The sequence below is a fragment of the Paenibacillus sp. 1A_MP2 genome (assembly GCF_052244825.1).
In the GTDB taxonomy this organism is placed as follows: Bacteria; Bacillota; Bacilli; order Paenibacillales; family Paenibacillaceae; genus Paenibacillus; species Paenibacillus vandeheii.
In genome coordinates, this window is sequence record NZ_JBQQCS010000001.1 from 5361093 (window position 1) to 5822465 (window position 461373).

486 protein-coding genes, 6 tRNA genes, 53 pseudogenes, 2 riboswitches and 1 other annotated feature (2 of these 548 running past the window's edge) are annotated in these 461373 nt (G+C 45.2%); of the genes and pseudogenes, 114 read left to right on the forward strand and 431 right to left on the reverse strand.

The window, feature by feature from the left end; all coding sequences use genetic code 11:
- The 4 genes from ACTWJ7_RS26085 to ACTWJ7_RS26100 all read right to left on the reverse strand — a co-directional run.
- Positions 1 to 103: the 5' end (the start) of a nucleotidyltransferase family protein gene (locus ACTWJ7_RS26085; protein WP_367620555.1), read on the reverse strand. It extends 449 nt beyond the left edge of the window; only the first 103 of its 552 coding nucleotides appear in the window; it begins with the start codon at positions 101 to 103; its stop codon lies beyond the left edge, outside the window.
- A gap of 233 nt (positions 104 to 336) precedes the next feature.
- The gene (locus ACTWJ7_RS26090) at positions 337 to 1194 is read right to left on the reverse strand and encodes a DMT family transporter (protein ID WP_236642155.1); all 858 of its coding nucleotides are present in this window, start codon (positions 1192 to 1194) and stop codon (positions 337 to 339) included.
- Between the two features lie 42 nt (positions 1195 to 1236).
- Positions 1237 to 1875, reverse strand: a complete 639-nt coding sequence (locus tag ACTWJ7_RS26095; RefSeq protein WP_443145994.1) for a metallophosphoesterase family protein — start codon at positions 1873 to 1875, stop codon at positions 1237 to 1239.
- Positions 1876 to 1880: 5 nt separating this feature from the next.
- Positions 1881 to 2201: a metallophosphoesterase gene (locus tag ACTWJ7_RS26100; protein ID WP_443145995.1), complete on the reverse strand. Its 321-nt coding sequence runs from the start codon at positions 2199 to 2201 to the stop codon at positions 1881 to 1883.
- A 274-nt stretch (positions 2202 to 2475) separates the two neighbouring features.
- Between ACTWJ7_RS26100 and ACTWJ7_RS26105 the strand changes: the two genes are divergently transcribed.
- The 4 genes from ACTWJ7_RS26105 (at position 2476) to ACTWJ7_RS26120 (ending at position 5058) form a co-directional block, all read left to right on the forward strand.
- Positions 2476 to 3246, forward strand: a complete 771-nt coding sequence (locus ACTWJ7_RS26105) for a DeoR/GlpR family DNA-binding transcription regulator (protein ID WP_301881614.1) — start codon at positions 2476 to 2478, stop codon at positions 3244 to 3246.
- Between the two features lie 75 nt (positions 3247 to 3321).
- Positions 3322 to 3852, forward strand: coding sequence for a TetR/AcrR family transcriptional regulator (locus ACTWJ7_RS26110; RefSeq protein ID WP_301881615.1), 531 nt, complete (start codon positions 3322 to 3324; stop codon positions 3850 to 3852).
- Positions 3853 to 3940: 88 nt separating this feature from the next.
- Positions 3941 to 4663, forward strand: a complete 723-nt coding sequence (locus ACTWJ7_RS26115) for an MFS transporter (RefSeq protein ID WP_443145996.1) — start codon at positions 3941 to 3943, stop codon at positions 4661 to 4663.
- Between the two features lie 8 nt (positions 4664 to 4671).
- Entirely contained in the window at positions 4672 to 5058 is a 387-nt protein-coding gene (locus tag ACTWJ7_RS26120) for a hypothetical protein (protein WP_443145997.1), read from the forward strand.
- 18 nt (positions 5059 to 5076) lie between these two features.
- Here the strand turns inward: ACTWJ7_RS26120 and ACTWJ7_RS26125 are convergent.
- Positions 5077 to 6110 (reverse strand): annotated as a pseudogene (locus ACTWJ7_RS26125) (formylglycine-generating enzyme family protein).
- Between the two features lie 86 nt (positions 6111 to 6196).
- Positions 6197 to 6742 (reverse strand): hypothetical protein, encoded by a 546-nt coding sequence (locus ACTWJ7_RS26130; protein ID WP_301881619.1) that lies wholly within the window; start codon positions 6740 to 6742, stop codon positions 6197 to 6199.
- A 190-nt stretch (positions 6743 to 6932) separates the two neighbouring features.
- Between ACTWJ7_RS26130 and ACTWJ7_RS26135 the strand changes: the two genes are divergently transcribed.
- The 5 genes and pseudogenes from ACTWJ7_RS26135 to ACTWJ7_RS26155 all read left to right on the forward strand — a co-directional run bounded on the left by ACTWJ7_RS26135 (position 6933) and on the right by ACTWJ7_RS26155 (position 10127).
- Positions 6933 to 7499, forward strand: a complete 567-nt coding sequence (locus ACTWJ7_RS26135; RefSeq protein WP_079346325.1) for a TetR/AcrR family transcriptional regulator — start codon at positions 6933 to 6935, stop codon at positions 7497 to 7499.
- A gap of 142 nt (positions 7500 to 7641) precedes the next feature.
- Entirely contained in the window at positions 7642 to 8604 is a 963-nt protein-coding gene (locus ACTWJ7_RS26140) for an oxidoreductase (protein ID WP_443145998.1), read from the forward strand.
- Positions 8605 to 8634: 30 nt separating this feature from the next.
- Positions 8635 to 8817 carry a hypothetical protein gene (locus tag ACTWJ7_RS26145; RefSeq protein WP_301881621.1) on the forward strand — a complete coding sequence of 61 codons (183 nt, stop codon included), beginning with the start codon at positions 8635 to 8637 and terminating at the stop codon, positions 8815 to 8817.
- A 21-nt stretch (positions 8818 to 8838) separates the two neighbouring features.
- Positions 8839 to 9561, forward strand: a pseudogene (locus ACTWJ7_RS26150) (alpha/beta fold hydrolase); the annotation flags it as partial.
- Positions 9562 to 9854: 293 nt separating this feature from the next.
- Positions 9855 to 10127 carry a SunI/YnzG family protein gene (locus tag ACTWJ7_RS26155; protein WP_079346329.1) on the forward strand — a complete coding sequence of 91 codons (273 nt, stop codon included), beginning with the start codon at positions 9855 to 9857 and terminating at the stop codon, positions 10125 to 10127.
- A 328-nt stretch (positions 10128 to 10455) separates the two neighbouring features.
- On the opposite strand, the gene ACTWJ7_RS26160 is transcribed toward ACTWJ7_RS26155, so the two are convergent.
- On the reverse strand, positions 10456 to 10863 hold the full coding sequence (locus tag ACTWJ7_RS26160) for a hypothetical protein (RefSeq protein ID WP_443145999.1): 408 nt from the start codon (positions 10861 to 10863) through the stop codon (positions 10456 to 10458).
- Between the two features lie 334 nt (positions 10864 to 11197).
- Between ACTWJ7_RS26160 and ACTWJ7_RS26165 the strand changes: the two genes are divergently transcribed.
- Entirely contained in the window at positions 11198 to 12595 is a 1398-nt protein-coding gene (locus ACTWJ7_RS26165) for a hypothetical protein (RefSeq protein WP_079346333.1), read from the forward strand.
- A 222-nt stretch (positions 12596 to 12817) separates the two neighbouring features.
- Here the strand turns inward: ACTWJ7_RS26165 and ACTWJ7_RS26170 are convergent, their stop codons facing one another.
- The 12 genes and pseudogenes from ACTWJ7_RS26170 to ACTWJ7_RS26225 all read right to left on the reverse strand — a co-directional run bounded on the left by ACTWJ7_RS26170 (position 12818) and on the right by ACTWJ7_RS26225 (position 25709).
- Positions 12818 to 13828, reverse strand: coding sequence for a carbohydrate ABC transporter permease (locus tag ACTWJ7_RS26170; protein ID WP_079346335.1), 1011 nt, complete (start codon positions 13826 to 13828; stop codon positions 12818 to 12820).
- A 32-nt stretch (positions 13829 to 13860) separates the two neighbouring features.
- Positions 13861 to 14274 (reverse strand): carbohydrate ABC transporter permease, encoded by a 414-nt coding sequence (locus tag ACTWJ7_RS26175; RefSeq protein WP_443146000.1) that lies wholly within the window; start codon positions 14272 to 14274, stop codon positions 13861 to 13863.
- Positions 14268 to 14759 carry a carbohydrate ABC transporter permease gene (locus ACTWJ7_RS26180; protein ID WP_443146001.1) on the reverse strand — a complete coding sequence of 164 codons (492 nt, stop codon included), beginning with the start codon at positions 14757 to 14759 and terminating at the stop codon, positions 14268 to 14270. The genes ACTWJ7_RS26175 and ACTWJ7_RS26180 overlap by 7 nt, the downstream gene beginning before the upstream one ends.
- Positions 14756 to 15103: a DUF5696 domain-containing protein gene (locus tag ACTWJ7_RS26185; protein ID WP_443146424.1), complete on the reverse strand. Its 348-nt coding sequence runs from the start codon at positions 15101 to 15103 to the stop codon at positions 14756 to 14758. The genes ACTWJ7_RS26180 and ACTWJ7_RS26185 overlap by 4 nt, the downstream gene beginning before the upstream one ends.
- A pseudogene (locus tag ACTWJ7_RS26190) lies at positions 15022 to 17138 on the reverse strand (DUF5696 domain-containing protein). Before ACTWJ7_RS26190 ends, ACTWJ7_RS26185 begins: the two are co-directional and overlap by 82 nt.
- 215 nt (positions 17139 to 17353) lie before the next feature.
- A complete protein-coding gene (locus tag ACTWJ7_RS26195) occupies positions 17354 to 17974 on the reverse strand; it encodes a YIP1 family protein (RefSeq protein WP_079346341.1) in 621 nt (206 codons plus the stop codon).
- The gene (locus ACTWJ7_RS26200) at positions 17955 to 18530 is read right to left on the reverse strand and encodes a hypothetical protein (protein WP_443146002.1); all 576 of its coding nucleotides are present in this window, start codon (positions 18528 to 18530) and stop codon (positions 17955 to 17957) included. The genes ACTWJ7_RS26195 and ACTWJ7_RS26200 overlap by 20 nt, the downstream gene beginning before the upstream one ends.
- A gap of 5 nt (positions 18531 to 18535) precedes the next feature.
- The gene (locus ACTWJ7_RS26205; RefSeq protein WP_443146003.1) at positions 18536 to 19420 is read right to left on the reverse strand and encodes an NHL repeat-containing protein; all 885 of its coding nucleotides are present in this window, start codon (positions 19418 to 19420) and stop codon (positions 18536 to 18538) included.
- Positions 19421 to 19431: 11 nt separating this feature from the next.
- Entirely contained in the window at positions 19432 to 20295 is an 864-nt protein-coding gene (locus tag ACTWJ7_RS26210) for a carbohydrate ABC transporter permease (RefSeq protein WP_079346345.1), read from the reverse strand.
- Between the two features lie 2 nt (positions 20296 to 20297).
- Positions 20298 to 21209, reverse strand: a complete 912-nt coding sequence (locus ACTWJ7_RS26215; RefSeq protein WP_079346742.1) for a carbohydrate ABC transporter permease — start codon at positions 21207 to 21209, stop codon at positions 20298 to 20300.
- 75 nt (positions 21210 to 21284) lie between these two features.
- Positions 21285 to 24211: pseudogene (locus ACTWJ7_RS26220) on the reverse strand (extracellular solute-binding protein).
- Between the two features lie 115 nt (positions 24212 to 24326).
- Positions 24327 to 25709: an ABC transporter substrate-binding protein gene (locus tag ACTWJ7_RS26225; protein WP_443146004.1), complete on the reverse strand. Its 1383-nt coding sequence runs from the start codon at positions 25707 to 25709 to the stop codon at positions 24327 to 24329.
- A 517-nt stretch (positions 25710 to 26226) separates the two neighbouring features.
- Between ACTWJ7_RS26225 and ACTWJ7_RS26230 the strand changes: the two genes are divergently transcribed.
- The gene (locus ACTWJ7_RS26230; RefSeq protein ID WP_443146005.1) at positions 26227 to 26880 is read left to right on the forward strand and encodes a LacI family DNA-binding transcriptional regulator; all 654 of its coding nucleotides are present in this window, start codon (positions 26227 to 26229) and stop codon (positions 26878 to 26880) included.
- Positions 26775 to 27266: a substrate-binding domain-containing protein gene (locus ACTWJ7_RS26235; protein ID WP_443146006.1), complete on the forward strand. Its 492-nt coding sequence runs from the start codon at positions 26775 to 26777 to the stop codon at positions 27264 to 27266. Before ACTWJ7_RS26230 ends, ACTWJ7_RS26235 begins: the two co-directional genes overlap by 106 nt.
- A 107-nt stretch (positions 27267 to 27373) precedes the next feature.
- Here ACTWJ7_RS26235 and ACTWJ7_RS26240 read toward each other — a convergent pair whose 3' ends face one another.
- Together ACTWJ7_RS26240 and ACTWJ7_RS26245 are read right to left on the reverse strand one after the other, a co-directional pair.
- A complete protein-coding gene (locus tag ACTWJ7_RS26240; protein WP_079346351.1) occupies positions 27374 to 28552 on the reverse strand; it encodes a DUF4272 domain-containing protein in 1179 nt (392 codons plus the stop codon).
- Positions 28553 to 28574: 22 nt separating this feature from the next.
- Positions 28575 to 29794, reverse strand: a pseudogene (locus ACTWJ7_RS26245) (RtcB family protein).
- 213 nt (positions 29795 to 30007) lie between these two features.
- On the opposite strand from ACTWJ7_RS26245, the gene ACTWJ7_RS26250 reads away from it, so the two are divergent.
- From ACTWJ7_RS26250 to ACTWJ7_RS26260, 3 genes are read left to right on the forward strand one after another with little or no spacing between them, the layout of a single operon-like run.
- Entirely contained in the window at positions 30008 to 30514 is a 507-nt protein-coding gene (locus ACTWJ7_RS26250; protein ID WP_301881625.1) for a DUF6773 family protein, read from the forward strand.
- A 23-nt stretch (positions 30515 to 30537) separates the two neighbouring features.
- The gene (locus ACTWJ7_RS26255) at positions 30538 to 30741 is read left to right on the forward strand and encodes a helix-turn-helix transcriptional regulator (protein WP_301881626.1); all 204 of its coding nucleotides are present in this window, start codon (positions 30538 to 30540) and stop codon (positions 30739 to 30741) included.
- Between the two features lie 57 nt (positions 30742 to 30798).
- Entirely contained in the window at positions 30799 to 32256 is a 1458-nt protein-coding gene (locus tag ACTWJ7_RS26260; RefSeq protein WP_301881627.1) for an erythromycin esterase family protein, read from the forward strand.
- Between the two features lie 141 nt (positions 32257 to 32397).
- On the opposite strand, the gene ACTWJ7_RS26265 is transcribed toward ACTWJ7_RS26260, so the two are convergent.
- From ACTWJ7_RS26265 to pgsA, 3 genes are all read right to left on the reverse strand, one after another.
- Positions 32398 to 32835, reverse strand: a complete 438-nt coding sequence (locus ACTWJ7_RS26265; RefSeq protein ID WP_024628240.1) for a GNAT family N-acetyltransferase — start codon at positions 32833 to 32835, stop codon at positions 32398 to 32400.
- 41 nt (positions 32836 to 32876) lie between these two features.
- Positions 32877 to 33302 (reverse strand): GNAT family N-acetyltransferase, encoded by a 426-nt coding sequence (locus tag ACTWJ7_RS26270; protein ID WP_301881629.1) that lies wholly within the window; start codon positions 33300 to 33302, stop codon positions 32877 to 32879.
- Positions 33303 to 33524: 222 nt separating this feature from the next.
- The gene (pgsA, locus tag ACTWJ7_RS26275) at positions 33525 to 34103 is read right to left on the reverse strand and encodes a CDP-diacylglycerol--glycerol-3-phosphate 3-phosphatidyltransferase (RefSeq protein ID WP_301881630.1); all 579 of its coding nucleotides are present in this window, start codon (positions 34101 to 34103) and stop codon (positions 33525 to 33527) included.
- A 218-nt stretch (positions 34104 to 34321) separates the two neighbouring features.
- On the opposite strand from pgsA, the gene ACTWJ7_RS26280 reads away from it, so the two are divergent.
- On the forward strand, positions 34322 to 34825 hold the full coding sequence (locus ACTWJ7_RS26280) for a hypothetical protein (protein WP_301881631.1): 504 nt from the start codon (positions 34322 to 34324) through the stop codon (positions 34823 to 34825).
- Between the two features lie 205 nt (positions 34826 to 35030).
- Here the strand turns inward: ACTWJ7_RS26280 and ACTWJ7_RS26285 are convergent.
- From ACTWJ7_RS26285 to ACTWJ7_RS26350, 14 genes and pseudogenes are all read right to left on the reverse strand, one after another.
- Positions 35031 to 36955 (reverse strand): annotated as a pseudogene (locus ACTWJ7_RS26285) (FtsX-like permease family protein).
- Positions 36952 to 37706: pseudogene (locus tag ACTWJ7_RS26290) on the reverse strand (ABC transporter ATP-binding protein). Before ACTWJ7_RS26290 ends, ACTWJ7_RS26285 begins: the two co-directional pseudogenes overlap by 4 nt.
- A 100-nt stretch (positions 37707 to 37806) precedes the next feature.
- A complete protein-coding gene (locus ACTWJ7_RS26295) occupies positions 37807 to 38811 on the reverse strand; it encodes a sensor histidine kinase (RefSeq protein ID WP_301881635.1) in 1005 nt (334 codons plus the stop codon).
- Positions 38808 to 39497, reverse strand: coding sequence for a response regulator transcription factor (locus ACTWJ7_RS26300; protein WP_301881637.1), 690 nt, complete (start codon positions 39495 to 39497; stop codon positions 38808 to 38810). The genes ACTWJ7_RS26295 and ACTWJ7_RS26300 overlap by 4 nt, the downstream gene beginning before the upstream one ends.
- 176 nt (positions 39498 to 39673) lie before the next feature.
- On the reverse strand, positions 39674 to 40132 hold the full coding sequence (locus tag ACTWJ7_RS26305) for a hypothetical protein (protein ID WP_301881639.1): 459 nt from the start codon (positions 40130 to 40132) through the stop codon (positions 39674 to 39676).
- A gap of 17 nt (positions 40133 to 40149) precedes the next feature.
- The gene (locus ACTWJ7_RS26310; protein WP_079346374.1) at positions 40150 to 40578 is read right to left on the reverse strand and encodes a hypothetical protein; all 429 of its coding nucleotides are present in this window, start codon (positions 40576 to 40578) and stop codon (positions 40150 to 40152) included.
- A 48-nt stretch (positions 40579 to 40626) separates the two neighbouring features.
- Positions 40627 to 41082 (reverse strand): hypothetical protein, encoded by a 456-nt coding sequence (locus ACTWJ7_RS26315; protein WP_079346376.1) that lies wholly within the window; start codon positions 41080 to 41082, stop codon positions 40627 to 40629.
- A gap of 257 nt (positions 41083 to 41339) precedes the next feature.
- A complete protein-coding gene (locus ACTWJ7_RS26320) occupies positions 41340 to 42041 on the reverse strand; it encodes an SDR family NAD(P)-dependent oxidoreductase (RefSeq protein WP_301881641.1) in 702 nt (233 codons plus the stop codon).
- A 72-nt stretch (positions 42042 to 42113) separates the two neighbouring features.
- On the reverse strand, positions 42114 to 42833 hold the full coding sequence (locus ACTWJ7_RS26325; protein ID WP_301881642.1) for a class I SAM-dependent methyltransferase: 720 nt from the start codon (positions 42831 to 42833) through the stop codon (positions 42114 to 42116).
- Between the two features lie 275 nt (positions 42834 to 43108).
- Entirely contained in the window at positions 43109 to 43597 is a 489-nt protein-coding gene (locus ACTWJ7_RS26330; RefSeq protein ID WP_443146007.1) for a GNAT family N-acetyltransferase, read from the reverse strand.
- Positions 43598 to 43633: 36 nt separating this feature from the next.
- The gene (locus tag ACTWJ7_RS26335) at positions 43634 to 44158 is read right to left on the reverse strand and encodes a YfiT family bacillithiol transferase (protein ID WP_301881644.1); all 525 of its coding nucleotides are present in this window, start codon (positions 44156 to 44158) and stop codon (positions 43634 to 43636) included.
- Positions 44159 to 44184: 26 nt separating this feature from the next.
- Positions 44185 to 44745, reverse strand: a complete 561-nt coding sequence (locus tag ACTWJ7_RS26340) for a GNAT family N-acetyltransferase (RefSeq protein ID WP_301881824.1) — start codon at positions 44743 to 44745, stop codon at positions 44185 to 44187.
- Complete coding sequence (locus ACTWJ7_RS26345) at positions 44745 to 45287, reverse strand: hypothetical protein (protein WP_301881645.1); 543 nt, start codon at positions 45285 to 45287, stop codon at positions 44745 to 44747. Before ACTWJ7_RS26345 ends, ACTWJ7_RS26340 begins: the two co-directional genes overlap by 1 nt.
- A gap of 17 nt (positions 45288 to 45304) precedes the next feature.
- Complete coding sequence (locus ACTWJ7_RS26350; protein WP_301881646.1) at positions 45305 to 45745, reverse strand: cupin domain-containing protein; 441 nt, start codon at positions 45743 to 45745, stop codon at positions 45305 to 45307.
- Positions 45746 to 46030: 285 nt separating this feature from the next.
- Here ACTWJ7_RS26350 and ACTWJ7_RS26355 point away from each other — a divergent pair, with 285 nt between their 5' ends.
- Positions 46031 to 46804, forward strand: a complete 774-nt coding sequence (locus ACTWJ7_RS26355; RefSeq protein ID WP_301881647.1) for a sporulation protein — start codon at positions 46031 to 46033, stop codon at positions 46802 to 46804.
- Positions 46805 to 46912: 108 nt separating this feature from the next.
- On the opposite strand, the gene ACTWJ7_RS26360 is transcribed toward ACTWJ7_RS26355, so the two are convergent.
- Genes ACTWJ7_RS26360 through ACTWJ7_RS26375 form a run of 4 tightly spaced genes read right to left on the reverse strand, consistent with a single transcriptional unit; the run spans position 46913 to position 48342 of the window.
- Complete coding sequence (locus ACTWJ7_RS26360) at positions 46913 to 47200, reverse strand: hypothetical protein (protein ID WP_301881648.1); 288 nt, start codon at positions 47198 to 47200, stop codon at positions 46913 to 46915.
- Between the two features lie 12 nt (positions 47201 to 47212).
- The gene (locus tag ACTWJ7_RS26365; RefSeq protein WP_301881649.1) at positions 47213 to 47749 is read right to left on the reverse strand and encodes an AAA family ATPase; all 537 of its coding nucleotides are present in this window, start codon (positions 47747 to 47749) and stop codon (positions 47213 to 47215) included.
- Positions 47750 to 47774: 25 nt separating this feature from the next.
- A complete protein-coding gene (locus ACTWJ7_RS26370) occupies positions 47775 to 47981 on the reverse strand; it encodes a hypothetical protein (protein ID WP_443146008.1) in 207 nt (68 codons plus the stop codon).
- Positions 47965 to 48342, reverse strand: a complete 378-nt coding sequence (locus ACTWJ7_RS26375; protein ID WP_443146009.1) for a DMP19 family protein — start codon at positions 48340 to 48342, stop codon at positions 47965 to 47967. Before ACTWJ7_RS26375 ends, ACTWJ7_RS26370 begins: the two co-directional genes overlap by 17 nt.
- 336 nt (positions 48343 to 48678) lie before the next feature.
- On the opposite strand from ACTWJ7_RS26375, the gene ACTWJ7_RS26380 reads away from it, so the two are divergent.
- The 3 genes and pseudogenes from ACTWJ7_RS26380 to ACTWJ7_RS26390 all read left to right on the forward strand — a co-directional run bounded on the left by ACTWJ7_RS26380 (position 48679) and on the right by ACTWJ7_RS26390 (position 49838).
- Positions 48679 to 48885, forward strand: coding sequence for a hypothetical protein (locus ACTWJ7_RS26380; protein ID WP_443146010.1), 207 nt, complete (start codon positions 48679 to 48681; stop codon positions 48883 to 48885).
- Positions 48882 to 49154, forward strand: a pseudogene (locus ACTWJ7_RS26385) (glycosyltransferase); the annotation flags it as partial. The gene ACTWJ7_RS26380 and the pseudogene ACTWJ7_RS26385, both read left to right, overlap by 4 nt.
- 3 nt (positions 49155 to 49157) lie before the next feature.
- Positions 49158 to 49838 (forward strand): glycosyltransferase, encoded by a 681-nt coding sequence (locus ACTWJ7_RS26390; protein WP_443146011.1) that lies wholly within the window; start codon positions 49158 to 49160, stop codon positions 49836 to 49838.
- Positions 49839 to 49970: 132 nt separating this feature from the next.
- Here the strand turns inward: ACTWJ7_RS26390 and ACTWJ7_RS26395 are convergent, their stop codons facing one another.
- From ACTWJ7_RS26395 to ACTWJ7_RS26630, 48 genes and pseudogenes are all read right to left on the reverse strand, one after another.
- Positions 49971 to 50633, reverse strand: a complete 663-nt coding sequence (locus tag ACTWJ7_RS26395; RefSeq protein ID WP_079346402.1) for an HAD family hydrolase — start codon at positions 50631 to 50633, stop codon at positions 49971 to 49973.
- A gap of 17 nt (positions 50634 to 50650) precedes the next feature.
- On the reverse strand, positions 50651 to 50797 hold the full coding sequence (locus ACTWJ7_RS26400) for a hypothetical protein (protein WP_179132684.1): 147 nt from the start codon (positions 50795 to 50797) through the stop codon (positions 50651 to 50653).
- Between the two features lie 121 nt (positions 50798 to 50918).
- Positions 50919 to 51089 carry a YHYH domain-containing protein gene (locus tag ACTWJ7_RS26405; RefSeq protein ID WP_143805381.1) on the reverse strand — a complete coding sequence of 57 codons (171 nt, stop codon included), beginning with the start codon at positions 51087 to 51089 and terminating at the stop codon, positions 50919 to 50921.
- 103 nt (positions 51090 to 51192) lie between these two features.
- Positions 51193 to 51972 carry a Cof-type HAD-IIB family hydrolase gene (locus ACTWJ7_RS26410; protein WP_301881653.1) on the reverse strand — a complete coding sequence of 260 codons (780 nt, stop codon included), beginning with the start codon at positions 51970 to 51972 and terminating at the stop codon, positions 51193 to 51195.
- Positions 51973 to 52296: 324 nt separating this feature from the next.
- Entirely contained in the window at positions 52297 to 53832 is a 1536-nt protein-coding gene (locus ACTWJ7_RS26415; RefSeq protein WP_301881655.1) for a PH domain-containing protein, read from the reverse strand.
- A complete protein-coding gene (locus ACTWJ7_RS26420; protein ID WP_301881656.1) occupies positions 53829 to 54329 on the reverse strand; it encodes a PH domain-containing protein in 501 nt (166 codons plus the stop codon). The genes ACTWJ7_RS26415 and ACTWJ7_RS26420 overlap by 4 nt, the downstream gene beginning before the upstream one ends.
- 112 nt (positions 54330 to 54441) lie before the next feature.
- Entirely contained in the window at positions 54442 to 55002 is a 561-nt protein-coding gene (locus ACTWJ7_RS26425) for a GNAT family N-acetyltransferase (RefSeq protein WP_301881658.1), read from the reverse strand.
- A gap of 297 nt (positions 55003 to 55299) precedes the next feature.
- Positions 55300 to 55719 carry a hypothetical protein gene (locus tag ACTWJ7_RS26430; RefSeq protein WP_301881659.1) on the reverse strand — a complete coding sequence of 140 codons (420 nt, stop codon included), beginning with the start codon at positions 55717 to 55719 and terminating at the stop codon, positions 55300 to 55302.
- A gap of 79 nt (positions 55720 to 55798) precedes the next feature.
- Complete coding sequence (locus ACTWJ7_RS26435) at positions 55799 to 56491, reverse strand: hypothetical protein (protein ID WP_301881660.1); 693 nt, start codon at positions 56489 to 56491, stop codon at positions 55799 to 55801.
- 64 nt (positions 56492 to 56555) lie between these two features.
- Positions 56556 to 57332 carry a hypothetical protein gene (locus ACTWJ7_RS26440; RefSeq protein WP_301881661.1) on the reverse strand — a complete coding sequence of 259 codons (777 nt, stop codon included), beginning with the start codon at positions 57330 to 57332 and terminating at the stop codon, positions 56556 to 56558.
- Positions 57333 to 57441: 109 nt separating this feature from the next.
- Positions 57442 to 57600, reverse strand: a complete 159-nt coding sequence (locus ACTWJ7_RS26445; RefSeq protein WP_173405199.1) for a hypothetical protein — start codon at positions 57598 to 57600, stop codon at positions 57442 to 57444.
- Positions 57601 to 57820: 220 nt separating this feature from the next.
- Positions 57821 to 58150, reverse strand: coding sequence for an HIT family protein (locus tag ACTWJ7_RS26450; protein WP_301881663.1), 330 nt, complete (start codon positions 58148 to 58150; stop codon positions 57821 to 57823).
- 22 nt (positions 58151 to 58172) lie between these two features.
- Positions 58173 to 58622, reverse strand: coding sequence for an NUDIX hydrolase (locus tag ACTWJ7_RS26455; protein ID WP_024628219.1), 450 nt, complete (start codon positions 58620 to 58622; stop codon positions 58173 to 58175).
- 45 nt (positions 58623 to 58667) lie between these two features.
- Positions 58668 to 59267 (reverse strand): HD domain-containing protein, encoded by a 600-nt coding sequence (locus ACTWJ7_RS26460; RefSeq protein ID WP_301881665.1) that lies wholly within the window; start codon positions 59265 to 59267, stop codon positions 58668 to 58670.
- A gap of 28 nt (positions 59268 to 59295) precedes the next feature.
- Positions 59296 to 59601 (reverse strand): GNAT family N-acetyltransferase, encoded by a 306-nt coding sequence (locus ACTWJ7_RS26465; RefSeq protein WP_301881667.1) that lies wholly within the window; start codon positions 59599 to 59601, stop codon positions 59296 to 59298.
- 43 nt (positions 59602 to 59644) lie between these two features.
- Complete coding sequence (locus tag ACTWJ7_RS26470) at positions 59645 to 60124, reverse strand: hypothetical protein (protein ID WP_301881668.1); 480 nt, start codon at positions 60122 to 60124, stop codon at positions 59645 to 59647.
- Between the two features lie 79 nt (positions 60125 to 60203).
- Positions 60204 to 60428 (reverse strand): hypothetical protein, encoded by a 225-nt coding sequence (locus ACTWJ7_RS26475; protein WP_301881671.1) that lies wholly within the window; start codon positions 60426 to 60428, stop codon positions 60204 to 60206.
- An 84-nt stretch (positions 60429 to 60512) separates the two neighbouring features.
- Complete coding sequence (locus tag ACTWJ7_RS26480; RefSeq protein WP_301881672.1) at positions 60513 to 61301, reverse strand: aminoglycoside adenylyltransferase domain-containing protein; 789 nt, start codon at positions 61299 to 61301, stop codon at positions 60513 to 60515.
- Between the two features lie 26 nt (positions 61302 to 61327).
- Positions 61328 to 62221 carry a PhzF family phenazine biosynthesis protein gene (locus ACTWJ7_RS26485; protein ID WP_301881674.1) on the reverse strand — a complete coding sequence of 298 codons (894 nt, stop codon included), beginning with the start codon at positions 62219 to 62221 and terminating at the stop codon, positions 61328 to 61330.
- A gap of 19 nt (positions 62222 to 62240) precedes the next feature.
- Entirely contained in the window at positions 62241 to 62879 is a 639-nt protein-coding gene (locus ACTWJ7_RS26490; RefSeq protein ID WP_301881676.1) for a Type 1 glutamine amidotransferase-like domain-containing protein, read from the reverse strand.
- Positions 62880 to 62911: 32 nt separating this feature from the next.
- Positions 62912 to 63289 carry a hypothetical protein gene (locus ACTWJ7_RS26495; RefSeq protein ID WP_079346426.1) on the reverse strand — a complete coding sequence of 126 codons (378 nt, stop codon included), beginning with the start codon at positions 63287 to 63289 and terminating at the stop codon, positions 62912 to 62914.
- 25 nt (positions 63290 to 63314) lie between these two features.
- On the reverse strand, positions 63315 to 63881 hold the full coding sequence (locus ACTWJ7_RS26500; protein ID WP_301881679.1) for a histidine phosphatase family protein: 567 nt from the start codon (positions 63879 to 63881) through the stop codon (positions 63315 to 63317).
- Positions 63882 to 63995: 114 nt separating this feature from the next.
- Positions 63996 to 64181, reverse strand: a complete 186-nt coding sequence (locus ACTWJ7_RS26505) for a hypothetical protein (protein ID WP_443146012.1) — start codon at positions 64179 to 64181, stop codon at positions 63996 to 63998.
- Positions 64182 to 64260: 79 nt separating this feature from the next.
- Positions 64261 to 64746: a YcxB family protein gene (locus tag ACTWJ7_RS26510; RefSeq protein ID WP_079346432.1), complete on the reverse strand. Its 486-nt coding sequence runs from the start codon at positions 64744 to 64746 to the stop codon at positions 64261 to 64263.
- A 29-nt stretch (positions 64747 to 64775) separates the two neighbouring features.
- Positions 64776 to 65624 carry an adenylyl-sulfate kinase gene (locus tag ACTWJ7_RS26515; protein ID WP_301881682.1) on the reverse strand — a complete coding sequence of 283 codons (849 nt, stop codon included), beginning with the start codon at positions 65622 to 65624 and terminating at the stop codon, positions 64776 to 64778.
- Between the two features lie 38 nt (positions 65625 to 65662).
- A complete protein-coding gene (locus tag ACTWJ7_RS26520; protein ID WP_301881684.1) occupies positions 65663 to 66166 on the reverse strand; it encodes a hypothetical protein in 504 nt (167 codons plus the stop codon).
- Entirely contained in the window at positions 66163 to 66840 is a 678-nt protein-coding gene (locus ACTWJ7_RS26525; RefSeq protein WP_301881685.1) for an HAD family hydrolase, read from the reverse strand. Before ACTWJ7_RS26525 ends, ACTWJ7_RS26520 begins: the two co-directional genes overlap by 4 nt.
- Before the next feature lie 237 nt (positions 66841 to 67077).
- A complete protein-coding gene (locus tag ACTWJ7_RS26530) occupies positions 67078 to 67416 on the reverse strand; it encodes a hypothetical protein (protein WP_301881686.1) in 339 nt (112 codons plus the stop codon).
- Positions 67406 to 67816 (reverse strand): hypothetical protein, encoded by a 411-nt coding sequence (locus ACTWJ7_RS26535; RefSeq protein WP_301881687.1) that lies wholly within the window; start codon positions 67814 to 67816, stop codon positions 67406 to 67408. The genes ACTWJ7_RS26530 and ACTWJ7_RS26535 overlap by 11 nt, the downstream gene beginning before the upstream one ends.
- 47 nt (positions 67817 to 67863) lie before the next feature.
- On the reverse strand, positions 67864 to 68220 hold the full coding sequence (locus ACTWJ7_RS26540) for an immunity protein Imm33 domain-containing protein (RefSeq protein WP_256984635.1): 357 nt from the start codon (positions 68218 to 68220) through the stop codon (positions 67864 to 67866).
- A 32-nt stretch (positions 68221 to 68252) separates the two neighbouring features.
- Positions 68253 to 68630, reverse strand: coding sequence for a hypothetical protein (locus ACTWJ7_RS26545; protein WP_443146013.1), 378 nt, complete (start codon positions 68628 to 68630; stop codon positions 68253 to 68255).
- Between the two features lie 38 nt (positions 68631 to 68668).
- Complete coding sequence (locus ACTWJ7_RS26550) at positions 68669 to 69079, reverse strand: hypothetical protein (RefSeq protein ID WP_301881689.1); 411 nt, start codon at positions 69077 to 69079, stop codon at positions 68669 to 68671.
- Positions 69076 to 69522 carry a LytTR family DNA-binding domain-containing protein gene (locus tag ACTWJ7_RS26555; RefSeq protein ID WP_301881690.1) on the reverse strand — a complete coding sequence of 149 codons (447 nt, stop codon included), beginning with the start codon at positions 69520 to 69522 and terminating at the stop codon, positions 69076 to 69078. The genes ACTWJ7_RS26550 and ACTWJ7_RS26555 overlap by 4 nt, the downstream gene beginning before the upstream one ends.
- A gap of 267 nt (positions 69523 to 69789) precedes the next feature.
- The gene (locus ACTWJ7_RS26560) at positions 69790 to 70173 is read right to left on the reverse strand and encodes a hypothetical protein (protein WP_301881691.1); all 384 of its coding nucleotides are present in this window, start codon (positions 70171 to 70173) and stop codon (positions 69790 to 69792) included.
- A gap of 32 nt (positions 70174 to 70205) precedes the next feature.
- Positions 70206 to 70718 (reverse strand): hypothetical protein, encoded by a 513-nt coding sequence (locus ACTWJ7_RS26565; RefSeq protein ID WP_301881692.1) that lies wholly within the window; start codon positions 70716 to 70718, stop codon positions 70206 to 70208.
- A gap of 58 nt (positions 70719 to 70776) precedes the next feature.
- Positions 70777 to 71280, reverse strand: a complete 504-nt coding sequence (locus ACTWJ7_RS26570) for a DUF4188 domain-containing protein (RefSeq protein ID WP_301881693.1) — start codon at positions 71278 to 71280, stop codon at positions 70777 to 70779.
- Positions 71281 to 71369: 89 nt separating this feature from the next.
- Entirely contained in the window at positions 71370 to 71852 is a 483-nt protein-coding gene (locus tag ACTWJ7_RS26575; RefSeq protein ID WP_301881695.1) for a GNAT family N-acetyltransferase, read from the reverse strand.
- A 65-nt stretch (positions 71853 to 71917) separates the two neighbouring features.
- The gene (locus ACTWJ7_RS26580) at positions 71918 to 72226 is read right to left on the reverse strand and encodes a hypothetical protein (protein ID WP_301881697.1); all 309 of its coding nucleotides are present in this window, start codon (positions 72224 to 72226) and stop codon (positions 71918 to 71920) included.
- 38 nt (positions 72227 to 72264) lie between these two features.
- On the reverse strand, positions 72265 to 72879 hold the full coding sequence (locus ACTWJ7_RS26585; protein WP_301881698.1) for a zinc dependent phospholipase C family protein: 615 nt from the start codon (positions 72877 to 72879) through the stop codon (positions 72265 to 72267).
- 38 nt (positions 72880 to 72917) lie between these two features.
- Complete coding sequence (locus ACTWJ7_RS26590) at positions 72918 to 73232, reverse strand: hypothetical protein (RefSeq protein ID WP_301881699.1); 315 nt, start codon at positions 73230 to 73232, stop codon at positions 72918 to 72920.
- 249 nt (positions 73233 to 73481) lie between these two features.
- Entirely contained in the window at positions 73482 to 73787 is a 306-nt protein-coding gene (locus tag ACTWJ7_RS26595) for a hypothetical protein (RefSeq protein ID WP_301881701.1), read from the reverse strand.
- An 89-nt stretch (positions 73788 to 73876) separates the two neighbouring features.
- A complete protein-coding gene (locus ACTWJ7_RS26600) occupies positions 73877 to 74359 on the reverse strand; it encodes a hypothetical protein (RefSeq protein WP_301881702.1) in 483 nt (160 codons plus the stop codon).
- A gap of 227 nt (positions 74360 to 74586) precedes the next feature.
- On the reverse strand, positions 74587 to 75108 hold the full coding sequence (locus ACTWJ7_RS26605) for a GNAT family N-acetyltransferase (RefSeq protein WP_301881703.1): 522 nt from the start codon (positions 75106 to 75108) through the stop codon (positions 74587 to 74589).
- Positions 75109 to 75576: 468 nt separating this feature from the next.
- Complete coding sequence (locus ACTWJ7_RS26610) at positions 75577 to 76065, reverse strand: cysteine hydrolase family protein (protein WP_094937679.1); 489 nt, start codon at positions 76063 to 76065, stop codon at positions 75577 to 75579.
- An 18-nt stretch (positions 76066 to 76083) separates the two neighbouring features.
- Positions 76084 to 76643: pseudogene (locus ACTWJ7_RS26615) on the reverse strand (AAA family ATPase).
- A 42-nt stretch (positions 76644 to 76685) separates the two neighbouring features.
- Positions 76686 to 77393 (reverse strand): annotated as a pseudogene (locus ACTWJ7_RS26620) (AAA family ATPase).
- 41 nt (positions 77394 to 77434) lie between these two features.
- The gene (locus tag ACTWJ7_RS26625) at positions 77435 to 77761 is read right to left on the reverse strand and encodes a DUF962 domain-containing protein (protein WP_024628187.1); all 327 of its coding nucleotides are present in this window, start codon (positions 77759 to 77761) and stop codon (positions 77435 to 77437) included.
- A gap of 31 nt (positions 77762 to 77792) precedes the next feature.
- Positions 77793 to 78209, reverse strand: a complete 417-nt coding sequence (locus tag ACTWJ7_RS26630; protein WP_443146014.1) for a VOC family protein — start codon at positions 78207 to 78209, stop codon at positions 77793 to 77795.
- A 178-nt stretch (positions 78210 to 78387) separates the two neighbouring features.
- Between ACTWJ7_RS26630 and ACTWJ7_RS26635 the strand changes: the two are divergent.
- A pseudogene (locus ACTWJ7_RS26635) lies at positions 78388 to 78489 on the forward strand (CidB/LrgB family autolysis modulator); the annotation flags it as partial.
- A 277-nt stretch (positions 78490 to 78766) separates the two neighbouring features.
- On the opposite strand, the pseudogene ACTWJ7_RS26640 reads toward ACTWJ7_RS26635, so the two are convergent.
- The 4 genes and pseudogenes from ACTWJ7_RS26640 to ACTWJ7_RS26655 all read right to left on the reverse strand — a co-directional run bounded on the left by ACTWJ7_RS26640 (position 78767) and on the right by ACTWJ7_RS26655 (position 83761).
- Positions 78767 to 80454 (reverse strand): annotated as a pseudogene (locus ACTWJ7_RS26640) (glycerol-3-phosphate dehydrogenase/oxidase).
- A gap of 269 nt (positions 80455 to 80723) precedes the next feature.
- Positions 80724 to 82153, reverse strand: a pseudogene (gene glpK / locus ACTWJ7_RS26645) (glycerol kinase GlpK); the annotation flags it as partial.
- Positions 82154 to 82189: 36 nt separating this feature from the next.
- Positions 82190 to 83011, reverse strand: coding sequence for an MIP/aquaporin family protein (locus ACTWJ7_RS26650; RefSeq protein ID WP_301881825.1), 822 nt, complete (start codon positions 83009 to 83011; stop codon positions 82190 to 82192).
- A 192-nt stretch (positions 83012 to 83203) separates the two neighbouring features.
- On the reverse strand, positions 83204 to 83761 hold the full coding sequence (locus ACTWJ7_RS26655; RefSeq protein ID WP_301881706.1) for a glycerol-3-phosphate responsive antiterminator: 558 nt from the start codon (positions 83759 to 83761) through the stop codon (positions 83204 to 83206).
- 266 nt (positions 83762 to 84027) lie between these two features.
- On the opposite strand from ACTWJ7_RS26655, the gene ACTWJ7_RS26660 reads away from it, so the two are divergent.
- The 4 genes and pseudogenes from ACTWJ7_RS26660 to ACTWJ7_RS26675 all read left to right on the forward strand — a co-directional run bounded on the left by ACTWJ7_RS26660 (position 84028) and on the right by ACTWJ7_RS26675 (position 86901).
- On the forward strand, positions 84028 to 84240 hold the full coding sequence (locus tag ACTWJ7_RS26660) for a CAT RNA binding domain-containing protein (RefSeq protein ID WP_443146015.1): 213 nt from the start codon (positions 84028 to 84030) through the stop codon (positions 84238 to 84240).
- Entirely contained in the window at positions 84219 to 84911 is a 693-nt protein-coding gene (locus tag ACTWJ7_RS26665) for a BglG family transcription antiterminator (RefSeq protein WP_443146016.1), read from the forward strand. The genes ACTWJ7_RS26660 and ACTWJ7_RS26665 overlap by 22 nt, the downstream gene beginning before the upstream one ends.
- Complete coding sequence (locus ACTWJ7_RS26670) at positions 84908 to 85414, forward strand: PTS sugar transporter subunit IIA (RefSeq protein ID WP_024628180.1); 507 nt, start codon at positions 84908 to 84910, stop codon at positions 85412 to 85414. The genes ACTWJ7_RS26665 and ACTWJ7_RS26670 overlap by 4 nt, the downstream gene beginning before the upstream one ends.
- A 30-nt stretch (positions 85415 to 85444) precedes the next feature.
- Positions 85445 to 86901: pseudogene (locus ACTWJ7_RS26675) on the forward strand (PTS transporter subunit EIIC).
- 347 nt (positions 86902 to 87248) lie between these two features.
- Here the strand turns inward: ACTWJ7_RS26675 and ACTWJ7_RS26680 are convergent.
- From ACTWJ7_RS26680 to ACTWJ7_RS26795, 24 genes and pseudogenes are all read right to left on the reverse strand, one after another.
- Positions 87249 to 87785, reverse strand: coding sequence for a GtrA family protein (locus ACTWJ7_RS26680; protein WP_443146017.1), 537 nt, complete (start codon positions 87783 to 87785; stop codon positions 87249 to 87251).
- Positions 87734 to 88261, reverse strand: a complete 528-nt coding sequence (locus ACTWJ7_RS26685) for a glycosyltransferase (RefSeq protein WP_443146018.1) — start codon at positions 88259 to 88261, stop codon at positions 87734 to 87736. The genes ACTWJ7_RS26680 and ACTWJ7_RS26685 overlap by 52 nt, the downstream gene beginning before the upstream one ends.
- A 2-nt stretch (positions 88262 to 88263) precedes the next feature.
- The gene (locus tag ACTWJ7_RS26690; protein WP_301881713.1) at positions 88264 to 89265 is read right to left on the reverse strand and encodes a phosphodiester glycosidase family protein; all 1002 of its coding nucleotides are present in this window, start codon (positions 89263 to 89265) and stop codon (positions 88264 to 88266) included.
- Positions 89266 to 89471: 206 nt separating this feature from the next.
- Positions 89472 to 90440, reverse strand: coding sequence for a radical SAM protein (locus ACTWJ7_RS26695; RefSeq protein WP_301881715.1), 969 nt, complete (start codon positions 90438 to 90440; stop codon positions 89472 to 89474).
- Positions 90441 to 90587: 147 nt separating this feature from the next.
- Positions 90588 to 91262 carry a hypothetical protein gene (locus tag ACTWJ7_RS26700; RefSeq protein ID WP_301881717.1) on the reverse strand — a complete coding sequence of 225 codons (675 nt, stop codon included), beginning with the start codon at positions 91260 to 91262 and terminating at the stop codon, positions 90588 to 90590.
- 111 nt (positions 91263 to 91373) lie between these two features.
- Positions 91374 to 91952 (reverse strand): GNAT family N-acetyltransferase, encoded by a 579-nt coding sequence (locus ACTWJ7_RS26705; RefSeq protein WP_301881718.1) that lies wholly within the window; start codon positions 91950 to 91952, stop codon positions 91374 to 91376.
- Positions 91953 to 92019: 67 nt separating this feature from the next.
- Positions 92020 to 92328 (reverse strand): hypothetical protein, encoded by a 309-nt coding sequence (locus ACTWJ7_RS26710; protein WP_179132685.1) that lies wholly within the window; start codon positions 92326 to 92328, stop codon positions 92020 to 92022.
- A gap of 20 nt (positions 92329 to 92348) precedes the next feature.
- Positions 92349 to 93005, reverse strand: a complete 657-nt coding sequence (locus ACTWJ7_RS26715; RefSeq protein ID WP_301881719.1) for a pyridoxine/pyridoxamine 5'-phosphate oxidase — start codon at positions 93003 to 93005, stop codon at positions 92349 to 92351.
- A gap of 51 nt (positions 93006 to 93056) precedes the next feature.
- A complete protein-coding gene (locus tag ACTWJ7_RS26720) occupies positions 93057 to 93383 on the reverse strand; it encodes a hypothetical protein (protein ID WP_301881720.1) in 327 nt (108 codons plus the stop codon).
- A gap of 16 nt (positions 93384 to 93399) precedes the next feature.
- On the reverse strand, positions 93400 to 94014 hold the full coding sequence (locus tag ACTWJ7_RS26725) for a histidine phosphatase family protein (RefSeq protein ID WP_024628171.1): 615 nt from the start codon (positions 94012 to 94014) through the stop codon (positions 93400 to 93402).
- Between the two features lie 80 nt (positions 94015 to 94094).
- Positions 94095 to 94601 (reverse strand): DUF2569 domain-containing protein, encoded by a 507-nt coding sequence (locus ACTWJ7_RS26730; protein ID WP_024628170.1) that lies wholly within the window; start codon positions 94599 to 94601, stop codon positions 94095 to 94097.
- 445 nt (positions 94602 to 95046) lie between these two features.
- Positions 95047 to 95340 (reverse strand): RNA polymerase alpha subunit C-terminal domain-containing protein, encoded by a 294-nt coding sequence (locus ACTWJ7_RS26735; RefSeq protein WP_079346486.1) that lies wholly within the window; start codon positions 95338 to 95340, stop codon positions 95047 to 95049.
- Between the two features lie 45 nt (positions 95341 to 95385).
- Positions 95386 to 96393, reverse strand: coding sequence for an aminoglycoside phosphotransferase family protein (locus ACTWJ7_RS26740; protein ID WP_301881723.1), 1008 nt, complete (start codon positions 96391 to 96393; stop codon positions 95386 to 95388).
- 3 nt (positions 96394 to 96396) lie between these two features.
- Positions 96397 to 97176 (reverse strand): GNAT family N-acetyltransferase, encoded by a 780-nt coding sequence (locus ACTWJ7_RS26745; protein WP_443146019.1) that lies wholly within the window; start codon positions 97174 to 97176, stop codon positions 96397 to 96399.
- Positions 97122 to 97373, reverse strand: coding sequence for a hypothetical protein (locus ACTWJ7_RS26750; RefSeq protein ID WP_443146020.1), 252 nt, complete (start codon positions 97371 to 97373; stop codon positions 97122 to 97124). The genes ACTWJ7_RS26745 and ACTWJ7_RS26750 overlap by 55 nt, the downstream gene beginning before the upstream one ends.
- Positions 97374 to 97429: 56 nt before the next feature.
- Positions 97430 to 97933, reverse strand: a complete 504-nt coding sequence (locus tag ACTWJ7_RS26755; RefSeq protein WP_079346492.1) for a GNAT family N-acetyltransferase — start codon at positions 97931 to 97933, stop codon at positions 97430 to 97432.
- 47 nt (positions 97934 to 97980) lie between these two features.
- Positions 97981 to 99024 (reverse strand): alpha/beta fold hydrolase, encoded by a 1044-nt coding sequence (locus ACTWJ7_RS26760; protein WP_079346494.1) that lies wholly within the window; start codon positions 99022 to 99024, stop codon positions 97981 to 97983.
- Positions 99014 to 99565, reverse strand: coding sequence for a helicase (locus ACTWJ7_RS26765; protein WP_301881827.1), 552 nt, complete (start codon positions 99563 to 99565; stop codon positions 99014 to 99016). Before ACTWJ7_RS26765 ends, ACTWJ7_RS26760 begins: the two co-directional genes overlap by 11 nt.
- Before the next feature lie 233 nt (positions 99566 to 99798).
- Complete coding sequence (locus ACTWJ7_RS26770; protein ID WP_301881727.1) at positions 99799 to 100887, reverse strand: L-dopachrome tautomerase-related protein; 1089 nt, start codon at positions 100885 to 100887, stop codon at positions 99799 to 99801.
- Between the two features lie 119 nt (positions 100888 to 101006).
- The gene (locus ACTWJ7_RS26775) at positions 101007 to 101468 is read right to left on the reverse strand and encodes an NUDIX hydrolase (RefSeq protein ID WP_443146021.1); all 462 of its coding nucleotides are present in this window, start codon (positions 101466 to 101468) and stop codon (positions 101007 to 101009) included.
- 241 nt (positions 101469 to 101709) lie between these two features.
- A complete protein-coding gene (locus ACTWJ7_RS26780; protein ID WP_301881729.1) occupies positions 101710 to 102387 on the reverse strand; it encodes an ABC transporter ATP-binding protein in 678 nt (225 codons plus the stop codon).
- Positions 102384 to 103508 (reverse strand): ABC transporter permease, encoded by a 1125-nt coding sequence (locus ACTWJ7_RS26785; RefSeq protein ID WP_301881730.1) that lies wholly within the window; start codon positions 103506 to 103508, stop codon positions 102384 to 102386. Before ACTWJ7_RS26785 ends, ACTWJ7_RS26780 begins: the two co-directional genes overlap by 4 nt.
- Positions 103509 to 103574: 66 nt before the next feature.
- Positions 103575 to 104949 (reverse strand): annotated as a pseudogene (locus ACTWJ7_RS26790) (ATP-binding protein).
- Positions 104946 to 105622, reverse strand: a pseudogene (locus tag ACTWJ7_RS26795) (response regulator transcription factor). The pseudogenes ACTWJ7_RS26790 and ACTWJ7_RS26795 overlap by 4 nt, the downstream one beginning before the upstream one ends.
- A gap of 314 nt (positions 105623 to 105936) precedes the next feature.
- Here ACTWJ7_RS26795 and ACTWJ7_RS26800 point away from each other — a divergent pair.
- Complete coding sequence (locus tag ACTWJ7_RS26800) at positions 105937 to 106905, forward strand: cation diffusion facilitator family transporter (RefSeq protein ID WP_301881733.1); 969 nt, start codon at positions 105937 to 105939, stop codon at positions 106903 to 106905.
- A gap of 603 nt (positions 106906 to 107508) precedes the next feature.
- Positions 107509 to 107937: a hypothetical protein gene (locus ACTWJ7_RS26805; RefSeq protein WP_301881736.1), complete on the forward strand. Its 429-nt coding sequence runs from the start codon at positions 107509 to 107511 to the stop codon at positions 107935 to 107937.
- A 146-nt stretch (positions 107938 to 108083) separates the two neighbouring features.
- On the opposite strand, the gene ACTWJ7_RS26810 is transcribed toward ACTWJ7_RS26805, so the two are convergent.
- The 7 genes and pseudogenes from ACTWJ7_RS26810 to ACTWJ7_RS26840 form a co-directional block, all read right to left on the reverse strand.
- Positions 108084 to 109124 (reverse strand): hypothetical protein, encoded by a 1041-nt coding sequence (locus ACTWJ7_RS26810; protein WP_024628151.1) that lies wholly within the window; start codon positions 109122 to 109124, stop codon positions 108084 to 108086.
- A 139-nt stretch (positions 109125 to 109263) separates the two neighbouring features.
- Entirely contained in the window at positions 109264 to 109647 is a 384-nt protein-coding gene (locus ACTWJ7_RS26815; protein WP_301881739.1) for a hypothetical protein, read from the reverse strand.
- Positions 109648 to 110055: 408 nt separating this feature from the next.
- Positions 110056 to 111026, reverse strand: a pseudogene (locus ACTWJ7_RS26820) (aldo/keto reductase).
- A 25-nt stretch (positions 111027 to 111051) separates the two neighbouring features.
- Positions 111052 to 111468 carry a MerR family transcriptional regulator gene (locus ACTWJ7_RS26825; protein WP_024628148.1) on the reverse strand — a complete coding sequence of 139 codons (417 nt, stop codon included), beginning with the start codon at positions 111466 to 111468 and terminating at the stop codon, positions 111052 to 111054.
- Positions 111469 to 111728: 260 nt separating this feature from the next.
- Complete coding sequence (locus ACTWJ7_RS26830) at positions 111729 to 112292, reverse strand: MepB family protein (protein WP_094937650.1); 564 nt, start codon at positions 112290 to 112292, stop codon at positions 111729 to 111731.
- Positions 112293 to 112363: 71 nt separating this feature from the next.
- Positions 112364 to 112897, reverse strand: coding sequence for a hypothetical protein (locus tag ACTWJ7_RS26835; protein ID WP_443146022.1), 534 nt, complete (start codon positions 112895 to 112897; stop codon positions 112364 to 112366).
- 8 nt (positions 112898 to 112905) lie between these two features.
- The gene (locus tag ACTWJ7_RS26840) at positions 112906 to 113781 is read right to left on the reverse strand and encodes an HAD-IIIA family hydrolase (RefSeq protein WP_443146023.1); all 876 of its coding nucleotides are present in this window, start codon (positions 113779 to 113781) and stop codon (positions 112906 to 112908) included.
- Between the two features lie 332 nt (positions 113782 to 114113).
- On the opposite strand from ACTWJ7_RS26840, the gene ACTWJ7_RS26845 reads away from it, so the two are divergent.
- Positions 114114 to 114395, forward strand: a complete 282-nt coding sequence (locus ACTWJ7_RS26845; RefSeq protein ID WP_079346524.1) for a hypothetical protein — start codon at positions 114114 to 114116, stop codon at positions 114393 to 114395.
- Positions 114396 to 114631: 236 nt separating this feature from the next.
- Here the strand turns inward: ACTWJ7_RS26845 and ACTWJ7_RS26850 are convergent, their stop codons facing one another.
- From ACTWJ7_RS26850 to ACTWJ7_RS26875, 6 genes and pseudogenes are all read right to left on the reverse strand, one after another.
- Positions 114632 to 115495 (reverse strand): imm11 family protein, encoded by an 864-nt coding sequence (locus ACTWJ7_RS26850; protein WP_079346526.1) that lies wholly within the window; start codon positions 115493 to 115495, stop codon positions 114632 to 114634.
- A gap of 35 nt (positions 115496 to 115530) precedes the next feature.
- The gene (locus tag ACTWJ7_RS26855) at positions 115531 to 115806 is read right to left on the reverse strand and encodes a hypothetical protein (RefSeq protein WP_079346528.1); all 276 of its coding nucleotides are present in this window, start codon (positions 115804 to 115806) and stop codon (positions 115531 to 115533) included.
- Positions 115807 to 115839: 33 nt separating this feature from the next.
- The gene (locus ACTWJ7_RS26860; protein ID WP_079346530.1) at positions 115840 to 116313 is read right to left on the reverse strand and encodes an NUDIX domain-containing protein; all 474 of its coding nucleotides are present in this window, start codon (positions 116311 to 116313) and stop codon (positions 115840 to 115842) included.
- Between the two features lie 62 nt (positions 116314 to 116375).
- Positions 116376 to 116691, reverse strand: a pseudogene (locus tag ACTWJ7_RS26865) (oxidoreductase).
- Positions 116692 to 116732: 41 nt separating this feature from the next.
- Positions 116733 to 117596, reverse strand: coding sequence for a DUF4085 family protein (locus tag ACTWJ7_RS26870; protein WP_079346532.1), 864 nt, complete (start codon positions 117594 to 117596; stop codon positions 116733 to 116735).
- A gap of 771 nt (positions 117597 to 118367) precedes the next feature.
- Positions 118368 to 118757 (reverse strand): winged helix-turn-helix transcriptional regulator, encoded by a 390-nt coding sequence (locus ACTWJ7_RS26875; RefSeq protein WP_079346536.1) that lies wholly within the window; start codon positions 118755 to 118757, stop codon positions 118368 to 118370.
- A 212-nt stretch (positions 118758 to 118969) separates the two neighbouring features.
- Between ACTWJ7_RS26875 and ACTWJ7_RS26880 the strand changes: the two genes are divergently transcribed.
- Complete coding sequence (locus ACTWJ7_RS26880; protein WP_053780276.1) at positions 118970 to 119557, forward strand: NAD(P)H oxidoreductase; 588 nt, start codon at positions 118970 to 118972, stop codon at positions 119555 to 119557.
- Between the two features lie 521 nt (positions 119558 to 120078).
- Positions 120079 to 120482 (forward strand): annotated as a pseudogene (locus ACTWJ7_RS26885) (VOC family protein).
- A 329-nt stretch (positions 120483 to 120811) separates the two neighbouring features.
- Here ACTWJ7_RS26885 and ACTWJ7_RS26890 read toward each other — a convergent pair.
- Together ACTWJ7_RS26890 and ACTWJ7_RS26895 are read right to left on the reverse strand one after the other, a co-directional pair.
- Complete coding sequence (locus ACTWJ7_RS26890; RefSeq protein WP_301881747.1) at positions 120812 to 121684, reverse strand: carbohydrate ABC transporter permease; 873 nt, start codon at positions 121682 to 121684, stop codon at positions 120812 to 120814.
- A gap of 16 nt (positions 121685 to 121700) precedes the next feature.
- Complete coding sequence (locus ACTWJ7_RS26895) at positions 121701 to 122558, reverse strand: ABC transporter permease (RefSeq protein ID WP_443146425.1); 858 nt, start codon at positions 122556 to 122558, stop codon at positions 121701 to 121703.
- A 276-nt stretch (positions 122559 to 122834) separates the two neighbouring features.
- Here ACTWJ7_RS26895 and ACTWJ7_RS26900 point away from each other — a divergent pair, with 276 nt between their 5' ends.
- From ACTWJ7_RS26900 to ACTWJ7_RS26910, 3 genes are all read left to right on the forward strand, one after another.
- Positions 122835 to 124637 carry a sensor histidine kinase gene (locus ACTWJ7_RS26900; protein WP_301881748.1) on the forward strand — a complete coding sequence of 601 codons (1803 nt, stop codon included), beginning with the start codon at positions 122835 to 122837 and terminating at the stop codon, positions 124635 to 124637.
- Between the two features lie 231 nt (positions 124638 to 124868).
- On the forward strand, positions 124869 to 126479 hold the full coding sequence (locus tag ACTWJ7_RS26905) for a response regulator transcription factor (RefSeq protein ID WP_301881749.1): 1611 nt from the start codon (positions 124869 to 124871) through the stop codon (positions 126477 to 126479).
- A gap of 103 nt (positions 126480 to 126582) precedes the next feature.
- Positions 126583 to 128265, forward strand: a complete 1683-nt coding sequence (locus tag ACTWJ7_RS26910; protein WP_301881750.1) for an ABC transporter substrate-binding protein — start codon at positions 126583 to 126585, stop codon at positions 128263 to 128265.
- Between the two features lie 100 nt (positions 128266 to 128365).
- Here ACTWJ7_RS26910 and ACTWJ7_RS26915 read toward each other — a convergent pair whose 3' ends face one another.
- The 21 genes from ACTWJ7_RS26915 to ACTWJ7_RS27015 all read right to left on the reverse strand — a co-directional run bounded on the left by ACTWJ7_RS26915 (position 128366) and on the right by ACTWJ7_RS27015 (position 145535).
- The gene (locus ACTWJ7_RS26915; RefSeq protein WP_443146024.1) at positions 128366 to 128674 is read right to left on the reverse strand and encodes a hypothetical protein; all 309 of its coding nucleotides are present in this window, start codon (positions 128672 to 128674) and stop codon (positions 128366 to 128368) included.
- A gap of 56 nt (positions 128675 to 128730) precedes the next feature.
- Positions 128731 to 128916: an aspartyl-phosphate phosphatase Spo0E family protein gene (locus tag ACTWJ7_RS26920; RefSeq protein WP_301881752.1), complete on the reverse strand. Its 186-nt coding sequence runs from the start codon at positions 128914 to 128916 to the stop codon at positions 128731 to 128733.
- Positions 128917 to 129136: 220 nt separating this feature from the next.
- Positions 129137 to 129361 carry a hypothetical protein gene (locus ACTWJ7_RS26925; protein WP_301881753.1) on the reverse strand — a complete coding sequence of 75 codons (225 nt, stop codon included), beginning with the start codon at positions 129359 to 129361 and terminating at the stop codon, positions 129137 to 129139.
- Positions 129362 to 129460: 99 nt separating this feature from the next.
- The gene (locus ACTWJ7_RS26930; RefSeq protein WP_443146025.1) at positions 129461 to 131845 is read right to left on the reverse strand and encodes an SEC-C domain-containing protein; all 2385 of its coding nucleotides are present in this window, start codon (positions 131843 to 131845) and stop codon (positions 129461 to 129463) included.
- A gap of 186 nt (positions 131846 to 132031) precedes the next feature.
- On the reverse strand, positions 132032 to 132604 hold the full coding sequence (locus tag ACTWJ7_RS26935) for a hypothetical protein (protein ID WP_301881755.1): 573 nt from the start codon (positions 132602 to 132604) through the stop codon (positions 132032 to 132034).
- 148 nt (positions 132605 to 132752) lie between these two features.
- Positions 132753 to 132968, reverse strand: a complete 216-nt coding sequence (locus tag ACTWJ7_RS26940) for a DUF1643 domain-containing protein (RefSeq protein ID WP_443146426.1) — start codon at positions 132966 to 132968, stop codon at positions 132753 to 132755.
- On the reverse strand, positions 132935 to 133276 hold the full coding sequence (locus ACTWJ7_RS26945; protein WP_443146026.1) for a DUF1643 domain-containing protein: 342 nt from the start codon (positions 133274 to 133276) through the stop codon (positions 132935 to 132937). Before ACTWJ7_RS26945 ends, ACTWJ7_RS26940 begins: the two co-directional genes overlap by 34 nt.
- Before the next feature lie 206 nt (positions 133277 to 133482).
- Positions 133483 to 133881 carry a hypothetical protein gene (locus tag ACTWJ7_RS26950; protein ID WP_301881757.1) on the reverse strand — a complete coding sequence of 133 codons (399 nt, stop codon included), beginning with the start codon at positions 133879 to 133881 and terminating at the stop codon, positions 133483 to 133485.
- A 145-nt stretch (positions 133882 to 134026) separates the two neighbouring features.
- Positions 134027 to 134677 carry a hypothetical protein gene (locus ACTWJ7_RS26955; RefSeq protein ID WP_301881758.1) on the reverse strand — a complete coding sequence of 217 codons (651 nt, stop codon included), beginning with the start codon at positions 134675 to 134677 and terminating at the stop codon, positions 134027 to 134029.
- 225 nt (positions 134678 to 134902) lie between these two features.
- Complete coding sequence (locus ACTWJ7_RS26960) at positions 134903 to 136012, reverse strand: hypothetical protein (RefSeq protein WP_301881759.1); 1110 nt, start codon at positions 136010 to 136012, stop codon at positions 134903 to 134905.
- Between the two features lie 230 nt (positions 136013 to 136242).
- On the reverse strand, positions 136243 to 137016 hold the full coding sequence (locus ACTWJ7_RS26965; RefSeq protein WP_301881760.1) for a hypothetical protein: 774 nt from the start codon (positions 137014 to 137016) through the stop codon (positions 136243 to 136245).
- A 178-nt stretch (positions 137017 to 137194) separates the two neighbouring features.
- Entirely contained in the window at positions 137195 to 137704 is a 510-nt protein-coding gene (locus ACTWJ7_RS26970; protein ID WP_301881761.1) for a hypothetical protein, read from the reverse strand.
- 196 nt (positions 137705 to 137900) lie between these two features.
- Complete coding sequence (locus ACTWJ7_RS26975) at positions 137901 to 138752, reverse strand: hypothetical protein (protein ID WP_443146027.1); 852 nt, start codon at positions 138750 to 138752, stop codon at positions 137901 to 137903.
- A 246-nt stretch (positions 138753 to 138998) separates the two neighbouring features.
- A complete protein-coding gene (locus ACTWJ7_RS26980; protein WP_301881763.1) occupies positions 138999 to 139526 on the reverse strand; it encodes a hypothetical protein in 528 nt (175 codons plus the stop codon).
- Between the two features lie 598 nt (positions 139527 to 140124).
- A complete protein-coding gene (locus ACTWJ7_RS26985; protein ID WP_301881764.1) occupies positions 140125 to 141921 on the reverse strand; it encodes a serine hydrolase domain-containing protein in 1797 nt (598 codons plus the stop codon).
- A 364-nt stretch (positions 141922 to 142285) separates the two neighbouring features.
- A complete protein-coding gene (locus ACTWJ7_RS26990; protein ID WP_301245163.1) occupies positions 142286 to 142591 on the reverse strand; it encodes a hypothetical protein in 306 nt (101 codons plus the stop codon).
- An 85-nt stretch (positions 142592 to 142676) separates the two neighbouring features.
- Positions 142677 to 143036, reverse strand: coding sequence for a hypothetical protein (locus tag ACTWJ7_RS26995; RefSeq protein WP_301881765.1), 360 nt, complete (start codon positions 143034 to 143036; stop codon positions 142677 to 142679).
- 65 nt (positions 143037 to 143101) lie between these two features.
- A complete protein-coding gene (locus ACTWJ7_RS27000; protein ID WP_301881766.1) occupies positions 143102 to 143359 on the reverse strand; it encodes a hypothetical protein in 258 nt (85 codons plus the stop codon).
- Positions 143360 to 143836: 477 nt separating this feature from the next.
- On the reverse strand, positions 143837 to 144142 hold the full coding sequence (locus tag ACTWJ7_RS27005; protein ID WP_301881767.1) for a WXG100 family type VII secretion target: 306 nt from the start codon (positions 144140 to 144142) through the stop codon (positions 143837 to 143839).
- A gap of 5 nt (positions 144143 to 144147) precedes the next feature.
- Positions 144148 to 145005, reverse strand: coding sequence for a hypothetical protein (locus tag ACTWJ7_RS27010; RefSeq protein WP_443146028.1), 858 nt, complete (start codon positions 145003 to 145005; stop codon positions 144148 to 144150).
- Between the two features lie 35 nt (positions 145006 to 145040).
- Positions 145041 to 145535, reverse strand: a complete 495-nt coding sequence (locus ACTWJ7_RS27015; protein WP_443146029.1) for a hypothetical protein — start codon at positions 145533 to 145535, stop codon at positions 145041 to 145043.
- Positions 145536 to 145638: 103 nt separating this feature from the next.
- Here ACTWJ7_RS27015 and ACTWJ7_RS27020 point away from each other — a divergent pair, with 103 nt between their 5' ends.
- Positions 145639 to 145959: a hypothetical protein gene (locus ACTWJ7_RS27020; RefSeq protein ID WP_301881769.1), complete on the forward strand. Its 321-nt coding sequence runs from the start codon at positions 145639 to 145641 to the stop codon at positions 145957 to 145959.
- A gap of 255 nt (positions 145960 to 146214) precedes the next feature.
- Here the strand turns inward: ACTWJ7_RS27020 and ACTWJ7_RS27025 are convergent, their stop codons facing one another.
- Both ACTWJ7_RS27025 and ACTWJ7_RS27030 read right to left on the reverse strand, forming a co-directional pair.
- Positions 146215 to 147006 carry an ABC transporter substrate-binding protein gene (locus ACTWJ7_RS27025; protein ID WP_301881770.1) on the reverse strand — a complete coding sequence of 264 codons (792 nt, stop codon included), beginning with the start codon at positions 147004 to 147006 and terminating at the stop codon, positions 146215 to 146217.
- Positions 147007 to 147218: 212 nt separating this feature from the next.
- Positions 147219 to 147497, reverse strand: a complete 279-nt coding sequence (locus ACTWJ7_RS27030; protein WP_301881771.1) for a hypothetical protein — start codon at positions 147495 to 147497, stop codon at positions 147219 to 147221.
- Positions 147498 to 147840: 343 nt separating this feature from the next.
- Between ACTWJ7_RS27030 and ACTWJ7_RS27035 the strand changes: the two genes are divergently transcribed.
- Positions 147841 to 148797: an IS30 family transposase gene (locus tag ACTWJ7_RS27035; RefSeq protein WP_301881772.1), complete on the forward strand. Its 957-nt coding sequence runs from the start codon at positions 147841 to 147843 to the stop codon at positions 148795 to 148797.
- Positions 148798 to 148879: 82 nt separating this feature from the next.
- Here the strand turns inward: ACTWJ7_RS27035 and ACTWJ7_RS27040 are convergent, their stop codons facing one another.
- The 31 genes and pseudogenes from ACTWJ7_RS27040 to ACTWJ7_RS27190 all read right to left on the reverse strand — a co-directional run bounded on the left by ACTWJ7_RS27040 (position 148880) and on the right by ACTWJ7_RS27190 (position 177159).
- Positions 148880 to 149212 carry a DUF3139 domain-containing protein gene (locus ACTWJ7_RS27040; protein WP_301881774.1) on the reverse strand — a complete coding sequence of 111 codons (333 nt, stop codon included), beginning with the start codon at positions 149210 to 149212 and terminating at the stop codon, positions 148880 to 148882.
- 536 nt (positions 149213 to 149748) lie between these two features.
- On the reverse strand, positions 149749 to 150345 hold the full coding sequence (locus ACTWJ7_RS27045) for a chloramphenicol phosphotransferase CPT family protein (RefSeq protein WP_301881775.1): 597 nt from the start codon (positions 150343 to 150345) through the stop codon (positions 149749 to 149751).
- A gap of 184 nt (positions 150346 to 150529) precedes the next feature.
- Positions 150530 to 150940 carry a hypothetical protein gene (locus ACTWJ7_RS27050; RefSeq protein ID WP_443146030.1) on the reverse strand — a complete coding sequence of 137 codons (411 nt, stop codon included), beginning with the start codon at positions 150938 to 150940 and terminating at the stop codon, positions 150530 to 150532.
- 8 nt (positions 150941 to 150948) lie between these two features.
- Entirely contained in the window at positions 150949 to 151254 is a 306-nt protein-coding gene (locus ACTWJ7_RS27055; protein ID WP_443146031.1) for a hypothetical protein, read from the reverse strand.
- A gap of 31 nt (positions 151255 to 151285) precedes the next feature.
- On the reverse strand, positions 151286 to 151822 hold the full coding sequence (locus tag ACTWJ7_RS27060; protein WP_301881830.1) for a GNAT family N-acetyltransferase: 537 nt from the start codon (positions 151820 to 151822) through the stop codon (positions 151286 to 151288).
- 246 nt (positions 151823 to 152068) lie between these two features.
- On the reverse strand, positions 152069 to 152479 hold the full coding sequence (locus ACTWJ7_RS27065; protein WP_301881778.1) for a beta-hydroxyacyl-ACP dehydratase: 411 nt from the start codon (positions 152477 to 152479) through the stop codon (positions 152069 to 152071).
- A gap of 292 nt (positions 152480 to 152771) precedes the next feature.
- Positions 152772 to 153461 (reverse strand): carbohydrate ABC transporter permease, encoded by a 690-nt coding sequence (locus ACTWJ7_RS27070; protein WP_443146032.1) that lies wholly within the window; start codon positions 153459 to 153461, stop codon positions 152772 to 152774.
- 163 nt (positions 153462 to 153624) lie between these two features.
- A complete protein-coding gene (locus ACTWJ7_RS27075; protein WP_301881781.1) occupies positions 153625 to 154560 on the reverse strand; it encodes a carbohydrate ABC transporter permease in 936 nt (311 codons plus the stop codon).
- Positions 154561 to 154630: 70 nt separating this feature from the next.
- Positions 154631 to 155803 carry an ABC transporter substrate-binding protein gene (locus ACTWJ7_RS27080; protein ID WP_443146033.1) on the reverse strand — a complete coding sequence of 391 codons (1173 nt, stop codon included), beginning with the start codon at positions 155801 to 155803 and terminating at the stop codon, positions 154631 to 154633.
- A 652-nt stretch (positions 155804 to 156455) separates the two neighbouring features.
- Positions 156456 to 157580: a GntR family transcriptional regulator gene (locus ACTWJ7_RS27085; protein WP_301881783.1), complete on the reverse strand. Its 1125-nt coding sequence runs from the start codon at positions 157578 to 157580 to the stop codon at positions 156456 to 156458.
- 510 nt (positions 157581 to 158090) lie between these two features.
- Entirely contained in the window at positions 158091 to 158615 is a 525-nt protein-coding gene (locus tag ACTWJ7_RS27090; RefSeq protein ID WP_301881784.1) for a GNAT family N-acetyltransferase, read from the reverse strand.
- A gap of 287 nt (positions 158616 to 158902) precedes the next feature.
- The gene (locus tag ACTWJ7_RS27095) at positions 158903 to 159271 is read right to left on the reverse strand and encodes an NIPSNAP family protein (protein ID WP_301881785.1); all 369 of its coding nucleotides are present in this window, start codon (positions 159269 to 159271) and stop codon (positions 158903 to 158905) included.
- 266 nt (positions 159272 to 159537) lie between these two features.
- Positions 159538 to 160809 carry a Gfo/Idh/MocA family protein gene (locus tag ACTWJ7_RS27100; RefSeq protein ID WP_301881786.1) on the reverse strand — a complete coding sequence of 424 codons (1272 nt, stop codon included), beginning with the start codon at positions 160807 to 160809 and terminating at the stop codon, positions 159538 to 159540.
- Positions 160810 to 160851: 42 nt separating this feature from the next.
- The gene (locus tag ACTWJ7_RS27105; protein ID WP_301881787.1) at positions 160852 to 162483 is read right to left on the reverse strand and encodes an extracellular solute-binding protein; all 1632 of its coding nucleotides are present in this window, start codon (positions 162481 to 162483) and stop codon (positions 160852 to 160854) included.
- Between the two features lie 43 nt (positions 162484 to 162526).
- On the reverse strand, positions 162527 to 163411 hold the full coding sequence (locus tag ACTWJ7_RS27110) for a carbohydrate ABC transporter permease (protein ID WP_024633886.1): 885 nt from the start codon (positions 163409 to 163411) through the stop codon (positions 162527 to 162529).
- A 15-nt stretch (positions 163412 to 163426) separates the two neighbouring features.
- Positions 163427 to 164389, reverse strand: a complete 963-nt coding sequence (locus ACTWJ7_RS27115) for an ABC transporter permease (RefSeq protein ID WP_301881788.1) — start codon at positions 164387 to 164389, stop codon at positions 163427 to 163429.
- Between the two features lie 639 nt (positions 164390 to 165028).
- Complete coding sequence (locus ACTWJ7_RS27120; RefSeq protein ID WP_301881789.1) at positions 165029 to 166072, reverse strand: LacI family DNA-binding transcriptional regulator; 1044 nt, start codon at positions 166070 to 166072, stop codon at positions 165029 to 165031.
- Positions 166073 to 166500: 428 nt separating this feature from the next.
- Complete coding sequence (locus tag ACTWJ7_RS27125) at positions 166501 to 166884, reverse strand: RidA family protein (RefSeq protein WP_079346636.1); 384 nt, start codon at positions 166882 to 166884, stop codon at positions 166501 to 166503.
- 80 nt (positions 166885 to 166964) lie between these two features.
- Positions 166965 to 168452 (reverse strand): Na+/H+ antiporter NhaC, encoded by a 1488-nt coding sequence (nhaC, locus tag ACTWJ7_RS27130; protein WP_301881790.1) that lies wholly within the window; start codon positions 168450 to 168452, stop codon positions 166965 to 166967.
- A gap of 32 nt (positions 168453 to 168484) precedes the next feature.
- Positions 168485 to 169660, reverse strand: a complete 1176-nt coding sequence (locus ACTWJ7_RS27135) for a MalY/PatB family protein (RefSeq protein WP_301881793.1) — start codon at positions 169658 to 169660, stop codon at positions 168485 to 168487.
- Between the two features lie 35 nt (positions 169661 to 169695).
- Positions 169696 to 170379, reverse strand: coding sequence for a helix-turn-helix transcriptional regulator (locus ACTWJ7_RS27140; protein ID WP_301881794.1), 684 nt, complete (start codon positions 170377 to 170379; stop codon positions 169696 to 169698).
- A gap of 228 nt (positions 170380 to 170607) precedes the next feature.
- Positions 170608 to 170688, reverse strand: a pseudogene (locus tag ACTWJ7_RS27145) (VOC family protein); the annotation flags it as partial.
- 124 nt (positions 170689 to 170812) lie between these two features.
- Complete coding sequence (locus ACTWJ7_RS27150; RefSeq protein WP_301881795.1) at positions 170813 to 171262, reverse strand: DUF1569 domain-containing protein; 450 nt, start codon at positions 171260 to 171262, stop codon at positions 170813 to 170815.
- A gap of 192 nt (positions 171263 to 171454) precedes the next feature.
- Entirely contained in the window at positions 171455 to 171646 is a 192-nt protein-coding gene (locus ACTWJ7_RS27155) for a hypothetical protein (RefSeq protein WP_443146034.1), read from the reverse strand.
- Positions 171647 to 171669: 23 nt separating this feature from the next.
- Positions 171670 to 171921: a hypothetical protein gene (locus ACTWJ7_RS27160; protein WP_301881796.1), complete on the reverse strand. Its 252-nt coding sequence runs from the start codon at positions 171919 to 171921 to the stop codon at positions 171670 to 171672.
- Positions 171922 to 172107: 186 nt separating this feature from the next.
- Positions 172108 to 172794 carry a hypothetical protein gene (locus ACTWJ7_RS27165; RefSeq protein WP_301881797.1) on the reverse strand — a complete coding sequence of 229 codons (687 nt, stop codon included), beginning with the start codon at positions 172792 to 172794 and terminating at the stop codon, positions 172108 to 172110.
- A 179-nt stretch (positions 172795 to 172973) separates the two neighbouring features.
- Entirely contained in the window at positions 172974 to 173369 is a 396-nt protein-coding gene (locus ACTWJ7_RS27170) for a hypothetical protein (RefSeq protein WP_301881798.1), read from the reverse strand.
- Between the two features lie 349 nt (positions 173370 to 173718).
- Complete coding sequence (locus tag ACTWJ7_RS27175; RefSeq protein ID WP_029881540.1) at positions 173719 to 174501, reverse strand: nucleoside phosphorylase; 783 nt, start codon at positions 174499 to 174501, stop codon at positions 173719 to 173721.
- A gap of 234 nt (positions 174502 to 174735) precedes the next feature.
- Entirely contained in the window at positions 174736 to 175455 is a 720-nt protein-coding gene (locus ACTWJ7_RS27180; RefSeq protein ID WP_024634522.1) for a ferritin-like domain-containing protein, read from the reverse strand.
- 188 nt (positions 175456 to 175643) lie between these two features.
- Positions 175644 to 176411, reverse strand: coding sequence for a nucleotidyltransferase domain-containing protein (locus ACTWJ7_RS27185; protein WP_024634523.1), 768 nt, complete (start codon positions 176409 to 176411; stop codon positions 175644 to 175646).
- Positions 176412 to 176638: 227 nt separating this feature from the next.
- Positions 176639 to 177159, reverse strand: a pseudogene (locus tag ACTWJ7_RS27190) (GNAT family N-acetyltransferase).
- 720 nt (positions 177160 to 177879) lie between these two features.
- Between ACTWJ7_RS27190 and ACTWJ7_RS27195 the strand changes: the two are divergent.
- Positions 177880 to 178587, forward strand: coding sequence for a CAP domain-containing protein (locus ACTWJ7_RS27195; protein ID WP_079346650.1), 708 nt, complete (start codon positions 177880 to 177882; stop codon positions 178585 to 178587).
- A gap of 182 nt (positions 178588 to 178769) precedes the next feature.
- On the opposite strand, the pseudogene ACTWJ7_RS27200 reads toward ACTWJ7_RS27195, so the two are convergent.
- The 13 genes and pseudogenes from ACTWJ7_RS27200 to ACTWJ7_RS27260 form a co-directional block, all read right to left on the reverse strand.
- Positions 178770 to 179205 (reverse strand): annotated as a pseudogene (locus tag ACTWJ7_RS27200) (IS30 family transposase); the annotation flags it as partial.
- A gap of 469 nt (positions 179206 to 179674) precedes the next feature.
- Positions 179675 to 180403 carry an ABC transporter permease gene (locus ACTWJ7_RS27205; protein ID WP_301881800.1) on the reverse strand — a complete coding sequence of 243 codons (729 nt, stop codon included), beginning with the start codon at positions 180401 to 180403 and terminating at the stop codon, positions 179675 to 179677.
- Between the two features lie 21 nt (positions 180404 to 180424).
- The gene (locus ACTWJ7_RS27210) at positions 180425 to 181147 is read right to left on the reverse strand and encodes an ABC transporter permease (RefSeq protein ID WP_443146035.1); all 723 of its coding nucleotides are present in this window, start codon (positions 181145 to 181147) and stop codon (positions 180425 to 180427) included.
- On the reverse strand, positions 181140 to 182063 hold the full coding sequence (locus ACTWJ7_RS27215; protein WP_079346657.1) for an ABC transporter ATP-binding protein: 924 nt from the start codon (positions 182061 to 182063) through the stop codon (positions 181140 to 181142). The genes ACTWJ7_RS27210 and ACTWJ7_RS27215 overlap by 8 nt, the downstream gene beginning before the upstream one ends.
- Positions 182064 to 182159: 96 nt before the next feature.
- Entirely contained in the window at positions 182160 to 183083 is a 924-nt protein-coding gene (locus tag ACTWJ7_RS27220; protein ID WP_079346659.1) for a sensor histidine kinase, read from the reverse strand.
- A 2-nt stretch (positions 183084 to 183085) separates the two neighbouring features.
- Positions 183086 to 183784 (reverse strand): response regulator transcription factor, encoded by a 699-nt coding sequence (locus ACTWJ7_RS27225; RefSeq protein ID WP_301881802.1) that lies wholly within the window; start codon positions 183782 to 183784, stop codon positions 183086 to 183088.
- Between the two features lie 381 nt (positions 183785 to 184165).
- A complete protein-coding gene (locus ACTWJ7_RS27230; RefSeq protein WP_301881803.1) occupies positions 184166 to 185662 on the reverse strand; it encodes a serine hydrolase domain-containing protein in 1497 nt (498 codons plus the stop codon).
- A 330-nt stretch (positions 185663 to 185992) separates the two neighbouring features.
- Complete coding sequence (locus ACTWJ7_RS27235) at positions 185993 to 186457, reverse strand: hypothetical protein (protein ID WP_079346665.1); 465 nt, start codon at positions 186455 to 186457, stop codon at positions 185993 to 185995.
- A gap of 223 nt (positions 186458 to 186680) precedes the next feature.
- Positions 186681 to 187412, reverse strand: a complete 732-nt coding sequence (locus ACTWJ7_RS27240) for a class I SAM-dependent methyltransferase (RefSeq protein WP_301881806.1) — start codon at positions 187410 to 187412, stop codon at positions 186681 to 186683.
- Positions 187413 to 187622: 210 nt separating this feature from the next.
- Positions 187623 to 187997: a hypothetical protein gene (locus ACTWJ7_RS27245; RefSeq protein WP_079346667.1), complete on the reverse strand. Its 375-nt coding sequence runs from the start codon at positions 187995 to 187997 to the stop codon at positions 187623 to 187625.
- Between the two features lie 235 nt (positions 187998 to 188232).
- Positions 188233 to 188673 carry a GNAT family N-acetyltransferase gene (locus ACTWJ7_RS27250; protein ID WP_024634491.1) on the reverse strand — a complete coding sequence of 147 codons (441 nt, stop codon included), beginning with the start codon at positions 188671 to 188673 and terminating at the stop codon, positions 188233 to 188235.
- A 176-nt stretch (positions 188674 to 188849) separates the two neighbouring features.
- Complete coding sequence (locus tag ACTWJ7_RS27255; RefSeq protein WP_301881807.1) at positions 188850 to 189356, reverse strand: DUF1643 domain-containing protein; 507 nt, start codon at positions 189354 to 189356, stop codon at positions 188850 to 188852.
- Positions 189357 to 189543: 187 nt separating this feature from the next.
- The gene (locus ACTWJ7_RS27260) at positions 189544 to 189768 is read right to left on the reverse strand and encodes a helix-turn-helix domain-containing protein (RefSeq protein WP_018883096.1); all 225 of its coding nucleotides are present in this window, start codon (positions 189766 to 189768) and stop codon (positions 189544 to 189546) included.
- A 152-nt stretch (positions 189769 to 189920) separates the two neighbouring features.
- Here ACTWJ7_RS27260 and ACTWJ7_RS27265 point away from each other — a divergent pair, with 152 nt between their 5' ends.
- Entirely contained in the window at positions 189921 to 190208 is a 288-nt protein-coding gene (locus tag ACTWJ7_RS27265; protein WP_301881814.1) for a DUF6809 family protein, read from the forward strand.
- A 1047-nt stretch (positions 190209 to 191255) separates the two neighbouring features.
- Here ACTWJ7_RS27265 and ACTWJ7_RS27270 read toward each other — a convergent pair.
- The 8 genes from ACTWJ7_RS27270 to ACTWJ7_RS27305 all read right to left on the reverse strand — a co-directional run bounded on the left by ACTWJ7_RS27270 (position 191256) and on the right by ACTWJ7_RS27305 (position 197046).
- Positions 191256 to 191984 (reverse strand): ABC transporter permease, encoded by a 729-nt coding sequence (locus ACTWJ7_RS27270; RefSeq protein WP_301881800.1) that lies wholly within the window; start codon positions 191982 to 191984, stop codon positions 191256 to 191258.
- A gap of 21 nt (positions 191985 to 192005) precedes the next feature.
- The gene (locus tag ACTWJ7_RS27275) at positions 192006 to 192728 is read right to left on the reverse strand and encodes an ABC transporter permease (protein ID WP_443146036.1); all 723 of its coding nucleotides are present in this window, start codon (positions 192726 to 192728) and stop codon (positions 192006 to 192008) included.
- Positions 192721 to 193644, reverse strand: coding sequence for an ABC transporter ATP-binding protein (locus ACTWJ7_RS27280; protein WP_079346657.1), 924 nt, complete (start codon positions 193642 to 193644; stop codon positions 192721 to 192723). The genes ACTWJ7_RS27275 and ACTWJ7_RS27280 overlap by 8 nt, the downstream gene beginning before the upstream one ends.
- Before the next feature lie 96 nt (positions 193645 to 193740).
- On the reverse strand, positions 193741 to 194664 hold the full coding sequence (locus tag ACTWJ7_RS27285; RefSeq protein ID WP_079346659.1) for a sensor histidine kinase: 924 nt from the start codon (positions 194662 to 194664) through the stop codon (positions 193741 to 193743).
- Between the two features lie 2 nt (positions 194665 to 194666).
- Complete coding sequence (locus ACTWJ7_RS27290; RefSeq protein ID WP_079346661.1) at positions 194667 to 195365, reverse strand: response regulator transcription factor; 699 nt, start codon at positions 195363 to 195365, stop codon at positions 194667 to 194669.
- Positions 195366 to 195682: 317 nt separating this feature from the next.
- Positions 195683 to 196129, reverse strand: a complete 447-nt coding sequence (locus tag ACTWJ7_RS27295; protein ID WP_301881816.1) for a hypothetical protein — start codon at positions 196127 to 196129, stop codon at positions 195683 to 195685.
- Positions 196130 to 196302: 173 nt separating this feature from the next.
- Complete coding sequence (locus tag ACTWJ7_RS27300; protein WP_301881817.1) at positions 196303 to 196491, reverse strand: hypothetical protein; 189 nt, start codon at positions 196489 to 196491, stop codon at positions 196303 to 196305.
- 78 nt (positions 196492 to 196569) lie between these two features.
- Positions 196570 to 197046 carry a hypothetical protein gene (locus tag ACTWJ7_RS27305; RefSeq protein WP_301881818.1) on the reverse strand — a complete coding sequence of 159 codons (477 nt, stop codon included), beginning with the start codon at positions 197044 to 197046 and terminating at the stop codon, positions 196570 to 196572.
- Between the two features lie 498 nt (positions 197047 to 197544).
- On the opposite strand from ACTWJ7_RS27305, the gene ACTWJ7_RS27310 reads away from it, so the two are divergent.
- From ACTWJ7_RS27310 to ACTWJ7_RS27320, 3 genes are read left to right on the forward strand one after another with little or no spacing between them, the layout of a single operon-like run.
- The gene (locus tag ACTWJ7_RS27310) at positions 197545 to 197733 is read left to right on the forward strand and encodes a MerR family transcriptional regulator (protein WP_443146037.1); all 189 of its coding nucleotides are present in this window, start codon (positions 197545 to 197547) and stop codon (positions 197731 to 197733) included.
- A gap of 32 nt (positions 197734 to 197765) precedes the next feature.
- Positions 197766 to 198017 carry a MerR family transcriptional regulator gene (locus ACTWJ7_RS27315; RefSeq protein WP_443146038.1) on the forward strand — a complete coding sequence of 84 codons (252 nt, stop codon included), beginning with the start codon at positions 197766 to 197768 and terminating at the stop codon, positions 198015 to 198017.
- Positions 198001 to 198411: a hypothetical protein gene (locus ACTWJ7_RS27320; protein WP_301881820.1), complete on the forward strand. Its 411-nt coding sequence runs from the start codon at positions 198001 to 198003 to the stop codon at positions 198409 to 198411. The genes ACTWJ7_RS27315 and ACTWJ7_RS27320 overlap by 17 nt, the downstream gene beginning before the upstream one ends.
- Before the next feature lie 578 nt (positions 198412 to 198989).
- Here ACTWJ7_RS27320 and ACTWJ7_RS27325 read toward each other — a convergent pair.
- The 9 genes and pseudogenes from ACTWJ7_RS27325 to ACTWJ7_RS27365 form a co-directional block, all read right to left on the reverse strand.
- A complete protein-coding gene (locus ACTWJ7_RS27325; protein WP_301881821.1) occupies positions 198990 to 199466 on the reverse strand; it encodes a DinB family protein in 477 nt (158 codons plus the stop codon).
- A 175-nt stretch (positions 199467 to 199641) separates the two neighbouring features.
- Positions 199642 to 200085 (reverse strand): hypothetical protein, encoded by a 444-nt coding sequence (locus ACTWJ7_RS27330; protein WP_443146039.1) that lies wholly within the window; start codon positions 200083 to 200085, stop codon positions 199642 to 199644.
- A 174-nt stretch (positions 200086 to 200259) separates the two neighbouring features.
- Positions 200260 to 200766, reverse strand: a complete 507-nt coding sequence (locus tag ACTWJ7_RS27335; protein ID WP_301879562.1) for a hypothetical protein — start codon at positions 200764 to 200766, stop codon at positions 200260 to 200262.
- 156 nt (positions 200767 to 200922) lie between these two features.
- Positions 200923 to 201354, reverse strand: a pseudogene (locus ACTWJ7_RS27340) (tyrosine-type recombinase/integrase).
- Between the two features lie 118 nt (positions 201355 to 201472).
- Positions 201473 to 201694, reverse strand: coding sequence for a hypothetical protein (locus ACTWJ7_RS27345; RefSeq protein WP_443146040.1), 222 nt, complete (start codon positions 201692 to 201694; stop codon positions 201473 to 201475).
- 216 nt (positions 201695 to 201910) lie between these two features.
- Positions 201911 to 202222, reverse strand: a complete 312-nt coding sequence (locus ACTWJ7_RS27350; RefSeq protein WP_301879564.1) for a hypothetical protein — start codon at positions 202220 to 202222, stop codon at positions 201911 to 201913.
- A complete protein-coding gene (locus ACTWJ7_RS27355; RefSeq protein WP_301879565.1) occupies positions 202161 to 204203 on the reverse strand; it encodes a B12-binding domain-containing radical SAM protein in 2043 nt (680 codons plus the stop codon). Before ACTWJ7_RS27355 ends, ACTWJ7_RS27350 begins: the two co-directional genes overlap by 62 nt.
- A gap of 487 nt (positions 204204 to 204690) precedes the next feature.
- A pseudogene (gene recQ / locus ACTWJ7_RS27360) lies at positions 204691 to 206624 on the reverse strand (DNA helicase RecQ).
- Positions 206625 to 206966: 342 nt separating this feature from the next.
- Positions 206967 to 207808 (reverse strand): annotated as a pseudogene (locus tag ACTWJ7_RS27365) (Rpn family recombination-promoting nuclease/putative transposase).
- Between the two features lie 331 nt (positions 207809 to 208139).
- Between ACTWJ7_RS27365 and ACTWJ7_RS27370 the strand changes: the two are divergent.
- On the forward strand, positions 208140 to 208661 hold the full coding sequence (locus ACTWJ7_RS27370; RefSeq protein ID WP_301879568.1) for a DUF5412 family protein: 522 nt from the start codon (positions 208140 to 208142) through the stop codon (positions 208659 to 208661).
- A 610-nt stretch (positions 208662 to 209271) separates the two neighbouring features.
- Here ACTWJ7_RS27370 and ACTWJ7_RS27375 read toward each other — a convergent pair.
- The 7 genes and pseudogenes from ACTWJ7_RS27375 to ACTWJ7_RS27405 form a co-directional block, all read right to left on the reverse strand.
- Positions 209272 to 210402, reverse strand: a complete 1131-nt coding sequence (locus ACTWJ7_RS27375; protein ID WP_301879569.1) for a glycosyltransferase family 2 protein — start codon at positions 210400 to 210402, stop codon at positions 209272 to 209274.
- A 171-nt stretch (positions 210403 to 210573) separates the two neighbouring features.
- Positions 210574 to 211320, reverse strand: a complete 747-nt coding sequence (locus ACTWJ7_RS27380) for a class I SAM-dependent methyltransferase (protein ID WP_301879570.1) — start codon at positions 211318 to 211320, stop codon at positions 210574 to 210576.
- On the reverse strand, positions 211307 to 211624 hold the full coding sequence (locus tag ACTWJ7_RS27385) for a hypothetical protein (RefSeq protein ID WP_443146041.1): 318 nt from the start codon (positions 211622 to 211624) through the stop codon (positions 211307 to 211309). The genes ACTWJ7_RS27380 and ACTWJ7_RS27385 overlap by 14 nt, the downstream gene beginning before the upstream one ends.
- Positions 211621 to 211962, reverse strand: a complete 342-nt coding sequence (locus ACTWJ7_RS27390; protein WP_443146427.1) for a UDP binding domain-containing protein — start codon at positions 211960 to 211962, stop codon at positions 211621 to 211623. Before ACTWJ7_RS27390 ends, ACTWJ7_RS27385 begins: the two co-directional genes overlap by 4 nt.
- Positions 211854 to 212846 (reverse strand): annotated as a pseudogene (locus tag ACTWJ7_RS27395) (nucleotide sugar dehydrogenase); the annotation flags it as partial. The pseudogene ACTWJ7_RS27395 and the gene ACTWJ7_RS27390, both read right to left, overlap by 109 nt.
- Before the next feature lie 34 nt (positions 212847 to 212880).
- Positions 212881 to 213870 (reverse strand): polysaccharide biosynthesis protein, encoded by a 990-nt coding sequence (locus ACTWJ7_RS27400; RefSeq protein WP_301879571.1) that lies wholly within the window; start codon positions 213868 to 213870, stop codon positions 212881 to 212883.
- Positions 213871 to 213887: 17 nt separating this feature from the next.
- Positions 213888 to 214576 (reverse strand): annotated as a pseudogene (locus tag ACTWJ7_RS27405) (glycosyltransferase).
- A 356-nt stretch (positions 214577 to 214932) separates the two neighbouring features.
- Here ACTWJ7_RS27405 and ACTWJ7_RS27410 point away from each other — a divergent pair.
- A pseudogene (locus ACTWJ7_RS27410) lies at positions 214933 to 215642 on the forward strand (GT-D fold domain-containing glycosyltransferase).
- 220 nt (positions 215643 to 215862) lie between these two features.
- Here the strand turns inward: ACTWJ7_RS27410 and ACTWJ7_RS27415 are convergent.
- Complete coding sequence (locus tag ACTWJ7_RS27415) at positions 215863 to 216279, reverse strand: hypothetical protein (protein ID WP_024629407.1); 417 nt, start codon at positions 216277 to 216279, stop codon at positions 215863 to 215865.
- Between the two features lie 189 nt (positions 216280 to 216468).
- Between ACTWJ7_RS27415 and ACTWJ7_RS27420 the strand changes: the two genes are divergently transcribed.
- The 12 genes and pseudogenes from ACTWJ7_RS27420 (at position 216469) to ACTWJ7_RS27475 (ending at position 226328) form a co-directional block, all read left to right on the forward strand.
- On the forward strand, positions 216469 to 217602 hold the full coding sequence (locus ACTWJ7_RS27420; protein WP_301879573.1) for an RluA family pseudouridine synthase: 1134 nt from the start codon (positions 216469 to 216471) through the stop codon (positions 217600 to 217602).
- Positions 217603 to 217711: 109 nt separating this feature from the next.
- The gene (locus ACTWJ7_RS27425; RefSeq protein ID WP_029880796.1) at positions 217712 to 218293 is read left to right on the forward strand and encodes a DUF1273 domain-containing protein; all 582 of its coding nucleotides are present in this window, start codon (positions 217712 to 217714) and stop codon (positions 218291 to 218293) included.
- 178 nt (positions 218294 to 218471) lie between these two features.
- Entirely contained in the window at positions 218472 to 219287 is an 816-nt protein-coding gene (speD, locus tag ACTWJ7_RS27430; protein WP_024629404.1) for an adenosylmethionine decarboxylase, read from the forward strand.
- 179 nt (positions 219288 to 219466) lie between these two features.
- On the forward strand, positions 219467 to 219877 hold the full coding sequence (flgB, locus tag ACTWJ7_RS27435) for a flagellar basal body rod protein FlgB (protein ID WP_079351034.1): 411 nt from the start codon (positions 219467 to 219469) through the stop codon (positions 219875 to 219877).
- 217 nt (positions 219878 to 220094) lie between these two features.
- Positions 220095 to 220586, forward strand: a pseudogene (locus ACTWJ7_RS27440) (GNAT family N-acetyltransferase); the annotation flags it as partial.
- 174 nt (positions 220587 to 220760) lie between these two features.
- Positions 220761 to 221189 (forward strand): NUDIX domain-containing protein, encoded by a 429-nt coding sequence (locus ACTWJ7_RS27445; RefSeq protein ID WP_301879787.1) that lies wholly within the window; start codon positions 220761 to 220763, stop codon positions 221187 to 221189.
- Between the two features lie 244 nt (positions 221190 to 221433).
- Positions 221434 to 221949, forward strand: a complete 516-nt coding sequence (locus ACTWJ7_RS27450) for a sigma-70 family RNA polymerase sigma factor (protein WP_301879574.1) — start codon at positions 221434 to 221436, stop codon at positions 221947 to 221949.
- The gene (locus ACTWJ7_RS27455) at positions 221946 to 223280 is read left to right on the forward strand and encodes a DUF4179 domain-containing protein (protein WP_301879575.1); all 1335 of its coding nucleotides are present in this window, start codon (positions 221946 to 221948) and stop codon (positions 223278 to 223280) included. Before ACTWJ7_RS27450 ends, ACTWJ7_RS27455 begins: the two co-directional genes overlap by 4 nt.
- Positions 223281 to 223382: 102 nt before the next feature.
- A complete protein-coding gene (locus ACTWJ7_RS27460; protein WP_301879576.1) occupies positions 223383 to 224426 on the forward strand; it encodes a S66 family peptidase in 1044 nt (347 codons plus the stop codon).
- Between the two features lie 64 nt (positions 224427 to 224490).
- Positions 224491 to 224796 (forward strand): hypothetical protein, encoded by a 306-nt coding sequence (locus ACTWJ7_RS27465; protein ID WP_079350759.1) that lies wholly within the window; start codon positions 224491 to 224493, stop codon positions 224794 to 224796.
- Positions 224797 to 225163: 367 nt separating this feature from the next.
- Positions 225164 to 225859, forward strand: coding sequence for a threonine/serine exporter family protein (locus ACTWJ7_RS27470; protein ID WP_236703443.1), 696 nt, complete (start codon positions 225164 to 225166; stop codon positions 225857 to 225859).
- A 19-nt stretch (positions 225860 to 225878) separates the two neighbouring features.
- The gene (locus ACTWJ7_RS27475; RefSeq protein ID WP_285075085.1) at positions 225879 to 226328 is read left to right on the forward strand and encodes a threonine/serine exporter family protein; all 450 of its coding nucleotides are present in this window, start codon (positions 225879 to 225881) and stop codon (positions 226326 to 226328) included.
- Between the two features lie 230 nt (positions 226329 to 226558).
- Here the strand turns inward: ACTWJ7_RS27475 and ACTWJ7_RS27480 are convergent.
- The 11 genes and pseudogenes from ACTWJ7_RS27480 to ACTWJ7_RS27530 all read right to left on the reverse strand — a co-directional run bounded on the left by ACTWJ7_RS27480 (position 226559) and on the right by ACTWJ7_RS27530 (position 236264).
- Positions 226559 to 228419 (reverse strand): annotated as a pseudogene (locus ACTWJ7_RS27480) (transglycosylase domain-containing protein).
- Positions 228413 to 228916, reverse strand: coding sequence for a HAMP domain-containing protein (locus ACTWJ7_RS27485; protein WP_443146042.1), 504 nt, complete (start codon positions 228914 to 228916; stop codon positions 228413 to 228415). Before ACTWJ7_RS27485 ends, ACTWJ7_RS27480 begins: the two are co-directional and overlap by 7 nt.
- 385 nt (positions 228917 to 229301) lie before the next feature.
- Positions 229302 to 230240 carry a sensor histidine kinase gene (locus tag ACTWJ7_RS27490; RefSeq protein WP_443146043.1) on the reverse strand — a complete coding sequence of 313 codons (939 nt, stop codon included), beginning with the start codon at positions 230238 to 230240 and terminating at the stop codon, positions 229302 to 229304.
- Positions 230241 to 230263: 23 nt separating this feature from the next.
- Entirely contained in the window at positions 230264 to 230437 is a 174-nt protein-coding gene (locus ACTWJ7_RS27495; RefSeq protein ID WP_443146044.1) for a hypothetical protein, read from the reverse strand.
- 54 nt (positions 230438 to 230491) lie between these two features.
- Positions 230492 to 231214 carry a response regulator transcription factor gene (locus ACTWJ7_RS27500; protein WP_443146045.1) on the reverse strand — a complete coding sequence of 241 codons (723 nt, stop codon included), beginning with the start codon at positions 231212 to 231214 and terminating at the stop codon, positions 230492 to 230494.
- A gap of 341 nt (positions 231215 to 231555) precedes the next feature.
- Positions 231556 to 232014: a DinB family protein gene (locus tag ACTWJ7_RS27505; RefSeq protein WP_301879580.1), complete on the reverse strand. Its 459-nt coding sequence runs from the start codon at positions 232012 to 232014 to the stop codon at positions 231556 to 231558.
- 169 nt (positions 232015 to 232183) lie between these two features.
- Positions 232184 to 233068 carry an IS3 family transposase gene (locus tag ACTWJ7_RS27510; protein WP_301879581.1) on the reverse strand — a complete coding sequence of 295 codons (885 nt, stop codon included), beginning with the start codon at positions 233066 to 233068 and terminating at the stop codon, positions 232184 to 232186.
- Positions 233017 to 233334 carry a helix-turn-helix domain-containing protein gene (locus ACTWJ7_RS27515; RefSeq protein ID WP_079350485.1) on the reverse strand — a complete coding sequence of 106 codons (318 nt, stop codon included), beginning with the start codon at positions 233332 to 233334 and terminating at the stop codon, positions 233017 to 233019. The genes ACTWJ7_RS27510 and ACTWJ7_RS27515 overlap by 52 nt, the downstream gene beginning before the upstream one ends.
- 131 nt (positions 233335 to 233465) lie before the next feature.
- On the reverse strand, positions 233466 to 234410 hold the full coding sequence (locus ACTWJ7_RS27520) for a YwqG family protein (protein WP_079350766.1): 945 nt from the start codon (positions 234408 to 234410) through the stop codon (positions 233466 to 233468).
- A gap of 148 nt (positions 234411 to 234558) precedes the next feature.
- Positions 234559 to 235848 carry an ammonium transporter gene (locus tag ACTWJ7_RS27525; RefSeq protein ID WP_079350767.1) on the reverse strand — a complete coding sequence of 430 codons (1290 nt, stop codon included), beginning with the start codon at positions 235846 to 235848 and terminating at the stop codon, positions 234559 to 234561.
- 2 nt (positions 235849 to 235850) lie between these two features.
- Positions 235851 to 236264 carry a hypothetical protein gene (locus ACTWJ7_RS27530; protein ID WP_301879582.1) on the reverse strand — a complete coding sequence of 138 codons (414 nt, stop codon included), beginning with the start codon at positions 236262 to 236264 and terminating at the stop codon, positions 235851 to 235853.
- Between the two features lie 281 nt (positions 236265 to 236545).
- Between ACTWJ7_RS27530 and ACTWJ7_RS27535 the strand changes: the two genes are divergently transcribed.
- Positions 236546 to 237046: a DinB family protein gene (locus ACTWJ7_RS27535; RefSeq protein ID WP_079350769.1), complete on the forward strand. Its 501-nt coding sequence runs from the start codon at positions 236546 to 236548 to the stop codon at positions 237044 to 237046.
- 73 nt (positions 237047 to 237119) lie between these two features.
- On the opposite strand, the pseudogene ACTWJ7_RS27540 reads toward ACTWJ7_RS27535, so the two are convergent.
- Together ACTWJ7_RS27540 and ACTWJ7_RS27545 are read right to left on the reverse strand one after the other, a co-directional pair.
- A pseudogene (locus ACTWJ7_RS27540) lies at positions 237120 to 237622 on the reverse strand (GNAT family N-acetyltransferase).
- 69 nt (positions 237623 to 237691) lie between these two features.
- Positions 237692 to 238870 carry a M23 family metallopeptidase gene (locus ACTWJ7_RS27545; RefSeq protein ID WP_443146046.1) on the reverse strand — a complete coding sequence of 393 codons (1179 nt, stop codon included), beginning with the start codon at positions 238868 to 238870 and terminating at the stop codon, positions 237692 to 237694.
- Positions 238871 to 239099: 229 nt separating this feature from the next.
- On the opposite strand from ACTWJ7_RS27545, the gene ACTWJ7_RS27550 reads away from it, so the two are divergent.
- From ACTWJ7_RS27550 to thrS, 4 genes are all read left to right on the forward strand, one after another.
- Positions 239100 to 239867 (forward strand): response regulator transcription factor, encoded by a 768-nt coding sequence (locus ACTWJ7_RS27550; protein ID WP_079350772.1) that lies wholly within the window; start codon positions 239100 to 239102, stop codon positions 239865 to 239867.
- Positions 239864 to 240247 (forward strand): hypothetical protein, encoded by a 384-nt coding sequence (locus tag ACTWJ7_RS27555; protein WP_443146047.1) that lies wholly within the window; start codon positions 239864 to 239866, stop codon positions 240245 to 240247. The genes ACTWJ7_RS27550 and ACTWJ7_RS27555 overlap by 4 nt, the downstream gene beginning before the upstream one ends.
- A 29-nt stretch (positions 240248 to 240276) precedes the next feature.
- Positions 240277 to 241623, forward strand: a complete 1347-nt coding sequence (locus tag ACTWJ7_RS27560; RefSeq protein WP_443146048.1) for a sensor histidine kinase — start codon at positions 240277 to 240279, stop codon at positions 241621 to 241623.
- 476 nt (positions 241624 to 242099) lie between these two features.
- Positions 242100 to 244076, forward strand: coding sequence for a threonine--tRNA ligase (gene thrS, locus ACTWJ7_RS27565; RefSeq protein ID WP_301879585.1), 1977 nt, complete (start codon positions 242100 to 242102; stop codon positions 244074 to 244076).
- Positions 244077 to 244197: 121 nt separating this feature from the next.
- Here thrS and ACTWJ7_RS27570 read toward each other — a convergent pair whose 3' ends face one another.
- The gene (locus tag ACTWJ7_RS27570; RefSeq protein WP_301879586.1) at positions 244198 to 245061 is read right to left on the reverse strand and encodes an SDR family oxidoreductase; all 864 of its coding nucleotides are present in this window, start codon (positions 245059 to 245061) and stop codon (positions 244198 to 244200) included.
- A 128-nt stretch (positions 245062 to 245189) separates the two neighbouring features.
- Between ACTWJ7_RS27570 and ACTWJ7_RS27575 the strand changes: the two genes are divergently transcribed.
- The 3 genes from ACTWJ7_RS27575 to ACTWJ7_RS27585 all read left to right on the forward strand — a co-directional run bounded on the left by ACTWJ7_RS27575 (position 245190) and on the right by ACTWJ7_RS27585 (position 246544).
- Positions 245190 to 245735: a hypothetical protein gene (locus ACTWJ7_RS27575; protein ID WP_079350775.1), complete on the forward strand. Its 546-nt coding sequence runs from the start codon at positions 245190 to 245192 to the stop codon at positions 245733 to 245735.
- Between the two features lie 78 nt (positions 245736 to 245813).
- Positions 245814 to 246368: an MBL fold metallo-hydrolase gene (locus ACTWJ7_RS27580; RefSeq protein WP_443146049.1), complete on the forward strand. Its 555-nt coding sequence runs from the start codon at positions 245814 to 245816 to the stop codon at positions 246366 to 246368.
- Positions 246317 to 246544, forward strand: coding sequence for a hypothetical protein (locus tag ACTWJ7_RS27585; RefSeq protein ID WP_443146428.1), 228 nt, complete (start codon positions 246317 to 246319; stop codon positions 246542 to 246544). Before ACTWJ7_RS27580 ends, ACTWJ7_RS27585 begins: the two co-directional genes overlap by 52 nt.
- A gap of 264 nt (positions 246545 to 246808) precedes the next feature.
- Here the strand turns inward: ACTWJ7_RS27585 and ACTWJ7_RS27590 are convergent, their stop codons facing one another.
- A complete protein-coding gene (locus tag ACTWJ7_RS27590; protein ID WP_443146050.1) occupies positions 246809 to 247858 on the reverse strand; it encodes a PQQ-dependent sugar dehydrogenase in 1050 nt (349 codons plus the stop codon).
- Between the two features lie 497 nt (positions 247859 to 248355).
- Between ACTWJ7_RS27590 and ACTWJ7_RS27595 the strand changes: the two are divergent.
- A pseudogene (locus ACTWJ7_RS27595) lies at positions 248356 to 249443 on the forward strand (M24 family metallopeptidase).
- A 144-nt stretch (positions 249444 to 249587) separates the two neighbouring features.
- Here ACTWJ7_RS27595 and ACTWJ7_RS27600 read toward each other — a convergent pair.
- The gene (locus ACTWJ7_RS27600; RefSeq protein WP_301879590.1) at positions 249588 to 250271 is read right to left on the reverse strand and encodes a queuosine precursor transporter; all 684 of its coding nucleotides are present in this window, start codon (positions 250269 to 250271) and stop codon (positions 249588 to 249590) included.
- A 236-nt stretch (positions 250272 to 250507) separates the two neighbouring features.
- A complete protein-coding gene (locus ACTWJ7_RS27605) occupies positions 250508 to 251905 on the reverse strand; it encodes an L-cystine transporter (protein ID WP_301879591.1) in 1398 nt (465 codons plus the stop codon).
- Positions 251906 to 252238: 333 nt separating this feature from the next.
- Between ACTWJ7_RS27605 and ACTWJ7_RS27610 the strand changes: the two genes are divergently transcribed.
- Positions 252239 to 252736 carry a hypothetical protein gene (locus ACTWJ7_RS27610; protein ID WP_443146051.1) on the forward strand — a complete coding sequence of 166 codons (498 nt, stop codon included), beginning with the start codon at positions 252239 to 252241 and terminating at the stop codon, positions 252734 to 252736.
- 2 nt (positions 252737 to 252738) lie between these two features.
- Entirely contained in the window at positions 252739 to 253938 is a 1200-nt protein-coding gene (locus ACTWJ7_RS27615) for a methyl-accepting chemotaxis protein (protein ID WP_443146052.1), read from the forward strand.
- Positions 253939 to 254154: 216 nt separating this feature from the next.
- Here the strand turns inward: ACTWJ7_RS27615 and ACTWJ7_RS27620 are convergent, their stop codons facing one another.
- The 11 genes and pseudogenes from ACTWJ7_RS27620 to cobD all read right to left on the reverse strand — a co-directional run.
- Entirely contained in the window at positions 254155 to 255696 is a 1542-nt protein-coding gene (locus tag ACTWJ7_RS27620; RefSeq protein WP_301879788.1) for a cobyric acid synthase, read from the reverse strand.
- A gap of 72 nt (positions 255697 to 255768) precedes the next feature.
- Complete coding sequence (gene cobS, locus ACTWJ7_RS27625) at positions 255769 to 256659, reverse strand: adenosylcobinamide-GDP ribazoletransferase (RefSeq protein WP_301879592.1); 891 nt, start codon at positions 256657 to 256659, stop codon at positions 255769 to 255771.
- Entirely contained in the window at positions 256656 to 257216 is a 561-nt protein-coding gene (gene cobU / locus ACTWJ7_RS27630) for a bifunctional adenosylcobinamide kinase/adenosylcobinamide-phosphate guanylyltransferase (RefSeq protein ID WP_301879593.1), read from the reverse strand. The genes cobS and cobU overlap by 4 nt, the downstream gene beginning before the upstream one ends.
- Positions 257213 to 258342, reverse strand: a pseudogene (cobT, locus tag ACTWJ7_RS27635) (nicotinate-nucleotide--dimethylbenzimidazole phosphoribosyltransferase). The gene cobU and the pseudogene cobT overlap by 4 nt, the downstream one beginning before the upstream one ends.
- Positions 258343 to 258390: 48 nt before the next feature.
- Positions 258391 to 259206 (reverse strand): ABC transporter ATP-binding protein, encoded by an 816-nt coding sequence (locus ACTWJ7_RS27640; RefSeq protein WP_301879789.1) that lies wholly within the window; start codon positions 259204 to 259206, stop codon positions 258391 to 258393.
- Between the two features lie 2 nt (positions 259207 to 259208).
- Positions 259209 to 260256 (reverse strand): annotated as a pseudogene (locus tag ACTWJ7_RS27645) (FecCD family ABC transporter permease).
- Positions 260253 to 261248 carry an ABC transporter substrate-binding protein gene (locus ACTWJ7_RS27650; protein WP_301879594.1) on the reverse strand — a complete coding sequence of 332 codons (996 nt, stop codon included), beginning with the start codon at positions 261246 to 261248 and terminating at the stop codon, positions 260253 to 260255. The pseudogene ACTWJ7_RS27645 and the gene ACTWJ7_RS27650 overlap by 4 nt, the downstream one beginning before the upstream one ends.
- Before the next feature lie 207 nt (positions 261249 to 261455).
- Positions 261456 to 261604, reverse strand: a riboswitch (cobalamin riboswitch).
- Positions 261605 to 261756: 152 nt separating this feature from the next.
- Entirely contained in the window at positions 261757 to 262332 is a 576-nt protein-coding gene (locus tag ACTWJ7_RS27655; protein ID WP_443146053.1) for a histidine phosphatase family protein, read from the reverse strand.
- A 61-nt stretch (positions 262333 to 262393) separates the two neighbouring features.
- Complete coding sequence (gene cbiB / locus ACTWJ7_RS27660; protein ID WP_079351041.1) at positions 262394 to 263374, reverse strand: adenosylcobinamide-phosphate synthase CbiB; 981 nt, start codon at positions 263372 to 263374, stop codon at positions 262394 to 262396.
- Positions 263375 to 263418: 44 nt separating this feature from the next.
- Entirely contained in the window at positions 263419 to 264303 is an 885-nt protein-coding gene (locus tag ACTWJ7_RS27665) for an adenosylcobinamide amidohydrolase (RefSeq protein WP_443146429.1), read from the reverse strand.
- Positions 264286 to 265386, reverse strand: a pseudogene (cobD, locus tag ACTWJ7_RS27670) (threonine-phosphate decarboxylase CobD); the annotation flags it as partial. The pseudogene cobD and the gene ACTWJ7_RS27665, both read right to left, overlap by 18 nt.
- A 200-nt stretch (positions 265387 to 265586) precedes the next feature.
- On the opposite strand from cobD, the gene ACTWJ7_RS27675 reads away from it, so the two are divergent.
- Positions 265587 to 266588, forward strand: coding sequence for a lipoate--protein ligase (locus ACTWJ7_RS27675; protein ID WP_024629363.1), 1002 nt, complete (start codon positions 265587 to 265589; stop codon positions 266586 to 266588).
- A gap of 239 nt (positions 266589 to 266827) precedes the next feature.
- A complete protein-coding gene (locus tag ACTWJ7_RS27680) occupies positions 266828 to 267631 on the forward strand; it encodes a Cof-type HAD-IIB family hydrolase (protein ID WP_024629362.1) in 804 nt (267 codons plus the stop codon).
- Between the two features lie 174 nt (positions 267632 to 267805).
- On the opposite strand, the pseudogene ACTWJ7_RS27685 reads toward ACTWJ7_RS27680, so the two are convergent.
- Positions 267806 to 268743: pseudogene (locus ACTWJ7_RS27685) on the reverse strand (DMT family transporter).
- 120 nt (positions 268744 to 268863) lie between these two features.
- Between ACTWJ7_RS27685 and ACTWJ7_RS27690 the strand changes: the two are divergent.
- The gene (locus ACTWJ7_RS27690) at positions 268864 to 270285 is read left to right on the forward strand and encodes an aminotransferase-like domain-containing protein (RefSeq protein WP_443146054.1); all 1422 of its coding nucleotides are present in this window, start codon (positions 268864 to 268866) and stop codon (positions 270283 to 270285) included.
- A 179-nt stretch (positions 270286 to 270464) separates the two neighbouring features.
- Here the strand turns inward: ACTWJ7_RS27690 and clpP are convergent, their stop codons facing one another.
- From clpP to cysT, 8 genes and pseudogenes are all read right to left on the reverse strand, one after another.
- Positions 270465 to 271046: an ATP-dependent Clp endopeptidase proteolytic subunit ClpP gene (clpP, locus tag ACTWJ7_RS27695; protein ID WP_079350790.1), complete on the reverse strand. Its 582-nt coding sequence runs from the start codon at positions 271044 to 271046 to the stop codon at positions 270465 to 270467.
- An 18-nt stretch (positions 271047 to 271064) separates the two neighbouring features.
- Positions 271065 to 271931 carry an RNA polymerase sigma factor gene (locus ACTWJ7_RS27700; protein WP_079350791.1) on the reverse strand — a complete coding sequence of 289 codons (867 nt, stop codon included), beginning with the start codon at positions 271929 to 271931 and terminating at the stop codon, positions 271065 to 271067.
- A 133-nt stretch (positions 271932 to 272064) separates the two neighbouring features.
- A complete protein-coding gene (locus ACTWJ7_RS27705) occupies positions 272065 to 272844 on the reverse strand; it encodes an MBL fold metallo-hydrolase (RefSeq protein ID WP_079350792.1) in 780 nt (259 codons plus the stop codon).
- Between the two features lie 198 nt (positions 272845 to 273042).
- Complete coding sequence (locus tag ACTWJ7_RS27710) at positions 273043 to 273489, reverse strand: hypothetical protein (RefSeq protein WP_079350793.1); 447 nt, start codon at positions 273487 to 273489, stop codon at positions 273043 to 273045.
- A gap of 218 nt (positions 273490 to 273707) precedes the next feature.
- A complete protein-coding gene (locus tag ACTWJ7_RS27715; protein WP_301879598.1) occupies positions 273708 to 274769 on the reverse strand; it encodes a sulfate ABC transporter substrate-binding protein in 1062 nt (353 codons plus the stop codon).
- Between the two features lie 55 nt (positions 274770 to 274824).
- Positions 274825 to 275889, reverse strand: coding sequence for a sulfate/molybdate ABC transporter ATP-binding protein (locus ACTWJ7_RS27720; RefSeq protein ID WP_024629354.1), 1065 nt, complete (start codon positions 275887 to 275889; stop codon positions 274825 to 274827).
- A 1-nt stretch (position 275890) separates the two neighbouring features.
- On the reverse strand, positions 275891 to 276688 hold the full coding sequence (locus tag ACTWJ7_RS27725; protein ID WP_285075120.1) for a sulfate ABC transporter permease subunit: 798 nt from the start codon (positions 276686 to 276688) through the stop codon (positions 275891 to 275893).
- A gap of 7 nt (positions 276689 to 276695) precedes the next feature.
- Positions 276696 to 277498, reverse strand: a pseudogene (gene cysT / locus ACTWJ7_RS27730) (sulfate ABC transporter permease subunit CysT); the annotation flags it as partial.
- Between the two features lie 348 nt (positions 277499 to 277846).
- Between cysT and ACTWJ7_RS27735 the strand changes: the two are divergent.
- Positions 277847 to 278248 carry a secondary thiamine-phosphate synthase enzyme YjbQ gene (locus tag ACTWJ7_RS27735; RefSeq protein WP_079350796.1) on the forward strand — a complete coding sequence of 134 codons (402 nt, stop codon included), beginning with the start codon at positions 277847 to 277849 and terminating at the stop codon, positions 278246 to 278248.
- Between the two features lie 189 nt (positions 278249 to 278437).
- Here the strand turns inward: ACTWJ7_RS27735 and ACTWJ7_RS27740 are convergent, their stop codons facing one another.
- The 5 genes and pseudogenes from ACTWJ7_RS27740 to tkt all read right to left on the reverse strand — a co-directional run bounded on the left by ACTWJ7_RS27740 (position 278438) and on the right by tkt (position 283884).
- Positions 278438 to 279040, reverse strand: a complete 603-nt coding sequence (locus tag ACTWJ7_RS27740; protein WP_301879599.1) for a TetR/AcrR family transcriptional regulator — start codon at positions 279038 to 279040, stop codon at positions 278438 to 278440.
- Between the two features lie 5 nt (positions 279041 to 279045).
- Positions 279046 to 279676, reverse strand: a pseudogene (locus ACTWJ7_RS27745) (YigZ family protein).
- A 162-nt stretch (positions 279677 to 279838) separates the two neighbouring features.
- Positions 279839 to 281194 (reverse strand): glucose-6-phosphate isomerase, encoded by a 1356-nt coding sequence (locus ACTWJ7_RS27750; RefSeq protein ID WP_079350797.1) that lies wholly within the window; start codon positions 281192 to 281194, stop codon positions 279839 to 279841.
- Between the two features lie 186 nt (positions 281195 to 281380).
- Positions 281381 to 281698 carry a pyrimidine/purine nucleoside phosphorylase gene (gene ppnP / locus ACTWJ7_RS27755; protein ID WP_024629347.1) on the reverse strand — a complete coding sequence of 106 codons (318 nt, stop codon included), beginning with the start codon at positions 281696 to 281698 and terminating at the stop codon, positions 281381 to 281383.
- 143 nt (positions 281699 to 281841) lie between these two features.
- Positions 281842 to 283884: a transketolase gene (tkt, locus tag ACTWJ7_RS27760; RefSeq protein WP_285075123.1), complete on the reverse strand. Its 2043-nt coding sequence runs from the start codon at positions 283882 to 283884 to the stop codon at positions 281842 to 281844.
- 431 nt (positions 283885 to 284315) lie between these two features.
- Between tkt and ACTWJ7_RS27765 the strand changes: the two genes are divergently transcribed.
- Positions 284316 to 284804, forward strand: coding sequence for a hypothetical protein (locus ACTWJ7_RS27765; RefSeq protein WP_301879600.1), 489 nt, complete (start codon positions 284316 to 284318; stop codon positions 284802 to 284804).
- A 76-nt stretch (positions 284805 to 284880) separates the two neighbouring features.
- Here ACTWJ7_RS27765 and purU read toward each other — a convergent pair whose 3' ends face one another.
- Positions 284881 to 285774 carry a formyltetrahydrofolate deformylase gene (gene purU / locus ACTWJ7_RS27770; RefSeq protein ID WP_024629344.1) on the reverse strand — a complete coding sequence of 298 codons (894 nt, stop codon included), beginning with the start codon at positions 285772 to 285774 and terminating at the stop codon, positions 284881 to 284883.
- A 22-nt stretch (positions 285775 to 285796) separates the two neighbouring features.
- Complete coding sequence (locus ACTWJ7_RS27775; RefSeq protein ID WP_301879791.1) at positions 285797 to 286924, reverse strand: deoxyribonuclease IV; 1128 nt, start codon at positions 286922 to 286924, stop codon at positions 285797 to 285799.
- Between the two features lie 225 nt (positions 286925 to 287149).
- On the opposite strand from ACTWJ7_RS27775, the gene ACTWJ7_RS27780 reads away from it, so the two are divergent.
- Both ACTWJ7_RS27780 and ACTWJ7_RS27785 read left to right on the forward strand, forming a co-directional pair.
- Positions 287150 to 287563 carry a DUF2621 family protein gene (locus tag ACTWJ7_RS27780; protein ID WP_443146055.1) on the forward strand — a complete coding sequence of 138 codons (414 nt, stop codon included), beginning with the start codon at positions 287150 to 287152 and terminating at the stop codon, positions 287561 to 287563.
- Between the two features lie 156 nt (positions 287564 to 287719).
- Positions 287720 to 288631 carry a TIGR01777 family oxidoreductase gene (locus ACTWJ7_RS27785; RefSeq protein WP_079350801.1) on the forward strand — a complete coding sequence of 304 codons (912 nt, stop codon included), beginning with the start codon at positions 287720 to 287722 and terminating at the stop codon, positions 288629 to 288631.
- Here ACTWJ7_RS27785 and ACTWJ7_RS27790 read toward each other — a convergent pair.
- The 17 genes and pseudogenes from ACTWJ7_RS27790 to ACTWJ7_RS27870 all read right to left on the reverse strand — a co-directional run bounded on the left by ACTWJ7_RS27790 (position 288620) and on the right by ACTWJ7_RS27870 (position 303047).
- On the reverse strand, positions 288620 to 290536 hold the full coding sequence (locus tag ACTWJ7_RS27790) for a DUF6382 domain-containing protein (protein WP_301879602.1): 1917 nt from the start codon (positions 290534 to 290536) through the stop codon (positions 288620 to 288622). The two genes, ACTWJ7_RS27785 and ACTWJ7_RS27790, sit on opposite strands and share 12 nt — an antisense overlap.
- Positions 290537 to 290588: 52 nt before the next feature.
- Positions 290589 to 291098: an A24 family peptidase gene (locus tag ACTWJ7_RS27795; RefSeq protein WP_079350803.1), complete on the reverse strand. Its 510-nt coding sequence runs from the start codon at positions 291096 to 291098 to the stop codon at positions 290589 to 290591.
- 12 nt (positions 291099 to 291110) lie between these two features.
- Positions 291111 to 292160: a pilus assembly protein gene (locus ACTWJ7_RS27800; RefSeq protein WP_301879603.1), complete on the reverse strand. Its 1050-nt coding sequence runs from the start codon at positions 292158 to 292160 to the stop codon at positions 291111 to 291113.
- A gap of 29 nt (positions 292161 to 292189) precedes the next feature.
- Entirely contained in the window at positions 292190 to 294340 is a 2151-nt protein-coding gene (locus tag ACTWJ7_RS27805) for a hypothetical protein (RefSeq protein WP_301879604.1), read from the reverse strand.
- A gap of 57 nt (positions 294341 to 294397) precedes the next feature.
- Entirely contained in the window at positions 294398 to 294679 is a 282-nt protein-coding gene (locus ACTWJ7_RS27810; RefSeq protein WP_443146056.1) for a hypothetical protein, read from the reverse strand.
- Positions 294676 to 295050, reverse strand: coding sequence for a TadE/TadG family type IV pilus assembly protein (locus tag ACTWJ7_RS27815; protein ID WP_443146057.1), 375 nt, complete (start codon positions 295048 to 295050; stop codon positions 294676 to 294678). The genes ACTWJ7_RS27810 and ACTWJ7_RS27815 overlap by 4 nt, the downstream gene beginning before the upstream one ends.
- A gap of 1 nt (position 295051) precedes the next feature.
- A complete protein-coding gene (locus ACTWJ7_RS27820; RefSeq protein WP_079350807.1) occupies positions 295052 to 295246 on the reverse strand; it encodes a Flp1 family type IVb pilin in 195 nt (64 codons plus the stop codon).
- Between the two features lie 11 nt (positions 295247 to 295257).
- A complete protein-coding gene (locus tag ACTWJ7_RS27825; RefSeq protein ID WP_301879606.1) occupies positions 295258 to 296127 on the reverse strand; it encodes a type II secretion system F family protein in 870 nt (289 codons plus the stop codon).
- Between the two features lie 12 nt (positions 296128 to 296139).
- Positions 296140 to 296901: a type II secretion system F family protein gene (locus ACTWJ7_RS27830; RefSeq protein WP_301879607.1), complete on the reverse strand. Its 762-nt coding sequence runs from the start codon at positions 296899 to 296901 to the stop codon at positions 296140 to 296142.
- Positions 296902 to 297030: 129 nt separating this feature from the next.
- Positions 297031 to 298212, reverse strand: coding sequence for a CpaF family protein (locus ACTWJ7_RS27835; RefSeq protein WP_443146430.1), 1182 nt, complete (start codon positions 298210 to 298212; stop codon positions 297031 to 297033).
- A gap of 14 nt (positions 298213 to 298226) precedes the next feature.
- Positions 298227 to 299450 carry a nucleotide-binding protein gene (locus ACTWJ7_RS27840; RefSeq protein ID WP_301879608.1) on the reverse strand — a complete coding sequence of 408 codons (1224 nt, stop codon included), beginning with the start codon at positions 299448 to 299450 and terminating at the stop codon, positions 298227 to 298229.
- A gap of 162 nt (positions 299451 to 299612) precedes the next feature.
- Positions 299613 to 299996, reverse strand: a complete 384-nt coding sequence (locus ACTWJ7_RS27845; protein ID WP_301879609.1) for a VOC family protein — start codon at positions 299994 to 299996, stop codon at positions 299613 to 299615.
- Between the two features lie 273 nt (positions 299997 to 300269).
- The gene (locus tag ACTWJ7_RS27850; protein ID WP_301879610.1) at positions 300270 to 301133 is read right to left on the reverse strand and encodes a DUF6612 family protein; all 864 of its coding nucleotides are present in this window, start codon (positions 301131 to 301133) and stop codon (positions 300270 to 300272) included.
- 98 nt (positions 301134 to 301231) lie between these two features.
- Positions 301232 to 301654, reverse strand: a complete 423-nt coding sequence (locus tag ACTWJ7_RS27855; protein WP_301879611.1) for a thiol-disulfide oxidoreductase DCC family protein — start codon at positions 301652 to 301654, stop codon at positions 301232 to 301234.
- Between the two features lie 146 nt (positions 301655 to 301800).
- Positions 301801 to 302080, reverse strand: a pseudogene (locus ACTWJ7_RS27860) (hypothetical protein).
- Between the two features lie 88 nt (positions 302081 to 302168).
- On the reverse strand, positions 302169 to 302387 hold the full coding sequence (locus ACTWJ7_RS27865; protein ID WP_443146058.1) for a zinc ribbon domain-containing protein: 219 nt from the start codon (positions 302385 to 302387) through the stop codon (positions 302169 to 302171).
- Between the two features lie 240 nt (positions 302388 to 302627).
- Positions 302628 to 303047, reverse strand: a complete 420-nt coding sequence (locus ACTWJ7_RS27870; RefSeq protein ID WP_024629325.1) for an organic hydroperoxide resistance protein — start codon at positions 303045 to 303047, stop codon at positions 302628 to 302630.
- A 457-nt stretch (positions 303048 to 303504) separates the two neighbouring features.
- Between ACTWJ7_RS27870 and ACTWJ7_RS27875 the strand changes: the two genes are divergently transcribed.
- Positions 303505 to 304800 carry an Nramp family divalent metal transporter gene (locus ACTWJ7_RS27875; RefSeq protein ID WP_079351045.1) on the forward strand — a complete coding sequence of 432 codons (1296 nt, stop codon included), beginning with the start codon at positions 303505 to 303507 and terminating at the stop codon, positions 304798 to 304800.
- Positions 304801 to 304965: 165 nt separating this feature from the next.
- Here ACTWJ7_RS27875 and ACTWJ7_RS27880 read toward each other — a convergent pair whose 3' ends face one another.
- Both ACTWJ7_RS27880 and ACTWJ7_RS27885 read right to left on the reverse strand, forming a co-directional pair.
- Positions 304966 to 305649 (reverse strand): HAD family hydrolase, encoded by a 684-nt coding sequence (locus ACTWJ7_RS27880; RefSeq protein ID WP_301879612.1) that lies wholly within the window; start codon positions 305647 to 305649, stop codon positions 304966 to 304968.
- A gap of 161 nt (positions 305650 to 305810) precedes the next feature.
- Complete coding sequence (locus ACTWJ7_RS27885) at positions 305811 to 306209, reverse strand: hypothetical protein (RefSeq protein ID WP_228469185.1); 399 nt, start codon at positions 306207 to 306209, stop codon at positions 305811 to 305813.
- Between the two features lie 117 nt (positions 306210 to 306326).
- A riboswitch (cyclic di-AMP (ydaO/yuaA leader) is annotated at positions 306327 to 306501 on the reverse strand.
- A gap of 367 nt (positions 306502 to 306868) precedes the next feature.
- On the opposite strand from ACTWJ7_RS27885, the gene ACTWJ7_RS27890 reads away from it, so the two are divergent.
- The gene (locus ACTWJ7_RS27890; RefSeq protein WP_024629320.1) at positions 306869 to 307345 is read left to right on the forward strand and encodes a glutathione peroxidase; all 477 of its coding nucleotides are present in this window, start codon (positions 306869 to 306871) and stop codon (positions 307343 to 307345) included.
- 148 nt (positions 307346 to 307493) lie between these two features.
- Here ACTWJ7_RS27890 and ACTWJ7_RS27895 read toward each other — a convergent pair.
- Positions 307494 to 307576, reverse strand: a tRNA-Leu gene (locus ACTWJ7_RS27895).
- A gap of 421 nt (positions 307577 to 307997) precedes the next feature.
- Here ACTWJ7_RS27895 and ACTWJ7_RS27900 point away from each other — a divergent pair.
- The 3 genes from ACTWJ7_RS27900 to ACTWJ7_RS27910 all read left to right on the forward strand — a co-directional run bounded on the left by ACTWJ7_RS27900 (position 307998) and on the right by ACTWJ7_RS27910 (position 309858).
- The gene (locus ACTWJ7_RS27900) at positions 307998 to 308699 is read left to right on the forward strand and encodes an urease accessory protein UreF (RefSeq protein ID WP_301879613.1); all 702 of its coding nucleotides are present in this window, start codon (positions 307998 to 308000) and stop codon (positions 308697 to 308699) included.
- A gap of 274 nt (positions 308700 to 308973) precedes the next feature.
- Positions 308974 to 309177 (forward strand): hypothetical protein, encoded by a 204-nt coding sequence (locus ACTWJ7_RS27905; protein WP_024629318.1) that lies wholly within the window; start codon positions 308974 to 308976, stop codon positions 309175 to 309177.
- 27 nt (positions 309178 to 309204) lie between these two features.
- A complete protein-coding gene (locus tag ACTWJ7_RS27910) occupies positions 309205 to 309858 on the forward strand; it encodes a hypothetical protein (RefSeq protein ID WP_301879614.1) in 654 nt (217 codons plus the stop codon).
- Between the two features lie 26 nt (positions 309859 to 309884).
- Here ACTWJ7_RS27910 and urtE read toward each other — a convergent pair whose 3' ends face one another.
- The 5 genes and pseudogenes from urtE to urtA all read right to left on the reverse strand — a co-directional run bounded on the left by urtE (position 309885) and on the right by urtA (position 314750).
- Positions 309885 to 310580, reverse strand: a complete 696-nt coding sequence (gene urtE / locus ACTWJ7_RS27915) for an urea ABC transporter ATP-binding subunit UrtE (protein ID WP_301879615.1) — start codon at positions 310578 to 310580, stop codon at positions 309885 to 309887.
- Positions 310558 to 311366: pseudogene (gene urtD, locus ACTWJ7_RS27920) on the reverse strand (urea ABC transporter ATP-binding protein UrtD). The gene urtE and the pseudogene urtD overlap by 23 nt, the downstream one beginning before the upstream one ends.
- Positions 311329 to 312419, reverse strand: a pseudogene (gene urtC / locus ACTWJ7_RS27925) (urea ABC transporter permease subunit UrtC). The pseudogenes urtD and urtC overlap by 38 nt, the downstream one beginning before the upstream one ends.
- Positions 312420 to 312440: 21 nt before the next feature.
- The gene (gene urtB, locus ACTWJ7_RS27930; protein ID WP_443146059.1) at positions 312441 to 313346 is read right to left on the reverse strand and encodes an urea ABC transporter permease subunit UrtB; all 906 of its coding nucleotides are present in this window, start codon (positions 313344 to 313346) and stop codon (positions 312441 to 312443) included.
- Positions 313347 to 313499: 153 nt separating this feature from the next.
- On the reverse strand, positions 313500 to 314750 hold the full coding sequence (urtA, locus tag ACTWJ7_RS27935; protein WP_301879618.1) for an urea ABC transporter substrate-binding protein: 1251 nt from the start codon (positions 314748 to 314750) through the stop codon (positions 313500 to 313502).
- Positions 314751 to 315042: 292 nt separating this feature from the next.
- On the opposite strand from urtA, the gene ACTWJ7_RS27940 reads away from it, so the two are divergent.
- The 6 genes from ACTWJ7_RS27940 to ACTWJ7_RS27965 all read left to right on the forward strand — a co-directional run bounded on the left by ACTWJ7_RS27940 (position 315043) and on the right by ACTWJ7_RS27965 (position 320096).
- The gene (locus tag ACTWJ7_RS27940; RefSeq protein ID WP_443146431.1) at positions 315043 to 315312 is read left to right on the forward strand and encodes an urease subunit gamma; all 270 of its coding nucleotides are present in this window, start codon (positions 315043 to 315045) and stop codon (positions 315310 to 315312) included.
- A gap of 18 nt (positions 315313 to 315330) precedes the next feature.
- Positions 315331 to 315720: an urease subunit beta gene (locus ACTWJ7_RS27945; RefSeq protein ID WP_301879619.1), complete on the forward strand. Its 390-nt coding sequence runs from the start codon at positions 315331 to 315333 to the stop codon at positions 315718 to 315720.
- Positions 315717 to 317435 carry an urease subunit alpha gene (gene ureC, locus ACTWJ7_RS27950; RefSeq protein ID WP_285075146.1) on the forward strand — a complete coding sequence of 573 codons (1719 nt, stop codon included), beginning with the start codon at positions 315717 to 315719 and terminating at the stop codon, positions 317433 to 317435. The genes ACTWJ7_RS27945 and ureC overlap by 4 nt, the downstream gene beginning before the upstream one ends.
- Positions 317436 to 317742: 307 nt before the next feature.
- Positions 317743 to 318441: an urease accessory protein UreF gene (locus ACTWJ7_RS27955; protein WP_024630700.1), complete on the forward strand. Its 699-nt coding sequence runs from the start codon at positions 317743 to 317745 to the stop codon at positions 318439 to 318441.
- A 34-nt stretch (positions 318442 to 318475) separates the two neighbouring features.
- A complete protein-coding gene (gene ureG, locus ACTWJ7_RS27960) occupies positions 318476 to 319198 on the forward strand; it encodes an urease accessory protein UreG (protein WP_024630701.1) in 723 nt (240 codons plus the stop codon).
- 115 nt (positions 319199 to 319313) lie between these two features.
- Positions 319314 to 320096: an urease accessory protein UreD gene (locus ACTWJ7_RS27965; RefSeq protein ID WP_443146060.1), complete on the forward strand. Its 783-nt coding sequence runs from the start codon at positions 319314 to 319316 to the stop codon at positions 320094 to 320096.
- A gap of 128 nt (positions 320097 to 320224) precedes the next feature.
- On the opposite strand, the gene ACTWJ7_RS27970 is transcribed toward ACTWJ7_RS27965, so the two are convergent.
- From ACTWJ7_RS27970 to ACTWJ7_RS27990, 5 genes and pseudogenes are all read right to left on the reverse strand, one after another.
- Complete coding sequence (locus tag ACTWJ7_RS27970; RefSeq protein WP_079350826.1) at positions 320225 to 320641, reverse strand: helix-turn-helix domain-containing protein; 417 nt, start codon at positions 320639 to 320641, stop codon at positions 320225 to 320227.
- 121 nt (positions 320642 to 320762) lie between these two features.
- Positions 320763 to 321192: pseudogene (locus ACTWJ7_RS27975) on the reverse strand (helix-turn-helix domain-containing protein).
- Between the two features lie 172 nt (positions 321193 to 321364).
- A tRNA-Leu gene (locus ACTWJ7_RS27980) sits at positions 321365 to 321447 on the reverse strand.
- Positions 321448 to 321464: 17 nt separating this feature from the next.
- Positions 321465 to 321540, reverse strand: a tRNA-Lys gene (locus ACTWJ7_RS27985).
- A gap of 107 nt (positions 321541 to 321647) precedes the next feature.
- A tRNA-Glu gene (locus tag ACTWJ7_RS27990) sits at positions 321648 to 321718 on the reverse strand.
- 304 nt (positions 321719 to 322022) lie between these two features.
- On the opposite strand from ACTWJ7_RS27990, the gene ACTWJ7_RS27995 reads away from it, so the two are divergent.
- From ACTWJ7_RS27995 to ACTWJ7_RS28005, 3 genes are read left to right on the forward strand one after another with little or no spacing between them, the layout of a single operon-like run.
- The gene (locus ACTWJ7_RS27995) at positions 322023 to 322799 is read left to right on the forward strand and encodes a DeoR/GlpR family DNA-binding transcription regulator (RefSeq protein WP_024630705.1); all 777 of its coding nucleotides are present in this window, start codon (positions 322023 to 322025) and stop codon (positions 322797 to 322799) included.
- A gap of 3 nt (positions 322800 to 322802) precedes the next feature.
- Positions 322803 to 323378: an HAD family hydrolase gene (locus tag ACTWJ7_RS28000; RefSeq protein ID WP_443146061.1), complete on the forward strand. Its 576-nt coding sequence runs from the start codon at positions 322803 to 322805 to the stop codon at positions 323376 to 323378.
- Entirely contained in the window at positions 323279 to 323698 is a 420-nt protein-coding gene (locus ACTWJ7_RS28005; RefSeq protein ID WP_443146432.1) for an HAD-IIB family hydrolase, read from the forward strand. Before ACTWJ7_RS28000 ends, ACTWJ7_RS28005 begins: the two co-directional genes overlap by 100 nt.
- Positions 323699 to 323751: 53 nt before the next feature.
- Here the strand turns inward: ACTWJ7_RS28005 and ACTWJ7_RS28010 are convergent, their stop codons facing one another.
- Both ACTWJ7_RS28010 and ACTWJ7_RS28015 read right to left on the reverse strand, forming a co-directional pair.
- Complete coding sequence (locus ACTWJ7_RS28010) at positions 323752 to 324423, reverse strand: MgtC/SapB family protein (protein WP_079350829.1); 672 nt, start codon at positions 324421 to 324423, stop codon at positions 323752 to 323754.
- Positions 324424 to 324636: 213 nt separating this feature from the next.
- Complete coding sequence (locus tag ACTWJ7_RS28015; RefSeq protein WP_301879795.1) at positions 324637 to 325236, reverse strand: flavin reductase family protein; 600 nt, start codon at positions 325234 to 325236, stop codon at positions 324637 to 324639.
- Positions 325237 to 325405: 169 nt separating this feature from the next.
- Between ACTWJ7_RS28015 and ACTWJ7_RS28020 the strand changes: the two are divergent.
- Positions 325406 to 326103: pseudogene (locus ACTWJ7_RS28020) on the forward strand (ArsR/SmtB family transcription factor).
- 223 nt (positions 326104 to 326326) lie between these two features.
- On the opposite strand, the gene ACTWJ7_RS28025 reads toward ACTWJ7_RS28020, so the two are convergent.
- The 3 genes from ACTWJ7_RS28025 to ACTWJ7_RS28035 all read right to left on the reverse strand — a co-directional run bounded on the left by ACTWJ7_RS28025 (position 326327) and on the right by ACTWJ7_RS28035 (position 327034).
- Positions 326327 to 326413, reverse strand: a tRNA-Ser gene (locus ACTWJ7_RS28025).
- Between the two features lie 5 nt (positions 326414 to 326418).
- Positions 326419 to 326493 (reverse strand) — tRNA-Asn (locus ACTWJ7_RS28030).
- A 79-nt stretch (positions 326494 to 326572) separates the two neighbouring features.
- Positions 326573 to 327034 carry a SprT family protein gene (locus tag ACTWJ7_RS28035; protein ID WP_079350831.1) on the reverse strand — a complete coding sequence of 154 codons (462 nt, stop codon included), beginning with the start codon at positions 327032 to 327034 and terminating at the stop codon, positions 326573 to 326575.
- 120 nt (positions 327035 to 327154) lie between these two features.
- Here ACTWJ7_RS28035 and ACTWJ7_RS28040 point away from each other — a divergent pair, with 120 nt between their 5' ends.
- A complete protein-coding gene (locus ACTWJ7_RS28040) occupies positions 327155 to 327511 on the forward strand; it encodes a hydrolase/acyltransferase (RefSeq protein ID WP_301879623.1) in 357 nt (118 codons plus the stop codon).
- A gap of 203 nt (positions 327512 to 327714) precedes the next feature.
- The gene (gene cmpA, locus ACTWJ7_RS28045) at positions 327715 to 327858 is read left to right on the forward strand and encodes a cortex morphogenetic protein CmpA (RefSeq protein ID WP_090808144.1); all 144 of its coding nucleotides are present in this window, start codon (positions 327715 to 327717) and stop codon (positions 327856 to 327858) included.
- A 153-nt stretch (positions 327859 to 328011) separates the two neighbouring features.
- On the opposite strand, the gene ACTWJ7_RS28050 is transcribed toward cmpA, so the two are convergent.
- The 6 genes and pseudogenes from ACTWJ7_RS28050 to ACTWJ7_RS28075 form a co-directional block, all read right to left on the reverse strand.
- Positions 328012 to 330234: a Tex family protein gene (locus ACTWJ7_RS28050; RefSeq protein WP_301879624.1), complete on the reverse strand. Its 2223-nt coding sequence runs from the start codon at positions 330232 to 330234 to the stop codon at positions 328012 to 328014.
- A 464-nt stretch (positions 330235 to 330698) separates the two neighbouring features.
- A complete protein-coding gene (locus tag ACTWJ7_RS28055) occupies positions 330699 to 332888 on the reverse strand; it encodes an alpha-galactosidase (RefSeq protein ID WP_285075152.1) in 2190 nt (729 codons plus the stop codon).
- Between the two features lie 235 nt (positions 332889 to 333123).
- The gene (locus tag ACTWJ7_RS28060) at positions 333124 to 333474 is read right to left on the reverse strand and encodes a type II toxin-antitoxin system PemK/MazF family toxin (protein WP_024630714.1); all 351 of its coding nucleotides are present in this window, start codon (positions 333472 to 333474) and stop codon (positions 333124 to 333126) included.
- 3 nt (positions 333475 to 333477) lie between these two features.
- Positions 333478 to 333759, reverse strand: a complete 282-nt coding sequence (locus ACTWJ7_RS28065) for a CopG family ribbon-helix-helix protein (protein WP_024630715.1) — start codon at positions 333757 to 333759, stop codon at positions 333478 to 333480.
- Positions 333760 to 334019: 260 nt separating this feature from the next.
- Positions 334020 to 335206: pseudogene (gene alr / locus ACTWJ7_RS28070) on the reverse strand (alanine racemase).
- 458 nt (positions 335207 to 335664) lie between these two features.
- Positions 335665 to 336866 (reverse strand): annotated as a pseudogene (locus ACTWJ7_RS28075) (DUF4367 domain-containing protein).
- 297 nt (positions 336867 to 337163) lie between these two features.
- Here ACTWJ7_RS28075 and ACTWJ7_RS28080 point away from each other — a divergent pair.
- The 3 genes from ACTWJ7_RS28080 (at position 337164) to ACTWJ7_RS28090 (ending at position 341265) form a co-directional block, all read left to right on the forward strand.
- Positions 337164 to 338657, forward strand: coding sequence for a serine hydrolase (locus tag ACTWJ7_RS28080; RefSeq protein WP_301879626.1), 1494 nt, complete (start codon positions 337164 to 337166; stop codon positions 338655 to 338657).
- Positions 338658 to 339241: 584 nt separating this feature from the next.
- The gene (locus ACTWJ7_RS28085) at positions 339242 to 340381 is read left to right on the forward strand and encodes a serine hydrolase domain-containing protein (protein WP_443146433.1); all 1140 of its coding nucleotides are present in this window, start codon (positions 339242 to 339244) and stop codon (positions 340379 to 340381) included.
- Between the two features lie 170 nt (positions 340382 to 340551).
- Entirely contained in the window at positions 340552 to 341265 is a 714-nt protein-coding gene (locus ACTWJ7_RS28090) for an S-layer homology domain-containing protein (RefSeq protein WP_443146062.1), read from the forward strand.
- Positions 341266 to 341432: 167 nt separating this feature from the next.
- Here ACTWJ7_RS28090 and ACTWJ7_RS28095 read toward each other — a convergent pair whose 3' ends face one another.
- Complete coding sequence (locus tag ACTWJ7_RS28095; protein WP_079350838.1) at positions 341433 to 342488, reverse strand: hypothetical protein; 1056 nt, start codon at positions 342486 to 342488, stop codon at positions 341433 to 341435.
- The gene (locus tag ACTWJ7_RS28100; protein WP_301879627.1) at positions 342488 to 344323 is read right to left on the reverse strand and encodes an HSP90 family protein; all 1836 of its coding nucleotides are present in this window, start codon (positions 344321 to 344323) and stop codon (positions 342488 to 342490) included. Before ACTWJ7_RS28100 ends, ACTWJ7_RS28095 begins: the two co-directional genes overlap by 1 nt.
- Before the next feature lie 449 nt (positions 344324 to 344772).
- Between ACTWJ7_RS28100 and ACTWJ7_RS28105 the strand changes: the two genes are divergently transcribed.
- The 6 genes from ACTWJ7_RS28105 to ACTWJ7_RS28130 all read left to right on the forward strand — a co-directional run bounded on the left by ACTWJ7_RS28105 (position 344773) and on the right by ACTWJ7_RS28130 (position 349789).
- On the forward strand, positions 344773 to 345678 hold the full coding sequence (locus ACTWJ7_RS28105) for an ABC transporter ATP-binding protein (protein WP_301879628.1): 906 nt from the start codon (positions 344773 to 344775) through the stop codon (positions 345676 to 345678).
- Positions 345671 to 346504 carry an ABC transporter permease subunit gene (locus ACTWJ7_RS28110; protein WP_179283129.1) on the forward strand — a complete coding sequence of 278 codons (834 nt, stop codon included), beginning with the start codon at positions 345671 to 345673 and terminating at the stop codon, positions 346502 to 346504. The genes ACTWJ7_RS28105 and ACTWJ7_RS28110 overlap by 8 nt, the downstream gene beginning before the upstream one ends.
- Before the next feature lie 170 nt (positions 346505 to 346674).
- Positions 346675 to 347142: a DUF5050 domain-containing protein gene (locus ACTWJ7_RS28115; protein WP_443146063.1), complete on the forward strand. Its 468-nt coding sequence runs from the start codon at positions 346675 to 346677 to the stop codon at positions 347140 to 347142.
- Positions 347143 to 347264: 122 nt separating this feature from the next.
- Positions 347265 to 347960 (forward strand): hypothetical protein, encoded by a 696-nt coding sequence (locus ACTWJ7_RS28120; protein WP_443146064.1) that lies wholly within the window; start codon positions 347265 to 347267, stop codon positions 347958 to 347960.
- 279 nt (positions 347961 to 348239) lie between these two features.
- Positions 348240 to 349049, forward strand: a complete 810-nt coding sequence (locus tag ACTWJ7_RS28125; RefSeq protein ID WP_443146065.1) for a helix-turn-helix domain-containing protein — start codon at positions 348240 to 348242, stop codon at positions 349047 to 349049.
- Positions 349050 to 349054: 5 nt separating this feature from the next.
- Complete coding sequence (locus tag ACTWJ7_RS28130; RefSeq protein ID WP_443146066.1) at positions 349055 to 349789, forward strand: ABC transporter substrate-binding protein; 735 nt, start codon at positions 349055 to 349057, stop codon at positions 349787 to 349789.
- A gap of 104 nt (positions 349790 to 349893) precedes the next feature.
- Here the strand turns inward: ACTWJ7_RS28130 and ACTWJ7_RS28135 are convergent, their stop codons facing one another.
- Positions 349894 to 350466 carry a GbsR/MarR family transcriptional regulator gene (locus ACTWJ7_RS28135; RefSeq protein ID WP_079350844.1) on the reverse strand — a complete coding sequence of 191 codons (573 nt, stop codon included), beginning with the start codon at positions 350464 to 350466 and terminating at the stop codon, positions 349894 to 349896.
- Between the two features lie 497 nt (positions 350467 to 350963).
- Between ACTWJ7_RS28135 and ACTWJ7_RS28140 the strand changes: the two genes are divergently transcribed.
- Together ACTWJ7_RS28140 and ACTWJ7_RS28145 are read left to right on the forward strand one after the other, a co-directional pair.
- Positions 350964 to 352193 (forward strand): quaternary amine ABC transporter ATP-binding protein, encoded by a 1230-nt coding sequence (locus ACTWJ7_RS28140; protein WP_024630729.1) that lies wholly within the window; start codon positions 350964 to 350966, stop codon positions 352191 to 352193.
- Positions 352159 to 354750 (forward strand): glycine betaine ABC transporter substrate-binding protein, encoded by a 2592-nt coding sequence (locus ACTWJ7_RS28145; RefSeq protein WP_301879631.1) that lies wholly within the window; start codon positions 352159 to 352161, stop codon positions 354748 to 354750. Before ACTWJ7_RS28140 ends, ACTWJ7_RS28145 begins: the two co-directional genes overlap by 35 nt.
- A gap of 633 nt (positions 354751 to 355383) precedes the next feature.
- On the opposite strand, the gene ACTWJ7_RS28150 is transcribed toward ACTWJ7_RS28145, so the two are convergent.
- From ACTWJ7_RS28150 to ACTWJ7_RS28225, 16 genes and pseudogenes are all read right to left on the reverse strand, one after another.
- Positions 355384 to 355596, reverse strand: a complete 213-nt coding sequence (locus tag ACTWJ7_RS28150) for an immunity 17 family protein (RefSeq protein WP_079350846.1) — start codon at positions 355594 to 355596, stop codon at positions 355384 to 355386.
- Positions 355597 to 355780: 184 nt separating this feature from the next.
- Positions 355781 to 357202: an S-layer homology domain-containing protein gene (locus tag ACTWJ7_RS28155; protein WP_443146067.1), complete on the reverse strand. Its 1422-nt coding sequence runs from the start codon at positions 357200 to 357202 to the stop codon at positions 355781 to 355783.
- Positions 357199 to 359757 (reverse strand): metallophosphoesterase, encoded by a 2559-nt coding sequence (locus ACTWJ7_RS28160; RefSeq protein ID WP_443146068.1) that lies wholly within the window; start codon positions 359755 to 359757, stop codon positions 357199 to 357201. The genes ACTWJ7_RS28155 and ACTWJ7_RS28160 overlap by 4 nt, the downstream gene beginning before the upstream one ends.
- Complete coding sequence (locus ACTWJ7_RS28165; protein WP_443146069.1) at positions 359754 to 360278, reverse strand: FN3 associated domain-containing protein; 525 nt, start codon at positions 360276 to 360278, stop codon at positions 359754 to 359756. Before ACTWJ7_RS28165 ends, ACTWJ7_RS28160 begins: the two co-directional genes overlap by 4 nt.
- A 25-nt stretch (positions 360279 to 360303) precedes the next feature.
- A complete protein-coding gene (locus ACTWJ7_RS28170) occupies positions 360304 to 361329 on the reverse strand; it encodes a DUF6359 domain-containing protein (protein ID WP_443146070.1) in 1026 nt (341 codons plus the stop codon).
- A gap of 523 nt (positions 361330 to 361852) precedes the next feature.
- A complete protein-coding gene (locus tag ACTWJ7_RS28175) occupies positions 361853 to 363151 on the reverse strand; it encodes an ABC transporter substrate-binding protein (RefSeq protein WP_443146071.1) in 1299 nt (432 codons plus the stop codon).
- Positions 363073 to 363348, reverse strand: a complete 276-nt coding sequence (locus ACTWJ7_RS28180) for a hypothetical protein (protein WP_443146072.1) — start codon at positions 363346 to 363348, stop codon at positions 363073 to 363075. The genes ACTWJ7_RS28175 and ACTWJ7_RS28180 overlap by 79 nt, the downstream gene beginning before the upstream one ends.
- Before the next feature lie 176 nt (positions 363349 to 363524).
- The gene (locus ACTWJ7_RS28185) at positions 363525 to 364346 is read right to left on the reverse strand and encodes a carbohydrate ABC transporter permease (protein WP_301879634.1); all 822 of its coding nucleotides are present in this window, start codon (positions 364344 to 364346) and stop codon (positions 363525 to 363527) included.
- Complete coding sequence (locus ACTWJ7_RS28190) at positions 364343 to 365197, reverse strand: carbohydrate ABC transporter permease (RefSeq protein WP_443146434.1); 855 nt, start codon at positions 365195 to 365197, stop codon at positions 364343 to 364345. Before ACTWJ7_RS28190 ends, ACTWJ7_RS28185 begins: the two co-directional genes overlap by 4 nt.
- 507 nt (positions 365198 to 365704) lie before the next feature.
- On the reverse strand, positions 365705 to 367522 hold the full coding sequence (locus ACTWJ7_RS28195; RefSeq protein ID WP_301879636.1) for an APC family permease: 1818 nt from the start codon (positions 367520 to 367522) through the stop codon (positions 365705 to 365707).
- 282 nt (positions 367523 to 367804) lie between these two features.
- Positions 367805 to 368656 carry a rhamnulose-1-phosphate aldolase gene (gene rhaD, locus ACTWJ7_RS28200; RefSeq protein ID WP_301879796.1) on the reverse strand — a complete coding sequence of 284 codons (852 nt, stop codon included), beginning with the start codon at positions 368654 to 368656 and terminating at the stop codon, positions 367805 to 367807.
- 393 nt (positions 368657 to 369049) lie between these two features.
- Positions 369050 to 369597, reverse strand: a pseudogene (locus ACTWJ7_RS28205) (GNAT family N-acetyltransferase).
- 121 nt (positions 369598 to 369718) lie between these two features.
- Positions 369719 to 370399, reverse strand: a complete 681-nt coding sequence (locus ACTWJ7_RS28210) for a hypothetical protein (protein WP_301879798.1) — start codon at positions 370397 to 370399, stop codon at positions 369719 to 369721.
- Between the two features lie 183 nt (positions 370400 to 370582).
- Positions 370583 to 370870 (reverse strand): hypothetical protein, encoded by a 288-nt coding sequence (locus tag ACTWJ7_RS28215; protein ID WP_301879638.1) that lies wholly within the window; start codon positions 370868 to 370870, stop codon positions 370583 to 370585.
- 177 nt (positions 370871 to 371047) lie between these two features.
- Positions 371048 to 371536 (reverse strand): DinB family protein, encoded by a 489-nt coding sequence (locus tag ACTWJ7_RS28220; RefSeq protein WP_024630740.1) that lies wholly within the window; start codon positions 371534 to 371536, stop codon positions 371048 to 371050.
- 17 nt (positions 371537 to 371553) lie between these two features.
- Complete coding sequence (locus ACTWJ7_RS28225; protein ID WP_301879639.1) at positions 371554 to 372495, reverse strand: AraC family transcriptional regulator; 942 nt, start codon at positions 372493 to 372495, stop codon at positions 371554 to 371556.
- A gap of 398 nt (positions 372496 to 372893) precedes the next feature.
- On the opposite strand from ACTWJ7_RS28225, the gene ACTWJ7_RS28230 reads away from it, so the two are divergent.
- Both ACTWJ7_RS28230 and ACTWJ7_RS28235 read left to right on the forward strand, forming a co-directional pair.
- Positions 372894 to 373166, forward strand: coding sequence for a DUF2642 domain-containing protein (locus tag ACTWJ7_RS28230; RefSeq protein ID WP_301879640.1), 273 nt, complete (start codon positions 372894 to 372896; stop codon positions 373164 to 373166).
- Positions 373167 to 373373: 207 nt separating this feature from the next.
- Positions 373374 to 374066 (forward strand): hypothetical protein, encoded by a 693-nt coding sequence (locus ACTWJ7_RS28235; RefSeq protein WP_301879641.1) that lies wholly within the window; start codon positions 373374 to 373376, stop codon positions 374064 to 374066.
- 124 nt (positions 374067 to 374190) lie between these two features.
- Here ACTWJ7_RS28235 and ACTWJ7_RS28240 read toward each other — a convergent pair whose 3' ends face one another.
- Together ACTWJ7_RS28240 and ACTWJ7_RS28245 are read right to left on the reverse strand one after the other, a co-directional pair.
- Entirely contained in the window at positions 374191 to 374427 is a 237-nt protein-coding gene (locus ACTWJ7_RS28240) for a hypothetical protein (protein ID WP_079350857.1), read from the reverse strand.
- Between the two features lie 341 nt (positions 374428 to 374768).
- Positions 374769 to 375023 (reverse strand): hypothetical protein, encoded by a 255-nt coding sequence (locus ACTWJ7_RS28245; RefSeq protein WP_079350858.1) that lies wholly within the window; start codon positions 375021 to 375023, stop codon positions 374769 to 374771.
- Positions 375024 to 375136: 113 nt separating this feature from the next.
- Here ACTWJ7_RS28245 and ACTWJ7_RS28250 point away from each other — a divergent pair, with 113 nt between their 5' ends.
- Positions 375137 to 375352 (forward strand): helix-turn-helix domain-containing protein, encoded by a 216-nt coding sequence (locus ACTWJ7_RS28250; RefSeq protein ID WP_079350860.1) that lies wholly within the window; start codon positions 375137 to 375139, stop codon positions 375350 to 375352.
- Positions 375353 to 375718: 366 nt separating this feature from the next.
- Here ACTWJ7_RS28250 and ACTWJ7_RS28255 read toward each other — a convergent pair whose 3' ends face one another.
- Together ACTWJ7_RS28255 and ACTWJ7_RS28260 are read right to left on the reverse strand one after the other, a co-directional pair.
- A complete protein-coding gene (locus tag ACTWJ7_RS28255) occupies positions 375719 to 376054 on the reverse strand; it encodes a YolD-like family protein (protein WP_443146073.1) in 336 nt (111 codons plus the stop codon).
- A complete protein-coding gene (locus ACTWJ7_RS28260) occupies positions 376044 to 376277 on the reverse strand; it encodes a LexA family protein (RefSeq protein ID WP_336759461.1) in 234 nt (77 codons plus the stop codon). The genes ACTWJ7_RS28255 and ACTWJ7_RS28260 overlap by 11 nt, the downstream gene beginning before the upstream one ends.
- A gap of 162 nt (positions 376278 to 376439) precedes the next feature.
- Between ACTWJ7_RS28260 and ACTWJ7_RS28265 the strand changes: the two genes are divergently transcribed.
- Entirely contained in the window at positions 376440 to 376703 is a 264-nt protein-coding gene (locus ACTWJ7_RS28265) for a hypothetical protein (RefSeq protein WP_336759460.1), read from the forward strand.
- 18 nt (positions 376704 to 376721) lie between these two features.
- Here the strand turns inward: ACTWJ7_RS28265 and ACTWJ7_RS28270 are convergent, their stop codons facing one another.
- The 57 genes and pseudogenes from ACTWJ7_RS28270 to ACTWJ7_RS28550 all read right to left on the reverse strand — a co-directional run bounded on the left by ACTWJ7_RS28270 (position 376722) and on the right by ACTWJ7_RS28550 (position 411387).
- On the reverse strand, positions 376722 to 376949 hold the full coding sequence (locus ACTWJ7_RS28270) for a helix-turn-helix domain-containing protein (protein ID WP_301880041.1): 228 nt from the start codon (positions 376947 to 376949) through the stop codon (positions 376722 to 376724).
- 472 nt (positions 376950 to 377421) lie between these two features.
- Positions 377422 to 378060: an N-acetylmuramoyl-L-alanine amidase gene (locus ACTWJ7_RS28275; RefSeq protein WP_443146074.1), complete on the reverse strand. Its 639-nt coding sequence runs from the start codon at positions 378058 to 378060 to the stop codon at positions 377422 to 377424.
- Positions 378061 to 378141: 81 nt separating this feature from the next.
- Positions 378142 to 378414 (reverse strand): phage holin family protein, encoded by a 273-nt coding sequence (locus ACTWJ7_RS28280; RefSeq protein ID WP_301880939.1) that lies wholly within the window; start codon positions 378412 to 378414, stop codon positions 378142 to 378144.
- Position 378415: 1 nt separating this feature from the next.
- Positions 378416 to 378811 (reverse strand): hypothetical protein, encoded by a 396-nt coding sequence (locus ACTWJ7_RS28285; protein WP_336759453.1) that lies wholly within the window; start codon positions 378809 to 378811, stop codon positions 378416 to 378418.
- 88 nt (positions 378812 to 378899) lie between these two features.
- Entirely contained in the window at positions 378900 to 379085 is a 186-nt protein-coding gene (locus ACTWJ7_RS28290) for a hypothetical protein (protein ID WP_301880941.1), read from the reverse strand.
- Positions 379082 to 379369 (reverse strand): hypothetical protein, encoded by a 288-nt coding sequence (locus ACTWJ7_RS28295; RefSeq protein WP_301880942.1) that lies wholly within the window; start codon positions 379367 to 379369, stop codon positions 379082 to 379084. Before ACTWJ7_RS28295 ends, ACTWJ7_RS28290 begins: the two co-directional genes overlap by 4 nt.
- Positions 379370 to 379380: 11 nt before the next feature.
- Positions 379381 to 381048 carry a phage tail protein gene (locus tag ACTWJ7_RS28300; RefSeq protein WP_301880943.1) on the reverse strand — a complete coding sequence of 556 codons (1668 nt, stop codon included), beginning with the start codon at positions 381046 to 381048 and terminating at the stop codon, positions 379381 to 379383.
- Entirely contained in the window at positions 381002 to 381220 is a 219-nt protein-coding gene (locus ACTWJ7_RS28305; protein ID WP_301880944.1) for a hypothetical protein, read from the reverse strand. The genes ACTWJ7_RS28300 and ACTWJ7_RS28305 overlap by 47 nt, the downstream gene beginning before the upstream one ends.
- A complete protein-coding gene (locus ACTWJ7_RS28310) occupies positions 381210 to 381413 on the reverse strand; it encodes a hypothetical protein (protein WP_443146075.1) in 204 nt (67 codons plus the stop codon). The genes ACTWJ7_RS28305 and ACTWJ7_RS28310 overlap by 11 nt, the downstream gene beginning before the upstream one ends.
- Positions 381414 to 381435: 22 nt before the next feature.
- Entirely contained in the window at positions 381436 to 382209 is a 774-nt protein-coding gene (locus tag ACTWJ7_RS28315; RefSeq protein ID WP_301880946.1) for a DUF4352 domain-containing protein, read from the reverse strand.
- Positions 382206 to 382775: a copper amine oxidase gene (locus ACTWJ7_RS28320; RefSeq protein ID WP_301880947.1), complete on the reverse strand. Its 570-nt coding sequence runs from the start codon at positions 382773 to 382775 to the stop codon at positions 382206 to 382208. Before ACTWJ7_RS28320 ends, ACTWJ7_RS28315 begins: the two co-directional genes overlap by 4 nt.
- A 42-nt stretch (positions 382776 to 382817) precedes the next feature.
- A complete protein-coding gene (locus tag ACTWJ7_RS28325) occupies positions 382818 to 384845 on the reverse strand; it encodes a hypothetical protein (RefSeq protein ID WP_443146076.1) in 2028 nt (675 codons plus the stop codon).
- A 4-nt stretch (positions 384846 to 384849) separates the two neighbouring features.
- Positions 384850 to 385209 carry a DUF6711 family protein gene (locus tag ACTWJ7_RS28330; protein WP_105597976.1) on the reverse strand — a complete coding sequence of 120 codons (360 nt, stop codon included), beginning with the start codon at positions 385207 to 385209 and terminating at the stop codon, positions 384850 to 384852.
- Positions 385210 to 385221: 12 nt separating this feature from the next.
- Positions 385222 to 385692, reverse strand: a complete 471-nt coding sequence (locus ACTWJ7_RS28335; protein WP_443146077.1) for a hypothetical protein — start codon at positions 385690 to 385692, stop codon at positions 385222 to 385224.
- Entirely contained in the window at positions 385622 to 386164 is a 543-nt protein-coding gene (locus ACTWJ7_RS28340; RefSeq protein ID WP_443146078.1) for a phage tail protein, read from the reverse strand. Before ACTWJ7_RS28340 ends, ACTWJ7_RS28335 begins: the two co-directional genes overlap by 71 nt.
- 72 nt (positions 386165 to 386236) lie before the next feature.
- Positions 386237 to 387559, reverse strand: coding sequence for a hypothetical protein (locus ACTWJ7_RS28345; protein WP_443146079.1), 1323 nt, complete (start codon positions 387557 to 387559; stop codon positions 386237 to 386239).
- Entirely contained in the window at positions 387504 to 387809 is a 306-nt protein-coding gene (locus ACTWJ7_RS28350; protein WP_443146080.1) for a hypothetical protein, read from the reverse strand. Before ACTWJ7_RS28350 ends, ACTWJ7_RS28345 begins: the two co-directional genes overlap by 56 nt.
- Complete coding sequence (locus ACTWJ7_RS28355; protein ID WP_443146081.1) at positions 387809 to 388030, reverse strand: hypothetical protein; 222 nt, start codon at positions 388028 to 388030, stop codon at positions 387809 to 387811. The genes ACTWJ7_RS28350 and ACTWJ7_RS28355 overlap by 1 nt, the downstream gene beginning before the upstream one ends.
- 221 nt (positions 388031 to 388251) lie before the next feature.
- The gene (locus ACTWJ7_RS28360; protein ID WP_443146082.1) at positions 388252 to 388629 is read right to left on the reverse strand and encodes a Gp15 family bacteriophage protein; all 378 of its coding nucleotides are present in this window, start codon (positions 388627 to 388629) and stop codon (positions 388252 to 388254) included.
- A 300-nt stretch (positions 388630 to 388929) separates the two neighbouring features.
- The gene (locus ACTWJ7_RS28365; RefSeq protein ID WP_443146083.1) at positions 388930 to 389100 is read right to left on the reverse strand and encodes a phage tail tube protein; all 171 of its coding nucleotides are present in this window, start codon (positions 389098 to 389100) and stop codon (positions 388930 to 388932) included.
- The gene (locus ACTWJ7_RS28370; RefSeq protein WP_443146084.1) at positions 389097 to 389387 is read right to left on the reverse strand and encodes a phage tail tube protein; all 291 of its coding nucleotides are present in this window, start codon (positions 389385 to 389387) and stop codon (positions 389097 to 389099) included. Before ACTWJ7_RS28370 ends, ACTWJ7_RS28365 begins: the two co-directional genes overlap by 4 nt.
- Positions 389388 to 389396: 9 nt before the next feature.
- A complete protein-coding gene (locus ACTWJ7_RS28375) occupies positions 389397 to 389786 on the reverse strand; it encodes a minor capsid protein (RefSeq protein WP_443146085.1) in 390 nt (129 codons plus the stop codon).
- On the reverse strand, positions 389783 to 390040 hold the full coding sequence (locus tag ACTWJ7_RS28380) for a hypothetical protein (protein ID WP_443146086.1): 258 nt from the start codon (positions 390038 to 390040) through the stop codon (positions 389783 to 389785). Before ACTWJ7_RS28380 ends, ACTWJ7_RS28375 begins: the two co-directional genes overlap by 4 nt.
- A 132-nt stretch (positions 390041 to 390172) precedes the next feature.
- Positions 390173 to 390367, reverse strand: a complete 195-nt coding sequence (locus ACTWJ7_RS28385; RefSeq protein WP_443145018.1) for a hypothetical protein — start codon at positions 390365 to 390367, stop codon at positions 390173 to 390175.
- 132 nt (positions 390368 to 390499) lie between these two features.
- Positions 390500 to 390865, reverse strand: coding sequence for a hypothetical protein (locus ACTWJ7_RS28390; protein WP_443146087.1), 366 nt, complete (start codon positions 390863 to 390865; stop codon positions 390500 to 390502).
- A gap of 4 nt (positions 390866 to 390869) precedes the next feature.
- Complete coding sequence (locus tag ACTWJ7_RS28395) at positions 390870 to 391178, reverse strand: hypothetical protein (protein WP_443145020.1); 309 nt, start codon at positions 391176 to 391178, stop codon at positions 390870 to 390872.
- Positions 391178 to 391393: a hypothetical protein gene (locus ACTWJ7_RS28400; RefSeq protein ID WP_443146088.1), complete on the reverse strand. Its 216-nt coding sequence runs from the start codon at positions 391391 to 391393 to the stop codon at positions 391178 to 391180. Before ACTWJ7_RS28400 ends, ACTWJ7_RS28395 begins: the two co-directional genes overlap by 1 nt.
- A 12-nt stretch (positions 391394 to 391405) precedes the next feature.
- Entirely contained in the window at positions 391406 to 392359 is a 954-nt protein-coding gene (locus ACTWJ7_RS28405; protein WP_443146089.1) for a major capsid protein, read from the reverse strand.
- Positions 392360 to 392385: 26 nt separating this feature from the next.
- Positions 392386 to 392967: a phage scaffolding protein gene (locus tag ACTWJ7_RS28410; RefSeq protein WP_443145023.1), complete on the reverse strand. Its 582-nt coding sequence runs from the start codon at positions 392965 to 392967 to the stop codon at positions 392386 to 392388.
- Between the two features lie 118 nt (positions 392968 to 393085).
- Positions 393086 to 394201, reverse strand: a pseudogene (locus ACTWJ7_RS28415) (phage minor capsid protein).
- Positions 394198 to 395697 (reverse strand): capsid protein, encoded by a 1500-nt coding sequence (locus ACTWJ7_RS28420; protein WP_443146090.1) that lies wholly within the window; start codon positions 395695 to 395697, stop codon positions 394198 to 394200. Before ACTWJ7_RS28420 ends, ACTWJ7_RS28415 begins: the two are co-directional and overlap by 4 nt.
- Before the next feature lie 111 nt (positions 395698 to 395808).
- Positions 395809 to 397119: a PBSX family phage terminase large subunit gene (locus tag ACTWJ7_RS28425; RefSeq protein ID WP_443146091.1), complete on the reverse strand. Its 1311-nt coding sequence runs from the start codon at positions 397117 to 397119 to the stop codon at positions 395809 to 395811.
- Positions 397120 to 397136: 17 nt separating this feature from the next.
- Positions 397137 to 397637 carry a terminase small subunit gene (locus ACTWJ7_RS28430; RefSeq protein ID WP_443146092.1) on the reverse strand — a complete coding sequence of 167 codons (501 nt, stop codon included), beginning with the start codon at positions 397635 to 397637 and terminating at the stop codon, positions 397137 to 397139.
- Positions 397603 to 398031, reverse strand: coding sequence for a terminase small subunit (locus tag ACTWJ7_RS28435; protein ID WP_443146093.1), 429 nt, complete (start codon positions 398029 to 398031; stop codon positions 397603 to 397605). Before ACTWJ7_RS28435 ends, ACTWJ7_RS28430 begins: the two co-directional genes overlap by 35 nt.
- A gap of 79 nt (positions 398032 to 398110) precedes the next feature.
- The gene (locus ACTWJ7_RS28440; RefSeq protein WP_443146094.1) at positions 398111 to 398473 is read right to left on the reverse strand and encodes a hypothetical protein; all 363 of its coding nucleotides are present in this window, start codon (positions 398471 to 398473) and stop codon (positions 398111 to 398113) included.
- Positions 398474 to 398477: 4 nt separating this feature from the next.
- Positions 398478 to 398687 carry an Acb2/Tad1 domain-containing protein gene (locus ACTWJ7_RS28445; RefSeq protein WP_301880967.1) on the reverse strand — a complete coding sequence of 70 codons (210 nt, stop codon included), beginning with the start codon at positions 398685 to 398687 and terminating at the stop codon, positions 398478 to 398480.
- A gap of 156 nt (positions 398688 to 398843) precedes the next feature.
- A pseudogene (locus tag ACTWJ7_RS28450) lies at positions 398844 to 399440 on the reverse strand (sigma factor-like helix-turn-helix DNA-binding protein); the annotation flags it as partial.
- Positions 399398 to 399568, reverse strand: a complete 171-nt coding sequence (locus ACTWJ7_RS28455) for a hypothetical protein (RefSeq protein ID WP_443146095.1) — start codon at positions 399566 to 399568, stop codon at positions 399398 to 399400. The pseudogene ACTWJ7_RS28450 and the gene ACTWJ7_RS28455, both read right to left, overlap by 43 nt.
- A 58-nt stretch (positions 399569 to 399626) precedes the next feature.
- The gene (locus ACTWJ7_RS28460) at positions 399627 to 400025 is read right to left on the reverse strand and encodes a RusA family crossover junction endodeoxyribonuclease (protein WP_076328799.1); all 399 of its coding nucleotides are present in this window, start codon (positions 400023 to 400025) and stop codon (positions 399627 to 399629) included.
- A 288-nt stretch (positions 400026 to 400313) separates the two neighbouring features.
- Positions 400314 to 402575 (reverse strand): AAA family ATPase, encoded by a 2262-nt coding sequence (locus tag ACTWJ7_RS28465; RefSeq protein WP_443146096.1) that lies wholly within the window; start codon positions 402573 to 402575, stop codon positions 400314 to 400316.
- 18 nt (positions 402576 to 402593) lie between these two features.
- Positions 402594 to 402980, reverse strand: coding sequence for a DUF3797 domain-containing protein (locus ACTWJ7_RS28470; protein WP_443145033.1), 387 nt, complete (start codon positions 402978 to 402980; stop codon positions 402594 to 402596).
- Entirely contained in the window at positions 402981 to 403418 is a 438-nt protein-coding gene (locus ACTWJ7_RS28475; RefSeq protein ID WP_443146097.1) for a hypothetical protein, read from the reverse strand.
- A complete protein-coding gene (locus tag ACTWJ7_RS28480) occupies positions 403415 to 403720 on the reverse strand; it encodes a hypothetical protein (protein WP_443145035.1) in 306 nt (101 codons plus the stop codon). The genes ACTWJ7_RS28475 and ACTWJ7_RS28480 overlap by 4 nt, the downstream gene beginning before the upstream one ends.
- Positions 403721 to 403758: 38 nt before the next feature.
- Positions 403759 to 404448 carry a hypothetical protein gene (locus ACTWJ7_RS28485; RefSeq protein WP_443146098.1) on the reverse strand — a complete coding sequence of 230 codons (690 nt, stop codon included), beginning with the start codon at positions 404446 to 404448 and terminating at the stop codon, positions 403759 to 403761.
- A gap of 14 nt (positions 404449 to 404462) precedes the next feature.
- Positions 404463 to 404714 carry a hypothetical protein gene (locus tag ACTWJ7_RS28490; protein ID WP_443146099.1) on the reverse strand — a complete coding sequence of 84 codons (252 nt, stop codon included), beginning with the start codon at positions 404712 to 404714 and terminating at the stop codon, positions 404463 to 404465.
- Between the two features lie 2 nt (positions 404715 to 404716).
- On the reverse strand, positions 404717 to 406297 hold the full coding sequence (locus tag ACTWJ7_RS28495; protein ID WP_301880976.1) for a DEAD/DEAH box helicase: 1581 nt from the start codon (positions 406295 to 406297) through the stop codon (positions 404717 to 404719).
- Positions 406298 to 406307: 10 nt separating this feature from the next.
- Positions 406308 to 406904, reverse strand: coding sequence for a hypothetical protein (locus tag ACTWJ7_RS28500; RefSeq protein WP_443146100.1), 597 nt, complete (start codon positions 406902 to 406904; stop codon positions 406308 to 406310).
- 29 nt (positions 406905 to 406933) lie between these two features.
- Positions 406934 to 408034: an ATP-binding protein gene (locus ACTWJ7_RS28505; protein ID WP_443146101.1), complete on the reverse strand. Its 1101-nt coding sequence runs from the start codon at positions 408032 to 408034 to the stop codon at positions 406934 to 406936.
- The gene (locus tag ACTWJ7_RS28510) at positions 408034 to 409341 is read right to left on the reverse strand and encodes an AAA family ATPase (protein WP_443146102.1); all 1308 of its coding nucleotides are present in this window, start codon (positions 409339 to 409341) and stop codon (positions 408034 to 408036) included. Before ACTWJ7_RS28510 ends, ACTWJ7_RS28505 begins: the two co-directional genes overlap by 1 nt.
- A gap of 15 nt (positions 409342 to 409356) precedes the next feature.
- Positions 409357 to 409512, reverse strand: a complete 156-nt coding sequence (locus tag ACTWJ7_RS28515; protein WP_443146323.1) for a DUF6877 family protein — start codon at positions 409510 to 409512, stop codon at positions 409357 to 409359.
- 150 nt (positions 409513 to 409662) lie between these two features.
- Positions 409663 to 409914: an AbrB/MazE/SpoVT family DNA-binding domain-containing protein gene (locus tag ACTWJ7_RS28520; protein ID WP_301880982.1), complete on the reverse strand. Its 252-nt coding sequence runs from the start codon at positions 409912 to 409914 to the stop codon at positions 409663 to 409665.
- Between the two features lie 43 nt (positions 409915 to 409957).
- Positions 409958 to 410149: a hypothetical protein gene (locus ACTWJ7_RS28525; protein ID WP_278297921.1), complete on the reverse strand. Its 192-nt coding sequence runs from the start codon at positions 410147 to 410149 to the stop codon at positions 409958 to 409960.
- A 15-nt stretch (positions 410150 to 410164) separates the two neighbouring features.
- Positions 410165 to 410374 (reverse strand): hypothetical protein, encoded by a 210-nt coding sequence (locus ACTWJ7_RS28530; RefSeq protein WP_443146103.1) that lies wholly within the window; start codon positions 410372 to 410374, stop codon positions 410165 to 410167.
- Positions 410375 to 410389: 15 nt separating this feature from the next.
- Entirely contained in the window at positions 410390 to 410695 is a 306-nt protein-coding gene (locus ACTWJ7_RS28535; RefSeq protein WP_443146104.1) for a hypothetical protein, read from the reverse strand.
- Entirely contained in the window at positions 410628 to 410882 is a 255-nt protein-coding gene (locus ACTWJ7_RS28540) for a hypothetical protein (protein WP_443146105.1), read from the reverse strand. Before ACTWJ7_RS28540 ends, ACTWJ7_RS28535 begins: the two co-directional genes overlap by 68 nt.
- Positions 410879 to 411100, reverse strand: coding sequence for a helix-turn-helix domain-containing protein (locus ACTWJ7_RS28545; RefSeq protein ID WP_079350903.1), 222 nt, complete (start codon positions 411098 to 411100; stop codon positions 410879 to 410881). Before ACTWJ7_RS28545 ends, ACTWJ7_RS28540 begins: the two co-directional genes overlap by 4 nt.
- Before the next feature lie 11 nt (positions 411101 to 411111).
- A complete protein-coding gene (locus ACTWJ7_RS28550) occupies positions 411112 to 411387 on the reverse strand; it encodes a hypothetical protein (RefSeq protein WP_336759398.1) in 276 nt (91 codons plus the stop codon).
- Between the two features lie 184 nt (positions 411388 to 411571).
- Here ACTWJ7_RS28550 and ACTWJ7_RS28555 point away from each other — a divergent pair, with 184 nt between their 5' ends.
- The 3 genes from ACTWJ7_RS28555 to ACTWJ7_RS28565 are packed head-to-tail and all read left to right on the forward strand — an operon-like array spanning position 411572 to position 413716.
- The gene (locus tag ACTWJ7_RS28555; protein ID WP_443146106.1) at positions 411572 to 412504 is read left to right on the forward strand and encodes a helix-turn-helix domain-containing protein; all 933 of its coding nucleotides are present in this window, start codon (positions 411572 to 411574) and stop codon (positions 412502 to 412504) included.
- Between the two features lie 13 nt (positions 412505 to 412517).
- The gene (locus tag ACTWJ7_RS28560) at positions 412518 to 413483 is read left to right on the forward strand and encodes an Arm DNA-binding domain-containing protein (RefSeq protein ID WP_443146107.1); all 966 of its coding nucleotides are present in this window, start codon (positions 412518 to 412520) and stop codon (positions 413481 to 413483) included.
- Positions 413396 to 413716 (forward strand): tyrosine-type recombinase/integrase, encoded by a 321-nt coding sequence (locus ACTWJ7_RS28565; protein ID WP_443146435.1) that lies wholly within the window; start codon positions 413396 to 413398, stop codon positions 413714 to 413716. Before ACTWJ7_RS28560 ends, ACTWJ7_RS28565 begins: the two co-directional genes overlap by 88 nt.
- Positions 413717 to 413814: 98 nt before the next feature.
- Here the strand turns inward: ACTWJ7_RS28565 and groL are convergent, their stop codons facing one another.
- The 7 genes from groL to ACTWJ7_RS28600 all read right to left on the reverse strand — a co-directional run bounded on the left by groL (position 413815) and on the right by ACTWJ7_RS28600 (position 419252).
- Complete coding sequence (gene groL, locus ACTWJ7_RS28570) at positions 413815 to 415446, reverse strand: chaperonin GroEL (RefSeq protein ID WP_301879642.1); 1632 nt, start codon at positions 415444 to 415446, stop codon at positions 413815 to 413817.
- A 73-nt stretch (positions 415447 to 415519) separates the two neighbouring features.
- Positions 415520 to 415801 carry a co-chaperone GroES gene (gene groES / locus ACTWJ7_RS28575; RefSeq protein ID WP_024630746.1) on the reverse strand — a complete coding sequence of 94 codons (282 nt, stop codon included), beginning with the start codon at positions 415799 to 415801 and terminating at the stop codon, positions 415520 to 415522.
- 457 nt (positions 415802 to 416258) lie between these two features.
- A complete protein-coding gene (gene tatC / locus ACTWJ7_RS28580; RefSeq protein WP_079350907.1) occupies positions 416259 to 417041 on the reverse strand; it encodes a twin-arginine translocase subunit TatC in 783 nt (260 codons plus the stop codon).
- Between the two features lie 79 nt (positions 417042 to 417120).
- A complete protein-coding gene (gene tatA / locus ACTWJ7_RS28585; RefSeq protein WP_301879643.1) occupies positions 417121 to 417372 on the reverse strand; it encodes a twin-arginine translocase TatA/TatE family subunit in 252 nt (83 codons plus the stop codon).
- A gap of 199 nt (positions 417373 to 417571) precedes the next feature.
- The gene (locus ACTWJ7_RS28590; RefSeq protein ID WP_024630749.1) at positions 417572 to 418057 is read right to left on the reverse strand and encodes a MogA/MoaB family molybdenum cofactor biosynthesis protein; all 486 of its coding nucleotides are present in this window, start codon (positions 418055 to 418057) and stop codon (positions 417572 to 417574) included.
- 37 nt (positions 418058 to 418094) lie between these two features.
- Entirely contained in the window at positions 418095 to 418598 is a 504-nt protein-coding gene (gene moaC, locus ACTWJ7_RS28595) for a cyclic pyranopterin monophosphate synthase MoaC (RefSeq protein ID WP_301879644.1), read from the reverse strand.
- 15 nt (positions 418599 to 418613) lie between these two features.
- Positions 418614 to 419252 carry a 5-formyltetrahydrofolate cyclo-ligase gene (locus ACTWJ7_RS28600; RefSeq protein WP_301879645.1) on the reverse strand — a complete coding sequence of 213 codons (639 nt, stop codon included), beginning with the start codon at positions 419250 to 419252 and terminating at the stop codon, positions 418614 to 418616.
- 276 nt (positions 419253 to 419528) lie between these two features.
- Here ACTWJ7_RS28600 and ACTWJ7_RS28605 point away from each other — a divergent pair, with 276 nt between their 5' ends.
- Complete coding sequence (locus tag ACTWJ7_RS28605; protein WP_024630752.1) at positions 419529 to 421487, forward strand: ABC-F family ATP-binding cassette domain-containing protein; 1959 nt, start codon at positions 419529 to 419531, stop codon at positions 421485 to 421487.
- A gap of 559 nt (positions 421488 to 422046) precedes the next feature.
- Here ACTWJ7_RS28605 and ACTWJ7_RS28610 read toward each other — a convergent pair.
- The 9 genes and pseudogenes from ACTWJ7_RS28610 to ACTWJ7_RS28650 all read right to left on the reverse strand — a co-directional run bounded on the left by ACTWJ7_RS28610 (position 422047) and on the right by ACTWJ7_RS28650 (position 428677).
- Complete coding sequence (locus ACTWJ7_RS28610; RefSeq protein WP_443146436.1) at positions 422047 to 422532, reverse strand: alpha-isopropylmalate synthase regulatory domain-containing protein; 486 nt, start codon at positions 422530 to 422532, stop codon at positions 422047 to 422049.
- 12 nt (positions 422533 to 422544) lie between these two features.
- Positions 422545 to 423608 (reverse strand): annotated as a pseudogene (locus tag ACTWJ7_RS28615) (2-isopropylmalate synthase); the annotation flags it as partial.
- A gap of 206 nt (positions 423609 to 423814) precedes the next feature.
- Positions 423815 to 424157, reverse strand: a binding site (T-box leader).
- Complete coding sequence (locus ACTWJ7_RS28620) at positions 424132 to 424323, reverse strand: hypothetical protein (protein ID WP_443146108.1); 192 nt, start codon at positions 424321 to 424323, stop codon at positions 424132 to 424134. Its footprint overlaps the feature before it by 26 nt.
- 534 nt (positions 424324 to 424857) lie before the next feature.
- Positions 424858 to 425913 carry a tRNA (adenosine(37)-N6)-threonylcarbamoyltransferase complex transferase subunit TsaD gene (tsaD, locus tag ACTWJ7_RS28625; RefSeq protein WP_301879646.1) on the reverse strand — a complete coding sequence of 352 codons (1056 nt, stop codon included), beginning with the start codon at positions 425911 to 425913 and terminating at the stop codon, positions 424858 to 424860.
- Positions 425910 to 426431, reverse strand: coding sequence for a ribosomal protein S18-alanine N-acetyltransferase (rimI, locus tag ACTWJ7_RS28630; RefSeq protein WP_301879647.1), 522 nt, complete (start codon positions 426429 to 426431; stop codon positions 425910 to 425912). The genes tsaD and rimI overlap by 4 nt, the downstream gene beginning before the upstream one ends.
- A 239-nt stretch (positions 426432 to 426670) precedes the next feature.
- Entirely contained in the window at positions 426671 to 427519 is an 849-nt protein-coding gene (tsaB, locus tag ACTWJ7_RS28635) for a tRNA (adenosine(37)-N6)-threonylcarbamoyltransferase complex dimerization subunit type 1 TsaB (RefSeq protein WP_301879799.1), read from the reverse strand.
- Between the two features lie 2 nt (positions 427520 to 427521).
- On the reverse strand, positions 427522 to 428004 hold the full coding sequence (gene tsaE / locus ACTWJ7_RS28640; RefSeq protein ID WP_024632866.1) for a tRNA (adenosine(37)-N6)-threonylcarbamoyltransferase complex ATPase subunit type 1 TsaE: 483 nt from the start codon (positions 428002 to 428004) through the stop codon (positions 427522 to 427524).
- Positions 428005 to 428199: 195 nt separating this feature from the next.
- Positions 428200 to 428376, reverse strand: a complete 177-nt coding sequence (locus tag ACTWJ7_RS28645) for an H-type small acid-soluble spore protein (protein WP_024632867.1) — start codon at positions 428374 to 428376, stop codon at positions 428200 to 428202.
- A gap of 70 nt (positions 428377 to 428446) precedes the next feature.
- On the reverse strand, positions 428447 to 428677 hold the full coding sequence (locus ACTWJ7_RS28650; protein ID WP_443146109.1) for a hypothetical protein: 231 nt from the start codon (positions 428675 to 428677) through the stop codon (positions 428447 to 428449).
- Between the two features lie 194 nt (positions 428678 to 428871).
- Here ACTWJ7_RS28650 and ku point away from each other — a divergent pair, with 194 nt between their 5' ends.
- The 5 genes and pseudogenes from ku (at position 428872) to ligD (ending at position 434243) form a co-directional block, all read left to right on the forward strand.
- Positions 428872 to 429783: a non-homologous end joining protein Ku gene (gene ku, locus ACTWJ7_RS28655; RefSeq protein WP_024632869.1), complete on the forward strand. Its 912-nt coding sequence runs from the start codon at positions 428872 to 428874 to the stop codon at positions 429781 to 429783.
- Positions 429784 to 430052: 269 nt separating this feature from the next.
- The gene (locus ACTWJ7_RS28660; RefSeq protein WP_301879649.1) at positions 430053 to 430922 is read left to right on the forward strand and encodes a VOC family protein; all 870 of its coding nucleotides are present in this window, start codon (positions 430053 to 430055) and stop codon (positions 430920 to 430922) included.
- A 214-nt stretch (positions 430923 to 431136) separates the two neighbouring features.
- Entirely contained in the window at positions 431137 to 432234 is a 1098-nt protein-coding gene (locus ACTWJ7_RS28665) for a GerAB/ArcD/ProY family transporter (RefSeq protein ID WP_301879650.1), read from the forward strand.
- Between the two features lie 69 nt (positions 432235 to 432303).
- A complete protein-coding gene (locus tag ACTWJ7_RS28670; RefSeq protein ID WP_301879651.1) occupies positions 432304 to 433269 on the forward strand; it encodes an ATP-dependent DNA ligase in 966 nt (321 codons plus the stop codon).
- Positions 433270 to 433354: 85 nt separating this feature from the next.
- Positions 433355 to 434243, forward strand: a pseudogene (ligD, locus tag ACTWJ7_RS28675) (non-homologous end-joining DNA ligase).
- A 61-nt stretch (positions 434244 to 434304) separates the two neighbouring features.
- On the opposite strand, the gene ACTWJ7_RS28680 reads toward ligD, so the two are convergent.
- Together ACTWJ7_RS28680 and cls are read right to left on the reverse strand one after the other, a co-directional pair.
- A complete protein-coding gene (locus ACTWJ7_RS28680; RefSeq protein WP_079350919.1) occupies positions 434305 to 435213 on the reverse strand; it encodes a YitT family protein in 909 nt (302 codons plus the stop codon).
- A 345-nt stretch (positions 435214 to 435558) separates the two neighbouring features.
- Positions 435559 to 436997 (reverse strand): annotated as a pseudogene (gene cls, locus ACTWJ7_RS28685) (cardiolipin synthase).
- A 377-nt stretch (positions 436998 to 437374) separates the two neighbouring features.
- On the opposite strand from cls, the gene ACTWJ7_RS28690 reads away from it, so the two are divergent.
- Positions 437375 to 438733, forward strand: coding sequence for a hemolysin family protein (locus ACTWJ7_RS28690; RefSeq protein WP_443146110.1), 1359 nt, complete (start codon positions 437375 to 437377; stop codon positions 438731 to 438733).
- 127 nt (positions 438734 to 438860) lie between these two features.
- Here ACTWJ7_RS28690 and ACTWJ7_RS28695 read toward each other — a convergent pair whose 3' ends face one another.
- The 23 genes and pseudogenes from ACTWJ7_RS28695 to ACTWJ7_RS28805 form a co-directional block, all read right to left on the reverse strand.
- Positions 438861 to 440450, reverse strand: a complete 1590-nt coding sequence (locus ACTWJ7_RS28695; protein WP_301879655.1) for an alpha/beta hydrolase family protein — start codon at positions 440448 to 440450, stop codon at positions 438861 to 438863.
- A gap of 54 nt (positions 440451 to 440504) precedes the next feature.
- Positions 440505 to 441605 carry a DUF1648 domain-containing protein gene (locus tag ACTWJ7_RS28700; protein WP_301879656.1) on the reverse strand — a complete coding sequence of 367 codons (1101 nt, stop codon included), beginning with the start codon at positions 441603 to 441605 and terminating at the stop codon, positions 440505 to 440507.
- A 24-nt stretch (positions 441606 to 441629) separates the two neighbouring features.
- Positions 441630 to 442025: a GntR family transcriptional regulator gene (locus tag ACTWJ7_RS28705; RefSeq protein WP_301879657.1), complete on the reverse strand. Its 396-nt coding sequence runs from the start codon at positions 442023 to 442025 to the stop codon at positions 441630 to 441632.
- Positions 442026 to 442331: 306 nt separating this feature from the next.
- Positions 442332 to 443405, reverse strand: coding sequence for an AI-2E family transporter (locus tag ACTWJ7_RS28710; RefSeq protein ID WP_301879658.1), 1074 nt, complete (start codon positions 443403 to 443405; stop codon positions 442332 to 442334).
- A 222-nt stretch (positions 443406 to 443627) separates the two neighbouring features.
- Positions 443628 to 444422 carry an ABC transporter permease gene (locus ACTWJ7_RS28715; RefSeq protein ID WP_301879659.1) on the reverse strand — a complete coding sequence of 265 codons (795 nt, stop codon included), beginning with the start codon at positions 444420 to 444422 and terminating at the stop codon, positions 443628 to 443630.
- Positions 444415 to 445323 (reverse strand): ABC transporter ATP-binding protein, encoded by a 909-nt coding sequence (locus ACTWJ7_RS28720; protein ID WP_301879660.1) that lies wholly within the window; start codon positions 445321 to 445323, stop codon positions 444415 to 444417. The genes ACTWJ7_RS28715 and ACTWJ7_RS28720 overlap by 8 nt, the downstream gene beginning before the upstream one ends.
- Positions 445324 to 445848: 525 nt before the next feature.
- Positions 445849 to 446367: a hypothetical protein gene (locus tag ACTWJ7_RS28725; protein ID WP_301879661.1), complete on the reverse strand. Its 519-nt coding sequence runs from the start codon at positions 446365 to 446367 to the stop codon at positions 445849 to 445851.
- Positions 446368 to 446454: 87 nt separating this feature from the next.
- On the reverse strand, positions 446455 to 447021 hold the full coding sequence (locus tag ACTWJ7_RS28730) for a VanZ family protein (protein WP_301879800.1): 567 nt from the start codon (positions 447019 to 447021) through the stop codon (positions 446455 to 446457).
- A gap of 44 nt (positions 447022 to 447065) precedes the next feature.
- Positions 447066 to 447983 (reverse strand): LCP family glycopolymer transferase, encoded by a 918-nt coding sequence (locus ACTWJ7_RS28735; RefSeq protein ID WP_301879662.1) that lies wholly within the window; start codon positions 447981 to 447983, stop codon positions 447066 to 447068.
- Positions 447984 to 448049: 66 nt separating this feature from the next.
- Positions 448050 to 449381 carry a UDP-glucose dehydrogenase family protein gene (locus ACTWJ7_RS28740; RefSeq protein WP_301879663.1) on the reverse strand — a complete coding sequence of 444 codons (1332 nt, stop codon included), beginning with the start codon at positions 449379 to 449381 and terminating at the stop codon, positions 448050 to 448052.
- Positions 449284 to 450765: a sugar phosphate nucleotidyltransferase gene (locus ACTWJ7_RS28745; protein ID WP_443146111.1), complete on the reverse strand. Its 1482-nt coding sequence runs from the start codon at positions 450763 to 450765 to the stop codon at positions 449284 to 449286. The genes ACTWJ7_RS28740 and ACTWJ7_RS28745 overlap by 98 nt, the downstream gene beginning before the upstream one ends.
- A gap of 20 nt (positions 450766 to 450785) precedes the next feature.
- Positions 450786 to 451745, reverse strand: coding sequence for an oligosaccharide flippase family protein (locus tag ACTWJ7_RS28750; protein ID WP_443146112.1), 960 nt, complete (start codon positions 451743 to 451745; stop codon positions 450786 to 450788).
- On the reverse strand, positions 451690 to 452154 hold the full coding sequence (locus ACTWJ7_RS28755; RefSeq protein ID WP_443146113.1) for an oligosaccharide flippase family protein: 465 nt from the start codon (positions 452152 to 452154) through the stop codon (positions 451690 to 451692). The genes ACTWJ7_RS28750 and ACTWJ7_RS28755 overlap by 56 nt, the downstream gene beginning before the upstream one ends.
- 21 nt (positions 452155 to 452175) lie before the next feature.
- The gene (locus ACTWJ7_RS28760; protein WP_301879666.1) at positions 452176 to 453366 is read right to left on the reverse strand and encodes a glycosyltransferase family 4 protein; all 1191 of its coding nucleotides are present in this window, start codon (positions 453364 to 453366) and stop codon (positions 452176 to 452178) included.
- Between the two features lie 75 nt (positions 453367 to 453441).
- Positions 453442 to 454134 carry a glycosyltransferase family 4 protein gene (locus ACTWJ7_RS28765; protein ID WP_443146114.1) on the reverse strand — a complete coding sequence of 231 codons (693 nt, stop codon included), beginning with the start codon at positions 454132 to 454134 and terminating at the stop codon, positions 453442 to 453444.
- Positions 454122 to 455681 (reverse strand): glycosyltransferase, encoded by a 1560-nt coding sequence (locus ACTWJ7_RS28770; protein ID WP_443146115.1) that lies wholly within the window; start codon positions 455679 to 455681, stop codon positions 454122 to 454124. The genes ACTWJ7_RS28765 and ACTWJ7_RS28770 overlap by 13 nt, the downstream gene beginning before the upstream one ends.
- 17 nt (positions 455682 to 455698) lie before the next feature.
- Positions 455699 to 456952 (reverse strand): O-antigen ligase family protein, encoded by a 1254-nt coding sequence (locus ACTWJ7_RS28775; RefSeq protein WP_301879669.1) that lies wholly within the window; start codon positions 456950 to 456952, stop codon positions 455699 to 455701.
- Positions 456953 to 456993: 41 nt separating this feature from the next.
- Positions 456994 to 458174, reverse strand: a pseudogene (locus ACTWJ7_RS28780) (glycosyltransferase).
- Positions 458175 to 458189: 15 nt separating this feature from the next.
- Positions 458190 to 458975, reverse strand: coding sequence for an NAD-dependent epimerase/dehydratase family protein (locus tag ACTWJ7_RS28785; protein WP_443146437.1), 786 nt, complete (start codon positions 458973 to 458975; stop codon positions 458190 to 458192).
- On the reverse strand, positions 458951 to 459160 hold the full coding sequence (locus tag ACTWJ7_RS28790) for an NAD-dependent epimerase/dehydratase family protein (protein ID WP_443146116.1): 210 nt from the start codon (positions 459158 to 459160) through the stop codon (positions 458951 to 458953). Before ACTWJ7_RS28790 ends, ACTWJ7_RS28785 begins: the two co-directional genes overlap by 25 nt.
- 24 nt (positions 459161 to 459184) lie before the next feature.
- A complete protein-coding gene (locus ACTWJ7_RS28795; protein ID WP_301879672.1) occupies positions 459185 to 459853 on the reverse strand; it encodes a sugar transferase in 669 nt (222 codons plus the stop codon).
- A pseudogene (gene galU / locus ACTWJ7_RS28800) lies at positions 459850 to 460757 on the reverse strand (UTP--glucose-1-phosphate uridylyltransferase GalU). Before galU ends, ACTWJ7_RS28795 begins: the two are co-directional and overlap by 4 nt.
- A 255-nt stretch (positions 460758 to 461012) precedes the next feature.
- A protein-coding gene (locus ACTWJ7_RS28805) for a CpsD/CapB family tyrosine-protein kinase (RefSeq protein WP_301879673.1) crosses the window boundary here: on the reverse strand, positions 461013 to 461373 show its 3' portion. It continues 323 nt past the right edge of the window; 361 of the gene's 684 nt are visible here — the last part of the coding sequence; its start codon lies off the right edge, out of view; it ends in the stop codon at positions 461013 to 461015.

Here is a 461373-nt window from a genome sequence, read left to right on the forward strand (position 1 = left end):
CTATGTAACACTGAGGCAGTTCAAGACTGCGAACCCGCCGCAGGTCGTGCATGAATTGTCCATGCTCCGTAATCGCCTGAATCAACTTTTCCTCATGCAGCATATAGCGTCTCTCCCTGTTACTTTGTCTTTTTAATTGTAGAGCTACCATTGCTCAATTTCACTTTACCGAAACACTCTTGTTCCAATATATCATGTTTGAGTACCCTCAATAAAATAAACAAATCCCCTCAGGAGTCACCTTAAGCTCATCTGATCAGATGTTCCTTAAGATTATTTACCCTGAGGGGATTGAATGAGGAGATCAAATAAGGGATTGGGCCTACTGGAATTCCATTAACCCCACATGCCAATCAGTAATATGCCGCCAAAAATAACGATGGAACAGAGAATACGCTTCTTCCCCTGCTGTTCTTTCAGTAACAAAATACCGAGGAAGGCCGCGAATACCGTCCCCACTTCCCGAAGCGGACCCAATCTCGCCATCGGCGCCTGCTGTAATGCAAACAGGAATAACAAGTACGACCCCGGATTCAGCAACGCTCCCAACATAATGGTTGATCGGTTCTTTTTCCATTCCTGACGCAGTTGGCGGGAAGCGAGCAGCGCCGGAGTTAATCCAGCCACAAAGCCGATATTTGTCACTTCAAGTAAAGACAAGGGTGAAATATGCTCCAGATTCAATTTGTCCACGAACACATAACTGGTTGTACATAAGCCAACACATAAGGCCATCAGAACCGGCTTTGATCCTGTTACCCTTGAGCCAGACTTACCGTCTCTGCTTCCCACACCACTAAGCACCGTAAATCCTACAATCATGCAGGCAATACCCATCCATCCGAACAGAGACAACGTTTCACCCAGAAAAGCAACGCCGATCAATGGCACCAACAAGGTGCTCGTTCCCCGCATAATCGGATAAATCTGCGACAAATCTCCCAATTCGTAGGTCTGCGATAGCAGCCAGGAATACAAGGCTTGCAGCGCCATCGATAACACAAGTAGTGCATAGGCTGGCATGGATAAAGGTTCACGCACCAACTCTACGATAAGCACAGGCAGGAGAATCACGGTCGGAATCATCATGATGGACCATAAAAACACGCTTTTGTTTAAACTGCGTTTGGTGAACATGCTCCAGACCGCGTGAGCCATCCCGGAAGCGAGCACTAGAACTATAGGTAAAATCATAATCAAAACGTTCCTCTCTAATCCCTTGCTCTTCTATATTTTCTATTGTGCCGAAGTGTTCTCAGGTTGATGTTCTGGCTGTTCCCTCACAACAGAGCCGTCCTCCAAGCGAAGCCAGGTATCGAAGCTGCGTTGTCCCGCCTGCAAATGAATGACCCGACCTCCGCGCAGCATGCCTTCCCTCCCATATGTACTGTGTCCACTCGAACGCCCGTAGCAAAGACGAATACCATGGTACGTCCCCTGAAAATCATTCACATGATCATGTCCGCAAAAGGTCCCCATCACATCGCCCATCTCCAGCAGTGCAGAGAACAGACCCGAGTTCACTTGGGCAGAGCAGACAGGTTCGTACTTGCTGCCGTAACAGATCTGCGTGTCCCACATGGACTGATATTCAGGAATCGGGATATGGAAAAACGCCAAGGCTGGGAGCTTATCCCCGCGGCTGCGGCCGGGATTGACGCGTGTGGATTCAGACATCAGCCATTGGATCTGATTGGGCTGAATCCAGCCATAACCCGGAATCGACTCGATCTGGGAATAGTTCCCCGAATCGAGTAAATACAACACGGCCGCCGGACGGCCATCCGCACCGGCAATCTCCAGTGTGTAATTGCCCAAGCCGGCAATCTCACGCGGCCCACGTTCCGTCACGGTATGTGCATGCTGCTGAATCACATCCATTAATCCATGGGGGTAATCCGATTCTCTGTATCATGATTGCCGTACACAAAAGCCCACGGAATACCACGTTCTTCCACGACCGACACGGCATCCCGGAATGCCTGCTCCGGATGTTCGCATTCCTTTTTGCCAGGATCAACCGGTCCCGTGTAGATGACATCGCCTGTAAATACAACCAGATCGGGTTGTTCCACTTCAATTATCGTTCTCATTAATTGCCGGGTCCGAAGATCTTCAGGCCGCCCGTCCTTCCAGTGCAGATCTGTAAATTGTACGATTTTAAAAGTTCCATTTTCTTGAAAAGCAAGCTGACGTTTCACCCTTTTTCCTCCCTGATGATCCATGTACTATAGACCAAAATATATAATGTTGTTTGTTGTGGTTTTACGTTGTTTTATATGATCTTATCGTCACATCATATTACTGTCAATACATATTAAGAACAGAATCCAAACCTTATTTATACCTCGATTACCATTTCAAAATTGACAAGGACTGCTCACCAACTTAAACTATTAAAACAACAACAATCCACACTATCTCACAACTCTAAAATATATAGAACTTAGATTGAAACTTCAGGAGGCACAACCCATGTCTTTAACGTATGAAGAACGCAGACACACCATTCTTATCCAGCTTGCTACGCAGGGTAAGGTTCAGGTACAGGTTCTGGCGGATCTGTTTCAGGTATCTACGGAAACGATCCGGCGGGATTTGGATCGACTCGAAAAGGAAGGCGAATTGCGCAAAGTTTACGGAGGCGCTGTACGTGTGCGCTCGGGAATGACCGAAGCCCCTTTTCAAAAGCGTGCGCAGCTTCTACTGAACGAAAAGCAGGCCATTGGCGTGGCAGCCGCCGCTCTGATTGAGGATGGAGAGACCGTAATGCTGGACAATGGCACAACAACACTGGAGATCATGCGGCAGTTGCGACATCGTTCTCAGGTGACCGTCATTACCAACTCCGTTCCCATTCTCACCTGTGCACTAGAGGAATTTGCAGGCAAAATCATTTTCGCCGGAGGAGAAGTCACCCCGGTCGTACAAGCCTCTACCGGACCTATTGCTCATGAATTGCTGAGTCGATTCAAAGTCAACAAGGCATTCATCTCAGCAGGCGGCGTTTCGTTAACGGATGGCATCACAGATTATGTGCTGAATGAGGCACTCATCTCCCGCAAAATGATGGAGCGTGCCGAGGAAGCCATTTTGGTCGCTGATCATACCAAGTTTGGACGCTCCACCTTCGCCCAGATTGCACCGCTGGAACAAATATCCATGGTAATCACAGATCCCGGATGCCCTGAAGAATGGGTAGAGGCTCTTCATCAAATGGAAATTGAAATGGTTCACAGCATTTGACAATGTTAGCTATTTTCTATATTTTAGAAGTATAATGATCGTTCTATCTTATTCTGGAAGGAGGTCTTATTCCTTATGAGCAGCAAAAAGGAAACGCTGTTGAACGTGGCGGAGGAATTGTTCTACCTTCACGGATTCCACTCCATTGGCTTGAAGCGAATTATCACAGATGCCGGGATTGCCATCATGACGTTATATAATCACTTCGAATCCAAGAATGATCTCATTGTAGAAGTACTACGACGGCGTGAACAGCGCTATCTGGAACAACTGCGGCAGTATGCCGACAACAAAGCGCAGCCTGTATTGCTCAATCTGGCGGAAGGCCATGCACGCTGGTTGATGGAACATGAGTCAAGAGGATGTTTGTTTTTGCGTGCCAAGGAGGAATTTGGCGGAGATACAAATAACATCATTGTACAAACCGTTAATGCGCACAAGAAACATGTGATGACCCTGATTAAAAATCTTGATCCTGCCGCAAGCGACCGTGCAGTGTTACAATTTATCCTGCTGTTGGAGGGTTCCACCGCGCTCGCTGAGACAGAAAATGTAAATAATGTGTGTCGGGAACTCGTTCACATGACGCAGAATAGTTTCAAATAGTCCCACACTGGGTGAGTTAGTATTTCAACTCACTTTTTTATTTCAAAGAAAATATAATGATCGTTCTATCTAAAAGGCGGTGGATTTGATGAAGAAAATTATTTTCCCAGGGATTGCACTTATTGCTGTATGTTATGCATTCGGGAGATTCAGCTATGGGCTGTTTATGCCGGAAATTTCGGAAGCACTGCAACTGGACGATGCCCAGTCCGGAGCAATCAATTCCGCAACCTACATTGCATACTGCCTATCCTTGCTTAGTGCTCCTCTCCTTATTAATCGCATGGGGCACTATCATGTCATTCAAATGGCGGGTGTTAGCGCTGTGCTCGGTTTACTGGGCATTGCCTTGTCTCCAAACGCGTTTGTTCTCACAATAGGCGTATTTCTCGCCGGATTAAGTACAGGCTTGGCCTCCCCTGCATTGGGTAACACCGTCTACGCTGAGCTTGCGCCTGAGCAGCAAGCCAGAGGAAACAGCTGGATTAACACAGGTACCAGCTTTGGCATCATCGTATCCGGTCCAATCTACTGGCTGTTCACCGAATATTGGCGGTTAACCTACATCTTCTTCGCTGTTCTCGGTGTTGTGGTGGTGGTGTGGAATAGACGTGTTCTTTCCACACGCAAAACGGAGCCTTGTACCCAGTCGCTCTGGGCTTGCATGAAGCCAACCAAACCGGGTATGGCTCTGCTCATGGCTTCCCTTCTGACAGGCATCAGTTCTGCGATCTATTGGACCTTTGCCCGAAACTTCCTTACAGACGAAAAGGGGCCTCCGATTCGGAAGCCGTACTGTTCTGGATTGTGATGGGGATTATGGGGATTCTCGGCGGGTGTGCTGGCCGTATTATTGAGCGCATTGGGATTGGATGGGCCTATCGAATAGGCCTTCTGCTCTTGTCTGTTTCACTTGGCATTATCCTTCTTCCATCGATGGCCGCCAGCCTTGTCTCAGCTGTTATGTTTGGCAGTACCTATATTTTTCTGACCAGTGTATTCATTGTATGGGCAACCAGGCTATTTCATCCAAATACGTCCATCGGGATCAGCCTTGCTTTTCTCGCGCTCGGTGCGGGTCAGTTCCTTGGTTCATCGATGGCGGGCTATACCATTGAAATGTTCTCCAATACCACTGCCTTTCTGGCCTTTGCCGTACTGGGTCTGTTCGGGTTACTCATTCGGGTGAAGCACCCTGTGTCTTAATTTGTACAAACCAACAAGCTATACATCCGCTGCGCATCTGAAACCGATATGCCCAGTAGATGTATCAGGCGTGTTGGGGATTCTCGCCGCCACTCTATAGCGATTGCAGTAGGAACGATGGCATAGGAAGGAACCGCCTTTTAACACCTTGCGTTCTTCATTGGGAGATAGTACCGTGTTAACGACTGTAGACTTCTCATGATCCGTTACGTAGTTGTCTGCGCACCACTCCCACACATTGCCTGACATATTGTACAGTCCGTATGCATTCGGAGGGAATGATTGGGTTGGAGCGGTGCCTGCATAACCATCGGCTGCATTATTTTTCGTTGGAAATACCCCTGCCAGATGTTGCAATAGTGTTGTCCATTCGGCCTTAACGTATCGCCCCAAGGATATTTCTTCTGAATCAGGCCACCCCGTGCTGCGTATTCCCATTCCGCTTCTGTGGGCAGACGTTTACCCGCCCAGCGGCAATAAGCATTGGCATCATTCCAGGAGATATGAATAACCGGGTGATCAGCGCGATCGCTTACATTAGAATCGGGTCCTTCGGGATGAGCCCAGTCAGCACCTTCAACTACCCACCACCAGGGTGTCTGTTGTACCACATTTCGAACTTGAGTCGCCGTTTGCGGAGATACGAACAGATGAAAAACAAAAGACCAGCCAAACCGTTCTGCCTGAGTCCGATACCCTGTCTTACGTACAAACTGTGCAAACTCCGCGTTGGTTACCGTACAGGAATCCAGATAAAAGGAGTTCACCTGAACTTCCCTGACGGGACCTTCCCCGTCTGCGGCAAAAGCTTCGGGGTCATTCGTGCCCATCAGAAAACGTCCACCTTCAATACGAATACTTTCTTTCTCCTCTGTCCTATCGGTTAGAGCTATCGTGAAATCGGCTGTAGAGCTGGTATAACTGGATGGCTTGTCCCCAACAGCCTCTAACGATGCAGCCGTTTCCTCTGACAGGCTCTTTTCATCCAGCTTGCCGCCCCGGCTTGCAGCGCAGCAGCAAGAAGAAGGTTTCTTTGGCAGCTGATCATGCATCTCAAGCATCCCCTTTTATGGTTAGGTTTAAGACTCGTTCTCCCCATTGTACACGGCAGGGCAAATATTCGGATACGGTGGTGTTGTCAATACCTTTGACGATATGGTCTGATGATTTCCTCACTCCACACCTGTACTTCGATATAACGCTCCGGTCCGAGATCACCCTGTCGATTCCATTCCTGAGGCCAGCCGTAGGATTGGATAAGGTCCAGAATTTCATCTTTCGTGTATATCTGTTTACGGTAAGGTTTATCGTCCATATAACGCATCGTTGGAAACAAATCGCCATAGGTGAAACTTACGGAATCAGCAGGAAGATCCTCCCATAAAATCGTGACCCATTCCGGTTCGGTATACCATGATTCCAACCACGCGCATGCACCCAGTGTCATATAGTGAGGATAATGGTTGGCCGGATACCCACCTTTGGTGATAAACTGCTCGTACGCTTTCTTCTCAAGTTCTCTTCGAATCATCATGTAATCTGCCGATCGCTGACTGGCAAAATTCCGGCCTTTCCGCCGGATACGCTGCGCAACAGCTTCTGCATCCTGTTCGGACAGACTGGAGAGATTACGGAATGGTCCAACATTTTTTTCAAAATAATGATACGCGTTCAGGTCTGACATATGGATCCCGCCTCCATTTACATCTTTTCGTCCCCCGTTTTCGTTAGACATAGTGTACATCATGCCAACATGTATGGAAATCATATTGCTGATTCCCAGATTTGCTTGGTTACTGAAGTCAGAAGAAATTAAAAGTTATGGACTTTTCGGTCCGTAACGTTATATACTATGTTTTGGAGGTGCATTACATATGGTTCGACCGCGTAATTTCGATGAAACCGATGTTCTGAGAAGAGCGATGACCCTATTTTGGAGCAAAGGGTATGAAGCAGCCTCCCTAAGTGATTTGCTTAGTGCAACAGGCCTCAGTAAAAGCAGTCTGTATGAGACTTTTGGCAACAAACATGATCTCTTTCTTCGAGCATTCCAGTTATACCGGACTGAACGTATGGAAGGCTTAATTGACTGCTTGAGCGACGCGAACGTTTATCGAGGAATTGAATCTGCTTTTCGTGCCCTCCTTGACGGCGCCAATTCGTTGGGCTGCATGACATCCAATGAAGCGATCGAATTAGCCCCTCATGACCACGAGCTTCAGAAGATGGTTGAAAGCGATTTTGACGATGTTGAGCTTGCTTTTCTGAGTGCCATCGAAAGAGGAAAGAGCAATGGAACACTGCATACCCAGATGGATTCCTTAAAACTTGCGCGTTTTATCACCGTCTCCCTGCAAGGAATTAACGTTATGGTACGCGCACAATCCAAGCGAGAAAGAATCGAGGATTCAATTCTCGTCATATTAGAAAATTTGAAATAACTCGAGCGAACTGCTCGCTTTCTTTATAGTCATTATGGACCGAATGGTCCTTTATGAACATAAGAGCGAGTATTTTTTTATCTATTACGGACCGAAAGGTCCATTAATGGAATATCTATATACAAGAAAGAGGAATGATCCTATGAACCCAAAATACGAATCCCTGTTCACTTCGTTTCAACTGCCTTCCGGTGTGCAATTCATGAACCGGATGCTGATGGCCCCGATGACGATAATTGCATCTGGAGCGAATGGAGAAGTAACGGATGAAGAATTGGCTTATTATCGTGCTCGGTCTTATGGAGTAGGCGCAATTATTACAGCCAGCGCACTAGTGTCGCCAAACGGGAAGCTTACAGAAAACGGATTTGGTATCGATAACGATGCATTGATTCCTGGTTTGAAAAAACTGGCGGCTGTCATTCAGGAAAATGGAACTCGAGGCATTGTTCAGATTTATCATGGCGGAAGATTAAGCAATCCAGGTCTGGTCCCGGCGCTAATGGATTCCTGCTCCAGCAATTTTTCTCCCCACTCTAACCGAAGAGAAGACCAATGGGGAGGAACGTTGGATAAGCAAATGACCTTCTCTCTGGAAGTCATAAAACGGGTTCAAGAAACGGTAGTTACTTACGCCACATCACCGTTTGCCGTTGGATATCGAATTTCACCGGAGGAAATTGAAAACCCGGGTATCACCATGGAAGACACACTTCATTTTGTTGGCGTTTTGGCAGAACAGAATTTGGATTATATTCACGTTTCCCTGGATCGCTTCTGGGCTGGCCTAAGAAGAGATGGTAGTGCAACTAATTCCAGAATCATTATGATCCAGGAACGAGTGGGCGACCGCGTGCCTGTAATTGGTGTTGGTGGACTGTCGACACCGGATGATGTCGTTCAAGCATTGGAGAGTGGCGTTCCTTTGGTCGCGCTCGGTCATGCCATGATTTTGAACCCGGATTGGATCGCCTTGGTACAAAGTGGACGGGAAAAGGAAATAAAAATGACAATCTCCCGTTCCTCGCAAAAAGAGCTAGCGATCCCTGATGGTTTGTGGGCAATGATCACCAACATCCCGGGCTGGTTCCAAGTCATCGATTAAACAGTGCTGAAAGCATTCAGCGAAGGTTGAATGAAAACATATGATGCGGTGGTGAACATGGAAATGATTTCTGAAAAACAGATTTATGAAGTGCCTCATGGCGAAGTGGCCGGTTTGCCTGGTTTCACTCATGGCTATGCCGACGATAATGAAACGCGTGTACATTATGTTGCTGGAGGTCAGGGACCCGCCATTGTGTTGATTCACGGTTGACCGTTTACCTGGGCCGTATGGCGCAAAATAATGCCTCTGCTGGCTGAAGCAGGCTACACAGTCATCGCTCCTGATCAGCGAGGAATCGGAGATTCCGCCAAGCCGGATCATGGTTATGAGAAAACGAATAGCGCGAAGGATATCCATGAGCTTGTCAGTCAAATGGGGTTGGATCAAATTCATTTAGTTGGAACCGACATTGGAGCAATGACCGCTTATGCGTTTGCAGTCTCATATCCGGAGTGTGTACAGCGGCTCGTTTTATCCGAATCCGTTCTGCCGGGCTTTGGGCTGGAAGAGTTGATGGATGTAGCCAAAGGTGGCTCCTGGCATTTCGGATTTCACATGCAAGTTGATCTGGCCGATAGATTAACCCGTGGCAAAGAAGCCGAATATCTGGAATCCTTTTGGCGTCATATGTCTCCTCTCCATCCACTTGAGCAAACGTTAAAAGACGAGCTACTCAGCAAATATCAATTATCTGGAGCAATGCGTGCCAGTTTTATGCACTACGAGTCTTTACTGCGAGATGGGGAAATTAACCGGCAGCGCACCACACAGAAATTAAACATGCCACTTCTTGTCTTAAACGGTTCTCACGGCCTACCGCAAGCACCATTACTTCAAGCTGCGCACGAAAGAGCAACTCTGGTACAACAGGCTATTCTGCAGAATGCCAGACATACGCTCGCCGAAGATAACCCACAGGAACTGGCTTTGATTTTAAAAGATTTTTTCGTCTAACTCAGGTAAACGGGAGAAACCGGCTCGAATAAACAGCAGCAGTCTAGGATTTTTCGGTCCATGACTGCTGCTGTTTTTCTATAAGACAATCCGTCTAATATCTTGTTTCACGAATTCTGACGGTTGTATAATTTTAAGCTGCTTAGATCGCCTGTTGTCCTGCTTATATATCCTATTAAGTACTCATCGAGTATAATTAAGCCATGTATTACCATTTATAAATTTTGAATAGTATTTTATTTATAAAGAGAAGAATTACATGGTTAGCTGAGATACTAAAGGAGGGCTTTATTATGTTAGGCATTAAGGTACAGCAATTAGAGAATCAACTAATCATCCGTTGGCAGCTTTCCAAAATAGAAATTCCCATCTCAGATATTAGAGCGGTTACCCTTGATGATACATATGGTGGAAGTGAATCTTCAGCCGTTCGAATCGGCGCAGCGTATGGTGCTTCGGAAACAATTCTAATCCGCACAACCAATCAATCCTACATTCTTTTTACTTCCAATGAGGCTTTATTTCCGAAGATTAATTCGATGCTTACTCATAACTCTTCAGAGTGAAAAATTTAGTTCGTGGCAAGAACAATTCTAACTGCAAATAAAATACCTGATCAGACTCGAATGTCCATAAATATTAAAATGACGGTTACTTTTTTTAGCGGGTATATTCCAGTCTAAAGACTCAAGTGAACACTATTCGCCCCAATGTCCACTAGCCTGTGGTTTAACCGATCACAGAGACGTTATTTTGTCATTTTAAAATTCCATGGCAGCTTTGTAACTGAATAATTCGTTAAACTTTGCACTCCACGAAATCCGCCCTTTAAGGCTTTGTCGATTTCTTCAGACTTTAACCCCAGAGTTAAACAACTTTCCTGAAGAGCTCTTTCTATTGATTATCTTCAATAACTTCAATTCTTTGAGTATTTGTTTTAATAGTGTAGTTACTAGACTTACCGCTCTTAGTTATAGTAAATTCGGCAACAGCAGATATTTCATAGCTGCCTGGCTCCTTAATCTTATAATTGAATTCCTCGGGAATGGTGGTTTTTCTTGAAATTTCACGAATTATGCCTGCATCAGAGACAAACGAAGAATTAATTTGTCGTCCACTGCTATCTTTGACAAAAAATGTGAACACCTTCTCCCTGCTAGCTATTTGCAGTTTTTGCTTGGACTTCACATCAAAATTACCTATGGCAGTAAACATTTCATTGACCCTTACTTTTTTTGGAGCAGAGATATTGACCGAGAAAGAGAGTCTTCTTGCTTCTCCAATTTGGGTAATCCCTCCCATCCATTAATCATAGCTTTATCTTCTTTTAGTGATTGACATCCAAACAAACTTAGGCAAACAAACAAAGCTATAAACATTTTCAAGCTAACTCACCTCCCTTTTAGAACAGACGTAGATAATTCATAAATTGTTTCATGATCGAAGATTATTTCGAATAAAAAAATCATAAAAAGGGATTTAATTCAAATAAATCACTGAAAATAACCACAAATATATCATTTAATTGTATAATATTCCATAAAAAACGAAGTGAAAGGGGGTATTTTCAACTTATTACACCTTCGTCTTTAATTTTGTTGAAAAGCTTTAATACAAAAAAGAAAGGACTGCTAAAATGAAAATCAGAAAATTAATAGGTTTGGTTACTCTAGTTTCTTCTGTTCTACTAAGCCTCAATATGGGTGGAATTTCAAGTGCAGAAGAAAATAATGAGTATAGCTGGAAAACATTAACTGGTTCTATCTGGGACATTGCAGAAATCACACAGAAAAACAATCTGAATGAAACTCCATATCCCTTGCAAATGTTCGAATCTCAGGAAAAGCTCCAAACTACATCCCTTTTAAAAAATTATGTGGAGAAAAACAGAATTAAGTATGATATCCCTATAATTAAAAAATTAATAGAAAACGAGCCCACAAAGTTCTCGGGACATTATTACTCTGAAGACAAGGGAACAGTGGTAGTGCAGATTACCCAAGATATCGAACAATTAAAAACAAAGGTTCTAAACTCGGTTAAAAATAGCGATAAAATTGAATTTCAAGTCACAAAATTTTCTTGGGAAGATATTGAGAATGCAAAGAAAACCATTAGAGAAAATGTTAAGCCCGGTACCGTTCGCGCGCTTATTCCCGATGTACAAAACAATAAACTAATCATCGCGATGGATGAAGAATCCAGTCTAAGCGAAGAATCAGTCGCTAATCTTGTTACACATTCAGATATGCTTGAATTCACAACTCTACCAGCTTCTTCACTTAAGGTTGAAACTGATAATACTAATTACGGTTCCCAGTTTCCCATGGGATCTAAAATAGGAGGAAATTATGAAAAGGTAAGCGGAGATAATTATCAACTCTCGGTATGTACGGCTGGGTACTTTGGAGTAAATCAAAATAACCGAGAGGTACTAGTGACATCTGGACATTGCCAACCAACAGGCACAGTAAATGCTTGGTACCAACCCACTTGGAGCTATTCAACTATTGGAAATTTCACATTTCGAACAACATCTTCAGGGGATGGTTCAAATGCTTCCTCGGATGCTGGATATATAACATTAAACTCTGATTATTCAGGACGTCCAAGAGTTCCATACCCATCCACTTCAAATATGGCTATGGTTACCGGCGTATATGTTAGTGATACCCCTGGGGATACAGTGTATTTAAGAGGAGCGAATAGCGGTTCTACCACTTCAGGAAAAATTGCTTATTCAAACGTTGATATTTATTGGGGAGGAGCTGGGTACGGCTACAAACATAATGAAGTACTTGCAACAGGATATACTTCAATAGGAGGTGACAGTGGCGGCCCCATTTTGACTAACTATGCCTATGACAATTCTCTGCAGGGATGGACATTCGACTTGGCTGGTACTCATACTGGCGTTGTAACACTAACTAGTGATCAAAGCCCTATTCCTCCTGGAACTTATAAAGTGTATGAGCCTATCTGGACTACTTACAGTGATTTAAATCTATCAGGTATAACAATTATTGCCAAATAAAAGAAGTGTAACATACGGCCCAAGTTCTGCTCAGAGAACTCGGGCTGTATGTCTTCTAAACCCGAAGGATATGATCTTTTCATCGTAGCCGAAATAGAAATATTGTCTTTGGCAGTTAACAACTAAAAAAACGCCCGAATCATCCACCTCACTTGGATAGATTTTCGGACGCCCTTGCCATAAATAATTCATCAGTCCCCAGTAAACGTGAGTACTTTCTTCTTATCCAACAACCCCGGAGCGTTCAATACTCTCCACGAAATAACGCTGTACAAACAAATACAAAATAATGAGCGGTGCAATCGCCAGCAGAATGCCTGTATCCACGATCATGGCAACATAGTTCGGATCTGCCTTCATGCCCGAGTTAGAACCAAAACCCATCAATTGGGGAATCAACTGGTTAGCTTGAGCAGGCAATGATGCCACCTTCAGTGAGATGAGTGGACTTTCACTCATGAATAGCGCCGAGTAGAATGTATCGTTGTACTGCCAGACAAAAGAGAACAGAATGACCGTAATCAGCGGTGAAATGGCATTCGGCAGCATAATTCGGGCAAAGGTCCGAAACCCACCTGCTCCATCGATCAGCGCAGCTTCTTCAATTTCCTTGGGCATACCCTTGAAGAATTGCCGGAAAATATAAATGAACAGCCCTGCCTTCAGCCCGCCTGCCGTAGCCGCGGTAATCATGGACGGCCAGTATGTATTCAGCAGATTAACCCCCTCTCGCCCCGTGAACAGATGAACCATCCCCAGGATGTCAAAGTTGCGGAAATGCAGATACATCGGCACCATCAGGGTGCTTGTCGGAACAAGAATGGTGAGGATGACCAACACAAACAGCACATTGCTGCCAGGAAAAGAAAAGCGGGCAAAGCCGTACCCGGCTAACGCACAGGATATGGCTGTGAGCAGCGTTGTAATCGTGACGAACAACAGCGTGTTCGCCAGCAAAGGCAAATAATCCATCACCTGTGCCGCAAGCTTGATATTATCCAACGTAAAATGCTGAGGAATCATATAGATAGTCGGATTATAGATATCCTGTTTATCCTTGAACGCAACCGAGATTTTAAGAAATAACGGATACAAAATAATAAATGAAATACCGATAACCAGTGCATATCTAAATATGGAATACAGGAGGTCCGATGTCTTGTTTCGTCCCCTCTGCATGCGGTAGTTGTCTTTCGGAACCACCACCATGCGATCCGTTCCCGATACAGCCATAGTCTCATGCCTCCTTCAACGTTCGTTAACTTTCAGTTATAATGAACCCGCCGTGACAGTAGCCATCCGACAACAACCAATACCAGACCGATGACCAGGGTGTACAGCCAGGACATGGCCGAGCTTAGGCCGAAGTTCTGGGTTTTGAACGCCGTCTGATAGATGGCCTCGGTCACCGGACTGCCTGCGAAGGAATCAATGATGGTATAGATAACATTTGTCAGGATCAATGGACTCACCATCGGAAACGTAATTTTCCAGAATGATTCATAGGCTGTTGCGCCTTCAATTTTGGCCACTTCGTACATGGAACCGGGTACCGATTGCAGCGCCGCAAGGAAAATCAGAATCTGTACGCCAGAGCTGCTGACAATATCGTAAATACGCATAATGGCTTCCACGATATAATCCACATAAGCCATGGGCAGCCCCACATCATTCAGCATTCGCACCATTGAAATGACGTTAAATGAGGCTCCCCTTCGGTAGACGATTCAATCGCACTCGCGTCCCCCATTAGATTGATCAACCCTGCGGACTCAGCAGCTGCCACCGCACTGGAGGCCAGTATGACCGGCAGGAAGAAGATGGCACGCGCCATCGTTCTGCCCTTGAAATTCTGGTTAAGCAGAGTCGCTGTAAACAGACTGAAGAATAGAATCATGGGCACATTCAGCAGCATCGCTCCAACCGAATCCACCAAGATCCGGTTAAATGTAGCATCGACTAGAATGGCATCCTTGAAGTTTTTCAATCCTACAAAATCCAGTACATATCCTCCTGGGGCAACCGACAGATTACTCAAACTGAACCGGATCGATTGCAGCAGTGGCGTAGCGAACAGGAAGATGAAACCAATCAGCCATGGTGAAATAAATGCAAGTCCAAGCAGTGCTCTCCTGGATTTCAGCGATAAACGAAGGGTTCTCATCGGTTCACTCCTTCCACTGCATAGTCCGCCCCGCCAACGGTAATTCCATCCATCGTTACCGGATCATCCGTGTAATTGATCAAGATAGATGCACCGCCACTGTAAGTGACTCGTACAACACCTTCCTGAACTCGTTCATGCTCGGTTATTAGCTGGTTCCGCAAATTCCCTAATACCTCATTTGCTTCCTTGTATAATGCAGCTGCGTCATCTACCCAATATGCATAGTCAGTGGCATATGCCGAATCATAACTGGTCAGCTTCAGCTTGGATGATGGTTCATACGTCCATTGAAACTGAGGAGCGGAGCCCAGCTCCAGACTGCGAAGCAGCTGTTTGCGCAGATCCTGATCCCTGACGTATTCATTGCGGAAGCAGCGTAATCCATATATCCATGAATGACCATTTCATAAAAAGGAACTTCCTCATCGGTAATATTAAATCGGCTGGAGCCTGAGGGAACATCCACTATATGCTGCGTATATCCCCATGCATAGGCGTTAGCGGAGGATAACATCATGTTCGGATACTCCTGCTGCAGCTTGCCCAGCTGCTCCTTCACGATGTTCTTCGCGGTCTCCCGGTGGATGACACGACGATCGCGATAATCCGAGCTCAATACCTGCCCGAGATCACGCAGCGATAATGAGCTGAGCTCCAGTTTATTGATTTTCCCGGCAAACTCGCTCACTACATACGGAAGCTTGGCGGCCGACAACAGATAATAACTGTCTTTGCTCTGATCCATCCGGTTGAGGGCAGGACTGTAGGGATACAATTCAGCTGTCTCCTTGGTGACAAATCGCGCTGCATCGGAGGAGGGAGCAAAGTTCCAATCGTCGTGATAAATACGCTGGAACGCCACATCAGGGAATAACGCTCCGCCAGACTGTTTCAGTTGTTCAGACAGATCATGCAGCTCGGACCGAGTGCCCACTTCACTGTCCAGCTTGACCTGGGTGGGTGTATGGTGACTGAAACCTCCGCCAAACCATCCCTGATACCGCATCTGCACGCGATTCACACCCTCCTGCTGCAGCTTGGCAGCCATTTCAGCCGCCTGTTCATATGTCGTCATTGCCAATGTGGTGCGATAAGGTACACCCAGGAATGAAGCTTTTTTGTCCACTGCACCTAACACATCCACGTAAAAAGGCAATGCCGATTCGTCTTCCAGCGGTTTCAGTACGTTCTGCCCCACCAATTGCTGCTGATACAAGCGGGCCATGCCGGAATAGCTGGCATCCTTGCCGTTGAGGAAATGGTATCGCACCTGAATATCCCCACGGTATGGTTCCTCGCTCAATAGCTGAATCTCCTGCATCTTTTGCGAGGTATACATCTCCAGCTCATCCTCACCCCGCAGGGAGAATGTGCCGTATACGTGGTTGTAGCTATTTTGCCTGCCTCCAATATCCGCAGAGATACTGGCCATGCCGTCCCCTTTTCAATCACGGCAAACCAGGCATGTTCACCGTTCTTCAAACCAAAGACAGGCATATGAACAGATTCACTGACCTGCGGGCGGCTAAGTGAATTGTCGTTCGGATCTGCACCGTACACACGCTGTACGTACTGCTCCTCCTTGACCTTTCCGTTATTCAGATGGATCAGACTGCCTGAACCGTCAGGTACAAACATATAACCTTCACCTTTCGTATCCGCGGCACCAAAGTAAGCGAGCAGATCGATATTACGAATGCGGTATTGTCCGTTCTCTTTCACCTGACTTAGCGGCACGGTTACAACCAGCGAGCCTTGATCCAGCCGATATTCCACCGGAATGACGAAGCTCGGCTTATCCGATGTGCCCCCGCCTTCAACCCCATTTTCCTTATTGTCAAAAGCAAGATCGTCTGCGGTGTACCCCGCCGCCTCAAAGGCATCCAGCATCTTGTTCAGTACAAGCTGCTTTGAGATCTGTCCATCCAACCGTTCCAGCACATCCGGGTTGGTTTTGGTTGGATAATAACGAGCAGATGTATATCTTGCCACTGTGGCATCCAGTTTCGAAAGAACCTTTTCCTCCAGACGCTGTTTGCTGATCAGTTTGGGCAGGGCATCAATGCCGAGCGAGGTATCCCCTAGCGTGTATGTAACGCGAATGCCCTGATCCACATTGACGGCTGCGAACTGTTTGTTGCTGATACTGGAGCTAAAGTTTGGAAAGTTCTCCAGTGTACCGATCGCATCCCGAAATGACACGTTCAGCTGGGAGGACAGCACTTCCTTTTCATAAGCGGAAGCCAGACCGTCCGCAGACCGTTCCTTCGGATTGCTGTACCAGATCTGCCCACTCGCTATATCACGAACGGCAATTTCCGTCGTTTCCTCGTTGTAATACAGCGCCAGTTCCTGATCTTCTTCGACCAGTCGCATACCCGGCACACCCTGTGAAGAATCCGTGAGGAATTGCAGTGACTCCGTCTCGGTTGATACAGCCTCTGTTGTTGCTTCAAGATAAGCCGCTGCTTCCACAGCAGGTACTCCCCTGTTATTGATATACAGCAGTCCAGCCGCAATCAGGATCACAGCAGCACCACTGGCCAGCACCGTATATATTCGTTGCCTTTTGTTCACGGATGCCGCCTCCTTTAGGTCCGAAAAATCAACTCACGATAGATGTTGTAACCGAATTCATATAACTGCTGCAACATGCTGAACACCAGTGCCCCGAGGAACACAATAATGCCCATGACAATTACTGTCAGCAGCATCGTCAGGATCGTTTTGATCACGGTGTACTGGTGTACCGTCATCGTGCCAATGAAGAGCAGCAGCAGAAACCAGAAGAACGCGATACTATTAAACAAATAATAAAAAGCCGTCTCTTCCTGTACCATAAACCGGCTGATAATAATCATCGGGATATAGATCAAAATAATCGGAATGAGTGAGTATCCTGTTGCGAGAAAAATCTCCCTGAACTTTCCTTCACCTTCCATCAGGGTGGTTACCGCCCAATTGGCTATGCACCAAAGAAAGAACGGCACTGCAACCGTTACCATCTCCCCTATGCTGTTGATTGTGCGAGGATCGATGTAATTCACAAGAAACCCCGCGTATTGTTTTTGCAAAATCATCATGATGATAGTAAGCGCCAGTGCACCAAAAGCAACGGTCAACCTGCCCCGCTGATCCGACTTGATATCCCAAAATGCATCAATGGGGTGAAAAATGAGATGCAGCGGAAACCTAATGTAATCCTGCTTCACGGTCAATCTGCCTCCTCCGTCTCCATTTAACCGCCACTCGGACCAGGATCAGCATGAAAATCAGTGCGATGGCAAGCGTCAGAAAGGTGCCGAAATGCTCCTTCATCATCTCTCGCCGATATCTTTTGAACGCGACAGAGTAACTTTTGCGATCCATACCCAGCTCGAAGTAACCCAGCGCTTCCTTGTTTTTCTTCTCCATCAGCAAGGATTTGCCAATACCGATATAGGCGATATCATAATTCGCGTTCAGCTTCAGCACTTCTTTCCAAATATGAACAGCCTCCGTATCCTCACCTTGATAATGAAGGGCAACCGCCTCATTCACGCTGGCTCCAAACCGTGTTGGCTCATAGACAACCAGATTGCTTTTCCCTCGATCCAGTACCAGTTGATGATCCCCGGATTGTTCCATGGCGACTGGTGTTTTGAGCGTTCCCACCTGATTACCTTTGCCTCCATATACGTAGAGCAGATGACCTTCATCATCGTAAGTAAACACCCGGTTTTGCGTCGCATCCAGCACACTGTACATACCGTTGCCCAGTACCTTCACATCAATCAGTTTGGACGGACCGGATTATTGCGGAATCGGATATCTCCTTTGACTTCAAAGTAACCAAATCTCTTCAGCACATCCTCGCCGGATGGATTGAGACGTTTAATCGGTTCGCTGGAACCCGGGTCGATATTGGTCGCATACACGAACCCTTTGGCGTCGATATCCACATTGGAAAACTCGGTCGGTACAAACAAAACCATCTGCGCCCGCTGGGCTTTGGTTGAGAGCATCCGCCAAATGTATTCGCCATAGTCGCGTTCCACCTTGTTCGTACCGACGTATCCGATGAATTGCCCACGCTCGTCAAACTGCATTATTCCTTCGTAGACACCCTGAGCCACCACATACACCCGGCCTACCCGATCCACCGTCAATTTCAGCGGTTGGAATTGAAAATTGGTGGCGAGGATATCAGACTCTGGCTTCGTAATGGTATGGATCAGCTGGCCTTCCGCATCCAGGACAACCACGCGGCTGTTCCCTGTATCAGCGATGTATACTCGCTCCTCTTCGTCTACGAATAATCCACCTGGAGCATTAAAACTCTCCTTGCTGCCGTCCATCATAAATCCTTCGATCACCCGCAGCAGCTTATATTTCTCGTCCAGCACAACAATTCGGCTGTTGCCACTATCCAAAATATAAATCTGCCCGGAGGCAGAGACGTTCACATCAGCGGGGTCCTTAAATTCACCAATACCCAGGTCGCTGCCCGAAATGGTTCGCTGAGGCAGGTAGGCATCCGGTGAAGGAACAGCCTCTTTCCAGTAGTTGTAGTTATAGCTCTCATACGGCGCCGGGGAGGCCGCCGCAGGCACGGCATTCACCAGCAGCAGCGATACTGCCGCCAGGAGAACAAGCCATCTTTTCACTGTGCGTGCCATATCGTTCCCCCTTATTCCTTCATGCCCGAGCTCGCCATCGTCTCAATGATGCGGCTCTGTGAGAAAATAAACAGCGTGATGGGTACACTCATCAAAATAAGCGCCACCGCAGCACCTGCCCCGGCCCGGGATATCCCGCCCTGAATGATCTGACCCGCCGCATAATGCAAGGTCTTGAGCTGTTCACTGTAAATGTATCCATTGCCATCACTGCCCCACAGCATCTGGAACAACAGAATGATCAGGGTGAGCCAGGCTGGCTTTACATTTGGCATAACAATGGACCAGAAAATCCGATATTCACTCGCACCGTCAATTTTGGCTGCTTCCAGCAATGCATCCGGGATCTGCTCCATGAACTGTTTCATCAGATACAGACCTAATGAATAGGCGAATGCCGGAATAATCACAGCCCAATATGTGTCAATCCAGCCCAACCATGACATGATCATATAGTTGGGAATAGCCGTGACAGCAGGTGTAAACATCAGGGAAAGCACAACGACCTGAAACATGAACACTTTGCCCGGAAATTTGTGCTTGGCGAGCGGGTACGCCGCTGCCGAAGCAAGCAGCACATGGCCCACGATGCCAATGCCCGTAATAAATACCGTGTTGAATATATATCGTGAGAACGGAACCCACGAGTCACTCAGCAGATTCAGCAAATCAGTGAAATTGCTGAACGTTGGATTTTTGACAAATAGTGTTGGTGGAAAAGTAAAAATCTCATCCAGCGGTTTGAATGCATTATTAATCGCATAGATCAGCGGCAGCACCATGAAAGCACCAAATACGAGCAGAAGGACAAACAGGGAGATGCTTCCTGATAAAGAGCGGTTTACCCGCCTTTTGCCTGTCGCAATTGCAGCCATAGCTATTCTCCCACCCTTCGAAGCAGTTTCTGTACCAGCAGGTTGGTGCCCACCATAATCATGAACAACACGGTTGCAATTGCCGAAGCGTACCCCATTTCAAACCGCGTTGTTCCGAAGTCGATCAAATGGGTCACCACCGTCTCTGCCGCATAGTTCACACTCGGGAACCCAGCCAGTGCAATGGAGACATCCGCCACGGCAAACGAGGTTGTGAGTTGAATGACCGCACCGAACATCAGCTGTGGGCGCATCGAAGGCAAGGTAATATACCAAAGCTCCTGCCAGCGATTTTTGATTCCATCTACCGCGCCTGCCTCATATAACGTCCGGTCTACGGTCTGCAAACCGGCGATAAAAGCCAGAAAGCCTGTGCCAAGACTCAGCCACAATTGCACCAGAATGAGGATTGGCATAATGTAGGCTTCCGTTTTCAACCACTGGATTGGCTCCAGCAGAAATCCCCATTTGATCAGCAGTCCATTGGCTATCCCATAGCGATCCCCCGAGAAAATCATGAGCCAGATAAAATAGACATTCCCCGAAATGGATGGGGCATAGAAGATCAGCGTCATGAACGCTCTCCATTTGGGTGTTAATTCATTAATGATCCACGCAAATACGAAACAGGCAATATAACTGATGGGTCCGGTAATAATGGCAAACAGCAACGTATTTTTGATGGCAATCAGGAATACGTCATCCTCCAGAAACAGCCGGGTATAGTTCTGCCAGCCAATAAAACGCGGAAACTCCAGCATGTTGAAATAGGTGAAGCTGAGTATGATGGAGATGACCACCGGAATTACAGTGAACATGGTGAACAGAATCATGTAGGGAGCGAGCAGTACATAGGAATGTTTGCTGGCCTTCATTTCCTTGAGCTTCCAGGACCACCATGATTTCATGCCCATGCCTGGTGTTTTCTCAGGAGGACTGTTTTGTCCATCTCGGAGTGATATTTGTGACACTGTTAACCCTCCCTCTGCTTACGGAAGACCAAATTCATTACGCTTGATCCGAATCTCGTCCTGAATATACTGGGTGTAATCCATGATGGATTCCCTGGCTTCCACTTGGCCCACGACCGTCTTGTAAAATGCATTGAACAGATGGCGTCCGGTAAAATAACCGCCCGGCACCTCGGGAATGCCCTTCACCGTCTCGAATTGTGCCTTCAGATTCGCATAATCCTCAGCAGGCCACGGTAGTGAATCCAGTGCCTTGATGTTTGCCGTCGGATAACGCGCAGCCGCACCCATCAGCCCTTCCATCTCGCGACCAAACTCGGCTTGAACCGGTGTACTGGTCCACCATTTCATGAACTCCCACGCGGCTTCCTGATCCTTGGCGCTTTCCAGCATCATGACCGCGCTGCCGCCACCTGGAACGTCCCGATTCAATGTTCCATCCGGCTGCACCGTCCCCGGAACCGGAACAAATCCCCATAATCCACGGGTCTCCGGTGCAAATACAGACAACTGGTTATACATCGTGTAATCTGTCAGACCAATCGGCATCTGTCCTGTTCGGAAACGGTTGGCAAAGTCGTATTCCCGCTCCAGCTTGTAATCGGTATAAAATTCTGTCCATTTCTTAAATGTCTCAATACCGATGCGTGAATCCAGATCCGATTCCTTGCCGTCATTCCGGTAGAAGGAGCCGCCGTTTTGGAGCAGCATCGTGGCATACTGCGAGTTAGGTGGGATGTTCACACCCTGCATGTTGGCCTGGGCCACTACCGGCATGCCAAATTCCATATGATTTTTGCTCAGAATCGCCAGCAGGCTCTCGACATCATCCCACGTTTGAGGAACTTCAAGCCCAAGCTCTGCAAGCACATCTTTACGGTAAAACAACATATTAAAGGTCTGTGTCTCGGGCAAGGCGTATACACCAGAATCGTAAGCGTACGGTACGATGGCACTTTCTCTAAACTCCTTTTCCACCGCGCTATAGTCACTGAACTGGGTGAGATCCACAGCCGAGTTCCGCATGGCAAAGTTCACGGGCAGATCATTGCCGATCTGCATCGCGACATCCGGTCCTTCACCCGATAAAGTGGCCGGCAACAGCGTACCCATGTTGACCAGCTTCAAATTGACGTTAATCCCGCTCTCCGGTGTAAATGTCTCATCAATCATCGCTTTCATCGTATTCGCCTGATCCCGGCCACTGCCGATCCAGACCGTCACCGTACGCTGATCCTCTGATGTGGCTACGTTCCCGATCTGGTTATAATCAATGAAGAACGAATGATAGAATGTCTTCGCTTCATGACCGAGCTTCGCCAGTGGACCCATACCCGTACCGGGAATACTCCTGTCCAATGAAGCAATATAGAGGGCATCAATTTCAAGCGGTTGCTCGCGAGCCTGCTGCACCCAAGTCCCCAGTCCGCCCGTGTTCGTTTTGTAAGCGGCAAGTCTTCTTGGAATGGTATCCGGTTTATCGATCATCTCATCCAATTGCTGGGCCATCGTTTGGATCAACGCCTCCTGATCGCTGGACTGTCCTGACAGGAGACGAAGTTGCCCTGCCACTTCCTTCAGACGTTTGCTTTCCCCGCTGAACACCTCCAGCAGATTCGGAATCTGCTTCTCCACCCGATAATCCCGGAATTCATCCGGCTTGGTGCCAGTAATCATCAGAATTCTCCGGTACATGGAGTTCAGGTTGTACAGGCTGTCCTCCACATTGCGAATAAGTGGTGCGAAGTCGCCCAGGCTGTTCTCCAGCCGAATGACATGTTTGCCTTTGGCCAACTGGAACTTGTAAGCTTCCTCACCGCCCAGCACATCAATGCGATAATCACTTTGGTAACGGAACGGCGCCTTCGTCATCTCTGCAAACGGAATCTCGCCATCGATGGTCAGCTTGCGCGTGGAATAGATGCCTTTTACAAAATTTTGCTGAGCGGTAAAACCGATGTGATACAGTCCACTCTCCGGCACATCCACTTCCCATTCGATCCACTGTCCTGGCAGTCGCCAGTTAAAGCCGCCAATCGTATTCATACGCACCCGGGAAGCACTGTACGGAGAAACGGCTGAACTTGATCTTTCACTGGTTGGATATAGCGTAGGTGAAGATTTGGCAACAGCCGCTTCCCCTTCAATTCGGATGAGCACATCCTTAGGCTGATCGGAATAGTCCGTCTGCTGCGCCCCTGCGGTATCTGCATAAGGAACGGCCGGTTTCTCATTGAATAGCCGTATCGATCGAATCACCATGGGTTCGCGAGAGGATTTCAGCGTTAACGTGTGCTCTCCCTTTTCCAGATAGAACTTGAATGGAGCCTGTTCGTACCCGTCCGAGTCCTGAAATGTTTCCTCCATCCAACGGGGCTTCTCCACTTGTTTTGGGCGAAGATCATTGCCTTGATTATCCTGTTCAACGGCTTGCTTTTCATTGCCCCATACCCGGTCAAATTGCAAATAGGCGGCTTCCGCAAACGGAAGTTCACCGTCAATATACAATGCACGCTCAATTGCGGAACTCTTGCCTTCTACGGGAAAATAGACAGCAGAGAGGTTGTACAGCCCGGTTTCCGGCACATCAACGACCCAGTCGATCTCGCCTGTCTCCCGGTATGAAGCGATATACCTGGCTTGCCCTCATAATCATTCAGCTTGCGTACTTCTTCACCCTCGGCCCGTATGTAGTCTCCTGCTTCAATGGTCAGGTCCACATTCGGTGATGAGGCCTGGCCTGCTTGGGACAGATATTGTTCATATCCGTTCTTCTGCCTCGTCTGCTGCAAGATGGCATCCACCTCAATAGCAGGCAAACTGCCAGAAGGCACAACTGCACTCTTTACACCTGCACCGGAAGTAAGCAAAAGTATGACGCAGGCTGCCGCTGCTGCAATGACTATAGGCAGGATCCATTTCTTTCGTTGTAGAATTCCAGCCATCCTACGAGCCCTCCTCATCAAGGCTGATACCAGCAATGCCTATTCGGTGATACAGAAAAGAGGCACCCGTGCGCGAGCCCGGACACGAGGCACCCCTGTCTGAGTCATGCTGGTATTATGGTTTGCCAAGCTTATCAACAGCGGCTTGTGCCTGCGCTTTATACTTTTCGGCTGTTGCCGTAACGGAAGCATTGTTTTTGATAATGTCGTTTACATAGTCACCGATTGGATAGCCCGCGTAGGCGTCATCCAGCAGGATACGGCCCGTTCCCGCAATATGCTCGCGAATCATGGCGATGTCCTTCTCGTCGGTATAACGACTTTCCAGGTAATCCTGACCTGGGTACTCTTCAATTTGCGGGATGTCGAAAGTCTCCTCATAGATTTGGTATACGATTTTAGGATCTTCCACACCTTTTGGAATGAATTTGGCTGAGGCCGCGTTGTTGGCGTATGTTACATCCTTGTTGCCCTGAGGTCCGTTCGGGATCGGTACGACTCCAGCAGCAAAGGTGATATCGCCCAGTTGCCATTCCGCAGCAGTGAACAAGGCCACATCTCCATCCTTGAACGTGTTGCTTTCCTCCCAGTTCGTTTTGTCGCCTGTTTTGACTTTCACGACATTCTCCACGTTATACAGGCGTTTGACGAATTCGGCAGCTTCAATCGTTTTCGGATCGGATAATCCTTCTTTCGAGTGCTCGTCATCTACGATTGTGCCGCCATTGGCTGCAGTAAAGTGACGAAGCGCATCAATGGCCCAGCCGGAGAAACCGTATACGTCAATTTTCCCGTCGTTGTCCGTATCTTTGGTCGCCTGTTTCGCCAGCTCCATGAATTTATCCCAATTCCATTCGCCTTTGTTATACAGCTCCTGAGGATCAGGCAACGACAGCTTCTTGAACAAGTCACGGTTGTAGTGAAGTCCCAGACCGATGCTGGTCGGAGAATCAAATGCGTAGTAGTTGCCTGTGATAGCAGGATATTTCGCGATCAGGTTTGCCTCTTGGTTAATGTTATTCTCGGCTGTGGTGAATTCGGAGATAGGCAGCAGCTGCCCTTTGAGGATGGCGGGTAGAGCGGATTTGTATTCCATCTGAACGATGTCTGCGAACGGTTCGCCAGCCAGCGCAGTCGTTGTGAATTTGTTCATGTATTCTTCGAATGGCACATTCACGAACTCGATTTTTACGTTGTATTTCTTCTCGACTTCAGCAATTTTATCCAGTCTCGCCTTATCCGATGCGGTCTCCCCTGCTGGCTTCAGATCCCACCAGGCCGCAACCTTGATGACACGTCCACCCAAATCCGGTACATCGACTGCCACTTTTTCCGCTCCGCCTTCTTTGTCTGTCTCGGCGGTTCCAGTTCCAGTGCTGCTGCCTGAATTGGTTGTTTCATCAGTACCCGGCTGAGCTGTCCCACCACCACTGCAAGCGGATACAAAAAGCATTACGGCCAATAACATGAGCGGCAAAATATTCCATTTTCTAATCATGAATGTAACAACCTCCCCGAATGTGTATAAAATCATGCTCTGACATAATCCCCTGACTCCCCATTCCCCTAATTAAATCCGATGATCACCACCATTTGTTATTTTATTGTTTGGTTTTGACAAACAAAATTTAACATAGCACAATGTAAGCGTCAACATTTTTATTGTTAACATTTTCTATTTATTCTGATAAAATGCTGTTATATCGCTTAAATCCTTTTGAAATAGCATATTATTCTGATATCATTCTAAGTACAGTTATGTTCAAAACGAAAACCAATTTTCTAATTTTGTTATTTTATAAAATAACAAAAAGATAATAACTCATTCAAAATTCGTTCTTTTCTCCTGAATTATGTCCATCACCTAGGTCTATTTCCGTCGTTTCATGTATGGGAAACTAACATTTTCACTTCTCCAGCCGTTATTAGATTAAGAGAAATACATCATGATATACTAGAACCAGCTTTATTGAGCAATGTAAGGAATACGGCAGAACTACGAGTGTAAGGATGGTATGATGAAGACGAAGGTAACTATTCAGGAAATTGCACATTTTACAGGCCTGTCGAAATTTGCGGTCTCACGAGCACTGTCCGGAAAATCAGGTGTTAGTGAACAGACACGGGATGTTATTCTCAAGGCCGCTGGCAAGCTTGGATATTTCAAAGATAACAGCATGTTATCTGGTGATATGTATAGCAGCAATGAGCTTCAGGACCCGCAGAACACGCGGTGGAGTGGAACCATTTTGATTTTGTTTCCCAATGTTCGTTATCAGAATCAGGATTCCGTATACTGGGGGCCTGTCTTTAACGGCATATCATCCCGACTGAATCAGAAAGGCATCAATATCCTTACCCTGACAGAGCCTTCTGCGGATCAATTGTTCACATTACTGAACCCGGATGCCATTCGGGGCATTATTACGGTTGGTTCCATCTCGACACCTATTCTGCTTGAAATCAAGCGTCTGGGCATTCCCGTCGTCATGGTGGATCATCTGGACCCGTTTTTCACAGTGACAGTATCTTCACCGACAATTTTGCATCCATGCGTGACATTATGCTCTATCTTCTGCGCAAGGGATTCAAACGGTTTCAGTTTGTTGGAAATACCAGTGATGCTCACAGCTTCTATGAACGCTGGGTGGCCTATACTTCAGTATTGATGGGACACGGCTTGAATCTGAATCAGATCCCGGAACTGAGCAGCCCGGATGTGGATGATTTCCGTAAGACATTTACTTCGGTCATTAATGAGGAGAACTTGCCTGAGGTTTTTGTTTGTGCGAATGACTTCTTTGCGCTCTACACCATTGAAGCTCTTGAGAGTATCGGCATTCGTGTGCCCGATCAGTGTGTAGTCACCGGTTTCGATAATGTGTACGACAATATACCGGTACTCGCCACGGTGAATGTAAACAAGGAGCTGCTTGGTGCACGTGCAGTGGACCAGATGTTATGGCGTATTGTGAACCCGGAGAGTAACGTAGAGAAAAAGCTGATTCTCGCAGATGTTATGATTCGGGAACAATACGGAAGACATAGCGGTTAAACGTTAAGGTACCAAGAGACACCAAAACACCCCCATAACCAGTGTTCGCCTGGCTTGGGGGTGTTTAAGTTTGGATGTCATATAAAAATAGATTCCAAGAGTCCATGCTACGTATCTGTCCGCACTTCATCCCAGTCCTGATCCAGATAACAGATCAGCCAATTCAGAGCACGGTGACGTTCGTAAGCCACTCCGCCATTGAGATTCGCTGGAGGTATTTGTTCCTTCACACGACTGTTCACACACACCCAGTTATACCGGTAAATTAGGTCCGCTGCGTCCAAAATCTCACTTTTGGAGCGAAACTGCGCTCCGGCTACAAAGGCTTCAACATCGTCACATTGCTGCAAATATCCTACATCCTGTCCCACGTTGCACAGATTTACCGGAGCTCCAAGCTCCTTGACGTAGCCAAGTGCCCATAACATGACATGATAAGCCTCGTATCCCCATGAAAAGGAAATAATCTCCTGATGTTCTGCCCCATGCTGCTCCACAAATCTTCTCTCCACAGGTGAAAAGAATGAAGCTGCATCATACTTGTCGATCACTTCCTGGACCAGCGCTGCTGTATCTTCTGCGCTCTCACCGGCTCCAAGACATTCACCCTTGAGAGCTGCAATACAGAGGGCTACCGCACGCTCTGCCACTTCTTGAACATTACGAATCGTTGTATGCTCATCCCCCGCTATTGCAGGCAGATGAACATTGAATGGGATTCTTTGCTCTGTTAGAAGCTGCTCGGAGCGTTCTTTGCGCAGCGTTGCAGATTGCGACGGGGGTCTGACATCGTCCAGGAAACTGGTGTGCGCTGTCACTTTGTAATCCTCTACTTCGGATTCTCCGTTGACATCCAGCAGCAGCTGACCTTGCGCATTCAGTAGGGAGCCACCACCCCAGAAGATGACTGCATCGAGGGCGTCGGCCAGATGTAACAACTCATTGAAGAACTCCTCGGAGATGTCCTCTTCCGTCTCGATGCCAACAACCATATTCAGTGTAGAGCATTTAATCAGTATCTTTTCCTGTAGCGAAGCATTCTTTCCCTCAATCTGACTCAGAAACCCCAGCATCCCTTGAATCATTGTGGTAAATTCTTCAGGGTGGGTCTGGCTGGTCATGATATTGAAGCCCTTCTTTTTCTTACCGAACAGCTTCTTGCGAGTGACTTGAATGTGGGTTTTATCTTCTTTACGCTCAATTGTATCCTCAGGGTATATGGATTGAATCATTTCAAACAATTGATCCAGATCAAACTGGGAGCTGTATATTGCACAATTTCTCATGAGGTTCACCTTCTTCTTTCAATTAGTCCTTATACGGGTCGAATTCATTGCCTCCGGCCATTGCGACACCTACGGGGCGAAGGATATGGTTAATTTTCAAGGTATGAGCATGCGCATTCAGCACGTCCTGCAGCTTCTTGTACACAAATGGACTTTCATCCGTTCCTGCACCTCTCAGCTCCACACCATAGGCACGAATCGCAGCCTGCATCTGTTCTTCGCTAATCTCACCACCCATACGGGTACGCAACTTGTAATTCATTTTACCAGCCGCCTGGGTTCGGCTCATAGTGCGCCCTGCACCATGTACGGTACTGCGGAAAGACTCGGTATTCTCCTCGCTGTGAATTCCCTCCACGATTACCGAGATATCTCCCATGCTGCCTCCTACAAAACCAAGCTGACCCGGTGCCAGCGGCGTTGCTCCTTTGCGGACCACCACGACTTCTTCGCCCATATGCTGTTCTTTCCAGGCAAAGTTATGATGGTTATGAACCGAATACTCTGCGCTCGCCCCGAGAATACCGAGAACCTGTTCAATCACATAATCTCGGCCTGCATACGCATATCGGCCCGCTAGAGTCATTCCGTCCCAATACATATCACCCATTTCACTCTTAAGGTCAAACAATGTCGGTTGTTGATCCATCGATTCTCCCGGCGCTTTAGCACTGAACTTACGTCCGGCTGCCAAATTCAGAAAACCACTCGCAACCTTGTGGCCAAATCCGCGGCTGCCAAAGTGGTTTGCAATCCATACTTTACCCGTCGCCTCTTCCACAAAAATATCCACAAAATGATTGCCGCTGCCCACTGTACCGAGCTGGTTGCGCGCGAGTGTCTTCAACTTGTGCTGTAGTCCAGGCTCAATGGAATCAAACAGCTTCCAGCTGGCATCATCGAACAGCTCATGCTCCACGGGTGTTGGATTGTTGCGCCCTACGCCGAAGGATATGGTCGAATTAATATCATCCATAATGACAGCAATCTGACCCCGGATATCCTCCCACATCAGGTTGGTTCGTACGGCCTTGTTACCGCAGGCAATATCATATCCAACCCCTGACGGACTGATCATGTTCCGGTAGGCAACCACGCCCCCGATGGGCTGTGAGTACCCTTTGTGATGGTCTGCCATTAGAGCCACGCCCAGTACGTCACCATGCTGCGAGCATGTCACCGCCTGACTTACCGCATTCTCCAGCGGCTCCCCCAGACTTTAATGTTATCCACGATACGCATGATCTGGTTAACCTCCTTGGTCTTTTTTAAAACTCTTGTATATATTTTACTAAACCTCATTAGAAATAGGCAGGACATGGATATATTTTTATTATATAGACTTTTATATCAAACAAAATGACATATATATATTGCAAAAAGACGTAAATAATATTACTATGAGTTCATTAAGAAATATTTCCCACAAGCATTTTCTATGAAGGAGAGATCAATATGAAATGGTTCAAGAAAAGCACTGTACATGATGAGCGCATCGTCAATCTGAAGAACAAGGTTCACAAGGAAGCCTACACCTTAATTCTGCTGATCTGTGGTATTTCGATTATGATCAAATCATTCCTCAATTTGGAAACATCATCCATGTTTACGGAATTGATTGTTATTCTGGCAGGAAGTATTTATCTTGGTGTTCGCTCCATCATGCTGGGCATTTATTCGGATGAGGTTGAAGTCCATGACCAGACGAGCAAAATTTCGTATAACTGGCGCAATGTCATCATCGGGCTAATTATCGGAATCTCCCTGTCCTTGTTCCTGGGCATACGAAGTTCAGTTCTATTTGCAGAAACGTCTTATGAGAAGTGGTGGTTCTTTTTTCTCGTTTTTATCACTTCACTGCTCTTGTATATCCCTTTCTTCATCGGATTCAACGTCGTAGTCCACCACTTTGCCAACAAAGCGAGTCAAAAAGCAGCACAAAAAGATCAATGGAATTCATAGAAAGGACACAAGGGTGAAAAGGCATGAAAAATATACGATTAAAAGTCGCCCGGGTAGAAAAGGATCTATCGCAGGACGATCTGGCACGGATCGTTGGTGTATCGAGGCAAACCATTGGTCTTATAGAACTGGGAAAGTATAACCCGTCCCTCAGCTTATGTATTGCCATATGCAAGGCGCTCTCAAAAACCTTGAATGACCTGTTCTGGGACGAAGAGCAGACTTAAGCCGGATGGTTCCAATACCAGATTTATTATCACGTACATGATAAAGGAGGCATTATTTTGATTTATTTCAGGAAAAGAAAAACGGGGGCTGTACTTGCACTGACTACAGCCATACTAGCGAGTTCGCTCTATCCAACAGCGCATGCAGGTGCTGCCACATCATCTGCCATGGAGACTATACAGGGTCAGGTAACCCAAGTGAAATCCGCGAAAACGTCGGACGAGAAAATAGTGGAGTGGAAGGAATGGGCCAAAGATCATGCGTATCGACTAGACAGCATCCAGCCTGTGAAGACCGGCCAGGAGCGAGATTCCTTTTCGGATCTGAATATGCTGAAGCCCCTGCTGCATGACAAGCGAATTGTATTTCTAGGTGAAAGCTCCCATGGGGTTGCCGAATTTAATCTGGCGAAGACCCGGCTGATACAGTTTTTGCATCAGGAAATGGGATATAACGTTCTTGCCTTTGAGAGCGGTCTCTCCAACACATCCCTGGCTAATGCCACGATAAAACAGCAAAGTCCGGAACAAACGATGAAAAGCTCCATCTTCGGCGTCTGGTGGTCCAAGGAAATCACGCCCTTGTTCGATTATCTCAAAACAAAAGCACAAACCGAACAGCCTCTCATCCTGACCGGTTTCGACATGCAGCTGCAATTCCCGTTTTTGGACGGTAACTGGCTGAAGGATAAAAAGCTCGCCAAGCGTCTCGAACAAACGGAACAAAAGCTATCCGAATTCTCCGCCGGAACGGATCTGGAAGCCTACCGCGCTGAGAAAAATGAAATCATCAAGGTATACAAAAGTGTCCTTCAATCCCTGAAATCTGAAGCGAACCAGACTTATCTGCAAAAAGAATACCCGAATCAACCGAAACTTTCCATACTGCTCGAGCGAAGCCTCAATGATCGAATTCGTGTAGCGAGGGAATATGTCGATCTTTCGATCCGTTCAATGGCTGAAATGAATGATGGCAAATATGATTTGTTTTTTGATTCAATGGAGTGGCGCGATCAGGCGATGCATGACAATCTCATGTGGCTCGCAACCGAAGTATATCCAAACGAAAAGTTCATCGTATGGGGGCATAATGATCATATACGTAAAGCACACAGTGAAGTAATGGGCTCACCTTATCCAGTAACTTTAATGGGTGAAATGCTTTCGGAGGAAATGAAGAAATCCAGTTATGTTCTTGGATTATATGCATCCAGTGGTCAAACGGCTGATAATGCCGGCGGAGTTCATGCCGTTGAACCAGCAGAGCCTGGTTCCGTTGAAGACATTATGTCCGCTACGAATACGCCTTACAGCTTCCTGGATCTTCGATATCAGAGCAGGGAAACAGGCAACTCCTGGATGTTCGAACCACGATTTGCATACAGCTGGGGCATGATCCCTGAAAGTTTTGTCCCACGCGATCAGTATGACGGCATTTTAATGATTGACGATGTTCATCCACCACAATATATCCGATCATCCTCATCTGGTTCCAAAGAACAAAGTAAGGAATAAATACAAAAAGAGAGCTGCCAGCTCTCTTTTGTTTTCCATTTCCCGTGTCAACTTACCCTGATCGACCGCCCCAGAACACCCACGTCGACGTGTTTCCTAATCACACTCCCTATTCTCCGTCACGAAAACAGGAAAATTCGATTAATTAAAATGCTTCCGGTAACCCTGAACCTTCTCATCCTTAAAGCCCAGTTTTTCATAGAAAATATGAGCCTCTTTACGCTGATCGCCAGACACCAGAATCATATATTCACAACCCAGGTCTCTCGCAATGTGCTCAATCTGAAGCATAAGCTTCTGACCAATTCCCTGTCTGCGTACCCGATCGGATACAATTACATTCTCCACAACCATGAAGGGGTTGCACTGACCCGCCAGATCCATACATTCAATACCCATAACCGATCCGGCCAATTCCCCGTTGTAAAATGCCCCGAGTACATGGTAGTGTCCATTTTGCTGGATATAGTGAAACATTTTCTGCATCTGCTGTTCATTGGTCGGTGTACCCATCAACTCGTTGTATAGCTTGCTTAGCTCCGGTAAATCTTCAAGTTCGATTGCTCTAATGGTAACCATGATAACCCTCCTGATTTGTGTCCTATTTCACATATGTTGTCTTAAGTTAGGTGCTTCTTAAAATAATAATGGCGGTGTCCGGTCGGTGCATTCTCGATCGTTGTGATCAAATGATAGCCATGCTTCTTGTAAAATTCCGGTGCCTGATACGAGAATGTATTCAATTGGATGAAATCACAGGATTTCTCGCGAGCAATACGTTCAATCTCACGTAGCAATTGGGAACCGTAACCTTGATGCCGCTGCTCTGCATCCACCCAAAGAATGTCGATCTCCAGCCAATTCCAGCAAAGTGTACTGAGCACACCTGCAACAATCTCGCCGTCGTCATTTTTGATGTTAAAATTCAATTCTTCGTAACGATGCCTTAATTCCTCGCTCACATGCGCAGCATTAAATGCGATAAGTTGCTGGCGAACATATTCTGAATCCTCTGAAGTACTTGGATTGATGTTGATTTGGGACAATCTCTTCTCCCCCTTTCGTCATGACTCCGTGGTAAATATCTGAATGGGACCGTCCCACTCTGGCTCTCTAACCTCTTGGTATTTATTATGGGTATAACGTGCAATGACCTTACGCCAGAAAATCTGAGCAGGCTCATTCGTCTCCATCTCCGCAACTTTCCATGTCCCGGGAAAAAGGTTGAACACAGCAATGGCGGCTTGCGCGCCGATGCCCGAAGGTCTTTATTTCAGTAGTCTATAATTCACTAAGATATAGTTCAATCCCGATAACAATGTAACTCCTGCCGCCAGCCATAATAAAATCGCATCAATCCGCACATCAGTCAGCAAGCTAAACGGAACATTATTCAATAACACAGTGATGATGGCTGCCACCTGGAGCACCATTTTAATCTTGCCATATCGATCAGCAGCCAGAGCAATTCCTTGTTCAGTAGCAATCATACGCAGCGCTGTAATGACAATTTCACGTCCAATAATGATCACAGCAATCCATGAACCGATCAGATTCTCCTGAACCATTATGATCAGAGCAACCGAAATCAATAGTTTATCTGCCAGTGGATCAAGCAATTTTCCTAGATTGGTAATTTGATTATATTTTCTCGCTATATACCCATCCAGCTTATCCGTACCTGCAGCTATTGCAAAAATAATAACTCCAATCACCAAGCCATGCTGATCCAAAAAACGAATAAACTCACTCGACTCCTGTATCCAAGACGGAAACGGGATAAAACACAACATAAACAATGGAATCAATGCCATTCTCGCCAGGGTGATTTTATTAGCCAAGTTCATGGAAACCCTCCTTCTTCTTCACTCCATATGTTGTGAGTTCTCCGTCCTCTCGCCATCCTCCTTTTTTTTACACAAAAGGCTTAGACCATCACCGCTTCAAGTCTTATGGGAAAAACGTGTTAGCGGCTTTATCTTTTAGATCTAACAGGAAGGATCATGCAACTTTCCAGCTAATGGAAACGTAATAGAAGTAACTATTCTCATATCGGGGTGATGTAATGAAAGCTGTAAGTAAGTTACTGCTCCTATGTATGATATCTCTTTTATTGTTTGCCTGCTCACAAGACGTGGAGAGTAACCAACCGACCGAGCAGTCAGATTGGAATCCTCCAGTTGAGATTTCAATTGAAGATGCGGAAGCTAAGATCCCGTTTGAAATGAGACAGCCGTCCGTTCCTTTTCGAGTTAATCAAAAATCAGCAAGGATTTTAGATACCAATGGTACATTTGATGCCGTGGAAATCACATATGAGAATACTGATGAAGGATTGTCCCTAATCCTTATGATGACAAACTCAAAGGCTGATACGCCTCCAAATGGAAAAGAAGGACTAAAATTAGCTAACGGTTCGCAGACGTGGGACCAAGGAGACGAACATATTAACGCCATTTATTGGAGAAATGAGGGTTTAACTTACTCTCTTATTTCAGGTAAAAATAATAATCTTGAACCGTTATACGATCACCAAACATTAATTGAGATAGCCGATACAATAAAATGATTTTGATAAGCTAAATCGTTCGTTAGGTTACAGGACACGAAAGATTAATGAACTGCCTTTCACATAAGGCTGTTTTCTTTTAGAGTAAAAAACAACATTAAGTTTTAACGTAACCTTCACAAAAAAGAAAGGACATACTGTATTTTATACAGCTGCCCTTTCTTCGGAATTCTTTAATGTATTCCTCTGTCCCTAATCTCCTGATCTACAACGATTCTCTGATTACGCGTTTGTAATACCATACAGATAATAGACCGAAGATCGAATATAACAACGTATATACAATCATGACGATTACGGTAGGTGTGACAAGTTCTGTGCCGAAGAAGAACCAGCCTGATTTCACAGCAAAATAACTATGGCTTAGTCCCACAACAAGTGGAATTCCAAAATTAAACAGCTGCTTGAACTGAATTCCGCGTAAAAGATTGCCTTGCGTAAATCCGAGTTTCCGTAGAATCGTATAGTTCGATTTCTCTTCTTCGCTCTCATTCATTTGTTTGAAATAGAGGATACACCCGGATGTAATCAAGAAAGTTAGACCCAGGAATCCGACAATGAACATAATTAAGCCCATAGTGGTGCGCTGGTTATTTCTAAATTCAATCTGGGAGAAACTTGGGGCCTCTAATTGCAGATCTGCAAAAATAGCATAGGCATTCTCGTCCTGTCCTGGATCTGTAATTTGCACACCGTAATAATCGGTCGATTCCCCTTTCTGAAGTTTCGGATCAAGATCCTGCGCGAGCTCTGCATAAACTGATTCATCCACAACCGCTACAGGTGTACCCCGGGTATAGTATACGGGAAGAACTCCCTGTTTCGTGGTTCCAATCAGTTGCTGGTCAATGGTATGCTTCAACCCGTGCAGAACAATGGGTCCTTCATCCTGAATGGAAAAGAATTGCTGAATCACATTGCCGTACCCCATGAAAATGACTTCGCCTGGTTTCAGATCAATGTTATCTACCATGCTGTCACTTACTACACTGCTGAACAATAGTTCATCCGTTAGGGAATCATCCATCACCTTATGTGCATCAATTTCAATATACAGAGGCTGTCTGTGCTTCTCCTCATATGGAATCTGTTTGTGATCCAATTCGGCTACAAAACGATCCTTCACATTCGCCTGAGCAAAGAGAAATCCTCCGGTAGGCTTTCTTTGGCTTGCGCCTCTGCCGAATAATAGGAAATGTAGCTGAGCGACAACATGCCTATGGCGAGTGCCGATACGGTAGTAATAATAGTCAGCAGCAAGGCATTCGACTTCATGCGAAACATGATGGAGGATAACGATAATACCTCGTTAATAGAGAGATAACCTTTTTTACTTCTGCGGATCAGATTAAAGAGAAAACTGACAGAACCTTTATAGAATAGATACGTCCCCAAAATAACCGAAAAGAGAATTAAAATCATTGTGTACATTAACTGCTGCATATCCAATTTCTCGACGCTGAACAGCCGTGCAGACAGTATGTAACCGAACACGATCATAGCAATACCTAAGATGCCCATCAGAATCTGCCCTATAGATAACTTCTGTACCTGCTGCTCTGTTGTAGAAGACACCCGAAAGAGGGATAAAATGCTCTGTGCTCGGATAAAGGTGTAATTCATCAACATGATGAGCAAGTACATCACGGCAAAAACAATCAACGTCTGCAGCAAGGCCATCGGTGAGAAGTACAGCTTTGTAATCGCATCAACGCCAATAATTTTGAACAAAATCATCAATATCAGCTTGGAACCGAGAAAACCGATCACAATACCAATCACCATAGAGCCGAAGTAGAGAAAGCAATTCTCCGCACTCAGGATGCCAAAAATTCTTCCCTTCGTCAGTCCGATCAGTTGAAACAAACCGATCTCCTTACTACGTCGCTTGATAAAAATCGTATTGGCATAGAGCAGAAAAATGCCCACAATGACAATCAGTAACACGGAGGATGCGCCTATCGCAGCCGCTCCTTTTGTTGATTCAGCAACCTCATTCATAGAGGGATCATACTGTAATGTCACAAATGAAAAATACAGCGCCACACTAAAAATCAGGGCGAAGACGTAAAGATAATAATTTTTCAGGTTTTTCCTCAGATTGCGAAAAATGATGTAGTTCAGGCTCATGGCTGCACACCACCCAGCACGCCTTGAGTTTTGATAATGTCATTGAAGAAGGATTGCCGGGACTCGTCTCCTTTGTTTAATTGGGTGTAGATCTGACCGTCCCGGATGAAAATCACCCTGCTACAATAACTTGCGGCAAATGGATCGTGGGTGACCATAATAATGGTAGCCTGATGTTTGGTGTTCATATCACTCAATTTGCCAAGCAGGTCCGAAGCTGATTTGGAATCGAGTGCACCTGTCGGCTCGTCAGCGAAAATAATGCTCGGATCATGCACAAATGCACGCGCTGCCGAAGTCCTCTGCTTCTGTCCACCCGAGATTTCGGACGGATATTTGTCTTTCAGCTCGTATATGCCCAGTTCACGGGCAATTTGTTCGAACTTCAGGTGTGCCTCATGCTTCGGAATACTCGTAATGGAGAGCGGCAGCAATACATTTTCCTTCACCGTGAGGGTATCCAGCAGATTATAATCCTGAAAAATAAAGCCGAGATGATGTTTGCGGAATTCAGCAAGCTGTTTCTCCTTCATGCCTGTAAACTCCTGACCCTCAATGTCAATCGTGCCCTGACTTACCCGGTCAATCGAGGAAAGAACATTCAGCAGCGTCGTTTTCCCGAACCCGAAGGTCCCATAATACCCACAAATTCGCCTTTACTTACCCCGAGATCAATTCCCTTGAGGACTTCCTGTTTATTTAGTTTGTTCCCATAGACTTTATGAATTTTTTTGGCTTCCAATATCCACATATCCCACTCACTCCTCTTTGGTATATCTCCATCATAGGCGGGATGTTGCAATTTATCGTGCGATTCACCGAACAAAACCAAAAAGCATGTGACAATGTTGTCACACGCCTGCAAGGTGGATCATGTCATTCTTACGCGGGAAGGTCAGCTTGACGATGGTGCCTTCTCCGGGAGCAGACTGTGCCTTAACGTTTATACGAAGTGTTTGTGCTACCTGTCGGGTCAAATATAAGCCCATCCCCGTTGCCGTTCCTTCAAGCCTACCTTGCGTTGAAGTGAAGCCTTTATCAAAGATGCGCGGTAAATCATGAGCCTCGATTCCTCGTCCATAATCCTGAATGGTCAGTATGATATGCCCATCCTGTTCCCGGCTTTCAATGACAATGTCAGAGGAATGACTGTATTTCACTGCGTTGCTAAGCAGCTGCCGTATGATAAAACCTAACCATTTGCTGTCGGTCAGCACCTTTGTCACATGTAATGACACTTCGAAGCCAATCCCTTTGGATATGCACCACGACTTCAAAGCTCTAATCTCGCCATTCAAAATCGGTTCAAGCTCTGTTTCTTCCACAAACAAATCATTATGCATAAATGGAATACGCTTCTGGTGAAGCTGCTGATCAAGCAGTTGGTGAATTCGCAGCCATTCATACGTCATTTGCCCCTGTAGCTTGTCAGCCGGCATACGCTCAATCATCAATTGCAGCGCAGTTAGCGGCGTCTTCACTTCATGAATCCAGGCCAACATCTCATCCTTCTCCTGCTCCAGCAAAATAAAATGAGACGAGGACTCTTTCCGATAACGTTCGGTCTGCGAAGTCACGGCATCGTGCACAATCCGTTCATAAGGGCTTTCCGCGATTTCCAAATCCCCCGGATCATAGGTATGATCCCAGGTGGTTAATCTTTTGTAGAAACGGGTCTCCCTTGGATATCTCACCCAGATAAACACGATGCAAACCACTACATTCAGCACAACGATATAAGCTACAGATCGGAATGGAATGGACGTGTCAATATAGGCTACAAATAAAATGATGAGCTGCATGCTGATAAGCAGCAATAGCCAACTGAGCTTTTCCCGTATGTATTTGCCAATCATGCTTCCGCCTCTTCTGTTGCCATGTAGCCCTGTCCTACCTTGGTTTCGATATAGCCATCCAGATCTAGCGGCTCCAGTTTTTTGCGAAGGCGATTGACGTTGACCGTCAGCGTGTTGTCACTCACAAAATGTTCATGATCCCACAGACTGCGAATCAGGTCTTCCCGGGTCACAATCTGATTTTTGCGCTCAACCAACACTTTCAGAATGAACATCTCATTTTTGGTCAAAAGGACAGATTCATTGTCATGGGTAAGTGTATTCTTCACATATTCAATGGTAGCCCCACGCCATGTACGCAGTTCAATCCGCTCTGTATTATAGTTGTATACCCTGCGCAGGGTCGCCTGGATCTTGGCTATCAGCACATCGAAATGGAAAGGCTTCTGGATAAAATCATCTGCCCCAAGGTGCATTGACATAACCATATCCGTAGGATGATCCCGTGAGGACAGAAAGATAATCGGTACATTGGAATGAGCACGTATCATACGGCACCAATGAAATCCGTCATACTGGGGGAGCTGGATATCAATAATCACCAGCTGGGGCTGAATGACACTGTATTCCTGCATCACTTTGCCAAAATCCTGTACGCCATACACGTCATATGACCACTGGGATAACCGTTCTTTGATTTCACTGAATAATGATTCATCATCTTCAATGAGCATAATTTTAAACATATACTTTCACCACGTTTCTGTTCTTCTTGGGCTGACAGTTATAGGCGTACACGCTCGCTCTCCCATTCCCCTTCTAAAGCCAAGTTTACATACACTCCCACCCGAAATCAAAAAAAATAAAATTGCCCCAGAAAACAGGAAACTCACTGTCAGTTCCGGGACAACTTCATTGTACATTACGTACTGCTGCCAATAGCCATCCCTGTAAAGGTGATGGGACCCACCACGTTAGCCACATTGCCAGCAGCTGCAATTTGAGCTGTCAGGGTGTACACGATCAAACCAGTGGCAGATGTAACATTAAAATCAATTGTACTGAAAGAGGATGTATAAAAAATTTCTGTCAATGCCTGAGCTTCAATATTGATTTGTTTAGTGAAAATGACAGAACCGGGCCCAATATTGTCTGGCAGACGCGTAATCGTGACGGTCACGATTGGATTGCCGCTGATTCCCTGCAAACCGAGAGTCCCTTTCAATTCCACACGATTTACGGCGGGAATGGGAGGAGTGATGAAGATACCCAGGTCAGCCAGTTGAACACCAGGGCTCACTGTCAAAGGAATGTCAGCAATGCCACCAATTTGGTTGCTGGGGACACTGGCTTTGTAATCAAGCAGTGTAGTCAAAGACATAACTTTACCTCTCCTTTCTAATTGGGTACCGGACCAAAAGCCAGCGCGCTCAACGTGATCGGACCGGCTACAGCAGCAGGTTCGTTCTGGCTGGTCACTTCTACTGATAACGAGTAGATATGGGTTCCCGGAGGAACATTGAAGTCAGCCGTGATAAGCCGGATAACATAAAACTGCTCTGCTGCGTTCTGTAAGCCTTGCTGGGAAGCAAAGATTTGTGTCCCATCCCTGTACAAGCGAAAGATAACCTGCGGAATGTTGAGTATGGCTGCAATGCCAATCGTCGCATTCAGTTCTATACGATTATTTAACGGACTATCGTTTGGGAGTGTCAGATTGGCGGAAGCCAAAACAGCAACTTGCGGCGTAATGGGAACCGAGATGGGTAATATCCCTCCCGCCGTTCTTGAAGGTATACTTGATGCAGCTGCCAGTAGATTTACCACCGTGTTGAAAGCCTCCTTTTACAGGTAATTTAGCCCAAATTTCAAACTTCAAGATGTAGTATATCCCAACCCGCTAAACGTTACTGGACCAAACAGCTGGACGGTAGATAATGCCGGAACACCTATAATCGAAGAAACATTGAGTTGGTAAACATGAAAACCGGGAAGGACATTTTCGTCCACTGTACTAAAGCTGATATTATAAAAATAATTGCTCAATGCACCTACCGTCTGTGTGCCCAATTGTCCATTAAAAATCTCCTGCCCATCTCTGTAAATATGAAATTGAAGGGCATTATTAAACTCCGGGCCAACGTTCTGGACTCCTACATCCGCGGATAACAAGACGTTACCGGCAGCAGTAGAAGTCGTAAGCTGCGGTAGAAATATCCCCAAATCTGCCACTTGAAGCTGCACAGGGACCTGCGGAATTGTTGTTGGAGGCACGCCTCCAGAGAAATTGTCCGGGACACTCGCTGCATAATCCAAAATGGTCAAAGCCACTCGCTTCATCCCCTTTCCTATCTTGGAGTACATTCCTAGTATATGAAAGCTAGATAATAGTTTCTTGTGCGAACGTGACTGCAGAATAAAAATGGACGTACAAACTGAATTCGGACTCACAGTTTCCCGACATATGCCCTTTTCTCCACAAAAAAAGGACGACTATACGCATTCGTACAGTTCATCCTTTACTTGCATCACATATAGTGCAATGCCTTGGCAAATAACTTGTCATTATGGAGCCTTTACAGGATATCCTATTGTTCCAACTGCTCCATTAATTGTTCTGCAACCACACTAGCAGACTGAAGCTGACCTGATTCATATACCTCATTGAATAACCCAGATAACGCAAATTCCTTTACACTTTTGCCTCTTGCTACAGCCTGTAGCTCCGTATCTACCATCCCCGGATCGAATGCAATCACTTCAACGGGATTTGGTTGCCCGGATTGTTCCATCGCCACACATTGGGTGAACATGTTCATCCCGGCTTTGGAGGTACAGTAAGATGCCATCGAAGGTGCCGGATAACTTCCTGACCCGGACGATACATTGACAATTTTCCGCCGTGCGTTCAGGTGACTGGTCTGCTGTATAAAAGAGGAAGTCAGGATCATGGGTGCCGCCAAGCTGATATGCAGCTGTTGGCTGATTTCCTCTGAGATGCACTGATCGATTGGCTTCAACGGCTCAAGCATGGCTGCATTGTTAATGAGCCCAATGAATTCAACTTCTTGCGGTGGAATCTGTTCCAATATGCCTGAGACAAGATCGTCGATGCTATGAATATCTGCCAGATCAAACTGAACATGCTGGTAACGCTCGTAGGCTTCCTCCAAGTCAGACGTTCCGCGTGCAATACCGTAGACGTGATCTCCCTTTTCCAATAACAATTCCGCGAGCTGTTTGCCAATCCCCTTGGATGTGCCTGTAATAATAAAATACCTTTGTCCCATATTCTCCCCGCCTTTCTCTCGCTCTGTGCAAGATTGGTTGGATAATCAATTTATGATCCCCATGACTTCAGACTACACTTTGGGTTTTCTCCAAAACGTCACCCATAGAATTGGCAAACCAAAACACTTATCATCCTGTCCCTTCGTCTTCATCGGGCGTAACTCCACGCATTCAAAAGGATCTTCAAGCAAATAGCGAAGCTTGTCCTCCGTAAAAGCCAGACCGCCTTTCATCGACTTCTCACGGTATACCTCCCAATCGTCCATCACACTCTCCGGTCCACCTTGACCGCCAAACCCTGGAGCAAAGCAGGTCATCCCAAAATATCCTCCAGGTTTAAGTCCGTTGTGAATCATCTGTATGTAGGGAATTCGCTGATGTGGCAGCAGATGGTGAAGACAGCCCGAATCATAGACGAGATCGTATTCTTCTTGTGGTGTAAGTTCAAATACCGATTTGCATTCAAAATTCACGTCAAGCTGTTCTTCCACTGCTCTTTCCTTGGCCCACGCAATGGCTGTCTCTGATAGATCATATGCATCAACCTTATAACCCTGACGTGTTAGATATATTGCATTTCTTCCCGGGCCACAACCGAGCTCCAATGCTTTGCCCCCAGATAATATTCCTGAGTTCACATGCGCTACCAGATTTTCATCCGGTTTGTTTGGAAAAAAGGGGATCGGCCGGTTCCGATCTTCATAGAACGGCTCCCAAAATTGCTTCGCTGATCTGAATTCGGCGTCAAGAATGTCATATAGATCCTGGACATTTTTAATCGTCTTCTCCATAACCACATTCCTCCCTCGAATTCATACAAAGTATCCTGTATATTCCCTCTTATATATCGATCACTTTCCCTTTAAACCGCCCGCTTCATCACGTTTTTTGCGCTAAATCTACTACCCTCTATTATAACATTTCCATCCAATATAACTCTATTTTTCTAGCCGAAAATGTTCTATTTACATGTTAAAAAAACGACATTCAGAAGAAAGAAACCCTCTATCTCCCGGACGTCGTTTTAGTCATTTTTATTCATGATTCGATCAGCTTAACTTCTTCGTTAGATACAACACCACATCGTCATCGATGATCGTTTCATCGCCCCACTTAAGATAACGATCATGCTTGTGAATGCCCTGACCGTCCGGGATATATCCACGACGGGCATATAGAATTTGAGCTTTGCCATAATCGGAGAACACCCGACACCAATCCCGGCAGTATCCGTTCTCTCCCGAACCACTTCCTCTGCCCGGTCCATCAAACGTGATCCAATTCCCTGGCGCTGATATTTAATCAGCACATTGAAATCATTAATTTCCGGAATGCCCTGTTCCCTGAACGACGGATAACAGGAATTCCACAATACATTCACGTAACCGGCAAAAACTCCATTAAGCTCCGCTACCAGAGTCACCCGTTCACCATTCTGCTGTTCTGCAAGATATTGAATGTACTGCTCTGCAGATTTGGCCCAGCCCTGTTCCTGGAATGCTTGCGAAATTACAACCGGATCGCTCTCATTCAAAAGTCGGATATGTATACTCATCGATGCATTCTCCTTAATAAGTTATTTATCTCAATGCTAGATTCCCAACCTGCTTCTAAGCGAGGTTATATGGGCAACATGGTGTCTTCCATGCCATGCATATACGCCCAGATTATAATCCAGTCTGGTCGTTTCTTTGGATGCGGGATGATAAAAGGTTTTGGCATAGTCTGCATCTGTTAATGTGTTTAATAACGCAACCCAACGACGATGCAGTGCATCCAGAATTTGCAGTGAAAACTCGACGTCCAGCTCCCGCGAATCACTCAGTTCAGCCCACCGCTCTTCGTAATATGGTCTTATCGTAGGATTATCCTCCGTCAATGCCAGTTTGAAACGGACCATGCTGTTCATGTGGCTATCTGCCATATGGTGTATGACTTGTTTGAGCATCCAGCCACCTTCCCGGTAGGGCAACCTTAATTGATCTTCACTCAGTCCTTTGACCGCTTCGCGGGCGCGCTCCGGCAACTCGGCAATATCCTCAATCCACTGCTTCCGCTGCTCTGATGTAACCTCGCCTGTATGTTCAAATGATCCAATCGGGTACCTCAAATCCATCGATCATTCCTCCTTGGTTAAATAGTTTAAATATACACATCACACTGCCTATGGGCATACTCCATCAGCCAGCAGTCTCTCATCTGCCCTTCATGCAGCTCGTGTTCTGGTAACAGTCTGACCTTCCTGAAACCACACTTCTCGTAACAGGATATGGCTCGTTCGTTCCACGATTGCGGGTCCATAACCACTTTCCGGGCTTGCTTTTCGTTGACCAGATAGGCCAACATGGATTGTACCAGTTGTGTGCCAATACCGCGATTCCAGTAATCAGCCTCTCCAATAAATTGATCTGTTCCATAGATGATTTCATCTCTATCTGCATAACCATACTCATTTCGTTCTTCCTCCTCCAGTTCATAGAACTGGATATATCCAATAGGTTTACCTTCGTATTCAACCATACAACGATGTGCAGTATCGTCTTCTCTATAAAAGTGCTCTCTGACCAAATTCAGATCATGCGGCTGATCACGGCCTTCATAATATTGAAGCACAGCTGGGTCAGACAACCATCGAACAAGGTGCTGCTCATCTTGCTCATCCAATAAACGCACTGTAATTTCATTCAATTCATAGATTAGCATCACTCTGCATACTCCTTAATGATTTCCAGAGGCTCTCCCGAGACCCAGCTCAGATCCTTGCCCAATACTTTTTCCTGATGAACATAATAGATCATCGGTTGCCGAATCAGTTCTGCCTCCTCACCCAAAGGATGAATGGTAAAACGCATCTTGTAGGTGCCCACTGCATCAGGTACGGAGAACCCTGCAAATTCAATAATCGCTGTTGATGACTGCCTCTGTAACGCTTGACGAAGAATCTCTTCCATTGCACCTGTGCTGCCGACGGAAGTAGGTTGAATAAATCGGCTATCCTGTTTGTCAACAAAAGATATTGAACCCCAGCCAGGTACAAAGGGATATACGATGTGCTGACCCTTATCTTCTTTTGTGCGAGTAATGGTTAATTGCACCTCGTATTCATCCGTAGCTGTCTGCCGAATCGTGCCCTTCATGTTAACATCTTGCGCTGTAACGCTTGGAGCCAGATTATTATATACAAGAAACACTGCTACAATAATAATTGCAATGCCAGTCAGCCAAAATATCGTACTCCTACGCATGTATTTAACCCCCAAGTTTAACTGTAAATCTGAAGTAATTCGCTCTCCATTAGTGTCTGTGTAACGCTGTCCAATTCTGGAGAAGCAGACCAATCACTATGTGTATTCAAACCATATTTAATCGTATGGATAACGCTATTGGCTGACATGTATAAATTATGGTGTACTCCCGGCTGTACTATGATATGCTCTCCTTCGCCCATAACTCTAATCTTAAGAGCCTGATCATGCGCAAAATTTGCATAAGCGATCCACCCGGACTGCACAACATAGAACTCGGTTATATGGTTATGAAAATGGCTATTTTGCCATGCTCCCTGAGATGAAGCTATCGTTCTACAATAATAACTGCCATCCTCTGAAACCATCTTGTATTTCCGTTCCCCATTAGCCATCTGCTCGAAGCTGGTATTCACATTATCCGGCCCTAAAGTTTGTTCTAATGTTTCTCTATCCAAACCATTACACCCCCTGATCTGAAATACGAAGGTAGGTATTCATATTTTCCTTATGCCATGCCCAACAGATACACCTCCAGAAGAAAATCCCATATTAAACAACATTCGACACTGGCAAGTCGATTTTCCTGTTCGATAGATTATCTTTTTTCTCGTAAAAAGAGTTTTATCCATTCTCATCTTGTACTTGTTAAAATTTGAAACGCTTTTCTCACAGGCGCCGTATTAAGCTCGAAGTCGTATTTTTTTACTTGGATAAACCAATAGGATGTGGAGGTTGAACGAATGTCTTTTTTCAAGAAAATGTTAGCCAGTGTAGGTGTTGGAGGAGCCAAAGTAAATACAGAATTACATACACCTGAGGTTACGCCTGGAGGAATCATCTCGGGGATCGTCTACATCGAGGGCGGAGAAGTGGAACAGAATGTAGACCGAATCTATCTTACGATCAAAACCCATTACATACGGGAGCACAATGATCGAAAAGTTAATGAAACAGCCGTTGTTGCCAAATATTTGCTCACAGAAGGTTTCCTATTACAACCTGGAGCCAAACTGGAGAAATCCTTCTCATTTGATCTGCCTGAAAATCTTCCGATTACACTGCACCGTGCAGAGGTATGGGTCGAGACCGGTCTCGATATTTCAAGTGCCATGGACCCTTCAGACCGGGACAGACTACACGTAGTTCCTACCAAAGATATGAATACCATCCTTGATGCAATTGATCTCCTTGGTTTTAAGTTACGTGAAGTGACCAACGACTATGCTCCAAAGCTTGGTGGCAATCTTCCCTTTGTACAGGAATTTGAATTCGTGCCAACGAACAAGTTCCGCGGCTATCTGGATGAGCTCGAAGTACTGTTCAACCCGATGGGAGATTCAATGGAACTGCTGCTTCAGATCGACCGCCGCGCACGTGGGCTCGGTGGCATTTTCTCCGAAGCGATGGGTACGGATGAGAGCTTTGTTCGTCTGCATCTCTATGAGAGACATCTTGCACGTGGTGCACATTCGGTCGCCCAAGGACTGGAAGAGGTCATTTCCAAGCATTTATAATCTATTAAAAATAGATCCAAAAACAAAAAAACAGTTCTCCTACCAACTTTCATTGGTCTAGAACTGTTTTTTGTCTATGTTTTCTTTTATTAATATACAAGCCCAAACTCAAGAACGCTGTGTCCAGCGCTGCATCCCCGATCGAAGACCATAGTATGCAGCAGCAAGCAAGAGGAATCCGATAACAGCAATCAGAATGGAAGTGGTATCCCAACGGGCAATGAAGCCAAAAGCAACCTCGGACTGCAACATCGTGACGGATGAACCGTTGTTCATTTCAGGTACATGATTAAGCGTGATTAGCATACCTTGAACGACATTCCAAGCCATAAAACCTATTGTGAACAGCAAAGTTACCAACAGGGATTCCACACCTAATCGTTTGTTGATACTCATCTTTTTGCCTCCTCATTTACGGTCTGATAACACTTTGGAAATTATAAAATCCACCACATCATCTGTTGTTCGGTCGTCCGTTTGAATATACTCTTCAAAACGTGCTCCGTGGAATGCTTTGGCACACTTAGCCGCTTGTTTATAAGTCCAGCTCTCAGGCTCATCCCCGCGCTTCAACAATCTCTCATGTAATGTTTCCATAGATGTCATCAGAGTGAAATGAAAAAGGTCATCATCTAACTCTTTCAGACCCCGATGGATGTAATTGAACTGCTCTGACTTGTAGATGGTCATCGGAACAATCAGATGTTTGTTATACTTCTGCCTGATTTCACGGGCGACTTTCACGGTAAGGACTTTCCACAGCTCCATATCCTGAAAATCGTCCGTTTTCTCCTCTTCCATTTTCACATCATCCACAATCACATTTCTTAACATGTAACCAATCTCTTCAGGATCGTAGATCATGCTGTTCGGAATTTGCGGCTGCAGCTTGGTCGCAGCAGAGGTTTTACCCGAGCCAAATGCCCCATTAATCATCACAATCATCGTAACACTCTCCTGCGTGTCAGATTCAATTAGACAAGAGGTGTTCCATCTCCTGTTTCAGACGATCTTTGTTCGTATCCACATATTGATAAAGGAGTTCAAATACCTCTTCATTATCCGATTGCATGCTTAAATTACCCGCTTCAAGTTCCACCCGTTGCAAAACCTCATGAATCTGTTGACCATGCGTATTCAGGGTCGTCGTTACATCCTGTTCAGAGAGTGCATTCACATTCTCTTAATTGCTCAGGCGTCACACCATTTTCGGATAACATATGCTGAATGTTCTTCAGGATCTCTGCATCTGCATCATTGCCTATGCGCTGCATCGCTTCCGTCGTTTCACCGAGAAACTGTCCGCTCGCATTTTCTAGAAAACCGGTAATGCCACTCATGGACAGCTCTGTATCCAGATCTACGATCAGGATAGTATCTCGCAGTACCTGTGGAAGTTCCGGGCCGCATTCCCGAATGGTCGCAAATTCAGCACGATAAAGATCCATGGCAACACTCCCCACCACTTCTTCACCCGACATGCTTTCAAGCTGATCCAAGGGTAATAATTGCTGCAATTCTTCCTGTAATTTGTACATCTCTCTGCCTCCTGTATCTCTCTTTATATAAGTTTAACTTATGAATACTTACACTATCACTCCGATGACAGAACAACCTTCCGACCGCTGTGTTGAACATATCTATATATGCTGAACGAATAATTTCACACTGGATTACTACATAGTCATAACTAGTGTAAAGAAACGCCTTTATATCATAGCAGAATATAATATATAAGTTTATCCTATGTATGTTTGCACCAGATCGCGCTGCCCACACACTTTACACGAAATACAGATAAACTTAACCTTCACTTGACCTCTGGAAAATGATCCGCTGTTATGATCGTGTCATCAAGAGTCATGGGAGGGGTAATGATGCGCCTGGCCTTGTTCACCGATACCTATGTTCCGGATACCAATGGTGTTGCCGGCACGCTGCACCGCTTAAGTAACCAGTTAAACCGCAAAGGAATTGAGCATCTGCTACTTACGCCGCAGTCCGTTATTGAAGGCAATCACGCCGCACCGGCCCGTTCGGTTACCAACATCCCCTTTTCCTCTATCCGGAATGTAGAATAGCCCTACCTAACCGGAGATCCATCCATCAAGAGTTAAAAGCCTTTCAGCCAGATCTGCTGCATATCGCCACTCCATTCAATATGGGCCTTCTCGGTCTCAGATATGCGCTCAAGCATCAGCTTCCTCATGTCATCTCCTACCATACCCACTTTGATCGTTACCTCGAATACTACAGGTTGAACAGCATAATTCCTCTCTACTGGAAGTACATTCAGTGGTTCCACCGGGCCTGTGACTCCACATTAGCACCGTCTCAGGAGACCTTAAACTCATTGCAGTCGAAAGGTATTCAGCGTCTAAAACTCTGGTCCCGCGGGATCGATTGCAGCCTGTACTCACCAGATAAACGAAGCTCAGATATCCGTTCTCGCTACAATATAACGGCTCCTCTAATTTTACTCTACGTTGGACGAATTGCCCCAGAAAAAGATATCGCTACCCTCACGCTTGCCATGCAGCAGTTACCTGAACATATGCAATCCCGTGTACACTGGATCATTGTTGGTGATGGCCCATTGCTTCCCAAAATGCGTATGCAATCCCCGACCAATGTCACCTTTACAGGGTACCTGCATGGTGAGGAGCTTGCTGTTATGTATGCTTCGGCAGATCTCTTTGTGTTTCCTTCCTCAACAGAAACATTTGGCAATGTGGTGCTGGAAGCGATGGCTTCAGGATTGCCAGTTCTCGCAGCGAATGGTGGCGGTGTAAAAGACTTGGTCGCACATCATCGAAGCGGTGTTCTGTTCGAGCCAGGCCAAGCGGATGCATTGATTCGGGAGATATGCCTCTGGGGTAATCATATGGATCAACTAAGACATATGGGCATTGAAGGACGAAAACTTGCTGAGCAGCGTTCGTGGGATCACATTTTTGACGGGTTAATCGGGGATTATGAGGAAGCCATTGAGAATCGGAGAAGACGCACGAAAGATCGAATTATTACAGCTTGAACATTATTAAGAAAAAGCGGGGATGGCTAACATCCTCGCCTTTATAACAGCCGTTGCCATTTGTCTGATGTCCATGCGCACCTTCCACACTGTTATGTAGTGTAATTTTGAATCTAATCTGACTGTCTCCACTTAGAGTAGCCCCTTTAATTCACCTAGATGCTCAATAATATGCAATGGTTTAGTTGTAATACTGTCCTGCCAAGGCTGATTGACCTTCATCCAAATCGTGCTCATGCCTACTTTTGCCGCGCCTTCAACATCATTTACCGGATGATCTCCAATGTAGATACACTGCTCGGGAGAGAGGTTGAAATGATCCAATGCCAATTTGAAAATACGAGGGTCGGGCTTTTTGACCCCAGCCTCTTCCGAAACGATAATATGATCAAAATCATCCCGGATGCCGAGCTGATCGATTTTACCGTACTGAATCTCAGTTTTACCATTGGTGATCAAACCTGTTTTATATTTTCCTCTTAGAGTTTGAACCACTTCTCGCGCCTGTTCCATCAGAACAGCACTTCTCACATACTCTCTGCCATAGAACTCCATAAGTTCCTCATGAGGCGGGTTCTCAGCCCAAGGTAATTCATGGAGCAGCTCGTTGAACAAGACATCCTTGTCCTTGTAGCCGTCCTCATCCAGCTCAATAATTCGTCTAAGAATATCATCCGTAGTCTCAAGATGGGCAAAATAAGTGTTAATCAGACTCTGGCTGAAGCCTTCAAAGGTACTTATTCTGTTGAGAATCGTATTGTCCAGATCAAAAATAATCGCTTTAATATGATCCATCGTCATGCTCCTCCTGTCTAGTCTGTCAAACGTTCTTTACTCAACAGCAACTCCAGTTTCCGATTGGTTTCGGCCTGCTCTTGAATTAATCGTTTCGTTTTACTTTCTATGCTGATGAGTGTGACCGTCATAATAATTACACAAATGATCCCAATAAACCCCATAACTACTCACCTCTAACGTAATGTTTCTTCTATTTTGTTAGCTGCGACTACCATGAATTATAAACATGTAAACCCAACCATAGAATAGACCAGGGCTGGGTTTACCTTGTAGAACTCATGTTCATTTCTTCTTTTTGTGATAATGGTATCCTGTACATAGGCCCTTTTGTTTGGATTTCGCGGAACAATTATGTCCACCATTTTTGTCCAATCTGCCTGGATGGGCATAAGCAGAAGAAGATACACCAATAAGTACGACAAGAGACAAAATTATTATAACAACCTTTTTCATACGTCACCCTTCGATCACACCCTATGCTTTAGGGCTTAGTTCTTCCTCCATCATTCTACATGAAAACCCATAATAAGGATATCCTTATCACTCCAAAATTTGCTTATTCTATGATTTTAAACTTCCTCAATGCGTGTGTGATGCCATCCTCACTTGCTCGCAGAGTGACATAGTCCGCACTTTGTTTGACACGCTCTCCGCCATTCCCCATCGCAATGCCGAGACCCACGTACTCTAGCAGATTGATATCATTTTCACCATCGCCAAAAGCCATCGCTTCCTCTCTCGAAATATTCAGATGGGCGAGCACTTTCCCTGCCGCTATCGATTTGGATACTTCGTTCTCTTCCATGACGTTAGACACATAAGGATGGAACCTCACGAATCTTAATGTAGGGAATTGGTAATGGAATTTCTCCACTTCGGCTTGATCGGCATATAAACAAATACAATACACTTCTTGTTCCAAAGAACTAATGGTCAGTGGATATTCTATCAGGCCAAGCGTATCTCTCAATGCATCGATGACACGCACATCCGTTGTGCATAATCCATTCATCACGAATGACTCTGTAAAATAAGAAATACTGCTTCCGTGCAGCTCGGCAAATTCACTGAATTCTCTAACCATTCGTGCAGAAAGCACCGATTTATGTATCACTTCTTCACCGCTCTTGATCAATGCCCCGTTAGCCGAAATTATGGTATCCATTCCGAGTTTCCTGAACTCTCCGCATAAATTATAGGGTCTGCCGGTGACCAGAACGACCTGTATACCCCTACGAACCAAATTTCGAATCGATTCCTCTGTACTTGGCGAGAGACTTCGATCCTTCTCACTGAGTAACGTACCGTCCACGTCCATAAATACGATTTTAATCAATGGAACATCTCCTAAGCTATATAAATTGAATTGCGGAATATTTACACTTGCCACTCCGATGACAGAACAACCTTCCGATCGCTGTTATCCCCAGATTTTTTTGATTCCTATTTTCAAAGGGGAAAATCCGGGGATAAAGGCGAAGCGTATGCTTTCGATGCAGCTTTCTTCCAGAAAGCTTTTAGCTCCACTTCTTCAGGTTATTTCTGACCTCTCCGTTATCGTGTAAATGTTTATTTCAGTTTATGGAAATTAAGCATTGATCTTCAATAAAAAAGGCAAGTGCACAGTTAACTTAATAGTATTCCTGCACTTGCCTTTACATTATCGAGTCTGGACGTTCTGACTCCGCTCCATGTACCACAACTGAAACGCCTCTACGGCTTCGAGCGAAATATCGTTTACGTTGTGATGCAGAACAGGTTTGGCACGGTTTACCGTTTGAATCGAAGCGACCCCAAACCAGCGTTGCAGCACATTCCGGGTGATTTGTACCTCGATGACTTTTTCACGCTTAGAGATGTATAATGTTGACGTTAATGCGCCGGTTCGCAACTGAATAAAGTTCTGATTCAGGACGTAGCGTGTATGGAAAAAATCAGCTAATCTGCATATGACAACCCATAGTAACAGAATAGCGGAAATCATCCACCACGCCTGATGCTGTCCCAGAATCACCGGTTTGAAATAAAACAGTAAACCTGTAGCAATGATCCACACCCAGCTTGGTATCAGCATGCGCAGCCATAAGGATTTTCGCGGAAGCTTCTGCATCTCCTCTGTAACCTGATAGGATGGCAAAATCTCCGAGATCATATCGTAAGCTTGCTTTACAGGCAGAAAAGGATAGAGCGAGTTAACCTCCTGGTCGGATTCTCCCAAACCACCTGCTGTCGTCAGTTCCACTTCTGCCAGTCCTAACAGCCTTTTCATCGGAGACTGCGTGATTTTCACCGCCTGGACTCGTTCCTTCAGAATCGAAAATGCGGTCTGTTCCAACATGCCCTTCGTAATATAGATTCGTTTGCGATCTGAGGATATTTGGAAATCACCATACTTCACAAAAGTTCTAATTATACCAAGCGTAATGGAAACAGCGATAAGTCCCGTGATAATCAATGTGGTAATCCACCAGGTATCCAGCCACGTTAATACGATGCTCTCCGTCACTTTTTCATCAGGAAAGAAATCTTTTATCGACGAATAGAGAGAACCCAGAATCGGAATAAGTACCAGAAAGCTGAGTGAGGTGAACGATGCTTTGAATATATCTTTACGGGTGGACTGGTAATGTATAGTCCGTTCAAGCTCCTCTTTAACAGGCACTGGAGTATCTTCTTCCGTTGTTACGTTTTCGGGCAGATTCTCTGAGTCTACGAGTTGTTCCATAACATCACTGGTCGCATCTGCTTCCGACATATGTCCTGCTACAATCTTTTCAAGCCGATCTGATTCCGAGAGTGAAACGACTTGCAGCTGAAACGTAGCATCTTCTCCCTTGATGCCCGTCTCAAAACGAATGGATGTGACTCTGAACAAACGATGAAACAACGACGTATGCCGGTTCACGTTCTGAATTTTGGTGAAGGGTATCGTTCTTCTTGTGCGGTTAAATACTCCACTGTAGATCTGGAAAGCCTTATCCTCTGCGGTATAACGTAACGTAAACCAGCCCCAGATGATGGCTATTACACTAAACGTCATAGCCACATAAAAGGCGACTCTTCCATACATAATCCACTTGGACGCCGAGCCATGACGAAGAATAAATAAAAAAACGATAAATGCAAAAGAATTTTTAACCAGTTTCCATACACTCCAGAGCATGGCTAACGGGTGTTGTCTTTTCGTCTCGTTCATTCATCCACCTCGTTAATCCTCGCATAGGATGCAATCTGATGGCGCAATTCAAGCGCCACTTCCTCTGGCAACGCCGGGATGTTATGAGATGACCCCATCGTGCCGACCGATACGGAATATAGGCCATATTTTCTCAAAAGGGGACCTTGGTTCGTTGTAACCGATTGTACTTTCGCCATAGGAATGATCTGATGCACCTTCTTCAGAGCCCCGTGTTTCAATTGCAAGAACTCCTCATTCGCATCGTAGTACCAATGCTTGTATAACAATGAAGGTCGAATAAAAATCCCCCACACGGCATACAGCACCGAAATAGCTGTTACTCCCCACAGTAACCAACCAATCCACGACTTCCATCCATAAATGGAATCCAGAACCAACAGTGCTGCAAGCACAATCAGACCTATTCCATTAGATATGATTGCACTGATTCTCCATATAGTTATGGCGTTCGGGGATAAACGTTGCTCGGGTGTATTCCACTGTATGTACTGCATATATTCACTCCTTTTTCTTACTGTACGAAGAATAGTCCTCTATCGATGCAGAAAGATTCAATTAGTAAAAGAGATGACTCCTGTTCAGCACAGTCGTCATCTCTGGGTCATTTTATTTTGCAGCAAAATCCTTCACTTCACATAACCACACCATATGGTCCGAACCTTCACCCCAATAGTTCTTTGCCACGGCATAGGGTTCTCCAAACTTACACTGCCATTTCTGCTGCGCTGTCCGGTAGCCGCTATCCAGACAAAATTGCGTAATCTTACGCCGCTGAAGTTCAGTAGCCAGGGCCTGAATAAGAGCAGAGCCAATCCCCTGACCTTGTACCTCTGGCAAAACGTAGAGACTACCCAGTTCTCCTATTTGGTTCAATTGGTTGTTTGTGCATTCTTGAATCTCCTTGCCGCAAGGACCATAGGAAATGGTGCCAACGACGGTGTCTTCTCTTTTGGCGACCAAAAAGAAGACACTCGATTCCTTATTGTTGTCAGGATGCAAAGCGCAGTGAAGCATTGCTTTTTTGTGTTCTATTTCATCCCGAATGTCTTCGTGCAGGGCACCCAGCCCCTCTTGTATAAATGCACTCGTAATGGATATTTCGAATACCTGGCAAGCACTCTCCATATCCGATGATGTTAAAGGTTGAATGGTAGTCAGGTGACTCATATGACCGTCTCTCCGTTTCGATAGCTATATAAATTAAACTAAAGGTTATTTACACTTGCCACTGCGATGACAGAACAACCTTCCGATCGCTGTTATCCCCAGATTTTTTTGATTCCTATTTTCAAAGGGGAAAATCCGGGGATAAAGGCGAAGCGTATGCTTCCGATGCAGCTTTCTTTCAGAAAGCTTTTAGCTCCGCTTCTTCAGGTTTTTTCTGTCCTCTCCGTTATCGTGTAAATTATTTTGTTAAACCTATATAGTAAACTGACTTATCGATGTAATCAGTAGGCTTAGATGTTAGTCCGTATGACTCTGGATCACTTTCCTTACCTGGTTTGAATTCTCAATGGGTATGATATATCCGGTCGAATTATCCTCATTTCTTACAAGAAGGGCATTCATATCTGGGTCGCTCCCTATAGAGAAATCATACGTTGTCAGTGAATCATCCTTATTCGTTATATTCAGCTTATACTGAGCTACATAATTGGGCATTCCAGGTAGGGGCTCCGCCTGTTTAATGGCCTTTACGATCACCCGAATCTCGTCGGGATCATTTAACTGCAAATCTTGACATGGTTCAAATCTAGAATCTGGACTACAGATAAGTGTAATAAGTCGCGGAAGATCATCTTCCTCTGCATTCGAATCATTTGGATGGTTACAGGCTGCAAGGAGCATCGCGAAGAGACCTACGAGAATCCCTGCTTTTTTCATTAGCATATATACCTCCGATTCTTAATCAGAACATGAGCGTAAACTCTCTACGTAATTATCTAGATGTAGCTCTAGATGCTTATGTTGTACACCGCAACTCGGAGTCCCATCCTTGGAGCAGTTCTTTTAAACGCTGGGCGGTATCGGCCACAAAAGTACGTATCTTTACATCCGTAATGAATTTGGGAACTATACCGGGTTCGTTGGCGCTTTCATTAAAAAAGGAAAACGTACGATCCCGCCAGCGCAAGATCTCATCTGCGGTTAACAGATCAACAACATCATAGCCAGGCGCAATCTCAAGCATTTGCCAAACGTCTTCAATCCAGCTTGCCTGTTGATAAAGGTTAAAATCAATCTGATCCGTCTCCTGGTAATACAGACGCCCAAGTTCATCCTTGGTTCGGGTTATACCCGAATTTTGATCCGTAAGAGTAACCTGCTCCACAAATTGCGGATGAACACTACGGAACCAGTAAAAGTCTGTCAGGACATGCATAAAATAGCCCCGCACGAACCACTTCCATCCCTCATCTGCGTGCTGTTGAATGTAGGTTGAATAACGTTCTTTTAGTTGCTCAACGTACTGTCCTTCATTCTTATCCTTAGGGTTGAAATGAGTGTTTTCCTTATCCGCTCTTGTCCAACCCTCGCGCATATGAATAGAGTCAGGTGCGACATTCCCCAGATAGAACGGACCTCGTTCTACATGTCCATGCAAGGTTTCAGCAAAAAGAACAGCAACATTTAAATGAACCATTGGCAGTGGCATAGAGATATTCTCCTTTTTCGCAAAATCTGCTACACATACAAAAGAAAATCAATTTATTCTATGCTCAAGCCTGCACTCGCTCTGCTTGTATCGTCTCAAATAGCTGCTCCAAATCCGTATGAAGATCCGGCTGTTCGTTAACGAGCAGGTTTATGTATTCCGACCCGCATTCATAGAAAACAAGACGATTAAACGGAGCTGAATCCCCAAGATGATTCATATCTAGTCCTAATTTCTCCCGAATCCGATTCTCCATATATCGCGCGTACCCCTCGTTCCACTCCAGCCAGTTGAAGTACTCCCCTTGTTCTTCACTCAAAGAGTTAAACAGAGCCAATCTTGCCGCTTTGACTTGCAAGAGATCCTTACTCTTCAGGGCTGATAGCAACGAATTGATCCGCTCGGTAACTATCTCATTGTCATAAGGAAACTCATAATCCAGTTCCCACGTTACACGTTTGATTTGCTCCATCCTGCGTTTAATCTCAAGTCGGTCACCAATGTCACGATACTGTTCATATACGTAACAATGGACAAACTCATGAAAGAGGAAGACTTTCTGCTCAAAATTTTGGAACGCTGCATCTGTCACCACTGCGCATATTCGTTCATCCATGTGATGCACCGGAAATGCCGCCAAGCATTCATCGGGAATATTCAGATCATCCGGAACGGTTTTCACCCATTCATATTGCTTCGTCTTGGACGAATAATCATAGATATATAACAAAGTTTCATATGCCACAACCACAGGATAATGCTCTCTGAATAAGGGATGTATACTGACCAAATCCTTTTGAAGCTCTTGCAACTCGTTGATTTGCTCTAAAAAAGTATCCATGTCAATTACCCTCTCTTTAGTTGAATGATGAGTTAATCATATCAATAGAGCAACAATAAAACACTGAGAGAAAAATGATAATTCTATTGTTGAGTGATATTTCTACAGGTTAGAACCGTTCTCCTCGTTTCTCATATAAATAAATGTCCAGCGCCTGAATCCCACGTTTAGCAAGTTTGATAAATAAAATAAGGGCATATACGCCCAATCCGAATAACACCAAATTAAATAAAACTGCAAATGTCGAAATGAATGAAAAACTCATCATACTTCCTCCTTTTTATCACCGTAATGAATTCAAAATTCATATAATTATCATGATTTATAAATATACCAACTTATTAATTCACCAGCCTATTTTAGCATATTTTACCTCTCTTTACTTTCTTCAATCAAGTTCCTCACTTGATAGGCTTAATGCTAATCATTAAAAATGAAAAATCTCCCCCGGGCATCCGGCTGGAAGACTTTACTGAAGACTTATTCTATTAAATCCGTTCACCGCTTACCACATGCCAGTGTTGATGCTTCGAATCCTGGTAAGTACCCAGATTCGTTACGATTTTGGAAAAACCCGTCTGAACAACCATGTCCCCAGCAACCTTTTTGATAACGCGCATGATCTCCAGTAATAGTTCATCATTATTAGCTTCTTCCTGTGAAATGAACGATTGGATATGGATCTTCGGAATAACAACAATATGATGTTTGTAGTATGGTCGGGTATGATGATAAGCCAGCACCTTGTCTGTTTCCATGACGATATTTACTTTGGTATTACCACTAAGCACTTCATCACAATAAAAATCCTGTGTCATATACGATCCCCTTTCACTACTCTTAGTTAATATATCCCGCTTTTTTCAGCACATATTCCGTGAATGGATTAATCTCAGGGATCGGCATACTCAGATCAAAATAACGCAGTTCCAGTCCTTCATCATCCATGACGGTTGGTTCGCCCTGAATTTCAGTAGCTTCATAGACAGCCATGACATTATACACCTCATCTCCATGCGGATACTTGTAATACATGTCCTGACCTGAGAAAACGGTAATGAGTTTATACGCACCCGCTCTCAATCCAGCTTCCTCATATAATTCACGGGCAGCAGCTTCCTCCAAAGATTCTCCCGGTTCCAATGATCCACCAATGGTTCCCCAATCCAGACTATCTGTACGTCTTTGCAATAGCAGATGGCTCTGCTCATTGAAGACCAACACACATGAACCAGCCATGATTAGAGGGCGCGAACCCACCAGCTTTCTCAACTCCATGATATATCCCATAAAGATTCTCCCCGTCTTGAATCAGATAAGTTCAACAACGTGTCTCTAAGACTTGGATTTAGTCAAGATTCCCTTGTCTACGGAATCTTGGATAATTTGCTGTGCGTACGTCCACAATGTTTCGGAACCGTTCACAATCTCTCGATTTCTGTTTAACACCTGTTCACTTGTAATATTGTATTTCTGCCACGTATCTCCCTCATTCTGATGATTGTGGATCAACGGCTGCAACCGATCCATCGACGAGGCAAACTGCGCTTCATTGGTCTCCTTTGCCTCGAACTCCAGCCACAGGTTCAACAATTCTTGAGCCTGCTCCTCAGGCAATATCCCGAACAATCGATGGGCAGCCTTAATCTCGCGGTCATATTTATCCGTATGCCCTACCATATCGTAGGCAAAAGTATCTCCGGCATCGATCTCAACGAGGTCATGAACCAGAAGCATCTTAATAACCTTGAGAATATCCACTTCTATGTTGGAATGGCTCTGCAAAATCAAGGCCATCATCGCCAGATGCCAGGAATGCTCCGCATCATTTTCCAGTCTGTCACCATGGATAATTCTCGTTTTTCGTTCAATCGTTTTCAGTTTATCGATTTCAATAAGAAATTGGATCTGTTCCTGCAATTCGTTCACGATCATTCTCCTCCCAGTGTTTTTTCCAAATCCTTCAAGAGAGATTATACCAGTAAACTCTGTAATCAAAGTTCAGTGACATACCCACCCCCTCTGCCAAACGGATTGAACCTGCATTATCTGGGGAGCAGTCCCAATACGGCTGGATACCTTTATTCCTGCATTCTTCTACAAAAGCCCGCGCTACCCACTTGCCATAATTATTTTTCTTGTAGGCTTCGATAGTTTCAATATCAATTGCATGCCACTGATCTGATATAAACGCCGAAAAGCAAACACTCGCGATATCCTCGTTGTGTACTGCAGTGTATCCAAAGCCATGTTCCAAGAAATCATCCATGTTATCCCAAAATCTCGAGATTTTATCCTTCAGAAAAGATAGATTATTGAACTTTCCAACTTTCAGTAATGTCTCGTCTAATCTGAGAAGGATAACCTTCATAAATTGCTTGATGACTTCGATACTCAGTCATTCCTTGGGTTGAATCCAATGTGAATACATGCTGAATATTGCTATGGACCTCTTTATTCGCGGCCATATGATGAAGCACATCTTCCCAACTTTTATCCACCACACCTACTTCGACTGTATGGATATTTAATCTTAATAATTCAGGTTTTATATGTTCTTTCATGAACTCTTCCAAATCGTTCAGAAAGGGTTTACTTTGGGCGTTTCCGATCAACTGAAAACCGTTTTGTCCCTTCACCCAAATTAAAGCTGCTGTGATATTCGCTGCATCATCAACGTAGATCCGGCCAGGATTCAACCCAGATGCCACAGCCTTCACCTCAATATTGCTGTTAAAGTCCGTGAAGTGCATCACCTTATAGAATTCATGCTGCTTAAGCTCGCTAATCATCAGTTCATTCCCTCCCGAACGACACTCAGGAAATATTCACGATGATCCGGATGGCAGGCAATCAGATATGGCTCTGAATTCATACCTTCAAAGGGATTTCCGAAATGGCCTTACCCATGGCAATCGCTTCCGCGCATACCGAGACACGACCGATGTAGGCTTCTAGATGTACCGCTGTAAATATTTTTCCTGATCGAGTTCGTACTGCTGCCCCTATGTGATGCTTGCCCTCCTGATACAAACGCGAAATTACGTTCTTTGCTGCTTCAATTAGTTCCAAATCCTCTGTCGTTATGGTCATCATGATGTCTCCTTTTACTGATAGATCCTGTATTGTACTGTGTCGTACCGGCCCTTTAACTTTTGCTCTGGTGCTCAACCTTGTCCTTCATCGCTTTCCACCATGCTCCAAACCAGATTCCGCCAAGCCTTTAATTTCGTTCAACATGTACTTCGCATAATCAAGAAGCAAATCATCACTTAAATTCACGCTTTCCAGCTCTCCGTTATATTTTGCGAGACATTGTGAAATGACTTCATTGTATTTCGGTAAAATATGAATAAGTGCCCACTCGCCTGCTTCTCGCTTGGAGTATATTACCGAATCTTTAACATACAATAGAACCCGTGATAGGTTCAGAACATAGTAGACAGGATTTTCCGTTATTTCTTCCAGAGCTGAACCAACGTCAGATGTAATAGAGGCCAGCATATATTCACGTTTTACAGGCTGGAATAACTCCTTAACAGGTTTGCCAGCAAGCACTACTCCACGGTCAACAATAACGGCCAGGTGTGCTACCAGATCTGGATCTTCGTATCCACCACAAAGATATTGATCATCATTTCTATACTTTTCCCGGTGATACGCGGAGTAATGAAATTCAAATGGAGTTGGAAACGTCAGATTAGCAACCGTAGACTCCAAGACAATACTAAGTTCAAATCCTGTGATGATATGCATTTCATCTTCGATGTGCATCAATCGTTTCGCAATACTCCGATAGGTATCAGCGGACAGCTGGTCCCGGCATACCACCAGTATATCGATATCGCTTTGATTCGGATGGAATCCTCCCATAGCCATGGACCCGTGCAAATAAATTCCCACCAGGGAATCCGCACATTCTTCTTTTAACAAATGAGTAGCTGTATGTAGTACCGCCTGTTCATCCACTTAAACCCACTCCTTTATTTACATTGTTAAGTATCCAATTCCACTTTCATTTCCTTCACAAAAACAGCCGTTCCACTAATTCTGACATCCATGTCCTGTCCATCCTTAACCACGCTAACGTGAATTTTTCCATCTCTATCAATCTCATGGCCTTGCTCCACAACAAAATGAGCTTGATGCATCTCAGAATTCATATACTCCAAATAATAGGCACCCATCACACCGGATGCTGTTCCCGTAACCGAATCCTCCGTAGTACCCGAAAAGGGCGAGGAAAAATGTCTGGCATGCATTAGAGCATCTGAATCACGGGTTTCCAGAGTAAAGGGGTGCAAAGAAGCTTTTGGATTCTCATTTAATATCTCAGGAAAAAGGGAGGAGTCCGGTTTCATTTGTTGGAAAGAAGTCAGTTTACGAATCGGTATCAACAAAGTCCAGGTGCCTGTACTTCCATAGACGATGGGTGTGGATAGATCAAGATCATCCATGGTTAGATTTATGGAATTTGCCAGCTTCTCTATGTCACCTTGGAATGGCAGGAAACGGGGTTGATCCTGCTTCATCTCAATGTTGATCGTATCGCCTTCCTGCTGGAAATGAATCGGCAATAGGCCTACATTAGTCTCAATGGTGATCGACTGTTTATCTCCCAGAAATCCTCTAGTCTTTAACCCATACATGGACGCCATTGTGGCGTGCCCACACAGATTAATCTCATGACCCGGTGTGAAATATCGTAAACTAACGTCTGCAATTTCAGAACTCATCACGAAGACCGTTTCATTAAAGCCGACCTTAAGCGCAATCTGCTGCATCGTTTCCTCACTGAGCGAATCGGCATGAAAAACGACTCCGGCCGGATTTCCTTTACCAGGAATCTTTGAAAAAGCATCATAATGATATACAGTGATTTCACTCATTGTAGACCCACCTTATTTTTCAGTTTATAAGACGTACATCGCCATATAACTCTACTACTTCACCATCAACAACGATCCCAGCACCATCTTTGCAAGCATAGATTGTTGTCGAGTTGGTAAGCGCGTAATCTCTTAATGAATCCAGAGTTTCGTCAGAGCCATCCCAATGGGGTGAAAATTCAAAATCAACGAGCGCCAGAGCCTGCTTGTCCATTAATCCAACATGGTTCTCGTCTGCATCTTTACCATATCCGGCCATTTCAATCGTTGGTGTAGTTAGAATACTGCCTGCGCTAACTCCAATCAGAATGCCGCCCTTATTCACATACGAACGCAACAATCCCATTGCATTTCTCTTCTGTAGTAAACTTAGAAAAAAGAATGTATTCCCTCCAGATAAATGAATCGCATCGTTTTCAAAAATCGTATTGAATCTGCTTTCCTCGTACTCCAGGTCCAGATCATAATAATCAATCGTTTCGATTCCCAGTCGATTATAGAAACCGCTCGTAAGCTCGAAATATCTTCTATCCGGGTCAGAACACGAAGGTACATAACCGATGGAAGGCTGGTCAGAGTTGAACAAGCTCATTATTCTCTGATTTAATTTTTGATTTGATTCGAAATATAAATCACTTAACAAAACCAGCTTGGTCATCTGAATTTCTCCCTTTTTAATTTCCAGAGTCCTTATTGCATCTGCCCATTAATATATCTTCTATGACTTGAAGATGCGTCCTGAGCCCACAATTCCAACTCGACTCTACTAACCAAAAATTGATCTTGAACCTTGATGAAAGGAAACATTTTTCCTTCAAAGAAACCCGATGCCGAGAAACTTCCTTGTTCGGCCTTAATAATGTCCATCACCTGTTCTTTAGTTATACTCAGATACTCGGCCGTTTCTTGGATCGTCATTAATGGTTTGTTGTTGTTCGGCACTTCCTGCTCCACTGCCTGAGCCGATTCATTAGCGCTCCCCTGATTAGATAGCAACAGGCAGCCAACAATAAACGATATGCCCAAGATTGCACTGGCTATTAAGATCGAAAATGGAATAGATTTCACGGAATCCCTACCTTCTATTTTTTGCTTACAGATCTCTAATCGTGTAATGAACCGCTTCACCGAGAAAGTCAGTTCGGGTTAGCCCCTTCTCTCCAAGGAAAGCTCTGTAACTCGTTATCGTACCATCATGTGAAATGATAAAAGTTCTCTCGCCGTGCTCTCTACACCATTGAACTAGCCGTCCAGCATAAACCGCAAATTGATGTTCTTCCATCCGATTAATTCCATCCACCCAGCAATCAAGTTCATAATCAAGAATTCGTAGCCCCGTGTACTGAGCATTTAATTCGTCTTTCGAATAGATTTGATCACAGCGCAGAACGGGAAACTCCGGATTTTGAGGGAACATTCTCGGGCCAACGAGTGGACAGACTGTCAGTTTATCGCCTGATGTTAAGAGGAGTGCCGTTTCTATCGTTCGTTTCGTAGGACTCACCAAAACTACGTCTTCCGATAAGATTTTAATCTGCTTTCGTAACTCAGTCGCTTGCCTCTTTCCTTGTTCAGTAAGTCCCGGATGCAAGTGATTTAGCTGATGAGGATAATTAAGCAAATGTTCAGCGTGACCATGACGAATAAATGTGATTCCCACAGGCTCCTCCTAATTTTGAACGTAATGCTTAAGACCGTCTATATCATACAGATTGCACAAATCCTTTTTCAAAAACACCGGATAAATCTCCATACCTTTTGAGTTCATCCAGATTTACTTTGCCGACCAACCAGAGGAAACCCCCTCCACAAATCCGTTAACAAACGATGGAATAAAAAGTACAATCAACAAAGTTAAACTCCCTATACCCCATCTGACCAATGTTTTACGTTTGCTCCTTACACCTACGATGAACAATATAGCGGTAATGACGATTAGTGTTGCCTCGAGAAATAACATGAAAATAAACCTCCGTTATGTATTGTATTACCGTGCTAAGAAATCTCGTACTATTACTTTAATCTGCTCAAGATTAACTTTAGGCAACTTTCATATACGCTTTGACCTGTTTTGCAAAATGAGCAGCTTCATCTTCAGTTTCAAAAGATCTTTTGGGAATGACATGCGCACTCGCCTTATTAATGAATATATAAAAATATTGCTTCGTTTCACTGAAACTCTCCAGACCTTTCCACTGTGTGGTACCTGCAGTCATATCATTACTCCAGCGAATTTCCTGCTCCGTAATTTCAAGCTTTTGGTCACCCAGTATCCCTTTGCTCTCACGTGCCAACTTCTTAATTTTCCGCTTGGTTCGCACGTAAGTCATTGTATTAGCAAACACACTACTAATCAGAGCGATAATTATACTTTGCACCCATGAATAATCCAGCTGTCTAAAAATAATTGCAATCGCTACAGGCAGAAGACACACAGCAATCAGCATACCTTTCCCATACAGTTTAATCATCGCGAATTTGTTCATTTGCCAATAATCTTCTTCGGTTAAGTGAATTTGAATCATGTTTCTAGTTTCCTCCGTTCTTTAGTATCTCAAAGTGAACCTTTCAAAATCTTCTCTAGCTCCTCCTGACAAGCAGCGCGATTATATTTCAAATTATCCAGCCAGTGTTTGTCCATCTTCAGCAAATGATAAATCTCGGTTTCCAACTCTTTTCTTGCCTGAAGAACCTTTACTGTGCCATCAACACCTTTATATCCTTTCGCGTGTCCCAATCCTTGATTCGTGTAATATTGTGTGAATCCATCTGACCATTCCTTGGGTCTTTCCTGAATTGCCTTGTCAAAGGTATGTGCAAGATCCTCCTGATGAATGTAGATTAGTAGCGGATTCAATGATTGAACGATGCGCTCCAATTCCAAAACATATTGCACGTTTTCTTCTTTGGATTGATTGGTTTTTACCAAACCTATGGTCAGTGGATTTTGAATAAAACAACATTCGAATATAGTGATGGAGTCATCAGACGCATTTATCATACTTTCGGTAAAACCCCGCCATTTTTCGGTGATCAGCTTCATATTTTGTTCAAAAGGCAGTTCATAAATATCTTTGCTGAATATCTCCTGCACCACATGGTCAGGGAAATTCACTCCAAATTCCTCTTTTATTTTGCGATAAGGAATCAGGAACCCCTCCTGATAAGCTTTTGCTCTGCTCTCCAATATATCTTTAAATGTTTCGTGAGCATCGACCAAAGACCTGAACTCTTCCGCAGAATAAAAGGCCACACCATCATAATCAGCAGGATGATCCAGATTCCCTTCCTGGATGAGTTGCACCTTTTTGCCTTGCTCAATCAGAATCTCGGATACCATCTTGGCAATCGTCGACTTTCCTGAACCCGGTAATCCCTCAATAAGTATCAATTGTCTTGTCATGATTTCATCACCCTTAACTTCATATCATTCAGTTGTTGTTAATCGATGTCTGCAAAAATCCATTTCGCAGCATCGCCATCCGCTTTCTTTTTCCAAAACACCATGCTAGGGCCGAACTCTTCCCCGTTCGCTCTTAATTCAGTAACCATCACAAGTGCCTCATAGAGTTTCTTTTGCTCTCGAATCTTGATCTTGCTCATTGAGATCACCTTGCGAACTTTTGAAACTGGCATGCCTGAGACTGGCGATTGTGGATCAAAAAGGCTCATATAGCCCTTCTCATCTTCTTCCCATATATAATGCATGCGAACGTTCATCAGTTGGACGATTTCCAGTTCATCACCTGTATACTTCGTTTCATCAAGGTAAACAGGAGGAATGCCTTTGGGTGCTTCTGCTTCATCGTCCTTCTGCTCGATTGCTTCATCAGTAACGCTTTCCGTCACTGGAATCGTTGGTTTCGGTACAGCTTCATGGGTTGTTTTATCCTGACAGGCGATTAAGAACAGAAATAATAATGACAACACGGTTAACTTTTTCATGCCCAACCCTCCAACATATGCACAACTTCGCCAAGATCTTTGCACTCATAATCCGGTGTAATCTGTTGCGGTTTGGGTTTTCCTTTTCGATTCAACCAGATAGCCTTAATTCCCGCATTTTGCGCTCCTTGTACATCACTCACTAGAGAATCCCCTATATGGATCACCTCATCTCGCTGCAAATCATACCTCTTGATCGCTTCATCAAACATCTCTGACCTTGGCTTATAAGATCGAACATCCTCGCTGGTAATCACTCCGGCCACTTCAATGTTATGTGCCTTCATTGCGGTTTTCACGTCATCCGTATCGATATTGGAAAGAAGATATATAGGGATTTCAAGAGAATTAAGAAAGGGAATTGAATCAGCAAATATGCCCGGGTTACGCCAATGAGCTAACTGTTCCTGATTAAGCGACTCAGCCTGTAGATCCGATTTGAAATGGAGAAGTGTTTCTGCCAGAGATTGCACATTCAGCATTCTTTGCGTGGTAAACTGGCTGCCATGGCTTGCATAAAACAACGTTGAAAAAGCCTTCCACCAATATGCTCCGATCTCATCCGTTGTACATTCAACCTGCGCTGTCGCCTGAACTTGTTGATAAATCACGGGAAGAATGTCATCATCTTCATGAACAACTGTCCCGTAGAAATCAAGGAAAATGGCTTTCATTCTATCCCTCCCACTGGAATGCGCTAATCCGAAAAACTTCCTATGTATGTTAAATTTTCTCTGTAGGTACATCATAACCCATAATGTGGAATTTGCGAATGAACCAAATAACGTAATCCTCCCTCCTTACGGATTCTGCTCAACACAAAAACCACGCTGCTCTGCATGTTCGCATCATACAAAAGCGTGGTATGTCGATAAATCCTTTCCAACTTCCAACATCTGAACAGCAACCAACTATCTTTTAAAGAACATGTTCATTACACCAATGGCTTTAATGTTGATCACATTACCCTCAGCATCCATAAAAATCTCATTATACGTAGTAAAGATTCCCACATGCTGTATATGTCCGCTTCTGAAATTAAGACTTTTTTCCTGGCCGTTCGTGATCTGTGTATACGTCGTTTCATTGATGTCGTAGGAGACATGTATACCATACTCGCTTTCCAGCCATGTATAAAAATCGGTTCTGGTTGGATTGGTAATAATCATAATGACAACTAAAGTGACAAGACTCATAACTACTGGTAATTTACGGATCATGTTGGGTTCATAACTGAAACTACTCTTCATCTTTTTCATTCCGCTGCTTTGTTATCAATTCAACCTTTTTAGCTAATACCCAGCCACTTAATCCATATGATGATGTAATGACCAGGTACAGATATTCCCCTTCAATCAACTTGCTTTCCAGCTCTTCATCCGTTTTATACGAAATAGCCCAGCCCTGACCTCTCTCCTTTTCCAACAAATCGCGGTTGTAATTGATAAAATGATCTAAACCAACGTCGTTAATATCGAAGATAATGCTGCCTTGCATCGGTGTATCAAACGAATGTGCCAATACATCCGAGAAAAGGATATCCGTATCTTCAGACAAATCAGAGTGATACGAACGCGTACGCATCCTAATGCGTTCGTTCTCCAAATCGACTTCGTAACTTAATATGATGTTATCATGCACACTTGGCATTTTATGACTCCTTTCAAAGTTCCATTTAAACTCGTTGGCTGCTCTGTCTATGACCTGTTAAGCAACTGCTCGTCAAACCATACATCCTCATAATCTTCTGCAATCACAAACCGCCATCCCGGCGCAAGTCCGAGGTACTTCTTGATTTTCAGATCCCAGTCATCGATGTGTGTTACATGTAAAGGTACAAAAAAATCGTCTGCATCCGAGTATTTTTCTGCCCAAATATACCATCCGGTTGTATCTCCCTCGGGCTGAATACGCATTCCGTGGATCGGTTCCAACTTCTCTTTGACGTTCCAGGCGATTCCAATCTTATGGTGCAATTCGCTGGGCACATAGTTTGCATTATATTTCTGGCACATCTGCAACTGTTCCTCAATGGAAGCCGTATTTGTCATCATTGATTATCTCATTTCTAGCGTATTGGATATGACTAAAGCAGTTCATAATATTGTTTATAGTTAGAGACCCATTCCTCTTTGGAAAAATCAACAAAGTCATATGGCTCACACTGTCTAAGATAGTTCAACTGTTCTACCGCTTGATCCCCATCCTTCTGTTCCAGATAAGTCACTGTCTTCTCATAACCGGCACCACACAGAAGCTGTACATCAATATAACTGCCCGTATCCTGATTCTTGCGTTTGGCCTGCCAGATCAGCCCAGTGTCCTCTACATTTCCGATGCAGAATAACATAATACATAAGGTTGTGAGATATTCATGATCCACTGCTTCTTGATTCTCGATCTCTTGCTGCAACAACTCCCTGATATGCTGCCTGTGTTTGGTATCTGGATCTAAACCGTACAACTCCAAAATCTCTTTTCGTCCATCTTCGTTCCCCTTGCTTACTTCAGAATATTGTTTAATTCTTCCGCTTTTTTCCTGCTATCCATTTTAGCATAGAAATAAAAACCAATAATGTGCAGTACGATGGATAAGACCCACATTCCAGGGAACCAGGGAGCAATTAATAGGAACATGTCTGTAGAAAACAACCATACGATCGCCATGCCTCCTACAATATTAAACGTGGAAGAAATGATGATATTCCACAGGGGTTTCATCGTAAAGTAGTTCCACAGTGCATTGTACAATACGCCAAACAGTATAGCGGCAATAGCTGAAATCCCGGCAATATTCCACAAGTAACCCATTTCAATGGACTGACCATTAGAGAATAGTGTGAGTAACAAGGTCACCCACAACGAAGTTACCGTAAACACTTGAAAAAATGATTGCTTCAACTGACTAATCATGATAATTTCCCCCTAAAATTTTTAATGTAAAATCGACTGACAAAGTAACTGGAGCCGTCGTTCAGATCAACCTTGATCCTGGCATGGTTTGTTGACGAGAATTCACTTATATGCCTTGTGTTAATGATGGTTTGATTATTGATTTTCACCAACTGGGATGACCTCAGATCCTCTTCCACAAACTTCAGGCGTTTGTTGAGCAAATACCTTTCCCCTGTAATGACACGCACACAGCACAATCGATCCTCTGATTCAATCGCAACCACCGAACTCAACTCGATCTGCACATTGCGATTGTTCTTAGCATTGATGACAACAAGTTTTGTTTCCGATTGGCAGATCGCTTCTTGGATACTGTCCCAATGGGACTTCTCATCAGGATGGGTTATGACCTTGGCCATGCTTTTTTCCATTAACAGTTCCTCTTCAAAAATGACTTTCATTTACTGTTCCTCCTCTCACAACTCATATTACAAGTAAAGCCACAACAAACCCACAGAATTGCGTTTTGTTGCATGAAATTGCAGGTTTGTTACATCGGTACTGATTTTTCAGCGTATAGACACGATAAAAAGGACTACTCATTCTTTTATGTTAGACTAATTTCGAATTACAGCAGCATCGTTTCGCCTTCAAAATCATGAAAAAGAACTACCCATGAAGAGTAGTTCTCCTATGTCCTTTACCCACACCTGCTGCTAAAGATCAAATCATCGATCCGTTATCAGCCATGTCTTTGCCTCTTCAGGATCAGCATAAAATGATACAGATTGCCCCATCCCTAGGCTCTTCAATCTTCTTTTTAATTTCCAACGATCCATCCATGATAATCCTACAAATGAGAGCTTATCCAGATGATCTTTGAGATTATTCATATTGCAGATTAACTGATCCAAAACATCTTTGGTAATCTTCGTCTCATACATATCCACCCAAACCTTGAGCTTTTTATTGATCCCTAAGATGAAAGCCTCTTCTTGTCTCATCACATCGAAAAGCTTTTCTTGGTCTTTATGCTTGCTTCCATATTTTAGACAATGGATTTCTCCACCTTCATAATAATAAGGAAAAATGGATCCACCTGGAGATTTCATGAACAGATCACTCCTTATATTTTGAGATTACTTTAGGTGTGGATCTCCGTAATCTCCAGATACATCTCCTGATTTTGCCGAATGATTTCATTCATGTGTAAAATAGCTTCCTGAGCCGTGGCTCGATATTTAGCGTATAGTTCTTCCGTTCTTTGCAGCAGGATCGGGTCTTTCTCCAAATCCGTGGGCAGGACCTCACGCCACGTGTCTCCAACTTTATTTTTATCAGTAATCAAACGCTCGATGTCGTCCAGCAGAGTTACCATTTCATTTTGATTAAAATAGCGCATCCCGTTCTTAATTCCATTCCAGCTCTTCATGTCAATAATGTTGTACGCCGAAAACCAATAAAACTCCGCCAAGCTCTTGGTATGGTTATGATAGGAATAGAATAGAAATATCGCTTGTTGTCCTTCATGTAATTGCCGATATACCTCTGCTTTTGCTGCAACATCTTTACCACGAACGGAGATCAACATCGGTTGGACACATAGCCAGCTAAGCTGCTCAGAACCCAAATCTTCTAGTTTGATTTTAACTTTCAATAACATGCTCCTCTCTACTTGCGATGATTGTAAATTCGAACTTCACTTGAGTCATATGCTAAGGATTCTCCGGTGATTGTACTGCGGGATCATTCTCTCCACCTATTCTACGTCTGGAGGTTTCCTTCCTGCCTGTCGCTGAAACATGATTAGACACTTTAGCTAATCCGAATTTGGGCATATTCGCATATATGGTCTCATATGAACCAGGTTGAGATTTATAAGTTTCATGATATATTCCTACGCTTCCATCCGATCCAACGGTTTGGTTAAATCGTTTCCATGCCTCCAGGTGCAGGCCACCGCGTGCGTATTTCTCCAGCTCATCATAAGATCTCCAATATTGCAGCAGGGTCACTCCACGCCAGCTCATAAAATATTCCGTCCCCAGAAACCCGGTATCCGGGTTCATGTACAGTTCTTTAATCATCGGACCCATGGATTTAAACACTGGTAACCACTTGTGTATGGCCCACAGACGATTAATTCTCATACCAATAATAAAAACAACAAACTCGCCTTCAATCTCAGCTGAATATCTTCCCTTGTGTATGTTCGCCACATTACTCCTCCTTTTTATCAAATATATACTTAGCCCCCGTTTGGAGTGTATTGTGCTTGACGATATTGGCATTACCGTATTCCCGGGCCCTACTCCATTCTATATTGCAAAATCAATTGAAGACCATGAATGCCCATTTTCCGCTCGCCCATATCCAGAAAACCTACTTTCAGATACAGCTTTTGTGCCACAATATTCCCCTCATTCACAGCTAAAATAATTTCATTGACCTTCGGATCAAGCTGCTTAACCAAATCTGGCAGAGCCCTCATAGCAGCCAATGCATACCCGTTCCCCTGATGTTCCATCGTAATGGATAGCGCTCGTACCAGTATCTTTCGAGAAGAATCCCTTTCCTCTACGTATTCAGAATGCTTATGTAATATGAAGAAACCAACTGGAGTCTCATCATTCAAAATCACTACCGGATATTTGTTCGGATTTTGGAATGCCTCCTCAATCACTTGCGCAGGCATTGCAGTAAATTGAACCTGTTCATCACTCAGTGAAAAATTAGCCAAGTCTTGATCGTACTTCTCATGATACGGGGCGAGGATAATCCGTTTTTCCATTTTGAACACCTCTGCTTTCCTTGTTAGCTCCTTCTAATAAATCGGATGGTATAACCAAGCCATCATCATGCTTCTTTCTCTGCCATTAATACTCTTATGATACTTGTCGCGTTATCGAATTTCATTCTATTATTTTTCTGGTTGCAGTCCCATCCTTGTTTTAATGCGTGTTGAATGAGATTCGAAATCAGCTTGGGCTCATAGACAAATATATCCCACGTATCTTCCCAAGGGACAACAAACTCCACAAATGTAGATTTATACGTATTCGAAAATATACGGATTATAAGATCTTGTGCCTGCTCGTCCACAACATACAGGAACAAAATGTCCTTTATCGCTATTTTACGAACTTGTTTCTTGTATACCTTCAAAAATATCACTCCCTTACTTAAGCAATGCCACCTAAATGTTAAAACACCTCCCAATTTGTAAACAATTGTTTCAGTCTCCGGGCTGTCGTATGAATAAACTCTTCTATAGCTTCCATAGATAATATGCTCAAATCACCTAAGGGCTCATTTTCAAGGTTATTTAAAAAGTCTACTTTTTCTTTTCTATACTGATACACCTCTTGCTCCGGCAATCCACCTAAGTCAAAAGCTTTACCTGCTTCCAGCTTATCCAATAAATCATGGCCATCAGACCTTTTTCTCAAAATCATAAATTCCAGCTTCGTAACATCCTCCGTATAAATATTTCTTCCATTGGAATGTTCCTCATATGCGGGATAAATCACGAAAGTCCATACCCGATCCGTATATACATGGGAGATGTACCCGCACAAATATTGCACGAACTTAGGATCACCTTGCGCACGTTTCTTGTTGGAATTGAAAAATGCCCTGAGCTCTTCATCTGTTGCAAACCGTCCTGTCTCTGGCATGAGATGCGTTTTTGCCTTTTCAGCTCTTTCATTCGTTCTCACATGAATAGAGTCAGGTGCAAGACTTCCCACTATAAATTCAGGACTTGGATCAGATAATAATTCAGATGCGATTGCAAAATGAACCATGGGCCAAGGCATAGTAATACTCCTATCTCTATTAAAATGGGGGATTTCCATTATAAAGAATTGCAGATGATACATCCAAAACATGATAAATATACCGAATGCTGATTACACAATGGATAGCCCTCTGGGATCGTTGGCACCTCGTCACCTTCATAAGGTGTTATCCATTCGAGGTAATTTTGAGAATTTACATGTTTTTGCTCAAAACTTTCAATCATATGATAGAAATGTTGAAATGTGATGTTGCTCCATTGCACACTGGGCTCATAAGCCCATCCCGTTTTATGTATCGTTCCTTCGATTGTCTTTAACAAGAATTGTTTCATAGGATAAAAATCTTCTTCTGTCCATGGCATTTCATCCATATCAAACCCAACGCTCCCAAGGTCTACACAATTTTGGTCGTGTTGCGTAAGCCAAATGATAAATTCTTTTTCTCGATCAATTGTTGCAGTCTGCGACCCAGAACTAAAAGCTCGATAATAATGATTCTACAGAATCTTCAATCGACTCAGGCACTGAAAACTGGTTCATAGGCCTCTCCTTTACTTTTTCATATGCCAAGGATGATGGGTTACTACTGCAAACTTAAATGTACTTCAGTGATTCATCTTTTAACCATCTGAATTTTGAATCAACTGATTAAATATGTCTTTATACTGTGTCGAATCAGGAAATTTCTCATTAATAAACTTTATTCTACTCCAGAAGTCATCTTCATAAATTGAATTTGTACCCTCAGCAATTGATAATGCAAGATTGTGAAAAGCGTTTGTCATATAAAATATGAGCAAACTATTTCTTTTGGTATCCTCGACATCTTCAATTGAGGAATTTGCTAATTTGGATGCAATCACACGTATATCTAAAAACGCTTGGTATATTAATGTTTGGTATGCTGAAATTTTGTTCTGTTCCATTTCTACACCTCTTTACTCGTCTCTTTTCAAATGGCCTGCTTCTCCTATAGTCAGCAGCAATGTTCCATAAGAAATTTCACTTTAGAAGATCAAATGCCAAAATGCACAATACACTTCCCATTCACCTCAGCATCTTTTGCTATATTCGCAAGCTTATTTAATTCGTTTATCAATTCAACTCTGTTATACATGAGTTTCTCATAATAGCCCCTCTGTTCATTTCCATCCAAACAATAATCCCCTGTAAGCTTGATCTGATCAGGAGCAAGGTTGAATACATCAATCCATGCGCGAATTAGTTGATGAAACTTCAACAAGGTATCTGTTTCTTCAATAACCGTTATTCCATAGTTGTTCAGTCCACTACATTTTTTACAGGTAGATGGGTTCCACGTATTCAACCAGTTAAGAGAATCCTGAATGTATGAAATGAACTCATCTTCCAAGTAAGCATGTTCATCTGCCATTATTCTACTTTTATGTATATCACCATGAGTATCCCATGAATAAGAGGTGTAGATAGATTCATTTATTTCCGACTTATTTTCAATAACAAAATGGTGCATCGGCATATTTTCGTCCCCTTCCTATGATATAACGCATGTTTTCCCACCAGTGAACTCTTTTCAATCATCATAACCCATGTATTGGTAAATGCGAAGTTATTATATAAGCTCAGAATGATCTACTTTCAATTCCTTTTGGCTAGACAAAACACAAAAAAGATCCTGTCAGACTCCCAAATAAGGGAGGAGACAGAAACTTCTTGAACATAGAATGAGTTAGATTGAAATAGTGACTAGTCCGTTCTTGCACGTACAAAAGTTTGAGACAGAATCCGGTGGCTCCCAGCGATGTTTTTAATTACAATGCTATACTCAGACTCTACATACTCAATGTGATGTTGTTCATAGTATTTTTTCCAGAATGAAACAGCTGATTGGTTATTGGCCAGTTGCTCCACTTTGAATCTTCCCTGAAATTGTGCAAACACCAGATCAACCGCTTGAGCAGCCAATCCTTGCCCACGATACTTTTTGACCAGAAACAGCTCTTGTACCGTATAGTCAACACCCTCAGCTACATATGGAGGAGAGCAAACCAGCACAAATCCGATTACCTTTCCATCATATTGAATAAAAAACGGATGTAATTCCGATCGTTCCAGATAGAGATAGGTATTCGTCGGATCGTACTTCCCCTCTTCTAGCAAATCTTCACCCGAGAACTCGGAAAGATCATATAAATACAAGTTGTACAGGTTGAGAAATAATTCCTTCTTTTCTGCCAAAATACTTGTGATTTGTACATTCATCATCATTGCATATCTCCCTTATCATGGATTTAGGCTCAAAGCTTATCGTAATACACAGCGCTTGCTGTGCCCTGCTCTAAATATACGGTTTCAGCTAAAACAGATATAGGCAAAGTTTGATTTAAACCATCAAGTATCCTGTCTTGGAGAAAATGCTTATGTATAAAAAGAGACCCTTTACAGAGTCCGTTTAGGCATTTTTGTCGTTTTATTTTTCTTCGCAAGGTATGCAATGGCAAGTGCAACGGGACTAACAAGAGGTAAAAAAGCCATCCCCCCCATAAACGTAAGTATGGAAGCCAGGATCGATATCACACCCAAAAATAACATAAGTGGAGATCCTTTCTTTAACCCTTGAACGAAAAGTACTAACCCTACTGCAAACCACATGACTAAAACGATGCTAAGCATATTTAGAGCCATCACCTCCATTTTTACAGTAACCAACGATATCTATAATTAACCGACCGACACTTATTTGATTAAATAATTAACTACAGGATAGGAAATCACATTCCGGTCCCTATAGGTTGAAATCACCGCTTCGGGATGCGTGCTGAGAATCCCATTTTGCAACATGACAGGTCTAAATCCTCGCTCCATCGCGCCATTATAGGTAAACAGAACACATTCCTCGGCGGCAAATCCCGATATGATCAACAGCTCAACACCGTGACTCTTCAAGATCTGCTCCAAGTCTGTCTGCCAGAATGCGTTGGAACTTTCCTTGGTAACCGTTAGATCCTTCTCATTCACATCAACCTCGGAAATAATACGATACGCCTCTGAATCTGAATCCTCCATCCCCTCCACGTCCTGCACATGAACCACCACATGCCCGCTCGAACGAAGAACATCTGCGACATGATTGATATATTCACAAGCGCGGTCTATTGCTTTTTGATCCAACTTATCCCTTACAATACTCTCTTGCATATCCACGATCAGAAAACCTATTTTCATATAATCTCTCCTCTAAATTTAATTTTCTGCTGATGAAGTTGCATTTTCATTCAAATATTGCATCACGATGTCCACTCTTTCCTTGACGGAATGACGCCCCTCAATCTTCAAAATCGGGCAAGTTAAATCGCTCATCCAGTATTCATGCAGAGCTTTGCTTCTTATGTCTAAACCCCCGTTTTCATATTGCGAGGCCCACGCCAAAAATTCTTTGGATTCCTCATACATGCTTCCACCTCTGGTAAAATCGCATCACCATACCTCAAGGCTTCTCTTGTTCTCAGACGCTCAAGTCTGATCTCATTAGGTACATGCAGAAAAATGACCAGATCAAAAAGCGGCTTCAAACGATCGCCCCAACCACAAACTGCTCCTGAGAGAATCCACTGCTGGTGTTTATTGAGATCTTCCGTAAGCCTCTTTAATCTGTCCAGAGGTTCTCGCGGTGTAGTGAATTTCTCAATCCAAAAATAATCATCCCCATCCAAGTTTACATGAGGGAGCTTCGTTAATAGTACCTGACCAAGGGTAGATGCTCCTGAGCCTGATGCTCCAAAGATATGTATTCGATGTTTGATATCAATGCCTCCTTTATGACTTAATCGCTCCATTATTTCATTTTAGTCCTTGAACAACTCGTTCAGCATCCGGTCGCGGTTTTCCAGGAAACTACGGGTGATCTGATAATGCTCTGTATCCTCATACTCCACTTCCTGGATTCCACCACCGTCAAAACTCAGAATGCATGCCCCCGGATAACCCAATAAAATTGGCGAATGTGTCGCGATAATAAATTGGGAATTAGCTGATAGATCGTGAAGAATGCGCAACAAGGAGAGTTGACGGGCTGGAGATAAGGCGGCTTCGGGTTCATCGAGCAGATAGATGCCTTTGGAATTGAATCGGTTCACAAACAGATTGAGAAAAGACTCCCCATGGGATTGTTCATGCAACGAACGCCCGCCATAGTATTCAAGAGTACCCATCTCATCCACATGGGAGGCAAATTGGTAGAAAGACTCCGAGCGCATGAAGAAGCCTTTTGAGATTTTGGGCAGCCAGGATAAACGCAAATAATCCCCTAATGACGATTCTGCAGCATCAATCTCAAAGTAGTTATTTCTCCCGCCCCCGGCTGTATTAAATCCACATTGATGAGCGATGCCTTCCAAGAGCGTGGACTTGCCCGATCCATTTTCACCAACAAAAAAAGTAATGTTATTATTGAATTCCAATCGCTCCAATGACTGTATGGACGGTATATGAAACGGATATTAATCCGGATTTTCCACTTTATCAGACAGTAACTCCACACTTCGAAGGTACATAGACACACTCCTATTCTTATAACGTTGGACTCCTGCTGGTTTCAGTCCTCTTGATTGATCCACGGATGGATAATCTCTTTGCGGGTGATGATCTCAATGGTCTTGATAAAAAACCAGGTGAACCCGGCATAAAAACCGATATGCGGATACCGGAATGCCGCCGGTTTGTTGCCTTCGTAATAGAAGTGCCCAATCCAGGACAGGGCGTAATGAAGAAGTGCCAGAACCAGCATGATTTTGATATTAATGAACAAAAAAATCCAGGCTACAAACGCCGATAAAAATGCGAAATAATGCAAGATGAGGTTGTTCCGATCCTGATGTTCCTGAAGATAATAACGCAAATCTTTGCGAACACGATTCAACATGCGGTCACACTCATTTCACCTTAAAATGTGATCATGGCTCCTTTTTCATCGAATACGGCGGTTGGATTCCAAGTGACTTCCCAGCAGTTATTCTCCGGGTCCAGAAAATAAGCAATTCTTCCGCCCAGGCAGCGTCATATGGTTCTCTGATTACATTCCCTCCGGCTTCACGAATTTTTCCAATGGTATCATCCACGTCTTCCGCTTTATCCACATTGATTGCCAGTAACGTTCCCTTCAATCCACCAGATGCACTGAATGTCATACCCGTATCTTTCTCAAGCTCCCGAATAGGATATAACGATAACAATACACCTGTCGTTTCAAAGACACTGTACTGATCTGAACTGATTGCTGTCTCACTCCAGCCAAGCTTCTGATAGAACGAACGCAGTTTGGGCAAATTCATTGCACCAATAGTTACGAGACTAACTCGCTGTGGAACCATATTCTTCTCCTCCCATATCTTTTCAACATGAATTTGGAATAGGATAACTCCAACCTGTTAATAAGTCATGTTTACGTCAATTGTTGTTAAGGACACCCCCTCTTCAGGTTATTGTGGGTACTTTAACCATTAGACAAGAGGTGCATGGTGTCCTGTTTCTTTTGCAAAAAAATCACTGAGTCGGCTAACCGGAACGATCTCCAGCATCTCTATGGTGCTGGCCGCAGTGTTCACACTGGCAATCGCGTCGTTCCTCGTGGGACTGCTGCTCCTGCACTAACAGCGTAATGGACTATTCACGAACAAAAGGTCGAGAACAGAGGTAAGTTTGCTCCTGTTCTCGACCTTTTTCAGCGGAATAACAGAAGATCCTGTTAATTAGCGATTCCTTCTATTTTCTTCATTTATGAATATGCACGAAGCAATTCCGGAAAAGCGGAGCGTTCGCCTTTGGCCCGGAGGATCAATAGCAATTGGAGGAATGCTTCGTTCCCGGAGCGTTTCACCACATAAAAAGAGAAGCCCCAGTTCAATGGAGCTTCTGGGACTTCCTCCGCCTATCCAACCGACACAGTACTCTTCTCGTCTTCAGGCACCACGGCATAATGCAGTTCCGTCTCCAGCTCCTCCGTGTACCACTCCTGCTGCTCTGCACTCCAGCCTGCCCGTTCGGCCATGAGCCCAATAACCTGTGTTTTCCACTGCTTCACCCAGGCAATATTGAAGAAGAGAGCGCCGGTGCGGCGGATGAAGAAATCAGCCGGCGTGACCGCCATCTCCTCCTCCATGGCGTACAGCAGCGGTACTCGCACCTCATCCGGAAGCGCATCCTCGGCCTGGCCCTGCTTCGGCCGGGCGGCAATGGCGAACAGCCGCTCAGCGTTGGAGCCGTAGCGTTTGACCCAGGCTTCCGCCAGTTGGCGTGGCACTCCGTGAGAAGCGCCCTTATCGGCAGTTGATCGCACGAAGCCCTCAAAACCCTTGGAACCGCCCACATCGCCGCCGGACATGGTCAAGTCTCTGGTAACTGCGCCGCCATAGGAGGCACCTGCCCGGTTCTTCAGCAGCTCTGCTGCCCGATCCACGACCATCTCCGCCATTTTACGGTAGCCTGTCAGCTTGCCGCCCGCAATAGTGACCATCCCGGATGCCGACTCCCAAATTTCATCTCTGCGCGAAATTTCCGAGGGATCCTTGCCTTCCTCATAAATCAGTGGCCGTACCCCGCCCAACTGGATTCCACATCCTCAGCGGTGATTTTCACGTCCGGGAACATATAGTTGATCGCATTGATAATATAGGTGCGGTCCGCCGTAGTCATTCGCGGATGGGCCGTATCCGCCTTATAAACCGTATCCGTCGTTCCGACGTAGGTTTTGCGATCCCGCGGGATCGCAAACACCATCCGCCCATCCGGCGTATCGAAATAGATCGCCTGGTGCAGCGGGAAACGCTGCTGATCGAAGACCAGATGCACACCTTTGGTCAGCTGCAGCATCTTGCCTTTCTTGGACCCGTCCATTTCACGCATCGTGTCGACCCACGGCCCCGCCGCATTAATAACCAGCGTAGCCCGCACATCATAGCCCTCGCCCGATGCACGATCCTTCACATGGGCTCCGATCACACGACCATTTTCGTAGAGCAGCTTGGAGACCCTGGCATAGTTAGCTGCCAGAGCGCCGGAGGCGACCGCCTTTTTCATGACCTCGATCGTCATCCGGGCATCATCTGTTCGGTATTCCACGTAGGTGCCGCCGCCCTTCAAGCCTTCACGCTTCAGCAGCGGCTCTTTGGCGAGCGTCTCCTGTGCATCATGCATCCGTCGCCGCTCACTGTGCTTGACACCCGCCAGCCGGTCGTATACCTGCAGCCCGATGGAGGTCGTGAACTTACCGAACGTTCCCCCTTTATGCATCGGCAGCAACATACGTTCCGGCGTCGTAACATGCGGTCCGTTCTCGTATACAATCGCCCGCTCCTTGCCAACCTCGGCCACCATCCCGACTTCAAACTGCTTCAGATAACGCAGACCACCGTGAACAAGCTTCGTGGAGCGGCTGGAGGTTCCTGCCGCAAAATCCTGCATTTCCGCCAGCGCCACCTTCATGCCGCGTGTAGCCGCGTCGAGTGCAATCCCTGCTCCTGTAATGCCGCCGCCGATCACCAGCACATCGAAATGCTCTCCAGCCATCCGCCGCAGCAGCTTGGCCCGTTCTTTTCCCGCAAATTGAACTGTTGTCATATATTTTCCTCCAATTTCTATTTAAATACACCTATCCCAAAATAATCCTATAGCACGACAAAAAAGAGACCACGAAACTGCACCCACGGCGGTGCCGGGTGTATCGTGGTCTCTCCGAATCTCCTGACAAGGATATTAACTTGGATTCATCGTAACATACTGCTACGGAAAAATAAAGTATAAATCCGCCGCTTTTCAGCTGGTTATTATTTGAAGGCCATAGCGGCATGAACCGCCTTTTTCCAACCTTCATAAAGCCGCTCCCGGGTATCCTCATCCATAGCCGGCTCAAAGGAGCGCTCCACCTTCATGTGCGCGCGCAGCTCATCAAGGTCCTTCCAGAAGCCAACAGCCAGACCGGCCAGAAAAGCGGCACCCAGAGCTGTCGTTTCGTGAATTGCGGGACGCTCCACGGTAGAACTGAGAATATCGCTCTGGAACTGCATCAGGAAGTTGTTCAGAACCGCGCCGCCGTCCACCTTCAATGCCTTCATTTTGATACCCGAGTCGCTCTCCATGGCTGTCAGCACATCCCTGGTCTGATAAGCCAGGGCCTCCAGCGTGGCGCGGATGAAATGCTCCTTGGTCGTGCCGCGTGTCAGTCCAAACATAGCTCCGCGCACATCACTGTCCCAATACGGGCTTCCGAGCCCTACGAAGGCTGGAACCATATATACCCCATCGGTCGACTCTACACGGGCAGCATAAGCTTCGCTATCCTTCGCCTCTTTGAACATGCGCAGTCCGTCGCGCAGCCACTGAATGGCCGAGCCTGCCACAAAAATACTGCCTTCCAGCGCATACTGCACCTTCCCCTCTTCCAATCCCCAAGCGATCGTCGTAATCAGCCCATGCTCGGATTCGACCGGCTGATCCCCTGTGTTCATCAGCATGAAGCAGCCCGTGCCATAAGTGTTCTTGGCCATGCCTTTGTCATAACAGGCCTGCCCGAACAGAGCCGCCTGCTGGTCGCCTGCTGCTCCGGCGATCGGCACGTTCTGGCCGAAGAAATGGTAATCGACGGTATGAGCGTACACCTCGGAAGAAGGGCGAGCCTGCGGCAGCATGCTTTGCGGCACACCCAGAATTTCCAGTAGCTCTTCATCCCATTTCAATTCATGAATGTTGTACATCAGCGTTCTGGCCGCATTGGAATAATCCGTTACGTGCGCCTTGCCGCCAGAAAGCTTCCAGATCAGCCAGGTATCAATCGTGCCGAACAGCAGCTCGCCGCGTTCAGCCTTCTCACGCGCGCCTTCCACATGATCCAGAATCCATTTCACCTTGGTGCCGGAGAAATACGGATCGATCAACAGCCCTGTTTTGCGGCGGAATACGTCGTTCAATCCCTGTGCTTTCAGCTCTTCGCAAATTTCGGCGGTCTGGCGGGACTGCCATACAATCACGTTGTATACAGGAAGGCCGGTTGTTTTATCCCATACCACGACCGTTTCGCGCTGGTTGGTAATACCGATGCCGGCAATTTGCGCGGCTTTGACGCCCGACTCGGACAAACAGGAGGCGATGACTGCGAGAATCGAGCTCCAGATTTCATTGGCGTTCTGCTCCACCCAGCCGGGATGGGGAAGTATTGCGGGAATTCATGCTGTGCCGTATATACGATTTCACCCTTGTGGTTGAATAAAATAGCTCGGGAGCTGGTCGTTCCTTGATCCAGTGACAAAATATATTTTTCCATAAATTACATCCTCCTATATAGTTAATTGAACAATCATCAAGCTACCAGCTTGCCAGCGGTTTTTGCTCCATTCTTGCGCCCGGCCTGCAGAGCAATAACGAGCACAACAGCGATTAGAACCAGCACCACCCAGAACGCCGGAATCAAGGCTCCTTTAAATACAGCACTGTAAAAAAGACCTCCGAACGAACCGCCCAGCAGCGGACCCACAATCGGGATCCACGCATATTTCCAATTGGAGCTTCCTTTGCCCGCGATCGGCAGCAGGAAGTGTGCAAGACGTGGTCCCAAATCCCTTGCGGGGTTGATCGCATAACCTGTCGTACCGCCCAGGGACAAACCGATGCTGACGACCAGGAAACCGACGAGCAGTGGATTAAGTCCTTCTGTGAAAGTGTTAGCCCCCATAGCCTGGAGAGCGAGCACAAAAATAAACGTCCCAATCATCTCGCTAAGCACATTCGAAAACGGATGATCAATCGCCGGCCCGGTGGCAAATACGCCCAGCTTCGCGCCCGGGTCCTCGGTGGCCTTCCAGTGCGGCAGGTAATGCAGATAGACAATCGCTGCACCGGCCATTGCCCCGATCAGTTGAGCGATAATATACGCAGGTACGTCTGCCCATGGGAACGATCCCTGGAATGCCAACGCCAGCGTCACCGCCGGATTCAGATGCGCCCCGCTGATTCCGCCAACCGCGTAAACCGCAAACGCTACCGCCAGTCCCCAGCCCATGCTGATAACGATCCAGCCTGAGCCCTTCACGAGTGATTTATTCAACGTCACCCCGGCGCAAACTCCTGCACCCAGTGTAATCAGAATCATTGTGCCTACCAATTCGGCTAAAAATGGTGTCATCATCCTATCCCCCTTAATTTTCCTAGCAAACTTCGTGTAACCACTTTCAAACGCACGAAAAGAGAAGAGCCGTCACAAAACATCCCCATGCTGCAGCATGGGATGTCTGTGTGGCTCTCCTCGTCTCCGTCACGATGTATTAACTTGAGTTGATCATATCGTAACATGTAAGCGGTGTCAATATGATTTTTTTCACAGACTGTACTGATCGAACAGACTCTTATTCGAGGTGGTGACCGCCGTAGCCCCGGCAGCGAGCGCCAATTCCACTTCCTCGACAGTGCGGATCAGCCCTCCGGCAAGAATGGGAATGCCTGTCCGCTCACTGACCTCGGGAATCATTTGCGACATGACGCCGGGTAACACCTCAATAAAATCCGGCTGTGTTTTCTTGAGCAGCGAGTAGCTCTTCTCCAGCGCAATCGTATCCAGCATGAACAGGCGCTGAATGGCCAAAATCCCCTTCTTCTTGGCTGTTGTAATGACGCCGGCGCGGGTGGAAATGATGCCAAACGGCTTAATCTCCTGGCAAAGATACTGTGCCGCATATTCGTCGTTCTTCAAACCCTGCACCAGATCGGCATGCAGAAGCATATTCTTCTCCCTGCCGCGGGCCATCTGATACAGGTTGCGGAGCTGCGCCACATGCGTATCCAGAAATACTCCGAACTTGTAATCACTATCCAATATCGCTTCAAACTGCTTCATGTTCTTGGCAGCCGGTATAATCTGCTGTCCGTAAAAAGCCATGTCCCGCCTCCTAGAAGGTACCTTTTCATTTACACATTCCCTATATTAAACGACGAACAGACGGATGACAAAATTATGGTTGACGGTGTCATATCAGCTCCTATATGATGTAGGAAGAACGTATTATATAAAAACATAAAATGAATTGGCGTGTTACCACCCCAGAGGGCATGAGCCAAGAAGCGACGAGACCATACTCGCTTCTTGGCTCTTTTTGTCGTTCCTGAATGAAAGCGTTAACTTTAGAAACGAGGAGGCGGTGAACCGTGAGTAAAGGAATGATGCTGCAGGTGGAGCGGGTCGTCGGCAGCAATATTGTTCTGGCCCGGTCGCACCAGAATACCAAGGAGTACGTGCTGATCGGCAAAGGGTTGGGATTTGCGTTCAAGGGGGAAAGCACCGTGCAGGCCGATGATCCGCGGATTGAGAAAAGGTTCCGACTGGAGGACCGGGAGGAGTGGGGCAGGCGCAGGAGCTGATGAAGGACTTGGACCCCAGTGTCATCGACATCTCTGACCGGATTATCCGTCTCATCGCTGAGCAGTTTCCCGGCAAGCTGAATGACAAGATCTACCTTGCTCTTCCGAGTCATATTCAGTTCACCTTATATCGGCTTCGCAACGGGATGGAGATTCTGAATCCTTTCCTTATGGAGACAAAGCTTAGTTTTCCGAAGGAATTCGAAATCGCCTCGGAAGCGGCGGCCATGATCGGAGAGGCCTTTGGCGTAGAGGTCCCGGAGGATGAGGCCGGGTTCCTGACATACCATGTGTACTCCTCCGTAAACCACGTTCCTGTCGGACAGCTGGTTAAGGTATCAAATGTGATCAGCAAGCTTCAATCCATTATTGAAGAGGAGGGTGGCGTTCGCTTTGAGCAGGGCAGCCTTAGCCAGGCAAGACTCATGATACACCTGCGCTTCTCCATGGAACGCCTGTATCAGCAGCCGATGACGGCCCCCACTTTCGCACCATATGTGCAAAATGAGTATCCGTCCGAATACCAGCTGGCCAGAAAGCTGAGCGCTGTAATGGCCGAGGATTTAGGTACAGAGGTACCCGAGGAAGAAACGGCTTTTCTCGCCATGCATTTATACCGGCTTTTTCAAACCCATGCCAAAACCAACAACAGAAAGGACAACACACAATGATCTGGAAATGGAAAAACAACAAATCTGCCAAAACATCTGAGACGATATCCGTCGCCTCCCCACTCACCGGAACCTGCGTCAGTTTGGAAGAAGTGCCTGACGAAGCGTTCGCGCAAGGACTTATGGGACCGGGAGTTGCAGTGATTCCCCAGGAGGGCAGGCTGGTCGCCCCTATCGACGGCACTGTGGTGCACCTGATCAAATCGCATCATGCCGTAATGATTGAGCATGCTTCCGGGCTGCAGCTGCTGCTGCATATCGGTATGAATACTGTCAGCCTGAAAGGACAGGGCTTCACACCCCAAGTGCAGACCGGGGATCAGGTCGCTGTCGGTCAGACCCTGATTGAATTTGACCTGAATGCGATCGCTTCGGCCGGTTATCCGGTCATCACCCCTGTCATCGTTGCGAATGCGGCAGAACAGCCGTGGGAGTCACACCCGGAGTATGGCAATGTAGAAGCAGGCTTGGGAACTATCATGAAAGTCAGCTTGCCCAAATAACATAAATCACAAAAAGAAAGGAAGAACAATATGCTGAAAGTACTGCAAAAGCTGGGAAGATCCCTGATGCTTCCTGTAGCAACCCTGCCTGCGGCAGGTATTCTTCAAGGCTTGGGTCTTCTTAATTATGAAAAGGACATTCCGCTCGGACCCGTGATCGGGGGATTTCTCAATCAGTATGTAGTTCCATTCCTGAATGAGGGGGCGGGGGCGATCTTCGGCAACCTTGCGCTCATCTTCGCCATCGGGGTGGCAATCGGACTGGCGGGGGATGCGGTCGCCGCGCTTTCCGCCCTGATCGCTTATATGGTGCTGACGCGGATTCTGGGAGCCGTTCCAGGTGTATTCGGCTATATTCCTGACGATGTCAAGCTGGATATGGGCGTATTGGGCGGGATATTTGCCGGACTGCTAGCAGCCTATATGTATAAAAAATACCACAATATCAAGCTTCCTGACTGGCTCGGCTTCTTCTCTGGCAAACGCTTTGTGCCGATGGTCACCGCCGGCTCCATGCTGGTATTGGCCATCCTGTTCGGCATGGTCTGGAGCCCGATTCAGGATGCCATCGGCGCTTTCGGCGCCTGGATTGTAGGCTTTGGCGGCGTTGGCTCCATGGTGTTCATGATCGCCAACCGCCTGCTCATCCCGCTCGGTCTGCATCATGTCCTCAACTCCATCGCCTGGTTCCAGATCGGAGATTATACCAATGCAGCCGGGGAAGTCGTGCACGGCGACCTGACCCGCTTCTTCAACGGAGACCCTACGGCAGGCATGTTCATGTCTGGATTCTTCCCGATTATGATGTTCGCTCTTCCGGCGGCGGCGCTTGCCTTGATTCATACAGCCCGGCCAGAAAAGCGCAAAATGGTCGCTTCGATCTTTATCGGCGCAGCGGTGGCTTCGTTCTTAACGGGTATTACCGAGCCGCTCGAGTTCTCCTTCATGTTCGCGGCGCCTCTGCTGTATGTGGTGCACGCTATTCTTACCGGTGCAGCGGCCCTGATCATGTACCTGCTGAATGTTAAGCTGGGCTTCGCCTTCTCGGCAGGTCTGATCGATTACCTCGTGAACATGAAGCTGTCGACCAATCCGCTGCTCATGATCCCGGTCGGACTCGCATTTGCGGTGGTCTATTATTTCCTGTTCCGGTTCATGATTGTGAAGTTCAACCTGAAAACGCCGGGGCGCGAGGATGACGCTGATGATGCCGATGTCCCCACTGATGCTTCCGCCGTGGCAGCGGCGTCTGACGACACCAAGGCTGGCAAAGTGCTCGCCGGGATCGGGGAACAGATAATATCGAGAGCATCGACGCCTGCATCACTCGCCTCCGACTTGTTGTTAGGGACGACAAAGCCGTCAACGACCAGGCGCTCAAACAGCTTGGTGCTTCCGGCGTCATGAGGCTCGGTGGCGGAGCAGTGCAGGTCATCTTCGGCACCCAGTCCGAAATCCTGAAGGATGAGATTAAGAAGCTGATGTAACGCTCGTCCTCCTTTGAGTTTAAAAGGACGAGAACAAGGGTAGGCTTACCCTGTTCTCGTCCTTTTTTGTTAACCAAGAAGCGCAGAATATTCTTTTGAGTGGCCATGTCTTCTTTTGGTTTATGAGGTAGGGGTGAGCACGAAGCAGCGGAGAGCACGAAGCAATTCCGGAAAAGCGTCAGCGTTCGCCTTTGTCCCCTAATTTCTTCGGCTAAAACATCATTTGAAATTTGGGGGCAACTGCGATTGGAGGAAAATCCCAACTACCTCCATCGTACCCCATAACGCGGTAAACATGAAACGGTTTTGAATGAAAAGAGAGCAAGCTTACGCTCACTCTCTCTGTATTAATAGACAAACTTACGCTGCGCCCAATAGCTGAACACAAAGATCGACACCTCGGTTAACAGCTTGGCCGCGATCAGCGGGATAATCAGTTTTTCGTTATAAAAGTACAGCAGTCCGTAATTTAATAGCAGCACCAGAATGACCAGTGAAAAGTATTTCGGTAATGACTGGCGGACCCTGGACGTTTTCACGGCTGAAAATACATACTTCCGGTTAATCGTATAGTTGAAGATTGAGCTGCATAGTCTCGCTGCAACGACCGATAGGAACAGATTATGCGTGAAATACTGAATGACGAACAATAAGCCTAAATCGATCAGAGCGGACAGCACCGAAGACGTACTGAACATCAGAATCGGCATATAAATGCGGAATGAATCTACCAGCGGGCGGAAATGTGAGGATTTGTTGTGATCCAGATAGACCGTATCAATAAACTCCTCCGTGATCTCATACCCTTCTTTATGTGCTGTTAGCAGCATGTTCATTTCGTATTCAAATCGATCTCCCGGAATCTGGCACAGCCAGTCCAGCATCGAGTACGGAAAACCACGCAGGCCTGTCTGTGTATCATATACTTTCGTACCTGTCGTGAGAGAAAAGACGCCTCGTGTGATCGTGTTGCCGAAACGGCTGCGCGCTGGAATGGTTCCACTGAAACGACGGCTTCCCAGAACCATGCCCGGGTGGTCTGCTCCAATAGTACATCAAATATACGTTTGATATCATGCGGGAGATGCTGTCCGTCACTGTCCGCACACACAATTCTGCCCTGTGGCCCATGTTCCTTGATATGTTGAAAGCCTGTCTTGAGCGCACGTCCCTTGCCCAAATTAATCGTATGTGTCAGGACCGTGCACCCATAGGCTTCAGCCGTCTCGAAAATCCCCCGGTAACCCGGGCCGCTGCCATCATCTACAATAACAATGGGTCCTAACTTAAACGTCTGCAACTGTAAAACGAGATTTAATAACCGCACATCCGGTTCGTATGATGGAATTAATATCGTCATGATTATTGCCCCTCCTTCAGATAAAGGATGTCACTTACACCACGTTCCTGATTTTTGCCCAGTGGATTGTTGACAACCCGACCCATGAAGTACATGGTGGATGAACCGCCGCCGTCCAGATTGTAGGCTTCTGTTGCTCCAAGACCTTTCATAACATCAGCAAGCTCTGCCAAAGTCATGCCACGGCTGTCATCCTGCCGTCCGTCCACCACAACGAACACATAATGATTGGGGGCAATCATACCGATCGCGGTTCTTGGGTTCGCATCCTGGATCGATCGGTTACCAAAGTTGTTATCAATTTTCACATTGCTGAAGTCACTGACAATCTCACCATCCTGAATCAGAATCGGTCCAAAAGATAATGTATTGGTCGCGCCTTCCGCCAGCAGTTCCGATGAGGAAACTTCCGTCTCGTTGTACGTCTTCATCGTACCGTCACTGAATAGCGCCATCGCATCACGCACCGGATCATCCCGATATACCGTACCATTACGGATAATCACGCCATCGTCGCGGAAACCGTAGTAGTCTCCATTGATTGCAAAGATCGCATTGTTGGCCGCTGCAATTTCTGAAGTGTTTTCGGTAATATTCGTGCCAAAGCTGTTATCTGCCAGAGCCGAGCGCAGGCTGCTCGCATCCGTCAGCTGTACATCCGCGACGTAATACGTGATCTGGTCCGAGCCGGAGCCCGTCTGCATCTTGTCGATCTTGACCTGCATATCATCGCTGGAGTAGTTCCAGTCATCTGACGTTGCATTCACTTCGGTTGCGTTAACCTCAGCCGTGTTTGAATCGCTGCTGACCGCTGCTGTGTTATCGTCTGCCACGACCACTTCTACATGTCGAATCAAATACCGGTTCGCCAAACTGTATATCACTGTGCCTAGCCCCAGTATGATGACAAGCGTAAGGATCATCCATTTCCGTCTGGACTTGGGTTTCGTGTTAAGTTTGTTGTTCTCATTGTTCCGCTGGTTGGGTTCTCTGTGCATCGTCATACGTGAAATTCACCTCTTAATAAAGTTCTTAGGCTCATGATAGGTCGGATAGCTTAAATGAATCTGAAACATGGGAACGCAAAAAAAAGAAGATCGCGCTGTCTCCGTCGAGGAGATCATGCAACCTTCTGATTAAATGATGATGAATGGATTTTATCCTACATATGTATAAACCCAACAGGCACAGTTCAGAGTTGAACCGCCTTTTATAAACGTTGTTGTTCACCTGCAAAAAGAGCATCGTATGCAGGGCAGGGCTGCTTTTCCAGATAATCCGTTAACGCTTGCGGCCGTTTGGTATAGATATCCTTCAAGGACGTTCCCTGATAGATATTACCAATGACAACTGGATGGCATAACTCACAGATAAGAATATCCCCATTCCCATGCAAATGAAGCTGTTTGGTTCCATCCACACAATTGGAGAAGTACACACCCGGCTGTTCATACAAACCCAATTTTTCGGCAAAACGATCCATGCAGGTAAAATATAACGTCGTATCTTGCTTCTTGTGCTTGATTAGCTCGTTTACGGAGTGGATGAGTGACTCCTTGGTGACAATCTGGCTCCACTGGCTATGCGGCATCACGATGCTGTTCTGGATTTCATGGATGCGTACACCCAAATCATAGACTTTATCGCTAATGGCCTGCATGTTGGCCTGGGTACCTTCAAATAGCAGCGTCTCCAATACGGTCTCCAGCCCCGCCTCAGTACAAAGACGGATGTTGTGCTCCAATCGCTCATACATGCGGGGATGTACACGATAATAGGCGGCATATGCATCTGGGTCCGTATAGTTGAACGAAATATGAATATTGGATAAGCCCGCATCACGCAAGGCATGAATTCGTTCTTCCGTCAGCAGGATGGCATTGGTATTTAACTGCGTGTCGATGCCATGTAGCCCACAATATTTCACAATCTCCAAGCAATCCTGATATTTCAGCGTCACCTCTCCCCCGGATAAACGCACCCGCTTGAGCCGCGGAAGTTCACGGATAATTCGGATAACCTCCTGACCGCTTATGCATTGCCCATCGTCCCGATTGTATGCGCAGCAATAGTCGCATTTGTAATTGCAATTGGAGGTCACACCGACCTCCAGTCCTTCCAATTCATATACGCCGGGTGTTTCAAGTTCCAGTGATTTATATCTGTTTTTCGCTGTCAATTTGATGTACCTCCCGATTCCTTATCCATGTTTTTTCAACTTGGAGATTATAGCGGATCTCGGTCGATGCACGATATGACATTATGTACGTTTCAAAAAGTATAGAATACGATGTCTTTGCAATTATTCAAAAAACTTAACAGAAACTTATACTTGTATAACCGATTTCAAGGATTCAATCGCCTTTTCCATTAATAAAGGTTCTGTTATCCATCTTCGTGGGTGTGAAAAACGCCCCTTATTATCAACAGCACATACACGACGCTCTCGAACATGCTCAGACCAATCAATAACCCGTCTCATCTTCTCTTCAAACACTTTATCCACAAATCCCATTATTACAAAACGTGATTTTTCGCACTCTTCCAAAAAAGAATCTTGGGAATGAGTTATAGGATCTTCAAGCAATGAGAGTACATGGTTTGAAATAACCTGTTTTGCTCGATTATGGTAGACCTCTGCTTTCAGACCAGCAGATTGGCGTACATTGGAAAGGTTATAAATGCGTAGAATACCGCTTGGCTCAGAATGTCCTTCAAAACTACATTTGAGTAGCTTAATTATGTTGCGCATAGTCAAGTCAGCGTAATCATTAACTTCAAAAGTATCACCCTCGCTTGTACCATTCTTATAAGAATTCCATTCTGGTGTTTTTTTTAATTCAAAACTCCCCGGATTTGTCATTATAACCATGCCCAGTTGCTTAGTAGATTCTCCAAAATGAATAGATGTATTATGTCTTAATAGTAAAGCCTCATTATCATGGTACACTCTATACATAGAAGCAGTAACACGTTCTGGATACTTTCTAACTTTAACCATATTAACACCTTACCTTTCGGAAAGTTTGAGAATTACCAACATAATAGATATAACAGATCGACTATTTAAACAATCGCAGATCATGAAACGAAACTACTATAATATATTATTTTAATTATATGTGTCTGAATCATAATCGGATCGTATGATCGCATACATTTTCAAATCCTGCATTTCGTTTTTAATTTTCATATACTTCCTTAAAACCCCTTCAAATTTCATGCCTGCCTTTTCCATGACCTTTGCGGAACCGATGTTTCCGACCAGACATTTAGCCTGAATTCGTTCCAACCCGATGTCTTCAAATCCAAATTGAATGATTCGGCTAACCACTTCCGTCATGATTCCTCGACCCCAGTACTCGTTGGATAACACATAACCCAATTCCACCCTCATACTGTTGCTGTCGCACCCCAAATAATTGCAGCTGCCAATCAGCTTCTTCGTTTGTTTATCCTCGATCCCCCATGGTCCCAGCTTATCCGCCTCATATTGGCTCATGATAAAATCAATAAAGACTTTGGTATCCTCCTTGCTCTGATGTGCATCCCAGGTTGTGTACTCCGATACAGCAGGAACCGCGCAATAACGGTACATCTCATCCAGATCAGCATAGGTAATGGGCCTAAGGAGCAATCGTTCTGTTTCCAATACTGGAAATGGGTCGAAATAGCTTTCAATCGACTTCATTTGTATGCCTCCCCGGGTCCTTAAGTTAGTTTTGCGACCGTTGCTTATAAGGAATCACTTTGTCCTGTTATTCTGTTTTGTTCCGGCTTTCCGCTTCTTGATCTACAATTCCATAACTCACAAATCGCTTGAGACTTTCTTTGGTTTTGGAGCTGGTTGCTTCATATTCCGCCCATATTAAATAGAACACCCCCAGGATTAAAGCAACTATACTCCAATTTCTCGGAGCAGTCCCAACATAATTCAACATCTCCTGGAACAAGTCCGAACTCCATGAAGCTACACCAGAACCAAAAATAGCAGCAGTTAAATATCGAACACCGTACAGAAATGCCGCTATGACCAGCAGAAGTGTCCCTGTAGTTCTACGACTCACACATATTCCCCTTTATAAAATCACGGCCATAACTTCTGGTGCTTCCATTGCCCTTGATGCAGAACATATTGGATTCGCAGATGCTTCCGCTCCGGGTCTCCCTGCCAGAATTCAACTTCCTGTGCGTTCACGGCGTACAGTCTCCAATTCGGTGTAATAACATCAGGATCTTGGCTGATTCGTTCCTTCTGAGCGGCAATGGCACGTTCCAATTCTTCCTCGCTCTCAAGTTCCTGACTCTGCCTTCCTGTCATCGCAACTGCGCGTGCCCCTGCTGATCTTTTCCGAAAATCGGCCGCCCCCGCTTCCTCGCCCATATCCTCGGCGGTCCCTCTTATTCGAATCTGTCTGCCCAGCGCAGGCCAATAAAAGGTCAGTGCCACCTGCGGATTGTTCGCCAGCTGCTGTCCTTTTCGACTCTCCGATCCAGATGCAAAATAAAAAGCTTCGTCAACTACGTCTTTCAAGATTAATACTCGTGCATCTGGGAAACCATTCGAGTCCACTGTCGAGATCGTCATCGCATGAGGTTCTTTCACCTCATAATCAATAGCCAGTCTCAGCCAATCCAAAAAAAGCTCCCCAGGTCGATCCGGTAACAGCTCGGTATCCCAAGATGGAAAAGGTCCAGACAAGGACTTCAACCCGCGCAACAAATTACTCGGTTTATCACTCATAGCGACTACCTCCTTAGACTTCCATTTAATTCCATTGTAGCGTAATTGAACTTAATTTATTTTTATAAGATTTAAACTCATTACGTTTCCTTCATCCAACGGCTTCAATTCTCTAAAATAATCTTCCAGGTATAGTCTAGTTATGGTGGATATAATCTCGTCTTTGGTGACTTCTTTTAATAGAATTAGATTGTTATCAATTCTATAAGATCCATTATGGCTTACCTCATCATTAAAGTCCTGTGTAATTCTAGCAAGATCATATGCCGCAACTCGAAACAGTTCTTTATCGATTTTTACATAAATGTCGTATCTGTATCCCTTACTCTCCGCTTCCCAGCTAAAAAGTTCGTTATCTTCTTCAAAATAAATCTCCATGTATTTACTCCCTTTTCTAACCTAGATGATTCATCATATTCATGCTGCTAAACTCCCAACCATTTAGTCCTTTTTCAACCGTATGAACACTGGTATTCCCTATAGAATGAAACTCCGATGTATTAGTCCAATTTTGGTGTCCTAAGAGATAATAAAGTATGTTAATTACTCCACCGTGTGTAACCAACAGAACATTGGATTCGACCTTGTGCTCCTCTATACTCTGGCATAAATTTCGAAAGGATGTACATATTCTGTTATAAAAATTTCGAGGGCTTTCTCCTCCTGGAAACGGGGTATCCATTCCAAGCTTGTTAAAATAAACTCCTGCATAGTTCACTTCAGCTTCCTTGTTTGGCATGCCAGCCAAATCTCCGTTGTTCATTTCTCTCCAGTCCTTCAGGTAATGCGCTTTTATATCCAGCCTTTTTTCAAGCTCTTTTGTAGTCTGTACTGCACGTGGGAGGTCACTGCTAATCACCGTATTGATCTTATATTGCTCTGAATGATGATACAGATAAACTCCGAGCCTCTCCGATTGAATAATACCTTGCTCAATGAGTCCTCTCTGACTCCAGCCACCTCTGTATCCCTCCTCATCCATCCCGTGTCTCACTAAGAAAATCTTCAAGTTATCTCCTCCTCTATTCGAATTCTTCTTATAACAAACCCCGGCCCTAGATCTTCCATCTTAGGTCGGGGCTTATGTTTTTATCTGACAAACGTATTATGAACTCGTTCTGATTTAATAAAGTAAGGAATCCATATGGCACAGGTAAGTACCGACTTTACAATATCTCTTACCGAACTCCCATCTTCAAGCTCTCTGGCCATCGGAATCTGAAGCAGCAATAAATAGTCAATAATACCCACAACTAGACTGACACTATAAAACATAATCATAAGACGAGGGAATATCGATTTTTTTCTATAAAAAGCAATGACAGTGTATATGCTAAACATTAAAAATAGCGCATTATATACTGTTTCAAAAATGATGACCGGGCCCCATAACGGGTGATAATAGTCCGATTGATCTGAAGTTAACAACTCCCATGACTCTGTAGTCACTGCTGGCAAACTATATTGAAATAGTTGTATTGCGAGCAAAATGATTGTAAGAAAAAGTCCGATTTGAATGAGGATCAACCATCCCCCAAGTCCCGATACACCTAATGGTCGATAGTCTACCTTCGACTCCTCTACATGTGGTTCCACTAATAACACTCCTTATTCTGTTTTGTCATTCTGAGATGATTACTCTACTGTAGTTCTCAACATGCTACGTGTTACTTTCAACCTCTTTTGATACTCTGTATGTATCTGTCTAGTACTTCCCTGATAGCTCCCTGCTGCTACCTTTCATTGTTATCGGGTTTTGTCACAACTTCCTTATTGTACATCACAGAGGAGTAAAACGATACAAAATTCACCAATTCAGGTCATGATTCGGAAAATGAAAACCTTAGCTATACTTCTGCCATGTTCAGCAACGTATTCTTCCACCATACTGTACTTAACTCGTGCAGAGATGGCATATCTGCATATAACGTTCAAGCAAGGCAGATCCGTTTACTCCTCTATTAAAGGAATCTGTTGTACCAGGTAACGGTTGAGGAAATGGTTTCCGGTTTGGATTAGTGGAAATAAAAAAAGAAGAGGGTTACTTATTAAAGGATAATCCCTCTTCTTCGAGCGCTTGTCGAAGTTTTGGCATCGCTGAAGGCCCAATTCCATGCAGCTTCAAAATCTCTTTTTCAGTGTATTGCGAGAGTAACTGCAACGTTATAATTCCCTGATTCTCCAGCGCTCGTCTGGCGGGTGCAGACAGCAATGCAAGAAATCCCTCTTTCGGTTTTCGTTCCTTCTCACAGACAGGACAGGTTGGACAATCGCTACTTTTGTAATAGGCATGCCCTTGTTCGCATGTTCTTAATGTTCCTTTAGTGTTTGCCATGTGAGTCACTCCTTTCCGTTTTATCAGATAACAGTTATCTCGGATTTAGATACTCAACCAGTTCTCAACATCTGAGATCATATCCTCGTATTGTTTTAAAGCCTCTATAGTCCATGTAACTTGTGATGTTCCCATTTGTTGTTCTTCATTGTCAGTACATTCAATCCACAAGGAGCGTTTTAGACTGTATTCGAGCCAGTCCAACTTTCCGGCAAAACCATTTTCGAGAACCATTCTCCAATTGGCGTTTAAATTCCCAACTCGAGACCGATATCCCTCTATAAAAGCTATGAACCTTTCTTTGCACACGTTTCCGGTGTGATCTACAGACCAATACATAGCTGTTTCCACCAGGTCATGCATCGGATTGATATAACCCGCTGATTCCCAATCAATAATGATGGGATTGTTCTGCTGCCACATCACGTTCTTAGGTTCAAGATCTCTATGACTAATAACTGTATCTGATCCCAGCATGACTGATGATTTTTTTGCCTGAGCACTCCACTCATATAGCTTTTGAAGGTTATTACCTAATAGAAGCGTCCAATCAGAGTCTTCTTTCTGCCCTTTGTTTAGATAATAAGTCCAATCTGTTTCTTTCGAATGATCCAACTGAAGATTAGGAATTTGAAGTTGCGAAAAATCAGTTTTATGAATATCCGCAAGAATCATGCCCATATGTTCACAATAAGTTTCGGTTAGTTCATGAAGCTCCAAACTTTTACCATGAATCCAGTCAAATATAAGATAGCATTGATTATCTAATATTTGCATTAAAGAACCGTTTATCACTTTGGCAGGTTGAGCATGGATAAAACTTGCTGCCAAGCTTGCTATTTTTTCAGATTGAATATAATTCTGCATAGCTGTAGGTCTACTCATAATTTGAGGATTCAGTGCTTTCACAGCATATTTGACATGTGTGGTTTCAATGGCATACATGCGATGTAAAAGCCCACCCGAGATTGCCTTGGGCTTACTGATCAACTCACCAAGTTCTAAATCAGTGATGAGTTTTTCGAATTTTAGATTATATTGAATATTATTCATAGGCTATAACAACTTTTGAAAACTACCAATATCCAATCTTCGCTCAAACTTATATCCCACGCCTTTAAACATCGCACATTGCTCATATCCATGCTTTTCAAATAAGGATATACTGCGTGTGTTTTCCATACAAACGGTAGCAATCAACGTGTAGAATCCTTGCTCACGTGCAACACCCTCTATATAACGTAACGCTTTTCCGCCAATACCTTTCCCTACGGTGCCCGGTTTCAAATAAATCGTTACTTCAGCCGAGAAATCATAGGCTTGTTTGCTCTTATATTGGGTAATTAGCACGTAGCCTCTAATTTCGTTCTCTTCTTTAATAACAAACGATTTAAACCGCGGATTTGGGTTCATGACAGATGCTTTGATTTCTTCCAGAGTCAATTCTTCGGTATGAAATGAGATGGTCGTGTTGGAGACATAGTAATTATATATTTCCTTGACTTCATTCAAATCCTGTTCTTTTATTTCTTCAAAAGAGTAGATGGGCATTTCCATTTTCATACTGATAAATAACAAGTCCTCGTCATTCACTTTGCTATAAAACTCCTTATCTTTTTTAAAGCCTGTCCGCTCATACACTTTAATTGCTCGCTCATTGAATGAGGCGACAACCAGCCGAAACTGAGAACGTTTAAATTGGTTTTGCAAGAATACTAAACTTTGTTTAAGGAATACAGATCCTATCTTTTGCCCTGTCAGATCTGGATCTAATCCGATGCCTATATCCAGATATCTTTCTTCTTGATACAGTCCGATTGCGGTTCCTCCCGGCACACGAGCTGATCCCCGCAACAAATAAATCCTACTAACCTCTCCCGTTCATCCAGGACTGAAAAGTACTCTCCATTCATCAACTCATGAATATCTTCATCGGAATCAGAGAAACTGTACATTTCGTATTCATGATCATACTTCCAGGTAACGATTCTTTCCGCATCAATTAATCTCATTGGATAATAGGATAAAAGCATAAATAGACCTCCTTCTTATACATGTACGGGCTTAACGAACTCCGATAGAGACACTATCATTGTTTTTCATATAGACTGGCACTCCAGCTCCCCAGTTCCACTCTTCGGATATATTGGAATCCATAATCTTTATAATATTGATTAAGTCTAAGATTATCGGCCATGCAATCCAGCCTGATCAAGGTCTTGCCTTTATGTCTAATATTCTCTTCTGCTGATTTTAGAAGAAGTAGACCTATACTTTGTCCTTTAAAATCTCTATTCACTGCGAATCGGTGTATGTATCCGGAATCCGGGTTGTCGAGTTCTTTCCAAATCAAGGGATCTGACCATGTTAAGGTGTACGTGCCTACGACTTCATGATTCATTTCAGCAAGATATACTTCTGATCCATCATTCATGAATTCAATGACTTTTTCCAGATTGAAATACTCGGGACGCCATTGATATATCTCTTTGGAGTTCAGCCACCGGGCAGACTCTTGCCATAGGTTCAACACAGTTGGTGCTTCCTCCGGTAATGCAAGTCTAGTTGTGAGTTTAGTATTAAGTTGCTCCATCAAGATCCCTCGCTTATTCAAAGTCAAAATCTTTTCCCTGAATTACTTTATTTCAAACGGTCTACTATCCCGATCAACCACGCTGCAAATCGTTCTTTCTCCTCGAACTGTGGGTAATGGGCCGACTCATCAAATACAACAAAATCTTTTTCGGGAGCTTGAAGCTTAGTGAAATACTCTCGTGCCGCTTTCACAGATGTCATATAATCATATTTCCCCATAACAAAATAAGTCGGAAGCTCCAGTTGATCTACAATGTCTGGCAAATGGTTGGAAGATTCTTCCTTCATGAGAATTTCCTGTGTAGCCTGTACTCCCATGGAATACCGAATCACATCCAGCGCATTATATTCGGTTCCCAGTAGAAAGCCAAGCGTATAATCCTTGTTATCGTCAATCAGCCTGGCTGCACCGCCATACTTGCGAACCAGATCTCTTGGCGTGTACTTTTCTCCTCGCTCGATTGAATGGCGAAGAAGCTCCAAACTTTCCACATCTTCTGTATTGCCTGCTTGTTTCGCTTGCGTGATCGTATATTCCAAACTATCCAGCTCACTCTGAGGAGTATCCGCCATTTGTCCAATGCCTATATAAACCATGAATTTGTCCGGTGCTTTGGCTGCCGCTTTTGTTCCTATGTATGTTCCAAATGAATGACCGACCAGCACAACCTTCTCTTGTCCCAGCTCGTTAGTAACATTATCCGTTAAAGCGAGCAAATCATCGACAAGCATATCCGAGGTCAAACCTGAATAATCCTCCAACAAATGATATGACTTTCCGCTTCCACGCTGATCATAATGCACAATGGTGAAATGTTGCTCAAGCTCCTGCTGATACTTCCTTACATAAGGAATCTCGGAGCAACCAGGACCACCATGCACGAAAATAAGAATCGGATTGTTCCGGTCCATCCCGCGAATCATAACCTCATGACCTGCACCATTGATCTCAACCTGTCCTAACGTGCTGATACTATTCTCTCCCTTGATCCCAGGGGTCCATGTGGGAAAGATCAGAGCGAGGATTACGATTAAAAGGATACTAACTATGGCGCGTCTGAATATTTTAATTGACTTCTTACGCACCATTTTCAATTTCCTTCAAGGTCTTATTAGTTTGACTAAAGATAAAATGATCATCAGGGTTCCAAACGTGCAGATGATCAGCACGGTATCCACGCAGCCACAACACGCCGTTAATTCGTCTAAGATAAAACCCACTCGGAAAATCTTCGTCTTCGGTTAGTATCTCTGATGCAATTGTGATAGAGCCCACTGGAGCTCGATGTCGTTGTATAAGATTTCCCGAATAACCTTCAGGCTGATCCAGATACACCAGTCTTAGGTGAGGCCCCAGCTCAAGCGGGCATAATTCCAAATCTAATTCGCTTGCTCTTTTAAAGATCTGACCCGTAGTAGCTCCATCAGGAAAACCAAGTTCACCAACGGTTAGTTCAACGGTCTGCAGACTGTACTTTGTATCAGAAGTTGTAAATTGATCATCAGTTAATAGCTTCTCTCCCAATTCATTCATCATGATAGAGTTTTGTTGCAATTTTTGAAAAAGCTGCGTTTTCGTAAGTCCACCAACCTCTACTGTCCTCTTAATCATTTCACACTCAGGGTACATTTTCTCGTTTTCGATACGCACTCGTTATCACTCCTAACAAATTGGGTCAGGCCTAAAAAACGATATAATAAACTGAATTTAAATATTCTAGAATTCCACATACATTTCCTTGTTTACCTATACTCTGTTAGTTGAACAGGCTGCCGCTAGACAGCCCTCATATTCTTTAAAACCTTATAATTATAAAATGCATTTTCTACACAAATAGAGTCTGCTTTGTAAGTGGGATATATTTATCCAAAGGTAGGAGCAGGTAATTCATCAATTTTCAAACGAAGTAAACTATACGGTTTTTGTCGCATGTCTTTTCCATAATGAAATCTTGCCTGTCTATGTAATTGGTTCACAATTACATATAAGTGTTGATCCGGACCAATAGAAAACGTATCCGGCCATAAAATTCTCGGATCATGTGCAATGGTTTCCATTATTCCATTTGGCAATATTTTTCGAATACTATCGTTTTCATAGTCTCCAGCATAAACGTTTCCTTTTGCATCCGTTATCAATCCATCAGATGCACCCTTTTCTCCCCAATACTGCACAAGATAACTTAAATTAAAATCCGGTATCGTTCTGTCTCTTAGGGCTTCTGTTGAGATCGAGTAAAGGTAACGACTGGATAGTGGACAGTAAAATAACATTTTTCCATCTGGGGAAATCGCTATACCATCAGAGGCCAATTGAAAGGGAGATGTCGAACCATCCGTGTTTCGATTCATCAAAATTTTACCTTCCACTTTCGGCACAAAATACGGATCGGGTGAGGTTGACCTTGCTCCATCTAACCGTCTATACGCATTTCCGTTTTCTAAATTAACAACGATAATAGCACCTGGACCTCTGGAAGAAGAATCCGTTATATAGGCGTAACCTGCTTTACCCACACGAAAATCAAATCGGACGTCATTCAGATACGTTGTCGGCAAGACTACATCTTCTGCAAACGTATATACTTTTCTTATTGTATTTGTTTTTAAATCTACAGCGACTAATTTGGCTCCTCCTTTAACAGGCTCAGAAAAATTTGGTGCACCCGTATCCAATACCCACAGAGTTCCCCTTCCATCAGCAATTACACTTTGGACACTGACGAAGGACATACTGATATTCAAAGGGTTTATCAAATTCGTTTCTAAATTTGGATAAGGCTGCAACTGACCCTCAACAATTTCCGCTACCGTAAATCTAACGTCATCTCCCCATTTGGGAAAGCAAATGAAGATGCGCCCGGTTTCTGATACACTAACGCCTGTAGGCATAGCCCCATAGAATGAAAAAACGAGCTCTAACTTTCCGAAATATTCCTCCATAGGTAACATAGTTTTAGGATATCCTCCCAACATATTTGAATAGATATTACCTAATCATATGTTTAAGACTTTGTCTAATGCCTGGCTCTTAATTATTCTTTTTCTAACCGAAACATGTCTCTAGCCACTCACTGTTTGCCTTCTTCTCGCAGCACATAAGCCAATTGGTACATTTCCGCAATGTCATATCTGTTCTGTTCTTCAAATCTCTTGATCGCTTCACCAATCTCTACAACCTCTACAGCAATCACCTGCTCCCCATCCACTGGATTCAGCGGTTGGCCCACAAGTTCAACCTCTCCATAGCCAATGAGTCTCACAAAATGAGGATGCGGAATATGCGGTCTATACGGATCAGGCGCACTCGACATGCAATGAAAATGTCCAAACAACTGATACGTGATCAATTTGGCTCCGAGCTCCTCCATCACTTCACGTTGCAGTCCACCCATATACTTCTCTCCTGCCTCCAACGTACCTCCGGGCAGCTCCCATTTCCCATTATCGATCTGAAAAATAACCACTTGTTCCCCGACAAACGGGATGATACTCACATTGCTTACCAGCGTTTCATCCACGATATCGTTCAACCTAAACTCCGCTTCAACAATCCCCAATGAATCGATGTACTGAGCGCCGGGAATTGTTCCTGATCCAAAGTCTTCATCTTCTATCCAATCCTTTCTATGTAAAATAAATCTTCCATCTATATCCTATCTTTCATTATAGATCAAAAAAGAAAAAGAAGGCCACCTTTCCCATCGGGAATCCATGACCTTCTCATGTTATATCAGTTGAACTAAAACATGTTTACACATGCCACTCCGAGCGCTAATGGTGTACCAGTTTCCCATTTTCCAAAAAGAGAACCCGATCACATAGCGGCAAAATCCGCTCATCATGCGTAACCATAACTGCACACTTGCCCTGCTCCTTCACGAGCCGTGCAATCATGCCAACAATATCGAGGCCGCGTTCCGCATCCAGGCTGGCTGTCGGCTCATCCGCGAGCAATACGGCTGGATCATTCATCAATGCTCTCGCAATGGCAACCCGCTGGCGTTCCCCGCCGGACAGCTTCTCTACATATGCCTTACGCCGATGGGTTAAACCTACCGTATCCAGCAGCTCATCGACTCGCTTCGCTGCTTTGGCTTTGTCCGTTCCGGCAAGCTTCGCAACCACCATCAGTTGTTCCTCCACTTTCAGATATGGAATGAGGTTGGCGCTTTGAAAAATAAATCCAAGCTGCTGAAGCCGCACATCGGATATATCCTGTTTGTTTTTGCCCATAATCGATGCGCCATCCAGCAGAACCTGTCCTTCCGTCGGTTCAAGGAGTGCCCCTGCGATGGACAGAAATGTACTTTTGCCTGAGCCGGAAGGCCCCATCACTGCGACGAGTTCTCCTTCGGCCACCTCTAGATCCAGCTTATCCAATATCGTCCGTTTGACCCCACCATCTTCGAAGGTCTGTGTAATTCCCTGTAATACCAGTCGGTTTTTCATGCTGCAGTCCTCCCAATCGCATCAAGCGCATCAATTTTGGTAACCTTCCACACCGAGAATAACGAACCCGCCATAGACATAATGAGGAATAACACGCAGGTTAGTGCCAGTGTGGACAAGCTTAATTGAAACGGCATTGAAGCTGGCAAGATGGACTCAAACAGCTGAACCAGCAGAACACTGATCACCAGACTGCCGACGGACAGAAGCAATACTTGCAATGAAACACTGCCAGCCAGATACGAATTTCGCGTCCCAATGGCTTTCAAAATGCCAAATTGACTCGTTTTCTGAATCGTGATGACGTAGAAGAATACCGCAAGTACAAACGCCGAGATGACAAATAAAAAGGCAATCATCATGAGCAGTGATCCCTGCTCTTCTTTGTAACCAGGAATAGCCGATACCGCGTCAGACTTCGTAATTACTTCCGTATTCGGCAGAGCGCTACTCAGGCTGTCTACCTTCTCACCTGCATCCTTAACGGCAATTGCATTGTATACAGGAGCATTGGAGTCTGCTGTTCCTTGCGAAGTACGGGAACCTTCCTGAATAGCAAGCCATTCCTGTTCGTTCAGGAACACAACCGGTGAGTGACTAAAGGACTCATTTTCAACAAATCCACCCACGGTCCACTCCGTTCCCGAGGCTTGGTCAACCAGTACCGTTCCAATCGTCACGCCGGATTCAGACAGCTTTTGATCCACCACAACCTGCCCGTCTTTCTGATCCGTGATCGGAGACCCTTCGGTTACGGTTGGAGCGAGCCAGCCTTCAGGATTCACCATGAAAAGCGTTACATCAATCTTCTTCGTCTCACCAGCTGGACTGACCGTTGTCATTTTCACACCCAGCGGCTCAGCATTCTCTTGCCCCACAGCGGAGCGTGTCTGCTCCAGTTGTTCCTGATTGACCTGGGAGCGGGTAAAACGATGATTCGAATCCTGCTCCAGAACAAAATGGGTTGCTGCCATATTTTTGATGGAAGCCGCGTTGTCATACGCGAGTCCCTGTGCCAGACCTGTTACAAATAAAACCAGAAATGAAACAAGCACCATAATTGTAGCAATTAACGCATACCGCCCTTTGGCAAACCTCATCTCTCTAATAGCCAAGTACATATTCTCTGACCTCCTCTTGATAACCCAAGTATAGGAGGCGAAAATGAACGGCAAATGAATAACAGATTACATCTGCGGGAGCGTCACGGTAAAGACCGTTCCTTCAGCTGAACTGGACACCTCAATCGTACCGTCATGGATGCGGATAATTTTCTGCACAATGGCAAGTCCAAGCCCGGTTCGGCCGGAAGAACGCTCTCTTGCACGGTCTACCCGGTAGAAACGATCAAATAGGAAAGGCAAATGCTCCGCCGCAATCCCATCCCCTGTATCCCGAATATGGATTATGCATTGGGCATTGATCTCCTCGGCACGAATCTCGATGCTTCTCCCCTGTGGAAGATGATTCACGGCATTCCCCAACAGATTCATCCAGACCTGCATGAGCAGCACTTCATTGCCATATAGCTGGATGGATTCGGGTACCGAAATTCGGAGCAGCAGCTCCTTTTCTTCCAGCTGCCATTGCAGCACCTGAACCGCTTGACGGAACTGATCCCGCAGAGAATTTCACTTTCGTCAAATCCTCATGGCCCTGTTCAAGGGAGGAGAGCAGCAGCAACTGTTTACTCAGCAAAGACAGATGACGACTCTCTTCCTCAATAATGGAGGCATAGTGCTCCCGTTCTTGTTCAGGCAGTTCGCGATCCCCTACCAATTGGGCAAATCCCTGAATGGAGGTCAGAGGCGACTGAATCTCATGTGATACATTGGATACAAACTGCTGACGTGCCTGATCTACCCGTTCCAACTCACGACTCATGGTCATGAAATGCTGGGCCAGCTGTCCAATCTCGTCGCGCCGCGTGGTACGTAATTTCAGATTATAGTTTCCTTGGGCAATGCGCTTGGTCGCCTCCGACAGACGTTCAATCGGATTCACGAGATAGCGGGTACTGATCAAAAAGAGCAGGATGCTAATGCCCACCGTAAACGCGCCAATCAGCGCAAAAAAGATACGCAGTTCACCGAATTGCAAAATGACATCCGGACGCATAAACAGAGCATAACTTGCAGTGCCCATCTGCAGATGAACACCGACGGTATTGCTCAGTTGATTATCAAAGAACCCGGTAATGAACGGTTTGCTAGGAAACTCGGCAACCCCGTGGTAAATCTCACCACCAAGTACCCGGTCTACAGCCTGCTTGTCCAGATCCTTCTGGCGGAATTCACGACCATAGAATTGGTCATTCCCTTTTCCATCCGTCACATAGATTTCGTAACCGAGCGCTGCGGCATTATTCAGATAATGCTCCACCGTAGCGGGTTCTTGCTCCACAAACTGCTTCATTTGCATTGCGATGCTCACCAGCTTCTCATCATTGAAAGACTTCAGCTTCGCATGATAATAAATGTTGGATAAAAGAAAACCGAGCATGGCGCTGACCAGAATCACCGCGATCGTAATCAGAAATACCCGAAAGTACAGTGATCTCAATGCGCTTTCACCTCAATCTTATAACCAATCCCCCGTACCGTCTGAATGACAAAATCATCCGCATAATCGGCAAAACGGTCACGCAGCCGCTTGATATGCACATCCACGGTACGGTCATCTCCTTCGTAATCGGCTCCCCAGACCAACCGAATCAGTTCATCACGCGAGAACAAACGGCCTGGGAATTGAGCCAGCTGGGAGAGCAATTCGAACTCCTTCATTGGCAAAAAAGAATCGATTGCCCATCGGAGACCTCCACATTGTTCCGGTCAATCACGATGCGGTTCATGCGAATGATGTCACTGGACGTGCGATGGTACCGGCGAAATAATGCTTTGACCCGGTAGACCAGTTCCTCGGGTTCAAACGGCTTTGTCACATACTCATCCGTACCTCTTAAGTACCCATCCCGCTTGTCGGATAGCTGATCCCGTGCTGTCAGCAGCATGATCGGAATGTCATAATGTTGGCGAATGAAATCACATAACTCCAGTCCATCCATGCCTGGCATCATCACATCCAGGATCGCCAGATCGATCGGCGTTTCTTGCATCACCTTGACCGCTTCCACTCCATCCTGTGCTTCATGCACCCGGTACCCTTCCTTGGTCATAACATGCCGGAGAAGTGCTCTAATATTGGCATCATCGTCCGCCAGAAGCAGATTCTTCATATCGTTGTCCGCCCCTTCTAGTTTCAAATTCATCTAATTTGTAGTGGGAACCACCGCGATATTGATCCTGCACAGATGGTAGCACAAAAGCAATGTAAATCGCCAGCGAACATGCAATGAGTGCATCGGTCATGTTTATATTTTCTCAAAGCTGGTTGACACTATTATTAAGCGCACCTATAATAAAAACATAACATATGAACGGTTGCTCATATATTCACTTATAAATGATTAATCATTGCCGAGGATCACTTTTAGTCACAAAAGAAATTATATTACATACCGGAGCACGGCTCCAAAGGAGAGGATTTCATATGTCCGGACATCACCACAATCACGACCATGGACACAATCATGCTCATACCAATAACAAGAAAGTACTATTGTTTTCCTTCATTATTATTACCGTTTATATGATTGTTGAAGCCGTTGGTGGATTCATGACGAACAGCTTGGCCCTCATCTCTGATGCAGGTCATATGTTGTCTGATTCCATAGCTTTGGGGATTGCCTTGCTGGCGTTCACTTTTGGCGAAAAAGCGGTGAACACAGGCAAAACATACGGGTACAGACGCTTTGAGATTTTGGCAGCCACGTTAAATGGGGTTACCTTAATCGCTATCTCCCTCTACATCTTTTACGAAGCGATTGGTCGCTTCATTCATCCGCCAGAAGTCGCAACGGTCGGCATGTTGATCATCAGCATCATTGGCTTGCTCATCAATATTCTGGTGGCATGGATCATGATGCGCGGTAGTGACACCGAGAAAAACCTGAACATGCGTGGAGCTTATCTCCACGTCATCAGCGATATGCTGGGATCGGTTGGCGCCATTGCTGCGGCTTTGCTCATGATGTTTTTCGGTTGGGGATGGGCCGATCCACTTGCGAGTGTCATTGTTGCCGTACTGGTCCTGCGCAGTGGATTCTTCGTCACAAAATCATCCTTGCATATCTTGATGGAGGGAACGCCCGCGAATGTCGATGTGAGTGACCTTGTGCAAACGATTCAGAAGGTAGATGGTGTCAAAGGCGTGCACGACGTGCATGTCTGGTCCATCACCAGCAACCTGAATGCACTGACTGCACATATTGTGGTGGACGGAACGATGGATGTGTATGCATCCGAGGTGCTTGTTCAGAAGATCGAGCATTTGCTGGAGTATAAAGAAATCAAACATGTGACCTTGCAGGTAGAGTCTGAAAAGCATCTGCACGACACCTCGGTATTATGCACCGTCAAAGGTGAAACACCGGATGCTCATGCGCATCATCATCATTGAGATTTAGAGACCGTTGGCTGTAAATTGAAACAGGACTGATTCCCGGTAGTGGAATAGTCCTTTTTTTCATTTCGTCTATAACTTTAATTCCTTCCAGTTGTTATGTATTACAGGATGGCATTTTCGAATTCATCGTGTTAATGCACAGTGCTTTTTTTGTTGCGCTTAACCTGACAAATATAATAACGAGGAGGTCAAATCGATCATGGGAAAATTCCAAAAGTTTTTGTCAGTGATCCTTGTCCTGATCACGCTTCTTCTGCTTCTTAACTACCTGGAGTTAAGGGAAAACAATAGACTACAAGTCATCATCATTAAAGGAATATATAACTAACATCTATATTCTCTCGTCAATGATAAATTTTTTCTCATCTTGTTTATTGTTGTTTTGTTTTTTGATTTCAGTTTTCAACTCATGCACTTCTTTGATCAGATACTCAAGTCTTATTGATGTTTTTGACGAATCTATGGCATAACGTACAACTACTACAATGATAAGAAATACAAAAAAAACATATAAACAATAATATTAAAGCTCCAAAGAGATCCATTTAGGTTAACAACTCCTTACTTATATTAAACTTATCGAATGAGGTAACGTTCATGACAAAAAAAGCATTCTATCCGTTTCTTCTCTTCTTCCTTCTTCTCACGGCCTGCGCTTCAGAAGATTCTGCTGAAAATCAGGACACGGAGACTATCCCAAGAAATGAGACTGCACCTGTAATCATGAGTGTTGAGACTAACTTTTCCGAGAAAGGAGGTTGGGTCGTCGTCCCTGCAAAAAGTACAGAATTAAATGTCACAGTAGAGACGACCAACGCAGAAACACTCCTTTTTTGGATTGTTCCAACGGGGACGGAAACTTGGGGAGAGCGAGAACTGATTGGTTACGATATTAACGCGAAAGATGGTTGGAATGTAACGTGGAATATTGCCGGTAAGTCTTTGCATCATCGCTTGGTTGTTCAAGCATTAGGGAGTGATGGAAAGACACTCACCGACGAAACGATAAATATTACGAACGAGTAATTTGAGTTATTTAACGTTAGCATATTTAATAATCGGCGCCCACTCTAATCAATCTTTTATTAAGTGGGCGCCGATTGTTTAAAGGTAATACCCCTGGGTTACTTGATCTAAAATGAAATCTCTCGGTCATGCCTTTCCCTCCTTCATTAATCTCCACCACCGCCACAAGATGAGCAGCTGGATGAGCTGCAGGAAGAATCGGATGATGACCCAGAGGATGATCCGGAATCTCCTGAGGAGCCACTGCTGTCAGTACAATGATCTGCATAACAGCTGGAACTGCTCGTACAACCACTGCTTGACGAAGCACCATAGGCGGCCTTTTCCTGTGGAAGAATCTCCTGCTCCAGACGCCCCATATGCACTCCATATGTCGGCTCGTGATGCATAGAGTGATACACCATGGCACTAGCCATGATGAGAGCCACATCGCTCCCACCCGAAGTTTCAAGAGATAGCTCTTCCTCGCTCAGGCTTGCTGACCTTTGTAGTCGTTCAATCAAGTAGGTAATAACCCCCGCAGCTTCAGGATCCTCCTGCATGCGTCTAGCATGAAAGAGTTGGTTCACCAGTTCAGATTGATTGCCATGCGCGATCAGCTTCTGCATATCACTGGATAACGGATAGCTGAAGAAATCACCCCAGATCGCGGAGCTATAGGGAGTGAACTCAAATAATTGGCAATACACCCAGTCAAACCAGGCTCTTGCTCCTGGCGTTTCGCGGCGGGTAACGGTCGGCTCATGATGTACCGTGGAACCCATAAATTCCGCACAAAAGTCTGCATATGACTTGGTAAACATCAACATTTCATGCCATAGCTCGTCTACCTCTTCGCTGAACATCGGCACCTGCTTTAGCAAAGAAGCCATAATGAAGTACCGCTTCAGCTCCAGCAGTTTCCAACGATACTCCAACGTTTTCATATGGGGATATTCCTGTTGAATTCGGATCTTGAGTTTATTGGCAAAATGCTTATTGAAGCTCTTTTCCAATTGTTGAACGGTTTGCTCATAGGAGACTTCTTCACGAAGTCCAAGATTCATAGGCACTTTTTTTCGTCTATAGGTAATCTTCGTGTGCTTCTTGCGGCTTCCTGCTGGACGAAAAATCCTGAGTTTACGCCAAAATAAATATGCTGCAACAACCAATACACCTGCTGCTAGGTAGTAGTAGATAGGCGACATCGTGGCCTCTCCTCTCCGTTGATCTTTTCTATGTATGGGCTAAACTCCCATTAGTATAAATGACGACCCACAACTATTAAAGAGCCCTTTGGCATAAATGCCAGGGCTGTAAGGTCGTGCATTTCATTTCGGCACATTGTTATGAGATGGCTATGATTACACTGGTTAAAAGTAGGAGCAAAGTTACGGGAGCCCAGATTCTTCGTTCCCATACGCTTCTTGTAATGAGGTTTAATATCGTACCTAGCACCAAATACGCAACAATAAACCAAATCGCCGTACCTGCAAACGTAGACCATCCAGGCAAGATCAGACCTGATTTACTCAGGACAACTAGAGCGATAAAGGCTAGAATGGCGATCTGAAACAAGCAGGCAAATCGCATGGATCGGGGGTATTTCCCGGGAAACTTCCCACCCATGGCATACTCGCCCCACGGCACACCTACCGCTAAAGCAACTTGAAAGAGAATCACGATTAGGATCAGGATGGTAAATACTATTGATGACGTTAATACGATCATAACCACACTCCAGTATTCAAAGTGGCAGTAGAATCACTCCCATAATAGGGATGCCTTATTTTCCAATCGTAGATCCTTCATTCACTACAGAAATGCAAACATGATTGTTCTCTAAATTATACAGGATATGACACTAAATCATACTTCCTTTTTTGCCTTTTCGACTCCCCTGCCTGTCCGTTAACCACAGTAACATTCAATAAGTTTGTAATATAGAAGCTCACCCTCGCAAACATCGTAGCATCTTCATATGATCTATGGAATCCACTCGCTCTTTCAACATCGTGTCTCTCGATTGGGAATCAATACAAATAGAGACTTTCACTAAAGGAGAGTCTCTATTGTATTCTATATTTGTATTTTACTGAGCAACTACTTCGCTACTAATAATAAGTTATAAGGACATTTTTACCCATTAAGCTGAGTCATCATTTCTTTCATATATCGTGTTCCATGGACCTCATTTTGGGGACTTACCTTTTCAATGCGAGCTAAGTCATCAGGTGTCAGTTCAATCGTTGCAGCGTTCGCGTTTTCCTCCAAATATTTGATTCGTTTCGTTCCCGGAATCGGCAATGCGTTATTAGCCATAGTCCAAGCTAAAGCCAATTGTGCAGGCGTACAACTCTTCTCCATCGCGATCTCTTTGATTTTATCCACAACTTCTATATTTCTAGCGAAATTGTCTCCTTGGAACCTCGGCATATATCTGCGCAGATCATTAACATCCAAATCTTCGAATTTACGTATCTCACCTGAGATAAACCCTCTACTTAATGGACTGTATGCAATATGAGTAATATTCAATTCTCTCGCAGTCGGTAGAATCTCGTCCTCAATATCCCGGCTCCACAGGGAATATTCGCTCTGCAACGCAGAAATCGGATGAACGGCGTGTGCACGGCGTAAAGTGGAAGCCGATGCTTCCGACAAGCCAAGGCAGCGTACTTTCCCCTCTTAACCAAGTCAGCCATTGCGCCAACAGTTTCTTCAATCGGAATCTGAGGATCTACCCTGTGTTGGTAGTACAGATCAATATAGTCGGTGTCCAGCCTGCGAAGACTTGCTTCTACAGCCTTTTTCACGTAATCCGGATGACCATTCAACGTCTCATAGTTTGGGGTATACGCAAATTTGGTAGCAATAATGGCCCGATCCCGACGTCCCTTCAGCGCTTTCCCCAGTAGTTCTTCATTATGACCATTACCATACACATCAGCTGTATCTAGCAATGTAACGCCAATCTCCAGCGCGTGATGGATGGTTTTCATTGACTCCTCATCATTGGTTTCCCCGTACATCCCCGGAGACATGCCCATAATTCCCAATCCAATCGAAGATACGACTATATCGCTATTTCCCAGCACTCTTTGTTTCATTTCTCCATCTCTCCATCCGTTAATATTAGTCCTTACCGATGCTTTCCATTTGATCTAGCAGCTTGCTTTCTGAAGGAAGCTTTCCTGTTTCTATGTCTTCATAGATGGTCAATTTGTTATTTACCGCTGCAAGTGCTTCGGCAATTTCTAGTTGGCGGCGATGTAATTCTTCCTTATATTCGTGAAGGATCGCTTTCCGTTGTGGAATGGTTGAATCCCCGTCCAGTGCCAGACTAACCATATGTTTCAGTGTAGATACTTTCATACCCGTTGCCCGGAAACAAGACATTAGTCTCATCCAATCCAAATGTTCTTCCTCGAACATCCGATTTCCATGTTGATCCCGCCTAATGTAAGGGAGCAGTCCCTCCTTCTCGTAGTAACGAATTTTATGTGCAGGACAACCCAGCCGCTCCGAAGCTTCTTTTATCGAGAAAGCCATAATGCTGACTCCTCCTTTATGTTCATTTTTGGATGCATTTGGCCGGTTCTTTTACATCCTAAGGCTTAATGTTCACATTAAGGCAAGCACAAATTTCAAAAAAAATTAAATGAACTGACGTTCACTATTTTTAACAAATGGAGGACATAACACACGCTTCAGTACTGGGAAATAACGAATAGAGGAGATATGTTGAAAAGATCGGTGAAAAGCTGGGATTCGGAGGAAAAGAACTTGGAGAATCTGAGCAATTGTTTCACTTACTTTAATTGTTCGGTGCCATAAAGTACCCGGGCCTGATCACAGTTCAACGGTTCGGTAAAAGGTACTTCCATGAAGTATTCCAGTTGCCACTGTTGCGTTTTTTGAGCCTGCTTACTTGTTGGCTTGTCCCAAGGCGGATATACACGTATAGCCCGCTTGCCACCTTTGCCTTGATCCGATACAATATCTCTCTGTAACAATACATGCTTCGGAAATACAAATTGACCAAAGTTGCTACCTGTGCGCGTACTAATGACATACATATCTGCTGGATCTGATACATCATATGGCTGTGTCGATCTATCCTCACTCCGCTGCCACAGGGTAACAAATTGTCCAATCTTGGTTGGTGTGGTTTTGGCGACGCGAAATCGAATGGAGAGAGAATTTAAGGTGAATACATACGCCCCGTATTCAGCATTTTGTGCTTCTTCATGTGGTTGTGAGCAAACAAAGCCACACCTGTCATAGATGAGTTCTTTACTGGCAAGTAAGTCGCCATGAAATATATCTGGGGTCGTCCAAATATTCGGACGATTCAAACTACTTTTGTTATCCAACTTGTGATATCTCTCCTGTCTTGTATAGTCTGAACTAAGGCATTTGCGATAGCTGTAAAAAGTTTGCTAGTTCAAAGTTCCTGACATAATCGCTTCCATTCCTGCCATGCCTTCAAGTATTCAGGCAGATCATCAGGATGATGCTTGTTACTCAGCCCAATTCGGCAATATAGATGGACCAGAGCTTCCTCTATCAATCTGGATTTTTCCATTTCCACCTGTTCCAGAAGTTCGAACGCAGCAAATAATGTTTCGGTATTGATATCATCCGGCGAGGAGCTAAAAGCATACAAGAAATCATAGAGGATAGGTCCAACCATTGGAGATGGGTCAATGACGCCGATGAGTTCATTTTGAGCATATACAAAATTATGAACCCCCGTATCGCCATGCAAAAGAAACTTCTCTTCTTGCTCATGAAAGAGACGATCCACTTTGGACTGAACCAGATTATAATCATCTGTCGTTAAAATACTTCCGATATTCATCTTTGCTTCATGAATACTAATCTGATTGAATTCTTTCCATGTCTTCTGTGGGAATTCTATTCTGCCCCATGATTTCGGTTCTGAAGAACGCACATATGTATTGAACAGGTCTTTCACCAGACGAGTTAACCAGTCTCTTTCTGTCCCCGATTGAAATGGGTTGTGCCTTCTATATAGGAGTAAATTAGATAAGTGTTGTCCCGATCAGTCAACAAAACTTCAGGCAATAACGAAGAATTCTTATAGGTATCCAAAAACTGCTGGGCGATGTGAATCTGTTCGGGTTCATCTGATTTCAGAATATAATGCTTATTCAGATTGGTACTCAACCGATAAACACGTCCAGCTGTGGTACCTGACAAACTTTTAATTTTAGTTATTTCTTCGTTAATATGATGCATCTTGAATAAGTTATTGATCTCATTAATCGTTGGATTGATTAGCATATGGTTCTCCTCATATAGTTCCCTTCCATGAATGATCCATTGTACTGCATTCCAAATATCTTCTGCGATATAATCAGGTTCGGTCTCCGTCCATTTGTCTCTGAATTTGGTTAATGAAGATTCTCCCCAGCCTGTTCTTACCATGATCTTTGTCGCACCTACGGCATGGGCAGCAAGCATGTCTGTATCTCCTACATCTCCAATAACTATGCATTTGGATAAATCCAGACCGTGTTCCTCTGAGGCCTGTAATAACATTCCGGGTTTAGGCTTTCTGCAGCTGCATTCTTGCTCATGCGGACATATATAGGAGTGATCGAATCCGTACTCGCGAAATTGCTCTTCAAAATCCTCAACACTTGCTTCTCCACGTGAGATTCGGTATTGATTAGTAAAAGCCAGTACCATAATTCCTTCTCGTTTCAAACGCATAAATGCTTCTTGAGCATTTGGGTATAATCTGAAATCTCTCGGATGAATAAAATGACCTGTACCACCGATTGTTCCATCTCTGTCTATAAAAACAGCTTGTACGTTCCCCTGTGGTTTCATCATGGTCTGTTCCTTTCTTAGAAAAATTTCAAGTCGTGTCGTTCATCTATACTTTCTCATCGATAATATGCTTGCTATCATCTTGCTGCTTATGGTGTTGCTGTTTTAATTTCAGTTTTCAGATAATGTACTTCTTTGATTAATATATCCAGCTTTTTCGAAGTTTTAGATGAATCTATGGCATAACGTATTATTGCAGCAAAGATAAGAACCACAATTAAACTGTAATTGATTAACTGTTATGTTTACATGCATAAAACGTATTGTCAAACCAAGTGCGACGGAATTACTCTGAAGGATTTGTGAATACCACTATATAGAAAGAGGTAATAATCATGACAAATAGAGCATTTTTCCCGATTCTTCTGCTCTTCCTTCTTCTCACAGCCTGTGCTTCAGAAGTTCCTGCTGAAAATCACGACACTGAAGTTGTCCTAAGAAATGAAGCTCTGCCCATAATTACGAATGTTGAGACTAACTTTCCCAAAAAAGATGGTTGGATTGTAATTCCTACAGATAGCACAGAGTTAAATGTCACAGTAGAGGCGACCAATGCGGAAACCCTTCTTTTCTGGAGCGTTCCAACAGGACAGATACTTGGGGAGAAAGAGAACTGATCGGATACGATACCAATGAGAACGATGGTTGGAAAATAACGTGGAATATTACGGGTAAGTCTGTGCATCACCACATGAATGTTCAAGCATTGGGGAGTGACGGTAAGACCATAACCGATGAAACGATAAATATTACGAATGAGTAAGGTTATTTAAATCCTTTAATTAACGAAGATATAATTAATAATGGAGGCCTCCCCGATAACTATTATCTTAGGTGGGCCTCCATTATTTTGTTACTTAAAGCCTATACTCTCTTTCAAACGGCTAAACATCGTTTTACTTCTTTCTGGAATTCCCCACTGAAGTTCCAACAAAATGGGAGGATAATAGATGGGGTTGATCCATGAGTAGCTCCCATCCAATTGAAGGTTCCCTAACCAAATTCGCTTTTCCTTATCTGCCTTGATCGCCCACTTACCGGAGTACACCATATGGCCTTTATTTTTGCGAGCGAACTTCTTGGCTTTATCAAAATCAAACACTTCTAGCAGGGAGCGATCAATTTCTCGACTCATCTGCTCATGCTTCTCTTCTTTGGCTTTCCAGGAAAATTCAGAATCCCAGATCTCAACTAATTGATAACCCACGATGGATTGACTTAATATTTCTCTCAAAAAATCTGAAACGTATATGTAAGATAACTCTCTGTCCTCACTTGGAAGCTTTATTCTGAATATGTGTTGTCCTTGCAATGCTTTTTGATCTAAAACGAGTGAATACTCATCAAACTGAGGAATGTCGTCATAATAAGTTCTTACTTTCGAGTTTTCCGGATCTATACAATCGATAACACTCAGCACGTGTAAAATATAATATTCCTCTTCAGTAGCCGTTGAGAGTGGCAAAAACTCGATATGTTCGATCTGGTTCATTTCCAATAGTTCTTTCATTTTCCTACTGATGACAAGCGCTCCCGTGTATCTGTTTAAAATATCGGCTGGCTTGCCCACATCATTAAACTCTACGCTAGGTGCAGACCATTCCTGAATAATAGGCTTATTACAGCCTAATGCCTCGTATACTTGATCCAATTTCACCGAATCGCTAAACTCAATCGTATTATTCGGTGGATAGTAATCTAACAACCATGCTTTCATTCATTTCACTCCTGCTTGTAAGATAAGTACTCTTGCTAAACAAACCAAAAACGATAAAACTCTAACCAAAACCATATGATTCCTAATATCATCATGATGCTTCCTAGTACTTTTAAGATAACTTCTATAGACTTAGAGATCTGACCGTTTGGCAGGATATCCTCAAATCCCTCATTTGGTTTTATTCCCCTATATCTCATCAGAACAAAACATTTATATAAAATATCGGGAAAGAAGTACAACACAATACCCACGACAGACACCGGAATGGATAAATAACCAAATGTGCTGGTATTCCATTCAATATCCATACCTTCTGATTTCCTCCCATATAGATTCATTGATTATTTAATAAAATGCGCTCTTTCCTCTTGGTTGGAACTAAAAATATAATCTGGATACTTGTTTGAAATAGGTGGAAGCCCCTGCTCGGGGAAAAATTGCAGATCCTTCATCTCTTCATTATCGGGTGTTAGTTGTCCAGACTTGATGCTGCATTCAAATACAATGGTTAAATATTCGACTTGGTGACCGTTACTATATGTAAACCGTTGCTCCTCGCCGCCATAAATCCCTATTACTTTCTCCGGTTCTATGATAAGTCCTGTCTCTTCCAATACCTCTCTTACAATCGCTTGAGCAGGTGTTTCTCCAAGCTCGATTGCTCCAGCGATTAAGCCCCAGTTGGTTTCATTGTGTTTACGGCCGAACAAAATTTCTCCTTGTTCATTTCGAATAACCCCAGCCACACCCGGCATAAAAATAAGCTGGTTACCGATCTTATCCCTAAGATTTTTATAATAGTTAGACATACCCATGTAGAATGGACCTCCTTTTTTAGTTACTGAACCCCTGCCGTACCAAAAGTGTTTTCAATGGCTTATTTATAATGTTCCCAATGAAAATAAAACGGACCTACATCTAATTTTTTATCATTCAATACAAAATCTCTCCAGATCACAACATCATCTTCTCTATCAATTTTCACAGAGATAAATCCACATTCTTCATCTCCACACCAAGGACAAACTAAAATCGGATATCTATAATACATGGATTCATGTGGCTTATTTCAAACTTTGATAGAGCGATTTACCATCAATAATGATGTCAGCAAATTTCGTGTTTTTATTACCGTCTTGTTCACGATCGAACTCATCGTATCTTCAAGCTAATTTGATTTTTATGGTACTGATATTCACTACATTCCCCCATACTCAGCCTCTTAGGTTCTGTCTCACTCTTCATCAGCGAGAATATCTTCACAGCGAACAATCAGTTCAGGCATAGGTTCCCCTCCAAAAAGAACGTGTAGCTCATACCCCTGATCTATCCGATATAATTCTTGATACAGCCAGTAACTGCCCACAATCTCTCCCTCTTGCTTGATGATTTCGGGTTTAACGAGCGTAAGTTTATTTATATTGGTGAAACCTCCATGGGTGTCAAAACGAATGACAAATTCCTCTCCTGTCAGCAGTTCCGTCACTGTACAATCATGAAATTGAACCCGGCTATGTATTTCACCTGGAATATCCTGTGCCACAACAGCTTCCCTGTATTCTTTCGATACGCGTTCCATCTCTTTCGTATTTTCTGCGCTCTTTTTCTTTAATTGTCTCAATACTTCTCTTGTGCAATACCCCAGCGTAAACACACGGATATCTGCAATTTGTTCCAGGATTTCCTTTGGCAAACGCTCCGTCTGATGCTCAAAATTCCACTTCATCGCTTCTTTGTACTCTTCTTTGCATTTCTTCGCGTCAAAAGGTGGGCGGACATCATACTCCGCAATAAGCTTCTCAATATGTGCTCTCTCTTCCGGTGGCATGTGGTATACCATCTGATCCTCTTCCGTTACCTCTTCCCCGCTAAAAGCTTTCTCTACACGAGTCATGACCTGACCATCATGCTCCAGCATAAAACGAGGGTCCAGATCATAAATCCCGCGCTCCTGCTTTACATGCTCTTTTTCCTTGCGTTTATACAGCCGTTGGAAAAGAGCTTCGTTCCATTTGCAAGCTCCGCTATGTACTCTTAAGCCAAAATGAAGACCCATCTGCTGACACGTTTCGTACCATTCTTTTGTTAAATATTTCATGAGCATCTCTCCTGTTGATATTCTGAATTAGACCTTTAAATTCACCGCTCACTGATGTAAGGGAACTGGAAAAAGTGAACAGCATTATGCCCTCATGACAAGATGGTCTCAATGCAATAAAAGTACAATTCTAAGCTAAGGTTTGAAAGAACTTGTGTTTCATATCTTTATGATTCCGTGCTGCCCATGCATGTAACTCCTCTAATCCTTCGGTCTCCTGATTTCTTTGGAAATAAAAGCATAAATCCATCGGCACTAACCGTTTTCCATAGAGTTTAAAACCTATCCGTTTGTAATTTACATAAATACACTCAATCTGGGATGCATCATATTTCCGATGTTTTGTAGAAATTACATGATCGCTTTCCAGCGTAATGCTGGGTTTGGTAAAAAACAAACGCCGAATCAGAAAAATGATATTACCTAGAATAAAGATCAATATAACGATCAGGAAATACTTCAGAATACCATTTTCGTCGAATATAACATTTCTGAAAAAAATAACTTCAATGGCTAGCATGCATATTAAATTCAGTACAGCTCTTGGGTAAGTCGTCGAATATGTGATAAGATATTCCTCCTATTCAAATTTCCTCAATCCGCAGCCATTTGGAAGGAGTCTTCTTGGCAAAATGCTTTTCAACAAAATGCAAAATATCATCGCTTCCGGCAATTTCGCTTCGTCAAACGTCATCCATGGGTAATCGCTATGTTCATGATTTAACTGGACAGGCTAGCTCTCGTCCAGATACCCTATCTTCCCCCCTCTCTTCAACGCTCTGGAGAGTCAAATTCCTCCAAAACTTTAGATTTATCCCCGTGAACCTTTTCAAGATGTTCCTCTCCCCAATAACACAAATGGTCCAGGGCAGGTTTTAACCCCCAGCCGTAAGTCGTTAACTCATATTCCACTTTAGGGGGAACCTCCGAATATACCTTTCGCTGTACAATCTCATCTTTTTCCAGACCTCTGAGCTGTGTTGTCAGCATTTTCTGCGTAATGTCCGGTATTAACCGCCGCAATTCTGAAGTACGTTTCCGCCCTGTCATCAAATGATAAATAATCAAAGGCTTCCACTTTCCACCCATCACTTCCAAAGCCACCTCCACGCCTACTCTATATTTCTTGGGAGAGCCCGTTTGTCCATGTTCCGTCAACATTCATCCCTCCTTCTCCGCTTCTTTTCGTTCCACTATTTAAACCCTATTTCAGTGGATCAATTCAGGGTACATTCATGTTCCTATGGCACTTCATTCTTCCTATAGAACATCAAAGTGCGTACTTCCAGATGTTTTCATTCCTGTTTATAATAGCATCAGCGATGAAGCCATGGCTACAAGACTGCTATTGAGAAAGGTAGTGAAATGCAATTATGAACGTATTAGTCGTTGTGTCGCATTCGAGAAAAGATTCCCTGACCTTTCAGGTTACCGATCGTTTCGTGCAGGGTCTGGCCGAGGCTGGTCACGGTTATGAGATATTGGATTTGCATGAGATTGGCTTCGACCCGATTCTCCGAGGCATGGATGAACCTGACTTTACCGAAGAACATCAGGTGTTCTCCCCTGAGATTGATACGGAGATGGAGCGATTGAAGAAGCACGATGCTGTCGCTTTTGTGTTTCCTCTCTGGTGGTGGCATCTGCCAGCCATGCTGAAAGGCTATGTGGATCGTGTCCTGAACAACGGGTTTGCCTACGGCTCGAACAAACTTCATCATCAGCAGATATTGTGGATTGCTCTTGCGGGCGTGACGGAGGAACAGATGCAAAAGCGCAACTATGATGAGTCGATCACTAATTTGCTCAATGTGGGTATTGCCAATTACTGTGGCGTGCCCCAGTCGAGCGTTGAATTTTTATATGAAACGCTGGATGCGAAGCCTGAGCATTACGAGACATTGTTGAAGCAGGCGTATCAGTTGGGACTGAATTATGGCAAAGATACTTCGACATTATAACGGTATTATGGCGCTCAATGATATTCCTGATATAAAGTCTGATGATCCGTTTCAAATTCTATATCTTCATGCCTCTTTGCGAAAATAAATCACGTTTACCAGCACGTTAACCTCTGGCGATGACAGAACATGCTATACCCTTTCTTCTTCGTAGCCACAGACCGTACCGAAATTGGATTCGTGAGGAAGCCAAAAAGATATTAAAACGCTACTGACATACCGTTGTCAGTAGCGTTTTTTATAATCGGAGTAAGTAAACGTAAAGGAGCGAGAGATAAATGCGAAGTATGAATTGCATCGGCTGGGGACACTCTATGCATCAATTGAGCCGCAACTAGGCGTGGAAGGATGGTCATTAGACCAACAACTAGCGAACATCGGTCAACCCGCAAATTAGGCCTTCTAATGGGCTGTTTGATGCTTGGCTATTTGCTACAGCTACTTTGCCCCTTACGGAAGCTTCACTGGTTCTGGTCCAAAATGATGTATTGTATTATTTATTATAGGAAGGATGATATTTTGTGAATTTCGCTTCTGTACGCATCATTACCGACGACGTGGATCGTCTCGTCGAGTTCTATGAGAAAGTCATGGGTGTTACTGCTGAGCGCCCCGCACCCGTTTTTGCCGAACTCGTTGTGCCATCATGCACCCTGGCAATCGGCCACTCTCAGACAGCGCAACTATTCGGCGCTGGTTCCGTAGTGGCAGCCAACAATCATACTGTCATCATCGAGTTCCGCGTCGACGATGTCGAAGCCGAATACGCGCGCTTGAAGCCGTTTGTCGCTGATTGGGTACAGGAACCAACCACGATGCCGTGGGGAATCGTTCTGTGCTATTCCGTGATCCCGACGGCAACCTCGTTAACCTCTTCGAGCCGGTGACCGAGGAAGCGATCAAACGGTTCAGTGGTAGGCGTTGACAGACATTTAAAGTGAGTGAGGCCTCAATTCAGGGAGTGGCAACGATTCGTAAAATATATTCATTGCCGTATTCCTCTAATATAATAAAGTTATCTTTAAATCAAGTCTTCAATCAACGAGCGCCTTTCTTGAATAAGAGAAAAGCGCTCGTTTTGCATTGTAGGATATGAGCATGGAGTTTTGAAGGTTTCTTATTCCACCATTTTGAGGGGATGGGTAAAGACACCCATTTATTGTTATTTTTTCATCAAAAAAGAAGCCACCTCCCTGGCCTTCCACCAGTTCAGCAACTCCTTTTTCACAACCCTATTCTAACCCCTACATTCAACTACTCCTTCACAGCCCCAACCACGATCCCGGTTACAAAGTACCGTTGCAGGAACGGGTACACCAGCAGGATCGGCAGTGCACTGATAAATATCTGCGAAGCCCGAATGGTCCGTTGGGACAGGTTCGCAACAGCTTCCGGATCAAGCTTCGACATATCCGCCTGAACGATGATCGTCTGCATGAATGTCGCCAGTGGCAGCTTTTCTGCATCACGAATGTAGATGATCCCGTCAAAGTACGAGTTCCAATGTCCAACCATCATGAAGAGAGAAACGGTTGCAATGACGGGTACGGAGACGGGCAGATAGATTTTGATAAACGTCTGAAAGTGCCCTGCCCCATCAATAAATGCAGCTTCCTCCAGATCCTTGGGAACGGTACGGAAGAAATTCAGCAGCAGAATGATGTTGAACACCGCAACCAAACCCGGCAGGATCAATGCTAACAAAGTATTCATCAGTCCCAGCTTCAGAATCAGGATATACCCCGGAATGAGGCCACCGCTGAACAGCATCGTGATGACAAAATACCATAGATAGATGTTGCGTGCACGGAACACCCGCGTCTCCTTGGAGAGCGCGTATGCTGCAATCGTATTGACGATTAACGCAAGCCCTGTTCCCAGTACCGTCCGCTCTACGGACACCCACAGGGAGGAAAGGAAATTGCTGTTAGCGAATGTTTTCGCATACGCCTCCAGTGTAAAACCAATCGGCCAGAACGTAACGAGTCCAGCATTAGCAGGTGCAGTTGAGCTAAGCGATACCATGAGTAAGTGATACAATGGCAGCAAGCAGAGCAGTGAAAGGATGGTCAGTAACACATTGTTGATTATGCTGAATATGCGGTAAGGCATCGTTTTATGATACATGAGTTCGTCATCCTTTCTAGAAAATTCGGTATCCGGCGAATCGGTAAGCCAGTCGGTAGGAGATCACAATCAGGATCAAACTAATGACCGATTTGAACAGATTCACGGCGGTAGCGAAACTGAACTGTCCACTTAGCAGACCTTCTCTATACACAAACGTATCGATAATATCCCCTTGCTGGTAAATCAATGGACTGTATAAGTTAAAGATCTGGTCAAAGTTGGCGTTGAGCACATTACCCAGTGCCAGCGTTGCAATGACGATCCCAATCGGAATAAGTGCCGGGATGGTAATATACATCGTTTGCTTCCAGCGTCCCGCCCCATCCACTTCAGCCGCTTCATACAGTGACGGGTTAATGCCGGACAGTGCCGCGAGGAAGATGATCGTGTTGAATCCAAACTCCTTCCAGACATCACTCGCAATAATCGTGAATCGGAACCAGCTGCCATCCCCCAGGAAGAAGATCGGCTTGATACCGAATACCGAGACCAGGAACTGATTGACGATCCCTGTCTGGGCCAGAATGTCGATCAGAATGCCTGATAACGTTACCCATGACAGAAAGTGTGGTAGATACACAAGCGTTTGAATCGTTCTTTTCAGCGCCATCTTCCGTACCTCATTGAGTAATAAGGCGAAGATAAACGGAATGATCAGGTTCATGACGATCTTGGAACAGGCAAAAAACAGCGTATTCCACGTAATTTGCAGGAAGTAATCATTTTCCCACATGTATCTGAAATGCTTCAGCCCGACCCATTCGGAATCGAAAAAACCAAGTGCAGGTTTATAATCTTGAAATGCCATCAAAATCCCGGACATCGGAATGTATGAAAAAATAAAGACCATAATAGCCGCCGGCAACACCATCAAGTGCAGAATCCATGGTTGTTTATAGCGTTTTTTTGTTTTTCTGTTCGGCTTGCTCCCAATGTCCGCTTGAGGTACCCGGTTAGCTTCCATATTAGCCTCCATAGCGCGCTCCTGTTCCCAAAAAAAAGTTTTTGTGTGTAATGGGGATCTCTGATATAAATAGTATCAGGCATTTCTCAGGTCTGACTATATAACATTGTTAGGCTTGATAGTGTTTTGTTAGGAATATCATCTGAAGAGGTTGTTAACATAAGAATTTGAAGGAGACACTTTATGAATATATGGAAGCGCTTTATATCATTTGGAAGAACATCCAGATCCCGGTTTAGTCTGTTTGCCAAAATAAACTGTTTAATTGTGGTCCTGTTCATCCCCATTATTATCATGTATACCTACTCGAACAACGTCACTTATGATGTTGTAAGCAAAGAGCTACAGGTTTCCAATACGAAGCAGCTCACGTTTTTATCCAGTCAGATCGATTCCCGCATCAATCAGATGATGGATTTCAGTCTTATTCTCTCCAGAGATCCCAATGTCAGAGCATTCAATGGCTTGAACATTTGGAATGATCGTTATGACAAGATGCAGACCCGTTATGTCATTCAAGAAAAGCTGATGCTGCAATCCGGGGTTACCGATATATGGCCTACCCGATATGCGGTGCATTCACAGCAGAACCAAGATGTGATTGCCAACTACAATAGAACAACAGGGTATGATGAGAATTACCTGAAAAGAAATATGAGCGGACAATGGACGTATGGTGATGGTTCCGAGTCCAAAGAGGATATGCAATCTTTTTACTGGTTCTTTACGGATTCCTTGGCCCAGCCGGGCATGTTGACGGGAAGCAATCTGGTGATTGAAGCCAGCTTCAGTTATGAGAACATTCAGAACATGCTGGATTCGTATAAGGAAGGTGGGCAAGGTGATCCCTTCTTTTATCACAAAGGAAATTCACCCATTCTGAACCGCAGTGCAGACAAGCAACTATCCGAGGAACTCATTCGTTATCTGGATGAACACTCGTCCGAGGACACCACACAGGATGTCGTCAAGCTGAACGGGAAAAAGTATCTGGTTAGCTCGGTGAAATCCTCCTATCTGGATTGGCATTTGGTCGATGTGGTTCCACTCTATCAGATTCTACAGCCGATCTCGCTCAGTCGGAACTTGTTCTATCTCTTTATGATTCTGCTGTTTGTGGTGGGCATTTCCGCTTCGATCCTGTTATATAGAAACATTCAATATCCGATCAAAAAGCTGATCCAGGGCTTACGCCGCGTACAGCGCGGAGATTATTCCGTACGTCTGCATAGCAAGAACCAGAATGAGTTCTCGTTTTTGTTCCATCGATTCAATGATATGTCACATCAGATTCAAGACCTGATCGAGAACGTGTTCCAGGAAAAAATCAGAGCCAAGGAAGCTACGCTGAAGCAACTTCAGGCGCAGATCAATCCGCATTTTCTATATAACTGTCTTGGCTATATCATCAACATGGCCCAGATGAAAGACGAGCAAGCCGTTGTTTCCATGGCCCATAACCTAAGTGCCTACTATCGTTATACGACACGAGTGGAGCGAGAGACATCTTCTCTAAAAGAAGAAATCAATCTGCTCGTCAACTATTTGGACATCCAGAAGCTGCGTAATGGACGAATCGAATATCACATCGACATCCCTGAGGATATGCTCGCCCAGTCCGTACCACGATTAATGCTGCAACCGATTGTGGAAAATTCGGTCATTCATGGCGTGGCGAAGTCGTATTCATCCGGTGAAATTCGAATTACTGGCGAGAGCTCGAACGGGTTCTGCAAAATTTACATCGATGACGACGGACCCGGCTTGAACCCGGATCAGTTGGAGGCGTTGAATCTGAAAATGCAGCAGCCGCTGCAGGAGGAAATGGGCTGCGGCCTCTGGAACACGAATCAGCGAATCATGCACCTGTTCGGCAATCAATCCTACCTTCTATTCGGTCCCTCCCCTCTCGGCGGATTCCGAACCGAAATGATCTGGGAGATACCGAAAGAGGATACCGAGCGAGAAGATGTTTCTAAGAGTTAAAGTTAATACAAACAATAAATTGACGATTTAATTTTGAACAAGATCACGTACACGATAACGCAGAGGACAGAAAAAACCTGAAGAAACGGAGTGCTCGCCTTTATCACCAGATTTACACATTATAAAATTCATTCAATAAATCCGGGGGTAACAGCGATCGGAAGGTTATTCTGTCATCGAAGTGGCAAGTGTACAGATGTCTGCGTTCAACCACTAAGGAGACAATACAACATGCAAATGATCATCGTAGACGATGAAGCACACTGGGTAGATAACCTTTCCATGACCAAGCCCTGGCATACGCTGGGGATCGAACAGGTGCACAAAGCATACTCGGCGCACGAAGCACTTCAACTAATCGATACCCACCCTATAGATATTGTGATCTCGGATATTCAAATGCCTGAAATGACTGGTATTGAACTGATCGAACGGATCAGAGTCCGTGACAAAAAAATAAAATGCATTCTTTTATCCGGACATTCCGAATTTGATTACGCCAAAAAAGCCATCCAGTTCGAGGCCGTTGATTACTTGCTGAAACCGCCAACAGACGATGAATTGATGGGTGCCGTTCAGAAGGCCATCGATCAATTAAACACCGAATGGGAACTCGTAAGCTCACTGAAACGAACCCAGTTTACCCTGCGGGAGAATCTGCCGCATTTGCGGGGTCGACTGCTCCTTGAAGCTTTGCAAGGACATCGAATTGCCTCCAGCGAATGGGCACGTAAACTTGCGAATTACGATCTGCCCTTCTACGCCGGGGATTGTGCATTAATGCTTGTACGTATGGAAGAAGAATTCGGACAATATGACAACAACGATCAAACCTTGCTTGAATATGCGGTCATCAATATGGCGGAAGAGATTATGGGTGAGTTTATGGAAGTGTGGGGCGTGAAGGAGGAGCATGGATATCTGGTATTTCTGCTTCAACTGAAAGAGAACGATACGGACATTGGCAAAGAAACCATACTGGAGAAGCTTTCCGTACAGCTTCAGTCCAAAGTTAAGCAGTTCCTGAAGGGGTCCCTCTCCATCGTCATCACCGAGTGGTTCGCGTTTCCAGATCAGCTATATGATCGTTTTCGGCAAGCCTCCGCTTATTTCCGGCAAATTGTCGGCGACGAGCGTGAATTCGTCATGCGGGTCAGCGACGTGGAGACTCCGTCGGCACAAGGTCCGCTGGATGTCCTGTATACCCCACCCACTTTCATTCATCTGTTAGAGAGTGGTCAATGGGATACGGCAGAAGAAAAAATACTAGCCGTCTGTGCGGAGCTGGATGAGAAATGGTCGGAATCGTGGGAGCATTGTATGGAGGCTGGTTTTCTAATTACGGCTTCGTTCACCAATCTCGCACACCGGAACAGGCTGACTTTGGCCAATTTAATGGGAGACGATATCGAGTGGTTGCAGAGCGGAGAAGCTTTTACCACCATCAGTAAACTGCGCAAATGGTCGCTCAGTGTGCTTGGCAAACTCAAGGAAGGCACGTCCAACGAGATCAAGGACATCCGTTCCGAATATGTGAAGAAGATTCAGGATTTTACGGATAAGAACCTGCATCTGGATGTTTCTTTGCGTGTACTGGCCGACCATGTTAATCTGCATCCGACTCATTTGTCCAAGATTTATAAGATCGAAACGGGCGAAGGCATCAGTGATTATATCTCGCGCCTGCGCATGGATCGGGCCTGTCACAAGCTCGTTACGACCACCAAAAAAGTATATGAAATCAGCATGGAGATTGGATATATGGACCCGGCTTACTTTATCAAAGTGTTCAAGCGCCAGTTCGGCGTCACGCCGCAAGAGTACCGAGACCAGCATAAATAACATAATAGAGTCCTATCGAAACTAACAAACTCATATAGATGCCCTCCCGTCCAAATTGGTACAGTTACACTTGTAAAGATCATACATCGTAGGGGATTGAACAATGATCAAATTCAAAACATGGTGGTCACTGCTCATGGTTATCGCGCTCATCACGATCACTGCGTGCGGCAGTGGCGATACAGCCAGTGACAATGGTACCAAAGATGATACACCGGCGACCGTCGGTTCAGCTGAAGCAGAAGCTGCTTTTGCTAAAGGAAAATACGACCCACCCATCGAATTCAGTTCGGTATTGATGCCGAAGAAATACGTGCAAGGGGATACCAAAGAAAATAACGTTCACGATCGCTGGATGCTGGAAACGCTGGGTATGAAGCATAAAGATACCTGGTATCCGGCCAATGACGATCAATACAGACAAAAGCTTCAACTGGCTATCGCCTCTGGCGAGAAGTTGCCTGATTTTGTAACCGTACCCACCAATGCGGTATTGACCAATCAGTTGATCGACTCCGGTCAATTCATCGCGATCGATGAGTTGTTCGACAAGTACGCAAGCCAGACCCTGAAAGATCACGCAGCAGCACATCCTGAGCTATGGTATCCGTTCACCAAGGACGGCAAGAAATACAACATGCCGATCATGGAGTACACCGATAACGACGATACGCTGCTCTGGCTCCGCGAGGATTGGATGGAGAAGCTGAACCTGGAAGCTCCCAAAACCATCGCAGACCTTGAGAACATCATGGACAAATTCAAAAACGAGAACCCGGACGGTCTGTCTCCAGACAAAGTATTCCCGCTGGCGATCTCGCTGAAAAATAACACCAACACCTGGATGGGCCAACTCGACTGGTTGTTCGGGGCATACGGCACAATCGAGGAGCAATGGAACAAAGACGCAAACGGCAATCTGGAGTACGGCTCCGTTAACCCGGGTGCGAAACAAGCACTTGCCAAGCTGGCTGAATGGATGAACAAAGGTTATATCCACGCCGACTCCGCCCTGTGGGACGAAGGTAAATCTGCTGAAAGCTGGACGAAGGGCCAAGCAGGCATTCTGCCTGGCGCAAACTGGGTACCCGACTGGCCTGCACCTGACCTGCTGAAGAACGTACCTGGCTCAAAATATAAAGCTTACCCTGTTCCAGCTGGCCCAGACGGCAAGATCGGTACGAAGTGGCAGAACTCTGGTGTCAACGCAAGTATCATGATCAACAAGGATGCGAAGCATCCAGAAGCCATCTTCCTGTACTACAACTACTTGCTCGATAACCTGGCTAACCCGGCTGCGGGCAGTGAGTATGAATACGGCTTCGCCAAAGGTTACGACTGGGATATCATTGACGGACAACCGACCAGTGACAAAGAGAAGATCAAAGACTTCTCCAACGAATTCCCGTTCCTGACCGGTCCAGCACGTATCCCGGATCTGTACATGAAAACACTCGTGAAGCTGGCCAACGGCGAGAAGCCTGAAACACCTTACGAGAAACAAATGGCCGAATTCCGTAAACCGGAAAACTGGTATGCAGGTAAAGTCGTTATGTCTCAGATCGACATCCGTAAACAAAACTACTTTACTGGCGCTGCAACGCCAACCATGGTCTCCAAATGGAACCTGCTCCGCCAGTCTGAGATGGAAACCTTCAACAAAATCATCTACGGCCAACTGCCGGTTGATGCCTTTGACCAATTTGTCGCCAACTGGAAATCCAATGGCGGTGATCAGATCACGCAAGAAGTGAATGACTGGTTTAAATCGGTAAGTGCGAAGTAAGATTTGGATTTTGGAAAAGTAGAGATTATAAAAACAGCCGAAGCGATAGTTACACGCTTCGGCTGTTTTTTTAGGTAGAGATTGAGGTCGCTCCCCTGTCTTACGGGTTCGCGTTAGAGGGTTGATGAGCCTTTGTATTGCTCTCCTCCAGCATCGACTGGTCCAGTAAGGATACTGTGAGCTGAACCCCATCCCTCAGCCCTTGCATATACAACCGCTCATTCTCTATTCCTTTACTGAGAATGTATCGGCTCTCCCACTCAGCATATTCAGGTGTTTCCTCGATATCCTTGCCAGCAAACAATCCTTCGAACGCTTCGTCCTTTTCCTCACGTACACGACTCAATTCTGGGTCATGCTCGATTCGGGCAGATACTTCATCTAGCCTCGCCTGAATCGCTTGTTCCAACCACGGTGGAAATTCATTGCTTCTCCTCCCCTATGCATTAATATGTACCTCACTCATCATCGTACAACTCGGCTATGTCTCGCCTTCATTTCACTCACTCGTGCCACCAGTTCATCCACCCTCCGGCTCTGTTCCTGAACCTCCGGATTGTCCCACAACGGAATCGCTTGCTTCAAGGATGCCTCTCCAAGCTGATTAAGCTTGCGCCGTTCCTCTTCCAATAAGTCAAGCAACCGGCTCATACATCCACCTCTCTGATGGGTCTAAACTACGCCATGTCTTGTTAAGACTAGACGTGAGCAGCCATTTTTAATGCGATTATCTATACCCAATGTTGTATACTAATACTTTCGTCTAATCCTAATTGTAAGATAAACTGTGATTTCTATAATGCGGAATTCGAATTAAAAATGAAAAAACACCGATATAAACCTTCGGTGTCAAAACTTCGTACCTTATCCGCTAAAACCACGATTTTTCACGTTCTACAGGTCTTGTATAACGCTCGCATTCGATAATAGCTTTAAAACTTACAGATAAGGCCATGACTTTAGCCATAATATCTATTTGATATTCTCCATTGTTGGTCTGAACTTTTTGGTTATGAAGTATTAAGTAATCCTTAAGATCTTCAGCCTCAGCATAAGCCTTCAACACATCATGTTTTTTTCCATCACCTAATTTCATTTCTCTGAGGCCATCATGGCGTTACTTCTTTTTAAAGCCTCAGCGAAAAAAGAGAAACATGTCCTTGCTCAAGAAACTATTTCATCGGATAATGCCGTGTTATGTGGTGTTCTGACTCGTTAGTTTATGATTCTTACAACACTTTTTGTATTTTTTCCCGCTTCCACAAGGGCAAGGTGAATTAAGCGTAACGTTCTTGTACAATTTCTTACCTTCTTCTGAATAATTAAAAAAAAGTTCCATTTCACTTATTTTTCCTGATAAGTATTCAGTAGTGTGTGCTACATTCATCATTTCATTCGATATTTTCTTGAATTCTATATCTAAGTTAATACTGGGGTTAGAATCGTGCTCTATAATTATATTTATAGCGGTATAAATATTTTTGAGAATTTGAATTACATGACGAAATAACCTTGGTTCACTCGAATACTCCAAGTATTCACCTGTAATCATTTCAACATATTTTATTTGATCAATTGCTTCTACAAATCCAGCAGTATAAACTTTCCCAGTTCGAATAATTCTTTTTTTCTCACTATTAATTTCTTCCAAGATAGGAAATATGAACTGAAAAATACCGAATAAGAATTTATCATCGTTCTTCTTCTCTACTTGATAAGGCTCATATCTGCTTTGAATTTCAGTAGTGTACATAGACAGTAATACCCAACAATTTTTTTTGATTCCGTTTTCATTCATTGAGTTTAGAATATAGTCCGTTCTGACTTTAATATGCCCAAATTTTTCATCTTCTTGATCTCTCAATTCAAGTTTAACATTGGTTAAATGAGGTTTTGCCTGAACTAATGGCGCAAAAACCGCTAGAATCGACTCGAACGAGAACTGTTCAACTTCTCCAATATACACACCAGATAATTCCATTACGCTGTCATTTTCACTCTCTTGGTCTATTACGATACCAAATAAGCCTAATACAGCGTATGCTCCAAGTGATTTGTTTGTCACTTCATCTTCTGCTAAATAGGAATCTACATTATCAATTCGATACTTATTGTTAATTAGAAAAACCGTAAATGCTGCAATCGAAGAATACACTGTCTCAGATAGTAGATTGATTTGGTCGAAGAATTTATCAAAACTATACTCTTTAGTGGAGATAGTTTTGGTTTTCTTTTGTCTATTCCTAAGTATTACCCTTTGATTGTCTATATCTATATCATAATCTACATGCGCTTCAGAATGACGTATGATACTATCTACACCTTCAACAAAGTAATTAAGCTTATAATTTGTTAGTGATGCAAACTGACCACAAATATCACCAAATCCTGTCCATTCAATTAATTCATCGATATCAAAACTCTTTTCCCTATCTACGCAACTTGCTAATAACAAAAAAATCATGGAATCACGATATATCCCCTCGCATAGATCTTTATACCACTTCAGTCCATTTGTCATAAGAACATCACCAGAAGGATTATGACCAAAAACAAATCCAATTGCTATTGAAAGGTCACTTAACTTTTTAAACATATACTTGTATTTTGCAGTGTATCGGCTAAGAAACTCACAAACTAAGCTATTATTCTTTTCAAAAGCTTTCTCATAGGTTTTGTATGCAATACTTACCTTCCTAAAGAAACTTTCATCATCAAAGGCTATAGTACCAACATACTTGTAGATAGATAGTTTTAATAAATCATCATTTGAGTAGTGTTCTTTATCTCTAGATAAAATTGATCGAAAATAGTAACTTGTTTGCTCGCACACATCACTAATTTTCTCTTCAATCGTTCCTTCATTGGAGGTTTGCCATACCATTCCTAATATAGCAGAGTGGTTTAATTCACCATTCTGAAACAAATCAGTTACATTTTCGATATTGCGAGCACCAAATATATTTGAAAGTATTTTTAATTCTTGCGCTGAATTATCCAACTTCACTTGTGAAATGTCTTTCAATTTCATAGCATGTTCAATGTTCAATGCAATAGTTGACATGATTAGTTCAACGACGGATTCCTTATAAGCAATAACCGTAAGAAGAAGCCTTTTGTGAATATTTCTAAAAACTTTAGTAGGCTCAAATAAAGTGACCTCACCTAATAGAACATATAATTTAATCAAAAATGTGTTTATGTCATTAATAATTTGATTAGTTTCAACTAACTTAATACCCTCCTGTGTCATATTTATTGAGTAGAAAATGTCAAACCTTAATTCGTTACTTAATATACTAATATACTCCGAAACTTTCTCCATTTCATTCTCATAGCAATTCTTAGTTCTTATACCCTTTCTAATAGCTTTTTTTAGATCTTTATATTCCAATTCGCTATTTTCAATGTATGATACTACATTGTCCAATAACAATTTGCGAGATTCTACATACGGATCATCAGATTGTCGTTGATCCTCAAGTGATATATTACATTCCTTACATACATCATTTGTACATTCATTTAGGTGCCCATTAGCACATTTGATAGCAAAATAATCTAATTCTATATTTATCAAAACTATCACCTCTTAACATAGCTTAGAATTCTAATCTCATCCAGCGTCTCTGTTATCGCGCCCCAGCATATACTGGGTGTCTGGGGAAACCAACCAAGCGAATGAAGAACGAGTTTAATCCAATTAGACACGCTTAAAATAATCAGAAATTTTTTTATAAGATGAATCAGCTTTCTCCGATATAACCTATTCAAATAAATGCCCTAAAAAATCCTTTTGCAACTTTTGTATACTTTCCTCTAAAAGACTTATAAATTCTTCAGCCCTTAACTGGTATGTGTTTATTTTATCTCTTATAAGTATTATGTCCTCTGTTCCAATGTATTCACTTTTCAATTCCCATAAAGCCTGATCAAGTTTAATTCCTGATTGTCTAATTTTTGTGTACATATCACTATACTGTTTTATTACAACAATACGTTTTAAATAAAAAATCTCTAGTGCACTGTGACACTCGACCCAAGTTTTTGTGATCTTCCAAAACCTCTCATCAAATTCACTTATTCTTGTTTTTATATCACTATTTAGATATCTATCATCAAATGGAATACTAAGTGTTCGATTTTCTTTTGTATTCTCTAGAAATTGAAAAAGCAATTCGATAAATTCATCATTAGCTTTTAATCTTAAATCTCTTTTAAATTTTTCTGTTTCATTCTTATATGCAGCTTTCTTCTGTCTGTTAACATTAATAAAAGAAACTAGCAGACCGGCTAGTGAAACTACTAAAGCAATATAAGAGATGTTTATGTTCTTCATGCTCTATCCTTCCTTTTCTTTTATCTTCCTGCTATTTCTTATAACGTTCCTGTATTCGCGACTCGACGCATGTCGAGTGTCCGGCGAATGCCGGACCAAGGGCGTTTGTCCGTAGCGTAAATATTATGTTATATGAGGTAGCATGCTTCTATGGATAATTAATAAGTTCCAATTCACCTAATCTACTTGGATGTCTACCTTTACGTTTTTGTTTGTCAATAAAGCACTTTATTTGCTTTGGCTTTTCTTTTATATTCATACTATTAATAATTTTATTTACTTGATATTTTCTTCTTTTATATTGGTCTTCATTAGATCCCCATGCAATTATTAATAAATCAATGTTTGTAATTGCCTTTTTAATCCACTTATCATTCTCCCCCCAGTACTAGCTACGGTACTAACAAGAGCCGAATGTTTAGTAGCTACAAAAGCGAATAAATTGACCACTTTTAAAGTCGTATAGCCTTCTTTAAGGAGCATATTAAATACTTTCATTATAGATAAATCTAGTTTGTATTCATCGGCATAACTAGGATTCAACATAATAATTGTTGCGATTTTCTCACCTTGTTTAGCTTTCTCTACGGCACTCTTTTCTAAATAATATCTGTAGTTTCTATTGGCATCAGAGTAGATAGCTTTTGTTTTAACAGTTCCTGTTACTTCCATTTTTCAACTCTCCTAAATTATATAATTCAATGCTATTTCATATAACATTCACTGTATTCACGACCCGACGTATGTCGGGTATCCGGCGAATGCCGGATCAAGGGCATATGCCCGCAGCGTGAATATGATGTTAGATGATGGATAAGTCTTCGTTGAGTTGCTCTCCAAATGTTCAATAGGCTCTTTTATGATTGACACAAAAGTATTTAATCCCAGTCCAAATATGCTTGTATTTTTAATTCTTCGTCCTTACAGTCAGGACACTTTAGAAAATTCTCTTCTATTTCATCTAGCAAAGGCTTTTTAGGCATTTGCATATGACAACATGGACACTCAAAGTTATTTGTATAAGAATAATCTTTTGATGTTATATGCAGAAATGTACAATTTAATAAGTATCCACATTGTTGACAAACATAAAGCCCGTCATAACATTCAAAACTTGTATCTTCTTCATTCATATATTTTAAGATTTGTTGCCGCCCTTCTTCTTGTTCATACCATTCCAAAATATTTTTCAAATCTATGTAGTTAAAACCAATTCCTAAAGAAACATTTTGATTGTAAGAGCACTGTTTGCAATTTAATGTATAAGCCACTCCCATGTAAATAACCTCTCTCTTAAGAATGAATTTCACTTATCTTTCAACTAACGTTGTTGTGTTCCCGACGCCTCACCGACTTAAGCCCCGCAGTGGGAACATGTTGTTATGTGATGTTACCGCCTTCTGTGAGTTACTTCTCAAATTTTTATACTTTATCAGAAAGTATTTTCAATAATATCGATTTGTAATTTTCTGCTACTTCATATAAAGAATTAATATTTTCTGCATAGCCGGAAAAGACAGCTCTAAGTTTACTATCAACATTTTTGTTATCTTTTAAAATTGCTTTTGTTATCACGTTTCCTAAACTTTCGTACGGATTATGTTGATCGTTATTTCTAAATTTTCTTATATGGTCATCAATAAAATCGATAGTTATGTAATCATAGGTATTAAATTTGAAAATATTATCGTCAATAAATCTAATCATCTTAAAAAGTTCAGACTTCCCCACAAATCTGGTGTCTCTTTTATATCTTTTGTATTCTTGTTCTTTATTCATCTCATCAATAATAATCTTCGCACTAGTTTCAATAAATGAATATACATTAGAATATTCTTCTATTAAGGATCTGTTTAACATCTCTACAAATGAAAAAAAGTAACCTTCAAATTCTTTCAATTCCGCTTCAGTTTCAGCTTTAAAATAAGTATTTAATACCGTTCTGCTTTCAAAATCAATTTCAACTTCATAGGGTATAACATCTAAAATAGAATCTAGTTCAGTACCGAAATTATTCGCTTTATACTTAATATTATTAACGAGTAGGGTGTAGTTCTCTTCAATTTTTCTCATTTTCTATCCTCCAATTGAATATTAATCATTATTTTCAGTTTTTCTTTTGCGGTAATTGCACATAACGTTCCTGTATTCACGACGCGAGCCGACCTTAGATAGCATATCTCAGGCCGGCTCGTGTGTCGTCCGAGTTATCTTCCATGATTATACATCGGACGACCAAGGGGCATAAGCCCCGAAGCGTGAATATATTGTTATCTGAATGTATCTGTCTTCTTGAAATTACTCGGAAGTATTTTTGAAAATCTTGTTTATAATGTCTTTTTTATATTTTTCCCTATCTCTCTTAGTTAATAAATGGCTATTCCTAACGGTGTAAACTAATCTGTGGAACAAAGCTTCATGTTTGATTTTTGTATAGAACTCCTCTTCTTCAGGATCGTAATAATGATGCACAATATCAGGATGCTGCAGTTCCTCGATTTCTAGAGGATGTTTTGCATAGGGATTATGAAATATATTAATTCCTTCTATTAAAGATTCTCTATAAATATTTTTCTCTTCGACACCTTTAATTTTATCAAGACCATAATCGTTATACTTCTCAAAAGCAATCAAAATAAGTCTGTCATCTTCGCTTAGAACTCTTGCCTTTCCGGAAGTGGCAGTATTACTAAACATAACAGCACTAATGCCTTCATATTTAGGATCCAAAAACAGTCCTAATGGTAGTTTTGTTCCATTTGGTTTGATAACCGCTTTTACTTTTTTATTACCATAGACAAATCTTTCTCCATCTATGTCTTCGTAATCAGGTATATCGAATGTATAGAGCAATCTTCTTATCGCATTGGTATTCTGAGTAAAAAAGAATGGTTGCTCAAAAGGAGCTACTGCAATAACAAAAGGTTTATTCTTACAATAATCTTTTTGGGAGTAGTCATCAATAAACTTATTAAACTTAAATGTCAAAGCCTGCATTAATCGGATAGTTGCAAGCTCAACGATATTACTGTACTCTGTGTACTTGTCAAACAATTCTATATCATGAAGTACATTTTCTCTTTCCCATTCGGGAAGTCCGTCCTTAGGATTACTTGCAATCACTGCCTCAACTAAGAATTCTTTATTGTTTTCTCCTTCAACAAAAAAATCAGGGGATTGATTACTAAAATCGACATCTAACTTTAATTCCTTAAAGCAAGCAAATAAATACAATTCCCAAAAACTTGAATTGAATGTTGTTTGAAATTCTGTAACAAATTTATTATCCCTGTCTACAAATCCTTGAGCCCAATCATTTAATACTTTCTTAATATATGAATCTTCACGGATAGCCAAAAAGTTTTTGTGCAATTTTTCTTTATCTAGTTCTGAATAAAAAAGATTCATAATCTTCCTCCTTGTTTCAGATATTTCAGATAACGTTCCTGTATCTACGAACCCGAGAGGCTTAAGGGAGCAAAGCGACCGGGTCCGACGGACTTAGCCTCGCAAGGTTGTCAGCTGACTCCACTTCTCCGCTTACACTTCTTGCGAACCAAGGGCCAAAAGTTCCGCAGCGTAGATAAGGTGTGATCGGATGTTATCGACATATTCGAACTTTCTCACATTTTCTTTCCTCATTTAGTTAATTTTAATACAGCATGTATAGTGGATAAATAATAATGAAACATCCATTCATACCAAACATCTTTGTCATAATCATCCATTTGTTTATCATTATTGTGCCTAATTTTATAGTTATTCACTATACCAAATATCATTTTGTCATGTTCTTTAGAGGTTAGTGTCAACATCTGATCTCTTATTGGCTCTAAAACATCTGCTAATATATTTATAGCCTTCTTCTTTTGTTCGTTATTTGTTGTGTAATGAAAGAACATTTTTATTGCCGTTTCAATCTGTTCGGTTATTTCATCGCTTGTTTCAATAGGTAAATCCTTATTCAGTAGATCATTTAAAGCCATTGTTGTGGTATTAATAATCCATCCTTTATCATTCAATTCATAACCATCATCCAAAAACCGAAGAAACTTATTTATTTGTATTCTAAATTCTATTTGAGCCTCTTCTTTCCAATAAACCTCAAAATCATCACGTATTCTAATATACTTATGTAATATCTCAATAACAGTAAATAAAGTTTCTTGGTCATACCTTTGATAGTACTCATATATAGGATAAACTTTGTTGTTTCCAGTATGTAAGAAAAAATATCCTGACGGACTGGGTTCCATAAGACACGGCTTATGTTTGTCTCCCTCAAAAGCAAGTTGAAAATATCCTTTATTATAAAAATAGAAATAAACTTCACCAAAAAACACACGAAAATCTTTAAAGCTAATTTTAATACTTTCAAGGTTTATCTTTCCATTCCTTTGCATGTAATACATCTTGTAATATACCTCCACTATTGTGTCTTTTCGAGAATTTCCGATAACTTTCCTGTATTCATGAACCCCGTAGGGGTTGTCTGCATGCATCCGCTTCCCCGAGTTATCTATGGCAGACCCAGGGCCGAACGGCCGCAGCGTGAATATTATGTTATCAGAAGTGAGTTCCATCATTGAGTTACAAATGAAAATCTCTTTGATGTTCTATTAATTCAATTCCTACTGCATAATATCTCGCTTTTATATCAATATTATCCCATTCTTTTGGCATATTAGTTCTTGTCAGTAACTTCTCTTCTTGTTCAGTAATGGTAGCTGTCCAAAGGTATTTCTCTAACTGGTCGTAAATGAATTCAATTGTTAATCTATTTTCCTTTGCTAGATCTTCACATGGTTTTTGAATATATTTTTGTTTCGGAACCAAGTGTTCATAGCGCAATCCTGACCTTTTTCCAGATTTGAGAACTTTTAAAGCTAATGATGAAATGTAATCAGTAGTAAAGTGTTTATCTGCTGGCTTCATCGATATATTTTTTTTTAATAAGTGGATATGTAATATTGTCAAAAATTTATTTTTCCCTTCATTTATACCAATCATATATAATTTATTCTCGAAGGGTAAAGAACATAAGAATTCATAATAATTCTGGGCTAATACCATTAATATCTCTTCTCTACTCTGAGTCAAGTTATTTTCCCCTTTTTATATTTTTTACTTATTTCTGATAACGTTGTTGTATTCACGATCCGACACATGTTGGGTGTCCGGCGAATGCCGGACCAAGGGCATATGCCCGCAGCGTGAATATTATGTTATAAGATGTCCTCCACTCCCATGCTCAGCAATCAAATCGTTCTTATATTAAATCTATGAAGAGCATTATTTATTTCAATGACTTCATTCCACTCTGAAGAATCCGGCTCCCCATTGGTAAAAACATAGTGTATGCTGCATAACCTAATTCGAATAAGGGTTTATCTGATTTCAGCAAAAAAGGAAATCCTATATGTGCAATTATTCCAAGCACTTGACTAGATCGGTCGCTAAAATATTTCTGATTTAACTGCTCTTTGATAATTACTCGTATTAATTCAGTGGCGGCTCTCACTGACTTATCTGCGTGATTGAACGTTTCTACTGTATTCATATTTTTATAAATTTTATCAAGTGAAAGTGCAATAAATCCGTAATGATCAGTCTTTTTTATCTGTGCTTCTGCTTCTTTAATATTGCTTTCAATGCTTCCTCGCCTATTTAATCTTTTAGCTGCTACTGAATATTTCTTCCCCTTGAAATTAAACGTAAAATCTGGTTCCTCAAGCTCGACTTCCAGACCGGATCTTTCGAATATTGAACTTAGATAATATTGAAATTGGTAATTCCATGGTGCAGTGTTCTTATTATTTTCAATGATACTCCCTTTAAACATCAATTGAATTTCATCGCGAACTGCATTATCTGTACATGATAAAACACTATTTGAGTTTGCAATCGTTATCAATTCCCAATAGTCTTTATAGCCTTCTAATAAATTTTTATAGTTTTCATTTATTGCTTTGTAGTCCTTAGAAGTTATAGCAATAATATAATCCTTGAAAGTTCTTTTTTTATATTCTTCAAATCGACAGTTATTGTGAATAATATAGCCACGACTTCTTAATTGATTAAGTGCTTTTTCAATCATTATCGGAACTTCAAACACTTCTTGATCAATACCATAGTGCGGTAATAACAAGATTACCACCTCCTTTAAGCCCTTGTTATAAATACTTTGAGGATTTCTTATAACGTTACTGTATCCACGACGTCCCACCGACTTAAGGCTCCGTCAGGAGCCGGCCGCGATGCGGTTAGTCGGTGCGGATGTGTCCGCCTGATTCTGCTTCCCTGCTATTCCCCTACGGGCGGACCGAGGAGCCGTCAGGATCCGAAGCGTGGATATGATGTTAGATGATGTTGCCGGCTTCTTGATATACCATTCTCAATATTCATTATTACATATCAAGCATCCGTGACATGACAATAGAATATTATGTTTGTCGCATTTTGGATAACCTACTGGTATTGTTGGTGTCTCATCTTGATCATTGTCTTCTATCCATTCTAAATACTGTTGCTCATCTACATCATTTACTTCAAATGCTATAATCATTTTTTTGAAATGTTCTAAACACGTAATGACCATTTCTTTATTAGGCTCATAACTCAACTTGCTCCAAACTTGCCCACATATTGCATTATCTAATGCTTCTATTAGGAACTCTTTCTCTTCTATAAAGTTTTCCGTTGCCCATGGTAGTTCATCGATATCAAAACCTACTGTTCCTATTCCAACAACTTCCTGATCTCGCTGAGCCAACCATATAATAAGTTCTTTTTCACGATTTGTTTTTGCTGTCATAGAACCACTTATCACTATTACTTCTAAGAACACTGCTGTTAAAGTATTAGTCATTGAGAGTGGTTGAATATTTTCTCTATTTCTTTTCAAAACTATTGTGTTTCCCATAGAATTAGTATCCCTTCATTTCGGCAATTTCATCTAACATCTAATCTATGTACTTCGTAAATACCACACATCCTGCCAGATATCTGAACTACGTATATGATAACCTATACGGATATATTTGCGAAGAAAAATTTGGTGAAAAAGGGAGAATTATTAGGATGCTCAATCCCCCATGTCCATACGATTCAGTGGGCTTTTAATACGCTTAATATTTTTCGTACTATCAATGCATATATCGCTGAGTTGTTAGTGCACTCGCATGACCGAGTAGCTCCTGAAAGTATCGTAGATTGGTCCCGTTTTCCAGTAAATGAGGACGAAGGAGTGTCTCAGAGCATGAATAATTACCTTTTCTACAATTCCTGCATGTCGTCTTACTTCTTCAAAAACCTCCTGCACGTTCCGCTCAGTAAGATGTCGACCAGAAGATTGTTCATGAAAAAACTAGCCAAAGAGCGAACTAAAACCAAGACAGCAGCCCCCCATAGGAACTGCTGTCTTTACGTTTTTTATAATTGGCCCTACTTAATATCACTTCATTTAGGTAATCCTCCGAGCCTTTGTAATACTTGAAACATCTATATTCTCGTTTACCGTTCTAAACATACAAATGCCATCCCAAAACAAAAGCAGCCAAGATGAAAGCCGAGATGCCAGACATGATGTACATCATCTTTTGTTTTTTGCTGTAATTGTTCTTCCGCAGTCTGTAAATAAGCAAGCCAAGATATGCCACTGCTAGAACCACATAAAGTAAATTAAACATTAAATTGATCCGTAGCGAAGAATAAGCGGGATAACTTGGAAGTCTCGTGTGTATGATTAAAAGGTTAAGAGGAAGTACCGCACCTGCGAAATTAATGGCAAGACAATATTTATCAAAATGGTTTGGAGGATTTCCCCGTTTATTTCGTTTGTAAAGAAGCATCCGGATTAAATAGCCGATCAACACACTTAAACTGAAAACGATGGCTAGCGCAACAGGAATAAAAGATATTACAATCAAGTTCACCTTCAAATTCGATACAGGTAGGTAATCCATGTAAGGAGTGTAGGAAATTTTCTCAACAACGCCATTATGCTCGACAACATTATAAAGACTACTTAACTCAGCTTTTGAAAATTTGGTTATATCAAGCTGCCTGAATAAATCAGTAAATCTAGCGGCTGGCCGTCGTGCGGATTGAAAATATCCTCCTTCAGAAGTGACTGAATTAACATATGTACTATTACCGAAGATTTTGCTAATAAGTCCATAATAATAAATCTCCTCGAACGCAATGTTTGTCATGACCACCATTCCAAATTTGGATACTGGATCAAAGACAACTTTGCTTGAAAATCCTTTTAAATTCCCTTCATGCAACAGCGTAGATACCCCGTATTCCATCTCAACGAATCCATGCGCAAACCGAGGAATCGAAGTCTCGTCATAATATAGACTTGTTGACAACATTTCGTCTAACGTATCCCTCTTCGCAAATAATACATGGCTATCATCAACAGGCATCAGCGCTGCAAGGAATTTCCCTAAATCTTCTGCTGTCCCGATCGCTGCCCCTGTAGGATAAAACGTTACGTATACTCTGTTCTCAGGGATCCGTTTCAAATCTTTCGTATACCCCTCAATCTCATTCCTTCTTTGCACGATGTCCGGACGATCTTGCCCCGTTGGATGAACCGTAGTGTCGTTCATATGAAGAGGTTCAAAAATATGTTGATTAACATATTCATAATAAGGTTGCCCACTTACCAATTCCACGATGTAACCGGCTAATCCAACGCTATAGTTTGAATAACCAACGACGCTATTCGGTTTGTATATCTGTTTCGGCTCGTTTTTACGCAACGTTTCTCCTAAATCAACATTTTCAATCTCGTCGTAATAATACACTTCGGACGCTGTTTGATCTTCCCAACCCGCATTGTGATGCATCAGGTTCAATAGGGTAATTGGATCATCGTATTTCAGCTTTTTGAAAAATCCCTCTGGCAGATATTCTTGGATATCCGTATCCAAATCAAGCTTTCCTTGTTCGACAAGCTGCATCACACTCGTATAGACCAACAGTTTCGAGATTGAAGCCCATTCAAAAACCGTAGAGGTATCCGCCTTTCGCTGATTCTCAATATCTGCGTAACCATATGCCTTATTCACAATGGTTTCGCCATCTTTAATAGCCACAACCGAAACGGCAGCGGTATACTTCTCATACGAGGCAACATAAGTATCAATCGTTTCCTCTAACTTGGATATAGGAATCCTGGATGGTGTAGTCTCAACCTGTTTCTCATCAGCGAGGGCAGGTACTGCTATTGCCATAATGATAAATATGAATGACAAAACACAAGCGATTACTTTGTTTACAGTGTGATATCCACGATTCATCTGCATTAGCTTCTCTCCTTTTATTTTAAATGTTAATTACATACTCTTGTTCTCACGTATGCGTTTTCAAAAGAGTCCGCATGAATCAAGGTTATTCTCAAATGCAATTACACTCCATTCAGGAGAGAGGTCGGAGCATTTTTCCTATTAATTTGGGCGTGATGATCTCATCGGTCCATTTTGGTGTTAATGCTGCTCTTCTGTATCTTATATATTCTTTTGTCCAGCCTTCGAATTCTTCTCCTCAGAAACGATATGTAATGTGATTTTTCCTGCGTTGTTAGCATCCGGATCACCATACCTATAAAATAATCCATTGGAACGAACGACTTTACTCACATTATTCTTTCTTATAAATATCCTTCATTCATCACATATATCCATCTTCAGGTTCACCAACATCAAAACCTATTTTTGACGCTTCCAATTTGAACGTTTCTATCCAAGAAGTCCAATCATCATTATTCATCTGTGCATAAAATGCTAATCCACTAGGCTCAACGGATGCTTCAATAAAAACATCATCCTCTTCAGACCCAAACCAATATGGAATTCCACTTTTATAACCGATCCACCCTGGCATACTCTCATACACTTTAGAAACTTTATCCCATACCTCATCAGGCAGATCATACCTTATATTTAGGTTGCAATTATGAGAATTTATGTTTTTCATTTACCTTCTTTCCCTCTACCTCAGACGGACATCAAGATATATCCTCTATTTTTATTTATAAGTACCACACTCTTCAATGACTTGATCAAGGATCTATCTCTTGTTCTTTATATACTATTTTCGTTATCATTTTTGAATATTTTAATCTCGTTATTTCTATTTTAATCTTGGTATTACCTCTTCCCAATCCTTTGACTATTACGATGTTATTATTCACATCAACTATTTGTCCAATTGTGTTGAACTGCTCTTGTTTCTTGAGATCAAGGTATGTTACACAGCCAAGTATACAAAATACAATAAAGCAAAAAATTGATAACGCAGTTGTCCATGCAGGAGGATGATATGCTAAGTTATTGGTAGTTACTTGAATTACGATTATAAAAATAAATAGAACGATGAATAGAAATTGCTTTTTTAATTTGCCTTTAGCTTTTTCGTTCATAGGACTGTCTACCACCCATCTCCAGTTTTCCTATAACAACATGATTGAAGCCTTGTCCATCATAGTTAATTTTCATTCGTATTACGTCTCACTCTCATTAATGGATCTTTACGGAGATGAATCACAAAGTCTTGATTCGAAGTATGATATACAAAGTTACCAGGCTCTACTCGAAAAAATTCTTTATTCGCATCTTTTTCTGATACAGTACGAATTGGTGCAACTTCATCTACAATTTTTTTGTTATCTTCCTCATGATAATGAATGATAGAAACCAGAACAAATTGGTCAGAGAACAGTTCTCTAACCTCTTGCCATTTCATGTGTTATACCTCCTGTTATTCGTATTTGTTCAACTTTCTATCATTTTAACATATACCTTTACTTCATATATCATTCCTGTATTCATAACACCCAACCTAGTCCAATGTATCCTCACTTGAGTATGTAAAATGTACAAAGAAACCGTCTCCTTTGGTATATGGTTGCTCTCACTTCCATTTACTACGAAACGGTTTCTTTTGTTTTTTTAATTTTAAGAAAGGATCTGTTCCTTCTCATTACGACTTAACACATCAATAGCTTCAACAACTACCACCGCTATATCTAAGGCAAGGTACCGACGCTATGCGAAGGAGCAAACGCCCACACTAGCATTGTGATCGATCCGCAACATCATCTGAGTGTCATAAATTCGTGGAGAGTGTCATAAATTCGTGGATTGACATTCAGGCTTTCTTCATTACAACCCTGTGCCGATCTTTGTTGCAGCAGAATCTGCATACCACTGTTCGGATATCTCAGCTCAGCATGCTGTGCTCCCTCCGGTCTCTGAAGTCCTCACGGTCAGCTTCCTCCATCCTGTGGATGTATCGTCGCAATGCTTCTTTATGCGCCTCCAATTCATCCATTCGGCTGGATGTCCCCTCTAGAAATGATTGCATCTTGAATCCTAGCGTTGTGGCAGCATTTCCTGCCCAATCTTGCTCCAGTCTACTATGTATTGAACGCATCTTCTGCTCCTGCTGCATTAAGCGCTCTTGCAACTGCTCGCATTGATGAACGGCTCTTCTCAGATCGGATAAAAATACCGATATTCTCGCCATGTCACTTACCTCCTCCCGTTAATGAACTGGTCTGCCTGAATGAAATCTTCGTGCTTGCGTTCAATGTACTCGGCAATCTCGCTGATGGATTCCTGATACCAACGGTTAATTCGTTCCAGTGTCGCCGTAGCTTCGTAAGCGATTGACGTGAAGGAATGGCTTTCACTTGTGGAAGTATAAGCCTCGAACATTCGGATGGAAGCTTGTGCATCACTGGAAAACCCGCTCAGACTAAAGCGCATTTCCTTGGCTGCCTGTGCCAATTCCTCCGGCGTTAGTCGGATTGTGCCACCACCTTGACCTGACTTTCCATTGGATGCAGCCGCAATCAAGGGGGCCACCAACCCGCCAACGAGGTTTGACAAAGCCATCCGTGATTCCTGATAAGCATTCCAGCGTGGTGAGATGTCAATTTGTTTTCCTGTTGCGCGATCGATAAGTGGACCGACCAAGTTACCCTGTTCATCAAACTGATACTGGTTCATCGAGTGATATCCCTTGCCTTCTTTTTTGGAAAACGAGTCCATCAATCGAACAATATTACCGACCTGAAACTTGTCCAGATCGATATCAATTGGGAAATTGTATGTGACTAACGGGCCGCTGGGCCCCATCGGACGAATCGGCACCATGAGCTGGAATTGCAGCCTCCAGTTTTGGTACATCGCATTGGCCGAGTCAAAATCCTGGCCTTTGTAGTACGTGCTGCCAACATGTCTGTCATATTCAAAAAGTCCTCCTGCACCTACTGAATCGTTTGGCTGAACGATGTTCACCACTTTTTTATCATAATAACCCTCATTCACTTTCGCCAAGCTTGCATCGTCCAGCAGATTGGTTACACTCGGAGCACTGTATGTCATGGCCGACAAATCCTGTCGCGCTGCCACATATTGCGCTAAACCACCTCCAAGCGAATGTCCCGTAGAGAGATACTTGCGTCAGGATATTTTGATTTGACTTGTTCATAAAGCACTTCCGCCTGATGAAATTGGTTGTTCTCCCAATCGATATCGTCCTTAATGGATTGAATAAAACTTTTCTTGAAAATGTTATGATGATTTGGGTCAGTTACGGCATCCTCCAGTTCTCTGGTACGTCCACCTAAAACATCGAACACATCTGTTTCGTAATCGGCTGCTCTCCCAAGCCAGCTCCCATCTGGCTCCGTTCCGCGGTAACCGATGACAATCTGATTCGTCTGATTGTTGTGGAGGATGACGGAATCGAAACCCGACACTTTATTGTGGAGCTTGGCACCTTCCGGTTCAATGACCTTCCATTGTGCATAATCCCCCTCCTCCGTAAGTGATGTTCCTGCAGTAACGTTTTTCTGGTAGGCTAAGTCAGATATTTCCTTATACAACTCATCGCTAATGTAATCGTTCCGCATAAGTACCTCCTGAATTGAACATTTCAATATGATTATGTAAACTAGTGATAATTCAATCTTTATAGTATATTAATACCAGTCTATGAAAGTAGAGGTGTCCCTTTTGAGAAAACCTTTCTTCCTTTTTGTAATCTTAATTATCTCATCTCTCTTGCTTGGAGCATGTGCCTCCGAAGAGGAAAAGATGATTGTATCCTCCGCCGAGAAGTTCGCTGCAAATTATATTCTCGAAAAGTACGGTGAAACCGTTCGTTTTACGGAGTATAGATTCTCTCCTCCCGATCTAAGCAAGTCGTTAGGCCTCCACGGCTACATTGAAGGCGATAAGAAAAAGAAGGTATTTGTTTTCGTGCAATACGATCCTCTAAGTATTAAGACACTATCGCTCCCTGAAGGAATATCCAAGAAACCAAATTCCAAATAGAGAGTTGAAGTATATTTTTAAAACGATCAATCGATATAAACGCTTTTGAAACTATAGGGAATATATGGATTGTATCTTTCGTCAATTACTTCTGTCAACGTTCCTTGCAACAATAAAATGAAGAAACAAATGCGATCTACATAATAGAATGATTGTGTTCTTAAGATATGATAAACCTCTGTTTAAAGAAGTTATCCACTAATTCGATGAATTCTGAATATACAAAAATAGAGGGAGTTACAGCAGAACTCCCCCTCATCCCAACAACTTCTGCTCGATCTGATCCACAATCCCATTAATACCTGTTGGCCCATAACAACCGATCCATGTCGCGGCATCTACCGAGTATATTTGCTGTCGCTCATCTGTATCTAACATCCCCCAGACACGTTGTTCTGTCGCGGATATGCCCTCCTGCATCATTTCGTTACTAAGCAAAAAATAGTGACTGGCCTGTACTGCCGGTAGTCTATCAACCGAGATATGATAGGCCGTGTCGGAAGTGTCCGCCACAAATAATGGAACAGGCAGACCCAGATCACGGTACAGCACAGCACCTGTACGATGAGCAGCAGAGTGAACCCGAACGAGAGAATCCAGCGGACGGATCAGTGCCACACTCTTACCTGCCAGTACCGGAGCCAGTTCTTCGGACAGCAAAGCAGTACGTCGATGATAATCCGCAAGTATTCGCTTGGCCTCTGCCCGCTTGCCAGTCAGTTCACCGAACAGACTCAGGATGGTCTGCCAGCTCTCATTACGCTTGAATATAATCACTGGAGCGATTCGACTTAACCGTTCATGATGCTGATCATGCACCTCAGTGCAGATAATCAGATCCGGTAATAATTGTTCCACCACAAGCAGATTAGGGTACTCATACGTCCCGAGTAATTCGGTACCCTGAAGTCCTGCTCTGATATATTGAGGGAAATTGACCACCGCACCTCCCGATCCTACACTTCCTGCTGGAGACAATCCAAGCGCGAGCAAATGATCGGCATATTGAACATCCAGCACGGCGATACGCTGTGGTGATTCAGTCACTTGATGTTCACCTCGCATATGGCATATCACCGGGCCTTGGTCCGACTCGTACGAAGAAGCCAATTCCTTGTTTCATGATGAATCCCCCCTTATGTATTTAATGATAATGATTTTCATTATCGAAACATAAAGAGAGTATAAACGATCTCCTCATCGCGTTACCATGTACTTTTGCGACATTTGAGCTGGACTAATGCGACATCACCAGCCGCTTATCCGCCCTTTAATTTCTCAGCGATATACGCTTGCAGTCGGTAAATGTCTGAAAGAAACTCTCCTTCCTCTGGCGTATTTCCATACTCCCCTAGCCAGCGCGGTGTACGGATATGCCACTCGTCTGTCAGGTAATACTTTTCATCGCGATACTCTAAAATATGTCCCAGGAAATATTCCAGAGAACCGAAGGATTGTTTATGAGTGTCGTTTATGATGGTTTGTGTTTGTTCAATGATCGCCTGCAACATGTGTTGGATATGATCTTCTGGATTCATAGAGTTGCCCTCCTTACCATCATTTCAAGATGTATCTGAAACTACGAATATAATAGTTCATACGGATACGTTTTGAATAATAAATTAGCGAACAAAAAATAATTATGCTGATAGTGACAGGAGACATTTTAATTGAATTGACCAGAGTCTTCTTTGAGAATAGCACTTTCATGCATTCGGGAAACTACCCTCTATTTCAACTAGTTATCGTTTCACCGAGAATTTGAAATGACGGATTGTAATATGAAGTGCGACACCCTACTGAAATAAAAAAATGGCTCATAGCCTGATTCGTGTAGAATGAAAGTTACCACACCAGCATTCACACAAGGAGAATCAGTCCATGAGTTATTCACATCTTAGCATAATCGAACGCAGCAAGCTAGAAATCCTCCACAGACAAGGCAAAAGCTCAAGAGCTATTGCAAAAGAACTGGGGAGGCATTCGTCCACGATTTGCCGTGAACTAGATCGTGCTAATTCATCGTATCCCTATCAGGCAGAACACGCTCAGAACGCTTATGAGAAGCGTCGTCAATCCTCTGTCTCTTCAGGTAAATGGTCAGACACCTTAGCTGCTTCACTGGAGGAAAAACTGAAGGCAACGTGGTCTCCGGAACAGATCAATCAACGCTTCCGTACCGAAGGCTTGCCAGCAGTATCCTTCAAAACGATCTATCGCTGGATCTACGCAGGTCGACTGGTTCAAGGCACGTTACAGGCTCTCCGGCACAAAGGAAAGCGTCAGAAACCCGCAGAAAATCGCGGTAAATTTGCCATTGGCAGATCCATTTCGGATCGTCCCCAAGAGGTTCGTTCTCGTGAAACGTTTGGGCACTGGGAACTGGATACCGTCGTATCAGGTCGTGGGAAAAGTAAGGGATGCATAGCCACGCTCATTGAACGCAAAACCCGTCTATATACCGCCATTCTCATGCCTGATCGCACCGCTTTGTCTATGGAAATTGCGCTTGGTGTAGCCATCTCACAGTATCCCACAGGCACTTTCCTCACCGCCACGGCTGACCGGGGAAAGGAGTTTGCATGCTATGCCAATCTGGAAACAAGCCATGACCTGCACGTTTATTTTGCTGATCCATATTCGTCTTGGCAACGCGGTTCCAATGAGAATGCGAATGGATTGCTTCGAGAGTTTTTCCCGAAAGGCACCGATCTCGCTCAAGTTGAGGATGAAGATCTTGCCAATTCACTAGATCTAATAAACCACAGACCACGAAAATGCTTGGGTTGGAGAACCGCTCACGAATCTTTCACAGAGGAACTGTCGCACTTGGTTTGACAATCTGTCAAATAAAAAGGAAGGTTCTTCTCCATTCCATAAGGAATCAGATAACCTTCCGTTGCTTTATCAAACTGAATAATTATTCTTCGCTTTTTTTTAAACGTTGAGGAGTTTTAGGATCTAATTGATGCCACTTCGGAACCTCACCATCTCCATCCGTAAAGATATATTTAGTTTCTGGATCATCTGAAAATACAACGTATACAGGATATTTAGGCATAGAGCTTAACTTAGCCTCTATACTAACAATTTCTTCTTCTTTATATCCCTCGACATTTATAAGGTGTTCTTTTAGGCTTGCTTCAAGAGAATTGTATTTGAACTGTAAGAATACATAAAAACCGACTATTAATAATAAGACTAGAATTATAGCACCACTCAGAATCATTTTTATGCTTCCCGTTTTTTTCATATAAACCTCCTAACGGTAATATTGGCATTAATTCTATCAAACCAACTTTAATCTCTAAAGAAAAGAAACTCTTTAACTTTTGAAAAGTCAGAGTTTCTGTGTAGCTTTTATTCATAATTACTTGCGTACAGCTTTAAAAGAGGTTGTATAAACAAAATGGTTAGACTTAGTAAACGCTGAGGAGTTACAAAAAAATTAGTATCACCGATTTTACCTTTATCAGAAATCTCAAAACCCTCTCCATAGTAAAAAGCTTGCCATATAAATTTGGAACAATAGATTGGACTAAGTGTATCTAGGAGTGAGTCGATTCATTTAGCAGCTTCTACACCACGGCCATTAAGCCTTTTGAATTGTAAATTTATATATATTCGTACAGGATTATTTAATATTTAAAGCGAATCGACAACAGGCAGGACGAGGTGGGAATTCTTCCACGTAACAGAAGTCATATCTATGAGTTCATTTCTAACCTGGCTCAGGATCAAATAGGCAATAGTCTCTATGCGTAGGGTGTGATCTGAGGCATCCATGTTCTATGAAACACTAATCTCTCTTCTACTTAATTTCTTAAATGCCGAGTATTCCTGTTCGGAATTTATATAACTTAATATCTTTTCCGCACATGCAGCTGAGCTAAGCTCTTCCGTGTTCACTTCCAGATCATATTCATCATAGGAGTATATGTAGTCGAACTGGGAATGGGCGAGTCCAATCGCTCGATCTCCCCTGCTTTGCTCTCTTCTGGTGAGTTCTTCCTTTGAGCAGTGTACGCCTACAAACAATATCGGATAATCCGAAAGCAAATCATAAAAACCATTAAACCACTTGTCATTACTGATGACGGTATCCACGATGACATTCAAACCCAACTCCGAAAACAGTTTAATGGTTGCATAGTACAATGAGCCAATTGGGTCAAAAAGGATATCTGACATCACATTGGCTTCCAATTCTCTTGTTGGTTTCATATCTGGATATGTAGTATCGATGAAATGATCATAATTTTGGAAAAATTGATCTACAGATAGATGGTGAAATGGAATCTCTCCCTGATTTTTCAATTCCACCGCGATGCTCGTCTTCCCCGAGCTTGACGTTCCGTTCAAAAATATAATGAGTCCTCGTTCCACATTAATCACCCTTATCATTAAAATTGGCAGTACCTTTCAGATCACATTGTTGTTTTTGCTAAGTCTAAGCTGGCCTGTAAATCACTGAATTGTGCTAATACCTTGGTGTTCTAACTGACAATGAACATCCTCCCCATTGCTTCGTATCCTTTTTAGAAGTTCGGTCAAAACAATTGTAGTGGTATTAACGTCTGCCGATAAATAGCTTATTTTGACTCCAATGAAGATTATAGCCATAACGGTATAGCTCAAAGTAAGGATACAGGCAGTCATCCGCTTCCTGTAAACCTTGATAGCGGGGCCATTGTAAATAATAGGCTACCCAATAATCGCAAGCGATGGAATAGTACGCTTCGCTCAATAGCTCGATATTTTCGCTGTAATCGCTACGTGAACGGATGAGCTCTCCGAGTGCTTCGTAAACGACTTCACTATCTTCTTCATCCGTGCCTTGAATCAGTCTTTGCTGTAACTTGCCAATTTCACCCGGCGGCAATACGACGACCTCCTTTACACATGCCAAAGCCCGGATTGCTTCCTTCGCTGAGTCCGCCTCTACATCTTTCTCGGGCACTATGGAGAACAAGCTCTTCAATCTTTTAATCAGCTCCTCCCCAGACCACGCAACGTTCCTTCGGAAGCATCCTCATTTCCACCGTTGAAATAACCTGGCACATATTCGCCGGCGAAATCCTCAGGATTCAACATCTCATAGATCGGACGTATTCTATCCAAAAAACGTTGGCCGTCCGGAATGGGCTCAAACACACGTTCCACTCCTGTTCCAGATGGCATGAACCCTTGAAAAAAGCCGTAGAGATGATCTGCTTCGACCTCCATATCATCATCTGGTTCTATTTCTTCTCCGCTCAGTGCTAACAAATAGCGCCCATACTCCTGCTGATCCATTTGTACCATTCCCTCTCTCTGTTCAACCAAATTACCAATTAGTTTTAGTTAACCTCGCTAACACTCCATCAATGTTATTCCATTCATAAATTAATTCATTAAGGACTTTTCCTCCAATTTTTATTTGAACTGATTTACACAAGTTAGCACCATAATACTCATAAAAATAGCGTGCCTTGTTATCCTCTAGAACATTAACAAATATCTTCTGATAACCCAATGAATTGAATCGAAAAAACATACTTTTAAGTAATTCCTTCCCTAATCCTGTCCCTTGATATTCCTTAAGTATGTAAATTGAAGTCAAATCACCTGAGTCGGGCACCGTATTTGTCTCTCTCTTCCAACAATCAGCAAATCCAATGATTTCCCCTTCTGTGTTCTCTGCTAATATCACAAAATTGTCTGTTTTTCCGATATTTTTAATCCATAATTCAGTTCTTTGTTTATATGATAGATTGGTTAAGAATTCCTCTGGAATAATACCCTCGTATGTACTTCTCCAACTATCCACATGTACTTTTGCAATTCTTTCAGCGTCATTAATCGTAGCTTCTCTGATCTGCAACATAATCATCCCCTAAATTTTTTTAGTAAAACTAATTTTTATAAAAGTATAGAAACAAATTGCAACATACAATTAGTCATTTATATTATTTAGAGTGATTTCTTATAAGGTTCTTGTATTCATGACATCCGACAAAGTCAGATGTGTCCGGCAGATTCTGCTTACCTGAATTACCTCTGGCCGGTACCAAGGGCGTCAGCTCATAGCATGAATCCTCTGTTATCACAAGTTGTTGTGTTCTTCGGATTACTTAATAGTAGGTTGTAAATATATCATGATTTCTTCTGCATTTATAATTACTTGATTTCCTACCGAGGCTACTCCTCTTCCCACTACAAATCCACGCTTGTTTTTAATGATCTCATAGTATAAATCTATCCGATCTCCCGAAAATGCTTGCCCAATCACTTCAATTCCTTTAAGTGAAGAAAGAAATCCTACACCATTCTCTTCTGAAATGACTGCAAAAGCACCTAACTGAGCCAAAGCCTCTATTATCAATGTACTAGGAATAACAGCATTCCGTTCATTCATATACCACTCATTATTTGAAACATTTTTATATCCCTTAGCCCATTTGTTTTTTTCGACTTCCAGTACTTTATCAATTAACAAAAATGGATACCTATGAGGCAGAATATCTTGAATATTAATCACTTAAGAGACTCCTTTTCTACGAATCCACCCATTTCCTGTGTAGGAGCAAATCTACGAATTCGCTTAATGTTTCCATATATATTATTAGACGAAGAGAGGGTTAATCCTCCATCTCCTACATGTTGCTTCTTATGAGTCGTCCAGAGAGCGATAAACTAACGTTCCATCTGCCGCGAGCCTCATTATTATGCAGAATGCATTGGTACGCAAAAAGGCAGCTTCTGCTTTACACAGCGCTGCCTATTTGCTTATTAACTTTTTTTTCAAACAGACCTATCCATCGTTATGATGTTCAACCTTTTATACCGCTAAATGTAATGCCGCTAATAAACGTCTTTTGAAGAAAAAAGAACAAAACAATAATAGGTAATGTCATCAAGGTGGATACGGCCATTAATAGACCCCATTCGGATCCCTTTTGACTCTGAAATTGCTGCAATCCTAGCGAAACTGTGTAAGATGGTTCATTGGTTAAATAGAGCAAGGGGCCCATGAAATCAGTCCAGCTCCCCATAAATTGAAACAATGCCACGGCTAAAACGGCGGATTTGGCTAGTGGAAACATGATCTGTAAATATATGCGGAACTCACTAGCGCCGTCTAAGCGGGCCGCTTCGCGCAGGGCATCAGGCAGTCCCATGAAAAACTGTCTCAACAGAAAAATGTAAATTGGCACTCCAAAAAATTGGGGTACAATCAGTGGAAGAGATGTTCCTACCCAACCTAATTTAGTAAACAACAGGAATAGAGGAATCATCGTCACCTGTCCGGGAATCATCATCACAGCGAGGGTAACAAAGAAAAGTATACCTCTCCCACGGTACTCTAACTTGGCAAAACTATATGCAACCAAGGGACAGGATATGATCACACCCAGCGTACTAACGATGGTTATAATCGCCGTGTTTTTCAGATATGTCCAGAAAGGGATATACTCAACGGCACGGGAATAATTACTCCACAGAATGGGATGCGGATCCACTCTGGTGGGAATGTAAAGATTTGTGTGAGTGGTTTAAGAGAAGTCGAAAGCAGCCAAATGAACGGAATCAAGAAAAATGCAGAAGCAACAATTAGACATAAATAGGCTAACACTCGATTGATTCTTTTGATAGCGATAGGATTCATCCCTTACTTCCTCCTCCTTATTTCCCTTGATAATGAACCCAGCGTTTAGACGTAATAAAAATAATTCCGGTTAATGCCATAACGATAATAAATAAGATCCAAGCCATTGCGGAGGCATAACCCATTTTGAAATACCTGAAACCGTTCTCATATAAATACATGACGTAAAAAGTCATGGAATTTGCAGGAGTTCCTTGCCCTTTGGTCAACGTATAGGGAAGAGTAAACTGTTGGAATGCACCGATCATTCCCATGACAAGGTTGTAGAAAATAACGGGAGTGAGCAAAGGCAGGGTTACCTTTCTCGTCTTCTGAAACCAGTTAGCTCCATCGATTTGCGCCGCTTCATAGTACTCATCAGGGATGTCTCCTAATCCAGCAAGGTAGATAACGACAGCTTGCCCAATACCCCAAAGCGACATCAGAATGAGAGAGGGCTTGGACCACGACTCACCGCCAAGCCAAGAAGGCCCATCGATACCGATATGCGCTAACATCCCGTTCACCAATCCGAAGTTTGGATGTAACAACCACATCCACAGAACAGCCAAAGCCACTTGTGGAACAAGTGTAGGCAAGAAAAAGATCGTTCTGAATATAGCCATCCCCTTGACCTTCATATTCAACATCATAGCGAGTGCCACACCGAAAAATATACTTAAGGGAACAAAAAATACGGTAAAATAAATCGTGTTGTATATGGATTTCCAAAACAGAGGATCATGAAAAAGCTCTCTATAATTATTCATTCCGACAAATTCACCAGGCTGCAGAATGCTGTAAGTAGTGAAGCTGAAGTAGATGGACATTAGCATCGGAATTGCATAAAAGCATAGCAGCCCTATAGCCCAAGGTGAAGCAAACAGCCACCCAATCACGTTAGTTCTGTGGAGTGCTCGTTTCCTTGCCGATGGAATTGCGTTTACTTGAACTGAATCGGCTAGTTTCGCCATGTGCATTCTCCTTCCATTTGTCATTCTTTAGTAGGCAAGGAGAGAGTTCGCTCCCTGCCTACCGAGCACCCTATTTGTCGTATTTTTCTAAAGCCTTATTAACAGTCTCTGTTACTCTATCCAGGTTCTCTTTCGGAGTACCGTTACCACGGGTAGCCTTTTCCGTTGCGGAAGCTAACTCATTCCACAGCAGTTGTCCTTCAGGAATAACCGGGCGGTTATGTGAATTGGGTAAAATATTGATAAATTCTTTCATAATCGGATCGTCCTTGTAACCATATTTGTCGTTAACCGAATCGATAACGGAAATTTGAGAGTCAGCGTTTAATAACGTTTGCCCTTCTTCTTCCCCTAAGAATTCGAGGAATTTCCAGGCAGCAGCGACGTTCTTGGCGCCTTTAGGAATAATAGCGGAGCCGCCGCCTGACCATGTCGTAAAATCCGCTCCTGTTGGAGTCGGTATCGGTGCAACGCCGTAATTTAGATCTGGCTTAAATTTTTCGATACCCTTCACCGTAAAGTTTCCACTTATCTTCATGCTGACTTGACCGGAAATGAACGGATCCATTTCCTCCGTGCCAGCTGCGCTTGTGAATCCGGCAATATCCTCGACATTGTATTTTTTGCCGAAGTCGGTCATCCATTGTAGCGCTTCAACGACTTTAGGATCATTTGCAGTAATTTTGCCAGTGGCAGCGTCCTGGAATTCTCCTCCAAATGCCCATCCCCAAGTATACAGCCAGCCCTGCGAATACCATGGAATGAACCCGATCCGTTTGAAACGTTTACCTTCCTTGATGGTTAACTTCTCGGCGGCGGCTTCAAGCTCGGCGATCGTTTGTGGTGGTTTGTTGGGATCCAGCCCTACTTCTGTGAAATGATCCTTATTGTAAAATAGCAGGCGAGAGTCCGTATCCATCGGCATTGCATAAAGCTTTCCTTGATAACTGGACTCCTCCCAAGCAAATGGATAATACATTTCCTTACGAATTCCGGATTCTGCTGCCATCGAGGATAAGTCAGTTAGAGAACCTTGCGCAGCCCAAGTACCGACCTTAAACCGGTCGAAAAGTGCAACGTCAGGAGGATTGCCGCCTGCGACTGCAGTCAGCAGCTTCTGATCGGATCCCTCGCTGGATTCTGTATAAACTAATTTCATTTTGATGGTAGGGTTTTTCTCCTCAAATGCCTTTACAACTTTATTCAAATTATCTAAATCAATTGAGGTAAGACCATGCCACATCGTAACCGTTGTTTTCCCCTCTCCGGCCTGATCGCCTGAGCCTTCCTTCGTTGAGCAAGCGGTTAGAAGAAGTAACATAGCCAGAAAGTAAGCAAGAATTGGAAACGCGAATTTTTTGGATCTCCTCATTCAAAGTCCCCCTTAAGTTAAATGAATTAGTTTAACTTGAATTCCTATAAAATCCACTTCATTTTCTGATAAATCCATAATTTATGTAAGCGCTAACAAGATTGATGATATGAATCATTAAAAACAGAAAATCATGAACGAAGTGAATGTGTTATAGAAACCCACTAGTTATACTAAGTATATTAATATGACATCATGAAGAGTGTCAATTGCAATATTACGACATAAATGTTCATGCCTGTATGGCTATAATTAGATATAAATAGACGCTTCGAGGTTCGTTAATCTCCGGTCTCGCAACCACTTCCCCGATGTAAAACAAGCTTTACCATAAGAAAAATGTCTAGCGACATACTTCACAGAAGACAGACCTCGTCTAGAAGAAGTTTTTCTTGCGATATCAGGAAGGTCCTTGCTTCGAAGTTTATATTTCTGATATCAAAAAAAGTGCCGATAAGCCCCTGGGGACTTCTCGACACTTTGACAATATCCTTGCTTTTGTTGAGCTGCACTTGTACTAACCCTACCTGTTATTTTTCACGACCATACGATGTTCAATAATGTTCAGCTCGGGAACTGCTGTTCCATGCAACTGAGAGATTAGCATATCCACTGCCAATTCACCCATCTGCTTCTCATCCTGCTTAATATGAGTGAAGATGGGTTGACCCAGGTGATCGTTCAGGGAGTCGAAACAAACAATCTCGAATTCCTCCAGAGATTTCCCCATCGAGTGGATGACCTGAGCCAGCATGGTAGCTATTAGAAATTCCGACGCGACAAACGCCTTTACATCAGGGTGTTGTTTCAAAAAATGCTTTACTGTTTCTTTATCACTTTCAATCGCTGTTCCGTTTATGTTCATGGGAAGGGTGCCCTTCAAGTTCGTCAATACATAATCTTTGTTCAAATTCATTCCTTCTTGGGTGAAGGCCAACGTATATCCGAGCAGCCTTTCCTCCAATGTTGAAGTGTTCTCTTCCGGCGGAGATAAAAAGGCAATTTTTTTATGACCTTTGCTAATCAGATGGCGCGTAAGATCCATGGCTGCTTTCTTATTGTCTGTGTATACCGAACAAACCGGAATTCCTTTTAGATATCTATCGACCAAAACAATTGGAAACCGATCTAATACAAGTCGAAGCAGCTCTGAATTATAGTGTTGACCATGAATGGGGGTCACGATTAATCCTTTGATGCCTAAACCAATAAATAAGTCGATCGCGCGTTTTTCCTCATCCCGATCCCCGCAAGTTCGCTTGATAATGAGTTGATAATTATGCTCAGCACTCCGCTTTTCCATCGATCTAAGAAGTTGTAGGCCAAACTCGTCAGAAAAATTCGGTATAATAAACCCGATCAACCGCTTGTCATCCTCAGGAACCAAGGTCGTTCTTACCTCTGAATATTGCTTCGGTTCTTGTCCTCCAATTATACCATCGGCCACAAATGAACCTTTTCCTTGCATTCGTTTGATAACCCCAGAATCTGCCAATTTCTCCAGAGCCTTTTTAGATGTAATACGACTGACGCCAAATTTTTCAGCCAACTCTTTTTCAGAAGAGACTCGGTCTCCTTCTTTTAATCGACCTTCTTTAATCTCTTGTACAATATAGATATATATCTGCTCGTATAAATGCAATTCCACAAAACCACCCTGACATCATAATATTAGTATACTAAGTATATTACACAAGAAGTAATTCGCAAAGTTACTCAGATTACCGACGAACTTCTGTGGCATGGAGTTTTCCAAGTCTACTATGTTAGCGGAATGGATCTCATTACTTGTGTTACCTGAAGGAACAAACACGCAATCTCAACATTTTCCATCATTACTAATATCTCCAAACAAAATTTTATGTATTTGGTCTTTTGATAAAATACCCACTTCTAATTCAGAAAGATACATTTTAGAATCCCCTTTCAGAATTATGTGGAACATCTAGCAACAGGACGTTGCGGTTAAATCACTTACAAGTCTTTGGAGCCGATCTGTCGTATAACGTTCTTGTATTCACGAAGTAGATCCCCCTTAGATAACTCTTATCTTAGGGGGATCGATGTGTCTGCCTGTTTAATCCTCTTTGAAAATGCTTCTGACAGACCCAGGGCTGAATGGCCCGCAGCAGTAATATGGTGTTAATGCCCTCTTGAATTATTCAAAAAATACACTTGGATATTTCAATTCGCCTTTAATATTCAATAATTCATCTTCTTTCAATTCACATACCATGAATACTTCATCTGAAACTTCAAACTGATTTAATTCCAAACCATATTGTCGAGCTGATTTGAATCCAAATTTGGGATAGTATGATGGGTGTCCTATTAGTAATACAATGTAATAACCAAGTTCTTTACATCTCGTTATTCCTTCTTGAATTAATTGTTTACCTATACCTTGTCTTTGATAATCAGGTCTGACGGCAATAGGTGCTAAAACAATTACCTCATGTCGTTTCTCACCTTCAATAATTTCGGCTTTGCTCATTAATAGATGTCCTACTACTTTTCCATGTTCTTCAGCAACAATCGAAAGTTGCGGAACAAAATTACGAGTTGCTCTTATTCGTTCAACTAATCTTGCTTCATCTTCTCGATTTCCAAAAGCAATGAAATTGACATTGTGGACTTGAAGATAATCACTTATATTTTCAGTTCGAATAGTTATAGACATCATGCACCCCTCCCCTATCTTTGTTCTTAAAGTTGGTTACGCTCTGCAATGATTTCATCTAACATTGTTGTGTTCACGACGTCCCACCGACTTAAGGCAGCGAAGCTACTAGGCGTGATGCACTTAGTCGGTGCGGATGTGTCTGGCTGCCTCAGCTTCCCCGATATACCTCGGCCAGACCGAGGGGCTTGTCCCCTGATGCGTGAACATTTTGTTATCGGATGCATCCGACTTCTCGAATAACTCTCAAGTGTTTATCACTTTACTGTATCTCTGATTTTTTAATTGTTCTATACTATTGTCCTAAAATGTCCGTTCTCCTCAGACAGTGTAGTAATTAACTCCTCGTTTCTTACTTCAAAAAGGTATTCCTTGTATACATGATCTCTACCGCCATATCGTTCGTACCAATCAATTATCTTCTTATTGTGTTCTTTATCACCTCTAACATTTCGTTCTATTTCTTCATATTTTTCATAGCTATCATATTCCCAGATAGCAAATATTTCAGTTGTTTTCTCTGAATGTTTAGCCATCCACCTACCAACAAGTCGTGCTCCATTCTTTAACTGATTAGGTAGGTTGGTTTCATTGAAGTGCTTGTTAAATATTTCTACAAAGTCATTACTAACGATATAAAACTTTCTTCGATAAAACATAACTCTGCCTCCTAGAGGATATTGGTATTTAGATTTGTTTTCTCGCATTACGGATGTTTCCGATAACTCTTATTCACGTACTTCGATAAACACTCCACACGTGGAATATTCGCGAAATTATTGTGCTATCCTGCCCGTTAGCCGAGAAGACTGCCGACACAACATGATCGGTATCCTTCTCATGATAGTCGCCCCCAAACGAACAAAAAAGCTATCCCTCAAAATATATTCATACCTTGAGGGGCAGCTTTTCGATACACTGCTGATTATTTAGATAGCTCTTCCTTCACCATAAGCTGACGGGCATATTCATTCAGATCGATAGACTCGCCCCCGTTCAGCCGCGACTTTTCAGCTGCGAATGCGATCAGATGGCTCCGGACGGAAGCTGCAGCCGATGTCAGGCTCTCCTGGCCGTTATAGTGACGCACCTCATCCAGAAAATTCCTCACAATGCCGCTGTCTCCCCCACCATGGCCACTGGTTTGAGAAGGGATTGTGATTTCTGTTTTTTGATGTGTCAAAAAGTCGTACACGGTGATTTGATCTTCCTCACCACGAAGTTCTCCTTTAGTCCCCATGATCTGGATTCTACGTTCCTGCTCAAATGTAAAGCCGCACATACTGAACATGGCCGTAGCTCCACCTTCAAATTCCATATTCACGACCTGATGATCTACCACATTATTGTCACTCCGGTATACACACCGGCCGTAATCGGTATCACGCAAGCCCTGTATGATATTCGGTTTCGTCAGCTCCTGTGTAAAATGCCCTGCCCAACCCCTGAACTGGTCACTCAAATAAAATCTTGGTGCAGAATACGCGCAGGTTGGTTCTATGGCACAATCCAAGCATCGGTCAGTGGAACCTTCGGGTGCATTGCCTTCATGAAAATGTTTAAGAGATCCGAACGAACTGACCTTGAGGCAAGGTTGATCCACGAGCCAGGATAATACGTCCATATCATGGCATGACTTGGACAGGATCATCGGGCTGGATGTGTTGGAATTATTCCAATTTCCTCGCACGAAGCTGTGGGCAATATGCCAGTAACCCACATTCTCATTCAACTGAATGGAGACAATTTCTCCGATACGTCCTTCTTGTATCACCTTCTTGATTGTATTCCAGAACGGTGTGTAACGCAGCACATGGCAGATCGTGAGTAGCCGGTCATTATCTCTCGCCGCTTGTTCCATCTCAAGACATTCCTTCGGATCAGGTGACATCGGCTTCTCCAGCATGACATGATACTTCTTATCTAAAGCCTGCATGGTTGGGCCATAATGCATTCTGTCCTGTGTACAAATAACCGCAATATCAGCCAGCTTAGGTTCAGCCAACAGGGGCTCCCAAGACTCATAACAATGTTCCGGCGGAATCCCGTACTTCTCAGCAAATCTTGCTCTCCTCACTGGATCGGCTTCGGCAACTGCAATGAAGGTAAGCTCGTGCGGATAATCAAGTGCATAGGGTGCATAGCCACCCGCTCCCCTCGCACCTGCTCCAATCAGGACTGCTTTCAGTTGACTCATATTTATTCGCTCCTTTATGATCTGAAATCTACGGATGACCTTCTAATCCGCTTGGGTATAACGGTCTGCTGCTGATTGATAGATGGCTACATATCGTTCTACGCCCATCTTTTGAAGAGCTGCCACATACTGATCCCAATTGTCAAAGGATTCATTACCAGTAATGAATTTGTCACGCATTTCATCTACATACGTTTCAATATCCGTCTGGAAAGTGGTCAGATCCCGCTGTTCTTCCTGTGTGAAATTAAACGGAGGCCAAATTTGATCTTGTGGTAAGATGTGAGACTCTGCTTTTTTCGCATTTTCAATCGAAGTTGGCAGACCTTCAGCACCCTTGAAGTATTTCTGCTTCACAAACCCAGGGTAGTATCCACCCGGCCAAATCAGGTATTGACCTACCGCCTGGTCCAGATTAAGGCCATCCGGGTTGTTTTTGATATTGTCGACATAGTCTACGTTACCGTCTGCGTCTTCTTTATACGTCTCATCTTTCCAGCCCATGAAGAACGTTTTGATGCCCTCATCGCTGTAGAAATAATCCATCCAGCGGATCATGGCCTCTGGATTCTGGGCTTTATCTGTCAGTACAAACATCCCGATATTACCGAGTGGAGAACCATAGGCGTTGTAGGTCTGATCGCCATGAGGACCCTTCAGTACTGGCATGCCAACATAACCTTGCTGATTGTATATCGCAACCGGATCGACATTATCAACGACTCCGATCAGGCTTTCCATTCCTTTAGCATCCACCTCGGTACTCTTAACAGATACAATGTCCTGCTCAAGCAATCCGTCCTTGTAGAGCTTATTCACGAACTGTAACAGCTCCTTGTAATGGGGATCGGTTGGAATAAAGCGTACTTTATCCGTCTGAGGATCTGTATCAATGTTAATGTTGGAGGTTCCATGATTATTCACCCCAAATGAACCTCTCAGGTAGTTCACCACACCAGCCGTTCCCACACCGCCCCAGGCAATCTCGTCCTTCTGCCCGTTGCCGTTCGGGTCCTTTTCTTTAAATGCTTTCAACATATTATAGAAGTCATCTAATGTCTGCGGTTCCTGCAAACCTAATTTATCAAGCCACTCTTGCTTCACCCAAGGTGTTCCGTACAGAACCGACTTGAATTCCGGATCATACAAGGTTGGCAGCCCATATATGTTACCATCCGGCATCGTAATCCCTTTGCCAATAACCGGATACTTCTCCATTAGAGCCTTAAAGTTAGGCGCGTATTGGTCGATCAGATCATTTAGAGGAATGAATGCGCCCTGCTTGCCGTATTTCAGCAGATCCGATCTGGAAAACGCCGAGGCGTAGAACAGCTCGGGGTAAGCGCCGCCTGCCAGCAGGAGATTGCGTTTTTCCTTCAAATTATCCTTCTGCACCGTATCCCACTGGATATGAACATTTGACATCTTCTCATACTCTTTCCAGAGTCTGAGATCGTTCCAGTCCGCATTGGCAAAAAACTTTCCGGCAAATCCGCTCACTTTAATGGTGTCATTTACAATCGGAAATCCACTCGCATTGACTTTGTCATTGGTAGCTCCTTTATCCTTGGTACTTCCCGATGAATCAGCCGCATCCTTGGAACTGCACCCGGCCAGCATCGATACGGACATCATACAAACTAGAGCGATACTCCCCCACTTTTTGAGCGTCATTCTTATTCCTCCCTTTGTCCCATCGATATATCCATACAAGGAATTATCCTTTAATGGCACCAATCATTACGCCTTTAACAAAATATCTTTGCAGGAAAGGATAAAGCATAAGCACCGGTATGTTGGCAACGACAAGTACAGCATACTTGATGCCTTCCACTTCCCTTTGCTGCTTAATCGCAGACTCGGTTGACATTTTGACCATATCGTTCGTCTGGCCTTGAATCAGAATCTCCCGCAAAATGAGTTGAAGTGGAAATTTGTTCTTGTCTGACAGATACAACATTGCGTTAAAGAAGGCGTTCCAGTGCCCAACAGCATAGAACAGAATCGTCACCGCTATAATGGGCATGGATAATGGCAGTATAATCCGGGTTAACGTTTGAATATTGGAGCAGCCATCAATTGTCGCCGCCTCATGCAACTCATGTGGAATCGATTGCTGGAAGAATGTCCGCATAATGATGATGTTCCAGATCGAAACGGCATTCGGAATGATCATGACCCACAATGTGTTTAACATGCCAAGGTTTTTGATTAGCATATAAGTTGGAATTAATCCGCCACTGAAGAACATCGTGAAAACAAACAGGGCCATGATGGCATTGCGGCCTATAAAATCCTTTCGAGATAGCGGATATGCCGCCAGAATCGTCATGACGAGATTAATCAGCGTCCCCACTGACGTATAGATCAGTGTATTGGTATAACCTCTGAGGATATCTTTGTTCTGAAAAATCTTCTCATAAGAATGGAGATTGATCCCCTTGGGCCATAGGAACATCTCCCCGCGCAGGACGGCCTGCGGATCGCTGAACGAAGCACTTAACACAAAAACAAGCGGGTAGATAACAATGAGCGTAATTATAATTAACAAAAAATGGTTAACTATATTAAAAATACGATCTCCTCTAGATTCAACAAGCATGCATCAGCAACTCCCTTACCATAGGCTCGTTTCACTCATACGTTTTGAGATCTGGTTAACAGTGACTAATAAGATGAAATTGATGATGGAGTTAAACAGACCAATCGCCGCCGAGAAGCTGTATTCAGCATCTTGTATCCCGCTCCGGTAGACGTAGGTAGAGATAATGTCCGAGGTTTCTAAATTCAGTGTGTTCTGCATCAGCAGGACTTTCTCGAAACCAATACCCATGATGCTTCCGATATTTAAAATGAACAAAATGATAATTGTCGGCATAATACTTGGTATATTAATATGCCATATTCGCTGCAACCGGGTTGCCCCATCCACACGCGCTGCTTCATGAAGCTGAGAGTCCACGCCGGCTAATGCCGCCAAATAAATAATCGAGCTCCAGCCCATGGTCTGCCATACATCCGACATCACAAACAAGGTCTTGAACCAAGAAGGCTCAGACAAGAAATTAATGGGAGTACCGCCAAACATACCAATGAAATGATTAATGATTCCGTATCGCGGCGATAAAAACATCATCATCATGCCTACGACTACGACAGTTGATAGAAAGTGCGGCGCATAGGTTATGGTCTGAACAAACTTTTTGAATTTTTCCGCCCTTACCTCATTCATCAGGAGCGCCAAAATGATAGGGACTGGAAAACCTACCGCCAAGCTGTACAACCCAAGTCCAAGCGTATTTCTAATTAATCTCCAGAAGAAATAACTATGAAAAAAACGTTCAAAATGTTCAAACCCGACCCAGGGGCTTCCCCAGATTCCCTTCGTTGCAATGAAATCCTTAAAAGCGATTTGAATGCCATACATCGGCAAGTACTGAAAGACAATGTAATAAGCGACAACTGGCGAAATTAACAAATAGAGCTGCCAATTTCGTAAAATGGGGTTCCACTTTTGACGTTTTCTTCTCTTCTTTTCATGTACTGCATTCATTGCAGGTTGTACAGTTGTATTGGCCATGAACATCCCCCTGGAAATTGTCACTACAATCCTGCCTGGTAAAATGTCTTTGTGTTAAACCACCGTCGTCCTTACGCTGTTCGAAGCAGTACCCACCTTTCTTCCTTGATTTCTAAGATTGATTTAAAGTACTTATATGTTAGAAATTGTTACACAAAGTGAGTGAATAGCGTTAAGAGATGACTTCATTATCTAATGCAAAGGGATTTTTGGGATGTGAAATTGGATCTGAATTTGGATGTCAATTTGGATATATATTTGGATATACACTTGGTTATATTTTGGAGTTTATTTTATGTAAATTAGTAGATATCAGTTTGGATAATAGATTAATGAGTTTTAGAGGATTCTTGTATATTTTATATAAATACTTATTTATAGGGGAATGTAAGCGTAATCAATAATTTAGTTTATGCGATAATCTTAGCTGCTGGCTAAATCCAAAAACATAGAAAATAAATCCAAACGCTTAATTTCATACATCATAATATAGCCCATCGACAGTTGTCAAACATTTTTTTGGCTTTATTTGGATCATTTTTTGGCTAAAAAACAAGAAAAACCCACGCGGATGCATTCCTCGTAGGTTTTATATTAAAGTTATCTAGATTCATATGTAATATAATATCACACAACTAACTAGTCATTTGTACGATCATAAACAGAGGATTCCCTCACAATAAGGGTGCTGGGCAACAAAACTTTATGGAGAGATGAATAACGTCCTTCCAGATAATCGTTAATTAATTGTGCTGCCACTTTGCCGATTTCATATTTTGGAACTTGCACGGACGTCAGAGGTGGTGTCGTATATTGCGCCATAGAAATATTATCCATGCCCACGAAGGCTATGTCTTGCGGAATACGGCCATTTTGTTCAACCACTGCCCGCATGGCAGGAATAGCGAGCATATCACTTGCACAAAAAATTGCCGTCGGCCAATCAGACTTGGGCGTCTCGGTCAGGAGCTCTGTCAGTCTGCTGTAGCTGAGATTCACATTCCAGTTGGTGTTGATAATCCAATGTTCATTCAGATTCAGGTTTGCTTCCAGCATGGCAAATTTATAACCGACATACCTTTCTTCGCTCTCTATTTGTTCCGAATATGCGGGGCCTCCTATAAATCCAATACGGGTATGGCCTTGCTCGATCAAATGACGGACTGCTGTGCGGGCAGAATATATTCGGTCACAGTCAACGACCGGTACAGTAAGCCTTTCGTCATTGAGACTCACACCCAGTACAGTGATATTCTCTTTCTCAAGCAGCTCAAACAATTTTTGATCGTACCAGCTAATTGCGACTATACCTTGAGTACCTGTTTCCTGAAGCATCATCTTGATCCGTTCGGTGTCACTAAGTTCTTCGCAAGTGCGGACAATTGCTGGAGGCAGCCCCATTTCCGTCATTTTAACGTGAAAGCCTGTCAGTACCTGTGAAAAATACGGATGATCGTCCATCAAAACCTGTGGCACGATACAAGCTATCCGTTTGGCTGAGGTAATCTCTTTGCCAATGGATTTGGAGGATTCATCCAAATTGTATCCCAACTCAAGAGCAGCTTCCCTAATTTTCCGCTTTGTCCCTTCATTGACCGGTCGATTGGTATCATTGCTGATCGCGCGCGAAACCGTTGATATGGATACGCCTACACGTTCTGCGATATCTTTTAATTTTGGCATTACAGCACCTCCCCTTGCTCTCTTCATTTGGAGCCAAAATTTATGTTTAGCAATGATCATATCATAATATTGTAATATTTTGGCGTCAATTAAACAAGCCGCGACACGAGTTCTGTTATAATATCAACACGCGATTTTTTCCACTTCTCATAAGCTTTTACTATTTTGAAATGTGAAAGTCTGATCAAGCTTTTAGTGGAAACATGATCTGTAAATATATGCGAAACTCACTAGCGCCGACTAAGCGGGCCGCTTCGCGCAGGGTATCAGGCAGTAGTTTTTCCCGAAAGGCACCCACCTTGCTCAAGTTGATCATAGACCACGAAAATGTTTGGGCTGGAGAATCGCTCAGAGAAATTGTCGCAATTGGTTTGACAATCTGTCCGATAAAAAAGCCCCCGGTTTCCCGGAGGCTCATCGAATACTAGTTATTTTACCGCGATAACTTCAATCTCCACAAGTCCGCCCTTCGGCAGCTTCGCAACCTCAACGGCGCTACGTGCCGGATAAGGCTCCGCAAAGAAGGTGGCATAGACTTCATTAACAGTTTGGAAATCGTTCATGTCTTTTAGAAATACCGTCGTTTTCACTACATGCTCCATGGCATAATCTGCCGCTTCCAAAATTGCCTTCACATTAGTTAGCGATTGCTTCGTCTGCTCCGATACAGAATCCGGAAACTCTCCTGCAGCATTCATTCCAAGCTGCCCGGAAGTAATAATCATATTCCCAAATTGTACAGCCTGTGAGTAAGGACCGATAGCACTTGGAGCGTTTGAAGTTGCGATTGTTTTTCTCTCTTGTTTTGTCATAGAAATTCTCTCCCTTTATCCACGCATTAATGCGCTTTGTTTTTCTCTGTTTTTACAAGCGAGGGGTGTCATCCCCCCTCTTATAATGATTTAGCTGCTTTTGCATCATCATATTCCTTGAGCATTTCCTGCTGCTGCTCTGGAGTCAGCTTGGTGATTCCAAAGCCTGTGAAGCCCCAGATCGTCGCGAAGATAATACCTGTCCAACATAAGATTGCCCAAGGCAAATATGAAAGGGTTGCGACGCCAAGCGTACCAGCCATATAAGCCCCTGCTGCAGTCCATGGCAGGATTGGTTCGACAATGGAAGCAGAGTCCTCAATTGTCCGGCCCAGGTTCTTCGGATGCAAACCGCGGCGGATATAAGCCTCACGTAACATTTCACCAGGCATCAAGATCGATACCTGACCATTGCTTGTTACACCGATCATTGTCAAACCAGTGGCAATTGTTGCCAGGATCAGCGAGCCCGTCGAATGCACATACTTGAGGATCTTATCTACAATCAATTCCAGAGACTTCGTAAGCGATATTACACCAGCAAATGTAATGGCACAGAAACAAATCAACAATGTACCCATCATAGAGTTCATACCACCGCGATTCAAAAGGCGAGGAATATCCGGAATCACAGCAGCTGCATCAAAGCCTTGAATGTGAACCATAGCTACATCGAAGCCGTTAATGACGGAAGTAATTACATCATGCAGTGTAAACCCTTGAAAGATCATACCGTTCGCCAACGCTACAAAAGAGGAAATCAGCATCACCGGTATGGTAGGCTTTTTGCGAATCGACCCGTACAATACGATCAGTACCGGAAGCAGTAATAGTAAATTCCAGTTGAACACTGTACTTAAAGTATCCATAATCGTAATAACCTTCTCAGGAATTGCCACATCCGAGCCACCGCTATTAAAACCAGTGATCAAGTAGACCGTTCCTGCTACGATAAAGGATGGTACTGTCGTATAGAGCACATGACCAATATGTTCATACAGGTTAACGCCAGTTGACAGCGCTGCCAAATTTGTTGTATCTGATAACGGGGACAGCTTGTCTCCAAAATAGGCCCCTGCTACGACTGCACCTGCAACAGCAGCTAGATTCGCATCAAGGCCAGCTCCTACCCCCATAAATGCTATCCCGATTGTACCTGCCGATCCCCAAGAAGTACCTGTACATAAGGAGACAATGGAAGTGACAATGAATGCCGTAATCAGCAAAAATTGCGGATTAATAATATCAAGTCCGTAATAGATCATCATCGGTATCGTACCGCCGATCATCCAGGCGCCAATCATAAATCCGACAGTAATCAGTATCAAGATAGCCGGCATGGTCTTTGCGATTTTTTGCGCGATGGAACCCATAATGTCATCATAGTTGTAACCCAGCTTGATGGCGATGATTCCGGCAACCACTGTGGATATAATGATTAACGGCTCAGGCGGCAATTCGAATAAAACATATCCTAAACATAACAGCAAAATCATAGTAACAATCGGTAATAAAGCTAATAACAGAGTTGGTTGCTTTACCGTCTTTTCCTTATTTGGCATAGCCATTGTAAGGTTCCCCCTATCGATGATGTAAGAAGTTATCTGTTACTTAAAGGGTAATTGCTGGCCATTCGCTCAAAAGCCTCTTGCAATAGCGCCCTGGGAGCACCAAGATTCAGGCGAATAAAACCTTCACCATCCACGCCAAAGGATGAACCAAAGCTTACGCTAACACGGCTTTTATTTTGAATCCATTCAATTAAATCGCTTTCGTTTCTGCTAAGGGCAGTACAATCTACCCACAGAAGGTAGGTTCCTTCCGCTCTCACGATTTTTAGTTCAGGCATATGTTCAGTAAAAAAATCTTCTGTAAATGAAATATTATCCGTAATATAAGATCGAAGCTCGTTAAGCCAATCATCACACTCCGTATATGCGACATCCAAAGCAGGGATGGCAAAAAAAGTAGGATTATGAATGCCAGCTTGGCGTAACCCATGTTGAAACTGATCTCTTAACTGCTTGTTTGGGATAACAATGTTAGCGATTTCAAGACTTGCTAAGTTAAAGGTTTTACCTGGCGAAGTGCAAATAATGGAACGCTCCGCAATCTGCTCTGATAATTTCGCGATAATCGTATGCTCATGTCCTTCGTGAATAAAATCGGCATGAATGTCATCCGATACGAGCAATGCATCATAACGAATGCAGAGCTCGGCTATACGTTCCAATTCCACCTTTGTCCATACACGCCCAGTCGGATTATGTGGAGAGATTAACAGAACAATCTTGACCCCTGCACTCATTTGGCGTTCCATTTCATCAAAATCGATTTCATATCGTCCATTACTAAGTACCAGCCGACTCTCTACGAGTTTTCTATCGTTGATTTCAACAGCATTAGCGATAGGTTGATATGCCGGAGTATGCATCAAAATTCGGTCACCAGGTTCTGTGAATCTCTCGATTATAATCGATACGGCCTGTACAATCCGCGGGCAGAACACAATCCATTCTTGAGGTACATCCCATCTGTAAGCTTTATCAAGCCAATGTTGTACGACCTTATAATACGGAGGGAACGCATCGGTATATCCGTAGATTCCGTGCCGCGCCATCTCGCTCACCTTATTCACGACTTGAGGAGGCGCTTGTATATCCATATCCGCAACAGAGAGAACGATCATATCATCCCCCAAGCTGTTCACTACCCCGTCCCATTTCGCGCTATTGGTGCCTATTCTGCTAATCACTTGATCAAAGTTATAGCTCATGATCTCACCTTCTTGTTTTCCATCTAGATTTCTGTTTATTTCAGCTTTTGTAAATAGCGATATACCGTAGGTTCAGATATTGATAAAGAAGCTGCTACCTGTGAAACGCCGCCTTTCAGTAAGAAAACTCCAAGCTCGTTTAATTCGCGGACAACTTCAATCTTCTCCTGCGATGACAAACGTTCCGGCGGAATTTTTAATTTGCCAATGACAGAAGTTATCATATGTTGCAGCAGATCATCTGCATTTCCTTGCAGGTACTCCGTTGTTTGCTTTTCTTCTTTCGACTTTTCAGCAGCAGCAGCAGGCATTACATACGGGTTAGGTCCTCCTTGTAAAATATGTTGAACCCATTCAGCCGCTACTTCCATATGAGATACGTCAATATTCAGGCAGAGCAGGCCAACCAGCTTATTCTGATCATTCTTTATATAGTAGGTAGACGATCGGAAACTCTGACCGAATTTGCCTGATGCTTTGTAGTTGGCTATATACTGTTCCTCATGATAAGCTTCTGATTTGAGGATTCTCAAGACAAGGTCAGTGGATGCATCGCCTACTTCACGGCCACTAATATATCCGTTCTCAATAAAAACAATAGAGTGCTCCGGATCACTGATATCATGTACGACGACTTCACATTTAGGTCCTATAATTGCCGCGATAAATGAAGCAATCGGAAAAAATCTCTCAAGATACTGACGATTCTCAATCTCCATCACTTTGGTCTCCTTTCTCTTCTTTCAACAATGTATTTTTATTGTACGAATAATAAATTATTATCTTGATAAAATAGTATCACAGTTATAAAACGCTTTCAACTTTTTTTTTTGTGGATGACCCTCATTTAAATAAAAAAAGCCTGCACGATCACTCCTGTGATCTGTGCAAGCTTCTCACTCACTTCCTTGCATTTAGTCGATAATACAGCTAAATTACAACTCACGTTATTTTTCCAAAAGCTCGATCAGTCGACCTTCAGGATCTTCAATCCAAATAAACTTTTCAAATTCACTAATCTCTTTTTGGTGCGGATGTGTCCCGGTAATTACACCTTCGACTTTTCTTCCGGGAGCGAGGGGCCCGCCCTACAAAGAGTGAACATATTGTTATAGGATGTCAGCACCTACTCTGAATAGCTTATTTCATTAACTATACGCCAAACTGTTTTAAATGATGATCTAGATGTTTATATATGCACTTGCCCCATTCTTCAGGAGAAAGTTTACCAAAAAAAGGATGTGGTCGGGTTGTACATTTCTCAGGTCCATTATTTTGAAACGTAATTATATTTTGTATTAATGTTTCTTTTTCCACATCAAAGTATCTTTCATCTACAATCATGATATTGGGAATTGTGGACATATTCTTTGGAAGTGGCTTATCGTTATAGACCATGGGTTTTACAAACTTTCCTATAACTAACCCAAGCCAGCTTCTTGATGAAGAAGAGTTCCCCATCGCTATTTCCTGAAAAGATGAGCAATGAGCTAACATTTGCGCGACATTCATTTTTCCCCAACTCGGTTGTGAATCTGGACGTAATTGTTTGATACGGACAATAATTTCATTTGTATGATTTTGTTCAAAAATGCTATTCATTAGAACGATTCCTCCTGAAAAAAGAGTTTTCTTGCGCTGATTTCCTATAACCTTCCTGTATTCACGACCCAGTGTATGCTGGGTGTCCGGCGAATGCCGGACCAAGGACGAATGTACGCAGCGTGCATATTATGTTATAGGATGTCAGCCGATTCTCTGAAACACAAATCATTCTTGTACCATTCCCTTAAGTCAACTATATTTCTTTTTTAATATTTCTATATGTTCAAGTGAGATTTCTGTGATTTTCGAAATGTCTGATGCTTCAAATCCTAGTTTTAGAGCGTTTCTTGCAATTTTCAAACTATGCTTTACTTTAGTAATCCGATCTTTAAGTAACACATCTCCAAAATCCAGATACTCATCAGCGATCTCACCGTTCAAAAAGAACTCTATATCATAGGTTCCTATATGTCTTCTACGTAGAATATATTAATCGAGCAAAATACCACAGCTTCTGTTGTGTTAAAACTATATTTTAGGTATATGGCCCGCTCTTCAAGAGTTATTAATTCATCATATAATTTGCCCATAAAAGTATTGTGATAGTCACCTTTATTTTCATCACGCCACTTCCTATATGTCTTCCAATAATGTTCTTTCGTACGTTTCACCGCATTATACTTGCTATCCCATTCAAGTAGAATATCTTTATTCACTCAATCACTTCCCGTCGAAAGTATGTAAGGTGTAGTTGATCCTCTTTATATGTTGCTGATTTCCTATAACGTTCCTGTATTCACGACTCAGCGTATGTTGAGTGTCCGGCGCATTCTGGATCCAGGACGAATGTCCGCATCGTGAATATTATGTTATCAGATGGACTATGACCTCTTCGAAAATACTTACAAAAGTCCTTCTCCCTCTAATATTTGCTTCGAAGGCAGATCTACCGCTAGCCATGTAGAAACATCTTCTTCTATCTTTCGATTCCAAGCTGTTAAAAAATGTACTTGGCATGTCTCATGAGATTGAATTCGTGTCATAGGAACTTCAATACCTTTATCCGAATTTATAATAAAACCATACTTCTCAAAATCAGAATTCAAAGCTAGAGATTTAGGAATCCTATCGCCTTGGTTTCGTCTTGCCATTAATAAGGGGCCGTCCTGGGTTCCTAAATGTAATCGGTATTTCTCGTTCTCATACTCAATAGCTTCAAGATCTTCCCCGGTATTAGATCCGTAATCTTTCCAGCTATATCCCTCCCGCCAATAAGCAGAAAAACTACACGTATCGATCTGGTGATTTTTATTCGGTTTGATTCTAAATACGGCTCCCCAACATTCCTCTGCTGTCAGATGTGAAGCAAGATCGAGCTTCGGTTTGCAGATCACTAACTCGCAATCAAATAAATCGTAGCCATATTGGTATAATGATCCACCATGTTTAAGCCGAAAACATTGCGTTGAAAGATAAGACTTGCTGGAGACAGAAAGTAAAAATTCAATGGTCCCTAGGGGCGTAGATATCGAAGGTTGTAAAAAATCAATTTCTTGAATTAAGGCTTCTTCTCCATGAAAAAGCTTCATTCTATTCCTCCTTCATAGTCTTTCTGATAACGTTCAGGTATTCATGAACTTGCGCAGCAAGTTGTCACATGAATTCACTACCCTGACAAAAGCATTACAGTGACCAAGGCGTAGCCGCTGCGTGAATACTATGTTTATCAGAAGTGAAAACTACCTTGAATTACTTTCATTTTCTTCAATTATTTAATTCTCTTTAAGATATATGTATTAATTTGAAGGGTATCATCATTAACATAGACTGGGTGGACCGATTCAGAACTATCACCAATTATTGATATATAATTGTGTCCATCTTGATAATCCAACTCATAACCACCTGTAATTGTTGGAAATTCAATTGATCCGTCTCCAAGTATTGTTATTACGTTATCCTCTTCAAAATGCTCTGCAATTCTTAAACCTTCATATATTCTAATCATTCCATGTGTCGAAGTGAATTTTTCTAGATTAACCTGTTCGCTTGTTACTTTCCATTCACCAATTATTTGATCTATTGCAATTTGTTTTTCAGAACATCCTATTAATAATAGAAAAAATATCATTGCTGTACTCACAAATATTAATTTTACTTTCACAAATTCACACCTCGATTTTTTATAATTGTAATTTCTGATAACGTTGTTGTATTCCCGACGCCCCACCACTTTAAAGGAGCTCGGAACCATATGCGAAGCCGGTTCCCGACTGAGCGCGACCGCGCTTAGGTGGTGCGGGTGTGTTACCTGAATCCAATTCCCCGAAATGCCTCTGGCAACCAAGGCCCCTTTTGGGGCCACAGCGCGAATACAGTGTTATATGTTGTAGCCGCCTTCTTCGATTTCGCATAATTTATTTATGTTGTCATATTTACATTTAACTCTTGGTTGTCTATTTAGTATTTCCCTTTTTATAAATGCATTAATAAATGGATTAAATCTATTCCAGTTAAAAAGAACTGCATATCCGCATTGATATTTGAACAAGGTTTATTCTTATTTCTGATCTGCTATTCCAACTTCGACTATCCCATTCGACACCACTTAAATCATCACCGCCATACAAGATAATACCTAATTTTACATTTCTAAATTGTGAAACAGCCATAAATGCTGCTGCTTCCATTTCTACAGTTACACACCCTTCTGCTTTCCGCAACTCAACCTTTTCTTTAGTCTCTCTATAAAATGAATCTGTCGTCCAAGTTTTGGCCTTTATATACTTGATATTATGTATATTAAAATCGTCCTCAATAATTTTTAATACCTCTAGATTACATTCAATTTCTCTTGATGGCTTAATGTAATGGTATGATACTCCTTCATCTCTCACTGCAGAAACGGGTACTATTACATGTCCAACAGCAATGTCTTTTTTTAATACACCTGCACCACCACAAACTATAAATTTCTGAAAACCATAGGCTATCAGTTCTTCTAAGAATCCTGCTGAACCTGCAGCTCCTAAATACCCCAAAGTAATATGTACTTTTTTCCCTTGATAATATGTTTCATATATTGGCAAATCTACAGTCTCGCAATGTAGACTTGCAACTTCTTTCAACTTTCCCTCCGTTTTCATTTTTTCAATTACATCTCTAAAAAATGTTATGACACAGTATTTAAATTCTTCTTTTGGATTGATAAAATTAGTTGCCTCAATTATTGCAACTCGCGATTCATCAAATTCCAATATCGGGAATTCTTTACTATCAATTTTTTTGCTCTCCATCTCACTTACCTCCAAAGTAATTTAAATTTTTTTATTATTTCTTTGCGGCTATTACATATAACGTTACTGTATCCACGATGTCCCACCGACTTAAGCCACGTTAGAGGCGGCCGCGATGCGGTTAGTCGGTGCGGATGTGTCCGCCTGATTCCACTTCCCTGCCAATTCCCTTCGGGCTGACCGAGGGAGCGTCAGGACCCGAAGCTTGGATATAATGTTATCTGACGTAAACCTCTACTGTGAATTAGCTATAATCTTCTTTGTTAAGTTAAACTCATGACGGCATTCATGGTAATAACTTTTGAGTTTATATCCCCCAGCTTTAAATACAGGCTTATGTTGATACCACACTATAATTAGCGTTCCTTCAAAAAGGATTCTACGAAGGATATAAACTATTCTGTTAAAGAGAACGCTTCTATTTTGAGCAAATTTATGAAGTGTTTCGGATTGAAACTGAACATGTTTCTCCTCATCACTTAAAATCTGATTACATAAATCTATTAATACTTCTGACTTTGTAGATTTTTGCAAGGCTTTATAGTACAACTTAGCAATGATCTCAGCAGTTAATAGAACAATGACTGATTGTTCTAGACTCGCATATCGACGTAATCTTCTAAATACATTGTCCACCCAATGTCTACGAAGGAGTGGGATTCCTTGTACCTTCATAAATCTGCCTAGATCTCTAGCGTGCCTTTGTTCTTCTTTAATGAATTCTATAAGTGCTTCATAGTAATCCTGATCTTGTGTCTGATGTACATATTCTTGCGCACGTTTAATTAGATGTTTACCTTCAGATTTTTCTCCTAATTGAAACTGTTGAATTGACTTAATGATTATTTCTCTTTCATTAGTTGTTAATTTATAGTTGTCATCCCAATGAATATATTTGAGGTTTTGATTATTTCTTCGATAATATTGCACCCATTTCGAGAAAGTGATATTCATTATTTGCTCCTAAAATGTAATAGGTTTATCTCAGATAACGTTTTGTATTGACGACGTCCTGGCCCCTTAGAGTCGCTGCTTATAGTTGTGAGGCTTGCCGAACACCTAATGCAGTGACTTCCCGACGGGCTTAGGGGGCTGGATGTGGTCACTCGCTTCTCAGAGTGACCCGGATCGTCAATATGATGTTAGCCGAGGGAATTTCTGGAGGCAGCCATTGTATTTAAGGCGTTCTCAAAATAGCTATATACTTTATCTGCAATTCCCAGAAACTCTTCAACAAGTACATTACTATCCAAGTAACAAGCATACAGATAATCAACTAAAGCGGAGTCAATCTCACAATAGTTTAATATGGCATTCTTCATCTTAATAATGTCATCTTGCCATACCCCTGTATCTTCTAAAACCAAAGAGTATAATGCACGAATTAATCTCTTAGAGTAACCTTTAATATATCTAGTTTTCATTGTGTGATCACTAGCATTAGAAAGTAAACGATGTATACGATCTACTTCCTCCTTGGTCTCTGTATTTAAGTCTAAAATAAACTCTGGAGAAATAATTATCGGTGGTACTTTTTCACCAACGTCATGACCATATAGGCAAACACAAATGATCTTAACCCAAAAACCCCACTCATTTGGTTTACTTAATACATCGTCAATCGAGCAAATTATCGTATCAATCTTAGTTACTACTGGATATTCTTCCAAAAGCCTGTCTTTAATATTTGACAATCTTTCGTAATCAATATCTTTGGGATTTGCACATACAATAGTAAAGTCTGCATCTGACTTAAAAGGTTTAGCAGTTCCTTTTGGAATCGAGCCACACATATAAATGCTATGAATCTTATCTTTAAATTCGGCAAGTATATGATCTATATACTTATCAACAAAATCCTTATATTCACTTTGTATTACAATTCTATTTATAACTTTTTCTAATATCATATAGACTCCTCCTACACTAAGAACTTCTTTCGGCTAACGTTCCCGCATTCACGACGCTTGGCGTATGCCAAGTGTGTGTCCGGTAGCCTCTGCTTCCCTGAAATACTTCTGCCGGACCAAGGGCGTATGCTCGATGCGTGAATATAATGTTATGAGATGTCATCGACTCCAATGAAATACAAGAATATTATTAAATGTGGTTTTATTTCAATTAAAGTTTAATAAACTTATAATTTCGCTAAAACCTCATCAATGTTATCCCATTCATAAATTAATTCATTTAGAACTTTTCCCCGATTATTATTTGAATTGATTTACATAATTTAGCTCCATAATGTTCATAGAAATATCGTGTCTTATTATCTTCTAGAACTTCAACAAATATCTTTTGATAGCCTAAAAATTTAAATTGTAGAAACAGTTGTTTAAGTAATTCTTTCCCTAAACCTCTTCCGTGATATTCCTTAAGTATGTATATAGATGTTAAATCACTAGAATTGGCTACTATATTTGTTTCTCTCTTCCAAGAATCTGCAAATCCAATAATTTCTCCTTCTGGGTTTTCTGCTATAACTACAAAATTATCTTCTCTTTCAATATTTTTGATCCATAATTCAGTTCTTTTTTTATATGAAAGATTATATAAGAATTCATCTGGAATAATACCTTTGTAAGTTGTTCTCCAACTATCCACATGAACTTTTGCAATGCCTTCTGCATCATTAATCGTTGCTTTTCTTATTTGCATAATATAACCACCTCATAGGATTAGTTAAAACGAATATCTCAAGCACTTAGCCATAACTGTATATAATGAGTAGCATTATACAGTTCCTATCTTGTAATTTATTTACGATGATTTCTCATAATTTTCTTGTATTCACGAAACGCTCGGCCTTAGATAGCTCTTATCTTAGGCTGGGGCGTTTGTTGACTGAGATTTCTTCCATGATTATACATCTGTCAATCAAGGGGCGATAGCCCCGCAGCTTGAATACTTTGTTAAACGCAGTTTCTGACTTCATGGAATTATCAAATACTCGCTTTCAGCTTGTTTTATATGATGCAGCATATGGTTTATATTCTATAAAATTGTCTATACCGCCAACGGGGGCGTTTAGTTAAGCAGGACTTCGAAAAGTACACTGTATCTCGCGGCAATAATGAATGAGTGAAATTAGTTTGAATAGATTCTCCCAATTATCCATCGAAATACTCCAATCATCAGGAATCCCATTGAAATAGATAACATTCATCCCGTGATGCATTTATGACCCGATATGGCCTTCTTTATCCATAACCATTCGCAACACGCTTTGCTTTCCTCGAGACACAAAAAAAGACAAGGCTATCTAAATGGTATCGATCATAAAAAAGTACTGGATAAAATATTAGGAATAAGTAAATGGCATACAGGAAAACATAAATCCGGGAACTTCAATAACTAACGGATCTAGGAGGTTGGCAAATGGCAAAGTTTTTCGTTTTAACAATATTATTATTGGTGGCAGGCTGTTCGTCCCATAACAATATGATGCAAAAACAAGTGACTCCTGAGCAAAAACAAATTTCAATTCATGATCATGCTACTGCACCAAACTCTGTCCTCACACAGGCATCATCAACAGCTACATCTTGGCAAGAGAGATCTATTACAACAAAAGAAGCCCAAAATGGAATTCCATTGGATTTGTTGGATATGATTCGAACACCGGATGGAAATCCAGTAAACCAGGCACCTTCAGGAAATCCTGAAAAAAAGGAGCCAACAGGACAAGTACAGGAAGGTAAAAAAAATACTACGGATAAAACCGATTTTGAGCAGCAGGTTCTGGATCTAGTCAATCAAGAAAGGGCCAAAACAGGATTAAGTTCCTTGAGTAGGAATGAAGAATTGTCAAATGTGGCTATGGTCAAGGCACAGGACATGTACAACCACAGTTACTTTGATCATAATTCGCCAACACATGGATCCCCCTTCGATATGATGAAGGAATACGGGATCACATATAATACCGCTGGAGAAAACATCGCAAAAGGGCAAACCACCCCTACCCAGGTTATGAAGGAGTGGATGAATAGCCCTGGCCACAAAGCAAATATACTGAATAATAGTTATACTCATATCGGTATTGCTTATTATAACAACACATGGGTCCAGGAATTTACTGGGTAGCGCCTTTCATCTCCCAACAATAAAGTATCAAAAACCCGCAATTTATGTCGGGTTTTTGATACTTACAGATCCTGCATACGCCACCAGTTGTTTTGTTTCCTCGAACCGGATTAAATTGTAAATCTTATCCATCTTCATCTTATTTGCATTAATTTCACCTACCGTTTTTATGTGATAGATTGTCAAACCAAGTGCGACAGTTCCTCTGTGAAAGATTCGTGAGCGGTTTTCCAGCCCAGACATTTCCGAGGGCGATGGTTGATTAAATGAAGCGAACGCTCCAATGCTGCATCTAATATTTGAGTAAAGTCTGTGCCCTTGGGAAAAAAACTCACAAAGTAAGCCGTTTGCATTCTCATTTGAACCTCGTTGCCAGGAAGAGTAAGGGTCTGCAAAATAGATATGTACGTCGTGCGTTTCCTCCAAGTTCGCGTAGCAGGCAAATTCCTTGCCACGGTCTGTTGTAGCAGTTTGAAAAGCTGCAGCAGGATCCTTCGGACGCTGTGAAATGGGTCTGCCTACCGCAAACTTACGGCGTGTTTCCGCAGGTTTCTGACGCTTACCCTTGTGTCGGAGTACATGCAAAGCACCTTTCAATAGACGACCTGCATAGATCCAGGCTATGGGCCATTTTTTTTATTTCCAGTAGGTGTCGCACTTCATATTACAATCCGTCATGTTTATAAACCCGAGAGGCTTAATGAGAGTCTGCTTTTCTGCTTAACACTACTTGCATTTCTTATTGTCACTTTCATTTTTATTTCACGCTTTGATACATTTTTTTCTTTGTGTTATTAATTTATTTAGTACATGATTCTTTAATTAAATTCTCACTGAACTTCTTCTCGTTCCTGTATTTACGAATCCCAAAAGAGTTGTCTGCATAAATGCCTCTTCGAAATCCATCTTGCAGACTCATTTCATTTTGTGTATCTGAGGTGGCTTCGAGTGTCCAATTGGATCAGGGGGCTTTAAAGAAATCTATCTTTAATATGTTCTTTAGCTCTTAAACAAGCATTCTTATAACCTTCACTTCTCATATTGTCGGAAAGAATTTTTTGGAGGTTTGGCAAATAGATGCCCTATTTCATTTGCATTTGTTCATGCCTGCAAGTGTTACTGCGGCAAGTCCTACGCAAAATAGTAAACTAATGCAACTAAGCATGACCTGAATTGTCGATGCTTCATAGTAGCCAGATATGGTAAATACAGCTGTAATAGGATATAAAGCTTTTAGGGTATTTGACGTACTCGCAAATAATCCAATAAAAGAATAAAATTCAGTGATAACTAACGCGATCCAGTATCCTTTTTTCATGTATGACACCAAAGCAATAATAGGTGATATTGCAAGAAATATACATATACCATCCAATAAATAAGCTTTCAAAAAATTCATGACTAACCCTAAGGATAAATCAGAAAAATGTAAAGCTGCTTCAGTGAAAAATGTTATAAAAAAGAGTAACAAGTAAAAAACGATACTATATACGAGGGTTATAATCATTTTTGCAATTGTCAACTTTGCTTCATTCACAGGGATAAGTCGAAGTGAATCAATTGTATGCTCCTGTTCTTCACGGCAGATCATGTAACTACCTAAAAGAGCAATTACCGCTGGAAGAACGAAAAATGTTGCCAGTGGTTGAGCCACAGCCATATACCAACCTGTAGTATCTATATCTCGAATACCGTCATTGTCTGTTAAGCCGGATAAAAAAACAATAACTGCTACCATAACCGTCGCAAAAATTGCAATCCAAACAAAACTTAACCGGCGAATCTTTTGATGTTCCGCCCAAAGTAATGCTCGCATTATTAACACCTCACTTTCTTGCTAATGCAACGTTTGCAAGGAGTACGGATACAATCCCCAAATAAAAATGCTAAGAAATGCCATAGGGATGCTAATTACCTGTGTATAGTTTAGTCCTGGAATATCTCCGTTTCGAGCAACGATCACTGCCATGCTGGATAACGGATGTATATACATATTTATCGAAACTATAATAGAACCAAGGAAAGCATAAACTAGTGTTATAGCAACTGGAAGAATATATCCGTTTTGCGTTGTAGCAATTGCCAAAATCGGCAGCATTGCAAAAGCTGTAATAACACCAATCTCCAAACACTTCCTTATCAAGAACAAAACGTTTTGCCAATCAAATGCGATATCTCCGAGAAGTATGCTAAATATAACGGTACCTACAGCTGTAACTAACATGAAGCAAACAGAATAAATCAAAACCACAAAAAATTTGCTAAAAAAATATCTCATTTTGCTGACAGGCACAATCCAAAGTTGTTTAAGCATATCGTATTGATTTTCATTGTACATTAGCATTGTGCTTAATATTCCTAAAACAACAGGTAAGATAATAAAAAGTGTAAGTCCGAACGCTGACCATTTATAAAACTGTACAGGGTCACCACCTGTATCCCACGCATATTTGAATAATAGGTACGCTAGGAATGGCATGATGAGAGCTGAAAACATCATAATCCACACAAATGTTCTACGTCGTAACTTAAGAAATTCTATTTGAATAAGTTTAAGCAATGCCATCTCCTCCCGTAATTTTCCTAAAATAGTCCTCTAAAGTGTCATTACAAAGCTGAGAACTAATAACCGACACATCTCCCAATATTAGTGCCTTATTAACAGATGCCATATCCAGAGAATTATCATAGATTTGCAAGGTATGATCGTCTTTCACAGAATAACTTTTCAAATCGAATTGACGTTCCAAGATCAAGCTAGCTTTAGCAGCATCAGAAACTTCAAGTAGAATGTACTTACCATTTTTTCGTTTAAGTTCCTCCATACTATTTTCTTCTAACAGAACACCATTGTCGATAATTCCAATATCATCCGCAAGCAATGAGATTTCCGAAAGAATATGGCTGGAAATAAGAATTGTTTTCCCACGTTCAACGCTTAAATTCTTAATGAAATCCCTGACTTCTGCTATACCTATAGGGTCCAGGCCGTTTGTAGGTTCATCTAAAATTAATAGTTCAGGGTCATGCAAAATAGCATTAGCTATACCCAGACGTTGTTTCATACCGAGAGAATACTCACCAAACAACTTCTTATCCTTATACGGTAATCCTACAATTTCCAGTGCGTTCTTTACAGCGTTAGGAGCAGATGTACCACGCAGTTTTGCAAAAATGTTCAAATTTTCTGTTCCAGTTAAGTTTGGATAGAATCCAGGCGTTTCAATAATCGCTCCAATTCTGGGATATACCTGCTTTTCTCTACCTTTAATGTTCTTACCAAATACGTCTACCTCACCGGAAGAGGTAGACGTTAACCCTAAGATCATTTTCATAATTGTGGTTTTACCGGCGCCATTACGACCGAGTAAACCGTAAATACGTCCTTTTTTCACATGGATATTTACATTATTTACAGCTTTCTGATCCTTATAGATTTTAGTAAGTTGTTTAGTTTCTATGGTATAGTTTGTCATATGAATACCTCCTTTATTTACATTTTATCAAACATATCTTGCCAAAATCTTGCCGAAATCTTGTTTGTTTCTTGCTAACAAAAAAGCCCTCAAAAATTAGAGAGCTCTTGGAAGTTTGACTATAAATGTTGTACCACCAGATAGTAAATTTTGAGCATTGATTGTTCCTTTATGCAGATAAACAAGTTCTCTAGCAATAGCAAGCCCTAAACCATTTCCGTTAGTCGAACGTGATTCATCACTTTGATACAATCTATCAAATATATGTGGCAGGTCATGAGTAGATATCCCTTTCCCATTATCACTAACCTGAACGATAATGTTTTGTTCATTTCCGCTTATTTTTAGATCAATTTTAGTTCCCTCACTATGTGCAATAGCATTTTGAATTAAATTATTAATAATTCTTATATAAGCATTTGGATCTAATCGGATGAAGCATTCTTTGTCAGAAATATCAATATTGTATTGAAAATGCTCTTCCTCAAAGGTTGGTATCCAATTTATCAATATATCACGAGTAAATTCGTTTATATCATGTTCTTCGAGTTTAAACACTTGCTCTTTTGCGTCAAGTTTAACCCAATCAAATAAAACTTCAACAAAACCCTTCAAGTGATGTGCTTTACTCAAAGCGATTTCAAGATATTCTTCTTTTTCTTTGCCTGTAACAAACTTCTCTTGAATTGCTTCTAAATAGCCAACTAAAGAAGTTAAGGGTGTTCTTACATCATGAGATAAACTCGTCATAAGTCGCTTATAAGCCTGTTCGGATTGCTTTAACTGTACGAGTTGAGTTTGACTATTCATTGCTATATCATTTATGAAATAACAAATTGTTTTGGTGATATCATTTTCATTTACCAAAATACGACGATTCCAATTTCCTTTTTTTATATCGACTAAAGAATCTTCAATAATTGAAAGTTGTTCAGAAACCTTATACAGTTTTGTTACCAAATAAACGATAACAATAATACAAAAAGCTAGAGCCATAAGTAGAATATAGATCCATTCCATAATTAAGCCTCCTTATTAAAACGATAACCTACTCCGTGTACCGTTAAAATATAAAATGGCTGTTCTGAATTGGGTTCTATTTTTTTTCTCAATTTACTTATAAAGGACATAATATTATTGTCATCAAAAGAATAATCATCTTTCCAAACTTGTGTATAGATTTGTTTCTTCGTAAATACACGACCTTTATTCGAAGCTAAAAATACTAATAAATCAAATTCTTTGCCTGTTAAATCAATTAGCTTGTCTTCAACATGAACAGTTCTTATTTCTTTATCAATTACAATTCCTTTAAAGGTAAGGATGCTCACGGAATCCCCAGAATTAAAAGTAGTATATCTTCTAATCAAAGATTGCACTCTAGCAATAAGTTCATTGATACTGAATGGTTTTGTTAAATAGTCATCTGCTCCAAGGCTAAGACCTGTTACCTTATCCGGCTCACTTGCTTTAGCCGTCAGCATAAGTACGGGCACATTACTATATTTTCTTATTTCTGATAATACTTGAAAGCCGTCCATATTAGGTAACATCACATCTAAAATAATTAGGGAATACGAGTCGTTTTCATTCATGATTTGAAGTAATCCCGTTTGGCCGTTAAATGCCATATCGGTTTCTATGTTTACATGTGATACGCATTTTTTTATTAATGAGCACAATTCCATATCATCATCTATGATGAGTATTCTATTTGTCATGAGGTTTCTTCGCCCCTTTTCTTTCAAACTAAGTGCTGCAGCTGATTAAACATACTATTTTACAGATATAAAATTAACATATTCATAGTTTGAATTTCCTCCCTTCTGGTCATTTCGTCTAACGTTTGGCATTCCTGACGTTCAAGCAGCTTAAGTGACCGTAGGAAACGTGTCGTCAGACTTAGCTGGTTGAATGTATCGCTTGAATAATCTCCTTGGAAATCCTTTTTAGCGATCAAGGGCGAATGCCCGCTGTAGGAATGCTCTGTTATCGGATTTCAGCGCCTTCTTCGAAATATACCTATTCTTCTTTAAAGATTTGAGAAATCAAGATCAGACAAACAATCGTATGTGATTTTCACATTTCACCTCATATTTTTTTTATAAACTGCTTCTAATAATTCCGATTTTTTTAATATTAATTATTATCGATAAAATACAATTGATAGAAGTAAGCCCCATCCAAATAAACATTGAATACGACATCCACACCTTTATCATTAAATAATTATTGTCTAATAGATAAGGCAAGATCATTACCAATACCAAAAGCATAATGCTTAAGATTAGTTCGATACTACTTCCTGTCATTTTTCTGAACCTTGTCTTTTCAACTTTAATATTTAGTTTTATTCCTCTAACGAGTTTAATTGCTTGTACACATAAGATAACGACGGCTATTATTACTAAGAATGAAAATACCAAATCAATTAATAGATACACGTCATCATAATTAAATTTATTCATATGATTTCCATTCATATTCTCATAAATGTTATTAGCAATTAGCGATGGTGCAGTTGAATTCAAATTAGCCAGAACAAATATGGCCTGCTGCTTTTCTAAATCAATAAGAACCTGTGAGGAGTAATTAGGATTAGATCCATTATGACTAACAACTCTATTTTTCGTATCAATACTCCATCCGAATGAATAGTATTGATTTTCATCTTCGTATCCCGCCGTTTTGATGTCGACTTGATGAGATTGTTGTATCGCTTTTAATAAATTATCTGGCATATCGCCTATCCCCATTTGGGCATTAATCCAGCGTTCTAAGTCTTTTGAATTCGTTACCAAATATCCTGCAGCGATATTCCCATAATATCTAGGGGCATCATATTCTAAGCCTCTTCCAAAAAATACACGATATCCTTTAGTAAGTTTATCAGATTCCTTTTCCTGACCTGTTGAAAAATAACTATCAGTCATCCCTAAAGGAACCAGTATGTTTTCAGTCATGTAATCCTGATAACGTTTGCCTGTAACTTTTTCAATAATCATCGCTAAAATATCATAATTAACTGTAGCATAATTATATGCTGTCCCAGGATACGTATCTAATGCAATGTCTGACACATTATGTATCGTTTTTTCAAGCATATCCTCCGTGGTACCTTCAGGAATTAACCGAATACTCCACGGTGGAATTCCACTTGTATGAGCTAACAATTGATGAATCGTAATATTAACTTTCTCACCCTTAATAGTTGGCTCAAACGATGGAATATAATCTGTAGTAGAATCTGAAAGAGATAAGTAGCCCTCATTTTCTAATAGAATAACGGCCAAAGCCGAAAATGCCTTTGTAGTCGATCCCAACTCAAATAATGACTCTTCAGTTACCCTCTTCTTATTATTAACATCTGCATATCCGTAATTCCTATATTCTGTCTTGCCCTGCTCTGATACTACCATAGCCACCCCTGGAGTCGCTGATTTGGCCATTATGGTTTCCACCATATTATCCGTATTATCATAATTCCCTGTCCTTACCAAACTCCCAAGTTCATTCCAACACACTATAGTTGTAATGATTGTGATAAGTAGGATGATACATACTGTTGATGTGCCTGTTTTACTTAGTATTTTCTTCATTGTGGTTCTCCCTATTGTAAGTCTTTTAAAAAAATAATAATGAACCAAACTATTATATAATTAAACACCATCCATAAATACCTACTTTGTGCCGTTATGGCTTAGAGAAACATAGTTCTTAAAGCCATTTAATTCTTTGCGCTGATTTCCGATAACGTTCACTGTATTCACGACGTCCCACCGACTTAGTGACCAACGCGAGCGGCCGCGATGCGGTTAGTCGGTGCGGATATGCCCGCCTGATTCAGCTCCTCTGCTTATATCCTTCGGGCGGACCGAGGAGCCCCTAGGTTCCGATGCGTGGATATCATGTTAGATGAAGTTACCAGACTACTCCGAAATTACCCACGGAACGATCCCTTCAAATTCAATTTGTAATATTGGCTCTGGAAATCCATCACGCACTAAATTTTTCTCATTCGTAAATCCAAATCTGAAGTTATCGATTTTATATAAATCTTTGTCTAATGAATTCACTGTTCCTGATTCATCATTTTTGTTCCATACATCAGGTCCACTAATCAATCTACCAACTATATGAAAGAACCCGCCATATAAATGGGTTCCATCTTCATTCTCACAGTATTCGGATACTTCTCCTTCTTTTCTTGGATCTATTCCTAAACTATCAAAAAAGGTTACAACATCCTTCGGTAGGAATGGAGTTGCCTCAACAAAGTTCTTACAGTTTAAACATTCGCAACCCTCAGTAATTAAATGATAAGATTTATAGAATTCTTTGGTTTTATTAAAATCATATTCAATTATCCATTTGTGTATTTGAATCCTTTTCATGGGTTCACATCACTTTGCTCTGGTAATTTCATCTAACGTTCCCGTGTTCACGACGTCCCTTACCCTTAGATAGCTCTTATCTTAGGGTAAGGGATGTGTCCGACTGATTATCTTCCATGCAACTGAAATACTTCTAACGAATCCACTCCTTAAAACTTCGGTCGGACCAAGGGCTTTAGCCCGCAGCGTGAAAATTTTGTTAGATGATGTTACATTGATTTACCTACACAATTCTTTTTGCCTTAATTAATATAAAAGATGGTCTCTTTCTTTCATATATTAATTTGGGCATCTTCTCAAGACCCTCTGGAATTGATTCAGGTTCAACAATTTCTTGAACAACTAGCCCATTTTGTATCAATACATTAAGTAAAGTTGAGAGTTTTCTGTGGTATTTTATTACTCCATCGATTCCCCAAAACTCTGTTCTGAGTCCTTCTTCTCCATAATTATCAATAGGCCAATGAAGTATATTGTTATCGGAATCTTTAATCCATCCTTCTTTACTCTTATTTGACAATACAATAGGATGCTCTGTAGAAAACACCAAGTAGCCATTTGGTTTAATCCATTTTGCAATCCTACTAATTAATAAATTATAATCTTCAATATAATGAAAGGCTAATGAACTGACTACCAAATCAAATTCATTATTATTGAAATCAATTTCTTCCATGGAACTATGGAGATAATGAATTTTAGATCGTTTTCTTGCCATATCTAACATCTTCTCTGAAATATCTACACCTGTAACATGAGTTGCTCCGTTATCGATAATATAATTTGCCTGTTCACCAAAGCCGCATCCCAAATCTAGTACTTGTAAATCCTTAAGGACTGGTAATAATTTTCTTATTGCAGGTTGTTCAATAAAGTCATTGTATGTGATTCTCGTTTCTCTTAATTTCTTATACATCTTAAAGAACTCTGGGTTGTCATAAAGATTCTGCTTCATGTTATACCTCCACAATTATCTTCGTAATTTCATCTAACGTTTTGGTGTTCACGAAACGACCCAGCCTTAGATAGCTCTTATCTAGGCTGGGTCGTTTGTTGTCTGCGCTTCTTCCATGATTATACATCTGACAACCAAGAGGCGATAGCCCGAAGCTTGAATACTTTGTTATAAGATGTCCCCATCTTCTAAGGTCAACTTTTTAAATCTTTATGCCTTAGTTATACTCATTTCTTTAGCTAGTACCCATCCATTAAATCCATAAGAAGAAGAAATTATATAGCATTTATATTGCTCTTTAATTAGTAATTCTTTTAGTTCATCTATGCTTTCATAATTCACTGGCCAACAATACGGTTTATGTCTTTCAAATAAATCTTTACTTCCCTTTATAAATTCATCAATTTCATAATTTTCAATATCTAATAGGATACTTCCATATAAATGATCTTCAAATAGATGCGCCATTACATTGAAGAACTTTATATTCACTGTTTTTTCTCTATTCTCTGTATTAATAACGATGTGTTTATTCTTCAGATTGACTTCATAAGAAATCACTTCATTGTCATGAACTGAAGTCATTATGATTCACTCCTTTTTATTCTTGTGGGGATTTCTTATAACGTTTGCGCATTTCTGACGTTCAAGTGGCTTAAGGTACGTATTGCACTGGGTCTCCAGACTTAGCCAGTTGGATGTGTCGTCTGAATCACTTCTCAGAATCCCCTCTTGGCGACCGAGGAGCGAACGCGACGATGCAGAAATGTTATGTTAGACGATGGGCAATGCCCTCTTGAATTCACATTCAAAATAAAACTCATGTTATGTTCTTATTTAAAAACATTACTCTGTCTACTTCAGTAAATCCATTCTTCTTATAAAATATCTCTGCAGGAATACCTCTATCGGTTAATAAAGTTATGTTCTCAATCCCATCAAATTCAAGTTTTTTCTCTAAGAATTTCATAAGCTTTGATCCTACTCCTGTTTTTTGTTTCTCTACACTTACACACATTTCATTAATAAAAAACTCATCTCCACTCCACCAACGCTTCCGGACACCAAAAACAAAACCAATTATCTCTTCTCTGTCTTCAGCGATAATACCAATAAATCCAGATGAGTTGGTGTAATCAAGTAAATATTGAAATGCAGTTTCTGTAGACCATTCATCATTCCATGGTTCTTGATTAAATACATTAGTGAAAGTATTGGTACATCTCAGGAGATCGTTTCTCTCAAATGATTTAAGTTCCATTTTTAATCAACTCTATTCGAATGTTTTTTTGTTTTTTTAATTGCATGTCTTTCATCTAACGTTCCTGTATTCATGAACCCCAAAGGTGTTGTTTGCTGAAACCCCTTCTCGAGATCACCCAGCAGACCAAGGCTCCATAGGAGCAGTAGCTTGAATATTATGTTATGGGAAGTACCTTACTCCAAGGAACAATCACTCAATATAAATTGGTTTATCCTACTTGGATGTCTCCCTATACGCCCTTCATTATCTATGAATCCTTTGATTTCTACATTAGTTTTCTTTAATAGGTTTCTTATGTATGCTTTTCTTTTGGTGTATTTTGACTTTTCAATTCCCCATCCAATAATTATCAAGTCAGTATCTGCTATAGAACATTCAATATATTGATCATTTAACTCACCTACGGCCTCTGAATTATTTGATAAAGCAGAAGGGTCTGTTGAAATAAATGCATATAAGTTTACTATCCTAAGTGCTCCAAAATCATTATCTATTAGGAAATTCATCAATTTACAAACACTCACATCCGTTTTCAATTCATCTGCAAAGCTCGGATTAATCATAATCACAGTCGCCTTTTTCTTCTCACTGTTCCAAACTCTCTCAAGCAAATATCTGTGCCTTTTATCTTTTGAAAAAATCACTTTTGATTGTATACTAGCTTCTTGAATTATTGTCATATAATTTCGTTCCTTTCTATAAAATTTCTTTAGTGGTATTTCCCATAACGTTCCTGTATTCATGAACCCCGAAGGGGTTGTCTGCTGAAATCCCTCTCCGAAATCCACCTCTCAGACCAAGGCTCCGAAGGAGCTGCTGCTTGAATATTATGTTATACGACGGAATCTCTTCTCGAAACGGATCTCACTATTTGTTTTCTTCTGGTACATATTCGATCAAATCAGACAACTTACAATTAAACGTATCACACAACTTGAAAAGTGTTTCTAATTTTGTTGTTTCTATATTCGTCTCCCTGTATAACTTGTTAATTGAGTTACGACTTAGACCTGATCTCACCATCAATTCGGTTATATCATCTATTCGATGTTCTGCCATGAGTTCTCGTATATTACACTTGATTACGTTCATCTTTTCCCCTCCATACCTCTATCTTATCTTCCACACTAGTAATTATCAACGAAAAGTGAAGTTTTAACTCTATAAAGTCAAATACTCACCTTGCAATTAACTTTATAGGGTTATATAATGACTCTATAAAGTTAATCAAAGAAGGAATAGATATGGTTAATACATTAGAATCGCTAACAGAACCGCTTATAAGAATACGTCTAGAATTACTCTATACTGAACTTATGGGATGTCATGCGGAATACAATCAGCTTTCTGCGGAGACAGATCAATACTTTAAAACACTTCGTGATGCTTTGCCCGATCAACTTAAACATACGGTCTTTCTTTACGAAGACGCTCAAATTTCTCTTCAATCCATCTTAGAAAGAAGTATCTACATACAAGGTTTCAAAGATGCTCTACAACTCTTTAGTGAATTGCAAAACTATAGCATTTAGAGTGTTATGTGACGCTCTTTTTCTATTATTTTCGATTCTGTCGTATAACGTTCACTGTATTAATGACGCGAGCCGGACTTAGATAGCTCCTATCTTAGGCCGGCTCGTGTTTCGTCTGAGCTTCTTCAATGATTATACATCGGACGACCAAGGGGCGTAAGCCCCGAATCGTGAATGCGTTTGTTATACGATTGAACTTTGAGTTACAATCAAAATCATCAATCAAACGCCCTATAAATCATATTAAGGATAGTATTTATACCACCCCAATCATGCGGAATGCTTTCCCCTTTTCAAAATTATCAAGTAATTTGAAATATCCTTTGTAGTATTTGTTCTTTATTCAAGATCTCTCCTTGATATTTTTTTAATAACTGATTATATCCTTTCCATTGGACTGGAATTAAGTTTTCATTTCCATATTTTAATATATCAATTCTAAGATATAATTCGATGCTACATGCTAAGCCATTAATATCGGTTGAAATAATTCCATAAGGTCCGAGTGTTGGGTAGCTTTTTGAAAATTCTAGATCAGGATACGAAACGATTTTTATGTTGTCAGGAATATCAATTTTATTGAGTACAGTACGTGCCTCAAAACGAAGACAGGAATAGAGAAAAAACAGCCCCTGAATTGACCTTTTGTTAGACTTCACTAACAAAGTAGGTACAGTTTAATGTCTGGGCTGTTCTTTCACATGTACTCCAAATATAAAGAATACCATCTATCCTGCAATCATAAGGCATCATTTCACTTTATTTAGTACATGATTCTTTAATTAAATTCTCACTGAACTTCTTCTCGTTCCTGTATTTACGAATCCCAAAAGAGTTGTCTGCATAAATGCCTCTTCGAAATCCATCTTGCAGACTCATTTCATTTAGTGTATCTGAGGTGGCTTCGAGTGTCCAATTGGATCAGGGGGCTTTAAAGAAATCTATCTTTAATATGTTCTTTAGCTCTTAAACAAGCATTCTTATAACCTTCACTTCTCATATTGTCGGAAAGGATTTTTTGGAGGTTTGGCAAATAGATGCCCTATTTCATTTGCATTTGTTCATGCCTGCAAGTGTTACTGCGGCAAGTCCTACGCAAAATAGTAAACTAATGCAACTAAGCATGACCTGAATTGTCGATGCTTCATAGTAGCCAGATATGGTAAATACAGCTGTAATAGGATATAAAGCTTTTAGGGTATTTGACGTACTCGCAAATAATCCAATAAAAGAATAAAATTCAGTGATAACTAACGCGATCCAGTATCCTTTTTTCATGTATGACACCAAAGCAATAATAGGTGATATTGCAAGAAATATACATATACCATCCAATAAATAAGCTTTCAAAAAATTCATGACTAACCCTAAGGATAAATCAGAAAAATGTAAAGCTGCTTCAGTGAAAAATGTTATAAAAAAGAGTAACAAGTAAAAAACGATACTATATACGAGGGTTATAATCATTTTTGCAATTGTCAACTTTGCTTCATTCACAGGGATAAGTCGAAGTGAATCAATTGTATGCTCCTGTTCTTCACGGCAGATCATGTAACTACCTAAAAGAGCAATTACCGCTGGAAGAACGAAAAATGTTGCCAGTGGTTGAGCCACAGCCATATACCAACCTGTAGTATCTATATCTCGAATACCGTCATTGTCTGTTAAGCCGGATAAAAAAACAATAACTGCTACCATAACCGTCGCAAAAATTGCAATCCAAACAAAACTTAACCGGCGAATCTTTTGATGTTCCGCCCAAAGTAATGCTCGCATTATTAACACCTCACTTTCTTGCTAATGCAACGTTTGCAAGGAGTACGGATACAATCCCCAGATAAAAATGCCAAGAAATGCCATAGGGATGCTAATTACCTGTGTATAGTTTAGTCCTGGAATATCTCCGTTTCGAGCAACGATCACTGCCATGCTGGATAACGGATGTATATACATATTTATCGAAACTATAATAGAACCAAGAAAAGCATAAACTAGTGTTATAGCAACTGGAAGAATATATCCGTTTTGCGTTGTAGCAATTGCCAAAATCGGCAGCATTGCAAAAGCTGTAATAACACCAATCTCCAAACACTTCCTTATCAAGAACAAAACGTTTTGCCAATCAAATGCGATATCTCCGAGAAGTATGCTAAATATAACGGTACCTACAGCTGTAACTAACATGAAGCAAACAGAATAAATCAAAACCACAAAAAATTTGCTAAAAAAATATCTCATTTTGCTGACAGGCACAATCCAAAGTTGTTTAAGCATATCGTATTGATTTTCATTGTACATTAGCATTGTGCTTAATATTCCTAAAACAACAGGTAAGATAATAAAAAGTGTAAGTCCGAACGCTGACCATTTATAAAACTGTACAGGGTCACCACCTGTATCCCACGCATATTTGAATAATAGGTACGCTAGGAATGGCATGATGAGAGCTGAAAACATCATAATCCACACAAATGTTCTGCGTCGTAACTTAAGAAATTCTATTTGAATAAGTTTAAGCAATGCCATCTCCTCCCGTAATTTTCCTAAAATAGTCCTCTAAAGTGTCATTACAAAGCTGAGAACTAATAACCGACACATCTCCCAATATTAGTGCCTTATTAACAGATGCCATATCCAGAGAATTATCATAGATTTGCAAGGTATGATCGTCTTTCACAGAATAACTTTTCAAATCGAATTGACGTTCCAAGATCAAGCTAGCTTTAGCAGCATCAGAAACTTCAAGTAGAATGTACTTACCATTTTTTCGTTTAAGTTCCTCCATACTATTTTCTTCTAACAGAACACCATTGTCGATAATTCCAATATCATCCGCAAGCAATGAGATTTCCGAAAGAATATGGCTGGAAATAAGAATTGTTTTCCCACGTTCAACGCTTAAATTCTTAATGAAATCCCTGACTTCTGCTATACCTATAGGGTCCAGGCCGTTTGTAGGTTCATCTAAAATTAATAGTTCAGGGTCATGCAAAATAGCATTAGCTATACCCAGACGTTGTTTCATACCGAGAGAATACTCACCAAACAACTTCTTATCCTTATACGGTAATCCTACAATTTCCAGTGCGTTCTTTACAGCGTTAGGAGCAGATGTACCACGCAGTTTTGCAAAAATGTTCAAATTTTCTGTTCCAGTTAAGTTTGGATAGAATCCAGGCGTTTCAATAATCGCTCCAATTCTGGGATATACCTGCTTTTCTCTACCTTTAATGTTCTTACCAAATACGTCTACCTCACCGGAAGAGGTAGACGTTAACCCTAAGATCATTTTCATAATTGTGGTTTTACCGGCGCCATTACGACCGAGTAAACCGTAAATACGTCCTTTTTTCACATGGATATTTACATTATTTACAGCTTTCTGATCCTTATAGATTTTAGTAAGTTGTTTAGTTTCTATGGTATAGTTTGTCATATGAATACCTCCTTTATTTACATTTTATCAAACATATCTTGCCAAAATCTTGCCGAAATCTTGTTTGTTTCTTGCTAACAAAAAAGCCCTCAAAAATTAGAGAGCTCTTGGAAGTTTGACTATAAATGTTGTACCACCAGATAGTAAATTTTGAGCATTGATTGTTCCTTTATGCAGATAAACAAGTTCTCTAGCAATAGCAAGCCCTAAACCATTTCCGTTAGTCGAACGTGATTCATCACTTTGATACAGTCTATCAAATATATGTGGCAGGTCATGAGTAGATATCCCTTTCCCATTATCACTAACCTGAACGATAATGTTTTGTTCATTTCCGCTTATTTTTAGATCAATTTTAGTTCCCTCACTATGTGCAATAGCATTTTGAATTAAATTATTAATAATTCTTATATAAGCATTTGGATCTAATCGGATGAAGCATTCTTTGTCAGAAATATCAATATTGTATTGAAAATGCTCTTCCTCAAAGGTTGGTATCCAATTTATCAATATATCACGAGTAAATTCGTTTATATCATGTTCTTCGAGTTTAAACACTTGCTCTTTTGCGTCAAGTTTAACCCAATCAAATAAAACTTCAACAAAACCCTTCAAGTGATGTGCTTTACTCAAAGCGATTTCAAGATATTCTTCTTTTTCTTTGCCTGTAACAAACTTCTCTTGAATTGCTTCTAAATAGCCAACTAAAGAAGTTAAGGGTGTTCTTACATCATGAGATAAACTCGTCATAAGTCGCTTATAAGCCTGTTCGGATTGCTTTAACTGTACGAGTTGAGTTTGACTATTCATTGCTATATCATTTATGAAATAACAAATTGTTTTGGTGATATCATTTTCATTTACCAAAATACGACGATTCCAATTTCCTTTTTTTATATCGACTAAAGAATCTTCAATAATTGAAAGTTGTTCAGAAACCTTATACAGTTTTGTTACCAAATAAACGATAACAATAATACAAAAAGCTAGAGCCATAAGTAGAATATAGATCCATTCCATAATTAAGCCTCCTTATTAAAACGATAACCTACTCCGTGTACCGTTAAAATATAAAATGGCTGTTCTGAATTGGGTTCTATTTTTTTTCTCAATTTACTTATAAAGGACATAATATTATTGTCATCAAAAGAATAATCATCTTTCCAAACTTGTGTATAGATTTGTTTCTTCGTAAATACACGACCTTTATTCGAAGCTAAAAATACTAATAAATCAAATTCTTTGCCTGTTAAATCAACTAGCTTGTCTTCAACATGAACAGTTCTTATTTCTTTATCAATTACAATTCCTTTAAAGATAAGCATGCTCACGGAATCCCCAGAATTAAAAGTAGTATATCTTCTAATTAAAGATTGCACTCTAGCAATAAGTTCATTGATACTGAATGGTTTTGTTAAATAGTCATCTGCTCCAAGGCTAAGACCTGTTACCTTATCCGGCTCACTTGCTTTAGCCGTCAGCATAAGTACGGGCACATTACTATATTTTCTTATTTCTGATAATACTTGAAAGCCGTCCATATTAGGTAACATTACATCTAAAATAATTAGGGAATACGAGTCGTTTTCATTCATGATTTGAAGTAATCCCGTTTGGCCGTTAAATGCCATATCGGTTTCTATGTTTACTTGTGATACGCATTTTTTTATTAATGAGCACAATTCCATATCATCATCTATGATGAGTATTCTACTTGTCATGAGGTTTCTTCGCCCCTTTTTCTTTCAAACTAAGTGCTGCAGCGGATTTAATATACTATTTCCCAGATATAAAATTAACATATTCATAGTTTGAATTTCCTCCCTTCTGGTCATTTCGTCTAACGTTCCAGTATTCACGACGTCTCACCGACTTAAGGCTCCGCCCGGAGCCGGCCGCGATGTGGTTAGTCGGTGCAGATGTGTCCGCTGAATTGGCTTCCCTGCCAAACTCATTGGGCGGACCGAGGAGCCTCCAGGATCCGAAGCGTGAATATAATGTTATCTGATGCCAATGACTTCCTGAGATACATTCAAATTTAAACTCTTTGGATTTCTTTTATTATTGGTTCTGTTGTTGAAACAATATCAATGATATGGTTCAAACAAGATATTCCATAATGCTTATATGGTCCGGGATATTCTTCAGTTGCAAATGTACTTGATTTAATAAAATCAAGATATCTTGACTTACTGTATATTCTAAATATCTTACCTTTGAATTCTTCATAATCATCCCAAACAGTATAGCTTTCGTTCCTTACCGAATATCCGATGTACCATTCAAAATCCAATTGTATAAACGGCAATGATTCATCAATGTCAATTGAATATGAATCTTTGATTTCCGTACTTCCTATAATAATTGTTTCAGCTGCTTCGCTAGACTTACTTCTACTTAGAACTAATCTAAGATGATTATCTCTTGTTTCATAAATCTGGTCTAAATATATGTCTTTAAAGTTTGACAGGTCTGAATAATTCAATGTCTCCACTTCCAATAGGTTTTAATAATGATATCATCGGTTTCAGATAACGTTCCTGTATTCATGACGTCCGACTTAGTCGGATGTGTCTGCTGAAATTCCTCCTCGAAATTCTTCCAGCAGACTTAGGCTTCAACGGAGCCGCTACTTGAATATTATGTTATCGGATGTTCTCATGTTTCTTCTTCATTCAATGTACGTAAGATAGGTATTTCAACTACTTCCCCTTTAGCAAGTTCTTCAGCAATCAATTTATAAAAGTCATTTAATAAAGTCACTGTACCATGTATCTTTTCATAACGGAAAGTAAAGTCATCAACAATTCCAACTATGGGATAATCTTTAATTACTCTATAAAACATTTCAACCTGTATAAGAACAAGGTTAACCAAACTTAGTAGTTGAAAATGAATATCTCTATCTTCAGTTCTATCAAATATTCAAGAAACTCCTTGATAGTGTTCTTCACTCAATTCAAAATTTCCAAATGCACTTAAGATACTAGAATGCGCGAATTTACTATTAATCTGCTTTTTATACACATGAATTGTATCAGACATGTCTTCTTTATAATTATTTTCAATCCATTTATTTGCTTTTGATTTTACTCCTGATTTCTCTACCATTGAACCTTGATCATTTTTGATAGCAAAACTATCAATTTTAGGATTATACAATGCATAACACGCCAATACTGCAGACTCAATTGATAAACGTAAATTAAAGCTTGTTTGAACAGTATGCTTTCTAATTAATGATAAAATCGCTAAATACAATGAATTATTGGTTTGAGATAAAAAACCAGCAAATATCCAGGCACTGATCTGATAATTTTTAGTAAATGTCCAAGAAAACTCTATTGCCTCTAAACATACTTCAAAGATTAATCCAAATTGATCGTTTGCTCTTATAATCATCTCATGTTGCTGAACATTCTTTACACCTCCTGTACAGTTTTTTTATTCAGTATATTTTATGAGAATTTCCGATAACGTTCCTGTATTCACGAACCCGAGAACCTTAAGCCCCGTCTGGGGCGGCCGCGACTGCGGTTAGGTTCGCAGGGTTGTTCGCCTGATTCCACTACTCTGCCGATCCCTTCGGGCGAACCAAGGAGCCGCCAGGCTTCGCCGCGTGAATACTATGTTAACTGATGTCTCCGACATCTTAAGCTGCTTTCAAAATACGCTATTATTCAGCCCTTATTCAAACCTTATTCAAACCTTTATTTCGAATTGTATCCCATTCCCTTTCTTATTTCACTACTTCTTTTAAATAGACTTTGTTAAACTGTATTGTTAATTTTTTTATTGAAGTACCGGGCAGCATAGTTGCATGGATTGCATGAATACCGCGTGCAAAAAGATAGTAAAAACGATTGACATTGGAGTCTACTCCAATGTTATTTTGAATGTATGGAAAAACAATATTCTATAAAAGAGGTTTCACGGATACTTGGTATCCCGAAGGATACGCTGCGGTATTATGACCGTATTGGAATCGTATCGCCGTCTCGGGGACACAATTCTTATCGCAGGTATTCTAGGGACGACATCGTTGATTTGATGAATATTCAAATCATGCAGTATGCGGACTTTCTCTAGAAGAAATCAAGGGGAAGTTTCAGTTCCACAGAATGCAGAGTGTAGATCCTGCTTATTGCCAGGAGGTCGCTGAATTCCTTGATGCCAAGAAAGCAGAAACACGCAAGAAAATCGCACATCTTGAAAAGGTCAGTCAGTTGCTCGACGTAGCAGTTAAAACGCTAAGGGACTTTAATCATGAAAGTGACCAACGGCTGGCAGTATTCGTTCGGGAGATTTACCGGGATCTTCACAAGAAGGAACCTGAAATAACTAAGGAGGATTGTGATGGACATCAAAATTAAGAATTATTATTGTTTGATTGCCGGCGTTCTTGCAATACTTTTTGCTGTTACGCACGCATGGAACGGGCAATCCGCTGTACTGCCGACACTCTTAGTGAATGATATAGCCTTGGATACACGGATAACATTTACGTATGTCTGGCACATTATCACCGCTGAGAATCTGGTTTTCGGCATAGTATTCATTATCCTGTCATTTCAAAGCGAGAAATCTAAGATCCGGTTTGCTGCGTGGATGATCGTGTCACTTCTGCTCATTCGTCTGATGGTCATTCTCGGTGTAACCGCATTTTATGATGTTTCGACACTTACGAATACGTTAATCGATTCGATTGCCATCTTAATCTATGCCGCTTTCATTATACTGGGCACAAGAATAGAGAAAAAAGAGTAAGGAGGTCAATCATCACAAACCAGTAGGAAGGTTTGAAGCACTAAACTGCGTTTCACTGCCATTGATTTGCAATACGCTAACGGGAAACAAGTTCAGAATAAACCGTCTAATGTGGCGGTTTTTTCTTTTAGTAGCAAATCAACAATCAAGGATAACAGAGCCTATAAATAAAAAATGCCCCTGGTCATTCACTTTCGACCAAGGACATTTCACAATATCATCTCTTATTAAACGCACGTACTTTCTAGGTAACCCTATGCATTCAATTCGGATCTAGACATCGCAAAATCTAAACAAACTAAGATAATTTAAGTAATGCTTTTATATTTCTTTCCTATTTGACTTACTGAAACTTAAATTGTACTTATCGATCTTAAAATACTCTTTCCGGAGATTTCAGTTAACGTTGTTGTGTTCCTGACATCAATTCCCCATAGATAGCTCTTATCTTAGGGGAATTGATGTGTCTGCCTGAATCCGCTTCCTTGATATCCTTCAGGCAGACCGAGCGGCGACAGACGCGAAGCTGGAACACAGTGTTATAAGATGTTGGGGCCATCCCTGAATTCGCTTACACTTTACTGTATTGACTTTACGTACTTTTCAATTTGTTTTTTATGATGTTTATCGTGGGGAATAAATCCTCTTAAATATCCCCTAATCGAAAACTTCTTTCTGTCTCCGTCTTTATATTCCTTTATATAATCTTCCTCTGGTAATCCGGTGATATCATCAATGATCTTGTTTCTGTGTTCAATGAATTGGTTAATGATAGAATCTCTTGTTTGGGTCTTTGCATATTCCCTTGCATTAGCGTTGAATTCATCAAAGTTCAAATGCCTTACAGTCACGGATTGACCAAGCTTAATCTTCTCTATGCCTTCCTCATAAAAATATTTGTCCCAAAGCATGATATGACTTACAACATCTTTCAATGACCATTTCCCTTCTGAAATGGGACTGTTCCAATGTTCCTCATCTATAGTCTTTAACTCTTGTACAAAATCAATAAAGGTTTTGAATTCTTCCACCATTTCCAAAGAGGTCTTCGCCATGTACATTACTCCTTTGAGTTGTTTTTATATCCTTTGCCCCAATTTCTTATAACATTTCTGTATTCATGAACCCCAAAGGGGTTGTCAGCCGAAATGCCTCCTCGAAATCCATCTATCAGACCAAGGCTCCATCGGAGCCAAAGAATGAATATTATGTTATACGAAGCACTTCGCTTCATTGAACTGCATTCAAAATCTCAATGACTAAAATAGCTTCTTCTTTATAGCCTTCAAGATCGTTTAGTTTAATCCATTCAGGTTCATGATCTCTAAATTGATAGAATCTAATTACCACATCTTCTCCTTCGATTGTAGAACTTAAAATTAAAATAAAGTCTTTTTCAGGGTAGTTCAACTTTATATTCTCTTTCCAATTCGAAATGAGTTTTATTCCAGTCCTTAAATCCTCTATATGGTAATGATTAATTGAGGCTTCTAAATCTGTTCGATCTTGATAAATGGTTTCTTCAATAGAATCTGTCTCTCTTAAACTTGAAGCATCAACTAAAATGCAATTGTCCCATTCATGAAAAGTAGGGTTAAATAAATTCGAACTGATCGATTCCTTTGATTTAGCAAGCTCATTCAATAAATTTCTCATCGCCTTATTTATTTTCATGTTTTTCCTGCTTTCGAAGTGTTTCGTATAACATTCCCGTATTCACGACGTCCGACGGAGTCGGATGTGTCCGGTTGCTTCTGCTTCCCTGAAACCCCTCTGCCGGACCGAGGGCGTATGCCCCATGTGTGAATATTATGTTAAGTGGAGTTACGGACCTCTTTGAAATGCTATCTAGGTATTAATTGTCTTTGTATATGTTTTTACTGAATCCCAAAATGCTCCTTTAGACTCTGCTTCTTTACTTTCATCTTTTATCTGTCTCGCAATTATTTCCAATCCATCAAAACATGCATTTTCTTTGTACCAATCAATTAATTCAACTAAAGATACACTTTCTTGCACTTCCTTATCTTTATAAAGAGATACAATTGTTATTGTAAATGCCGGCACTAGAGCATCTGCATTCAAGTAATATATAAAATTCTTACCTGTGTAGTGCTTCATAAGGTATACCTCTATTTCTTTCTCAAGAAAAGAAAACACTTCAATCAATTTATCTGATGATATTCTGTTATTCTTTATAAGTCTATTGAATCCATGGATGTACAAGTAATTATAATTTGCTTCATTTCTGGTTAAAGTAGGGTCATTAGAAAACAAAAAATTTGGAGAAGTTATTATTGAGGTAACCTCTCGATATGCCTTCTGGGCGTATTTATTTAAATAATCTAAAATCAAGTACTTTCCCTCTCTTCACTATTTCACTTAACATCTAATTTATGTACTTCGTAAATACCACACATCCTGTATGATATGTGAACTACGTATATGATAACCTATGGTGTAGTATTTGCGAAGAAGAATTTGGTGAAAAAGGTAGATTTATAGCAACACTCAATCTCCCAGATCCAAACGATCCAGCGGGCTCTGAATTCGTTGAATATTTTTCGTACTAACATGCGTATATCGCTGTGTTGTGCGTCCACTCGTGTGACCAAGCAGCTCCTGGATATAGCGCAGGTCTGTTCAGTTTTCCAACAAATGAGTAGCAAAAGAGTGCCTCAAGACATGAATACTAACCTTTTTCACAATGTCTGCACGTTGTCTGGCTTCTTCAAAAACCTTCTGCACACTCCGCTCCGTAAGATGCCGATCAGAAGAATGCCCTGGAAAGAGCCAACGAGTTGGTCTATATTCAGTGACGTATTTCTGCACCATATCCCACGCTAGACTCGATAGGATCGTTCTCCGATCCTTTTGCCCCTTCCCCTGTCTCACGATGAGTGTTTGTCTTTCAATATCAAGATCGCTGCACCGCAAACGCACAACTTCACTTACACGAAGTCCAGAAGAATAGGTTAGAAACAATATGGCCTTATGTTTAGGGTTTGGGAGATCCCTCGCTCAAATAAACCTAAACAATACGTCTGAATTTTGGAAGTAGTCACATCGGTATCTTTAAGGGAAAGCTACTCAGAAAACGTTCGACCTGATTACAATATGCTTTAATCGTTTTGCGGCTGTATCCTCGTAACTTTAATGCCTTCTGTAACGGCTCTTTGCTCCATGGATGGTTTGCCTTACTAGCTTTCCATTGCTGTAAATTCTCATTTTCAACCCACAACTCTGGGGTAATCAGAACGACATCAGGATCAAATTGATTCATGAACTCCGGAAGAGCAGCTATGGTTTATGGGATGATCCACACTTATTGTTTGGCTTCCCACGTTCTGCCATTAATCCGACGAATCCGCTCAATATATGCAGGGTTATATGGGATATGAAGTAGCATATTTATTCATAGGAAACTCTCCTTCGTTTGGATAGGTTATGTTTTTGACCCAAATTCGGAAAAACAAAAAGGAGGGCCCTTCTTCATCCACTAGGGAATCAGACGACCTTCCGATGCTTTCGGAACATATATGTTTTGATAAAAGGTGAAGCGGAGCGCGGCTTGTGCAGTGGCAAGCCGCGTAAGGGTGAGGTGCTGCGCCCAATCGGGCAGCACCTCACGGGATTGCACCGCGGCCATAACCGCGGTGCTCAACGTTGTAGCACCAGAACGGCAAAGCCATGGTGCTTCCCCCACTGCATGCAGCCATCGGCCATGCAGCTCCCCAATGCCGCTGCATCTACATGGCAGCGGCTTCTTCTCCCAGCGGCAGCGTGTAATACTGCGCCTGCTGCCCTTCATGCTGCTGGTACACAACGACCAGCAGCGTCCGGCCTTTCGCGGCGAGCGGGCTGGCGCCAGCTAGCACACGCTCAAGCCGGAACGGAAGCACATCCAATACGGTGTGCTTCTGCAGTTCCTTTTCGCCGAGTCCAAGGTCGGCGAAAGCACGGGCACCCATGACCGTCTGTGCGGTCATGGCCGAGGTCATCGGCAACGCACGCGAAGCGTTGCCGCCTTCCCCGTCCGCCGCTCCATCCACGGCGGACCCGACAGCGTCGCCCGCAGCGAGCGACGCTGCACCCCCAGATTCGCTGCCGATCACACCCGCCGCATCTGCGGCAGAGTCTTCCCCGGCAGCAGCCGAACTTGCCCCAGCGGCACTCACACTTGTGCCGATGCTTTCCAGCCATGCCGTGCCTGTGGCACCGGCAATGCGCGGCAGGCGAACGTCTTCCGGACGCTCAGCCAGCGTTTTCATATAACCTGCCCACTGGTCTTTCTGGAGCGGATCTTCCCACCAGATTTTGCGCGGTTTGTATTTGTGTCCGAGGAAATAGTCCAGCTTCATCAGGCCGAGCACGATATCCATATGCGGCGTGTTGCGCGACTCCAGGAAGCTATGCAGACGAGTGAACAGATCCTCCAGCTGGTGACCGATCTTCTGCCAGCCCTGGCCCTCCCAGTAATCCCCGAATGCCTGGAAGAAATCAAACGGCGAGTCAAATTCCTGCTCCATCAGATACTTCAGCGTATGATCCATCCGGTGTGCGTTCCAGTATTTCTCCAGTACATCCTCCAGCCGCTTCAAGCGTACGATGTCGCTGAACGGCAGCACATCGCTGCCCAGAATCTCATACGGCGCGTGATCCATGTAGGTGTAATTGTACTTCTCCGCATCCAGACGCAGACCCGTACCGCGCAGCATTTTGAGGAATCCGAGCTGAAGCTCTTCCGGCCCCAGGGCAAATACATCGTTAAACGTCTTGCGGAACGTGTTGTAATCTTCCTCCGGCAGTCCGGCGATGAGATCCAGATGCTGGTCGATTTTGCCACTAGCTTTCACTTTGTTCACGGTACGACTCAGCTTCGAGAAGTTCTGGCGGCGTTTCACCAGTTCATTGGTTGGATCATTCGTAGACTGCACCCCAATCTCGAACCGGAATGTACCCGGAGGCGCATTCTCTGCCAGATAGTCCAGTACCTCGGGACGCATGATGTCCGCTGTAATTTCAAACTGGAACACCGTTCCCTGATGATTCTCGATCAGGAACTTGAACATTTCGAGCGCATAGTCCCGCTTGATGTTGAACGTCCGGTCCACGAACTTAATCAGCTTCGCACCCTTCTCGATCAGGTACAGTATGTCCGACTTCGTCCGCTCAATATCGTAATACCGCACGCCAACCTCAATACTGGACAGACAGAACTGACAACTGAACGGACAGCCCCGGCTAGTTTCAAAATAAACAACGCGTTTCCCGAGATCCGGGATATCCTCTTCAAAACGGTGCGGAGACGGCAAATCGTTCAGATCTGCTTTCGGCCGTCCTGGCATGAGAATGACCTCTTCCCCTTTGCGATACGCCAGTCCATACACAAAATGAAACTTCTTGTCCCCCTCCAGCTCCGTCAAAAGCTGATGCAGCGTCTCTTCCCCTTCACCCATTACGATGAAATCGACATTGGGAATTCGGTTCATCCAATACTCCGTGTCGTAGGACACTTCCGGCCCACCCAGCAGAATTTTGACATCAGGCATAACCTTTTTCAAAATATCAATGACCTTGATCGTCTCTTCAATGTTCCAGATGTAACACGAGAACCCGATCATGTCAGCGCCGCGCTGATACAGATCAGACACAATATTCATGACCGGGTCCTTGATCGTATACTCGGCCAGCTCAATATCAAAATCCTTCTCACTGTACGCCTTCAGACACCGCAAGGCCAAGGAGGTATGGATATACTTTGCATTTAATGTAGAAAGAATAACCTTCATGGTTCACAACCTTTGCCTGGACTTCCAGACCATATTTTTTGGTAAAAAGGAAAGCTGCACAGCCATCCTTCCCCGGATGCTGTTCATACAAACCTCTCTAATGATAGCCATTCCACTTCTCATGGACATATCAAGGTTTTGTCTTTCAAAGAGTGGACACTCTTTTCAAAAAGACATATACATCCCGCCAAACCCAAAACACAATATACAGTATCGGATTCGCACAATCAAACTACATGTTGTATACGCTACTGTTTGCCATATCTAATACCAATGTCCACCCTTTGGAAGACAATCCGCCTTCTTTTGTCCACCCTACAGAGACAATATATCCAAATGTACCTTGTAAAAGGCCTCATTCGTTTCCCATCTGTGGTAAGTCTCAATCGCGTTGTATTCACTATCCACTATATACAAAACACTGATACCGAACGATTCCCTATATTCATGGACGAACCATTCCTAAATCTAAATACATATATCTCATCTATTTGAACCCTTGAACTTGAACTTTACACAAACGAAAGCATACATCCATCAACTCACTCATACTCGTAAAACGCATCGTCATCCGTATCCACGTCTTCGCCCGTTTGCTTCTGGAAAACTCCAGGAACGGCAGTCCGTACTTGCGGTACTTCACCTCACCGACCCCTTTGATATCCAGCATGTCACGTTCTGTCTGTGGACATACCACACTCATCTCGCGCAAGGTCGCGTCATTGAAAATAATGTACGACGGCACATGCTCTTTCGCCGCCAAATCACGACGGATCAGACGCAGCTGCTCAAAGACCGTCTCGTTAACTGCAGATGGCATCGCATTGCGTCCGCGACGTCCGCCATAGTTTGTACCCAAAGCCGTCGCCGCTGTCTTGCGTACCACACGCTGCATCACTTCACGTTGGCCTTTCAGCACTTCCACAGCCAGTGGCTGCAAACGAACGACCGGATACTGTCCCTCGGACAGCATCAGATAGCCTTCCGATACCATGACGTTGATGATCTCCGCGATCTCACGTTCCGTACGATTGCCCATTACGCCATAGGTTGGCAGGGAGTTGAAGCCGTAATCGAGCACTTTTTTGGCACGGGAGCCTTTGAGCACCGAAGCGACCAGCGATACACCATACCGTTCACGCATGCGGTGAATGCAGCTGAATATTTTCTGCGCATCAATCGTCATATCCACCAGCTCGCGGTCGTCCGTACATGAACTGCAAATGCCGCACGGCTTGTCCTCATGCACCTCACCGAAATAATCCAGCTGCGCACTACGCAGGCAGCGCGTCGTGTAACAATAATCTACCATCTGCTGCAGCTTCCTGTAATCGTTCTGCTTGCGGTCGCCCTCCATCGGGTTCTGCTCAATCAGAAACTTCTGAGTAATAATGTCCTGTGCTCCGAATAACAAAATGCACTGGCTCGGCTCTCCGTCCCGTCCCGCACGCCCGGCTTCCTGAACGTATGCCTCCATGTTCTTCGGCATGCTGTTATGAATAACATAACGTACGTTGGATTTATCAATCCCCATCCCGAAGGCATTCGTAGCTACCATTACCCGGATATCATCGTACAAAAAAGCTTCCTGGCTCTGGGCCCGTTCATCGTCCGTCATCCCGGCATGGTAACGTCCTGCTGGCAATCCCGCCTGCAACAAACGCTGATGCAGATCGTCCACGTCCTTACGGGTCGCGGCGTATACAATCCCCGGCTCACTCGCATGCTCGCGCGCGTAATTCAGGACAAAGTCCTTTTTGCTCTCGCCGCGCAGCACGCTGAACGCCAGATTATCCCGCCCAAGTCCAGTCACATACGTCTGCGGGTCCTGCAAACGCAGCAGCCGCAGAATATCGCCCATGACCTCGGGCGTCGCCGTTGCCGTAAAGGCCGCAACCACTGGCCGCTCCGGCAAACTGTCCACAAACGGTGCTACCGCCAGGTAGCTTGTCCGAAAATCATGTCCCCACTGTGACACACAGTGAGCCTCATCCACAGCAACGCATGAGATTGGCAGATAGCCCATCTCCTCGCGGAACCAGTCCAGCTCCAATCGCTCAGGCGCGACATAGAGCAACTTCAGCTCACCGCGCTGCGCCGCGCGGATGCGATCATTCACTTCTTTGCCGCTGAGCGTACTATTAATATAAGTGGCTGCAATACCAGCGGTCGTCAACGCATCGACCTGGTCCTTCATAAGCGATATCAATGGAGAGACGACCAGAGTCAGACCCGAATATAACAAAGCGGGGATCTGATAACAGATCGATTTTCCGCCCCCGGTTGGCATAATGCCCAGTGTATCTTCACGTTCGAGCAGGCTGGCTACGATCTTTTTTGTCCCTCACGGAAGTCGGGGTAACCATAATATTTTTGCAGGAGACCCTGCGCTTCTTCTAATGTAGGTGTTTGCACACTCATGTAAAGACTCCTTACTTATCACCGGTGTTCTTCCACCAGCTTGGTCCGATCCGATTCTGACATCCGAAAGCGGCTTATACCGCATCCTTGACAACAAAATGGCGTTCTCATGACTTGTCCGTCAAGCAAACGCCGCTCCCTTTAGTTTAACGGCCCAGACCCGAATGAGCAACCGCGTTTTAATGTAAAATGCTCTTTGGCAGATGTGTAACAGCGGTATCACCTTCTCTATCGGAAAGATTGCAAGAAGAATCAGGTGTGATCGAACATTCTAGTAAAATAAAAAAACAACCGCCTGCCCTTTTGGGGACAAGACGATTGTTTGAATTTAGAGTGCATTTGCTAGTCTTTCAACGCCTCAACTTCAGACTCTGTTAGACCACTTGTTTTAGCAATGACTGAAACTTCGATGCCAAATGAAAGCATATTTTTTGCTATTTCGATCGCTTTTCTTTTTTCACCTTCCGCTAATCCCTTCTCCGTAGCCCACTCAATCATTGAGGCTTCATCGTGCAAATACTTCTGCCGTTCTTCATACAAGCGACGCGCCTCACGATCCTGACTCAGAAACTCCAGCGTATCCATCGCTTTTTTCAATGTAGGTTCATTCATTTGCAGCACCTCCCAATTGGATTTGTCAGCACCTTTCAGGAACAAAAGCCAGTTGATCAGACCACCTTCCATCGGAACGGATTGATCATCCAGCTTAGACAACTCCATAAAATGAACTTCGAGATCATCACTCAATTCAAGTCCAGTATGGTCTTCCCTCAGATGAAATACATTATGATAGCGCTTATTTGTGATAAATGAGTAATTTAGAATATTAATCGTCACACACTTTTTCAGTTCCTTGTACGTTTGGCCTTCCTGCAACTGACTGGAATAACGCTTGCTCCAATAGTATAGGGTCCGTTTTTCAATATCGTATTTATTAAACAACTGCATTTCAATGTTGATCAATTTACCTTCAGCTGTTTTCGCCCAAATATCAAATATGGACTGTTTATCCAGCGGAGCATCTTTATCGGTATACGGATTAAGGAGTACAATCTCCGTCAGCGGCTGTTCCCCGATTCTGCAAACGTTCGGTTCAAGAAGACCAGCAGCACATCTTTATTTTCTTCACTGCCAAAAATACGCTTGAAAACAAAATCGTTTCGAGGATCGAGTAAATCAGACATCTGACCATCAACTCCGTTTCTTACTATTATACCATGCTTGGTGTGCTTAATTGCAGCATCAACCACCTTTATGTAAGTTAAACATTCCACGTAAAACTACTCAATCATGCGGCTTCTTCAATACCTGAGTTTGTTAACAAAGTCTTTGTCCTCATTCTAACTTTATCCTCTATTGATTAAGGGTTATTTTAACTTATTTGTTATTAATTAATACACATAATGTGTTACCATCGATTAACGAATTACTTACAGAAAAGATATTTACATACCTACATATCCATTTTCCACATCTCGTTCGAACCCACTGCCTTTAAAGGAGGCCCGTTTTAGTATGGAACAACATGCACTTACTAGTGATTCTTCAAACGTTTCGAAACGCAAGCCTTGGATACGTCGACATCCGATACTCACTGCATTTTCCTTTTTGATTCTGTCGATGGTTGCCGCCGTGTTCCTGTATTTCATGCTTCGCCCTTACTACTCCACGTTTGATCGCTCAGAACAAGGGGAACTCGCCTACACGATGCCATCGCCAAATGGAGAGTATGTCGCCGAGATGTACGGTGTGCCTTACGGTGGTGCGGCTGGTGGAGTCACAATCTGGGTAGATGTGAAGAAGATCGTTGCCTCGGACATGTTCATAGTAAAAACCATATACCGTGCCAAATATCACGGGGCCAACCACCTTGAATGGAAAAATGAAAATACGCTCCGGATCGAAAACCGGAACGAGTACAGCGATGATAGCATTACGCTGAACATTGATGATGAAATCTATGACAGCTGGGGCTGGGCATGCCGAAGCCTGCGCATGAAGGATCAGTACGTGCGGTGCCTGGCACCCGAAAAGTAGAACAGCACCACAAGAATCCCGGCTTGCCAACTCTCGTGGTAAGCCAGGATTCCCTTGTTTCCTATATTACTTCACATCTACTGGCGATTTAGGGCTTCATGTTGCTTCCTTTACCTCAATGTCCAAGTAGTAAACACTTTTCACTGGCCAAACTACGATCTTTTTATTTTATGAAAAATAGTACTCCACCACAGGAGGAGATAAGAGAGTTCAAAAGGCGTTAGCATGCATGCCCTTATTCTAAGGAACCTAGGACGTCTTATTTGGACCTGAAGCAGTCCTTTTCAATTGTAAGGAACACCAGACACGTTATTTCCTAAAATCACATTAAAAAAGCTAAAAATATGCCTAAATTTCCGAAATAACGTGTGTCAGGTTCCTTAGCCTGCTGCAGGTGCTTCAACCCCCTGAATAAGACGTCTCATGTTCGTTAGCGCTCCATCTTCTGCTCACTCACCTGCTCCAGATACGTCAGGTCCGCTCCAGCGTTAAGACCTAGGTTTGAAGGTATGCTAGCTGCCTCTTTTTAAACTCCGAGTATTATCTCTATATCTATATCTATATCTATATTTATATTTCTTTCCTCTCTCTTCTCTCCCACTGTCTCCTCCTACTCGCGAGGTGGCACATCTCCGCGCTCTTCCAGGCCCCTGTTCCCCTTACTCAACACCGCTTCAATCTTCTGCAGATTGGCGAGCAGGCCGGGGTCATTCGGCAGATATTCCCTAGCTTTGCCATTATGCAGGAGCGCCTGCTCCCAGTTTCCCATGTGAGCGTAACAAAGAGAGAGCCGGGCGTGGGGCAGCCAGGTGCGACATGCGGCAGGCACAGGACGCAGACCCGGATCACGGCTGCTGACATCCAGCGCTTGCATATACCAGTAGATGGCGGAGACCAGCTCCTGCCGCTCCTGGAAACAGGCAGCGATGGCACAGCAGAAGTCGGCATGCGGCAGATCGAATTGAAAGGATTGCAGCAGCGCGCCCAGCTTCCTCCCCGGCTCGCCAAGCCGCTCATAACATTCCGCCAGCCGCGCGCAGGCAATGAGCCGATCCTCGAAATAACCGCGCGGCTCCAGCAGCAGCTTCGCGTAAGCCCGGACCGCCGCCGCATAACGCTGGCGGTCGAAGCATTCGCCTGCATAATAGAACAGCAGGCGTCCCTGGGCTACGCCCTCTTCGGCGATCCATTTGCGCAGAATGCGCACGTTTCGCGCCGAATGATGGCCCGCTTCGCGGCGGTGCGTGACGGCAATGTCTGCCGTGATGACCCCGCCCTGCGGGAAGTGCAACTGCTCGTGCAGCCGGCCATGCCAGCGGCACCCCGCCTCCCGCTTGACGAGGCGCAACCGTCGGTCCGTCACAAGCGGACTTCCCTCCGGCCCCTCGGCCAGCGTATAGCTCAACATCACAGCCGCCGTCTCACCGCCGGACGGCAGCTGCTGCTTCAGCATCTCTAGCTTCGCCCGATCAGCTGGAAGCAGCACATCATCCGCGTCCAGCCACAGGATATACTCCTGCGTAGCCTGGTCGAATGAATAATTCCGCGCGGCGGCAAAATCGTCCTTCCACTCATACGTGTAGACACGGTCGGTATACTGCGCGGCGATCTCGATCGTACGGTCGGATGACCCGGTATCTACAATAACAATTTCGTCCGCGATTCCGGCGACCGAGTCGAGACAGCGCGCAAGCGTGCGTTGTTCGTTCTTCACAATCATACACAGACTGATGGTGATCACGGTTTAAGCCCCTTCCTGTCTTGCGCGTATTGCTACAGTTGTGTGACTGCCTTACTCTTTTCTACGTACTTGTCACTTGCCTACTTGGCTTCCTTCCTGTCTTCCTGCCTGCCTTCTGGCCTTACCCTGACCCTTCACCCTCAAGCTTCAACTTCATCCAGCAACCATCTACTACCCTTCCCCAGTCTCCTGACGACGCAGACGTTTAACCTGCTCCACCGCATTGTCCAGAGCTTTCTTGCGCTGATTCATAAGGCGAAGATGATTCTTCTCCACCTCGGCAAAATGTACATGATCCAGCTCCATCCATTCCGTCAGTTGGTTCAGGGTTGGTGACATATACAGCTGCGTTTTCCGCCGCTTGCGTGCCACGCAACATAGATATTTATGATGAACTTCCAGCTTCAATACTTCAAAATACGGCAGCAGGCACATCGCCAGATTCCCGGCATAGAACGTCTGCTTGTGATCGTAAAAGGGATGGTAACCATACGGCACTGTCACAACCAGGGTTCCCTCCTCGTGCAGCAGTCGGTGAATTTGCAGCAATAACGTCTCCGGATGGGCAAAATGCTCCAGCACCTCGCCGAGCAGTACCGTATCAAAGGTGGTTCTGGCTTTCCATTGCGTAATATCCAGTAAGCGAAAATCCACATTGTTCCGCACGGGTCTGGACTCCTTCTCCAGTTCCGCTCGCGCGTATTGTATACTCTCTTCTTCCAGATCAATTCCGGTCACCCGAAAACCTTCCCGCGCCAGCAAAATGGAAGTGACTCCCTGGCTGCACCCAACATCCAGTATGCGCTTGCCTGTCGCTTCCCGGCACATCCAGTGAACACGTGTACGTGTAGCTTCGTGTGATTCCTCTGAATTGATCTCGCCATAATAACGCTCGTTTACTCGATCATGATTCGCCATGGCTGCCTCCAGAATTTTCGTGTGAGTGTTTCAGGTGAGGTGCACGGTCTGCCTCGATCTGGCCTGTCAGTCCCTGCTCATCCCCATCCACTGTCTGATCCACTCGCATGTTCTCATGAACTTGCATGTCATGTACTTCATTCACGCCTTGCACCACATTCACATCCGGCCGAATCGGCTGGCCGATCACCACAATGTTTCCACCCACACAGCCTGCGGTTGCGTTACGTGTATCAAAGACCAGCTTCGCGTGGTCCGCCATCTCCTGATAATTGAAGCCCGTATGATCCGTCGTAATCATCACCAGATCAGCCCCGCCCACAATGCTGGTGATGCTGGTTGAGCATGAGCAGTCGTGCCATCCTCCTTGCGGAAGACAGATACCATCGGATCGGTGAAGACCACATTTGCCCCCGCTGCTTCCAGCAGCCTGAAGACATCCAGCGCTGGAGATTCACGCAGGTCGTCGATATCTTTTTGTAAGCCATACCCGCCAGCACAATGCGAGCTCCCTGCATCGACGAGCCATTCTGTTCGAGCAGCTCTGCAGCACGCTTCACAACGCGTTCCGGCATTTGCCGATTGGTCGCATCCGCAAGCGTAATGAATTGCAGCTCCGATCCCTGACGGCCAGCGGCCCAGGACAGATAGATCGGGTCAATTGGAATGCAGTGCCCACCAATACCCGGCCCGGGATAGAATGGCATATAGCCAAAAGGCTTGGTCGCCGCTGCGTCCAGCACCTCCCAGATGTTTACGCCCATTTGCTCACAGGCGGGTGTAAATTCGTTCACGAGCGCGATATTCACGCTGCGAAATGTATTTTCGAATAGTTTGGCCGTCTCCGCCACTGTCGTTGAACTAACGGGAACGATTTCGTTCAGGAACGAACCGTAGAATGCTTTTCCATAGGACAGACACGCTGGCGTGGAGCCGCCAATGATCTTCGGTGTATTTTTCACGCCGTAATGCACACTTCCCGGATCTACCCGCTCTGGAGAATAACAGACATGGAACTGCTGCCCTACTTTCCACCCTTTCGCGGCCTCAATTGGCTGAATTACACGCTCCTCGGTGGTGCCGGGATACGTGGTACTCTCCAATATGACAAGGCAGCCTTCCTGAAGATAAGGCGTTATCCCATCCACGGCTGCAGCGATAAATGAAATGTCCGGCTGGTGATCCGCGGTCAAAGGCGTAGGCACACAGATAACAATGATGTCGGCCTGCGCTACTGCGGCGTAATCCATGCCCGCCATGAATAATCCAGCCTGAGCAAGGGATTGTACGGCCTTATCTTCAATGCCGATAATGTAAGAATTTCCGGCATTCAGCTTAGCGACCTTTGCTCCATCGATGTCAATCCCCTGCACCCGATACCCCGCCTGCGCCATTTCGACCGCCATGGGTAAGCCGACATATCCCAGACCGATGACGGCGGCTTTCAGGGAGCGGTTGTTTATGTTTTGAAGCGTGGTACGTTCCTGTGTTTCCTTATTCCCATCCAACTTGCTGCTCTCTTCCATTCCTTCCACCTCCAAACGGTCCGCCTCCCTTCTATTAATCGATAAAGCCGCCTGCACGCAAAAATTGGGCAATTGCGGAACGATTCATCATCGCGCTGTCTGAACGATACTCGGAAAAGGTCACACGAGGTAGACTGCTGTATGGATCTGTCAGGCTCTTGTCCGGTTCCTGTGGCAAAATCACATAATATTGCTCATCATATTTGTAGGTACGCGGTGCCTCGTATGGAGAAATGAGTACCTCATGCAATTTTTCGCCCGGACGAATTCCGGTTAGTTTATAATCGTGAGCCGGACGACCTGCCTGTTCCAGCATGACCGAAGCCATATCCGTCATCTTGCAGGCTTTCATTTTCATTACAAATGTCTCACCACCCACCGCTGCCTCAGCCGCCTTCAGCAACAAATGAATGGCCTCCGTCCGTGTCAGGAAAAAGCGGGTCATGCCTTTGTCCGTAATGGTCGGGCTCTTGCCTTCATCAATCTGACGACGGAACAATGGAACGACACTGCCGCTGGTTCCAAGCACATTGCCCCCGCGAATACACACAAAACGCGTTGACTCGCTCAGCCCATTGGCACGAATCATCATTTTTTCACCCAAGGCCTTGGTCATGCCATAAACGTTAATCGGATCTACCGCCTTGTCGGTGGACACGTCAATGACTTTGGCAACCTGCATGCGAATCGCAGCGCGGATAATGTTCTGCGTACCGATGACGTTGGTCTTGAACGCTTCATCCGGCTGGTCCTCGCATACCGGGACGTGTTTCAGCGCAGCCAGATGGAAGAGAACGTTCACTCCGCGACAGGCCGCCTCCACCGCCCGATCATCCCGAATGTCTCCAATGACAAAACGCAAACGCGGATCATGACCAAAATCCCGCTGCATCGCAACCTGGGCGTATTCATTACGCGACAGAATCCGAATCTCAGCTGGATTCTGCTCCAGCAGTACCTCGGTCAGCTTTTGTCCCCAGGAGCCGGTTCCTCCAGTGATCAGAATCGTTTGTCCTTGAATCATGGTGAATCCCTCCTTGTTCAGATCATGAATTCGCGTAATACCGCAGCCATCTCTTCCCGGTTTAACCGATCTTTTGGCGGTACTTTTTTAATGGAAGTATTGCTGGAATGCACGATGTTCACGTAATTACGCGGAGCCAGCAGCTCATGCGGCAGCTCAATGACATTGCCATGTGTTCCCCGGCCCGGCAGCTTCACCCGGTATCCTGCAGCGTACTCTGCCGTTTTATATAGGTAGACATAGAATTGCGGGGAACGATGAAACGCTGGCGCCATCTCATGATTCACGCTGTCCCACAGGTATCCATTCTGGTTAATGAGTGCCATCGTTCCAGGCTGTGGCTGCACATCATAGAGCTGCTGAACAAACGTCTTGTGATACAGATCATCCGAATCCAGCCGGGCAATATAAATATCTTCTGCTCCCTCGGCAAAAGCCAGAATGGCACGCACACTTTCGATTGTTGTTCCAAAACGTATATTGGAAGGCAGCGGCTCCTGTTCCGCCAGAATCTCTTGCATCAGTTCCCCGATTCCTTGGACAGCTTCAACACGGCCAGGAAATCCTGATTCGTCTGGGCCTTAAGGCAATGCAGGGTGAACCTACGAAAAATGCCCACTCGCCGCTCCAGCCAATCTCTCGTTAATCGCTGCGGGTCCATTCCGTAATTGTTGAAGTTAATCTCAATAACCACTTTTCTGGACATACCCTTCCTCCTCATTCATTCTGTTATTTCTTTCACTTCAGTCAGACTATTTTCATAGTCTTTTACAGCCCTTTCCACACCAAAAACGGCCTCTGTCTGCCTGAAGATGCCATACAGAAGCTCTATTCAAACAAGCTGACTCTATAACGTATGAAAAAATAATAGAATCGGTCCGGACACTTGCACAGGTTCTTCCATAAATCAGCTTTTACATAAGCCCTTCAGCGCTTACCTCTCCCGGAAGTAGATTGATATACACCCGAAGATGTGCCCTACCGGGTCGAATGCACAATACGTTGTCGAAGCTGCAACATAGAATAGAGCAATTGAATTTTCAAAGGGGGCCTTATACCAAAATGAATGCAGTCTATCTTGAAATGGGTGGTGTGCTGGACCAACTTGAAGCCGCGGTGAGGGAGAAGCGTCCCTTCTCTCTTGTTCGTGTAGGCGATGGGGAGAATATCGTCATGTCTCAGGAAACGGTCTGGAGCACGGAACAGGTTCTGAAGGAGCGATGGGCCATCAAGGCTAATTTGGGCAAAAAGGACTGCGTCTACCCAATCTGCAGCTCCGGGATGAGGTTGCCGCTTCCTTGCAGCGCGCGGATATCGTAGGCGTTCTTCCACACGGGGACAGTAGCATCAAAGCCCCGGAGCATCTCAAAAGACAGCTGACCGACATCGTGTTCGCGCATTTTGGCATCTCTCCGGCACTCACTTGCCATGCCTGTGTCAATCGGGAACTCGCGCAGGTGCCCCGCTTCTGGAATATGCTGGCTGGCAAGCGTATACTGCTCGTTACCCGGGAGATTGAGCAGCTGCGGGCGATGCTCGTTCAGGAGCCATATCATCTGGATATTACAGCTGCGCTGCCCTTCGACAGCTGGAATCAGATGCAGGAAACACTGCAATGGGTTCAAACGAATCAGGATACCTTCGATGTAGCTCTCTTCTCCTGTGGCGTGAACGCGGTTGTACTTGCGGAGCGGACAGCAGTACTTGCAGGCAAAGTCGCCATTGACTTCGGCAAAGCCAACAACATTATTTTGAAAGGCCGTGCCAACTAGTTAGTAAAAGTGGATATTACAACAAAAATCCCGGACTCCTCAGAGTCGGGATTTTGTTCTGGTTTTTTTCTCTTTCTCTTTTCACCGTAAGACTTGAGGGTCTTATTAGCGCCAAACGTAAGGGATACCCTATCCTTTTCAGGACTTCATCTGCTGTGGTTAGCAAGTCTGTTCATCATACGATGCCCTATGATAACACTCTTCCTGTTGAACCTTCTGTTCATAGGAACCAATTGGTAGCTGCAATACCATAGAACACCTCAGGTCCAGTCCGTACAGATGTGGACACCCCGGAAATAAACGAGGTATATACACTTTCCAGTGCAGGCGGTGCGGACAGATCCTGTGCAGTGAACGAATGAAATTCAGCGCCACCGCTCTGACCTACCGTTCCTTCGGCACGATAAATCACAAAGAACGGATCGTAAAAACTGCCCCGTACAAGCTCAACAACGAACGTATCCCCCTCTTCTCCGGTAACACCAACCGTGCCATTCAAGGTGATAATGGGGTTTGGGACACCAAGGGTCTGCAGACCAATGGAGCCGAACGCTTCTGGTGATGGGCCCAGAGACAAACCGGGCTGTCCAACCGTTCCCGAGTTCATCGAACTTCTCATATCAAGAAACACACCCATGAGTAACACCTCCAATGCTATGGGATACGTTATTCTATGAATCTCGACTCTCTTTGGATTGGATGGGTAACAGATTCTCTCCACCTATTTTTATTTGCCCCCGGTTAGTGGTATATTGGACTGCATAACGAAATGAACGGATCGTATGCACACAAGCGGTACAGGCTGTTCAGAAGGAGATTACTATTTATGAATAAACGCAAACGCCCAACAGGCAATACATCGGCCAAGGGGAAAGCATCTACAGGTTCATCCACAGCACGGTCCGGGCGGTCCACTTTTACTTCCGCCAAATCATCAGGACCATCCGCATCACGCAATGCAGGAGCGGCGAAAAAGCCAGTAGCTGCCAAGTCCTCCGCAGCTCCTAAGAAAGCCGGAGCATCCAAACCCAAAGCAGCTAAACGCTCGGGCAATTCCTATTATCGTAAGCAGGAACCACCACGCCCGTACAAAGTCACTGAACCGGATGAACTGCTTAACTTTTTGCTGAAACACTTGAAGTCCGGCCGGAATGCGGTCAAATCCATCCTGGGTCGCGGACAGGTATCCGTTGATCAGAAAGTAGTTACCAAGTTTAATCTGGAGCTGACGCCAGGGCAGATCGTAACGATCAGCAGAGAAGGCGCTGTTGCCGCTCCTTCCTTGACAGGCATTAACATTTTGCATGAAGACGATGATATCATTGTCATTCGCAAGGAAGCCGGGCTGCTATCCATTGCCGCTGACAAAAGTGATGATCTTACTGCTTATCGCCAGCTGACCGAGCATGTTCGCCGTACCAACGAGCTGAACCGGATATTTATTGTCCATCGTCTGGACCGCGACACTTCGGGTGTCATGATGTTCGCCAAGAGTGAAGAAGTGCAGCAGAAACTGCAGGACAACTGGAAAGACAACGTACAGGAACGTGTGTATGTTGCCCTTGTAGAAGGTGCCGTTGCGAAGGAAGAAGGAACCATTTCCTCATGGCTGAAAGAAACCAAGACACTCAAAATGTATTCCAGTCCTCGCCCGAATGATGGACAGCATGCGATTACACACTACAAACGTCTGCAGTCGAACCGCGAGTTCTCCCTGTTGGAAGTCCGTCTGGAAACGGGACGCAAAAACCAGATCCGTGTGCATATGGAAGATCTCGGACATCCCATTGCAGGCGACAAAAAATACGGTGCACAAACCAAAACACTTGGACGCCTCGGACTGCATGCACGGGTACTCTCGTTCATCCATCCAACGACAGGCGAGCTAATGCGATTTGAGACCGATATTCCGAAGCAGTTCCTGTATCCATTCCGTGCGGACGCCCCACCAGCGAAATAACGGAATGATTCAGAGAACAGGCATCGGTGGCTCAGATCTCAGCCTATTCAAGACAAGCCCCGGTGCCAGATTTGGCCGATGGCCTAACCACGTCTGAAGGGAGGAACCGATGCTGAACAACTTGCTGATTACCGGTTATCGTGCACATGAACTACAGATTTTTGGACAGAAGCATGAGGGAATTCCTTTCATCAAGAAGGCCATCTCTTCCCGTCTTACACCTCTGGTCGAAGACGGGCTGGAATGGGTACTGACGCCAGGACAATACGGCGTGGACTTATGGGCCTGCGAAGTGGTGCTTGAGCTGAAGAAGACGTTCCCGGATCTGAAGCTGTCAATCATTACTGCTTTTCAGAATCCAGAGGAACAATGGAAGGAAGACAAACAGGAGTATTATCGCTCCATCCTGCAAGGTGTAGACTATTACGGAGCGATTAGTCGTCAGCCGTATATCGGCCCGTGGCAGTTCACTGCACGCGATGACTTGTTGCTGCGCAAAAGCGACGGTCTCCTGCTCGTCTATGACGAAGATGCCGGAGATGGCAGTCCTCGTTTTATCAAGGAAAAAGCGGTCAAAAAGCAGCAGAATGAAGATTACACCATCATTAGTATCACATCAGAGGATATCCAATCGGTCGCCGAAGATGAACGGATGAACGATGTTGGGGATTACGAGGATTCTTCATTCTAAGTGATCAAATGAGTCAACCTCGGATAAGGTACGAATGAATTAGTGATCATTGCACTTTTATGTAGCAGCTTAGTTGTTCAGGAATTCGTACATATGTTTTTTTTGGCGGCAGGTTGGGTATAAGTAGTAGTAAAAACTGCGATTACCATGTCGTATGGGACAAAGGGGAACTGCAACCATGACATTAACGCCAGAACAGCGCATTCAACTGCATGGATTCAACAACCTGACCAAGTCGCTGAGTTTCAATATGTACGATATCTGTTACACGAAAACCAAAGATGAACGCGAAGCTTACATTGAATATATTGATGAACAATATAATGCGGCCCGGCTCAGTAAAATACTGACCAACGTGTCTGACATTATCGGTGCCCATGTGCTGAATGTCGCCCAACAGGACTATGTTCCACAGGGTGCAAGTGTGACAATGCTTGTCTCGGAAGGCCCCATTGTGGAGATTCCCGAAGAATCCTTCGATGAATCCCCCGGTCCCCTGCCCGATAATGTCGTCATGCAGCTCGATAAAAGCCATATTACCGTTCATACGTATCCCGAATTCCACCCGAGTGAAGGCATCAGTACGTTCCGGGCAGACATTGACGTCTCTACCTGCGGTGAAATCTCGCCCCTAAAGGCGCTGAACTATCTGATCCACTCGTTTGATACGGATATTATGACGATGGATTACCGGGTACGGGGGTTTACACGGGATACGAGCGGACGCAAGCTGTTCATTGATCACGAGATTGGTTCGATTCAGAATTATATTCCGGATGAGATCAAGAGCAGCTTCGACATGATTGACGTGAACGTGTATCAGGAGAACATTTTTCACACCAAGTGCAAGTTGAGGGAATTCGACCTCGATAACTATCTGTTTGGTTATACCAAAGATAAACTGAGTAAAGCCGAGCAACAGGAAATTACGGAGTGGCTGAAGCTGGAGATGGATGAGATTTATTATGGCAAAAACATCAATCGTCCTTCTTAATGCCTGATTCGTAAAGACTGATTCATAAGGACTGAACAAGGATAAGATGTCATGAAGGAAGGATTTCTTAACGGAAGCCTCCGGCGTGCGCTTGTCCTTTTCTTTTGCCTAACTTGACAGGCAGTAGCGCAATTTTTTATGATGAAAGCAATTGCATTTCCATTAAGGAGACTGAGCCGTTGATTGAAACGAACACTTCCAGACGCAATGAATCTCTGTTACAAGCGCTGAACGTACAGCACCAAGTTACCACTGAAAATATTGCCAATGCAGACACACCCAATTACAAAAAGAAATCGGTGGAGTTTGAGGAAGAGCTTAGACGTATCATCGAGAATGGCAAAACAGATCAGCTCGATATGAAACGGACTCATGAAAAACACTTTCCGGTTAGTAATCCCAATGCTTCCATCGTTAATTACCAGATTGTCGAGAACAACGAAACATCCATGAATAATAACAACAATAACGTTGACATTGACAAGGAAATGGCGGATCTTTCGGAGAATCAGCTTATGTATAACTACATGGTTGACCGGGTAAGCGGGCATTACAAGAAAATGAAAAATCTGTTGCAGGATATGAAATAATGAATGTGAATGGTAGAGCAGTCCTTTGGCTGCTTTTTGTTTTGTCTAATATTCGGAAAAATCCAGATGATCTATATTAACCGTATTTGGCATCGCTTTTATTTTCCTAATCAGGAGAATCCACTCACCTAAGTTATGTCCTTTTTCGGTATCCTCTTCCTTTCGTAGTATAATGAGATAAAATGATTGATTTCATATCAAATAAAAGAGGTGCAACATGGCTCCACGTCATTTAAATGCTTTTCAAGGCTCCAAAGTCCGACTGGCCGCTCCTTGCCCGGAAGACTGCATGCGGCTCAGCCGCTTCACTGACAGTTATGATTACTTGCGTAATCTGGATACCGATATTGCTGTTCCACTAACGCCTGATGAGACAGGGTCATCCGCAGTTCGGAGAGACAACGGCTTTGAATTTGCGCTGCGTACACTGGAGGACAATCGTTTCATTGGATTTACGGCGCTCTACCGAATGGAGTGGAATAACCGTTCTGCACGACTGGCCATTGGTATTGGTGATGACAAAGATCGTGGTCAAGGCTACGGCAGTGATGCTCTTGCCCTGATTATTCGTTATGGATTCCATGAATTGAATCTGAACCGGATTTCGCTGGAAGTCATTGAATACAATGAAGCTGCGAGACGTGCATATCTCAAAGCCGGATTTCGGGAGGAAGGTCGTCAGCGCTCTGCCGTTCTGCGGGATGGCACGCATTATGATCTGATCTCCATGAGTATCCTTGCGGAAGAATGGTCAACGCAGACCAAGCTTCCGTTGGCGTTTCAGTCCACTCAAGTCCGGGGAGCTGCACAGACGGAAGATCACTCAGACTCACAACTGCTAGCTGCTGAAGAATCTGCGTTGTCCGGTTCACAAGCCAAGCTCATGGCGGATGCTTCTGTTCAACCTCGCATCGGTGTTGGGGCGGTTATCCTCAACGAGCGTAATGAAGTTCTTTTGGTTTGGCGGAATCGTCAGCCTGAACAATACACCTGGAGTATCCCTGGAGGCAAAGTCGATCCTTATGAGTCGCTGGAAACGGCGGTCATTCGAGAAATTAAGGAAGAAGTCGATCTGGATATTGCCATCGAGGGGTTACTCTGCACGGCCGAAACCATTCGTCCGGAACAGGAAGAACATTGGATATCTGTTCTCTATTTCACTCGGGTCATCCACGGTATTGCTCGCAATCTGGAGGAAGACGGTGCCATTGGCGAGATCGGCTGGTTCCCACTGAACGATCTTCCCTCTCCGCTAGCGAGTTTTACCGTGCCTGGACTACAAGCCGTTAAGCAGCTCTATTCCCAAGATTGAATGTGGGAACCGTAATTTAGGATGACGAAACTTCAATAAAATGCATAACAACCGCCGAACTCCTTTTTCTGAGTCAAAGGGGAGCTTGGCGGTTATTTTCGCTTTTCTGCGCAAATTCCTTCTTTTATAGTAGTCTCAGTACATGTATACATAACTTTATTTTCCAAAACCAAGAACCGTTTGGCCCTTTCCACGGTCTAATACGCAACAAGTCGCAACAACATCCATGAAAGGAGGAGCCATTGTGACCCCTGCTCAACTGACTATCGTGGCACAAAAAGGGGATGCCGAGGCTTTTGCAGCCTTAATGGAGATGCATCAGAGCCGACTGTATCGGATCGCTTATGCCTATCTGCACAACGAAGGCGATGCGCTGGAAGCGATACAGGAGACTACCTATAGAGCTTATCGAACGCTCAAGAAACTAAAAGAACCCTCCTATTTCGGCACCTGGCTAATCCGCATTCTGCTGAACTACTGTGCAGACGAACGCAAACGCAAGAGCCGGTTCAGCCACGTTACCGAAATTCATGAACCCAGCAGCTGGGACCGACCCGAAGACCCCGATCTTGCCGCAGCCGTCTCTGCGCTGGATCGGGATTGCAAGCAGATTATTATTCTGAGTTATTTCGAAGGTTTCTCCTTGACAGAGGTCGCTGACATTCTGGAAATTCCTACAGGGACCGTAAAATCCCGACTGCATCGAGCACTCGGACAGCTTCGAAATCAACTTGAAACGAAAGGAGATAAATTATCATGACCGATGAAATGAAATCATTTGAAGCTCTGGAACAGCGTCTGGATGCTCGCAAAACGGAATACGACACTATCCCTGTACCCGACGCCGGAGCAAATCAGGCTGTACAGGCCGGAGTCCGTCAGGCCACGCGCAAGCGCAGATCGAGGTTGCGCTGGTATATGAGTTCCATCTCTGCAGCTGCAATTATCCTCGTGTTTACGGGATGTATCCGCGTCTCTCCCGCTTTTGCGTCCTTTGTAGAGCAGCTACCGGGCATGGAAGGTATCGTCAGCATGATTCGCCAGGATAAAGGATTAATGATGGCCATCGATCAGTCCCTCTTGCAGAAGGTCGGTGTGACCGATGAGCATAATGGAGCTTCTATGACCGTGGACGGCATTATTACAGACGAGTCACGTATGGTTATTTTTTACACACTGAAAGGCATGAAAGATTCCGAGAAAGGGATGTATGACATCGATTTGCTTGATGAGCATGGTAAGAATCTTCCTGTTGGATTTAGTTATTCTTCACCTAAACCTACTTCAGACGAGAATGTGTATGAAAATATGATTGATGTTATCTTTACCGATGAGGCCTCGCCCCCCGATGAGCTGAGTGTCGTAATCAAGGCCAGGGGAGCTAATCCTCATGAGTGGAAAGTTACGTTCCCGGTAGATAAAACGTTAACCAAAGGCATGAAAAAAGTCATTCCCATAAATCAGACGTTAACCGTCGATGGACAACTTATCGATGTGAAGCAGGCCACCCTTTATCCGACCCGTCTCGTGCTTGATGTGAAATTGGATCCAAAGAACACAAAAAAAATCTTTGGACTGGATGATCTTCAATTAGTCGATGAACAAGGCCGTGCATGGAGAACAGACACCACGACAGGTGAGGATGAACGATCCATTTACTTTGAAAGCATGTACTTCTCCATTCCGAAAAAGCTGACTTTACAAGGATCTGGCTTTTCGGGGCTGAATAAAAATGAACTTGATATCGTCGTTGATCTGAATTCACACAAGATTACAGGCGGTCCATCTGGATTAAAGATGCTCGGAAGCAAGGTCGTTGGCAAAGATTTGGTTATCCATTTCTCTGTAGACGGTAGTATGGAAGGCAAGTTCATTCTAGCTTTCGGAGATGTTATGGACAAAGCAGGTAAATCGTATCAGATTCCAGGCTCCAATTGGAGCAGTGGAGATGGAACGGATGACAGACATACGATTATCTCTTCTACTATTCAAAATGGGGCCAAGATGAAAGGGGAAATAAAGATGCATATTTACACCTATCCAATGAAATTTAAATCACCATTTTCAATGGAAATCCCGGTGAATCCTTAATCATTTTCAGAAGTATGCTGTTATAAACGTAATTACTCTTTATAATGGAAACACCAAACATCTACATTAAATCAATATGTCACAGGAAAGGATGTTTCCACAATGAATAACCGTTCCATCCGTTACCCACAACCACTCGCACCGGGAAATACCATTGGGGTGGCGGCGCCATCCAGCGGTGTGGGTGAATCCTTGCATCATTACCTTGAAGAGAGCAGGCACAACATGGAGCGCCTTGGTTTTGGTGTTCAGGAGAGCCCCTTTCTACGGCATAACGCCAAATGTGTAAGTTCATCCAAGGAAGATCGCGCAGCCGAGATCAATGCGTTTTTCCGGAACCCTGAGATTCAGGCAATTATCCCTCCGTGGGGTGGAGAGTTTCTTATGGATATCCTGCCCCTGCTGGATTGGGATGCTTTGAAAACATTGCCGCCCAAATGGGTCATGGGCTATTCAGATATCAGCACCTTTTTATTTGCATACACCCTGATCACCGGAACGGCTTCGGCACATGGTACGAACTACGTGGATCTTAGGTCCAATGAACTCGATCCGGTGACCGCCCGCTGGATTGATGTATTGCAGACTGGACACGGAGGGCAGATCACTCAATTTTCCTCCACCCACTATCAATCGGAATGGAAACCGGAGTTATCCAGGTTTAATCTGGATACCCCATCACACTGGAAACAGCTGGGGCAGCCCCAAGGAGCTGACGCACAGGTTACGTTCTCAGGTCGGTTGATCGGCGGCTGTATGGATACCATCACTTGTCTGATCGGCACACCTTACGCACCAGTTGAGGCGTATCTCGATCAGTACTGTGCAGAAGAAGGAACCATCTGGTATCTGGAAAGCTGTGAAATGAATGCGGGTGATATCTACCGTCATCTGTGGCAGATGAGACAGGCTGGCTGGTTTGCTGGCGTTAAAGGCTTCATGTTCGGCCGACCTGCCGGGTATTCGGATACCGGAGATTTCAATTTCACCGATGCCCTAACCTCAGCGCTGGGGAATATGGATGTTCCCGTACTGTATGATGTGGATCTGGGCCACATCCCGCCACAGTTAACCTTTGTGAATGGCGCACTGGGCAAAGTCGCTTATGAAAATGGGCGCGGAAGCCTTGAGATGGCATTTGTGTAAACACCTTTTGTAGGCAGATGCATACCTTGAAGTAAGAACTTATTTTGAGGAAGGGTTGTGCTTCATGTCTGAATCCACATCCACACCATCCGCATTTGTCGTATACCAAGCCAATCAACCGATGCTCCAATCCGTGCATAGTGTGCGGAATATGCTTCATCATACAGCCCGGCAGCACGTAGGCAAGAAGGTGCAAGTCCAGAATATCGATGGTCAGGTATGGGAAGGTGTCATTATCAGCGCAGATCGGGGTATTCTATATCTCCAGGTTACGCCGATGCATGGATATCCTGAGCCACGTGCCTTGTTTGGACCGACGATTCTGCCACTCGTACTGTATGAGCTGTTAGTCATTACGCTGTTGATGTAATTGTTTTTTTATCGCTATAGAGCCAAATCCAAAAATCTTTGCTCCGGAGGCCCTTGGGTCCGGGAACGAAGATTTTTTTGGTTGGTTTAGGGGTGCTCGGGTCGTCCTTTTGGCTTGAATGTATGCATCAATCTCTGCAATCTGGATGACTTCCTGTCGTTCATGCGGTATGTTTCCTTGCTAACGTGTGAAATATGATACAATGGTGTCGGCACCAAGCCTTATCTCATATGAACGGAGCTTGATCCGGTTGGAATATATCCCTCATGATCCTCCACCCGTGCCTCAGTCTGAGACGGAGCTGGTTGGGACAAATCATACTGAACAATCCAGAGTGATCGCGATCTGTCTATTGGCAGGCAAAATTATGCTGCAAAGCGGCGGTGAAACCTACCGTGTGGAAGATACGATGAAACGCATGGCTGCCGCGCTGGGCCTTCCCCATTCGCACAGTTACGTTGTGCCCACAGGCATCTTCTTCTCGGTTGATGCAACCGAGCCTGCCAAGCTGATTCGAATCTCGGAACGAACCACGGATTTGCACAAGGTATCTGAAGTGAATGCCGTTTCCCGGCGTATTGGACAAGGTGAATTGTCCGTTGAAGAAGCGTATGCGTTGTTACAACAAATTGAGGGACAGCCCTCCTCCTATTCTGCGGTTGTGCGGCTTACGGCGGCGGCGTTATCCAGTGGGTGCTTTACCATTATGTTTGGTGGAGGCTGGGTCGACTTTCTCCCTGCAGTGCTCTGCGGTGGTATCGGCTATGCAGCGGTCATTGCCTTCCATCGACTGGTACTCGTGAAGTTTTTTGCCGAGCTGACAGCTTCATTTGTCATTGGCCTGCTCGCCTTTTTGCTTGTCTATATGGGTGCGGGTCATGAACGGGACAAAATCATTATTGGCTCAGTCATGCCGCTGGTACCGGGACTGCTGATTACCAATGCTGTGCGTGATCTGATGGCCGGGCATCTCGTGTCCGGGCTATCCAAGGGAGCCGAGGCGTTTCTGACGGCTTTTGCGATTGGTACCGGCATTGCTGTTGTTTTTTCACTTTTTACGTAAGACGGAGGAGTTGCAGGTTATGCTTCATTTTATTGAACAAGCCCTGACCAGCTTTGTCGCCTCGGCTGCATTCGGCATCATCTTCAACGCCCCACGACGCATGCTGCTTCACGGTGGATTTGTCGGCATGATTGGCTGGATCATCTACATTGTGCTCGAATATGCAGCAGATGCTGTTCCTGCTACACTGGCAGCGACCATCGCGGTAGGTGTCATCAGCCAGCTGTTCTCCCGTATGTTTCGCGCACCCGTCATTATCTTTAGCGTGGCTGGCATCATTCCGCTCGTTCCCGGTGGGCTGGCGTATAATGCGATGCGTAATTTTGTGCAAAATGACTACGGTGCTGCCATGGAGATGGCTGCCAAGGCACTCATGTTATCCGGTGCCATCGCGATCGGACTTGTATTGTCCGAAGTGTTGAACCAAATGATTCGTCGTTTACCTGAATCGTTGCGAGCAAAACCCTAGCAGTAGATAAATATACTATCACTAAAACGATAATGGCCCGTGGGAGACAGGGTAAACTGTCCTTCACGGGTTTTCCATATTTTTAATCCATGTTGGATCCGGGATTATCTCCCTTGCAGCGGTCTCATCGTTGCATCCATTTGTTCGATAACTGTACGATCCATAAGGCAGAAATCTCCCCATGTCTGCTGGAAAATCCTTGTCCATCGTTATACAGTAAACCATCTCTTTCATGGCAAAGCACGCTTCATAACAGACGCAAATAAATCTGCCGCCACACCACTTCCGGATCTCATATAATGTTCTGCATCCGTACGATCAAATCCCATCCAGACTGCAGCCGTCCACTTGCCGGTATATCCCACGAACCACAGATCCCGATTAGCTTCCTTGCTTACATCAGGTAATGCAGCCTGCGTTGTTCCTGTCTTCCCCGCTACTTTATGCCGACTCAGCTGTGCTCTACTGCCTGTTCCCTGACTGACCACATCTTGGAGCATACGGGTCATAGCCGTTGCCGTGTTGGTGGAGATCACCTGCTTGTTCTCTGGCTTAAAAGTATAAATCGCCCGGCCACGTGAATCCGTAATTCCACGAATCAGATGTGACGTATTAAACTTGCCGTTATTAGCAAAGACAGAATAGGCCTGAGCCATTTTCAGTGGAGATACCCCTTTATGCAAGCCACCCAAGGCAATCGACAGATTGAGATCCTCCTTACCCAGTTCAATGCCCAATCGATCTGCAAATTGATGTGCGCGTCCCAACCCTGTCTCATGCAGCAGCCATACGGCTGGAGCATTGATGGAATGTTCAATGGCTTGTGACATCGTAACTGTACCTCTGTAACGCCCACCCAGATTGCTTGGTTGATAACTCCCATATTTCATGCGTTGATCAGGCAGAATACTCTCCGGCTTAAACCGCCGGATTCCAATGCAGGTCCGTATGCAATGATGGGCTTGAATGCAGAACCGGGTTGCCTTGCATCCGCGGTTGCCCGGTTAATGCCTCCTTTTACAGGGTCACGCCCGCCCATCATCGCTTTGACTTCACCGTTATGCTGGTCCAGTATGACCATGCTCGCCTGCACTTGCTCATCCTTGCGATCATCGGTGAACCGGGAAGATTCGCTGAACGCTTGCTCCATCGCTAGCTGCGCTTGATCATCCAATCCTGTATGAATGGTCCAGCCTGCGGATTGAATCTCTGCTATACTTTTGTCTGTAAGGCGAGAAGCCTCCTCGATCACCGCATCTAATGCAGACACGTAAGCAGGCACTGGCGAGCCTGGACTCGATGCAGATGTTGGATCTGGCGGTGTATAGTCCACACTTCGCGCTTCCTCCATCTGTCTCTTTGTAATAATTCCTTGCTCATGCATGAGGCCAAGAACCACAGAACGCCTCTCTTTGGACAGGTCTTCCCGATCTACCGGATTGTATATGGAAGGTCCTTTGGGAATTCCAGCCAGCGTAGCGATTTGCCAAATCTCCAGCTGATGTAAATCCTTAATCCCGAAGTAACGCCACGCCGCCGCTTTAACCCCGTACTGCTGACGTCCCATATAAATATGATTCAGATACAGCTCAAATAGCTCATCCTTGCTAAATTTCTTTTCCATCGCCATGGCAATCGACATCTCATTCACCTTGCGAACCAGCGTTTTGTCTCCGTTCAAGTACAGATTTCTGGCCAGTTGCTGTGTAATGGAGCTGCCCCCTGACTGAGATTCATATGTAAAACATCCTGCACAACCGCCCTGCCAATCCCAATAAAATCCAATCCGTTATGATTATAAAAACGTCGATCTTCCGTAGCCAGAAACGCCTGCTTTAACAGATCGGGCATGTCCTTCAATTCGGCATATTCCGAATATCCCTTGGTTTGCACTTGTAATCTCGAAATTTCTGTTCCGTTGGCATTCGTAATGATGGTAGAAGAGGCCGTTGATATGGCCTCAGGATGATTGCGAAGTACACCTTCGCCGTAAGCAACCAGATAGATATAGCCGATCACAAGCAAAATAACGATCACTACAGAGGCATCAAATATGTGATAGACTCCCCGCCTTATACTGGATCTCAACATTCAGGCTCCCTGAATACATGAGGAATGGAACCTGAATGTTCTTGTGGCTTCATTTCCATGGAATCCAGGGCAAGCTCCAGCCTTAACGTCTGTTCATACGCCAGCCTGACCCAGTGCTGAATCTCCGCTTCATCCCGGCAGCGTCCTTCCATGACCATATCAAGCGATGAACGAACACCATAGAGCGTCAGTTTAATCGGCAGATCGGCACTTATGCGACCAGATTGTGATCCAACCAAATCTTCTTGAATATGTTGCTTTCCGAACCAATCTTCGCCTCTTGGCTCCCGATCTATCCACTCATGATCTGAACTATTTATGTGCTCCGCTTGTATACGTATGGCAACGTCATTCAGATCGGCAGCAATCTGCCGCAGTTCCCCGCCATTCAACACTTCAATCGGTGCTGAAATTTGGCCATTAGCCAGCTCATGAGCTCCACGAGCAATCACCTTGAGGTCATCTGCAATCTTCTGTGATCGAATCCAAAAAAACAATGCAAACAAACCTCCCCGATGAATATAACCAACGGTGTTGTTCCGATATGGTTTATCACCCAATGCATAACGCGAGTTATCCCTGTTGTCTCAGAGAGGAGATGACGGTGGGCAAAACGTAACATGTGATAAACGACAAATAGGAGCGCGGCGCTAAGTAACGCGCTTGCTCCACAGATATATATGTATCTAAGTCTGACTGTACGTAATAATAATCTCATATTCGGCATCCTCCTCAATTTTGCAGCTCATGTGTACGATTGAGGTTAAGGATACCGAATATTTCTTAATGAGGAAGTGGGTAACTTCTTATCATTTTCTTAATTAAGCAATTAGGATGTTGAATCAAGCAAGATCTAATACATCGGACGAGAATTCTTTCAAGTTACTGTTCCGCTTGGTCTCTGTTCATCGGAGCAGCAGTTACAGGGAAACGCGTAACAAAATCGGTTCGGCCCTGTTCACTGTAGGCAGCTATACTTCCTTGATGCAGTTCTATCATTGACTTGGCAATAGCCAACCCCAGTCCGGTGCCGCCCGTATCACGAGAGCGGGACTTGTCCACCCGGTAGAATCGATCGAATAAATGGGGCAAATCCTGGGCCGGAATCGGTTCACCGTAATTGCTGATACGCACCACGGCTTCATCACCTTCAAGAGACAACGCGATCTCCATCACTTTCCCCTGTGCCCCGTAACGGATTGCGTTACTGAACAGGTTCTCATATGCACGAACAAGCTCCCCGGGAGCGGCCTGAATCCATAAAGGCTCCTGTCCACCGATGATCTTGTATGTCATGCCCGCCTCTTCCAGCATCGGAGCGAACTCTTCCGCCAGCTGCATCAGAAACGGGTTCAGGTTCAGAGAAGTCAAGGACAAGGGCAGGCTCCCACCACTGACACGGGTATATTCGAACAAATCGTCGATCAGTTTCCTTAATGTTAAGGATTTCTCGTACGCAATGCTCACGTAATAGCGCATCTCAATTTCATCCTGATACCGATCCTTCTCTATGTACTCCAAAAATCCGAGAATGGAGGTAAGCGGTGTCCTCAAATCATGAGAAATGCCTGTAATCAAATCATTTTTGGCAGCGACCGCACTACGCTCCTCCTGCAATGACAGCTGCAATTGTTCAGCCATCTGATTAATACTGGCAGCGACAACGCCAAATTCATCCGATGTCTTTACCTCGATCCGATGAGACAGTTCTCCTTTGGCTACTTCCTGAATTCCCGCGGTAATCTCATCCAAAACGAGCATCAGCCTGCGTGTGAACAGGAAAAAGAACAGCACAAAGCCAAGTATGCCAATTATAATCATTAATGGCACCGACCCAATATTGTTCACCAGCCACCTAATGCCCTTTGCAGGGAGCGAATAATCAGGATAGGTCTGAGCTTCCAGAATGGATCGTACAACTTTGCTGCCCCATACAAAATAGCCGCCGTTAAAATGCCACTCAGCAAAAATGCATAAATAAATTTCCAGCGGACTGTGTTAATTATTTTTGAATTCATCTCGGAACTCCCTGCTCACGCTCTGTATCCAATTCACCTTGTAGACGCACGTGCTTATTGTGGTTTGATCATCTTATACCCAACACCCCATACCGTCTGTATGAACTTGGGATGTTTGCTGTCGAGTTCAATTTTCTCCCAAATCTTGCGGATATGCACCATGACGGTGTTGTTGGATTCCATGAATTCCTCTTTCCAGACCTGTCTGTAGATCTGCTCCATACTAAGCACAGAGCCTTGATGGCGCGCCAGCAGCTCCAGAACGGCAAATTCACGGGGAGTCAGACGAACAGGCTGCTCATCCACCCAGACCTCATGGGTATCGGTATTGATGACCAGATCGTCAATCACCCATTCATGCTCCTTGTTCTCCCGGCCTTCATTGAAGGTATAGTACCTGCGAAGCTGTGATTTTGCCCGTGCCACTAGTTCAAGCGGGTTAAACGGCTTGGTCACATAATCATCAGCACCGATGCTCAGCCCTGTGATTTTATCCATATCCATGCTTTTGGCGGACAGCATAATGATCGGCATTTTCTGCTCTTCCCGAATTTTCATACAGGCTTCAATTCCGTCCATATTTGGCATCATGACATCCAGAATAATCAGATCAATTGGCTCTTTCTTCAATTGCTCAAGCGCCTCGATCCCATCACTGGCTGTCAGAACCCGATATCCTTCATTGCCAAAATAAATCTCCATCAGTTTAATAATATCCTGCTCATCATCCACAAGCAGAATGGTTGCTGGCTGTGCCACGGCATTATTCCTTTCCATTCCATGAATCATTGCTTTGATCAGAGTATACCACTAGAATATGAATCTGCGAAAATCATCGCGCTCAAGAAAGGGGGTAACACGTTCAAATTCCCAGTACTGAATGCCCCTTCATAATGGGTTAATTATCGTAAACCAATGCAATCTCTGAATATGTTCAGTCTATTTCTCTCAACCTATGTAGTGTTGTTGCCTTCCATTTGGTACTCCCTATCAGTAAAGTATAGTATCGTCGATCTAATCCCGATTTAACCGTTGCTTGTTTCGGATAACATGCTCTATGTATTCTATCTAATCTTGTTTCTATTCAGACAGAAACTCGTATGATGTATCTAATTTTTCTATTCAAACAACGCCACTTTGGGCTCCATACCAGTCAAAGTTAGCATCGTGTGCAGTTGGCCCCTGTGGTGGTATACATGTCCCATAATCTCAAGCAACCACTCCAGACGACTGTACGAAGCGCCCCGATAGGAGTCAGTCACCTGTAATAATTCTTCCGTGTTAAACTGTCTGTATCTATGGTAAAGGTACATCTGATTGGCAATCAACGCTTCCTTGATCTCACTGAGTGTATTCGGCTGATTTTCCTCGTAAAACAAAGCCATTTCTTCTTCAGAGGCTCCCTCCGAAATATGTACATCTGCACGACAAATGACGGATAGATGAGAAAGTAACTCTCCAACCGGCCGCTTGCCTTCAATCGGAGTCAAAGCCAAATCCTGTTCGGATAGTTGGTCACATAAATTGATTAATGATGTGACTGCCACATCAATATGTTTGAATGCGGATTGAATCAACAGAAACACTCCCTTTTTATCCCATTATATAGAACGTATGATCGCTAATCAACCCATTTATTCCCCCTTCATATATAAACCAGCCATGTTTGAAAACTAACAATGACGAACAAAAAAGCCCCTCCTCCCTCTGGTCAAGACCCCATTTAGTAGACATTATAAAAAGACCCTAGGCTGCAAACTGGCGTCGGTACTCTACCGGCGTCAGTTTTTTTAGTTTCCGTTGTGGCCGTTTTCGGTTGTAAAAACGGATATATTTTTCGATTTTGCTTTGTGCTTCGCTAAGCGTTCGGATATGATAAGGATAGAGTCCTTCCGTTTTGAGATGCGAGAAGAAACTCTCCATCGAGGCATTGTCATAACAATTTCCTCGGCGAGACATGCTGATTCGGGCGCCAACCTTTGGCAGCATGTCGTGGTAAGCATGAGACGTGTACTGGAATCCTTGGTCGCTATGAACGACCAGTCCGGTCACGTCTTTTTGCTTCGCAAACGCCTTGCTGAATGTGCGAAGCACCAGTTCATTGTCGTTGCGTTCGCCTATTTCGTAAGCCACAATTTCGTTATTAAACAGATCCTTTATGGCTGAAAGATATATCCAGCGCTCTCCCACACGATACTGGGTAATGTCCGTTACCCATTTCTGATTCGGTTTTTCTGCACTGAAATCTCGCTTCAAGAGGTTCTCTGCTACACGCTGCGCAGGTGTATACGAGCTGCTGGAGCGCCGTTTACGACGGATTCGAGATTGAATACCGAGCATTTGCATCAGGCGGAGCACCTTTTTGTGGTTCATCCAAATCCCCTGATCTTGCCAAAGGAACAACTGGAGCTGCCGATAACCATATTTGCCTTCATATCGTTGATACGTTTGAAGCACTTGTTTCTTCGCCTTTGCGTCGCGATCGAATCGTTTACGTTTTACATAGGCATAAAATCCACTCCGTGACACGCCAAACACATCACAAAGTTTCTGGATATCACCGTATGCCGCTACTTTTTCTATGATCTGAAATCTTTCTTGTTTGCTTCCTCCTTCCAGATGACCAAGCACTTTTTTAGCAACTCATTCTCCCGTTTCAGTTTTTGTACAAAGCGGTCTTGATCCAAGTATTCTTTACGTCGACCTCGCTGATCCATCAGTCCAAACTCACCTTGTTCCCGATATTTTCGCATCCAGCGCTTCATTCGTCCTGGATCATGAATCCCCAGATGTTCATTAATCTTTCGATAAGTCCACCCCTCAACCGTATGCAAACGAATAGCCTCATTTTTTATCTTCTCCGAATACGTTTTAAACTTTTGTCCCTTAATCGCCATAAAAAATACACCCCCTAGAATTTCATCGGCTAAACCCAGGGGTTTTTCCAATGTCTATTCTAAGGGGTGCACTTCACTCTTATAGACGGCATTTGGGACTTTTTGTTGCTTCTATGATAACAAACATGAACTTAACTTGAATATAACGAACAATACGTTTGATCGAATCGTCCTGCAAGCAAGTCCTCCTTGCGAATGAAAAATTGCAACTCTCCACAATCCCACCATTGAAATCCGATAGCGTCATGCGTATCAATTTTCAATAGAAGCAATGTATCCGAAAGCTCTTGTTGTGTCCGTTCCTCATCTCCACCATAATGAGCAGTCAGCTTCTTCTCACACGCCTGTTCATCATAATCATACTCTTCACCAAGTACGATCTGTAACAGCGCCTGATGCTCTGCATCCGGATGTTGACCGTCAGGATATCCAAACATGCCACCCCAGTTCTGTGTACTCGGATGATTCCAGCTGGACTCGAATTCAAGGTATCGGTCATATAGACCTTCCTCCCCTTCGACGGCTACTTTTCCACCAGATAGCGGGGCAGCGAGTGCATTCAGATCCAGAGAATCAATGTACGCATATGTAGGAAACTCAAGGTTAGGCAGCACCGTTACCGAGTGCGCTACAAAATCCTCCTGCTTCAGCGCAGTTTCGCCCGCAGGCTCTCGCCTTGTCAGGTTATGAGCGTCCGGCTCGTAAATTACACGATGCTCAATATGATAAGCAGGCTCATCCACTCCAATGAAAAAATATAACATGCCCCGTTCGGGCAAATTCCCGCGACCATCATTTGGCATATATGGCGTCAAGTCCACAAGGTTCAACTGGGCCAGGAAAGTCATGGGTACTCCATCCTGTGTCAAAGGCCATTTCATGTTCTCCGGCAGATCCGGATCTCCACCTACACGTGAATTTCCTGTTCTGCGATACTCATCCGCTGTCGATACATCAAGGCGAATTCCCCAACGACTTGAAGATAACAGCAGATCGGCAGCATTACCCAATCCATATTCCTCAAGTGTTTTCCGGGCTTTTCTGGTCAGACGTTCACATTGTTCAGGTTTAATCATACAGATCCTCCCCTTCTGACAATACATCTATGGTGAGACATATTCAGGTACACACCTGTATATTCTTCCGCTGCCTCTTCTTTCCCTGCTTCTAGCGAAAAAGAGACTGACATTCGCTGTCAGCCTCTATCCTTACGATCCATCATCCCTAACGATTCCGATGCGGTAGATCATCCTGGAATGCGCGAATATGCTCCTCGCTATCCAGAAATTCATGCGACTGGTGGGCAGCCATTACACCATGATAACTAATATCCAGGCCCAGATCTTCCTCTTCTTCCGTAGAACGGACAGGAACCATCTTGCCAATCAGCTTCAGACCGATCCAGGTCATGACAAATCCCCAGACGACCAGAGCCGTGAGACCGAGCGCCTGAACACCCAGCAGCCTCCAGCCGCCTCCCATGAACAAGCCCCCATCCGTTGCAAATAAACCCACGGCAATGGTTCCCCACATCCCGGATACAGCATGAACAGGGAACGCCCCCACCGGATCATCAATCTGCCTGCGGTCCAGCCAACTCGTTGCAGCCATCATGAGCAATCCGGATACCGCCCCAATGAATATCGCAGCCACATCACCGACAAAGGCACAACCCGCCGTAATACCAACCAAACCGGCAAGCGAGCCATTAATGACGGATGGTGCATCCGAACGATTGAAACGGAACAAGGTGTAGAGCAGTGTAACTGCGCCGCCCGAAGCAGCAGACAACATCGTAACGATGGCAATGTGACCGATCCTTACATCAGTCGCGCTGAGCGTACTTCCTGCATTGAAGCCAAACCAGCCGAACCATAGCAGAAATGCGCCTACAGATGCCAGCGGCAGATTGCTCGGAAGCGCAATGGCACTCACGCCAAGCGGCGTGTATTTTCCTTTACGCGGCCCAATAATAATCGCTGCGGCCAGTGCAGAGAACCCGCCCAACGCGTGAATGACCGCGGAACCAGCAAAATCCTGCATCCCCAGCTTGCTGAGCCAACCGCCGCCCCATGCCCAGTGACCACCAATTGGATAAATAATTGCGGTCATCAGTATGATGTACAGCAGGTAGGCTCGAAAGTTAATCCGCTCAGCCACAGCACCCGATACGATGGAAATGACGGCAATAGTAAACGCGGCCTGGAACAGCCAAAATGTTTCCAGTGATACGGGTACGTCCAGATGAGACAAATCTCCATTGAGGAAAAATCCAGTTATGCCTACCAAACCACCAGCATCAGAACCATACATTAAGCCAAATCCGATCGCATAGAAAAGCAATGTCCCAATCGTAATGTCGGCGAAAACCTTCATAATAATATTCACGCTATTTTTATAACGTACAAAGCCAGCTTCCAGCAGGGCAAACCCGCCCTCCATCAACAAAATCATGGCTGCACTCAGTACGACCCAGACCGTATCAATCCCGGAGCTTAACGTCTCCAAAGTCATGCTTATACATCCTCCGTTTCCCTAAGCTGTCTAATCTCCCGGATCGTTTCGGGCGTAAGCTCGATTTCGTCCCGTTCAATGCTGTCCGGATGCTTGATTCGTTCGGCAATGCGGTCCAGTTCTCGTATCCGCCGCCGAATCTGCTCCATTTTGCGAAAACGTTCCTTCACCTGGACCATATATTCCACCGCCTGGTGATGGGATGCGGGTCGCCCTGCGAACCATTTGCGTACTGGCGACAAAGATTGATAAGCGACTTCTTCCGCACGTTTTTTTTGCTCGAATTGTTCAATTTTATGTTTGAGCGTTTCAATCTCATTTTCTTTTTTGACCTTGAGCTGTTGGATAAGGTACAATAAATCGGACGATGATATTTGCAATGCTGTATGTTGATACACTTCGTCAATTACTAACATACCATGTCAGGACTCCTTACATATAAAGTTACTTGTTATCGATTATAGAGTCCAGCAGCACTTAGCGTCAATCCTTTTTTGGCGATGGTATGATTTGAAATAGCTCATTTATAAGAAATAGCTTTTTTCTTACCCCTACAACTTCAACTAACAAGGTTAATTCAATCCTCTTTCGCATTCACCCTTCATATCCTCTATGATATATATCAAGCACCCACATGCTGGGCCTACACATATACAAGCTGACATCATAGAACTCATATAAAGGAGAGGATTGCACGATGTTCACTCGTAATGACGACATTCGGAGCCAAATCTGGGAAGCGATCTCTGGGCTTAATGAAGAACAATTGAACCTTAGACCCACACCTGAACGCTGGAGTATGATGCAAGTGCTCCGTCACCTGAATCTGATGGAAAGTATAATTGTGAAGCAAGCTCGAGCGGCTCTAGAGAAGGAACAGACCGTTTCTGTGGACAAAAAACCATATGAGCTAACACTGGATCGCAGCCACTCTGTCAACGCTCCGGCTCATCTCCAGCCTCCTGCGGAACCGGAAGCTCTGGCGAATGTTCGCCACGACCTGGAAGCCTCGCATCAGGCGCTGATGCACGTTGCACAGGATCATGAGGCTGAACTGCTGCGGAGCAAGTCCTTTCCTCACCCGGTTTTCGGTGAGATGGATCTGGCTCAATGGGTCTATTTTGCAAGCTATCATGAAGAGCGTCATCTGGCACAGATTCAGGATATTAAGCAAAGGCTTGGCGTGTCCCACACCTAAATTCCATGTAAGCAAAAATAACCTCCAATCCACGCGCTGTGGATCTGGAGGTTTCATTTACTTTGAAATAGGCTTATATTTTTTTGCCCAAGATCGCCAAATCCCGGTTGATGCCATCCAGCACAGCCACTTCGGGGTAATACCCCCACTGTTCAAAGCCATGCTTGCGCAATAACCCCAGACTCGGTTCATTATGTCCAAAGACAAAGCCCAGAATCGTCTTGATTCCAAGCGCAGGACAAGCGTCAAAAATCGTGTTCAGCAAGCGTCCTCCTGCCCAATTCCCCGACACTGCTGATCTACATATACGCTGACTTCCACCGTCCCATTGTAAGCAGGGCGTCCGTAAAATGAACTCAGGCTGGCCCAGGCCACAACCTGTCCGTTATGCCTCATCACCCAGAGTGGACGATGATCCGAAGAATGCTCCTCAAACCATGGAACTCGCTGCTCTACAGTCACTGGCTCCAAATCCGCCGTCACCATCCGGCTCTCAATCGTGGAATTATAGATCTCCACAATCCTTGGCAAGTCCTCACGACGCGCATACTCAATCTGCACACTATCCAGTTCCATGTCTACTCCTCCATCATCCTGATCAATTCTATCTCATGACGGTATTATAACGGAGGAAGGAAGCTGGCGTCATCCCCAAAACATCCGGTCAGCCCCGCAATTACTCAGACAATCCCTGGAAGGTCTTTCCCGGGTTAACTGCTGGCTCTGATCCGCCCAACGAATGTTAATGGAATGGGAAGTAAACAGATCCGGTCCGTCCGATACCTGGAAGTGCAGGTGAGCTTCGCTGGAGTTCCCCGAGTTGCCCAGCTCTCCGATGAGGTCTCCCTGCTTGACTTTATCCCCTTTTTGGACCGCTACACTGCCTTCCTTGATATGACCGGTGATGCTATATTCTCCATTTCCATGGTCAATGACCACATTGTTACCTGCCGGTTCTTCCGGGTTCATAACGCCTGGCGTATTGTCTGGAATATCGTTCTTGATGTCAACTACGGTTCCGTCCGCAGCCGCATAGAGCGGTTCACCAAAAGCGTAATAACTTGCATTCACCTGCGCATCCCCGTTATAGCTGAAACCTTCTTTGGTTCGCACGATATCAAGCGCGTAGCGCTGTGTTTCATGCTCATAATGATAGTTAGACATCACATCATTGCCTCCCCAGAAGACATACCATTCCCCCTTCATAGGGAACTGAAATTCGGTTTTGGTAAACTTTCCATCCGTGTCCTTATGGGTTACCAGCGGCTGGATCAACAGCCCCTCAATCTGATTGGCTTCGCTAAAATAGGCTTGAATCCCTTTTGTTCCGGTTTGATCCTTCCAGGAAAGCTCAGTCAACTTGTTCATTTTGAGATGGACCACTTGATTCAGTGAGGTTACCCCCTCCAGAAATTGATCAGCAGATGTTTTGAATTGTTCAAGGGTTATCGCTTGCTTCAATTCCGGACTCATCTGACTGTAAATGGCATCCTTGGAACCATTCATTAACGTATCGATGAAATTGTCGGGTGTAATGATTGCGCTCACCTCTGTACCTGAATTCTCTTCCTGATCGGTAGTCTCACTGGCTTCATTGGTATTTGTCGTCTGTTCCTTGGACTGCTGCTCCGCCTGCTCGGATGTAATCGAGTTACTGTTACCGCATGCAGACAACATCACGAAGGCGCCAAGGGTAATGGCAATCAGCCTCCAGCTCTTTTTGCTCTGTAATTTCTCATGTGCAGCATATGTGGATTCCAGCTGACTTCTTCCGTAATTCGAGCGCTGCTCCTGTACCTTAGTTCTCTCATGCAGCCTGTTCATTCTCCACCTCATTCTCAACATCCCTTCTGGTGATCGTTATACTTTCCAGTTAAGTGTACAGAATGAATCTTATCCTTCGTCTAACCCATCCTTACATGTAGCTAAACTGTGGCGTCCTCTATGGCATCATAATTAAGATTCCGTTAAGATAGCTCTCACACTACATTGCCCTTCTGGATGGTATGATTAGCAATAAACAATAGGAAGTCCTGGGAGGTCATTTCACATCATGGATCACGTCTCCATACTGCTAGTTGATGATGAACAAACCATTTTACATATGCTCAAAACCGTTCTGCTTAAAGAGCGATTTGTAGACATTGATACCGTCGCGACTGGCGAAGAAGCGATTACCGCCTGCCAAAATAAAACCTATCATTGCATCGTGCTGGATATCATGCTGCCTGGCAAAAGCGGACTCGAAATCTGTCCATTTCTGCGGCAAGTGACCGATGCACCGATTCTTTTTCTCACTGCCAAAACAACGGATTATGACAAGTTAACCGGATTCGCCGTTGGCGGCGATGATTATGTCGTTAAACCATTTAATCCACTGGAAGTTGTAGCTCGGATCAAATCGCTGCTGAAACGGTATTTGCCTACCAAACTGGCGACCTCTACTACTGCAGCTCCACCCTCTTCTGACGTAAATACATCATCTCCTGCCGTACAGGATGGGATATATGATTTTGGTCGCTTTCAAGTATTTGAACAAGCCGGTGAACTTCAGGTTGAAGGACAGGCCGTAACTTGTCCGGCACTTGTCTATCAGCTGCTGCTCTTTTTCTGCAAACATCCCAATCGTATTTTCACCAAATCGGAATTGTATGAGCGCGTCTGGGGCTCGGAAGCCATCAGCGACGACAATACCGTTATGGTTCATATTCACCGGATCCGTGAGCGGATTGAAGCCGATCCCTCTAACCCTGCGTTTCTCGTCAATGTCCGGGGTCTGGGATACAAACTCATTCAGCCTAACCCTGTGTCACGCCCATGAGCATTCGTCGCAGGTTAATGACGCGGTTTATCGGTATGCTTGCTGGTGCAGTCGTTATTATCATCCTGTTGGGTTCCGCAGCCACCCATTGGGTCATTCACAAGATGAATGAAGTAAGCCTGGTGGATGACTTCGCTACCAGCGGTCTTGACCAGTTGATCAATACCGCAGAGATCATGCCCGATGGGACGGTCCGCTATGATCCCAAGCTGCTGAAGCAGGTCGAGAAAAATCACGGGTGGCTGCAGGTTCTGGATGAGAAAGGTCATGTCATTGATGATTTCAATACACCGGGCGACGTTCCAACGCAATATAAGCCCGGAGAGTTGATCGCATACTGGGGGGCCGAAAGGCGTTCCCCTATCAGATCGCCATGTTGATTCGGGAGAAAAACGGTGAGGATTTCACCTTGTTGTATGGCGAACGCAATCTGTCCAAATCCTTGCTTGATCAAGCCCGTGAGGATAGTCATTACGCCAATGGAGAGCTTGTGCTTCAATCCAAACAAGAGGAAGCCATTCGTTCCAAAGGTGCCTATCTGCAAATTTTGGACGCCTACGGACAGGAGCTGGTCTCTTACAACAAACCAGCCATGGGTGTCCCCAGTAAATACAGCATTCAGGAACTGGTTCTGCGTATTCGTTATCCCAATCGATATGGCATGTCGACCGCAACCTTTTACGATGAACAGAATGGCACAACCTGGATGCTCAACATACCGATCGATACCACTGCTTCAGGGGGTGAAAATCCCTATAACTTCATTTTGGCCCCAGCTCTCGTCGTGCTGCTCCTATCCGTTGTCATTTTGCTCATCCTCCTGGCCCTTTGGTACGCCAATCGTTTCGGTTCCCCCATGCTGCATATGCTCCAATGGCTCCAGCGGCTGGAGCAGGGACATTATGAGGAACCCAAAGGCATCGGTGGCACCCCTCGCAGCCAGCGACGAAATGGCAAATGGAAACGGAAATACCACGTGTATGCTGAAGTGCTTCGCTCCATGCAGGCATTATCCACCACACTGAAACAAGATGAAGAGCTGCGTAAACAGACCGAGTCTCTGCGTGAGGAATGGATCGCCGGAATAACGCATGACCTCAAGACGCCTCTGTCCTCCATCCAGGGATACGCCCATATGCTTGAAGCACAGAAGTACAGCTGGTCCCCGGAAGAAGTGCGAGAATTCGCGGGTATTATGCTGGACAAATCCATGTATATGGACCGACTTGTGAATGACCTTGCCATGACGTACCGATTGCGCAGCGGTGGATACCAGCCACCTGTGGACGAAACTGACGTGAATACGTTACTGCATGATCTCGTCCAGCGTGCAGAACGCAATCCGGTCTATGGCAAAGGGAGAATTTTGTTCCGGCCTGCCAAAGCTCCGGTCTATGGCCATGTGCATATTCCATCTTTTGAGCGCATTGTGGATAATCTGACCGCTAACGCCCTTCTCCATAATCCAGCGGAGTCCACCCTGACCGTTAGTGTACATCCGGGTGAACAGACAGGCGAATTCAGTGTTCATTTTGCCGATGATGGGCAAGGAATGGACTCGGAAACGGTCTGGAGGCTGTTCGAACGATACTATCGCGGCACTGATACTGGCACATCCGATGTCGGATCAGGGCTTGGTATGGCGGTTACGAAAGGGTTAATCGAAGCGATGAAGGGCCGTATCGAGGTTCAATCAACTTCTGGAGTGGGTACTGTCATTCGGTTAATATGGGATGGACAATCAGAACAGGGGTAAAAAACATTCCGCTTGACCTTTTCATTTCAAGTCTATATAATCGACACTCAATAACACCTGTTCCAATATATTGATATAGACTTCAATGATTTTAAGATCAATTCAATCGATATCGATTCTGCATATTTGGCGATGACCAGAGACAAGATTCCGTTTGCGTGCTGCCCAGAGAGAGAAGGGATTGGTGAAACCTTCTTCAGCGAACGGACCGGAATTACCCCTCTGCAGCCGTGACCTCGAACCTCAGTTTTGCGGACTTTTTCATGAGTTCCGGACAAAGCTGTCAGTAGAGTTCACCGCCTGATCCCCGATAACGGATTCCAATGAGGGTTATGTTGTTCTTGCTTGCGGCGGCTGGTCGTGTTCAGGAGCATTCATAACCAAATTAGGGTGGAACCACGAGCTGAGCGCACTCGTCCCTTTTCCGGGACGGGTGTTTTTTGCGCTTCAAATTTGAATATTGGAGAGTGGTTCACATGAGTAATCCGAATAAAAACAGCCAATCCAGCAATCCATCGAATGATCAACAGCAACCTCAACATCCGATTGAAATTCGCCTGCAAGGCGGAGCTGTACGTTCTTACGAAGCCGGTATCACTGTAGGAGAGGTCGCCTCATCCATCAGCACAAGTCTGGGCAAACAAGCCATCGGCGGTATTGTAGATGGTAAGAATGTCGATCTCGATTGGGTGCTTGAGCAAGATTGCGAACTCGTCATCGTTACACTGGACAGTGAGGAAGGTCTGTATCGTTATCGACACAGCACAGCTCATGTACTCGCACAGGCTCTCAAACGCATTTACGGTGCGGAACAAGTGAAGCTGGGCATCGGGCCTGTCATTGAGGATGGATTTTATTACGATGTCGATCTGGAGCATGCTTTATCTATCAGTGATCTGGCTGGCATCGAGCGGGAAATGAACAAAATCATTCAGGAAAACGAAAAGATCAGCCGCCGAGTGGTTAATCGTGAGGAAGCGCTCCGCATCTTTGGAGAGATTCAGGACCCGTATAAGCTCGAACTCATTCAGGATTTGCCAGAGGACGCCGAGCTTTCGATTTATGACCAAGGAGAGTTTTTCGATCTCTGCCGCGGCCCTCATCTTCCGTCCACTGGTCGAATCAAAGCATTCAAGCTGCTGAATGTGGCTGGTGCGTACTGGCGGGGCAACTCGGATAATAAAATGCTGCAACGCATCTACGGCACTGCTTTCCCGAGCAAAGCCCAATTGGATGAACATCTGCACATGCTGGAAGAAGCGAAGAAACGGGATCACCGCAAACTGGGCAAAGAGCTTGGACTATTCATGTTCTCTGAAGAAGCACCCGGCATGCCCTTCTATCTGCCCAAAGGTATGACTGTCCGCACAGAACTGGAGCAATTCTCCCGTGAGTTGCAGCTACAGGAAGGTTATCAGGAAGTGCGTACTCCACTTATGATGAACAATCGTCTGTGGGAGCAATCGGGTCACTGGGAGCATTACAAGGACAACATGTATTTCTCCGAGGTGGATGATGACACTTTTGCACTGAAACCGATGAACTGTCCGGGACATATGCTGATTTTCAAAAATACACTTCATTCCTATCGTGAGCTGCCGATTCGCATGATGGAGTTCGGTCAGGTTCATCGCCATGAATTCTCAGGCGCTCTGAACGGCATGATGCGTGTTCGGACTTTCTGTCAGGATGATGCGCATCTCTATGTAATGCCAGAGCAGATTGAAGATGAGATCAACCAGGCGATTTCATTGATCGGACGCATGTACGATATCTTTGGATTCGAGTACAAGATTGAACTGTCCACTCGCCCGGACGATTCCATGGGATCAGAGGAGCTGTGGGATCAAGCAGAAAGAGCATTGCAAAATGTACTTGATCGGCGCGGTGTGAAATACCGCATTAACGAGGGTGACGGGGCCTTTTACGGTCCGAAAATTGACTTCCACATTCTCGATGCTCTGAAGCGCAGCTGGCAATGCGGAACTATCCAGCTTGATTTTCAAATGCCCGAGAAGTTCGATCTCACTTATATTGGCGAGGATAGCCTGAAGCACCGTCCTGTCGTGATCCACCGTGCCATCTATGGTTCCATCGATCGCTTCATCGGCATCCTGACTGAACATTACGCCGGTGCGTTTCCACTTTGGCTCGCGCCCGTGCAAGTGAAGCTGCTGCCTGTGTCGGATCATTACGCCGACTACGCGCTTCAAGTTCAGAGCCAGCTGCGGGCTGCCGGCATTCGGGTAGAAACAGATCTACGCAGTGAGAAACTCGGCTACAAAATCCGTGAAGCTCAGATGGAAAAAGTGCCTTACTCTCTCGTACTCGGGGAAAATGAGAAAAATGCCTCATCCGCCTCTGTTCGTGCATACGGTCAAGGCGATCAAGGCATTCAGCAAATTGAAGCATTTATTGAGATGATTCAGCAGGCTGTGAAGGCAAAAGCCTGAGCGGCTCAAACAGGAATTGACTGAAACATAACGTTAGAGGCAGACCGTTAATATGGATAACGGCTGCCTCTAATTCTCTCTCCACAAGGAAGTCGCCACTTCTGCTTCGAATGATCAGCATTTACAATTTTTCTTCAGGTCTGAGTCCGACTTGCTCTTCGCTCCATGTCCAGAAGCGCTCAGCTGCGGCGGCATCCAGAGCATGGGCTTTCAATTCCTGGTCCTTTTGTTGATAGAAATAACGTCCGGTTATTCCGGCAACTTCAGGACTTGTGGCAAGATAAATCGCCGTCTGCGCCCCTTCTTCAGGAGAGAGGAAAAACGGTAACTTGCCTACGATAGCCATAATGCGTGTGCCAAAACCGGTATTACGATCTACACCAATACTTGTACCAACCGCACCGGGATGAAGACAGTTCACCGTGATGCGGGTATCCGCCAATTTGCGGGCCAGAACACGGGTGAATAACACGTTAGCGAGCTTGGATTGCGCATAACTTTTGATTGGATTATAGCCTTTATGCAGATGGGGATCTTCGAAATGAATTTTGCCAGCTTTGTACGCACCAGACGAAACATTCACAATCCGCCCCTGCTCCGCAGCCTTCAACGGCTCAATCAGGAGTAAGGTAAGCAAAAAATGTCCAAGATGGTTAATGCCAATGCCTTGCTCAAAACCGTTCGAGGTCTCCTGGCGCTTCAACATGACGACACCCGCATTATTAACGAGAACGTCAAGTGTATCATAACGCTCCCGAAATGATTGGACAAAGTGACGGATGCTTTCCAGTGACCCCAGGTCACACAGCATCAGTTCAATCCCAGTAGAGCCGGACTGACGTAGTGCCTCCTCCAGAGCCTGCTGTCCGCGCTTCTCGCTGCGGCAAGCCATAATTACGTGATACCCTTGCCTTGCAAGTTCAATAGTAGTTGCCAAACCCATGCCTGAATTAGCTCCCGTTACAATCGCTGTCTTTGTGGACATCAGGTATTTCCCTTCTGAACCGAAGTTCTTCGTATTTTGGGACCATTGTCTTCTAGTTTCTAAAGCACTCCTGACGTCAATATGAGATAATCGAAAGATCACATATTGGTCTTATAGGGAGGATACGCATGCTAACCAAAGAAGACTTCAAGAAACTGAAAAAAGAAGCGAAACATGACATTGCACTAATCGAACAGGAGGTCCAACATCTCCAGCAAAAGCCAGACTCAACACTGCATGAAAAGGATAAACTGTGGGACGATGAAGAGATTGGTGAGCTTATCCGAAAACGGCAAGAGCGCAAATATAGTTCATGGACGATTGAATTATGCATGATTATTGAAAACCTGCTGAATCAACTATACCAGCAAACGCATCAAAAAAAATTTAATTCGATCCAGCTAATGAAAACTCCCGCATACCGTTCTTTATCCAATATCGAGATCCTTCAGGCTGAATTGAAAAATCAACACATTTCCCTGAAATCGGGAATGGAGAACATTGAAGAAGAAATCACCACCGTGTTTCAACTCCGAAATAAACTTATTCACTCCAACTTTTCTTATGCTTCCATCGTCAGAGAGAATCACGATGCGAAACAAGAGTTTGAATCCATCCTGGATACGGTGAAGCAATATAGAAAATACTTGAAATATAATCAGCCAGAGAATTGACCCGTTCATGATAAATGATAAATACACAATGATCCTACTCTATAAAGGAGGTGGACCGGATTCAATCCGGGAACCAGTATGAAAAATCCATCCACGGATATAACGACTCTACATCTTCACATTGTCACACCTGCGGGTAAAAACCCGATCTACCCTGTCATGCTGCGCGATGAAGATGGTATTACACTTGTGGATACAGGCATGATTGGCCAATTCGATGAACTTCAGTCCGCACTGGAACATGAAGGCGTTCAATTGTCCGATATCAAGCGCATTATTTTAACACATTCCGATATAGACCACATTGGTAATCTTGGTGCCCTGGTGAATGCTATTCCAGAAGTGGAAATCTGGGCGCATAGTGATGAAATTCCGTATATCACGGGCAAAGAGCCCATGATCAAGTTTACACCGGAACGCAAAGCGTTGCTGCCTGAACCTGTAGCGGAGCTGGCAGAACAATTGATCTCCCAACGGACTGAGTTCAAAATATCCAAAGTGCTTGAGGACGGTGACATGCTATCTTTACAGGGGGCATCCAGGTCATTCATACACCGGGGCACACCCCAGGACATATCTGCCTGTACTTCCGGGAGCAGCAATTCCTGCTCGCTGCCGATGAATTACGTGTGATCGATGATGAATTGGTGGGGCCTTCTCCACCCGCAACACAGGACATGCCTGAAGCACTGCGCAGTTTGAAAAGGCTGCTTGGCCTGAAGCTGGAGAAAGTGCTTTGTTACCATGGTGGAGAGTACACCACTGAACCCAGTCAGCGCATTGCTGAACTTGCGGAAAGCGCGGACTAATCGGAACCTTCAACCTAAGGCTATGTTTACGTCAATAATGAAGCGAAGGGGCTGTCCCATATGTCATGAATATGGCGGGACAGCCCCTTTTCATTGTACATTACATGTTACAGGTTTGGCGTAATAACGATCAATTGGTCATCTCCATCACGTGGAGAACCCCGGCCATCCCTGTTGTTCGTCAGCACATATAACTTTCCGTCTTCCCCGCAGTTACATTGCGAATACGTCCCCACTTGCCTTCAAAAATCGGTCCCACCTGTGTTACTTTTGTGCCATCCTCTGACAGTGTGATCTTGAGAAGCTGTTCCCCCGTAGATTGGCAGCAAGCAGTGATCCAGCCCACGGGCCTTCCTCTATATACGCTACACCTGATGGAGCCCACGTCTCATCTCCACTATGTGCAAGCGGAGCCTGATAAGCACCATTGTTGTCATCATCCCCTTCCACTTCAGGCCAGCCATAATTCTCACCGGCTTCAATGCGGTTAATTTCATCAAAATTACGCTGCCCATGCTCCGTGGCGTATAGATAGCCATTATTCGGGTTCCAGGCCAGCCCCTGGGCATTCCGATGCCCCATGCTATATACAGGCGAATTAGGCCACGGGTTATCTTCTGGGATCGATCCGTCGAGACCAATCCGCAATATTTTTCCACCCAAGCTATCTTCGTTCTGAGCCAGCTCCGGTTCATACCGTTCACCTGTCGTAATATAGAGCAGATGGTCAGGGCCAATCTTGATCCGGCCCCCATTATGATTCATACCGCCTGGAATGTCACCGAGCAACTCCTTGTCTATAGTCGCTTTGCCGCCACTTACCTTCAAGCGCAATACACGATTTGTAATGTCATCGCCTTCAAGATAGGAATGATATGCATACAGATAGCCATTATCATCAAAATCTGGATCAGCAGCAAGGCCCAGCAACCCACCTTCACCCTCTTCATGAAATGGAGCCGTAAATTCAATCAAGGGTTCGGAAGCCAGCTCCCCGCTCTCGATGACCCGAACGGTGCCCGGTCGCTCCGTTACAAACATCCGTCCATCAGGCACGCTTACCAACTCCCAGGGTACATTGAGTCGGTCGACCAACACGGAAGCCTCGTAAGGAATAACGGCATTTTCCTCCGTTTCTTCTTCACCGCCACTCGCACCGTCATTGCCTTCGCTCGCTGTCGCCTGCTCCTGACCTGTACCTTGACCCTGAGACGTCTGCTGTGATCCTGTCGTCGGGTCACCGGAAGCACAGGCGGTTAATAAGGCGATACTGAGTAACGAAGCATACAATGGAACGTTTAGTCGATTATTCATGATTACAACTCCCTTCTAATATCGTTGTTATATCGTGTAATCCTAGTTTCAAGGACCGTCCATTTCCAACGTAAGTAAACGAGTAAATAAATCTAAGTAAGCAAATTAGCAAATCTACGCGGTTTCGCCCTGTATTACCCTCCCCACCTGCCCCTCAAACGGGTAGTTAAAGCTAATTTTCGGTCATCATTCCTGCCTCCATTTGGATTTCCTCGATATTCTTCTATAATAGAAAGAAGATATATAAATTGAACTAAACATTTACACGAGAACGGAGAGGACAGAAATAACCTGAGGAAGCGCAGCTAAAAGCTTTCTGAAAGAAAGCTGCATCGGAAGCATACGCTTCGCCTTTATCCCCGGATTTTACCCTTTGACAAAGACAATCCAAAAATCTGGGGATAACAGCGATCGGAAGGTTGTTCTGTCATCGGAATGGTAAGTGTAAATATTCTTTAGTTCATTTAGAACGAACTGAAAGGTGGACGTATACACTCATGAATCAAACTCCTTTATCCCGGCTGGAAGCTGGTTTGTCTACGCAAGGATTGGACGCTATGCTGATCACGGATCCAAAACATATTTACTATTTAACCGGTTTTGCGAGCAATCCGCATGAACGTTTCCTCGGGCTTGTTCTCGCACGCGGCGAAGATCCGCTGTTGATCGTGCCCGCACTCGACGAGGAGGCCGCAGCAGCCGCTTCTTCGGTATCCAACATTGCCACGCATTCAGACACGGACAATCCTTACGCTTTGTTTGAGCGTTATCAGGGACGTCTGGGCCGCGTGGGACTCGAAAAAGAATACGTGACGGTCGCACGTTACGAACAGTTAACCGCCGCGCTGGGTGCTGCCAGCTTTGAAGATGTCGGCCCTCTGCTTCGCACCTTGCGTGTGAAAAAAACACCGGATGAAGTAGCACGTATTCGCCACGCCATTCATCTGATCGAAGAGACGCTTCGCCAGGGACTGTCCACGTTCGTACAGGCGTAACCGAAATTGAACTGGTTGCCGAAATGGAATACCAGATGAAGAAGCTGGGTGCAGACGGTCCTTCCTTTGATACCATGGTTCTTACTGGACCCAAAACAGGTCTGCCGCACGGCACACCGGGGGATCGCAAGCTCCAACACGGGGATCTGTTGATGTTTGATATGGGTGTCTACACTGGCGGGTATGCATCAGATATTACGCGCACATTTGCCTTTGGTGACATTTCACCTGAACTCCAAACCATCTATAATACCGTGCTCGCAGCAAATGAAGCTGCCATTCGTGCTGTGAAGCCAGGCGTCACCTGTGCGGATATTGACCGTGCGGCGCGTCAGGTTACGGAAGAAGCCGGATATGGCGAGCGCTTCCTGCACAGAGTCGGACATGGAATGGGTATTGACGTGCATGAGTATCCTTCGCTGCATGGTCAGAACATGGACATTCTGGAGGAAGGTACGGTATTTACGATCGAACCGGGCATTTATACCACAGCAGGCGGTGTGCGTATTGAGGATGATGTACTGGTGACGGAAAATGGCGTCGAAGTGCTGACAACCTATCCAAAAGAGCTGCAAATTCTGACGGACTAATCCTTATCGGGATCATATCACTTTCGTTTTCATTTTAAAGAAAATAGGTACTGTAACCAAAAGTCCCGCAAAACCATGAATGCATGGCTTTGCGGGACTTTTGTGTTTCGATTCAGCATTCTGCGGACGAACTTAACGACGAGTCTAAGCTCCATCCTTGAATTTAAAGCTTCGTGCAGCATATAGAAACGGCGTTCCTACCGCGGTCAATACAAATTTGATCACGTACGTCGTCAGGAAAATCTCAAGCCAGACATCCCATGAATAGATGAATGCAAAAGCGATCGTGCAGAACACCAGCGTATCCACAAACGAACTGATAATGGAGCTTCCGTTGGTGCGTATCCACAACTGATTGCGCCCTGGTGCCACCTTACGCAGCCAAGTGTACAGTCGTACATCCAGAAACTGACTGATGAAATAGGCTGACAGACTTCCGAGTGCAAGACGTGGCAGCATACCAAACAGAGTTTTCATCGACTCCTGTGCAAAGTCCGTAGACGCCGGCTCAAAGAACAATACCATCTGCATCAGCACTGTCGTCATGATCAATGTGAAGAACCCGAACCATACGGCTTTACGCGCCTCACCTGGTCCATACTTCTCATTGAGCAGATCACTGGTCAGATACATACTGACATACATCGTATTGCCCAGCGTTAGAACGATACCCATAATATCTATCGTTTTGGTCACCTGTATGTTGGCAATGACTGTTGCCACACCGATCCAGGCATAAAGACCCTTTTTACCGAACAAGCGGTAACACAGCAGGAAAAATCCATAAGTAACGAGAACGAATACCGCTCCCCACCCTAAGTTAAACATAAATACATACACTGCCTTCCTAGTTTTGATTACGCGGGATGGTTACGAACCGCGGTTTGGCTCCGGGCCAAAACATGAATACTCTATCACATTTCCCAACAGTTGAACAGCACTAAATAACTCCAGCATACTCTCGAATGTAAAAAACCGCCCTCCGGGTTAACCCGGAGGACGGCTGATCAGACTTGGGTACTTATACATCCACCTGCCAGAGGTGAAAAGTAAATCTGGATCAATTACACCTGAACGGCGGAATCCAGATCACGGCTTTGATCATTAAATGTATCCTGATCGTTTTCTTTCAAAATTTTGCTGGATACGAGACCTGCGGTCATCGAATCATTCACGTTCAGCGCCGTACGACCCATGTCGATGAGCGGCTCAACCGAGATCAGCAATCCTGCCAAAGCTACCGGCAGGTTCATCGTGGACAACACGATCAGGGAAGCGAAGGTTGCCCCGCCGCCTACACCGGCTACGCCGAAGGAACTGATTACGACTACCAGGATCAGCGTAATGATGAAATCCCAGCTCATCGGGTCGATCCCGACCGTAGGAGCAATCATGACCGCCAGCATGGCCGGATAGATCCCGGCGCAGCCGTTTTGACCGATAGTAGCCCCGAAGCTTGCCGACAGGTTCGCAATCCCGTCCGATACGCCCAGTCTCTTCGTTTGTGTCTCCACGTTAAGCGGAATCGCAGCCGCACTTGAACGGGATGTGAAGGCAAAGATCAGCGTTGGCAGAACCTTTTTCACATACGTAATTGGATTGAAGCCGAACAGTGAGATAATAATCAGGTGGATGATGAACATCACGATCAACGCCACGTAGGAAGCAATGACGAATTTGATCAGCTTCAGTATCTCATCCGGGTTCGTTGTGGCGGTTACCTTCGTAATCAGCGCCAGAATCCCGTACGGCGTCAGCCTGAGCACCAGCGTTACGATTCGCATAACCACCGCATATACCGCATTGACCATGCCGCGGAACGTTTCCGCCTGCTCTGGTTTTTTGCGATCCAGTCCGAGTACGGCCACACCGATAAAGGCTGAGAAAATAACAACAGCCAGTGTGGATGTACGACGTTCTCCAGTCATATCCGCGAACGGATTCGATGGAATGAACTCCAGTACTTGCTGCGGAATCGTCTGATCCTTCACATCAACGAGACGTTCCTCCATCTTCTGCCCCTGAGCCAGCTCTCTGTCTCCACCCTCAATCTCAATGGACTTCAGGTTGAAGCTCAAGCTCGTCACAATACTCACGCTTGCGGCAATCGCCGTCGTGATGAGCAGGATGGCGATAATCGAAAGGCTCATTTTACCGAGATTCTGCTTGCCTTTCAGATTCATGATAGCCGAAATGATGGAAACCATAATTAATGGAATCACGACCATTTGTAACAAACGAACATATCCTGAACCGGCCAAATTAAACCAATCGACCGACTTGGTAATGATGTCAGAATCAGACGTGTAGAGCAGTTGCAGAATGACGCCGTAGACGACCCCGATGCCCAGACCCGCAAATACACGCTTCGTAAAGGAAATATGTTTCTTCTGCATCCAGAACAGGACACCTAGAAGAGCGAGCATAACCACTACGTTCAAAATGATTAAAAAGGTATTCATTTGTATAAATCCTCCTCAGTGTGAGTAACCGGATTCCCGGTTTTCTACTCGCTCAAAAGCGATATTCAACAATATATCACATAACAAACTATTCTGGTAGGTATTAATTGATATTATGTAATATGTATGTAATCAATTCATCTATTTCTGAAAAAAAACCACTAAATCGCGAAAATTGTTGTATTCAACCTCAGGTTAATTTTGTAATATAGGTATATCCGCTTATTCCCAAGTTTTCTCAACGTGAAAATTAGGCCTTTTTTCGTTGGTAATTAGTCTTACGATAACGGAAAAGCGACAATGTTAATGAACATGACGTGAAAGGATGATTATATGTTTCGAAATCGCACCGTTGCTGGTAAAATCAGAGGCACGTTGTTCCTCGTACTGCTGGTTGCTTCCCTGTTGTTCAGTATTAGTTTCTATGCTGTCTCTATGAATATTATGCAAAGCTACGTGCTTCCACAGTTCGACAAGGTCCTGAACACGTCGATTCAGGATATATACAAGAACACATCGGCTTCTAAAATTTTACAGGTTCAAAGTGGCGGCGCAGGTTCCGATGGTGCAGCACTGACCGTTGAATCCTACTTGGCTGATAAAGCAAAAGAGCATAGTCTGGACGCGGCCTACGTCGTGGCTATACAGGATGGCAAAGCTACCGTTGTGATCGCGAATACCTCCTCAGGCATGAAAGCCGGAGATGAGATTAAAGCAGAAGCAGCAATGAATGCAGCCATTGAGAAAAAGAAATGGAAATCAGCAACGTTTATGTCGATTCCTTCGGTGTACATAAAGGGGCCTTTATTCCGATCGCAGGAAGTAACATGATCATGGGCGTTAGTATGGATGCCCAGTTCATTCAGGACAAAATTGCCCAGATCTTCTGGTTATGCCTCGGAATTACCGCCCTGGTCTTCCTGCTTGGCTGGCTTATCTCCACAAGCATGATCAAGCGAGTAACCAAACCGATCATTCAACTTGTTCAGCATAGCAAGCAGATATCAGAAGGTGATCTGACTGCCGAACTCCAGATTAAAGGCAAGGATGAAATTGCACAGCTTGCTCTAAGCTTCCAGACAATGACCCATAATTTGAAAGAAATGATCAGCCGCGCACTCACGACCTCCAATGAAGTTGTGGAAGGCTCCAATGATTTGCTCAAACGGGTAGAATCCATGTCCGGTATGGTGAAAGACTCCAGCCGTTCTGCGGAAAGCGCCGAAAAAGGCAGCGTAAGCATCGCTTCCAGCGCAGCCGAAAATGCAAGAGCCATGGAAGAAATCACGCAAGGCATTATGCATATTGCCTCTTCCTCTGCCGAAGTATCCGAGCAGATCGGAGATGCTGCAAATGAAGCTGTTAACGGTAATCGACTGGCACAGGATGCCGTTCAGCAAATGGAGCGTGTTGGCCAGACCGCGAGTGAATCACTGCGTTATGTAGAAACGATGAACGAGCGCTCGATCGCCATAGGCACCATTGTTCAATCCATTTTTGAGATCACCAGACAGATTAACATGCTGTCCCTCAACGCTTCCATTGAAGCAGCACGTGCAGGGGAGCATGGACGCGGATTCGCCGTCGTTGCCGGAGAAGTACGTAAGCTGGCGGAACAATCCAAGACAGCTACAGAGGAAATTTCTGATTACCTGGGTACCATCCGTGAAGACGCCGAACGTTCGGTTGATGCCATGAACCGTGTAACCCAAGAGATTGGATCAGGTACTCACGTGGTTCAACAAGCAGGCTCCGCGTTCCAGCAGCTAAACGAATTAATTCAGAACGTCAATCTGACGATTCAGACGGTATCGGCCTCTACCCAGCAAGTATCTGCTGGAGCTGAAGAAGTCAGTGCTTCCGTGGAAGAAACCGCTCAGATTACGTCCAAGTCCCGTCAAAGCATGCAGCAGATTGCTTCTACAGCGGATCTCCAACTGAATGAGATGGATTCCCATTCGAACACCGTACGTCATTTGCATGAGCAAGCCGTAGAACTGCAGTCCGCCATGAAAAACTTCAAAATAAACTAGCCGGAATACCTTTAACCCATTATTCCCCTATTCGAATCACACTTTACTACAGGCTATACAAATACCCCCATGCTCAGCAGCGTTCAGGTTTCAGAGAACGATTGCCACACATGGGGGTATTTTTTTGACTATAATAGTTGCTCCAATGCAGATGCTTAACTACAATGGGTAACTCTTCGCCAAGTAATTAAACTTGGGCTACGTTTGTTAAGACTCTTACACGGGTGCCTGAACACCCATAATCTCGTACACCCGTTGCATATCCAGTGAAGACCGTAACGACTCGGCAACACGGTCAAACTCCATTTCCTTGCGTTCACGTGCGCTGTACGTCTCCAGCAGCGGAGCAAGTCCTTTGCCTTCGCGAAGACCATTAAGCCACGAACGCCGGAATTGATCACTTTCAAATAAACCATGCAGGTACGTTCCCCACACCTTACCATCCACAGTACCCCAGCCTTCATTGAAGGGTTGGCCCCCTGAATGGGCGATTTCGAACAAGGCCGTTACACGTTCAGGCTCAAGACACTCGGTAACGCCCATATGAATCTCGTATCCATTGATGGGCAATGAGCTTGCTGCTTCGCTCTCCTTGGGCAAACGAATTGGATGAAAACCATGTACATGCCCCGAGGCTCTTACCGTTTGTTTGTTCTGTAGAAATCTTGTCGTCAGGGGCAGCCATCCCAAACCATTGGCTTCCTGAATCTGATTCGCTTCCACAGCAAACGGATCTTTGAGATGCTGACCGAGCATTTGATATCCACCACATATCCCGATAAGCTGAACATGTTCACGCTCCGTCTGGCTGGCTATCGCTTGCTCCAGTCCTGACGCACGCAGAAATGCCAGATCTCCAATCGTATCCTTTGTACCCGGAAGCAGAATGGCATCGGGGTGCCCCAAATCATCGGGAGAAGTCACGTATCGCACATTCACATCCGGTTCCCTGGAAAGGGCATCAAAGTCTGTAAAGTTGGAAATACGCGGATAACGAATGACCACAAGGTCCAGCTCCTGCTTACCGGAATTGCCGTGTCGCATGGAGTCAAGCACCACGGAATCTTCCGCTTCAATCTGAATATCACTTATGTAAGGCAACACGCCCAATACGGGAATGCCTGTCCGTTCCTCAAGCCAGTCCAATCCAGGCTGCAGCAAGGACAGATCTCCGCGAAACTTATTGATGATGAATCCTTTTACACGCTGAGCCTCATGCGGCTCAAGCAGCTCCAGTGTACCTACAATGGAAGCAAAGACCCCGCCACGATCAATATCCGAGATCAGAATGACCGGAGCATCCGCCCAGCCCGCCAGATTCATGTTAACGATATCCCGATCCTTCAGATTAATCTCCGCAGGACTGCCCGCGCCTTCCATCAGCACGATATCGTACGTCGCGCGTAGCCGATTCAGCGCATCCATGACCGTCTCCTTGGCTTCAGGAAGAAAATGCTGCCGATAATCCCAAGCACTCATCTGCGCAAGAGGTACACCGTGTACGACAATCTGGGAATGCATATCCCGAACCGGCTTGATCAGGATCGGATTCATGTCTGTCGTCGCTTCAATCCCGCACGCTTCAGCCTGCGCCCCCTGGGCTCTTCCGATTTCCTTGCCGTCTTCCGTGACGTAGGAATTCAGCGCCATGTTCTGTGATTTGAACGGGGCTGGCCTGAATCCGTCCTGCTTGAATATTCGGCATAGCGCCGTCGTAATTACGCTTTTCCCCACATCCGATGCCGTCCCTTGCAGCATTAATACTGCCGCCGTTTGTTCGGACGTTTGTACAGACGTATCTTCCACGTTCCCTCACCTCAGCTCTCAGCGTTATATCAAAAAGAATCCCTGTAACAGACTAAGTACCGTTAGCAGTGCGGCTTCCAGCAACTCATTCATAGCCCCATACGTGTCCCCTGTAAGTCCGCCCAGCCGTTCACTGATACGTCCGGCAACGAATTTGCCAATCACATAGCCAGCCAGTGGCACCGCAATGATCGCTGCAACGGGGTATAGCCACCATGGTAATGTCCCCAATCCATTCTCTGTCCCAAGCACCTGGAACATGGCTGTATCCGGCTGGAAGATCCATACCGCTGCCAACGTGATCACACCTGCCAGAATGGTAAGTCCTACCGCAGAGCTGCGTGCACGCTGGACTTCCCTCCGCTCTCCCAGCCCCTTGAACAGGACAGCAAGCCCATCGTCCTTCCGGGCATTCGGCCAGGCCGCCATGGCATACACCATGAACCAGCGGCTCCAGATCAGCGGCAGGATGAGCAAAGCTCCATAGGCCCAATTCCCACGCGCAATAAAATCAGCAATCAAAGCTACTTTCATCATTAACAGAAGCACACAGGCGATCACGCCCATGGCCCCTACACGACTGTCTTTCATAATTTCCAGCATTCGTTCACGGGTGCGATAACTGAGCAGACCATCTGCCGTATCCATCCACCCATCCAGATGAAGACCTCCGGTTAGCCATACCCATAGCGTCAAAGTTAATACCGCCGCCGGAAAAGATGGAAGCAGCGCACCTGTCAGGGCTCCGCCTAACCAGACGCACAATCCAATGACCGCGCCAACCAGCGGGTAATACACTACACTCTCCCGCAATAATGGCGGGACGAAATCAATCTGCAATTTCACCGGGAATCGGGACAGAAATTGAAAAGCGGCCGCGGCCGCATGTTTTTGTTCCAAATCGCCTTTACTCATAAACGGTACTCCTTGCTTTTCAGCTCAATCGGAATGCCCACAGTCACCAGAAACACTTCACGGCAAATCGCGGCAATCCGTTGATTGAGAATGCCCGCCAAATCCCGATATCTTCTGCCCAGCGCATACTCTGGTACAATGCCATCGCCCACTTCGTTGGTAACAAGCACGAGCAGACCAGGATACAACTGAATGGCAGCTACCAGCTCGTCCATATGATCGTACAATACCTGCACAGGCTCATGTTCATGCGCTAACAGCACATTGGTCAACCAAAGTGTCAGACAATCCACCAGAATGGTCGGTGCAGAGTTTCCCGTGTGAAACTCTCCCATTCGTGTAATTAATTCAGGCAAATCCAGCGGTTCCTCCACCGTATGCCACAGATATCCTGCTTCATCCCGCTGATTCTGATGCAGACGTATACGCTCGCGCATTTCGTCATCATAAGCCTGAGCCGTAGCCACATACCAGGCCTCGGAGGAACGCTGCATACAGAGACGCTCTGCAAACGAGCTTTTGCCACTCCGAGCCCCGCCCGTCACGAGTACACTCATGGGGATTCCTCTCCTGGAACGGATGAATCAGCAGAAGCGGATGAAGCGTCATTAGGTTGAGTCTCCGTCGTGCCATCCGACACACCAGCACTCGCAAATGTCGCCATCTCGCTGAGAATACGGCATGAGGCATCAATCAGATGAAGACTGAGCACGCCTCCGGTGCCTTCACCCAGACGCATGTCCAGGTCCAGCATCGGTTTCAGGCCAAGCTCACGCAATAATGCTGCATGTCCACTTTCATGCGATGTGTGGGAAGCAATCATGTATTCTGTACTGACCGGAGCAAGCTGCCTTGCAATCAACGCCGCAGCGGTGGAGATAAATCCATCTACGACAACGGGGCATCCGTTTGCAGCGGCAGCTAGAATCACGCCTGTCAGTCCGGCAATCTCCAGTCCGCCCACTTTGCACAGCACATCGAGTGCATCGTCTGCATTCGGAGCATTCACGCTAAGAGCCTGGCTGACCACTGCGGCTTTGCGCTGCAAACCGGCATCATCCACGCCTGTTCCCCGACCCACTGCTGAAGCAGGAGCTGTCCCGTTATTGCACACATCACTGCCGCACTAGCGGTTGTATTGCCGATGCCCATCTCTCCGGTGACAAACAACTGCGTCCCCTTAGCCACCTCGTTCGCGACGACTTCGGCCCCTGCAAGAATGGCCTGAATCGCTTCATCCCGGGTCATTGCAGCACCTTTTGCCATGTTGGCTGTGCCTTTGCGGACCTTGCGGGAAATCAGGTTCGGATGTTCCAGATCGGCATTCACCCCAATATCCACACAGATTACATCAGCTCCAGCGTGGCGAGCTAGGACATTGACAGCCGCTCCCCCCGCCAGGAAATTCAGGACCATCTGTGGAGTCACCTCAGCAGGAAAAGCACTAATCCCTTCTTCAACCACCCCATGATCCGCAGCCATAACGATAACAGCTCTGCGATCAAAGCAAGGACGAGCCTTGCCCGTGATTCCCGCCAGACGAATAACCAGCTGTTCCAGCTTGCCCAGACTGCCGGGTGGTTTCGTCAATGCATCCACATGTGCGGAGGCTTCCGCCGCCACTTCTTCATTAGGACCCACGATCCGACCTAGTAACTGTTCCAACACCTGTTCATTATTCATACAGCCAGCACTTCCTTTATTAAAAATACGGGGTCACCCCCGCTTCGTTCACTTCTTCTCCCGCCTCAGCAACAGCTGTGGCAATCCATTGTCGGGATGACTCACCATCGCCGGACTCACCCGGAAGATCTCCCGAATGTTCTCTTCCGTCATTAACGAATGAGGTGTACCATTCCCTACGCATGTTCCGTCCCGCAGTGCCAGAATGTGGTCGCAAAATTGTGCGGCCAGGTTCAGATCATGCAGCACCGCCACAATCGTAATATGATTTTTTTGACGCCATGCCGATAATAACTCCATAAATTGCAATTGATATTTGATATCGAGAAAGGTGGTTGGTTCATCCAGCAACAACAGCCGTGGTTCCTGAGCCATGACTTTGGCAAGCGCAACCCGCTGCCGCTGTCCTCCACTAAGCGCATCCAAAGACCGTTCGGCCATGTCACTTAAACCCAATTCCTCCAGCACCCGATCGACTATTGCTGCTCCATCCGACGTTTCTTTTCCGAGCCAGTTCTGGTAAGGGTAACGTCCCATCTCGACAACATCCCTTACGGGATAGGAAATCGCAGGCAGGCCATCCTGCTGCAAGACCGCAATCATGCGCGACAATTCTTTACGGGTGTAGGAGGAGATATCCCGTCCATCAATCTGTATGCTGCCTGCGCTCGGATGTTCGGTTCTGGCAAGTAGCTGAAGGAGAGTCGATTTGCCGCTGCCGTTTGGGCCAACAACGCCCCACCACTCCCCCTCTTTGACTTGCCATTCGACCACATGCAGAGCCTGATGGTTACCATACATTTTACCAGCTCCTGTGACCTTAATCATCTGTCGGTTCGCGGTAAGGTCTGTTCTCACGAACATACTCATGGCATCATCCCTTTCCGCAGCTTTTTGTTCCGATGCAGCAAATAAGCGAAGAAGGGCGCTCCAACAAAGGCCGTCACTACCCCCAGTGGAATTTCGGTCGGCGCCAGCAATGTGCGTGCAATCGTATCTGCCCAGACCATAAAGATCGCTCCCCCAATCGCGGACAAAGGCACCAGCAATCGATAATCGGGTCCCACGATGAGCCGAAGAATATGCGGAATGACCAGTCCGACGAAGCCAATTACGCCCGATACGGAGACAGCGCCTGCCGTAAGCAGCGTACCCACAGCCAGTACCGACAACTTCAATCCGTCAACCCGAAACCCCGATATGCGCGGCCTGACGTTCCCCCAGGGCAAGCACATTCAACGAACGCGCACGGCTCCAGAGGAAGATTAGTCCCAGCACAAAATACGGGAAAAGGATGGCCGTATACGACCACCCACGCAGTGACAAACTCCCCATCGTCCAGTATATAATTTCATTGATGGTCTGTTTCGACATCGTCGACAGGAAGGAGACGACTGCTCCCAGGAAACTTTGCATGACCACCCCAGCCAGAATCAGGCTGTGTGTTGGTATTTTGGGTCCCTCACGAGCGAGGGCCAGCACAAACCACAATGTGATTACTCCCGTCAGAAATGCGACCAGTGGCAGGGTCCAGATTCCAATCAGTGCATACTGTAATCCGAAGAAAATCAGAAAAGCCGCACCCACCGATGCACCGGACGATACGCCCAGCGTAAACGGATCAGCCAGAGGGTTCCGAAGAACCCCCTGGAATCCCGTTCCGGCAATCGCCAGTGATGCACCTACAAGTACGGCCAGCAGTACACGTGGAAATCTGACCTTCCATATAATCTGTTCTGCTGCTGTATTCCAGTCAGGAACAATCCAGTCGCCCAGCCAGGGAATGCGATGAAGCAAGATGCCCGCAATGTCCCGGACTGGCAGGGCAACCGAACCGATGCCCGTGCAGATTAGCACGGTTAACACAAGCAGCACAATTCCGGCCGTTCCGTACACTGCCAGCTTTTTACTCATTTGAACAGGTCAGGGTAGATCGCTTTGGCAACTTCTTTCAGACCTTGAGTTACCCGTGGTCCTGGACGGCTCAGCAGGTTCGCATCCAGGCCAATGACTGCATCGTTTTTCACAGCCGTGATTTGATCCCAGCCACTGCGGGCTTTGATGATTTGATCCAATGTTTTGGAATTTTCATCAATGACGTCATTCGCATACAGAATCACATCCGGATTGGAAGCAATAACGTTCTCTTCATTAATTTCATACCAACCATCCTTGTCGGAAGCAATGTTGGTACCTCCGGCCAGTGTGATCAATTCATCCATGAATTCACCTTTACCCACAGTCCAGCCCGGGGAGAATTCAACGTATACTTTTTTCTTCTCTTCCGTTTTAACTGCCTTCACAGCTTCAGTTACATCAGCCACATCCTGTTTCATCTGGGTGATGATCTCCTGTGCTTTTTCCTGATGATCCGTGATTTTACCAAATGTTTCGATGTTGGTCATTACATCATCCACTGATTTGGGATTTGTTTTGAAAATGGTGATGCCCAGATCACGCAGTTTCTTCACAGCGTCTTCACTCATGGAAATGCCTGTAAATACGATGTCTGCTTCAGCTGCAATGATCGACTCTTCGTTAGGCTTTGATATACCGCCCATTTTTGGTTTTGCTGTTGCTGCTTCCGGATAATCATCATAGTCGGATACTCCAACGATCTGCTCGTCCAATCCGAGTGCGAACAGGGATTCCGTTTCAGCCGGAGATACGGATACGATTTTGGCTGGTGCTTTGTCAAACGTAAACGATTCACCCGTAGCATCGGTAACCGTGAGTGGATATTGTGTTTTGAGATCTGTCTGCGCCTGTCCTTGGGATTGCTCCTGTGCAGGTTGCGAGGTTCCTGTACCCTCATTCGTTGTTGTTGTTCCACATCCGGCCAAAGCCAGTGCCAGCATCGCTGCGCTCAGCAGTGACGCCATGCCTTTCCATGTCTTGAAATTCATTGTGTTCATTCTCCCCTTCTCTATCCATTCTAGTGAGTAGTGCTCCTGTCCCAATTCCGCTTGAATTTGTGTTCCGAAAAAATAAAATCCCCAATCCTTGGTCAGGATCAGGGATGACGTCTCGCATGTGGCGATCAGCACATGCCAGCTTAACGCTGTACATGCACAGAGAACTGCCCGAAACGCTGTCCTTTCCTCGAAGGAACACCGGCTTGTACGTCCAGGGCAGGTAACCTGACTTACAGGAATTCATCCTGATTTACAGTGGCGGGACCGTGCCGGATTTACACCGGCTTCCCTATTTCACCCGTTTGCTGTTCATAGTCTGATAAGAAACCATGAAACGTTGCTGCATGCACGCGGGACCCTTGGTCGCTAATATAGTTTAACCATTCAAGTGAGCATCCTGCATCCATTGCAAGGCATAAGGCCCTTCTCTAATGATGCATTTGCTAAGTCACACTTCTGTTGTGATTATAGGTTATATTGTACATCCTTACAACCTGATTTATGGAAAAGTCAATCTGGTTCCAACCCAGCTGTCCCCATCGCCATCCAGCCGAATCTTTATCGCTTGTCCTGGTATCACCTGCGTATCCCAGAATCCTTGATGCGGAATGAGACGTGATACCATATAACGAATAACACCGCCATGCGTAATCACGGCTACCTTTGGCACATTCATGCTGCGAGAATGCAGTATTGGTGAAAAGGACAACAGACTCTCTTCCAAAAATGAATCAATCCGCGCAGCAAATGCCTTCCATGGCTCGCCCTTCGGGGGCGTCACCTCTTGTGGGGCATCGATCCAGTCACGGTACTGTGGATTGTCCTTGAGCTGGTCATAGGTCAATCCCTCCCACTGACCAAAGTCAATCTCCCTTAGACGGGCATCAAGCTTGGCCTGTCCCACTTGGGACGGTGCAATGTGTATGAGTGTCTGCTGACAACGCAACAAATCACTGCAATAGAGGGCGTCCCATGTGACATGGCTGATCTCTTCGCGCAGCAGAGCCAGCTCCTGCTCTGCTTCTGGCAGCAGACCGATGTCGGTATGCCCGAGATATCTTTTTCCAAATTCCACGCTGTTATACCATGACGTATCAACATAATCTCTCGGCTTTGTATTCCACTATGTCCAGCTTCTATATCCATAGCAGTGCACCTCCAGCAGCCCATATCCCTAGGGTGAACAGCCAACATAATAAAACAAAAGAACCTGCTGACCAAAACATAAGTCTTGTTGTTCGTACAATATCTTCTGCTTCCATCCGACGTGACGGCTCGCCCATATAAGCGCGAAATGAAGCCACTCCGTGGTACACGTTATGACCGCCAAGTCTTATGCCCAGCGCTCCGGCCACTGCTGACTCGGGAAAACCGCTGTTAGGGCTTGGGTGCAGCCGTGCATCCCGGGATACCATGCTCGCTGCCCCTCTCGCATCCAGTTTCATGAACCAGGCTCCTATAATCAAAAGCAGGGCGGTAAGCCGTGCGGGAATCCAGTTGGCCCAATCATCCAGACGGGCAGATGCCCAGCCGAGATAAAGATATTCTTCATTTTTATAACCTACCATGGAATCCAGCGTATTCACGGCCCGATAAGCCATGGCAAGCGGTGCACCGCCAATCAGGGCGTAAAACAGTGGAGAAACGATGGCATCCACGATATTCTCGGCAACCGTCTCTACCGTTCCCCGCACAACCTCCGGTTCATCCAGATGAGCCGTGTCACGCCCTACAATCATGCCCAGTGAACGTCTCGCCGCAGGCCAATCCTGTTGACTTAGATGGCGGTAGACTTCCATGCCTGCATCCTTCAAACCTTTGGAAGCAATGGTGGTTGCGATCAACACCACTTCAGCCACAACCGCAATGGCAGGATGAATGAGGCCCAGTACATATACCAATCCCCAAGTCACTGCAAAAGCTCCCCCTGCAATCAAAATGGGAAATAAAATTCCTGCCCTTCTAAGGGCCCGGTTTGAGTCCACACGCGACCTTATCGCCCGCTCCAGTGTAGAGATGGCCTTGCCCATGCCAATCACCGGATGAGGAATCCAGCGTGGATCTCCGATGCAGCGATCCAGTATGTATGCCCCTATAATAATCCAGGCTCCGGCCATTCCCGTCCAGATCGGCCAGGAAGCCCATTGATGCAGCAGAGATATCATTGCTTGTTATTCCTCTCTTTCCACTCCTGCGCGGCTTGCAAACTTTCCGTTATCGTGTCATATACCAGCCTGCCGATCGCAGCACCCATGACCGTAGCCGTTCCGGCGTAACTGATGAGCGGTTTATTTTCTTCAGTCTGACTTACCGCGAGCACGATAGCATCCGTTGTTGTTCCAGTTGCGGTCAGCCCATTTTCGGAATCCATCACACCGAAATCAGCTAACGCAGCGGCCTTTGCTTCTACCGCAGTCTGAATGGCATTCACCATCGCTCCGGCGGTCATTCGCCCGTTCATCCACAACATGATATTGATCGTACCGGGTTTGTAGCTTGAAACTGAGCTTTTCCCAAGGTTCTGAGGCACGGTCTCATGCCCCATCTCATTCCCCGCAGCATCAAACACAGTTCTTGCAGAACCTGCCCGTGCAGCGTTGGATACCCCTGCTGTCGTACAGCAGAGTAATCCGAACTCATCGCTTTCATATTCCTGGATAGCCGTGTGCTCTAATTGAACTGCAGTCAGAAGTCCGGCGCATTGATCCTGCTGCTCCTGCCATTCACTCAATAGATCGGCAATATCACGCGGTGGATCGTCACACCGATAATGTCTGTCCACATAGATGTTGAATATACGGTCCAATTCAATCATACCGCCCCCATACACGGCACTGGAAAGTGCTTTTACAACAGAGGGGCTTGAAGCTTTAATATGTCGTTCATGTACAGAGATGTTTAGTCCCGGCCACACAGAAGATCTATATTCGTTATAGTCTGTTTGTACATCCATGCATTGCTTATAAGCGTTATAGAATGGCAGTGCCATCGTTCTGCCCCCTGCCTCTAGTCCGGTTGTCGTGTCAAGCTCCATTACATTTTCCATTGTCTCCAGTAAACGCCCGTTAGCCTCCGCGTCCTTGACTGCAAAGCGTACATGGCGCTCCCCAAGTCCCGGATACATGGCACAACTCCGAATCAGTATACCGCGTTCACCGAGAGCAGCCTGCATGGATGTCGCTGTCCACGGCTCTGGCAGAGTTGCCAATATAAAGTTCGCTTCCCCTCGTGTCACCTTACATCCCAAAGTCTCCAGCCCTGTCGTTAATCTATCCCGCTCGTAGGACATCAGTGCCATGGTCTCCTGTTCAAAATTCTCTCCACTGCGCAGACAGGCTTGTCCTGCGATCAGCGCCAGCCCATTCACACTCCAGGTCACTTGCTTCTCAGTCATGGCATGAATCAGCTCAGGATGACCCAGCGCATAGCCCAATCGTAAGCCTGGAATGGCGTAAAACTTGGTCATCGAACGAATGATGATCACTTGGGGATACTCTTTCAATCTGGGCGCAAGCGATTGCCGCTGTGACTCAGGAATAAAGTCCATAAACGCCTCATCTACCACCAATATGCTGCCTGTGATCTCCGCTTTACGCGCAAGCCGATGTAGAACCTCAACCGGATACTGCACTCCATTGGGATTGTTCGGCTGTCCAAGGAAAAGCAAGTCCACCCGTTCCATCAGCTTTTCGATATCCTCCGGTTCTGCTCGCCAGTCCAGTTCTTCCCGTCCTCGAACATAATGGACTTCTGCTCCAAATTGTCTGGATAATGCACTGTACTCCGAAAAACCAGGCTCTACCGTGCCTACTCTACGTGGCGCGAGTCCAAGCAGGATTAGAGCCATGCTTTCCGCCGCCCCGTTGCCCACGGATATGTGATCCGGGGTTAAACCCAGTCGGTCACTGAGCAGCAATTTGAACGCCCGATGACCCGGATCGGGGTAACGAAGTACCGTCTGCCATCCATGCTCCAGAGCCTCCAACACTTCCCTAGGTGGACCCAGTGGATTAATGTTCGCGCTATAATCAAGGAAATCCGCAGCATTCCCTCCAAAACGTGCAGCGGCTGTCTCCACATCACCGCCATGTCCGAAAACTTCAATTAAACCGGTCATTCTATCCGTCATCCTTTCTGCATGTCCTTTTTATTATGGATGTCGTGACAGTCAGGGGTCAATCCTGTTTTGCCTGTTCAAGCCCGTTCGAGCTGTAATTCCTTTGTGTCCTATCGACAATTCGTTTACAATAGAGAAGGAATTTCGATTCCGTAAAGCATCACTACATAAGGGATATTCTATCCCTCACATACATTAATGGAGGAATGACCATGCTGTTTGTTGATAACCAGGGCATTACAGATCCTTCTGTAAACCTCGCCATTGAGGAATACATCCTGAAGCATCTGCCGATGGATGACAGCTACTTGCTGTTTTACATCAACCGCCCGTCCATTATTATCGGAAAACATCAGAATACCATTGAAGAGATCAACATTGAGTATGTTCAGGATAACGGTGTTCAAGTCGTACGTCGTCTTTCGGGAGGCGGAGCCGTTTATCACGATCTGGGCAACCTCAATTTCAGCTTTATTACCAAGGATGACGGACAATCCTTCCACAACTTCCGCAAATTCACGCAGCCTGTGGTGGAAGCCCTGCAAGAACTCGGTGTCAATGCCGAACTGACGGGACGGAACGATCTGCAAGTCGGAGAAAAGAAAATTTCGGGCAACGCCCAATTCTCCACGCGCGGTCGCATGTTCAGTCACGGCACATTGATGTTTAACCTGAACCTCGACCACGTCCAGGCTTCACTCAACGTGAATCCCGAGAAGTTCAAGTCCAAGAGCACCAAATCCGTACGCAGCCGGGTTGCCAACATTCGTGATCTGATCGATAGCAATCTGACCATTGAACAATTCCGGGACGAGCTGCTGCGTCACATTTTCCGCATGGAGCCACAGGACGTCCCTCAATATGAACTCACGGAGAAAGATTGGGACAAGATCAAGGAAATCTCCGCCGAGCGTTATAGCAACTGGGATTGGAACTACGGCTTGTCACCGGAGAGTAATGTGAAGCATACACGCAAATTCCCTGTCGGCATCATTGACCTGCGCATGAATATCAAAGATGGACGCATTGAAGATGTCAAAATCTTTGGTGACTTCTTCGGCGTAGGCGATGTAGCGGATATCGAAGATATGCTGCGTGGTAAGCGTTACGAGGAATCCGAGGTACGTACTGCACTTGAGGGTTTGGATGTAAAACATTACTTCGGCAACCTGGAGCTGGAGGACTTTATTGGCCTTATTTTCCTGGAGGAGTAGATATATAAGTTCAACCCAAGAAAGTTTACACCTGCCACTCCGATGACAGAATAACCTTCCGATCGCTGTTATCCCCAGATTTTTTTGATTCCCTTCTTCAAAGGGAAAATCCGGTGATAAAGGCGAACGCTCCGCTTCTTCAGGTTTTTTCTGTCCTCTCCGTTCTCGTGTAAAAAGTTTTGTTGAACTGATATAGATTAAGTCGGGTATAGATACAGATAAAAAGGAGAGAAACACAGATGACCTACAAATTAATCGCAATTGACATTGATGATACCCTGATCAACGACAACAAGGAAGTAACGCCCGCAACACAGACCGCCCTGGAACAAGCGGTTGCTCATGGTGTCGTTGTAACTTTGGCTACTGGACGTGCCTATGCTTCTGCACAAGCACTGGCTCGTCAGACAGGACTGAACGTGCCAATCATTACGTATCAAGGCGCTTTGGTGAAAAACTTGCTGGATGAAAAAGTACTCTATGAGCGCTACGTTCCACAGGACGCTTCCCGCAAATTGTACGACTACTGCCTGGAGCATAATCTGCACCTGCAAACGTACATTGACGATAAATTATATGCCCGTGAAGAAAACGACAAGCTGCGTGATTACGCCAAGCTGAACGGTACGCAGTACCATATCGAACCGGATTTCATCAAAGTGATCGAGCAAAAAACACCGAAACTGCTCATCATTGATGAGCCGGACTACCTCGACGAAGTTGCAGTTGACTTGCGCAAACTGCTCGGACCTGAAGTGCACATCACCAAATCCAAGCCATACTTCCTTGAAATCATGCATCATGAGGGAACCAAAGGCCATGCACTTACGTTCCTGGCAGATCACTTTGGCCGCGAACTGAGCGAATGCATCGCCATCGGCGATTCCTGGAATGACCATGAAATGTTGGAAGTTGCAGGTCTGGGTGTAGCGATGGGCAATGCGATCCCTGCTCTGAAAGAGCTGGCAGACTACATCACCGCGAGCAATAACGAAGACGGCGTGAAGCAGGTTATTGAGAAATTTGTGCTGAACGCAGAGTAAATGCTTCAGAGACAGAACAGCCCGGAGACCACAGTAGATTGTGGATTCCGGGCTGTTTTTCTATTCAGTCGTTCAAAGATACGAGCACAATTCCCGCAAACAATAACACAACACCGAGTCCCTGTCTGTTCAATGTGATGTCTCTCCTCATTCCTGCGTAAAAATATATATTTCCTATTTTACCATAGAATTGGAAGTCTGACCCAATAGAGTTTTGCGTTTTCCTTTCTGCAACCAGCCCATCACTTTCTCATTCATCGCCAGCAAACCCGAAACGATCAGCGCAACACCGATCCACGTAATCCAGCTTACGTGCTCATTGTAGAGAACCGCCCAAGACCAACCGCAATCGGAGGGGAGATGTATAACCAGGTTGCTGGAAACAGCGGGTTGGTACGAGACATGATCCAGTAGAACAAGCTGTGACCAACCATCGAACCGACTACCGTCAGATAGATCAGAGATGATACCGCTGGCACCCAATCCAGTCCCGTTGTGCTCCATGATTCCGTCACTGCTGAGAGCGCGGATAAAAGCAATCCTCCGTACATCATCTGCACCGCATTAATCGCTACAGGACTGGCCTCCTTAAACTGGTTAATGACCTTTTTGGAGTACAATGCACCCGCCGAGTAACAGACTTCACCCACCAATACGGCAATACACCCCCATAACCACAGGGAATTTGCACCGATGGATACACCCGGCAATACAACGAGAATAACCCCGGCAAAACCGATCAGACAGCCCGCAATCATGCGTGCGGACGTTTTTTGACGCAACAATGCTGTCTGCATTACCATAATCATCAGCGGACCTGTTGCTGACAGAATCGCGCCAACACCAGAGCTCACATATTGTTCAGCCCAATATAAAGTCGCAAAGGTTCCGAACGTCAGTCCGGCCCCTGTCAGAAGCATCTCTTTCCGCCAAAGTAATGACAGGTTCACTTTCCCTTTCATCCACATCCATGCAAACATTAGAGCACCTGCAATAATAAAGCGTAGTCCGGCCGACAGAAAAGGCGGCATGCCTGCCTCCACGCCAATTTTAATCGCCAGAAACGTTGTTCCAAAAATAAGACACATTACGGTAAATGCTAATCCAACCATGCTAGCCCCTCCTTCATCTGTTCTCCATCATATAGCACCGTCTACAGAACAGAATGAATAAAACAGAACAGTTAGCTCTCATTTGCTGTTACAATGGAGTTCAAAAGGAGTGTGAGCGGGGTGGGCAAAGCCATGTTGATGACAGATAACAGCCTGAAACTATATGAGCAAGTGGTACATTATCTTGTTGTACGGATCGAAGCGGGAGAGTGGAAAGAAAATGAGAAGCTGCCGTCCGTGCGGAGCCTGTCTGAGCTGCTCGGCGTTCATCGCCTCACTGTTTTCAAGGCTTATCAGGAGTTAAAAGATCGCGGGAATGTATACGTCAAGGATAAGTCCGGTTATTATGTTAGTCCTGTTGACCCTTCTCCCGTGACAGACCAGGCCGATGACCCGGCAGTATCCGCTTGGCTGCATTGGGATTCACTTGCCCGCGTACAATCCCTTGAGGCGGAATTCCAATTTTCTAAATCATTGATTGATCCCGCCCTGCTGCCAAACCGATATTGGGGCGAGCTGATGCGGGATTTGCTGGATCTATATCCCCGTCTGCTTGGCACATACTCCACAATTCAGGGAGATCTGGAGCTGCGTATTGCCTTGGCAAGCCATCTGACGACGAGGGAGCGTTTCTATCTCTCAGCCGATGAAGTGCTGATTACTTCCGGTGCACAGCAGGCCATTGATGTCATCTCTCGAAGTCTCGTCAGACCCGGTGACCGTGTACTCATGGAGAGGCCTACGTATGGGCCTGCGATGGAGATTTTCCGCAAACAGGGTGCAAAGTTGATTTTTACCGATATTCATCCTGACGGCTACGATCTGGAACAGATTGAACGCCTTATGAAGCAAGAAAAACCAAGAGTATTTTATATGACGCCGACCTTCCAGAATCCTACGGGCATCAATATTCCAACCGAGCAACGCAAACAATTGCCTGAACTGGCGGAACAGTACGGATGTTTCCTGGTGGAAGACGACAGCACTTACGATATCTATTTCAAAGAAAAGCCTCCGGCGCCGATCTTCACATACGATACAACAGGGCATACGCTCTATATTCGCAGCTATAGCAAATATGTTGTGCCGGGTCTGCGGATTGCCGCCATTATGTGCCGTCCCCGGTTCATGCCGGGATTACAGGCTGTAAAGGCACTGACGGATAACGGATCACCTCTGCTGAATCAGAAGCTGTTCCTCCGTTATTTCCAGTCGCCACGCATGCACCAGCACCTGTCCAAGCTGCGTACCGCCATTCAGCTACGGATGGAAGTCATGGAACAGTGCCTTCAACAAACCAATTGGACTTGGACTCGCCCCGAAGGTGGACTTAACATCTGGGCAGAGCTTCCGGAAGGCGTTGATACAGGGCGATTGCTTCACCGATGCATGGAGCATTCCGTTGCTTTTGTGCCGGGAACGGTGTTCGATCCTTCCGATGCGGACGCCAGTCGCAAACTGCGTCTCTCCTTCTCTTATGCTCACGAGCAGCAGATCCGGGAGGGCATGAGCAGACTTATTGCGCTGGCTGAAAATACCTGATGGCACGTTGCTGAGGTCAGCTCCAGCCTGTCGTCCAAAAGCTAAAAGATATACTCGCTATACCAGTAAAAAAACTAAACATAACAAACCCGAAAGGCACTAAATAACCTTTCGGGCTGTTGCGTTTACTCTGTCCTATTATGTTATACTAATCAGCGTTTCTGTTATCTGCAAGCAGCCTACGGACTGGATATGACCTTATCCACCAGTCCATACTCCACGGCTTCTGCCGCAGTCAGAAAATAATCTCTGTCAGTATCCTTTTCAATCCGCTCCATTGGCTGTCCCGTATGATCGGCAAGCAGCTTGTTGAGGCGCTGGCGGTGCTGGATAATCCGGTTCGCGTGAATCAGCATATCCGATGCCTGCCCTCGCGTACCGCCAAGCGGCTGGTGAATCATGATTTCACTGTTCGGCAGCGCCAGTCGTTTCCCTTTTGTTCCACCAACCAGCAGAATCGTACCGAAGCTCGCCGCCATGCCTGTGCAGATCGTGGAAATGTCAGGCTTCACGAATTGCATCGTGTCATAGATGGAGAAACCGGCGGTCACGGAACCACCTGGACTGTTGATATACATCTGGATATCCTTCTCCGGGTCCTCTGCGGTCAGAAACAATAATTGGGCCACGATCGCATTGGCCATCTGATCCTCAATTTCCCCGGATACCATAATGATTCGATCTTTCAGCAAACGGGAATAAATATCATAGCTCCGCTCTCCGCGGGCTGTCTGTTCAACAACATAAGGTACCACGTTCATGCATTTTGCCTCCCCGGTTTATGCAACCATGCTGACCGTATATCCTCCCCCATACGACATGGAATTCGTACCGGAGCTTGAATAACTGTACATCACTGGTTGCATCGATTGAGACGGCAGAGTCTGCTGCAAAATCGTTCCCGCTACAGCCATCGGATCATCGGTCTGATTCAGGCATAGATCAATTAAACGGGCTGTATCACCGCTGCGGAATGCCAGTAAATAACTGCGCAGTTCCTCCCGATTTTGTTGATTCTCATCCGCTTGATTTGTCTGATCAGAATCCGCTTCGTTCAGGCTGTGTCTCACTTTAGCCAGTGCAGAACGGGCACGATTCAAGGCGGCTTTGACCGCTCCTTCCGTCGTGTCCAACAGTTCAGCAGTCTCTACCGTTGTGTATCCCATCAAATCACGTAACATATATATCGCTCGCTGCCACGGTGGCAGTTCATTCACAAGGATCTGAACAGCGGACTCCACTTCCTCGAATCGCTCTTCTTCCTCAAATTCTTGCATAAATGGCTTCATGCTTTCCAGTTTGCTCGCCAAGTTCTCACGCTTCCGTATGGCGTCAATCCAGGTGTTGCGTGCAACACGGATGAGATAGGCTTCCCAGTTCATGTCCTCTGTCATTCCCGTTCTTCGGGTAGCTGAAGAGGATAGTGCTTTAACACAGGTATCCTGAACCAGATCCTCCGTCTCCCAGACTGAACCAGTTAATGACATGCAGTAGGCGTACAATGAGCCCAGCAGGTTCGGCAGCGCAGCTTCAATCGTTTGCTCTAACGTATATCCGGTTTGGACACTGTAATGGCTATATGGTTCAATCGGTTTATCATCATGTGGTCTGTTGATTCTGCAATCCACGGACTTCACAAAGGCCATGTTTGGGGCCCCCCTTTGTTGGTTCCTGATTGATCTTGCTTCAATTCCCTTGCTGTAATTGCTTTACACTATGTAAACGAAGAACCTCCGGCAAAGGATACGCTCTTCTGAATTTATTTTTAGGATGGTTATCCTATTCTCCCAGCTTCACCTGCAGACCGGTAAGTGCCAGCGTAATTCCCTGATCCAGATTATAATTCTGTCGTACATCCACGTCGTGAGACATATGTGTAAAATAAGTCTGACCCGGCTTCAACTCCTGCAAAAGCTCCTGCGCCTCAACCATGTCATACACCGAACGTGTGGAGAATTCCGCAAGCTCATGAACAAAGCTCGTTCCGAGGATCAGCAGATCCAATCCGTACAATGGCTGCTTCTCCGCAGCCTTCAAATCAATGGCATCCGAGCAATACGCCCAGGTGTATCCTTCACGTTCCAGTCGATACGCATACGAATAGCCATTATGACCGTGGCAAACTTTCCAGGAGTACACCTTCCATCCACCAAGCTCGATATCATCATCCGTTTCCAGAAAATCCATATGGCGACCAAGCCATGGAAACTGACTTTGGATGGTCGCAATTACTTCCCGTGGTGCATACAACTGCCCTTTTACACCCAACCAGCGACAGGCATCGGCCCATTCCGGTAAGCCTCCAATATGATCAAAATGCGCATGAGTAATTAGCAGCGTCTGCACCATCCGCATCCCGAGGTCTTCCATCTGCGACCTCCAGTCCGGTCCGCAGTCAATCATGAAAGGTTCGTGCTCGCCATCTCCATGGATCAAAACAGAAGAGCGTTTGCGGCGGTTGATTCCCGTAAGCCGTGCTTCTGTGCAGACGTCACAATCACAATACACCCGCGGAACACCCATCGCATCCCCGGTTCCCAGAAATGTTAGCTGATTCATTATGAAAGTCCCCTCTCTATCCCGGAAGCAATGCATCCCAATTTATATTCCATCTGATTCATGATATGTAAATTGTAATCTCCCACCTCTGTTTTTGCAAAAAAAAGACCCTCCCGCGCAGTTATTCACTGCAAACGGGACCGTCTCTGTTGTCTGACATTTAGCAGTCCAACTTCATATCCTTTGTTTCACTATCAGCTAAATCAAAGCCCTCAGCTTCAACGTCAATTCCTGACCTTCAGGCACTTCCTTTGACTCAGTAATAACCCAATTCGATGCAAGGCGTTTGGCCAGTACATCTGCCTGTTCTGTTTTTAATTTTAACCCGGTTACGATGCCTTCACCAACAGTGAAATCTTGCTCCGGCAGTAATCCGAAAGACTTTTGCAAGTAGATCCCCAGACCACCACGAGTATTAAAGGTAATCCGGTAGCCGTCTTTAACCGCACCTTCCAGATTCTCGCCATGCTCGTCCGCATAGGAGAAAAAATCATCATATCTGTAGTGCTCCTCAGACACGGCATCGAACGCAGCCACATCTTTGGCCTGTATCGCCTCCAGTAAAGCTGCATCCGACATGCCTTTGCCACGAGCCTGTTCCAGCCGAATGGCTGTATTTTGGGACAACTTAAACTCAGCACTCATCCAACTCACACCTTCCTGTCACTATATATCATTATTCCATGGATATTCCTAATTCATTATATCCTGTCCCGATAGCCGGATACAAAGTGGCCTGGCGAAACTTCCATCCACTCCGGTTCTTCATCCCGTCCCCGAGCGGATGGGTCGGTGTTCTCCCTGATAATATAAAAACCTCCACCTCACTGGATAGAGTGAAATGAAGGTTGGGATCGCAAACACTATAACCCTGCCAACACCTGGTACCATACGCCTCGTTTGGAATACAGTGTGCTGCGTACCTTATCCCATCCGCCGAGGTAGTTTATATCGAACAGACCTTCAGGCGTAGGGAACGAGGACTTCGTTTCTGCAAACACTTCAGGGTCTACCGAACGGAAACCATGCTTGGCAAAAATGCGCTGTGCTTCCGGCGTACGCAGATACGCTATAAAGGCCTCAGCCAATTCACGGTTGCCATGTTTATCCGCATATTTGTCTACGACAACCGCTGGATTTTCAATCAGTATCGTGTTTTTGGGAACCACGATGTCATAATTTACACCCTTCGCTATCCGGGCAAGCAATTCATTCTCATACGTGACGATAACATCCCCCACGCCATACTCAAATGCCGCCATTGAAGAACGACCGCTCTTATCCAATGACTCGACATTCTCATGCACCTTTTCCAAAAAGGCTTTAGCCACGGCAGGATCTTTCTTTCCTTGCTCCTCAGACAGCTTCAATCCTGCACCATAGATGGCATTAATATCCCACTGGGCTCCGCCTGACGTCTTCGGATTCGGATAGAGCACCTTAACACCCGGCTTGGTCAAATCTTCAAAATCGCGAATCCCCAGCGGGTTGCCTGCCCTTGTACCCAGAACGACGATCGAACGGGTGATCATGCCATCATTCGGTGCCTGTTTCCAATTGGAACTGACCAGATCGGCTTTGACCAGCTTGTCGATATCACTTTCCATTGCCAAAAGCGCTACATCAGCTTCGAATCCACCCACAATCGCTCTGGCTTGTGTGCCGGAGGCTTCATAGGATTCCTGGAAGTGCACAGTCTGTCCGGTCTTCGCCTTCCATACCGCTTGGAATTCGGGCAGCAACTCTCCAACGGCATCTTTGGCTACACTGTAAGCACCGATAACCAATGTGTTAGATTGGTCGCCTGTCGAGGTTCCGTTCTGTCCGCTCGCTTCCTCCTGCTTACTACATCCAACGGTCATGCAGACGAGCAGAAGCATGAGGACAACATATATAGGTATGGCTTTCTTCTTCCTCGTCTGCATGGGCAGCACCTCTCTCCAAAATTCTAAAACTTTACTGAATCAAATGATCTTCTGATTAGATAATGACTGGCATTGGATCTTCTTTCAACCGATTCTCAACAACCCAGCTATGGGTATCATTGAACAGATAAGCACGATGCACGAGCACACGAATCTGTTGACCGACTTGCAAGGTTGTTTTCTCCAGAGAACGATACGTAATGAGTTTATGCCCCTCAACTTCCACTTCTACCATCCATTCACTTCCACGGAAATGAAGGTGTTTGACGGTACCCTTTTCAGTAGCGGACAGCATGCTAAACTCGTTTTTCAAACCAATCTCGATATACTCAGGCCGAATCAGTGCACGTGTGCGTTCCCCTTCCACCGCATGTTCAAAGCCCTTGAGCTGTGAAGCATCCTCCACGACGGTAGATTCCCCGATAAATGTAGCAACGAAAGGTGTCTCCGGGTTTTTGTAAATATCCCATGGCGTGCCCTTCTGTTCTAACCGTCCTTGGCTGATAATCATAATTTCGTCGGCAACTTCAATCGCTTCATCCTGGTCATGGGTTACAAAAATCGAAGTGATGCCCACCCGCTCAATCAGCTCTCTCAGCCATGAACGAAGTTCCTGACGGATCTTGGCATCAATGGCGGCAAAAGGTTCATCCAGCAATAGTAGCTGTGGCTCCGGGGCCAATGCTCTGGCAAAAGCAACACGCTGCCGCTGTCCACCAGACAACTGATGCGGATAACGCTGTTCGAAACCTTTCAATCCCGTCAACTCCACAAGCTCCATGACCCGATCACGGATCTGAGCTTTGGGAGTCTTTTTGACCTTGAGTCCAAAGGCGATATTATCAAATACTGTCATATGTTTGAACAAGGCATAGTTCTGAAATACAAATCCGATCCCACGCTCCTGCGGAGGCAGATGGTTTACGACCTTTCCGTGAAAACGAATCTCCCCGGAACCCGGGTTCTCAAGCCCCGCAAGCATACGCAGAATGGACGTTTTCCCACCTCCGCTGGGGCCTAGCAAACCGATTAGATGGCCTTTGGCAATATCGAACGAGACATCTTTTACCGCATGAAAATCACCGAAATGTTTGTTCAGATCACGGACTTCCACATGCATCTCAATGCACTTCCTTTCGCTTCTTGGCCCATTCCATCATAAGCAGGAGACCGACGGAAAAGGTAACCAGTACCAATGCCACACCATTTGCGGCAGCAACGTTAAAATTCTCAACATCCTGATATACCAGCGTTGTTGCCGTTTGTGTTTTGTTCATAATGTTACCCGATACAACCAGCACCGCACCGAATTCTCCAAGCGAGCGGGCAACCGTCAACACAAGACCGTATACTACCGCCCAACGAATGGAAGGCCAGGTAACACTCCAGAACGTTCTCCAGCCGTATGCACCAAGCGTTGATGCAGCCTCTTCCTGCTGAGATCCCAGCTCCTGCAAAACAGGCATCACCTCTCGGACCATCAGTGGAAAAGTGACAAACAACGTTGCTATGACCATGCCCGGGAAGGCATACACCACATTGAATCCTATCCCTTCAAAAAAAGCGCCCATAATGCTGTTGGGTCCCAGCAGCAATACAATCATCAATCCGCCGATGACTGGGGATACGGCATAGGGCAGATCCACGATGCTGTTCAGCAGCCCTTTTACCCGGTCACTCAGCCATCCGGCGCGGACCAGATAGATAGCCATCATTACGCCAAACAATGTATTTAACAGCGTGACGACAAGTACAACAAGTCCTGTCATCATCAGGGCATGCAGCGCCTCAGGACGCAACAGCCCTTCCAGGAAACCTCCTGCCCCGTCTTCAAATGCACCAATAACAATTCGTCCAAGCGGGATGATCAGCAGTACAATGAACACCGCAAACGTCAGTCCGATTAATAGTCGCCTCATCGTCTTCTCCCCGCATCTGCACCAGATTAATGAGCCAGAGGATCAGGAAAGAGAGTGTTAAGAGCAGTACGGATACCGCAGCGGCACCGGTTGGATTGTCACTTTCGATCTCGCCATATATGAATACGGAAGCCGTCAAAGTTCTTCCCGGGATATTGCCTGCCACCAGCACAACAGCGCCAAATTCGGCCAGTGCTCTGGAGAATGCAAGCATCCCCCACTAATCATGCCCGGAGCCATGGACGGTAGAATGACCTGCCTGAACGTGCGCGCCTTCGATGCTCCCATCGTGTAGGATGCCTCTTCCTCCGAAGGATCGATCTCTTCAAGTAAAGGCTGCACCGCACGGATGACAAAAGGAAACGTAACAAAGGTCATCGCGATCACAATCGCAGGCTGGTGAAACACAATTTCAAACCCCATAGATTCCGCTAGTTTTCCGATGGCACTGACCGGACCTAGGAGCAGCATAATCATCAGTCCACCAACGGCGGTAGGCAATGCAAAAGGAAGATCTACCAGACTGTTAAGGAATGACCTCCCGAAAAAGCGATAACGTGTTAGCACCCAGGCTATCATGGTTCCCAGAATAACATTAATCACCGTTGCGATAACGGCCAGCCGGATCGTTAAGAGCACGGCTTTCCACGCAATAGGGTCCATGATGCTTTGGATAAAGTTGCTCCATCCTTCTGAGAAGGAATTGACGTACACACCGATGATTGGAAGTACAATGAGTACGATAAAATATAACAATACGGTACTACGGAATCCCCAAGTCCATCCCTTATGACGAAGAACGGTATTCATTGCTGCATTCCCTCCCAGCCTCCGGTTCTATGTCCGGTCGGCAGTCTTCCTGCTTCCATACAACCTTTTTCCTAAGTTGGATTTTATTACTTCAACATTATTCCCATTAGTCTACTTGGTTTTTTTGCTTATCTGATACTTTACCAGTTTGCAGTGCTAATCGTCAATGCTTTTATGGAATAAAATTGGGGCAGCCATGTGATGGAATTAATAAAAAATTTCCTGCCCGCTACGCAGCCAGAACAACCTTCCAATCGCTGTTATCCGCAAGCTTCCTGGTTTGTTTGTTATGTAATGGTTAAGGTACAATCTAGAGGACTAATTTGAAGCAAAAGGAGTGGGAGCAATATGTTATATACGAAGAATTTATCGACATCCAGACGGGATGAGATGAAAGATATTACGCGGGAAGTGGAGCAGGTTGTCCGTGAAAGTGGTGTGCAAAATGGAACGGTATTGATTTACTGTCCACATACGACAGCAGGCATTGCAATTAACGAGAATGCTGACCCGGATGTCAAACATGACGTACTGCTTCGTCTGAACGAAGTGTACCCTTGGGAGCATCCCGAATATCGCCATGCTGAGGGGAATACGGCATCTCACTTGAAATCGATCACAACCGGACCATCACAAACGGTGATCATACATGAGGGCAGATTAGTGCTCGGCAGATGGCAGGGCATCTATTTTTGCGAATTTGACGGTCCCCGTCAACGGAAATATTTCCTTAAAATCATGGAAGGATAGTTCATTTACACCCATGTCCAACTATTCTTCATCAAAATAATAAAACAAACAGGCGGTCCATCCTATTTCCGGGATGTAATCCGCCTGTCTTGGTCTTCTTCGCTTAAAAACTTTCGCGAGACAACGTTATAAAGAATTAATGTTATGACAATTCACCGCCCTGAAGTATAGGAGTGCGACAAAAGCGCCTTATTGGACGCCAGGCTGGTGTTGGAGATTTCGACAGAGTACTTTGACATGAGATAACGCAGCCGATTCAATCTCTGAAAAGGTCAAACGATCCTGAATATAGTATGATATGAATCCGTGCATAGACAAAAACAGCGTACGTGGTACACATTGAATATCCTCTTCTGTGCAACCCTCTTCATTCATGTATTGCCGAATAATAGAGGCAAACAATTCGAAGCATCTTCCTTGCTCCGTACGACAATACGATAGCAATTCCTCATCCCGAATCATGAACATGATCTCGTACTGATACGGATTCTCCAAACCAAAACGAATAAACTCCATCATAATATGTTCCACCTTGCTCACGCCGACCACGACTGGCCTGACCATGGCTTGCAGCAGCAGATGCCCCAGATGATTGAAATCTTCAACCACAATGGCATAAAACAGCTCCGCCTTTTCTTTAAAATGATAATACAGCGACCCATGACTATAGCCCAGATGCTGGCCGATGCTTCGCATCGAAATGGCGCGGTATCCTTTGGTAATAAAAAGATGCCTCGCCGCCTCCAGTATCCGCTCCCTCGACAACTCCTGTTCGACTGCTCTTCTAGCCATATATTTTATTCCCCTTCAATAAAATAAAGCCGCTGTCCCTCCGTGATCCGGGATTGCCCTTGCGTCAAATCTGTGATCCAGGCTACAAATGCCTCGGCTTCACTATCCGGCGGAAGACAAGTCAACGTAACCTTATCGGTGAATCCAGTTTCACCTGTACGGACTTCCCGGCTCCTTAATTCATTTTCCACTTTGCCCAGCCATGTGTAATCCAGTTCAACAAAAACTTCACGATGAAGCACTTTGGTAACCGCTTCCCCGCTTCAATGGCTGCAACTGCTCCATCCGTATAAGCGCGAATTAGCCCACCTGCTCCAAGCATGATTCCCCAAAGTAACGTGTAACTACGATAGCCACATTTTTCAATTGCTGATTTTTGATCACTTCAAGAATGGGTTTCCCCGCGGTTCCGCTTGGTTCCCCATCATCGGATTGCTTCTGGATCTCATCCCGCTCACCAATCATGTAAGCCGAGCAGTTATGAGTGGCATTCCAATGTTTTTTCTTGATTTCATCAATAAACGCATTGGCTTCTTCTTCCGTCGTGACCGGCATAATATGACCGATAAATCGCGACTTCTTGATTACAATTTCCAGATTGCCCGGTCCTCGAACCGTGCGATAACGTTCAATCATTCCTATCCAACTTTCCAATTTGATCCATTTTACAAGAAAGCAGTTCCCCGCGCGGACGCGGACGAACTGCCTTGGTTTAACATCCGGGGAACCATTGCTTTGACAAAGACTCCCCGAATGTAATTACATTACCTTATTTAGCTATATGAGCAGACCGATGAATTATTCGGAAAGTCTCGCTTCCAGCGCTGCTTTCTCTTCTTCAAAGCCTGGTTTGCCCAGCAAAGCGAACATATTTTTCTTGTAAGCTTCCACGCCTGGTTGGTCAAATGGATTGACTCCGAGCAGGTAACCACTAATGCCGCATGCTTTTTCAAAGAAGTATACCAGATATCCGAAAGAATATGGAGACATATCTGGAATGTTCACAATCAGATTTGGTACTTGACCATCGGTGTGTGCAAGCAGTGTTCCTTGGAATGCTTTTTTGTTAACAAAGTCCATCGTTTTACCTTCAAGGAAATTCAGACCATCCAGATCATCCGGATCCGCTTCGATCGAGATATGCTCCGATACTTCAGCAACCTGAATGACGGTTTCGAAGATGTTCCGGCTACCCTCTTGAATGAATTGACCCATGGAGTGCAAGTCAGTCGAGAAATCAACGGATGCAGGATAGATCCCTTTATAGTCCTTACCTTCACTCTCTCCAAACAGCTGTTTCCACCATTCGGATACAAAGTGCAGGGATGGCTCGTAGTTCACGAGGATTTCTGTTCCTTTACCTTTGCGGTACAACGCGTTACGAACAGCTGCATATTGATATGCTTCGTTCTCAGCTACGTTCGGGTTGCTGTACTCTTTGGAAGCATCAGCCGCGCCCTGCATCATTTCCTCAATGCTAATGCCAGCTGCTGCGATTGGAAGCAAACCTACAGCCGTCAGAACGGAGTAACGTCCACCTACATCATCCGGGATAATGAAGGATTCATAGCCTTCTTCATTCGCCAGTTTTTTCAGTGCGCCGCGCTCTTTATCTGTTGTTGCATAGATACGTTTGCGAGCTTCTTCTTTACCGTATTTTTTCTCCAATGCTGCACGGAAAATACGGAATGCGATTGCTGGCTCCGTTGTAGTACCGGATTTGGAGATGACGTTAACGGAGAAATCTTTGCCTTCAACCAGATCCAGCAAATGAGTTACATATGTGGAGCTGATATTGTTTCCTGCGAAATAGATTTCAGGCGTTTTGCGTTTTTCTTTAGGCAGGTTGTTGTAGAAAGAGTGTGTCAACATTTCAATCGCTGCACGAGCACCCAGGTATGATCCACCAATACCGATAACAATCAGTACTTCGGAATCGCTTTGGATTTTGGCAGCCGCTTTTTGAATACGGGAGAACTCTTCTTTGTCATAAGCGGTAGGCAGGTCGATCCAGCCCAGATAATCCGATCCTGTACCTGTTCCGTTGTGGAGCTGCTCGTGAGCCAAACGAATCGGTTCAGCGAAATAGTCCACTTCATGCTGATTGACGAATTGCAGAGCTGTGCTGTAGTCAAACTTCACTTTTTTTGCCATGATCTATAAAACCTCCTGATATCGGTAGCGTATTTTTTTCCGTTTTCCATTCGAAACAACTTAGCCTAAGGATACTTCAAATCCACAGGACTGACAAGCTTGCAGCCCGAACTTTGTCGTAAGAGTTTAAGAAGCAAAAAGGGTTAACCGAATCCGCGAGTCGCGGTTCTGGTTACCCTTCTTGTATTATTCCGCCGGGTACGAGCAGCAGTAGTCGGTAACGCTGCGTATCTCCAGTTTAAATTTGGATTCGGCAGGCACGTGAAACGTAGCTTGACCTTGAATCTCTTGCCAATCTGCTTCTCCGGGAAGCAATACTCTCAGATCGCCGGACAGAATCTCCATAATCTCACGGGAATCTGTGCCGAACTCATAATTGCCTGGAAGCATAATGCCCAGAGTCACCTTGCTGCCATCCCCCAAAATAACTGTTCTGCTCGTTACCTGGCCTTCATAATAAATGTTGGCCTCTTTGACTACACTGACTTGATCAAACTGTGACATGCGTACCCGCTCCCCCTGAAGTTAATGAAAACAAAAGGCAAAACAGATCAGGGCGGTTACCCGCCCATTCTCTGCCGGAAATCACTTGCTACTCGGCAGGACAGAAATTAAACTGTCCCTCCTGGCAGCATTTTTCAAAGCTATTACAGCAATGCTTTCACGCGACTAACCACGTTCTCCACAGTGAAACCATACTCTTGGATAACACGGTCGCCAGGCGCGGATGCACCAAATGTGCTGATTCCGAGAATGTCGCCTTGGTCGCCGACATATTTTTCCCAGCCCATTGGATGAGCCATTTCAATCGCCAGACGAGCTTTAACATCCGGAAGCAGGACGGATTCTTTGTATGCTTTGTCCTGTTTCTCGAACAGATCCCAGCTCGGCATGCTGATTACGCGAACTTGGATACCTTGTTCAGCAAGTGCTGCTTGGGCTTTGACAGCCAGTTGCACTTCGGAACCTGTTGCGATGATTTGGGCCACAGCTTTGCCTTCTTTTGCATCAGAGACAACATACGCACCACGTTTCACGTTCTCACGGGAACCTTCAACGGTACCTTCCAGAATCGGCAGGTTTTGACGAGTGAGTACGAGTGCAACCGGATTGCTCTTGTTCTCAAGCGCATAAGCCCATGCTGCAGAAGTTTCATTACCGTCAGCCGGACGAATAACCGTCAGGTTAGGAATGATACGCAGGGATGCCAATTGCTCGATTGGTTCGTGAGTAGGACCGTCTTCACCAACAGCGATACTGTCGTGAGTCAGAACATACGTCACAGGCAGACCCATCAGAGCAGCCAGACGAACAGCTGGACGCAGATAGTCTGTAAATACGAAGAATGTACCTCCGAATACTTTCACACCACTGTGCAGTGCCATACCGTTCATTGCTCCAGCCATACCGAATTCACGGATACCGAAGTAAATGTTGCGACCGGAATAATCTTCTGGTGAGAAGTTCTCCAGATTGTTCAAGTGAGTCATTGTGGAGCTTTCCAGGTCAGCAGATCCGCCTGTCAGTTGTGGCACGTTATGAGCCAAACCGTTCAGCGCATTACCGGATGCTACACGTGTGGATACCGCTTTGTCTGTTGCTGCATATTTAGGCAGATCGCGATCCCAACCTTCTGGAAGGTCGCCATTGATTGCTGTTTCGAATTGAGCTGCCAGCTCAGGGAATGCTTTTTTGTACTCGGCCAATTTCTCGTCCCATGCTTTGTTTGCAGAGATACCACGATCTTTCACTTGTGCAAAGTGTTCGCGAACTTCAGTTGGTACGTGGAAATCTTCCTCGTAAACCCATTTGTAAAATTCTTTAGTCAATTTGGCTTCGTCTGAACCCAGTGGAGATCCGTGAGTACCGCCGTGGCCGCCTTTACCTTGTTTGTTCGGGCTACCATAACCAATAACAGTTTTAACTTCGATCAGTGTAGGACGCAGTGTATCTGCTTGACCTTCTTGGATCGCTTTTTCGATTGCAGGCAGATCGTTACCATCTTCAACGCGCAGCACTTGCCAGCCATAAGCTTCAAAACGCTTCGCAATGCTTTCAGAAGAAGACAGGTTCAATTTACCATCCAATGTGATGTCATTGGAGTCGAACAACATGATCAATTTGCCCAGGTGCAAACGTCCAGCCAGGGAAGCTGATTCATGGGATACGCCTTCCATCAAGTCACCGTCACCACAGATTGCATACGTGTAGTGGTCGATTACGTTGAATTTGTCTTTGTTGTATGTTGCGCCCAGTTGAGCTTCAGCCATAGCCATACCTACAGCCATTGCAATACCTTGACCCAGTGGTCCAGTTGTTGCATCAACACCTGCAGTATGCCCGAATTCCGGGTGACCCGGCGTTTTGCTTCCCCATTGACGGAACTGTTTCAGTTGATCCATAGGCAGGTCATACCCGCTCAGGTGAAGCAAGCTGTACAGCAACATGGAGCCATGTCCTGCGGACAGGACAAAACGGTCCCGGTTAACCCAAGTTGGGTGGTCCGGGTTATGTGTCATCGTTTTTGCAAAAAGTTGGTACCCCATTGGAGCGGAGCCCATAGGCATTCCCGGGTGTCCGGAATTTGCCTTCTCGATTGCATCAATCGCCAGTGTACGTACGGTAGTGATTGACAGATTGTCGATGGTGTTGTTTTCTTCCTTTTGAATCGCTTCGTTCTTGTCAGTCATGGTTTGTCCTCCTCATGTCTTTAGATAAGTCGGGTTGCGCAAGCGAATCCCTCTCATCATACAAGCAAACCGAATTTCACAATAAGTGAATCCGCTTGAGTGTTTCATTTTGACTTATTCACTTTTGTATTGTATCACTTGGCGTGAATGTTTTCCATAACCTTCTTTTAGAAGATCGGGAAAATTCGGTTGTTTGTGACGAGGGATTTGTTTCCAGTTGCGCAAAAAGAGTGTCATACTGAGCATTTCAGTATATCTTCTAGCTCAGCCAGCATCGCAAATCCATCGGATGAAGTATAACCTTTAAGCGGAAAACCATACTCTTTTTAGATATTGAAGTTGATTTTGCATATAATGATCCTTGATCATGATTGGAAAATCGGACTTTGTGCACATCAGGCTATACTTCATATCAAAAGGAGGATTCGCTTATGCTGAATCATTCTGCTAAGTCAACAAAGTCGTCAAAGCACATATTACCCTGGAAAGCCGGGGTTTTAACAGGGATTACATCAGGTTTTGTACTTGGATTCTTTTTAAAGGCCATGCAGACTTACACCGGTGTAAAAGTCTATACCCTGCTGCTGAACATCGATTTTGTTCCCTGGCTCCCGCCAACATTACCTGAATACATCGAATTTGTGCTTCATATTATCGTTTCCATAATCCTCGGCATCTTGTACATATGGTGGATTCAGCGTTCGGGTCATCCAATATCCAAAGGCGTCCTGATTGGCGCACTCTCTTCCCTGCTGTATATTCCGCTCTCCCAGCTGTCGAGTCGTGTGCCTGATCTGTATGATGTAAAAGCGATCCTTTACTGGCTGGCAGGGCATCTGTTATTTGGTGTGGTCGTTGGTTTGTGCGGTTATATATGGCGACACAACCAAAAAGGCAATCCCCCGTTCAGACACGAATAGGGAATCGCCTTTTCTTTTTTAGGAATAGAAGTATATATCTTTCCGAATCAACCTTGCGCAGTATTAAAGCATTAGCTTAAAATACAACGGTTTTATTTTCATGAACCAGTACACGGTCTTCAACATGCCATTTGACGGCACGGGCAAGAACAACACGCTCAATGGTACGTCCAATGCGCTTCAACTCGGTTACATCATCCCCGTGGCTTACACGCTGTACGTCCTGCTCAATAATCGGTCCGCCATCCAGCTCTTCCGTAACATAGTGAGCCGTCGCACCGATAATTTTGACACCGCGGTTGTACGCTTGGGCATACGGTTTACCGCCGACAAAGGCAGGCAAAAACGAGTGATGAATATTAATGATGCGGTTACGGTAATGCTCAATGAACATTGGGGAAATGATCTGCATGTAACGCGCAAGAATGATTACATCGATATCATTACCAATGACGTCAAGTTGGCGCTGTTCCGCTTCCTTCTTCGTATCCGCTGTAACCGGAATATGATGATAAGGAATGCCAAATGATTCTACATAGTCCTTCATATCCAGATGATTGCTCACGACGAGTGCGATGTCTGCATCCAGATCGCCAGCCTGCCATTGCCACAACAGCTCAACCAGACAGTGATCCTCCTTGGATACAAAAATGGCCAGTTTCTTCTTGCGGCTAACCGCGGAAAGACTCCAATCCATTTTGAAACGGCTTGCCACTTCTTCAAAATCTGCTTGCAGCTTGGGCAGGTTCGCCGACAATTGTGGAAGATCGAACTCGATCCGCATAAAAAACATGCCGCCAGCCGGGTCCATGGTGTACTGGTCCGACTGGACAATGTTTGCACCATGCTGGTGCAGGAAATGGGAAACTGCAGCAACAATTCCGGGTCCATCCGGACAGGAAATGAGCATCCGCGCCCGATCGGCGCGGTTTTTAACATCAGGACGTACTTGTTTAGCGTGAATCTCCATCGGGTTATTCTTCCTCCTTCAACTATGCCAGGACCAGCAGTTCTTTTCCTGCAAGCCAGGCAATCAAGCGATGATTCAGTTGTTCTTCATTCAAATGCGGGAACAATTCGGCTTCAGCCACGAGGTCATACAGACGTTCCAACGGTTCACGCGGGTCGGATTTTTTGGCTTTGGCATCATTTTTGAGCAGCGTCCAAACATCCAGAACGTACGAACGGGACTCAATCTCTTTTCCTTTGAAGAAATGATGCAGTTGTTCCACTTCTGTCAGGAACTCGGGGCCAAATCGACCAGCAACATCCCCGCGAAGCAACGCGATTTCCGCTTCATACATTGGACGCTGCGTTTTGGCATCTTTACCAATCCAAGGCGTTTCCAAAATAAACGGACGGCCCTTCAGAGCTTCATGATGCACGATGCGGTTAATTGCCTCAAAACCAATCCAGCCGGAGCCAATCGGTGTATGACGGTCCTTGTGCGCACCCACAGGGTTCTTACTATCATTAATATGCATTACGGCAATGCGGTCAAGCCCTACCGTACGATCAAATTGTTCAAGAACACCGTCCAGGTCATTCACGATATCATAACCCGCATCGTGAATGTGACATGTATCCATACATACAGTAAGGCGTTCATTGTGTGTAACCTTCTCGATGATCTGAGCAATTTCTTCGAAGCTGCGGCCCATTTCAGTTCCTTTGCCGGCCATTGTTTCCAGAGCGATATTCACATCCGTCTCTTTTACACCGTCCAGCACTTCATTCAAGCCTTCAGCAATACGTCCGATGCCGTAGTGTGCATCCTTGTCCGTAAATGCGCCAGGATGCAGCACGATATTTTTGACACCAATCGCATGTGTACGACGGATCTCTTCCTGAAGGAAACTTACGGCCAGCTCATACGTGTTTTCTTTGTATGATCCTAGGTTAATAATGTATGGCGCATGGACAACGATATCTTCCATTCCGCCCTCTTGCATCGCAAGCTTGCCTTCCTCAATAAACATGGACTCAATAGGCTTCCGGCGGGTATTTTGCGGTGCACCCGTATATATCATAAACGAACTGGAACCGTACGAGGACGCTTCCTTCGTTGCACTCAATAATCCCTTGTCCGAAAAGGACACATGGGAGCCGATTTTAAGCATCATTAATCCCCCTTTTTCTGAATTATCCCTTATTCTAACGCGATTATCGAAATAAATCTAGAAATGCGCTATAATTCGGGATATAGGCTATTTTTTACAGCTGTAATTGGAACATGGGTGGGCGGAATCCGTCTTTCCGTGAAAATCAATAATCCGAGGTGACTCCGCAATGATTTTCGGCTCCTACGCTTTGACGTTGACCAGCAGTTCCCCAGCAATTGGTTTATGAACACAATCGCATTCTGGACCGTTCTTTTGCTTGGAAGTATGTGTGTTGGCGGATTTTTTATGATGCGCAAGTTTTTGAAAGTGCTTCCGAAGGCAGACGGGAAGTCCAAACTCGATTGGCAGAACCACTGGGTTGAAACCAGCCGTCATTTATGGACAGATGAAGCAAAAGCTTTTCTCGACCAGCTTGTAGAGCCTGTTCCCGGCCCATTTCGAGATATCGCCAAACATTCCATCGCAGCAGAAATCGGTAAAATTGCGTACGAAAATAATGCACCTGAAGTATCCAGAGATCATTGCATTAAAGGATACATTATAGCCACACCGAAGCGGGATAATAAGTTTCTGGTGAAATTTCTGGAGAAAAACCACATTGACTATTCGCCTTATAAACATCTAATGAATAAATAGAAAATGGAATTCAGCCGAACATGTATTTCGCTTACATATGTGCAAACATGCTCCGTCAGGTAAGTCATCCTCAGCAAGGCAGTGCTTACCATCGGGGCTGTTTGTCGATCCAGTAATACATGTCAGTACAGTCAAAATAACAAGGAGGTCGCCAAGATGAAGATTGCGATTTGTGGAGGTACCGGTTTTGTCGGAGGAGCGCTCGTTGATTACTGGCTTCAGGCAGGCCATCATGTGAAAGTTATTACACGCAAACTGCCGAATTTACATAATCCCAGCCAAAATCTTACCTATATCTCTTGGGAACAGGTGGAGGAGCAGCCTCATTTGCTCGAAGGAATGGATGCCTTGGTGAATCTTGCCGGGGAAACGTTGAATCAACGTTGGACAACCAAGGCGAAACTGGAGATCGTTGAATCCAGAGTGACTACTGTAGCTCGCGTAGCCAAATTGGTAGATTCACTGGAGCACAAACCGGAGGTGGTCGTACAGGCATCTGCCATGGCAATCTATGGCACCTCTCCCACAGAAACATTTGATGAGAACAGCCCACATAAATCGATGAATTTCCCATCCCGTGTCTCTGAACAATGGGAAGTTGCTGCTGATGCCATCAAACATGTGAGACTTGTAAAAATCCGCGTTAGCCTCGTACTTGGTCATAAAAAAGGGGCTTTTCCATTAATGAAACTGCCTTATATGCTTGGTGTTGGGGGCAGGGTGGGAAGTGGCAAACAGTGGACCAGTTGGATTCACATTATGGATATTGTGCGTTTGATTGATTTCACAATCCAAAATAAAGAAATCTCCGGTCCGGTGAACGCCTCTTCGCCCAACCCGGTAACCAACGATGAATTCGGACGCACGGTAGGTAAGGTGTATCATCGTCCACACTGGTTCCCCGTACCCGGAATTCTGATCAAAACACTGGTTGGAGAACTCTCTGTCGTGCTGCTTCAGGGACAGCGGGTTATCCCGCAAAAAGCGTTGGATCACGGATTCCAGTTTACCTTCCCTACATTGACCGAAGCACTGGAAGATCTGAAACACCGGGGTCTATCCGACTGATCGATACGTGTAAACAGACTCAGCCAACGTAAAGGTATCTCCATCTTCCAGTGGATATTCCTTGTACGGAGCAAGGACATTGCCCTTGAGAATGGTTCCATTCACAGAACCCAAATCCTTAATGACATAGCCCGATTTGTTCCGGCTCAATTCCACATGAGCACGGGACACACCGGTTGCTGAATCTACCCACTGGACCATGTCCGCCGATCGGCCAATAACAAACGATGCTCCACAGACATCCATCCGTTCATTTTTGTCCCCTGTTGCTGACCTGCGTTCAAGATAAAAAGAAGGTGCAACTGGACCTGCTCCTGTAATGCTTCCGCCAGCAACACTTTGCAAGTTTACAGTTGCATCAGCCGCCGCATGATGATGGAAGAGCTCCGATGTTGCAGCAGTGGCTTCGATAGCATGCTGAACGAAAGGTTCATCAGAAGCCTCGGATGGTATATGCAGATTTTGAAAGCGAGAATTCCCTGCTACAGGTGACCTGGATTCAAAAGAATGCCCCCGCTCTGATTGAGCACTTTGACTCTGCATATCACCAGACCTCTGTTTACTCGTGTAACCTTGTGCATATGCATTACCTTCTGGTGACATTTCAGATGCGTTCCAACGCCAGCTCTCCTGAAACATCTCTTCTTCGCTTTCCTTTTGTTTATCTTTGCCTCTGCCCAAGCCGAATAAAGCAGATCGCCTATTCGATGAGCCCTCCTGCAATTCGCCATCTGCATATTCTTCATTCGGAATCTTTTTGCGTAGCAGATTGGATTTCGAATTTTCGAATTCCCCTTTAGTCACCCACGCCCAACCCGCGATACCAAGCAACCCAGCACTTAATGCTGCGGATAGAATCATTTGTGTCTGACCCGGTTGTTCCATATAGATGAATCTCCATACCAGCGCCATGGCAATCATACAGCCCAGAAGGATATAAGTCGTTTTGGAGGATGCTTGCTTTTCGTCCTTTTCCATGTCATCGTCCTGTAATGAATCAAATGTTTGGCGCTGTGACGGATTCGTAACACCTTTTGATTGCAATGAAGACTCTATCGGTGAACGTCTGCCGGAAAATCCTGAAAAGTGTTTGTTAGGCGGTTTGTCATCCTCTATAGTAGTTACTCGTGGTTGCTGGAATGATTTCAATTGCTGCTCAGCTTCACTATTTCCATCCGATTGACGATACTGATGATCTTGCCCACTTCTCTTTGAAAACGGCTCATTTCCCCGCTCTGGAATTGCAGAGATTGGCATTCCTAACTCACTGTCAGTTGACCCGGATGACCCACGCGAAGACATAAACGATGCCTGGCCTGAACCACTCTGCTCATCTGCATATAATTCAAGCAAAAGTTCACGCAGCTGTCTGATATCCCATTGTTCACTGTCACATAGCTGGAGGACACGCTGAATCCCTTCGCCTTGGAGTTCCTGAACATGGGCCATTAGCCGGATAACCAGTTCGCGGAATTGCTGAGGGGTCGGATCAACCTCAACCGCATCGACAATCGGGATGTATACCAATCCAAGTTCTCCTATTTCCAGTGAACCATTAATAAATATGTACTCTTCCTGAATCTGTAATTTACGTGAATCCAACATATATTGTCTACATTCCGTAAATGTGTCTGCCAACTGAAACAATAGACCATATAATACGCGCAATTTGATTTTTCCTGCCTTTAACATCTGAGGTAACATCTTATACCCTGAAATGTCATACTGTAACGTTACATTTCGATCCACCTCGCGGATATGAACGGGAAGAAGCCTTGGAATTTGATTGGAAGACAGCATACCCATCTGCACACGGCTCAGTTCGTCCATACGCAGCCCTTCCGCTTTCTCCAAAACCATAAACGATCCGCCGTTTCGAATGAAATCTCTCGTTAATCCATACATGTCAATCCTCTCTTTCCGTTAACAAGCTATAATCCACAATTCCTACATCTTATTAAGACATGTAGAGATAGGCGCTAATGAATCCGGGCAATACAGCCAGCATAAAAGGAAACTTTAATGTCTTTTCCTGATTGACCAGCTTGAGCGAACCGAGCATGAAGAAACCAGCAAGATTTCCTGCCATGGCCCGTACCCGCTTCGCTGAATCCCTGCGGAACAAGAGAATGACTAATCCAATTGCCCCTGCGTACAAAACGGAGTAAATAATAACGTGAACGCCGAAGGCCAGCCCAGTCCAGGCGCCAATGCCTCCAAACAATTTCACATCTCCGGCACCCACTGCACCGATCATATACATTAGGAACAGCACACCGAACCCAACCGCGAACCCGGCTGCTGAGAACAGAACCCCCTCCCATCCTCCCCAGATAATATGGGCAAGTACTCCCATGACAGTCACTGGTAAAGTTAAACGATTTGGAATTTTCATCGAACGAACATCTGTAACAAAAGCTGCAATCACATAAAGACCACAGGCCAGGTAAAACCACTGCACCTCCATCATCTCCTTTAATTATTTTCTGGAAGCTACATTAAACTCAGTAACCGTCTTGGCACCATCCGCTGTCTCCACAACAAACGTCCATGTGCCCTCCGTTGTACGTGTTCCTACAAACCAATTCCACTCGATCACACCATTTTCATCGGCAGTCGCCCATCCAATATGCTTGGCCGAACTTTCTCCGGACTTGTAAAATATCGTCAAGTTCGCTGTAGCTCCGGGCTCCACTTTAACCTTAATCGTCGCATTGTTGCCTATGTATGCCGGATCCGGTTTGGATAAAATGGTTGCAGCTCCTGCGGAATCCGCGTCTCCTCCACTGCTGCTGGAACCTTCTCCGGTATCTCCGATCCATACCCGTTCTGCTGCTGCCGCTTGAATGCGTAAAGATTTTCCTAGGAAGGGGACTTTAACAGGCAATTCATAGCTCAGTTCAAGCCGGAAGTACGGATTCGTTTTATTTTTGAGATCAGGTATGGAAATACCGTTAACATGAACACGTTCAATATCCAGCACAGAAGTATTAATAAATGGCTGAAGTAGCGGTTTAACAGTCGGATCAAGCACGGTCTCAAGTACGGATGTCTTGATCTCCTGTAACGGTTGTTCACCTCTGGCAGCTGCAGCACGCACCCAATCGCTTAGCGGTTCTGGTAGTGAAGAGGCATACTCTTCGGCCCATTCCGTCAGTGACAGCTCAGGTATTTTCCATCCACCCTCCGAGCCTCCACTACCAGCGGAATCAGAGGGCGTGAATACAAGAGAGACCGGATATATTTTAGTGGATAACTGCTTTACCGCTTCTCCTGCCGTGCTCTGCAACGCTGTCGATACTAAAGTCATCTGTACGATATAAATCAGGAACATGACAAAGAACAGAAATACAGGCAAAACCAGTGAGGCTTCCAAAACAATGCTGCCTTGTTCCCTTTTTGGAGAACGCAACTTTTGGAGAAAACGTGTCTGCTTATTCAGGAATTTCAATCTTTCCAGTCTGTTTATTCTTGTTAGTCGTTTGTGCAAAGATGCCAAAACTTTTTCCTGCTGATGCTGCTTATCCATAATCCCTCCACCGAAACGACCCGGATTATTTAATAGGAATAATCGGCCTTCCGATCAATGAAAAATCGCCCATCTTCTACCTGGTCAGCACTACCCATGACAGCACCTATACTTCTGGTGACTCCCGGCAAAAACCACAGCTTGATACTGCTGCGCATGTTTCCCGAGGCATAGGTCTGCTTCTCGTCCGGGTTCACGCCCGTATTTAACCTGATCAAAGCCAACATTCTGGACATTTTGCGTTCATTGTTGCTATGCATTAAAAGGAACAAACGGAGATGATCCCTGTAGGTAAGCTTGACTTTGATATATTTAGACAATTCCACACTACCGTCTTTAGCCAATTTCACCATATCTGCTATAGCGTTTGTAATTCCATATAAAATGGCAGCAGATAGTACAAGAAGCGGATTCCCGAGCTTGCTGTTCTCAATTAATCCTTCTGCTGTTCGAATGGCAAGACGCATACCAAAGATCTCCGCATATGCAGCAGCAATGTTGCCCGAAGGATTATGAAAACCATAGACGATGTATTCCAGTTCCTGATTCTCCAGTTTGAATACTTCACCAGAATCTCCGCTACCTTCAGTCCAGTTGAACAGTTGTCCAAAATCCATTGAATTAAAATACGCCAGTGCATACTCATTCTGGAACAATTCATCGCCAAGGCTATCCAGCAGACCGGACATGCCGCTGAATAAACTGTCCATTCCGTTCATGGCGTTACCACCAGATTCATACGGATCGCCAGCAATCTCTGCCTTTTTGGCTTCCTCCCGGCTCGCTTTGTTAAAAGCGATGTTGGCGTTGTAGTACTCTTCCAGCTGTTTGAAAGCTTCCGTTGATCCGGAGTTCCCCTTTTCAATCTGCGACAAAATCCGTTTAACATCCTTCAACTTCCCTTTGGATTCCTTGTCATTTGCTTTACGCTGGGCATCAGATCCGCGACCGCTCTCCAGCTGCTGTTTACTTTGAAGAATGACATTGGAGGGTCCACTTCTCACGTAAGTGTCCATGTATCGTTCCGTTACCTGACTAGCCTGCCTAACCGCTGGTTTAATGGAAACACCACTCATCACCGTAACAGTGCGAAGCTGCGTATTAAGCTCCATGCTGTCATTTCTGACATTGGTAAAATCCGAATTTTGCGAGCGTATACGTGCGTTTAACTGATCGAACAGCGTGTCAGCTCTTACAAGTTCCGAGGCAAGGGAGCGTGTACTTTTCGCTTCACTACCCGATCCGGTAGACGGAGGGCTCGTCCCAGGCAGCGTTGAGTTGCCAACTTTTTCGTAACTGGCATTCTGTGAACGGTTCTCCCCTTCGGCGATTACCCGCTTCATTTCCTCATTGATCTTGCGAGCTTCTTCAATCTTGACTTGTGCTTCCTCCAATTTCGTCTGGTGAACCTGCATTGCTGGCTGTATGATCATGCTTATGCCTGTCGTCACACTCCCTGCGCCTGTACGATAACGAGCCAGCTCCAGCATATACGATTGCTGGTTGAAGGGCAGTCCTTCATCCATTTGTTTCTTGTTCAGATAATCCGCATATCGTGCTGCTACCTCAGCGGCTGTCTCTGGTGTGTCTCTCAGCATCTCATCGTATATCGCAGAGGAAGGCGGGTTCATGATCAAAGCCGGAAGAGCCTTCAGCTTTTCAGCCGACTCCGTCTGATTGGCTATTGCTTCGTCCAGCAACTCCTCACGTTTGTCATACAGTTTCTGCAATTTTTTGAGCAAATCCACGGTATGAGCAGCTTCTTTCATCTCTTCCGACATTGGCTTAAAACGATTGACTACTTCCAGGGTAAAATCAACTGGCGCTCGATATTTCATATCCTCCTGAATCTGGCGATTGAAAATATCGTACCTGCCCAACTCACGCTCCATGCTCAGTGAAGTCGTATCCCATTGGATATCCAAAATAGGAAATCCATCTTTTACAGCCGAGGGCTTCACACTATCATTCAGCACCTTGGCCATAATGGCCTCACCACTGCTGTCACCGTATCCAAACAGACCATACTCCCGCAGGGACGTGTCATAGGCTGACATCACGGATCTCATCGCCGCATGCGTCATTCGTTCTGCCTGTACTTTGAAAGCAGCAATACGTGCATAATCAATGAAAATGGAAACAAACATAAAAATTCCAGCCAAAATCAAGATCAAGAACACGGTTACAGCTCCTGATTCACCGTCTTTTTTTCTGAACAGCGTTTCCTCCTCCTTTCCTCATTTTTTGGTTTTGCCAAAATGCTGCACAACCTGTCCTGCTTCAGCGGCAGTACTGGCTGTGGCTCCTCCCTTGCCTTTGAATTTGGCTGCATAATAACGGACCAGATCCACCGTTCGGATGAATTCCGTCGGCTCTACAACCGCAGATGATCCCTGTGTTAATACACTGTTACCTGAATCAAATAAAAAAGAAGGCAGCGGTAAGGAAATCACCTGCTCCAGCTTGGTCGTTACTTTTCGCTGGATCAGCGAGTTCTGGTATTCAATCGTTCCATTCATCCCAGAAGGCATGCCTTGTGCCGCTTGGGACAGTTTCTTTTCCGAAAGGCTTCCGCCTTCTCCCGCCGGTACAGCAACAATAACCTCATTGTCCGCTCCGCCCAACCAAACAGTGCTCCGAGCAATCGATCATCGGTCAATCTCCAGTACAAGTTGTCATGTTCCCCAGCCACAACTTCACCCGTCATCGCCTGCTTGTGGCTGTTGTCCCAGCTGTAGGCTGCACGTTCAGAAGCTGCATACGCATGCTGGTTCAGAAATGTCTTCTGATACATGTACATGGAGAAAAATAAAAGCAACACGAGAATAAACAACACGATAGGGAAGACCAGGGAGGCTTCAATGGTGAAGCTCCCTTCTTCCTTTTTCAATCTACTTACTCGGGAAAAATTCATTACTTTTCGTGTCCACTTTACTAAGCAGGCTCGTAATTAATGCTGAAATTTGATTCTTGAATATCAATGCAATAATGATAATAACGCCGATGATCAGAATTAGCTCCAGTGTGCCAAGCCCATCCTCTTCCTTCCAAAATCCAGTTACCTTGCTTTTCATTAAGTCCAGCATCCCAATTCCTCCTACATATTCATCATCATAAAAGCCGGTGCTCCAATCATCACCACAATCGAAAAAAAGATCAGCACCATCGGAAACACCAGTTTGGAAGAAGCCTGTTCTCCCTTAGCCCGACTAACGGCCTTGCGTTTCTCCCATAACACATGGGACAGATCCCGCAGCGCCAGTACAAAGTCACCTCCCCCTCGCCGGAAATTCAGCAGCACGGTTGTTGTAAATATCGTCACTTCCTGCACACCACAGCGACGACTGAACTGTTCAAACGATTGTTGAAACGAATAACCATTATTCCAATCCCCAACCGTCTTTCGTAGCTCGTTGTAGAGGGGATGATCCCGTTCTCCCTGACTGGCTACACAGTGAACAATGGCACGCTGTACCGTTTCCCCTGCTCCAACCAGTAAGACAATTCGGTTCAATAACTCCGGCAGCTCCATGAGTATGTCCTGATCTCTTCGCTGCACTTTGGTGTTAAGGTCTTTATATAGTGCAAAGGGCAGTGCAACACCCAATGCCAGTCCACCTACCATGCCGCCAAGCCCCATATCCCCAACGAGCGACAAAAGGCAGCTTACGAGCAACATCAGCCACGAATAAGTCAGCATTTCAGCACAGTAGAGCATTGTTTTCTCGCCACTATGCTGTATGCCATACATTTTCTGAATGGCGTGCTGCATGCGGAACATGATTACAGGCAATCTGCGGCCCACCTCGAACTTGTCCAGTAAAAACAAAAAGGGGCCATGCAGCTTCTTCAGACGTAATCCTTCCATATCCAGTTTGCGCAGATGTCGGTAGGTCTGCCCTCGCGTTCGATCAAGCACCAGCCACCCTGTTCCGAGCACCCCTCCGAAAATAACGGGAAGCAGCATCGTGTCAGCTCCTTATACTTTGATATCCATAATGCGTGTAATCCACAAATAACAGCAGGCAAGTAACGCCAATGCCCCGCTGGAGATCATATATCCCATCCCGCTATATAACGGCTCCATAAAATCCTTGGCCGTAAAGTTCAGAAAAATCAGAAAAATAAACGGAGCGGCAAACATCACTTTAGATTCAAACTTTTTCTGCGCCACCGCTACCATGATATCCTGCTGAATATCCAGCTTCTCACCAATCACCGCAGAGGTTCGCCTCACCACTTCGACCAGGTCTCCACCGGTTCGCTTACAAGTGATGAACACATCGGCAAAGTTTGTGATATCCTCAATTTTGGCGCGATCCGAGAAATCTTGCAGTGCCTCTTCAATGGGCTGACCATACTCCATCCGCGTCCTTAGAATAGTGAATTCACGAATGAGATCTGTATCCGCCTCAGGATTCAGCATGCGCAGATCCTCTACTGACTCCTTAAAACCGTTCTCTACTGATTTTCCCGCAGCCAGCGCGGAGGACAACGCATATAATGCCTGCTTAAAATGTAAACTGAGTGTCATTCTTCTGCGTTCCAGCAGCACTTTGGTCCAATGTTTCGGTACCCATATACACCCCGCAGCCAATATCAGTCCGGCCAACCAATGATGATAGAACAGGATACCGACGCCAAAGAACAACAAACCACTAATCAGCATGCAGACCATCCGCTGTCTCTGGGATAGCGTATATACGGTGTAGTCCGTTAACGCCTGTCTGGCCTCGCCCAAATTCATCACCTTCCAATAAAATCAACTAATTTACGTTGTTACCCGATTTGATTAACTTATCATTATTGCATTCTATGTACTCGCTCAGCCAGTCTCCCAGCCCTGCCATCTGAATTTTGTCCACTTGTCTCAGCGTCCCAACTTGAACAAGTCCCCAATAATTTTGCCTTCTTTTTCTTCGATCTCCTGAAAACGAAACAGTGGATTCAGCAGTACTTCTCCGTCCTGCATGCCAATCACTTCACTAATCTCGGTCACCCGACGTGAACGGTCCCGTAAGCGGGATAAATGTACAAAGATATCAATGGCCGAGCTGATCTGCTGCCGGACAACTGCAATGGGAAGATCCGCTCCACTGAGCACCATGGTCTCCAATCTGCTGATCATATCCGAGATCGTATTTGCGTGTCCCGTGGACAACGAGCCATCATGTCCAGTGTTCATGGCCTGTAACATATCCAGCGCTTCTGCTCCCCGCACCTCACCAATAACAATTCGATTCGGGCGCATCCGCAAGGATGACTTGATCAGGTCCCGAATGGATATTTGCCCCTTGCCCTCGGTATTGGCATTCCGCGTCTCCAGCGATACCAGATTGGGTACCGTGATAATCTGTAATTCAGCAGAATCCTCAATGGTAATGATCCGTTCATCCGCCGGGATAAATTGAGATAATGCATTTAGGAAAGTGGTTTTCCCAGATCCGGTTCCACCGCCGATAAAAATATTGTATTTGCTGCGCACTAACTGCTGCAGCAATTCTGCCGCTTCCTCATGCAAGGCACCTTTATCAATCAGATCGGACATCTTCATTGGTTCACTCGGGAATTTCCGAATCGTCATGGTCGGACCTTTCAACGCAATCGGAGGCAGCACGATATTGACCCGCGACCCGTCTTTCAACCGTGCATCCACAATTGGAGAAGACTCATTCACAATCCGGTTCACCCCGGATACAATCATCTGAATAATGTCTTCCAGTCGTTCCCTGGACTCAAACTCCAACGTGATCTGTCTCACTTCACCTTCCTGCTCAACGAAAATCTCCCTGTGGCTGTTGATCATAATCTCTGTAATTTCGGGATGATCCACTAATGGCTGCAGAATATCCAGCCCTCGAAAGGAATCAAATAACCGTTGCACCAGCGTATGACGCTCCCCGGAGGTCAGATCATCCAGCTTCGGGTCAGAGAGCACTTTACGCTCAATCCCCTGCCACAGTTCATCATCTCCAGCAGAGGATGTTAAATCCAGACCTGCTCTGACCTCACGACGCATGATTTGAAACTGCTCTTCACGGTCCAGTATCATCTTGGATGAATCCGTCATAATGACCACCCATCACCCTTCTGTATCCGTCCCGTCTGCTTCAGTTCTTCGTCTCCATCCTGCACGATCATGGCGCATAGTCTCTTCACTTCCCGTTGAAAGATCGGTGAGCTGAGCATTACTTCCTCCTGACTCAGCTGCTTCCAGGAAGGGATATACGGCAGCACAGCATCCAGATGCAGATCAGGCCCTGGCAGGGCATTGATGACGCTGTCCCGATACTTGTTGACAATGAACCGGGCACGGTCAATTACACTTTCATACAGATCCGGTTTGGTGCGTTTCATATGCTGCATCCATTGACCCCAGCGGTGCATAGAAGAGATGTCATCCTCAACCAGCCACACAAATGCATCGGCAGCATCGAAAATCCCCTCACTGCGCCCGTCCCAGCCTGAGTCCCCATCCAGAATGAGCACATCATATTGCCCACAGTCCGCCAAATACCGGATCAGGCTCTTCGTATCCTCACGGGACATTTGCAACAGTTCCTTCCGATTCGATAATGGCCAGAATACATCCGACTTCAGCGCTTCGTGACGAAGCACGTATCCGTCGACTCCTTTGGAGGAAGATTGCACCTGTCCCTGTTTGCCTGATTCCTTCCTGCCCACCTTCAAATCATAAAGCAGACGTGACAGCCCCGTTTCTGCATCAGGTATAAGCTGTGCACTTCTGGACAGACCCTTCTCCAGAAACGGCATTGAGCTATCCAGCGTCTCCAGATTGAGATACAGAACAGCATATCCCGCAACCCCCAGTTGCTTTGCCATATGCATCGCCACCGCAGTCTTGCCACTCCCGCCGGAAGCTGATACAACTCCAATAGAGAGCGCCCCCTGTCCCGGACGATGAGTCTTCTTCCGACGTGGCTGCCGACAAGCATGGAGAACAGCGTCCATTAGGGCAGGCAATGGTTGATATTTCATCAGCCGTTTATCCTCATCCACCTCATCCAGTCCTTCACTCAGCATCAGCCATGGGACACCCGAGGTTTCGCCACCGTTACTCAGCCAGTTGTTCAGAAAATCAGGTTCCGCAATAACCAGATCTGGCAGTTCCCGTCCTTCCTGTTCGTCCATATGGTCTTTGAATGGTTCCCATTGTGAAAAAGCGGTGAAACGTATACTGGAGCCAGACGAACTGCCTTGTACAAAATCAAGCCATGCGCTGATATACTCTCTGTCTTTGGAAGCCAGCACTGCCTTTAGAACAATCAATTCTTCTTCCCTCCCTGCAAAAAAAGCACAAAAAAGCACCGTCCAATAACCGCAAAAATTATGCAGTATATGGACGGTGCTTCCGTCACGTGCTATGAATGTATGGATAATATAGCATACAATTTCTGGAGGAGCAAGGGATTTATTCAAACGATAATCCGATCAAGAATGATAAGGTGCATCAAATTCTACAATATTGCGATCAGGGTCTAACACAAATATCTGTGAAAAACCGGCAACACTATCTGGTCTAGCCTCATACTCAATTCCCTGCTGTTCCAGCCAGGCCAAAGTCTCCTTGTAACTCTTCACCCAGATCGCAAAGTGTCCATCCGTTGTATCGATACCAGCCGTGCGAAGCGTATGTCCCTGCGGATGCTGTAACAGATGAAGCTGTTGATCACCAATGGCATACCATGTGCCTGTGGAGTTAAAAGGCGGCCGTTCAATCTCCTGCATGTGGAGCAAACCGGAATAGAATTTTTTCGCAACCTCAAGATCACGTACAGCCAGACTCACATGGTGGATATGTGCATATTCAATCATTTCTTTGACCTCCTGCCTGAAATAGCCTTCCCTCAACTTCCATCAACTCTAAATCGAATCGCTTACATTGACTATACTATAACACCTTAAACGCTGACCAGAATGCTACAAAAAAAAGAAAAACACCCCTGAATGAAATGCATCGAACCTATCGGTTCACACAAATTCATATTCTGAAGTGCTTTCTCCAGAAAATCCACCTCACCGTAGCTTAGCTTTAACTAGGCTATATTCTCATCAGAGAATATGAACCCCACTCAAACGGCTCGCTTCTTATTTAGCGCTATCCAAGGCTTCTTGCGGGATTTTGATCTCTTCCACGCCATTATGGTTGGAGAACGTGCTGGTCATTTTCATGTCCATCGAAATTTTCTGTCCTTCCTGCTCCATCTCCATCACCATGTCGACATCCGTACTTGCAGGCAGGTAGGTTTCTTTGTTAATCATATATTTCATTTTCATGCTGGTAATATTCATTTGATCAAGCATGGCTTGAGTCTGGGCGTCCGATCCGTTTTGCTCCATGACCGCTTTGGCCAGCTCCTTCACGTTATCACCGGATACATCAGCGTTAATGACATAGTTGTCGCCTTCTTCCGTAATCTTGGTGTCCTCTGCAATCTTTTTGAATTGCTCCAGCTCACCTTCCGGATTCATGCTTGACTGCATTTGCTCAATCAATGGTTTCGTTTGATCGTCAGGAATTTTGACCCATTGCTCTCCCACCTGGGAATAAATATGATCCGAAGTGATATACTGCTTCACATTCTGCGCTTCCTGTCCGGACATTTCCATCTTCATCTCCTGATAGATCATCATCGGGTCCTTGATGATATCCATCTTCAGCGATGTTTTCACCTGTTGATCCTGGGACTGTTCGCCAGACACCAGCTTCAAATTTTGATCAATATTGGCTTCGGTAGTGAAGCTTTTCATGTCTTTTGTCGCTGCATTCGTTTTTTCAATTAACTCGTCCAATGTTGGGATCTTCGTCTCCTGCTCCGCAGTTGTATTGCCCTCGTTAGACGTTTCGTTGCCAGCTGGCGGCGTTGCTGTACTGTTATCTGCATCGCTTCCGCAAGCGGTCATGCTTACTGCCAATAATGCCCCAATAATTAATGTAGTCCACTTCTTCAAGTTATTTGCCTCCCAAAATAGAATTGATCCGTACTCATTACCCAATTATTCCCGTTATTAATCAATCGCCCTGATACAATATGTTACACTTCAGTTATTCAAAGGAAACGCTCCTTCATTTCAGGTGTAGGCAGCATGCACGCTTCATCTTTACCGAACCAGCGATATCGGTTGCGAGCTACCGTGTTATATATTGCATTGCGAATAAATTTCGGTATAATAATTAGCCCGTACAATAATGGATAAGGGAATTTCAATCCTTTGGCCAGCCGCAGCGCTGCGGTGGAACGCGTATAATATTTCCCATCCTCAATGAGTACAAACGTATCCATGCTGTCTGTGGACAGATTGCCCTTCTCCAGCAATGTTTTCGCTACATCCGATTGAAGTGATGCAAAATGATATTTCCCCTCCGGGTCACGCTTGATAATCCACTTCGTTAAGCCTTGGCAAAAATGACACACTCCGTCCACAAGCACAATCGGGTGTCCCTGATGCTGATCCGTTTGATTTGCAGTCATAATCGTGGCCTCCTCATAGTTGTGCTATTAGAGTAAATTACCCGTTTTCGAGTTATCTCGGTCGCTTTTTTTACATTTTATTTAGGTGTAACGAAAAAAGAAAAAGAGCGCAGGCTCTGTGCCCACGCTCGTATCTGTTTTGGCAATTACTCGGCAATTGCCTTTTCCATCCATTGGTCGTCGATCATCTGTTGATGAAGGTCACCAGCCCACTGGTCCATGCATTTGCAAATGAAATCTTTGCGACATACCGGACAAGGCGTTTTCTGTAGACGGCTGATATTGGTCAGCTTCCATTCCGGGGAATGGGAGATAGAATACACGGCATTGTGTACCGTCTACCAATTTCATTTTAAATTCATACAATCCGTCTTCCTTGTTGCCACTAGCTAGTTCTAAATTTGCAATACGCGGTCTATAAGACATGGATATCACCTGTTAATTCAAATTTGGTTCATGCAATGACACTTCTTAGTACTAAGTCATATTAAAGAAATTTTAGTTCGATGTCAACTCACGCACATTTACCCGCCAAATAGAATATCAAGAATGGTACCCACCTGACCCTGTTTTTCCCTTTCAACACATCCGGATCGAATACTTCAACATATCCACAGGAAGAACAGGCGACGAAGAGATAATGATTGTGCTGAATATCGAACATTTTGCTAAGTCCAGCTCCTGACATGGACACTTCCTTAATATTGCAGTCCGTCCCCTGCATTTGGTACATACAAATCGTCGTTCTATCATCTCTTCAATACTCAATATTGTTCCCCCTCATTCGAATGTATGACATCAAGCAAGAGTAGATTATGTAAAATAGTACGCTGTCCACCATGCAATCTCCTGCATTCCAACGGGATTATACAATACAAAACCCTGCCGATGGCCAGCAGGGTCTTGTAATCGAACGTCAGGTATCCAAAGATACCCTGCTCTATATGTTCCCTCTACTCCTAGGAGTCAGGTCTTAAACTACATTAAGTACCACATCAATATTGCCGCGTGTTGCTTTGGAGTAAGGACAGAAATCATGTGCCTTGCGCGCCAGATCTTCGGCTTGACTGTGATCCACACCAGGCATGCTCACATCCAAACGTACCGACAGCTGGAAACCGTCATCCGCAGGGTCTTTGCCAATGGATACATTGCTGGTTACCACCACATTCTCCAACTTCACGCCTGCTTTGCGCGCCACATTGGCGAGGGCACTCTCATAACATGCACCGTATCCAGCTGCAAAGAGCTGTTCAGGGTTGGTACCTTCACCACCAGGGCCTCCAAGCTCTTTTGGCATTTTCAGATCATGCTTGAGCACACCATCCGAAGAAGCCACCGAACCTGTACGTCCACCTTTAACTGTCGCTGTTGCTGTATATAAAGCTTCCATTAAAAATCTCTCCTTCACCTTCAAATTTTTTAATGCCTACTATTCAATTTAAACTTCTGGCTTATTTTGAAACGCATGTTGTTCCTTATTCAGCTTTTACATCTTTATTATTTTCATGCACGTGAGATGCACATTGGTTATTTATTAAGGGTTGGGTAATATACTAAGGCACAACTCCTTCTCCGGTAAATCTTGTCCTTCTACACAAAAGTTGCACTAGACAAAAATAATTGAAGGAGTACAATGTAAGTATCAACATAAACGTTTAGACATATCGAAAGTAGTTTAATTACGTTTTTTGATTTTGATTTCATTTTGATTTCAATGTTCAAATTTAATCAAAGGAATGACATCGTTCCTCTTCATATAGAATATCAATACTTCAAAGTCGGGTGATTATATTATGAGTAAAAAAAATCCGTTCAACGCTCCTTCCAATGAACCATTGGCTGCGGGTATGGCCCCCTCTCTCGGGGAAGCCCATAGCTCCATGAAGGTGCCTCAGAACGCTGCTTGGTGGAAAAAGTTCCTAGCTTTTGTTGGACCGGGTTACCTGGTTGCCGTTGGATATATGGATCCCGGGAACTGGGCAACTGATATTGCAGGTGGTTCACAATTCGGCTACACCCTATTGTCCGTTATTCTGATTTCAAACCTGATGGCTGTTGTGTTACAGTCTCTCGCTGGTAAGCTCGGGATTGTCACAGGACGGGATTTGGCGCAAGCCTGCCGCGAACGATTCAGCATGCCTGTCGTGATGGTGTTATGGATATTGTGTGAGCTTGCAATTGCAGCCACCGACCTTGCCGAGGTTATTGGTTCAGCCATCGCGCTCAAACTGTTGTTCAACATTCCCATGTTATATGGCGTCATTATTACCGCTGTCGATGTACTGGTCATTCTTTTGCTGCAAAATAAAGGCTTCCGCGCATTGGAATCGCTCGTTATTGTGCTGATGGCTACCATCGCCCTCTGCTTCGGGATTGACCTTTTTCTCGCCAAACCGGATATGGGCGGCGTCATGCACGGCTTTGTACCCAGTGCCGAAATTTTGCAAAATCCAGCCATGCTCTACATCGCCATCGGCATTATTGGCGCAACCGTGATGCCCCATAATCTGTATCTGCATTCTTCTATCGTACAGACCCGTCAGATTGAAAAGACAACTAAGGGTAAAAAAGAAGCGATTCTGTATACCACCATGGATTCAACAATCGCTTTAACACTGGCCCTGTTCATCAATGCAGCCATCCTGATTGTGTCTGCTGCCGTGTTCCATAGTGCAGGCATGACCCAGGTTGCGGAAATTACGGATGCTTACCATCTGCTGACACCTTTGCTGGGAACCACCATCGCCAGCATCCTGTTCGGTGTAGCCCTGCTGGCTTCAGGCCAGAACTCAACACTCACCGGCACACTGTCCGGTCAGATTGTAATGGAAGGCTTCCTGAACATTCGTATTCCGGCGTGGCTTCGTCGGCTGGTAACACGTCTGATTGCAATCATCCCGGCCGTTATCGTAACAGCTATTGCCGGAGAGCACGGAACAGAAGAACTGCTGATTCTGAGCCAGGTTCTGTTGTCGCTGCAGCTCCCCTTTGCCGTTATTCCACTGATCATGTTTACGAGTGACAAAAAAAGCATGGGGGATTTTGCTAACAAGCTGTGGCTCAAAATCATCTCCTGGATCATTGCCGGAGTTATCGTTATCCTGAATGTGTATCTGATCATCCAGACCATTCGGTTGTTCTAGGTTAAAGAAAACTAATCCGTATTTTGTCTAACTCAAAAAGGCTGATCAACTCAAGTAACGTATCCCTTGAGATGATCAGCCTTTTATATTTTTTAGCAGCAGCCTAATCCAACCTGATCCATACCGATTAGAGATCAGCTCTAAATACCGCTTTTAGTTTATTTATCAATTTTGAGTTACCATCAACAAGGGAAGTAGTTCATCCAGTGATTCAACCGTCCAGTCTGGACGGTCTGCATCTGCTAGCTCCGGCTGGAACCTGCCATACCCCTGCAAAATTCGGATCGTGTGCATACCCAGCTTCTTAGCCGGAATAATATCATTATCAATCCGGTCGCCGATCATGACCGCTTCCTCCGGTTTACATCCCGCTTGTTTCAGAGCTACAGCATACAATTCAGGATCAGGCTTGGACACTCCTTCTTCAGCGGAACAGGCCAGCACATCCACGTACTTACGCAAACCATAGCTATCCAGCCGATTTTCCGTCCCCGGGCTCTGATTGGCAATGATGCCAATCTTATAGTGTTGCGACAACGTCTGGAGAACAGCGTCGGCTGACGCGAAGGGGCGTTCAAGCTCTTTGCGGAACTTCAGCTTCTCCTGTATCTGTTCCCGGTGCCGCTCATCGCTGATCAGGGTACGAATAGCCAGTTTCATCGGCCATTGCTCGTAATTTCGGTAGGAGGCGGCAAATAGTTCTCGTACTGTCTGCATCTCCACCTGATAACCAAGCGCACAAGCTTCTCGAACGAACTGACCAATAATATCATCCACCGGCTCCCACTCGTCCACAAGCGTATCCCCCACATCAAAGAACAACCATTGTATTCCACGTACATCCGGCACGCCTATTCCTCCTCGTTAGCCACAGGAAATTCATTTCCCCATTTCCCAAACCATAAAAAAGAAGACCCACCATCATGCATGAGTCTCCTCAATATTCCGTATATTTATGATTTCAATTATAACAGGCAGCTGACACTGGATCAATCACAGGAATAGTACCACTAACCATTAAGCAGAAACCCAACTTCCCCATTCAAGGAATATACGATACGGTCTGCTCCCATTCCCCGATAGATCCCTTTGGGGTGGCTTTGTTCTGTAATGACACACAGGGACTTGGATGTCCAGGAGCGGCAGATCTGCAAATATCGGCAGGTCAGGTTTAGGCTATTTTCAAAAATAAAAACATTGCCTACACTGCCTTGCGGCAAAAACCATTTCTGAGCTGCAGCCGTGTTCATGCGAATGACATGCTCCACACCAATTCTCCGGAGCCTGCGCTCTTCCCCTGCACTGTTGGTCAGAACGGCAAACGGCATTTTTTTGTACATCAGCAATTTGATAAATTTACGTCCTGCTTCATTTGGAGCAGTCACTAAGATCATCTCTTTATCCATCATTCGTTCCTCCCTTGGCGTGAAAAGACAACAAAAAAGAAGCGTGGGGGACCAAGGCCTCCCGGACGCTTCTTCAATAATCCATAGCAAAAAGACACTATGAACCAGCGTACGGCTTGTTGCCTCTCCCTTTAACGCTTACGAGGTTAGCTGACGGATTCGGGCGCGAGAGTCGCCCTATTTCCGGCTGTCACCGGAAAATTCACCCCATGGATGCCTACTGTCCTGGACAGTTCATCCTGTTGGTTCCCCGTTTCCCACCCATGAATGAATGGAAACTCAGCGATTAAAACATCGTTCCATTATGTTCCTTAATCAGAGCGATATTATCGTTTGTTTCGTTTTTCATGTAAAATTTAATTGAAATTGGAATTACGATATGAATCATACACCCGTGCCATATCGGTGTAAAGTCTGCGCAGATCACCGAATCGACGGATTTTTGCCATTTCACATCAATAATAGCGCTTACAACACATCCATTCTCCACCCATCTCTTCAAAGCTCTCTAATTCTCTCTTTAGCGAAATTCAGGTAGCAAAACATTCACAGTTCATACACGAGAGGTCCAAATAGCGTTAAAAAAACAATATTAATTTTGCAATATTTAATTGCAATCAATATAATAAATGATAGAAGAATATGAAATGGAGGCGATTTTCATGTCAGTCTACGACTACAAAGTAAACACCCTTCGCGGTCAGGAAGTTGAGATGTCCAACTATCGTGACAAAGTACTGCTTATCGTGAATACAGCAAGCCAATGCGGCCTTACACCTCAATTCAAAGGTCTGCAAGAACTCCAGGATAAGTTCAAAGATTCCCCATTTGAAGTTCTTGGTTTTCCAAGCAACCAGTTTGCACAGGAAAAAGGCTCTTCTGATGATATTGCCGAGTTCTGCCAGATGAACTATGGTGTCAGCTTCCCCATGTTTGAGAAGATCGATGTGAATGGTTCAAGCGCTCATCCTCTATTCCAGCATCTAACCAAAGAAGCACCTGGCGTACTCGGCTCCAAAGCCATCAAATGGAACTTCACCAAATTCCTTGTGGATCAGAACGGACGTGTTTTGAAACGGTATGCTCCCAAAACAACACCTGATAAAATTGAAGCAGACATCAAAGAATTGCTTAAATAACAATTCAAGGCCATCCGAACCCTGCAGACAGAATGAGCATGCATTCAGGGAAACGGGTGACCTTTTTTTGTCTGGACTCATCTTTACTGTAAAAAAACATAAAAAGAAGCTCCCCGTATGGGAAGCTTCTTCTTAATCGTTCTTATGATGCGGTCGAGAGGACTCGAACCTCCACGGGTATACACCCACTACCCCCTCAAGATAGCGTGTCTGCCATTCCACCACGACCGCATGTCGTAAATAATCGGCAACAGAATTGATTATACCCGCTTCAAGTTTAAATGTAAAGCATTTTTAATATTATCATTTTAACTGCGCTTTCCCTTCCAAAAATCGTATAATCTCGTCATTTTCTCCTAAAAAGCACATATGATTAAAATTGATCCCGTTTTTATATCCGAGCAGGCGGATCACTCTACTTCCTTTATAAGGAACAATTACTCCATTCACCTTAAACAAGATAACTTAAATTGTAATATAAATTAACATAATAAAGATTTTTAAATTTAAAACCCAGAAACTATTGACAAAAAGCGGATATTTATGTGAACATATATATCATATAATTCGGATTTACGAACTTAAAACGAACTAAAACAGAGTATAAATGTTATTTTACATTACATTTAACGAACGTAGGAGGCGAAAGATTGTGAACCGTGGGAATAAGCTGCTCGATTACGTCAAACTGCTTGATTCCTCTATCCAGGTCGGAGGGTTCACCCATTCTTTTGGTATGGATACCCATATTACTGAAGGAACCATTCGCAGTGCTGAAGATCTAGAATCATTCATGCGCTGTCAATTGCACCCCAGTATCGTGCGTCTGGAAGGTATGGCGATTAAAGGCATATACACCGCCACAGATCATAATGACGCGTGGCGTACAGCCCTTATCGACAAACTCGTTCATGTCCAGCGCACCCCAGCAAGCCTCAGAGAACATGCCTCTACAATGGGAAAACGATTGATTAAGCTGGCTCGTGCACTCCACCCCTGGATTGATTTTAGCGAGCTTGAACAGACTCTGGCTAAGTATGAATCCGTTGGCTGCCTTTCCACTGTTCACGCCTGGATTAACCACCACCTCGAAATCCCTGTCGAGGAGGCAGTCCTTGGTTATCTGTATTCAGCCATGAGTGCCTGCATAACCGAAGCCTCCAAGGTGATTCCCCTCACTCCCGATACAACCCAGAACCTGTTGGTTCGCCTCGCCGCAGACCTGGAGCATGAATGGCATACCGTCAGCGCCTCCGCTGCGGATGGACTGGTACAACCAGCCTCAATGTCCATGAAAACATTATTCCCCAGCTTCCATATGCTTGGAGCAGGACTTCACGCCTATAGGGCCTGATCTCTACCCCTTCACCCCCATACAACTCACCTCCTCATACAGTAAAACATGAAAAACACGCCGCACCTCATCGCTGGCGTGTTTTTCATGTCATTTATTTTGTCTATTTAACGTAATTACGCCATTTTACATAATAAAATACACTTATTTCCGTCTTTTTTAATTGTTAGATGACGCAAATACGTATATAATAAATTATACAGCTCGCATATCTATATATTCTACATCAAGAATAACCGGCTGAATACTATATTCCACTGAGGGGTGAACCCTTTTGAACAAAAAGAAACCTGTGACTCCTTTCGGATGGGCCATCAAACGAAGACTAACCGAGCTCCAGGTCGACCAAAAGACATTTTGTGAACAGTACGACATCCCGCCATACCGTCTGTCCAATCTCATCCACGGTACACGCAAAGCAACCCGGTTCAGGAACCAGGTCGCCGATATTTTGGAAATTCCAGATGATTTAAGATAAGTTTTCTGCCAAGGAGGAGCTCATTTCATGAGGTACTTAATATCCGATCTGGAGAGATTATCGTTCCAGTCCATGCAACACCAGCTCATCATCGTAGACCATAACTGGATCATCCGCAGCTGCAATACGGCTTGGCAACAAGGACTCGGGCAACTGCTTCCCAAACCGGGCGTATCCAGCCACTCCAGCACCATACCCGAAACATCTTATTACCTTCGTTTAATAGAGGGGTGGACATTACGCGAGGAACAAGCAAAGAATGCGAAGATCGTTCAGGAGTTGAAAAGTATCACTGCACCTTTTAAAGACAGTCATACATATGACATCTTCGTTCAAACGGCCCACAACGAACAACGGTGGTTCCGTCTCGAACTCACCCCATTGATTCAGGCCGACCCATCCCTGCTGTCTGATCTCGCACTGATTGCACACACGGATGTTACCGAACAGAAACAGACAGAACGCCAATTGAAGAAAGCTCTGTCCGAAGTGCGCACGTTGCGCGGACTGCTTCCCATTTGTGCTGTCTGCAAACAGATTAAGGATGAACAGGACAGCTGGAATTCAGTTGAGAGTTATCTGGAGAAGCATACTCATGCTGAATTCACCCATGATATCTGCCCGGATTGCATCCGAAGACTATATCCGAAGTACTCCAACATTCTGGACAAGCACGCCTGAACTCTCCCTACCACCACGAACCTTAGCTACACAGACAGATGGTGCTCAAACTGCGACATATCCAGTTCCTGCGGTGTTCCTTGCAGTGCAATTGCCCCTTTGTCCATTACATAGATATAATCTGCAGCACCGCGTACAAAATCAATACTCTGCTCTACCAGCAAGATGGAGATCTCACCTTTTGCTTTAATTTGCAAAATAACCTGCCGGATATCCTCTACGATGGAAGGCTGGATGCCTTCTGTCGGCTCATCCAGAAGCAGCAGACCAGGCCTTGAAGCCAGCGCGCGGGCAAAGGCCAACTGCTGCTGCTGACCGCCACTCAGATCACCACCCTGCCTTCCATACATTGTGGCAAGCACCGGAAACATGGCCAGCACATCCTCCGGGAACGTCTTCACTCCTGAGCTGCTTGTCTCCAGACCCAGCAACAGATTTTCTTTTACCGTAAGCTGCGGGAAGATTTCTCGTCCCTGTGGCACATATCCAATTCCCGCCCTGGCCCGCCTGGCCGGGTCGTGGGTGGATAGTTCCTGACCTTTCCACTGAACACTTCCCTTCCGCGTTTTAAGAAGACCCATCAATGTTTTCATCAAGGTGGTTTTCCCTACACCATTGCGCCCCATTAGGCATACCACCCGACCCGGCCGGACATCCAGATTTACGCCGCGCAGCACATTGCTTTCCCCATAACCAGATTCAATTCGTTGCAGCGACAGCATGCTCATCCCTCCTTTTGCCCAGATACACTTCAGCCACTCTCGGATCTTCCTGCACTTCCGCCATCGTACCTTCCTTTAGCAGCTTGCCTTCATGCATCACCGTCACTTTGGCTGCAAACTCGCGCACAAACTCCATATCATGCTCCACCACCACAACAGACCGTTCTCGTGCAATCTCCTGCAATAGGCGGCCTGTTTTATGTGTCTCTTCATCCGTCATTCCCGCTGCCGGCTCATCCAGCAGCAATACACGGGGTTCCTGCAGCAGCAGCATGCCAATCTCGAGCCACTGCTTCTCCCCATGGGATAAGGCCCCTGCACGTGCATCCACACGTTCCTTCAAACCAATTTGGTGCGTAATCCGCTCCATCGCAGGACTTATTTTCGAATACCGCTGAATGCCTAGCGCCTGTAAAGGAGAACGACGAGTTTCCGCAGCCAGCGTCAGGTTCTCCTGCACGGTCAGCCCAGCAAAGATCGATGGGGCCTGGAACTTGCGCCCTACCCCTTTCCGAACAATCTGGTGCTCCTTCAGGCGTGTCAGATCCGCACCATCCGCCATCTTCACCGTACCGGACACAGGCTTGGTTTTGCCACAAATGACATCCAGCATTGTCGTTTTCCCGCACCGTTCGGTCCGATCAGAAAATGCAGATCATGTTCATACAGCTTCAGATTCATGCCTTTGACTGCAACAAAACCGCCAAATGCCACCGTAATTTCCTCAGCAACCAGCACTACCGGAACCTCAGTAGACTTTTGGTTTCTCCTGACTGACTGGAACATGCACAACCTCTCCTCTCCGTTTCAGCAAGCGCACGACATGACGGTACACACCAACAAGTCCATTCGGCATGAACAAGACCACGGTTACAAAGAGCCCTCCAATGACAAACAACCAACCTTCCGGATAAGCTTCACTGATACCCGTTTTGGCCGCGTTCAGCACCACAGCTCCGATCACCGCACCAATCAGCGTCCCCGACCGCCCAATGCAACCCATAACACCATCTCAATTGAAGGCACGATTCCCATCATCGAAGGCGAGATGATCCCTACCTGGAGCACAAATAACATACCAGCAATTCCTGCCAGCGCTCCGGAAAGGGCAAAGACCAGCGTTTTGAAACCTGCCGGGTCATATCCAAGAAAGCGAACCCGATTCTCCCCATCGCGCGCAGCTTCAAGCACCTGACCGAACCTGCTGTTCACCACCCGGCGACAAAGCAGATAGGCGAGCACCAGTACGACAAGCGTTATATAGTAGAGAGCAATCGTTGTCCCTGCCGAATGTAGGGTAAAACCAAAGATGGCGTTATATCCCGTTATACCATTGGTCCCTCCCGTCCATTCCTGTTTGCCAACGAATAACGTCACTGTAATGAGGACTAGAGCTTGGGTCAGGATTGTAAAATACACACCGGTGATCCGGTTACGGAACGTGAACCACCCCAAGGCAAAGGCCAGTAATGCCGGAAGAGCAATGCCCAGCAATAGCGCCACCGGAAATGACCTAAATGGCTCCCAAAACCACGGCAGACCACTAAGACCACTCCATCCCATAAAGTCCGGAAGTGTTGTACCACTGGCCTGCAGCTTCAGATACATTGCCATGGCGTACCCGCCAAGTCCGAAGAATACGCCATGCCCCAGACTAAGCACCCCTCCATATCCCCAGATTAGATCCAGACCAATCGCCAGAATGGCCAGGGCCAGGAATTTCGCCAACAAACTAAGCCGGAATTCCGTGGAAATAAGCGGAGCCAGACACATCATGATCAGGACAACGGCCCAGATGATCTTCATTTTCAGACTACCCGTCTTGAGAAGTGCAGACATTACATAACCCCCTTTTTCGCATTAATCCAGACTCCGGGTCCGTATGGCAACGAGCCCGCGCGGCTTCCATTGGAGAAAAGCTACAATACAGACAAATACCAACACCTTACCGATGGAGGCGGAGGTATACGTTTCGAATAACGTATTGAACATGCCAATCCCGAGGGCACCACACACGGTCCCTACCAGTTTCCCGACACCGCCCAGCACAACCACCATGAATGCATCCACGATATAATACGTACCCAGTGAAGGGCCAATCGGGCCAATGAGCGTCAAGGCACATCCAGCGATCCCGGCAATGCCCAAACCAATGGCAAAGGTCATGCCATCCACTCGTCTGGTGGAAATCCCAAGACAGCCCGCCATACTTCGATTCTGCATCACCGCCCTCATCCGTCTCCCGGAAGAAGTCCGATAAATGTACAAGTACATACACAACAACACAATCGCAACCAGCACAATAATGAAAATCCGTTTGTACGGAAACACAATGCCGTCCGCGATGGTCAGACCTCCATTAAGCCAAGCCGGACTGGATACTCCTACATTTGGTGCTCCAAATATCGTTCGGGCCAATTGTTGCAGCATCATACCTACGCCCCATGTCGCAAGCAGACTGTCGAGCGGCCTCCCATACAGATGTCTGATCAGCACCACTTCCAGCAACCAGCCTATAAGAGCCGCCACACCAAAGGCGATAGGCAAAGCTACAATAAAGTAGACATCAAACCACGCTGGCGGAGCGTACGAAATGAACAGGTTCTGCGTCACATACGTAGCATAAGCGCCGATCATGATCAATTCACCATGAGCCATGTTAATGACATTCATCAGTCCAAACGTAACTGCGAGGCCTAAAGCAATCAGCAGCAGGATGGAACTGATGCTTAACCCATTGAACAGTTGCAGGACAAACATATCCATCGCCTTTCCCTCCTCATGCTGTGAACATCTGAATTAAAAATGGGTACAAGACACCATTTCCATTCCACATCAACGCTTTACCGTAATGTTGTATGAGGGTGTGTTGTCTCACCCTCGTCGGTTTTTTAGCAGTTTTGACGTGAGATGCCTTTGCTATTTATTACTAAGGGAAGCACCCCATTCGTACGTTTTCAGATACGGATCAGGTTTGACTGGAGCGCCCGAGTTCCACAACTCCTTGAACTGTCCATCTTCCTGCACTTCGCCAATCCGCACCGTTTTGTAGATATGCTGGTTCTCTCCATCCACCGTCACTTTTCCTTCCGGCGCATCGAATTCTAAACCTTTGGCGGCCTCCTTCACCTTTTCAACATCAGTTGATCCAGCTTTCTCCACAGCTGCTTTCCACAGATAAACCGCCACATATCCCGCTTCAATCGGATCGGCCGTCACCCGATCAGCTCCATATTTTTCTTTATATTTCTCTACAAATGTTTTATTTTCAGGAGTATCTGTTGTCTGATAATAGTTCCACGAAGCCAGATGCCCTTTCAGCACATCCGCACCAATCCCTCGGATTTCTTCCTCCGCCACACTTACTGACAGAGTGGTCAACTGCTCCGAAGAGATCCCGGCATCCTTCAATTGTTTGAAAAAGGCGACATTGCTGTCCCCGTTCAGCGTGTTGTATACAATATCCGGCTTGGCAGCCTTGATTTTGCTAATAATCGTACTGTAATCCGTATGCCCCAGCGGTGTATATTCTTCGCCTACCACTTCGCCACCTTCAGCTGCCAGCTGGGCTTTAATGACCTGATTGGCCGTTTTCGGGAACACATAATCTGAACCCAGCAGGTAGAACTTCTTGCCCCTGTTCTCCAGCAACCAGGTTACAGACGGTACGATCTGTTGATTCGTTGTGGCTCCTGTATAAAAAATGTTGGGTGATGATTCCAATCCTTCATATTGCACCGGATAAAACAACAGACCCTTGTTCTGTTCAAACACCGGAAGCATCGCTTTCCTACTCGCAGAGGTCCATCCGCCAAATACAGCGGCTACTTTGTCCTGCTGAAGCAGCTTCCCTGCTTTCTCCGCAAATGTAGGCCAATCGGAAGCGCCGTCCTCGACCACAGGCTCGATCTGTTTACCCAGAACTCCGCCCGCTGCATTGATCTCTTCAATGGCAAGCATCTCCGCATCCTTAACCGACACTTCACTGATCGCCATCGTTCCACTCAGGGAGTGAAGAACACCTACTTTAATCGTATCTCCGGACGAAGCAGGTTCTCCCGTCCCACTGGAACCCGATGCCTCAGGCGGCGAGCCACCTTCCACACACCCTGTCAACGCAATGACTGCACCGAGCAAAACACTCCATAACTTGATCGACCTCTTCTTCAATAGCCTACACTCCCTTTTTTTAGTCTATTGACGAACATTAAGGTCATATACGTCCGAAATGTTCGTTGATCCAAATTATGGAGGGTCACACTCACCGTGTCAATAATGCTTACACAATTTTATTTCTTGCATACTCGTTTCATGCATACTGCTAATATAATTAGAACCATATTGACAAAGGGTCCACCCTGTGTGAGTATATTTAACATATAACATGATCCATGACGATATAGACTATCTAAGGGAAAGGTCGGATTGCCTTGCACTGGACTGAACAGGAAAAGAAAAACTCCTGATTACCGTGGCCGCTAACCTCGCCCGCGAACGCAGAGGACGCGGACTTAAACTGAATGTTCCCGAAGCAATCGCATTATTGACCTCCGAACTTATGGAACGCGCACGCGATGGCATGAGTGTCGCAGAGTTGATGAGATACGGCGGCACGATCCTGACACGTGAAGACTGCATGGATGGTGTGCCCGATATGATCCCTGAGGTACAGGTGGAAGCCACTTTTCCTGACGGAACAAAACTGGTCACGGTCCATGAACCTATACGCTGAGAAAGGCAGGAGAACTCCATGATCCCTGGTGAATATCGCTTAAAACAGGATGATGAGATCGTCTGTCATCCCGATCGCTCAACCGTGCGTCTGATTGTACTGAACCGCGGCGACCGTCCCGTTCAGGTCGGTTCTCACGTTCACTTCTATGAAGTCAATGCTGCGTTGGACTTCGATCGCCCTTCCTCTTTCGGCCACCGCCTGCATATTCCGGCAGGCACTGCTGTCCGGTTTGAACCCGGTGAAGAAAAACCGGTCGAACTCACCACATTTGGCGGCAAACGTCAGATTTATGGATTTAACGGATTAACTGAGGGTTCGGCAGATCAGCCACCTGATCCACAGAAACTGGAAGCATTTCTGAAGGCCTTCGCACCCCCTGTGCAGAACGGAGGGGACCCTATATGAAACGAATGAGCCGGGAACAATACGCGTCCATGTTCGGGCCGACGACCGGGGATGCCGTCAGATTGGCAGATACGGAACTATGGGCGGAGATTGAGCATGATTATGCGGTCTATGGGGATGAAAGCAAATTCGGCGGGGGCAAGGTTATTCGTGATGGAATGGGTCAGTCCACATCTGCCCTTCGCAGTGATGGTACGCCTGATACAGTCATCACCAACGCCGTCATCATTGATCATTGGGGGATTGTAAAAGCAGACATCGGCATCCGCGATGGCCTCATCTGCGCAATCGGCAAATCCGGTAACCCCGATACGATGGACGGAGTTGATCCCGCGCTGGTTATTGGCGCATCGACCGAAATCATTGCCGGAGAAGGCATGATTGTGACCGCGGGAGGTATTGATACCCATATTCATTTTATTTGTCCACAACAGATTCAAACGGCATTATCTTCAGGAGTAACAACCATGATCGGCGGCGGTACAGGACCTGCAACCGGAACTAAAGCCACAACTTGTACACCCGGAGCGTGGCATATCCACCGCATGCTGGAGTCCGCAGAGGCATTTCCCATGAATATCGGTTATCTCGGCAAAGGCAACAGTTCCAGCACCGCCCCATTAATTGAACAGATTGAAGCCGGTGTCATTGGACTGAAGCTGCATGAAGATTGGGGCACAACGCCAAGCGCTATTGATGCCTGTCTGACCGCAGCCGGAGAGCATGATGTTCAAGTAGCCATTCATACCGATACGCTGAACGAGACCGGATTTCTAGAAAATACACTGGCAGCCATTAACGGACGCACGATCCATACCTACCATACGGAAGGTGCTGGCGGCGGACACGCGCCGGATATTATTCGCGCTGCCGGAGAGTCATACGTCATCCCCTCTTCAACCAATCCAACACGTCCTTACACACGCAATACCGTAGAAGAACATCTCGATATGCTGATGGTTTGTCACCATCTGGACCCGTCCATCCCTGAGGATGTTGCCTTTGCTGATTCACGGATTCGTCCCGAAACGATCGCGGCCGAAGACATTTTGCATGATCTTGGTGTATTCAGCATCATCAGTTCGGATTCGCAGGCGATGGGCCGGGTTGGCGAAGTGATTATTCGTACCTGGCAAACCGCCGACAAGATGAAAAAGCAGCGAGGCAAGCTTGAACTGACCTCAGGCTCCCCCTCCGATAACGATCGGATCAAAAGGTATGTTGCCAAATATACGATCAATCCGGCAATTGCTCACGGTATAGGCCATCTCGTCGGTTCCGTAGAGGTAGGCAAGCTCGCAGACCTGATCGTCTGGAACCCGGCCTATTTCGGAGTAAAGCCCGAGATGGTCATCAAGGGCGGCATGATCACCTTTGCCCAGATGGGTGACCCCAACGCCTCGATCCCTACGCCGCAGCCCGTATTCGGTAGACCAATGTTCGGTGCCTACGGCGGCGCAATTGCCAAAGGGTCGATCACTTTTGTCTCCCAAGCCGCAGCAGATGCAGGAATCAAGGAGACATTGGGCTTGAACAAACGCGTAGAACCTGTCAAAGGCTGCCGCTCAGTAAGCAAAAAGGACATGATCCATAACGACGTCACACCCGTCATCGAAGTCGATCCCGAAACCTATGAGGTTCGGGCCGATGGTGAACTCCTCACCTGTGAACCTGCGGATGAATTGCCAATGGCTCAACGCTATTTCATGTTTTGACATCTAATATAAAAAAGCAAAATATAAGTAGAACTGTTCCGCTTACACTTGATCACTCCGCTGGCAGAACAACCTTCCGATCGCTGTTATCCCCAGATTTCTTTGATCCCTTTTGAAAGGGAGAAATCTTGTGATAGCGTATGCTTTCGACGTAGCTTTCTTTTAGAAATCTTTTAGGCGAGCGCTACGCTTCTCCAGGTTTTTTCTGCCCTCTACGTTCTCGTGTAAACCGCTTGTTCATCTTATATTTTTAAAAAATTTATATTAGATTTGGATTGTAATTTACACACATAAGAAGGGGACACGCATGATGATGCACAGCGGCACGAAACTGCTCCGTTATGTTCAACTGCTGGATTCAGCCCTGCCCATTGGCGGGTTCTCCCACTCGTTCGGTCTGGAGGCATACACTCATGATGGCAGGATACGGACCACCGCCCAGCTTGAACAATTCATTCGCGGCCAGCTTCATTCCAGCCTCGTGCGGATCGATGGTCTCGCCATTAAAGGTGTCTACCAAGCCATCGAGCAACAGGACGCCGCCCTTCTGGCCCTTTATGACAAACGCGTACACGCACAGCGGACCCCCAGGGAGCTGCGGGAAAGCGGACACAAGATGGGGAAGCGATTACTCAAGCTCGCGAGGTCACTTTACCCATGGATGGATTTCACACTAATTGATGAAGCCATAAAGGATCATGGTGCCTTTTGCGGCATCACAACGATTCACGGCTACATCAATTATCAACTGGAAATCGGACTGGACGAAGCCGTCACTGGACATCTGTACACCTCTGTTAACGCTTATGTTAATAGTGCTCTGCGCCTTCTACCCATCGGGCAAACCGAGGCACAGATGCTTATTCAGAAACTTTTGAACGATATTGATTCAGAATGGTCTCAAATCCGGGATAACGACCCGGAAGATATGCACAGCTTCGGTATTGCCCAGGAAATCTATGCCATGAGGCATGAGAGTCTGCCAGCCCGTCTATTCATGTCCTGACTATATTTAATTCAAAACCAAGGAGGAATTTGTTATGTGTGGAGGAGCTAATCATACGCATCATGCAGGATGGGAACGTAAGGTATTTGATCGGAGTCGCCCGATGCGAATCGGAATCGGCGGACCGGTAGGTTCAGGAAAAACAGCCCTCGTGGAGAAGCTGTCCAAGGCATTGCGCACACGCTACAGCCTGGCCGTTATTACCAATGATATTTACACGAAAGAGGATGCCGAGATTTTGCTGCGTCAGAACGCGCTCGCACCGGAACGTATTATCGGTGTAGAAACAGGGGGCTGTCCGCATACCGCTATTCGAGAGGATGCCTCAATGAATTTCGAAGCCGTTGATGAATTGATTGAACGCTTTCCTGACCTGCAGCTGATCTTTATCGAAAGCGGTGGCGACAACCTCTCTGCTGCATTTAGCCCGGAACTGGCGGACGTATTCATTTATATTATTGACGTGGCTCAGGGTGAAAAACTGCCTCGCAAAGGCGGTCCGGGTATCACACGCTCAGACCTGCTGCTGATTAACAAGACCGACCTTGCTCCTTATGTTGGCGCAAGTCTGCAAGTGATGAAGGATGATACCGAACGGGTACGTGAAGGAAGGCCATATGTGATGTCAAACCTGATGAGCGGTGAAGGGGTATCCGAAATTGTCCATTGGCTTGAACATCAATATATGGATGACGATGCTTCCGCTGCGCATCTGCATACGCACACCCATGAGCACGGTACGACACACAGCCACTAATTCATCCTCCTCTCTACATGGAGTTGAACACGGACTGAATTGCAGTGCCGGAGAGGCCGTGATACGCCGCAGCGAGCTTCGGGCCACTTTCGTTCTTCAAGGCGGGCGCACCGTCATGACTGATCGGTATTATAGCGCCCCTCTCCGGTTCAGTCGATCCTTTCGACCTCCGGGTGGCGGAGATGAATTATGTATATACACTTCAGACGTCTCTCCAGGCGTGCTGAACGGTGATCATTATCGATCCGAGTGGCAGTTGTGCCAGAACACTCACGTAATGCTAAGCAGCACATCAGCCACGAGGCTTCATCCCACACCTACTGTTCCGTCATCTGTGAACCATCACTTCCGACTGGAACAAGGAGCGGTGCTGGAGTACTTTCCTGAATGTGTTATTCCGTTTAAAGGCAGCTCATCCTCACTCACCACGACCTTCGAGCTGGGTGAACAAGCAGTACTTGCGTATGCGGATATCTGGTCCGCTGGGCGAATTCATCGAGGGGAAGCCTTTCAGTTCAAGCGATATCGCAGTCTGACAGAAATTTGGCAAGGGAAGCAATTGGCCGTCTGGGATCGCTTTGGGCTCGAACCAGAATCCGATGATCCGAAATCATCCGCAGCGTTGTTAGACTACACCCACACTGCGGCTTTATGGATGATTGCCCCTGGTTTGGGTGCAGCACAGCTGGAGTCCGTACGGTCCATTCTTCCCCAGATGGTCGCATGCTTGCCGGGGCCAGCTTGCTCGCTACAGGCGGGATTGGTGTTCGTTTGCTCGGAATGGCAGCCTGGGAACTTCAGGAGCAGTGCCTACAGATTTGGAACACTCTTCGACCCGATCTTTTGGGCAAAGAAATGCTGGCTTTCCGCAAATAACGGTTTTAATTCGGTCCGATGAGCCATTCGAAAACTCATAATGACACTGTTCTAAAAAACCAAAAACCTCTGGACAGCTTACCGAATGGATTCGGATCTGTTCAGAGGTTTTAAGCTTATCCGAGCTAGCCGATCACATCGCAATTGGAGCTATATCGTGCCATCGTCTTCGGGCGTATCTACTCTCTTGTAGCGAAAGTCATCTGAATCTTTGCCTTCCTTGGATTTGCGGTAACGGGTAAATTCAATATATTCACTGATAAAAGACTGTTCCACAGTCGATAATTCGCTTTCCTGGCAATCTAATTGCCGTAACACGCCAAAAAAATAATCCTCCCGTTTTTCCCGCACCATCGCCTCCTTGGATGGACGGCCAATCATGAGCCAGTCCAGGCTCACATTAAAAAACGCAGCAATTTCAATGAGTTTATTCGTACTCGGGACAGATTTGCCTCGTTTCCAGTCACCCAGATTACCTGTGCTAATCTTCAGTTGTTTACAGAACTCTTTCTTGGTCATCCCTCGCTCGGCAATTAGATGTTCAATTCGCTCATAGATCGACTGCATACAGAACTTCCTCCTATCCGAATCACTTAAAAATTTTACGTCTCTCCAATTCATTGCCGAACAAATGATCAAACCCAATTATGGCATTATATTACATAAAAATTGTAATGAAGAGAAGTGCTTAATCTTTCCGGTGCACCGATTCATCCGCTACCGGCTTATCTTCTCCATTGTAACGAAAGTCGCCTGAATTTTTGCTTTCCTTGGATTTGCGATAACGGGTAAACTCAATATATTCACTGATAAAAGACTGTTCCACAGTCGATAATTCGCTTTCTTGGCAATTCAATTGCCGCAACACGTCAAAAAAATAATCCTCCCGTTTTTCCCGCACCATCGCCTCCTTGGATGGAGCGGCCAATCATGAGCCAGTCCAGGCTCACATCAAAAAACGAAGCAATCTCGATTAGTTTATTCGTACTCGGAATAGATTTACCGCGTTTCCAGTCACCCAGATTGCCCGTGCTGATCTTCAGCTGTTGGCAGAAAGCCTTCTTGGTCATTCCTCGTTCGGCAATCAGGTGTTCAATTCGCTCATAGATCGACTGCATACAGAACCGCCTTCCAACCGTAATAATCAATACATGTACCTAAATTATACCACAACCTTCCTGAATCCTCAGCCTTTTAATCCCAGGAATACGTTCTGGTATTTCTCATAACACAAAGATAGACTCCCATGAATAATCATGAGAGTCTATCTTATAACGTCTGTTGCTGTGATGCGGTCGAGAGGACTCGAACCTCCACGGGTATACACCCACTACCCCCTCAAGATAGCGTGTCTGCCATTCCACCACGACCGCATATTTAATTGTAAAAATGGTGAGCCATGAAGGGCTCGAACCTTCGACACCCTGATTAAAAGTCAGGTGCTCTACCAACTGAGCTAATGGCTCTTGCTGTAACTTCACCGGATGTGCCATGCGTAACTCTTTTGTTCAGGAGCTATGACTTTATGAGGATTCCTCATCAGGATTGTACATCCCTGAGGTGGTGAAGATAATGACCCGTAGGGATTCGAACCCCTGTTACCTCCGTGAAAGGGAGGTGTCTTAACCCCTTGACCAACGGGCCTTATTAACAAGTTGTCTTTCTTGGCGACAAGAATGAGTATATCACAGGCTAAATAAAATGTGCAACACTTTTTTTTGATTTTTTTATCCTCTCCTTTTTACCCCTCTTCATGAGCTTAAGAGCCTACTCACTCCAAAATCTCTTTCACATATTTATCACCGTAATCATCGTAATTTGTAAAATTAATATCAAAAAACTTAAATACACTTACATTCACTTATAATATTGCAAATATCATTATTAGTACTTATAATTAACCTATCAGTTATAAACACGGTCAGCTACGTATAAGGAGGCGGCACGTTTGTTTCAGGAAGAACGAATGCAGCTGATTATTGAGCACTTACGTAAACACAATCGCATTTCAGCTGAGGATATTGTATCCCTGTTTGACGTTTCCCGGGACACGGCTCGAAGGGATCTGATCAAGCTCGAAGAACAGGATGCCATCATCCGAACACGCGGCGGTGCAATTCTCCCCGTTCCACCAGTTGAGCACCGATCTTATAAAGATCGTCTGCTCCACATTTCCGATGAAAAAAGAGCTATTGGCAAACTAGCCGCTGCGATCGTCCGCCAAGGCGAACACATTATTCTGGATTCTTCCACTACAGTGCAGACTTGTGCCGAAAATCTGAACGGCAAATCCTGTACCGTCATTACCAATTCCATTTACTCAGCTGAACTTCTCTCCAATCATACGGCTGTCGAGATACGTTTGCTTGGCGGTAAAGTCGATAAAGAGCAGCGTTATGTCTATGGCACTTCCGTAATCGAAACTCTTTCCCACTATTATGTAGACAAAGCATTTATCGGCATTGGCGGAATTACGATGGACGGCTTCAGCGCTTCCGAAGAAGAAGGAAAGATCAAGCACAAAATGATGCAAGCTGCGAAACAGGTTATTGTACTCGCTGACCATTCCAAGTTTGATAAGCGTTATGGTTATCGTTTTGCGGACTGGTCACTCGTTGATATGTTAATTACAGATCAATGGCCTTCCCAGGATTGGCGAACCTTTTTGACCGAACAGCAAGTGGAGATTCTCATCCCTGAACCTACAATTGAAAAGGAGTTGTAACATATGAAATTATTTGCTACCGATTTAGATGGAACCCTATTGAACAGAGACAGTCAGATCAGCCCGGAAAACGCAGCTGCAATCCATAAGGCGCAACAAGAAGGATTGAAGGTTACGATCGCTACAGGACGGGTTTATTCCGACGTATTAATGATAAGCAGCGAAGGCGGAATTAACACACCAGTCATCGGCTCCAACGGAGCTACCATCCATGATGCCAACGGTAAGCGCCTGTTCCATCTTCCACTTGAGCGTGAAACGGCCGCATCCGTCATGCAGTGGCTGGAAGATCATCATTGCTACTACGAGGCCTCCACACAACAGGGAATCTACGCCCCTATAAGCAGTCATGAGGCGATGCTCGCTGAAATGGATCGCATTCTGGGTTCGAGTCCAGGGAGGATATTGAACGCCTCATTCGAGCTGTTAAGAAGCACTATGACAAGAAAGATTACCATCGCGTTAATTCCCATCAAGAAATCCCTTCCGAAGCTTTTATTTACAATATTATGGCCTTTTCATTGGACCCCGCTCAATTGCAGCAGGGACGCGAATACTTTGCTTCTCGCTCCGATGTAGCCATGGTGGTATCCTCTGAACACAACTTCGAAATGCAGCATCCTGATGTATCCAAAGGTAATGCCTTAACCAAACTGGCTGCGCATTTGAACATCTCCATGGAAGATACAGCTGCCATTGGTGATAATTTCAACGATGTATCCATGCTAAAAATGGCAGGACTCGGTATTGCCATGGGCAATGCTGAACCGGAGATTAAGGCGCTTGCCAAAGCTGTGTCGTTGACTAATGTAGAGCATGGTGTCGCACATGCCATTCATTGTGTTCTTGAAGGCACGCCTGTTTCCCAGCCGGAGTCCGTCATTGAAGGCGGTCAGTAATCGTTTTTCGTCATGTTCGGTACGAGGAGCTAGCGATCTAGCGATGGCCTGGCTCACCTCATATCAACGGATCGAACGTGAGGCACATCCTGCAATAAAATAATCAATTGCTCGGCCCGATATGAACCGGGCAGTTGCAGAGTGAATTCAAGCACTGTCTCCTCTCCGGAGTCTGTGCTTGTTTGCTGTTCTGTTTTGAATCCGATTACCGAGATTTTTTCCTGTCCCAGCAAAGCCAAAACGGTTTTGAGGGTGTCCCCTTCCTTTAGCAGTCGAATGGTCAACGTCTCTGTTCTCGCGGATACCAACCAGCGTGTCGGCCGATGCAGCAGCATCTGGGCCAGAACAATAAGCAGCGTTACCCCCGCACCTGTCCAATACAATCCCGAACCAACAGCCAGTCCCATTCCTGCAGTCGCCCAAATTCCCGCCGCTGTCGTCAATCCTCGGACCGTATGACGCTGTGTGAAGATCATCCCGGCTCCAATGAAGCCGACCCCACTGACCACCTGTGCTGCAATCCTGGATGGGTCAAGCGAGAGATTCACCCAGCCTGCCTGATCCTGAAAGCCATACTTGGATACAATCATCATTAATGCTGCACCCACAGCAACAACAAAGTGAGTACGTATTCCCGCTTCCTTCATTCGGTTCTTGCGCTCATATCCGATCAACACGCCGCATATGCCAGCTATGAGTACACGCATCAAGTATTCCGTTTCCATGCTCATCACCTCTCTTATGTATATGCTTACATGTATCTTTCTTTACTATTTACCCAATCCTTGACTAATAAAATAGCCGCACTTATACATTCACCGGACGAACTCCTAAATAATTCTCAATGTAGGCCGAAAGAAGCGGTGCCCCAACTGGCCCCACTTCGTATATTTTGTATCACTTATGGATTGCGTATGCTAATTTAGTATCCTAATACATCACTTCTCTGCCCGAAAGCTCTCCCCATGCCGCTCTCCAAGTCCATAATAATGTCGGAAATTATAAATTAAAGGATTCCATTTCTCTGGGTTAATCTTGTTCAAATCTGATAGCAGGCGGTGATGAGCATGTACCTTCAACGCTTTTACCTCCACAATCGCCATGAATGGCGTGTGTTCGGGAATACGTATGTGTTGTACCGCGGCTTCAATCTGGAGTGGACACTCCGCTATTTTATTCGGCTCAACCAGAACTGAATTTTGAGGTGTCAGTCCAGAAGCAGCAAATTTATCATCACAAAATTCAAACCCCATACTTCTTTTCTCTTCAGGAACGGGATATTTCCCCGTATAACGTCCCAGTATCTCAACCTGCTCCCAGATGGATGCATCGGGCAAATTAATTACACATTCAGGGCGTCGGTTCAGGTTCTCAAAGGCTTTGCCCTGAATACCGATTCCAAGTACCAAGCAGTCGCCGAGTGCCCAGGATGAGGAAAGTGGAGATAGATTTGTTGTCCCCTCTTCGTTTAACGTGCTCAGTAACAATACAGGTGTGCCATAGTACAAAATACTTGGAGTTATCACCTCATGCTGCATCAACTCTCGGTTTGAGCCTCGGTGACTCTCTGGTTCAGGACCTTCTTTCGTTATGTCATTTGTATACATTGCTTCTTCCTCCATTCTTCAATCCATCCAATGGGTGTCGTGGATCGTCATTCATACACATTGAATTGTAATACACCAATAGTTCAGGTATCATCGAAGTATGAATGCATATCCGAATATATCCGCTGTTGCGTCGTTAGTTGCAGATCCCAGTCGTGCTAATTTTTTGGAAGCTTTGTTGGATGGTCGTGCACTTCCTGCAGGCGAACTTGCTTACATGGCGGGTGTTACCCCCAAACGGCAAGCAGTCATCTCGCGAAGCTGGTCGAAGGCGGGCTGCTCGTCGTTGAACAGCAAGGAAGACATCGATACTATCGACTTGCAGGCAAGGAGGTTGCTTTTCTGATTGAGACAATGGGTAGTATCGCTGCACCAGTTCAAGTGAGGTCCCTCAAACAATCTGATCAGCTTCAACATTTGAGCTTTGCTCGAACCTGTTATGGGCATCTGGCCGGAAAATTGGGGATATCGTTGTGCGAAGCTTTATTGCGGGATGGTTATCTCGAAGAACCTGAGGATGAGCAGGCCAAGGATTACCACATTACAGAGAAAGGAATTCAATGGTTCACTTCTTTTGGCATCATACTTGAAGTTAAAGCCGGATCGCGTCGCGCTATGGCTCGCAAATGTCTGGACTGGAGTGAACATCGTCATCATATCTCCGGTGTATTGGGAGACGAACTCGGGCGCCGCTTGTCTGAACTGGATTGGACCCGTCAGAAGGCAGGCAGCCGTTCGGTTGAAGTCACGGAAGCCGGCAAGAAGGGTTTGTACGAGGTATTAGGCATTTCATTGTAGGGTGGCAATTAGGCATTCGTGTACATTAGTAAAATGACGATACATCAAAAATCCCCTTCTCACAAACCGTTGATGGTTCTTGAGAAGGGGGATTATGTTTTGTTCAGAACGGAGAGAGAGGGATACTCTCACTTCATTCGAGACTGCGATGTATTCCTTACGAAGCGTATGCTTCGACGAACCTTTAGGGTTCTCATCCCTTATACAGAGAAGTAAATCAGAACGGAGAGAGGGATTCGAACCCTCGCACCGCTTACGCAGTCTAACCCCTTAGCAGAGGGTCCCCTTATAGCCACTTGGGTATCTCTCCAAGAATGGCTCCCGAACAGGGCTCGAACCTGTGACAACTCGATTAACAGTCGAGTGCTCTACCAACTGAGCTATCAGGGAATATTGATCTTGAATATCCTAAATTTATCATGATTAATATTCCAAGTCAACATGCCTCCGATGACTTTCTTAATAAGCTTTAGATACTCTGAATTCCTAACTTGCCCGCACATCGACCACAGCGATACCTCTTCGGATCCACTTTGCGTTTACGCAAATATTCCGTGCCACAGCTCTTGCACACCAGCTTGTAACGGTACGGTAGTGGCTTTCTGCCCTTTCCATCCGGAAGGGACTGACAGAACCTCGAACCGCCCACCTTCTGCAACAAGGCTTTGAATTCCGGGTCCCGGTGTTGGTAGCCGCGTCCACGGATGTGCAGATGATAGTGACACAGCTCATGCTTGATGATTTTCTCAACCTCTTCCCGCCCATAGGCTTCGAGCTGATGAGGATTAATCTCTATTCGGTGACTTTTGAGCATATAACGCCCACCAGTCGTGGTCAGACGATGGTTAAACAGCGCCTCGTGAGTGAACGGAACCCCGAAATGATCCAGCGACACCTGCTCAATCCATTGCTGCAATTCCTCATTTTCCATCGGTTTTCCCTCCTTTCATTCCCCTTGGGCCGTTTGTTTTTCCGCCATAATACTTGAATTTTAACCGTTTCGTAGGCTACACTGTCAAGTAGAATGTATGAGGGGAGATTATTACTCGTTATGCCTACAATGCGCTACGTCATCCTGCAGCAGGAACAGCACTTGCAGTTTGTGGAAATGCCCGCCGATTACGCTTACCAACTCAGTGCGCTCAACCTGCGCCTGCACAAAGAAATTGACAAACTTACCGCAGCAGATGTACCTGTTCTGCCTTGGGCAATCGCTGAATGTGACAATCTTGACCTTCTGGACGAGCAACTCTCCATTATTGGAGGCCTTGATTATATCAATGCCCTTGAACAAAGCTTCGCAACACTTAGAGAGAGTGAATATCCTCTGATTTCCCTGCTCACTGAAATCCGGGCGCTTCAGGCTCAATTAGAGCAATGGTATGAAGAAGAGATGGAATCACTCTAATCCACTTATAGACTTATTTTTCATGCAGGATGGAACCAAAAGCGCATCTCCTAAAAGCGGGAGTTGTGCTTTTTTTTCGCCCTATAATCCATATCCGTATAGAAATTGAATTTTCCGTGTTCCTCACTGGTTAATCCGCACAGTCCAGGCTATTGCCACATATGCTAACGTACAGATGAATTATGCAAGAGGAGGAGATACCCTTGCCTCAATGGCTTTGCAATCAACTGATGCGTGCATTTCATAAAAAGGACAGCAGACAGATCAAGCTGCTGAACGAATGTTGGTTCTTTTACCGAAACAAACCGACAAGTGGCACCCCGCGCAGCGCGGACAGCGAACTTTAAGCATCTGACACCACTCTCTTTCGTCCACTTCAAGCTCTCACTTCTTTCATAAAATCCCTTCGAAGAATACAGTACGGGCAATAGTAGTATTATAGCTGACAACAAACAGCCTTCCCCTTACAGGGAAGGCTGTTCTCCGAGCATTGTGCTGGATTAGGAAGACTGCTGAGAAGAAGCAGGCTTCTTCATCGTGAGGCCGACACGGCCTTTTTTGGTATCCACATTCATCACCCAAACCGTTACATTATCCCCGACAGATACCACATCCATCGGATGTTTGACGTAACCGTTGCTCAGCTGTGAGATATGGACAAGCCCGTCACTCTTGATGCCGATGTCGACAAATGCACCAAAATCAATTACGTTGCGAACCGTGCCTTGCAGCTCCATGCCTTCCACCAAATCCTCAATTTTGAGTACATCGGTGCGGAAGATCGGTAGCGGCATTTCCTCACGCGGGTCACGACCCGGACGCTGCAAGCTGTCCAGAATGTCACGCAGTGTAGGTACACCCACATCCAGCTTCACAGCCAGCTGTTCCGGTTGTTGCTCAGACAGAAGAACAGACAGTTCCTTGCTACCAAGCTTGTCCAGCTCAACCTGAAGCTCTTTAAAGAGCTGATCAACCACTTTATACGATTCAGGGTGAATCGGTGTACGATCCAGCGGGTTCTCCCCTTCGCCAATCCGCATAAAGCCTACGCATTGCTCATAGGTTTTGGCACCCAGACGCGGCACCTTCTGCAGCTGGCGACGATTCGTGAATCGGCCGTTCTCTTCGCGGTATTTCACGATATTTTTGGCAATAGTGGCATTTACACCAGCCACATATGACAGCAGTGAAGGTGAAGCCGTGTTCACATCCACACCTACGTGGTTAACTGCGGATTCCACAACAGCCTTCAAGCTTTCTTCCAATATTTTTTGGGATACATCATGTTGGTATTGACCTACACCAATGGCTTTTGGATCGATTTTGACCAGCTCAGCCAGTGGGTCTTGCACCCGACGGGCAATCGAAGCAGCACTACGCTCAGCAACGTCAAGATCCGGAAATTCTTCCTGGGCCAGCTTGGATGCAGAATACACACTCGCTCCAGCTTCATTGACGATTAGATACACGAGACTTTCGTCCCCGTTCTCCTGAATGATCTCGGCAACAAACTGTTCCGTCTCACGTGACCCTGTACCATTACCGATAACAATCAATCCGATATCATACTGCTTGATCATCCGATGGAAGACCTCGGCAGCTTCACGCTTCTTGTTGTGTGGTGGCGTTGGGTACGTAACAGCCACTTCAAGCAGCTTGCCCGTATCGTCAACCACGGCCAGCTTACAGCCGGTACGATAGGCAGGATCGACACCAAGCACACGTTTGCAATGAATTGGTGGCTGAAGCAGCAAATTCCGAAGATTAGCCGAGAATACGGATATCGCTTGGTTTTCACCTTTTTCCGTCAGTTCTGCCCGAACCTCACGCTCAATCGAAGGGGCAATCAATCGTTTGTAAGCATCTTCAATCACAGCACGCAAAATGTCCTGAACCGCAGATGCACCCTTGATGATCTGCCCTTCCATATGACGATGAGCCGGTTCAGGCTGTACGTCCAGACCCACTTTCAAAATGTTCTCACGTTCACCGCGGTTAATGGCGAGAATGCGGTGAGGAGGCATTTTTTTGGCTAACTCACGATAATCATAGTAGTTCTCATATACAGACTCCTGCTCCGCATCCTTCGCTTCCGAAGTCAGCATGCCATGATCGAGTGTATATCGACGAATCCAGGCACGAATAGCAGCATCATCTGCGATATTTTCAGCCAAGATGTCCTTGGCCCCTTGAAGTGCGACCTCTGCATCGTCTACCCCAAGTTCAGCATTGATATAACGCGCAGCTTCCTCCAGGACATTCCCTTGCTTAGGTTGACCCCAGATCCATACAGCGAGTGGCTCGAGACCTTTTTCCTTCGCTACACTGGCACGGGTTTTCCGCTTCTGACGAAACGGACGGTACAAATCCTCCACTTCCTGTAGCTTAACTGCCTGGGTGATGGACTGTTTCAGTTCTCCGGTCAGCTTGCCTTGTTCCTCTATAATACGGATGACTTCCACTTTGCGGTCTTCGAGATTACGCAAGTATACGATGCGTTCTTCAATGAGCCGCAGCTCGTTCTCATCCAGCTCTCCAGTCATTTCCTTACGGTAGCGGGCGATAAATGGAATCGTATTGCCTTCGTCCAGAAGCTCCGACGTTGTGCGGACCTGCTTCAAGGACAGTGACAGTTCCTTGGCTACCTGTTTGATGATTCGTTCATGGCGTTCTGCCTTTATTGTTTCTTCATTGGGTTCCAGAACCGTTTCCTGTTCAGACAAATAAATCCCTCTTTCCTTCCTGAATCGTTCAGTTGAAGCTTGTTCAGGGCAGCTTTGCTGCTGTAATCACAGTATCGAACCTGCATTCATGCAGATTCCTCTCCCCTATATTATCACAAAATCCCGTTCAGATTTCCAGCATTCGTCCAGGTTACAAGTTCTGACAGAATTACGTCTTCCTCCAGCCTTCCCCATTACGTCAAAAAAAGACCGAAAAACGTCAACGCGACGCTGTTCGGTCTTCCTCATTAGGACTTTATATGCAATTGAACTCTAAATAAGTGAAACTACTCATTTACACGATGACGGAGAGGACAGAAAAAAACCTGAAAAGGCGAAGCGTTCGCCTTTATCCCGGATTTTCCCTTAAGAAAAGGGAATCGAAAAAAATCTGGGGATAACAGCGATTGGAAGGTTGTTCTGTCATCGTAGTATCCGTGTAAATAATCTGTAGTTCAACTTATTTAGACCCGTTCGAATCGGAACATTTCACTCAGATAGTCTCCCGATGCACGACCTACGGAGATCCCGCCATACATCAGCGCATCCCCGGTAAACGTCTCGGAGCCGCCTTTGAGGCGATAATCCGCGTTAGGATCCAGGCCCTTCAACTTCAGACGTTGGAGCGGTGCATTGGGTTCAGACAGCACACGGAAGTAGAATACAACGGCTTCACTGCCATCTGGTGAAATAAACATCCATGCCGTTTCATTTCCTTCAAACGGACTTAGCAAGCGCCGGAACGTTCCGTATTGAATGGTTCCCCGAATTTCCTTGTACAGCTCAACCTGAGCCTTCACAATGGCATTCTCTTCCTCTGTGAATCGAGTCAAATCCAATTCGTATCCAAAGTTACCGGACATGGCGACATGTCCACGAATCTCTAGAGAAGTAATTCGATTAACCTGGTGATTGGGAACCGCTGAGATATGTGACCCCATTGAACTTACCGGATATACCAGGCTTGTACCATACTGAATACGAAGACGGGATATCGCGTCCGTATTATCGCTGGTCCACGTTTGCGGCATGTAATACAGCATACCTGGATCAAAACGGCCGCCACCACCTGAACAGCTCTCGAACAGGATATCCGGAAACGCTGAAGTAATCCGTTCCATGACTTCATACAATCCAAGCATATACCGGTGCGCAGTCTCACGCTGTCTGTCTGCTGGCAGCAATGCAGAACCTACCTCCGTCATATTCCGGTTCATGTCCCATTTCACATAAGTGATCGGGGCAGATCCAAGCACATCGCTTAGCATGCGTACAATCTCATCTCGCACATCCTGACGGGAGAAATCGAGTACCAACTGTTGGCGCCCTTCCGTACGGCGGCGATCCGGCACATGCAGACACCAGTCCGGATGAGCACGGTACAATTCACTGTCCGGCGAAATCATCTCAGGCTCGAACCATAGTCCGAACTGCATGTCCAGACTGGTTACCCGGTTGGCCAAATCATCCAGGCCTTGTGGCAGTTTGTTCTTGTCCACAATCCAGTCACCGAGTGAGGAATTATCACTGTCCCGATGTCCGAACCATCCATCATCCAGTACGAACAGTTCAATACCAAGCTTCTTCCCTGCCTGTGCGATCTGCTCAATCTTATCAGCGTTGAAGCCGAAATAGGTCGCTTCCCAGTTGTTGACCAGAACCGGACGCTCTGCATTACGGAACTTGCCACGTGCAAGGCGCTCGCGATACAGTTGATGATACGACTGAGACATCCCATCCAGACCTGCATCCGAATAAACCATGACCGTCTCAGGCGTCTGGAATGACTCCTGCGAATCCAGCTTCCAGCCGAACTCAAACGGATTGATTCCCAGCGATACACGAGTGGTGTGGAACTGATCCACTTCCGCCTGTGCAGTGAAGCTGCCGCTATATACAAGGCTGAACCCGTAGACTTCACCCTGATCTTCGTCTGTACCCGGTGTCATCAGAGCAATGAACGGGTTCTGCTGGTGACTGCTTGAGCCGCGACGGCTCTCGATGCCTTGCAGGCCGGAAGCCAGCGGTCTGCGAACGATGTCCCGTTCACGCGTCCATGCTCCTGACAGCTGCAGTAATTCGTAATCGGCATGCGGGAAATCAACGGAAGAACTGTGCGCACGTGCAATATTCACCGAGGCAGCGCTCTCATTAACGATACGCATGGAACGCGTAATCGCATTAAATGCCGTAAAGGCCGTGTAGCTAAGTTCAATCTTGATCCCTGCAACACGGTCTTCCAGTTCAACGATGAGTGTCTCCGCTTCATCGTCAGATTCAACATAAGTTGCCGGCAGCCCGGTAAGTGCTGCCTTTCCTTTGATCAGTCGATGGCCTGTATACGTAAATTCCGAAACGGTTGAACCGTTCTCAAGCTGCAATTGGATTGCCGGATTACGGAAATCACTCGTACCGTATACTGGCAACTCTTGCGCCAACGTGTCGAAGGAGATCGTCCGATCATCCGGTACCGGATTCGGGCTGAATGAGGCCCGCTCCGTACGCACATGAAGCCAGCTCAGATCGGTATCACGCAGTCTTTTGCCATAATACAAATGTACCAAATATCCCGAAGGCAGCACCTGGAATACGTAGCTTGCCTTTTGAGTCTGTAGATGAAATTGAAGTTTCTCCTGGTCAATATAAATGCTCATATGTCTCCTCCACCTCTATATATGTTAATTAACGTAAACGGTTTCTCAGGTATCATTATAACGAAAAGACTCTAAATGTTCTACGCTTTCATGAAGCTTTAATCAAAAGAAGCGTACCCCAGCCGTTAGGCTGTTGTACGCTCTTTTGATTGCTGTCTGAAATTGTGTGTTCCTGCAAGGAACATCCATTGTCTACGGGCGGCACGGCAGAACAAAGAAACAACTGCCTGATGCCTTAAAAATCGATTAAACCCAGGCTGATCTGTAAGGCTTCGTTGACCAGTTTCATGGTCTCCTCGTCCAGATGGGTAATCTTGTCGGTCAGCCTCTGCTTATCAATCGTCCGTATTTGTTCGAGCAAAATAACCGAGTCCCGGTCAAAGCCGTGTGCCGCCGCATCAATTTCCACATGCGTCGGCAGCTTTGCCTTTTGGATCTGGGCGGTGATCGCCGCCACAATACAAGTAGGACTAAACCGGTTGCCGATGTCATTCTGGATAACCAGAACCGGCCTGACTCCACCTTGCTCGGAACCGACAACGGGAGAAAGATCCGCAAAAAAAACGTCACCGCGTTTTACGATCAATGTCTACACCCCGCTAACTAAGCGGTCCAGAGTGCTGTCCGCATCTTCCTCCGCGTGAAAGGCCTCGGATGCCATGGTGAGGTTAATCTTCGCCATCTCCATGTACCCTCGCTGCATCGATTCACGGATGTAACGTTTCTTACGCTCCGTCAAATACAGCTTCATGGCCTGCCTAATCAATTCGCTGCGGTTGGAATTCTCCAGCGCTACGATGCCATCCACTTCCTGCAAAAGATAATCAGGCAAACTGATCATGATCCGCTTGGTGTTCTGCAAGTTGGCCACCTTTCTTCCACCCCCACAAACCTTTCGCCATTGTGAACCAGTATTACGTTTTTCCAGAACTTTTATACAAAGGAATATATATGCCCCGAGTATATCAAGTATGCTGTACTCCATTATAAACACGGGGAACATTATTCGTACAGACCAAACATCTCTTTTCAGGATTTTCATCCCAGTCATCATTCATAATTCGAGATGCTCCGACAGTTTTCCTTCTGTTCTGAAAAAAAGTTTATTGGAAATAGCGTCCAGTCGAGCTGTCAGGATGTCAAAAGAGGGTTGATTCTGGCGATTACTGCTCCATTACGGGTATAGACCCGAGGGATTCGATGCGCCATCATGCAGATCACTTCGTAGGAAATTGTACCGAGCTGAGATGCCACCTCTTCTGCAGTTATAACTGCACCTGATTGGTGACCGATGAGAACAACCTCTTCGCCGACTTGAATTTCTTCTGCTTCTGCAGCAAAAGATTGTAGCGACACCATACACTGATCCATGCAGATCGTACCGACGACGGGAACACGACGGCCGCGTACAAGCACTTGTGCTTTACCTGACAGCATTCTTGAAAATCCGTCTGCATAGCCGATAGGCAGGGTCGCTATTCGTTCGTTCCCTTGTGTTACATAACGGGTTCCGTAGCTGACACCCCAGTGGGGCGGCAGCGTTTTGACCAGAACCGCCTTCGTCTTCAGTGTCAATACCGGGAAAGCTTCACTACCTGATGATTCACCTCTGCCGACGGGTATAATCCGTACAGGCTGATTCCTACACGAACCATATCATCCGACAATTCCGGTGTATCAATGGTAGCGGCGCTGTTCGCCGTATGTATAATCGGGATGACACATCCCTGATCCCGCAACGCATCAACCACGCCTTGGAACCGTCGATACTGCTCCAGTGTATAGGTCTTGTCTTTTTCATCCGCCTTGGCAAAATGAGTAAACATACCTTCCAGCATGACCTGCTTCAGCTTGGCTGCTTCCTGAATGAAAGCAAGTGCCTCGTCGCCAGGCAGCAGGCCAAGCCTGCCCATGCCGCTGTCAATTTTGATATGCACCTTTAGCTTACGAGAGGAAATTCCCGTCTCCAAATGTTGAATGGCGTCGAGCACTTCCTTACTGAACAGCGTAATGGTTACATCATGTTTCCATGCTTCAGCGATGCCTTCTGGCGGCGTGTAGCCCAATACCAGAATCGGAAGGGTAATTCCGTGTTGTCGCAATTCAAGCGCTTCGTCAAGAAAAGCTACACTTAAGTAATCCACACCAACTCGTTCCAGTTCCCTGGCCGTCTCCACTGCCCCATGTCCATAGGCGTTAGCCTTCACACAGGCGAGCAGTTTCTTGCCTTGCGGCAATGCTTCACGGAAAGCTTCTACGTTGTTGCGCAAATGATCCAAATTGATTTCCGCTTGGGTCGGCCGATATTGTTCTTGCACGCTAAGTCACCTTCTCTAATCATCTTAATCCGGCTCACGTCAGACTCCATCGTAATGCTCAAGCATGTGACTGTCAAATGAACGAAAGATCTGCAGACCAAAACACATACAGGAGTACTATCCTCGAGTCGGGAGCAAACGCAGAATAAGACCTATAAGCGAGACCATGAATGAGATATTCATCTCTCCATAACTTACTTATCTGCTTATATCGTATTATTTACCCGGTTCCTCCCGCGTAGAAGCGTGTTTTGCATTATTGAATGCACCGGACCTATTCCTTGCTTATCTTACGCAGGATCATAGCCTGTTGATACTAATCACTTCAACCGAAATCAAATCCTGCAAATTACGGAAATAAAACAGGAACATTGACCTGTGTATGCAGCAAAGCACCGGAGAAATCATCTCCAATGCTTCTTAGCATTCCTTATGTTAGGACGACTATACTTTCCAAATCATTTCCCTGACTCTTCCTGCATGGAGGTCGCAATCTGAATCATCTCGTTATCTGGCAAATCTGCGCTTGTAATCCTGTACTCCACTCCATCTGACATCCATGTGAGTGTCTGCAACGCATCTCCGCTTATCATTCCAAGGGTGAATCCAAGATCCAGAACACGGGATGGGGCAAGCGATACGGCTCTGTCCTGCGGCCGTGCCTCAAAGATCGTGTAATTATACGTTCCTTCATAGCGGAGCATAACCGAATAGTCTCCTGATCCTTCCACGATCTGATCGTCTTTCAGCTTGACTCCTTCTGGGGCGTAGGTCGGCTGAATAACCCCGAAGCTGCCTGTGCCGTCCGGCTCTGCCGATGTCGGTTCTTCCGTGCCTTGCCCGCTGGCTGGATCTTCCGAACCTTGCTGCTCGGCGTTATCGCTCACACCGGTCTGTCCATCACTAACGGTTCCGCTTGGATTCGATGCAGAACCTTCCTCTGTTGCAGCTTGAGGATTGGTAGCCTCTTTGCCATCCCCAGCAGGAGCCGCGCCTGAGTCCGTACCGGCCTTGCCACCATTTTCTGAAGCAGCCGTCATATTACGTTGCATGTCAAACGCGTCTTTCTCAAATTCGGTACCAAATTTGAAGCTATCGAACTTCACATCCACGACCACATTGGCATTCGAATCAGATACTTCTACCTGCTTCGGTGCGTAATCGCTTTTGTTTAACCATATTTTCTGTCTGACCAATGCATGTGTATTGTAGTTGGCAGCTACATCGAATACATAGCTTTCCTTCTCATCGGCAAACTGGCGGGTCGAATCACCTGTTATACTGCGGATCAGCGTCTCGTAGAGGTAAACCTGGCCTTGATTATCCGGCCAGTTACTCTGGAAACGGAAGCTTTTGTTCTGGCTCGGCGTCAGGACAAATACGCCTTCATCATTACGCAGTACAATTTGCGTTACATCCTTTTTGGCATTCGTTAACGCGATACGATAATACGAAGGCTTTTGATGCCATACCTCGACCTTGTACTGCTGCGGCGTATCTCCGGTATGCAGCGTCATGACGCCTGCCCCTGATAACTTTCCATTTCTCCTACGACTTCGTTCAGATCTTTGACCACGGCTGCCGCATCCTTCTTCCCGCAGGCGGCAAGTAAGGTCGATAAGACCAATACCATGGCAAGCATCCATGATATTCGGCGCATGACATCATCCCCTTTAGCACATGTTTTCACTTCAGGATTGTGCGTACAGCAGAACCCCTACTTGATTAGTACATGTTATGAGGGACTTGTTCGATATATGCGGACTAGTTTGACAAGCATTCCCTTTTTTCAAATGCCACAATACTCTATTTGGTAACAAAATCGGTCTCGGGTAGGATGTTAAATTCAACCAGATTCTTCATAGTAAATACAGATAACAACTCAACCAATGCAATTACATACCGCTATGATGTAGCTTAATTGAGGTACAACTCTATTTCAAATTGGAGGAAAATAATGAATACAACCTATCATCACTCATTGCTGAATGGATTGGATGATCTTGTGGAAGAGCAGCTTCAACGCTGGAAAGGCGTAGGTGTGGCAGTAGCGGTCATCCATAAGGATGAAGTTATTTTGCAAAAAGGATACGGTTATCGCGACCTGGAGTCCAAGCTCGAAGTTACGCCCAATACACTATTTGCGATCGGTTCCAGTACCAAAGCCTTTACAGCATCAACAGCTGCCCTGCTCGTCGATCAGGACGTTCTGAAGTGGGACACGCCTGTTCGAACGTATTTGAAAGACTTCAAAATGTTCGATCCCGTAACCACAGAACGTCTGACCATCCGTGATATGCTCTGTCATCGCTCCGGACTTCCAAGGCACGATATGATGTGGTACAACTCATCACGGAGCAGAGAAGAACTCGTAAACGCGCTTCAGTATCTGGAGCCAAATGAAGACTTTCGGAACAAGTGGCAATACCAGAATCTGATGTATATGGCGGCTGGTTATCTGGTGGGGCAACTCAAAGGAACTTCATGGGAGAATGTTGTTCAGGAGTCTCTGTTTAATCCGCTCGGTATGAATTCAAGTGTCCTCTCTGTCGATGAGATGCAGAATCAACCTGACTTCGCCTTCCCTTATATGGATCAAAACGGAGAGAGTACACGAATACCTTTTCGAAAAATAGATGCCGTAGGCCCCGCTGGCTCCATTAACAGCAATCTGGTCGATATGATCGCCTGGGTGCAATTTCAATTGAATCAAGGGCAACAGGATGGGGCTCAACTGATCTCCAAAGAACAGTTGGCTGTTATGCACAGCCCGCAAATGGCTTGTACTTCACCATTCCACAGCAAAGAGCTGCCTGTTAGCACGTACGGTCTGGGCTGGATGATTGATTCTTATCGCGGACACGCCATGATTCATCACGGCGGAGCAATCGATGGATTCGCTTCACAGGTCGCCTTTTTACCAGAGGAACAGATCGGTGTTGTGGTCCTTTGCAATACCAATGGGAGCATTCTTCCCTACACGATTTCTTTTAACGTTATTGATCGTTTGCTTGAAGTGGAACCTGTGGATTGGAGCGGGAGATTAGCCAAATTAGTGGCTGGAGAATCGAATGAATCTGAAGCAGCCACAGATACCATAGAAACACCAACTACTTCAGAAACCTCTGTTGAGGAAAAACCAGACGAAACCCAGGTTCACCCCCATGATCGTCCTATCCATGCTTATGCGGGCAGCTATACACATCCGGGTTACGGCGAAATCGTTATTCAACAGTCGAATGATGGGCTACAAGCCACCTTGAATGCCATTGACATGCCTATGGAATACACAGGAAATGATACTTTTTCCGTAGAACTTACCCTGTTTGGCCTGAAGGTCACATTTACATTTAAGATGGATGAACACGATAGCGTAAGCTCTCTATCCATTCCGCTGCTGCTTGAACCGGGCACGAATCCAATTGAATTTATAAAGACACCATCCGTCTAAAAACACCCCTACCGGCCTATCCCATTGTGAAGTTACACTCTTTACCACAATGGGATATATGCCGGATAACTCGCATTCTCTTCTTCTGTATTCGGACTTCTCTTCACCCATAGTCGACGCAGATCTGGCATGCCGAATGAAACTACACGATAATCCTGAAGCGAAACGTGGTGTGTATGTTCTTCCCTAATTAGCAATTGGGCCTGGCTGCTTATTATGTCCGCTGTACTCCTCCATCAGCGGGTCAAGGTGAACCACGACTATGTGCAGATGCATCCTGAATACCCGCCTCTTCTGGCTGTATTTGGCTCATTGTTTCTCAATTCTATTGTGATGTACACATCTTAATCTACGATCTTGAAACCGATCGTGTCCGTAAGCAGTAATAAACAGGAGAGTTCTTTTTACAAAATTTTCTTTAGAAGGAGTGTTTGCATGCATTTATCCAATCGAAGCACCCGCTTCAGGCTCACCTCCATAACCGGGGCGTTCATGGCGTTTGTCCTGTCCCTCAGTCTATGGGCACCCGCCGTTCAGGCGGAAACCGCACCCGCTGCGGTCAATGAAAGGGGAAGGCAACAGCGCTGACTACTGATTCCGCTGCAGCTTTTCTCGATACATTTTTCGATTCCCCTGAAGCGAAGGCCCAATATGTTGGCGCTTCCGTAGTCGTTGTCAAAGATGGAAAAGTCGTAGCAGAGAAAGGCTATGGATATTCCGATTTGGAGAGCAAAACACCGGTTGATCCAAAAAGTACCACCTTTCGTATCGCCTCGGTCTCCAAAACATTTACGTCAGCCGCTGTCATGCAGCTCGTGGAGCAAGGCAAAGTCGATTTAAAAGCCGACTTTCAGACCTATGTAAAAGGACTGGAATTCGATAACCCTTTTGACAAACCTGTAACAGTGGAGAATCTGCTCACACACACCACCGGGTTCGAGATTCGCGACCCACAGCAGGAAGACATCCATAATGACTTCGACAAAATTGTATCGATGGAGGATTATGCCAAGTTACATATGCCACCTGTCGTTCGAGAACCTGGTAGCGCCTACATGTACGACAACTTCTCCTTCCTGCTGCTTGGCATGATTGTGGAGAATGTCAGCGGCGAACCGTTCGAAACGTATATGCAGCAACATATCTTTAAACCTCTGGGTATGGATAACAGCAGTTTTATGCTGAACGGCAAGTTCAAGAACCAACTCGCAACAGCCTATGATGCGGCTCATAATCCACTTGGCTTGTATACCCTTTCCCCAACACCTATGCCTCAAGGCGGCATGCTCTCAACGGCAGAGGATATCGGGAATTTCATGATTGCTTTCCTAAATGATGGTGTGAAGGATAACGAACGTATTTTGAAGGAATCTACGGTAAAAAGCATGGAACAATACCGTTCTTCCATTCATCCGCTGCTACCAGATACGACTTATGGATTCGAAGCTGCTTTTCAGCTTCCGGGTGCAGGCAGCAGTTCCAAAATTATGACCAAAGCTGGCGACCTGATCGGATTCAGCTCTTATCTGTTCCTAATTCCTGAGCAAAACACGGGCGTCTTCCTTACCTACAACCAGACAGGAGCACTTCGTAATCTGTTCTATCCGGCCTTTATTCAGACGTTCTTCCGCAATATGCGGAACCAGTCAAGTTCAAGGAACATACATTTCAATCTGCGGATGAGCTGCAACGCTTCGCTGGGCTTTACGCGGATCTGCGGCTGAGCACCATTGTCAGCTCCCTGAAAGATGGCGGCACAGAACCCGGACAATTAAGCATTTCCGACGTCTTCCTCGGCCCACGTACACTGATTCAGGTTGAAGAAAATCTCTTCAAGGATGAGTTAACAGGTCAGTTCACGGCTTTCAAGGAAAATGCTGATGGAACCATCTATATGAAAGAGCCTTATCTCAACCCAATGGGCTATGAGAAAAAAGGGCAAAAGCCTCAAGGTTTCCGGGATGTTCGTGAGAACAGCCCTTATGCTGAAGCCATCTATGGATTACAATCGCTTGGATACTATACCAATGATGCAAGTGAAGCTTTTCAACCCAAAAATGCCGTTACACGGGCTGAATTCATTGAGGACGTCCTTAAAATGAGCGGACTGAAAGCCAGCAAAACGACACCACCTGCGGATACCGACTGGGCTACTCATCCTGCTGCGGGTTACATTCAGCTTGGTTATGAATCTGGCATGATCACGGGTGCGGATGAGAAACAGTTCAAGCCGGATCAGGTCATTACCCGTCAGGAAGCCATGGTGATGATCTGGAGATCTCTCCAGCTTCAATACCCAAATGAACTGTTCGAGGATGTGAAGCTGGCTGGGCAGACAGATGCCTGGGCTGTGCCTGCAATTCAAATGATGGTTAAGCTTGGTATCCACGGTCCTGAAGTGAAGGTGCTGGAGGATGGATCGGTTGACTTCCTCTCTCGCAAACCACTGATCCGTCAGGAAGAAGCCTCAATTATGTACCAATTGTTTACACAGCCAACCGACAAGATTGTAGCTGACCTGTTGGCAAAGCAGCCGAAGCCCGAAACCTCCGTAGATGAGGATCCGGCCGAAGATACACCGGCGCCTGCAACCGTGACTCCTGAATAACTTGAATAACCACCTCATATTCACGTTATAAAAAAAGATAAACAGGCTTGTTCGAAGGAGGAAACCCTCCTTCTGAACAAGCCTGTTTTGGTTCGGGGCGGTGGCCATTACATAATACTGCCTATTAAGGTGGATGAGTTCGTTACTGCTTTAGTGAAATATTCTAACTATACCTCGCCCAACATCGACGAAACATGTTGATTGCCATTCCGCTGGTCATACTTGTCTGCGGCTGATTTGGCATACGCCGCAAAATAATCGGCCAGTTTATGCAAATCTCCCGGATCTCCTTCATAAGGGAATGAAGCAGGAAGCCGCAATCGGTATTCTGGAGACTCATCAGCCCAGCGGCGCAGTAGCTGGGCAGCTCTGGCATAAAACATCATTTTGGCAAACGGATCTTCATGATCCATGGCGAGAACCAGACATTCTTCCAGTACATCAATACCCTTGGCCGGGTTGGTACGTGCAAGGTAATCCATCTGCTCGGCAAAGCTCTGCACAAAGTCATTATGTCCTTTGATCAGGCGGTAGCCTTTGGGCTGATATTTGTCAGCTTCATCCGTCTTCCCAAGTCGGTATAGTGGCATCAAAATCTCCGATAAGGTCAGGTGCGGAATTTCGGCACAGCTCATCCGCCCTTTCAAGATGGGCTTCGCCGCTTCCAGCACCTTCTCATCATCTCCAACAAGTATCCAGTAACGCATAATCTCGTCCTGCTCACAGGCTTCGCAATCACTCATAAAGTCACGATCCAAGCTTCTGAACTTCGTGTAGCTGTTTCCAGCCTCCTCCAGATCCCCAAGATCCATGGATATGCGGAACCGATAATACCAATACGAACGCTCGCTGTACCCAAATGACTTAAAGCGACGTCCGAAGTCCTCCAGCAGCTCCATCATTTTGTCGCGTGACACTTCCGGGAAGCTGGATAGTTCGCCCAAAATCCATTTATACGACCACATTAACGTTTCTTCGTCATAGCGTTCAGGCTGTTGATCAAACTTGCCCAGCTGCCAGGAAAAAGCAATCAGTGCCTTCATCGGATAACCGCAAAATGTCGCTGTCTCCACGATCTCTGAACGTGCTTCGTACGCCTCTTCCTCCATGCCATTCACATCGGCGACTCTTGCCGCTTCCTCCAGCATGCCCAGCTTTGCTGTTCCATTAGGCAGGCCATAGGCCTCATCCATCAAATCCTCAAAATCCATTTCGGTCTGCATCAGGCATCCCCCTTACGATCTGTATTCGCACGCAAACCCCAATCAATAAAACGAACGATGCCCTGATTCAGCACCTCGAGCTCCTGCCGATTCATGGCATAATGCCCCATCATCAACGCGTTGACATACAACATTTCAATGGCAATTGGCGTCATTTGGGCATCTGGTGAAGTCAGCACCCGCTGAATAATTGGATTGCTGATGTTTAGGTACAGGGTCGAATAACCTGCGGAACTAATGCCGGATGACAATGATCCAAGGACAGAAGAGAACAACTCTGTACTCTCCTCACTTGCTTTTTCCAATGCACGCAGCGTAGAAGATTCCTGCGAGAGCGTGAACAGCACCGGCAAATCGGCCGGCTTGAACCCCTTGACCTCTGCACGGCAGCGGAAACGTTGCAAAGCAGAATCAGCTAGGCGCAAGGCATCATAATACTGATTCCGTTCAGCCGGCGGCACGTCGGTGAAACTCATGGATACTTCATCCGGCTGTAATCGTTCCGTCTGTGCATCCTGCACCGCCAATGGCAGCATGGCCATCAAATCACTGTCGTAGATGTATCCTCCGTTAATGACCAGCAAGGATTGGGCTGAGGCGACATGATGAATCTGACGATACTCATCCACCGTGGTAGTGAAGTACAACGTCTCTCCCTCACTCATCAGCTCGCCCAGTTCCCGATGACCACGGGTGCTCTCAAACGGCAGCCAGCGGTGAATCATGGCATAGAACTCCTGATCCTGCACAGCCAGTGCCTTCATCGACAGTGCATGCAGGCGAATCAGCTTCTGCAGCCGTTCCGTCTGGCTCTCAGCCATGTCGGCCAATCCCTTACGCAGGGCATCACCGAGTTCAAAGCGTACATCTTCCAGCTTTTCATTTTCATAAAAGTGTTCCCGCGAAGCCGTTGGTTGAAGCTCGTCTGTCCAGATCAGGCATTTCACGAAGAACGCCCAGTCCGGCAATATATTTTCCGCCTTCTCCGATATCAGCATTCTCTTCAGATACACTCGATGGGAACGCTTGGCATTCAGATTGACAGCATGCGGTAGAACAAAAGCAATGCCCCCTGTACGCCCCGAAGCCGTCGTCAGTGGAATAAAATCCTGAAACTTCTCTCCAAGTAATCGTTCACCAAAAGCCAACACTTCCGCTCTGCGTCCACGTGCAAGCTCAGGCTCCATCAACCAGATCGGTGACTCGCTATTTACAATATGTTGAACACCGTCACTATGCAGGATGACTGGATAAGGCAGTAGCGCTCCATAAAAGAACAAGGCTTCCTTCACATATTCCGTTTCGAAATAATGGGCTGCATCCGGCGTACAGCGAAGATATACTTTCGTTCCCGGAGACAGCTGTGTCTCCAATTGCCGAATCGTATAGGTACCATCCGGCTTACCCCGCCACTCCATCGAAGGTCCACCCTTCGCGGATTGTGTGAGCATGACGATTTCATGGCTTACCATGAAACAAGACAATAATCCGATCCCGAATCGTCCGATAAACGAAGTCTCTCCATCCAGCAACGCCTGCTGACCACGCTTTGAAGATTGACCAATCATCGCCAGAAACTCATGGATATCCGCTTCCGTCAAGCCAATACCGTTGTCCTCCACCATCATCGTACGTTGATCACCTGTTCCGGTCAGTTCCACACGTACTTCACCCTGATATCCTGGTTCCGCCTCTGTTCGAGCTGTAATGGCATCAGTCGCGTTCTGCATTAGTTCACGTAAAAAGACTTTGGGGCTGCTGTATAGATGGTTTGATAAAATCTGAATCATGCCGCTCAGATTCACCTGAAAGCGATACTCATTGGATGCTGTCATTTTGCTCACCTTCCTCTGGGTCCAAACACATCACATGCTCCAAAAGATGTGTGTGCATATGATGTGTTAGACGAAATCAATTATGTAATCGCAATAAATGCGGCGATCCATCAATGGAATCACCAAGTGACGACGTCAAACCGGCCTTGGCTAACCAAGACCGGCGTTAGATGAATATTCAGGCGTTCATAATATGTAAGAGGCCTTAAATCTAATTACCACGTTATGGATGGCAATGAAACGGGATAGTGCATCCCTTTTTATCAGAATACATGGTAAAGACCAGGGTGAAAACAAACCTGAGACCCGATTTCGCCGGACTTTAGGGTAAAGTTGCTTGCTGTGTTTGGGACTAAAGACGGAGAAATTTTAATTTTCGGTCCATCATTTGAACGATATGACTCATCTGAACGTATAATCTCCAAACTCAGATCGGACGGTGAAGGAACATGATTGAAGTTCGTAACATTTCCAAGCAATTTAAAGTACATCAGGCACTGAACGATGTCAGCTTCACGGTTGAACAAGGCAGCGTTACCGGGTTAATTGGGCCTAACGGTTCAGGCAAAACCACCCTGATTCGCATTATGAATGGCGTTCTCGGCGCTTCGGGTGGGCAAGTAAGCATTAACGGCCTGGACCCCTTTCGTGAGACGGAGAACGTACTGGCTATATGCGGAACATTAACGGAGCAGAGCGGATTGTATGAAAATATGAGCGGACGGGACAACCTGATATTTTTCGCTGAAGCATTCGGTGTACAACATGCCAAAGCCCGGATAGACGAGCTCGTGGATCTGTTCGAAATGCAGGATTATCAGTATCGAAAAGTGGGCACCTACAGCACAGGTATGAAGAAACGCGTAGGTCTGGCACGAGTGCTGCTGCATCGCCCTTCCATTCTCTTTCTGGATGAGCCGACCAATGGGCTTGATCCGGACGGGATTCAGATGGTACTTCGTATCATTCGCCGGTTAAATCAAGAGGAACAAATGACGATTCTCGTTTCGTCTCATGTCCTATCCCAGCTATCGGCCGTGTGTGATCGGTATATTTTTATGGAAAAGGGGCGCAAGGTTGAGGAAGGTACGGAGCAGGAGATCATCAACCGTTACCTAACCTCACCCCGGCTTGAAGTTGAAGCGATCATGCCGAATGGCTGGCAAACGGTAACTGAATATACACCGGAGATGATCTCCGCAAACAAGGCGGTATTCCAGCTTCAAGCCCGTGAAGATATTCCATTGCTACTTCGACAACTGACCGAGCATGGACAAGTCTATCAGGCTCGAATTATGGGCAATGATCTGGAGAGCATTTATTTTGCCATTAGGGAGGCACACCAATATGAATAACCGACAAGCCATACGTGCACTTGTTCGTAAAGATATTCGAGCCATTACAGCCAGCGTACAGCTCTGGCTGCCCATGTTGATCGTTCCGCTGGTTATCGGGATCATCATGCCTGGGATACTCATTTGGGCAGCCTCAAGGATGGAGCTTGCTTCCCTCGGCAATATGAGCTTCCTGCTTGATACGCTGGATAGCCTAACCCATGCCGGGCGGATTCCACAGCTTGCTTCGATGCCTACGGATAATCATCGTATTGTCTATTACCTGGCGTTGTACATGTTCGCACCGCTGTTTCTCATCATTCCGGTGATGGCATCCAGCATTCTCACGGCCAACAGCTTTGCAGGCGAGAAGGAACGCAAGACACTGGAAGGCCTTCTCTTCACTCCGATGAGTATGGATACTTTGTTTAAAGGCAAGGTGTTAGCAGCTCTTATTCCTTCTCTGATATTATCCTGGACTACATTCATCATCTACGGAATCATTGCCAATATCCTGATGTACCCGATGTTCGGAGCATGGATGTTCCCCAATCTGAACTGGATCATTCTGGTTCTGTGGGTTGTTCCAGCGTGCAGTCTTGTGGTCATTCTGTTGAATGTCCTGATCTCGGCGAAGGTACGTGGATTTCAGGAGGCCTATCAACTGGGAGGATTGGTGGTGATTCCATTGCTCGCCCTGATAGGTGGACAGGCGAGCGGCATGCTTCTTATCAGTCCACTCATGTTGATTTTAGTTGGAGCCGTGCTTCTACTCATCAGTTTCGCTCTGCTTCGTCTGGTCACCTTGTGGAACAGCCGTCAGCAGCTCGCTGAAAGTCAGATTTAAGTTTCGCACCGTGTGCATCTTCTTGCGCGCGGTGTTTTAATTTTTTGCCGCATCTTAAACGTTGATTACGAAGGCTAAGATGTATAACATATTTTCCATAGTTTACCGATATAACTTAAGGTGTTAAGGTATTTATTACATACATAAAGAAGAAGGGTGACGATTGATTTATGAACAATTGGTTTACACGCATGCAACGCACGGTTTGCACCCTGCTGCTGTCTACACTGGTCGCTGCGGCAATGCTTGGAGGCGGAGCCGGTGCTCATGCAGCTTCCCTCAGCCAAACTACGGTATATTATGATTCCGACGGTGTATTGTACAAAGTATCTGGTGACGGTAGTGGAACCACGGAAGTATTGCTTGATTTCGAAGGAGATGGCCTTGCTGCGGCGGGATCTTATCTCTATTACACCCGTTCCGATTCCTCCACAACGCTGCTTCGTTTTCCCAATGACGGTTCCAGCGATTCGGCTGAAACGTATGCGACAGATGTGTTGAGCTACTTTACGGATAGTGAGTTCATTTATTATATGGATTCCAAAGGCGCAATCTATCGTGGGAATGGCAATAGCGAAGCTTCGGCTGCCACCAAAATTGCGGACAAAGCGGATACTGATTTCCCCTGCTCGCCGTAACGAAAGGCCGTGTATATTATAACGGGCTTGTTAATGGAAAGCCCTGGATTGTATCCAAAGCTTCCAACGGCAGCGGAGCCGTAGAGCGGATTGCTGCTGGTGCAGTAGAAAGTCGTTATTTTATGAATATTGCCAAAAACGAACTGCAACTTATGGTGAACACTGACCCGTACGAGCAGTTTTACTCTACCAACGCCATTCTCATGTACAAGGTAAACTACAATACAGGCAAGGGTACAGCCGTTAATCCAAAAGCAAAGCTCGATGTGAACGCTGTTTATGCCGGCGGCTGGGGCAACAATCTTTATGTGTATAACAAAGGCATCAAGCTGGACAGCAACAAGGATTATGATTATTCAACAGGTAAAGCCTTTGCATTAACTACTTCCGGCAAAACACTTCAGATTCATAGCAAGAGCATCCGGGAAGTTGGTTCACTGGGTACGGATAAGGTTGTCGTTGTGGATGCAGACAAAAAGGCGTATGCCAAAACCATCGCCGGAAACAAGGTATCCAAATCTGCCAATCTGAATTTGAACAACGTCACTTTCGTAACAACACAGTTGACCAACGGAACATCAACGCTTGCATATCTATCCGGTACCAACGGTCTTTATTCCGTGAGCACAGCTCTCAAAGTAACCAAGCTTGCCGGAGAGGAATGGGCAACGTTCCAGCTTCATGACGATGTTCCGGGCATGTTCTATATCAACGCAAATGATCTCTACCGTCTATATCATGTTCAGGCCAATGGCACAGGCAAAAAGGTGTTAAGCGACGTTTTCCTGGATGATATCCTGTTGGTCGTGCCAAACTAACCCACGCATGTTAATGATGGCTCATAGCCATCTCAATATTCTTGTCCAAAACAAAGAAAGAGGGTAACCCTAAGCCATCACGGCTCTGGTTATCCTCTTTTGTCATGTGCAAAACTATTTTTCAAAAACATCTTCCATATGAGAATGATAATTGTTATCATTAAGAAAATAAGACAAAAGGATGGTCCGTATGACTGAACAGCTTCCCTTCATTTCTGAAACCTCATCTCTACCGCTCCTCTCTTCCATGTGCCGTCTACGGCGCGGGAGCATTTCCGTGTGCAAGGCAAGACGGTGTCCCGGCCCATGCTCTGTCTTATTTTACAAGGAGACGGTGTCCTGGTCCTGAACGATACGGTCTATACCGCCGAAGCCAATCAACTGTACGTTCTGAAGCCAGGAACAACGATTGAGGCAGCTGCACGCTCGGCTGTTACGGAGTTCATACTCCTTAGTATGGATACGGTCTGTTTGCAGCAAGTGCGCGGCCAATGGAAAATGACCTCCTCCTCTGGTTTCCCGCTGGATTGGGAGACAGGCAGACTGAGGGTTCGCCATGCCCAACAAGCCAGAGCACGATTTGAACAATTGGTTGAAGCCTATCGCGGCATTCAGCCCGATCACTTTATCAGTATACATAGCCAGCTCCACGAGCTTTTGCAGTATCTCTCGGAGAATCGGCTTGAGGAAAATGATGAGAAGGTCGACCCAGCACTTGAACGCAGTATTATGTATATGCGACGGTGCATAAGTGAAGGCATCAGCATGGATCAACTAGCCAAAATTGCCGGATTGACGCCAAGCTCATATTCTCGCAGTTTCAAAAAAGCCAAAGGCATGTCTCCTACCGATTATCTAAATCGCTTACGGATTGACGAAGCCAAAAAACAGCTCAAACAGGAATCGTGCGTACTTAAAGACGTCGCCGTATCTGTTGGCTATGGCAATGAATATTATTTTAGCCGCAAATTCAAACAAAGCTTGGGGATCGCACCCAGCCTATATATGAAAAAAGACCAAATTCGCGTCGCTACGGCCTCCTTGATGGGACTTCATGAGAACCTTTCTTCACTCGGATTGCACCCGTAGCAATAATGGATGGATTCCCTGATCGGGAGCTTGATGAAGTCGAGCAGCAGCAGCGGCTAGTCGCACAATTGGAGAAATTACGTCAGGCCAAGCCGGACCTGATTATCGGTGACTTCTATCATAAACCCTTTTACGATAAGCTCAAAAGTATTGCACCTACTGTCATCCTGGATCAGGCCCATGACTGGAAAGAAAATCACTTACGCTTGGCTGAATTGGTCGGACGGGAGCAGCAGGCCTTGCAGAATTTCAAGCAGCTGGAGCTTCGCAGCTTGGACATCGGACTTCGTTTGAAGCACCACTTCGGGCAAGAACGTATTATGCTTATGCAAGTGACGAATCAGTCTATTCGGATCCAGGAAAATGCCGAGCATCCATTACATCACTTTGTTTACGGTGAACTGGGACTAAAGCCTGCACAGATCATATCAACAGATTTAATGTCAGACGAGTATGCGGCAGAGAGCATCCCCATGCTGGACACGGATCATCTGTTCATACATCGCGTCTCCACTTCTCCTGTGAGTGAGAAACTGCTTCGGCGCATGAAACAAACTACCGCCTGGAATCGCTCTCCGGCCGTGTTGAGAGGCAGCGTGCACGATATATCCGATTGGTCCGCACGATCCTGGACTCCAATCGGACGTCATCAGATCATGGATGAACTGGAACAGATCGTTCAGCAACTTGTGACCTTATCCCATGTGGGATTAATTGGACAATTGCAAAGCATAAACTAAGATTAATGCGTGCGTATTTCTTCATTAGAAATGTACAAGTGCATAACTAACCAAGACAAAAGAGGCCCTCTCCGATTTGGAAAGGGCCCTTTGCTTTGCTGTTATTAATGTTCCTTGATTTCTTCTTTTGGAACCAATTTGTATATTTCCTCATCTTCCATAGTATCAATCAAGCGGTCCAGCCATTTGTAGTAGGCCTCTGCTTGAAGCACCTTATGCTTGTCTTCCTTAAGGATATGAAGAAGTTCAGCATCTGCTTGTTCATCCAGATCAGAAATCAAACGATTCATTTCTTCAATGGATTTGCGCAGTACCTGAAGGTTACTCTCCACGGCTTTTCTCCATTTAATCACAAAATAATCCGTAAACGTCTGATGCCAGTCATACTCCACTTCATATAGGTCTTTCCGGGAGCCTTTGCTCCATACTTTATTTACCATTTTTAGATCCAGCAGTGTACGTACGCCGGTACTCATGCTCGTTTTGCTCATTTCCATTTCCCGGCCCATATCGTCAAGGGTCATAGGTTTATCTGCAAAAAAAAGCAATCCATATAAGTGTCCCGTGGACAGCGTAACGCCGTAGAGATCCATATTACGCCCAATGGCTTCAATGACGCGTTTACGGATTCTAAGAACGGTGGCCTGCTGTTCCTCTTGTAAATGGTCCAAGCTCATGCTTGCAACCTCCATTCTGAACATTCCCAGTCTCGGCAAAATAATTGCAACTGTTTAAGATCCTGCTTACATGGGAACGTATCCGGCAGGACATCCTATATGCCAACAGGCTTTAGGTTACCCAATGTATATCATGGGAGCTTTACCAAGTTGCAAACGCCTACGACTATCTTTTAACCAAAAAAAACTGCTTAGATTCAGCACATTTTCTATTGTAGAAAAAGCGATATCAAAAGTAAAGGTGTCTTCTTAGCCAGAATAAGGAGAATGACAGAGCATATGGACGGAAAACTTTGTACAGTTTTTACTGTACGAACATTATGTACTGTTTATTCAGTTGCTATACAGGTTAAGTATTGTTAGAATACAAAACGTTACCCAGAAAGACGGGAAGCGAAGCAACAATTACCGGATTTCGTGGCTGGGCGCACAAGTGTATGGGCTTGTGGATGCTGAAAGCCGTTCGAAGTGCACAACACATCAGAAGGGGTGAAAACATGACCATACTTGAAGTAAAGAATGTAAGTAAACTGTTTGGCCCCCAAACCGAGCAAGGTCTGCAATTACTGGAGCAAGGTTGGGGCAAAGAAAAGTTGGCCAAAGAAAAACAGATAACGGTTGGTGTCAACCGGGTCAACATGGAGATTCAGGAAGGTGAAATTTTCGTCATCATGGGGCTGTCCGGAAGTGGTAAGTCGACGCTTGTTCGGATGTTTAATCGTCTGATTGAACCGACATCCGGAGAGATTCTTGTCCATGGTAAAGATTTACGCAAAATGAACAAAGAACAATTGCGCGAAGTGCGTCGGAAAACGATCAGCATGGTATTCCAGAAGTTTGCGTTATTCCCGCACCGTACCGTTCTTGATAATGTGGAGTATGGACTCGAAGTTCAAAAGGTAGATAAAAATGAACGTCGGGAAAAAGCAAAAACGTCGCTTGAACTGGTTGGCCTCAAGGGATGGGAAGATAAAATGCCGGATGAGTTAAGTGGCGGTATGCAGCAGCGTGTAGGTTTGGCCCGTGCGCTGGCTAATGACCCGGAAGTCCTGTTAATGGACGAAGCATTCAGTGCACTAGATCCACTGATTCGCCGTGATATGCAGGACGAACTGATTGAGCTTCAGGATAAAATGAAAAAGACCATTATTTTCATTACCCATGACTTGGACGAAGCGCTGCGCATCGGCGATCGTATTGCCCTCATGAAGGACGGCGCAGTCGTGCAGATCGGTACTCCGGAAGAAATCATGATTCAACCGGCCAACTCATATGTGGCCCGCTTCGTCGAAGACGTGGACTTGTCCAAGGTCCTTACCGCAGCTCATGTTATGAGACGTCCTGAAACGATTACGCTAGACCGTGGTCCTCGTGTTGCCCTCGAATTAATGCGCGAACGTGGTATTTCCAACCTGTTTGTCATTGACCGTTCGATCAAACTGCTTGGTGTCATTACAGCTGAAGATGCAACCCGTGCGATGCGCGAAAACAAAGTGTTGAACGACATTCTGATCACGGATGGACCAACTGTGTCACCGGATACCCTGATTCATGAATTGTTCGAAATTGTAAGTTCAGCCCATGTGCCACTCGCTGTTGTTGGCGAAACTGGCCGTCTGCAAGGTGTTATCGTCCGCGGTGCCCTGCTTGGCGCACTAAGCGGTGAAGTTGCAGTAAAGGAGGAACTTGCGAATGATTCCCAAAATACCACTAGCATCGTGGATTGAATCGATAGTTGACTGGATGAGCTCCTCGCTCTCCGGATTATTTAAAGTCATTTCCGTTGTCATTCAGGAGGTTGTCGGATTTTTCTCCGGGCTGTTCATGCTCCCCCATCCGCTCCTGTTTATCGTAATACTCGGTGTACTCGCATATCTTGTTGGCCGATTACCACTGACCCTGTTTACGGTTATCGGTTTCTTGCTCGTAGATAACCTCGGATACTGGTCCCAATCAATGGACACACTTGGCCTCGTTATTACATCAGGATTGATATCCATCCTGCTCGGTGTGCCTGTTGGTATCTGGCTCGCATACAGCAAAACTGCAGCCCAGATTATCACACCATTGCTTGACTTTATGCAGACCATGCCTGCATTTGTCTACTTGCTGCCCGCGGTAACCTTCTTCAGTCTTGGTGTGGTTCCAGGTGTTATCGCATCCGTTATATTCGCGATTCCGCCTACAATTCGTCTGACTCACCTCGGAATTAAGCAGGTATCTGGCGAACTGGTTGAAGCAGCGGATGCTTTTGGTTCCACATCCATGCAAAAGTTGTTTAAAGTACAGCTTCCACTTGCATTGCCTACCGTAATGTCAGGGATTAACCAAACCATCATGCTGTCGCTGTCCATGGTTGTTATAGCTTCCATGATCGGTGCACAGGGTATTGGTGCGGAAGTCTATCGTGCTGTAACACAGCTGCAGATTGGTAAAGGTTTTGAAGCAGGTTTGGCTGTCGTGGTACTGGCAATCGTGCTTGACCGCTTCACTCAAAATCTGTTTATGCCAGGCCGCAAAAAGAGCTCCCGGTTCTCAACGAAGCAAACAGCCTGGATTACTGCCGCAGCAGTATTGGTTGTACTCGTAGCAGGGTTCTCACAATACTTCATTGGTGGAAATAGTTCTTCTGCCGGAGGTAACAACACACCAGCTAGTGCTGTAGGTGAAGAAGTCAATTATCAGATCATTGGTATTGACCCGGGTGCAGGCATTATGAAGTCCACTGCCAAAGCCATCGAAGATTATCATCTGACAGACTGGACCCTGATTGAAGGATCTGGTGCAGCGATGACTGCCACACTGGACAAAGCGATTAAAGCAGAACAACCGATCATTATTACAGGCTGGACTCCACACTGGATGTTCAACAAATATGATCTGAAATATCTGGAAGATCCGCAAAAATCTTTTGGTGATGCAGAAGAAATTCACACCATTGCCCGTAAAGGCTTGAAAGAGGATCACCCGGTTGCTTATGAATTCCTGTCCCGATTCCAATGGACATCAGATCAAATGGGCGAAATGATGAGTGCCATCCAAAATGGTACATCACCAGAAGAAGCTGCTAAAGACTACGCTGAGAAACATGCAGACCAGATTGACGAATGGACCAAAGGTCTGACACCCGTTAACGGTGATGCATTTAAACTTGGCTATGTAGCCTGGGATTCCGAGATCGCAAGTACCAACCTGTTGAAATATGTCATGGAAAGCAAACTTGGCTATAAAGTTAACGCCCTGCAAGTTGAAGCTGGACCAATGTGGACGGGTGTCGCCACAGGCGACGTAGATGCCTCACCAGCAGCCTGGCTGCCATTGACTCACGCTGACTACTGGGAACGTTACAAAGACCAGGTGGATGACCTGGGGGCCAACATGACCGGTGTACGCACAGGGCTCGTTGTTCCTGCGTACATGACAGATGTTAATTCGATTGCAGACTTGGAAACAGGAGCTGCTTCCTCTACTCCATCAGCGAATGCCAATGTGGGTAATGAAGTGGATCACCAAATTATCGGTATCGATCCAGGTGCCGGAATTATGAAGTCCACTGCAAGTGCTATTGAGAAATACGGTTTGTCTGACTGGAAGCTGGTTGAAGGTTCAGGAGCGGCAATGACAGCTACGCTGGATAAAGCCGTTAAAAATAAAGAACCGATTATTGTTACCGGTTGGACACCGCATTGGATGTTCAACGCATATGACCTGAAATATCTGGACGATCCAGAAGGTGTCTACGGTGAAGCAGAACAAATTCATACCATTGCCCGCAAAGGGTTAAAGGAAGACAAACCTGTCGCATATGAATTCCTGGATCGCTTCTCTTGGACACCTGAGGACATGGGTGAAATCATGGTTGCCATTCAGGATGGCGAAGACCCCCAAAAAGCCGCAGCAGCTTTTGCCGAGAAACATAGCGACAAAGTGGCTGAATGGACCAAAGGGCTGACCCCCGTGAATGGAGATTCCATTAAACTGAGTTACGTAGCCTGGGACTCCGAGATTGCAAGTACCAACTTGCTGGAGTACATTCTGAAAGAAAAACTGGGTTACAAAGTAACCTCCCTGCAGGTAGAGATTGGTCCAATGTGGACTGGTATTGCCAACGGTGATGTGGATGCAACTCCAGCCGCATGGTTGCCACTCACCTCTGCCGATTATTTCAACAAGTATAAGGATCAGATCGATGATCTCGGTCCAAATATGGACGGTGCCAAAACAGGTCTGGTTGTACCAACCTATATGGACATCAATTCCATAGAAGATTTAAAAGATAATTAAACCAGATTGAGATGGATAAACCTGAATTTGGTAAAAAGCCCACCGAAATTTTTTCGGTGGGCTTTTTTTAGTGTAACTTTTACTAGGGCGTGCCTTCAAACATGCTAAAAGCCGAAGTGTACCTGAAACCAAATGAAAAGCTTCGCTCCAGATGGGATTTCGGGGTCAGCTTCTCTCTCTGTTGGAGCAGAGCATGGTGCGAGCGCTAACGAATCGGAGACGTCTTATTCGAGAATTTGAAGTGATTGCAGAAATCTAAGGAATCTGAGACACGTTATGTCAGAATAAAATAGTCGTTTGCAGTGTTTTCCTCATGGATTTTAGCAAATAACGTGTCTGATGTTCCTTACTTTATAAAGAGAGGACCTTCAGGCAAAATAACGCGTCCTGAGTTCCTTAGAAAACCGTCTACCCATTACCCAGGATAAGTCGACTTGGGCTTCAAGACTTTTTAAAACGCTAACCTAGATCATCATATAGCTTACCTAAATGAATTTGAGGACACACCCTAACTAACTTCGAAAATCTCAAGGATAAGCTGAACATACTTTTTTGTTTCTTTTACCTATCATCTTAAATGCTGTGAAACTGAATTATGTACTCAGGCTTTGCAAATTCTTTTCTTTTCTACGCTTACCCAATCAGCAACAATAATACGCCAATGGTTATCAGCACAATTCCCAGAATACCGTACACCACTCTTGCACCCTGGCGTCCAATCGTTTTTACAAAGAGACCTGCTCGAAAACTCCTCATAAACCAATCCCAATTGTTGATCCCACCCAACAAACTGAAAATACCTGCGGCGATAGCCAGTAGTGCGATTAAAACCGGTTGATCTTGCATGTCAACACTCCTTCATTATAATCCTGTCTACTATACCTTCCTCTAGTGAAAATGAACAGTCATTAATTAGTAAAAAAACGGCTTGCAGATGAGAGTCTGCAAGCCGTTTTCGTTTGAATATCGGAGTTAGCCATGCAGTATAAAACTGCGTTTTTGCTCTGCTCCGGTGGCACATGATTCGATCTTATTGCTTGGACTGTAGCTCACTTGCTGACATCAGTAATGTCACAACTTCAGCACGAGTTGCTTCAGCGAGCGGATTAAACAAGTTCTTGCCTGTGCCCTTCACCAGTCCTGCATCATATGCAGCCGCGATGTAAGGTACGGCCCATGCAGGTACTTTATTCGCATCTGCAAAGGTTAATGTGGATTTCGAATCAACGGGAAGACCCAATGCTCTTACAAGCATAACGGTCATTTCCACACGCGATACTTTGCCGGATGCACGGAACGTCTCATCCGTATATCCACTGATGATTCCTTGGTCCACAGCCTGAGCAATAAAGGACTGTGCCCATGCCGGAATTTTGGAAGCATCCTTGAACGTCAACGCCTTTGTGCTGGCTGGAAGTTCAAATGCTCTTGCCAGCATCACAATGAACTCGGCGCGTGTTGCCGGAGCATTCGGACGGAAGTTACCGTCCTGATACCCATTCACAATTCCCCGGGAAATGGCCTGCTCAATGGCAGCTGCCGCCCAGTGGTTGCCGATATCTTTCAAAATCACACCCGGATTCGTTGGTGTAGTACCTCCACCGTTCCCATTACCTGGAACGGATGGTGTTGTAGGAGTGGTCGGAGTTGTAGGATCCGTTGGTGTTACAGGTGTAGTCGGTGTCGTTGTACCTCCACCACTATTACCACTGCCCGGATTACTTCCATTATTTCCACCACCGTTACCAGGGGTACTTCCATTTCCATTACCCGGAAGAGGGGAACCCTTCAGATCGGTAATGCGTCCTTCTGTTGTCTGATTTACTGTACCTATACGGTCCAGATGTTCATGGAAGACTTCATAGTCGACCAGATTCAGCTCATAATAACGGTTGTCATCCTTCGCCGCTCTCATGGCGCGGTAGAAGTCTCCGCCATTCGCCATAAACGAGTTCGTCGCTACGATGTAGTATCCGTTTGGATCGATATCTGTGTAAGTGCCGTCCGCATTCTTAATCTGTACTTTGACCACGCGTTGACCTACTTGGGTCACCGTATTCGTTGTCGCATCAATTTTTTCGCCTGGCTTCGTGGAATCGTAGTAGAAACGCATACCTGAAACTTGCGGGAAGCGTCCTTCTCCTGTTTCCACACCACTCACGCCATTTTCTAGCGCAGCCGTAATTTCCTTACCTGTCATTTTCACCGCAGATAGGTTGTTGCCAAATGGCATTACAGTTAGCAGATCACCCAACGTGATATCTCCTGCTTGGAATGAAGCTCGAATGCCTCCACCGTTTTGGATCGCAACATATCCTTTAACATCGTTTTCTTTCACGATGGATTTCACTTTCTCCAACATGCCGTCTGTCATCAGGTTCCCGAGGTTGGTTTCCTGCTTGCGCACAGTGCCGCGTTCTCCATCCAGAAGTACATTCGTTTTACCGATCACTTCTTTTTGAACTCGGCCAGAGGTTCGGCATAGCTTGCCAGTTTCTCCGCTGCTTCCGGATCATTGGCGTAGACGTATGCACCAGAGGCATCCTTCGCATCCAGGTTCAGCAACTTGCCGTTCCATGTTTTCAATACGCCTGCTTCATCAAATGCGACATCCAGTTGACCCAATGAAACATCATACTCACCTGTCTGTACCACAAGCGTCGGATCAGTGTGAGTATCTACAACCACCGGTTTGTTCAAAATGGTGTGTGAATGACCACCGACCACGATGTCGATGCCTTCCACCGCTTCTGCCAGCTTCAGGTCTTCCGAGTAACCCAGATGCGTCAGCGCAATAATTTTATTGATACCTTCATCTTGCAGCATCTTCACTGTCGCTTGAGCACTTGTCTTGTAATCCTTAAACGTCAGATCATCTCCCGGCGATGACAGGGATACGGTATCCGGTGTCGTCAAACCAAAGATTCCGACCTTTTCGCCGTTTACTTCTGTAATAATAGCCGGATAGATTTGGGAATTCTCGCCTGGATTTCCGATGTTACTGTTGTACAGGCCACCCAAATTCGCATCCTTCGTATAGTCAATATTAGCACTCACGAATGGGAAGTTCGCTTGTTCAACGAAATCCTTGAGCACACTAGGACCTTTATCAAACTCATGATTTCCGAAGGTCATGGCATCGTATCCGATCATGTTCATAAACTCCAGATCCGCCAGACCGTTAAAGAGATTGAAATACAATGTACCCGAGAAGACGTCCCCTGCATCCAGCACCAGGGTGTTATCATTGCGTGTTTCTTTAATCGCTGTTACACGGCGCGGAATGTTATCCAAATGCGCATGGGTATCATTGGTGTGCAATACTCGCAGGTTAAAGTCGCCCTCTTCTGCCGTGCTTCCAATACTTAGCTGCGCGAGCAGCGGATCATGGTCACTGACGCGTCCATGCGAGTCTTCGAAATCAGCATTTACATGAACAGCTTCGATAGCAGCAGTTTGGGACAAATTTTTACTCACCAGAATGTGATCCAGTGTCTGAGAGTTTCCGTCATAGATGTAAGAATAACGTTTGTCCTCTGGCAGTTTGTTTACCAGATTGTCCAGCTCATTGCCTTCAACAATGTTCAATGTTTTGGAGAACTGGAAGTCATTGAAGTCTCCAAGCACAGCGACATTCACCTCAGGGTCTTTTTCGATTAATTCAGTTACAAATTCATTGACGATTGTCGCTTGCTGCGCACGTTGCACTTCACTTTTGCGGGTTGCAGGCTGGACATTACCAACTGGAGCTAAATCCCCACCTTTGGAGTTGAAATGGTTAGCGATAACAACTACACGTTCACCATTAAAATCAAACTCTGCCGCGAGCGGTTTTCTTGAAGTTTCAAATGCAGCATTATTCGGTTTAATTCGTCCTGGATTCAGAGACAGATCTCCACTTGCATCAAGGGCCAATGCTGTTGTTGCATCTCCTTTGGTACCTGCTTTTAAGGATACCCGCTCAGGATTGTACAGGAAACCTACACGAATATTGCCTCCGGTTGCTCCACCATCCATATTATTTAGCGGCGCAATATCGGTATACTGATAGCTTGGTCCATTATTACTTTTAATTGCATCCAGAAGCGTTTTGAAGCTTTCACTCGCATCTGTGTTTCCGCTATTTGTATCGCCATCGTTATCCTGAACTTCCATGATCCCTATAATATCAGGGCTTTTTAGATTGTTAACGATAATCTTGCCGATTTTATTTCCACGTGTTGCATCCTTTTTACTGAAGTTCTCTACATTGAACGTCGCAATGGTCAGCTTGTCTTGTTGCGGTTCAATTGAGGTTGTTGCCTGTTGTAAACCACTGGACGTAATCGGAGGCAAGTCGCCTTCCAACGTGACCTTATAATTACTACTCGAATAAGAAAGCACACCATTAATCGGACCTGTAAATTTATCACCCGTGGTCACAGCTTGAGAAGGTTTTTTATTAATGAACAAGCGTTGAGGATTAAGTGAACTTTCAAACTCTCCTGTTCCGTCTCCACGTAAGATTAATCCTCCTGCCGGAGTCTTCAATGGATTATTAGGTTCGTTGTCTACCGTCACTGCTAATCCAGGATTGTAGGAGTAAGGTCCAAGAATAGTAGCATTATCTAACTGAATACGCATGCCTTCCAGACTTTCATAGAAATCAATGGCATCCACGTCCGGGTTGAATTCGCTCAATCCATCCGAATCAATGACATTCGGTATTACGCGGCCACCTTTTCCAATGATTACGGGTTGTGGCAATTCAACATTTGGTTGTTCCAACGTGATCTCAGAAGCTACAATTTCAGTGGTTGGCAGGTCTGTTGCGCTTGCTGCATACTCTTTCACCTTGCCGGCAACCTTTACCTGGTCCTTGACTTTCATTCCATGATCTTTCTTATAGATTAAAATCCCCTCAGAAGTTGCAAGATCTCCATCTTCCTGACCAGGAATGGATTGAATATAGAATGAATCTGCGTTAACTAGAGATGTAACAATCCCATCTACATTCTGTACATTCAATCCATCATAGATGGAATAATGGCCTGCCCCTGAATTTCGTGAATACGTACACCATCCACCCGATCCACCGCAGTATACTCAAAAGAAAAAATGGTGCTTACTCTGCTATCAGCAGTGGCAACAGCTTTAATGATTTGATCTTGATTAATCGTAATAGGCTGTGTGTATTTCATGGAATTCACAGTTGGTTCGGAACCGTCCAGTGTATAGAAAATTTGGGCACCAACATATGGAGAAGTCAACGTAACTTCCGTTCCTTTCACAATGCCACCGGAAGGTGTGCTCGCTGTTACGGAGAGCAGATCTTCCAGAATATCCGACGCCGTTCGAGGAATCAACTCCAGACCGTAAGTGGAATGGTAAGTCAAGACTCCTGTCACTTTATGATACGATTTGCCAACGGAGAGAGCAGACGGGCTGTTTTTAGCATAAATCAGCATTTCCCCGCCTTGTTCATCTGTCGCCGTGTAAGTGGGCGTGTTGCTTTTTGTCACTTGAATATTGTTTACTTCGACAAGCATCCCTTCATACTGCCCTCCAGAACCCTTACTCCCCCGCACCCGGAGCAAAATGGGATGAGTTGAGCGATACAGGTGAAGGTAGATCCTGTGACTTTTCGACAGTCCGAATATAGCCACCCTGAAATCCGGATTTGCTTGCTTCAACTTGGACTAGGCCGTTGTAGATCGTAATTGGGCCGTAGGCTTCTATCCGGTCTCCAACTTCCACACCAGAAGCATTGCCGCGCACAACGATCCCGGCATCGTTATCCTGAATATACAGATTGAATACACCAGATAATTCACTATAGGTTACAATACCTTGAACGGTAACGGTGCTGTTTTCAGTTGCTTTTCTTGCCTCAGAGATTGGAATAGGAGTTGTGTCGACGAGGGTGTAATCGAAACTTGTAACATCACTATTGTCTATCCCCTCTTTAGCCGCGTAGGTTTCAATGTGCGTTGCCTCATTTACCGTGATGGGCACGGTGTAGGGAAGATAATTAGCGTCCGTATTCTGCTTGTAGTATACAGTTGCACCGACAGTAGATGTTTCCAAGGCCACCTTGGTCCCTGTTGGAACTGCGCCTGAAGTAGGATTGGCTGTTACATTTTCCACTTTGGTTACAGGAGTCTCATCGATTAGTTGGAAGGTTGTTGAAGTGGAGTCATATTTGAGGCCAGGAAGAGCGAGATAGGAAGCTAGTGTTCCATTCGTTACCCTAACTTTCTTGCCAAGAAGATCGGGGTTACTATCCAATCCAAACGTATTTCGTATTGAAGTAGCACTAGGGATTTGAACAGACATGATCTTATTTAAGTCTGTTTCACCTGGATTGTCCGCCAATCCAAAGTTACTTCCTCCACTGAACGGGGGTGAGGATTGAAGTTGGTTTTTGGAATTATTGTTAAAATATCCGATCACGTACCCTTCTACCGTCGCCGGTAATCCATCATTGCTGCGAGCAATTGCCTGAGCAACCGTTAACGGCTCATCCGCGGCGGCTGCCTTACTGCTGAACAATCCAGCCGGAATGGCACCTGTGATGAGCAGGACCATAGCCAGAAACAACCTGAGCCACCTCTTTATTTGCAGAACATGCATCTTTTACCTACCTCCATGTTTTAAATTCGTAATCATTTGTTCATTAAGCTTGGACATTAGTTCGAATATAAGATAACTGAAGTATTATTACGTGTAAACAATATTCTTTTCATATGATATAAAATAGAACATATACATCACAAAAGAATATAAGTAGAAATAAAAAAACGTAAAAAAGTAGTACATAACAACTATCTAATTTCACTTCCATCACTTTTACATCAAAAATCTGTGTATAACAGCCTATATTGAGTAACTTTAACTAACATATAAAAGATTCAAATCTCTGTATTCGACATTTATAGATAGATATCCCTATCTACAATTCGCCTTTAAGCGATTCTGCTCTTAGATCTTTTCACAGCAAAACGATGCGACAGTCAGGATTGACCATCGCATACATCTCACTTCGTTATAACACCCTAAGTTAAGCTATACATTTCAATTTTGCTAAACCCAGCTTGAAGTTTATCCTCTTTCAAGCAATAAGTTACTTCTTCACCGTGCTGTTATACTGTGCAATCTTGTCTGTAATTTGCTTCGCTGCTGCATCCAATGCGTCTTGTGGAGTTCCTTGTCCATTCAGAACCGTCTCGATCGCTCCTTCGACAATTTGACGGGCTTCGGGGAATACACCCATAACGGCCCCGGATGTTGCTGTCGAATCCGCGGAAGCGTGCAATTGGTCGACTGCTGTCTGGAATTGCGGGTACTTCGCCATATTATCCTTTAATACTTGCTCATCGTAGGCTGCTGTCGTAATAGGGAAGTATCCTGTCGCAACGCTCCAGTTGGCTTGTACCGCAGGTGTTGCCAGATACTTGATGAATTCCCAAGCGGCTTGCTGTTGAGCATCGGATTTGTTGTTCATGATATACAAGCTTGCGCCACCAACCACGACGCCACCTTCTTTGGCATCAGCAGGACGAGGCAGGAAGCCTGTTCCCAGCTCAAACTTGCCACCAGCACCCTCTACAATTTTGCGCAATCCAGCGGTAGAATCCAGCGTCATGCCGATTTGTTGCGCAGTAAATGCAGCGGTCGTATCGTCTGTGCTACGTCCCAGATTGGAGACGGTCTTCTCGTCCATCATCTTTTTCCACCATGTCAAAGTCTTCACGCCAGCTTCGGAGTTCAGCAAGGATTCAGTCGCTGCGCCGGTTCTACCGTTACCATTGTTTACATAATCTGCATTCTGGTTCGCGAAGAATTGTTCCATAAACCAGCCATAGATCGCCATGGATGCGCCGGGTTTACCGTCTTTCGCCAGTGCTTTGGCTGCTTGCTCAAACTCCTCGTATGTCTTAGGCGGGTTCTCCGGGTCCAAACCGGCTGCTTTGAACATGTCCTTGTTATAGTACAAAATCGGGTTCGATGTGTTAAAAGGCATTGCATTCAATTTGCCGTCAATGGTGTAATAACGGATGATGTTTGGTTCCAGTTGGGACAAGTCAAACTTGTCTTTATCAATAAATTGCTGTACTGGCGTAATCATGCCCGAGTCGATCATGAACTTGCTGCCAATCTCATATACCTGGATAATGTCCGGGCCGCTGTCCGAGCCCATGGAAGCTTTGAGTTTGTTCAGGCTCTCATCGTATTTCCCCTGATAGATCGGCTTTACCTGAATGTCCGGGTGACTTGCGTTGAAATCGGAAGCGAGTTGGTTAATGGCTTTCTCCCCTGCGCCCGACATCGAATGCCACCATGTCAGTTGTACCGGTTCAGCAGCTGCGGCATCCGCCTGCGCTCCGCTCGTTGTGCTTGTCGTTTCGGTTTTCCGCCGCAAGCGGCCAGTACCAACATCAGTGCAGCCAGCATCAGTGCAAATGTACCTCTTTTTTCAAACGAAACCCGATCATAATCGCTCTCCTTTTTGGGACTCACTTCAAAATAAAATCTTGGAGATGACACGGAGTGGCCGTTACGGTTACGAATCGTTCTTTCGATCGCTGTTATCTCCGGATTTTTTTCATTCCCCTTCAAAGGGGAAAATCCGGAGATAAAGGCGAACGCTTCGCTTCTTCAGAATCGATTTCGTCCCCTCCACTACTACCGTGGTATATCTTCTCAACATCTTATTTCAAGAGTGAGCCTTGTTTATTCGCTCCTGGTATCCAAACCGCCAACCTTTTAAATCCTTAAAACAAACCTTACTCCTACTATCCCTTCAGCGCGCCTGCTGCCATACCGCGGACAAGCTGTTTCAAACCGAAAACCAGAAGCAGAAGCGATGGCAGAATCACCATAGCCGTACCGGCAAACACCAGATTCCATGCGGTGGATTCCTGGAACTCCAGCATCGAGATCCCGATCTGTACCGTCCTCATCTCCGGCGTATTCGTGACGAGCAATGGCCACAGATATGAGTTGTACATACTCAGGAATGAATAGATCGCCAGTGTTCCAAGTGCCGGACGGGACAGTGGCAGAACATGGGATACGAAGTAGCGGATGTGTCCGCAGCCATCGATCTTCGCCGCTTCAAACAACTCTTTCGGAAGCTGCATGAAGAATTGTCTCAGCAGGAATGTACCAAACGCCGTTGCCAGGAACGGTATGGTCAGCCCTTGATACGTATCAAGCCAGCCCCAACTGCGCACCGTCAAGTAGTTTGGGATCATGGTGACTTCCCAAGGAATCATCATCGTGGCTACAAACATGCTGAAGATGATGTTCTTGCCCTTAAACTCCATTTTCGCGAATGCATAGGCCGCCATGCTCGCCGTAACAAGCTGACCTAACATCGTCAGTCCTGCAACGAGGAACGTATTACCGATAAATGAACCAATCGGGACGATATCGAATACTTCAGCGAAATTGGACAGGTCTATGGACCGCGGTATGATGTGCGGCGGATACGCACTGGCATCCTCCGGCGTCATCACGGCCATGAAAAAGGTGTACAGCACCGGATACAGCACAAGCGCCGCACAAATTGTAAGCAACACATACAGCAATGTTTTCGTCCATGGTGTTCTCATTGGTAATGCACTTTCCTTTCCACCCATTTGAACTGAATCAGGGTCAGCAGCATAATCACCGCGAACAGGATAAGTGCCTGCGCACTGCCCGTCCCGAATCGGAAATTAACGAATGCTTCCTGATAGATGGAATAGACGAATACATTGGTACTGTCCATCGGGCCGCCCCGGGTAAGAATGTTGATCTGACCAAATGATTGGAACGCACCAATGATCGATACTACGGTCACGAAAAACAGGGTTGGCGACAGCAGTGGCATCGAGATTTTGCGAAAAGTAAGCAAAGGACCTGCGCCATCAATCTTTGCGCTCTCATAAATTTCTTCCGGGATGCCCTGTAATCCACTGGACAAAATAATATAATTGAATCCGAGATTCATCCAAATCGTCATGATGGAAATCGATATTAACGCCCAATCCGGGCTGGTTAGCCAGGGAATCGGGTCAATTCCTACTTTTCCTAATAAATAATTCAGCATGCCCAAGGTCGGATGGAACAGAAACTTCCAGATGACCGCCGAAGAACCAACAGATAACACCACAGGCAGAGAGAATACAAACTGAAACACGCGCATCCCCTTGAATCGGTTGTGGGTCAGTGCCGCCAGAATCAGAGCAGCGAGCATGCCCGTTGGCACGGTAAACAGAACGAACAACAGCGTTACTTTCATCCCCTGCAGGAACAATCCGGACTGGAATACCGCCTTAAAATTGTCTAGCCCCACATAAGCTGCAATCTGTCCGGTAGGGTCCGTGGAATGCATACTTAGGTACACCGATTTAAACATCGGATAAAACAGGAACACTGCGAATAAAAGCAGCGATGGTGCCAGGAAACCATAGGCCAGCATGTTCTCCCGTATCCGCTGCACACGCAGCGAAGCTGTCCGGCGCTGACTCGTATTGGTTACGCGCCGTCTGGCAGCAGGCAAGCCGATCCGGTTGTCAAGCTCACTCATCGGATTTTCTTCCCCTTGATCTACGCATTCGGTGTGTGAACTTATCACCCACGTTATCTAGTGTAAAAGCCAACTGTCACAGCAGCATCCGTTCTGAATCAACGCAGCGTTAATCGTGGACAAGTGGCTTTACCAAACAAAGGACTTTAAATAGACTTCAAACCAGGGTCAGTGAACAGCAAAAAACCGCAAGAACTCCCTTGGTTCGGGAATGTTCCTGCAGTTTTGTCTGTAAAGAGAAGATGAACAAAAATTTGATATAAACTCAATAAATTTTACATAAAACTGGATATTTAATGTAAACGCAAAATGTTCAGTTTAAATTTTATAATAAAATGGATGAATAGTAAGAAAATCACATACTTTTCTCATGCCATTGCCTATTGTAGATGAAGCCTTTTAACGATTGAGATGATACGGTACAGTCGTCACAATCACATCTTTATAGTTGATCAGATAGGCACGAATCATGAAGCTGGTCTGGTTATGCAGTACATTTTGCCACCAATGCTTGGTGATGAACTGTGGAATCAGAATGGTGATATGGTCCGTCTCGGCGGTTTTCCATTCCACGGTATCAATGAATTTCTTGAGCGGCCCCATAATGCTGCGGTATCTCGATTTAATCACAACCAGACGAACGCCAGGATTCCACTCCTCCCACTTCTGCTCCATTTTACGAATCGCTTCATCATCAAACCCGATATACAAGGCAACCACCTGGTCAGACATCGTCTGCGCGTAACTGATCGTGTTCATCACGACTCGTGTAATGCCAGCCACCGGAATAACGATGGTATTGCCCTTTCTCACCGGTTTCTCCAGCTTGATATCAATCCGCAATTCATCTGCGATGTTGCAATAATGACGGTGAATGCGCATGAATACATAGACGACGAGCGGCAGGAAAATAAAGATAACCCATGTTTGCGTGAACTTGGTGAAAATAAAAATCAATGTAATCGACAAAGTGGTCAGCATACCAATTGTATTGACGAGCAGCTTCACACCCCAGCCGGACGGTTTGACTTTGATCCAGCGAATCATCATGCCCAGCTGCGACAGCGTGAATGGAATGAACACACCCACTGCGTAGAGCGGTATCAGGCTTTCCGTGTTTCCTTTGAATCCGACAACCAGCAGGGCAGACATTACACTGAGAAAAATAATACCGTTCGAGAAGCCGAGGCGGTCTCCTCTAACCATAAACATATGCGGCATATATTTATCTTTTGCCATCATGAAGGACAGCAGCGGAAAAGCGGAATACGCCGTATTGGCTGCCAGAAACAGGATCAGTGCCGTTACACCCTGAATAATAAAATACATTGTACCCCTGCCAAACGTAGCTTCGGCAATCTGGGAAATGACTGTGGCTTTGGGATCAGGCTTTACCCCGTAACCATAAGCAAGTAACGTGATACCGATAAACATGGCTCCCAGTATACATCCCATCAGCATCAAGGTTCCTGCTGCATTTTTCTCGGCAGGCTGCTTAAAGTTTGGAATCGCGTTACTCACTGCCTCAACCCCGGTCAAAGCGGAACATCCCGAGCTGAATGCCTTCAGCAACAGAAACAGACTCACATGAGACATCGTCGTTCCGAATTCAGGGGCCGCAGCCTCCATGCCACCAACGAGAAATTTGATGCCCCCGGATATAATCAGAATCGCAATGGAAAAGATAAACAGATATATAGGGATCGCCAGCACGGAAGCAGATTCCGTCACTCCCCGCAAATTCATAATCGTCAGAAACACAATCATAATCAATGCAATGATTATGCTGTAATCATGAAGCATCGGAAAGGCAGATGTAATCGCATCGGTCCCTGCAGACGAGCTTACCGCAACCGTCAGAATATAATCGACCAGCAAAGATCCTCCGGCAATCAGGCTCGGAGCCGTACCGAGATTATCCTTGGCAACGATATACGCGCCGCCTCCTGTTGGATAAGCAAAAATCGTCTGGCGGTAGGAAAAAATTAAAATGACGAGTAATCCCAACACGGCGATGGAGATTGGAACAGAGTACCACAAGGCCGCGACTCCGGCCGCAATGAGCACCAGTAAGATCTGTTCCGTACCGTAGGCAACGGACGATAGGGCATCGGAGGACAGGATGGCGAGTGCCTTCCATTTCCCCAATTTTTCTGCATCCAATTCAGCCGATTTCATAGGCTTGCCTATTAAGATTCTCTTCATTTTGCCAAGCATGATCATAACTTCCTTCCATCAATCATCTGTGAAGCATTGTTATTATGCAAAATCGCTGAGGCATTGACAATAAGTCATTTCACCTGAATTTCGCCAGCGTGTGATAATGCATTCTACGATTCAATAATCGATAACAAAGCCGCGCTTTATTAGATTTTTGAACTTTTTTGAACCAAAACGGCGTTTGTTCGCCGAAAAAGGAAATGGCCTTCGGTTTAATAAACCAAAGACCATTCATATTAGGCTGTGTTGGAACTCTTTCTTTTATACGATCTCGATTTGTTAAACCTCCGTGCCCAATATACCAGGACGTGGAGTGACACCGAAAGCCTGAGCTAATGTAGCTAGCTGCTGATCCGTAATTCGCTGTCTGATCTCATGACCTGCAACCAGCATATATACCTGGGCTGCCTTCTCAATGGTCTCAATCAGGCCAAAAGCTTCATCGACCGTTGTGCCCGTTCCAAATATCCCATGCTGCGGCCAAATGACCGCGTGATATTGCTTCATTTTTTCAGCCGTTTTTCGTCCGATTTCATTCGATCCAGGCACCATCCACGGAATAATGCCAACGCCATCCGGGAAAACGACTACACACTCCGTACACATCTGCCACAGCGTCTTTGTGAACTTCATCTCATCCAGATCATGGATAAAGGTCATTGCCAGCACATGAGTCGCATGGTTATGCATGACAACCCGATGGTTCGGGTCCACTTTCAAACGTTCGATATGACTCATAAAATGCGTAGGCAATTCACTCGTCGGGCTCGCTCCCGACTTCAGACCCCACAGCACCTCAAGCTCCTGTCCATCCTTCGAGACACGCAGCAATCCCAGATTGCTCTCCGGATCAGCCAGCACATTTTTGAAATATTTGCCCGAAGCGGTCACGATAACATACTTGCCTGCCAGCTCCTGCGTCGAAAAGGCAGGTTTGATCTTGCGGATCACATGGTTGATATCAATATATTGGGCAACGTCCTCTTCCTCCAGCAAATAGCTGACATTGCCGCCATTGCGTTCATCCCATCCATTTTTCCACATATGTTGAGTAATCTCCGCCATCTCACGGACAAATGGGATATGGAATCCAGCAGCCTGCGTAGTTTCTTTGGTAAGGGTCACGTTCATCATCATTCTCTCCTTAGGTTAAAAATAGAATGGCTGTCACGTACATAGTAAGTTCCTTTTTTCACATTCATTATACCTTTGTTTATCTTTATAAGTCAATGATACACAGATATATAAACTCATTTATTTTTGTTTGTGTTTGTTTTATGTATTTTTTATAAAATAAAACAAAAAAATACCTCACCGGCGTCCGGCGAGGTCAGTCACACATCTATCTAACACGAGAAGGGGTTTACAAGAATAATCTTACCTCTGCTACCTTAATAGAAGCTGAAAATGAAATAAAAAAACGATGAAAAGCCCATTTACCAAATAATTCCGGTCACCGCTTCTATCCATCCATTCAGGCTATACATTTAAAGACTTTGAGCTGGCCTGAATGTGCAAAGGATTCTACTCCCTTTTCAGCAAATAGGACGGGTGCATCAATCCTGTCGGTTCATAGCGCTCGTCGCGTACATATTGGAAACCCAGCTTGGACAGCATGTGACGGGATGCCTCATTGTCCGGATGATGCCCGGCAAACAGCGCTTTAACCTTCAATTCTTCGAATGCATAATCAATCACCGCTCGTGAAGCCTCCATCGCATAACCCTTGCCCCAGTAGTCTCTGGTAAGATGAAATCCCAGTTCATATATGTTTTCTTCCGGAGAATACGGCGCAAGCCACAGCAACCGACAAACACTCCCGATTCCTTTTCAAAGAAAGGCCAGTATTGCACCTCCACTTCCTCCTGCCTTTTTATTTCTTGCGTCAGCCGAGCTTCTACTTCATCCTCACTCAAAAATCCCTTGCTGCTGATCCACTTCGTTACCTCATGATCTCCCCATAGAGCAAATGCCAGGGCACGGTCTTCTTCATTCCAAATCGAGAATACAAGCCGCTCCGTTTCAAGAAACGTTGTTCTTTCCATTCTATCGGTTTCATTTGTTCTATCCATAATCCAATAACCTCCTGTTTCACAACATCAGTATACTACTACTTCTACAATAAATTACTCGAATTGCAGCCTTTGTAAACAAAAATATGATTGCACAAGTTACATCACTCAAGATTAATAGCTATAATTTCTGTGCCAGTTTCTCAAATTGATTGATATAAGGCTTAATTTCTTTTTCTACACTTTTGATAAAAGAATTAAACTGCTTCTGGCTGAATTCACCCCCAACGCCAACATTTCTATATACTTTTCCTTTTTGGTATGTAAATGAGGAGAAATAACCGCTCTTCAATCCGTCTAAAATATTTCCGGCATCGCCCAGTATTTTAAGACTTATATTTGAATCCTTATACGCAAAATAATAAGGTGGGTCATATTCTCCATGACGAACATCATATCCTGAAATCCACTGATCCTTGGAAAATGTCCCTTTCTGAATACGATTTTCAAGCATAACCGCTTCGTAGGATATTTCTCTGATCTCCAATTCTCCTTTTCCCTCCCTTTTGTCATTCTTCCAAAAGCCATCATACTTGAGGTCTGTAACACGGTCGTCGTCACTCGTCACAGCTTTGTAGATACCATACCCCGAACGTTCGCCTGATACCCAATTTCCCTTATAAGTTTTGCTCTTACTCCAGGTCATCGTTCCATAGCCATGAGGCTTGCCATTCTTGGTTTCACCATAATAAGTTACTCCATTCCCAAACTCCAAGGTCCTCATTGAAGAGGCTGCATCTGAAGTGTGTAAAGGCATGAAAAACAATAAACACAAGGTCAACCCCAAAACGTACAACAACATCTTTTTCAAAATTATAATCTCCCTTTCGTTTGAAATAAGAATATCAAACATTCCTATAACAACTAATTAAATTTATAAAGACCCTAATATAATATCACTACCACCCCAGATGCAGCCATAAAAAAGAAAAAAACCTCTGCGGACAACATGTCCGACAGAGGTTCTCAAAGCACCCTGATTTCATTAGAAATCAGATGTTGCGATTTGAATTGTGCCTGTTGAAGCACCTGCGGGAGTAGTCAGCAGAGCAGCTACGAGCAGCAAGTCAACAGACAACGTAAGGCTGTTGCCAGTAGGGATCATATACGTAATCACTGGAGCGTTAACACGAGTTACAACCAGGTCTACCGGAAAAGGACCAAAATTGTTCACTGTGATGCTGGCATTCGTGCCTCCAGCAAGGTTTTCATAATACGATTTACCCACACTAGCCCCTAAGGCATAAAATTGTTGCGGTAAAAGGATGGCCATGGAAATCACCTCCTTTTGGCTTGGATACCGTATTCTATGTATGAAATCTATGAATGTAACGGTGAAGTGACCGTGTGATAACGTACATTTTGATAGAGGTGCTAGATTTACAAACCAAAAAGCCCCACCAGATCATCCGGCGGAGCCAATGACACACAAACTCATTTTCTAAGATTCTTACGCATAAAGCATGAAAAAGTTCAACTCATGTCCCTGCTGTTTGAGATAATTATAAAGCTGTGAACGGTGATGGAACACATGCGTTAGCGTTTCAATCTGCCATTGGACTTGTAAATGACCATGCTCCATATAGAATGCTTTAGTTGAGCGGTTCAGCAGATCTTCTTCGCTTAATGAAAGGATATACGCTTTGTAGGCCTCCAAATTGGCCCAGAGGGTTGACTCCAGTTTTTCAATATCTTCGATCCCTGACAGACTATTCTCCACCACGCCTACCTCTGCTTCGCCTTCCTCCTGCATAATCGCAAGGTCCGAAGCCGTAATCTGAATAAAATGATGGACCAGTTCCACCAGTGAACGCATATTGTCCTGCGGGCGGTAAGCCCAGTCCTCCGGACGAATCAAGCGGATCAGGCTAGCCCCCGTTCGCACGCCCGTCTCCAATTCACTTAGCAGATGATCTCTGATTTGCAATGTTCCATTCATATATGATATCTCCTTTACTATTCATTCTCACCATTCAGTATAACGGAAGGGACAACCGAGTTATTGTACAAATCGGACAACATTTGTTGATATTCTTTGGCAGCAGTGAGCGGGGTTTCTCCATAGAACTTACGAAATTGACGAATCAAATGGGCTTGGTCATAGAAACCATGATTCAGGGCCAGCGCTACCCCATCTGCCGTGTGCCCCTGATGAATACTTTCCAGGACACGGTGAAAACGAACAACCTCGCTGAATCTCTTTGGACTGACTCCAACCCATTCTGCAAACTTCCGATGCAGCTGGCGTTCACTGACAACCTCTCGCATCGCCAACTCACTGACGCTCATGCGGCCCCCATCCTTAAAAATGCGGTGAAGCACGTTTTTCATCAAATCATGCTCATATGTATTGGGTTGCAAGGATAGCGGACTCAGATAGGTATTCATCACCTGTACTCGTTCATTAAAGCTTTTCGTTCCAGCCATCCGCTCCTGAAGCTCACTCAGCTCGACTGGCCAACATTCATGAAGCGGAATTCGTCTATCTGTAAATTCCTCCAACGGCAAACCGTGAAAGACATATGCTCCACCTGGGAAAAAGCGCACCCCAAATGTGTAATCGGCAGAAGCAGGCGCATCAGACGGCCCTGGTACAGCAAACGGATGCGTATAGTTGCCACAGTAACCATAAGAATGCAACAAACTGACCGAGTCGTATGTAATCAGCATGTCCGTGCAGCCATCCGGCAATACCCGGGCAGGTACAGACATATCAGGCTGAACTATACCTCCATCGATATCAGGTTTCTTAGAAGACTGTAGAATCAAACCGGATTCCCAATAACAAGCTATATGAGCCATCAGGGGTGCAGAAGGTATTTGCTCCATGTAATACGTGTGCCTACCTGTCCCATTCATCTGAATGGGTCTGAACAGCGGATGCAGACTCAGGTCCACGAACCATCCCTCCGTTATTAGCATTATGTATTCATCTATCATACCATCAACCGGTAAACTGAGAAAAAAGTACCCCGCCGGAGGATCCGACGGGGCTAGTCACACATCTATTTAACACGAGAAGGGGTTTACAAGACTTATCTTACCCCTGCTACCTTAATGAAATCTGAAATGGAGATGAAAAGAACATCAAAATTCAACAGCTCCGGCAGACTGATTGTGAGAACGTATCACACCATTTGTAAGACAAATGGAAGAAATGATTTTACAAGGTGACCTATTGACATGTGTTCTGCCTCATTCAGATTTACCAAATGAACAGATTTCAGGTCAAACGCCCAGTCATTTGGGTAGGCCATCGCATAGAATGCCCTATAAATGATTTGGGAGGTTTTACTTTGAATAATTATCCAATGATGCATCATATGGCTAACTCGCCTTATATGCAGCAAATGCACCACATGCCTCATAATATTGTGGTTCACCCAGTAGATCATTGCGTAGTCGAGAGTCTGATGGCCCTGATGGGAAAAGTGGTTATCCTGGAAACAACTCGCGGCAGACTTGATGGATGCGTCGTCGCTGTTAAGCATGATCATGTTGTCCTGGAAGAAAGACACAAAAAATTCTTAGTTCGTATCGCCGAAATCGTCTGGATCATGCCTGATTAAACAGAGATTGAGGTAATAACGAACAGAAGGCAACTACAAAGGTACCCATACCCTAAACACTTCTTTTTCTAAGTGTCCGGTGTATGGGTACCTGATTAGCTGGCCGTATGCCAGCAGTGCTTTTTTTGAAATGAAGAGTATAGGTTTAAAGTTTCCCAAAGCAACATTATAATGAGAATACATAAAGATGTATTACGAGGTGAGATTTTGTTGCAAGCGTTTTTCACAATACTATTCACACTAGGCTTTATTGTTTTCTTCGTTTTTCTTCTTTTGATGATCTTATCCATAAGAAAGCATAACCGGATAACGAAAAAGCACGTTATGCTAACAGCGATGTGTTTTGCAATTGCTTCTATAGGAATGTATGGTATGTTGGCTTCGACTACGAACAAAGTGAATACTACAGTTGAAAATAACAATGATGACCTAGACCAGACCGCTCTCTCTGTTTTGAATATGACTACCGATGCGTTCAAAAACAAATTCAATTCAATCGTAGGCAAATACCGATTAAATGGTCTGAGTATAACCGTCTTGAACGTGAAAGAGGCCTCAGAACATGGCACAAAAACCTTTGAGTATATCTTCAAAGACAATTTACGTATGGTTGGTGTGTTAAATTCAGAGCAAAAAGTTCAGGAAGTCATGTTATACGAGTCTGGTGATGTCAGTAAACCAACCGGTGGTAACCTATTAACTGCGATCGCTACACTTATTCTGACAACCAATAACGAGTACACATATAATGATGCGCAAGACGTGATTCAGGATATCGGCATATTAGATCGCGATGTAAGTCAGAGTGAATTTGATGAAGCGACTGTTCGAAATGAATTTGAATATCGCTTCAGCATCCAAGACGATATTTCTACTTTTGGAATAAAAGCAGTTAAATAAGTTCCGAATGTGCAAACAAGTCGTTCCATTGAGGAACGACTTAACGTGTGGTATGAAACTGCTTAATAAAAAATGGTGGTCTGCCTGTTAACAACACAGCTATGTATGGTATGCTCATTGATTACTACCTCGTGTATCGATCAATGTCATCGATCGCAGATTGATGCTCTCTTCTATGGTGATCTTCATGCTGACGAACGTCGTTCTTTAACTTGGCCAAGAATCCCCACCCCATGAATACAAATAAAAGCACAGTAATCAAAGCATAAGCGAAACTATATAGGTTCATGTAAAAATTGATGAAAATTGCACCTACCATCAAGCCAAGAATCCACAACGTCCACTTTGTACTCTTTCTCAATTCATTTCCTCCTCAATCAAATTCCATATAATCATATATATGTTTCATTGTACATACGAAGAAGTAAGCTAACAGATATCGATTCAGTGTTAAAACATAATTCAAAGCACCCTACTCTAAATATATAAAAGGCTCCCTTTCGGGAGCCTTTCATCTATCGGCATTACAAAGGTTTTTACACCTTTATTACATCATGCCGCCCATTCCATAATAGTCTGTAATATGTTTAACTTAAGGGTATATAATGGCTGTACCGTAGGTGTGACCAATAGTTTATCTGTAACATGTTTAACTAGAAAATATATGCGTTAACACCAGTTGGTTAACAAGCGGTTTACATGTTAACGGTTTTCATGACTTTCATTCCCGCTTCTATATCCTGCAGCATATGCCACCAAACAATAGAGTTCCCCTTTTTCCACATAAAGGCTCTCAATCTCTGAAAGTAATTCTTTTCTCACTCCTGGAACATCCCATAGTTCATTGATAATCCCCGCCAGCTTCTTGTGCAACGAGTCTTCTGCCTTTTCGCAGTGTAATAGTACCTGTTTTATTTTTTCCTTATTTTCATCCTCACTGCTTTTTGTTTTAGTCATTGCAGTTTCTCCTCTTAGATGTACGTTTTTCAGTTCACAGAACATTTACCTGTAAGTATATTGGTGTTATAATTTCCCTCGAAATACCCTATGCAAGTTAAGGAGCATTTGTTGTGGCTAAAGTCTCCCGAGGGAGATGCCGACTTAAACAACTACTCAAAGAACGCCGTATGAAACAGATTGACCTATCCACAAGAACAGGATATAGCCCACAGCTTATATCTAACTGGGCAAATAATCACGATAAGATGTCATCTGACGTGATGTTCCACATTGCCTATGTTCTGGACTGTCATGTGGAAGAATTATACGAGCTAGTTTTTGAGTGAGCCGGTCGGCTCTCCCTAGGGTTAATCTATGGTTAAGCCATAGTTTTTCTCGATAGCTTCTAACCTCCTTCTCATTGATTTATATATGTAAATAATACCTTCTTCCTATGACATTCGGTGTCGCATTGTGTCGAACGTCCCGAAGGTAAAACTTTACATCTGCTGGCTTCAGCAAACGATGAATTTACTTTACAATAAAGATATACTTCACATTATACACGGAACACACGTTCTTGTTAATGAATAATATATTGTCGAATACAATCTGATTTTAATATGAATTCCAACGGTGCGAGGTAGTATAAGGGGTGGTTTTTCGGCTGATTTAGGAAAAAATCCGCCAGGCTGCCCTGACGGATCTTAATCTCATATTGAAGCTGCAGTAATCTCTTCAATCTTAATCCAGCTGTAATCCTCTTCTGCCCTTACTAGCTTGATTCTCCTGTTCGGCTTGTCAATTGACGCAACGACTCCCCTTATATCCTCATCATCAAATGGATTAAATACGGTCAACGTAACAGATCGGCATTCCTGGTATGACTCCAGGATCGCTTCCTCGATGAGCTGCATCTCCTGTTCGTCCAATACAGGCTTCCCACGCCGCCTTTGTAACTCTTCCTGAGCCAAATACGCTTCACGATGTTCCGGGAGGATCAGCCTCGATCCTTCATAAATCCCATTCTCACTTAATTTACTCGCCATAGATATCATCCTCCGTCATAATTTTAATACCTCGTGGAATCGACTCGGACCGTTTAATATAACCCTTTTTCTCCAAGCGATCCAGATATCCGTGGGCTGTGGATGAAGAAGACCAACCCAGCATATCGCTAAGCTCCCTGGTGGTAGGTGGATATTTGTTATCCCGAAAAAATTCTTTGATTGCCTGTAACGCATCCTCTTCCCTGCGACTTAATCTTTGCATGTCTGTGAACCTCCTTAGCTGCTGAACAGGAACAGATACATTGGTATCATTATATGCGATCACACGTTCCCTTATCAACACATAAAAAGAACACACGTTCTTGTTAAGATGCAAAATAACTTGTATGATAAAATTAACCAAACACAGGAAAGGACAGTCACCATGAACCTATATAAGTTTGAGATTACGGTAAACGGATTCTTGCTTAGGACTCATTTCAGTTCGAGCGAGGGGAGCGGGCTAGCTTGGTGTAAAAAGTACGCATCGAAGTTTCAAAAAGAAGTAGCTAACCTGGAGATCAAAGTGGCCATACACAAAAGAGAGAAGCAGAAGAACAACTGGGAGTATCACGGAAAGCCCTACATATACGATCGGACGATGAAGAAGCCGGCACGTAAGCCTAAAGAGAAAAACCCACCGGAATGAGCTGGTGGGTTCAAATATTCATTCATATGGTCTATACTTCTCACGCAACTGTTCCGCCTCTCGCTTACGGTCCTCAACATCCGATTTGAGAAAGAGACGAACTGACCCGGACTCTTTGACTGGCTGCAGTTTACCACGCTGAACTAAGGACAGTAGATTTTGTTTGGACACGCCAAGCAGCTCCACTGTTTCAGCAGATGTTAGTACGTTCTCTTGTATGATGCGGATCAGATCGTCCCGTTCCATCAAATCACCTCGTAATCAATATTACCATTGTAGCGACACTTAGACCCAACGAAAGCAAACTAATGATCAAAGTCACTTTAGTTATTTTTGACATACTCATGATTATACATGCTCCCTTCTTGTCATGCTATACTAAGGGAAGAGAAGGATTAAGGAACTCACACGGTCGGCCTTTGGGATTAACCGACCGTGCTACCCTCAAGTCCCGCCTAACGGCGAAGGACTATGATGAGGTTGACTACTGCGGTAAGCAAGCTGACAATGGCCGTGAGAAGCGTAACCAGCTTGTCCACCGGGAGTTCCTTTTTCTTTCTCCTTTTTCTTCATCCTTGTTCTCACCTCCCATAAATAATATACCATATCTATTTACTATAGTCAATAGGTTTATCCTGCATGTCTATGTTTTGATAAACGCAAAAAAGGCCCCGCCAGATTAACTGGTAGGGCCTTTGATATTTCCAAGCGATTGGGATTATTTCTGAGCAATGTTGTTAAGCAAACGATTCAGGACTATCGCCATTTCCTCGCGCGTAATTGGTGCTCCTGGTCTGCTGCCATCGAAGTATCCTTTGGAAGTTAAATCATTCCATGCCGACTCAGCCCACTTGCTTGGAACGTTAATGTCTCGATTTTGTGTCACTGGCTTGTCCTCCTTCGTCTTTCTATTCAATCCCAGATAATTCGCAATTCCTTGAACGTGCCCATCAATAATTGCATTGATCACACTGGACTGCTTGAGACGATCCGCATCCGCCGCAACATCAACAAACAGATTTTCCGTCAATACGGCAGGCATCTTGGATTCGCGGACCATGTGAAGGTTCTGTGCCTTCTGTCCTCGATCGATTCCGCCCAACTTAGCCATGATTGCCTTGTGTAATGCATCCTGAAGTTTGATACTCTCTTTAGATGCCGAAGTATACCGAAAGGACTCAAACCCGCCCTTGCCGCCACCAGCGTTGCAATGGATGGATACCAGGATGTCAGCACCAGCAGCATTGGCTTTGCTTGTCCGCTCCTTCAGTTCCAAAAATACGTCCGTGGATCTGGTCAACAGCACCTGTACATTCTCGTAATCAGCTTCCAGGCGTTCCTTGATGCCGAGTGACACCTTTAGAGCAATATCTTTTCCAACACACCGTTTCCCGAACCGCCTGGGTCCTTACCTCCGTGGCCCGCGTCGACCTCTACTTTAAACATCTGTACCAGCTCCCTTTTTCGTCTGCTTTACCAACTGATTCCCGTAAACCGCCACAGCGCCCACTAGAACGCCCTGTACCACACTCTCCACACTCAGGCCAAGCATCAGGATAGAAAATACAATTGCTACACCGGAAACGATATAAACGATGGTCCAATCCTGTACCTTTGGCGTTTTCTTGAGAACGTACCCAATCACCCAGCAGGCTGCCAATACGATTAGCAGCCTAGCATCAATCAACCCTTGAATAATGTCCCACTCCACACTACATTCCCCCTAACTTAATTCCGGCCCATACAGCCGCGATAAGAAGTCCAGTCAATCCAGTTAATGCCGCACCATACACGGTACGCTTTAGCCACTTCTGATCCTCGTCATGCTTATTTAAACGTGTCAGCGCATCTGCCGCATTGCGCTTGGCTTCATGGGCTACATCGGTTGTCTTCTTCAATTCTGCTTCAAGTTCAACGAGTCTCAAAGCCGTTTGCTGTGCTGTCTGCAAGGCTTCTTTGGAAATCTCTCTAACCTCTGCTACACCTGGAGCCAAAGCCGCCAAAGGTTTTAAGGCTTCTTCAATCCGGGCCAGTTGTACCTTCAAATCCACAATCGTATTTACATCCTGCACCTGCATGTCATTCACACCTCCTGGTATGGCTTCCATACGCCACTCCCCCGTCTCTATCTAATATGAAAAAGCCCCTGACCACTCCAGAGGGCACAAAAATAGCGTTCCATATTGGGAACGCCTGTTACTGTTCGATCATGAATTCAACGCCACTCTCAATCAAAATTTCATTTACCTGTCCACGCAAAGATTCAGGTACAGCCTTATACTCCGTTTTCCCCAAAATGATACGTTGTGCAAAGAACATAGCAACCATGGTCTCACCCCCTTCCAGACGAATCAAAAGCCAAAATAAAAAGCGCCGGATCATTTGTATAACTCCTGCGCCATTTCAGCGATAACATCGTCAGTGAAGTCGGCACGGTCGGACAATGCTTTGCTTTGTGCTTTCAGGAGTGTGCTATCTTGCTTGATTGATTCAAACTCCTCTTGCGGTACAGTCACATAAATTACAGGAACAGGTGGAGCTTCATCTGCAAAAACTAAAAAATTCCCATCAATGATATTACGTTCTTCCACGAGAAATTTATGTGCATTCTCGGCAATGAGTCGTTCGCGTTCAGCTTGAGTTTTATATTCCAAAACCATTTTCATCCGTCAACCTCCTACTCTTGCGTTATTGTCAAAAGATTAGTACCGTAAATTATCTTTTCTATCGACGCAGATGATCCAATTGCCCATAAATAAACAGAAATTTTATCACCAGCAACAAAGGTTATATCCTGTACATATGTTGTTGGTGTTGATGAGCTTGAGCTTCGGAGTGTGCCGAAAGCAACCCCATTTTTATATATTTGGGCGCGAGCATTAGTAGATGATGTGTACAAGTCAAACGAGATACGTATTGTCCCTGGCAGGTTAAATACAATGCCAACCACCTCGTACGGTGTGCTAGAATTGCTACTCGCGTAATTAGTTCGTCTGAAAATCGGGCCGCTTCCTGGAGAAATCGAACCAGTAAACGTACCAGGCACCCCACCAACTGTTATACCAGTCCTGATATTTCCCGCAATTAAGTTCGTAATAACAGCTTGTACCACACCAGAGCCATTATGATATCCTTCTGGTACAACATAGACGCCGTTTTGATTTGTGATATTTTGTGTAACAGCACCATTATCGAGCATGGCTCCAGTACGGTTATTTCCTGTTACATTCGAGAACGTCGCTCCAGACATGACTTGTGACGGGGTAGCCGAACCTGTAGCGCGAATAACCGCCGCTAATTTAGAAATAAGCTGATCCCATGTCTCTGAAGTGGATGCCAATACCCCTATGGAGTTAAGCGCGGCAACCACTTCGGCTTTCCGCTCAACTCCAGCTTGAAAAGCCAGTCCAACAGCTTTCTCCGTTGCTGCAACATCACTCCGAGAACCATCAGTAGCATCAGACAATTGCACAATACCTTTCTGAGTCAAGGACGCATCATCAATGACGATTTCCGCAACTTTACCGTCCGTATATTCATTGGCTGCCTGTTTGGCTGCGTCTGCCTTGGCCTGTGCCCCTGTTTTGCTCTCCCCATCTTGCCGTACAAACTTGGCATCCGTTCCACTCATCAGACCGCTTGAGCCGCCAATTACAGCATCAGGGATGACGTCCGTCCCGCCAGTGATATGAGATGATGCGTGAGCGCCCGGCGTTGCTTCCCCTGTTGCCGTCAGGACAATCCGCTTGCCCTCGGGATCGGTTGTGACTGTAATCCCTGTACCACCAACAAAAATAACTGTATCAGACTTACCGGAAGCTTCCACATCATTGATAACTGCAAAGGCGTTTTGGTTGACCTCAGCTCCTGCAGCAATCCCATTTAGCTTTGTGTGGTCCGCTGCTGTTACATGGATATTCGTATCCGTTGCATGGCTGTCCAGATTGGCTTGTACGGTGTCCGTTTCAGCTTTGCGGGCAATGTCATCCGTTGCGATTGGAGCAGCTACCTTGGCCCGTCCCGCTGCGTCACGCTGCATGAGCGTGTCAGGGGTTGCGGCGCTGGTGCGGGCATCCACTAAGAGCTTGTCAGCCGCACTCATGAACCCCGCTGCATTCCCTTTTGCTGTCGGATGCTCATCTGCCCCGCGTGCCTTATGTGCAGCCAGATCAGCAGCAGCCGCGGCAATGGCTGCCACTTTAGCTGCATCGGCTTTGGCCTGGGCATCCGCTGGCGTACCTTTGGTGTCCATCTCGGCCTGAACACGATCAAAACCGATGTTAATGTTATTGAAATCCTCACTTATCTTTTTGCTGCCCTCCAGATTCGCGAACCGGTTCGCCATTCGTAACAACTCCCTTCAATAAAGTTTCAACGTCCTGGTGAATAGCCCGAAGGAACGCAACCTGAGAATCCAGCGTGGGTAATGTGTCCACCATGGCCCGGATCACCAAAGGACTCTCACGGAAAATGTCAGTCACGTCTACGGACAGCTCAAGCACTTTCTTAATTCTCACTTGGTGCACCCCACTTCATATTCTTCATGATTTCAAGCATAGTGCCTTTCATCTGATCATTGACGCGGATCGTCACCGTCTCAGCTTTGGTCCGTTCATCATGGGCAATTAATTCCTCACGTATAATCTCGCGTAACCGCTGTTCCTCCATGCTGTTCACACCTTTCTGGGCAACAAAAAAGAGCCCATGCATATGGACTCTCTCATGTGTTATTTTATTTTGTTTTGAACCATACCCCACCAGATCCGTCATACTTACGTTCGAACGCAATCAAGGGTGAATCATCGTTCTTCTTAACCATGAAGACTACCCAGCCCTCGTTTGAAGATCCCGCGTAAATACTTGAATTTATTTTCGGATCGGGTGTTACTACCGTTTGATTATCATAAGCTGTTCCAGAAGTGGAGACTAGCGTGAAATCTCCGTTCCAGAGGTCAACAGCAGTATCCGATTTAGCATTTCTGGTAATATTCACTTTCGCTTTTGCAAGTATATATTCATATCCGGCAGCGGGTTCATCGTTGAACATATTGGCTTCATGAATCATCTGCCAAGCTTGCTCCCCTCGAATAACCTGCTGGATACTCACCGTACCGCCATAATCATCCATAATATCCTTCACAGTAAACGGAAGTGTCGTACCGATTGACGCTGGATTAGCTCTACTATTAGAAGTGGATGAATTATTGCCGCTAGTATTGTTATTTCCAGTATTTGTATCTTTGCTTGGTGCTGTTGAAGAGGACCCGCCAATAATAATTTTCTTACCTTCAACTTTTATGGATGTTCCAGTTGCTTCAGCAATCGCTCGTACAGGTACATAAGTAGAACCATTAATTACTACAGCATCTGCTATTTTAGAACCATTCTGTTCAACTGAGAACAGACCTTGTACTTTCTGACCGAGCAAGCCAGATGAAGCTGCCATTACAGTAGTGGAACCAAGTAATAATGTTACTGCCAATACTCCTGAGATGACTTTTTTCACTTAGCAACCTCCAGCGCTTCATCAATCAGCTTCAGTTCTGCTTGAGCATCATCTACCAGCTTTTGATATTCAGCTACCTTTTGTTTTGCAAGTCTAGTAGTTTCAGCGTCCCCCGCTGCTTTAATACCCTCGTATTCATCAGTTACTTTTTTGAGCCCTTCAACAACTGGTGGCAAGATTTTATTATTATATTCCGATTTCAATATTTCCAAAGCGGCTTTTGATTTACCTGAATACTTGTTCGCAGTCTGAATGGGAGAGTCGGGAGAGTTGATCCCAGAAGACCCGTTCGCATCAGACGTGATAACGATTGTTTTACCAGTCACTTTAACATCAGCCCCTAAAGCGTCAGACAAGGCACGCGCTGGAACATTTGCTCGAGAGTCAATAACTGCACCTTTGTCTGACAATTTCTTTCCATCTACAACAATCGTATATTCACCAGTCACTTTCTTTCCAACCATGCTCTTAACAGTATCGGCAAATGCTCCTGCTGATGTCGAAAACACTACGCCGATAATGATACCACCAGCAATATATGCAACTTTATGTGCAAACTTCTTCATGACTCTACCTCCGTATTGGTGCTATTTTCCTATTATGATACATTACGGATTTGAAGTTGTGAAGGTTCCGCCCCAATTTGCGGCATTAGAGAGCCCGTGGTTGTGCGTAGGCAAAGTAACAGAGTGTGAGTGAGAATAGAAAGCTAACAGCAAGTTAGAAATCTGAGTTTGTAAATTCGTCAATTGACTTTGCAGTCCGCTGACGTCTGAGATATCCAGGCCGTTAACCGCCCCCGCAAAATTGACTGCACCTTGAAAACGAATTGGATTACCCGTATTGTTCGAACCAATTATGATGCTATTTCCATACATGGTCAGGACGCCACTGTTTGAATAGGAATTGATCTCGCCCACCGATGTTCCGTTTACATCCCTAAAGATCATAGCAGCAGCCAATGAATCCTCTGTGGTCGCCATCTGTATCCTGTTGCGTCCGCTTGAATCGTAGGACCTGAACCCAGCCGTATCAATCTCAATGCGCCTGCCACTGTTCGCTGTTTTCAGGACCGAACCAATGATGGTTGAACCATTAATTGTACCGCCATTGATCTGGCCACCTGTGATGACTGCTGCCGTGATCGTGCCGCTAAACTCCCCGCCAACCGCAACCATATGGCCGGACTCATTGACAGAAAATGAATTGCCTATTTGGATACTGCCACCCACAATGCGTCCACCGGAAACCGTCCCGCTGAACACACCATCCGAAGCTTCCAGCGTGCCTATGAATTTGTATTTGCCTGCAACCGGATCAAAGTACAATTTGTCTTGACCATCTGCCTGGAATGATAGCTTGTCGCTGTTCAGAATGACTTTACTCTTATGATCTTCCCGCTCAATGATTAATCCCTCGGTACGGGTGATCGTGGCCCCGTAGTAGGCCTTGCCTTCTTTAATCGCATCCTTATTCAGCTTGTTCACTTGTTGCGTCAAAATTCCTTCAACAACAAACTCACTGCGCTGCTCTGAAACAGATGTGGCTTCCAGGCTCATCTTCAATCCACCCGCAAAGCTGAACACCTGGTGTAAGATGATTGACTTGTATTCTACAAGCCCATTCCATGGGATCTGGGTATCTTCCCATGTTGACACGGTATCAATCCAGGTGCTGCCTTCCTGCTGCACAAACCCGATGACATCCCCCTGTTCCAACTGAGGATACCCCCGCGCTTCCATCGTCAAAGGCAGATAAGCAAATCCATTCAGTGCAGCGTGAAGATTGTTTACTTGCGATTGGGTCATGAACGGGTTTTCCAGGTAGAGGGTATGGTTCTCATCCCCGGTACCCGCTTCATATTGCAACTCATCTTCGGTGTTGTACGTCACCACTACACGGCTATATGACTTAACGGGATTGGTCATTTTGGCAACCACATAATCTGCTGTCGTCATTTCAAATACAGGTTCTTCAGCAGCCGTAAACCGCTTGAATTTCAACGTGCCAGCCTTATCTATAAAAATACTCGCGCTATTCGCGGAAGCGATATAGGCAAGCACTTGGCGCATGGTGTAACCTGCTGGCCCTGCCTGCACCTGATAGGCCGGATTAATCACCACGCTGCTGTCATATGTCCAGCCCAGCCGTTTGCAAATCTCATCAAAAACGGCTTTCTGAGTAGTCGGATACGTCAATGATGATATGTACGCCACGTCAGCCATAACCAGCTTGTCGTAACAGGTGTACGTCCAAACATCATTGATCTTCTCCCGATCATCAACAAAGAACTCTCCCAGCGGCAACCAGTCCGTCCCTGAGCCCGTCCAAGTAATGTTCATGTCTTGCCATGGGTACTGCGCTTCTAGCCACGTCAGGCCAGCCAGAGACAGGGAGAGGTACGGCACGATACGTGCATTCGCCGGGATGATCTCATTTGTTCGAAGTTTGATTGTCAGTTTAGAAGGGATGGCCGTCCCGATCTGAAACCCTTCTGTCAAGCTCAAACTGTTCTCAATACTGAAATCCACAATTCTACTGCTATCGTATTCCTCGCTACCCACCAGAGCCTTGACGATAAACTCCCGGTCTGGCCGTCTTAAATAATCCGTGTAGAGCGGCGATATTGGATACATCTGATCACCTCTCTGTCAGCGTCAATTTGAGCCCAGACCAGTACATTACGCCGCCACTCATCACACTAAACGGTGCAGGCCGGTTGCCGACATACATCCGTTTGGTTTCGTGCTTCCCTGTCATCGGATCTGGAAAAGTGCAATCAAAAAACACATTGGACATGGATTGGAGAATGGAGGACATCTCTGCCCAAGTCAGCATCCCCCAAGTCATGTCTATCTGCCGTTTGACTGCTATCCGGTCCCGGTTCAAGGTTCCGTTTGCAGTACGCACGGATGAATTTGCGTCATCCAAGTCAAGCACCGTCACCTGGTACGATGAAGGATAAGCGGCAATCACTTGACCATTAATTTTGATTTCCAATCTACATCCCTCCTATGTCGTTAATGGTGAACGGCCTTGACGCCTTGTAATGTCGTTTATTGCACTCACAGTAGCACGCCCCAGCTCGGTACCATTGAGCTGAATGACGGTCTGTTTATCTCCGTTCTTGATGGCATCCAGAATCAGGAGCAATATTTCCACCATCGGCTGATTGTTGCCGCCGATCATGTCTTGAAGCTTGGACAGCGGCGATACAACTTCCGGGTCAACGGAAGCTCCTCGGTTATCCCCGACCATGGCAAGTGTCGGCCCGTAGGCCAAACCGCCTTTTGCCAGCTTCGGAATCTTCGGTATCTGCGGTACCCCGATGTGAGCCCCGCCCACCTTCTGACCAAAGACCTCAAACTCAGGAATGCTTACACTCAAACTGTTGAATCCTTCGATGACCTTGTTAATGCCATCTATGATCAGGTTCAGCGGTGCTTTGACCAAGACTATATAAGGAATCAAATATGCCGCCAAAGATATCCTTAACTCCGGTCCATGCCTTCTTCCAGTCACCTGTGAAGGCACCTGCCACAAAATCAATGACGCCGCCAAGTGTTTTCAGCAGCCCTTTGATGATCCCGCCTACGCTTTCGATGACCGTTGTGACGATGTTCAGTATGATGTTAAAGCCCTTGGTGAAGCCTGGAGCCAGTTTGTCTATGACATAACTGATCAACGGAACAATGAACTTGTTGTAGATGTCCAGTGCAGCGTTAACCAGTTTCATGACCACCTCGCCCACTTGCTTGATGATCCCCTTGAGCGTTCCATCCCAAATTTCATTCAGCTTTTTCAAGAAAGGTTCAATAATCGGTTTCAGGATGTCGTCCCAAAGTTTCTGGAACAGCTTGCGCGTGTTCTCCATAAACTCCGTCAGCTTCGCAAGCAATTCAGCCCCGTATTTGTTCCAAAAGCCTTTAATCGTCTCCAGCGTATCCAAGAACAATTTTTTTAATCAGATCAAAGACGGGTTTCAAGCACCGTGTTGTAAATGTCATTGATCAACTTGACGGCCCATTCAAACGTGTTGGCTGCTTCCTTGAAAGGCCCAAACTAATGTATCGGTGAACACAGGTACCAGCGTATCGATAACCTTCGCGGCAATTGGGATAATGAAGTCATTCAAGGCATAATCCACAAACGGCTTTAACGTACCATTCAGCAAGTCAGAAAATGATTTCCCGATCTGCGGAATGATATCCAAGAACAAATCCCTGAACTGCTCGAGAGCCGGATTCAGTGTGCTGTCCCATAGATCGTTGATATGGTTGACTGCATTCGTGAACGTCTTGGTAAACGTATCAATTGCCCAGACAAGTGTATCCGTGAAGATAGGTACCAGCGTTTCGGCAAGAACCGTAGATACCGGGATAGCAAAGTCATTCATCATGAAATCCGTGAACGGGTTCAACGTCCCATCCAGCAGGCTTTGCAGGGCTGCTGCAATAAGTGGCATGTTGGTGACAAAGGCGTTCTTCACCTTCTCCAGACTCGGCAACCAGACGTTTTCCCACAGCTTAATGGATTGATCCGTAGAATTCCGGAATGTCCGGTCAAGGAAATCAAATGTCCATACGATCTGCTTCGCAATGACAGGAGCAAACGATTTAACAAAGCCTGTGACGATGGCCGGAATGAAGTCACCCAAAATGTACTTCGCCACCGGAACAAGTACCTTGTCTTTCAGGTCCAAAAACGTCTTGCCCATGTTGGATACCGATTGACGAATAGGAACCATCATATCAATGAACGGTTGCAGTGCCGGCCGCATTTCGCCCCAGCCCGAAGAGATATACGCCCAGGCTTTTGAAAATCGGGATTTGACGTCTTCCAAGAACGCAGCCACTTGCTGCTTGATAGGATCGATCTCAATTGAAGGTGTGCCCAAGTCCAGGTCACCAAATCCGGCCATCGCACCCAGACCGCCTATTCCAGCGCCTGCGCCCTTAGCTTTTGACCCTGCATCATCCAGAGCGGACGCCGCGGATTGGGCTAGTGTATTGAGCTGGTCGAATCCGGCCAAACTGCCCTTCATGTCTTTTCCGGCCTTCTTCGCCTTCTTGCCTGCCTTCTCAGCCGCTTTCCCTGTATCTTCTACAGCAGGAGCTGCGGCCGCTGCTGCATCACCCATGCCGCCCATCGCATCCGTAGCCACAGTCATTCCGGCACCGCCAGCGTTCACAGCGTCACCAAAGACCAGTTCCGTGAATGCTTTGAAATAGGCTGCTGCAACCTGTAGTTTGGCTATGATCCAGTTGAGCCCTTTCAGGATCGGCGTCAAGATGTTAATGAATCCTGCACCCATAGTGCCCTTGAAGATGTTCCACTGTTCCGACATCATACGGACTTGGTTCGCCCATGCTCTGACCGTTACGGGCAAAGTCGCCCTGAGCATCGGCCGTAACCTGTAGCAAATAGCCATACCGAAGCATGGCCTGTTCAGATTGCGTCATGGCTAACCAGGACTTGGTGATGCCCTGTGACATCGCGTAGGCTTCCATGTTGACCACAGACATGTTCACACCCAATTGCTTGAGTGGTTCTGTCTCACCGACCATACCGCGAGAATACTTTGTAATACGCTTCGTCATTACGTCAGGTTATAAAAAGAAGCCATGTCAGCAGATAATTCCGTCAATTTAACGGACATCTGTTTCATGGCTTCACCGGTAATACCTGACGATTTGAGCATGGCACCCATCGTCGATGCATATCGTTTACCGGACAACTCGGACAGACCGAACGACTCGATCAGGTTCGATGACCAGTTGTTAATCTGGTTGGTCATTGATCCGAACGTGACGTTAACCACGTTCTGGACCTCTGCCAGAGTCGGATGCCAGGTTAATGGCTTCCTTCCCGAACTCTTTTATGCTATGAACTGCGAACGCTCCAGCAACAATCCCGCCCAGCTTCTGTGAATGCTCCACCAACAAGGTTGGTAGCTGTACCAGCGATTCCGTTAAGCTGACTGTCGAAACAGCCCATAATTCGAGCCCTAGGTCTAAATCTACGCTGGCCTGCGCTAGTCATCTACCCACCCCCAAACATCCGGGCTATTGCCGCTTCCATATTCTTCATCTGCTGATCAAGCTTCACTGGGTCATCCAGTTTCTTGTCCGCTTGCCGTGTTCGCCATTCCCTGTGAATGCGGCGCTGATCTGCATTGAATCCCTTAATTGTCTTCGGGTCCTTCTCCGCTCGGATCGTCACAATGCTGCCCAGCGGCGTATCAGGCATTAGGCCACCAACCAATGTACAAAACTCTTCCCACGACATATCCCCGTGCTGCCTGATGCGGATGCCGTACTGTTTGGCAAGGCTGGCTTCAATTAAAGACCAGTCCTCGCGCAAATCGTACCAGTTTTCCGGCGCAGCGCTATTGTCGAAATCGGGCAGCGGCTTCCTCATAGGATAAACCCTGCATAGCTGCAACCAGACCGGACATAAGCACCTTCAAGTTTTCAACGTTCATTTTCCTTACACCAATTTCAGTTACGGCTTTCTCACCCAAAGACCCTTGAATTGCGTTCAGAAGTCCTTTCACAGAAGCGTCATTTGCCAGTTCTTCAAAGCCCAATACAGCTTCAACGGAATTGTTAATTGGATACTTTTTGTTTCCAATCTGGATTGATAGCTACCTCGTCTTTTGCAAATTTATCTGTAAGATTAATAATGTTGGCCATCTTTAAATCCCCCTTGGTTTATGAATTATGGTGTAGTTGGTGCTTTATCAAATTCCGGCTTACCGTCAGACAGCAGCTCAAATTCCAGACCGTCAATGTTGGTCGAATCGCCGCCTGCTGGCGTGGTCAGGTTGATCACGCAATCCATGGTCAGCTTCGCGCCGGATGGCATCGTCCATTCGAAAGATCGTTTCAACCTCTTGTCCCAGTACCCAGCATCAAACCAGCAACGTAATCATTACCTAGGATCGCCATAGTTCCGTTTGCCGCTGAAAAGCTGAACGACAAGGATTTACCTGTTACAGCACGTCTTGTCCAGCCCGCCTGATCCATCGAACTCCACTCTTCCGTGTTACCGTCAATAGCTGGAGCGAAGTTCTCCAGATCCTTGATCATCACCATCTCTGAATCTGTGGAAGCCCGGCCTTTGATACCCACTTTGAAAATATTGTTATGAACCGGAAATACGCCAGTTGTCGGCATTAAATTCCCCTACCTCTCGTAATAAATCGTTGTCTCAATCACATATTCATATATGCCTGCATCGTCAGTACCCACATCAATAGGCCATGGCGTCCGCATCTCAAAGGCAATAACACGGTGTCCTGCTATATCGCCATCAGAACGACCAAATAGCGCAGCATAGACCTCATGGGCCTTACGCTCCGCTGTATCTGCATTCTTTGACCAGTGAACCAGGATGGATATGGACTTGCTGGCATAGCTGGTGTTCTCCAGCCCTCCGATGGCAATGTAAGGTTGTCCGGTGTTCAGGTTGTAAACACCAATGGACTGTTCCTTCTTGCCGTCGATCTTGCCAATGTACCAATATGGGGAATCGATCTGCGTTTTCAGCCAATCCCGAATCTCGGACAGCATCATTTGATGAACCCACCCCCAAACTTCTTGACCAGCTTTTCAAACGTTTTGCGAATCCAGCCTTTCTGTTCCTTCTGCCAAGCTTCCAGCCATAGCCCTTGGGCGTTGGCGTTCTTATCCCGCCGGAAGTTGTATTCTGGATGCCAGTAAAGACGGCGCGCATACGGCGTGTCATACACAATCTTGACCTTGCCCTTTTTGAGCCCCGTAGTATCTACCCAGGCACTGCGTTCCAGCTCACCTGTTTGCTTTGGCACGACCTGAGCGTTGGCAATCTCGGTCAGGATGCTTTCTGCTTTCCCGTTGGCGACTTGCTCCAGCGCCTTCGATGGAGCACTGGCTTAGCTCCCGCATAGCCTTGGGATTCATGGTCACTTTAACCTTCACCATCAGCTCAGCTCCAATTCCGTAGAAAAGACGCTGCCGTCTGGATGCTGTGGCCGTGATGCGCTGAATATGATCCGATCAGTACCGCCAACCCGGACAAAGCCCTCAATCAGTTCTCCAGGCAATATATCACCACGGATAATCACCTTGCCGGACAGCGTAACCAATCGGCGCTCCTTATCCAGCTTCTGACGCATCTTCTCGTCATAGCAAGCAAGCCCGTCAAAGATTAGATTCCTCGACAGGCTCCCCGTCTTCTGACAGTTTGGTGTGAAACACCTGAACAGGTGTTTTCAATATCCAATGTGGAAATGGAAACTTACCCCGCATCAACATAGCCCCCTATTCATCAACCCTGTGGCTCTCAGCAGGTTTGTAACACCTTCGGTAGTCTTAACCCCTCCAGCACCTTCAACGGCCTTAAATGACAAGCTCACGCTGCCTGCTGAGTATCCAGAGAGCGGGAAGTCCAAGTAATCCCCATATTGGAACTGGAAATCCGCTTGTTGGCATACTGCCTTGACCACATTCCCCCGCTGAAAGGCTGTCAGGCTGTCCAGGTTACGTTGCACGATGCGATTATAGGTCAGGCTGTCTATTTGGTCGGATGCCCGACTGAGAGCCTTGTTCAAGTCCTCAGCCGGAATCATACCGATTCCATACAGTTCATACTCATCAGCCGTGGCATAAGCCATAGGATCACTTCCCAGTTTCAGCAATCTCAGCCTCAAGCGTTTCAGCGTCTTTCTCTGCTGCGCCCTCGATCCCAAGATCCGTTGCTCTCTTACGCAGAGCCTTCAGTCGCTTCTCTGCCTCTTTCTTCTCAAGCTCAGCGGCCTTTGCAACCTCGTCTGTCTGCGGATCCGATTCAGACCGATCCACCGTGTAGCCCTTCCCCTCAAACCACTGCAGCAAATGCTCGTCGTCCGTTTCCCCAACACCATTAATAAACATGATGCTGGCTGAAAGTCCCGTATAATGCTCGTTTGGTGCAAATACCTTAGTCATCAAGCGCCGCCTCCCTCTTCCGGATCATCCGTTGCCGGTTCCGGATAATTCGGTTCCAAGGCATCCGGCGTCACTGTACCTATGCGTTCAGTGCCTCGTGGAACCTCGTAACCGTCAGCTGTAGGTTCCAAGGCGTCCGGTGTTGGACTGCCCTGGCGTACGCCTACGTAGTACCCGTTTACATACCCGTTCGGGATATCGTCTTTATACTTCATCCTAGCCCCTCCTTACTGAACTTTGATCTTACGCATAACCCCGGCTGCTTTCGTTGCTTTCAACGCAACAGCGGAAACCATCTCGACCTCGCCCTGTTTCACTGCACCTGGAGTTGTGAAATCAGGCAACCAGGTACGTACTGGTGGTTGACCCGCCATCGATACTCCGTGGAATCCATCCAAGCCAAGGCGCACAATGTACAGCGAAGTTTCGCCGGATGCATTCGTACCAACAACAGGATCATTCGATCCGGATTTAGCTCCGAGATCCACGAGTGGGGTTGTGCCATAAAACTCTACCTGATTCCCGAACTCGTCCTGTTTCGCCATGTACATGCCAGAGCGACGAGCAACGGCTCTGATCCGTGCGATCATTTTCAGGTTCCCCATGATAGCCGACGGCGTTCCATCCAATCCCATCAAGAACTCGTCCAGTTGGTCCAGGAACGATTTATAGTTAGAATCCACAGCTGTAGAAGAAGAAAGGTCAATCGCCGCTGTCGGGTTGTATTCCGTGCTGGAACCGGTCAGGGCTTTGTCCAATCCATCAAACACTTCATCATCCACAGCGCTGTCACCATTGATTACCGTATCGTTGAACAGAGCCTTTGCAGCCTTGATCTTCTGCTGCATTTGGAATTCTGTTTCACTCACGATGCCACCCATGCCTGCAATAACGCGGTCGATCTCGAACGTTCCACCGAATACTTTCAGGTCAACCGTGTAACGTTGCTTCTTAACCTCTTGTGCAGTGTATTCGCTGTTAACTGCCCGAAACTGAGCTGTTGGCTGCGTAATCGCTCGTGTATAGCCATAGGTCAATGTAGCACCGCCGCCTGTTGGGGAGACCGCATCATCAAAGGTCATATTGTCCAACAGATAGTTGTTTTTCCGAAATTCATCAATAACGCCCAGTGTAATTGCGTCTTGTACGTTTTTCTTTGCTTCGCTCAATGTAATTGCCATGTAAAATCACTCCTTGTTTTAATTGCTTATTTATTTTGGAAATGGGACGAAATCGCATCTTTTAAGGATACAGCCGCTCCTGGTGGATTCGGATTCCCACCACCGCCAAGCTTAAAACCACCAGCTCCGCCGCCTGCTTCTTTGTTCTCCTCTTCCTTGAACAGATAGGCATCAGATGTCTTCAATCCTGTTAACTGCTCATCAAGACCAACAATCTTGCCATCGTCTCCAAGGACCAGCTTCGTCTTATCGATCAGACCTGTTACAACTTTTTCGTTATGAACCTTACCCGCCAATGCAGCCGCAATGGCATTGCTGATCTTGACTTCCTGCAGATCGGATTCATATTGTGTCTTGGCTGTCTGATTCTCGGTTTTCAGCGTCTCGATCTGTTGTTTCAGATCTTCAGACAGTCCTGCGGTTTTGCCTAACTCTGCGATTTGCTTATCACGATCAGCAACGTCCTTCTCCGCTTTGCTCTTTGCTGTGTTTACTTCATCAAATCGGGTCTTAGGAATAAATCCTTTCAACTCATCTTGAGAAGCAGTAGCTGCTTTCTCCGCTTGCTCCTCCGTGAACCCCAATGCAATAAACTGTTCCTTGTTCATATCAATTGCCTCCCTATTCGTCTTCGCTTATTACCCGGTCGCGTCCGGTGACGTCCTGTTCTTTTACGCCGACAGTACCGAAACGGCTAACAGGCCCCAGCAGTCTCAACTAGGGCCTTCAAACTCTTACCTTCTCCCGTTTGGGATCTCTACGTAAGTAATCATGTTCCTTCAGGTGAATCCGCAATTGGGCTTGCCACTGTCTAACCTTGGCCTTGTAATTCGCCTGGTTTCCTTCATCCACACTGCCCGCTTCCAGGCGCTTGTACTTGCGTATCTGGCGTTCCATGTAACGCTGTTTCTGTTTCTGCCTGGTAGTTGGCCAAAGCTTTCTCATCATCAGCAGGCTTAGGCAGTGAGCTGGTCCCCACAATGAACGTAGTCATGTTATGGCGACAGTTCGGATGGAACAAACCAGCAGCAATGGCGGTACTCAGAAGTGGATACTTGCCATCGGCTTCGGTCCCGCCTGAATAAACGTCATCAATGAACACCTTGCCCTGATAAGGCAGGCACAGCTTCGAACAGTTGGCGTGTGACGATATCACCACGGTTCGTATACCTCGTTGATCCCGCTTGGCTCCTTCACCAGCAAACACAGCTCGCTGGGAAGATGTACGCAACGCCATTTCCGCATAACTGGCCACATTCACCCTTCGACCATTGGCATAGGTGATGGAGTCGAAGCCCTTTCAAGAAAATCCTTAGTAGCGCGGTCAATAGCCTGATTCAGCGAAGCAGCTCCACTGTTCAGGTATACCTGGGATTTGTAGATGGTCTGTCTATACACATCATCCGCTTGTCTCAGCATGGCATGACGGGCTAATTGCAGATTGTTCTCTGCTGCATCTGCGAGAGCATTAACCCGCTTCTCATTGATCCTGAAGAAGCTACGATCTGAACCATCCTCAGGCTCAACATCCGGCTTTTTGCCCGTGATCTTGTTCCACAAGCCCTTGACCGTGTTAACAACACGATCAGCCCCACGCCGCCAGGAGCCTTTAACCTCTTCCTCGGCTGCCTTCTTCACTTCAGGCTCATACTTCTTAGATATCTGGCGCGTCTCTTTACGGTACCGCTGGATGTCCTCCAGCTTGCGTTTCTGCCATTGCTCCCACTCCTTGCCCTCTCGTTCCTCGTCATCCTTGTGACGCTGAAGGTTACGCTGCATGGACTTGATCAGATCCATTTCCATGTCGCTGAATATCTGGCGAATGTCATATTTCTTCTTCATGTCTCATCAACTTCATCGTCTTCTGGATCCGGCGGGTCATCCCGTTTCAGAGACGGTTCATCAAAGGTGATGTTCTGCTCATCCTTCAGGCGTTTAACCTCTTCTGCCTTCTCCTCATCAGTCCAGGTGTCGCCGTACATCTCTTCCAGGGCTCTCTCAATGCTCATCACACCAAACGTCCTGGCCTTGCCTACTGTCTCAACCACGCTGCCAAAGTCTGGCGCAGCATACTCACCAAACTTGACGGATGCTTCATATTCGCCTGGCTGTTTCTTCTGCAGCGTGTCATAGACCTTCAGAACCGTTTCCACCAGCTCAGGAATGACCTCGTTCAGCCGGTCAACAATCTTCCCGCGTGTGTATAGCGTTGCCTTTTCCTTCTCGCGCTGCGCTTCAGCGTTGTCTGTCTTTTTCAAGTCGATACCCAGCGTGCTTGGAGATACAACCCCCTGCAGACACATATCCAAGACACTTGCATAAGACTCAACAAACGCCTCATACAGGATCTGCGGTTGCACTAGGTTAATCAGGCCTTTAGCTTCCTCAGCCAAAGGAACAGACAGCTTGATGAACTGGTTATCGAACGGGTTTGGCCGTAATGGTGCCCCCGTATTCGAATCTCTCGGGATCATGTCCTCTGGGATGTACTGTTTCACTCGCCCCGATCGGATTGCATCCACCCACTGGCTGACTACCTCGTCCAATGCATCGAAGTTGTCCCCCTTTGTTTCGAAAATCGATTTCCCGCGCCCCGGCCATTTCGTCGATTTGAACACCATCAGCGGAACGGCCATCAGGAACTTCCCATCATACGTAATTTCCGGAATCAGGCCAGCCGTATCCGGCAGCGTGTTCAGCGGAACCTCTTTCCCATAGGCATCCAGCAGACGGGTGTGAACGTAACCAAGCCCAAACACCTCTTCCAGGCGGTAGTCCTTTTCCTTCACCCGGTAGTCTGTATAGAAAACAACCTCATGGAGCCTGCCACGCTTCCGCCTGTACTCGACCTGATCTCCGCTGTAAAACTCAATCAGCGGGTACTTGCTCACATCCGGATCAATCGAAATCTTGAACGCCCCGTCACCTGTTACCAGCGCACCTGATACCGACTCTGGCAGCAGCTCCTCAAAGTCGTTATCTTTGGCAATCTCTTCCCACTGCTTCGTGGCCTGTTCATTCTGTAGCTGAATGCTATCCAAATCTGCAACAACGATATCCGCCAATCGATCCGCAATCATAGCCGGTAATCCGGAATGGATCTTGCGAATCGACATATCCTCGCTTGGCACGGCTGCCCAGAATCGCGCTCTACTCACACTGTCGAATGCAGCCTGCTTGTAGAACTGATCCAGCTCGGACGCATCTCCCCTGTACCACAACTGGTTCCGCAACACATTGGTCTGATATCCGTATGGCTCCCGAATGGTGAACGTCTTATTATCCGGTGCTGGTTGAATCCTCAATATCTTCATGACCATATTCTGAAACCACCCCACTCTCACCACTCCTATCTACTGCACATGCTCCATCGCAATGCGGTAATTCAGCAGCCTTGCAAAGACGCAAAAATAGGCAATCCTTACACTGTCCGTCTGCCTTGAACATCCTCATACCTCCAATCTGCGCTTGAACGGCTGCACGGCATATTCACTACTATCCAAGCAGTCAACCGGGTAACTGCCGTCATCCGTCCGGACCCGATTCGCCTTTCTGGCGCTCCTTCTCATCCCATGTCGCATTCTTAGGGCTTCCTGCCACTGCTTTAGATGGGCCATCACCTTATATCTGCCCTGGTTGATGAGAATAGTTGTGAGCCGGATCCGGTCCACGATGCCCTCTTTCTTGTAAGCAGGCACAACCGGAATGTGTATACCCCGTCGCCTTAGCTCATTTGCCAACGCCTGTCGGAACAGTTTGTCAGCAGATTCAGCAAAAATATGAGCGCATGACAAAAAGGCCGGATAGGTTTCCGACCATTCGACGATCTTATTCACGACTTCCTTGGCGTACCGGTCATGCGTATAACCAGACTCCTTGCCCTGCTTATGGTAATAGCCGTCCAGTAGGATGACATCTTTATACCTTGGCGTGAATCCGGTCAGCGTTGCCACCGTGGCGTCAGTACCCCCAATGTCGATACCTATGGAGAACTCAATATACCGGAAATCCTTAATATCCTTACGAGTAACAACAACTCCCGGCTTAGTGTATCCCGTGTAGATCCGCCCTGTGGCCGCTGTTCGCTTACCCAAGATATCAGCTTGATACCACAGGCTGCCTTTGTCATACGTGGATAGCGTGGTCTTGAGACGGTCGTTAGGGATAGACAGGTTATCAAACACGGTAAAGTGTTCGTAATTGTATCCGGTATTCTCTCCAAGCTTCAGCAGCTCGTCCTGGTAATCCAGAATGTCACGGTAGAACCAGTGAGAAGGGGGTTTAGGATTCAAATCGAAGAACAGTTGCCTGAAGCTACTCGCCAGTGTCCGGTCAAAGACCTCTTGCACGAACGACTGGTGGCACTCGTTGACCTCGGTAATGTACACCGTACCATACGAATTACCTTTGATCCGGGCAGCGTCATTGGCTTTACCACCACCTGCGATTATGACCACTTTCTCACCGGTCTTGGTCTGAATATACAGTGCATCCCGGTTCTTGTACTCTCCCTCACGGCAACGCCCTGCAAATAGGTGCTGGAGCCCAAAGCCGTTCGAGTCTATGGCGTTCATCTTCGCTGCAGCCAAAGAAACACCCGCAACCAGATGCAGCTTGTCCGGATGAACCTCTAGGCACATCGCATAAGCAATCAGGTTGATAATGTTTTTCCCTGCCCGCTTACCGCCCTCAGCTACGTTCAGCCAGGCGTCTTTACTTCGGGCAGATCTAACTGGCCTGTTTTTGATTAAACGGCGCATACGGGATCAGAGCGGCCTCAGTCATCGTCCATCACCCGTTCAGCTACCGGATTATTAATCATATCAGCCAAAGCCACGATCTGAGCGCTTGGATTGAAGCCGTCTTTGTCCGGAACCTTCGATTTCAGCACAGCAACACGGGCTTTCTGCTCCTCGGTCATGTACCCAGCATACCGATCCAGCATCTTCAGGGCGTCCATCTTGTCAGCAAGCTTAACGGTGGTCCCACTCTTGCCTATCTTGATTTCACTGACAATCGCCCCATCCACCTCGTCTGCATTCTTGAAATCGACGAAGTTGATTTGCTGCGTGATCGGCTGGCCCTCTCCATCCTGGCCAACGGTTATTTCCTTGCGACCAAAGTCCACGAAATCCGTGATATCCGCAAAGGCAATTTTCATGTACTCAGCAATGATCCGTTGAATGTCCAAGCCCAGCGCCTCGGTATACATTTCCTTATGTCGCTGGATCTCCGCATGCACTTTAGGATTTCTTAGCGTCTCCCATCCGAACCACATGCGCTGAACGTTTGCTATAGCCCGCTGCCATGGCTGCGCGTGTGATGTTGAAGTCTCTCAGGTACTCCATAATGAAAATGCGTTGCTTGTCAGTCAGCTGGCTGTCCTCTGAGACTTTCGGCGCTGCGTGTTGCAACGTTGCAACGTTGCGTTGCGTCGCGGCTCCTCGTAGCCAGTTCTCTCGGTTCTTGCGGCTACGGATCGTTGAATCCTTGATGCCGTATTGCTCAGCAAGCTCCTTCAGCGTTAAATTGCTTGTCTCAAACAATCGTCTAATCTCTTCCCAGTTCGGCGTCAATTCATCTTCACCACCTCCGCTATTGTGTTTGTATGTAAAAGAAAAAGCACCCCGAAGGATGCTTGGTTTACTCTTCTTCTTTGGAACACTTCTCACAAAATCCAGTTAACGCATTTTCATCTTCGTAAATGGTCCGCCACATTTCGGACAAGTTGATTCTACTCTGCTCATGCTATCATCCACCTCCTGTCAAACACAAATTCGACAAAAAGGGATGTTTTTCCTCTTTTAACAACGACTCCGTGCCACCTAAAGAACCGGCTTCCGGTTCAGAACCTGATGCCTCATCGGTAATGTCTTCGGTAGATACCGCAAACGAAGCGGCTTCTTCTTCACAGGCTGCTCTTCCGTCTGCCTGAACTCCTGAATCTGTTCCCACATTTTTAGCGAAGACTTCATTGTTTGCTGCAAAGGAATTCATTACGGAAATGACAGCATCCTGCAGCCGTTTGCTTAGTTGATTTATAAAATCGAGAACAGCAACCTTCTGCTGATCCGTCATCAAATTCCAATCTGCAAGTAATCTGATCCGATCCATATCGCTATTCATTCCGTGCAATAGCCGCGTTCGCCCAGAATACAGCCTGCTCCAAGTTCGTCATCGCAAGCGACTGTTCACGAGACTTCGGCGTCTGCTCGTCAATCAATTCAGCCAACTCCTTCCCCTTAGCCCGGATAGCCTCGTACTTCGCCGGTTGACCTTCTTTTGGGGAATGGTAGCTGAAATTGTTTTCAATCTGCGGATTCTTCATGAAATTGACCTCCTGAATAATTTTGTGAAACGCAAAGAAGAGCCCTCCGCAATGGAGAGCCCTGTTATAGACAGACTTATGGTGTACATGTTGTACGGCACGATGTACGGCAGTCCGTACGGCAAGATCACAAAAATTCTTTTGAAATCTTGTCTTAGCCCGGTCCACATAGTCCTGAACCGTTCTCTTACTTAGGCCTAGTTTAGACGAAATCTCCAGAAGCGTCAACCCCTGAGCCATATGAAGCAGGAAACATGTCCGCTCCCGATCACTCAGGGCCAACAGTGCATCCACCAGCTTCAGCCGTTCAGCATCGGTGATCTCCTGCCCGGACAGCTTGATATACATTTCCCTTTGCCGATACACGTCGGTAATCTCAGCTCCACGGCGGCTGCCTGGCCGTCTCCCGCGTTTTAACGACGTCAGGGCATATCTCATGTCCGATAACATTTCAGAGACCGTATCCGCCTCTTTCGCCTCCTGGAGATCATTCAGATCCAGACTCTTCCGGTAATTATCCAAGGCTCGGGAATCCGTTGCATATTGACTGATCAGCGTCTCAATCCACGTTGCTTTGGTATTAATCATCTCTTCCCCTCTTTCGTCCCAATCCATCTCAAACGTAATCTGCTCTGCCGTGAAGCCGCAGCTCTTGCACACATGCAGATCCGGCTGGATCTCGCGCATATCGCTGCAGCACTCCGGACAGATCAACCTGCCTGCCTTTGTTTCTCGTATACTTCCTCCAGCCATTCAATCATCATGACCATTTGCTTTACGGCCAGTCGGTTATCCTCGTACTTCCTGCAGATCGCACCAGCAGAATCTGCAAACCCACTTCCAGAAGTCAGGGCTCTGCATCCCGAACTGTCTCGCTGCATCGTTCACACCCTGGGTCCACAGGAACATGTCCCAGAAGAATGCTTTGTAGTCCATGGCCTACAGCTCCTCGATCTTGACGTAAATGCCTGGATGATCAGCCCAGAACTTCTCGATGATCTCACTGGCCACAATGGCGTCATCTGTCCAGAATCCCAGATCAGTCATAATATCAAACGGCAACTTGTTCAGGTTGTGTGTATCTGGCTTTGTCTTTTTCCACTCTCCGTCGTAATGCTTGCTACCCTTCGTAATCGGGAACAGCCACTTTACAATCACACGCAGCGCCCCCGTATATTTTTTCTCAGGCACATGCTGACCCAAGTGAGCTGTTAACTTCGCACGAGCTGCCTTCAGATCATCTGGTTCGTAAAAGACAGGTTTGCCATTCACAATCGTTACCTTCTTCTCCTGGTGCGTCGCTGTCGGTGGTTTCATCGGCATAAAGAATTCTGTCATCTATTTCACCACTTCCATTTTTTAACTTTAGTTTTGCGGGGGTGACTTTCAAATAAATTTAGGGGAAGGGGAGGGGAGTTTTAGACCCCTCCCTTATTCCTTATATATTTATATATACAGGTCGCCGCCGCATGTTGCGGCAATCAGGACGTACCTAAATCCCCGCAACTTTTCGCGGAATTGCGGCAACCATGTTTCGCAAGTTGCGGCGACCATAAAATGATGATCATTGCCGCAACTTTGTGCGGATTGCAACCACCATAAATTTATGGTCTCCCCGCAACTTCATTAATCTGCTTCCTCTTCTTTTTTGACGATGCGGAAGCCATTAGAACGATCAATTTCATATCCATATTTCTTGATCCAATCTCTTACAGTACGTTCGGCAACTTCCTTACCAGTAGATCCGTACCAGGCGATGACATCCATCAAAGTGGGAGGTTCACCGAAATTACAATTGTTCACGACATCCTCAAACTCTTCAGCTTTGGTTCGACGTTCCTGCTTAGCCTTATCCTTCCGTTTGCCAGAAGCCTTTTGCCATGCCGGCGTTGAAGCTTCACTATCCGTATCGATGTCCTTCAGGCTGCCCACGTCATCGATGCGATGAACCGGATATTGGAACCACATGTTCACCGGCTCGAACTTGGCATACTCCCGAAGCGTACCTTCCACACGCCATGCAGAATGCCCACGTACAGTCTTGATGACTCGATCAATCTCTGTTTTGATGTTCGACATAACTCCTGGAATTGCACGCTTAGCGTGGTCTTCCATAGCCTTTGCACTGAGCTGATCATCCTGGGATATATGCTCCTGCAGGTATGGTGGGTTGTACTGTTCGAAGAGACGCTGATACATCGCGCAGATCGCCTTGTTCTCTTCCTGATTCCGCAGGGCTTCCGGAATGTCCAGTTCCACCAAGTCAATCAGTGCATCCGGATCCCGAGCGAAAACGCCGCTACCACTTGCCCGGTCCATGGACTTCTTGCCTCCCTGAGAACCCTTAGAGTGATGATGACAGTAAATAACGCTGGCGCCGAGCTCAGTAGCCACTTTGTCAAACTGATTGGTGAAATGGGCCATCTGATCGGCGCTGTTCTCGTCACCTGTGAGTACCTTATAAATCGGATCGATAATGACAGCAATATAATCTTTCTTCGCAGAACGACGAATCAATTTAGGAGCCAGCTTGTCCATCGGTACCGTCTTACCACGAAGGTTCCAAATATCGATATTTCCGATGTTCTTCGGCGGTAGCCCAAGCGCCTGATACACATCCTTGAAACGATGCAAGGCGCTGGCTCTGTCCAACTCCAGATTGACGTACAAAACTTTACCCTTAGTACACTGCCAGCCCAGCCACTTATCTCCTTCAGCCAAGGCAATACTTAGCTCGATCAAAGCGAACGACTTACCAGCCTTCGATGGTCCGGCCATCAGCATCTTGTGACCTTGCCGCAGTACCCCATGAATCAAAGGTGGAGCCAGCACCGGCATGTTATCCCAATAATCAGTCAGGCTCTCCGGATCCGGAAGATCATCATTCACACCCTCGATCCATTCATGCCACTCTGCCCAACTCGCACGGCCAATATTGGTATCCACAATGAACTGCTTTTTCCCGTTACGTTCAACGCCTGGCATCCGTGAAAGCCTCGAGGGATTTCGATTCTGCTTATCGATATTCAGGCCGTTTTTCTTACAAACGTTATATAGGTAATCGACCCGCTTACGGTACTCGTCATAATCAGCTGCATCTACTTTAACGATAGCGTGAACACTCTTCCCACCACTGTAGACCATCACAGCGATAGGCAGCTCTAGTTCCCGCATGATCGCGTTCTGCTTTTCAATGTCCATCGTGTCCGATTCAACAAGTGCGTACCGGAATTCGGTCACGTTATCGTTTTTAACACCTTTACCATCCAGCGGGTTGAACCGGATCCACGCGCCAGCAGCCACATCGTAATCACCTAGTACCGATCCGATGTCTCCCTCTTTGGATTGATTCAATAGTTGAATCAGCTCTCCCGCGGTCCGATCGTAAGCCCCTTTGGTGGGTAGATACTCGCCTTCATCGTTCTGCCAGGTGTCCACGACATAGCCCACGTTCTCCGATGCTTCAAACAGCGTCTGCAGGTATGTGGTGAGCTGCTGAATCGGATTCCATACGGCTGGCTCGTGGATTTCCTTACCTTCAATCCAGTTCTTATCGACCACGACATAATCGCCGCCGGCAATTTCATCGTCCCAACCCAGTTCCCGATCCTCTCGGCCAGCTGAACGTGGTACCCATCCGTTATCCTTGGCCATCTGTGTAATCGTTGCACCAGTAACAGGGATGCCGGATCCTTCAAAGGAAGTCCACTTTCTGAAGCACTCCCCGGGACGGTACCGGCCGCTGTCCCGTTTGCTCCAATCATCCCAATCACTGGCCGTATAACCTTCATATTTCAATGCCATGCCGACATTGACCCATTCCTGGTAATCCAAGAACGAAGGATCAACGTGGTCCAACAGTGCCATAAGATCCAGTTTGTGCTCCATCCGTTTCACTACCTTTACTTAGATATTAAAAAATCGATTTTGATCTACCCAACATTTACCTTCAGGCGTATTAATAAAATCGTTCGTCTTCTCGGTATGGTTAATTCGCTTCACATGACCCAATTTCTGAAGCTTGTTCACATCGACATAGCCATAGAATCTGCCCTGTCTATCGTGGATCTCATAGACTCGTTTCGGTCCGATCGTTGCCCAGCAAGCAACCTTCAGATCGAGCAAAGGCTTGCCATCCTCGTCCACTTCGATGCTCCACCCACACTTACAACTGCGTTTGAAAATGTCGTCTTCAATCAGCAGGACACCTTCTCCGTCTCCCACCAGCTCATTACCACAATCAACGCACGCAGCGTATTTCCGCATCAACTTAACTGATTTCATTGCAAGCATTTATTTAACGCCTCCTTCTTGACTCTCAGGCTTATTGTCGTGTAACCACTGGTAAATCACTTTTAAAGCAGCCCCCGCTCTATCTGGTGTTCTGCCCATGCTCAAAATGTCCGTCACTTGCACAAGTAACCTCATGACTCTGGTACAACGCTCAGCTTCATTTTTAAGCTCCAATTCGAGACGGTCAGCTTCTTCCTTGTGCTTGTGTAGAGCAGCACAGGCTGCATCATACGCTTCAGGTGTCGGGTATTTCCGAAAAGCTTCTTTACGCCACTTTTCTTTTTCCGATACCGTGTGATCAAGTAAGGCAAGTACATCATCTATGATCTCATCACCATCGGTTGTAATTGTCATACCTGTGTCAAGCTGAACACCGAGACATTCCTCGCTTACAATCAGGGTGAATCCGTTGAGTAATTTGTATCGTCGTTCACTCAATCTTCGTCCACTCCTTCCCCACCCATATGAGGCATAACGCGAGCTCTAGGCAAACTTATAACTGCGAAAGCCCCGAAATCCCCCAATGCATCCTCGCCATTGATTGCATCCTCCGGAATCCATATCTCACATTTAATACGGTGATATCCTTTGTGTTTGCCACGTTTTGATGGACCATAAACTGATGCCATACCAGAGAATGGAGCAACTACATACATCCGATCATCCCGTGGGTTTTCCTCCATTGACTCTTTAAGGTGTGTGGGTGAAACATCAAAAAGTACACTTTTGTCTTTACTCAAATGTATCCGCTCCTTTGAAGGGGCCGAAGCCCCATGTTCTATGCCAAGTGATCTGCAATGAAGAAGTTGCCCCAATCGTCCCTTTTCAGGGGATCAGCGAATACAGCTTCACGCACCTCATGAACCGATCCGCAATCGTAGCACTCTACTGTCTTCTCTTCCGGAAGAATATAATGATTGCCTTTACCTCTGCATTTAGGATTCTTGCACCAGTACCGGCACTTGTAGTGGGCCATGCCATCCTTGTACTTAATGCCAGTCACTTTATAATCATCTACCTGCTCGTTTGTCTCAGAAGAATTGGAGATCACATTCAGAGACTCTGAATCGATGTTCTGGTAAGCCTCGGCTAGCTTTTCACCCAGTGAAGTTGAGAGAGTACGTTCAGAATGAATCATGGCCGGCTTCGTGACCCTTTTTGCATTCTCCTTAACAACATCCTTCACGATCTCCTGAACAGCCTTCTTACTATTAATCGTGCTATCCATCAATGAGCTGAGCGGGATCACAGTCTCATTTTCAGTTACCTTCTGCAACTTTGCTAACGGAGCTACGATTTCAGGAAGTTTAGGTTTATGAACCAATTCAGGCTTGCTATCCTTCACCTGCAGGCCAAATGCTCCAAAGAATCCATCAATAACAGCCTTTGTTTCGCCGGCTCCAAGCTGATCCATTTCCAGTTCACCAGTGCCCTGCCCGTTTTGAATGTTCATGCGTACCCAACTCATATATGATTGCTCCCTTATTGGTTATTTGAACGACGTTTGATGCCCACAATCGGCCCTGTGTAACCCGCTAGTTCAAGCTGCCGCTGTGCCTTGCGGAAAACATAATCAATGTTCTCGCCTTCCTTGATCTGCCCATCCGCTTCGAGGTGTTTATTGGGAATCCAAACGTTCTGGTTCGTGCCACCCAGCGTAAAACGCTTAGCAGCACGCCCCTCATATTTCCGATTAATCAGTTCTAAACGAATGCCTTTATAGTCCTGGATCATCGTTACTCACCCCGGTACTGTTTCGGCTCAACACCTGCAGGTACTTTCCACCCGTTCCCGGCGATCCGATCAATCATCTTTTTGGCCGAGTCAAAGGACCAGGTACCCACATGTTCAAAACCTCTGCCTTCCAGGAAGCGGATCTGCTTCGGCGTAGTCAGCCCTTCTTCACGACGCTTGTCCAAACGCTCCAGAAGCTTCGTCGCCTTGCCGGCATTATCGATTTGTTCTGGCATGATGCCCAACTTTTCGAGTGTCTTTACCTGAGCATCGGAAGGTGGAGCCTGTTCCCAACCGAAGGACGGGACATAGCTGGATAAATCCTCAGCCTGTATACTCATTTCAAACTGCAGCGGATCTACCAATGCACGTTTACGGCGCTTCATCTCTGCCAATTGCTTTGCCAAAGCTTCCTCGCGCTGAGCAACGACATCCTCGGCCGCCTGCTTTTCCACGTCTTCCAGATCCAGTGCAATACCCGCCTCCTCGATCTGCTTGGTCATGGCCTGGGCAATCTCTTCATTTTCTGCAATGAGGTGTGCAGGATGGCAAAGCTCGTGCCGTTCGGTATGCCACAGGAAGTCCAACAGCAGAAGTTCTGTCTTGCCAGGGAATAGACGGGTACCACGCCCGACCATCTGACTGTACAAGCTGCGAACCTTCGTGGGCCGAAGCACTACGACACAATCGACGCTCGGACAATCCCATCCTTCGGTGAGCAACATGGAGTTGCAAAGCACGTTATATTTGCCGCCATCAAAGTCTTCTAATATCTGTGATCGATCTTGAGAATCCCCATTTACCTCAGCTGCTCGGAACCCAATCGAGTTCAGAATCTGGGTAAATTTCTGACTGGTCTTCACCAGAGGAAGGAATACAACAATCTTTCTGTCTTTAGCTACACGAAGCATTTCCTCAGCAATGGAATCCAGGTACGGATCCAATGCGGTACCCAAGTCCTGCGTTTTGAAGTCGCCTGCCTGTTGGCCAACCGCTGACAAGTTTATCTGCAGGGGAATGGTCATGGCCTTGATCGGGCTAAGGAACCCGGACTTTATGGCTTTGGGTAAAGTGTACTCGTAGGCTAAACTTTCGAAGAAGCTGCCCAAGTTTCGCATGTCGCCACGATCCGGTGTAGCCGTAACGCCAAGCACGTTGGCTGTTTCAAAATATTGCAGCACTCGTTGATAACTGTCAGATAAACAGTGGTGTGCCTCATCGATAATAATTGTGTCAAAGTGATTTGCCGCGAATTGTTGCAGTCGTTTATCTCGCATGAGAGTTTGGATACTGCCCACAACAACCCGGTACCAGCTGCCGATTGATGTCTGATCTGCTTTCTCGGTTGCTGTTTTCAGTCCAGTAGATTTCTCCAACTTATCAGAAGCTTGATCAAGCAGCTCACCCCGGTGAGCCAGGATGAGCACACGCTCACCCAGCTTAACCCGGTCTTCTGTTACCTTAGAAAATACAATCGTCTTACCGCATCCGGTAGGGAGCACAAGCAACGTACGCTTGACTCCTTTGTTCCATTCAGCTTGGATGGACTGACGCGCTTCTTGCTGATAGGGTCTGAGTTCCATCGGTTACCTCCTAGAATTGACCTGGATTCCAGTTACCTGTTTGTTGTTGACCAGGAAATGGTGCGCTCTGTTGTTGAGCTGGTGGATTGTACTGTGTCTGTGGCTGATTATATTGCGTCTGTTGTTGTTGAGGTTGAGGTTGATAGGACTGTTGGCCCGTTGGCTGAGTGCCTGGTTGCTGAATCTCATCTTGAGCATAGAACGTCTTAATCTCATTGGCCGAACGCGGTTCACCTTTATAGGTATAATTCCGGATCTCAAGTTTCAGACGACCCTTACGTCCCAACGTAGCTGGCCAGTTCATTTTCAGGGGTTCACCTTTTCTCTTTAATCCAACCCCTGCGAAGAAGTTGGAAAGGAAGCCCTCTGTCTTACTGTGCAACAACAAGTTGTGGCTTAAAGTCACATCCCCGTGTTCTGGAGAATGAACGATAATCTCCATTTTCGCCTGATTGCAAGCAGGCATTTTTTCACTCCCGGCGAAACGTCCACGTTCAAATTTTGCTACCGTGAAGTTGTAGTCTCCAGGTGGGAGAATAGTGAAGCCTGTCCCTCCTTCATTGACAATCTCGTCATCCCAACCAAATTCTCTTTCCATTTGTGTCATGTATGAGTCCTCCTAATGTGTATTAAAATTTATGAAAACGGAATTTGTTTGTTCATATCTTGAACCATGCCGTACACTTGTTGCCAAGCTCCGACCAGGACACCATCCACGAATCCAGGGTCATAGTTAGCAATTGGTGTATCAATTGGGTAGTACCCCTTATTGCTCACCACAATCTGAATATCATTTTCGGTCACTTGGTACTGAACCATCAGATCACGGAGCGATGCAGGGATGTTCGGATTCAGTCCCTGACTTGTATCTGCAACCTGTGCGGGAGCAGATGGTGCTGGCGTCTGCACAGATGAAGGTGGCGGTGTAACAGGTTGTGCCGGCGGTGCTGCAGGTGGTGTGTTCACTGGCGGTGGAGTGACAGGCGCTTGAGAGGTGCTAGGTTGTACCACGCCATCAAAGATGTGTGCAATATGGCTATAATCCAACGGCAGCTCGTCAGGGAGTCCATGCCGGTTCTTCGCATCCCATGCAGGATGGTGAGTTGTGTACATGGTTCGGCTACCACCTTGCGCCTTATGCTTCTTGCCTTTCTCATCGGTAGCCACGCTGAATGTCTTGTAGTTGATGAACAAAACCATGTCAGCCCATTCCTTGACGAGCGGAGCTGTACGGCTTCCCGTCTTGGCACCCAGTTTGAGCTGATACCGGTCATAGGCTCCCATTTCATCAGGCTGTTCAAACTTGATGATCTGAGCATGAGCGGTTAGCACCACATGGATTCCGGAATCGACTACATCCTGAAGGAGATTCAGGAAACGTCCAATTTCTTCGGCAACGAATACATATCCTTTGCCATAACCGAAGTCCTCAACACCGCTTTTGTTGTGAATCGCGCATACACTGCTTACAGCAAGCATCTCTGCCCAATCGACTGTATCAATGACCAAAGTACCGAAGCGGTTCCCCTGTTGCCATACCCACCTCACTTGCTCGTTCAGCATCGTCCAGCTCGTCGGCTTTGGTACCCGATCGACATCCATTTCTGTGGTGGAACCTTCGGTATCAATGAATACGGGACGTGGGAATCGTCCAGCAAGGGATGATTTACCGATTCCCTCGGGGCCATAGATCACGACCTTCTTTGCTTTCTGCACTTTTCCACTGATGACTTGCATCAGAACTCACCTGCTTTCCAAGTTTTTGTTTCAGCTGCAGGCGGGGCGTCAGTTGCGATCGCTTGCTCCTGTCCAGCTACATAGCCGTCTTCGATAATAATGCTACATTCGTCCCCGGTGCTGACACGAGTTGCAATGGCCTGCAGGCCCTCTTGCTCAAGCCAAGCACCAAACTCATTCAGCGTCTGCAGATCCATTTGCTCGAGCTTGTCCAGGAGAATGAAACCACAGTCTGGTTTCAGCTTACGAACAATGGCCGTGGACACCTTCAGCTGATCAGATCCACTCATGTTATCCCAGCGCTGTCCGTTGTAGATCAGCTCACCATCATCCACTGACAATCCTTCTAGCGGAAGATTCGCATTGTTCAGCAGTTCTGCCTTTTGATCTCGGATCTCGTTGATCTGAGCGGTCAACTGTTCATATTGAACCCTGTAATCGCTGGCGTCTGTCTCGGCCTTGTCCTTGTCGAGGTTAGCTCGGACTTTTCGGTTAATCTCGTCAATCTGAGTGATATTCTGTTCCAGCTCAGTGGTTGATTGGTCATGCAGATCCAATGCGTCTTTCTGAGCGATACCCAGATCCGCCTGCAGCTGTGTGTACTTCTCCTGAGCAGCATTCAGGATTGCTGTCAGTCGAACGACTTCGCGGCCTTGCTGCTCAAACTCCGCCTGGATCTGCGTCACACGTTGTCGCTTGAGTTGATTCTGTCCATTGCGTGCCAGGATCTCCTGTTGCTGACTAATTAGCTCTGAAGCAGAGACAGGTTCCTTCGGTGCATCAGTGAAGTAAGGCTGCTCTTTGGCAAATTTGGCTTTCTGGTCTGCAATCTGGCCAATGGTATGGCGACGACTGTAAACCTCCTGTTCCTGCTTCTCGAAAGCCTGAAGCTGTTCACCCACACCGATGATCCGGAGTAGAATGTTGGCTTTCTCCTTACTCGTAGCATTCATGAACTTGGGAAGATCAATGGCCAACTCTTCCACAAAGCTATCCAGAAGTTGCTGACCGCCTTTCTGTCCATCCGGATCGATTACCTTCAGGTCAGAGTTCTTACCCTTCCGCTCGACTACCAGTCCGTTGGATAAGGTGAGTTGAAGATAAGGTGCCACCATCGATCCCTCACGGTTAGCTTGGGAAGGACGATATTTATTTCCACCAAGAGCCCATGCAATGGCATCCAGAACGCTTGTCTTGCCCTGGTTATTCCGACCACCGACGAGCGTAAGCCCTGCACTGGATGGCTCCATTTTTACTGCTTTGACGCGCTTTACATTTTCGATTTCGAGCTTATTAATTTTGATCATGGCGGTCACCTTTCTTTATTCAGATAAGAATCTGCGTGCAAATCGCAGTTGTTGTTCAATATAAGGGTCCGTTTCATTGCCACCAGAAGCTAGCCAGTCACCGATACGTCGATTGATGTCATTAAGAACAATGGTAGGTAGCCGGTGAGAAATCAGGGTTATTTCTTGCATTGGATTTATTTCTGTTGGGACGGGTTCTTGCTTTCCCATTTAGCTTGTCGCCTCCTTGGCGGCGGAACCGGCAAAGGCTTGTACACCTCACCGATCACCTTACCGCTATCGTCTGTGACAATATCCCAAGGGATATCTGATTTATAGAGGTCAGTGAACATTCTCAGCTGCCTGCTTAATGCAAGGTGTACAGATCTGCTTACCATGGAATAAGTTCAGACTTTCATCATTTCCGCAGAAGAAGCAGCCTGGTTGATACCTGCGAAGGATGATCTTGTCACCATCCACGAAGAATTCCAGCGGATCTCCTTCCTCGATACCGTGAACCCGGCGAAGCTCTTTCGGAATAACGACACGGCCCAGGTCATCGATGCGGCGGACAATACCAGTGGCTTTTAACATTGCATAATCCTTTCTGTCAGTGGTAAACTGACGGTAGAGTGTTTTAATTAAGTGCAGCTGACAAGGGGTAGGAGCCTTCCAGCTGCATTTTTGCGTGCAGACGATTACGATACGTGCGGTACTGCTTGTCTGCATGAGTAGCGACTTTGACATGGCCACTGCGACGCATCTGACTTGCAAGAGCCAAGTAAAATGCACATGCTGCTTTGTAATGCTGTTCTGTCATCAAGGGCAAGATTTTCACCTCCTCTCATTCGTCTTCGTCATCTAGCCTTACGCCAACAATGCACTGGTCTAGATTTTTTCGTTTCTCAAGCCGTTTCTTCGCTGTTGGTGAAATCAACCAGTAAATGTAACTGGTAGAAACACCTAACGTCTCAGAGCATTCATCAACGTTACCCATAGCAAGCAACTCTTCACCTCTATAGACCGCGTATTCATTCCTCTTCGGCCGACTCATAAATCCTGATCCTCCTCAACCAAACCGTATTTTTAAGGCTTCATGGACCAGTGCTTTATTCTTGCTGTCCAGGTACTCCATATCGGACAGATTCACTTTCGCCATGCTCTGACTGAACAGGTGTAATGCCAGGTGAAGCATAAACTTCTCTGACTGACTCCAGGGCTTGGATACCTTCTTCAAGGCTGTAACCTTGATCACTCCACCTTCCAAATCGAAATAATTTTCGTTCAGATAAAACTGCAGAGTGTAGTTATTTACGAACAAGTAAAGCAGGCTTCGCCAATACTTGTCCCTTTTCAAGTGTTCGGGAATCTTCATCGATGCGACCCTCCTCTCCAGCTGTCATCGTTACAGCACCGATGGACTTGGCCATGCAACTCAACTTGCAATACAGATCCTTGCCATGTCGTACCGCGATCTGGCCATCTACGATTTCAGATGCACATTCCGGATTAGCGCAGAAATCCATTACTTCTGGCGGTGCCAGGCTTGGTGTTTTGTTCAAGTAGATCTCTCCTTTAACTTGTTTTTCCATGCGATCACATCCACTTTGTCAGCCCGTTTTGAGACCCCGATGGGATAGTTAGGGATACCACCATGCTCTGTCTTGAGTGTGAACAACTCGTATACTGTCTTTCGTGAAATTCCCAATACATTTGCGATGTCCTGAGCAGTCATAACGTCAGGCATGTCTTCCCACTTGTAGATGTTCTTCTCAGTCATGCTCTACCTCCTCATACAACAACCTTTTCTTTGCTTTTCTTCGGAACATCCACTTCTTCGATGTAAAAGTAATCGTCGAACCTTCCTCCGAATACTTCCATTACTCCTGCGATAAATTGATTCCCAGGAGCATTGTTCCTTTTATCATCGACAGGTAATTTCGTGCGCCATACTTGGGTAGGATTAACATTAAGAAGTTCGGCCAGCTCACGATCAGAAGTGATATCCTTGTCAATCTGAGCTTTCATCAACTCCTTAACTCTCAAGCGAACAACGAATTTTTTCATCTGCCCACCCCCTCTCTTTGTTGCGGATACGCAATTGTTGTTTTATGTCGATTTCGTCCTCGCAACTTGATTATATTACATGAATTTCGACCGCGCAATAACATTTCATAAATTAATTGCGTACGCGCAATAATTGTGATATCATGAATTCAAGCATTAGATGAAGGGAGATTTTTGAGAGTCGATGAGCGAAATTAAAATAGGTGATTTTATAAAAGAGGCACGTATTCAAAACGGATTTAAAACCATGAAAGACTTATCTATTGTGTCCGGTGTCTCCCCTGCGACACTTAGCAGAATAGAAAAAAATACTCAAGATCCATCTCCGGAAACATTGATGAAAATATCTAAACACTTAAATAACATTACATATGGTGAATTGATGAAAGTGGCCGGTTACTTAGATGGTCTTAGTGCTGAACATGAAATGTTTATGAAAGATCTAATGAATGAAAACGAAGAGTTAGATAACAAAATATTTGATTTAATCAATACTGCTTTTCTATATAAACAAGTTGATAATAATATCCAAAATAAAATAGTCGAATTATTTGTTAGTAAAGAATTAGTTGAACTCTATGAAAACGCCGACATAGATGAAATCAAATCTGCTTTTCTTCGAAACGATTTTGATGTTGATCAAAAACGCGAAATAGTTGAAACGTTAAACGTCTTAGTTAATAAATTTTCTCCAAAACTTGCCCACTACTTTTCTATGATTAAGAACATGAAGCCTATCCCGCTTGTGGGAACGATATGTGCGGGGAATGGAATGCTACCAATCGAATCTATTGAGGAGTACATAAATTATCCTTTTGTAAGGTCTCAGCAACCCGATTACGCACTTAGAGTAAAAGGTGATTCTATGATAGGCGCGGGTATTGATGACGGAGATATTGTTTTCCTCCGAAAAGGAAGTTGGGCTGAATTCAATGGTCAGATCGTGGCAGCTCTTTTTAACGGAGAAGAAGGAAGTCTCAAGCGAATAAAATGGTCTGAAGGGTCACCAAAAATAACTCTCAGTCCAGAAAATAACTCTTATCAGTCTGTGGAGGTGATGCCAAATGAAGTAACAATTTGCGGAGTTTACGCTGGGCACTATAAACCGGAAATTTAAAGGAGTGTTCTAATTGAAAGGCAGTTTTTATAAGAGAGGAAATACATGGAGTTACATGCTGGATGTCGGAACCGATCCGATCACTGGGAAAAGGAAACAAAAGAGTAAGGGTGGATTTAAGACAAAAAAAGAAGCACAAGCATTTGCTGCAACAATACTATCTGAAATGAACTCTGGTACGTATTTAGAAGAAAAAAAGATGACATTTGAAGAATTATCAGACTTATGGTTTGAATCATATGGAAAACTAGGGAATCCAAAGAAATTAGGAACTATTAGGATTAGGGATTCAGAGCGAAAAAGATTCTTACAATTCTTTAAAAAAATAATAGTTTCAGAAATAAGCCATGATCAATATCAACAAGCGTTGATCACTCTAAAAAAAGGGCAAATGGATGATAATGGAAAAACAATAATTAAAGGTTTAGCCGATAACTCAGTTTCCGGAACTCATGCAACTGGAGTAATGATATTTGAATATGGAGTTAAAATAGGCGCTATTAAAAATAATCCAGCTAAAGGCGCTTTTATACCCAAGGAAACTAAGACCGTAAAAGACCTGGAAGAAAACAATGAGTTGCCGAAATATTTAGAAAAAGACGAACTTTCACGTTTCCTTGAAACAGCTAAGAATCACGGACTTGAATTTGATTACGAGATATTCAACACTCTGGCATATACAGGATTGAGAGTCGGAGAATTATGCTCACTAAAAGAGAATGATCTGAATTTTGAAGAGGATAAAATTAGAATAACCAAAACTGTTTATAATCCAACAAATAGATATAATCTGTATTCAGTACACACACCAAAAACAAAAGCATCAATACGGGAGATCGATGTTGATCCCGAAGTCATGCTTAACTTAAAAGACCTGCTGATACAGCATGGATTCGAAAAAAGAGAAAGCAAAATAAATATCATGATGAAGGTTTTGTTTTTGCCCGTACCGGCGAATACGCTGGATACCCTTTGGTGATAAAGATTGTGAACAACAGAATGAAGAGACTCTTAAAATTGGCTAAACTCAATCCAGATTTATCTCCTCACTCGCTTCGTCACACACACGTTTCTCTTTTGGCAGAAGCGGGTGCTTCGTTAGAACAAATTATGCAACGTTTAGGGCATTCGAATGATGAAATAACAAGAAGGATATACCTTCACATAACTAAGCCAAAAGAAAAGAGGCCGCTCAAAAGTTCAGTGAACTAATGAAGGCCTCTAAAAAACGGATGATTGTTAACAAATCGTTAACAAGATAATAATTTTGGTGTCTAAACCCCTGGTGCAACAGGGGTTTTTGACTTTTATTACATCATGCCGCCCATTCCACCCATACCGCCCATGTCAGGAACGCCAGCAGCGCCTGCAGGTTCTGGTTTGTCAGCGATAACTGCTTCAGTAGTCAGGAACATTGCTGCTACGGAAGCAGCGTTTTGCAATGCATAACGTGTTACTTTCGCAGGGTCAACGATACCTGCTTCGATCATGTTAACCCACTCGCCAGTCGCAGCGTTGAAGCCTACGCCAGTTTGTTCTTTTTTCAGACGTTCCACGATTACGGAACCTTCTTCGCCAGCGTTAGCTGCGATTGTACGGATTGGTGCTTCCAAAGCACGCAGGACGATGTTTACGCCTGTTTGCTCGTCACCGGACAGGGCTACTCCTGCAACCGCGTTGTATACGTTCATAAGCGCTGTACCACCACCGGATACGATACCTTCTTCAACCGCAGCGCGAGTTGCGTTCAGGGCATCTTCGATGCGAAGTTTGCGTTCTTTCAATTCTGTTTCAGTAGCCGCACCGACTTTGATTACTGCTACGCCGCCGGACAATTTAGCCAGACGCTCTTGCAGTTTCTCTTTGTCGAACTCGGAAGTTGTTTCTTCCAGTTGTGTACGGATTTGGCTTACACGTGCATCGATATCGGATTTGTTACCAGCACCGTCAACGATGATTGTGTTTTCTTTGGTTACACGGATTTGGCGAGCTGTACCCAGTTGTTCCACAACAGCGGATTTCAGGTCCAGACCCAGTTCTTCCGTGATCAATTGGCCACCAGTGAGGGCAGCGATATCTTGCAGCATTGCTTTACGACGGTCACCAAAGCCAGGAGCTTTAACAGCTACAGCGTTGAATGTACCACGCAATTTGTTCACAACCAGCATCGCCAGTGCTTCGCCTTCGATATCTTCAGCGATCAATACAAGCGGTTTGCCTTGTTGAACGATTTTTTCAAGCAATGGCAGAATGTCCTGAGTGCTGGAGATTTTTTTGTCTGTGATCAGGATGTACGGGTTGTCCAAAACGGCTTCCATTTTGTCCGTATCTGTGATCATGTATGGAGAGATGTAACCGCGGTCGAATTGCATACCTTCAACCACTTCCAACTCTGTAGCGAATCCTTTGGATTCTTCAACCGTGATAACGCCGTCTTTACCCACTTTTTCCATAGCTTCAGCGATCAGTTCGCCTACTTCATCATCAGCTGCAGAAATTGCTGCAACTTGTGCAATGGATTGTTTGGTTTCAATTGGTTTGGAGATGGATTGCAGTTCAGCTACAGCCGCTTTAACCGCTTTGTCGATCCCTTTACGGATACCGATTGGGCTAGCGCCTGCAGTTACGTTTTTCAAACCTTCTGTGATCAGCGCTTGAGCCAATACAGTTGCAGTTGTTGTACCGTCACCGGCAACATCATTGGTTTTGGTTGCTACTTCTTTAACCAGTTGTGCACCCATGTTCTCGAATGCATCTTCCAGTTCGATTTCTTTAGCAATCGTTACACCGTCATTCGTGATCAGCGGGCTTCCGAATTTTTTCTCCAGAACCACGTTACGGCCTTTAGGACCGAGTGTTACTTTTACTGCATTAGCCAATGCGTCCACACCACGAAGCATGGAACGACGAGCGTCTTCACTGAATTTAATGTCTTTAGCCATGTTAAGAAAACCTCCCTAGAATATTGTGTAAAATGGTGTTGCTATATGGTTCGGTTAACCGATTAAATTTGAATTAGTCGAGAATCGCGTGAATATCGCTTTCTTTCATAATCAAATATTCTTTACCTTCGAACTTGATTTCTGTACCGGCATATTTGGAGAAAATAACGCGATCTCCTTCTTTCACTTCCAGAGCTACACGTACTCCGTCTTTCAATACTCCGGCGCCAACAGCAATAATTTTACCCTCTTGCGGTTTTTCTTTAGCGGAGTCCGGCAGTACGATCCCGAAAGAAGTAGTTTGCTCTTGCTCCAGTGGTTCTACCAATACGCGTTCACCTAAAGGTCTGATCATGAAAAATAGCCTCCTTTTGAAATTATATAACGTTGCTTTGTAGGTTGTAGCCATATGTATTAGCACTCGACAGTGTTCAGTGCTAACAACCAACTTTATGATACTTCAACTTGAAGCATGATTTCAAGTCCTTTTCATGAATTCCTGCGAGATTTTACGTTGTATTTACACCACCCCAGCCAAAAAACGCCCGATTTACCTGAGCAAATGTCATAAATACCATATAACTTATTCCACAGAATCCATTGGTCCTCCTGCAACGTTTCAGGCAGCCCTTTTCCATTGTATCCATTGTTGAACATAATATGCCTACTTGTCCCGTATGTCTGACTAAAAGCTGTAAAAGCTATCGCTCTACAGCCCTTCATATCCCGGGTAAGAAACGATCGGCTTATCCCAGGACGGGCATCATACAAGATCATTACCGTTTCAACAAGCGGATGAAATTCCTCTCTTGTTATACTGCACTCTGCTTATCCTCGGCACGGATGTAACGGGATTCAGCCTCCGCATCAGCTGCAAGCTGTTTGCGATACACAAAGCCAGACAGAAACACACTGATCTCATATAACAGAAGCAAGGGAATCATCACGAGAAAATCGGATATAAAGTCAGGCGGTGTAACCACAACCGCAATGAAGATCAGGACAAAATAAGCCATCCTGCGCATTTTGCGAAGTCGAATTGGATTCAATATTCGCAGTCCTGTCAGGAACATAATGATTAATGGAAGCTCAAACAACAGGGAAACCGGAAGTACAATGCCAAACAAAAAGCTAAAGTACTGCTTCATTCCATACGTCTCCACAAGCCCCATCTTCTCCGTAATTGATGTTGTAAAGGCCAATGCCATCGGGAACACAACATAATAGGAGAACGCCAGACCGAACAGAAACAACAAAAGCACATAAGGAACATAACGCAATGTAGCTTTCCGCTCCATCGGTCGCAGCCCTGGACTAACAAACTTCCAAATCTGATACACGGTAAACGGCAGCGTAATAATTAATGAGAACAGACCGGCAATCTTCATGTAGATCCCGATCCCGTCCCAGAACGAGAAGGCATGGAGCACAAAACCTTGCGCCGTCTCTGCCTTTGTCAAGTAGCGATACACCGGGTCTGCTACAAAAAATCCTGCTACCAGACCCAACACAAAAAGGCTTAACACATAGATTAGCCGCTTGCGCAGCTCACTTAAATGTTCCGTAAGGGTCATTTCTTCATTCTGCTGCGTCATTCCTGCCCTCCATGGTTGTCAGCTTTAAAATACAAAACCCTTCCAGCGGGAAGGGAGTTCTCATTCATTGCCGTCACAATTATTCCGGCAGGCGTTTATCCTCCGGCTTGTCTACCTGTACAGCTTCTGACACTGCCGGGTTCGCTTTTTCCTGCTCTTTGCGCTTGGATGAATTGTCATCCGAGATGATGTCGCGGGCCCCTTCCTTGAATTCACGGAAAGTACGCCCAACGGCGCGTCCCAGTTCCGGCAGCTTGTTCGGACCGAACAAAAGCAAAGCAACGATGACCAGCAAAATGACTCCTGTGGTTCCAATGCCCCCAAATCCCATTGTTATCCCTCCTAGCTTCAAGCTTTTGGATCGCGCACTCTTTATGCATTCTCAAAAGATGTCTTGTCTACTATCAGAATTATGTCAATCATACCATAGATGTAACCACTTACATAACCCACATTTTTCACAAAAAGACCTCGATACCCAATCTTTTTTCCTGCTTGATTTCACACCTGCTGCTAAGGCCATTTCTCACTTATTGCTTGAACTGACCTGTAACCATTAACAGAGCTTCCGGAAGTTGGTCCATAATGGCCGCCAAATGCTCATGCACACCCTTCGGTGTACCTGGCAGGTTGACAATCAATGTACGTCCGCGAATGCCGCATACGCCACGGAACAGCATCGCAGAACGATTCTTGCCCATGACACTGTATCTCATGGCTTCAGCCATGCCTGGAACTTCCCGTTCGATAACCCGCCGGGTCGCTTCCGGAGTAATATCACGAATCGCAAGCTCCGTACCCCCTGTGGTCAATACCAAATCAGCGTGAAAATAATCTGTCATCTCAATCAAAGCCGCAATAATCTCATCGGGTTCATCCGGAACGATGCGGTACTCCACGATTTCCCCACCCAGTTCTTCTTCCACAAGCTCCCGGATCACTTGGGCACTCGTATCCTCACGTTCCCCGCGGGCCCCTTTGTCGCTGGCTGTCAGGATTGCTGTTCTCCACACCATAAAGATCACCCTTCTCCTTTATGAAAATAAATGTCCTTTATCGGCTGAAATCGCCGTTCTTGCCACCACTCTTGGAATTCAGCATGGTTGGACCAATCATCATATCTTTTTGCATGGCTTTACACATGTCATAGATCGTCAGTGCCGCAGCCGAGGCCGCCGTGAGCGCCTCCATCTCGACACCTGTCTTCCCTTCGGTTTTGACCGTAACTTCAATCTGCAGTTCATCGACACCGTTGTCATGAAAACGGATATCCACACCCGTCAATGCCAATGGATGGCACATCGGAATCCAGTCTGATGTTTTCTTCGCGCCCTGGATACCCGCAATCTGAGCCACAGCCAGAACGTCACCTTTGCCGATGCGGCCCTCCCGAATCGCTTCAAGCGTAGCCGGATTCATCGTCACTTTGGATACCGCCACAGCTGTACGCACGGTACTTTCCTTACCCGAAATATCAACCATTCGAGCTCGTCCCTGTTCATTAAAATGAGTCAGTTTACTGCTGAAAGCCTGGTCGTTATTCGCTTCTGAATTCAATCACATCACAACCCTTTATTCGATATGTAATATACCTTCGGTTGTTATCAACAGATCAAGCCGCAGATCAAGCGGGTCCATCGGAATTTCGTTCTGCAGCTGGCCAGGCAATACAAATGCAGCCATACGTGGTCTTTTGTCCGTCATCGTGCACTTTGCTGCAAGTGTCTCGGCAAAACGATCATAATAACCGCCGCCGTATCCAATGCGCCCTCCATGGAGGTCATATCCCAGCCCTGGTACTATGACAAGGTCAATATCAGGCCAGCGATCAGGTTGCATCACTTCACAGGAATCCCTGGGTTCAGGTATCCCCCATATTCCCGGTTGAATATCCTGTGCACCCACGACACGCCGCAATTCCATTCGAGCCGGATTCGCTTGCACTTTTGGTGCGAGCATCACATCTCCATGCCTCCAGCCCTCTTCAAATAAAAAGGCTGTGGATGCTTCGCCTCCATAAGACAAATAGCTGAATATCACAAGCGGCTTGCTCCCCAGCTTCCATTTGTCCTGTCTAAGACGCTCCAGCTCCCGCTTCGTCACCACATTAATCTCATTCATCACCTGCTGACGCATGGTTTCATCCATCAGATCCCGGCTCTGTCTCAGTTTGGAACGAAGGCGGCTTTTCAATTCCGTATGATCCTGCATGTCTTTGAATAACCTCCTGTTGATCGAGAAGGTAAACTAGCTCTCAATTAAAACCATTTATATGTTATGCACAGTTGTCATCGTGTTGAAATCGTTAAAATGATTCATTTTCTGCAAAATCCTCATGTATTAACATGCCTTCTTTCAGTTTATCATTGATTGACCAAAAAGACTACACGCCCCAGGCACTCCTAATCGGTGCATTTGCTCTGTATTTCATGTAAACTGGGATGTAGTTGTCAAATCAAGAACTGGACCATGGAGGAACTTAATTTTATGCTGCTGCAAGTATCCGGAATTATCAAACGTTTTGGTGTCGATCCAATCCTGGACGGCGTGAACTTACAAATATTAGAACGCGAGCGCATCGGCCTCGTTGGTGTTAATGGCGCAGGGAAATCCACTTTGCTTAAAATTGTGGCTGGGGAAATGTCTTACGATGGCGGACAAATATTCAAATCCAAGGAAACGACACTTGGTTATCTCGCGCAGAACAGTGGACTGCAATCCGATCGCTCCATATGGGAAGAAATGATGAATGTATTTGCCCATCTGACCCAGGCAGAAGCGGAGTTGCGTCAAATGGAACAGGATATTGCCGACCCGGCTCAGATGGAAGATGAAAAGAAATATGCCGATCTGCTTGAGCGTTATGCCAAACGCTCTGACTGGTTCAAGGATCATGGCGGTTATGAGATGGAAACCCGTATTCGCAGTATTCTGCACGGAATGGGATTCGGTGAATTCTCGCCAAACACCCCGATTGCCACGCTGAGCGGCGGGCAAAAGACACGTCTTGCGCTTGCTCGAATTTTGCTTCAAGCCCCTGACCTGCTCATGCTGGACGAGCCTACCAACTATCTCGACATCGCCACTCTGACGTGGCTTGAAGATTACCTGAGGGGTTATTCAGGTGCCCTGCTTGTTGTATCCCATGACCGGTATTTCCTTGATCGGCTTGTCACAACCATCGTGGAGATCGAGCGGCACCGCTCCAAAAAATATACAGGCAATTACAGTCGGTATATGGAACTTAAAGCTGCTGAATATGAAAGCCAGATGAAGCAATATGAGAAACAGCAGGATGAAATCTCCAAGATGGAGGAGTTTGTTCAGAAGAATATCGTGCGGGCTTCAACGACCAAACGGGCGCAGAGCCGCCGCAAGGCACTCGATAAGATGGAACGGCTCGACAAACCAATGGGAGATCTGAAGAAAGCTCACTTCTCTTTTGAAACGGCTGTTATGTCCGGCAAGGAAGTGCTCCGTGTGGATCAGCTTTCGGTTGCCTACGATGAGGCTTCTCCGTTGTTCCGCAATGTCTCATTTGATCTAAGACGCGGGGAGACGGTTGCATTGATAGGGCCGAACGGAATCGGAAAATCCACCATGCTGAAATGCCTCACTGGAAGTTTACGCCCCGTAAGCGGTGAGATCCAATGGGGAACCAAAGTGCAGATTGGCTATTATGATCAGGAGCAGACAGGACTTAACCCTTCCAATACGGTATTGGAAGAGCTGTGGAGTGCCTATCCCGGCATGGAGGAAGCGAGAATTCGTACGGTGCTTGGCAACTTCCTGTTCAGTGGAGATGATGTGCTCAAAAAAATCTCATCCCTCAGTGGTGGAGAAAAGGCACGTGTCTCTCTCTCCAAGCTCATGCTCAAGGAAGCCAACATGCTCATTCTGGATGAGCCTACGAACCATCTCGATCTCTTCGCCAAAGAAGTGCTTGAAGCGGCGCTGATGGACTATGAGGGCACATTATTGTTCATCTCGCATGACCGGTATTTCCTCAATAAAATGGCTGAGCGTATTGTCGAACTGCACCCCGGTGGGACAGAGCATTACCTCGGCAACTATGATGATTATGTGGAGAAGAAACAGGAGCTTGAAGACATCGCGCGTGAAGCTGCTGAAGCACGCCTTGCCTCTTCCAAGAACTCGGCCAAGTCTGACCCGAGCCTATCCGTAACCGAGAAATCCGGTGCCGCCTCATTCGAAGCCGACAAACAGGCCAAGCGGGAAGAACGTAACCGCCAGCGCAAGCAGGAGGCTCTGGAACAACAGATTGCGAAGCTGGAAACGGAGATTACGGAGCTTGAGGCACAGATGGCTCTGCCTGAAATATATCAGGATTATATGAAGCTGCAAGAACTCCAAGAGTCGGCGGAGGATCACAAGCTTCAACTTGCCAAGGCTTACGAAGAGTGGGAAGAATTAGCTCTGGAATAGCAGCGGAGATGACCTTTTTCAATCTAATCCATACTGCACTCTTATACCGAACAAGCAACTACAGTAAAAGCTGATTCCTAGATGGGGTCAGCTTTTTTGTTGATTATAATGGGAGAGATTTGACAAGGGTGTTTTCATATTTGTCAAATTCACTCGAAATCCGAAAAATTTTTTTCCGCTCGGCAGCATCATATTTATCCACAAAAAAGCAAGATAGCCAACAATCGAATCTATTTAATTATACGGCGGTAGAATAGCTTATTTTGCACAAAAACCATATTTATCCACCGAGTTATACACATTATCCACAACTTTGTGGATATATAGCAGACATTCTATCCCCTAATGCTTTTTATTTTCGAAAACATTACTGGTTTGACTTTGGTGCAGTTACCCACAATTTGCACTGGATATGTGGATAATTATACTCACATCTTGACAAACGTAATCATTCATTCTCTTTTTATCTCCTATAAAAGGACAAAAGCAGACCTCTGTATTCAAGGCCTGCCATTGGTCTGCTTGTGATCACAAATTTATGTGATTTGCTGAAGTACTATTATGCGTGTATAGGTTCATCACTCTCGGAAGACTCTGCCTTCAATCCGGCAGCATTACAAGCTGCGACATACGCCAGACCCGCAGCCATGACAATATCATTGTGAGTGGCTGTCCCTCTGAATTCACGTCCTGCACGCTCCACGGTAACCGCGGCTTCCGCACTCGCTGCCTCTCCTCCGCTCAGCGCGTGCATCTCCATGTCGACAAACGTAATATCGTCCGAAATACTTTGGCCAATCGCACGAATGGTTGCATCTACCGGACCACCACCAACCGCAGAATAGGAATGCTCCCCTGCGCTCGTACGAATACGAACTGCTGCCATTCGATCGGTCATGCTGCCTGCGGTGACCTGCAACTCAACCAGCTCATAATCCTGTGCAGGGATATTCATAGTTTGGCTAACCATCTGCAATAACTGATCATCACTGACCACTTTTTGTTGATCGGCAGTTTCTTTAAATACCTCATACAGTTGTTCCATCTGCTGCTCATCCGGTTCAAAACCATATTTGCGGACCCGATCTTTCAAAGCGTGACGACCGGAGTGTTTGCCCAGAATAATCATGCTGCGTGGAATCCCCAGCGCTTCCGGTCCATAATCTCATACGTACTCCGGTTCTTGAGCAAACCATCCTGATGAATACCAGACTCATGCTGGAAAGCATTGCGTCCCACCACCGGTTTGTTGTAGGCAATCGGGAAATGCATGGCACGGCTAATCTGACGGGATGTCTCATACATCTGGTTCAGTTTGATATTCGTCGTTGCGCCAATCACGTCTCCCCGTGTCTCCAGAGCCATAATCAGCTCCTCCAGTGCACAGTTGCCCGTCCGTTCTCCCACACCGTTAATGGTTACTTCAATCTGGGAAGCACCGTTGGCAATGGCAGCCAGACTGTTCGCAACCGCAAGCCCCAAGTCATTATGACAGTGTGCGCTGTAGCGAACCTTGTCTCCGCCCCTTGCACCCTCACGTACCTGACGGAACATCTCTCCATATTCATGCGGCAGTGCGTACCCGACTGTATCTGGCAAGTTGATAATACTTGCTCCCGCTTCTATGGCCACTTCAACCATCTCGATCAGATCATCCATCTTCGTACGAGCCGCATCCATGGCGGTGAATTCCACAATATCCGTGAACTGACGTGCATAGGAGACCATCTCCCGCGCGGTAGCCACCACTTCACTGCGCGGACGGCGCAGTTGATGCTCAATATGAATGTCCGAAGAGGAGATAAACAGGTGAATTCGGCGGCGTGCTGCGTCAGCCGTTGCTCGAACGGCTGCATCTATATCCCCTTTGACCGCACGCGCAAATCCGCAAATCTCCACATTTTGCAGTTGTCTGGATATCGCCTGAACCGCCGCGAACTCACCTGGACTTGAGATCGGGAATCCAGGCTCGATGACGTCAATGCCCAGAGAAGCCAACTGATGTGCCAGTTCAATTTTTTGCTCAGGCTGCAGACTCGCTCCCGGTGCTTGTTCTCCATCACGCAGTGTTGTATCAAAAATCTCTATCATGCGTTTGTTATTGTTCGTTGTCATATCCATTAACCTCCATCAATTTTGAATGATTATTCGTTACTGGGGATCAGAACGAAGCGTTCAATTCTCGTTTTCTATGTTTATTCATTTCGCAATCCATGCCAGTGTGCACGTCGACTTGCACACCATGCGTATTTTCTTTTAACTGTGATTATTGATTCCCATCGCCCACCCTGCTGCCGGCAGCAAACACAAATAACCCGCCATCTCATCTAAGAGACGGCGGGTTATTATCCTCCGCGGTACCACTCTCGCTTGATGGTCCAGGCTTGCGCCAGGCACCATCCACCTCGTCGTCTCCGGGCATATCAGTTGTCTCTGCGTACATGCAACACGTACAACCGACAGCCGGAGAAACACCCTGTAACGGGGGTTAGCCGTTGCTGTGTACCACATGCCCATTCGTCCGCAAGGACAATGGGATGAGACATCGGTCTCCATGCTTCCATAGCTCCGTTCCCGGGCGAGATTCGAACGATTTCAGCTGCTGCGTCGCACCACCCCGCAGCTCTCTGTGCGCTTTATCGTTTTACTGCTCCCGTTCATTACATTTATGATATGTGATCATGGACCCATCACCATTTTGAGAATCAAAAAAGCCTGCCATCTCCTGCAATATTGCAAGAGACGACAGGCTGTTCACCTTCGCGGTACCACTCTTGTTGACTTTCATTTTCTTCGAGCTGATCCTGTATGCGTCCATACCGTTATCATTGCCCAAAGTGACAAAAGCCCCCTCAGTTATTGTTGATTTTCTACCGATATGTCATCCGTATTCCATCAACAACGGCCCTTTCACGGAGGCAACCCGTAACCATGTACTTTGGGCCATCATCGGCCTTCGGCTTCTCCCGGGGAGTTACCGTGTTCCATCGTTCCGCTTCCAGGTGAGTTTCAGGTTTCCTTCGACTGCGTTGCACCACCCCGCAGCTCTCTATGACCGGGAATTACCCTACTGTTCCTGTTCATTGCGTTTTCAGTTCAGGAATCTATATAAGTCAACAAATGAGTATTTACACTGGCGCTCCGATGACTGAACAACCTTCCGATCGCTGTTATCCCCAGATTTCTTTGATTCCCTTCTCTAAAAGGGAAAATCCGGTGATAAAGGCGAACGCTTCGCTTCTCCAGGTTATTTCTGTCCTCTCCGCTATCGTGTAAATGTTTAGTTGAACATATCGAATTCCTGATTTAATTTGTAATTAATATACAGTCTTCATATGAGGCTGTCAAGTATGGATATACATGAATTATTCTATAGCGATTGAACTGACCATGCCTCAAGTGAAAGTCCAGGATCTGCTTTGGCATCGAATTCCGAGATTTCTCCCCGCTGCCATTTCAAATATGCCGCAGCTCCAATCATCGCTGCATTGTCGGTGCAATATTCCATCGGCGGGATCAGCAATTCGAGCCCTTCCTTCGCACAACGCTCCTGCAAAGCTAAACGCAATCCCCGGTTTGCCGCAACGCCACCGCATAACAGCAATTGACGTGATCCATACTCACGGACAGCCCTTACCGCTTTCTCTACCAGCACTTCAACAACAGCTTCCTGAAAGCCCCTTGCCACAGCAGATGGTTCAAGTGTTTCTCCACGCATTTTGGCTTGATTCAACACATTCAGTACAGCAGATTTCAAGCCGCTAAGACTGAAATCATACGAATCCGCTTCAAGCCAGACGCGCGGCAAAGGTACCGCCTGCTCGGCTTCAGCAGCCATCCGGTCCACATGCGGTCCTCCCGGGTAGGGACAACCCAGTGCACGGGCCACTTTGTCATAAGCCTCGCCTACTGCATCATCACGCGTACGCCCGATCAGTTTAAACTTGCCTTCGGATTCCATATGCACAAGCTCTGTATGACCACCCGAAACAACCAGTGCCATCGCTGGATATTGCAGCTCATGGGTAAGTCTGTTGGCATAGATATGTCCTGCAATATGATGTGTACCTATAAGCGGTTTGCCAAGCGCCATGGCCATCGTTTTCGCTGCCACGATACCGACCAGCAATGCACCGACCAGGCCAGGCCCTTGCGTGACGGCGATCGCGCTCAGATCACGGGGACGAATGCCCGATTGCTCAATAGCCTGCTTCAACATCAATGTAATGACTTCAACGTGTTTACGCGAAGCCACTTCAGGCACAACGCCGCCAAATGCCTTATGTGTCTCGATCTGACTGGAGATCAGATTAGACAGCACTTCCCGTCCATCCTTGACTACCGCAACGGATGTTTCATCACAGCTTGTCTCCACAGCCAATATATAAGATGGTTCCGAACTTAGCTTTTCCTTGAAATCATTCATGAATCCGTTACGCTTCCTTCCTCTTCGCCGCTTCGGTCTGCGGGCGGCAAATTCGCCCACATAATCATCGCATCCTCCCCATTGTCGGAGTAATAGCCTTTGCGAAGACCCGCCGATTCAAACCCTTTTTTCTGATACAAGCTCTGGGCAATCCGATTCGAAACCCTGACTTCCAGGGTCATTCGTAACATCCCGAGATAAGCCGCTGTTCTCATCAATTCGTCCAGCAGCTTCTCGCCCAGCTTGCGTCCACGATAGGCTTCCCTGACCGCAATATTGGTAATGTGGGCTTCATCCATGATCGTCCACATGCCGGCATAGCCGATCGCCGTTCCTTCCAATTCCATGACCATATATTTTGCAAAATGATTGTGTGTCAATTCATTCTGAAACGCTTCTTCCGTCCAAGGCAGGGTGAAGGCTTCATGTTCAATAATCATTACATCGGGAATATCATCCAGAGTCATGAACCTGAACTGAAACGCTGCTTCCTGCTCTTCTTTCTCCACGTTGTCCATCTGCTTCCCCTCCCCCTTTAGTGCGTGTTCAAAAAGACCGGTTTTCAGTATCGAGAAGATGGGATGCAGTTAGAAATGGAGTAGCGGAGCGTAGGGAAAACTACGTGAGCAACTACAATGTTTCCGAAGGAAACATACTTCGCAAGCATCCGCTTATTTCGGCTGAATTCCATATTCGATGCTGATGATGCCACTAGGCATCCTTCGTAATCAAAAGCGGACTTTTTGAACAACCTCTTTTAGCCTTTGCGCAGCAGGTTGGCTTCCGCTTCAGCCAGCTGGGTATAGTTGGGTACCAGTGCATGCACGTCATCTCGCTGACCTGCAAGCAGCGCTTCGGCGCCTAGGCGCCCAACCCAGCGGCCTTCCAGCTCATAGGGCACGAGCTGGAGCGCCGTTCCTGCGGGGCAGCAAAGCTCAGCCGCTGCTGCCGCATGCGGGCCCGTCTCGCCGACAATCCAGACGGCAGCGGGCCGCTCTTCCGGCGCCGCCTCCGCCATGCGGGCGGCGAGGGCTTCCAGCCATCCGTCCACCAGACGGATGGCATCCGGTGCGAGCCGCCGGGGCGCAGCGCTCCCGGCGGAGGCAAACAGCGCGGTATAGGCTTGACCGCGCCGTGCATCCACGAGCGGAACGATCCAGTGGACAGGGGCGGCACCTGTGCCGCCCTGGTCCGCGGATGGCGTTCCGCCAGCCCCTGCTGCGGCATCCTCTGCCGCAGCTTCGGCCTTGGCGGCGAGGCCGCTGTGCCAGCCGCCCCAGGCCAGAGCCTGAAGGCTGGACACCCCGGCAACGGGGATGTCCCATGCCCAGGCCAGCGTCTTCGCCGCGGTCACCGCAATGCGGATGCCCGTGTACGAGCCTGGGCCAATGCCGACGGCAATGCCGTCCAGCTGTCCCGGCTGCGTGCCGCTGGCTTTCAGCAGCTGCTCCATCACAGGCACCACGTGCACTGAATGGTTGCGTTCTGCCCGTTCATTGCGTTCTTCCAGAAGGGCGTGACCTTCCATAACTGAGGCTGCCATCACCGCAGTCGACGTATCCAACGCCAAAAACCGCTGGCGCGGCTTTTTTTGTAAATCTTCCATCATCATTTGACTCCATTCTGTCTGAACTGTTGGCACATGGCAGCATACGTCTCACCATACCCATCCAGCGTAATCGTTCGATCCTCAGGACCTGTCGTCTCGATCTGCACATGCAAGTGTTCTTGCGGCAGCAATTCGGGAATAATGCTGGACCATTCCACCAGACTGACTCCGGCTCCATAGAAATACTCATCCAGTCCAAGCTCGTCCGCTTCTTCCAGTGATATGCGATACACATCCATGTGATACAAGGGCAGACGCCCTTCATATTCCTTAATCAGTGTAAACGTGGGGCTGTTGACCACATCACGTACACCCAAATGCCAGGCAAACTTCTGTGAAAATGCTGTTTTGCCCGCGCCCAGATCACCGTCCAGTGCAATCACCATGCCGGCGGTTGCCTGTTCAGCGAGTGCGGACGCGAGTACTTCTGTATCTGCAATGCCATGGGAGTGATACACCCACTGCTCGTGCGTCTGATTCAATATACGCCCCACCTTTGGCGGTCCTGCCGCCTGAGTTCACTTTGAACCTTATTATATCGGTCCCATTCTTCCCCGCAACATCGAAGGATCAGAAGCAGGATAGAAGCCAAGCCAAACATTCACACGAACGACAAATAAACCGGTCCCTGACGGCACCGGCCTTTCTTGGACATCCCGCAGCACGTCCTTTTGCTTCTATTCTTCCAAACGATCTACACGAACGGTCTGGGTATTTCCCGGTCTGCTGCCTACTTGTACCGTTGCCATGCCGTTGGCTTCATCTACATTTTCGATCCAGACCGGATCTCCCTCCAACGTAACAGCAATCGTATCCTTTGATTCAAAAATAGCTTTGGCGCGTTGCACATCCATCATGATTATTCATACTCCCCTTCCGGATCTTCATGTGATTCCCGAATCATACTGTCCGTTGTACTATCACCTATATAACCGTTATCTTCCGTGACTTGTCCCCGCCCAGGCCCTCATTCACCATCCGGTCAATATCCAGCATGAACGACTCCCGGTCCAGCGGCAGCTCTTCTGAAGTGACAGCCTCCCAGTTAACCGCTGTTGCAGGCGTATGAAAATCCTCAGATCCTTCCGACTCAGCAGGAGGATACGGAGAGAACGTATGGGCGTGAGCTTCATCTTCGTCTCGTTTGTTCTTCATGGGGTACCTCCTTACGTGATAGTTGATAACTAATATCATCCTCTTTCTAACCAGCGTTGACATATGCAGATCTTAAGGATGTTTCTGTTATCATCCCCCACTCTTTCTGAAGCATACCGTTCCGGGCAAATACGGTTATCCCGCCCGTGAAATGCCCATACTAATCATAAAATGTTCTCGGAAAGGAGCCGTTCATGCATACGGTCTGGAAAGGTGCAATTAGCTTTGGTCTGGTTCATGTTCCTGTCAAAATGTTTTCGGCTACCGAAGACAAAGACATCTCCATGCGTTATATTCACAAAGTCTGCGGTAGTCCACTCGCATATGTACGCAAATGTCCTTCCTGCGACGTTGAGGTTCAATGGGAAGAAATCACCAAAGGATATGAGTATGAGAAAGGCAAATTCGTCTTGTTCGAGAAGGACGAGCTTGAGGCGTTAAATGAGTCCAGCAGTAAAACCATTACCATTCTGGACTTCGTGGATTTAACGGAGATTGATCCGATTTATTTTCAAAAAACGTATTACCTCTCCCCTGATCAGGCGGGTGGAAACGCGTATCAGCTGTTAATGACTGCTATGCGCGATACAGGCAAAATTGGCATCGCCAAAATATCCATTCGTTCCAAAAGCAGTTTGGCTGCGATTCGTGTGCTGGAAGATTGCCTCTCCATGGAAACCATTTTCTATCCGGATGAGATTCGTCCCGTTTCTCAGGTTCCAAACCTCCCAGAGGTTCTGAACGTTAATGAGAAGGAATTGACCATGGCAAAACTGCTGATTGATCAGTTATCTACTCCTTTTGAACCGGGTAAATATACAGACGACTACCGCGCCAAACTTCTGGATCTGATCAATCACAAAGTGGCAGGTGAAGAAATCAAGATCGCCCCTGCCAAACCGGAAGCCAATGTCATGGATTTGATGGCAGCGCTGCAAGCAAGTATTGAAGCTGTGAAGCCCATACCTTCCGACCCTGGAACCACCACAGCCAAACCCAAAAAACGTACTCCCAAGAAAACCTCGGCACAAGCGACGGCTGGAGGAGAAACGGACACTCCTGCTCCTGCCAAAAGAAAAAAAGCTGCTCCCAAACCCAAGGCGTAAGCGGCAAGAAGCATATAGATTGATTTGTCCTCAACATCAACATTGGAGATCCGGCCCTGAAGCCGGATTTTTGTTTTATATTTATAAACCGAAAATACAATTGACGAAAGTTGGTTTATATTTTATATTAACTTATGAAAAGTAACTTATTTATAAATGTACAGATGAGCCTCATATCTACATGAGCCAGACCTTACAATAGCCCGAATACATTGCCGAGGACAGCACCTTAACAAACCAACTAAACTTGTTTTCAGGAGGAAATCATTATGACTACTACTTATCAGATTCCTGCTACAACCCATCTGGGTGAAGTAAGTCTGCGAATCAGCAATTTGGAGCGATCCATTCAATTTTACACCGAGGTGGTCGGGCTTAAACTGCTTGAACGCAGTGAAAAAGTCGCTACGTTGACAGCCGATGGAAAGCAGTCCCTCCTACGCCTTGAGCAGTTAACCGATGCAGTGACGATGCCTGTTCGCTCCACTTCAGGCCTGTATCATTTCGCTATTCTGCTGCCTGACCGTAAATCGCTGGGCCTTGCCCTCCGTAATCTGGCTGAATCCGGCATCGAAATTGGTCAGGGTGATCATCTGGTCAGTGAAGCATTCTATATTTCCGATCCGGATCAGAACGGGATCGAAATCTATGCAGACCGTGCCCGCGACACCTGGAAACGGGATGCAGATAATAACTACATTATGTCAAGTGATCCTGTTGATGTAGACAGCCTGTTCGCTCTGGCCGCAAACGAGCCGTGGCAAGGCCTGCCTGTCGGAACGGTCATTGGTCATGTTCATTTCCATGTACGCAGTCTGGAAGAGTCACGTCGTTTCTATACGGGAGTGCTTGGTTTTGATGTCGTTGGCAATTTCGCCAACATGTCCGCCCTGTTTGTGTCGGCAGGTGGTTATCACCATCACATCGGCCTGAACATTTGGGCTGGTGCAGGTGCACCAGTGAATCCGGACAATGCGACGGGAATTGACTACTTCACCATCATTTATGACGGAAAAGAACCATTGGAACAAGCTGTAGAACAACTGCGTCAATCGAATGCGTCTATTGAACAGCAAGGAACGGACTGGTTTACTGTAGACCCACAGAATATTCGCATTCGCTTGACTACAACAAGCTAACACGGGAAATTCGTGACGAGAATGTTATGCGGTAAGTTGAGTATACTGATTAGCCTGGACACAAATTTTCTCGCTCCATATGGGGAAATTAGTTGTCCGGGCTTTTTTTGCTTTCTTTTTTATATTGATATGTCTTTATCCATTGCCTAATAAAATTGGTGTAATTGGTGCATCCTAACCAAATATCTAGATCGACATGCGAAGGAGATCCCACATGATTGAGAAGGGGCGTATAACCGTAAGACAACTGGGTTCCCTGATGTTCTTGTGCACAATTGGTGAACAGATTATCGTCTTCCCCTCTATGATCACCTCATATGCGCATCAGGATGCATGGTTATCCGCATTAGTAGGTGTTGCTGGAGGTATGGGAGTATTGGCCATTATGCTCGTTGTATACAAACTGCAGCCTCAGATGAATTTGATTCAACATGTACTACATACTCTGGGACCCTGGATTGGGGCCTTATTCAGCTGTTTTTATTTATTCTACTTTCTGATGTGTACCTCCACTTTCATAAGAGAAATTGGGGATTTCATGACGACCCAGATCCTGCCTGAATCTCCACTCTTTATTGTTAATTTTCTCTTTGTTTGTACTCTTGCCTGGGGACTCTTTTCCGGTCTGGAACCCATAGGCAGGAGTGCCGAAGTTTTTCTTCCCCTGATCGTGGTTTTCCTGCTCATTCTGACTGTATGTCTGTTCCCACATTCACATCTGGACAACATCAAGCCTATTCTTGCGGAAGGCTTTCTGAATCCTTTTAAAGGCTTTGTCGCTGTGCTTACCTATCCTTACTGTGAATTGTGCATCTTTCTTATGCTCTTTCCTTATGCCAAAAAGGAAACTCATTGGGAAAAGGATGTCCTCTTGGCAGCCATGATAGGCGGATTAATGCTTACCCTAACGTTAACCATCTGTCTGCTGGTCATGGGGCCCTTTATGACCCAGCACCATTGGTTTGCAGCATTTAATCTGTCGCTGAAAATCAATATAGGCAACTTTTTGCAGCGCATTGAGGCCTTTATGGCCTCCGTCTGGATTATTGCTGTCTTTTTCAAGAGCATTCTGTTTTTCTATAGCTTTGTACTGGGAATCACTCACCTCTTCAAATTGTCCAGCTATCGTCCACTCATTTTGCCGGGTGCCCTGTTGATTTTGGCCATATCTATTGTTCTAGCTCCCAACGAAATTTTCTATCTCAAGGTTGTCATTCCGTATTGGATTGATTGGGACTTGACCTGTGGCATCGGAATTCCTTTGCTGCTCATTATGGTACATAAACTAAAGACACGGCTGCGTAAGGGTTAAACTTGCGCCAATCAAACCTTGGATGATCAAGCTCAGGCAGATTTGAAAGAGGAAAGGAGTTTTAAGCACATGTTCAAGCCCCTGGTTCCTTTTGAACCTGTATCTCGAGATGTAATCCCTACCGGGCCCAACTGGATTGCCCAAATCAAATGGGATGGGGTTCGTATGCTTGCTTACGAGGACGGACAGGGAATTCAGTTGATTAATCGCAGATTGCACAACCGAACTGCACAATATCCTGAGTTGGTCCAGCCACGCAATCTGTGCTCCGTCCCTTCTTATATTTTGGATGGAGAGATTATTGCGCTTGATCCGAATACGGGAAAACCGTCCTTTTATCACGTGCTGCGGCGAGATCGCATGAGCAGACCGGATGGCATTGCCCAAGCTATACACCAGATTCCGGTCACTTATATGGTGTTTGATATTCTTTTTTGCGATGGGGTATGGGTCACAGATCAACCTCTTTCAGAACGTCAACGTCTTCTGCATCAAGTTCTGAATCCTGCTCCTCATGTTCAGGAGGTGACCAACACGTCAGATCCCGACGCCCTGCTCGCGGTTATGAGACAGCACCAGATGGAGGGAATTGTATGTAAAGACCTTTCCAGCACCTATGGAATCAACGGCAAGGATCAACGCTGGCAGAAGGTCAAGATTTTCCACGATCTATATGCGATGATTGGCGGGGTCACGTACCGCAGTGGTATCGTCAATGCAATCGCCGTCGGTGTATATGATGGGCCTAACTTTGTCTATATTGGTCATGTCGGCACGGGTAAACTGAACTCGGACTCCTGGCGTAAACTAACTGAAGAAGTACAACCTCTTATTCGGAAGGATAGACCCTTTCACAACCTACCCGAGAGAAGCGCGGAGACGACATGGATCGAACCACAAATCGGTGTCAAAGTGCAATTCATGGAACTCACCCATCATCGAACACTACGTCATCCCAGTATCCAGGCTTTTGCTTCCGTGACCCGGGAGGAGTGCCAGGCCAGTCAGATCAGTCACCTTTTACTTGAACGATAAACCATTTTTCCATCCGCTTGAGATAGTAAGAGGGCTTTCTCTTCCCCTTTAAAATCATACTTGTTCACTACAGGAGGTGTTCTTCATGCCCCGTTCGATCAAGGGCACCATAACCATTAATGGAATGGAACTTACAGTGACCAATCCAGACAAGCTGTTATGGCCCGAAGCAGGTGTAACCAAGGCCATCTATTTGCAAAAGTTGGCGGCTTTGGCTCCCTATCTGCTGACTTACACGCGAAATCGGTTGCTTACTACAATACGTTATCCCCATGGTGCAGGCGGTGAGTTTTCTATCAGAAAAATGCTCCAGATCCCGTTCCCGAGTTTGTACGAACCGAGGTGCATGAGGGGATACGATATGTGGTGATGAACGACCTTCCAGACCTGCTATGGCTTGGGAATTTGGCTGCTCTGGAGTTTCACCCTTCCTTGCATGCCGTAGGCAGCCATCTTCCTTGTGAGTGGATGATTGATCTCGATCCTTCCCAGGAAGAAGAACCTCGCATCATGCAGGCTGCCCTAATTGTGGGCGAAACGCTGACTTCGCTTGGTTTACGATCGGTACCAAAGACCTCTGGGGCCACAGGTGTACAGATTATTGTTCCGATTCACCAAGGTGTAACCTTCGATGAGTTAAGGGACATCGGTTATTTTGTAGGCAAATATGTCACTCAAAAACATCCGGATCTATTTACACTGGAGCGTCTTAAAAAAGACCGGGGGACCGCATTTATTTCGATTACCTCCAGCATTACGGTGGCAAAACGCTCGCAGCTCCCTACACTCCCCGCGCCAAACCAGGCGGTACGGTGTCCACTCCACTCACATGGGATGAGGTTCGGAGCAACGTTTCGGTCAAGGATTACCACTTAATGAACATCGTGGAACGCCTGACGCAGACCGGGGACCTGATCGCAGCTCTCGAGCCCCAGCCTGTTGAACTGATCATCCAGCATTTAAAACAAAAATAGCCGGTCACACCCTCAAACCAAGGGTACCGGCTATCTTTCTGTTTATGTGCGATGAGATTCGCTAATGTATACCTTTTTTCTTGAAACGTCCGCCCTTCACATCGTGAATGTTACCAATCGCCACAAAGGCATGCGGGTCCCAATCCTCAACAATGGATTTCAGCTTCGCTTCTTCCAAACGGGTAATAACCACAAAGATAATTTTCTTCTCGTCTCCGCTGAAGCCGCCCTCTCCATCAAGATAAGTGACGCCACGACCCAAACGATCGGTCAACGCTGAACCAATATCACGATACTTCTCGCTAATAATCCATACCGATTTGGATTGATCCAATCCTTCATTCACAATATCAATCATCTTCATTGCAATATAATAGGCAATCATGGAATACAGGGCGTTTGGCCAGCCAAATACAAAACCTGCACCAGCAAAAATAAATACGTTAATGAACAGTACGATCTGACCTACAGACAATGGTGATTTCTCACTCAGCAGAATGGCGACAATCTCCGTACCATCCAGTGAACCGCCGGAACGAATGACGAGACCAACACCGACACCCAAGATCAATCCGCCAAATACAGCTCCAAGCAATGGTTCACCTGGCGTAAGTGCAGGAACATGGTGCAGCAACGACGTTCCAATGGACATCACGACGATCCCGAGCAATGTAGATAACGCAAACGTTTTACCAATTTGTTTATACCCTAGAATAAGGAAAGGCAAGTTAAGCAAGGTTAGGAACATTCCGAGTGGCAGATTCGTAAGCTCTGACACCATAATCGAGATCCCTGTTATTCCGCCATCAATAACGCCATTCGGCACGAGAAATACTTCGAGTGACACAGCCATCAGTGCAGCACCGACCAGAATCATCACAATGCGCTGCAGAAGCTTCAGTGAAAACACCGAGCTTTTAACATTGCGGTCCGGCTTGGATGTTAGTTCTTTAACCGATACATTGGACATCGTATCCCCCGTTATGATCAATATGTGAATCCATTTCATAAATCATTTAAGTACCCGAGAGGAACCCTGCATACAGAAGAACAACACCGTCCTAATGCGATATGCACCCCGTTATCAAAGCACCTAAAGGCTATATGAAATGTATTCAAGTATGTCTTAATTCTGGTTAACACTTCCAAAAGAGAGCAAAAGGGAGCCTGTTATCCCGCAGACTCCCCTCCTTCGCCAAGACATAATTTATATAAACATTATATCATAAAAGATCAAATTTGAGCAAAATAGTTAGCAAAAAGAAGATAAATTCACAAAAAGTGAACTTATCTTGAGAAATTCGCCCTATAACGGCTAAAGCAGCGGAGAAAGCATGCGAGAAAGGATTTCTGCCCCTTTTGCCACCGTGAACGCCGCTGAAACACCTTCACTTCAATCTGGCTGCATTGATCCAGATCACGTTCAAAGTCCTCAGTCAGCCGATCCATGGATGAAGTATCAAACAACACGGCGGTCAACTCGAAATTGCAGAAAAAGCTGCGCATATCCATATTGGCTGTGCCTACCGTTGCAAGCAATTCATCCACAATCAGGACCTTGGCATGCACAAAACCTTTACGATATTGATAGAACTTCACTCCGGCACGCAACAATTCTTCTACATAGGACATTGAGGCCCAATGCACAAGTCGGGAATCCGATTGATACGGAATGATGATTTTCACATCCACGCCACTGACAGCGGCCGTTTTGATTGCTTCATACAATGCGGGATCGGGAATGAAATAGGGTGTTGTGATGTATATGCGCTCGCAAGCCACGGAAATCGCACCAAAGCACATTTCCTGAATGGCATCCCAGTCCTGATCCGGTCCACTGGACAGAATCTGAATCCGCTCTTCTCCGCTGCAAATATGTGGTGGGAACAGTTCTGTCAGTTGAGGCTCTGTAATCTGCTCGCCGGAAGCGAGTTTCCAGTCGTTCAGGAACGTATTTTGCAGGAAATATACGGCATCTCCCTCGATCTGTACATGGGTATCACGCCAGAATCCAACCTCCGGATATTGTCCGAGATAATCGTCTCCTATGTTAATTCCACCCACAAATCCAATCCTTCCATCCACCACCACAATTTTACGGTGATTCCGGTAGTTTACCCTTCGGTCAATCGTTGCAATGAGCGGCGGCAGAAAATAATGAAATTCCACGCCTGCATCCTGAAACTTGCGAATAAAGCTCCAGCTCATCTTGTGACTGCCGAGTCCATCGCAGATCAACCGCACCTTGACGCCTTCTTTCGCCTTGCGAATCATCACGTCCTGAAACTTGGTACTGATGACATCATCCCGAAAAATATAAAATTCAACATGCAGATGGTGCTCTGCCTGCTCCATTGCCCTCAACATGGCTCCAAATGTCTCTTCACCATTCGTAAGTACTTGACTCCGATTGCAGCCTGTAATCGGGCTCTCAGACAGGTGTGACAGCATGTTAAACAAACGGTGCTGATGGGTGTATCGGCTGCCAGACATCTGATCGGCATGATCAATAATATGAGCCTGCTCCCAGATCGTTTCCCGTATTTCACGAAAGATACGTGAACCGCCTTTACGCACCTTCTTGCGTTTGTTGTAGTCTTGGGCCACAAAATAATACACAACAAAGCCGATCAAAGGTACACAGAATAAAATAAAAAGCCATGCCACAGCTTTCGCCGGATTGCGGAATTCCAGCAACAGAATGGTGGCTGCCTGAAAAGTAAATACGAGCAAAATAATGACCAGCCAAAACATTCGGCTTCCTCCTCATGGCAAGGTGTAACCCTGCCGTTCTCTCTCACTGTATAAGCTTTGACGATAAAGCCTTTAGCTAATCATTAGATACCCAATGTATACCCTGTTCGTAACGTTTGCTTAGATAAAATTTTACATACAAAGCTGATCTGCAAAAAGCACTAAGCCATTTCATTCCAAGCTTCGCTGTTGTAAATTCTGACTGTGTTCCCTTCTACATATGCTTCTTCCCAGTCAGCAGATCAGTACTCCATCGCCATTTCGCACACATTGCCTTCCAGACTCTTCCTCTTTTCTTGACCGGAAGGTGGTCTTCTTACGTAAAATTAGATATAATATTCGTTAAAAACTTATTACTTAAAGGAGAAGACTAGTTAATGGACAGTGAGAGGTATGCGTTAAATTTAGTATTGGTTGCGATTTTGATAGGATTTTCGGCGTTTTTTGTTGCGGTGGAATTCGCATTGGTGAGGATTCGTCCGAGCCGGATCGACCAAATGATTGCAGAGGGAAACAAGCGTGCCTTGGCTGTCAAACAAGCCGTTGCCAACCTGGACGGATATTTGTCCGCCTGTCAGTTGGGTATCACGATTACATCTCTGGGACTGGGCTGGCTGGGTGAACCAACGGTTGAGAAAATTCTCCACCCTGTGTTCGAAAGCATGCACATGCCTGAGACGGTTTCTTCATTCTTATCGTTTGTTATTGCGTTTGTTGCCATCACGTACTTGCATGTGGTTGTTGGTGAACTTGCACCTAAAACGATTGCAATCCGTAAAGCCGAAGCCGTTGCACTGTGGACGTCTACACCTATCATCTGGTTTAACCGAATTATGTATCCTTTTATCTGGCTGTTAAACAGCTCAGCGAATCAACTGGTCAAGTTGTTCGGAATCAAACCCGCATCGGAGCATGAGGATGCGCACTCAGAAGAAGAATTACAGATTATCATCAATGAAAGTTTTGAGAGCGGCAAAATCAATCAAGCTGAGTTCGGATATGTAAGCCGGATCTTTGCTTTTGATGAGATGCTTGCCAAAGAAATCATGGTACCCCGGACTGATATGGTCTGCCTTTATGTCAATAGATCAAACGAGGAAAACCTGGATATTATCCGGCAAGAGCAATACACCCGTTTTCCAGTGGTAAATGAGAGCAAAGACGATATTATCGGTATTATTAATACCAAACAATTTTTCCTGGAGTTGTATGGAAATGAAGAGCCCGTCGATCTATCTTCCCTGATTCAGCCTGTATCTGCTGTTCACGAAACGACTCCCGTTAAGGACCTGCTGAAAAAGATGCAGAAAGATGGCGTGCATATTGCCGTGCTAGTCGATGAATATGGAGGTACATCCGGGATCGTAACGATTGAAGATGTGCTTGAACAGATCGTCGGGGAAATCCGGGATGAGTTCGACGCAGATGAAGTGGAAGATATTCAAGTCATCAATGAGAACTATGTGATTATGGATGGCAAGGTATCCTTGTCCAAGGTAAACGACATGTTCACCTCAAACCTCGATGCTGACGAATGGGACACCATTGGCGGATGGCTTTATAGCCATCGTCCAGAGATGAATGAACAGGAAGAATATGAGTTCGAGAATCTGATTTTTGTTTTGCTGGAAAAAGACAAGAATCGTTTCTACAAAGTCGCTGTTGTTCCCAAGGAACCACTGACCATGTCCGACTACACGGATGAAGATGAGAAGAGGGCTAATTGGGCTAAATAAAGCAACTTTATAAATAATAAGAAGAGCACTTGCCTACTTTGGTAAGTGCTCTTCTTATTATTTCCCGCTCAATGTGTCACTTCCCCATGTTATCACTAACCAAGAATCTATCTTACCATTCCGTTTTTTAGTTTGATTTTAATACCCACTTCGCAATATCATCTATAATGGCTTTGGAGACATTAGATGGCTCAGCGTACTCTTGACCGATCGAAAGTCCATCATAGCTGGATAAAAGATGATTTACCTTTGGATAGCTATTGTACGTTACATTGGAATGACCTTGAAGAGACGATTTCCAGGTTTGGAATTGGTTCATAGACACTTGCACGTCATTTTCGCCTTGTATAATAAGCATAGGGGTATTTTGTGTTTTAGCCAGTTCCGCAGGCACGTAATCTCTCTGCTCAAACCACCAATAAGCAGGTTGAAGTGGAAACGCCTCAGGAAGATGATCTACAGAATATTTAGGATCTTTAACTATCGCAGCAACATTTTTATAAAAATCAGCTTGTCTTTTAATCATCTCCGTGTCTAAGCCGAGCTGCTTCATCCGCTCTACTAATTCGTCCTGCTGCTCGGTAAGCACATCCACAAAGCTACTGCTTGGTGCAGCAAGTAGAATACTTCCTGCAATATCATGTTGTTTATCCTCAGCAATGATTAACGGCATTGCAAACCCGCCTTGACTATGTCCTGCAGCAAAAATTGCTGTAGAATCAATATGTGTATTCTTTTTAAGTAATTCCACTGCATCGTTTACCTGATCCACGCTCTCTTGTTTTAATGTGAATTTAGGCTGTGAAGCCACCTTATAGGTATGCTCATACGTGACCTTATCGTATCTCAATACAGCAACTCCTTGTGAAGCTAAGCCTACCGCAAGATCGCGAAACGGCTTTGCACCACCAATGGCAGCATCTTGATTGCTAGCCCCGGATCCGTGTACCAGAATTACAACCGGGAAAGGTCCCTCTCCCTTGGGCAAAGTTAATGTCCCTGGTAAAGCTAAATCACCTTGACCGACCGTAATGTCTTGTTCTGTATAGGCAGATGGGTTGTCGTAGCTTGGTTTTTGATATACATCTGGAGTAGCGGCGGCAATATACAAGTCATCCACAAGTCCGTTATGATTCATTCTGACCGTAATATTTAAAGGAGTCAGCTTTGTCTTAAAAGTATAGGTAACATTGCGATGCACTGTGTTATTTTCTACGTGTTTAGCTATGGCTTCACTTGAAATTTTTCCATTTTGACCTTCTAATGCTGCCCATAGCTGACTCAACAACGTGGGTGACAACACTCCGCTAACAGAGGTATGAACATACTTCGCAGCTTCCTTGCCATTGCCCTCACTAATAAGTGAAATGAATATATCCTCAGGCGCTGCCTTCAATGTCTTGGTAAGAAATCCCCCATCCATAAAGGTAACTCCTTTCGTTAACTGAATAGGATTGTCTAAGGATATGACTTGGCCATTCACAATCGCCTGTTTCTCTCCTACCTTAACTACAATAGTAAGTTCATTTTTACTTATTGTGATTTGTCCTGTTTTTTGTTGCCAGGATACCTCTGCCCCATTCTTTTCTGCAATCTCACGAATAGGAACTAGATTTTCACTACCAGCGGGTTTCTCAGCAGCTGCTGAGATGGATGTCACCGGCAGGATGAGACCTACGAAAGTAAGAGAAAGTAATAGCTTTTTCCAATTGTTCATCGTAATAACTCCTCCTGATAATTTTATTTATTATATGCATAGATATATGAGCATTTATTGGCTCAGGACTATACTTATAACAACAATAGCAATGATGAATAACAGCAGGACCCAAGATAGTGGACGAGCGAAGTTTATAGTCCAGCCTATTCCATAACGTTTTTCTACGGTAAAGGAAGGATCATTGGCATTAAAGTAAATAAAACCAAGCTTCCAATAATCATCGTCATTCACAGGCTGCTCCTTGGATCTTTCGCGTTCCTCTTGATGATTCCGAATCTTCCCACCACCTTGTCTGCCTGTTAGAGACAGTAATACAGCACCTAACACGATCACCACAGGGGTGATGAAGCTAATAGCTGTCAACAAGACCAGATTAGGGACGAACATATTTATCTGAATGAAGGCAAATAAAATGGTAAGAAGCAACCCTGTTATTATCGTAAATAGGGACCATTTACGGCGGAATTGAATATTTTTAGCAGCAAATTGGGAAGGATCAGAAGTGGTAAGCTGTTGTTTGCTTGTTTTAATACTCCAGTTAACCAACATCATCAGTGCAATTATTCCTAGCTGTACAAGATTAATAGCCAGTACGGAAAGGTAGGTTTTAGGCACACTGGAAGTGACATTGCCCTGAAGATCATATTTTATAGGAATGACGTTAGGTAGAGCCTTATAATTCAGGATCGAAATGATCGCAATGGCTACAATAATAGTAATGTGAATGAGAAACCAATAGTTGGAATAGGTGAGCTTATTTTGGCGGAAGGTGGTATCAATTTTAACCCTTTGAGGCGCTTCTACAGTTGTATGTGTTCCGTTTATCTTTTTCATTTTGAAATGAAATACTATATTTAGTGCTGCCCAATACACAATGAACATAATTGTGCAAACACCGGTAATCATTGCGCTAGACTCTTCATTAGCAGATCGGAGTAAATACAGACAGACAAGTATAACCATTCCGTTCCCGATCAGACTTATTTTAGCAAACGTACTCCGTAGCTTACGTAAGGTTGGTGTGTAGTAATTATATTCACTTACCGTAACCCCAAAGCTAATTGTTTCCCTTGTCACATATGGTGTAAAGGATAGAAATAAAGCTAATGGAGCAAAGATTAAAATGATAGGTAATATACTAAATAGTTGCATAGATAACACACTCCCTTGATTCTTTTATTCTTTGTTGTAACCCCTCTTAACATCATCATAAATTTGGTCTAATACCGCAGATAGTTCCTCCTTGGTCATTCCGCGACATATCGCTTCGGCAATAATCGGTCTTATTTCTCTTTGCTGCTTTTTCAAAAAATCATCCGTTAAATCAGGCATTCCATCAGGGTTTACTACGACTCCCTTTTGTCTATGAATTAGAATGTATCCATCTTGCTTGAGTAATGTATAAGCCTTGTTGACCGTATGAAGGTTAACTCCAATATCTGCTGCCAAATTCCGAACCGAAGGTAGCGCCTCACCTAGCTGTAACTCACCACTAGCAATCCCTTCGATAATTTGAAAAACAAGTTGTGAATAGATGGGAAGTTCGGATTGCATATCAAGTTGAATAATCAAGAGTTCACCTTCTTTTGTTATCTGTTATATATCAAGTATAACAGATATAACACGAGTGAGCAATACGTATGAAATAATGAAGTGTGAGTACAAGGGGGATTGATGCGGGAGTTTATATCACGAGTATATTAGTTATTTTGGCTCACCCATATTTTGAGTAGCCTATTATGCATAAAGCCGCATATCAATCGCGAGGGCAAGCTTACCTGACCCTTCACCATTGGTATGCGGCTTATCCTGATGAGCTTATCTATGTGATTCAAGAGCTTAGTGGAGGCACATGACAGAGTTGTATTCAAATTTCATTCAAAGTTCAGTCTTATCTTCGACAATCCGATAATGGATTTTGCGAACTATAATTTTCAGGATCATATATAACGGAATAACGATAATCATCCCAAGAATGTTCCCCAGGTCCGCCCCTACAAGCAGCAAGATGACGGTAGTCAACGGATGAATATCCAACTGTTTGCCATAGACATATGGAGAGATCAGATTGTCCTGGATTTGCTGGGCAATGACAATAATGACAAGCGACCAGATCGCCATCGAAGGTGATTCAATGAACCCCACAATGACGACAGGAATAGCTGCCAGCAAGGCCCCCACATAAGGAATGAAGTTCAAAATGATGGATACAACTGTCAGAAGAAGTGCATACGGCAACCCCAGAAATAGAAAACCAATGTACATCAAAATTCCCAAGGCCACATTGACAATGACACGGCCTACAATATAGCTGCTTAAAGCTTCATCGATTTCATGGACCGTCTCTTCTCCATCTTTACGGTAACGTCTCGGGAGCAGAAGTGTGAGATTGGTTCCGAATTTGCTGCCTTCCTTAAGCATGTAATACAGCATGATCGGGAACGTCGCCAGAATGATAACCAGATTGGATACGACCGAGAATAACCCGGATACATAATCCGTTACCTGAGCAATCCCTTGACTCAGAAAATCAGAAAAGCGCGAGAAGAGATCGGAATCCTCAGGTAAATATTTTGAAAGGAAACCGCTCCTTTCGAATTCAGCCAATTGATCGCTGAGCGAAGTAACCAGTACCGGGGCATTCTCCACAAAGTTCAACAGCTGCTCACGCAGTGAAGGCCATACAAGTACACTGAATCCTGCCAAAATTAAGGCAATCACCACGTAAATGATAAGGACTGACAGTGCACGCTTCATTTTGTGCCGTTCCATATAGTCGACAAGCGGACGCAGCAGATAATAGAAAAAACCAGCAATTAGCAGCGGAATGATGATGATGTGAATCAGCGAGGTCAAGGGAGTAAAGATAAAGTTGACTTTATCCCCCAAATACACGATGAGCAGCAGCAAAATAATCGCTGTGCATATACGGTAAAACTTGTTGTTTATCAAGAAACGTGATCCCTCCATACGCTGCTTTGCCAAATACGACTGCGGCGATAATATGTATGTAATTAATGCAACTTACTACAGCTTGGGCAGCGTGTTCCACTCCAAGCCATATTCTCATGTATGATTATATGTACCCTTAAATGCTAGTCATGCCACAGCGAATGCTGAATATACTCTCTTTCCACCCTGAAGTAGAAATTGGGCAAAAAAAGAAGCAGGCGATTAGCCTGCCACATCTCTTTTGTTGAATACAACCCATGAGATCACCATGAAAATCACATAATATACAGCCAGTACGGCAATAGAAAAACCAAGTGTCATGCCTGCATTGCCTCCACCCATTAGTCCCAAGTCTGTTGCTGAACCCATGTATCGACTGAGGTCCATGTTATTAAACAGAACATACTTGGCCCAATCGTACCGTTCGGGGTTGAAAATTAGTGAGAACAAATTCTGTGTAAACATGATAAACAGAGACAGCCCGATTGCCAGAGCTCCCGAACGAAATACGGAGGAGACCATAAAGGCTATAGCGAGTGTAATAAACAAGTCCACGTACAGATATCCCCATAGTGCAAATGCGTGCGAAGCAGAAGCACCACTTCCATCCTGAGCTGCAGAATGGGAGAATAACATATACGACATTACAGTTGCCAGAATAACAACAAGTAACGTACTCAGAATACTAAATCCAATCACGGACAAATATTTGGATGCCAGTATTTTGCTGCGCGACCACGGACGAATCAGCAGTAGTTTAATCGTTCCCCAGGTGAACTCACCAGCTACCGCTTCAGCTGCAATGACGACACAGAAGATAGTATTCAGGAAAAAGACGATCTGAACGGTTGTAATAGCTGCTTGCCAGTATGGAACCTCACTGGACCCCATGCCTTCATTGAGCAGAACCGGCATCAACAGCGAGATTAATGCCAGAATGGATAACATAATCCAGGTACGCGGACGACGGAAAATTTTCATATTTTCATTCAGTATGAGATTGCCGAAATTACCCAATGCTGCCGCCCCCAGTCACTTGCAAAAATTGATCTTCCAGCGTATGGGTAACGTTACGGATACCATATACCTGGAACCCTTCACTGACCAGCCTCGCATTCAAGTCCGGAATCTGCTCACGGGATAACCGAATCACAATAGCATTGCCCTGAACTGTAGCCTCACTAATCAGTTCAGCTGCACGCGGTGCATCATTCACCTCAAAAGCAACTTCAGTAAGGGCATCTGCCCCCGCCTCAGCTCTGAGATTTCTCACATCAATCAGCTTGCCGTTCTGGATAATTGCAACGGTGTCACACATCAATTCCATCTCCGACAGCAAGTGGCTGGATACAAAGACGGTGATGCCTTCCTCCTGACAAAGCTGACGCAAATAATCCCTAAGTTCCCGTATTCCCTGTGGATCAAGCCCATTGGTAGGCTCATCCAATACCAATAGCTTTGGTTTATGTAATATGGCTTGGGCAACACCCAGACGCTGTCGCATACCCAGAGAATAGGTCTTTACCTTATCATGAATGCGGGCTGTGAGCCCAACACGTTCAATCGTCTCGGCAATGCGTTCTTTCGTAATGCCAGGCGACATTCTGGCAAAGTGCACGAGATTCTGGTATCCAGTCAGAAACTTGTACATTTCAGGATTTTCAACAATTGCCCCAACCTGAGCTATGGCCTGCTCAAATTCATTCTTTACACTGTGTCCCGAGATGATGATATCTCCTTTACTAATAGACATCAGTCCCACCATCATTCGAATCGTTGTTGTTTTCCCCGCCCCATTGGGTCCTAAAAAACCAAAAACCTGCCCCGGAGAAATATCCAGAGTCAGGTCACTGACCAATGATCGGGAGGAGATGATTTTACTGACGCCCTGAAGACGGACGACCGGCTCCTGCTGCATTCCATTCCCTCCTTCATCGACGGACATTCACATCATGCCCGTTTCTCATATGAACACAGTGTATCATAATCTTTAGTATATTGTCCCGCAAACTGGGATTTCCCCTGACGTTTCGTATGAACTACACACGCTTCACAGCATCCAAGCGGCATTTCACTCCGATAAAATCCGGTGCGAAATACGTGATTGCCTCCACAGTCCTCTTCCTTTAGTTCGACAGAGCCCTAGCGACCGACACAATCATCCCACAACTGACACAGTAAAAGCGGTCCATTTCGATCAATGATATTCCTTCCCCTCACAAGGAGCATTGAAGTCCCTGTTATTTGTCGTTAGACGCTGAATTTTGATACATTTTGTATCTAACTCGTAATTTACTTGACACCGGGACTAATGTCAACCCCTTGCAGGTTTAAAAAGAAATGAAATGCAAAAAAGCTCTATAAATGCGACTAAAGTCTCGCATTCATAGAGCCTTTTTAAGTTCAAATGATACAATTCGGTTCATAGTATGGGTTAATACTATCAATCAGTTTTGTCATGCTCGGTCTCGTTGTCCCCATTTTTCGGATAATACCAAAGCAGCGTCCAATCGTCCCCATCCTTTACGATATAACAATTCTGCACGATTTTAAATTGACCAAAGGTTCCCGTAAACTTCTGGGTAACCCCAATGCGATACGCCTCTGCAAATGGCTTAACGCCATCTATTACCGTAACGTCAAACTCCCGTTCCGGCTTCTCCATCTCCAAATCAAAGGTTTCCACCCCAAAATGCTGCATGAAAATATGCGCTCTGGACTGTAAATAAGCGCTTTTGGGAAAACGCTCTTTCATCAGCGGATGAAACAATTCCCATGAACTGCCGAAATCACCCGTTTGCTCATATTTGTAAAACTCTTCGGCAAGAGCAGCAGCTTCGTCTGGTGCATCCGCACGAAACAGGTATGGGATGGTTCTGCCGATGAGCCACAACAGCAGCAATACAAGTGCTATGAATCCGATCTTTTTAAGTAATGCATTCCGGTTCCTTCTTCGCAGCATGCCCCGTCCCCCTTGTCCTACTTCCATACTTATGATGGATAGCAAGCAAGTAGAAGCTGGAACTAACGAGCAGCATTTCCTGGGAAATCACTTTCTTTTGATCGAAGATCCTCTTGGAGACCTGAATCTTCTGAAAACGGCATTAGCCCCCATATATATGGCAATTCCGCCACATCCGCCAAGCAGATCCACGCCAACATCACGGATCGAACTCGTCCGGTTAGCGCTGAACTGCTGAATATATTCATCAACGGAGGCGATCATTGCTACTACGGTCAGGGCAGCAGCGAAACAAGCCAATATTCGCATTTTCCTGTATCTCAGCCCACCATAGATAAGTATCGCCAACACAGCATATACAAATAAATGTGCACTCTTCCGAAATATAAACTCAACAAATTCATAAGGTCGTTGTCTTAAGGAATAATCAAGCTCACCGTACGTGAACTGCACATCGGGTAATGCAAATCCGATCTTCACTCTTTCAGACCACTTATGCAGCCAAGGCTGAATGGTCTGCTGCTGATACGATTGTGTCGAGAAGTGCCAGATCACCAGAACCCAGGCCGCAATCAGCAGCAAAGACAAGATATAAACATAATGTCGCTGTTTACGTCTATGCTTATACCTTCGTTTCCCGTACTCCTCCTCCATAAGCAAGATTCTCACCACTTTCATAAGCCATTCATGGATTTTGTTTATTTCTCCAAATGTTCTTCAATTATTCCGTGAATGCGATCTCTTTCCTGCTGGTCCACGATGTAATAATAAATCCCATTGATTTTCTCACCTTTGCCCTGGATCTCCACCGTATCTACATTCTCCAAATCATTACGATAATCGAGGAGGAGTTCCTTCATCTCATCAAAAGTTACATCCGTTCTGACATGATTACCTAGTTCATCAAGCATATTTTGGATATTAAATACACTGGAGAATTGCATCGTGTTCTTAAGCATCTGCTTCAGTACCTCTCGCTGTCGATCATTACGTCCCAAATCCCCTTTCGGGTCATCATAACGCATTCTTGAAAAACCAAGCGCAGCAACACCATCCAGATGAATATTCCCTTGATCATAACGCTGGCCCTCATAATCAAATGCAAAAGGATTATTTACATCTACACCGCCGACGAGGTCAATAATTTTGGAAAACCCCTCCATATCCACTTTCATATAATAATGAATGGGGACTCCCAGAAATTGCTCGACGGTATTTACCGACATGTCCACGCCCCCAAAGGCATAAGCATGATTGATCTTATCTACCGTATTGTGTCCCACAATATCTGTCCGTGTGTCCCTTGGAATATTAAACATGAGTACTTGTTTTTTTCCCGGATTTACACTTAGTACGATAATCGTATCCGAGCGTCCTCGATCATTCGGACGCTCATCCACGCCCAGAATTAGCGCATTAAAAGGCTCTTTGCTGTTAATATCCACCGGTAGCCCACCCCTGCTATCTGTGACTGAGACGGGCTTTACAGGATTTCGAGGCTCATAAATTTGGTCTGCAGTTGTTTTCACGGATTGGTAGAGATATATGGCATAACCAAATACAACAACTACAAAAAAGGAAGCAATCCAAATCGAGATTTTCATCCACTTTTTCATTCGTTTTTCCTCACTCACAATCAAGATGAAAGCTAAATGTTTGAGCTCGACCTAAATAGCTGCTGATTAGATAATGGCGGCCGTCTTCCCCTTCGCGGATGTCAACCCCGGACGACCTACGGAATAATATTGAAGACGGGATGCACGAATCTGCTCGGGACTGTACAGATTGCGTCCATCAATCATGACAGGATCATTCATCAGATCAGCAAGTTCCGCTAAATCAATATGGACGAATTCCTTCCATTCGGTCAAAACACATAATGCGTCAGCCCCTTTGGCGGCTTCAAGTGGATTTTCTTCCCACGTAATGGAAACGGCATTAACTTCCTTGCAAAAATTGTCTGTTGCAATCGGGTCATAAGCCTTAATCATTGCACCGGCTTCGCTTAACTGCTGGATAATGTCAATAGCTGGAGCATCTCTTACATCGTCAGTATCAGGCTTGAAAGCGAGTCCCCAGACTGCAATTGTCTTTCCTTTCAATGACCCTAACGCTTCTTCCAATTTGTGAATGACATGAAAACGCTGCTCCTGATTGACTTTCACCACAGATTTCAATATTTTGAAATCATAGTCCACCATTCCCGCAATCTGAATTAACGCCTGCGTGTCTTTCGGAAAACATGAGCCACCGTATCCAATGCCGGCTCTCAAAAAAGCCGATCCGATACGCTTATCATACCCCATACCTTCGGCTACACGAGTAACGTCGGCTCCTACTTTTTCACATATATTCGAGATTTCATTGATGAATGATATTTTAGTTGCCAGGAACGCATTGGATGCGTATTTAATCATTTCGGCTGAACGAATGTCTGTAATTATAAGATTCTCTGTTAATGGACGGTGAAGCTTCTTCAGCGTTTTAATCGCCCGATCACTGTCTGTTCCGATAACAATGCGATCAGGATTCAACGTATCTTTGACCGCTGATCCTTCGCGCAGGAACTCGGGAACAGAAGCCACATCGAAAGGCTGAGATGAGATACTGCTAATCAGCTCACGAACACGATCATTGGTGCCTACAGGAACAGTGCTTTTGGTCACGATAATTTTGTAGCTCTCAATATGGCTTCCAATCTCTATAGCTACTTGCTCTACATAGCTTAGGTTGGCTTCGCCGCTCGGAAGAGAAGGAGTGCCTACAGCGATAAAGATAATATCCGACTGGCTAATCGCATCAGCAATATTGGAGGTGAACGATAGATTACCTGCTTGCATGTTGGAAGCCATCAACTCTTTGAGGCCAGGTTCATAGATGGGAACGTTACCCTCGTTGAGCATCTCTACTTTGGCCTCATTGTTGTCTACGCAGATGACCTGATTGCCGATTTCTGAAAAGCATACTCCCGATACCAGACCTACGTACCCTGTTCCAATCACTGCAATATTCATCTTGTTTTCCCCAATTCACGCAATTTTGGATAATATCTGTCCATTCCATCTCTACTCGCACGATATCCTCTTCCACCAGTTCACTGCCCATCTGCACTTCAATGATCTCAAGTTCGGTTACAGCCTTCACGCTATGTTTGCTGCCAGCCGGAATTGAAAGGACATCTCCCTGATGAATCCGACTCAGTTCACCATCGAGAATCAATTCGCCATGCCCTGAAACGACCGTCCATACTTCGTTTCGTTTGAGATGATATTGATAAGAAAGATTCTTCGCCGCTCCTATAATCATCCGTTTGGTTAAAACCTCTTCCGCTTTATCATTGCGTGTGTAGTCCAGGACCTTATAGCAGCCCCAGCGGCGCTCCTCATACATAGGGCGTTCAGTGCTATCTTTGAGCACTTCCTTAATCTGCGGACTTGCTTCCTTTTCGCTCACAAGAATACCGTCAGGACTTGTAGCAACAATGAGATTGGAGACGCCAAGCACACAAACTGGGATATTCAATTCATTGATTAAATGGGTATTTACAGAGCTGTTCGTCATGACACCTTTGCCTACGATGTTGGTACTCATCTCATCTGTTAATGTGTTCCATGTACCCAAATCTTTCCAGTATCCATCATACGGTGTTACTACAATATGTTTAGCCTTCTCAACCACCTGGTAATCAAAGCTGATTTTCTTCAATCTTCCGTATTGTTTCAGCATCTCTTCATACTGTATTGGCAGTTCAAGCAAAATGAGAAGATTGATTAAATAATTCAATTGAAATGCAAAAACCCCGCAATTCCAAAGGGCAGATTGCTCGATCATCTCTGCCGCTTCAGTCTCACAGGGTTTCTCTTGAAAACGTGATACTTTGGCGTAATGCTTGTGTTTTTCAGCTTCATCTTGATCTGGAATAATATAACCGTATTTCTCTGACGGATAAGTGGGTTTCACCCCGATTAATGCGAGCTCCGCACCAGACTCAGCCAATACTCCTTCAAGCTCCGTTACTTTATAGAAAAAGGATTCCTCCACATATGGGTCAACAGGAAGTACAGCCACCGTTTCGTTCAGACTGACACCCTGTACGGAGTACAGATATACAGCTGCCAAGGCAATCGCGGGAAAGGTATCTCTGCGCTCCGGCTCAACGACAAGATCAACCTCATCGCCCAGCTGACTCCGTAAAATCTCCACCTGCGGCTTGCTCGTTGCTATCGTGGCCTGTTCGCTTAGTCCCGTATGCTGCAGTTGCCTCCATACCCGTTGAACCATGGATTCAGTTTGCCCTTCTGGGCCCTCCAGTACTTTCAGGAACTGTTTCGATCTCGTATCGTTGGATAAGGGCCATAACCTCTTGCCTGATCCACCAGAGAGAAGTACGATTCTCATGGTTATCACTCCCTCCTTCTCTATTTCATGGCACTTTTAATATCTGTGTCTTTCTTCAAAATATTTTTTTCGTACAAACGCTCGCGTAAAAAATGGAAATCATCCTTGTCATAAACAATCCGTTTAAAGGAAATTTTGTAAATCATTTTTAAAGCTAACATCGAAACAAAAACTCGTATAATGGAGCCAACAAGCAGTGTTATCCCTACCCCATTCAACCCTAAAGTCGGAGTAATGTAAAAAAACAAACAAATCATAACTGACACTGAAGAAATTTGCCCGACAAGAATTACTTCTGGTCGACCTAGTGCATTAAATGAAGAAGCCAAGATACCGGCACCTCCAGCAACAACGCACTCCAATGAAAGCAAATAAAAAACGATACTTGCTTCCAAAAACTCTTCTCCATATAGAAGCCCCATTAAAAATCGGCCAATAACCATGCTGGGTATGATTATAATTATCATAAGAACCATACTACTTCTAAATGATCTACTGACAAGACTGAAGACCTCTTCCTTCTCCAGGCCTGCGGCTTTTGGAAAAATAACATTGGCGATGGCCGTCTGAATAACGTTAAACATGCGGGAAAGTGCGTAAACAACAGAATACAAACCAAAATCACGCGGCGTGAGCAAAGCCAAAATGATTATTTTATCAAATTGATTGTATAACGTATTGAACAACTCAACTCCGCTAACTCTTCCAGCAAAAGAAAATAAGTATAATTTTGATCTAATCTGAAGAATGACTTCCTTAACCTGTTTAGAGATATGCATCCTTAACATATAAAAATAAAATAGCAAAACAATAGCGTGTGACATAAAACTAACAAGTATGGCGCGCTCCAAAGAGAGAATCCCGCTTATCCACAACAAAAGCAGTCCCAATAAATTGATTAAAGAAGCAAAAAGCCTGGCCATATTAAAAATATGGAATTTTTCGGTTCCTTGTGCAGTTGCCGCCAGAACGCCAGCCATGAGAAAGACAGGCGTCAGAGAGAATGTACATCTTCGCAATGTAAATAACATCTGCTGAAAAATTCGATAACCACGATGAGATCCCGAACCAGGTTATAATACCAATGATGATGCTAATCGGAATTTGAACCATAAAACTCATGCTGGTATACATCGGAGTCAAATCTTTGTTTTTTTTGATATGATAAATTAATGACGTCGGCAATCCCAATGTTGCAAGATTGGTAAGGAACCCTGGCCAAAATAATATGGCAGCTAGTTCTCCTTTGCCTTCTGCTCCAAATACCCTGGCCGTTAAGATAGAGGTAAGGGTGGTAATGCCCATGATAAGAATATTGATGATGCTGGTCATGAGGATGGTTTTAATCATACTTTGCGGCCTATGCACTTTAGTAATAGCAATGCTCATCCAATACTCCGCCTCTCATTACTACACTTCAACACTACTGCCTACATTTCGCTCTCTCCCTAATCGGCCGTCTTCATTAATCAGCTCTTCACAATAATGCAGATACTTCTGAGACATATTCGTCCAAGTATTATTTAAAGCTACTTTTCGTGCTATTTCACCCATCCTTTTCAATTCATCCGGAGCTTGAACAAGTCTAGTCAATATATTAGACAGTCCCTCTACATCATCAGGACTTTGCATAATGAAACCAGGTTGGTGTTCCTCATTAATGGCCGATATCATTTCGGTTACTCCTGATTCTTCGGTTATAATTACCGGGATTCCCGAAGCAAGTGCCTCTAAAACAACTAAACTGCAAGCTTCATAACGAGAAGGAAAAACAAATAGATCGACATTGCGCATGATATGATCCATATCATTCCGGTACCCTAAAAAGTGGACCCTGTCTTCAATCTTCAAGTCTATAGCCATTTGTGGGTATATGCTTTTATATGTAGACCCTGCCACAACAAGTGAAAATCCCTGCACAGATTCCATCGCCCTCAGGACAGTTTCTAAATTTTTTCGAGGATCAGCTATACCTCCTGCAAACAATCCCACGACTTTTTTTTTATCTAACTGCAGTTTGCTTTTATGCTCTGTTGGGTAAAATTCGAAAATATCCACTCCATTATTAATGACATCTATCTTATCTGGAGTATTTCCAAGTTGAGTAAGCTCACTTTTAACTTTCTCAGATACAGCAACAATCTTTTTGCTTTTGCGAAATGCACGACGTTCAAGATAGGAATTAACAACCGAATAAAACCCCAAATACCAACGTCTCCAAGTTGGATGTGTGCGAAAACCATGTACTGGGGATTTAATCCATGTGCTGTGAACAAAATGTACAGCAGTGATGTCTGCCTTTGCCCAAGTAATGAAACCATTAACAATAACTACATCGACCTGCCCGGAATTTCTTAATCTGCGTATATGGTCCGCACTTTGAAAGGCAAAAATTTGGTGACGTAGAAGTACATACAATTTGGGTGAAGGACATACTTTGATCCATGTCATATTTGGGGTACCCAGTAAATGAGGATCAACTTCGCTGGCAATGCATATAACTTTATGTCCCTGTTTTAATGCCTCAGAAGCAACTTCATAATTTACTCTCCCTTGCCCCTCTCCTTTGACAAATTTATGATTAACGATGCAAATTCTCATGTTTAAACCTCCCTTAGCTTCTATTCTTCCCCTTTAATCATGTGATTTTTTGAAATTCCCCTTAAGCCTCTTTACCTAAACCACATTCATGATAATGTTGACAGTGTCTTTGGCGCATTTATTCCAGGTAAAGAACGCCGAATGCTCCTTACCTTTCACGGACATTTTTTCACCTAGTTCTGAATTTGTTGCAATCTCGATCAAATGCGCGGCCGCTTCCTGAGGAACAAGCGGATTAAAATATAGGCCAGCGTCCCCGCATATCTCAGGAATCGAAGCTCGAGAAGATACAACGACTGGACATCCCAGCGCCATTGCTTCGAGAGGAGGTAAGCCAAATCCTTCGTAGAGCGAGGGGAAAATAAAACCCGCTGCATGTTCGTATAGAGCCAGTAGTTCTTCATCAGATACATATCCCAGCCAATGAACAGCATCAGAGTATGGCGTATCTTGCTCTCCGAACACCCTGCTATTTTTAGATCCCACGATAACAACTTTCAAGTTATGCCCTTCAAGCTCAGGCAACACATCAAAGATCATTTTAAAATTTTTATTGGGATTCATCGCGCACACAGCCAAAATATATGGACTCTGTAATTGATACTTCTCTAAGATTCCCTGTGCAGCCTGTATACGATGAATGTGATCAATACCTAAATAAGTCACCTCAATCTTTTCTTCCTCTATTTTGCAATTATGAATCAATTCTTTTTTTGAAAATTGAGATACCGTAATTATTTTCTTCGATGATTTTCCTAAGCGCGCCAATAAAAATTTATACCAATTACGAAAAGCAAACGAGAACCCTTCCGGGAGCTAAATACTGCTGCATCATGAATGGTGACGATTTGGTTTTTTTTGAAAGCCGGCCCTGTATTACACATGTTTATCAGCATTCCCTCTCTTGAATATAAAGGAAGTTCAAACTGTTCCCACAGGTGGCCTTTTAATTTGCCTACAACTCTATGACAAATGTGTTTAAGTTCAAGTTTTGTGATTACATTGTTAGGTGACAATAAGAAAAATTGATATTGATTTGAATTAATAACACCTTGTTCAATCAGTCTATCTATTTCTTTCACCAACTCTATTGCATACCTTTGTACCCCTGTAACAGTCTGGGTCAAGAACCGGGCATTGATATATATTTTAATCATGTGCGTCTCCCATTCTCTCCGAAAATTTCGGTTGCTTCGTTGTAGGCACCTGAATTCCCCCCGTAGATTAGATACTTCATAGTAAAGATTTACAATTTCTTCATTCATTCTTGTAGAACTAAATTTTTCTTTATAAATGTCATACCCTTTCATTCCCATTTCGGATAAAGTGGCTTTGTCCAAACTCATCAATAATTCTGATAATTCGTCAGTTTGATCTACATCGAATACGTAACCATTTATCCCATGCGATACCAATTCCGGTAACGCTCCACGATTGCTGGCGATCACGGGCTTCTTGTTTTTCATCGCCTCCACTGCGGTCAGACCGAATCCCTCCCATCTGGAAGGCACAATAACCGCATCACATTTCTGATAGTGTTCATCGATTTCCTCGTGATTAACCCATCCTATTCGGACAATATTATCTGAAAAATGCAATTTAATATCATCTAACACAGGCTCGCCTATTACATTTAATGTAATACGCTTCTGTAAGTGTTGATGTCGTTGAAATACATCCAAGATGATGTCTAATCCTTTGGCCCAATCGTAACGACCTACGTACAAAAGCTTGATACTAGATGGTTCCTCCAATGATTGATATTCTGGCCGTTGAAAATGAGTAGACTCACTACTCTGCTTCTCACTAATTCCGCTGTAGACTAATTTCGATTTGAAAGGTGACATTCCATACCGAATGGACTGTTCCTGTTCACGTTTTGAAATATTTATAATACAGTCGGTCTTGAACTCCAGTATCTTCTCTATCATAAAATAAACCTTTTTAAGCCAATGTTTGGTGTCCATCAGAAAAGACCAGCCGTGCGAGCAGTAAATCACGCCGGCTTGGCGCCGGGAAACAAAAAATAAGCCTCTTACAAGCATGCCTGCAAAAGAGCTATGTACGTGAATAATATCCGGTTGAATTCGTTTGATGGCTTGGTTGATCTGTCTCATCGCAGAGAAAAAGTGTTTGGGATGGCGCTTATATTGGTAACGTACAATCCGATCCGGCTCCAAATCAAAGTCCGAAGCCGAATTATAGTCACTCATCAGCAGATAAACGTCAAAAAAACGAGATTGATATGCAACGACCTCGTTTAAATAAGTCGCAACTCCCCCAACAACGTATTCTCCTATATGCAAAATCTTCAAAGACAATCCCCCATTTTTTAAGGTATTTCTGCCGTTTCGCGATGCTGATACAAGGCTGCTCCCACAAGTAACCAAATAGAGACATTCGAAGGAAACATCTCAAGCACATTGGTCGTAAGGCTCGCTGCTGCAACACCTACAACAAGCGCGATAGCTGTTTGCGGCAATTTCATGCTATCTGACTCTGGCAACTGCTTCATTCTTTGGATAAGGCTACGCAAAACCCACAGGAACAAAATCGAAATGTATATCATTCCAATAACACCTAGTTGTTCATAAAAGGAGAAATATTGGCTATCCACAGCATAATCTCTGGATTGTAGACCAATGATATTTGTCCGGCGACTGGCTGCACCTACAGAACCAATTCCATTACCAATAATCCCCTCTAATATGAATGGTGAGGTTAGATCAGATCCCCAGCTCTGAAAACGATCAAGCATAGACGTAATTGATAATAAGTTGTAATTATTCAAAACTTGTATCCCCAACACAGTTGTCGCTGGAAGCAGAATAAACACCCCAGACAATAACAACATATTATGTTTGTTATATCGACGCATACGAAGAAAGAACATTGCAATCTGGTAAACACCCCACATAATCAACGCAGACCGAATGGTAGACATGAGCAAAAAACTAATCGTAAGGAGTTGTATCAGCAGGCGAACTAGTCGATAGTTTTTAGTTAAACGAGCCTTCTCAGCAATCAGTCCTGAGATCAACAGAGCATAAGCATATCCGTCTGGTGAATATGTAATAGAGGACAGTCGCGGTACACCCTCAAGATAATTTTTTATATTCACACCATATATGAACCCAAGCGAAATCAACTTTTCTATTCCAAGTGAATATTGAATTAGCCAGCCTGCAATCAGAAGAATCAGGATAAACAGATTCGTTCTGGCGAACAATTCTGTAGCATTGGATTTAGCAATTAACATGCCAATGAATAGCATCATCATCGGCAAAAAAGTAATCTTAAGCCCATAAATCAGCGCAACAGAACTTCCTCCGAGTAACAAATTCAATGAACCTAAGAAAAAAATAGACCCAAGCAAAAATAAAAAGGGCACGGTAAAGTTTTTTTGATCTTGATAAACTTTGCTTAAAGCAATAATTGCTACCAAGGACATTCCCACGTCCTTCAAAGAACGAATAATGATGTTATCAACGTATATCGAAATCAGGCCATAACAGGCCAAGTATACTAATAAAACGTGGATCGAAAGCTTCAATAGGGAGTACTTGGGTTCACCCAACGTTTCCATATATACAGGTTTTCCTGCCACTATAGATACCATTTGTAAATTTAACCCCCATGTCTGATCAGCTTATCGTAAATATCTGCATGATTCTGGAGGAGATACGATTCATTAAAGGTTTGGCTATGATAATAACAGCGATGTTTCAGCCTTTCCTTCTCTTCTGCACTCATGTGGTAATAATGTAAGATGGAATGCCTAATCGCTTCCGAGCTTTGACTTTCGAACGAAAACTCGTCTGTATCCAACAGGATCTCCACCATTCCTCCAACATGCGATGCATACACAGGTGTTCCTACCTGATAGGATTCAATGACCACTCTTCCGAATGGCTCCCCCAAATTGAAGGAACAATGACAAGGTCCATCGCGGCCATCTGTCTGGCAATCTCCGATTTGTCAATTTTACCTTTGAATTCGATACGCTTATCGGGCGCTGCGGATTGCTGCAGAGAATAAAGCGAGGGGCCTTCGCCAAAAATATGCAGTCGGTCTGCAATATCATGACCCAGCCCTCTGAACGCCTCAATCAGATACTGAACACCCTTCACTTCGGTAAGTTGGCCAAAATACCCAATATGGAGCGGAGCGTTAACGTTAACTTTTTTCTGCTCATATAGCCTAACCGAACTTGCATCCATCTCTACAATGTTGTGAATGATATGTTTGCTGGAGTCCTCGAAAAATCCAATTCCAGTGTGACTGTCAAGAATATGGCTGGAAATGCCTATGACTGACGATATAGTCTGGCTAGACTTTCGTGAAAAGACTCTGTAGATTTTGGAATACATCGATATATTAATCGGTTCGATTAAAGAGTAATCCCTAAGTGTATGCACAACCGGAATACCCTGCTCACGGGCAGCCCTCCAAACGGCCAAGCTAATGCCCGGTAAATTTTGCGTATGAACCAGATCAGGCCTTTCGCGGACAAGAAGCTCTTTGATGTGACGATATTGTTTCACATTGAATATATCCTGAACGCGCCACATAATTTTACTTGCCACCGATAAACGTCTCCCGATATCACCAACCCAGTACTGATTGTTGTATGGCAAACGGAACACTTCGATTCCATTGACACGATCTGATCGGATCCGCTTATCATTGTGTTGGCCAACCGTCATGACTTGAACTTCATATCGACGTCCCAATGTCTGAGCTAAAATTTGGGTGGATACCTCTGCTCCCCAATGATGTTCGGCGGATACAGGCTGTGAGCAATCAATATTTTGACCATGAGATCAGGTCGTCCCCAGCAGCATGGAACGGTATTGTTGAATCATGCGTCCCAGCCCCTCTTCAAGTGAAATTTCCGGCTCCCAGCCAAGCAATTTCTGTGCCTTTTCAATTACAGGACGACGGACTTTGGGATCATCCTGAGGCAAAGGCAGGAATACCAACTTGCTGTCAGATTGGGCCAACTTTTTTACCAAATACGCCACTTCAAGGACAGTGTACTCCGTTGGGTTGCCGATATTGATAATCTCTCCATTCGCCTCTTCCGCTTCCATCAGCTTTTGCAGGCCACGAATATTGTCATCCACATAACAGAACGAACGGGTTTGCGAGCCATCCCCATAAACGGTTATGTCCTGCCCCGTGAGTGCTTGTGTCACAAAGTTGGAAATAACACGACCATCATCGTTTCTAAGTCCGGATGAGTACGTATTAAAAATGCGTGCCACCTTCACGGAAACACTGTGTTTCGTGTAGTATTCATAGCAGAAAACTTCACCCAATCGTTTAGCTTCATCGTAACAGGCTCTAGGCCCCCAGGTGTTCACATTCCCCCGATAACTCTCAGGTTGTGGATGGATCTCAGGATCTCCATAAGCTTCACTCGTACTCGAATACAGGAACTTTGCTCCTTTAACACGGGCCAGTTCGAGCAAATGATAGGTTCCTCGAGTGTTCACCCAGATCGTACCGATCGAATCTGCCTGATAGAATTTGGGTGAAGCAGGTGAAGCCAGATGATAGACTTCATCCACTGGCTGATCTACTAGAAAATCCAGTGAGTCGGACAGCGAAACATCAGCTTCACGAAAAAAAAGAGGGGGTTGTTAGCCACCTCTTGCAGATTTTTAGAAACGCCTGTTGAAAGGTTATCTATTCCGGTAACCTGATGTCCTTGATCTATTAATGTTTTGACTAGATGTGAGCCCAGGAAACCGGCCGCGCCCGTCACTACAACATGCTTCAATACGATCACGCTCCATATTATCTAATGAGTAGGTTAAAATGTATTACTTTTAATCATAACGCCAACGGTTTTAAAAATGATAATGATATCCATCTTCATAGAGACGTTAGAGATGTAGTGAAAATCATATTGCAGGTTATGGTGAATCGGTTCCTTACGAACATCACTTACTTGCCACAGCCCAGTAATACCTGGTTTTACCAGAAAACGTCTACGCTCCAGATCTGTGTAGCTTTCTTCTACGATTCGCTTCATTTCAGGTCTGGGACCTATGAAGCTCATATCACCTTTGATAATATTAAGCAATTGTGGCAGCTCATCCAGGCTAGTTTTACGAAGTAATCTACCCAGCCGTGTAATTCTCGGATCATCGCTTGTTGTGGGGGAGGCGCTGTACTTCGGAGCGTCCGTACGCATGGTTCTGAATTTATAGATACTAAATTTAACTCCGTTTTTCCCATAACGTTCTTGTCTGAATATCACGGGTCCTTTGGAGTCAATCTTAATCATAATCGCTGCAACAAGCATGACCGGTGATGTAATCAGCAACAGCACCGCTGCAATAATAAAATCGATAAACGGTTTTATTACGTCAGCATATCCGCCAACACGCTGCGAGTAAGGCTGTTCCAATACTGCCGAAGTGCCATCCTTGGCCAGGGCTTCTCCACTGCCAAAGTATTCCGGTCTTGAAAGTTTCACAGACTATCCCCTCCAGCTACAAGCAATTGATTCAATTGTTCCTTCATCAAAATCTCTTCAATCGCCATGAGGACAGGTGCACGCAATTCTTTATTTTTAAGAGCAAAGTCAAGTGTAGTCAAAATATAGCCCAGCTTCTCACCCACATCAAACCGTGAACCTTCAAAATCATAAGCACTAATACCTTCATCCCGATTCAGCATTTGCAACGCATCAGTGAGTTGGATCTCACCGCCTGCACCCACATTTTGTTCTTCCAGGTATTCGAATACCTTAGGTGTCAAAATATAACGACCCATAATAGCCAAGTTAGAAGGCGCTGTACCCAACGGCGGCTTCTCAATCATGCTGTTTACAGAGGACAAGCGCCCCTCTGTATGCAGGGGATCAATAATTCCGTAGCGGTAGGTTTCACTCGGACTGACCGTTTTCACACCGAGTACAGACTGGTTGACCTTCTCATATTGTTGGATGAGCTGCTTCGTGCATGGCACATCAGACACCACAATATCGTCACCAAGTAATACAGCAAACGGTTCATTACCAATAAAGTTTCGAGCACACCATACCGCATGCCCGAGTCCTAGTGCTTCCTTCTGTCTTATGTAATGAATATCAACGTTGGAGGACTTCCGGACTTCTTCCAGTAAGCTGAGCTTTCCTTTTCAAGAAGGTTTTGCTCCAGTTCAAACGCGCTGTCAAAATGATCTTCAATTGCACGTTTTCCCTTGCCCGTTACAATAATAATGTCCTCTATTCCAGAAGCTACAGCTTCTTCCACGATGTATTGAATGGTCGGTTTATCCACAATAGGGAGCATCTCTTTAGGCATTGCCTTTGTAGCGGGTAAAAATCGGGTTCCCAATCCGGCTGCGGGAATGATTGCTTTCCTCACTCTAGTCATAAATACCACCCTATCCATTATTATTTTGTATGTTTAAAAGCATGAGTTGGATCATTTAAATCCATGAAACCATGAAATAAATTGATGCAATTCTTACTTTTAATTTCACAAAAGGGCATTAAACCCATCCTCACATCACACCCTTGACGATATACGTCTAAGGTACACTACCCACAGTGTGACCGAGTGCCTACCTTGATAAAGGTATAGTAGACATGACCTTGACGATATTCTCTTTAATTAAATGCGCATTCGTTATGCTTTTCCGCCATAATAATTATTCCGCCTTTTGGGCAGTTGTACATTATTCAATACGGCCCCTAGAATACGTGCATTCACATGTTCAAGGTGAGCTTTTGCCTTTTTGACCAAATCCTTCTTTACCTTGCCCGCGCTCACGACAAGAATGACGCCATCACACAATGAACTAATAATTAAAGCATCCGTAACTGCAAGAACAGGTGGAGTATCAAACAAAATAACATCATATTCTTCCTTCAAATCTTGAAGCAGAGCTGTCATTCTACGGGAACCAATCATCTCTGAAGGGTTGGGAGGTATGGGACCGGAGGACAGGACATGTAGTCCTTCCACTCCGGTTTCCCGAAGTACTTCT

Excerpts from the sequence above, each read along its gene's own strand:
- ACTWJ7_RS26090 (WP_236642155.1), bottom strand. The coding sequence starts at position 1,194 with ATGATTTTACCTATAGTTCTAGTGCTCGCTTCCGGGATGGCTCACGCG.
- ACTWJ7_RS26105 (WP_301881614.1), top strand. The coding sequence starts at position 2,476 with ATGTCTTTAACGTATGAAGAACGCAGACACACCATTCTTATCCAGCTT.
- ACTWJ7_RS26110 (WP_301881615.1), top strand. The coding sequence starts at position 3,322 with ATGAGCAGCAAAAAGGAAACGCTGTTGAACGTGGCGGAGGAATTGTTC.
- ACTWJ7_RS26115 (WP_443145996.1), top strand. The coding sequence starts at position 3,941 with ATGAAGAAAATTATTTTCCCAGGGATTGCACTTATTGCTGTATGTTAT.
- ACTWJ7_RS26120 (WP_443145997.1), top strand. The coding sequence starts at position 4,672 with ATGGGGATTCTCGGCGGGTGTGCTGGCCGTATTATTGAGCGCATTGGG.
- ACTWJ7_RS26130 (WP_301881619.1), bottom strand. The coding sequence starts at position 6,742 with ATGTCAGACCTGAACGCGTATCATTATTTTGAAAAAAATGTTGGACCA.
- ACTWJ7_RS26135 (WP_079346325.1), top strand. The coding sequence starts at position 6,933 with ATGGTTCGACCGCGTAATTTCGATGAAACCGATGTTCTGAGAAGAGCG.
- ACTWJ7_RS26140 (WP_443145998.1), top strand. The coding sequence starts at position 7,642 with ATGAACCCAAAATACGAATCCCTGTTCACTTCGTTTCAACTGCCTTCC.
- ACTWJ7_RS26145 (WP_301881621.1), top strand. The coding sequence starts at position 8,635 with ATGAAAACATATGATGCGGTGGTGAACATGGAAATGATTTCTGAAAAA.
- ACTWJ7_RS26155 (WP_079346329.1), top strand. The coding sequence starts at position 9,855 with ATGTTAGGCATTAAGGTACAGCAATTAGAGAATCAACTAATCATCCGT.
- ACTWJ7_RS26160 (WP_443145999.1), bottom strand. The coding sequence starts at position 10,863 with ATGGGAGGGATTACCCAAATTGGAGAAGCAAGAAGACTCTCTTTCTCG.
- ACTWJ7_RS26165 (WP_079346333.1), top strand. The coding sequence starts at position 11,198 with ATGAAAATCAGAAAATTAATAGGTTTGGTTACTCTAGTTTCTTCTGTT.
- ACTWJ7_RS26170 (WP_079346335.1), bottom strand. The coding sequence starts at position 13,828 with ATGGCTGTATCGGGAACGGATCGCATGGTGGTGGTTCCGAAAGACAAC.
- ACTWJ7_RS26175 (WP_443146000.1), bottom strand. The coding sequence starts at position 14,274 with ATGCTGAATGATGTGGGGCTGCCCATGGCTTATGTGGATTATATCGTG.
- ACTWJ7_RS26180 (WP_443146001.1), bottom strand. The coding sequence starts at position 14,759 with ATGAGAACCCTTCGTTTATCGCTGAAATCCAGGAGAGCACTGCTTGGA.
- ACTWJ7_RS26205 (WP_443146003.1), bottom strand. The coding sequence starts at position 19,420 with ATGGCACGCACAGTGAAAAGATGGCTTGTTCTCCTGGCGGCAGTATCG.
- ACTWJ7_RS26210 (WP_079346345.1), bottom strand. The coding sequence starts at position 20,295 with ATGGCTGCAATTGCGACAGGCAAAAGGCGGGTAAACCGCTCTTTATCA.
- ACTWJ7_RS26215 (WP_079346742.1), bottom strand. The coding sequence starts at position 21,209 with ATGGGCATGAAATCATGGTGGTCCTGGAAGCTCAAGGAAATGAAGGCC.
- ACTWJ7_RS26225 (WP_443146004.1), bottom strand. The coding sequence starts at position 25,709 with ATGATTAGAAAATGGAATATTTTGCCGCTCATGTTATTGGCCGTAATG.
- ACTWJ7_RS26230 (WP_443146005.1), top strand. The coding sequence starts at position 26,227 with ATGATGAAGACGAAGGTAACTATTCAGGAAATTGCACATTTTACAGGC.
- ACTWJ7_RS26235 (WP_443146006.1), top strand. The coding sequence starts at position 26,775 with ATGCTCTATCTTCTGCGCAAGGGATTCAAACGGTTTCAGTTTGTTGGA.
- ACTWJ7_RS26240 (WP_079346351.1), bottom strand. The coding sequence starts at position 28,552 with ATGAGAAATTGTGCAATATACAGCTCCCAGTTTGATCTGGATCAATTG.
- ACTWJ7_RS26250 (WP_301881625.1), top strand. The coding sequence starts at position 30,008 with ATGAAATGGTTCAAGAAAAGCACTGTACATGATGAGCGCATCGTCAAT.
- ACTWJ7_RS26255 (WP_301881626.1), top strand. The coding sequence starts at position 30,538 with ATGAAAAATATACGATTAAAAGTCGCCCGGGTAGAAAAGGATCTATCG.
- ACTWJ7_RS26265 (WP_024628240.1), bottom strand. The coding sequence starts at position 32,835 with ATGGTTACCATTAGAGCAATCGAACTTGAAGATTTACCGGAGCTAAGC.
- pgsA (WP_301881630.1), bottom strand. The coding sequence starts at position 34,103 with ATGAACTTGGCTAATAAAATCACCCTGGCGAGAATGGCATTGATTCCA.
- ACTWJ7_RS26280 (WP_301881631.1), top strand. The coding sequence starts at position 34,322 with ATGAAAGCTGTAAGTAAGTTACTGCTCCTATGTATGATATCTCTTTTA.
- ACTWJ7_RS26295 (WP_301881635.1), bottom strand. The coding sequence starts at position 38,811 with ATGATTGGCAAATACATACGGGAAAAGCTCAGTTGGCTATTGCTGCTT.
- ACTWJ7_RS26300 (WP_301881637.1), bottom strand. The coding sequence starts at position 39,497 with ATGTTTAAAATTATGCTCATTGAAGATGATGAATCATTATTCAGTGAA.
- ACTWJ7_RS26305 (WP_301881639.1), bottom strand. The coding sequence starts at position 40,132 with ATGTCTTTGACTACACTGCTTGATTACAAAGCCAGTGTCCCCAGCAAC.
- ACTWJ7_RS26320 (WP_301881641.1), bottom strand. The coding sequence starts at position 42,041 with ATGGGACAAAGGTATTTTATTATTACAGGCACATCCAAGGGGATTGGC.
- ACTWJ7_RS26325 (WP_301881642.1), bottom strand. The coding sequence starts at position 42,833 with ATGGAGAAGACGATTAAAAATGTCCAGGATCTATATGACATTCTTGAC.
- ACTWJ7_RS26330 (WP_443146007.1), bottom strand. The coding sequence starts at position 43,597 with ATGAGTATACATATCCGACTTTTGAATGAGAGCGATCCGGTTGTAATT.
- ACTWJ7_RS26335 (WP_301881644.1), bottom strand. The coding sequence starts at position 44,158 with ATGGATTTGAGGTACCCGATTGGATCATTTGAACATACAGGCGAGGTT.
- ACTWJ7_RS26340 (WP_301881824.1), bottom strand. The coding sequence starts at position 44,745 with ATGCTAATCTATGAATTGAATGAAATTACAGTGCGTTTATTGGATGAG.
- ACTWJ7_RS26345 (WP_301881645.1), bottom strand. The coding sequence starts at position 45,287 with ATGCGTAGGAGTACGATATTTTGGCTGACTGGCATTGCAATTATTATT.
- ACTWJ7_RS26355 (WP_301881647.1), top strand. The coding sequence starts at position 46,031 with ATGTCTTTTTTCAAGAAAATGTTAGCCAGTGTAGGTGTTGGAGGAGCC.
- ACTWJ7_RS26360 (WP_301881648.1), bottom strand. The coding sequence starts at position 47,200 with ATGAGTATCAACAAACGATTAGGTGTGGAATCCCTGTTGGTAACTTTG.
- ACTWJ7_RS26365 (WP_301881649.1), bottom strand. The coding sequence starts at position 47,749 with ATGATTGTGATGATTAATGGGGCATTTGGCTCGGGTAAAACCTCTGCT.
- ACTWJ7_RS26375 (WP_443146009.1), bottom strand. The coding sequence starts at position 48,342 with ATGTACAAATTACAGGAAGAATTGCAGCAATTATTACCCTTGGATCAG.
- ACTWJ7_RS26380 (WP_443146010.1), top strand. The coding sequence starts at position 48,679 with ATGATGCGCCTGGCCTTGTTCACCGATACCTATGTTCCGGATACCAAT.
- ACTWJ7_RS26395 (WP_079346402.1), bottom strand. The coding sequence starts at position 50,633 with ATGGATCATATTAAAGCGATTATTTTTGATCTGGACAATACGATTCTC.
- ACTWJ7_RS26400 (WP_179132684.1), bottom strand. The coding sequence starts at position 50,797 with ATGGGGTTTATTGGGATCATTTGTGTAATTATTATGACGGTCACACTC.
- ACTWJ7_RS26405 (WP_143805381.1), bottom strand. The coding sequence starts at position 51,089 with ATGAAAAAGGTTGTTATAATAATTTTGTCTCTTGTCGTACTTATTGGT.
- ACTWJ7_RS26415 (WP_301881655.1), bottom strand. The coding sequence starts at position 53,832 with ATGAACGAGACGAAAAGACAACACCCGTTAGCCATGCTCTGGAGTGTA.
- ACTWJ7_RS26420 (WP_301881656.1), bottom strand. The coding sequence starts at position 54,329 with ATGCAGTACATACAGTGGAATACACCCGAGCAACGTTTATCCCCGAAC.
- ACTWJ7_RS26425 (WP_301881658.1), bottom strand. The coding sequence starts at position 55,002 with ATGAGTCACCTGACTACCATTCAACCTTTAACATCATCGGATATGGAG.
- ACTWJ7_RS26430 (WP_301881659.1), bottom strand. The coding sequence starts at position 55,719 with ATGAAAAAAGCAGGGATTCTCGTAGGTCTCTTCGCGATGCTCCTTGCA.
- ACTWJ7_RS26435 (WP_301881660.1), bottom strand. The coding sequence starts at position 56,491 with ATGCCACTGCCAATGGTTCATTTAAATGTTGCTGTTCTTTTTGCTGAA.
- ACTWJ7_RS26440 (WP_301881661.1), bottom strand. The coding sequence starts at position 57,332 with ATGGATACTTTTTTAGAGCAAATCAACGAGTTGCAAGAGCTTCAAAAG.
- ACTWJ7_RS26445 (WP_173405199.1), bottom strand. The coding sequence starts at position 57,600 with ATGATGAGTTTTTCATTCATTTCGACATTTGCAGTTTTATTTAATTTG.
- ACTWJ7_RS26450 (WP_301881663.1), bottom strand. The coding sequence starts at position 58,150 with ATGACACAGGATTTTTATTGTGATGAAGTGCTTAGTGGTAATACCAAA.
- ACTWJ7_RS26455 (WP_024628219.1), bottom strand. The coding sequence starts at position 58,622 with ATGGGATATATCATGGAGTTGAGAAAGCTGGTGGGTTCGCGCCCTCTA.
- ACTWJ7_RS26460 (WP_301881665.1), bottom strand. The coding sequence starts at position 59,267 with ATGATCGTGAACGAATTGCAGGAACAGATCCAATTTCTTATTGAAATC.
- ACTWJ7_RS26465 (WP_301881667.1), bottom strand. The coding sequence starts at position 59,601 with ATGGATGATTTCTTGGAACATGGCTTTGGATACACTGCAGTACACAAC.
- ACTWJ7_RS26470 (WP_301881668.1), bottom strand. The coding sequence starts at position 60,124 with ATGATTAGCGAGCTTAAGCAGCATGAATTCTATAAGGTGATGCACTTC.
- ACTWJ7_RS26475 (WP_301881671.1), bottom strand. The coding sequence starts at position 60,428 with ATGATGACCATAACGACAGAGGATTTGGAACTAATTGAAGCAGCAAAG.
- ACTWJ7_RS26485 (WP_301881674.1), bottom strand. The coding sequence starts at position 62,221 with ATGAGTGAAATCACTGTATATCATTATGATGCTTTTTCAAAGATTCCT.
- ACTWJ7_RS26490 (WP_301881676.1), bottom strand. The coding sequence starts at position 62,879 with ATGACCAAGCTGGTTTTGTTAAGTGATTTATATTTCGAATCAAATCAA.
- ACTWJ7_RS26505 (WP_443146012.1), bottom strand. The coding sequence starts at position 64,181 with ATGTTATTTCTCGAGGCAACACTAATCGTCATTACCGCTATATTGTTC.
- ACTWJ7_RS26510 (WP_079346432.1), bottom strand. The coding sequence starts at position 64,746 with ATGATTCAAATTCACTTAACCGAAGAAGATTATTGGCAAATGAACAAA.
- ACTWJ7_RS26515 (WP_301881682.1), bottom strand. The coding sequence starts at position 65,624 with ATGACAAGACAATTGATACTTATTGAGGGATTACCGGGTTCAGGAAAG.
- ACTWJ7_RS26520 (WP_301881684.1), bottom strand. The coding sequence starts at position 66,166 with ATGAAAAAGTTAACCGTGTTGTCATTATTATTTCTGTTCTTAATCGCC.
- ACTWJ7_RS26525 (WP_301881685.1), bottom strand. The coding sequence starts at position 66,840 with ATGAAAGCCATTTTCCTTGATTTCTACGGGACAGTTGTTCATGAAGAT.
- ACTWJ7_RS26530 (WP_301881686.1), bottom strand. The coding sequence starts at position 67,416 with ATGAAGAGTAGTTTCAGTTATGAACCCAACATGATCCGTAAATTACCA.
- ACTWJ7_RS26535 (WP_301881687.1), bottom strand. The coding sequence starts at position 67,816 with ATGCCAAGTGTGCATGATAACATCATATTAAGTTACGAAGTCGATTTG.
- ACTWJ7_RS26540 (WP_256984635.1), bottom strand. The coding sequence starts at position 68,220 with ATGATGACAAATACGGCTTCCATTGAGGAACAGTTGCAGATGTGCCAG.
- ACTWJ7_RS26550 (WP_301881689.1), bottom strand. The coding sequence starts at position 69,079 with ATGATTAGTCAGTTGAAGCAATCATTTTTTCAAGTGTTTACGGTAACT.
- ACTWJ7_RS26555 (WP_301881690.1), bottom strand. The coding sequence starts at position 69,522 with ATGAAAGTCATTTTTGAAGAGGAACTGTTAATGGAAAAAAGCATGGCC.
- ACTWJ7_RS26560 (WP_301881691.1), bottom strand. The coding sequence starts at position 70,173 with ATGAAATCTCCAGGTGGATCCATTTTTCCTTATTATTATGAAGGTGGA.
- ACTWJ7_RS26575 (WP_301881695.1), bottom strand. The coding sequence starts at position 71,852 with ATGGAAAAACGGATTATCCTCGCCCCGTATCATGAGAAGTACGATCAA.
- ACTWJ7_RS26585 (WP_301881698.1), bottom strand. The coding sequence starts at position 72,879 with ATGCCTTGGCCCATGGTTCATTTTGCAATCGCATCTGAATTATTATCT.
- ACTWJ7_RS26590 (WP_301881699.1), bottom strand. The coding sequence starts at position 73,232 with ATGGATGAAATGCCATGGACAGAAGAAGATTTTTATCCTATGAAACAA.
- ACTWJ7_RS26595 (WP_301881701.1), bottom strand. The coding sequence starts at position 73,787 with ATGGAACAGAACAAAATTTCAGCATACCAAACATTAATATACCAAGCG.
- ACTWJ7_RS26600 (WP_301881702.1), bottom strand. The coding sequence starts at position 74,359 with ATGCCGATGCACCATTTTGTTATTGAAAATAAGTCGGAAATAAATGAA.
- ACTWJ7_RS26605 (WP_301881703.1), bottom strand. The coding sequence starts at position 75,108 with ATGATGATGAATGTACAAATCACAAGTATTTTGGCAGAAAAGAAGGAA.
- ACTWJ7_RS26610 (WP_094937679.1), bottom strand. The coding sequence starts at position 76,065 with ATGAAAATAGGTTTTCTGATCGTGGATATGCAAGAGAGTATTGTAAGG.
- ACTWJ7_RS26625 (WP_024628187.1), bottom strand. The coding sequence starts at position 77,761 with ATGTTGAATCGTGTTCGCAAAGATTTGCGTTATTATCTTCAGGAACAT.
- ACTWJ7_RS26630 (WP_443146014.1), bottom strand. The coding sequence starts at position 78,209 with ATGGTTCCACAGCGAGTTAGTCTCGTAACTATTGGTGCAATGAATTTG.
- ACTWJ7_RS26650 (WP_301881825.1), bottom strand. The coding sequence starts at position 83,011 with ATGACACCATTTTTAGCCGAATTGGTAGGCACAATGATTCTGATTACA.
- ACTWJ7_RS26655 (WP_301881706.1), bottom strand. The coding sequence starts at position 83,761 with ATGGCTTTTTACGGACAGCAGATTATACCGGCTGCCAAGAACATGAAG.
- ACTWJ7_RS26670 (WP_024628180.1), top strand. The coding sequence starts at position 84,908 with ATGATCTGGAAATGGAAAAACAACAAATCTGCCAAAACATCTGAGACG.
- ACTWJ7_RS26680 (WP_443146017.1), bottom strand. The coding sequence starts at position 87,785 with ATGCTGGACTGGCTGTGCCAGATTCCGGGAGATCGATTTGAATACGAA.
- ACTWJ7_RS26685 (WP_443146018.1), bottom strand. The coding sequence starts at position 88,261 with ATGACGATATTAATTCCATCATACGAACCGGATGTGCGGTTATTAAAT.
- ACTWJ7_RS26690 (WP_301881713.1), bottom strand. The coding sequence starts at position 89,265 with ATGACGATGCACAGAGAACCCAACCAGCGGAACAATGAGAACAACAAA.
- ACTWJ7_RS26700 (WP_301881717.1), bottom strand. The coding sequence starts at position 91,262 with ATGGTTAAAGTTAGAAAGTATCCAGAACGTGTTACTGCTTCTATGTAT.
- ACTWJ7_RS26705 (WP_301881718.1), bottom strand. The coding sequence starts at position 91,952 with ATGAAGTCGATTGAAAGCTATTTCGACCCATTTCCAGTATTGGAAACA.
- ACTWJ7_RS26715 (WP_301881719.1), bottom strand. The coding sequence starts at position 93,005 with ATGAGTGATAAACCGAGTAATTTGTTGCGCGGGTTGAAGTCCTTGTCT.
- ACTWJ7_RS26720 (WP_301881720.1), bottom strand. The coding sequence starts at position 93,383 with ATGGAGATTTATTTTGAAGAAGATAACGAACTTTTTAGCTGGGAAGCG.
- ACTWJ7_RS26735 (WP_079346486.1), bottom strand. The coding sequence starts at position 95,340 with ATGGCAAACACTAAAGGAACATTAAGAACATGCGAACAAGGGCATGCC.
- ACTWJ7_RS26740 (WP_301881723.1), bottom strand. The coding sequence starts at position 96,393 with ATGAATAATATTCAATATAATCTAAAATTCGAAAAACTCATCACTGAT.
- ACTWJ7_RS26750 (WP_443146020.1), bottom strand. The coding sequence starts at position 97,373 with ATGCTTTTATCCTATTATCCAATGAGATTAATTGATGCGGAAAGAATC.
- ACTWJ7_RS26755 (WP_079346492.1), bottom strand. The coding sequence starts at position 97,933 with ATGGAGCAACTTAATACTAAACTCACAACTAGACTTGCATTACCGGAG.
- ACTWJ7_RS26760 (WP_079346494.1), bottom strand. The coding sequence starts at position 99,024 with ATGGTGCGTAAGAAGTCAATTAAAATATTCAGACGCGCCATAGTTAGT.
- ACTWJ7_RS26765 (WP_301881827.1), bottom strand. The coding sequence starts at position 99,565 with ATGTACCCTGAGTGTGAAATGATTAAGAGGACAGTAGAGGTTGGTGGA.
- ACTWJ7_RS26770 (WP_301881727.1), bottom strand. The coding sequence starts at position 100,887 with ATGTTACCTATGGAGGAATATTTCGGAAAGTTAGAGCTCGTTTTTTCA.
- ACTWJ7_RS26780 (WP_301881729.1), bottom strand. The coding sequence starts at position 102,387 with ATGAAAAACCGACTGGTATTACAGGGAATTACACAGACCTTCGAAGAT.
- ACTWJ7_RS26785 (WP_301881730.1), bottom strand. The coding sequence starts at position 103,508 with ATGTACTTGGCTATTAGAGAGATGAGGTTTGCCAAAGGGCGGTATGCG.
- ACTWJ7_RS26800 (WP_301881733.1), top strand. The coding sequence starts at position 105,937 with ATGTCCGGACATCACCACAATCACGACCATGGACACAATCATGCTCAT.
- ACTWJ7_RS26805 (WP_301881736.1), top strand. The coding sequence starts at position 107,509 with ATGACAAAAAAAGCATTCTATCCGTTTCTTCTCTTCTTCCTTCTTCTC.
- ACTWJ7_RS26810 (WP_024628151.1), bottom strand. The coding sequence starts at position 109,124 with ATGTCGCCTATCTACTACTACCTAGCAGCAGGTGTATTGGTTGTTGCA.
- ACTWJ7_RS26815 (WP_301881739.1), bottom strand. The coding sequence starts at position 109,647 with ATGATCGTATTAACGTCATCAATAGTATTTACCATCCTGATCCTAATC.
- ACTWJ7_RS26825 (WP_024628148.1), bottom strand. The coding sequence starts at position 111,468 with ATGGCTTTCTCGATAAAAGAAGCTTCGGAGCGGCTGGGTTGTCCTGCA.
- ACTWJ7_RS26840 (WP_443146023.1), bottom strand. The coding sequence starts at position 113,781 with ATGATGAAACCACAGGGGAACGTACAAGCTGTTTTTATAGACAGAGAT.
- ACTWJ7_RS26845 (WP_079346524.1), top strand. The coding sequence starts at position 114,114 with ATGACAAATAGAGCATTTTTCCCGATTCTTCTGCTCTTCCTTCTTCTC.
- ACTWJ7_RS26850 (WP_079346526.1), bottom strand. The coding sequence starts at position 115,495 with ATGAAAGCATGGTTGTTAGATTACTATCCACCGAATAATACGATTGAG.
- ACTWJ7_RS26855 (WP_079346528.1), bottom strand. The coding sequence starts at position 115,806 with ATGGATATTGAATGGAATACCAGCACATTTGGTTATTTATCCATTCCG.
- ACTWJ7_RS26860 (WP_079346530.1), bottom strand. The coding sequence starts at position 116,313 with ATGGGTATGTCTAACTATTATAAAAATCTTAGGGATAAGATCGGTAAC.
- ACTWJ7_RS26870 (WP_079346532.1), bottom strand. The coding sequence starts at position 117,596 with ATGAAATATTTAACAAAAGAATGGTACGAAACGTGTCAGCAGATGGGT.
- ACTWJ7_RS26875 (WP_079346536.1), bottom strand. The coding sequence starts at position 118,757 with ATGTTGACGGAACATGGACAAACGGGCTCTCCCAAGAAATATAGAGTA.
- ACTWJ7_RS26880 (WP_053780276.1), top strand. The coding sequence starts at position 118,970 with ATGAACGTATTAGTCGTTGTGTCGCATTCGAGAAAAGATTCCCTGACC.
- ACTWJ7_RS26890 (WP_301881747.1), bottom strand. The coding sequence starts at position 121,684 with ATGTATCATAAAACGATGCCTTACCGCATATTCAGCATAATCAACAAT.
- ACTWJ7_RS26895 (WP_443146425.1), bottom strand. The coding sequence starts at position 122,558 with ATGGTGTTGCCGGCGGCTATTATGGTCTTTATTTTTTCATACATTCCG.
- ACTWJ7_RS26900 (WP_301881748.1), top strand. The coding sequence starts at position 122,835 with ATGAATATATGGAAGCGCTTTATATCATTTGGAAGAACATCCAGATCC.
- ACTWJ7_RS26905 (WP_301881749.1), top strand. The coding sequence starts at position 124,869 with ATGCAAATGATCATCGTAGACGATGAAGCACACTGGGTAGATAACCTT.
- ACTWJ7_RS26910 (WP_301881750.1), top strand. The coding sequence starts at position 126,583 with ATGATCAAATTCAAAACATGGTGGTCACTGCTCATGGTTATCGCGCTC.
- ACTWJ7_RS26920 (WP_301881752.1), bottom strand. The coding sequence starts at position 128,916 with ATGAGCCGGTTGCTTGACTTATTGGAAGAGGAACGGCGCAAGCTTAAT.
- ACTWJ7_RS26925 (WP_301881753.1), bottom strand. The coding sequence starts at position 129,361 with ATGAAATTAGGTGATGGAAAAAAACATGATGTGTTGAAGGCTTATGCT.
- ACTWJ7_RS26935 (WP_301881755.1), bottom strand. The coding sequence starts at position 132,604 with ATGAAGAACATAAACATCTCTTATATTGCTTTAGTAGTTTCACTAGCC.
- ACTWJ7_RS26945 (WP_443146026.1), bottom strand. The coding sequence starts at position 133,276 with ATGGAAGTAACAGGAACTGTTAAAACAAAAGCTATCTACTCTGATGCC.
- ACTWJ7_RS26950 (WP_301881757.1), bottom strand. The coding sequence starts at position 133,881 with ATGGGAGTGGCTTATACATTAAATTGCAAACAGTGCTCTTACAATCAA.
- ACTWJ7_RS26955 (WP_301881758.1), bottom strand. The coding sequence starts at position 134,677 with ATGAGAAAAATTGAAGAGAACTACACCCTACTCGTTAATAATATTAAG.
- ACTWJ7_RS26960 (WP_301881759.1), bottom strand. The coding sequence starts at position 136,012 with ATGAATCTTTTTTATTCAGAACTAGATAAAGAAAAATTGCACAAAAAC.
- ACTWJ7_RS26965 (WP_301881760.1), bottom strand. The coding sequence starts at position 137,016 with ATGTATTACATGCAAAGGAATGGAAAGATAAACCTTGAAAGTATTAAA.
- ACTWJ7_RS26980 (WP_301881763.1), bottom strand. The coding sequence starts at position 139,526 with ATGGGAAACACAATAGTTTTGAAAAGAAATAGAGAAAATATTCAACCA.
- ACTWJ7_RS26985 (WP_301881764.1), bottom strand. The coding sequence starts at position 141,921 with ATGCAGATGAATCGTGGATATCACACTGTAAACAAAGTAATCGCTTGT.
- ACTWJ7_RS26990 (WP_301245163.1), bottom strand. The coding sequence starts at position 142,591 with ATGAAAAACATAAATTCTCATAATTGCAACCTAAATATAAGGTATGAT.
- ACTWJ7_RS26995 (WP_301881765.1), bottom strand. The coding sequence starts at position 143,036 with ATGAACGAAAAAGCTAAAGGCAAATTAAAAAAGCAATTTCTATTCATC.
- ACTWJ7_RS27000 (WP_301881766.1), bottom strand. The coding sequence starts at position 143,359 with ATGAAATGGCAAGAGGTTAGAGAACTGTTCTCTGACCAATTTGTTCTG.
- ACTWJ7_RS27005 (WP_301881767.1), bottom strand. The coding sequence starts at position 144,142 with ATGGCGAGAATATCGGTATTTTTATCCGATCTGAGAAGAGCCGTTCAT.
- ACTWJ7_RS27010 (WP_443146028.1), bottom strand. The coding sequence starts at position 145,005 with ATGACATACAGTGCTCCGAGTGTAACCAATCTGCTGGACGATGCAAGC.
- ACTWJ7_RS27015 (WP_443146029.1), bottom strand. The coding sequence starts at position 145,535 with ATGCGGAACGATTACATTAGCGATGAGTTGTATAAGGAAATATCTGAC.
- ACTWJ7_RS27030 (WP_301881771.1), bottom strand. The coding sequence starts at position 147,497 with ATGAATCCAGAAGATCATATCCAACACATGTTGCAGGCGATCATTGAA.
- ACTWJ7_RS27035 (WP_301881772.1), top strand. The coding sequence starts at position 147,841 with ATGAGTTATTCACATCTTAGCATAATCGAACGCAGCAAGCTAGAAATC.
- ACTWJ7_RS27040 (WP_301881774.1), bottom strand. The coding sequence starts at position 149,212 with ATGAAAAAAACGGGAAGCATAAAAATGATTCTGAGTGGTGCTATAATT.
- ACTWJ7_RS27055 (WP_443146031.1), bottom strand. The coding sequence starts at position 151,254 with ATGGATCAGCAGGAGTATGGGCGCTATTTGTTAGCACTGAGCGGAGAA.
- ACTWJ7_RS27075 (WP_301881781.1), bottom strand. The coding sequence starts at position 154,560 with ATGGCGAAACTAGCCGATTCAGTTCAAGTAAACGCAATTCCATCGGCA.
- ACTWJ7_RS27080 (WP_443146033.1), bottom strand. The coding sequence starts at position 155,803 with ATGTGGCATGGTCTTACCTCAATTGATTTAGATAATTTGAATAAAGTT.
- ACTWJ7_RS27090 (WP_301881784.1), bottom strand. The coding sequence starts at position 158,615 with ATGATGTCTATAACTATTCGAACTGAAAATATAAGTGATTATCTTCAA.
- ACTWJ7_RS27095 (WP_301881785.1), bottom strand. The coding sequence starts at position 159,271 with ATGTTTTATCGAAGAAAGTTTTATATCGTTAGTAATGACTTTGTAGAA.
- ACTWJ7_RS27100 (WP_301881786.1), bottom strand. The coding sequence starts at position 160,809 with ATGAGTCAACTGAAAGCAGTCCTGATTGGAGCAGGTGCGAGGGGAGCG.
- ACTWJ7_RS27105 (WP_301881787.1), bottom strand. The coding sequence starts at position 162,483 with ATGACGCTCAAAAAGTGGGGGAGTATCGCTCTAGTTTGTATGATGTCC.
- ACTWJ7_RS27110 (WP_024633886.1), bottom strand. The coding sequence starts at position 163,411 with ATGCTTGTTGAATCTAGAGGAGATCGTATTTTTAATATAGTTAACCAT.
- ACTWJ7_RS27115 (WP_301881788.1), bottom strand. The coding sequence starts at position 164,389 with ATGGCCAATACAACTGTACAACCTGCAATGAATGCAGTACATGAAAAG.
- ACTWJ7_RS27120 (WP_301881789.1), bottom strand. The coding sequence starts at position 166,072 with ATGCCAAAATTAAAAGATATCGCAGAACGTGTAGGCGTATCCATATCA.
- ACTWJ7_RS27125 (WP_079346636.1), bottom strand. The coding sequence starts at position 166,884 with ATGACAAAACAAGAGAGAAAAACAATCGCAACTTCAAACGCTCCAAGT.
- nhaC (WP_301881790.1), bottom strand. The coding sequence starts at position 168,452 with ATGGCTATGCCAAATAAGGAAAAGACGGTAAAGCAACCAACTCTGTTA.
- ACTWJ7_RS27135 (WP_301881793.1), bottom strand. The coding sequence starts at position 169,660 with ATGAGCTATAACTTTGATCAAGTGATTAGCAGAATAGGCACCAATAGC.
- ACTWJ7_RS27140 (WP_301881794.1), bottom strand. The coding sequence starts at position 170,379 with ATGGAGATTGAGAATCGTCAGTATCTTGAGAGATTTTTTCCGATTGCT.
- ACTWJ7_RS27150 (WP_301881795.1), bottom strand. The coding sequence starts at position 171,262 with ATGAATAGCATTTTTGAACAAAATCATACAAATGAAATTATTGTCCGT.
- ACTWJ7_RS27165 (WP_301881797.1), bottom strand. The coding sequence starts at position 172,794 with ATGAAGCTTTTTCATGGAGAAGAAGCCTTAATTCAAGAAATTGATTTT.
- ACTWJ7_RS27175 (WP_029881540.1), bottom strand. The coding sequence starts at position 174,501 with ATGGAGAGCAAAAAAATTGATAGTAAAGAATTCCCGATATTGGAATTT.
- ACTWJ7_RS27180 (WP_024634522.1), bottom strand. The coding sequence starts at position 175,455 with ATGAATATCACTTTCTCGAAATGGGTGCAATATTATCGAAGAAATAAT.
- ACTWJ7_RS27185 (WP_024634523.1), bottom strand. The coding sequence starts at position 176,411 with ATGATATTAGAAAAAGTTATAAATAGAATTGTAATACAAAGTGAATAT.
- ACTWJ7_RS27195 (WP_079346650.1), top strand. The coding sequence starts at position 177,880 with ATGGCAAAGTTTTTCGTTTTAACAATATTATTATTGGTGGCAGGCTGT.
- ACTWJ7_RS27205 (WP_301881800.1), bottom strand. The coding sequence starts at position 180,403 with ATGCGAGCATTACTTTGGGCGGAACATCAAAAGATTCGCCGGTTAAGT.
- ACTWJ7_RS27215 (WP_079346657.1), bottom strand. The coding sequence starts at position 182,063 with ATGACAAACTATACCATAGAAACTAAACAACTTACTAAAATCTATAAG.
- ACTWJ7_RS27220 (WP_079346659.1), bottom strand. The coding sequence starts at position 183,083 with ATGGAATGGATCTATATTCTACTTATGGCTCTAGCTTTTTGTATTATT.
- ACTWJ7_RS27225 (WP_301881802.1), bottom strand. The coding sequence starts at position 183,784 with ATGACAAATAGAATACTCATCATAGATGATGATATGGAATTGTGCTCA.
- ACTWJ7_RS27230 (WP_301881803.1), bottom strand. The coding sequence starts at position 185,662 with ATGAAGAAAATACTAAGTAAAACAGGCACATCAACAGTATGTATCATC.
- ACTWJ7_RS27235 (WP_079346665.1), bottom strand. The coding sequence starts at position 186,457 with ATGAAAAGGATTCAAATACACAAATGGATAATTGAATATGATTTTAAT.
- ACTWJ7_RS27240 (WP_301881806.1), bottom strand. The coding sequence starts at position 187,412 with ATGAAGCAGAATCTTTATGACAACCCAGAGTTCTTTAAGATGTATAAG.
- ACTWJ7_RS27245 (WP_079346667.1), bottom strand. The coding sequence starts at position 187,997 with ATGACTTCAGTTCATGACAATGAAGTGATTTCTTATGAAGTCAATCTG.
- ACTWJ7_RS27250 (WP_024634491.1), bottom strand. The coding sequence starts at position 188,673 with ATGGAACTTAAATCATTTGAGAGAAACGATCTCCTGAGATGTACCAAT.
- ACTWJ7_RS27255 (WP_301881807.1), bottom strand. The coding sequence starts at position 189,356 with ATGACAATAATTCAAGAAGCTAGTATACAATCAAAAGTGATTTTTTCA.
- ACTWJ7_RS27260 (WP_018883096.1), bottom strand. The coding sequence starts at position 189,768 with ATGAACGTAATCAAGTGTAATATACGAGAACTCATGGCAGAACATCGA.
- ACTWJ7_RS27265 (WP_301881814.1), top strand. The coding sequence starts at position 189,921 with ATGGTTAATACATTAGAATCGCTAACAGAACCGCTTATAAGAATACGT.
- ACTWJ7_RS27270 (WP_301881800.1), bottom strand. The coding sequence starts at position 191,984 with ATGCGAGCATTACTTTGGGCGGAACATCAAAAGATTCGCCGGTTAAGT.
- ACTWJ7_RS27280 (WP_079346657.1), bottom strand. The coding sequence starts at position 193,644 with ATGACAAACTATACCATAGAAACTAAACAACTTACTAAAATCTATAAG.
- ACTWJ7_RS27285 (WP_079346659.1), bottom strand. The coding sequence starts at position 194,664 with ATGGAATGGATCTATATTCTACTTATGGCTCTAGCTTTTTGTATTATT.
- ACTWJ7_RS27290 (WP_079346661.1), bottom strand. The coding sequence starts at position 195,365 with ATGACAAGTAGAATACTCATCATAGATGATGATATGGAATTGTGCTCA.
- ACTWJ7_RS27300 (WP_301881817.1), bottom strand. The coding sequence starts at position 196,491 with ATGTTTTATAGAGTAATTAAAGATTATCCCATAGTTGGAATTGTTGAT.
- ACTWJ7_RS27305 (WP_301881818.1), bottom strand. The coding sequence starts at position 197,046 with ATGATTATAAGAGCAAACGATCAATTTGGATTAATCTTTGAAGTATGT.
- ACTWJ7_RS27310 (WP_443146037.1), top strand. The coding sequence starts at position 197,545 with ATGGAAAAACAATATTCTATAAAAGAGGTTTCACGGATACTTGGTATC.
- ACTWJ7_RS27315 (WP_443146038.1), top strand. The coding sequence starts at position 197,766 with ATGCAGAGTGTAGATCCTGCTTATTGCCAGGAGGTCGCTGAATTCCTT.
- ACTWJ7_RS27320 (WP_301881820.1), top strand. The coding sequence starts at position 198,001 with ATGGACATCAAAATTAAGAATTATTATTGTTTGATTGCCGGCGTTCTT.
- ACTWJ7_RS27325 (WP_301881821.1), bottom strand. The coding sequence starts at position 199,466 with ATGGCGAAGACCTCTTTGGAAATGGTGGAAGAATTCAAAACCTTTATT.
- ACTWJ7_RS27330 (WP_443146039.1), bottom strand. The coding sequence starts at position 200,085 with ATGAAAATAAATAAGGCGATGAGAAATTTATTGAATGAGCTTGCTAAA.
- ACTWJ7_RS27345 (WP_443146040.1), bottom strand. The coding sequence starts at position 201,694 with ATGAATCAATTTGATCCTGATGTCGTTCTGATTACCCCAGAGTTGTGG.
- ACTWJ7_RS27350 (WP_301879564.1), bottom strand. The coding sequence starts at position 202,222 with ATGAAGGGCAGCAGGCGCAGTATTACACGCTGCCGCTGGGAGAAGAAG.
- ACTWJ7_RS27355 (WP_301879565.1), bottom strand. The coding sequence starts at position 204,203 with ATGAAGGTTATTCTTTCTACATTAAATGCAAAGTATATCCATACCTCC.
- ACTWJ7_RS27370 (WP_301879568.1), top strand. The coding sequence starts at position 208,140 with ATGGAACAACATGCACTTACTAGTGATTCTTCAAACGTTTCGAAACGC.
- ACTWJ7_RS27380 (WP_301879570.1), bottom strand. The coding sequence starts at position 211,320 with ATGGCGAATCATGATCGAGTAAACGAGCGTTATTATGGCGAGATCAAT.
- ACTWJ7_RS27400 (WP_301879571.1), bottom strand. The coding sequence starts at position 213,870 with ATGATTCAAGGACAAACGATTCTGATCACTGGAGGAACCGGCTCCTGG.
- ACTWJ7_RS27415 (WP_024629407.1), bottom strand. The coding sequence starts at position 216,279 with ATGGGTGTGTTTCTTGATATGAGAAGTTCGATGAACTCGGGAACGGTT.
- ACTWJ7_RS27420 (WP_301879573.1), top strand. The coding sequence starts at position 216,469 with ATGAATAAACGCAAACGCCCAACAGGCAATACATCGGCCAAGGGGAAA.
- ACTWJ7_RS27425 (WP_029880796.1), top strand. The coding sequence starts at position 217,712 with ATGCTGAACAACTTGCTGATTACCGGTTATCGTGCACATGAACTACAG.
- speD (WP_024629404.1), top strand. The coding sequence starts at position 218,472 with ATGACATTAACGCCAGAACAGCGCATTCAACTGCATGGATTCAACAAC.
- ACTWJ7_RS27445 (WP_301879787.1), top strand. The coding sequence starts at position 220,761 with ATGGCGGATGCTTCTGTTCAACCTCGCATCGGTGTTGGGGCGGTTATC.
- ACTWJ7_RS27455 (WP_301879575.1), top strand. The coding sequence starts at position 221,946 with ATGACCGATGAAATGAAATCATTTGAAGCTCTGGAACAGCGTCTGGAT.
- ACTWJ7_RS27460 (WP_301879576.1), top strand. The coding sequence starts at position 223,383 with ATGAATAACCGTTCCATCCGTTACCCACAACCACTCGCACCGGGAAAT.
- ACTWJ7_RS27465 (WP_079350759.1), top strand. The coding sequence starts at position 224,491 with ATGTCTGAATCCACATCCACACCATCCGCATTTGTCGTATACCAAGCC.
- ACTWJ7_RS27470 (WP_236703443.1), top strand. The coding sequence starts at position 225,164 with ATGCTGCAAAGCGGCGGTGAAACCTACCGTGTGGAAGATACGATGAAA.
- ACTWJ7_RS27475 (WP_285075085.1), top strand. The coding sequence starts at position 225,879 with ATGCTTCATTTTATTGAACAAGCCCTGACCAGCTTTGTCGCCTCGGCT.
- ACTWJ7_RS27490 (WP_443146043.1), bottom strand. The coding sequence starts at position 230,240 with ATGATTATAATTGGCATACTTGGCTTTGTGCTGTTCTTTTTCCTGTTC.
- ACTWJ7_RS27495 (WP_443146044.1), bottom strand. The coding sequence starts at position 230,437 with ATGAATTCAAAAATAATTAACACAGTCCGCTGGAAATTTATTTATGCA.
- ACTWJ7_RS27500 (WP_443146045.1), bottom strand. The coding sequence starts at position 231,214 with ATGGAAAGGAATAATGCCGTGGCACAGCCAGCAACCATTCTGCTTGTG.
- ACTWJ7_RS27515 (WP_079350485.1), bottom strand. The coding sequence starts at position 233,334 with ATGGCGATTAAGGGACAAAAGTTTAAAACGTATTCGGAGAAGATAAAA.
- ACTWJ7_RS27520 (WP_079350766.1), bottom strand. The coding sequence starts at position 234,410 with ATGATTAAACCTGAACAATGTGAACGTCTGACCAGAAAAGCCCGGAAA.
- ACTWJ7_RS27525 (WP_079350767.1), bottom strand. The coding sequence starts at position 235,848 with ATGACTTTGGAGACGTTAAGCTCCGGGATTGATACGGTCTGGGTCGTA.
- ACTWJ7_RS27530 (WP_301879582.1), bottom strand. The coding sequence starts at position 236,264 with ATGTTAGTAATTGACGAAGTGTATCAACATACAGCATTGCAAATATCA.
- ACTWJ7_RS27535 (WP_079350769.1), top strand. The coding sequence starts at position 236,546 with ATGTTCACTCGTAATGACGACATTCGGAGCCAAATCTGGGAAGCGATC.
- ACTWJ7_RS27545 (WP_443146046.1), bottom strand. The coding sequence starts at position 238,870 with ATGAACAGGCTGCATGAGAGAACTAAGGTACAGGAGCAGCGCTCGAAT.
- ACTWJ7_RS27550 (WP_079350772.1), top strand. The coding sequence starts at position 239,100 with ATGGATCACGTCTCCATACTGCTAGTTGATGATGAACAAACCATTTTA.
- ACTWJ7_RS27555 (WP_443146047.1), top strand. The coding sequence starts at position 239,864 with ATGAGCATTCGTCGCAGGTTAATGACGCGGTTTATCGGTATGCTTGCT.
- thrS (WP_301879585.1), top strand. The coding sequence starts at position 242,100 with ATGAGTAATCCGAATAAAAACAGCCAATCCAGCAATCCATCGAATGAT.
- ACTWJ7_RS27570 (WP_301879586.1), bottom strand. The coding sequence starts at position 245,061 with ATGTCCACAAAGACAGCGATTGTAACGGGAGCTAATTCAGGCATGGGT.
- ACTWJ7_RS27575 (WP_079350775.1), top strand. The coding sequence starts at position 245,190 with ATGCTAACCAAAGAAGACTTCAAGAAACTGAAAAAAGAAGCGAAACAT.
- ACTWJ7_RS27580 (WP_443146049.1), top strand. The coding sequence starts at position 245,814 with ATGAAAAATCCATCCACGGATATAACGACTCTACATCTTCACATTGTC.
- ACTWJ7_RS27590 (WP_443146050.1), bottom strand. The coding sequence starts at position 247,858 with ATGAATAATCGACTAAACGTTCCATTGTATGCTTCGTTACTCAGTATC.
- ACTWJ7_RS27600 (WP_301879590.1), bottom strand. The coding sequence starts at position 250,271 with ATGTTTAACTTAGGGTGGGGAGCGGTATTCGTTCTCGTTACTTATGGA.
- ACTWJ7_RS27605 (WP_301879591.1), bottom strand. The coding sequence starts at position 251,905 with ATGAATACCTTTTTAATCATTTTGAACGTAGTGGTTATGCTCGCTCTT.
- ACTWJ7_RS27610 (WP_443146051.1), top strand. The coding sequence starts at position 252,239 with ATGTTTCGAAATCGCACCGTTGCTGGTAAAATCAGAGGCACGTTGTTC.
- ACTWJ7_RS27615 (WP_443146052.1), top strand. The coding sequence starts at position 252,739 with ATGGGCGTTAGTATGGATGCCCAGTTCATTCAGGACAAAATTGCCCAG.
- ACTWJ7_RS27620 (WP_301879788.1), bottom strand. The coding sequence starts at position 255,696 with ATGCTGCAAGGGACGGCATCGGATGTGGGGAAAAGCGTAATTACGACG.
- cobS (WP_301879592.1), bottom strand. The coding sequence starts at position 256,659 with ATGAGTAAAGGCGATTTGGAACAAAAACATGCGGCCGCGGCCGCTTTT.
- cobU (WP_301879593.1), bottom strand. The coding sequence starts at position 257,216 with ATGAGTGTACTCGTGACGGGCGGGGCTCGGAGTGGCAAAAGCTCGTTT.
- ACTWJ7_RS27640 (WP_301879789.1), bottom strand. The coding sequence starts at position 259,206 with ATGTTCGTGAGAACAGACCTTACCGCGAACCGACAGATGATTAAGGTC.
- ACTWJ7_RS27650 (WP_301879594.1), bottom strand. The coding sequence starts at position 261,248 with ATGAATTTCAAGACATGGAAAGGCATGGCGTCACTGCTGAGCGCAGCG.
- cbiB (WP_079351041.1), bottom strand. The coding sequence starts at position 263,374 with ATGGCCGGAGCCTGGATTATTATAGGGGCATACATACTGGATCGCTGC.
- ACTWJ7_RS27665 (WP_443146429.1), bottom strand. The coding sequence starts at position 264,303 with ATGGAAAATGTAATGGAGCTTGACACGACAACCGGACTAGAGGCAGGG.
- ACTWJ7_RS27675 (WP_024629363.1), top strand. The coding sequence starts at position 265,587 with ATGCTGTTTGTTGATAACCAGGGCATTACAGATCCTTCTGTAAACCTC.
- ACTWJ7_RS27680 (WP_024629362.1), top strand. The coding sequence starts at position 266,828 with ATGACCTACAAATTAATCGCAATTGACATTGATGATACCCTGATCAAC.
- clpP (WP_079350790.1), bottom strand. The coding sequence starts at position 271,046 with ATGAACGTGGTACCTTATGTTGTTGAACAGACAGCCCGCGGAGAGCGG.
- ACTWJ7_RS27700 (WP_079350791.1), bottom strand. The coding sequence starts at position 271,931 with ATGGCCTTTGTGAAGTCCGTGGATTGCAGAATCAACAGACCACATGAT.
- ACTWJ7_RS27705 (WP_079350792.1), bottom strand. The coding sequence starts at position 272,844 with ATGAATCAGCTAACATTTCTGGGAACCGGGGATGCGATGGGTGTTCCG.
- ACTWJ7_RS27710 (WP_079350793.1), bottom strand. The coding sequence starts at position 273,489 with ATGAGTGCTGAGTTTAAGTTGTCCCAAAATACAGCCATTCGGCTGGAA.
- ACTWJ7_RS27715 (WP_301879598.1), bottom strand. The coding sequence starts at position 274,769 with ATGCAGACGAGGAAGAAGAAAGCCATACCTATATATGTTGTCCTCATG.
- ACTWJ7_RS27720 (WP_024629354.1), bottom strand. The coding sequence starts at position 275,889 with ATGCATGTGGAAGTCCGTGATCTGAACAAACATTTCGGTGATTTTCAT.
- ACTWJ7_RS27725 (WP_285075120.1), bottom strand. The coding sequence starts at position 276,688 with ATGAGGCGACTATTAATCGGACTGACGTTTGCGGTGTTCATTGTACTG.
- ACTWJ7_RS27735 (WP_079350796.1), top strand. The coding sequence starts at position 277,847 with ATGTTATATACGAAGAATTTATCGACATCCAGACGGGATGAGATGAAA.
- ACTWJ7_RS27740 (WP_301879599.1), bottom strand. The coding sequence starts at position 279,040 with ATGGCTAGAAGAGCAGTCGAACAGGAGTTGTCGAGGGAGCGGATACTG.
- ACTWJ7_RS27750 (WP_079350797.1), bottom strand. The coding sequence starts at position 281,194 with ATGGCAAAAAAAGTGAAGTTTGACTACAGCACAGCTCTGCAATTCGTC.
- ppnP (WP_024629347.1), bottom strand. The coding sequence starts at position 281,698 with ATGTCACAGTTTGATCAAGTCAGTGTAGTCAAAGAGGCCAACATTTAT.
- tkt (WP_285075123.1), bottom strand. The coding sequence starts at position 283,884 with ATGACTGACAAGAACGAAGCGATTCAAAAGGAAGAAAACAACACCATC.
- ACTWJ7_RS27765 (WP_301879600.1), top strand. The coding sequence starts at position 284,316 with ATGCTGAATCATTCTGCTAAGTCAACAAAGTCGTCAAAGCACATATTA.
- purU (WP_024629344.1), bottom strand. The coding sequence starts at position 285,774 with ATGGAGATTCACGCTAAACAAGTACGTCCTGATGTTAAAAACCGCGCC.
- ACTWJ7_RS27775 (WP_301879791.1), bottom strand. The coding sequence starts at position 286,924 with ATGCTTAAAATCGGCTCCCATGTGTCCTTTTCGGACAAGGGATTATTG.
- ACTWJ7_RS27780 (WP_443146055.1), top strand. The coding sequence starts at position 287,150 with ATGAACACAATCGCATTCTGGACCGTTCTTTTGCTTGGAAGTATGTGT.
- ACTWJ7_RS27785 (WP_079350801.1), top strand. The coding sequence starts at position 287,720 with ATGAAGATTGCGATTTGTGGAGGTACCGGTTTTGTCGGAGGAGCGCTC.
- ACTWJ7_RS27790 (WP_301879602.1), bottom strand. The coding sequence starts at position 290,536 with ATGTATGGATTAACGAGAGATTTCATTCGAAACGGCGGATCGTTTATG.
- ACTWJ7_RS27795 (WP_079350803.1), bottom strand. The coding sequence starts at position 291,098 with ATGGAGGTGCAGTGGTTTTACCTGGCCTGTGGTCTTTATGTGATTGCA.
- ACTWJ7_RS27800 (WP_301879603.1), bottom strand. The coding sequence starts at position 292,160 with ATGGATAAGCAGCATCAGCAGGAAAAAGTTTTGGCATCTTTGCACAAA.
- ACTWJ7_RS27810 (WP_443146056.1), bottom strand. The coding sequence starts at position 294,679 with ATGAATGGAACGATTGAATACCAGAACTCGCTGATCCAGCGAAAAGTA.
- ACTWJ7_RS27820 (WP_079350807.1), bottom strand. The coding sequence starts at position 295,246 with ATGCTGGACTTAATGAAAAGCAAGGTAACTGGATTTTGGAAGGAAGAG.
- ACTWJ7_RS27825 (WP_301879606.1), bottom strand. The coding sequence starts at position 296,127 with ATGCTGCTTCCCGTTATTTTCGGAGGGGTGCTCGGAACAGGGTGGCTG.
- ACTWJ7_RS27835 (WP_443146430.1), bottom strand. The coding sequence starts at position 298,212 with ATGATACTGGACCGTGAAGAGCAGTTTCAAATCATGCGTCGTGAGGTC.
- ACTWJ7_RS27845 (WP_301879609.1), bottom strand. The coding sequence starts at position 299,996 with ATGATTGAATATGCACATATCCACCATGTGAGTCTGGCTGTACGTGAT.
- ACTWJ7_RS27855 (WP_301879611.1), bottom strand. The coding sequence starts at position 301,654 with ATGACTGCAAATCAAACGGATCAGCATCAGGGACACCCGATTGTGCTT.
- ACTWJ7_RS27865 (WP_443146058.1), bottom strand. The coding sequence starts at position 302,387 with ATGTACCAAATGCAGGGGACGGACTGCAATATTAAGGAAGTGTCCATG.
- ACTWJ7_RS27870 (WP_024629325.1), bottom strand. The coding sequence starts at position 303,047 with ATGGAAGCTTTATATACAGCAACAGCGACAGTTAAAGGTGGACGTACA.
- ACTWJ7_RS27875 (WP_079351045.1), top strand. The coding sequence starts at position 303,505 with ATGGCCCCCTCTCTCGGGGAAGCCCATAGCTCCATGAAGGTGCCTCAG.
- ACTWJ7_RS27885 (WP_228469185.1), bottom strand. The coding sequence starts at position 306,209 with ATGATGGATAAAGAGATGATCTTAGTGACTGCTCCAAATGAAGCAGGA.
- ACTWJ7_RS27890 (WP_024629320.1), top strand. The coding sequence starts at position 306,869 with ATGTCAGTCTACGACTACAAAGTAAACACCCTTCGCGGTCAGGAAGTT.
- ACTWJ7_RS27910 (WP_301879614.1), top strand. The coding sequence starts at position 309,205 with ATGAGGTACTTAATATCCGATCTGGAGAGATTATCGTTCCAGTCCATG.
- urtE (WP_301879615.1), bottom strand. The coding sequence starts at position 310,580 with ATGCTGTCGCTGCAACGAATTGAATCTGGTTATGGGGAAAGCAATGTG.
- urtB (WP_443146059.1), bottom strand. The coding sequence starts at position 313,346 with ATGGATATGTTTGTCCTGCAACTGTTCAATGGGTTAAGCATCAGTTCC.
- ACTWJ7_RS27945 (WP_301879619.1), top strand. The coding sequence starts at position 315,331 with ATGATCCCTGGTGAATATCGCTTAAAACAGGATGATGAGATCGTCTGT.
- ureC (WP_285075146.1), top strand. The coding sequence starts at position 315,717 with ATGAAACGAATGAGCCGGGAACAATACGCGTCCATGTTCGGGCCGACG.
- ACTWJ7_RS27955 (WP_024630700.1), top strand. The coding sequence starts at position 317,743 with ATGATGATGCACAGCGGCACGAAACTGCTCCGTTATGTTCAACTGCTG.
- ureG (WP_024630701.1), top strand. The coding sequence starts at position 318,476 with ATGTGTGGAGGAGCTAATCATACGCATCATGCAGGATGGGAACGTAAG.
- ACTWJ7_RS27965 (WP_443146060.1), top strand. The coding sequence starts at position 319,314 with ATGACTGATCGGTATTATAGCGCCCCTCTCCGGTTCAGTCGATCCTTT.
- ACTWJ7_RS27970 (WP_079350826.1), bottom strand. The coding sequence starts at position 320,641 with ATGCAGTCGATCTATGAGCGAATTGAACATCTAATTGCCGAGCGAGGG.
- ACTWJ7_RS28000 (WP_443146061.1), top strand. The coding sequence starts at position 322,803 with ATGAAATTATTTGCTACCGATTTAGATGGAACCCTATTGAACAGAGAC.
- ACTWJ7_RS28010 (WP_079350829.1), bottom strand. The coding sequence starts at position 324,423 with ATGGAAACGGAATACTTGATGCGTGTACTCATAGCTGGCATATGCGGC.
- ACTWJ7_RS28015 (WP_301879795.1), bottom strand. The coding sequence starts at position 325,236 with ATGCAGCATGAGGTGATAACTCCAAGTATTTTGTACTATGGCACACCT.
- ACTWJ7_RS28035 (WP_079350831.1), bottom strand. The coding sequence starts at position 327,034 with ATGGAAAATGAGGAATTGCAGCAATGGATTGAGCAGGTGTCGCTGGAT.
- ACTWJ7_RS28040 (WP_301879623.1), top strand. The coding sequence starts at position 327,155 with ATGCCTACAATGCGCTACGTCATCCTGCAGCAGGAACAGCACTTGCAG.
- ACTWJ7_RS28055 (WP_285075152.1), bottom strand. The coding sequence starts at position 332,888 with ATGAGCATTTATATTGACCAGGAGAAACTTCAATTTCATCTACAGACT.
- ACTWJ7_RS28080 (WP_301879626.1), top strand. The coding sequence starts at position 337,164 with ATGAATACAACCTATCATCACTCATTGCTGAATGGATTGGATGATCTT.
- ACTWJ7_RS28090 (WP_443146062.1), top strand. The coding sequence starts at position 340,552 with ATGAAAGAGCCTTATCTCAACCCAATGGGCTATGAGAAAAAAGGGCAA.
- ACTWJ7_RS28095 (WP_079350838.1), bottom strand. The coding sequence starts at position 342,488 with ATGCAGACCGAAATGGATTTTGAGGATTTGATGGATGAGGCCTATGGC.
- ACTWJ7_RS28100 (WP_301879627.1), bottom strand. The coding sequence starts at position 344,323 with ATGACAGCATCCAATGAGTATCGCTTTCAGGTGAATCTGAGCGGCATG.
- ACTWJ7_RS28105 (WP_301879628.1), top strand. The coding sequence starts at position 344,773 with ATGATTGAAGTTCGTAACATTTCCAAGCAATTTAAAGTACATCAGGCA.
- ACTWJ7_RS28110 (WP_179283129.1), top strand. The coding sequence starts at position 345,671 with ATGAATAACCGACAAGCCATACGTGCACTTGTTCGTAAAGATATTCGA.
- ACTWJ7_RS28115 (WP_443146063.1), top strand. The coding sequence starts at position 346,675 with ATGAACAATTGGTTTACACGCATGCAACGCACGGTTTGCACCCTGCTG.
- ACTWJ7_RS28120 (WP_443146064.1), top strand. The coding sequence starts at position 347,265 with ATGAATATTGCCAAAAACGAACTGCAACTTATGGTGAACACTGACCCG.
- ACTWJ7_RS28130 (WP_443146066.1), top strand. The coding sequence starts at position 349,055 with ATGGATGGATTCCCTGATCGGGAGCTTGATGAAGTCGAGCAGCAGCAG.
- ACTWJ7_RS28135 (WP_079350844.1), bottom strand. The coding sequence starts at position 350,466 with ATGAGCTTGGACCATTTACAAGAGGAACAGCAGGCCACCGTTCTTAGA.
- ACTWJ7_RS28140 (WP_024630729.1), top strand. The coding sequence starts at position 350,964 with ATGACCATACTTGAAGTAAAGAATGTAAGTAAACTGTTTGGCCCCCAA.
- ACTWJ7_RS28145 (WP_301879631.1), top strand. The coding sequence starts at position 352,159 with ATGATTCCCAAAATACCACTAGCATCGTGGATTGAATCGATAGTTGAC.
- ACTWJ7_RS28150 (WP_079350846.1), bottom strand. The coding sequence starts at position 355,596 with ATGCAAGATCAACCGGTTTTAATCGCACTACTGGCTATCGCCGCAGGT.
- ACTWJ7_RS28165 (WP_443146069.1), bottom strand. The coding sequence starts at position 360,278 with ATGCTTGTCGAAGTAAACAATATTCAAGTGACAAAAAGCAACACGCCC.
- ACTWJ7_RS28185 (WP_301879634.1), bottom strand. The coding sequence starts at position 364,346 with ATGAGAACACCATGGACGAAAACATTGCTGTATGTGTTGCTTACAATT.
- ACTWJ7_RS28190 (WP_443146434.1), bottom strand. The coding sequence starts at position 365,197 with ATGCTGGCCTATGGTTTCCTGGCACCATCGCTGCTTTTATTCGCAGTG.
- ACTWJ7_RS28195 (WP_301879636.1), bottom strand. The coding sequence starts at position 367,522 with ATGCTTGGCAAAATGAAGAGAATCTTAATAGGCAAGCCTATGAAATCG.
- rhaD (WP_301879796.1), bottom strand. The coding sequence starts at position 368,656 with ATGAACGTGACCCTTACCAAAGAAACTACGCAGGCTGCTGGATTCCAT.
- ACTWJ7_RS28210 (WP_301879798.1), bottom strand. The coding sequence starts at position 370,399 with ATGTTGTTGTACGTTTTGGGGTTGACCTTGTGTTTATTGTTTTTCATG.
- ACTWJ7_RS28215 (WP_301879638.1), bottom strand. The coding sequence starts at position 370,870 with ATGGCCATCCTTTTACCGCAACAATTTTATGCCTTAGGGGCTAGTGTG.
- ACTWJ7_RS28220 (WP_024630740.1), bottom strand. The coding sequence starts at position 371,536 with ATGAATGGAACATTGCAAATCAGAGATCATCTGCTAAGTGAATTGGAG.
- ACTWJ7_RS28245 (WP_079350858.1), bottom strand. The coding sequence starts at position 375,023 with ATGACTAAAACAAAAAGCAGTGAGGATGAAAATAAGGAAAAAATAAAA.
- ACTWJ7_RS28255 (WP_443146073.1), bottom strand. The coding sequence starts at position 376,054 with ATGGCGAGTAAATTAAGTGAGAATGGGATTTATGAAGGATCGAGGCTG.
- ACTWJ7_RS28260 (WP_336759461.1), bottom strand. The coding sequence starts at position 376,277 with ATGCAAAGATTAAGTCGCAGGGAAGAGGATGCGTTACAGGCAATCAAA.
- ACTWJ7_RS28265 (WP_336759460.1), top strand. The coding sequence starts at position 376,440 with ATGAACCTATATAAGTTTGAGATTACGGTAAACGGATTCTTGCTTAGG.
- ACTWJ7_RS28270 (WP_301880041.1), bottom strand. The coding sequence starts at position 376,949 with ATGGAACGGGACGATCTGATCCGCATCATACAAGAGAACGTACTAACA.
- ACTWJ7_RS28285 (WP_336759453.1), bottom strand. The coding sequence starts at position 378,811 with ATGGAAGCCATACCAGGAGGTGTGAATGACATGCAGGTGCAGGATGTA.
- ACTWJ7_RS28290 (WP_301880941.1), bottom strand. The coding sequence starts at position 379,085 with ATGATCCGGCGCTTTTTATTTTGGCTTTTGATTCGTCTGGAAGGGGGT.
- ACTWJ7_RS28295 (WP_301880942.1), bottom strand. The coding sequence starts at position 379,369 with ATGAAAATGGTTTTGGAATATAAAACTCAAGCTGAACGCGAACGACTC.
- ACTWJ7_RS28300 (WP_301880943.1), bottom strand. The coding sequence starts at position 381,048 with ATGGCGAACCGGTTCGCGAATCTGGAGGGCAGCAAAAAGATAAGTGAG.
- ACTWJ7_RS28310 (WP_443146075.1), bottom strand. The coding sequence starts at position 381,413 with ATGCATGGGCTCTTTTTTGTTGCCCAGAAAGGTGTGAACAGCATGGAG.
- ACTWJ7_RS28320 (WP_301880947.1), bottom strand. The coding sequence starts at position 382,775 with ATGAAGAAGTTTGCACATAAAGTTGCATATATTGCTGGTGGTATCATT.
- ACTWJ7_RS28325 (WP_443146076.1), bottom strand. The coding sequence starts at position 384,845 with ATGTATCCAATATCGCCGCTCTACACGGATTATTTAAGACGGCCAGAC.
- ACTWJ7_RS28345 (WP_443146079.1), bottom strand. The coding sequence starts at position 387,559 with ATGATGTCGGAACAGTGGAACATCTTCAAGGGCACTATGGGTGCAGGA.
- ACTWJ7_RS28350 (WP_443146080.1), bottom strand. The coding sequence starts at position 387,809 with ATGACGAAGCGTATTACAAAGTATTCTCGCGGTATGGTCGGTGAGACA.
- ACTWJ7_RS28360 (WP_443146082.1), bottom strand. The coding sequence starts at position 388,629 with ATGAGGAAGCCGCTGCCCGATTTCGACAATAGCGCTGCGCCGGAAAAC.
- ACTWJ7_RS28370 (WP_443146084.1), bottom strand. The coding sequence starts at position 389,387 with ATGCCGACAACTGGCGTATTTCCGGTTCATAACAATATTTTCAAAGTG.
- ACTWJ7_RS28375 (WP_443146085.1), bottom strand. The coding sequence starts at position 389,786 with ATGATGCTGTCCGAGATTCGGGATTGGCTGAAAACGCAGATCGATTCC.
- ACTWJ7_RS28385 (WP_443145018.1), bottom strand. The coding sequence starts at position 390,367 with ATGCGTCAGAAGCTGGATAAGGAGCGCCGATTGGTTACGCTGTCCGGC.
- ACTWJ7_RS28390 (WP_443146087.1), bottom strand. The coding sequence starts at position 390,865 with ATGGCTTATGCCACGGCTGATGAGTATGAACTGTATGGAATCGGTATG.
- ACTWJ7_RS28395 (WP_443145020.1), bottom strand. The coding sequence starts at position 391,178 with ATGACTAAGGTATTTGCACCAAACGAGCATTATACGGGACTTTCAGCC.
- ACTWJ7_RS28400 (WP_443146088.1), bottom strand. The coding sequence starts at position 391,393 with ATGAAGTATAAAGACGATATCCCGAACGGGTATGTAAACGGGTACTAC.
- ACTWJ7_RS28405 (WP_443146089.1), bottom strand. The coding sequence starts at position 392,359 with ATGGCAATTACATTGAGCGAAGCAAAGAAAAACGTACAAGACGCAATT.
- ACTWJ7_RS28410 (WP_443145023.1), bottom strand. The coding sequence starts at position 392,967 with ATGAACAAGGAACAGTTTATTGCATTGGGGTTCACGGAGGAGCAAGCG.
- ACTWJ7_RS28425 (WP_443146091.1), bottom strand. The coding sequence starts at position 397,119 with ATGCGCCGTTTAATCAAAAACAGGCCAGTTAGATCTGCCCGAAGTAAA.
- ACTWJ7_RS28430 (WP_443146092.1), bottom strand. The coding sequence starts at position 397,637 with ATGTGGTTCGGATGGGAGACGCTAAGAAATCCTAAAGTGCATGCGGAG.
- ACTWJ7_RS28440 (WP_443146094.1), bottom strand. The coding sequence starts at position 398,473 with ATGGATCGGATCAGATTACTTGCAGATTGGAATTTGATGACGGATCAG.
- ACTWJ7_RS28445 (WP_301880967.1), bottom strand. The coding sequence starts at position 398,687 with ATGAAGAATCCGCAGATTGAAAACAATTTCAGCTACCATTCCCCAAAA.
- ACTWJ7_RS28455 (WP_443146095.1), bottom strand. The coding sequence starts at position 399,568 with ATGCAGCGAGACAGTTCGGGATGCAGAGCCCTGACTTCTGGAAGTGGG.
- ACTWJ7_RS28460 (WP_076328799.1), bottom strand. The coding sequence starts at position 400,025 with ATGACAGAATTCTTTATGCCGATGAAACCACCGACAGCGACGCACCAG.
- ACTWJ7_RS28465 (WP_443146096.1), bottom strand. The coding sequence starts at position 402,575 with ATGGAGCACAAACTGGATCTTATGGCACTGTTGGACCACGTTGATCCT.
- ACTWJ7_RS28470 (WP_443145033.1), bottom strand. The coding sequence starts at position 402,980 with ATGCTTGCAATGAAATCAGTTAAGTTGATGCGGAAATACGCTGCGTGC.
- ACTWJ7_RS28485 (WP_443146098.1), bottom strand. The coding sequence starts at position 404,448 with ATGAGTTGGGTACGCATGAACATTCAAAACGGGCAGGGCACTGGTGAA.
- ACTWJ7_RS28490 (WP_443146099.1), bottom strand. The coding sequence starts at position 404,714 with ATGATCCAGGACTATAAAGGCATTCGTTTAGAACTGATTAATCGGAAA.
- ACTWJ7_RS28495 (WP_301880976.1), bottom strand. The coding sequence starts at position 406,297 with ATGGAACTCAGACCCTATCAGCAAGAAGCGCGTCAGTCCATCCAAGCT.
- ACTWJ7_RS28500 (WP_443146100.1), bottom strand. The coding sequence starts at position 406,904 with ATGACACAAATGGAAAGAGAATTTGGTTGGGATGACGAGATTGTCAAT.
- ACTWJ7_RS28505 (WP_443146101.1), bottom strand. The coding sequence starts at position 408,034 with ATGCAAGTCATCAGTGGAAAAGTGCAGAAAGCAAAGAAGGTCGTGATC.
- ACTWJ7_RS28510 (WP_443146102.1), bottom strand. The coding sequence starts at position 409,341 with ATGATCAAAATTAATAAGCTCGAAATCGAAAATGTAAAGCGCGTCAAA.
- ACTWJ7_RS28515 (WP_443146323.1), bottom strand. The coding sequence starts at position 409,512 with ATGCAAGAAATAACCCTGATTTCTCACCGGCTACCTACCATTGTTCTT.
- ACTWJ7_RS28520 (WP_301880982.1), bottom strand. The coding sequence starts at position 409,914 with ATGTTAAAAGCCACTGGTATTGTCCGCCGCATCGATGACCTGGGCCGT.
- ACTWJ7_RS28530 (WP_443146103.1), bottom strand. The coding sequence starts at position 410,374 with ATGAGTCGGCCGAAGAGGAATGAATACGCGGTCTATAGAGGTGAAGAG.
- ACTWJ7_RS28535 (WP_443146104.1), bottom strand. The coding sequence starts at position 410,695 with ATGAAGATTCCCGAACACTTGAAAAGGGACAAGTATTGGCGAAGCCTG.
- ACTWJ7_RS28545 (WP_079350903.1), bottom strand. The coding sequence starts at position 411,100 with ATGACTGAGAAGAACATCTACAAGTGGGAAGACATGCCTGACGTTATG.
- ACTWJ7_RS28550 (WP_336759398.1), bottom strand. The coding sequence starts at position 411,387 with ATGAAAAAATTCGTTGTTCGCTTGAGAGTTAAGGAGTTGATGAAAGCT.
- ACTWJ7_RS28555 (WP_443146106.1), top strand. The coding sequence starts at position 411,572 with ATGAGCGAAATTAAAATAGGTGATTTTATAAAAGAGGCACGTATTCAA.
- groL (WP_301879642.1), bottom strand. The coding sequence starts at position 415,446 with ATGGCTAAAGACATTAAATTCAGTGAAGACGCTCGTCGTTCCATGCTT.
- groES (WP_024630746.1), bottom strand. The coding sequence starts at position 415,801 with ATGATCAGACCTTTAGGTGAACGCGTATTGGTAGAACCACTGGAGCAA.
- tatC (WP_079350907.1), bottom strand. The coding sequence starts at position 417,041 with ATGACGCAGCAGAATGAAGAAATGACCCTTACGGAACATTTAAGTGAG.
- tatA (WP_301879643.1), bottom strand. The coding sequence starts at position 417,372 with ATGGGATTTGGGGGCATTGGAACCACAGGAGTCATTTTGCTGGTCATC.
- ACTWJ7_RS28590 (WP_024630749.1), bottom strand. The coding sequence starts at position 418,057 with ATGGTGTGGAGAACAGCAATCCTGACAGCCAGCGACAAAGGGGCCCGC.
- ACTWJ7_RS28600 (WP_301879645.1), bottom strand. The coding sequence starts at position 419,252 with ATGCAGGATCATACGGAATTGAAAAGCCGCCTTCGTTCCAAACTGAGA.
- ACTWJ7_RS28605 (WP_024630752.1), top strand. The coding sequence starts at position 419,529 with ATGCTGCTGCAAGTATCCGGAATTATCAAACGTTTTGGTGTCGATCCA.
- ACTWJ7_RS28610 (WP_443146436.1), bottom strand. The coding sequence starts at position 422,532 with ATGGAACAACTGTATGAGGTATTTAAAGAAACTGCCGATCAACAAAAA.
- tsaD (WP_301879646.1), bottom strand. The coding sequence starts at position 425,913 with ATGAATGATTTCAAGGAAAAGCTAAGTTCGGAACCATCTTATATATTG.
- rimI (WP_301879647.1), bottom strand. The coding sequence starts at position 426,431 with ATGGACAACGTGGAGAAAGAAGAGCAGGAAGCAGCGTTTCAGTTCAGG.
- tsaB (WP_301879799.1), bottom strand. The coding sequence starts at position 427,519 with ATGGAAGATTTACAAAAAAAGCCGCGCCAGCGGTTTTTGGCGTTGGAT.
- ACTWJ7_RS28645 (WP_024632867.1), bottom strand. The coding sequence starts at position 428,376 with ATGGATGTGCAACGCGCCAAAGCTATTTTTGAATCAAAGGATACGATT.
- ACTWJ7_RS28650 (WP_443146109.1), bottom strand. The coding sequence starts at position 428,677 with ATGAAGAACAAACGAGACGAAGATGAAGCTCACGCCCATACGTTCTCT.
- ku (WP_024632869.1), top strand. The coding sequence starts at position 428,872 with ATGCATACGGTCTGGAAAGGTGCAATTAGCTTTGGTCTGGTTCATGTT.
- ACTWJ7_RS28660 (WP_301879649.1), top strand. The coding sequence starts at position 430,053 with ATGACTACTACTTATCAGATTCCTGCTACAACCCATCTGGGTGAAGTA.
- ACTWJ7_RS28665 (WP_301879650.1), top strand. The coding sequence starts at position 431,137 with ATGATTGAGAAGGGGCGTATAACCGTAAGACAACTGGGTTCCCTGATG.
- ACTWJ7_RS28670 (WP_301879651.1), top strand. The coding sequence starts at position 432,304 with ATGTTCAAGCCCCTGGTTCCTTTTGAACCTGTATCTCGAGATGTAATC.
- ACTWJ7_RS28680 (WP_079350919.1), bottom strand. The coding sequence starts at position 435,213 with ATGTCCAATGTATCGGTTAAAGAACTAACATCCAAGCCGGACCGCAAT.
- ACTWJ7_RS28690 (WP_443146110.1), top strand. The coding sequence starts at position 437,375 with ATGGACAGTGAGAGGTATGCGTTAAATTTAGTATTGGTTGCGATTTTG.
- ACTWJ7_RS28695 (WP_301879655.1), bottom strand. The coding sequence starts at position 440,450 with ATGAACAATTGGAAAAAGCTATTACTTTCTCTTACTTTCGTAGGTCTC.
- ACTWJ7_RS28700 (WP_301879656.1), bottom strand. The coding sequence starts at position 441,605 with ATGCAACTATTTAGTATATTACCTATCATTTTAATCTTTGCTCCATTA.
- ACTWJ7_RS28720 (WP_301879660.1), bottom strand. The coding sequence starts at position 445,323 with ATGCAGCAGGAGCCGGTCGTCCGTCTTCAGGGCGTCAGTAAAATCATC.
- ACTWJ7_RS28725 (WP_301879661.1), bottom strand. The coding sequence starts at position 446,367 with ATGCTGCGAAGAAGGAACCGGAATGCATTACTTAAAAAGATCGGATTC.
- ACTWJ7_RS28730 (WP_301879800.1), bottom strand. The coding sequence starts at position 447,021 with ATGGAGGAGGAGTACGGGAAACGAAGGTATAAGCATAGACGTAAACAG.
- ACTWJ7_RS28735 (WP_301879662.1), bottom strand. The coding sequence starts at position 447,983 with ATGAAAAAGTGGATGAAAATCTCGATTTGGATTGCTTCCTTTTTTGTA.
- ACTWJ7_RS28740 (WP_301879663.1), bottom strand. The coding sequence starts at position 449,381 with ATGAATATTGCAGTGATTGGAACAGGGTACGTAGGTCTGGTATCGGGA.
- ACTWJ7_RS28745 (WP_443146111.1), bottom strand. The coding sequence starts at position 450,765 with ATGAGAATCGTACTTCTCTCTGGTGGATCAGGCAAGAGGTTATGGCCC.
- ACTWJ7_RS28750 (WP_443146112.1), bottom strand. The coding sequence starts at position 451,745 with ATGGCTGGCGTTCTGGCGGCAACTGCACAAGGAACCGAAAAATTCCAT.
- ACTWJ7_RS28755 (WP_443146113.1), bottom strand. The coding sequence starts at position 452,154 with ATGAGCATTGCTATTACTAAAGTGCATAGGCCGCAAAGTATGATTAAA.
- ACTWJ7_RS28760 (WP_301879666.1), bottom strand. The coding sequence starts at position 453,366 with ATGAGAATTTGCATCGTTAATCATAAATTTGTCAAAGGAGAGGGGCAA.
- ACTWJ7_RS28775 (WP_301879669.1), bottom strand. The coding sequence starts at position 456,952 with ATGGAAACGTTGGGTGAACCCAAGTACTCCCTATTGAAGCTTTCGATC.